At 59.0% G+C, this 455,588-nt stretch carries 416 protein-coding genes, 10 tRNA genes and 4 pseudogenes (2 of these 430 cut by a window edge); 289 read left to right on the top strand and 141 right to left on the bottom strand.

The features are described from left to right. Positions 1-1,421 carry the 5' portion of a response regulator gene (locus tag ACQKIK_RS03195; RefSeq protein ID WP_499134720.1) on the bottom strand. It extends 301 nt beyond the left edge of the window, so 1,421 of the gene's 1,722 nt are visible here — the first part of the coding sequence; it begins with the start codon at positions 1,419-1,421; its stop codon lies off the left edge, out of view. Further along, a complete protein-coding gene (locus ACQKIK_RS03190; RefSeq protein WP_064481823.1) occupies positions 1,405-2,931 on the bottom strand; it encodes an ATPase domain-containing protein in 1,527 nt (508 codons plus the stop codon). The genes ACQKIK_RS03195 and ACQKIK_RS03190 overlap by 17 nt, the downstream gene beginning before the upstream one ends. Positions 2,932-3,377: 446 nt before the next feature. Here ACQKIK_RS03190 and ACQKIK_RS03185 point away from each other — a divergent pair, with 446 nt between their 5' ends. The 6 genes from ACQKIK_RS03185 to ACQKIK_RS03160 all read left to right on the top strand — a co-directional run bounded on the left by ACQKIK_RS03185 (position 3,378) and on the right by ACQKIK_RS03160 (position 11,260). Then, on the top strand, positions 3,378-4,688 hold the full coding sequence (locus tag ACQKIK_RS03185; protein ID WP_064481824.1) for an ABC1 kinase family protein: 1,311 nt from the start codon (positions 3,378-3,380) through the stop codon (positions 4,686-4,688). A gap of 64 nt (positions 4,689-4,752) precedes the next feature. Next, complete coding sequence (locus ACQKIK_RS03180; RefSeq protein ID WP_499135185.1) at positions 4,753-5,454, top strand: SDR family NAD(P)-dependent oxidoreductase; 702 nt, start codon at positions 4,753-4,755, stop codon at positions 5,452-5,454. A gap of 359 nt (positions 5,455-5,813) precedes the next feature. After that, positions 5,814-6,359: a 7TMR-DISMED2 domain-containing protein gene (locus ACQKIK_RS03175; protein WP_499134718.1), complete on the top strand. Its 546-nt coding sequence runs from the start codon at positions 5,814-5,816 to the stop codon at positions 6,357-6,359. Positions 6,360-6,375: 16 nt separating this feature from the next. Next, on the top strand, positions 6,376-7,554 hold the full coding sequence (locus ACQKIK_RS03170) for a sensor domain-containing diguanylate cyclase (protein WP_499134717.1): 1,179 nt from the start codon (positions 6,376-6,378) through the stop codon (positions 7,552-7,554). Between the two features lie 500 nt (positions 7,555-8,054). Then, the gene (locus ACQKIK_RS03165) at positions 8,055-8,843 is read left to right on the top strand and encodes a WecB/TagA/CpsF family glycosyltransferase (protein WP_499134715.1); all 789 of its coding nucleotides are present in this window, start codon (positions 8,055-8,057) and stop codon (positions 8,841-8,843) included. A gap of 455 nt (positions 8,844-9,298) precedes the next feature. Further along, complete coding sequence (locus ACQKIK_RS03160) at positions 9,299-11,260, top strand: methyl-accepting chemotaxis protein (RefSeq protein ID WP_499134714.1); 1,962 nt, start codon at positions 9,299-9,301, stop codon at positions 11,258-11,260. A gap of 147 nt (positions 11,261-11,407) precedes the next feature. On the opposite strand, the gene ACQKIK_RS03155 is transcribed toward ACQKIK_RS03160, so the two are convergent. Further along, positions 11,408-12,379 carry a hypothetical protein gene (locus tag ACQKIK_RS03155; protein WP_499134712.1) on the bottom strand — a complete coding sequence of 324 codons (972 nt, stop codon included), beginning with the start codon at positions 12,377-12,379 and terminating at the stop codon, positions 11,408-11,410. 278 nt (positions 12,380-12,657) lie between these two features. Here ACQKIK_RS03155 and ACQKIK_RS03150 point away from each other — a divergent pair, with 278 nt between their 5' ends. Next, the gene (locus ACQKIK_RS03150) at positions 12,658-14,604 is read left to right on the top strand and encodes a DNA topoisomerase III (RefSeq protein WP_499134710.1); all 1,947 of its coding nucleotides are present in this window, start codon (positions 12,658-12,660) and stop codon (positions 14,602-14,604) included. Positions 14,605-14,611: 7 nt separating this feature from the next. Here the strand turns inward: ACQKIK_RS03150 and ACQKIK_RS03145 are convergent, their stop codons facing one another. Then, complete coding sequence (locus ACQKIK_RS03145) at positions 14,612-14,926, bottom strand: AzlD domain-containing protein (protein ID WP_064481830.1); 315 nt, start codon at positions 14,924-14,926, stop codon at positions 14,612-14,614. Continuing rightward, positions 14,923-15,618, bottom strand: coding sequence for an AzlC family ABC transporter permease (locus ACQKIK_RS03140; protein ID WP_064481831.1), 696 nt, complete (start codon positions 15,616-15,618; stop codon positions 14,923-14,925). The genes ACQKIK_RS03145 and ACQKIK_RS03140 overlap by 4 nt, the downstream gene beginning before the upstream one ends. A gap of 185 nt (positions 15,619-15,803) precedes the next feature. Between ACQKIK_RS03140 and ACQKIK_RS03135 the strand changes: the two genes are divergently transcribed. After that, on the top strand, positions 15,804-16,748 hold the full coding sequence (locus tag ACQKIK_RS03135; RefSeq protein WP_064481832.1) for a class I SAM-dependent methyltransferase: 945 nt from the start codon (positions 15,804-15,806) through the stop codon (positions 16,746-16,748). A 170-nt stretch (positions 16,749-16,918) separates the two neighbouring features. On the opposite strand, the gene ACQKIK_RS03130 is transcribed toward ACQKIK_RS03135, so the two are convergent. The 6 genes from ACQKIK_RS03130 to ACQKIK_RS03105 all read right to left on the bottom strand — a co-directional run bounded on the left by ACQKIK_RS03130 (position 16,919) and on the right by ACQKIK_RS03105 (position 21,098). Beyond that, positions 16,919-18,193, bottom strand: a complete 1,275-nt coding sequence (locus tag ACQKIK_RS03130) for a hypothetical protein (RefSeq protein WP_064481833.1) — start codon at positions 18,191-18,193, stop codon at positions 16,919-16,921. A gap of 50 nt (positions 18,194-18,243) precedes the next feature. Then, the gene (locus tag ACQKIK_RS03125; protein WP_064481834.1) at positions 18,244-18,723 is read right to left on the bottom strand and encodes a hypothetical protein; all 480 of its coding nucleotides are present in this window, start codon (positions 18,721-18,723) and stop codon (positions 18,244-18,246) included. 88 nt (positions 18,724-18,811) lie between these two features. Next, positions 18,812-19,648, bottom strand: coding sequence for a CsgG/HfaB family protein (locus ACQKIK_RS03120; protein WP_499134709.1), 837 nt, complete (start codon positions 19,646-19,648; stop codon positions 18,812-18,814). 18 nt (positions 19,649-19,666) lie between these two features. Then, positions 19,667-20,077: a curli assembly protein CsgF gene (locus tag ACQKIK_RS03115; protein WP_064481836.1), complete on the bottom strand. Its 411-nt coding sequence runs from the start codon at positions 20,075-20,077 to the stop codon at positions 19,667-19,669. Beyond that, complete coding sequence (gene csgE, locus ACQKIK_RS03110; protein ID WP_499134708.1) at positions 20,074-20,457, bottom strand: curli production assembly/transport protein CsgE; 384 nt, start codon at positions 20,455-20,457, stop codon at positions 20,074-20,076. The genes ACQKIK_RS03115 and csgE overlap by 4 nt, the downstream gene beginning before the upstream one ends. Beyond that, positions 20,454-21,098, bottom strand: a complete 645-nt coding sequence (locus ACQKIK_RS03105) for a helix-turn-helix transcriptional regulator (protein ID WP_499134707.1) — start codon at positions 21,096-21,098, stop codon at positions 20,454-20,456. Before ACQKIK_RS03105 ends, csgE begins: the two co-directional genes overlap by 4 nt. Positions 21,099-21,334: 236 nt before the next feature. On the opposite strand from ACQKIK_RS03105, the gene ACQKIK_RS03100 reads away from it, so the two are divergent. The 4 genes from ACQKIK_RS03100 (at position 21,335) to ACQKIK_RS03085 (ending at position 24,419) form a co-directional block, all read left to right on the top strand. After that, positions 21,335-21,970 carry a LysE family translocator gene (locus tag ACQKIK_RS03100; protein ID WP_499134705.1) on the top strand — a complete coding sequence of 212 codons (636 nt, stop codon included), beginning with the start codon at positions 21,335-21,337 and terminating at the stop codon, positions 21,968-21,970. A gap of 100 nt (positions 21,971-22,070) precedes the next feature. Further along, positions 22,071-22,535, top strand: a complete 465-nt coding sequence (locus ACQKIK_RS03095) for a VOC family protein (protein WP_499134704.1) — start codon at positions 22,071-22,073, stop codon at positions 22,533-22,535. Next, entirely contained in the window at positions 22,535-23,359 is an 825-nt protein-coding gene (locus ACQKIK_RS03090) for an aldo/keto reductase (protein ID WP_499134703.1), read from the top strand. The genes ACQKIK_RS03095 and ACQKIK_RS03090 overlap by 1 nt, the downstream gene beginning before the upstream one ends. 85 nt (positions 23,360-23,444) lie before the next feature. Continuing rightward, the gene (locus ACQKIK_RS03085) at positions 23,445-24,419 is read left to right on the top strand and encodes an SDR family oxidoreductase (RefSeq protein ID WP_045429147.1); all 975 of its coding nucleotides are present in this window, start codon (positions 23,445-23,447) and stop codon (positions 24,417-24,419) included. Between the two features lie 25 nt (positions 24,420-24,444). Here the strand turns inward: ACQKIK_RS03085 and ACQKIK_RS03080 are convergent, their stop codons facing one another. Further along, a complete protein-coding gene (locus tag ACQKIK_RS03080; RefSeq protein WP_045429145.1) occupies positions 24,445-25,320 on the bottom strand; it encodes a DUF6279 family lipoprotein in 876 nt (291 codons plus the stop codon). Positions 25,321-25,510: 190 nt separating this feature from the next. On the opposite strand from ACQKIK_RS03080, the gene ACQKIK_RS03075 reads away from it, so the two are divergent. Then, the gene (locus ACQKIK_RS03075; protein WP_045429143.1) at positions 25,511-25,702 is read left to right on the top strand and encodes a hypothetical protein; all 192 of its coding nucleotides are present in this window, start codon (positions 25,511-25,513) and stop codon (positions 25,700-25,702) included. 6 nt (positions 25,703-25,708) lie between these two features. Here the strand turns inward: ACQKIK_RS03075 and ACQKIK_RS03070 are convergent, their stop codons facing one another. From ACQKIK_RS03070 to ACQKIK_RS03055, 4 genes are all read right to left on the bottom strand, one after another. Further along, the gene (locus tag ACQKIK_RS03070; protein ID WP_499134701.1) at positions 25,709-26,248 is read right to left on the bottom strand and encodes a hypothetical protein; all 540 of its coding nucleotides are present in this window, start codon (positions 26,246-26,248) and stop codon (positions 25,709-25,711) included. A 77-nt stretch (positions 26,249-26,325) separates the two neighbouring features. After that, entirely contained in the window at positions 26,326-27,087 is a 762-nt protein-coding gene (locus tag ACQKIK_RS03065; protein WP_499134699.1) for a transporter substrate-binding domain-containing protein, read from the bottom strand. Positions 27,088-27,239: 152 nt separating this feature from the next. Then, a complete protein-coding gene (locus ACQKIK_RS03060; RefSeq protein ID WP_046162091.1) occupies positions 27,240-27,962 on the bottom strand; it encodes an RNA pseudouridine synthase in 723 nt (240 codons plus the stop codon). 96 nt (positions 27,963-28,058) lie between these two features. Continuing rightward, a complete protein-coding gene (locus tag ACQKIK_RS03055) occupies positions 28,059-28,238 on the bottom strand; it encodes a PFL_1563 family small protein (protein ID WP_045429136.1) in 180 nt (59 codons plus the stop codon). Between the two features lie 378 nt (positions 28,239-28,616). Between ACQKIK_RS03055 and ACQKIK_RS03050 the strand changes: the two genes are divergently transcribed. The 15 genes from ACQKIK_RS03050 (at position 28,617) to ACQKIK_RS02980 (ending at position 46,609) form a co-directional block, all read left to right on the top strand. Further along, the gene (locus ACQKIK_RS03050; RefSeq protein ID WP_241530490.1) at positions 28,617-30,959 is read left to right on the top strand and encodes a glucose/quinate/shikimate family membrane-bound PQQ-dependent dehydrogenase; all 2,343 of its coding nucleotides are present in this window, start codon (positions 28,617-28,619) and stop codon (positions 30,957-30,959) included. A 90-nt stretch (positions 30,960-31,049) separates the two neighbouring features. Continuing rightward, positions 31,050-31,886 carry a CvfB family protein gene (locus tag ACQKIK_RS03045; protein ID WP_241530491.1) on the top strand — a complete coding sequence of 279 codons (837 nt, stop codon included), beginning with the start codon at positions 31,050-31,052 and terminating at the stop codon, positions 31,884-31,886. A 322-nt stretch (positions 31,887-32,208) separates the two neighbouring features. Further along, positions 32,209-32,739 carry a transcription/translation regulatory transformer protein RfaH gene (rfaH, locus tag ACQKIK_RS03040; RefSeq protein ID WP_241530492.1) on the top strand — a complete coding sequence of 177 codons (531 nt, stop codon included), beginning with the start codon at positions 32,209-32,211 and terminating at the stop codon, positions 32,737-32,739. A 300-nt stretch (positions 32,740-33,039) separates the two neighbouring features. Continuing rightward, positions 33,040-34,197 carry an outer membrane beta-barrel protein gene (locus ACQKIK_RS03035; RefSeq protein ID WP_197445627.1) on the top strand — a complete coding sequence of 386 codons (1,158 nt, stop codon included), beginning with the start codon at positions 33,040-33,042 and terminating at the stop codon, positions 34,195-34,197. A 42-nt stretch (positions 34,198-34,239) separates the two neighbouring features. Beyond that, positions 34,240-34,773: a polysaccharide biosynthesis/export family protein gene (locus ACQKIK_RS03030; protein WP_222911155.1), complete on the top strand. Its 534-nt coding sequence runs from the start codon at positions 34,240-34,242 to the stop codon at positions 34,771-34,773. Beyond that, a complete protein-coding gene (locus ACQKIK_RS03025) occupies positions 34,773-36,977 on the top strand; it encodes a GumC family protein (RefSeq protein ID WP_499134698.1) in 2,205 nt (734 codons plus the stop codon). The genes ACQKIK_RS03030 and ACQKIK_RS03025 overlap by 1 nt, the downstream gene beginning before the upstream one ends. A gap of 155 nt (positions 36,978-37,132) precedes the next feature. Then, the gene (locus tag ACQKIK_RS03020; RefSeq protein ID WP_241530494.1) at positions 37,133-38,479 is read left to right on the top strand and encodes a UDP-glucose dehydrogenase family protein; all 1,347 of its coding nucleotides are present in this window, start codon (positions 37,133-37,135) and stop codon (positions 38,477-38,479) included. Between the two features lie 14 nt (positions 38,480-38,493). Beyond that, positions 38,494-39,882 (top strand): lipopolysaccharide biosynthesis protein, encoded by a 1,389-nt coding sequence (locus ACQKIK_RS03015; protein WP_216706900.1) that lies wholly within the window; start codon positions 38,494-38,496, stop codon positions 39,880-39,882. 1 nt (position 39,883) lies between these two features. After that, positions 39,884-41,113 (top strand): glycosyltransferase family 4 protein, encoded by a 1,230-nt coding sequence (locus ACQKIK_RS03010; RefSeq protein WP_499134697.1) that lies wholly within the window; start codon positions 39,884-39,886, stop codon positions 41,111-41,113. Next, entirely contained in the window at positions 41,110-41,283 is a 174-nt protein-coding gene (locus ACQKIK_RS03005) for a hypothetical protein (protein WP_499134695.1), read from the top strand. The genes ACQKIK_RS03010 and ACQKIK_RS03005 overlap by 4 nt, the downstream gene beginning before the upstream one ends. Before the next feature lies 1 nt (position 41,284). Beyond that, positions 41,285-42,409 (top strand): GDP-mannose 4,6-dehydratase, encoded by a 1,125-nt coding sequence (gmd, locus tag ACQKIK_RS03000; protein ID WP_499134693.1) that lies wholly within the window; start codon positions 41,285-41,287, stop codon positions 42,407-42,409. A gap of 2 nt (positions 42,410-42,411) precedes the next feature. Further along, positions 42,412-43,380, top strand: coding sequence for a GDP-L-fucose synthase (fcl, locus tag ACQKIK_RS02995; RefSeq protein ID WP_045429120.1), 969 nt, complete (start codon positions 42,412-42,414; stop codon positions 43,378-43,380). Between the two features lie 174 nt (positions 43,381-43,554). Next, positions 43,555-44,838 (top strand): hypothetical protein, encoded by a 1,284-nt coding sequence (locus tag ACQKIK_RS02990; RefSeq protein WP_045429118.1) that lies wholly within the window; start codon positions 43,555-43,557, stop codon positions 44,836-44,838. Continuing rightward, entirely contained in the window at positions 44,801-45,565 is a 765-nt protein-coding gene (locus tag ACQKIK_RS02985; protein ID WP_127838720.1) for a glycosyltransferase, read from the top strand. Before ACQKIK_RS02990 ends, ACQKIK_RS02985 begins: the two co-directional genes overlap by 38 nt. Before the next feature lie 63 nt (positions 45,566-45,628). Next, complete coding sequence (locus tag ACQKIK_RS02980) at positions 45,629-46,609, top strand: phosphoribosyltransferase family protein (protein WP_101153444.1); 981 nt, start codon at positions 45,629-45,631, stop codon at positions 46,607-46,609. Between the two features lie 56 nt (positions 46,610-46,665). On the opposite strand, the gene ACQKIK_RS02975 is transcribed toward ACQKIK_RS02980, so the two are convergent. Next, the gene (locus ACQKIK_RS02975; protein WP_499134692.1) at positions 46,666-47,607 is read right to left on the bottom strand and encodes a glycoside hydrolase family 5 protein; all 942 of its coding nucleotides are present in this window, start codon (positions 47,605-47,607) and stop codon (positions 46,666-46,668) included. 313 nt (positions 47,608-47,920) lie between these two features. Here ACQKIK_RS02975 and ACQKIK_RS02970 point away from each other — a divergent pair, with 313 nt between their 5' ends. After that, complete coding sequence (locus ACQKIK_RS02970; protein ID WP_064481851.1) at positions 47,921-48,691, top strand: WecB/TagA/CpsF family glycosyltransferase; 771 nt, start codon at positions 47,921-47,923, stop codon at positions 48,689-48,691. 61 nt (positions 48,692-48,752) lie between these two features. Here the strand turns inward: ACQKIK_RS02970 and ACQKIK_RS02965 are convergent, their stop codons facing one another. The 3 genes from ACQKIK_RS02965 to ACQKIK_RS02955 all read right to left on the bottom strand — a co-directional run bounded on the left by ACQKIK_RS02965 (position 48,753) and on the right by ACQKIK_RS02955 (position 51,126). Next, the gene (locus ACQKIK_RS02965; RefSeq protein ID WP_499134690.1) at positions 48,753-50,057 is read right to left on the bottom strand and encodes a lipopolysaccharide biosynthesis protein; all 1,305 of its coding nucleotides are present in this window, start codon (positions 50,055-50,057) and stop codon (positions 48,753-48,755) included. A gap of 287 nt (positions 50,058-50,344) precedes the next feature. Next, a complete protein-coding gene (locus ACQKIK_RS02960; protein ID WP_499134688.1) occupies positions 50,345-50,914 on the bottom strand; it encodes a DUF488 domain-containing protein in 570 nt (189 codons plus the stop codon). Continuing rightward, positions 50,911-51,126 carry a hypervirulence associated TUDOR domain-containing protein gene (locus ACQKIK_RS02955; protein ID WP_045429108.1) on the bottom strand — a complete coding sequence of 72 codons (216 nt, stop codon included), beginning with the start codon at positions 51,124-51,126 and terminating at the stop codon, positions 50,911-50,913. The genes ACQKIK_RS02960 and ACQKIK_RS02955 overlap by 4 nt, the downstream gene beginning before the upstream one ends. Positions 51,127-51,644: 518 nt before the next feature. On the opposite strand from ACQKIK_RS02955, the gene ACQKIK_RS02950 reads away from it, so the two are divergent. The 17 genes from ACQKIK_RS02950 (at position 51,645) to ACQKIK_RS02870 (ending at position 75,847) form a co-directional block, all read left to right on the top strand. Next, positions 51,645-53,447, top strand: coding sequence for a glycoside hydrolase family 5 protein (locus ACQKIK_RS02950; protein WP_499134686.1), 1,803 nt, complete (start codon positions 51,645-51,647; stop codon positions 53,445-53,447). Positions 53,448-53,896: 449 nt separating this feature from the next. Continuing rightward, positions 53,897-54,805 (top strand): hypothetical protein, encoded by a 909-nt coding sequence (locus tag ACQKIK_RS02945; RefSeq protein WP_499134684.1) that lies wholly within the window; start codon positions 53,897-53,899, stop codon positions 54,803-54,805. Beyond that, positions 54,802-55,254 carry a phage holin family protein gene (locus ACQKIK_RS02940; protein WP_046162077.1) on the top strand — a complete coding sequence of 151 codons (453 nt, stop codon included), beginning with the start codon at positions 54,802-54,804 and terminating at the stop codon, positions 55,252-55,254. The genes ACQKIK_RS02945 and ACQKIK_RS02940 overlap by 4 nt, the downstream gene beginning before the upstream one ends. Then, entirely contained in the window at positions 55,251-56,063 is an 813-nt protein-coding gene (locus tag ACQKIK_RS02935; RefSeq protein WP_499134682.1) for a DUF3618 domain-containing protein, read from the top strand. The genes ACQKIK_RS02940 and ACQKIK_RS02935 overlap by 4 nt, the downstream gene beginning before the upstream one ends. A gap of 101 nt (positions 56,064-56,164) precedes the next feature. Continuing rightward, positions 56,165-56,240, top strand: a tRNA-Thr gene (locus ACQKIK_RS02930). A gap of 775 nt (positions 56,241-57,015) precedes the next feature. After that, complete coding sequence (locus tag ACQKIK_RS02925) at positions 57,016-57,663, top strand: peptidase M15 (protein ID WP_499134680.1); 648 nt, start codon at positions 57,016-57,018, stop codon at positions 57,661-57,663. 277 nt (positions 57,664-57,940) lie between these two features. Beyond that, complete coding sequence (hsdR, locus tag ACQKIK_RS02920) at positions 57,941-60,304, top strand: EcoAI/FtnUII family type I restriction enzme subunit R (protein WP_499134678.1); 2,364 nt, start codon at positions 57,941-57,943, stop codon at positions 60,302-60,304. A gap of 79 nt (positions 60,305-60,383) precedes the next feature. Further along, positions 60,384-61,676 carry an HNH endonuclease gene (locus ACQKIK_RS02915; RefSeq protein WP_499134676.1) on the top strand — a complete coding sequence of 431 codons (1,293 nt, stop codon included), beginning with the start codon at positions 60,384-60,386 and terminating at the stop codon, positions 61,674-61,676. A 2-nt stretch (positions 61,677-61,678) separates the two neighbouring features. Next, positions 61,679-63,139: a type I restriction-modification system subunit M gene (locus ACQKIK_RS02910; protein WP_499134674.1), complete on the top strand. Its 1,461-nt coding sequence runs from the start codon at positions 61,679-61,681 to the stop codon at positions 63,137-63,139. Continuing rightward, a complete protein-coding gene (locus tag ACQKIK_RS02905; RefSeq protein ID WP_499134672.1) occupies positions 63,136-64,719 on the top strand; it encodes a restriction endonuclease subunit S in 1,584 nt (527 codons plus the stop codon). Before ACQKIK_RS02910 ends, ACQKIK_RS02905 begins: the two co-directional genes overlap by 4 nt. Positions 64,720-64,734: 15 nt before the next feature. Beyond that, positions 64,735-65,820 (top strand): DUF8606 domain-containing protein, encoded by a 1,086-nt coding sequence (locus tag ACQKIK_RS02900; RefSeq protein ID WP_499134670.1) that lies wholly within the window; start codon positions 64,735-64,737, stop codon positions 65,818-65,820. A 46-nt stretch (positions 65,821-65,866) separates the two neighbouring features. Further along, a complete protein-coding gene (gene zorA / locus ACQKIK_RS02895; RefSeq protein WP_499134669.1) occupies positions 65,867-68,212 on the top strand; it encodes an anti-phage ZorAB system protein ZorA in 2,346 nt (781 codons plus the stop codon). After that, positions 68,212-68,976 (top strand): OmpA/MotB family protein, encoded by a 765-nt coding sequence (locus tag ACQKIK_RS02890; protein ID WP_499134668.1) that lies wholly within the window; start codon positions 68,212-68,214, stop codon positions 68,974-68,976. Before zorA ends, ACQKIK_RS02890 begins: the two co-directional genes overlap by 1 nt. After that, complete coding sequence (locus ACQKIK_RS02885) at positions 68,973-71,267, top strand: EH signature domain-containing protein (RefSeq protein ID WP_499134666.1); 2,295 nt, start codon at positions 68,973-68,975, stop codon at positions 71,265-71,267. The genes ACQKIK_RS02890 and ACQKIK_RS02885 overlap by 4 nt, the downstream gene beginning before the upstream one ends. Continuing rightward, positions 71,267-74,305, top strand: coding sequence for a DEAD/DEAH box helicase (locus ACQKIK_RS02880; protein WP_499134664.1), 3,039 nt, complete (start codon positions 71,267-71,269; stop codon positions 74,303-74,305). The genes ACQKIK_RS02885 and ACQKIK_RS02880 overlap by 1 nt, the downstream gene beginning before the upstream one ends. A gap of 244 nt (positions 74,306-74,549) precedes the next feature. Beyond that, on the top strand, positions 74,550-75,041 hold the full coding sequence (locus ACQKIK_RS02875) for a GNAT family N-acetyltransferase (RefSeq protein WP_499134662.1): 492 nt from the start codon (positions 74,550-74,552) through the stop codon (positions 75,039-75,041). Between the two features lie 608 nt (positions 75,042-75,649). Next, positions 75,650-75,847: a hypothetical protein gene (locus tag ACQKIK_RS02870; RefSeq protein WP_058064881.1), complete on the top strand. Its 198-nt coding sequence runs from the start codon at positions 75,650-75,652 to the stop codon at positions 75,845-75,847. 215 nt (positions 75,848-76,062) lie between these two features. Here ACQKIK_RS02870 and ACQKIK_RS02865 read toward each other — a convergent pair whose 3' ends face one another. The 7 genes from ACQKIK_RS02865 to ACQKIK_RS02835 all read right to left on the bottom strand — a co-directional run bounded on the left by ACQKIK_RS02865 (position 76,063) and on the right by ACQKIK_RS02835 (position 81,546). After that, entirely contained in the window at positions 76,063-77,691 is a 1,629-nt protein-coding gene (locus tag ACQKIK_RS02865) for a YfjI family protein (RefSeq protein ID WP_499134660.1), read from the bottom strand. Beyond that, positions 77,691-78,566, bottom strand: coding sequence for a toprim domain-containing protein (locus tag ACQKIK_RS02860; protein ID WP_499134658.1), 876 nt, complete (start codon positions 78,564-78,566; stop codon positions 77,691-77,693). The genes ACQKIK_RS02865 and ACQKIK_RS02860 overlap by 1 nt, the downstream gene beginning before the upstream one ends. Next, positions 78,563-78,712 carry a hypothetical protein gene (locus ACQKIK_RS02855; RefSeq protein WP_312724746.1) on the bottom strand — a complete coding sequence of 50 codons (150 nt, stop codon included), beginning with the start codon at positions 78,710-78,712 and terminating at the stop codon, positions 78,563-78,565. Before ACQKIK_RS02855 ends, ACQKIK_RS02860 begins: the two co-directional genes overlap by 4 nt. Positions 78,713-78,715: 3 nt before the next feature. Continuing rightward, a complete protein-coding gene (locus ACQKIK_RS02850) occupies positions 78,716-78,907 on the bottom strand; it encodes a hypothetical protein (RefSeq protein WP_312724747.1) in 192 nt (63 codons plus the stop codon). A gap of 113 nt (positions 78,908-79,020) precedes the next feature. Beyond that, a complete protein-coding gene (locus ACQKIK_RS02845) occupies positions 79,021-79,305 on the bottom strand; it encodes a helix-turn-helix domain-containing protein (protein ID WP_499134655.1) in 285 nt (94 codons plus the stop codon). A gap of 141 nt (positions 79,306-79,446) precedes the next feature. Continuing rightward, positions 79,447-80,055 carry a hypothetical protein gene (locus ACQKIK_RS02840; RefSeq protein WP_319300681.1) on the bottom strand — a complete coding sequence of 203 codons (609 nt, stop codon included), beginning with the start codon at positions 80,053-80,055 and terminating at the stop codon, positions 79,447-79,449. 120 nt (positions 80,056-80,175) lie between these two features. Beyond that, positions 80,176-81,546 (bottom strand): tyrosine-type recombinase/integrase, encoded by a 1,371-nt coding sequence (locus tag ACQKIK_RS02835; protein ID WP_312724750.1) that lies wholly within the window; start codon positions 81,544-81,546, stop codon positions 80,176-80,178. A 395-nt stretch (positions 81,547-81,941) separates the two neighbouring features. On the opposite strand from ACQKIK_RS02835, the gene ACQKIK_RS02830 reads away from it, so the two are divergent. Further along, positions 81,942-84,146, top strand: coding sequence for an OsmC domain/YcaO domain-containing protein (locus ACQKIK_RS02830; RefSeq protein ID WP_499134652.1), 2,205 nt, complete (start codon positions 81,942-81,944; stop codon positions 84,144-84,146). An 80-nt stretch (positions 84,147-84,226) separates the two neighbouring features. Here ACQKIK_RS02830 and ACQKIK_RS02825 read toward each other — a convergent pair whose 3' ends face one another. Together ACQKIK_RS02825 and ACQKIK_RS02820 are read right to left on the bottom strand one after the other, a co-directional pair. Continuing rightward, positions 84,227-85,468, bottom strand: a complete 1,242-nt coding sequence (locus ACQKIK_RS02825; protein ID WP_241530509.1) for a polysaccharide pyruvyl transferase family protein — start codon at positions 85,466-85,468, stop codon at positions 84,227-84,229. Further along, positions 85,465-86,736 (bottom strand): oligosaccharide flippase family protein, encoded by a 1,272-nt coding sequence (locus ACQKIK_RS02820; RefSeq protein ID WP_499134650.1) that lies wholly within the window; start codon positions 86,734-86,736, stop codon positions 85,465-85,467. Before ACQKIK_RS02820 ends, ACQKIK_RS02825 begins: the two co-directional genes overlap by 4 nt. A 332-nt stretch (positions 86,737-87,068) precedes the next feature. Between ACQKIK_RS02820 and ACQKIK_RS02815 the strand changes: the two genes are divergently transcribed. The 5 genes from ACQKIK_RS02815 (at position 87,069) to ACQKIK_RS02795 (ending at position 91,264) form a co-directional block, all read left to right on the top strand. Continuing rightward, positions 87,069-87,944 (top strand): YihY/virulence factor BrkB family protein, encoded by an 876-nt coding sequence (locus ACQKIK_RS02815; RefSeq protein WP_499134647.1) that lies wholly within the window; start codon positions 87,069-87,071, stop codon positions 87,942-87,944. Positions 87,945-88,120: 176 nt separating this feature from the next. Then, positions 88,121-89,236 carry an N-acetylglucosaminyl phosphatidylglycerol synthase gene (gene gpgS, locus ACQKIK_RS02810; RefSeq protein WP_417775247.1) on the top strand — a complete coding sequence of 372 codons (1,116 nt, stop codon included), beginning with the start codon at positions 88,121-88,123 and terminating at the stop codon, positions 89,234-89,236. Next, complete coding sequence (gene gpgD / locus ACQKIK_RS02805; protein ID WP_417791909.1) at positions 89,229-89,993, top strand: N-acetylglucosaminyl phosphatidylglycerol deacetylase; 765 nt, start codon at positions 89,229-89,231, stop codon at positions 89,991-89,993. The genes gpgS and gpgD overlap by 8 nt, the downstream gene beginning before the upstream one ends. Beyond that, on the top strand, positions 89,990-90,982 hold the full coding sequence (gene gpgF / locus ACQKIK_RS02800) for a glucosaminyl phosphatidylglycerol flippase (protein WP_073300875.1): 993 nt from the start codon (positions 89,990-89,992) through the stop codon (positions 90,980-90,982). The genes gpgD and gpgF overlap by 4 nt, the downstream gene beginning before the upstream one ends. A 90-nt stretch (positions 90,983-91,072) precedes the next feature. Further along, positions 91,073-91,264, top strand: a complete 192-nt coding sequence (locus tag ACQKIK_RS02795; RefSeq protein ID WP_073300874.1) for a CsbD family protein — start codon at positions 91,073-91,075, stop codon at positions 91,262-91,264. A 59-nt stretch (positions 91,265-91,323) separates the two neighbouring features. On the opposite strand, the gene fdxA is transcribed toward ACQKIK_RS02795, so the two are convergent. Both fdxA and mutS read right to left on the bottom strand, forming a co-directional pair. Then, entirely contained in the window at positions 91,324-91,647 is a 324-nt protein-coding gene (fdxA, locus tag ACQKIK_RS02790; protein ID WP_019342347.1) for a ferredoxin FdxA, read from the bottom strand. A 132-nt stretch (positions 91,648-91,779) separates the two neighbouring features. Next, entirely contained in the window at positions 91,780-94,350 is a 2,571-nt protein-coding gene (gene mutS / locus ACQKIK_RS02785; protein WP_073300873.1) for a DNA mismatch repair protein MutS, read from the bottom strand. A gap of 205 nt (positions 94,351-94,555) precedes the next feature. Between mutS and ACQKIK_RS02780 the strand changes: the two genes are divergently transcribed. The 3 genes from ACQKIK_RS02780 (at position 94,556) to recX (ending at position 96,651) form a co-directional block, all read left to right on the top strand. Continuing rightward, positions 94,556-95,056 (top strand): CinA family protein, encoded by a 501-nt coding sequence (locus tag ACQKIK_RS02780; RefSeq protein WP_073300872.1) that lies wholly within the window; start codon positions 94,556-94,558, stop codon positions 95,054-95,056. An 84-nt stretch (positions 95,057-95,140) separates the two neighbouring features. After that, positions 95,141-96,184, top strand: coding sequence for a recombinase RecA (gene recA / locus ACQKIK_RS02775; protein WP_073300871.1), 1,044 nt, complete (start codon positions 95,141-95,143; stop codon positions 96,182-96,184). Positions 96,185-96,189: 5 nt separating this feature from the next. Beyond that, positions 96,190-96,651 (top strand): recombination regulator RecX, encoded by a 462-nt coding sequence (gene recX, locus ACQKIK_RS02770; RefSeq protein WP_417791906.1) that lies wholly within the window; start codon positions 96,190-96,192, stop codon positions 96,649-96,651. Positions 96,652-96,719: 68 nt separating this feature from the next. Here the strand turns inward: recX and ACQKIK_RS02765 are convergent, their stop codons facing one another. Together ACQKIK_RS02765 and ACQKIK_RS02760 are read right to left on the bottom strand one after the other, a co-directional pair. Continuing rightward, entirely contained in the window at positions 96,720-97,811 is a 1,092-nt protein-coding gene (locus tag ACQKIK_RS02765) for an LOG family protein (protein ID WP_499134643.1), read from the bottom strand. A 267-nt stretch (positions 97,812-98,078) separates the two neighbouring features. After that, the gene (locus ACQKIK_RS02760; protein WP_499134641.1) at positions 98,079-99,479 is read right to left on the bottom strand and encodes an MBL fold metallo-hydrolase RNA specificity domain-containing protein; all 1,401 of its coding nucleotides are present in this window, start codon (positions 99,477-99,479) and stop codon (positions 98,079-98,081) included. A gap of 128 nt (positions 99,480-99,607) precedes the next feature. Here ACQKIK_RS02760 and ACQKIK_RS02755 point away from each other — a divergent pair, with 128 nt between their 5' ends. Next, positions 99,608-102,013, top strand: a complete 2,406-nt coding sequence (locus ACQKIK_RS02755) for a phosphoketolase family protein (RefSeq protein WP_499134639.1) — start codon at positions 99,608-99,610, stop codon at positions 102,011-102,013. A gap of 53 nt (positions 102,014-102,066) precedes the next feature. On the opposite strand, the gene ACQKIK_RS02750 is transcribed toward ACQKIK_RS02755, so the two are convergent. Further along, positions 102,067-102,459, bottom strand: coding sequence for a PA3611 family quorum-sensing-regulated virulence factor (locus ACQKIK_RS02750; protein ID WP_045429061.1), 393 nt, complete (start codon positions 102,457-102,459; stop codon positions 102,067-102,069). 116 nt (positions 102,460-102,575) lie between these two features. Here ACQKIK_RS02750 and ACQKIK_RS02745 point away from each other — a divergent pair, with 116 nt between their 5' ends. Continuing rightward, the gene (locus ACQKIK_RS02745) at positions 102,576-103,292 is read left to right on the top strand and encodes a tRNA-uridine aminocarboxypropyltransferase (RefSeq protein ID WP_241530519.1); all 717 of its coding nucleotides are present in this window, start codon (positions 102,576-102,578) and stop codon (positions 103,290-103,292) included. 14 nt (positions 103,293-103,306) lie between these two features. Here the strand turns inward: ACQKIK_RS02745 and ACQKIK_RS02740 are convergent, their stop codons facing one another. Continuing rightward, positions 103,307-104,230 carry a DMT family transporter gene (locus tag ACQKIK_RS02740; RefSeq protein ID WP_045432043.1) on the bottom strand — a complete coding sequence of 308 codons (924 nt, stop codon included), beginning with the start codon at positions 104,228-104,230 and terminating at the stop codon, positions 103,307-103,309. Positions 104,231-104,464: 234 nt separating this feature from the next. Between ACQKIK_RS02740 and erdR the strand changes: the two genes are divergently transcribed. Next, positions 104,465-105,115: a response regulator transcription factor ErdR gene (erdR, locus tag ACQKIK_RS02735; protein ID WP_019342358.1), complete on the top strand. Its 651-nt coding sequence runs from the start codon at positions 104,465-104,467 to the stop codon at positions 105,113-105,115. Positions 105,116-105,161: 46 nt separating this feature from the next. On the opposite strand, the gene ACQKIK_RS02730 is transcribed toward erdR, so the two are convergent. After that, positions 105,162-106,088 (bottom strand): LysR family transcriptional regulator, encoded by a 927-nt coding sequence (locus ACQKIK_RS02730; protein WP_045429056.1) that lies wholly within the window; start codon positions 106,086-106,088, stop codon positions 105,162-105,164. Between the two features lie 113 nt (positions 106,089-106,201). Here ACQKIK_RS02730 and fpr point away from each other — a divergent pair, with 113 nt between their 5' ends. Next, positions 106,202-106,978: a ferredoxin-NADP reductase gene (gene fpr / locus ACQKIK_RS02725; protein ID WP_045429054.1), complete on the top strand. Its 777-nt coding sequence runs from the start codon at positions 106,202-106,204 to the stop codon at positions 106,976-106,978. 61 nt (positions 106,979-107,039) lie between these two features. Here fpr and ACQKIK_RS02720 read toward each other — a convergent pair whose 3' ends face one another. Next, positions 107,040-107,525 carry a YchJ family protein gene (locus ACQKIK_RS02720; protein ID WP_241530520.1) on the bottom strand — a complete coding sequence of 162 codons (486 nt, stop codon included), beginning with the start codon at positions 107,523-107,525 and terminating at the stop codon, positions 107,040-107,042. 6 nt (positions 107,526-107,531) lie between these two features. Beyond that, on the bottom strand, positions 107,532-108,029 hold the full coding sequence (locus ACQKIK_RS02715; protein ID WP_045429050.1) for a DUF6231 family protein: 498 nt from the start codon (positions 108,027-108,029) through the stop codon (positions 107,532-107,534). Between the two features lie 174 nt (positions 108,030-108,203). Here ACQKIK_RS02715 and ACQKIK_RS02710 point away from each other — a divergent pair, with 174 nt between their 5' ends. Further along, a complete protein-coding gene (locus ACQKIK_RS02710; RefSeq protein WP_164863190.1) occupies positions 108,204-108,842 on the top strand; it encodes an OmpA family protein in 639 nt (212 codons plus the stop codon). Between the two features lie 139 nt (positions 108,843-108,981). Here ACQKIK_RS02710 and ACQKIK_RS02705 read toward each other — a convergent pair whose 3' ends face one another. Next, complete coding sequence (locus tag ACQKIK_RS02705; protein ID WP_241530521.1) at positions 108,982-109,446, bottom strand: CopD family protein; 465 nt, start codon at positions 109,444-109,446, stop codon at positions 108,982-108,984. A gap of 86 nt (positions 109,447-109,532) precedes the next feature. On the opposite strand from ACQKIK_RS02705, the gene dinG reads away from it, so the two are divergent. From dinG to pdxH, 4 genes are all read left to right on the top strand, one after another. Next, complete coding sequence (gene dinG / locus ACQKIK_RS02700) at positions 109,533-111,677, top strand: ATP-dependent DNA helicase DinG (protein WP_241530522.1); 2,145 nt, start codon at positions 109,533-109,535, stop codon at positions 111,675-111,677. Positions 111,678-111,807: 130 nt separating this feature from the next. Further along, complete coding sequence (locus ACQKIK_RS02695) at positions 111,808-112,956, top strand: serine hydrolase domain-containing protein (protein WP_127840617.1); 1,149 nt, start codon at positions 111,808-111,810, stop codon at positions 112,954-112,956. 136 nt (positions 112,957-113,092) lie between these two features. Next, positions 113,093-113,722: an OmpA family protein gene (locus ACQKIK_RS02690; RefSeq protein ID WP_127838740.1), complete on the top strand. Its 630-nt coding sequence runs from the start codon at positions 113,093-113,095 to the stop codon at positions 113,720-113,722. A 111-nt stretch (positions 113,723-113,833) separates the two neighbouring features. Continuing rightward, positions 113,834-114,481 (top strand): pyridoxamine 5'-phosphate oxidase, encoded by a 648-nt coding sequence (gene pdxH / locus ACQKIK_RS02685; RefSeq protein WP_045429042.1) that lies wholly within the window; start codon positions 113,834-113,836, stop codon positions 114,479-114,481. A gap of 47 nt (positions 114,482-114,528) precedes the next feature. Here the strand turns inward: pdxH and ACQKIK_RS02680 are convergent, their stop codons facing one another. Beyond that, entirely contained in the window at positions 114,529-114,765 is a 237-nt protein-coding gene (locus tag ACQKIK_RS02680) for a hypothetical protein (RefSeq protein ID WP_064481869.1), read from the bottom strand. A gap of 179 nt (positions 114,766-114,944) precedes the next feature. On the opposite strand from ACQKIK_RS02680, the gene ACQKIK_RS02675 reads away from it, so the two are divergent. The 7 genes from ACQKIK_RS02675 to ACQKIK_RS02645 all read left to right on the top strand — a co-directional run bounded on the left by ACQKIK_RS02675 (position 114,945) and on the right by ACQKIK_RS02645 (position 121,407). Next, positions 114,945-115,406, top strand: coding sequence for an outer membrane lipoprotein (locus ACQKIK_RS02675; protein WP_045429038.1), 462 nt, complete (start codon positions 114,945-114,947; stop codon positions 115,404-115,406). A gap of 290 nt (positions 115,407-115,696) precedes the next feature. Continuing rightward, positions 115,697-118,489 (top strand): monovalent cation/H+ antiporter subunit A, encoded by a 2,793-nt coding sequence (locus tag ACQKIK_RS02670; RefSeq protein ID WP_499134632.1) that lies wholly within the window; start codon positions 115,697-115,699, stop codon positions 118,487-118,489. Then, positions 118,489-118,818 (top strand): Na+/H+ antiporter subunit C, encoded by a 330-nt coding sequence (locus ACQKIK_RS02665; RefSeq protein WP_045429034.1) that lies wholly within the window; start codon positions 118,489-118,491, stop codon positions 118,816-118,818. Before ACQKIK_RS02670 ends, ACQKIK_RS02665 begins: the two co-directional genes overlap by 1 nt. After that, entirely contained in the window at positions 118,815-120,317 is a 1,503-nt protein-coding gene (locus ACQKIK_RS02660) for a monovalent cation/H+ antiporter subunit D (protein WP_499134631.1), read from the top strand. Before ACQKIK_RS02665 ends, ACQKIK_RS02660 begins: the two co-directional genes overlap by 4 nt. After that, entirely contained in the window at positions 120,314-120,814 is a 501-nt protein-coding gene (locus ACQKIK_RS02655) for a Na+/H+ antiporter subunit E (protein WP_045429030.1), read from the top strand. Before ACQKIK_RS02660 ends, ACQKIK_RS02655 begins: the two co-directional genes overlap by 4 nt. Beyond that, positions 120,799-121,068, top strand: coding sequence for a K+/H+ antiporter subunit F (locus ACQKIK_RS02650; RefSeq protein WP_045429028.1), 270 nt, complete (start codon positions 120,799-120,801; stop codon positions 121,066-121,068). The genes ACQKIK_RS02655 and ACQKIK_RS02650 overlap by 16 nt, the downstream gene beginning before the upstream one ends. 9 nt (positions 121,069-121,077) lie before the next feature. After that, on the top strand, positions 121,078-121,407 hold the full coding sequence (locus ACQKIK_RS02645; protein WP_045429025.1) for a Na+/H+ antiporter subunit G: 330 nt from the start codon (positions 121,078-121,080) through the stop codon (positions 121,405-121,407). Positions 121,408-121,465: 58 nt separating this feature from the next. Here ACQKIK_RS02645 and ACQKIK_RS02640 read toward each other — a convergent pair whose 3' ends face one another. Next, entirely contained in the window at positions 121,466-124,168 is a 2,703-nt protein-coding gene (locus ACQKIK_RS02640; protein ID WP_127838745.1) for a [protein-PII] uridylyltransferase, read from the bottom strand. Positions 124,169-124,196: 28 nt separating this feature from the next. Next, positions 124,197-124,979 carry a type I methionyl aminopeptidase gene (gene map / locus ACQKIK_RS02635; protein WP_046162042.1) on the bottom strand — a complete coding sequence of 261 codons (783 nt, stop codon included), beginning with the start codon at positions 124,977-124,979 and terminating at the stop codon, positions 124,197-124,199. 302 nt (positions 124,980-125,281) lie between these two features. Between map and rpsB the strand changes: the two genes are divergently transcribed. The 23 genes from rpsB to ispD all read left to right on the top strand — a co-directional run bounded on the left by rpsB (position 125,282) and on the right by ispD (position 151,383). Further along, positions 125,282-126,022, top strand: a complete 741-nt coding sequence (gene rpsB / locus ACQKIK_RS02630; RefSeq protein WP_046162041.1) for a 30S ribosomal protein S2 — start codon at positions 125,282-125,284, stop codon at positions 126,020-126,022. 126 nt (positions 126,023-126,148) lie between these two features. Beyond that, entirely contained in the window at positions 126,149-127,018 is an 870-nt protein-coding gene (gene tsf, locus ACQKIK_RS02625) for a translation elongation factor Ts (RefSeq protein ID WP_045429016.1), read from the top strand. A 195-nt stretch (positions 127,019-127,213) separates the two neighbouring features. After that, the gene (gene pyrH, locus ACQKIK_RS02620) at positions 127,214-127,957 is read left to right on the top strand and encodes a UMP kinase (protein ID WP_045429014.1); all 744 of its coding nucleotides are present in this window, start codon (positions 127,214-127,216) and stop codon (positions 127,955-127,957) included. After that, positions 127,954-128,511 carry a ribosome recycling factor gene (gene frr, locus ACQKIK_RS02615; protein WP_499134627.1) on the top strand — a complete coding sequence of 186 codons (558 nt, stop codon included), beginning with the start codon at positions 127,954-127,956 and terminating at the stop codon, positions 128,509-128,511. Before pyrH ends, frr begins: the two co-directional genes overlap by 4 nt. A 158-nt stretch (positions 128,512-128,669) precedes the next feature. Further along, entirely contained in the window at positions 128,670-129,431 is a 762-nt protein-coding gene (uppS, locus tag ACQKIK_RS02610; protein ID WP_045429011.1) for a polyprenyl diphosphate synthase, read from the top strand. After that, positions 129,425-130,240 carry a phosphatidate cytidylyltransferase gene (locus ACQKIK_RS02605; RefSeq protein WP_241530525.1) on the top strand — a complete coding sequence of 272 codons (816 nt, stop codon included), beginning with the start codon at positions 129,425-129,427 and terminating at the stop codon, positions 130,238-130,240. The genes uppS and ACQKIK_RS02605 overlap by 7 nt, the downstream gene beginning before the upstream one ends. Further along, positions 130,234-131,427: a 1-deoxy-D-xylulose-5-phosphate reductoisomerase gene (gene ispC / locus ACQKIK_RS02600; RefSeq protein ID WP_241530526.1), complete on the top strand. Its 1,194-nt coding sequence runs from the start codon at positions 130,234-130,236 to the stop codon at positions 131,425-131,427. Before ACQKIK_RS02605 ends, ispC begins: the two co-directional genes overlap by 7 nt. Positions 131,428-131,521: 94 nt before the next feature. Next, entirely contained in the window at positions 131,522-132,874 is a 1,353-nt protein-coding gene (gene rseP / locus ACQKIK_RS02595; RefSeq protein ID WP_241530527.1) for an RIP metalloprotease RseP, read from the top strand. A gap of 69 nt (positions 132,875-132,943) precedes the next feature. Next, a complete protein-coding gene (gene bamA, locus ACQKIK_RS02590; RefSeq protein ID WP_241530528.1) occupies positions 132,944-135,307 on the top strand; it encodes an outer membrane protein assembly factor BamA in 2,364 nt (787 codons plus the stop codon). 47 nt (positions 135,308-135,354) lie between these two features. Next, entirely contained in the window at positions 135,355-135,858 is a 504-nt protein-coding gene (locus tag ACQKIK_RS02585) for an OmpH/Skp family outer membrane protein (RefSeq protein WP_045432037.1), read from the top strand. Next, positions 135,855-136,916, top strand: coding sequence for a UDP-3-O-(3-hydroxymyristoyl)glucosamine N-acyltransferase (gene lpxD, locus ACQKIK_RS02580; RefSeq protein ID WP_499135182.1), 1,062 nt, complete (start codon positions 135,855-135,857; stop codon positions 136,914-136,916). Before ACQKIK_RS02585 ends, lpxD begins: the two co-directional genes overlap by 4 nt. Positions 136,917-137,016: 100 nt before the next feature. Continuing rightward, entirely contained in the window at positions 137,017-137,457 is a 441-nt protein-coding gene (gene fabZ, locus ACQKIK_RS02575; protein ID WP_019342391.1) for a 3-hydroxyacyl-ACP dehydratase FabZ, read from the top strand. After that, positions 137,454-138,230 carry an acyl-ACP--UDP-N-acetylglucosamine O-acyltransferase gene (lpxA, locus tag ACQKIK_RS02570; protein ID WP_045429000.1) on the top strand — a complete coding sequence of 259 codons (777 nt, stop codon included), beginning with the start codon at positions 137,454-137,456 and terminating at the stop codon, positions 138,228-138,230. The genes fabZ and lpxA overlap by 4 nt, the downstream gene beginning before the upstream one ends. Before the next feature lies 1 nt (position 138,231). Next, a complete protein-coding gene (lpxB, locus tag ACQKIK_RS02565; protein WP_499134624.1) occupies positions 138,232-139,365 on the top strand; it encodes a lipid-A-disaccharide synthase in 1,134 nt (377 codons plus the stop codon). Further along, positions 139,365-140,024, top strand: a complete 660-nt coding sequence (gene rnhB, locus ACQKIK_RS02560; RefSeq protein WP_045428996.1) for a ribonuclease HII — start codon at positions 139,365-139,367, stop codon at positions 140,022-140,024. The genes lpxB and rnhB overlap by 1 nt, the downstream gene beginning before the upstream one ends. Before the next feature lie 136 nt (positions 140,025-140,160). Further along, on the top strand, positions 140,161-143,682 hold the full coding sequence (gene dnaE, locus ACQKIK_RS02555; RefSeq protein WP_499134622.1) for a DNA polymerase III subunit alpha: 3,522 nt from the start codon (positions 140,161-140,163) through the stop codon (positions 143,680-143,682). 186 nt (positions 143,683-143,868) lie between these two features. Beyond that, positions 143,869-144,819 (top strand): acetyl-CoA carboxylase carboxyltransferase subunit alpha, encoded by a 951-nt coding sequence (locus ACQKIK_RS02550; RefSeq protein WP_241530531.1) that lies wholly within the window; start codon positions 143,869-143,871, stop codon positions 144,817-144,819. Between the two features lie 152 nt (positions 144,820-144,971). Then, the gene (gene tilS / locus ACQKIK_RS02545) at positions 144,972-146,291 is read left to right on the top strand and encodes a tRNA lysidine(34) synthetase TilS (protein ID WP_241530532.1); all 1,320 of its coding nucleotides are present in this window, start codon (positions 144,972-144,974) and stop codon (positions 146,289-146,291) included. A 140-nt stretch (positions 146,292-146,431) separates the two neighbouring features. Further along, positions 146,432-148,063: a CTP synthase gene (gene pyrG / locus ACQKIK_RS02540; RefSeq protein ID WP_499134620.1), complete on the top strand. Its 1,632-nt coding sequence runs from the start codon at positions 146,432-146,434 to the stop codon at positions 148,061-148,063. Then, on the top strand, positions 148,060-148,905 hold the full coding sequence (gene kdsA / locus ACQKIK_RS02535) for a 3-deoxy-8-phosphooctulonate synthase (protein ID WP_102834878.1): 846 nt from the start codon (positions 148,060-148,062) through the stop codon (positions 148,903-148,905). The genes pyrG and kdsA overlap by 4 nt, the downstream gene beginning before the upstream one ends. Before the next feature lie 33 nt (positions 148,906-148,938). After that, positions 148,939-150,228: a phosphopyruvate hydratase gene (gene eno, locus ACQKIK_RS02530; RefSeq protein ID WP_499134618.1), complete on the top strand. Its 1,290-nt coding sequence runs from the start codon at positions 148,939-148,941 to the stop codon at positions 150,226-150,228. 166 nt (positions 150,229-150,394) lie between these two features. Then, complete coding sequence (ftsB, locus tag ACQKIK_RS02525; RefSeq protein WP_177327070.1) at positions 150,395-150,682, top strand: cell division protein FtsB; 288 nt, start codon at positions 150,395-150,397, stop codon at positions 150,680-150,682. Then, a complete protein-coding gene (gene ispD, locus ACQKIK_RS02520; RefSeq protein ID WP_499134616.1) occupies positions 150,679-151,383 on the top strand; it encodes a 2-C-methyl-D-erythritol 4-phosphate cytidylyltransferase in 705 nt (234 codons plus the stop codon). Before ftsB ends, ispD begins: the two co-directional genes overlap by 4 nt. Positions 151,384-151,453: 70 nt before the next feature. Here ispD and ACQKIK_RS02515 read toward each other — a convergent pair whose 3' ends face one another. From ACQKIK_RS02515 to ACQKIK_RS02505, 3 genes and pseudogenes are all read right to left on the bottom strand, one after another. Continuing rightward, on the bottom strand, positions 151,454-152,620 hold the full coding sequence (locus tag ACQKIK_RS02515) for a baeRF3 domain-containing protein (RefSeq protein ID WP_046162022.1): 1,167 nt from the start codon (positions 152,618-152,620) through the stop codon (positions 151,454-151,456). A gap of 99 nt (positions 152,621-152,719) precedes the next feature. Then, a pseudogene (gene hpf / locus ACQKIK_RS02510) lies at positions 152,720-153,019 on the bottom strand (ribosome hibernation-promoting factor, HPF/YfiA family); the annotation flags it as partial. A gap of 131 nt (positions 153,020-153,150) precedes the next feature. Beyond that, positions 153,151-154,050 carry a LysR family transcriptional regulator gene (locus ACQKIK_RS02505; RefSeq protein WP_499134615.1) on the bottom strand — a complete coding sequence of 300 codons (900 nt, stop codon included), beginning with the start codon at positions 154,048-154,050 and terminating at the stop codon, positions 153,151-153,153. 143 nt (positions 154,051-154,193) lie between these two features. Between ACQKIK_RS02505 and ACQKIK_RS02500 the strand changes: the two genes are divergently transcribed. Then, the gene (locus ACQKIK_RS02500; protein WP_499134614.1) at positions 154,194-155,309 is read left to right on the top strand and encodes an S-(hydroxymethyl)glutathione dehydrogenase/class III alcohol dehydrogenase; all 1,116 of its coding nucleotides are present in this window, start codon (positions 154,194-154,196) and stop codon (positions 155,307-155,309) included. A 69-nt stretch (positions 155,310-155,378) separates the two neighbouring features. Continuing rightward, positions 155,379-156,224: an S-formylglutathione hydrolase gene (gene fghA, locus ACQKIK_RS02495; RefSeq protein ID WP_499134613.1), complete on the top strand. Its 846-nt coding sequence runs from the start codon at positions 155,379-155,381 to the stop codon at positions 156,222-156,224. 223 nt (positions 156,225-156,447) lie between these two features. Here fghA and ACQKIK_RS02490 read toward each other — a convergent pair whose 3' ends face one another. Both ACQKIK_RS02490 and ACQKIK_RS02485 read right to left on the bottom strand, forming a co-directional pair. Next, positions 156,448-157,497, bottom strand: a complete 1,050-nt coding sequence (locus ACQKIK_RS02490) for an alkene reductase (protein WP_499134612.1) — start codon at positions 157,495-157,497, stop codon at positions 156,448-156,450. A 38-nt stretch (positions 157,498-157,535) separates the two neighbouring features. Beyond that, on the bottom strand, positions 157,536-157,838 hold the full coding sequence (locus ACQKIK_RS02485; protein ID WP_045428969.1) for an ArsR/SmtB family transcription factor: 303 nt from the start codon (positions 157,836-157,838) through the stop codon (positions 157,536-157,538). 185 nt (positions 157,839-158,023) lie between these two features. Here ACQKIK_RS02485 and ispF point away from each other — a divergent pair, with 185 nt between their 5' ends. The 8 genes from ispF to ACQKIK_RS02445 all read left to right on the top strand — a co-directional run bounded on the left by ispF (position 158,024) and on the right by ACQKIK_RS02445 (position 164,577). After that, positions 158,024-158,497, top strand: coding sequence for a 2-C-methyl-D-erythritol 2,4-cyclodiphosphate synthase (gene ispF, locus ACQKIK_RS02480; protein ID WP_499135180.1), 474 nt, complete (start codon positions 158,024-158,026; stop codon positions 158,495-158,497). Beyond that, positions 158,494-159,534 carry a tRNA pseudouridine(13) synthase TruD gene (truD, locus tag ACQKIK_RS02475; RefSeq protein WP_499134611.1) on the top strand — a complete coding sequence of 347 codons (1,041 nt, stop codon included), beginning with the start codon at positions 158,494-158,496 and terminating at the stop codon, positions 159,532-159,534. Before ispF ends, truD begins: the two co-directional genes overlap by 4 nt. Further along, complete coding sequence (gene surE / locus ACQKIK_RS02470) at positions 159,534-160,283, top strand: 5'/3'-nucleotidase SurE (protein WP_046162016.1); 750 nt, start codon at positions 159,534-159,536, stop codon at positions 160,281-160,283. The genes truD and surE overlap by 1 nt, the downstream gene beginning before the upstream one ends. 38 nt (positions 160,284-160,321) lie before the next feature. Further along, on the top strand, positions 160,322-160,957 hold the full coding sequence (locus ACQKIK_RS02465; RefSeq protein ID WP_029404859.1) for a protein-L-isoaspartate(D-aspartate) O-methyltransferase: 636 nt from the start codon (positions 160,322-160,324) through the stop codon (positions 160,955-160,957). A 17-nt stretch (positions 160,958-160,974) separates the two neighbouring features. Beyond that, positions 160,975-161,910, top strand: a complete 936-nt coding sequence (locus ACQKIK_RS02460) for a polyprenyl-phosphate transporter (RefSeq protein ID WP_046162015.1) — start codon at positions 160,975-160,977, stop codon at positions 161,908-161,910. 29 nt (positions 161,911-161,939) lie between these two features. Further along, on the top strand, positions 161,940-162,782 hold the full coding sequence (locus ACQKIK_RS02455; protein WP_413818215.1) for a peptidoglycan DD-metalloendopeptidase family protein: 843 nt from the start codon (positions 161,940-161,942) through the stop codon (positions 162,780-162,782). A 98-nt stretch (positions 162,783-162,880) separates the two neighbouring features. Then, positions 162,881-163,879 (top strand): RNA polymerase sigma factor RpoS, encoded by a 999-nt coding sequence (gene rpoS / locus ACQKIK_RS02450; protein WP_241530543.1) that lies wholly within the window; start codon positions 162,881-162,883, stop codon positions 163,877-163,879. Positions 163,880-164,430: 551 nt separating this feature from the next. Further along, positions 164,431-164,577, top strand: a complete 147-nt coding sequence (locus ACQKIK_RS02445; RefSeq protein WP_177327063.1) for a hypothetical protein — start codon at positions 164,431-164,433, stop codon at positions 164,575-164,577. 15 nt (positions 164,578-164,592) lie between these two features. Here ACQKIK_RS02445 and ACQKIK_RS02440 read toward each other — a convergent pair whose 3' ends face one another. Together ACQKIK_RS02440 and ACQKIK_RS02435 are read right to left on the bottom strand one after the other, a co-directional pair. Continuing rightward, positions 164,593-165,012 carry an NUDIX hydrolase gene (locus ACQKIK_RS02440; RefSeq protein ID WP_241530544.1) on the bottom strand — a complete coding sequence of 140 codons (420 nt, stop codon included), beginning with the start codon at positions 165,010-165,012 and terminating at the stop codon, positions 164,593-164,595. Beyond that, on the bottom strand, positions 165,009-165,431 hold the full coding sequence (locus ACQKIK_RS02435) for a GNAT family N-acetyltransferase (RefSeq protein ID WP_241530545.1): 423 nt from the start codon (positions 165,429-165,431) through the stop codon (positions 165,009-165,011). Before ACQKIK_RS02435 ends, ACQKIK_RS02440 begins: the two co-directional genes overlap by 4 nt. 164 nt (positions 165,432-165,595) lie before the next feature. Here ACQKIK_RS02435 and ACQKIK_RS02430 point away from each other — a divergent pair, with 164 nt between their 5' ends. After that, complete coding sequence (locus ACQKIK_RS02430) at positions 165,596-167,536, top strand: sodium:solute symporter family protein (protein WP_499134608.1); 1,941 nt, start codon at positions 165,596-165,598, stop codon at positions 167,534-167,536. Between the two features lie 232 nt (positions 167,537-167,768). Continuing rightward, positions 167,769-168,284, top strand: a complete 516-nt coding sequence (locus ACQKIK_RS02425) for a hypothetical protein (protein WP_045428956.1) — start codon at positions 167,769-167,771, stop codon at positions 168,282-168,284. Positions 168,285-168,371: 87 nt separating this feature from the next. Here the strand turns inward: ACQKIK_RS02425 and ACQKIK_RS02420 are convergent, their stop codons facing one another. The 3 genes from ACQKIK_RS02420 to ACQKIK_RS02410 all read right to left on the bottom strand — a co-directional run bounded on the left by ACQKIK_RS02420 (position 168,372) and on the right by ACQKIK_RS02410 (position 170,291). After that, positions 168,372-169,163, bottom strand: coding sequence for an SIR2 family protein (locus ACQKIK_RS02420; protein WP_499134607.1), 792 nt, complete (start codon positions 169,161-169,163; stop codon positions 168,372-168,374). 8 nt (positions 169,164-169,171) lie between these two features. Continuing rightward, the gene (locus ACQKIK_RS02415) at positions 169,172-169,720 is read right to left on the bottom strand and encodes a non-canonical purine NTP pyrophosphatase (protein WP_045428952.1); all 549 of its coding nucleotides are present in this window, start codon (positions 169,718-169,720) and stop codon (positions 169,172-169,174) included. A 127-nt stretch (positions 169,721-169,847) separates the two neighbouring features. Beyond that, positions 169,848-170,291 (bottom strand): group II truncated hemoglobin, encoded by a 444-nt coding sequence (locus ACQKIK_RS02410; RefSeq protein WP_499134605.1) that lies wholly within the window; start codon positions 170,289-170,291, stop codon positions 169,848-169,850. 122 nt (positions 170,292-170,413) lie between these two features. Between ACQKIK_RS02410 and ACQKIK_RS02405 the strand changes: the two genes are divergently transcribed. Further along, positions 170,414-170,845 carry a universal stress protein gene (locus tag ACQKIK_RS02405; RefSeq protein WP_045428948.1) on the top strand — a complete coding sequence of 144 codons (432 nt, stop codon included), beginning with the start codon at positions 170,414-170,416 and terminating at the stop codon, positions 170,843-170,845. A gap of 21 nt (positions 170,846-170,866) precedes the next feature. On the opposite strand, the gene ACQKIK_RS02400 is transcribed toward ACQKIK_RS02405, so the two are convergent. Together ACQKIK_RS02400 and ACQKIK_RS02395 are read right to left on the bottom strand one after the other, a co-directional pair. Next, positions 170,867-171,211 carry a YajD family HNH nuclease gene (locus tag ACQKIK_RS02400; RefSeq protein ID WP_064481893.1) on the bottom strand — a complete coding sequence of 115 codons (345 nt, stop codon included), beginning with the start codon at positions 171,209-171,211 and terminating at the stop codon, positions 170,867-170,869. Between the two features lie 32 nt (positions 171,212-171,243). Next, positions 171,244-171,948 (bottom strand): YebC/PmpR family DNA-binding transcriptional regulator, encoded by a 705-nt coding sequence (locus ACQKIK_RS02395; RefSeq protein WP_064481894.1) that lies wholly within the window; start codon positions 171,946-171,948, stop codon positions 171,244-171,246. 215 nt (positions 171,949-172,163) lie between these two features. Between ACQKIK_RS02395 and ACQKIK_RS02390 the strand changes: the two genes are divergently transcribed. Next, complete coding sequence (locus ACQKIK_RS02390; RefSeq protein ID WP_127838775.1) at positions 172,164-173,060, top strand: EamA family transporter; 897 nt, start codon at positions 172,164-172,166, stop codon at positions 173,058-173,060. Positions 173,061-173,424: 364 nt separating this feature from the next. Here the strand turns inward: ACQKIK_RS02390 and ACQKIK_RS02385 are convergent, their stop codons facing one another. The 5 genes and pseudogenes from ACQKIK_RS02385 to ACQKIK_RS02365 form a co-directional block, all read right to left on the bottom strand. Beyond that, positions 173,425-174,204 carry a methyl-accepting chemotaxis protein gene (locus tag ACQKIK_RS02385; protein WP_499135178.1) on the bottom strand — a complete coding sequence of 260 codons (780 nt, stop codon included), beginning with the start codon at positions 174,202-174,204 and terminating at the stop codon, positions 173,425-173,427. A 78-nt stretch (positions 174,205-174,282) separates the two neighbouring features. Then, a pseudogene (locus ACQKIK_RS02380) lies at positions 174,283-175,254 on the bottom strand (methyl-accepting chemotaxis protein); the annotation flags it as partial. A gap of 217 nt (positions 175,255-175,471) precedes the next feature. Continuing rightward, the gene (locus ACQKIK_RS02375; RefSeq protein ID WP_241530551.1) at positions 175,472-175,792 is read right to left on the bottom strand and encodes a DUF2025 family protein; all 321 of its coding nucleotides are present in this window, start codon (positions 175,790-175,792) and stop codon (positions 175,472-175,474) included. Between the two features lie 145 nt (positions 175,793-175,937). Continuing rightward, positions 175,938-176,615, bottom strand: a complete 678-nt coding sequence (locus ACQKIK_RS02370) for an MOSC domain-containing protein (protein WP_241530552.1) — start codon at positions 176,613-176,615, stop codon at positions 175,938-175,940. Between the two features lie 38 nt (positions 176,616-176,653). Further along, positions 176,654-176,842: a hypothetical protein gene (locus tag ACQKIK_RS02365; protein WP_046162003.1), complete on the bottom strand. Its 189-nt coding sequence runs from the start codon at positions 176,840-176,842 to the stop codon at positions 176,654-176,656. 119 nt (positions 176,843-176,961) lie between these two features. Here ACQKIK_RS02365 and dgt point away from each other — a divergent pair, with 119 nt between their 5' ends. After that, entirely contained in the window at positions 176,962-178,458 is a 1,497-nt protein-coding gene (gene dgt, locus ACQKIK_RS02360; RefSeq protein WP_241530553.1) for a dGTPase, read from the top strand. A 346-nt stretch (positions 178,459-178,804) separates the two neighbouring features. Beyond that, positions 178,805-180,013: an ammonium transporter gene (locus ACQKIK_RS02355; protein WP_241530554.1), complete on the top strand. Its 1,209-nt coding sequence runs from the start codon at positions 178,805-178,807 to the stop codon at positions 180,011-180,013. A gap of 81 nt (positions 180,014-180,094) precedes the next feature. On the opposite strand, the gene ACQKIK_RS02350 is transcribed toward ACQKIK_RS02355, so the two are convergent. Continuing rightward, on the bottom strand, positions 180,095-180,748 hold the full coding sequence (locus ACQKIK_RS02350) for a TetR/AcrR family transcriptional regulator (protein WP_241530555.1): 654 nt from the start codon (positions 180,746-180,748) through the stop codon (positions 180,095-180,097). A 95-nt stretch (positions 180,749-180,843) separates the two neighbouring features. On the opposite strand from ACQKIK_RS02350, the gene ACQKIK_RS02345 reads away from it, so the two are divergent. Beyond that, positions 180,844-181,941: an efflux RND transporter periplasmic adaptor subunit gene (locus ACQKIK_RS02345; RefSeq protein ID WP_241530556.1), complete on the top strand. Its 1,098-nt coding sequence runs from the start codon at positions 180,844-180,846 to the stop codon at positions 181,939-181,941. 5 nt (positions 181,942-181,946) lie between these two features. Beyond that, positions 181,947-185,021 carry an efflux RND transporter permease subunit gene (locus tag ACQKIK_RS02340; RefSeq protein ID WP_241530557.1) on the top strand — a complete coding sequence of 1,025 codons (3,075 nt, stop codon included), beginning with the start codon at positions 181,947-181,949 and terminating at the stop codon, positions 185,019-185,021. A gap of 25 nt (positions 185,022-185,046) precedes the next feature. On the opposite strand, the gene ACQKIK_RS02335 is transcribed toward ACQKIK_RS02340, so the two are convergent. Next, the gene (locus tag ACQKIK_RS02335) at positions 185,047-185,607 is read right to left on the bottom strand and encodes a TetR/AcrR family transcriptional regulator (protein ID WP_241530558.1); all 561 of its coding nucleotides are present in this window, start codon (positions 185,605-185,607) and stop codon (positions 185,047-185,049) included. A 147-nt stretch (positions 185,608-185,754) separates the two neighbouring features. Here ACQKIK_RS02335 and ACQKIK_RS02330 point away from each other — a divergent pair, with 147 nt between their 5' ends. The 5 genes from ACQKIK_RS02330 (at position 185,755) to ACQKIK_RS02310 (ending at position 192,247) form a co-directional block, all read left to right on the top strand. Continuing rightward, entirely contained in the window at positions 185,755-186,354 is a 600-nt protein-coding gene (locus ACQKIK_RS02330; RefSeq protein ID WP_241530559.1) for a glutathione S-transferase family protein, read from the top strand. Between the two features lie 13 nt (positions 186,355-186,367). Beyond that, entirely contained in the window at positions 186,368-187,297 is a 930-nt protein-coding gene (locus ACQKIK_RS02325) for a pyridoxamine 5'-phosphate oxidase family protein (protein WP_241530560.1), read from the top strand. Between the two features lie 3 nt (positions 187,298-187,300). Next, on the top strand, positions 187,301-188,050 hold the full coding sequence (locus ACQKIK_RS02320) for an MBL fold metallo-hydrolase (protein ID WP_241530561.1): 750 nt from the start codon (positions 187,301-187,303) through the stop codon (positions 188,048-188,050). 141 nt (positions 188,051-188,191) lie between these two features. Continuing rightward, positions 188,192-191,314, top strand: coding sequence for a transglycosylase domain-containing protein (locus ACQKIK_RS02315; protein ID WP_413818216.1), 3,123 nt, complete (start codon positions 188,192-188,194; stop codon positions 191,312-191,314). A gap of 153 nt (positions 191,315-191,467) precedes the next feature. Beyond that, positions 191,468-192,247, top strand: a complete 780-nt coding sequence (locus ACQKIK_RS02310) for a PhzF family phenazine biosynthesis protein (protein WP_241531122.1) — start codon at positions 191,468-191,470, stop codon at positions 192,245-192,247. A gap of 57 nt (positions 192,248-192,304) precedes the next feature. Here ACQKIK_RS02310 and mapR read toward each other — a convergent pair whose 3' ends face one another. Further along, positions 192,305-193,714 carry a GntR family transcriptional regulator MpaR gene (mapR, locus tag ACQKIK_RS02305; RefSeq protein WP_241530563.1) on the bottom strand — a complete coding sequence of 470 codons (1,410 nt, stop codon included), beginning with the start codon at positions 193,712-193,714 and terminating at the stop codon, positions 192,305-192,307. Positions 193,715-193,789: 75 nt separating this feature from the next. Continuing rightward, complete coding sequence (gene ccoG, locus ACQKIK_RS02300; RefSeq protein ID WP_241530564.1) at positions 193,790-195,199, bottom strand: cytochrome c oxidase accessory protein CcoG; 1,410 nt, start codon at positions 195,197-195,199, stop codon at positions 193,790-193,792. A 380-nt stretch (positions 195,200-195,579) separates the two neighbouring features. Between ccoG and ACQKIK_RS02295 the strand changes: the two genes are divergently transcribed. From ACQKIK_RS02295 to wrbA (ACQKIK_RS02275), 5 genes are all read left to right on the top strand, one after another. Further along, a complete protein-coding gene (locus tag ACQKIK_RS02295) occupies positions 195,580-195,945 on the top strand; it encodes a CidA/LrgA family protein (protein ID WP_045428905.1) in 366 nt (121 codons plus the stop codon). Beyond that, positions 195,942-196,652, top strand: a complete 711-nt coding sequence (locus ACQKIK_RS02290) for an LrgB family protein (protein ID WP_064481911.1) — start codon at positions 195,942-195,944, stop codon at positions 196,650-196,652. The genes ACQKIK_RS02295 and ACQKIK_RS02290 overlap by 4 nt, the downstream gene beginning before the upstream one ends. 79 nt (positions 196,653-196,731) lie before the next feature. After that, positions 196,732-197,607 (top strand): alpha/beta fold hydrolase, encoded by an 876-nt coding sequence (locus tag ACQKIK_RS02285; RefSeq protein ID WP_045428901.1) that lies wholly within the window; start codon positions 196,732-196,734, stop codon positions 197,605-197,607. 151 nt (positions 197,608-197,758) lie between these two features. After that, the gene (locus ACQKIK_RS02280) at positions 197,759-198,457 is read left to right on the top strand and encodes a pirin family protein (protein ID WP_241530565.1); all 699 of its coding nucleotides are present in this window, start codon (positions 197,759-197,761) and stop codon (positions 198,455-198,457) included. 56 nt (positions 198,458-198,513) lie between these two features. Further along, positions 198,514-199,113 (top strand): NAD(P)H:quinone oxidoreductase, encoded by a 600-nt coding sequence (gene wrbA, locus ACQKIK_RS02275; protein WP_045428898.1) that lies wholly within the window; start codon positions 198,514-198,516, stop codon positions 199,111-199,113. A gap of 50 nt (positions 199,114-199,163) precedes the next feature. Here the strand turns inward: wrbA (ACQKIK_RS02275) and ACQKIK_RS02270 are convergent, their stop codons facing one another. From ACQKIK_RS02270 to mfd, 3 genes are read right to left on the bottom strand one after another with little or no spacing between them, the layout of a single operon-like run. Beyond that, complete coding sequence (locus ACQKIK_RS02270; protein WP_241530566.1) at positions 199,164-199,649, bottom strand: GNAT family N-acetyltransferase; 486 nt, start codon at positions 199,647-199,649, stop codon at positions 199,164-199,166. Between the two features lie 10 nt (positions 199,650-199,659). Further along, positions 199,660-202,944 carry a DEAD/DEAH box helicase gene (locus ACQKIK_RS02265; protein WP_499134602.1) on the bottom strand — a complete coding sequence of 1,095 codons (3,285 nt, stop codon included), beginning with the start codon at positions 202,942-202,944 and terminating at the stop codon, positions 199,660-199,662. Between the two features lie 39 nt (positions 202,945-202,983). Continuing rightward, on the bottom strand, positions 202,984-206,430 hold the full coding sequence (mfd, locus tag ACQKIK_RS02260; RefSeq protein ID WP_073300786.1) for a transcription-repair coupling factor: 3,447 nt from the start codon (positions 206,428-206,430) through the stop codon (positions 202,984-202,986). 159 nt (positions 206,431-206,589) lie between these two features. On the opposite strand from mfd, the gene ACQKIK_RS02255 reads away from it, so the two are divergent. The 10 genes from ACQKIK_RS02255 (at position 206,590) to sthA (ending at position 217,053) form a co-directional block, all read left to right on the top strand. Next, positions 206,590-208,041, top strand: a complete 1,452-nt coding sequence (locus ACQKIK_RS02255; protein WP_073300785.1) for a glyceraldehyde-3-phosphate dehydrogenase — start codon at positions 206,590-206,592, stop codon at positions 208,039-208,041. A gap of 321 nt (positions 208,042-208,362) precedes the next feature. Continuing rightward, a complete protein-coding gene (locus ACQKIK_RS02250; RefSeq protein WP_499134600.1) occupies positions 208,363-209,700 on the top strand; it encodes a Na(+)-translocating NADH-quinone reductase subunit A in 1,338 nt (445 codons plus the stop codon). Between the two features lie 3 nt (positions 209,701-209,703). Further along, positions 209,704-210,915, top strand: coding sequence for an NADH:ubiquinone reductase (Na(+)-transporting) subunit B (locus ACQKIK_RS02245; RefSeq protein WP_499134598.1), 1,212 nt, complete (start codon positions 209,704-209,706; stop codon positions 210,913-210,915). Then, the gene (locus ACQKIK_RS02240; protein ID WP_073300782.1) at positions 210,908-211,696 is read left to right on the top strand and encodes a Na(+)-translocating NADH-quinone reductase subunit C; all 789 of its coding nucleotides are present in this window, start codon (positions 210,908-210,910) and stop codon (positions 211,694-211,696) included. Before ACQKIK_RS02245 ends, ACQKIK_RS02240 begins: the two co-directional genes overlap by 8 nt. After that, the gene (locus ACQKIK_RS02235) at positions 211,693-212,367 is read left to right on the top strand and encodes an NADH:ubiquinone reductase (Na(+)-transporting) subunit D (RefSeq protein ID WP_172830720.1); all 675 of its coding nucleotides are present in this window, start codon (positions 211,693-211,695) and stop codon (positions 212,365-212,367) included. The genes ACQKIK_RS02240 and ACQKIK_RS02235 overlap by 4 nt, the downstream gene beginning before the upstream one ends. Beyond that, on the top strand, positions 212,367-212,975 hold the full coding sequence (gene nqrE / locus ACQKIK_RS02230) for an NADH:ubiquinone reductase (Na(+)-transporting) subunit E (protein WP_073300781.1): 609 nt from the start codon (positions 212,367-212,369) through the stop codon (positions 212,973-212,975). The genes ACQKIK_RS02235 and nqrE overlap by 1 nt, the downstream gene beginning before the upstream one ends. Positions 212,976-212,987: 12 nt before the next feature. Then, on the top strand, positions 212,988-214,214 hold the full coding sequence (gene nqrF, locus ACQKIK_RS02225) for an NADH:ubiquinone reductase (Na(+)-transporting) subunit F (protein WP_417775851.1): 1,227 nt from the start codon (positions 212,988-212,990) through the stop codon (positions 214,212-214,214). 1 nt (position 214,215) lies between these two features. Beyond that, on the top strand, positions 214,216-215,241 hold the full coding sequence (locus ACQKIK_RS02220) for an FAD:protein FMN transferase (protein WP_499134597.1): 1,026 nt from the start codon (positions 214,216-214,218) through the stop codon (positions 215,239-215,241). Further along, the gene (nqrM, locus tag ACQKIK_RS02215) at positions 215,238-215,468 is read left to right on the top strand and encodes a (Na+)-NQR maturation NqrM (RefSeq protein ID WP_241530572.1); all 231 of its coding nucleotides are present in this window, start codon (positions 215,238-215,240) and stop codon (positions 215,466-215,468) included. Before ACQKIK_RS02220 ends, nqrM begins: the two co-directional genes overlap by 4 nt. A 190-nt stretch (positions 215,469-215,658) precedes the next feature. Next, entirely contained in the window at positions 215,659-217,053 is a 1,395-nt protein-coding gene (gene sthA / locus ACQKIK_RS02210; protein WP_045428875.1) for a Si-specific NAD(P)(+) transhydrogenase, read from the top strand. Between the two features lie 113 nt (positions 217,054-217,166). Here the strand turns inward: sthA and ACQKIK_RS02205 are convergent, their stop codons facing one another. Genes ACQKIK_RS02205 through ACQKIK_RS02195 form a run of 3 tightly spaced genes read right to left on the bottom strand, consistent with a single transcriptional unit; the run spans position 217,167 to position 218,767 of the window. Beyond that, complete coding sequence (locus ACQKIK_RS02205; RefSeq protein ID WP_046161981.1) at positions 217,167-217,889, bottom strand: glycerophosphodiester phosphodiesterase; 723 nt, start codon at positions 217,887-217,889, stop codon at positions 217,167-217,169. Continuing rightward, positions 217,886-218,191, bottom strand: a complete 306-nt coding sequence (locus tag ACQKIK_RS02200) for a hypothetical protein (RefSeq protein WP_046161980.1) — start codon at positions 218,189-218,191, stop codon at positions 217,886-217,888. The genes ACQKIK_RS02205 and ACQKIK_RS02200 overlap by 4 nt, the downstream gene beginning before the upstream one ends. Positions 218,192-218,194: 3 nt before the next feature. Beyond that, a complete protein-coding gene (locus ACQKIK_RS02195) occupies positions 218,195-218,767 on the bottom strand; it encodes a PilZ domain-containing protein (protein WP_241530573.1) in 573 nt (190 codons plus the stop codon). A 100-nt stretch (positions 218,768-218,867) separates the two neighbouring features. On the opposite strand from ACQKIK_RS02195, the gene ACQKIK_RS02190 reads away from it, so the two are divergent. From ACQKIK_RS02190 to ACQKIK_RS02180, 3 genes are read left to right on the top strand one after another with little or no spacing between them, the layout of a single operon-like run. Beyond that, positions 218,868-220,115, top strand: coding sequence for a lipoprotein-releasing ABC transporter permease subunit (locus tag ACQKIK_RS02190; protein ID WP_463308295.1), 1,248 nt, complete (start codon positions 218,868-218,870; stop codon positions 220,113-220,115). Positions 220,116-220,122: 7 nt separating this feature from the next. Beyond that, positions 220,123-220,821, top strand: coding sequence for a lipoprotein-releasing ABC transporter ATP-binding protein LolD (lolD, locus tag ACQKIK_RS02185; RefSeq protein ID WP_499135176.1), 699 nt, complete (start codon positions 220,123-220,125; stop codon positions 220,819-220,821). Beyond that, positions 220,821-222,068 (top strand): lipoprotein-releasing ABC transporter permease subunit, encoded by a 1,248-nt coding sequence (locus ACQKIK_RS02180; protein WP_127838800.1) that lies wholly within the window; start codon positions 220,821-220,823, stop codon positions 222,066-222,068. Before lolD ends, ACQKIK_RS02180 begins: the two co-directional genes overlap by 1 nt. Before the next feature lie 9 nt (positions 222,069-222,077). Here ACQKIK_RS02180 and ACQKIK_RS02175 read toward each other — a convergent pair whose 3' ends face one another. Beyond that, positions 222,078-222,593, bottom strand: coding sequence for a DUF2062 domain-containing protein (locus tag ACQKIK_RS02175; protein ID WP_045428862.1), 516 nt, complete (start codon positions 222,591-222,593; stop codon positions 222,078-222,080). A gap of 181 nt (positions 222,594-222,774) precedes the next feature. Between ACQKIK_RS02175 and ACQKIK_RS02170 the strand changes: the two genes are divergently transcribed. The 8 genes from ACQKIK_RS02170 (at position 222,775) to murB (ending at position 229,612) form a co-directional block, all read left to right on the top strand. Continuing rightward, complete coding sequence (locus tag ACQKIK_RS02170) at positions 222,775-225,000, top strand: DNA internalization-related competence protein ComEC/Rec2 (protein ID WP_241530576.1); 2,226 nt, start codon at positions 222,775-222,777, stop codon at positions 224,998-225,000. 71 nt (positions 225,001-225,071) lie between these two features. Beyond that, positions 225,072-225,704 (top strand): flagellar polar localization protein PocA, encoded by a 633-nt coding sequence (locus tag ACQKIK_RS02165; RefSeq protein ID WP_045428860.1) that lies wholly within the window; start codon positions 225,072-225,074, stop codon positions 225,702-225,704. Then, the gene (locus tag ACQKIK_RS02160; protein ID WP_241530577.1) at positions 225,701-226,129 is read left to right on the top strand and encodes a flagellar polar localization protein PocB; all 429 of its coding nucleotides are present in this window, start codon (positions 225,701-225,703) and stop codon (positions 226,127-226,129) included. Before ACQKIK_RS02165 ends, ACQKIK_RS02160 begins: the two co-directional genes overlap by 4 nt. Beyond that, positions 226,129-227,133, top strand: a complete 1,005-nt coding sequence (gene lpxK, locus ACQKIK_RS02155) for a tetraacyldisaccharide 4'-kinase (RefSeq protein ID WP_241530578.1) — start codon at positions 226,129-226,131, stop codon at positions 227,131-227,133. Before ACQKIK_RS02160 ends, lpxK begins: the two co-directional genes overlap by 1 nt. Positions 227,134-227,182: 49 nt before the next feature. Beyond that, on the top strand, positions 227,183-227,368 hold the full coding sequence (locus tag ACQKIK_RS02150) for a Trm112 family protein (protein WP_019342470.1): 186 nt from the start codon (positions 227,183-227,185) through the stop codon (positions 227,366-227,368). Continuing rightward, on the top strand, positions 227,365-228,129 hold the full coding sequence (gene kdsB / locus ACQKIK_RS02145) for a 3-deoxy-manno-octulosonate cytidylyltransferase (protein ID WP_045428854.1): 765 nt from the start codon (positions 227,365-227,367) through the stop codon (positions 228,127-228,129). Before ACQKIK_RS02150 ends, kdsB begins: the two co-directional genes overlap by 4 nt. A 2-nt stretch (positions 228,130-228,131) precedes the next feature. Then, entirely contained in the window at positions 228,132-228,596 is a 465-nt protein-coding gene (locus ACQKIK_RS02140; protein ID WP_241530579.1) for a low molecular weight protein-tyrosine-phosphatase, read from the top strand. Further along, a complete protein-coding gene (murB, locus tag ACQKIK_RS02135; RefSeq protein ID WP_499134592.1) occupies positions 228,593-229,612 on the top strand; it encodes a UDP-N-acetylmuramate dehydrogenase in 1,020 nt (339 codons plus the stop codon). Before ACQKIK_RS02140 ends, murB begins: the two co-directional genes overlap by 4 nt. 229 nt (positions 229,613-229,841) lie before the next feature. Here the strand turns inward: murB and rne are convergent, their stop codons facing one another. Next, positions 229,842-232,988: a ribonuclease E gene (gene rne, locus ACQKIK_RS02130; RefSeq protein ID WP_241530581.1), complete on the bottom strand. Its 3,147-nt coding sequence runs from the start codon at positions 232,986-232,988 to the stop codon at positions 229,842-229,844. A 550-nt stretch (positions 232,989-233,538) separates the two neighbouring features. On the opposite strand from rne, the gene rluC reads away from it, so the two are divergent. From rluC to sppA, 3 genes are read left to right on the top strand one after another with little or no spacing between them, the layout of a single operon-like run. After that, positions 233,539-234,492, top strand: a complete 954-nt coding sequence (gene rluC / locus ACQKIK_RS02125; RefSeq protein WP_127838805.1) for a 23S rRNA pseudouridine(955/2504/2580) synthase RluC — start codon at positions 233,539-233,541, stop codon at positions 234,490-234,492. Then, positions 234,485-235,174, top strand: coding sequence for an HAD-IA family hydrolase (locus tag ACQKIK_RS02120; RefSeq protein WP_241530582.1), 690 nt, complete (start codon positions 234,485-234,487; stop codon positions 235,172-235,174). Before rluC ends, ACQKIK_RS02120 begins: the two co-directional genes overlap by 8 nt. Beyond that, entirely contained in the window at positions 235,164-236,147 is a 984-nt protein-coding gene (gene sppA / locus ACQKIK_RS02115; RefSeq protein WP_499134590.1) for a signal peptide peptidase SppA, read from the top strand. The genes ACQKIK_RS02120 and sppA overlap by 11 nt, the downstream gene beginning before the upstream one ends. A 7-nt stretch (positions 236,148-236,154) precedes the next feature. On the opposite strand, the gene ACQKIK_RS02110 is transcribed toward sppA, so the two are convergent. Then, positions 236,155-236,733 carry a Maf family protein gene (locus tag ACQKIK_RS02110; protein WP_241530583.1) on the bottom strand — a complete coding sequence of 193 codons (579 nt, stop codon included), beginning with the start codon at positions 236,731-236,733 and terminating at the stop codon, positions 236,155-236,157. 104 nt (positions 236,734-236,837) lie between these two features. Here ACQKIK_RS02110 and ACQKIK_RS02105 point away from each other — a divergent pair, with 104 nt between their 5' ends. The 14 genes from ACQKIK_RS02105 to ACQKIK_RS02040 all read left to right on the top strand — a co-directional run bounded on the left by ACQKIK_RS02105 (position 236,838) and on the right by ACQKIK_RS02040 (position 248,626). After that, positions 236,838-237,365, top strand: coding sequence for a YceD family protein (locus ACQKIK_RS02105; RefSeq protein ID WP_241530584.1), 528 nt, complete (start codon positions 236,838-236,840; stop codon positions 237,363-237,365). A gap of 12 nt (positions 237,366-237,377) precedes the next feature. Beyond that, positions 237,378-237,560 carry a 50S ribosomal protein L32 gene (gene rpmF / locus ACQKIK_RS02100; protein WP_019342480.1) on the top strand — a complete coding sequence of 61 codons (183 nt, stop codon included), beginning with the start codon at positions 237,378-237,380 and terminating at the stop codon, positions 237,558-237,560. Positions 237,561-237,563: 3 nt separating this feature from the next. Beyond that, a complete protein-coding gene (plsX, locus tag ACQKIK_RS02095) occupies positions 237,564-238,634 on the top strand; it encodes a phosphate acyltransferase PlsX (RefSeq protein ID WP_241530585.1) in 1,071 nt (356 codons plus the stop codon). Between the two features lie 60 nt (positions 238,635-238,694). Further along, positions 238,695-239,633, top strand: a complete 939-nt coding sequence (gene fabD / locus ACQKIK_RS02090; RefSeq protein ID WP_046161964.1) for an ACP S-malonyltransferase — start codon at positions 238,695-238,697, stop codon at positions 239,631-239,633. Between the two features lie 14 nt (positions 239,634-239,647). Beyond that, complete coding sequence (gene fabG / locus ACQKIK_RS02085) at positions 239,648-240,391, top strand: 3-oxoacyl-ACP reductase FabG (RefSeq protein ID WP_045428830.1); 744 nt, start codon at positions 239,648-239,650, stop codon at positions 240,389-240,391. A 191-nt stretch (positions 240,392-240,582) separates the two neighbouring features. Continuing rightward, positions 240,583-240,819, top strand: coding sequence for an acyl carrier protein (gene acpP, locus ACQKIK_RS02080; RefSeq protein ID WP_003283670.1), 237 nt, complete (start codon positions 240,583-240,585; stop codon positions 240,817-240,819). Between the two features lie 178 nt (positions 240,820-240,997). Then, the gene (gene fabF / locus ACQKIK_RS02075; RefSeq protein ID WP_241530586.1) at positions 240,998-242,242 is read left to right on the top strand and encodes a beta-ketoacyl-ACP synthase II; all 1,245 of its coding nucleotides are present in this window, start codon (positions 240,998-241,000) and stop codon (positions 242,240-242,242) included. A 2-nt stretch (positions 242,243-242,244) separates the two neighbouring features. Continuing rightward, the gene (gene pabC, locus ACQKIK_RS02070) at positions 242,245-243,060 is read left to right on the top strand and encodes an aminodeoxychorismate lyase (protein ID WP_127840627.1); all 816 of its coding nucleotides are present in this window, start codon (positions 242,245-242,247) and stop codon (positions 243,058-243,060) included. Then, the gene (gene mltG, locus ACQKIK_RS02065; RefSeq protein WP_127838811.1) at positions 243,057-244,124 is read left to right on the top strand and encodes an endolytic transglycosylase MltG; all 1,068 of its coding nucleotides are present in this window, start codon (positions 243,057-243,059) and stop codon (positions 244,122-244,124) included. Before pabC ends, mltG begins: the two co-directional genes overlap by 4 nt. Continuing rightward, positions 244,121-244,753: a dTMP kinase gene (gene tmk, locus ACQKIK_RS02060; protein ID WP_241530587.1), complete on the top strand. Its 633-nt coding sequence runs from the start codon at positions 244,121-244,123 to the stop codon at positions 244,751-244,753. The genes mltG and tmk overlap by 4 nt, the downstream gene beginning before the upstream one ends. Next, positions 244,746-245,735, top strand: a complete 990-nt coding sequence (locus ACQKIK_RS02055) for a DNA polymerase III subunit delta' (protein ID WP_241530588.1) — start codon at positions 244,746-244,748, stop codon at positions 245,733-245,735. Before tmk ends, ACQKIK_RS02055 begins: the two co-directional genes overlap by 8 nt. Before the next feature lie 34 nt (positions 245,736-245,769). Beyond that, positions 245,770-246,126, top strand: coding sequence for a PilZ domain-containing protein (locus ACQKIK_RS02050; protein ID WP_025241024.1), 357 nt, complete (start codon positions 245,770-245,772; stop codon positions 246,124-246,126). A gap of 130 nt (positions 246,127-246,256) precedes the next feature. Beyond that, positions 246,257-247,042: a TatD family hydrolase gene (locus tag ACQKIK_RS02045; protein WP_241530589.1), complete on the top strand. Its 786-nt coding sequence runs from the start codon at positions 246,257-246,259 to the stop codon at positions 247,040-247,042. Between the two features lie 186 nt (positions 247,043-247,228). Then, the gene (locus tag ACQKIK_RS02040; RefSeq protein ID WP_463308516.1) at positions 247,229-248,626 is read left to right on the top strand and encodes an amino acid permease; all 1,398 of its coding nucleotides are present in this window, start codon (positions 247,229-247,231) and stop codon (positions 248,624-248,626) included. 225 nt (positions 248,627-248,851) lie between these two features. Here the strand turns inward: ACQKIK_RS02040 and ACQKIK_RS02035 are convergent, their stop codons facing one another. Continuing rightward, positions 248,852-249,985: an aminotransferase class V-fold PLP-dependent enzyme gene (locus ACQKIK_RS02035; protein ID WP_499134585.1), complete on the bottom strand. Its 1,134-nt coding sequence runs from the start codon at positions 249,983-249,985 to the stop codon at positions 248,852-248,854. Between the two features lie 73 nt (positions 249,986-250,058). Between ACQKIK_RS02035 and ACQKIK_RS02030 the strand changes: the two genes are divergently transcribed. Next, entirely contained in the window at positions 250,059-250,679 is a 621-nt protein-coding gene (locus tag ACQKIK_RS02030; RefSeq protein ID WP_045428807.1) for a TetR/AcrR family transcriptional regulator, read from the top strand. Between the two features lie 198 nt (positions 250,680-250,877). Here the strand turns inward: ACQKIK_RS02030 and ACQKIK_RS02025 are convergent, their stop codons facing one another. Together ACQKIK_RS02025 and ACQKIK_RS02020 are read right to left on the bottom strand one after the other, a co-directional pair. Continuing rightward, positions 250,878-251,888 carry a sensor histidine kinase gene (locus ACQKIK_RS02025; protein WP_499134584.1) on the bottom strand — a complete coding sequence of 337 codons (1,011 nt, stop codon included), beginning with the start codon at positions 251,886-251,888 and terminating at the stop codon, positions 250,878-250,880. Positions 251,889-251,931: 43 nt separating this feature from the next. Next, complete coding sequence (locus ACQKIK_RS02020; RefSeq protein ID WP_499134583.1) at positions 251,932-253,392, bottom strand: ATPase domain-containing protein; 1,461 nt, start codon at positions 253,390-253,392, stop codon at positions 251,932-251,934. An 880-nt stretch (positions 253,393-254,272) separates the two neighbouring features. Here ACQKIK_RS02020 and ACQKIK_RS02015 point away from each other — a divergent pair. Together ACQKIK_RS02015 and ACQKIK_RS02010 are read left to right on the top strand one after the other, a co-directional pair. Continuing rightward, positions 254,273-254,875, top strand: coding sequence for a DUF4823 domain-containing protein (locus tag ACQKIK_RS02015; RefSeq protein ID WP_127838819.1), 603 nt, complete (start codon positions 254,273-254,275; stop codon positions 254,873-254,875). Between the two features lie 9 nt (positions 254,876-254,884). Then, positions 254,885-255,451 carry a DUF1285 domain-containing protein gene (locus ACQKIK_RS02010; protein WP_499134581.1) on the top strand — a complete coding sequence of 189 codons (567 nt, stop codon included), beginning with the start codon at positions 254,885-254,887 and terminating at the stop codon, positions 255,449-255,451. Between the two features lie 60 nt (positions 255,452-255,511). Here the strand turns inward: ACQKIK_RS02010 and ACQKIK_RS02005 are convergent, their stop codons facing one another. From ACQKIK_RS02005 to dapE, 3 genes are all read right to left on the bottom strand, one after another. Then, on the bottom strand, positions 255,512-255,883 hold the full coding sequence (locus ACQKIK_RS02005) for a hypothetical protein (RefSeq protein ID WP_499134580.1): 372 nt from the start codon (positions 255,881-255,883) through the stop codon (positions 255,512-255,514). Positions 255,884-256,004: 121 nt separating this feature from the next. Beyond that, positions 256,005-256,808 (bottom strand): putative RNA methyltransferase, encoded by an 804-nt coding sequence (locus ACQKIK_RS02000; protein WP_499134578.1) that lies wholly within the window; start codon positions 256,806-256,808, stop codon positions 256,005-256,007. Further along, positions 256,802-257,950, bottom strand: coding sequence for a succinyl-diaminopimelate desuccinylase (gene dapE, locus ACQKIK_RS01995; RefSeq protein ID WP_499134576.1), 1,149 nt, complete (start codon positions 257,948-257,950; stop codon positions 256,802-256,804). Before dapE ends, ACQKIK_RS02000 begins: the two co-directional genes overlap by 7 nt. Positions 257,951-258,111: 161 nt before the next feature. Here dapE and tcdA point away from each other — a divergent pair, with 161 nt between their 5' ends. Beyond that, positions 258,112-258,918 (top strand): tRNA cyclic N6-threonylcarbamoyladenosine(37) synthase TcdA, encoded by an 807-nt coding sequence (tcdA, locus tag ACQKIK_RS01990; protein ID WP_499134574.1) that lies wholly within the window; start codon positions 258,112-258,114, stop codon positions 258,916-258,918. Positions 258,919-258,951: 33 nt separating this feature from the next. Here tcdA and ACQKIK_RS01985 read toward each other — a convergent pair whose 3' ends face one another. The 4 genes from ACQKIK_RS01985 to ACQKIK_RS01970 form a co-directional block, all read right to left on the bottom strand. Continuing rightward, complete coding sequence (locus tag ACQKIK_RS01985) at positions 258,952-259,365, bottom strand: SufE family protein (RefSeq protein WP_499134573.1); 414 nt, start codon at positions 259,363-259,365, stop codon at positions 258,952-258,954. Then, positions 259,362-260,567: an aminotransferase class V-fold PLP-dependent enzyme gene (locus ACQKIK_RS01980; RefSeq protein WP_499134572.1), complete on the bottom strand. Its 1,206-nt coding sequence runs from the start codon at positions 260,565-260,567 to the stop codon at positions 259,362-259,364. Before ACQKIK_RS01980 ends, ACQKIK_RS01985 begins: the two co-directional genes overlap by 4 nt. Before the next feature lie 96 nt (positions 260,568-260,663). Further along, positions 260,664-261,698, bottom strand: coding sequence for a 2,3,4,5-tetrahydropyridine-2,6-dicarboxylate N-succinyltransferase (dapD, locus tag ACQKIK_RS01975; RefSeq protein ID WP_127838826.1), 1,035 nt, complete (start codon positions 261,696-261,698; stop codon positions 260,664-260,666). A 43-nt stretch (positions 261,699-261,741) separates the two neighbouring features. Further along, positions 261,742-262,113: an ArsC family reductase gene (locus tag ACQKIK_RS01970; RefSeq protein WP_499134571.1), complete on the bottom strand. Its 372-nt coding sequence runs from the start codon at positions 262,111-262,113 to the stop codon at positions 261,742-261,744. A gap of 186 nt (positions 262,114-262,299) precedes the next feature. On the opposite strand from ACQKIK_RS01970, the gene ACQKIK_RS01965 reads away from it, so the two are divergent. Then, the gene (locus ACQKIK_RS01965; protein WP_045428781.1) at positions 262,300-262,545 is read left to right on the top strand and encodes a hypothetical protein; all 246 of its coding nucleotides are present in this window, start codon (positions 262,300-262,302) and stop codon (positions 262,543-262,545) included. A 12-nt stretch (positions 262,546-262,557) separates the two neighbouring features. Next, a complete protein-coding gene (locus ACQKIK_RS01960; RefSeq protein WP_499134569.1) occupies positions 262,558-262,704 on the top strand; it encodes a hypothetical protein in 147 nt (48 codons plus the stop codon). 37 nt (positions 262,705-262,741) lie between these two features. Here ACQKIK_RS01960 and dapC read toward each other — a convergent pair whose 3' ends face one another. The 5 genes from dapC to purM are packed head-to-tail and all read right to left on the bottom strand — an operon-like array spanning position 262,742 to position 267,138. After that, a complete protein-coding gene (gene dapC / locus ACQKIK_RS01955) occupies positions 262,742-263,938 on the bottom strand; it encodes a succinyldiaminopimelate transaminase (protein ID WP_499134567.1) in 1,197 nt (398 codons plus the stop codon). A gap of 49 nt (positions 263,939-263,987) precedes the next feature. Continuing rightward, positions 263,988-264,653: a COG3650 family protein gene (locus ACQKIK_RS01950; protein WP_241530604.1), complete on the bottom strand. Its 666-nt coding sequence runs from the start codon at positions 264,651-264,653 to the stop codon at positions 263,988-263,990. A 57-nt stretch (positions 264,654-264,710) separates the two neighbouring features. Continuing rightward, entirely contained in the window at positions 264,711-265,421 is a 711-nt protein-coding gene (locus ACQKIK_RS01945) for a DUF3108 domain-containing protein (protein WP_241530605.1), read from the bottom strand. 8 nt (positions 265,422-265,429) lie between these two features. Next, positions 265,430-266,080: a phosphoribosylglycinamide formyltransferase gene (gene purN / locus ACQKIK_RS01940; RefSeq protein WP_241530606.1), complete on the bottom strand. Its 651-nt coding sequence runs from the start codon at positions 266,078-266,080 to the stop codon at positions 265,430-265,432. Next, positions 266,080-267,138 carry a phosphoribosylformylglycinamidine cyclo-ligase gene (gene purM / locus ACQKIK_RS01935; RefSeq protein WP_499134566.1) on the bottom strand — a complete coding sequence of 353 codons (1,059 nt, stop codon included), beginning with the start codon at positions 267,136-267,138 and terminating at the stop codon, positions 266,080-266,082. The genes purN and purM overlap by 1 nt, the downstream gene beginning before the upstream one ends. A gap of 327 nt (positions 267,139-267,465) precedes the next feature. Here purM and ACQKIK_RS01930 point away from each other — a divergent pair, with 327 nt between their 5' ends. The 3 genes from ACQKIK_RS01930 to hda all read left to right on the top strand — a co-directional run bounded on the left by ACQKIK_RS01930 (position 267,466) and on the right by hda (position 270,516). Further along, a complete protein-coding gene (locus tag ACQKIK_RS01930; protein ID WP_499134564.1) occupies positions 267,466-268,602 on the top strand; it encodes a DUF2066 domain-containing protein in 1,137 nt (378 codons plus the stop codon). Positions 268,603-268,726: 124 nt separating this feature from the next. After that, positions 268,727-269,815: an AI-2E family transporter gene (locus tag ACQKIK_RS01925; RefSeq protein WP_499134562.1), complete on the top strand. Its 1,089-nt coding sequence runs from the start codon at positions 268,727-268,729 to the stop codon at positions 269,813-269,815. Further along, positions 269,812-270,516, top strand: a complete 705-nt coding sequence (gene hda, locus ACQKIK_RS01920; RefSeq protein ID WP_045428765.1) for a DnaA regulatory inactivator Hda — start codon at positions 269,812-269,814, stop codon at positions 270,514-270,516. The genes ACQKIK_RS01925 and hda overlap by 4 nt, the downstream gene beginning before the upstream one ends. Positions 270,517-270,708: 192 nt before the next feature. On the opposite strand, the gene ACQKIK_RS01915 is transcribed toward hda, so the two are convergent. Genes ACQKIK_RS01915 through arsC form a run of 3 tightly spaced genes read right to left on the bottom strand, consistent with a single transcriptional unit; the run spans position 270,709 to position 272,067 of the window. Beyond that, positions 270,709-271,119, bottom strand: a complete 411-nt coding sequence (locus ACQKIK_RS01915) for a DUF2069 domain-containing protein (RefSeq protein ID WP_499134561.1) — start codon at positions 271,117-271,119, stop codon at positions 270,709-270,711. Further along, positions 271,112-271,717, bottom strand: a complete 606-nt coding sequence (gene wrbA, locus ACQKIK_RS01910) for an NAD(P)H:quinone oxidoreductase (RefSeq protein ID WP_499134559.1) — start codon at positions 271,715-271,717, stop codon at positions 271,112-271,114. The genes ACQKIK_RS01915 and wrbA (ACQKIK_RS01910) overlap by 8 nt, the downstream gene beginning before the upstream one ends. Next, positions 271,714-272,067: an arsenate reductase (glutaredoxin) gene (gene arsC, locus ACQKIK_RS01905; RefSeq protein WP_241530609.1), complete on the bottom strand. Its 354-nt coding sequence runs from the start codon at positions 272,065-272,067 to the stop codon at positions 271,714-271,716. Before arsC ends, wrbA (ACQKIK_RS01910) begins: the two co-directional genes overlap by 4 nt. Positions 272,068-272,228: 161 nt before the next feature. Here arsC and ACQKIK_RS01900 point away from each other — a divergent pair, with 161 nt between their 5' ends. Together ACQKIK_RS01900 and ACQKIK_RS01895 are read left to right on the top strand one after the other, a co-directional pair. Next, complete coding sequence (locus ACQKIK_RS01900) at positions 272,229-273,449, top strand: virulence factor BrkB family protein (RefSeq protein ID WP_045428756.1); 1,221 nt, start codon at positions 272,229-272,231, stop codon at positions 273,447-273,449. A gap of 35 nt (positions 273,450-273,484) precedes the next feature. After that, positions 273,485-273,946 carry a TlpA family protein disulfide reductase gene (locus tag ACQKIK_RS01895; RefSeq protein WP_241530610.1) on the top strand — a complete coding sequence of 154 codons (462 nt, stop codon included), beginning with the start codon at positions 273,485-273,487 and terminating at the stop codon, positions 273,944-273,946. A gap of 27 nt (positions 273,947-273,973) precedes the next feature. Here the strand turns inward: ACQKIK_RS01895 and ACQKIK_RS01890 are convergent, their stop codons facing one another. The 4 genes from ACQKIK_RS01890 to ACQKIK_RS01875 form a co-directional block, all read right to left on the bottom strand. After that, complete coding sequence (locus ACQKIK_RS01890) at positions 273,974-274,546, bottom strand: lytic transglycosylase domain-containing protein (protein WP_241530611.1); 573 nt, start codon at positions 274,544-274,546, stop codon at positions 273,974-273,976. A gap of 8 nt (positions 274,547-274,554) precedes the next feature. Next, positions 274,555-275,502, bottom strand: coding sequence for a hypothetical protein (locus tag ACQKIK_RS01885; protein WP_241530612.1), 948 nt, complete (start codon positions 275,500-275,502; stop codon positions 274,555-274,557). Positions 275,503-275,510: 8 nt separating this feature from the next. Next, positions 275,511-277,226: a proline--tRNA ligase gene (locus tag ACQKIK_RS01880; protein ID WP_241530613.1), complete on the bottom strand. Its 1,716-nt coding sequence runs from the start codon at positions 277,224-277,226 to the stop codon at positions 275,511-275,513. Between the two features lie 164 nt (positions 277,227-277,390). Then, entirely contained in the window at positions 277,391-278,665 is a 1,275-nt protein-coding gene (locus ACQKIK_RS01875) for an OprD family porin (protein WP_241531125.1), read from the bottom strand. A 458-nt stretch (positions 278,666-279,123) separates the two neighbouring features. On the opposite strand from ACQKIK_RS01875, the gene ACQKIK_RS01870 reads away from it, so the two are divergent. Next, the gene (locus ACQKIK_RS01870; RefSeq protein WP_499134556.1) at positions 279,124-279,552 is read left to right on the top strand and encodes an HIT family protein; all 429 of its coding nucleotides are present in this window, start codon (positions 279,124-279,126) and stop codon (positions 279,550-279,552) included. Next, positions 279,552-279,758: a SlyX family protein gene (locus ACQKIK_RS01865; RefSeq protein ID WP_045428743.1), complete on the top strand. Its 207-nt coding sequence runs from the start codon at positions 279,552-279,554 to the stop codon at positions 279,756-279,758. The genes ACQKIK_RS01870 and ACQKIK_RS01865 overlap by 1 nt, the downstream gene beginning before the upstream one ends. A gap of 52 nt (positions 279,759-279,810) precedes the next feature. Here the strand turns inward: ACQKIK_RS01865 and ACQKIK_RS01860 are convergent, their stop codons facing one another. Further along, on the bottom strand, positions 279,811-280,449 hold the full coding sequence (locus ACQKIK_RS01860) for a cold-shock protein (protein WP_499134554.1): 639 nt from the start codon (positions 280,447-280,449) through the stop codon (positions 279,811-279,813). A gap of 292 nt (positions 280,450-280,741) precedes the next feature. Next, complete coding sequence (locus ACQKIK_RS01855; RefSeq protein WP_045428739.1) at positions 280,742-281,212, bottom strand: Dps family protein; 471 nt, start codon at positions 281,210-281,212, stop codon at positions 280,742-280,744. 371 nt (positions 281,213-281,583) lie between these two features. Between ACQKIK_RS01855 and aspS the strand changes: the two genes are divergently transcribed. The 17 genes from aspS to nadA all read left to right on the top strand — a co-directional run bounded on the left by aspS (position 281,584) and on the right by nadA (position 296,679). Next, on the top strand, positions 281,584-283,359 hold the full coding sequence (gene aspS, locus ACQKIK_RS01850) for an aspartate--tRNA ligase (RefSeq protein ID WP_499135173.1): 1,776 nt from the start codon (positions 281,584-281,586) through the stop codon (positions 283,357-283,359). 75 nt (positions 283,360-283,434) lie between these two features. After that, positions 283,435-284,181, top strand: a complete 747-nt coding sequence (locus ACQKIK_RS01845) for a YebC/PmpR family DNA-binding transcriptional regulator (protein ID WP_045428737.1) — start codon at positions 283,435-283,437, stop codon at positions 284,179-284,181. A 147-nt stretch (positions 284,182-284,328) separates the two neighbouring features. Further along, positions 284,329-284,853, top strand: a complete 525-nt coding sequence (ruvC, locus tag ACQKIK_RS01840) for a crossover junction endodeoxyribonuclease RuvC (RefSeq protein ID WP_045428734.1) — start codon at positions 284,329-284,331, stop codon at positions 284,851-284,853. 77 nt (positions 284,854-284,930) lie between these two features. After that, positions 284,931-285,536: a Holliday junction branch migration protein RuvA gene (gene ruvA / locus ACQKIK_RS01835; RefSeq protein ID WP_064481963.1), complete on the top strand. Its 606-nt coding sequence runs from the start codon at positions 284,931-284,933 to the stop codon at positions 285,534-285,536. A 156-nt stretch (positions 285,537-285,692) separates the two neighbouring features. After that, positions 285,693-286,745 carry a Holliday junction branch migration DNA helicase RuvB gene (ruvB, locus tag ACQKIK_RS01830; RefSeq protein ID WP_499134552.1) on the top strand — a complete coding sequence of 351 codons (1,053 nt, stop codon included), beginning with the start codon at positions 285,693-285,695 and terminating at the stop codon, positions 286,743-286,745. Between the two features lie 51 nt (positions 286,746-286,796). Further along, positions 286,797-287,240, top strand: a complete 444-nt coding sequence (gene ybgC / locus ACQKIK_RS01825) for a tol-pal system-associated acyl-CoA thioesterase (protein ID WP_241530615.1) — start codon at positions 286,797-286,799, stop codon at positions 287,238-287,240. Positions 287,241-287,242: 2 nt separating this feature from the next. After that, the gene (tolQ, locus tag ACQKIK_RS01820) at positions 287,243-287,935 is read left to right on the top strand and encodes a protein TolQ (RefSeq protein ID WP_045428727.1); all 693 of its coding nucleotides are present in this window, start codon (positions 287,243-287,245) and stop codon (positions 287,933-287,935) included. Positions 287,936-287,947: 12 nt separating this feature from the next. After that, a complete protein-coding gene (gene tolR, locus ACQKIK_RS01815) occupies positions 287,948-288,400 on the top strand; it encodes a protein TolR (RefSeq protein ID WP_045428725.1) in 453 nt (150 codons plus the stop codon). After that, positions 288,400-289,404: a cell envelope integrity protein TolA gene (gene tolA / locus ACQKIK_RS01810; RefSeq protein ID WP_064481965.1), complete on the top strand. Its 1,005-nt coding sequence runs from the start codon at positions 288,400-288,402 to the stop codon at positions 289,402-289,404. Before tolR (ACQKIK_RS01815) ends, tolA begins: the two co-directional genes overlap by 1 nt. A gap of 20 nt (positions 289,405-289,424) precedes the next feature. Then, a complete protein-coding gene (gene tolB, locus ACQKIK_RS01805) occupies positions 289,425-290,702 on the top strand; it encodes a Tol-Pal system beta propeller repeat protein TolB (protein ID WP_231108065.1) in 1,278 nt (425 codons plus the stop codon). A 49-nt stretch (positions 290,703-290,751) separates the two neighbouring features. After that, complete coding sequence (pal, locus tag ACQKIK_RS01800) at positions 290,752-291,255, top strand: peptidoglycan-associated lipoprotein Pal (RefSeq protein WP_045428720.1); 504 nt, start codon at positions 290,752-290,754, stop codon at positions 291,253-291,255. A 6-nt stretch (positions 291,256-291,261) separates the two neighbouring features. Then, entirely contained in the window at positions 291,262-292,089 is an 828-nt protein-coding gene (ybgF, locus tag ACQKIK_RS01795; RefSeq protein WP_241530616.1) for a tol-pal system protein YbgF, read from the top strand. Between the two features lie 116 nt (positions 292,090-292,205). Beyond that, complete coding sequence (gene queE / locus ACQKIK_RS01790) at positions 292,206-292,853, top strand: 7-carboxy-7-deazaguanine synthase QueE (protein WP_241531127.1); 648 nt, start codon at positions 292,206-292,208, stop codon at positions 292,851-292,853. Positions 292,854-292,885: 32 nt separating this feature from the next. Continuing rightward, positions 292,886-293,560, top strand: coding sequence for a 7-cyano-7-deazaguanine synthase QueC (queC, locus tag ACQKIK_RS01785; protein WP_463308487.1), 675 nt, complete (start codon positions 292,886-292,888; stop codon positions 293,558-293,560). Between the two features lie 52 nt (positions 293,561-293,612). Next, positions 293,613-293,688: transfer RNA gene (locus ACQKIK_RS01780), tRNA-Lys, on the top strand. A gap of 195 nt (positions 293,689-293,883) precedes the next feature. Then, complete coding sequence (gene scpC / locus ACQKIK_RS01775; RefSeq protein ID WP_045428714.1) at positions 293,884-295,380, top strand: succinyl-CoA:acetate CoA-transferase ScpC; 1,497 nt, start codon at positions 293,884-293,886, stop codon at positions 295,378-295,380. Between the two features lie 240 nt (positions 295,381-295,620). Next, entirely contained in the window at positions 295,621-296,679 is a 1,059-nt protein-coding gene (gene nadA / locus ACQKIK_RS01770; protein ID WP_045428712.1) for a quinolinate synthase NadA, read from the top strand. Between the two features lie 60 nt (positions 296,680-296,739). Here the strand turns inward: nadA and ACQKIK_RS01765 are convergent, their stop codons facing one another. Continuing rightward, positions 296,740-298,170, bottom strand: a complete 1,431-nt coding sequence (locus ACQKIK_RS01765; protein WP_241530618.1) for a M48 family metalloprotease — start codon at positions 298,168-298,170, stop codon at positions 296,740-296,742. Between the two features lie 106 nt (positions 298,171-298,276). On the opposite strand from ACQKIK_RS01765, the gene ACQKIK_RS01760 reads away from it, so the two are divergent. Beyond that, on the top strand, positions 298,277-298,528 hold the full coding sequence (locus ACQKIK_RS01760; protein WP_241530619.1) for a sulfurtransferase TusA family protein: 252 nt from the start codon (positions 298,277-298,279) through the stop codon (positions 298,526-298,528). 19 nt (positions 298,529-298,547) lie between these two features. Further along, positions 298,548-299,627 carry an AI-2E family transporter gene (locus ACQKIK_RS01755; RefSeq protein ID WP_241530620.1) on the top strand — a complete coding sequence of 360 codons (1,080 nt, stop codon included), beginning with the start codon at positions 298,548-298,550 and terminating at the stop codon, positions 299,625-299,627. 125 nt (positions 299,628-299,752) lie between these two features. Here the strand turns inward: ACQKIK_RS01755 and ACQKIK_RS01750 are convergent, their stop codons facing one another. Further along, entirely contained in the window at positions 299,753-300,226 is a 474-nt protein-coding gene (locus ACQKIK_RS01750; protein ID WP_241530621.1) for a peroxiredoxin, read from the bottom strand. Between the two features lie 16 nt (positions 300,227-300,242). After that, the gene (locus tag ACQKIK_RS01745; protein ID WP_045428702.1) at positions 300,243-300,803 is read right to left on the bottom strand and encodes a glycine cleavage system transcriptional repressor; all 561 of its coding nucleotides are present in this window, start codon (positions 300,801-300,803) and stop codon (positions 300,243-300,245) included. A gap of 217 nt (positions 300,804-301,020) precedes the next feature. On the opposite strand from ACQKIK_RS01745, the gene dapA reads away from it, so the two are divergent. The 8 genes and pseudogenes from dapA (at position 301,021) to ACQKIK_RS01705 (ending at position 312,404) form a co-directional block, all read left to right on the top strand. Then, positions 301,021-301,899, top strand: coding sequence for a 4-hydroxy-tetrahydrodipicolinate synthase (dapA, locus tag ACQKIK_RS01740; protein WP_127838853.1), 879 nt, complete (start codon positions 301,021-301,023; stop codon positions 301,897-301,899). A 39-nt stretch (positions 301,900-301,938) separates the two neighbouring features. Further along, positions 301,939-303,039, top strand: coding sequence for an NlpB/DapX family lipoprotein (gene bamC, locus ACQKIK_RS01735; RefSeq protein ID WP_499134550.1), 1,101 nt, complete (start codon positions 301,939-301,941; stop codon positions 303,037-303,039). A gap of 135 nt (positions 303,040-303,174) precedes the next feature. Beyond that, on the top strand, positions 303,175-304,044 hold the full coding sequence (locus ACQKIK_RS01730; protein WP_499134549.1) for a phosphoribosylaminoimidazolesuccinocarboxamide synthase: 870 nt from the start codon (positions 303,175-303,177) through the stop codon (positions 304,042-304,044). A 123-nt stretch (positions 304,045-304,167) separates the two neighbouring features. After that, positions 304,168-304,257 (top strand) — tRNA-Ser (locus ACQKIK_RS01725). A gap of 135 nt (positions 304,258-304,392) precedes the next feature. Beyond that, positions 304,393-304,701: a hypothetical protein gene (locus ACQKIK_RS01720; protein WP_144399283.1), complete on the top strand. Its 309-nt coding sequence runs from the start codon at positions 304,393-304,395 to the stop codon at positions 304,699-304,701. Between the two features lie 572 nt (positions 304,702-305,273). Beyond that, positions 305,274-305,639 (top strand): annotated as a pseudogene (locus ACQKIK_RS01715) (DUF4113 domain-containing protein); the annotation flags it as partial. Positions 305,640-307,042: 1,403 nt separating this feature from the next. Then, positions 307,043-311,926: a DEAD/DEAH box helicase gene (locus ACQKIK_RS01710; RefSeq protein WP_499134548.1), complete on the top strand. Its 4,884-nt coding sequence runs from the start codon at positions 307,043-307,045 to the stop codon at positions 311,924-311,926. 28 nt (positions 311,927-311,954) lie between these two features. Continuing rightward, positions 311,955-312,404: a hypothetical protein gene (locus ACQKIK_RS01705; RefSeq protein WP_045428688.1), complete on the top strand. Its 450-nt coding sequence runs from the start codon at positions 311,955-311,957 to the stop codon at positions 312,402-312,404. A 119-nt stretch (positions 312,405-312,523) separates the two neighbouring features. Here ACQKIK_RS01705 and ACQKIK_RS01700 read toward each other — a convergent pair whose 3' ends face one another. The 6 genes and pseudogenes from ACQKIK_RS01700 to ACQKIK_RS01675 all read right to left on the bottom strand — a co-directional run. Continuing rightward, entirely contained in the window at positions 312,524-314,044 is a 1,521-nt protein-coding gene (locus ACQKIK_RS01700; RefSeq protein ID WP_499134547.1) for a YfjI family protein, read from the bottom strand. Beyond that, positions 314,028-314,909, bottom strand: coding sequence for a toprim domain-containing protein (locus ACQKIK_RS01695; protein WP_045428687.1), 882 nt, complete (start codon positions 314,907-314,909; stop codon positions 314,028-314,030). The genes ACQKIK_RS01700 and ACQKIK_RS01695 overlap by 17 nt, the downstream gene beginning before the upstream one ends. 140 nt (positions 314,910-315,049) lie before the next feature. Next, on the bottom strand, positions 315,050-315,400 hold the full coding sequence (locus ACQKIK_RS01690; RefSeq protein ID WP_045428685.1) for a hypothetical protein: 351 nt from the start codon (positions 315,398-315,400) through the stop codon (positions 315,050-315,052). A 1-nt stretch (position 315,401) separates the two neighbouring features. After that, positions 315,402-315,608 carry a helix-turn-helix transcriptional regulator gene (locus ACQKIK_RS01685; protein WP_045428683.1) on the bottom strand — a complete coding sequence of 69 codons (207 nt, stop codon included), beginning with the start codon at positions 315,606-315,608 and terminating at the stop codon, positions 315,402-315,404. Positions 315,609-316,207: 599 nt separating this feature from the next. Next, positions 316,208-317,140: a tyrosine-type recombinase/integrase gene (locus ACQKIK_RS01680; protein ID WP_499135171.1), complete on the bottom strand. Its 933-nt coding sequence runs from the start codon at positions 317,138-317,140 to the stop codon at positions 316,208-316,210. 108 nt (positions 317,141-317,248) lie between these two features. Then, positions 317,249-317,443, bottom strand: a pseudogene (locus ACQKIK_RS01675) (Arm DNA-binding domain-containing protein); the annotation flags it as partial. 591 nt (positions 317,444-318,034) lie between these two features. Here ACQKIK_RS01675 and ACQKIK_RS01670 point away from each other — a divergent pair. Together ACQKIK_RS01670 and ACQKIK_RS01665 are read left to right on the top strand one after the other, a co-directional pair. After that, a complete protein-coding gene (locus ACQKIK_RS01670) occupies positions 318,035-318,439 on the top strand; it encodes an OsmC family protein (RefSeq protein ID WP_499135169.1) in 405 nt (134 codons plus the stop codon). A gap of 240 nt (positions 318,440-318,679) precedes the next feature. Beyond that, positions 318,680-319,225: a Tll0287-like domain-containing protein gene (locus ACQKIK_RS01665; RefSeq protein ID WP_499134546.1), complete on the top strand. Its 546-nt coding sequence runs from the start codon at positions 318,680-318,682 to the stop codon at positions 319,223-319,225. A gap of 228 nt (positions 319,226-319,453) precedes the next feature. Here ACQKIK_RS01665 and ACQKIK_RS01660 read toward each other — a convergent pair whose 3' ends face one another. After that, positions 319,454-319,714 carry a hypothetical protein gene (locus tag ACQKIK_RS01660; RefSeq protein WP_499134545.1) on the bottom strand — a complete coding sequence of 87 codons (261 nt, stop codon included), beginning with the start codon at positions 319,712-319,714 and terminating at the stop codon, positions 319,454-319,456. Positions 319,715-319,884: 170 nt separating this feature from the next. Here ACQKIK_RS01660 and ACQKIK_RS01655 point away from each other — a divergent pair, with 170 nt between their 5' ends. The 5 genes from ACQKIK_RS01655 to ACQKIK_RS01635 all read left to right on the top strand — a co-directional run bounded on the left by ACQKIK_RS01655 (position 319,885) and on the right by ACQKIK_RS01635 (position 324,383). Next, the gene (locus ACQKIK_RS01655; RefSeq protein ID WP_045428673.1) at positions 319,885-320,532 is read left to right on the top strand and encodes a hypothetical protein; all 648 of its coding nucleotides are present in this window, start codon (positions 319,885-319,887) and stop codon (positions 320,530-320,532) included. A 196-nt stretch (positions 320,533-320,728) separates the two neighbouring features. Continuing rightward, positions 320,729-322,180, top strand: a complete 1,452-nt coding sequence (locus ACQKIK_RS01650; RefSeq protein ID WP_046161908.1) for a GMC oxidoreductase — start codon at positions 320,729-320,731, stop codon at positions 322,178-322,180. Between the two features lie 9 nt (positions 322,181-322,189). Beyond that, the gene (locus ACQKIK_RS01645; protein WP_127838883.1) at positions 322,190-322,609 is read left to right on the top strand and encodes a hypothetical protein; all 420 of its coding nucleotides are present in this window, start codon (positions 322,190-322,192) and stop codon (positions 322,607-322,609) included. 120 nt (positions 322,610-322,729) lie between these two features. Next, positions 322,730-323,731, top strand: coding sequence for a 2-hydroxyacid dehydrogenase (locus ACQKIK_RS01640; RefSeq protein ID WP_499134543.1), 1,002 nt, complete (start codon positions 322,730-322,732; stop codon positions 323,729-323,731). Positions 323,732-324,161: 430 nt separating this feature from the next. Continuing rightward, complete coding sequence (locus ACQKIK_RS01635; RefSeq protein ID WP_127838884.1) at positions 324,162-324,383, top strand: hypothetical protein; 222 nt, start codon at positions 324,162-324,164, stop codon at positions 324,381-324,383. Here ACQKIK_RS01635 and ACQKIK_RS01630 read toward each other — a convergent pair. Next, positions 324,369-325,394: an AraC family transcriptional regulator gene (locus tag ACQKIK_RS01630; RefSeq protein ID WP_499134542.1), complete on the bottom strand. Its 1,026-nt coding sequence runs from the start codon at positions 325,392-325,394 to the stop codon at positions 324,369-324,371. The two genes, ACQKIK_RS01635 and ACQKIK_RS01630, sit on opposite strands and share 15 nt — an antisense overlap. 10 nt (positions 325,395-325,404) lie before the next feature. Further along, positions 325,405-326,319 (bottom strand): GGDEF domain-containing protein, encoded by a 915-nt coding sequence (locus tag ACQKIK_RS01625; RefSeq protein ID WP_499134541.1) that lies wholly within the window; start codon positions 326,317-326,319, stop codon positions 325,405-325,407. 540 nt (positions 326,320-326,859) lie between these two features. On the opposite strand from ACQKIK_RS01625, the gene ACQKIK_RS01620 reads away from it, so the two are divergent. The 7 genes from ACQKIK_RS01620 to ACQKIK_RS01590 all read left to right on the top strand — a co-directional run bounded on the left by ACQKIK_RS01620 (position 326,860) and on the right by ACQKIK_RS01590 (position 336,599). After that, a complete protein-coding gene (locus tag ACQKIK_RS01620) occupies positions 326,860-329,340 on the top strand; it encodes a TonB-dependent receptor (RefSeq protein WP_499134539.1) in 2,481 nt (826 codons plus the stop codon). An 86-nt stretch (positions 329,341-329,426) separates the two neighbouring features. Then, positions 329,427-331,358: a phytase gene (locus tag ACQKIK_RS01615; RefSeq protein WP_499134538.1), complete on the top strand. Its 1,932-nt coding sequence runs from the start codon at positions 329,427-329,429 to the stop codon at positions 331,356-331,358. Between the two features lie 94 nt (positions 331,359-331,452). Then, positions 331,453-332,166 (top strand): protein TolQ, encoded by a 714-nt coding sequence (gene tolQ / locus ACQKIK_RS01610; RefSeq protein WP_499135167.1) that lies wholly within the window; start codon positions 331,453-331,455, stop codon positions 332,164-332,166. Between the two features lie 12 nt (positions 332,167-332,178). Next, positions 332,179-332,640: a protein TolR gene (gene tolR / locus ACQKIK_RS01605; RefSeq protein WP_499134537.1), complete on the top strand. Its 462-nt coding sequence runs from the start codon at positions 332,179-332,181 to the stop codon at positions 332,638-332,640. Beyond that, positions 332,637-333,488 carry an energy transducer TonB gene (locus ACQKIK_RS01600; protein WP_499134536.1) on the top strand — a complete coding sequence of 284 codons (852 nt, stop codon included), beginning with the start codon at positions 332,637-332,639 and terminating at the stop codon, positions 333,486-333,488. Before tolR (ACQKIK_RS01605) ends, ACQKIK_RS01600 begins: the two co-directional genes overlap by 4 nt. Before the next feature lie 34 nt (positions 333,489-333,522). Beyond that, complete coding sequence (locus ACQKIK_RS01595; protein WP_499134534.1) at positions 333,523-335,484, top strand: PhoX family protein; 1,962 nt, start codon at positions 333,523-333,525, stop codon at positions 335,482-335,484. Positions 335,485-335,615: 131 nt separating this feature from the next. Continuing rightward, positions 335,616-336,599: a lipid A deacylase LpxR family protein gene (locus ACQKIK_RS01590; RefSeq protein ID WP_499134533.1), complete on the top strand. Its 984-nt coding sequence runs from the start codon at positions 335,616-335,618 to the stop codon at positions 336,597-336,599. Positions 336,600-336,639: 40 nt separating this feature from the next. Here ACQKIK_RS01590 and ACQKIK_RS01585 read toward each other — a convergent pair whose 3' ends face one another. Genes ACQKIK_RS01585 through ACQKIK_RS01575 form a run of 3 tightly spaced genes read right to left on the bottom strand, consistent with a single transcriptional unit; the run spans position 336,640 to position 339,787 of the window. Next, positions 336,640-336,984, bottom strand: coding sequence for a YdbL family probable chaperone protein (locus ACQKIK_RS01585; RefSeq protein WP_046161897.1), 345 nt, complete (start codon positions 336,982-336,984; stop codon positions 336,640-336,642). A gap of 8 nt (positions 336,985-336,992) precedes the next feature. After that, positions 336,993-337,184 (bottom strand): YnbE family lipoprotein, encoded by a 192-nt coding sequence (locus ACQKIK_RS01580; RefSeq protein ID WP_045431992.1) that lies wholly within the window; start codon positions 337,182-337,184, stop codon positions 336,993-336,995. 38 nt (positions 337,185-337,222) lie between these two features. Continuing rightward, positions 337,223-339,787: an intermembrane phospholipid transport YdbH family protein gene (locus ACQKIK_RS01575; protein ID WP_499134532.1), complete on the bottom strand. Its 2,565-nt coding sequence runs from the start codon at positions 339,785-339,787 to the stop codon at positions 337,223-337,225. Positions 339,788-340,346: 559 nt separating this feature from the next. Here ACQKIK_RS01575 and ACQKIK_RS01570 point away from each other — a divergent pair. Beyond that, positions 340,347-340,700, top strand: coding sequence for a tetratricopeptide repeat protein (locus tag ACQKIK_RS01570; protein ID WP_045431990.1), 354 nt, complete (start codon positions 340,347-340,349; stop codon positions 340,698-340,700). Between the two features lie 79 nt (positions 340,701-340,779). Further along, positions 340,780-342,252, top strand: a complete 1,473-nt coding sequence (locus tag ACQKIK_RS01565; RefSeq protein ID WP_499134531.1) for a DNA recombination protein RmuC — start codon at positions 340,780-340,782, stop codon at positions 342,250-342,252. A 15-nt stretch (positions 342,253-342,267) separates the two neighbouring features. On the opposite strand, the gene ACQKIK_RS01560 is transcribed toward ACQKIK_RS01565, so the two are convergent. Further along, complete coding sequence (locus tag ACQKIK_RS01560; RefSeq protein WP_241530713.1) at positions 342,268-343,512, bottom strand: MgtC/SapB family protein; 1,245 nt, start codon at positions 343,510-343,512, stop codon at positions 342,268-342,270. Positions 343,513-343,594: 82 nt separating this feature from the next. Beyond that, complete coding sequence (locus ACQKIK_RS01555; RefSeq protein WP_046161893.1) at positions 343,595-347,065, bottom strand: hybrid sensor histidine kinase/response regulator; 3,471 nt, start codon at positions 347,063-347,065, stop codon at positions 343,595-343,597. A gap of 515 nt (positions 347,066-347,580) precedes the next feature. On the opposite strand from ACQKIK_RS01555, the gene ACQKIK_RS01550 reads away from it, so the two are divergent. The 4 genes from ACQKIK_RS01550 to ACQKIK_RS01535 all read left to right on the top strand — a co-directional run bounded on the left by ACQKIK_RS01550 (position 347,581) and on the right by ACQKIK_RS01535 (position 351,388). Further along, on the top strand, positions 347,581-348,147 hold the full coding sequence (locus ACQKIK_RS01550) for a GNAT family N-acetyltransferase (RefSeq protein WP_499135165.1): 567 nt from the start codon (positions 347,581-347,583) through the stop codon (positions 348,145-348,147). Positions 348,148-348,373: 226 nt separating this feature from the next. After that, positions 348,374-349,087: an AzlC family ABC transporter permease gene (locus ACQKIK_RS01545; RefSeq protein ID WP_064481992.1), complete on the top strand. Its 714-nt coding sequence runs from the start codon at positions 348,374-348,376 to the stop codon at positions 349,085-349,087. Continuing rightward, entirely contained in the window at positions 349,087-349,413 is a 327-nt protein-coding gene (locus ACQKIK_RS01540) for an AzlD domain-containing protein (RefSeq protein WP_127838897.1), read from the top strand. Before ACQKIK_RS01545 ends, ACQKIK_RS01540 begins: the two co-directional genes overlap by 1 nt. 97 nt (positions 349,414-349,510) lie before the next feature. After that, positions 349,511-351,388 (top strand): MFS transporter, encoded by a 1,878-nt coding sequence (locus tag ACQKIK_RS01535; protein ID WP_045428635.1) that lies wholly within the window; start codon positions 349,511-349,513, stop codon positions 351,386-351,388. Positions 351,389-351,412: 24 nt separating this feature from the next. On the opposite strand, the gene ACQKIK_RS01530 is transcribed toward ACQKIK_RS01535, so the two are convergent. Then, entirely contained in the window at positions 351,413-352,336 is a 924-nt protein-coding gene (locus tag ACQKIK_RS01530) for a MalM family protein (RefSeq protein ID WP_499134529.1), read from the bottom strand. A gap of 156 nt (positions 352,337-352,492) precedes the next feature. Beyond that, on the bottom strand, positions 352,493-353,782 hold the full coding sequence (locus tag ACQKIK_RS01525; RefSeq protein WP_499134528.1) for a maltoporin: 1,290 nt from the start codon (positions 353,780-353,782) through the stop codon (positions 352,493-352,495). 409 nt (positions 353,783-354,191) lie between these two features. Between ACQKIK_RS01525 and ACQKIK_RS01520 the strand changes: the two genes are divergently transcribed. Then, positions 354,192-355,853, top strand: a complete 1,662-nt coding sequence (locus tag ACQKIK_RS01520) for a glucan 1,4-alpha-maltotetraohydrolase domain-containing protein (RefSeq protein ID WP_499134527.1) — start codon at positions 354,192-354,194, stop codon at positions 355,851-355,853. Positions 355,854-355,919: 66 nt separating this feature from the next. On the opposite strand, the gene ACQKIK_RS01515 is transcribed toward ACQKIK_RS01520, so the two are convergent. Beyond that, entirely contained in the window at positions 355,920-356,987 is a 1,068-nt protein-coding gene (locus ACQKIK_RS01515) for a protein kinase family protein (protein ID WP_499134525.1), read from the bottom strand. Positions 356,988-357,081: 94 nt separating this feature from the next. Here ACQKIK_RS01515 and ACQKIK_RS01510 point away from each other — a divergent pair, with 94 nt between their 5' ends. Next, positions 357,082-357,414 (top strand): thioredoxin family protein, encoded by a 333-nt coding sequence (locus tag ACQKIK_RS01510; RefSeq protein ID WP_127838903.1) that lies wholly within the window; start codon positions 357,082-357,084, stop codon positions 357,412-357,414. On the opposite strand, the gene ACQKIK_RS01505 is transcribed toward ACQKIK_RS01510, so the two are convergent. Continuing rightward, a complete protein-coding gene (locus ACQKIK_RS01505; RefSeq protein WP_499134524.1) occupies positions 357,404-359,479 on the bottom strand; it encodes an alpha-amylase in 2,076 nt (691 codons plus the stop codon). The two genes, ACQKIK_RS01510 and ACQKIK_RS01505, sit on opposite strands and share 11 nt — an antisense overlap. A 259-nt stretch (positions 359,480-359,738) precedes the next feature. Between ACQKIK_RS01505 and malE the strand changes: the two genes are divergently transcribed. The 5 genes from malE (at position 359,739) to ACQKIK_RS01480 (ending at position 366,895) form a co-directional block, all read left to right on the top strand. Further along, positions 359,739-360,926: a maltose/maltodextrin ABC transporter substrate-binding protein MalE gene (malE, locus tag ACQKIK_RS01500; protein ID WP_499134523.1), complete on the top strand. Its 1,188-nt coding sequence runs from the start codon at positions 359,739-359,741 to the stop codon at positions 360,924-360,926. 67 nt (positions 360,927-360,993) lie between these two features. Next, positions 360,994-362,559, top strand: coding sequence for a maltose ABC transporter permease MalF (malF, locus tag ACQKIK_RS01495; RefSeq protein ID WP_499134521.1), 1,566 nt, complete (start codon positions 360,994-360,996; stop codon positions 362,557-362,559). Positions 362,560-362,570: 11 nt separating this feature from the next. Further along, complete coding sequence (gene malG / locus ACQKIK_RS01490; RefSeq protein WP_499134520.1) at positions 362,571-363,461, top strand: maltose ABC transporter permease MalG; 891 nt, start codon at positions 362,571-362,573, stop codon at positions 363,459-363,461. A gap of 63 nt (positions 363,462-363,524) precedes the next feature. After that, positions 363,525-366,269 (top strand): HTH-type transcriptional regulator MalT, encoded by a 2,745-nt coding sequence (gene malT / locus ACQKIK_RS01485; RefSeq protein ID WP_499134518.1) that lies wholly within the window; start codon positions 363,525-363,527, stop codon positions 366,267-366,269. A gap of 77 nt (positions 366,270-366,346) precedes the next feature. Then, positions 366,347-366,895, top strand: a complete 549-nt coding sequence (locus ACQKIK_RS01480; protein ID WP_127838908.1) for a sugar O-acetyltransferase — start codon at positions 366,347-366,349, stop codon at positions 366,893-366,895. A gap of 46 nt (positions 366,896-366,941) precedes the next feature. Here ACQKIK_RS01480 and ACQKIK_RS01475 read toward each other — a convergent pair whose 3' ends face one another. Beyond that, positions 366,942-368,219 (bottom strand): hypothetical protein, encoded by a 1,278-nt coding sequence (locus ACQKIK_RS01475; protein WP_499134517.1) that lies wholly within the window; start codon positions 368,217-368,219, stop codon positions 366,942-366,944. A gap of 335 nt (positions 368,220-368,554) precedes the next feature. Here ACQKIK_RS01475 and ACQKIK_RS01470 point away from each other — a divergent pair, with 335 nt between their 5' ends. Together ACQKIK_RS01470 and malK are read left to right on the top strand one after the other, a co-directional pair. Continuing rightward, entirely contained in the window at positions 368,555-370,174 is a 1,620-nt protein-coding gene (locus ACQKIK_RS01470; protein WP_127838910.1) for an alpha-glucosidase, read from the top strand. Positions 370,175-370,279: 105 nt separating this feature from the next. Next, on the top strand, positions 370,280-371,395 hold the full coding sequence (gene malK / locus ACQKIK_RS01465) for a maltose/maltodextrin ABC transporter ATP-binding protein MalK (protein ID WP_499134515.1): 1,116 nt from the start codon (positions 370,280-370,282) through the stop codon (positions 371,393-371,395). Positions 371,396-371,453: 58 nt separating this feature from the next. Here malK and sugE read toward each other — a convergent pair whose 3' ends face one another. The 3 genes from sugE to rdgC all read right to left on the bottom strand — a co-directional run bounded on the left by sugE (position 371,454) and on the right by rdgC (position 373,826). Beyond that, entirely contained in the window at positions 371,454-371,768 is a 315-nt protein-coding gene (gene sugE / locus ACQKIK_RS01460) for a quaternary ammonium compound efflux SMR transporter SugE (protein ID WP_045428610.1), read from the bottom strand. Between the two features lie 130 nt (positions 371,769-371,898). After that, positions 371,899-372,843 (bottom strand): bile acid:sodium symporter family protein, encoded by a 945-nt coding sequence (locus ACQKIK_RS01455; protein WP_499134513.1) that lies wholly within the window; start codon positions 372,841-372,843, stop codon positions 371,899-371,901. A gap of 62 nt (positions 372,844-372,905) precedes the next feature. Further along, positions 372,906-373,826, bottom strand: a complete 921-nt coding sequence (gene rdgC / locus ACQKIK_RS01450; protein WP_045431984.1) for a recombination-associated protein RdgC — start codon at positions 373,824-373,826, stop codon at positions 372,906-372,908. 215 nt (positions 373,827-374,041) lie between these two features. Here rdgC and ACQKIK_RS01445 point away from each other — a divergent pair. The 3 genes from ACQKIK_RS01445 to bamJ all read left to right on the top strand — a co-directional run bounded on the left by ACQKIK_RS01445 (position 374,042) and on the right by bamJ (position 375,191). Beyond that, a tRNA-Val gene (locus ACQKIK_RS01445) sits at positions 374,042-374,117 on the top strand. A 13-nt stretch (positions 374,118-374,130) separates the two neighbouring features. Further along, a tRNA-Asp gene (locus ACQKIK_RS01440) sits at positions 374,131-374,207 on the top strand. 231 nt (positions 374,208-374,438) lie between these two features. Next, on the top strand, positions 374,439-375,191 hold the full coding sequence (gene bamJ / locus ACQKIK_RS01435) for a BamJ family beta-barrel-assembly machinery protein (RefSeq protein WP_181689953.1): 753 nt from the start codon (positions 374,439-374,441) through the stop codon (positions 375,189-375,191). Positions 375,192-375,591: 400 nt separating this feature from the next. On the opposite strand, the gene ACQKIK_RS01430 is transcribed toward bamJ, so the two are convergent. Continuing rightward, positions 375,592-375,667, bottom strand: a tRNA-Asn gene (locus ACQKIK_RS01430). A gap of 51 nt (positions 375,668-375,718) precedes the next feature. Continuing rightward, positions 375,719-376,915: an amino acid aminotransferase gene (locus tag ACQKIK_RS01425; protein ID WP_046161876.1), complete on the bottom strand. Its 1,197-nt coding sequence runs from the start codon at positions 376,913-376,915 to the stop codon at positions 375,719-375,721. Between the two features lie 335 nt (positions 376,916-377,250). Here ACQKIK_RS01425 and uvrB point away from each other — a divergent pair, with 335 nt between their 5' ends. Next, complete coding sequence (uvrB, locus tag ACQKIK_RS01420; protein ID WP_046161875.1) at positions 377,251-379,266, top strand: excinuclease ABC subunit UvrB; 2,016 nt, start codon at positions 377,251-377,253, stop codon at positions 379,264-379,266. A 127-nt stretch (positions 379,267-379,393) separates the two neighbouring features. Here the strand turns inward: uvrB and ACQKIK_RS01415 are convergent, their stop codons facing one another. Next, positions 379,394-380,944 (bottom strand): MDR family MFS transporter, encoded by a 1,551-nt coding sequence (locus ACQKIK_RS01415; RefSeq protein WP_499134510.1) that lies wholly within the window; start codon positions 380,942-380,944, stop codon positions 379,394-379,396. After that, the gene (locus tag ACQKIK_RS01410) at positions 380,934-381,968 is read right to left on the bottom strand and encodes an HlyD family secretion protein (RefSeq protein WP_499134508.1); all 1,035 of its coding nucleotides are present in this window, start codon (positions 381,966-381,968) and stop codon (positions 380,934-380,936) included. Before ACQKIK_RS01410 ends, ACQKIK_RS01415 begins: the two co-directional genes overlap by 11 nt. A 103-nt stretch (positions 381,969-382,071) precedes the next feature. On the opposite strand from ACQKIK_RS01410, the gene ACQKIK_RS01405 reads away from it, so the two are divergent. The 7 genes from ACQKIK_RS01405 to ACQKIK_RS01375 all read left to right on the top strand — a co-directional run bounded on the left by ACQKIK_RS01405 (position 382,072) and on the right by ACQKIK_RS01375 (position 385,829). Continuing rightward, on the top strand, positions 382,072-383,001 hold the full coding sequence (locus ACQKIK_RS01405; protein WP_499134507.1) for a LysR family transcriptional regulator: 930 nt from the start codon (positions 382,072-382,074) through the stop codon (positions 382,999-383,001). Positions 383,002-383,064: 63 nt separating this feature from the next. Then, positions 383,065-384,546, top strand: a complete 1,482-nt coding sequence (gene gltX, locus ACQKIK_RS01400) for a glutamate--tRNA ligase (RefSeq protein WP_499134506.1) — start codon at positions 383,065-383,067, stop codon at positions 384,544-384,546. A gap of 168 nt (positions 384,547-384,714) precedes the next feature. Continuing rightward, positions 384,715-384,790: transfer RNA gene (locus ACQKIK_RS01395), tRNA-Ala, on the top strand. 49 nt (positions 384,791-384,839) lie between these two features. After that, positions 384,840-384,915: transfer RNA gene (locus tag ACQKIK_RS01390), tRNA-Glu, on the top strand. Between the two features lie 51 nt (positions 384,916-384,966). Further along, positions 384,967-385,042: transfer RNA gene (locus ACQKIK_RS01385), tRNA-Ala, on the top strand. A gap of 46 nt (positions 385,043-385,088) precedes the next feature. Continuing rightward, a tRNA-Glu gene (locus ACQKIK_RS01380) sits at positions 385,089-385,164 on the top strand. A gap of 215 nt (positions 385,165-385,379) precedes the next feature. Further along, entirely contained in the window at positions 385,380-385,829 is a 450-nt protein-coding gene (locus ACQKIK_RS01375) for an acyl-CoA thioesterase (protein WP_463287566.1), read from the top strand. Positions 385,830-385,841: 12 nt separating this feature from the next. On the opposite strand, the gene ACQKIK_RS01370 is transcribed toward ACQKIK_RS01375, so the two are convergent. Further along, on the bottom strand, positions 385,842-386,120 hold the full coding sequence (locus tag ACQKIK_RS01370; protein ID WP_045428593.1) for a hypothetical protein: 279 nt from the start codon (positions 386,118-386,120) through the stop codon (positions 385,842-385,844). A gap of 396 nt (positions 386,121-386,516) precedes the next feature. Here ACQKIK_RS01370 and dinB point away from each other — a divergent pair, with 396 nt between their 5' ends. The 17 genes from dinB to ACQKIK_RS01285 all read left to right on the top strand — a co-directional run bounded on the left by dinB (position 386,517) and on the right by ACQKIK_RS01285 (position 404,719). Continuing rightward, on the top strand, positions 386,517-387,572 hold the full coding sequence (dinB, locus tag ACQKIK_RS01365; RefSeq protein ID WP_045428591.1) for a DNA polymerase IV: 1,056 nt from the start codon (positions 386,517-386,519) through the stop codon (positions 387,570-387,572). 336 nt (positions 387,573-387,908) lie between these two features. Beyond that, complete coding sequence (locus tag ACQKIK_RS01360) at positions 387,909-388,829, top strand: MSHA biogenesis protein MshI (protein WP_499134505.1); 921 nt, start codon at positions 387,909-387,911, stop codon at positions 388,827-388,829. Then, entirely contained in the window at positions 388,829-389,434 is a 606-nt protein-coding gene (locus ACQKIK_RS01355) for a PilN domain-containing protein (protein WP_499134503.1), read from the top strand. The genes ACQKIK_RS01360 and ACQKIK_RS01355 overlap by 1 nt, the downstream gene beginning before the upstream one ends. Next, positions 389,427-390,092 carry a type II secretion system protein M gene (locus ACQKIK_RS01350; protein WP_499134502.1) on the top strand — a complete coding sequence of 222 codons (666 nt, stop codon included), beginning with the start codon at positions 389,427-389,429 and terminating at the stop codon, positions 390,090-390,092. The genes ACQKIK_RS01355 and ACQKIK_RS01350 overlap by 8 nt, the downstream gene beginning before the upstream one ends. Beyond that, positions 390,085-390,417, top strand: coding sequence for a Type II secretory pathway component (locus tag ACQKIK_RS01345; protein ID WP_499134501.1), 333 nt, complete (start codon positions 390,085-390,087; stop codon positions 390,415-390,417). The genes ACQKIK_RS01350 and ACQKIK_RS01345 overlap by 8 nt, the downstream gene beginning before the upstream one ends. Then, positions 390,414-392,012, top strand: a complete 1,599-nt coding sequence (gene mshL / locus ACQKIK_RS01340) for a pilus (MSHA type) biogenesis protein MshL (protein ID WP_046161867.1) — start codon at positions 390,414-390,416, stop codon at positions 392,010-392,012. Before ACQKIK_RS01345 ends, mshL begins: the two co-directional genes overlap by 4 nt. Before the next feature lie 8 nt (positions 392,013-392,020). Then, positions 392,021-392,953, top strand: coding sequence for an ExeA family protein (locus tag ACQKIK_RS01335; protein WP_499134500.1), 933 nt, complete (start codon positions 392,021-392,023; stop codon positions 392,951-392,953). Beyond that, positions 392,950-394,356, top strand: coding sequence for a tetratricopeptide repeat protein (locus tag ACQKIK_RS01330; RefSeq protein WP_499134497.1), 1,407 nt, complete (start codon positions 392,950-392,952; stop codon positions 394,354-394,356). The genes ACQKIK_RS01335 and ACQKIK_RS01330 overlap by 4 nt, the downstream gene beginning before the upstream one ends. Then, a complete protein-coding gene (locus ACQKIK_RS01325; RefSeq protein WP_499134496.1) occupies positions 394,353-396,077 on the top strand; it encodes a GspE/PulE family protein in 1,725 nt (574 codons plus the stop codon). Before ACQKIK_RS01330 ends, ACQKIK_RS01325 begins: the two co-directional genes overlap by 4 nt. Before the next feature lie 331 nt (positions 396,078-396,408). Continuing rightward, positions 396,409-397,647 (top strand): type II secretion system F family protein, encoded by a 1,239-nt coding sequence (locus ACQKIK_RS01320; protein WP_499134495.1) that lies wholly within the window; start codon positions 396,409-396,411, stop codon positions 397,645-397,647. A gap of 107 nt (positions 397,648-397,754) precedes the next feature. Continuing rightward, positions 397,755-398,279 carry a prepilin-type N-terminal cleavage/methylation domain-containing protein gene (locus ACQKIK_RS01315; RefSeq protein ID WP_499134494.1) on the top strand — a complete coding sequence of 175 codons (525 nt, stop codon included), beginning with the start codon at positions 397,755-397,757 and terminating at the stop codon, positions 398,277-398,279. 20 nt (positions 398,280-398,299) lie between these two features. Beyond that, entirely contained in the window at positions 398,300-398,767 is a 468-nt protein-coding gene (locus ACQKIK_RS01310) for a type IV pilin protein (RefSeq protein WP_499134492.1), read from the top strand. Positions 398,768-398,840: 73 nt separating this feature from the next. After that, entirely contained in the window at positions 398,841-399,374 is a 534-nt protein-coding gene (locus tag ACQKIK_RS01305; protein ID WP_499134491.1) for a pilus assembly FimT family protein, read from the top strand. Between the two features lie 244 nt (positions 399,375-399,618). Further along, a complete protein-coding gene (locus tag ACQKIK_RS01300) occupies positions 399,619-400,050 on the top strand; it encodes a prepilin-type N-terminal cleavage/methylation domain-containing protein (RefSeq protein WP_499134489.1) in 432 nt (143 codons plus the stop codon). Beyond that, positions 400,041-400,937, top strand: coding sequence for a prepilin-type N-terminal cleavage/methylation domain-containing protein (locus tag ACQKIK_RS01295; protein WP_499134488.1), 897 nt, complete (start codon positions 400,041-400,043; stop codon positions 400,935-400,937). Before ACQKIK_RS01300 ends, ACQKIK_RS01295 begins: the two co-directional genes overlap by 10 nt. A 49-nt stretch (positions 400,938-400,986) precedes the next feature. After that, on the top strand, positions 400,987-401,343 hold the full coding sequence (locus tag ACQKIK_RS01290; protein ID WP_499134487.1) for a pilus assembly protein MshP: 357 nt from the start codon (positions 400,987-400,989) through the stop codon (positions 401,341-401,343). A 1-nt stretch (position 401,344) separates the two neighbouring features. Next, entirely contained in the window at positions 401,345-404,719 is a 3,375-nt protein-coding gene (locus ACQKIK_RS01285; protein ID WP_499134486.1) for a DUF6701 domain-containing protein, read from the top strand. A gap of 386 nt (positions 404,720-405,105) precedes the next feature. On the opposite strand, the gene ACQKIK_RS01280 is transcribed toward ACQKIK_RS01285, so the two are convergent. The 8 genes from ACQKIK_RS01280 to ACQKIK_RS01245 form a co-directional block, all read right to left on the bottom strand. Next, positions 405,106-405,507 carry an META domain-containing protein gene (locus tag ACQKIK_RS01280; RefSeq protein ID WP_499134485.1) on the bottom strand — a complete coding sequence of 134 codons (402 nt, stop codon included), beginning with the start codon at positions 405,505-405,507 and terminating at the stop codon, positions 405,106-405,108. Next, a complete protein-coding gene (locus ACQKIK_RS01275; protein WP_499134483.1) occupies positions 405,504-405,941 on the bottom strand; it encodes a hypothetical protein in 438 nt (145 codons plus the stop codon). The genes ACQKIK_RS01280 and ACQKIK_RS01275 overlap by 4 nt, the downstream gene beginning before the upstream one ends. Positions 405,942-406,339: 398 nt before the next feature. Continuing rightward, positions 406,340-407,137, bottom strand: a complete 798-nt coding sequence (locus ACQKIK_RS01270; protein WP_499134481.1) for a dienelactone hydrolase family protein — start codon at positions 407,135-407,137, stop codon at positions 406,340-406,342. 222 nt (positions 407,138-407,359) lie between these two features. Then, complete coding sequence (locus tag ACQKIK_RS01265; protein ID WP_045428556.1) at positions 407,360-407,956, bottom strand: cytochrome c3 family protein; 597 nt, start codon at positions 407,954-407,956, stop codon at positions 407,360-407,362. Positions 407,957-407,966: 10 nt separating this feature from the next. Beyond that, on the bottom strand, positions 407,967-408,449 hold the full coding sequence (locus tag ACQKIK_RS01260; RefSeq protein ID WP_045428554.1) for a nitrate reductase cytochrome c-type subunit: 483 nt from the start codon (positions 408,447-408,449) through the stop codon (positions 407,967-407,969). A gap of 11 nt (positions 408,450-408,460) precedes the next feature. Continuing rightward, positions 408,461-410,965, bottom strand: coding sequence for a nitrate reductase catalytic subunit NapA (gene napA, locus ACQKIK_RS01255; RefSeq protein WP_499134479.1), 2,505 nt, complete (start codon positions 410,963-410,965; stop codon positions 408,461-408,463). Further along, positions 410,962-411,222 carry a chaperone NapD gene (locus tag ACQKIK_RS01250; protein ID WP_045428550.1) on the bottom strand — a complete coding sequence of 87 codons (261 nt, stop codon included), beginning with the start codon at positions 411,220-411,222 and terminating at the stop codon, positions 410,962-410,964. The genes napA and ACQKIK_RS01250 overlap by 4 nt, the downstream gene beginning before the upstream one ends. A gap of 74 nt (positions 411,223-411,296) precedes the next feature. Next, positions 411,297-411,467: a nitrate reductase gene (locus tag ACQKIK_RS01245; protein ID WP_081262905.1), complete on the bottom strand. Its 171-nt coding sequence runs from the start codon at positions 411,465-411,467 to the stop codon at positions 411,297-411,299. Positions 411,468-411,754: 287 nt separating this feature from the next. Here ACQKIK_RS01245 and ACQKIK_RS01240 point away from each other — a divergent pair, with 287 nt between their 5' ends. Further along, a complete protein-coding gene (locus ACQKIK_RS01240; RefSeq protein WP_499134477.1) occupies positions 411,755-412,939 on the top strand; it encodes an MFS transporter in 1,185 nt (394 codons plus the stop codon). 16 nt (positions 412,940-412,955) lie between these two features. Here the strand turns inward: ACQKIK_RS01240 and ACQKIK_RS01235 are convergent, their stop codons facing one another. The 4 genes from ACQKIK_RS01235 to ACQKIK_RS01220 all read right to left on the bottom strand — a co-directional run bounded on the left by ACQKIK_RS01235 (position 412,956) and on the right by ACQKIK_RS01220 (position 415,679). Beyond that, on the bottom strand, positions 412,956-413,450 hold the full coding sequence (locus ACQKIK_RS01235) for a SprT family zinc-dependent metalloprotease (protein ID WP_064482028.1): 495 nt from the start codon (positions 413,448-413,450) through the stop codon (positions 412,956-412,958). A gap of 55 nt (positions 413,451-413,505) precedes the next feature. Continuing rightward, positions 413,506-414,171 carry a Yip1 family protein gene (locus ACQKIK_RS01230; RefSeq protein WP_045428544.1) on the bottom strand — a complete coding sequence of 222 codons (666 nt, stop codon included), beginning with the start codon at positions 414,169-414,171 and terminating at the stop codon, positions 413,506-413,508. Positions 414,172-414,311: 140 nt separating this feature from the next. Beyond that, complete coding sequence (locus ACQKIK_RS01225) at positions 414,312-414,911, bottom strand: Yip1 family protein (protein ID WP_045428541.1); 600 nt, start codon at positions 414,909-414,911, stop codon at positions 414,312-414,314. Between the two features lie 138 nt (positions 414,912-415,049). Beyond that, complete coding sequence (locus ACQKIK_RS01220) at positions 415,050-415,679, bottom strand: DNA-J related domain-containing protein (RefSeq protein WP_499134475.1); 630 nt, start codon at positions 415,677-415,679, stop codon at positions 415,050-415,052. A 112-nt stretch (positions 415,680-415,791) separates the two neighbouring features. On the opposite strand from ACQKIK_RS01220, the gene ttcA reads away from it, so the two are divergent. Further along, a complete protein-coding gene (gene ttcA, locus ACQKIK_RS01215; RefSeq protein WP_499134474.1) occupies positions 415,792-416,616 on the top strand; it encodes a tRNA 2-thiocytidine(32) synthetase TtcA in 825 nt (274 codons plus the stop codon). A 168-nt stretch (positions 416,617-416,784) separates the two neighbouring features. On the opposite strand, the gene ACQKIK_RS01210 is transcribed toward ttcA, so the two are convergent. Continuing rightward, positions 416,785-418,134, bottom strand: a complete 1,350-nt coding sequence (locus ACQKIK_RS01210; RefSeq protein ID WP_499134473.1) for a class II 3-deoxy-7-phosphoheptulonate synthase — start codon at positions 418,132-418,134, stop codon at positions 416,785-416,787. A gap of 117 nt (positions 418,135-418,251) precedes the next feature. Between ACQKIK_RS01210 and ACQKIK_RS01205 the strand changes: the two genes are divergently transcribed. Both ACQKIK_RS01205 and ACQKIK_RS01200 read left to right on the top strand, forming a co-directional pair. Continuing rightward, positions 418,252-419,001 carry a spermidine synthase gene (locus ACQKIK_RS01205; RefSeq protein WP_046163832.1) on the top strand — a complete coding sequence of 250 codons (750 nt, stop codon included), beginning with the start codon at positions 418,252-418,254 and terminating at the stop codon, positions 418,999-419,001. 457 nt (positions 419,002-419,458) lie between these two features. Next, positions 419,459-421,120, top strand: a complete 1,662-nt coding sequence (locus tag ACQKIK_RS01200) for a DEAD/DEAH box helicase (RefSeq protein ID WP_499134470.1) — start codon at positions 419,459-419,461, stop codon at positions 421,118-421,120. Between the two features lie 354 nt (positions 421,121-421,474). Here ACQKIK_RS01200 and ACQKIK_RS01195 read toward each other — a convergent pair whose 3' ends face one another. After that, the gene (locus tag ACQKIK_RS01195; protein WP_499134469.1) at positions 421,475-421,915 is read right to left on the bottom strand and encodes an REP-associated tyrosine transposase; all 441 of its coding nucleotides are present in this window, start codon (positions 421,913-421,915) and stop codon (positions 421,475-421,477) included. Between the two features lie 646 nt (positions 421,916-422,561). Here ACQKIK_RS01195 and ihfB point away from each other — a divergent pair. The 28 genes from ihfB to ACQKIK_RS01055 all read left to right on the top strand — a co-directional run bounded on the left by ihfB (position 422,562) and on the right by ACQKIK_RS01055 (position 454,733). Next, positions 422,562-422,846, top strand: a complete 285-nt coding sequence (gene ihfB / locus ACQKIK_RS01190) for an integration host factor subunit beta (protein WP_019340642.1) — start codon at positions 422,562-422,564, stop codon at positions 422,844-422,846. Positions 422,847-423,028: 182 nt separating this feature from the next. After that, positions 423,029-424,510: an MBL fold metallo-hydrolase RNA specificity domain-containing protein gene (locus ACQKIK_RS01185; RefSeq protein ID WP_499134468.1), complete on the top strand. Its 1,482-nt coding sequence runs from the start codon at positions 423,029-423,031 to the stop codon at positions 424,508-424,510. Positions 424,511-424,598: 88 nt separating this feature from the next. Further along, positions 424,599-425,912 carry a UDP-N-acetyl-D-glucosamine 6-dehydrogenase gene (wbpA, locus tag ACQKIK_RS01180; RefSeq protein ID WP_499134467.1) on the top strand — a complete coding sequence of 438 codons (1,314 nt, stop codon included), beginning with the start codon at positions 424,599-424,601 and terminating at the stop codon, positions 425,910-425,912. A gap of 75 nt (positions 425,913-425,987) precedes the next feature. Beyond that, positions 425,988-426,935: a UDP-N-acetyl-2-amino-2-deoxy-D-glucuronate oxidase gene (wbpB, locus tag ACQKIK_RS01175; RefSeq protein WP_499134465.1), complete on the top strand. Its 948-nt coding sequence runs from the start codon at positions 425,988-425,990 to the stop codon at positions 426,933-426,935. A 56-nt stretch (positions 426,936-426,991) separates the two neighbouring features. Further along, positions 426,992-427,576 (top strand): UDP-2-acetamido-3-amino-2,3-dideoxy-D-glucuronate N-acetyltransferase, encoded by a 585-nt coding sequence (gene wbpD, locus ACQKIK_RS01170; RefSeq protein WP_499134463.1) that lies wholly within the window; start codon positions 426,992-426,994, stop codon positions 427,574-427,576. After that, complete coding sequence (locus tag ACQKIK_RS01165; RefSeq protein WP_499134462.1) at positions 427,573-428,667, top strand: DegT/DnrJ/EryC1/StrS family aminotransferase; 1,095 nt, start codon at positions 427,573-427,575, stop codon at positions 428,665-428,667. The genes wbpD and ACQKIK_RS01165 overlap by 4 nt, the downstream gene beginning before the upstream one ends. Before the next feature lie 212 nt (positions 428,668-428,879). After that, on the top strand, positions 428,880-430,715 hold the full coding sequence (locus ACQKIK_RS01160) for a glycosyltransferase family protein (protein WP_499134461.1): 1,836 nt from the start codon (positions 428,880-428,882) through the stop codon (positions 430,713-430,715). Beyond that, positions 430,702-431,394 carry a hypothetical protein gene (locus ACQKIK_RS01155; RefSeq protein WP_499134460.1) on the top strand — a complete coding sequence of 231 codons (693 nt, stop codon included), beginning with the start codon at positions 430,702-430,704 and terminating at the stop codon, positions 431,392-431,394. The genes ACQKIK_RS01160 and ACQKIK_RS01155 overlap by 14 nt, the downstream gene beginning before the upstream one ends. After that, on the top strand, positions 431,387-432,394 hold the full coding sequence (locus tag ACQKIK_RS01150) for a methionyl-tRNA formyltransferase (protein ID WP_499134459.1): 1,008 nt from the start codon (positions 431,387-431,389) through the stop codon (positions 432,392-432,394). The genes ACQKIK_RS01155 and ACQKIK_RS01150 overlap by 8 nt, the downstream gene beginning before the upstream one ends. A gap of 318 nt (positions 432,395-432,712) precedes the next feature. Next, entirely contained in the window at positions 432,713-433,975 is a 1,263-nt protein-coding gene (locus ACQKIK_RS01145) for a glycosyltransferase family protein (RefSeq protein ID WP_499134457.1), read from the top strand. Between the two features lie 25 nt (positions 433,976-434,000). Then, positions 434,001-434,993, top strand: a complete 993-nt coding sequence (locus ACQKIK_RS01140; RefSeq protein WP_499134455.1) for an NAD-dependent epimerase/dehydratase family protein — start codon at positions 434,001-434,003, stop codon at positions 434,991-434,993. 72 nt (positions 434,994-435,065) lie between these two features. Beyond that, a complete protein-coding gene (locus tag ACQKIK_RS01135; protein WP_499134454.1) occupies positions 435,066-435,872 on the top strand; it encodes an ABC transporter permease in 807 nt (268 codons plus the stop codon). Positions 435,873-435,875: 3 nt separating this feature from the next. Further along, entirely contained in the window at positions 435,876-436,622 is a 747-nt protein-coding gene (locus ACQKIK_RS01130; protein WP_499134453.1) for an ABC transporter ATP-binding protein, read from the top strand. A gap of 48 nt (positions 436,623-436,670) precedes the next feature. After that, positions 436,671-437,702 (top strand): acyltransferase family protein, encoded by a 1,032-nt coding sequence (locus tag ACQKIK_RS01125; RefSeq protein WP_499134452.1) that lies wholly within the window; start codon positions 436,671-436,673, stop codon positions 437,700-437,702. Positions 437,703-437,725: 23 nt separating this feature from the next. Then, entirely contained in the window at positions 437,726-438,580 is an 855-nt protein-coding gene (locus ACQKIK_RS01120; protein ID WP_499134450.1) for an NAD-dependent epimerase/dehydratase family protein, read from the top strand. Positions 438,581-438,656: 76 nt separating this feature from the next. Continuing rightward, the gene (locus ACQKIK_RS01115; protein WP_499134448.1) at positions 438,657-439,745 is read left to right on the top strand and encodes a glycosyltransferase; all 1,089 of its coding nucleotides are present in this window, start codon (positions 438,657-438,659) and stop codon (positions 439,743-439,745) included. A 1-nt stretch (position 439,746) separates the two neighbouring features. Then, positions 439,747-441,630: an asparagine synthase (glutamine-hydrolyzing) gene (gene asnB / locus ACQKIK_RS01110; protein ID WP_499134446.1), complete on the top strand. Its 1,884-nt coding sequence runs from the start codon at positions 439,747-439,749 to the stop codon at positions 441,628-441,630. 10 nt (positions 441,631-441,640) lie between these two features. Continuing rightward, positions 441,641-442,852 (top strand): glycosyltransferase family 4 protein, encoded by a 1,212-nt coding sequence (locus ACQKIK_RS01105; protein WP_499134445.1) that lies wholly within the window; start codon positions 441,641-441,643, stop codon positions 442,850-442,852. 3 nt (positions 442,853-442,855) lie between these two features. Further along, on the top strand, positions 442,856-444,067 hold the full coding sequence (locus ACQKIK_RS01100; protein WP_499134444.1) for a glycosyltransferase family 4 protein: 1,212 nt from the start codon (positions 442,856-442,858) through the stop codon (positions 444,065-444,067). Between the two features lie 55 nt (positions 444,068-444,122). Continuing rightward, entirely contained in the window at positions 444,123-445,466 is a 1,344-nt protein-coding gene (locus ACQKIK_RS01095; protein WP_499134441.1) for a hypothetical protein, read from the top strand. Between the two features lie 8 nt (positions 445,467-445,474). Then, entirely contained in the window at positions 445,475-446,944 is a 1,470-nt protein-coding gene (locus ACQKIK_RS01090) for an oligosaccharide flippase family protein (protein ID WP_499134439.1), read from the top strand. A 20-nt stretch (positions 446,945-446,964) separates the two neighbouring features. Then, positions 446,965-447,822: a dTDP-4-dehydrorhamnose reductase family protein gene (locus tag ACQKIK_RS01085; RefSeq protein ID WP_499134438.1), complete on the top strand. Its 858-nt coding sequence runs from the start codon at positions 446,965-446,967 to the stop codon at positions 447,820-447,822. 61 nt (positions 447,823-447,883) lie between these two features. Beyond that, positions 447,884-448,894, top strand: a complete 1,011-nt coding sequence (locus tag ACQKIK_RS01080; protein ID WP_499134437.1) for a polysaccharide biosynthesis protein — start codon at positions 447,884-447,886, stop codon at positions 448,892-448,894. Continuing rightward, positions 448,887-450,014: a non-hydrolyzing UDP-N-acetylglucosamine 2-epimerase gene (gene wecB, locus ACQKIK_RS01075; protein ID WP_499134435.1), complete on the top strand. Its 1,128-nt coding sequence runs from the start codon at positions 448,887-448,889 to the stop codon at positions 450,012-450,014. Before ACQKIK_RS01080 ends, wecB begins: the two co-directional genes overlap by 8 nt. 2 nt (positions 450,015-450,016) lie before the next feature. Further along, a complete protein-coding gene (locus tag ACQKIK_RS01070) occupies positions 450,017-450,982 on the top strand; it encodes a UDP-glucose 4-epimerase family protein (protein ID WP_499134433.1) in 966 nt (321 codons plus the stop codon). A 71-nt stretch (positions 450,983-451,053) separates the two neighbouring features. Further along, a complete protein-coding gene (locus tag ACQKIK_RS01065) occupies positions 451,054-452,100 on the top strand; it encodes an MraY family glycosyltransferase (protein ID WP_499135163.1) in 1,047 nt (348 codons plus the stop codon). Further along, the gene (locus ACQKIK_RS01060; RefSeq protein WP_499134431.1) at positions 452,097-452,693 is read left to right on the top strand and encodes an acetyltransferase; all 597 of its coding nucleotides are present in this window, start codon (positions 452,097-452,099) and stop codon (positions 452,691-452,693) included. The genes ACQKIK_RS01065 and ACQKIK_RS01060 overlap by 4 nt, the downstream gene beginning before the upstream one ends. Before the next feature lie 48 nt (positions 452,694-452,741). Then, a complete protein-coding gene (locus ACQKIK_RS01055; protein WP_499135161.1) occupies positions 452,742-454,733 on the top strand; it encodes a polysaccharide biosynthesis protein in 1,992 nt (663 codons plus the stop codon). Positions 454,734-454,970: 237 nt separating this feature from the next. Here ACQKIK_RS01055 and ACQKIK_RS01050 read toward each other — a convergent pair whose 3' ends face one another. Beyond that, a protein-coding gene (locus ACQKIK_RS01050) for a CaiB/BaiF CoA transferase family protein (RefSeq protein WP_499134430.1) crosses the window boundary here: on the bottom strand, positions 454,971-455,588 show its 3' portion. The gene runs 585 nt beyond the window's last position; 618 of the gene's 1,203 nt are visible here — the last part of the coding sequence; the start codon falls outside the window, past its right edge — the gene reads right to left on this strand; its stop codon occupies positions 454,971-454,973.

The raw sequence follows: 455,588 nt of genomic DNA, 5'->3' as shown, positions 1-455,588 counted from the left end.
GCTGCTGCGGCGCTGGCGGCATAGGTCACCTCGTAGCCGAGGTGTTCGAGCATCTCGCCCACCAGTGCGGCCACTTCGTCATCGTCATCAACCAGCAATACGTTGCCAACCGAGCGCCGGGCCGGCTCGTTCACCAGCGGTTGGTCTTTCGTCGGGCTCGGCAAGTTGACCGAGCGCGGCAGCAACATCACCACACTGGTGCCCTGGCCGCACTCGGTATCAATCCATACCGTGCCGCCGGATTGCCGCGCGAAGCCGTACACCTGAGCGAGGCCGAGCCCGGATCCCTTGCCGATTTCCTTGGTCGTGAAGAAGGGATCGAAAACCCGATTGCGAACGTCAGCAGGGATGCCGACGCCGGAATCGATGACCGCCAGGCGAACGAAATCGCCTCGGCGACCCAGCACCTGTTCGCCAGGTGCGTTGCAGGCCTGCAGAAGAATCGAGCCACCTTCAGGCATGGCATCGCGCGCATTGACCGCGAGGTTGAGGATGACCAGCTCTAGTTCGCCTGGATCCACCTCGACGGGCCATAGGTCCGACGCGAATTCTTCTTTCACATGCACATCGCCGCGCAAGCTGCGGTCGAGTAGTTCGCGCATCTGGCTGATCCGCTGAGCCAGGTCGACGGCTTCCGGCGCCAATGACTGACGGCGGGAAAACGCAAGCAGCTGACGGGTCAGTGCCGAGCCGCGCTGGGCGGCTTGTCGCATGCCGTCCATGAGGCGCTTGCGGCGCTCCGGATCGGCGCGGCGATCAAGCATGTCGAGCCCGCCAGAGATCACCATCAGCAGATTGTTGAAGTCGTGGGCGATGCCACCGGTGAGCTGGCCGATGGCTTCGATCTTCTGCGTTTGCCGCAGGGTTTCTTCGATGTGCGCACGCTCGGCCATCTGCGTGCGCAATTCGAGGTTGGTGCGTTCCAGTTCGCTGGTGCGCTCTACCACCAGTGCTTCGAGCTCTTGTGAAGCCCGTTCGCGCGCGTCGATCAGTGCACGCACTTCGTACTGGCGCAGACGACCCCGTACGGCGGCCTGAATGGCGCTGGTCAGGGTGATGCTCTGCACGGGCCGCTCCAGCAACGAGACGTTGCGCAGCGCCGCCACCATGCGCTGACGCCAGGCGGCAACGGCGGGCTGTTGGTGCTTGCTGGTGAGGACCACGAACGGAAAGTCCGACCAGGGCGGTTGCTGATCGACCCAGTCGGACAAGGCCTGTAGATCATGGCCAAAAAGGCCTTCTTCGGCGATGAACACCGCCGAGGCATCGGTTTCGGCGCGTCGCAGCACTTCATCGACGCCGTGACAGACCACCGCATCCATGCCGCTGCGGCGCAGCAGTTCGGCTGTGGCCGGGCCATCCCGGCCGATGGGGGCGTAGACGACGATCAGCGGATGCTCTGGTTTAGTGGGCGTCGTCATGCTCGTCTGTCAGTAGCTGAGTCGCATCACCGGTGTATTCCGGTGTGCCCGATAGAATCCCGCTGAAGTGACTCAGCGGTGGCCCGACCTGAGTGCCCGAAGGCCCTAGGCGGTATTCGCGAACCGTATTCTCGTGCCGCCCGCTGCGCTTCTTGACCACAGACAAGGCCCTGCGGACGATGCCGGCGTGCTCGAAGTAGCGCAGCATGATAACCGCATCGCTGAGGTAGCTGATATCGATTGGCGTATCCATTGGTCCCACCAGCCCATGCTGGGCCAGCACCATGATGCTGATCACGCCTTTTTGTCCCAGGTAGCTGAGCAGCTCGTGCATCTGCAGGATCAGGAAGCGGCCATCCGGCATCGCATGCAGATAGCCGTTGAGGCTGTCCAGGATTACTAACTTCGAGCCTTGCTCTTCAACGCTGCGACGCACGGCTGCGGTGAATTCACCGGGCGACAACTCAGCCGGGTCAACCTGTTGCAGATGCAGCAGGCCCTGTTCGATCCAGGGCTCCATGGCAAGCCCTAGCGACCGTCCACGCGCCAGCAGCGTGCCGATGTTTTCGTCGAAGACGAAGAAGGAGACCTGCTCGCCGCGCTTGCATGCGGCGACCGCAAAACTCAATGCCAAGGACGACTTGCCAACGCCTGCTGCCCCGACGAACAGCGCGTTGGTGCCACGCTCCAGACCGCCGCCGAGCATGGTGTCCAGTGCGGCATTGCCGGATGAGGCCGCCTCGCCAATGTAGCGGGAGTGATGCTCGGCCGCGATCAGACGAGGGAAGATCTGCAACCCGCCTTTGCGGATGACGAAGTCGTGATAGCCGCCGCGAAACTGGATGCCGCGCATCTTCACCACGCGCAAACGCCGCCGCTCGGCGCCGTAGTCGATGGCCAGCTGCTCCAGCATGACCACGCCGTGGGAGATCGAGTGAAGCTGCAGGTCGCCCAGTTCCGAGGTCTGGTCGTCCAGCAGGATCACGGTGCAGCGGCGGGTGGTGAAGAAGTGCTTGAGTGCCAAAACCTGACGCCGATAGCGCAGCGGGCTTTGCGCCAGCAATCGCATTTCCGAGAGGCTGTCGAAGATCACCCGGGTCGGGTTGGTTTGTGTCACGCGGTCGAAGACTTGCTGAGTGGTTTCGCTCAGCTCCATCTCTGCCGGATGCAGGACGGTCAGTTCGAGCTCGGGGTCGAGGCTGGCCTCAGGGGTTACCAGCTCGAACACGTCGATGCCTTCGAGCGACCAGCCGTGCCGCTTGGCGACCAGTTCCAGTTCTTGCTTGGTTTCCGACAGGGTCACATAAAGGACCTGTTCGCCCTGACGAACGCCCTCCAGCAGGAATTGCATGGCGATGGTGGTTTTACCGGCGCCCGGGCTGCCTTCGTAGAGGTACATCCGGTTCGGGTCCAGGCCGCCGCCGAGGATGTCGTCCAGGCCTTCGCTGCCTGTGGAAATACGAGGGAAGTCTTCGTCCGGGTTGAAGGAAGGATCAATGTGATCGGTCATTCCGTACTCCTTACGCAGGCTTCTGTATGAATGAAGCCGCGTTTGTTGTTCCTGCCGGCCGAGTCCATGAATTCAGGGCAAGGGCCATGCGGAACACGCCCGTAAATTGCCTAATCGGCGGGTCGGGCTAAAACCCTCTCGAGCAATCGCCAGGGGCATACCGAGCGAGCGTGTTGCAGGCGTGCGGCGGACGATAGCCGAGGGGCGCAGTCAGATAATCCGACCCGTTTTCCCCTGGCCCGTTCCGTGTCAGCCTGTTTACCAGGCGCGCTCAGCCGGTTCTATTGCGGGCTTGATAGCCCGCCAGACCGGGCTTGCAGACGTTTCGCTTGCTGTGTCGAATAGGCTACTGACGAGATGACGACGCAACAGGTTGCAACCATTGACCCTTGGTTCATCTGGTCAGCTGCCCCATGATCAGGCTTTGCCTGCCGCGGGTAACCTGCATGTCTCGTTTCTCTCGCCCATCGGCGTCTGCACTGGGGCGCTTTCTGAATCTCGGCGGCACCGGCGCACGAATCGCCGGGAACCTGCTGGTGCAGCGCATCACCCCCGGTAAGGCACGCATCGACTGGGCGCCGATCGGGGCGTTGCTGGGGGATACGCTGGGGCAGATGAAAGGCCCGGTGCTCAAGCTCGGCCAGCAAGCCTCGCAATGGCAGGACGTCCTGCCCCCACCGGTCAGTGCGGCGTTGTCTCGTCTGCAGAATCAGGTGCCGTCGCTGCCGTTCGCCTCGCTCGAATCACATCTGCAGCGTCGCTATGACGGGCGCTTGTACGAACTGTTCGACACGATCGAAGCGCAACCCGCCGCGGCGGCGTCCCTGGGGCAGGTGCACCGGGCGCGTGACCAGCAGGGGCGGGCGTTGATCATGAAAATCCAGTACCCGGGCATCCGCGCCATCTGCGACGCCGACCTGCGTCAGCTGCGCCGGCTGATGCCGCTAGGGAGATTGTTCGGCACGCCCTCGGCGCGACTCGAATCCGTCTACCGTGAGCTGCAACGCGGCATCGACCAGGAGCTCGACTACGACGCCGAGCGCCAAAACCTGGAGTGCTTCCGTCAGCACTTTGCGGATTGGCCAGGTGTGCATATTCCCTTTGCCGCAACGGAGCTGTGCCGCCCAGGTGTGCTGGTGCTGGAGGAGCGGCCGGGGCGCTCAATGAATGAGGTTGAACAGGCGCCCATCGAAATTCGCCAACGACTGGCCGAAGCGCTGTGCGACTGGCTTGCCGAGCAGGCGTTCGGCCTCGGGCAGCTGCACGCCGATCCGCACCCGGGCAACCTGGCCTGGACCGAGACGGGGGAGCTGGTGGTCTACGATTTCGGCAGTGTCGTGCCACTGCCGGAGCGTTTGCTGCGCGCTTATGTGCAGATCTTCGATGCCCTGCGCGGCCCCTCCAGCGAGGCGCTGGAGGCGGGCTTCCAGGCACTCGGCGGTCGCCAGCCCGGCAGCGCGCCGCCGCATAGTCTGTATCGACGCATCCATCTGCTGCTGCACCCGTTGCTGCAACCGGGTGCGCAATGGGATTTCCGCGGCGCATCGCTGCATCAACAACTGATCGAGCTTTCGCCGCTGTTGATGTCGGCGCTCGGCAGTCTGCAGCCGGCGTCCGGTACGCTGCTGGTCAACCGCACGCTGGAAGGGCATTACTGGAACCTCTACCGACTCGGCGCTTGCCTGCCGGTTGCCGACCTGCTGGCGAATCATATCGAGCAATGGCGTGCCGGCCTGCAAACCAATAAACCGGGCTAAGCGCTCGATCTGAACTGAGCCCGACCCACCCAACCAGGCCGGATCTCGGCCAGAGGCAACCATGATGCATATGGAATCGTTTCCCGAGGGCTATCGCGCGCTGGTTATTGGTGCCTCCGGCGGCATCGGGGCTGCGCTGGTCGACGCGTTGCGCACGGACCCACGCTGCGCATCAGTAACGGAACTGGGGCGCTCGACTTCGCCGCCGCTGGACTTGGCGGATCCAGTCAGCATCGAGCAGGCCGCGGCGGAGCTAGCCGGACATGGGCCTTTCCACCTGATCATCAACGCCGCCGGCGTGCTGCACAGCGATGCTTTCATGCCGGAAAAACGCCTCGCTGACCTCGATCATCAACAGCTACTCGAAACCTTTCAGATCAACGCCTTTGGCCCGGCGCTGCTGCTGCGGTATTTCTCCGGATTGCTCGACCGCCAACGCGGCGTGCTGGCGATGCTCTCGGCCAAGGTCGGCAGCATTGGCGACAACCGCCTCGGTGGCTGGTACAGCTATCGCGCCTCCAAGGCCGCGCTGAACATGCTGATCAAGACGGCTGCCATTGAGGTCAAGCGCAGCCAGCCGAATGCCGTACTGCTGGCGTTGCATCCAGGCACGGTCAGCTCGAATCTATCCCAGCCCTTCCGCGGCGCCGAGATTGGCCGGCCTGCCGCCGATGCAGCGCATGATCTGCTGCGCGTTATCGACGGGTTGGGACCCGAGGCGAGCGGCGGGTTTTATGCGTATAGCGGTGAAGCGTTGCCCTGGTAGGAGCAGGCGATGAAGTAGGGAGGGCAGGGACTGCTGATTTTCAGCTACATAGGGTGTGTCGTTTCTATTGCTGGTGGCGCGGCAGCTTGAGGTAACCCGGTTCGACTGATCCTGAAATAAATAGCCTTCAGGAAACGGTTCCACAACCGAGCGCAACGGGACTTACGTCGAGCCTTCCGCGAGGGGAAAGTATGCTCGAATAGTCTTCCCTGCCACTGGCCCCTAGCATCTGTCAGGCGCGCTCCCTCTGTTCATGATTTCACAATGGGAGTGATGGTCCGTTATGCGTATATTCCATTAAAGAACCGCAGCGCTACGTATGACCCGTGTACACGCGAACATAAGACAGGCTTTGGCAGATGGATCTATATAAGCAGGTGTTGTTCGCGTTTATTGTGCTGCTGGCAGCGGCGCAGACACGGGCAGCACCAGCGGTAGTAATTGGCGAGCACCCGATCAAACAGACCGATTTTCGGATGGGCTATTTTGTCGATGCCTCGCACAACCTGACGTTTGACCAGGCCAGAGCCCAGCCATTTAACGAAACTGGCAACCGGACCTCTCTTGGCGCTGACGCAAGGGTCGCCTGGTACCGGCTTATTCTGCGCAACGCATCGGATACGGACCAGAAGCTATTTATTCACCTTCCGCATGCATACCATCTACGCTCAGTTGAAATTTATGAAGAACGGGACGGCAAGCTGCGGCAACGCGAACAGCTTAATATGAACCAAGCTGCTGATTCCGACTTGATGTTTCGCGGAACGTTAGTTTTCCCGCTGGCGCTTCCCGCGCAGCAGTCCACCACGCTTTACTTGCGCAGCGTATCTTATTCTCACCAATGGTTCGCGATCGATATTTATAACGAACGAACGAGCGTCGCGTCTGGCATTGGTAAGTGTTAATACCGATATCGCCCTTATGGTCGGCATGCTGCTCGCTCTAGTGTTCTACAATGCGCTGCTGTATTTCGCCACCAGTAACAGGGAGAATATCTACTATTCACTTTATCTTATCTCTGGGCTAGTTTGGATCGCGCTCTCCTACGGCCTGATTGCCAGCGTGTTTGATGGGTATGGTGACGCAGTTTTCCAGCTGAACATGTCGCTGATTACGATGCCCATCTTCTTGCTGCTGTTCATGATGTCAATCTTCGAGACGAAGTTGTTCTACCCCACCGAGCACCGCTTTCTGCAAGCACTGATTGCGCTCCTGGCGGTCACCTTCATATGGTCCATTTTTGATATTTCTGCTGCGCTCAAACCGGCAAGCAGTCTGGCAGCGCTGATGATGCTGGTCACCTTTTCGGTCAGCATCTCGCTGTATCGCAAAGGTCATCCGCTCGTAAAGTATTTCCTGGTTGGCCACAGCTTCTTCGTACTATTCAATATTCTTGCCGTGCTTACTTATAAAGGCATCCTTTCACCGACCTATGTAAGCAGTCATGGGGTTGGCATCGGTATCGTGCTCGAAGCGCTGACGCTGGCATTCATCATCTCGCACCGGATCAAGCTGCTAGAGGATATGCGTGCCTCTCAAGAGGATTTGAAAAAGCAGGCGGACACTGACCCTCTGACCAAGCTGTATAACCGACGGTACTTCTTTCCAGAATCAGATTACTTACTCAATCTGGCCAGAAGCTCCCGCACTTCGATATCGATCGTGACGCTCGATATTGATCATTTCAAACGCATTAACGACTCCCACGGCCACGCCAGTGGCGACCAGGTCATCAGGCACTTGGCGAAAACTCTGAAAGAAGAAAGTCGCACTATTGACCTGGTTGCTCGTTTGGGCGGCGAGGAGTTTGTCGTTCTGCTGCCAGGGGCTAACCTCATGGAGGCTGGCCAATTTGCCGAGCGCATCCGTTGCGCCGTGCAGGCGCTGGAAGTTACGTCCAGCATAGGCGAGAACATTCAGGTCACCGTAAGTATCGGTGTCGCAGAGATCGATACCACCCAAGAGAGCATCGAGTCCGCACTAGCGCGCGCCGACGGGGCGCTGTACGAGGCTAAGGAAAGCGGTCGCAACCGCGTGTGCCAAGCAGAGCCCGCTATGGTTTTTAGCATCGAAGCGTTGGCTGATCGCGTAAGCGATTGAACCGATCGGTGTGCCCGTTGTGACCCAACCGCCTGACCATCGGCGGGACGGATTGGACAACTCTCTATATAGCCATATGGATGGGTCTTGCCTGCCGCGCATCGCTGCTGATGCGCTGCGGCATCGCATAGGATCCGGTGACGACCTGATGCGGTTGTTTCTTTGAGACTAGCTCTCCCTCCACGCCAAGGGCATTGCCCAGGTGCTCGATTCCACACGGCGTTGCGTTGCGAGCTGGCCGAGCACTGTCCCCATCCTTGTTGATCCGACACAGCTGCCGAAGCGACCGCAAATGCGTGTCAGACGGCAGCGCTGCAGGTTGATCGCCACGGGCGCGTCAAAGCCAGCTGTTCGCTGTCCGGTTCCTCGCCGCTTGGCTCGAACCTCTGCGTTCGATCGGGTTCAGTTTAAGAACCATGCAAGCTTCAGCGGCGTTTAATGCTGGCTGAGCTTGAACGCACCCGTATGCGATGCCCTATGTCTGACGAGGAGACAGCGTTTTGCAAAAGCTTTTGGGACCCAAGGAGCCCCATGCAGACGAGCGACCGTCCAGTTGCAACAGACAAAGCACAGTAAGAGGGTTCGATATCGAGTTCTATGACGGATCGAATGCTGAGCTCATCGCCCACATCATCGAGGCGAGCAACCGCGAGTTCAGCTATATCGTCACCCCTAACGTCAACCATGTGGTCCGGCTCGAAGACGATTCCGAACTGCGCCGCGCCTATGCAAACGCCAGTCACAGGATTTGCGACAGCCAGGTGTTGAAAGGCTTGATGACACTGCTGCGCATCCCTGTCCCGGACGTTATCCCTGGCAGCGACCTGACCGCGGAACTGATGTATGTCGCCGAGGCGAAGAAGTGGCGGGTAACGGTGGTTGGCAGCGACGCATCGGACGTACGAACGATGCGTCGGCTATACCCGAATGTGACCTTTTTTCATCACAACCCGCCCATGGGCTTCGACGACAACCCGCAGGACGTTCAGACGTGCATGGACTTCGTCATCGGTCATCCTGCCGAGCTCGTGGTACTTGCCGTAGGTTGCCCTCGCCAGGAAGTTCTGGGGCGACTGATTCGAGCAGATGGTCGAGCACGAGGGGTCGGACTGTGCGTCGGGGCGTCGATCGACTTCCTCTCCGGCAAGGTTCAGCGAGCGCCGAGATGGATGCAGCGCATGTCGCTCGAATGGTTGCACCGTATGTGCACCGAACCGCGACGCCTGGCAAAGCGCTACGCCAAAGACGCGGTTCGCATCATGCCTATCGTGTACCGGCAGTTTCGGTGATGGCCGGAGCGTGAAGGCCGTCGTTCCCTTTCTTACGACTGCCGTCCGCCCCGATGGCTGTCGTTGATCTGGTTGTAATCGAAAGGATTTCGCTAGCCCAACCCATGGCGGCGCAGCCGCCGGCCACCCTTGATAGGGATAGGTGTACCGAGTAATGCACATCCCGACGAGTGGCGAGATATTGGCGTTACTAAATTGACTTGCGTCAGGGGTGGCTGAGGCTCAAACCGAAAAAATACCGCCGGTCAAAAACGGATTCCACGCAGCCTGTTCGGCATGCGTCGGCCTCTGTATTGGGCATCCACGAAAAGCTTCTGAGCATCTACGAAAAGCTTCGACCGCCCAAACAGACATAAAAAACCGCTCTCACGCATCGGATGCATTGCATCCCGGTGCAGCGGAGCGAGAAATGCCCATGCCTGCGCCGCTCCGTGAAAACGGAGCATGAGGTTCCTATGCTGAAAAATATTCCCCTGAGCGCGAAGCTCGTTCTCATTCTTGCGTGTCCGGTACTCGGTTTCCTTTGGCTCGCCAGCCTGTACATCGCTAACAGCTACAGCACGCTGAAACAGATGGAGGACACTGTAGAGGCCAGCGTGGCCGCGCAGACCGTCAGCCGTCTGATCACCGCATTGCAGCGTGAGCGTGGCGCCAGTGGGGTCTACCTGGGGAGCCAGGGACGCACCATGGCGAATCGCCTGCCAGGCATGCGTCAAGCTACCGATGAAGCGTTGAGCGCCGTGAGGGAACTTGCCGCACGTGATAGCTCGCACATAGGCACTGTTCTAAAGGGCCTTGATGAACTTCCGGCATCGCGTTCGCAGGTCGACGCGTTTGCGATCACCAATGTCGAGTCCGGTGCGCGCTTCACCGGATACATCAGATCCCTGATCGGTTTCACACATGCGGTGGAGCGCGGGGTGCAGGACGCCACGCTCGCACGAGCGCTAGGCGGCCTCAACCAGTTCATCGAAATGAAGGAGCGTGCAGGCCGCGAGCGCGCAATGCTGGGTGTTGTCTTCGCTCAGGGTCGCTTCGACGCGCCCTTGCTTGCGTCTTTCAGCCGAAACCTCGGTGAATTCTCTGCCTATATGGAAGGCTTCCGTCGTGCGGCGGCGGAGGGTTTTACCCGTGCGCTGGATGAAAAACTGCAGCAGCCGAGCGCGCTCGAAGTGGTGCGGCTGCAACGCTTGGCTTTTGAAGTGCCGATTGGCCAAAGCCTGGGCGTTGACAGTGAAAAGTGGTTCGAGACAGCCACCAACCGGATCGATCTTATGGGTGAGCTGGAACAGACACTGGCTCAGGACGTCGGGACCTTGGCCGCTCAGGCGCGCGACGAGGCACAGAGCGCCTTGTGGATGACCGTCTCCGCGGTGGTCATCGCGCTGTTGGTGGTGGTTGGCCTGTCCATGCTGATCATTCGCAACATCAAGCTGGCCGTTCGGGAGGTCAATCAGGCGCTGCTGGCACTGTCGGCGCGGGATCTGACGGCCAAGTCGCGCTACGAGGGCAAGGACGAGTTCGGCGAGATCTCACGCAACCTCAACCTCATGGCGATGGAGCTGCAGCAGGTCGTTCAAGAGATCAGTGCCGCAACGGCGCAGGTGGCAACGGCCGCCGAGGAGTCGTCCGCAGTTACGGTACAAACGAGCGAGAGCATCGATCGGCAGCGTCAGGGAACCGAGCTGGTGGTGACCGCCATCAACGAAATGAGCGCGACCGTGCGCGATGTGGCCAGAAGCACAAACGATGCCGCCGAGCTGTCGCAGCAGCTCAACGCCAATACGGCTCAAGGGCGAGCCGAGGTCGAAAGCACCATTGGCCTCATTCGTCAGCTGTCTGACCAAGCTGACCAGACGGCAAGCATCATCGCGGACCTGAAGCGCGAGAGCGATTCCATCTCGTCTGTGCTGGATGTGATCCGTGGGATTGCCGACCAGACGAACCTGCTGGCGCTCAACGCGGCCATCGAAGCCGCCCGAGCAGGGGAGCACGGGCGTGGTTTCGCGGTCGTCGCGTCTGAGGTACGGACGCTTGCCCAGAAGACCCAGGAGTCCACCGGCAATATCCAAAACATGATCGCCAACCTCCAGGGCGGGGCTGACCGGGCGGCTCGCTCGATGCAGGAAACACTGGTCAAAGCGCAGAGCGGCTCCAGCAACATTGGCCGGGCGGGTGAGTTGCTTGCAGAGATAGCTGAAGGTGTTTCGGCGATCAGTGATCGCAACCTGCAGATCGCCACGGCCGCGGAGCAGCAGAGTGCGGTGGCCGAAGACATCAACCGCAACATCGTCGAAATCAACGATGTTGCGATTCAGGTGAGCGCGGGCGCAGAACAGACGGCCACGACCAGTCTGGAACTCGCCCGCCTGGCTGAACAACAGCAACAGCTGGTGGGACGGTTCAAGGTTGCTTGAGCCGTGACACTGCGGTGTGACCCTCTGCCGCAAAGCAGCCGCTCGCTACGTTAGTGGAGCCGTACCGCAGGCGGAGCTATCCGTTACGCGCTGCAGTGCGGTCCACCCACGCTAGTTACCGCTTTGTTGATGAGGTGGAGAAGGGATCTAATCTAATACTCTAAATTCGCCACTGTCAGATACTAGGCTTGTCAGTCCCCAGCCTTCCTCACTATAGATTGATGCCCTGTTACCACCCAAGGCTTCAAAAGCGCTTGCAAGCTCTTCACAGGAGAAATCATCAAATCTGTAGAAGCCCGAGCTAAGGTAGGAACTCTCTACGGTGACAGTGATGCCATCTGCACGATCATCTATGCTGCAAAATGGCGCATGGCTGTATGCCAGAGATCTCTCTACAGCCCTCGCAACCAACTCTAAATATTGCTGATAGTGAAGTTCGTATGCTTCATATTTCGAAAACAGACTGGAGTAAACCTCTGACAGCACCCCCATATCGAATACCGCCAGCAATCCTATTTGGCCGATCTTAAGCTTTAGGCACATGCTACTCCATGTGTCGAAATAGTTAAAATCAGGGCCAGTGCCGTCCTTGACTTTATATATAAATATCGAGGCAGGAACTTCGGAGCTATTACACCTAAAGTCGATTGGTTTTGATACTCCTTTGAGGATAGCCTGAAGGACTCTGTATGGAAATAGTTCATCTGGCTCAAGAATATTTCTAGAGCCTGGGAAAGATCTATTCAAGTTCAATGCAGTCTCTTTTCTTAACATCCCCAGATAAATCTTTATCAACCAAAGAGCAAGTCGCCCCTTGTCTAGTTTGCAAAAAGCCTCATAGCCATCTGTGAAAGAATTTTTTACCTCTAGCTCGATTGAGGATAGGTGCACATTATTGCAGAGCTTGCAGCATGGAATTTTAATATCCTTGTATCTAATTCTGCTGCCATTCAAAAGAATTATGCTTTCATTCCAAAGGGAGAATTTATTTAATAACCATTTAGGAAATACGTGTTCTTGTGAGTAATTGTCTTGTTTTTCATGAAGTTCCTCGCCACACACAAAGCAGCATTTGGGATCGAATATCTTTGTAAGATTGGTGTGCTGAGTAATGTCCATATAGTCTCGTTAATATCGCCAACGTAGTGACTATACTATTGCGAGGCAAGAATAATTTCCAGAAGATATCTGGATATGTACTTGTTCAAAGATTGACATGACATTTATTATCCATCGGCCGGCTGCTCCTGCCGAAAGCAGACCTTCGTCATTCCCATCCACGCTGGATTTCTCCGCTATCAGCATCCCTGGTCTGTATATCCATACAGATAAATCTTGCCTGCCGCGTTGTCGCTGCGCATGCTAGTCAGCATGGAAAATGACCCAGTGACGACGTGATGCGGCTGTTTCTCTGCGAAAAACCTTCTCAAGCCAAAGATATCGCTCAGGTGCTCGGCGCCTCTCGGCGGGGCGATGGTTGCTGGCTTGGTGCCGGCGTCACTGTGACTTGGTGCATCGGCCATCTGTTGGAAACCGCACCGCCGGACAGTTACGACGCGCGTTACAAGCGCTGGGTGCTGGCTGATCTGCCGATCGTGCCCGAGCGCTGGAAGATGCTGGTCAAGCCCAAGACTGCCAGCCAGTACAAGGCCGTGAAACGGCTGCTGGGCGAAGCCAGTGAACTGGTGATCGCCACCGACGCCGATCGCGAAGGGGAGATGATCGCCCGCGAACTGGTGGAGCATTGCCGTTACCGAGGGCCGATCCAGCGACTGTGGCTATCGGCGCTGGACGATGCCTCGATTCGCAAGGCGCTCGGTGCGCTGCGGCCCGGCGCCGATACCTTCAACCTTTATCAATCGGCGCTCGGGCGTTCGCGGGCGGACTGGCTGATCGGCATGAACATGAGCCGACTGTTCACCCTGCTTGGGCGACAGTCCGGCTATCAGGGCGTGTTGCCGGTTGGTCGGGTACAGACGCCGACGCTGCGCCTGGTGGTCGACCGCGACCGCAGCATTGCCGACTTCGTGCCGCAGCCATTCTGGGCCATCGAGGTGCAGCTTTTGGGTGAGAATCCGGTGCCCTTTACCGCGCAGTGGCGCGCGCCGGAGGCGCACAGCGATGACCAGGGGCGTTGCCTCGACCAAGCGCTGGCGCAGCGAGCGGCCGAGGCCATGCGTGCGGCTGGCAGCGCCCGGGTGCAACGACTCAAGACCGAACGCATGCGCGAAGCGGCGCCGTTGCCGTTCGATCTGGGCACCCTGCAGGAAATCTGCTCGAAGAAGCTCGGCCTGGGCGCTCAGGAAACGCTGGATATCGCCCAGGCGCTCTATGAAACCCACAAGCTCATCACCTATCCGCGCAGCGATTGTGGCTACCTGCCGTTGAGTCAGCACAGCGAAGCACCGGGCATCCTGGCCGCGTTGGCGCAGGCCGATCCATCCCTCGGCGAGCTCGCGCCGCACCTCGAACCCCGGCGTAAGTCGCGTGCCTGGAACGACGCCAAGGTCGGGGCGCACCACGGCATCATCCCCACGGCGGCGGCTCGCGCCTTTGAACGGCTGACTGGCAAACCGCGGGCGGTCTATACGTTGATCCGTGCCCGTTACCTGGCGCAGTTTCTGCCCTCGCATGAATACGACCGCACCCAGGCCGATTTCGACTGCGCAGGCCAGGCACTGCGGGCTGTCGGCAAACAGATCGTCGAGCCGGGCTGGAAGCGCGCCTTGCCCGAGGCGCTGGCCGCCAATCGCGGCCGTGAGGCGCCAGGGCCGCAGACACTTCCGGCGCTGCGTGAGGGGCAGATATGCCCGATCCACGACCTGACCTTCAAGGACCTCTGGACGCAGCCGCCCAAGCCATTCACCGAAGGTGATCTGATCAAGGCGATGAAGAACGTGGCCAAGCTGGTGGACGATCCCAAGCTGAAGCAGAAGCTCAAGGACACCACCGGCATCGGCACCGAGGCGACGCGCGCGGGGATCATTCAAGGTCTGCTCGACCGCGGCTACCTGACCAAACAGGGCAAGGCATTGGCGGCGACGCCGGCGGCCTTCAGCCTGATCGATGCGGTGCCGCGCGCCATTGCCGACCCTGGCACCACGGCGATCTGGGAACAGGCGCTGGACATGGTCCAGAGCGGCGAAATGGGCCTGGACGAATTCGTCAGCAAGCAATCTGCGTGGATGAGCAAGCAGGTCGAGCGCTGTAAGGGCGTTCGCCTGACTATCAGCGGGCCCGCCGCGCCTGCCGGTCGCGGCGCACCCTGGAAAAAGCGCAAGGGCGCAGGCCGCAAAGCCGCACCCAAAACGCGCCGCGCTGCGAAGTCACCCAGCCCCGCATGAGGGTCTACTATCCGGCAAACCAGGTCTGCAAGAGGTAATAGCAGGCGCTACCCAGCACCGCCGTGACGATCAGCCCCAGCCGTGTCGCCACAGCGATGCCCGCCACCAGCGCCAATGCAGCGGTGGCGGCGAGCGGTGCCTTGGCGGCCTCGCTGTAGAGGATGTACACCGCGAAGTTGATGAACACGGCGGTCGGCAGCACGCGCTCCAGAATGCGCCGGGTCGCGTCACTCAGGTCGAGCGTGACGAACACCGGCAGGATGCGCACCAGGCAACTGGTGGCGAACAGCGCCACAATGGCCAGCAGCACGGACGTGTTCATGAGCGCACCCGCGCCAATACGCAGGTGGCGAGCAGCACGCTTGGAATCCAGAAATACAGCGGCCCGAGCAGCATGATCAGCGCCACGGCGATCAGCGTGCAGAGCGCGACGGCCAGCGACAAGCGAACGTGGCTGACGCTGAGTTGGGGCAGGCGTGAGCGGAGCTGGCTGGCAGAGAGGAACATCAACACGACGCTTGCCGGGAAGCCCAGGTTCAGGTCGGCAGCGAGCCAGTTCGCCGGGATCAGGTTGCCGATGACCGCACCTGCCACGCCGGCAACTACCCAGGTGAGGAACAGCGTGGCGCGGATCACGGCCAGCGATGCCCAGCTGTCCTGTTCACTTTCGGTGGCATAGGCCTCGTCACCCAGCATATGAGCGAGGAGCGCGCGCAGCCCCCTGGTTCGCGGCAGCCGTGAGGCCGAAACATAGGCGATTGGCAGGTAGCGACTGTTGATCGAGGCGGTGAGCAGCAGCATGGTGATGAACCCGGCGCCGGAATCGGCCAGCGGCAGCACCGCAAACTGACCGCTGCCGGTGAACCCCAACAGGCCTATCAGGGCGACTTCCAGCGGGCTCCAGTCCGAGCGGCCGGCCAGCACGCCAAACAACAGGCTGACCGGGATGATCGCCAGCGCGGCGGGTGCGACCCGGCGCAGGGCGTCGACGGGTCGGTATGCGGTGGCTTCCATCTGTCGCTGTCCTTGATGGCTCGAGGGGTGCGCTCATCGCACCGGGCCGAACAGTCTAGACCGGGCGCTTCGTTGCTGTCTCGGCTGCGGTAGCCAGCAAGCGAGGTCCGCCTGGTTGTCCATCGCCCCAGCAGGTGTGCCCATTCGCGTTTAGAATGCGCGCGCCTTTTTCGAGACGATTGAACATGCAGCCAGATGCCCTCGCGACCCTCCAGCAGCACCTCAGCCAAGCCTTTTCCCAGGTGCCGGACGAAACCCGCCGGCTCTTTCATGGGCGCGGGCGCTGCTGGGCCGGGCTCGAGCACGTCACGGTAGATTGGCTACAGGGCGTGGTGCTGGTTTCGCTGTTCCGGGAGCCACCTACCGAAGAACTGGAGGCGCTGATCGGGGTGCTCTCGGCGCTGACCGAGGCACAACCTTGGCAATCGAGTGGAGCGCATACGCTGTTGCTGCAGCACCGCTACCTGCCTGACAGCCGTATGCAGCCGCTGCTTGGAGAGCCGCCCGAGGAGTGGGTGATCACCGAGGATGGCCTTCGCTACAAGCTCGACCTGGGCATCAAACAGAACAATGGGTTGTTTCTCGACATGCGCTACGGCCGGCAATGGGTCCGCCAGCAGGCGGGCGGCAAGCGTGTACTCAACCTGTTCGCTTACACCTGCGGGTTCTCGGTGGCGGCTATCGCCGGCGGCGCCGAGCATGTGGTCAACTTGGACATGGCGCGCGCGGCGCTGAGCCGCGGGCGCGACAACCATCGGCTCAACGAGCATGACCTCAGTCGGGTCAGCTTTCTTGGCCACGAGCTGTTCAAGTCCTGGGGTAAGGTCAAGAAGACCGGCCCTTACGATCTGGTCATCATCGACCCGCCATCTTTCCAGAAGGGCAGCTTTGCGCTGAGCCGCGATTACCAGAAGATTCTCAGGCGTCTGCCCGAGTTGCTCACCGAAAGCGGGACGGTGCTGGCCTGCATCAATGACCCGGACACCGGTCCAGATTTTCTTATCCAGGGGATGGCGGCCGAAGCGCCGGAATTGGTGTTTCAGGAGCGCCTGGAAAACCCGCCGGAGTTCCCCGACATCAGCCCCGACAGTGGTCTCAAGGCTTTGGTTTTCACTCGTCGCTCGTTTTAGACGCAGCGATCCGAGTCTAGGGCTGAAGCAAGGCCAACAGACATACCTTCAGACAGGCGCTGGCGTACCGATTTGGCGAATAGCTCCGGTGGCGCCTATAGCCGGATTAGACGATGTGAGATGGAAACGAAACTGCCGGCACACGGCCGGCAGTTTTGGCTGCTGCGATATCAGTGTTGGCTGACGATAGCCATGTTGTTGAGGCCTGCCTGGCTGATCAACGCGGTGTTGCCGATACCGCTCTGCATGACGTCTGCGGCGTTGCCTGTGCCGTTCTGCATTACCGTAGCGGTGTGGCTCTGGCCGAGCTGAACCAGTTCCGCCTCGTTGAAGAAACCGTTCTGGCTGACGCTGGCCACGTTGAGGTCGCCGTCCTGGTCGATGTCGACGTTGTTGTTGACACCCGTGCTAGAGCCGGTGATGCGGTTGCTGTCACCTTCCTGATGCGCCGCCAGGATGTTGCCGACGTCCGACTGGGTGAAGTTCAGCTCGTTGTATTTGCCTTGCTGCTCGACGTTGGCTTGGTTATAGCCGCCGTGCTGGTCAACCTTGGCGATCTGGCCGCGTCCGTTCTGGTCGATTGCGGCTGCGTTATCGAGGCCAGTCTGGTTAGCGGTAGCTGTGTTGCCATTACCGCGCTGATCCAGGTTTGCATTGTTCAGGTTGCCCTGCTGATACACGAACCCGTTCTGATTGCTGCCGCGCTGGTCGACGTTCACCGTGTTGTATTTGCCGCCTGAGTAGGTGTAGGCCTCTTGATTGCTTCCGGTTTGACGCACGTCGGCGTCGTTCGCCGTGCCGATTTGCTCAACCTCGGCTACCGAGCCATTGCTCCAGGTCTGCGTCACCTCAGCCATGTTCTGGTCGCCCAGCTGATTGATCAGGGCGCGATCACCGGAGCTCAAAGTCTGGCTAACGGTAGCCTCATTGAGGTTGCCGTCCTGATACAGCGAACTCTTGCTGCCATTGACTGCGTACTGGTAGCTGGTCGCTGAGTTGCCGTTGCCTTCCTGCTTGGTGAACGCTTCGGCGCCATAGCTGGTGCCCTGCTCAGTATTGGCAGTGTTGTCCTGGCCGCGCTGGCGCTGTTCGGCGCTGCTGCCCCAGGTGCCGCTCTGGCTGACGCTGGCTTCATTCGAGTGCCCATACTGCCATTGCACGGAGCGGCTGTTGATCGCCAGGGTCTGGTTGACGTTTGCCTCATTGAAATTGGCGGTCTGGGTCTGCAGGGCAGAGGAAGACAAGGAGCCGGTCTGCTCGACCATCGCGTCGTTGCCCCAACCGCTCTGCACTTGTTTGGCTGCGTTGGAGCTGCCGTAGCTCTGGATGACCTCGGCGACATTATTGACGCCGTTCTGGCGTTGTTCGGACGTGTGATCGGCCGCTATAGCCTGAGCGGCGGCAACGGTCAGCAGGGCAGCTACTAGGGGTTTGATCTTGAACATTGTTGTCTCTCCATGAAATGTTTTCAGCGGTACTTCCTGGTGGTGCTTTTTTAGCGGTACTGGCGGACCAGCACGCTCAGACCCCGGCCATGCTGCGTGACGCTGCTGCTATGCCCAGTGCCGGTCTGTTCGATCTGCGCGTCGTTGTACGCGCCGTACTGTTCAATTCGGGCCTGGTTGTAGCTGCCCGACTGAACAATCAATCCCTGGTTATGGCTGCCGTGCTGCTCGATGGATGCTTCGAGCGCATAGCCGCTCTGGAGGATGAAGGCTTCCAGTGCATTGCCTGTCTGGCTGATATTTCCGCTCAGGCTGTCCCCAGCCTGGGCGAGGAACGCCAGGTTGCGGGTTGGGGAGCCGGTTTCGGTTTGTGTCGGTGCGTTTGCGCTAGCCCGCCTGGAGGCGATTTCGTCAGGCGCGAGATCGAGCGAGGTCGGAAGGCTGGCGGCGAGCAGGGTGGTGCTGCCTAGTGCTGCGAAGAGCAGCGGAAGCAGCACTGCTCTGCAAGCAATCCTTTGCGCGTCGATCATCAGTCATCCCTGGTTAAGTCGCGGTAGGTCATCCTGACCTAAACCGCGATCTGGCAAATCCATCGAACGGCTGAAACCGCTTCGTTTGCTATGGATTGGTTGACGTGCCGAGGTATTTCGCCAATTGAGCGTCGACCGCCGAAGAACTGTCTGCGGTCTGCCACAGGCGCCGATCAACGCCTTGGGCGATGAGGTGTGCAACCGCCGCCTCGATGGCGGACAGCACACAAAGCTGCGCCGGCTCGTTGGTGGTGTAGCCGGCCTCGGCTTCGAGCAGCTCCTTGAATTCGATGAACTTGTAGACGTTGGCGCTGCGTCCGATGGAATAGATCGTCTTAGTGGTCATCACGTTGGACAGCACCTGGCCGCTGCGAACGTCGATGGCGCGCAGGTTGACCGTGACCTGATCGACCCGATACTCCTGCGATACGCCGATGCCCAGATAACGAGCACCTTGCCCACCACTGCGCACGTTGGTTTCGTAGGCGACGATAGCGCCTTCCATGATGATGTTGGCGGCCAGCAGCGACGGCAGCTCGGATTGGATGTTCGGCGCTACGTCCGGTTTGGCTTGTGATGCACGAATGATCTTGCGCTCGGTCAGCACGTTCTGCAGACCTTCACGCTCGAGCACGATGAACCAGCCGCTCGCCTGCATGGCGTCGACCAGCATGCTCGCTGCGCCCTGGGTTACCGCCGTGGAAAAGGAACTGGCGGGGCTGGGCTTGTACTGCCCGGTCTGATCGCGAAAGCCATAGACCGCCGCTACCAGCGGGCCTCGAGGGCGAGGCAGCTCAAGCAGGTCCTCATAGGTCGAAGTGCGCGGTGTCAGTGTTGGGGTTTCCTGGTCCGCCGACATTGGCTCGCGTACCGCGCAGCCCTGTAGAACGGCCATCATCCCGATGGCTGCAAATAGGCTTCTCATGGCCTTTCCTCTCCCTGGTTATTGACCAATGATAATTTCGGATACTTCACCGGTTACCCGGTCGGTGATTTCGACGATCAGTAGTCCTGCATCGCCGTTGTAGGCTCGAACGAAGAAGTCCGTGGTCGTGAGCGAGCCGGTTTCGCCTGCTTGCGCATCCCTAAGCAAATCACTCAGCAGGCTTGATTCGAGCTGGCTGGTAAGGCGCTCCAAATCTGAAGGTCGCTCATAAATGGAGCGGTCGATCGCATCCGGATCCTTCTTGTCGTTCTGCGCCTGGGCACTGCCCAGCAGCCATGCACCGTTGAGGGGGCTGCCGCCAAACGATGGATTCACTGGGGTGTACACCAGTTCGGTGGCACTGAGGCCGGAGCTAAGCAGCAATCCGGCCAGGAAGACGCCGGTGATTTTTTGTTGTGGCCGGTTCATAACTCATCCTTCGCGAGGTCAATGGTGTCTTCGAATAGTGCTTCGACTTTCCTACGGTTTATCTCTTGCAGCACGAAATCCGCCGCTTCATAGGCGGTCTGTTCCATGTCGCTGACGTTCGGTTGCAGAAAGCGGCGATACAGCGGTTGGTTGTTCTGCTCCACCCAGACCAGAATCCCCCAGCGCGCCGAGGGACGCTCTTTGACGGCCAGGTTGAAATCCAATGCGCTGGTGTCGTTGAGACGTTCACAAAACTTGCGGTAGAACTCCTGGCCGGAGCGTGAAACCGTATTGTTGGTGATGAATCCCTTGAGCTCGGCCTCGTCGGCACAGGCCTGGATGCTGAGCAGCAGCATCAGACCCAGGCAGGCCATCTTCATACCCCGGCCTCGCCGACATGCCCCAACACGAGCGATGCGCCCTGTGCGCGGTTGGAGGCACCCAACTTGCCCAAGGCGTTATGGATATGACTCTTGATGGTGTGGGTGCTCAGATGCAGGGACTCGGCGATTTCGGAATTGGAAAGCCCTTTGCCGGCAAGTGCCAAGATCTGTTTTTCCCGTACCGACAAGTCGTCGATGGCACGCGAGGCATGGGTGAGTTGACGGTAGCGGCCCAGCAGCTTTTCCATCAGCGCACGTGGCAGCCAATCGCCGCCTTCGAGCATCACGCTGATGCCGCGGCTGAAATTAGCGCGGCTGGGGTTCGGGTAGAACACGCCCTTGATCCACGGGTGCTGTACCAGCAAAGCGCGCGCCTGGTCAGCTTGGGCATTGATCAACGCGGTTGGGCTGTCGCGCAGTTGCCGGAGCAGGCGCAAACAATCAACTTCCGTGAAGCTGCCAACGTCGAGCAGAATCAGATCCGCGTCGTTTACGCCTGGACGAAATGTGCTGCTGCGCGTCAGACGCAACTGTGGACCACTCTGAAGATGCTGATGGAGCAAGCCGTCCAGTAATTCGCTGTTGGACAGCAGGACAAGACGAGAAGAAGCGACGACCGCAGGGGATTCATCGAACATATGCATATCCTTTGCAGAAGTGACTGGGGAGTAGCGCCCGTGATCCTTGCCGGGACTGGCGCTTTGACATTGCTCGGGAAAAGATAGTTCAGAGCGGTGACAATAAAAAGTCATTGTTGCGAAATAGTGACTGTTTTTCGACGAGCCACATCACTCTAGCGATGGCGGGTGGTGGCAGACAGACGCATGCTGGACTACATTTATTGGTCTTTTTTCGCGGGCAATGGGAGCAAGCGATGTCCGATCCAACGTTCTGGCTGGTGTTTTTCTCGGCCGCGCTGGCACTGAATCTTTCGCCAGGCCCAGATCTGTTGTTCGTGCTGTCGCGCACCCTGTCCGGCGGGCGGCGGGTCGGTGTGGCCTCAGTGTGCGGCGTCTGCAGCGGTGCCTTGGTTCACGTCGCGGCCGCTGCGCTGGGGATATCCGCCATTCTCGCCACCTCGGCGCTGGCCTTCGCTGTGGTCAAGTATGTCGGTGCGGTCTATTTGCTGTATCTCGGCGTTCAGGCATTGCGCTCTGCCGGGTCGGCCGCAGCGCTCAACCTCAAAGCGGCTCCGAAGGTCACCCGTTGGCAAGCTTATCGCCAAGGCATTCTCGTCGACGTCCTCAATCCGAAAGCGGCGATTTTCTTTATGGCGTTTCTGCCACAGTTCGTACGGCCCGACCAAGGCGCCATAGCCCTGCAGCTTCTGGTGTTAGGCGTGCTGGTTGTGCTGGTGGCGGTGGTTGTGGAATGCGCGATGGTTTTCCTGGCGGCTCGGGCTAGCTCGGCGTTGCGTGGTAACCGTCGCTTGAGTCAATGGATCGACCGCGTGCTCGGCTCGGTCTTGATCGGTCTGGGGATTCGCCTCGGCTTGGCTGAGCGTACATAAGCGTCCAGACCCAGATATGGGAACGTCAGCCCCGGTTTCGGTCTGAAGGGTATGCGGTACGCTTTTATAGGCGCAGCCGCGGCAACCGAAAGGAGCGCTCATGTCTCTGTACAGCAAGAACACCACGTCCAATCTGATTCCCTGTCTGCGCTATCGGGATGTGCCCGCAGCCCTGAAATGGCTTTGCCAGGTTTTTGATTTCGAGCAGCAGCGTGTAGTCGAAGACGCGCAAGTCGGGGTCATTCACGCGCAGCTCAGTTTTGGCAGCGGCATGCTGATGCTGGGACCAGTGGCCGATTCGGACTATGGCCGCCAGGTCAGGCAGCCGGACGAAGTCGGTGGCGTCTCTACTCAAAGCATCTATGTGATCGTCAACAGTGCCGACGCCCTCTATACCAAGGCCAAGGCCGCCGGCGCGGAGATCGTTGTCGAGCTGAAGGACGAGGACTATGGCGGTCGTGGGTTCAGTTGTCGCGACCTTGAGGGGCACCTGTGGAGCTTCGGCACCTACGATCCGTGGGCCGAGCCGGTTGCCGAGCAGAACGCACCGCGGGGGGGCTGCTGATGCGTAACCTAAAATTCGCCGACGGCGCTAGCGTTCCCGTAGTGGGGCAAGGCACCTGGCACATGGGCGAAAACCCGGCCGAGCGCAGCAATGAGGTAGCCGCCCTGCAACTGGGCATCGAGCTGGGCGTGACGCTGATCGATACCGCAGAGATGTATGGCGAAGGCGGTGCTGAAGAGGTGGTCGGCGAGGCGATCCGCAATCGCCGCGATCAGGTCTTTCTGGTCAGCAAGGTCTATCCGCACAACGCCAGCCGCAAAGGCGTGCCCGAAGCCTGTGAGCGTAGTCTGCGGCGGCTGGGCACCGAGTGCATCGACCTCTATCTGCTGCATTGGCGCGGGCAGTATCCGCTGGCGGAAACGGTCGAAGCGTTCGAGCGATTGAAAGACGCGGGCAAGATTCGCCGTTGGGGTGTGTCCAACCTGGATCTGGACGACATGCGCGAGCTGGATGCGCCGGACTGTGCTGTCAATCAGGTGCTCTACAATCCGCAGGAGCGGGGCATCGAATTCGATCTGCTGCCTTGGTGTCAGGCGCAGGGGATGCCCGTCATGGCCTACTGCCCGATAGGACAGGGCGGGGATCTGTTGCGCCACCAGACGATGCTTGAAGTGGCCCAGCGGCATAACGCAGAGCCCGCCCAGATTGCACTGGCATGGGCGCTGCGTCAGCCCAACGTACTGGTGATTCCAAAGTCATCAAACCCGACCCATCTTCGAGCAAACGCCAGTGCTGCGGAGTTGACGTTGCATGCCGATGACCTGGACCTGCTCGACGAGGCCTTTCCGCCCCCGTCGCGTCCATGCCCACTGCAAATGGTCTGAAACTCCGCTTGCTGGACGAGGCGGGGGAATGTTTGTCTCGCGGTAGCTGTCAGCTTATGACTGACAGCAAACCGGAGAAGCGAACATGAGCGAGTCCAGACTCGACGGCGTGGTGGTGGTCATCACTGGCGCCTCCAGCGGTATCGGCCGCGCAGCAGCGCAGGCGTTTGCGCGTGAGCAGGCCCGGGTGGTTCTGGCAGCGCGCGACGAGGAAGCGCTGCACGAAGTGGCCAATGAATGCCGAGCTTTGGGCGCTGAGGCGCTGGTGGTGCCGACCGACGTGACGCTCAGCGATTCGGTCGAGCAACTGGCCAGCGCGGCGGCCGAGTTTGGCCGCGGGCGTATCGATATCTGGATCAATAACGCCGGGGTCGGTGCTGTCGGGGCCTTCGACGAGACGCCAATGGATGCGCACGAGCAGGTCGTGCAGACGGATCTGATCGGTTATCTGCGCGGGGCACATGTCGTCCTGCCGTATTTCAAACAGCAGAACGGCGGCGTGCTGATCAATACGCAGTCGGTGGGTAGCTGGGTACCGCAGCCTTACGCGGTGGCGTACTCGGCGAGCAAATTCGGGCTGCGCGGGTTTTCCCATGCGCTGCGTGGCGAGCTGGCGCAGTGGCCGGGCATTCACGTCTGCGATGTGTATCCCTCGATGGTGGATACCCCCGGTTTCCGGGACGGCGGCAATTTCGCCGGTCGCTCGCTGCAGCCGCCACCCCCACTGTGCGATCCCCGTCAGGTGGCCGACGCGATGGTCAGTCTCGCCCTGCATCCGCGGCATACGACATCCGTTGGGCTGACGGCGACGCTGCTTCGTTTCGCCCATTTCATTACGCCAGGCTTTGACCGCTTGTCCGGCCTGCTGACCGGTGCTGCCTTGGGTCGTGCCGACCGTGTCGCGCCGTCCTCGGGCAACCTGTTCCATCCGGCGTTGGGCGAGCGTCGAATCGATGGTGGCTGGCGCAGTGATGAAAAGCCGCAGCGCAGTTTGTTACTAGCCGGGGGTATTGCCGCAGCGGGCGTAGTCGGGCTGCTACTGGCTCGCCGGCGCCGTTAGCGTTTCATATGCCGGCGGCGGCTGGTCAGCGAGTCGCCGGCAGGCAATCCAACGAGCTGAGGTCGCGCCTCATATCCCGCAGACGCTCATCAAGATGACGACGCTGGGTCGCGTCGGCCATGTTGTACAGGTCGATCACCAGGTCGATTGTGGCCTGTTCGACGGCCGGGAAGGCAGCGCGATAGGGCGCTGTCCAATAGACCTCACGGTCTTGAAGCAGTCGGGCGATGCGCTCGTCAAAATTTGCCTGTTCCCGGTTGCGAACGGCCTCGACCAGTGATCGCTGCCACTGGGCGCGGTTATCGAGCCAGAGCTGATTCTGCTCGCTAAGCGCTCTAGCCCACTCCTGGATGCGTTGGCGTTGAGCGGCGCTGGCTTTGCCTAACCATTGCTCGACGCGTTCTTGCATACGGTCGGCTCGCTTGCGAATTTGCTGGTCCAGCGGTGGCTCTAGGTATTTCTTCTCGCGCTCCTGGAGGTCTTTCTCAAACTGATCGTCCAGCTCACGCACCTGTCTGTCTTCAAGGTCGCGAAGCAGTTGAACGGTAGTTGGGGTGATTTCCAGCGCGATCGTCTGAATCGCCTCTTGGGCGTTCTCATAGTGTGCTCGTAGCGCGGACTCATTCAGCGAGCCCCGGCGGACCTGAGCCTGCAAGCGTTCGATAAGATCCAAATAGCCGGGTAGCTGAGTACGGCAGTGCCAGCTGATGTGCTCCCGCAGCTGCGTACGAAAGCGCGTCTGCTGGTCACGATTCATGTCCAGGTAATCGTTGAGCGACCAGGGGATCAGCAGATCCAGGTTTCGGTAGGCCAGATTCATGCGGCTGCAGCCGGTCAGCACAACGGCACACGCCAGCAGGACCAGAATCGATTTACGCCCAAGCACCTGCCTGATCTGCATTGCAGTCCTCGTCGGGATGTCGGAACGGGTTTCGGTTGCGTTGTTCTGTAGAGCCGCTAGCACCTCGTCAGTTCGAGGCGAAACAGCAACGGCTTGTTTCTGCGAGAAAACGCCGGCGGTTGTGGTCCTAGTTCAAGAGAGCGCCGCAAGCGCGACGCTCGGAAGCTGACAGCAAATAGCGGAGGTGAATATGCAACGCACGATCAAGCATCTGACCGGAGATGAAGTACCTCAGGGTTGGCGGCCAACCTGGGTCACCTGTTGGGTGGTCGAGATCGATGGGCAAACGATTGCCGGCCCGTACGCCACCGAAGCGGAAGCGCAGGCAGTGTTGGACGGGGAGCAAGACCCCAAGGTCTCGCAGACACCTACACCACAGTGATGACCGTCAGAGGCATTGATTAGCGCAGGGATCGCCTCTTTCCGGGAGTGGCGGAGGCGGCTCGACGAGCTGTGAAATCAGCTCCAAGGCTTTCTCGAACGAAGGGTAGCCACTCTGCGCAACGTCCAGCCCGGCATAGGCCTGGCGATATTCTTCGGCCTTTACGGCGTTGCGCTCATCCAGCAGGTAGGGTTCCTGGTAGATTTTGTATAGCAGCGCTACGGCGTGCGGGTGGCCCTTGGCGCTGGCCTGTTCGAGTAGGCGCAGGACCTGTTCCGGTTGTGGGCCTTGGCGGATCAACAGCAGCGCCTGGTAGAACTCGGTCTCGCCTCGTTCATCGAGGCGAGCGCTCCGCTCGAGCAGCGCATCGGCGAGTTCATAGCCGTTTTCGTCGCCGATGGAAATGAGAATCTTGGCCTGCAGCAAATCGTTCTGATAGAGCAGCCGCTCTGCGCGGCAACTGCCGTCGCTGCCATATTGGTCACATGGCTGAGAGGCGCAGCCGCCCAGCACAACGAGCAGTCCGATCACCAATGCGTTCTTCATTGCTGCCTTGTTCTCTCTATTATTTAGTGTGTCAGCGCGTGTTCTGACCCGCGTATGGCATAACTGTTCAGCCTGTTTTACTGCGCAGTGGCAATGGGCAGCAGTCCGTAATGGAACAGGAGGATCTGCCACTCGGGGTTCTCTGGCAAGTTCTCCACGAATCGGGCGAGATACTGGGTGGCAGCTTGGCCAAGCGCATCGGCGACCCATAGATGTCGAGTGAACTGGTACAGCGGCGTATTCGAGACGTACAAATCCCGGAGCTTTTTCTCTTTCCGGTAGTAGAGCAGGGTGGAGCGCGGAATCAACAAAGTGGCGATGCGACCTGACAGCAGCTTCTCGAGGTTTTGCAGGTCGCCTTGGGCGTTCTGGCGCTTGATTGCACCGCTGGCGATATCCGCTTCGAGCCCTTCGTATCGGTGCCCGAGCACGCCTCCCAAGACAAGGTTGTGTAGCGATTCGGGGTTTTCATACTCGAAGGGGGCATCGGGCAGCGAAACAAAGTCCTGTTGATCGATCAGTAGCGGCCCCGACCATTTGCCGTTGGCTGCTTGCTCGGCAGTGAAGAAGTTCGGAGTGGCCCAGAGCAAAACGCCAGGTCGTTCTCGTGCTAGCCGTATATCGACGCGTTTGCGCGGCAATTTGACCAGCTCGAAGCGAAAGCGCTGGTTGTTAGCGGCGTCGTTGTTGAGCAGGTTGACGAAAGCACGCGAAAGTCCCTCGCCGTCTTCGAGAATGAATGGTGGTGAAAAATGATACGTCCACACCTCGACTCGTTGTTGAGCCCCGCAGATCGAGGGCAACAGAACGAACGTCAGCAACAGGACGAATCTGTGCATGGTGATCCTGTATCTCGGAATGGCGAAATGCAGCAATCAGGGCCTGGCGCGATGGCCGGCATCTGATTTTGTATCCGGTTTCATTGGCACCAGCATAGTCCAGCGATCGCCAGGTGCGAGCCGTCAGGGGTTATGCAAGAGACGTCGCCAGGCTAGAAGCGTTCATGCTCGCCGAGAAAACGCCACTCTCCGACCGGCAGCTTAGCCATCGACAGGCGGCCGATCCGTATCCGCTTGCAGTTGAGCATCTCCAAGCCGATGGCTTCGCAGAGCTGACGCAGATCGCCGGCCTGCGGATTCTTAAGCACGACGCGCAGGCGGGTCTCGTTCTGCCAACTGGCCTTCGCCTTGGGCAGAACCCTGCCACGATGGCCGATCCCTTTGCCCAGCAACGCCAGGCCGCCTTCCTCCGGTTCGCCAGCGACTTCGACGATGTACTCCTGCTCTAGCATGTCGCGTGGATCGGCCAGTTTGCGGATCACCTCGCGTTGCTGGCTGAATATCACCAGCCCGCTGATGTCCTGCTCCAGCGGCAGCAGGGCGGTTTGGCGTGCGTAATGGCGTTCGCGGGGTGCCTGGCGAGAGCTGTCGCCGCTCCAATGGCCGGCCTCAGCAAGTTGCTTCAGCACGTCAGCAGGTTCTGCAGCGGTGGGCTGGCCGGCGGGTTTGTGCAGCAGCAGCGTGACCGGCGGCTGTTCAGTCGCGGTGGCGCCGGGCAGCAGTTCAATGTGCTGCTCGCCGACCTTGAAATAGGGCGCTTCGATGATATGCCCGTCGACGCTGACCCAGCCTCCCTCGATATACAGTTCGGCCTCGCGCCGGGAACAGCCGATCTGCTCGGCGAGGCGTTTGGACAAGCGTATCGGGTCGGTCATGGCAGGCTCGGGTGCTTCGGAAGGAGAAACCTGGCGAGCCACTGCAAACGGCTAAAAGCAGTGGGGACTCGCTTACTAGGTTAGGTGTTGCGGAGATTACTTCTTGCTGATGGTGATCTGGCGCGAAGGGCCTTGGGTCTGGCCGCTGACCCCGTTCGGGATCTTCTGCACTTCACCGCCGGACTTGAGGAAGGCTGCCATCTGGTTGGCTAGCGATTCGCTGGTTTCACTGGCAGGTTCGGGTTTGCGCTTGGCTGAGGAGGTCTTGGCGGCCATCGTTATCTGTTTCCTATGGTCAGTCGAACCGGACATTATACAGATCTGGCTAATTTTTGTTCGATTTTTTCGCTGGCCTTGATTTTTCTGTGTGCGTTCCTTGCTTCGCACGTGTTTCCGCGGATCGTTGTCGTTGCGCTTAGCCTGGCGGCAGACAGATTAGCGGCAGATGCGATAGCGGGCTTGGGTCGTCGGTAAGAACGCTCAGCGATTTTTCCCCTAAACGGGGGAGCATTCTCGCCCGTATCCGGTCCACTCAAATACGGGGTCTGGCGAAGCGGTCGTTTGCCCCGCCATAAAGTCAGGCAGGGGACGCTCGCGGCAAGTTATTTGTTTCGTCATCTCCAGCCCCCCGGCAATTTGGAATAGGAGCGGAGAGTGGCGGTCGTCATTAGTGCAATCTTGTGCATCATCCTGGGCCTGGCGCTTGCTGTCGGGGGCTGGAAGGTTATCGCCCTCGGCGGTACCTGGTATTTCGCAATCCTTGCAGTCGGCTTTCTGCTCACGGGCGCTTTGCTGTTAGCTCGGCGCCGTGCGGCGCTTTGGGTCTACGCGCTGGTGATGCTTGGCGCGCTGGGCTGGGCAATTTACGAGGTCGGCTTCGACTGGTGGCAACTGGCACCGCGCGCCAGCATTATTGGCCCGCTTGGGCTGTGGTTCCTGACGCCCTGGATTGCCCAGCGACTGGGTTGGCAACACTTCGGTGCGCGCGCCTGGGGCGGTAGCGCAATCCCGCTGATGATCGCGGTGGCACTATGGGGCGCGACGGCTCTGCATGCGTTGACCTCCGACAGCAGTGACATCAAAGGCATGCTGCCGCCGCCTTTGGCTGCTGCGCCAGCGGCCGAGGTGAACACCGCTGATAACGTGCCAGCCAGCGATTGGCATGCGTACGGTCGCACCCAGCACGGCACGCGCTACTCACCGCTCTCGCAGATCACGCCAAGCAACGTCGAGCGGTTGGAAAAGGTCTGGCATTACCACACCGGCGATATGCGACGTCCTAGCGATCCCAACGAGACCACTTACGAAGTCACGCCGCTGAAGATCGATGACAGCCTGTTCATCTGCACGCCGCACAACTTCGTGATCGCGTTGGATGCCGAGACCGGGGAAGAGCGCTGGCGCTTCGATCCGGAGGTTCCGGATTCGACCAATCGTCAGCATCTGACGTGTCGCGGCCTGTCCTATCACACCAGCGAGACCCCCGTGGAGGGACAGGCCTGTCAGCAGCGCCTGTTCATGCCCACAGCGGATGCGCGACTGATCGCCTTGGACCCCGAGACCGGCAAGGTCTGCGAATCATTTGGCGAAAACGGCGCGGTGAATTTGTGGAAGAACATGCCGAACGTCACGGAGGGTTTCTACTACTCCACATCGCCACCGGTTGTGGCTAATGATCTGGTCATCGTCGGCGGGGCGGTCAACGACAACGTTTCGACCACCGAGCCATCTGGCGTCATCCGCGCGTATGACGCAATCACTGGCGAACTGAAGTGGAACTGGGACCCGGGCAATCCGGAGCAGACTGCACCCATCGCGCCGGGCGAAACCTACAGCGAGAGCACGCCGAACAGCTGGAGCATTTCCAGCGCTGACGAGGAACTGGGGCTGGTTTTCGTGCCGATGGGCAATCAGGTTCCGGATCAGTGGGGCGGCAACCGCAGCGAGAACAGTGAGCGCTTCTCGTCTTCCATCGTCGCGCTGGATCTGGAAACAGGGCAGCTGCGCTGGGTGTTTCAGACCGTGCACCATGATCTCTGGGACATGGATGTGCCGGCGCAGCCAAGTCTTGTCGACATTCAGACCGAGTCGGGCATGGTCCCCGCACTCTTTCAGCCGACCAAACAGGGCGACATCTATGTACTGGATCGCCGCACGGGCGAGCCAGTGTTGCCGGTGCGCGAGGTGCCCGCGCCGCAAGGTGCCGCGAAGGGCGATTATGCCGCGGCTACGCAACCTGTGTCGGCACTGTCATACGAGCCGCCGAAGCTACAGGATTCCGATTTGTGGGGCGCGACCTTCATTGATCAGATGATGTGTCACATTCAGTTCAATTCGTTGCGTTACGAAGGGCGTTACACGCCGCCTTCGACCCAGGGTTCGCTGGTCTACCCTGGCAATTTCGGAGTGTTCAACTGGGGTGGGGTAGCTGTCGATCCGGTCCGGCAGATGGTGTTCAGCGCTCCGTCCTACCTGGCTTTCACCTCAACGTTGATTCCGCGCGAGAACGATGAGAAGGCTTACGTCTCCGACAGCGAACCGCACCTGAACGAAAACTTCGGCGCGCCGTTTGCGGTGGACCTGAAGCCGTTCGTGTCGCCGATCGGTCTGCCTTGCACTGCGCCGCCATGGGGTTACGTGGCGGGCGCCGACCTGCGCACGGGTAAAACCCATTGGCTGCGCAAGAACGGTACGGTGCGTGACCGGGCACCGGTGCCGCTGCCTTTCGAGATGGGTGTGCCGAGCCTGGGCGGGCCGGTGATCACCGCGGGCGGGGTGGCGTTCCTCTCCAGTACGCTGGATTACTACGTGCGTGCCTATGACGTCACCACCGGTAAGCAGCTTTGGCGGGCACGGTTGCCAGCGGGCGGCCAGGCGACGCCGATGACCTATCAGAGTCGTTCGGGGCGCCAGATGGTCGTGGTCGTTGCCGGCGGTCACGGGTCGCTCGGCACCAAGGCCGGGGATTCGGTCATCGCCTACGCACTGCCGCGATAACGTCGTTGCCGCGCGCGCGCCGCAGCGGTGCGCACGCGGCAAGCGGGTGGCCTGCTAGAATCGCCGCCTTCGACCCAGAGGAATCGCTACATGGCCGCAATCGGGCGCTTCAACAGCCTGCAAATCGTCAAGCACACCGGTTTCGGCCTTTATCTGGATGGCGGTCCGGATGGCGAAATCCTGCTGCCCAACCGCTACATTCCGAAAAACACGCCGACGGAGGTCGATGACTGGCTGAACGTCTTCATCTACCTCGACAGTGAAGACAAGCTCATCGCCACCACCGAGAAACCCAAGGTGCAAGTCGGCGAATTCGCAAGCCTCAAAGTCGCCGAGATCAACCGGATCGGGCTGTTTCTCGACTGGGGGCTGCCCAAGGATCTGCTGCTGCCTCACTCTGAAGAAAAGCGGCCGCTCAACGAGGGCGATTATTGTGTCGTTCACGTCTACCTCGACAAGCACACCCGTCGCATCACTGCCACCGCGCGGTTGGACCGTTACCTGGACAAGACGCCCGCGCGTTACAAGGTTGGCGAAGCCGTTGACCTGTTGGTAGTGGAGCCCACCGACCTCGGGCACAAGGCGATCATCAACGGCAAACACTGGGGGCTGATCCACAAGAACGAGGCCTTCAAGTTTCTGCGCGGCGGGATGCGGGAGAAGGGCTTCATCAAAGAGGTCCGCGACGATGGCAAGATCAGCCTGAGCCTTCAGCCAGTGGGCAGCGAAGCCGGCGACGCCTTGCAGGCGCTGATTCTGCAAAAGTTGCAGGAAAACCACGGCAGCCTCCCGGTCAGCGACAAGAGCCCTGCCGACGAAATTGCACGGCTGTTCGGGGTCAGCAAGGGCAACTTCAAAAAAGCCATCGGTGGTCTCTACAAACAGGGCCAAATCGTGATCCACCCGGATCGCATCGAGCGCGCCTGAAGGGCCAGCCCAGAGCCGGCTGGGCACTTCTTCACCTAGGTCTTTCGCAGCAAAGCCCGACGTCTATCCGACGGTACGGGCTCTTCCCTCCGCGCGGTGCATCCAGACGTGCCGTCGCTCGTTTTAATTTTGCCGTGCCCAGCCAGTTGGCTAGGTATTGCCTTTCCGCGCTGACTGACCGCTCATCCTGGTACGTATTGCCATTTGTTTCAGGGCGGAACTCCACTGGAACGATTCGAGTCCAGAAAGGGCGCCTGGTTGACCAGGGTTTTCGCGAAGGCTGAAACGGCCTCTCGCTTGATAGTTCGCGCTCGGAGAGGTCGTGAATAGGCATACCGAATCGCTGCCCAAGGCCTGGTACCTGTTGCAGTGCAAGCCGCGCCAGGATGCGCGGGCCTGCGAGCACCTTGTGCGCCAAGGCTTCGAATGCTTTGCGCCTGTGTTTACGGTGCAGACACTTGCCGCGGGCAAACTGCGCGAGCAGCAACAGCCGCTCTTCCCTGGCTACGTGTTTATTCGCATGGGCGCCGAAGACAGCTGGCTGTCGTTACGTTCCACGCGCGGCGTCAATCGGGTGGTTGCATTCTGTGGTCAGCCTTGCCGAGTGCCGGACGCCACGATTCATCACCTCAGGACGCGTTGCTCAACAACGGCTGCCAAACCCGCGTTGAGTCCCGGGGATCGGGTACAGGTCAGGGTGGGTGAGTGCGCCGACATGGAGGCCATCTTTGTTTCGATGGAGGGTGAGCAGCGCGTGATGTTGCTTTTGAACGTGCTCAATCGCCAACAGCAAATCCAGGTGCGTCTACAGAACGTGCAACCGATCCAGCAGCGCGCGGCCGTGCCTCTCTAATAAAAAACACACCATTTTTTGCTTCGCCTGCCGAGCTGTTTTGCTGGGCGAACCTGCTTGCGGCTGTGCCTATGGGCGCCGCGAGGTAACCATTACAGGGGGGCGTTCCCTGGGGCGGTAGCGTGCCTGAGGACCGGCGCCGAGCCTTGCAAATTCACGGTATTGCGATGCGCCATTCATCGATTCTGCAACTGTCCGGGATATTTGCGGTCTGTTGCGTGTCTATGCCACCTCACAGAGCCAGCGTCGCGGCCGGAGTCGAGGCATGAACAAAAATTTATCTCCGAGAAGGGATTCCATATGAGGAACATCACGCTTCCAGGTGTATCGCTACTGTGCCTTGCAGCTACCAATAGCTGGGCCGCTAACGATCCTCAGGATATTCGCATTGGTGGTTACGAGTTCACCCCGACGCTGGTCGTGCGTGAGAGCTATGACGATAACTATCGCGGACTGGCAGATAACGAACGGGCGTCCTGGGTAACTGGAATCAACCCGACCTTCTTGCTTGGGACGGGCAATCGCAACAGCGAGTACGAACTCGAGTATTCCTTCAACAGCGATATTTTTCATTCGGATTCCGAAGCCAGTAACACCGACCACCATCTCAATCTAAGAAGCGTCATGGAATTCACCTCACGCCATCGTTTGAGCTGGGGGCTGGCCTACCACCGCGTAGAGGAGACGGCCGACACCGAGCAAGCTATTGAAAACGACAAGTACAGCCGGACCATCGCTCGCGCCGCTTATCGTTTCGGTGCACAGAGCGCACAAAATCAGCTCGAGTTCGGCACTAATTACGAACAGCGCCGCTACTACAACAGCGGCAACATCAATGCGTCCGAAGAACGCAACAGCCTGATGTTCAACTCAGTCTGGTTCCATCGTCTGGGTTCCAAGACGCGCTCGCTCATTGAGATACGCCATACCGATCACGACTACAAGCTAAGCAGTGCGCTGCGTGACAGCACCAACGTGGCGTTGCTTGGCGGTGCGACCTGGGATGCCGGCGCGAAGACCTCCGGCATGTTCAAGCTTGGCGCCGAGCGCAAGGACTTCGATAGCGATCAGCGTGAAGACTCCACCAGCCCCATGTGGGAAATCGGCGTCACCTATAAACCCCGTAGTTACTCGGCGTTCACGCTCAATTCCCGTCGCGCCTTCGACGAGGGTGACAACGGTGCCAGCACCATTAATGACTGGACGACGCTCGCCACCTGGGATCACGAGTGGACCTCGCGTGTATCGACCGAGCTGCTCTACCGCTTTTCCGATCGCGAGTACAAAGGTATCAATCGAGACGATGAGCGCAGCGGCTACGGTGCCGGCGTGACCTGGTCGCCAGACCGCTGGGCCGACGTGACCCTGTCATATCTCAGAACGGAAAACGACTCCAGCCTGAGCTCGAGGACCTACGACCGAAACGTTTACTTGCTGAGTTTCGACCTGAGCCTTTGAGGCCGGGTAGGACGTTAACCAGTGCCTAAGGAGGAGCCGACCATGCGCATCCCGAACATTTTCAAATTCTTTTCCGTGCTGCTGTTGCTGGCGCTAAGTGCCGGCGCCAGTGCTGCGCAATACCAGCTGGGCTCGGGTGACGTGATCCGCATCAGCGTCCACGGTGAGCCTGATCTGTCGTTCGAGGAGATACGCCTGACCGATGCCGGCACGTTCACATTCCCCTTTCTGGGTGAGGTCGATGCCAACGGCAAAACTGCTAACCAGGTACGAAGTGTGCTGGTTGAAAAACTGAAGGACGGCTATCTGGTCGATCCGCGTGTTTCGGTATCGGTGGTTAATTACCGCGAGTTTTACATTGCCGGTGAAGTCAAGCTTCCCGGCGGTTACCCCTACCAGCCCGGGCTCACCCTGGATCGGGCGATCGCCCTGGCTGGCGGCCTTACCGAGCGTGCCTCGACCAAGCGCATGACGATTGTGCGCGGTTCCGAAGGCAGCCGAGCTGAAGAGAAAGCCACTATGGATACCCTGGTTCGCCCTGGCGACACGATCAACATCGACGAAGGATTCTTCTGATGAACAGCCCAGTTCGCCCGGATCGACCATGGCAGCGCCCAGCGGGGCCCGCAACCGATAGCGACTTCATCGACCTGAAAAAAATCTGGCACGCGATCTGGTCGCGCAAGTGGGGCATCGCCTTGCTGGTGGGCGTCGTCGCGCTGTTGACGGTATTCCTGCTGTCGCGCATGACGCCGATCTACAAGGCTGTCGCGTCGGTCCTCATCGAGACCAAAGGCACGCCAGTGCTGTCATTCCAGCCAGCGGCGGATACGCCGGTTGAGCTCAGCGAATACCTGCAGACCCAGCTCAGCCTGATGCAGAGCCGCGGCGTTGCCGAGCGCGTGGTACGCGACCTGAACCTCACCGAGCACCCCGAGTTCGACCTGCGTCAGCAGCCGGGCCCGCTGGTTGATATCGGCGGCATGATCGACGCGTTGACGGGCGATGAGCCAGAGCCGTATACCGAAGCCGAGATCCTCGACTTTGCCACTCAGTCGTTCATGGACCGTACCGCGGTGTGGGTCGAAGGCAAGAGCCAGCTGGTGTATCTGTCGATTTCCATGGCGGATCGCATGACCGCGGCCCAGGCTACCAACCAACTGGCCCAGTCTTATATCGAAGCGCAGCTGGAAGCGAAGGTCGACATGTCGATGACCGCCGCCAGCTGGATGAATGAGCGCCTGGTTTCCTTGCGCCAGGATCTCCAGGATTCGGAAGATCGCCTCCAGGCCTACCTGGATGCCGAAGGTCTGGTCGACATGGACGGCGTGGGCACCATCAGCGCCAACGAGCTGTCCCTGACGGGCGACCGCATGATCGACGCACGCCGTCAGCGTGCCGAGGCCGAAAGCCAATACCGCCAGGTTGAATCCATGCGCAGCCAGGGCTGGGAGCGTCTCGCCAGCGTACCGGCCGTGCTTGGCCATCCGCTGATTCAGCAGTTCAAGGCAAACCAGGCCCAGGCGCGTTCGCGGGTCGAAGATCTGTCGCGTCGCTATGGCGATCGCCATCCGGCAATGGTTTCGGCGCGTTCCGATCTGAATGCGGCGACCGCGAGCCTCCGGCAGCAGGTCGAGCAGGTGGTCGCGAGCATCGAGCGTAACTATCAGCTGGCCGTGGCCAACGAGAACTCGCTGCGGGCTTCTTTCGACGAGAACAAGGGCCGCATTCAGGACATCTCGCGCAAAGAGTTCAAGGTGCGTGACCTGCAACGTGAAGTTGAAAGTGACCGTGCCCTGTACGACACCTTCATGACCCGTCTGCAAGAAACCACCGCGACCTCGGATCTAAGTTCCACCAACGCGCGAGTCGTGGATGCGGCCATCCCGCCAACCGAACCCAGCGCACCGAACAAGAAGCTGATTCTGGTGGTGGCGTTGTTCCTGGCGCTGGTGCTCGGCATTGCCCAGGCGATCATTCGCGAGATTCTCGACAACACCTTCAAGAGCTCCGAAGAAGTCGAGACCAAGCTGGGTCTGCCAGTGATGGGCATCGTTCCGCAGGTGCCGCGCAAGCTGCGTAAAGAAGTCGGTCATCTGTTCGAGCGCAGCGGCGACAAGCGTTTCTGCGAAGCGGTACGGACCATCCGTACTAACCTGCTGTTGACCGAGGCCAGCCAGCCTCGTCAGGTCCTGGTCATCACCTCGACCGCACCGGGGGAAGGTAAGAGTTCGGTCTCTGCCAACCTCGCGTTTGCCATGGGGCAGTTGCATCGTGTCCTGCTGATCGACGCCGATCTGCGCCGCGCAACCCTCGACAAGGCGTTCGATTTCAAGCCGGGCACGCCTGGCCTGGTCAACCTGATCGGTGGCAACGCCAAGCTCGAAGATTGCATCCATACGGTCGGCAACGTGGACATGATCGCCGCCGGTGCGGTGCCGTCCAACCCGCTGGAGCTGTTGTCCTCGCCTCGTTTCGCCAAGCTGCTGGAAGTGGTCAAGGGTCGTTACGACCGCATCATCATCGACTCGCCGCCGAGCCAGGCCGTCAGTGACGCGGCTGTACTGTCGACCCTCGCTGATGCGGTGATCTACGTCGTCAAGTCCGACAGCACCTTGATCCCGCACGTGCAGAAAGGCGTGAGCCAGCTGCAAAACAGCAACGCGCCGCTCACAGGCGTCGTGCTCAATCACGTTGATATCGAGAAAGCCAAGAAGAACGGTCAGTTCCGTGGCTACTACGACCACTACGGATACAGCGAGCAGCAGCAAACGGTCTGATCCGGCTCGCTCAATCAGGTCTCCGAATCAGGTCCGCCTTCGCGGCGTGCCTGATTCGGTTTTTGAATCTGCCCAGCAAACGAATTTGAGCCACGGCCACCGCAAGGGTCGCGCCGAGGCACGCCTGTATCAATGTCTGAATCGAGGATCCTGCTATGAACATCACCGTCGTTGGAAGCGGCTACGTTGGGCTGGTTACCGGTGCCTGTATCGCGGAAATGGGCAACACGGTCTACTGCGTCGACGTAGACAAGTCCAAGATCGAGAACCTCAAGCAGGGCATTCTGCCGATCTACGAGCCGGGCCTTGAAGAAATCGTCACGGAGAACCATGCGTCCGGGCGCCTGCTGTTCACCACTTCGCTGGCCGAGGCCGCCGAGCAGTCTGAAGTCTTCTTCATCGCGGTCGGAACCCCGCCCGGCGAAGACGGTTCGGCAGATCTTCGCTACGTGCTGGAAGTGGCTCGCCAGATTGGTGACACCCTGACCGGGCCGGCCATCGTCGTGAACAAGTCTACGGTGCCGGTCGGTACTGCGGATCTGGTTCGCGCTGCGGTAGCCGAGCGGCTTGAGGCGCGCGGTGCCGACATCGAATTTTCGGTGGTATCTAACCCTGAATTTCTGAAGGAAGGTGCGGCGGTCAACGACTTCATGCACCCGGACCGTATCGTCATTGGTGCGGACAACGAGCATGCCCGTCAGGTCATGAGTGCGCTGTACGCGCCCTTTATCCGTAACCGTCCGCGCACCATGTTCATGGGCATCCGCGACGCGGAAATGACCAAGTACGCAGCCAACGCCATGCTGGCGACCAAGATTTCCTTTATGAACGAGATCGCCAGCCTGTGCGAGCGGCTCGATGTAGACGTCGAAAACGTTCGTCTGGGCATCGGCTCGGATGAGCGGATCGGCTATCACTTCATCTACGCGGGTTGTGGGTATGGCGGCTCCTGCTTCCCGAAGGACGTCAAGGCGCTGATCAACATCGCGCACCAGAACGACTTCGAACCCAAGCTGCTGCAGGCCGTCGAGGCCCGCAACGATCAGCAGAAGCACTCGCTGTTCAACAAGATTTCAGCTCACTTCAATGGTGATCTGAGCGGCCGTACCTTTGCGGTCTGGGGCCTGGCCTTCAAGCCCGGCACGGACGACATGCGCGAAGCCCCCAGCGTGGTGTTGATCAACAGCCTGATCAATGCCGGCGCCAAGGTCCGCGCGTTCGACCCGGTCGCCCGCGAAACGGCCCGTCGCGAATTCCCCGAGAGCTGGTTCACCGACGGCCTTTTGCAGATCGTCGAAGGCCAATACGAAGCGGCCATCGATGCTGACGCGCTGTGCCTGGTCACCGAATGGAAGCCGTTCCGCCGTCCCGATTTCCGTGCGCTCAAGAAGCTGTTGAAGACGCCGCTGATCATCGACGGGCGTAACCAGTACGACCGCGAGCAGGTCAAGCGTGAAGGCTTCAGCTATTACGGCATTGGCCGTCAGCCGGTTCACGCCTGAGCGAGGAGCTGCGAGTGAGCGCCATCGATCAGTCCAGCATGCGGCGCGGTTCGTCTCCGGTGAGAGAACGTCTGGCCGCACTGCTGCACACGAGCATGCGCAGCAAGCTGCTGCGCAATATCCTGACCGTGGTGACCGGCACCGCCGGTGCGCAGGCGATCACCCTGGCCTTCATGCCGGTGATCACTCGCATTTACGGTCCGGAAGCGTACGGGGTACTCGGCACCTTTCTCAGCGTCACGATGATGTTGATCCCGGTCGCTGCGCTTACCTACCCCATCGCGATCGTGCTGCCCAAGCGCGATGGCGATGCGCGGGGGCTGGTGCGATTGGCGCTGGCGATAGCCTTGTCGCTGGCGACGGTGGTTGCGCTGGCATTGCAGTTCTTTGGCGATCAGCTTGCTCGAACACTCGAGATCGAGATCATCCAGCCGTACCTGATGCTCATCCCGTTCGTGATGTTCTGTGGCGCGGCGCTCGAGATCTGTCAGCAGTGGCTGTTCCGCACCCAACGGTTCCGTATCACGGCGAGCGTGGCGGTGGGGCACTCGTTGCTGTTCAATTCGATGCGGACCGTGGCCGGTCTGGTGCAGTCGTCTGCGCTGGTGCTGGTCTGCACCACTGCTCTGCAACAAGCGCTGCACGCAGCGATGTTGGGGCTGGCGATGCTGCGGGCCAAGCCTCATGCGGACAATCATGCAGATGAAGTCGAGCAGGGCGGCCCTGGCATGCTCGAGCTGGCTCGCAGGCACAGCGATTTCCCCCGGTTTCGTGCGCCTGTGATGTTGATCAATGCGGTGTCGCAGCATTTGCCGACGTTGGTGCTCGCCGCCTACTTTGGCCCGGCGGCTGCCGGTTTCTTCGCCCTGTGCAAGCAGGCGCTGACGATGCCGACCAACTTGATTGGCAAATCAGTAGCCGACGTCTATTACCCACGCATCAGCCGCGCCATCCATGACCGCGAGCCGGTCGCGGCGATGCTGCTGAAGGCGACCGCCGCACTGGGTCTGGTCGGCTTGGTGCCGTTTTCCCTGGTGGCCGTGTTCGGCCCATGGCTGTTTGCACTGGTATTCGGTGAACAGTGGCATGTGGCCGGCGAATACGCCCGCTGGCTGGCCCTGGCCGAGTACGTGATCTTCGTCTCGCGCCCTTGCGTGGTCGCGGTTCCGGCACTGTCGCTGCAAGCCCGTTTCCTGCTGTTCGAGATCTTCAGCACCAGCTTGCGTGTGCTCTCGCTGTTTGGTGGTGCGCTGTTGATCGGCACAGCGCTGGCCACCGTTCAGGCCTTCGCCGTTGCCAGCATCGTCATCTATTCGTCGCTGATGGTGATCGTGTTGATTGCGTCGCGCAGGTGGTATGCGGCTCAGCAGAACGCACAGCATCCAGAAGAGAGTTTCGATTGATATGAAAGTAATACATTTGGTCGCTGGCGAATTGACCGGTGGCGCCGCGCGCGGTGCGTACTGGCTGCATCAGGGATTGCGATCGCTGGGTGTGGATTCCCTCGTCTACACCAATAGTCAGGAAACCCACGGCGACACCTCTGTGGTATCCGTCAGCCGCAGCAAACAAGACAAAATCATCAGCATCGCCAGAAGCCAGGCCGATCAAGCGTTCGCCAGCGTCTATCGCAAGCGCCAGTCGGGCATGTTCAGCGCAGGCGTCATGGGCGCCGATTTCACTGACAGCGCCGAGTGTCGCGAGGCCGACGTAGTGCATTTGCACTGGGTCAATGGTGGCTTCGTCGACATGAAGCATCTCGCCAAACTGCGTAAGCCGATTGTCTGGACCATGCGTGACATGTGGCCAATGACCGGCGGCTGCCATTACGCCATGGGCTGCGAAAAATTCACCACGGGCTGCGGCAGTTGCGACCAGTTGGGTAGCCAATCCGACAAAGACCTGTCGCGCTTCGTACTCAACCGCAAGCGCAAGTACCTGCCCGAATCGATGAAGATGATTGGCATCAGCGACTGGGTGTCTGAACAGGCCAGGCAGAGCCTGCTGTTCCGCGACTTCGATGTGCGCACCATCCACAACAATGTGGATGCCAGCGAATTCTTCCCGCTGGACAAGGCCCTTGCCCGGCAATTGCTCGGTCTGACCACCGAGAAAAAGATCATCCTCACCGGCTGCACCAGCGCCAAAGACACCTACAAGGGCTTCGGCAAGTATCTGGAGATGCTTACGCACCTGGATCCAGCCAAGTACCACCTGTGTTTTTTCGGCAAGTTGGACCAGTCCATTGCCGACGCCTTGGGCTTCGACTACACCTCGTTCGGCTACCTGCACGACAGCATCTCGCTGCGCCTGCTGTATTCGGCGGCGGATGTGTTCATCGCACCGAGCCTGATGGAAGCGTTCGGCAAAACCTTGGCCGAAGCCATGGGCTGCGGAACGCCCGTGGTGTGCTTCGACGCCACCGGCCCCAAAGACATCGTGACCCACAAGCAAGACGGCTATAAGGCCGCGCCCTTCGAAGCCCAGGGTTTAGCCGAGGGAGTCGAGTGGGTCACCGGCGAGGCGGACTATCAGCAGCTCGTGCTCAATGCGCGGGACAAGATCACCAGCACCTTCGACAGCCCTGTCATTGCCCGCCAATACCAGGCGCTGTACCAGGAAATGCTCGCATGAACAGTCCGTTCGTCCGTACCGGCCAGGGCGGTAACGCCCCGTTAACGTCAACGGCCAACTATCGACTCAATCAGCTGCAAGGCGGGGCAGAGCGCTTGGTCGCCTCTGCGCTGTCTGCTCAGCATCAACTCAATACCCCTCTCGTCATCTGGAACCTACAGGTACTCTGAAATGGAAAAGAAACGCGCGCTGATCACCGGAATTACTGGCCAGGACGGTTCCTATCTCGCTGAGTTTCTGCTGGAAAAGGACTACGAGGTACATGGCATCAAACGCCGTGCGTCGTCGTTCAATACGCAGCGGGTCGACCACATCTATCAGAACCGTCACGTTGAAGACCAGAACTTCGTGCTGCACTACGGCGACCTGACCGATTCGTCGAACCTGACCCGCATCATCCAGGAAGTCCAGCCGGACGAGGTCTACAACCTCGGTGCGCAATCCCACGTCGCGGTCAGCTTCGAGTCGCCTGAATACACCGCCGATGTCGATGGTATGGGCGCCTTGCGCATCCTTGAAGCCATTCGCCTGCTGGGCCTGGAAAAGAAGACACGCTTCTACCAGGCCTCGACTTCCGAACTCTATGGCCTGGTCCAGGAAATTCCGCAGAAGGAAACCACGCCGTTCTACCCGCGTTCTCCTTATGCGGTGGCCAAGCTCTATGCCTACTGGATCACCGTGAACTACCGCGAAGCCTACGGTATGTACGCCTGCAACGGGATTCTCTTCAACCACGAGTCGCCACGCCGTGGCGAGACCTTCGTGACGCGCAAAATCACCCGGGGCCTGGCTAACATCGCCCAGGGGCTCGAGACGTGCCTGCACATGGGCAACCTCGATGCGCTACGCGATTGGGGACATGCCAAAGACTACGTGCGCATGCAGTGGATGATGCTGCAGCAGGATCAGGCCGAAGACTTCGTCATCGCCACCGGCGTGCAGTACTCGGTGCGTGAGTTCATCAAGTGGTCGGCTGCCGAGCTGGGCGTTGAGCTGCGCTTCGAAGGGAGCGGCATCGAAGAACGCGCCATCGTTGCCGGTATCGAAGGGGACAAGGCGCCGGCACTGAAGGTCGGTGACGTCGTTGTCCGTATCGACCCGCGTTACTTCCGTCCCGCGGAAGTGGAAACCCTGCTCGGCGACCCGAGCAATGCCAAGAACAAGCTGGGCTGGACGCCTGAGATCAGCGTGCAGGAAATGTGCGCCGAAATGGTTCGTGAGGACCTCAAGGTCGCCCAGCGCCATGCCCTGCTCAAAGAGCACGGTTTTGAAATTCCAGTGAGTGTGGAGAACTGAATATGAATCGTGACGCACGTATTTTCGTTGCGGGACATCGTGGCATGGTGGGTTCTGCGATCGTCCGCCGCTTGCAAGCGCTGGGATATACCAACCTCATCACGCGCGGTCGTGAAGAGCTGGATCTGGTCGATCAGGCGGCGGTCAATGCCTTCTTTGCTGAAAACAAAATCGATCAGGTGTACATGGCCTCGGCCAAGGTCGGCGGTATTCACGCCAACAACACCTATCCGGCCGAGTTCATCTACCAGAACCTGATGGTCGAGGCGAACATCATCCACGCGGCGCACGTCAACGATGTGAACAAGCTGTTGTTCCTCGGCTCGTCCTGCATCTATCCAAAGCATGCCGAGCAGCCGATGAAAGAAGAGGCGCTGGTGACGGGCGTGCTGGAACCGACCAATGAGCCTTATGCGGTTGCGAAAATCGCCGGCATCAAGCTCTGTGAAAGCTACAACCGCCAGTATGGGCGGGACTATCGCAGCGTCATGCCGACCAATCTCTACGGTCCCAACGACAACTTCCATCCGGAAAACAGCCACGTGGTGCCGGCGCTGCTCAAGCGCTTTCACGAAGCGACCCAGCGTGGCGACAACGAAGTGGTGATCTGGGGCAGTGGCAAGCCTCAGCGTGAATTTCTCCATGTCGACGACATGGCCGCCGCCAGCGTGCACGTGATGGAACTGGACGACGAAACCTACCAGGCCCACACCCAGCCGATGCTTTCGCACATCAACGTCGGTACTGGCGTGGACTGCAGCATCCGCGAACTGGCGGAAACCATTGCGCGGGTCACCGAATACCAGGGTGAGTTAAAGTTCGACAGCAGCAAGCCGGATGGCACGCCGCGCAAGCTGATGGATGTCTCGCGCCTCAAGGCACTGGGCTGGCAGTCGAGCATCAGCCTTGAAGACGGTCTGCGCGACGCCTATCGCTGGTTCGTCGAAAACCAGCACCAGGCGCGTCACTGACCGAAAAGAGTAGCCGCCAGGGATGCATCTTGCGGCAGCGGACCTTTCTTCCGCTGCTGTTGTCCATCCATGGCGCACGTTTTCCTCGCCGCAGTGGGCCGCCTCATCCAAGTCATCAGGATGGGCTGCTCGGTTCTATGTTTCGCCACGTCAATCGGATACTGGAGAGAGCGCTTGTTAAGGAAAGTTCTGGCGTACAAGAATCTGTTGTTCATCCTGTTACTGCTGAACTCGACCTGCTTCTTCCTGACGGATGACAAACGGGCCGGGATCGCGTACTTCCAAGAGCTGTTCCTGCTGCTGGTGGTGGCGGCAACGGCCTGTCTGTTCGTGGCATGGAAATGGGTCTATCAGTCCAAGACGAGCCTGTGGATCATTTTCATGGGCTGCCTGCTACCGGTGATCTCGGCGGTACTCGCCAACCTGAACTTCGGTCAGCCGCTGGCGTATGGCTTGCTGGAAGAGCGTCGTTTCTTCCAGTACCTGGTGTTCTTCCCGACGCTGTTCTTGTTGGTCAAGGCATCTCCCACCCAGGAAGAGCTGGCGAAGTACTTTCTGTACGTCGCACTGTTTTGCGCGACGTTGGGCTTCGCCTACTACTTGGGGATCATCCCCCAGAACCAGGTTGCCTCGTTCACCGTCGATGACTGGACGCAGTATGAAGACCTGCTGCGCCCGAACCGCTTTCGTATCGGCTCGCCGTTCGTGACCGTTGCCGTGTTCATGGTGATGTACAGCATGAAGGACCGCGTCACTCTTGGGCGGCTGGCCATTCTTCTCTATTTCGTCGCTTACCTGTGGTTGGTCATGCAAACACGCCAGACCATGCTGGTCTGGGCGCTGGCCGGGGTATGGATTTTCCGCAAGCGTATCGACTCGTTAATGAAGCTGAGTGCGCTGGGTGTGATGGTTCTGGTGGTGTCGTATCTGCTGGTTCCGGAGTTTTATCACGAGCAGTTCGCACGCTTCGATGCCTTGCTGTTCGATGCGACATCCGGACCTGGGGTGCGTGACACGACTGTTTCGGTAATTCTCGACGCCATCAGCGCCAACAATTATTTCGGTATGGGCGCGCTGTCCCTGCAATGGAATGGCGGGTTCTCAAGGATCTATAACTCGCACTTCTATCTGGCCGATGTCGGAATATTCGGCGTCTATCACCGCTACGGTTTCCTAACGCCAGTCGTAGTCCTGATGTTCTATGGCGGCTTTATCTGGGTCATGCGCCAGTGTTCGGACAAGGGCAATCTTCTTGCCGCATTACAGCTTTCGTTCGTGGTGAGCATGCTGAATATTACGCTGTCCAACGCGCTGACGTTCTCGGGCGACGTGTATGGAATGGCGGCTGCGTTCTTCCTTTATTACGCCAAGTTACAAATGGCGGATGCTCCTCTCAATGCAAATCTAGAACAGGTGAATTATGGTCAGTTTCAGTATCGTAACTATAAACTGGAATAATTTTGATGGCCTGAAGGAAACCTATCGGAGCCTGGCCAGCCAGACTTACCGAAACTTTCGCTGGATCGTGATTGACGGTGCGTCAAAAGATGGTAGTGGCGAGTGGCTGCGAAGCCTGGATGACAGTCAGGCAGAAATCACAATAGAGCCGGACAAAGGCATCTACGATGCAATGGAAAAAGGGCGCCAAAGAGCCGTTGAGACCCCCGGCTATACCCTGTTTCTAAACAGTGGCGATTCCTTTGCTGATCCGAATGTACTTGAGCGGATCAATGAAGAATTAACGAAAGCCACCGTCGAACCAAAATTCATTTACGGCGATTTTTATCGCAAAGAAGCGAGCGGCGAGTTGAAGCGTACCGCCGCTCGGCCCATTGATCGCGCACCGCTTGGTTTGCCGGCTAGCCATCAAACGATGTACTTCGAGAACGAGCGGCTGCAGCGGTTCAAGTTCCGGTTGGATTACAAGTTGTCGGCCGATTACTGCTTACTGCTCGAATTTCTCCAAGGACTGGACCTGCAGGCTGAAGTTCTTCAGTTGCCTTTCCCGCTGTGCATTTTCGATACAACCGGTGTTTCACATAAACGACGCTTCGAGGCGATTCGTGAAGACATGGATATCAGGCAGCGCTTTCTGAATTTTTCCAAACCTAATGCGTTAGCGCTCTATGCGCTGCATTACGTGCATACGCATTCCAAGCAATTGCGCGCCTCGTTGGGGCGCTGAGCAACAGGTAACCGACCTAAGAAAAATGGACTGTCAAAAGAACAGGGTGCAGGAGAGAGTTCGATGAATTACCGAAGCCTGAATGATCTGTCGCGGCTGAGTACAGAATGTGCCGGCAAAATTCCCAACGATGTCGATCTGGTTGTCGGCATACCAAGAAGTGGGATGTTGGTCGCCAGCATCATTGCGCTGAAACAGAATCTTCCGTTGACGGATCTCTACTCATTCCTGCGCAACGACGACCTGAAGAAGGGCAGTACCCGCACCTACAAGCACGCTGAACTGGTCAAACCAAGGGAGGCGAAAAAGATTCTGCTGGTCGACGACAGTATTTCTTCGGCCAAGTCCATGCGTGCCGCGGAAGAACAGGTTCGTGCGAGCTATGACGGACAAGTGGTGACCATGGCGGTATTTGCCGAGAAACATAATCGGCACCATGTCGACTTTCACCTCGAGCTTGTCGAACAGCCTCGGGTCTTCGAGTGGAACGTCATGCACCATCCTTACTTGGCGCAAGCGTGCCTGGATATCGACGGCGTGCTCTGTGTCGATCCGACCAACGAAGAGAATGATGACGGGCCGAACTATCGGGAATTTCTCAGCTGCACGCGCCCTTTGTTCATTCCCTCGGTCAAGGTCGCGCACTTGGTGACCAGCCGGCTGGAGAAGTATCGCGCCGAAACGGAAGAATGGCTGGAACGCAACGGCGTGCAGTACGGAACGCTGCACATGCTGGATCTGCCTACCGCCGAGGAACGCCGGCGCTTGAACATTCATCACAAGTTCAAGGCGGAGGTGTATGCCAAGCAACCGCTGACACGATTGTTCGTCGAAAGCGAAGTTAGGCAGGCCATCGAGATCATGAAGCTCAGCCGCAAGCCGGTCTATTGCATTGAGACCAATGAGATGTACGTGCCTGGGCAGGTCTACAACCTCAAGGCCAATACGCTGCGGAAAACTCACAGTCTCAAAGCGAAACTGATTGGGAAGGCCAAGTCGATATTGAGCAGGTGGTCGCCCGTAGCGCCGTCATCGAAGAGTTGAAGGCGAGGTTGATTGCGTACCTGGGCGCAACCAACCTGCCGTCCGCGTGAATACAGTCAGTGGTTAGGTCCGATGCGAGTGCATTCGCCCTGACCGACGTATTTGCTGAGTACATCCCACTGAGGGCGGTCTAGGCCGTCCTTGGTGGGTTCGACGGATAGTTTGTATTTGCCCCAGGAAGAGCCCGCCGCCCAGTAGGTGATCGGGATGCAATGCTCCTGCAGATAAGCCAGCAAGTTATCCATGGCTTCGAGGTAGCGAGGTTCATCGGCGGGAATGCCGAACTCGCCGATATGGCCTTGTTTGTCGTGCTCGATCAGCCAGTCGATAAAGGGTTTGACTCGCTTGACGCCTAGCATGGTGTCGAAGTTTTTCTCCAGCGGCTCCTTGTAATGTCCGCTGCCGTGTTTATCGATGTACAGATGAGCTGAAAATATCAACTTGTCGGAGGGGTCTTTCAGTTGCAACAACGGATCATTGAATTTTGGCCAACGATAACTGCTGGACCAGAAGTTGCCCTCGATAAGCAGGGGCCGCTTCTGGTCATGTTTTCTGATGGCGTCGATACCGGCCTGAGCGGCGGCCGGCCAGTATTCATCGGCGCCATGTGGCTCGTTCATGATGTCGTAGGCATAAAGGCCTTTTTCATCTTTCCAACGCTTGGCCACACGTTCGAGCAGATCGGCATATGCCGATATCGGCACGGCCTCGGTGCCGATTATCTGCTTGCGATAACGGGCATAGTTATGGATATCGAGGATGACGCGCATGTCGTATTGAGCGGCCTGTTGCAGAGTCTGGTCGATCAGTTCCGCGTAGTCCTCGTCAAGTTCGGCATTCAACGCTGGTTGCAGGCGCTCCCACATAATGGGGAAGCGGATGGTCTCGATACCCTTGGCTTTCCACTGGGCAAGGTAGCCGGGCGCAGGGAAGAAATAATTTGTTTTATATTTTCCGGGGATGACATTACCGGAAAATGCGGCTCCGCCAATATTCAATCCAATCAGATCGATATTTTCTGCGTAGCTAACGGCACTCGAGAGGGCAAGCGTGAGTCCGAGGAGTATTCCTTTTGACCGGTCCGAAGCGCTGCGTGTCCTTAACATCTCACTACCTCATTCTGCTCTTTGGGACGATACCGCGGCTGCGGTTGCTTCGTTTGTCCGGTGACGGCAGGCATTGTTCATTTTTGACAGGCGAATCTTTCCGCCTGGCGGCGCACGACCACCAAGATTGCTGTCGGACGCCAACAACTTTTTTCACGGGTTACAGACAGAGAATCTATTTATGAAAAATCCCCTCACCAAAAGGATGGATCCTTTGATAGGGAAGCTGAAACTATTGGAAGAAGCCGATACAGGTCCTTTCATCTCTGAACTGAAAAAGCGTGACTCACCGACGATTCTTGGCTTTCTCAATCAGCACGGCTACAACATTGCGCAGCGTCAGCCGGCGGTGTTGGATAGCTTTCTGCAGGTCAACTACCTTTTGCGCGACGGGATTGGCATTAAGATGGCCTGCTCATTCAATGGGCGGGATCCGAAGGCCAACCTCAACGGGTCAGACTTCATTCCTGAGCTGATCGAGGATCTGGTAGGCGAGTCCAAAGACCGCTACGAGCTGTTTGCCATGGGCACCCGTGAACCCTGGCTCAGCGAGGGTGCGCGCAATCTGTTCGGAAACAGGCATTTCCATGCCATCGATGGCTTCAAGGCGCCCGAGGATTATCTGGCGTTCTACCAGAAGCACCACGTGCCTGGTCGCTATCCAATCATCGTGCTGGCCATGGGGATGCCCAAGCAGGAGCGCGTTGCGCTGCACCTGCAGAAGGCCATGGATACCCGTGCGCTGCTGATTTGCGGCGGCGCCATTCTGGACTTTTCGGCGCAGCGTTTTCCCCGTGCCCCCATTGTCTTTCGCCGCCTGGGGTTGGAGTGGGCGTTCCGCATGCTCATCGAGCCGCGCCGGCTGTTCAAGCGTTATGCCATCGGTATACCCGTCTTCTTCTATTACCTGTCGCGTAACGCACTCTCCAGTGCTCGCCGTGTAGGCGACTGGAACGCGCTCAAGCGCGAGCCCTGAGCCATCCCCGCTGTCTGTCGTATGGCCATGGAAGGTTGCGGCAGAAAGGTGGTGATGACGGCTATCGTGGAATCACACGTAACGACATCAGCAGGCTGAACAGGTAATGCGCCGAGAGCGTGATGGCGTAAACCAGCAAAACCGAAGTAATCGGCAACTCAAGCAGGTGACCGCTGGCGAAGCAGGCGAGGGTGAGCACGGCCCGTTGTATGTTCAATGCCAAGAGCAGCCGCTGCCCCTGGAAGACCGAAAGCAGATGCGAAGCGGGCGCATGCATGAATTGGAACAGCAGATAAATCGCCAATAACGACGCCATCTCGCCCGCCATCGCCCATTCGGTGCCAAACGCCAACGCAAATATTCGCTCGCCGAAGAGCAGCAGTACTAGCGTCGGCGCGAGCGCGAGGGCCAGCAACCGCTTGATCACCGAATAGGTCAGCGTGCGGATTTCCGCGGGGCGCTTACGTCCAATCGTGGCGATTTCAGCGTAATAGGCCTTGCTGGTCGAATGCCCGAGCAGATTCATCGGCAGAGCCAGCGTCATCATGGCCAGCCCGAGTTGACCCGTCGTTCGCGGGTCGTAGAGCGCCGCGGTCAGCAGCAAAGGCGCCTGGCTGGAGACGATCTGCAGCAACTGTGAAGGCAGGCGGTAGGTCGGAAAGCTTCGATAGTGCCGCATTAGCCGCCAGGCTCGTAACAGGGTGACCTGGCGCCAGTAGCGCTTCATATCCGCTTCGAACAGCCGTATTAGCCTGACTGTCCCCGCGCCAGCCCCCAACACCTGACCAGCCAGCAGCCCGACCGGCTTCAAACCCAGCAGTCCCAGCGCCACCTTGGCAATCGAACCCACAGCGCTCTGCTGCAGCTGGGTCCGTGCGATGGCCGGATAGGCGCGTCGGCGTACGGCCCAGATCAATAGCACCTCATAGAGACCCGCGCTCGTCAGTGCGACCCCTAGCATCCAGCGATACGGCGTCAGCGCTTCCATCGAGACCAAGGTCAGCAAAGCGGGGCCAGCAAGCCACAACAGAATGCCCACAATTACGGTTGTCGCGGCAACGAAGACCGCAGACAGGACCATCAGCGTCATCGCAGTACCGTCCCTGCTGGGCAGCGGAACCGCGAGCTCGTAGCGCAGCGTCATCATGGGGGTAAGAATCAGCAGCAGCGCGGTAAAGACCGACAGGACAGCGAAATGCTCGGGGCTGTAGATGCGAGTGAGGAGCGGGATGGATCCGAGGCCAACAACCCGGGCCAAGCCGTTGCCGACGGCCAGAGTCGCCATGCCCTTGAATACCTTGGCGGAGGCGTTTCCGCCCAGTTGCTGCCGCGCTGCAAGCAGTTTGCCCATAAGGACGCTATGCACTTGAACTCCCTTCCCTGTGGGCGAGTCGCCTGGGCGGCACGCGTGGTCCCTACGGAGCACCATTCTTAGAGTGGGTCATGCCGCGTGATGCTTGAAGTGCATCCGGCAATAAGAAGCTGCTCCCCTGAAAAAGTTTCTGCGGCGGGTAGGCAGTTTTGTCGCACCGACGGTATCGACGCCTTCTGATCAGCGCCGAAGGTCTTTTCGCATGGGGAGCTGATAGATACGGTCGGAGCATCTTCAGGCACGCCACGTCTTGCTTGCTCTTGCAATGGCATAGGCGCTAGCTAATGCCCTGGCCCGGATGTCTTGAGCGGCTGCCCTATGCCCTCGTCATAAACCAACTCACCGTGGTTGAGTCTTGCTGGCGAGGTATAGGGGTGCAGTGTCAGACGTTGTTCGTCCTGGATATGCAGCACTTCGACCCCGCGCAACTTCAGAGCATCCGACACCATGGAGCGGTGGCATCGCCACCAGAGCACTTCGGCACACATGATCGCGGTGGGTTTCTCGGCTGCCAAGCGCAACAGCTGTTGTATCCCGGAGGCGAACTCGTCGGTGTGCAGGTGTTCGGCGTAGCCACGAAAAGAGCTATTGCGCCATGCACTCGCGCTGGGTCCCGGCGTGGCCCGCCGCCGGCCTCCCAGCGCTTCGATCCACTCATAGGCGATCCCGTGCTCGGCGAGCGACGCTTCGAGGTTTGCCGACATGAATTGCGGTAACCGCCTTGAGCCCGGAAAACGCCGCACATCGGCGATGGCCCGGATGCCGTACTGCTCCAGCAAGGCGATGAAGGTCTCGGTCGTGCGGGTGGAATGGCCGACGGTCCAGATCTGCTGGGGCTGAACCGGGCTCATTTAATCCGGCTCAGCGCGCCGCCCTTGTGCATCGCGACGTGATCGGTCTTGTCGCTTTCGATCTCGTATTGAGGGTCTTCCGGGCTGGCGTGTCGCGTGTGGCCTTTATAGTCGGTATCTCGGGTATGCACTTTGACGATGCGCCCCGTCACATGCCCGGCTTCAGAGTTCCAGCGTACGTGGTCACCCTTTTCGAATCGTTCTTGCGCCATAGGTCGTTTCTCCATCGTTGATTTCGCCATAGCCACGCCTTCTTTCAGGAAGGGAATCGCTGCTTCCTCCTCTATCAGCGACCGGAAATCAGGCTTCCTTACGCCTACCGTTTGTCGGGTAAATTAATAGGCCTTTACTTAGCGATCGGTTTGAAAATTCAAAAAAATGACGCTGTAGTAGGTGAAAGCGCAACGGGCTAAAGCGGATTAAACCCTATTTGCAGTAGTGGCACTAAGCCACGAAATAATAGCGGATTAATGGCCGGTCAAAATTGTGACGTAGGATTGGCGATCTAAATCCGTCAAATAGATTTTGAATAGTTTTGGAAACCTATTATAAAGACGCCACGCAACGGATTGCCGGGTTCCACTACTGGTGATCCGGTGTCGTTGCAACGCGGTTCGTCCGGTTGCGCAAGTGATGCATCTGCCCAAAGCGCCTGTACGACTTAATTACAACTCCCGCCACTTTTTTAAAGGCTCCGGCCTTTAGAAGTATTAAGTTTCGGAGAGACTAGATGTCTACCAATGTATTTATGGGCGCCCCTAAGGCACTCGTTCGTTCTATCGCGCTCGCTGCAGTATTCAGTGCTGTTACCTTTACAGGCGAAGTGGCTGCTGCCGTCACAGCAAGTACGTCTTCCTCGACCGCTTTCACGTCTTCGATCAACAAGTTCACCAGTAACGATTTCCTTAACGGCGTTTGGCGCCGCACCGCCGCGTTGTCCGTACCGGCCACTTCGGCTTCCATCGCGGCATTCAAGCCGGGCGTTCAGATCAAGTTCGCTGACGGCCAGGTGCGCAAGATTTCCCGGGTCTACAAGGTTGGAGCCAACCTCAGCATCTATGTCGATGGTGGCCTGCTGGATGGCGGCAAAGTCGGTGCACCGCGCACTGTCAGCACCGTGGTTGCGACTGCAGCCCCTAGCGCGCCAGCCGCCCCGGCGCCGGTTGTAACCGCCCCCAGCGCACCTAGCAGCACCTACACCGCTTCGATGAACAGCTTCACCAATACTGATTGGCAGAATGGCATCTATCGCAAGTCCGCCGGCTTCTCGATACCGGACACCGGTGCAAACAAGGCCGCGTTCGTGGTCGGTTCATCGGTCAAGTTGGCCGATGGCCAGGTGCGTACGGTCGCTGCGGTCTATGACGTAGGCGCACATCTCTCTGTCATGCTCAAAGGCACCGCCCTGTCCGCCAGCGCTGTCGGCTATCCCAAGACGATCAGTGTTGTATCCGGCAGCACCGGCACCGTTACGCCGCCAGCGGCCGTTGCGCCTGCTCCGGCGCCGACCCCTGCACCAGCCCCGACTCCAGCACCTGCTCCGGCCCCGGTAGTCAGTGATGGCAGCGGTATTAATCTTGTGGGTGTCAACTTCGGTTCGGGTGTGTTCGATCCAGGTACTGTTCCGGGTATCTACAATAAGGGCTATACCTACGCGGACGAGTCCTACTACAAGCGTCACGCCGGGCTCGGCTTCAAGCTGATTCGCCTGGGCTTCCTCTGGGAGCGTATCCAGCCCAAGCTGGGTACCGAACTGGACGCAGCTGAACTGGGCCGCATCAAGCAGTCCTTGGATTACGCACAGAAGTACGGCATCAAGGTCGTCCTTGATATGCACAACTACTATCGCTACTACGGCAAGGTAATTAACTCGCCGGAAGTGCCGCGCGCCCAGTTCGCCGAGACCTGGCGCAAGATTGCGGTAGCGGTGTCCAAGCATCCTGCGCTGTATGGCTACGGTCTGATGAACGAGCCTTACAACACTGGTAACAACCTCTGGCCGCAGACGGCTCAGGCTGCTGGACAGGCGATCCGCAAGATCGATCCGTCCAAGTGGATCATGATCGCCGGTGATCGTTACTCCAGCGCCTTCCACTGGCAGAAGTACAACACCTCGCTGATCAACGATCCGTGGATGCGTGATCCGAAGAACAACCTGGTGTACGAAGCGCACCAGTATCTGGACTTCGACTACTCGGGTACCTACACCAAGCGTGCTGAAACCTTCGCTCCGATGCTGGGTGTCGAGCGGGTCAAGCCTTGGGTCGAGTGGCTGAAGGCGAACAAGCTGCGCGGGTTCCTTGGTGAGCACGGCATTCCGGACTTCTCTCCATCTGCTGTGGTCGCAACTGACAACCTGCTGGCTTACCTGAACGCGAACTGCATCCCGAGCACCTACTGGGCTGCCGGTCCTCGCTGGGGTGAGAACATCATGGCGCTGGACGTGTCGAGCGGTAAGCATCGTCCTCAGCTGGCTCCGCTGCAAAAGCATGCCGCTGCCAAGAAGACATGCTCCACCATCGGTCCGCTGTAACAGCGACTGATATTAAAGAACGGGCCTTCGGGCCCGTTTTTTATTGTCTGGGTAATTCTTCTCGGGCGAATAACGGTGCAGTTCGTCGGCTGCGGTTCCGCTCTCAAACTCTCGCGAGATGAGTTTGGCAATCAGCGATACATACAAGGATTGCATATGTTGTCGTTTCGCTTGTTAGTCGCCGCTTCGCTTTAACACAGTATCCATGCGGCATAGCGCGAAATGGTTGGCGAAGTGCCACTTGGTGAAGTGCCCGAAGTTAATTTCGTGTTTAGTTTTCATAAGCTTGCGAAGGGCACTTCTCATGGTCCCAAAAGAATGGAACTCAAAAATCTACCCCCGGTCACCATATATGTGCGCACCGAAAATACACAGTTCGCGGCTCACCGCTCCTGCTGTGTCCCTACGGACCGTGGTCTTCCGGCCAAGCCATATAAAAGGTGAATCAAATGACTACACCCGACGAAGAAATTACTGGTTACGGTGGCCAACCTAAGACCGGCCCCAATTCCACAACCAGCTCCACTGGCTCTAACGCCAACAGTTCGACCAGCTCGAACATGGGGTCGAGTGGAAGCCATACCTCTGATACAAGCCAAAGCTCCACCACAGGCTCCAGCACAGCCGGACATGCCGCTGAAGATGCGAAGGCGAAAGCTCGTCAAGCGGCCGATCAGGTGAAAACTCAGGGCAAATCTCAGTTGGAAGGCTATCGGGAAACCGCAGCTGATGAAATTGAGAAAGTCGCCCAAAGTGCTAAAGCTGCTGCTCAAGAGCTAGAAGGGCAGGACCGCCTCGGGCTGTCCAACTACGTCTCTGACATGGCGCAAAGCATGGTGCAGTTCTCCGACAGCCTGCGTGGCAAGAGCGTGGACGAGCTGTTCCAAGACGTGAATCGTCTTGCACGAAACAACCCCGCTCTGTTCCTCACCGGGAGTGTGGCTTTGGGCTTCGGCCTTACCCGTTTTGCCCGCGCTTCGAGCAAGCGCGCTTCGCAAGAAGATTATGGCCATCAGAGCAGCCATGCAGTCGGTGGCTCCAGCAGCCATCACAGTTCCGACCAAGATGAGCTAAACGATCGTCTCAGCACAGGCGAGCCCGGCTCTATCGGTAGTGTTAGCAATGCAGGTGTTTCGTCTGCAACCAGCACTTCCAGGCGGACCACTGGATCTTCTGTAGGAACCGGCTCAGCTACCGGCGTCGGAACAGGCCTTGGCACAGGCTCCACTGGGACGGGCACCCATACTGGCGCCAATACCAGCAATGGCTTGGGTGTTGGTTCAAACGCTGGCTCCAGCAGCACTGGTTCCACTACCAGCCGCGACGGCAAGGGTACCGACGGAGGACTTTTCCCATGAGCGAAGCACGTAAGACAACGACCACGACCTCCACAGCCAATACGACTGTGGAGCCTGGCCATCGCGCCGAAAGCGACACCTCTGTAGGTGGCCTGCTTCGTCAGCTAACGCACGAAGTGCCGTCCTTGATCACCAAGGAGCTGGCGCTGGCGAAGGCTGAAATGACCGAGTCGATCCGCGCGACCAAAGCGGGTGCCGGCAGCGTCGCTACCGGCGGTGCAGTGCTTCTCGGCGGATTCATCGTTCTGTTGATGTCGGCCGTATACGGGCTGAGCAACGTGGTCGAGCCTTGGCTCGCCGCGCTGATCGTCGGCGCTGTTGTAGTGGTTATCGGGTTGATCATGGTGTCGTCCGGCAAGAAGAAGTTTCAGGCTTCTTCGTTCAAGCCGGAGCGCACCATTCATTCGGTCAACAAGGATAAAGAAGCTGTGAAGGGGCACACATCATGAGCACACGTAATCAGATTGATGCCGAAGCGCAAAAGGATCCGGACGAGCTAGAGCGTGAGATCGATCAGACCCGTACCGAGATCGGCAACATTGTTCATGCGCTTGAAAACAAGCTCTCTCCCGGTGAGTTGATCGATACCGCACTGGGCTACGTCAAAGGCGGCGGTGGCGAGTTCTTCAGTAACCTTAGCAATACGGTAAAGGCCAATCCGGTGCCGACCGTGCTCACCTCGATCGGCCTGATCTGGATGATGGCTGGGCAGAACCGCCAGCCTCACTCCAACGTCACCACAGCGGGTTACAACACTGGTTCGACTGGCCCGTCGATGGGTGACAAGCTGTCCGCCAAAACCGCTGGCATCAAGCAGCAAGGTGCCAGCATGAAAGAAAAGGCCAGCCATATGGGTCAGAGCGTTTCCGAGTCGTTGGGCAGTGCGCGCACTCGAGCAAGCGACTCCAGTCGCCAGGCATCTGCGCGGCTTCGCGGTGGTGCAGACCGGGCACGTGGCGGATTCAACCAGCTGTTGCAGGAACAGCCCTTGGCTCTTGGTGCGATCGGTATCGCATTGGGCGCTTTGATTGCTGCGTCGGTCCCACCATCCCGTCGTGAAGACGAAATGCTCGGTGAGGCCAGCGATCGCATGACCGATCAGCTTCGCCACAAAGCGGAAGAGGGCTATCAAAAAGCTTCCGCCAAAGGTGAAGGAGTGGCGAATCGCGTCAAGCAGGATGTCAGCAACAGCAGCGATAGCAATCGCTCGAACTCCGGCTCGACCGGTACTACCGGTACCACGTCAGCCGGTATCTAACGCAGCGCAAACGCTGAGTCGACTCAGGTCGGTGATAGCGTCTGTTTCGCCGGTGCGAGCTTGAGTCCGCACCGGCGAAATTCGATAATGCGCCGCCCGGCGCCGGTGTAGCTCAGTAGGTAGAGCAGCGCATTCGTAATGCGAAGGTCGGGGGTTCGACTCCTCTCACCGGCACCAATGAAATCAAGGCTCGCAGCGATGCGGGCCTTTTTGGTTTTCGGGGCGGGGTTACGCCGGGGTTACGTTTCGGCAGGCTTCTTGAATGAGCCAGCGTAGATGGTGGCGGACCCTGGCCGATCATCGGCTTCGTACGATTTGTCGACGAATTTAATAGAGTTCCCCTCACCATTCCGTGGACGAAGTGGCGTTGGGGCTGCTTCGTTGCCGGCTGCACACTGCGCCGCTCCTTCTAGTCTGGAATGTAAACTATGCAGCAGGCTCCGAAGTGCGCTCCTGGTTGTCTCTGTTCAGTCGTTGTCTGGTTTGGTTGGATACCCGCTTTGATACCGTCGCTTGGATGCCACTTGTTTTGCTAAAGGGGCAGAAGTGATAGCTCATTGCTGGTACGCAAAACGTGGTGCGCAAGGTGGTACGCACGGAAATGGACATTTCAGCGATGCGTACCAGGCTGTCCGGCTGACCATATCCACAGCCGTCTAACCCTGTTTCGATGGCGAAGACGCTGAGCTTTTTCTTATGCAGCCTACAGCTTCGGTATGAGGCATACATCTGCGGGCTAGGCCGGCCGTACCTAGACCTGCACAAGTCTGGAACTGGATGATCCCGCTCGAAAACTTTACCTGTACACGTAGCCAGACTAGATGTGTCTTCTCTGTAGACATATTGTGTGGGCGGCTGACCCACGGGCGATCCGTTCAGCCTTCGACTGAAACTGCGGCTGTAAGACAGCTGAGCGCAGAGCTGGCTAATGCGATATCAAGGAGCGAATAAGATGAAAAAGCCGTCTTCGGTAGCCGCCCTAGAGGATCTAGGACGCGTAAGACTTTCCAAGCATTTCTTCATGCGAGATTTCCTGTACTCGGAGATCTCGCAGATTGAAGGCATTCCCAACATCCCGGATTACCCTGATCGTGCCATTGAAGCTGGGCGTCAGCTTTGCGAATTATTGCTGGAGCCGCTCCAGGATCGTTTTGGCCGGATCTGCATTCGCTCCGCCTATCGCGCTCCGGCAGTCAATGCGAAGGGCGCAGAAAACAAAAACCAATATAGTTGCGCCGCAAATGAGAGCAACTACGGTGGGCATATTTGGGATTACTTGGATACCGACGGGTATCTGGGTGCGACCGCTTGTGTTGTGGTGCCGGCGTTGTTGCCCTGGTACGAGGAACACCAGGACTGGACGCCGCTGGCTTGGTGGATTCACGACAATTTGCCGTACGCCAGCCAATTCTGGTTTCCCAAGCTGGCGGCGTTCAATTTACGGTGGAGCGCGAACCCGAACATGCTGCCCTCTATAAACACCTATGTTGCAAACCCACATACCGGAGATAAGCGGGCGCTGGTGAAGGAGGGCGTCGCCACGCTTAGTTTGGAGGCGCGCAAAGCGATCATCCGGCCTTGGTTAGCCAGCTTGGGATAAATTCAAACCGACGTGGTCGATCGCTCGACGTTGCTTCATGTTGAATGAATGGATCTGAGCAGGTCCGTTGAGCGGACCGCTAGGGGTTTAGCTTTACCCGGTGATGGCACAAAGATATTGTGGCCATCGCAACATCCCTAAGCGGTGTTGCTGCACGTCAAGGATGGCCTTCAAGCGCGGTTTCATTAATACGTACTCGCTTCCTCAGGTTGTTCGGCTCGGGCATGTATCGCCCTTGTCGGGGCGTCCGAATTGCTATTGATTTTGGGACCGGCGCATGGACAAGAAGTCATTATCCGAGCGGGATATCTGCAGCAAATTCATCTCGCCTGCGATCGCCATGGCGGGCTGGGATCTTCAGAAGCAGGTCCGTGAGGAAGTCAGCTTCACCAAAGGGCGCATCATCGTGCGCGGGAAGCTGCACAGCCGCGGCGAGTCACGCCGAGCGGACTACATTCTCTATCATCAGCCGAACCTTCCGCTTGCCGTTATTGAGGCCAAGGACAACAAGCACTCCCTGGGCTCCGGTATGCAACAGGCATTGGGCTATGCCGAGGCGCTGGATGTGCCCTTCGTGTTCTCCAGTAATGGCGATGGCTTTCTGTTCCATGACCGCAGTGGCACGGGGAATCAGGTCGAAACGGAGCTGAGCCTAAGCCAGTTCCCCAGCCCCGCCGAACTCTGGCAACGCTATTGCCGCTGGAAGGGCCTGGACGGTGATGCCCGGCGGAAGGCCGAGGCGCCTTACTACGACGACGGCTCAGGGCGTATGCCGCGCTACTACCAGACCAATGCCATAAATCGCACTGTTGAGGCCGTCGCTCGTGGGCAGGATCGCATTCTGCTGGTCATGGCCACCGGCACCGGCAAGACCTACACCGCCTTTCAGATCATCTGGCGGCTGTGGAAGTCGAAGCAGAAGAAACGCATCCTTTTTCTGGCCGACCGCAACATCCTCGTCGACCAAACCAAGAACAACGACTTCAAGCCCTTCGGCGCAGCGATGACCAAGATCGCCAAGCGGCAGATCGATACGTCCTACGAGATCTATCTGTCGCTGTATCAGGCTGTCACCGGCGCAGAGGAAGAGCAGAACGTCTACAAGCAATTCTCCCGAGACTTCTTCGATCTGATCGTGATCGACGAATGCCACCGCGGCAGCGCAGCTGAGGATTCGGCCTGGCGAGAGATTCTTGACTACTTCTCTGGTGCCACCCACGTCGGCCTGACCGCTACACCGAAGGAAACCAAAGAGGTTTCCAGCATCACCTACTTCGGTGACCCGGTGTACAGCTATACCTTGAAGCAGGGCATCGAAGACGGCTTCCTCGCACCCTACAAGGTAGTGCGCATCGACTTCGACAAGGATCTGCAAGGCTGGCGACCGCCCAAGGGCATGCTCGACAAAAATGGCGAGTTGATCGAGGACCGCATCTATAACCTCAAGGACATGGACCGCACCCTGGTCATCGAGGCGCGCACCCAGCTGGTCGCGCAAAAGGTCACCGAGTTTCTCAAGGCCACCGATCCGTTCCAGAAAACCATCGTCTTCTGCGACGACATCAACCATGCCGAGCGTATGCGGCAGGCGCTGGTCAACCTCAATCCTGAGCGCGTGGCTGAGAATCGCAAGTACGTCATGCGCATCACCGGGGACGATCAGGAAGGCAAGGCCGAGCTGGACAACTTTATCGATCCCGAGTCGCGCTATCCGGTTATCGCCACCACCAGCAAGCTGATGACCACCGGTGTCGATGCCCAGACCTGCAAGCTGGTTGTGCTTGATCAGCACATCAAATCCATGACCGAGTTCAAGCAGATCATCGGTCGCGGCACCCGCATCAACGAGGATTTCGGCAAGTACTGGTTCACCATCATGGACTTCAAAAAGGCCACCGAACTGTTTGCTGATCCGGCCTTCGATGGCGATCCCGTTGTGATTTACGCCCCGTCAGGCGATGAGCCTCCGGTCCCGCCGGATGATCTGCTGGAAGGCGACGGCATAACCGCGGGCGGCGAGGCCGAGGCCGGTGAGCTGGAGTTCACTGTCGAGGACGACGGCAAAAAGCGCATCAGGTATGTCATCGACAGTATTCCGATCTATGTCATTGCCGAGCGAGTGCAGTACTACGGGCCGGACGGCCGCCTCATTACCGAGTCACTGAACGACTACACCCGCACCTGCGTGCACAAACAGTACGCCTCGCTGGATGATTTTCTCCGGCGCTGGAGCGACGCCGAGCAGAAGAAGGCCATCATCGACGAGCTGGCCGCGCAGGGTGTGATGTGGGAAGCCCTGGCTGAAGAGGTGGAAAAGAAGCAGGGCAAGCTATTGGATCCGTTCGACCTGATCTGCCATGTCGCCTTCGACCAGCCCGCTCTATCTCGTCGCGAGCGTGCCGACCAGGTCAAGAAGCGCAACTATTTCGCCAAATACTCCGGCGCGGCCCGCCAGGTACTAGAGGCGCTACTGGATAAATATGCTGATACGGGTATTGAGAACATCGAAGACATCAAGATCTTGCAGCTTGATCCCTTCAGTCAGTTAGGTGCGCCTGTGGAACTTGTGAGAGCGTTTGGCGGGAAGCCCGGCTATCAGCAAGCCATTCACGATCTTGAGGCTGAGCTGTACGGCTCGTGATGCCTTCAGTCAGCCGCGCTGCGGTTAAGCGACAGCCCACTCAAAACGTAACCGACTTGCAGTCATCCTGGAAATACAAATGGCATCAGCGCCCATAGGTTCCACGCTACGTGGAATCTCTCCTCCAAGCACGGATGAATACATCCGTGCGCTACGTAGCATCGAGCAAGAAATAACAGCACTACAGCGTGACATGCTCATCGCGCACGCTCGCTTTCCCGGGCACGCATGCACGATGACGCAATTGGCTACCCTGGTAGGAAAAACCAGCTTTCAGGTAGCGAATAATCAGTATGGACGATTAGGTGGCAAGCTCATCGCGGCACTGGGTATTCCAAGCCCGAAGTGGAAGGTTTATGGCATTGCTGGCTTTGATGATGATCCCGAAACAGGGGAAAGCAGAGCCTGCATGTACCCAGAGGTTAAGGCTGCACTGCAGCAAATGGGATGGATATCGGGGGAAGCGTCCAACCAAGCACCGCGTTCAAGCGCGCCGCAGTCAGTAGCCAAGCAAGAAATACTGACAGCAGATGTCGGCATGCTTAGCATTAACGAAGTCATTACGACTTTGCAGCAGCGAGGGTTCACGAAACCTGCCCAATCGGGTCTCAAAGTGATCCGCCTGGATCATCCAGGCTTGGCGTCCCCTGTGTACGTCAAGCAAAGCAGCAGTATCCACGCTCGCCTGCAAGCGCCTCTCGTGCTTCATCCACAATACGAGGCTGTCGTACTAAACCTGATATCGCAGCCCGGTATCGCAAGGGGGCATACCCGCTACTACCACAACAGCAATCTGCGCGGCTTTCCAAAGCGGCGCAACGGAGGGGCAAGCGACATTGCCTATGGTGTGGATGTAGGGTTCCACAGCAGCGCGGCCTTGCTGGTGCTGGTGGACCAGTTACTAGGCGAGCCGCGGACGCTGGTTTCGAATACGGAGCACTTCGCTGAGTTAGCTCAGGTTCTACCAGAAGACATCGCGCTGACAGACACCGAACGCGACGCCTTGATCAAGGCGCGTGTCGGTCAAAGCGGCTATCGCGATGAACTGCTTGGGTATTGGGGCGGCTGTGCCGTCACCGACTGCTGCGTACCGATGCTGTTGCGCGCGTCACACATTAAACCTTGGCGCGTCGCCAGTGGGGCAGAGCGGCTCGACCCGTTCAACGGGCTCCTGCTGACACCAAACCTCGACCTGGCTTTCGACCAGGGCCTGATCAGTTTCGACGACTTCGGGCAGATTCTCCTTGGCGAGGACCTGGACCCAGACAGCGCTCGAGCGCTGAATATCACCTCCGACCTTCGCCTGCGCCAGATCGATGCGCGTCATCGTGAATACCTGGCCTGGCATCGTGACAATCTGTTTAGGAAGTAAGCATGTCCATCAGCTCCACCATCAAATCCATCCAGGACATCATGCGCAAAGACGTGGGTGTCGACGGCGACGCCCAGCGCATCGGCCAGCTGGTCTGGCTGCTGTTTCTCAAGATCTTCGATGACCGCGAGCTGGAATGGGAGTTGATGGACGACAACTACCGCTCGCCCATTCCTGAAAGCTGCCGCTGGCGCACCTGGGCTTCCGACCCGGAAGGCATGACGGGCGACGCGCTGAAGGACTTCATCGACAACAACCTGTTCCCCCAGCTACAGAACCTGCATGAGTACAGCAACACGCCGTCGGCGTTCGTGGTGCGCAGCGTGTTCGAAGATGCCTACAACTACATGAAATCCGGCCAGCTGCTGCGCCAGGTGATCAACAAGATCCAGCAGGGCGTGGACTTCAACAAGGCTCAGGAACGCCACGAGTTCGGCAATCTCTACGAACAGCTGCTGCGTGACCTGCAGAACGCCGGCAACGCCGGGGAGTTCTACACCCCGCGCCCGGTCACCGAGTTCATGGTGCGCATGGTCGACCCCAAGCTCGACGAGAAGGTCATGGACCCGGCCTGCGGCACCGGCGGCTTTCTCACCTGCACCATCGAGCACAAGCGCAGCCGCTATGTGAAAACCGCCGAGGACGAACGCACACTGCAGGCGAGCATCTACGGTGTGGAGAAGAAGCCGCTGCCGCACCTGCTTGCGACCACCAACATGATCCTCCACGGCATCGAGGTGCCGAACCAGATCCGCCACGACAACACCCTGGCGCGTCCGCTGATCAGTTGGGGGCCGAAGGAGCGGGTCGACTGCATCGTCGCCAACCCGCCGTTCGGTGGCATGGAAGAGGACGGTATCGAAACGAACTTCCCGGCTGCCTTCCGCACCCGAGAAACCGCCGACCTGTTTCTCGTGCTGATCATGCACCTGCTGAAAGATGGCGGCCGCGCGGCGGTGGTATTGCCTGATGGCTTCCTGTTCGGTGAAGGCATCAAAAGCCGCATCAAGGAAAAGCTGCTGACCGAGTGCAACCTGCACACCATCGTTCGCCTGCCCAACGGCGTGTTCAACCCCTACACCGGTATCAAGACCAACCTGCTGTTCTTCACCAAAGGCACACCGACCAAACAGGTGTGGTTCTACGAGCACCAGTATCCGGCCGGAGTTAAAAACTATTCCAAAACTCGCCCCATGCGCATCGAAGAATTCGCCGTGGAAGAGGCCTGGTGGGGCAACGAAGCCGATGGCTTCGCCGCACGGGTGGAGAACGAATTCGCCTGGAAAGTCAGCATCGAAGAGCTGCAAGCCCGCAACTGGAACCTGGACTGCAAGAACCCGCATATCGGCGAACAAATCAGCCACGACCCAGACGAGCTGCTGCGCAACTACGCCACGCTGCAAGGCGAAATCAGTGACCTGCGCAGTAAGCTGAAGTCCATTCTTACGGAGTGCTTTCAGTGAGTAACTCCGTAGTTGACCAAGCACTCAATATTCTTGTTGCAGGCCAAGACTTTACCTCATTAAGGCGTGCGCTCTTTGCCACCGTGGCCGGGCATTACTTAGAGAGTGAATCCTCAGTCGCACCTCAACCCGATCAAGAAAATTACAAGGTGTTTGCGTTAAACGCTTTGCTCGCGCGGCTTCCTACCTGTTCGCTAGCCGCTGTTACAACAATTGCCAAAGGCAAAACTGGGATCAAGGATGCGGTGCCTGGACCATTCCCCTTGGTTGTCACTGCCGAAGCCAGAGGCAGCTCTGATCATTTTGATTTTGAGGGTCCGGGGGTGATGATTCCGATGGTGTCATCGACCGGTCACGGTGATGCCAGTCTGAAGCGCGTCCACTTTCAAGATGGGCAGTACGCCGTTGGGAGCATCCTTGCGGTCGTGCAACCTAAAGATACACAGCAACTATCGGCTAGATACCTTCATGCATATCTCAGTACCTTCAAGGACGAGTTGTTGGTAAGTCGAATGGTCGGAACTGCAAACGTCAGTTTAACTGTTGCAAAAATTGGGGATGTGCCTGTACCACTACTGCCAATTTCAGCACAACGTAGAGTCGATGAACTGATGGCGCTGTGCGACCGCCTGGAAGCCCAGCAGGCCGACGCCGAAAGCGCCCACGCCCAACTGGTACAAACACTGCTCGACAGCCTGACCCAAGCCAGCGACACCATCGACTTCGCCGCCAACTGGCAACGCCTGGCCGAACACTTTCACACCCTGTTCACCACCGAATCCAGCATCGACGCCCTCAAGCAGACCGTGCTGCAACTGGCCGTGATGGGCAAACTGGTGCAGCAAGATCCTAGTGATGAGCCGGCGAGTGAGTTGCTCGCGCGGGTCGAGCTACAGAACCACTTAACGGCAAATCCCAGCAGGTCCAAAAAACCTAAGCAAGAAATTGACGCAGCCTCGAATATCGCCCTGTTTGAACTGCCTATGGGTTGGGCTATAGCGCGCGTTTCTCAAACGGGCGAAATCAAGCTTGGGCGTCAGCGATCACCGAAGGATCACTTCGGTGAGCACATGGTTCCCTATCTCCGTGTTGCCAATGTGAAAGAAAATTCGCTCGATTTGTCGGATGTTAAAGAGATGAACTTTACACCTGCAGAGCAAGAAATCTTTCGATTACTACCCGGAGACGTCCTTCTAAATGAAGGACAAAGTAAGGAGCTGGTTGGGCGTCCTGCAATATTTAATGGGGAAATCCCTGGGGTTTGCTTTCAAAACACACTATTGCGATTCAGGGCGTACGATTGCGTGATTCCAATATATGCGCTGCGCTACTTCCAGTCGTGCATGCATAGCGGCCGTTTTCAACAGGCGGCGCAGCAGACAACGAATATTGCTCATTTAAGCGCGTCGCGACTCGCTGCGATTGAGTTCCCTTTGCCACCCGTCCCAGAACAACATCGCATCATCGCCAAAATCGATCAGTTAATGGCCCTCTGCGATCAACTCAAAACCCGCCTGACCAAGGCTCGCCAACTCAACGAACAGCTGGCCACCGCTTTGGTCGAAAAGGCCGTGGCCTGAACGAGGAGTGCAGGGATGCCCATTCGCACACAAGTCTGGACAGTCGGCGCGCAACCCGTAGCCCTTAAGGCGGCACGGTTAATCAGCGAGCAGCTACTGGAAAACATGGTTGTCGCGGCGCCGGCGCTTCTGTCGGAGGACTGGTTGCTGATCGGCCAGCAGGAAAGCACCGGCTATGGCGGCCGTATCGACCTGCTGGCGCTGGCGCCGGATGCCTCGCTGGTGCTGATCGAACTCAAGCGTGACCGCACCCCACGTGAGGTGGTGGCGCAGGCGCTGGACTATGCAGCCTGGGTCGAGCAGCTGGAGGCGGACGAAATTGCCATCATCTACCAGCGCTTCAGGCCGCAGAGCGATCTGGCCGCTGATTTCCAGGCGCGTTTCGGCGTGCCGCTGGATATCGAGTCGCTCAATCAGAGCCATCAGATCGTTATCGTCGCTGCCGAGCTGGATGCCAGCAGCGAGCGCATCGTCAGCTACCTCAGTGAGCGCAAAATCGCCATCAACGTCCTGTGCTTCCAGGTATTCCAGCTCGGCGACCAGCAGCTCATCAGCCGGGCATGGCTGCTCGATCCCTCCGAAACGCCACAACCCACCGCCGTTGCCAAGCCTGGAACACCCGGCGAACCCTGGAACGGCGAGTTCTACTGCTCCTTCGGCCACGGCCCGAGCCGCTCCTGGCCAGAGGCCCGGCAGTACGGCTTCATCTGCGGTGGCGGTGGCAGCTGGTACAGCAACAGCCTGAAGCTGCTCAGCCCTGGCGACCGCATCTGGGTCAACGTACCCGGCGCCGGGTATGTCGGCGTCGCACGAGTCACCAGCCATGCCTCCCCTGCCATTGAGTTCTGTATTCCCTATCAGGGCAACGAGGTGCCGGCGCTGGAGCTGCTCAGCGGTGCTAATTATCACCGCGACCTGGCCGATGACCCGGAACGTTGCGAATACTTCGTTTCGGTGGAGTGGCTGTTCAGCCTGCCGCTGAACGAAGCCATCAGGGAAGTCGGCCTGTTCGGCAACCAGAACACTATCTGCCGCCCAACCACCCCGAAGTGGCGCTGGACGGTGGACCGATTGAAAGAACGCTTCGGCGTGAAAGCCTGATTCGCGCATTGCTTTGATCCCTCTGCTTTAAACGGACGCTTTGGTCATGATGGATTTGCTGCAACACCTGATCCCCGATTTCGCCCATATGTTCAGCGCCAACCCTAACGGCATCAGTGCCTGGTTCTGGTTGGTCACTGCACTGATCTTCGGGTTTTCGCTGTTCTTCCTGATGCTGCATTTCCGGCATTTCAAAGCGCGCATGCGAGCACTGCGCTCGCTGCTGGACGGCCAGAGCAAGGACACCCTGGCTGCCAGCCGAAGAGAAACGCTACACAAGGCGCAGGAGCTGAAGGCATCCAATGTCGGCATGCTCTGGCGCGAGTTCGACGAAAGTCTTGTGCAGTCGTCCGACCAGCAAAAGCTGTTCAATACTCTGGATGCCGAGCATTTCTTCAATGCGCGCACACTGGCGAGTGGTCTGACTGCCAGCCGTCTGCTGGCCGCAGCACCCAGTTTCCTGGTGGCGGTCGGTGTGTTGGGTACCTTCGTTGGTTTGACCGTCGGGCTTGAGGGGCTGGTGGGTACGTCCGACGAGATCGAAGCGCTGAAGGGCGGCATCAACAAGCTGATCTCCGGCGCTGCTGTGGCATTCATGACATCGGTCTGGGGTGTTGCCTTCAGCCTGCTGCTGAACATCATCGAGAAGATGTTCGAGCGTAGTGCGCTGAATGATATCCAGCGGCTGCAGCACGATATCGACTTCCTCTACCCCCGCATTCCGGCCGAGCAATCGCTCGTACATATCGCGGAATACGGCAGAGAGAGCAAGGAAGCGCTGCAGGAACTGCACGAGCGTATCGGTGACAAGCTGCAGGAAACCCTCACCGGTATGAATGAGGCCATGCAGACAGCGCTGACCGATGCGCTGAACAACATCATGGCGCCCGCTATTCAGACCTTGGTCAGTACCACCAGCCAGCAATCTACCCAGGTGCTGGAGACCTTGGTGGGAAGTTTTATGGATGGTATGACCTCGGTTGGCCGTGAGCAGGGCAACCAGATGCAGCAAGCCGCTGCTGACGTGAACGCCGCCGTAAGCGGCATGAGTGAGCGTCTGAATCAAGTATTCACAAGCTTGAGTGACCAGCAGAGTCGGCAGATGGAGTCGGCACAGCAGCAGAGCAATCAGTTCGAAGCCCAATTGCAGCGCATTACCGGCTCCGCCGATCAGCGACAGGAACAACTGGAGCAGCGCTTCAGCGAGCTGATGGCCGGTCTGTCGAGCCAGTTGCAGGGGCAGCTGGGCTCTGCGCAGCGCCGCGATGAAGAGCGTCAGGCGATGTTCGAGCGCTTACTGAGTGAGTCCAGTGCGAATCAGGCGGGACTTCTGGAGAAGTTCTCCAGTTCCACCCAGGACCAGATGCGGGTGATGGCCGAGGCGGGCAACGAGCGCCATAGCAACCTGGAGAAGGTTTTCTCCCGCCTGATGATGAACCTGAACACACAGCTCGATACGCAGATGGGGGCCGCGGAGCAGCGTGAGCAGGCCAGGGCACAGCGCCATGAACAGCAGCAAGCGGGAGCGCTGGCGCAACAGCAGCAGCTTATTGGCAGCCTCGGCCAGACCAGCCAGCAGCAGATTGGCGCCATTGCTGAAGCCGCTGCGACGCAACAGCGCAATCTTGAGGAGACGGTCAGCAAGCTGCTCGGCAGTTTCAATGAGCAGGTGAGCGGGTACGGCATGCAGGCGGAGCAGCGTGAACAGAGCCGCCAGCAGCGCTTTAACGAACAATTGGAGGACATGGCTGGGCAGCAGCAGGAGTTGCTGGCAGGCATCGCGTCCGCCGTTCAGGTTACCCAGCAGCAGAGCAGGCAGATGGCTGAACAGCACCAGCAGCTGATGACGCGCCTGCAACAGGCAACCGAAGCGGCTGCGACCAGCAGCAAGCACATGGATAGCAGCGCCAACCAGTTGGGCCTGCTTTCTGCCAACCTTCGCCAAGCTTCCGACATGTTGGGGCAACGTTTAGAGGGGGTAACCCAGAGCGTGGAAGCTGCAGGCAACCAGAATGCGGGGTTGGCTGAGCAGCTGCAGGGCCAGGCAAGTTCGCTCTCGCAGTTGCAAAAGGCGCTGCTTGAAGGCGCGCAGCGCTTTGAGCAGGCCGCGAGCGAAGCACGCAATGGCTTTGGTGACATGAAACAAACTCAGCAGGAGTTCCTGTCCGGCGTACGGCATGAATTTACAACGCTGGGCGAGACGCTGCGTGTCCAGGTGGAGGCGATTGAAAAGCAGGCTGAGGAGTGGTTGCGTAGCTACGCCAGCGAGGTGCGGACGCAGACTGACGATCGCATGAACAAGTGGAACGAGGTTTCGCTCGCCTATGCCGATCAGATGCACCGCAATGTCCAAGCCGTAAGCGGCATATTGGATGAGCTGGAGGCCCGCTGATGCGCTTTCGCAAGTCGCACGACGTCGCAGTTGACGAGGAGAACCCGTACTGGATGTCCTTCTCGGACATCATGTCTGCCCTGCTGGTTATCTTCATCCTGGCCTCGGTGATTTTGATCTTGCAACTGATGGAAATTCAGCAAGAACTGAAAGAGCGTCAGGTGAAGTTCGACGAGGAAATCGTTGAGCTGAAGAAAGCCGAAGAGGTGCGCCGCACCATCCTTGATGAGGCTGTTGAGGCCTTGCGCAAACGCGGCATAAAAGTGGAGGTCAGCGAAAATCACACAGTGTTGAGCATTCCCAACGATCTTCTTGGATTCGATACCGGCGCGTATGACATCCACGCTGCCTATCAGGCGCGTGCGCTTGAGATCGGAAAGGTCATCAACGAGGTGATCTCGCGTGATGACCGCGTGGAGTTCTTGGACACGATTTTTATCGAGGGGCACACGGATAATCGTCCGTTGCCCGGATTTATGGGCAAGGGCAACTGGGGGCTTTCTACCTTTCGTGCTATTTCGCTCTGGCAGTTTTGGAGTGACGCCTTGGCGCGCGAGGAACAGCTGTCGCGCCTGAACAACAAGGACGGGAAACCGCTGTTCTCGGTCAGCGGGTATGGCGAAACGCGTCCGGCCGTGGCGGATCAGGTCACGGAGGAAGACTTCAAACGTAATCGCCGAATCGACATTCGATTCACCATCCGTCGTCCGGATAGCGCGCAGTACGAGCAGGTCAAGGAGCGACTGGAAGAGGCCAAGCCATGAGGCTGCCTCCAGTAGAGTTTCCTGCGGTCAGCTGGAGCGCTCAGATGCTCGAGAGCTGGACTGTACTGGCAAAAAAGGCAGCCACTATGGAGACGGAGACCGGAAACAATGATGCGTTTGAGCGCATGTGCGCTGAACTGCATCGTATGGCTGACACACTGCGTTTTGATGTGCTGCCAGAGTTGTTAAAGCGTCGGATAACGGCTCGCGCGCTGACCTCGTTGTGGCTCAACGACGAAGTAGTCGAACTACTCAACGCACGCTTGCTAACCACCATGCTGAGGGCGCAGCAGCCGCGTCTCACCCGTATGACTCTGCAACAGTTGGCACAGTTGTATTTCAGGCGATTCGATAGGTTGGATGAAAAGGACGGGTTGCGCGAGCTCCTGGAGCGGAGCTTGTTACAGCAGCTTGCACTGATACCGCCGTCCAGAATTCAAACATCGCGGGCCGATCCGCTGGTGACGCTCAAGCGCGAGGGGCATTGTTTGCTTAGCCTGGATGGTCCACGCCATCTCGCTGAACGCGTGCGTCAAGGCGGACGTGAACTTGGCGAGACGTTCATGGAGCTCGGTTTGCACGGCTTTGATGATGGCCGTTATGGCGATATCTGCCGAGCGCACTTTTATCTCGAGACGTTGCGACAGTTACATCCCGGCGAGTCCGATCCGGTGCTGGATGAGTTGCTTAAGCCTGCGGTGGCCAAGGCGCCCTTCGAAGGCACACGGCGAATCGGCCATGTTGCGCTTGAGATTCTCATCGACCGTGCTGGCCAGGAACCCGGCGAAGTATGGCAGAACTTCATTCTTAACTTGGCAGGAGACCCGCGTATCTCAAGCTCCGCAGCCAACTTCCGGGAGTGGTGGCAGCCGCTGGGCGAAGAGCGGATTCAAAAGGTACGGGGCTGGTTATCGAAAGAGGACTTGCGGCTGTTCTTGCAAGCAGTCGAGCAATACGGGCTTGAAACGGCTAATACAGAAATGCAGCGGATGTTTCCCGCCCGTAAGCGATTCCTGGAAGGACTGTTCAAGCTCAAGTTGATTCGAAATACCCGACTCTTGCTAGGTAGCAAGGCTCGGCAGTCGGTCAAGCGAATCTTAGGCAAGGACGTTAAGACCAGCTTCGCTGAGATGGACGGGGCGATGAGCGACAAGGCGGTTATCTATCTTGATTGCGGCGATTTCCATCTGGTCGAGGGCTCACATAGTTTCAAGATTTGGGCCTACTTGGCCGCGCCTGGTGAAGCCCTAAGAACGTATGAGCGGAATACCTTCAGTCACTACGACCTGACCACCACGATTCCCGGGACTTACAAGAAACTCTACCCTGGGCTGCCTTACGACGCTTTTGTGCATACCCCATATACCTGGCAGAACAAGGTCTTCACCTTCCTAGCCGAGAATGGGATTGCTGTCGATGTCGAGCAGCTTCTGAGCCCTGAAGACTACCGGCTTCAACTGCGTAAATTCGGGATCCCTGCCGTAAGTGCCAAGCGCACGGTGGTTCCACCTCCGGCGAAAGAGGGGGCCAAGACGGCAACGCGATCGCCGACGGCTGCTCAACAAAGTACTGAGCACGCTGCGGCGCGGACGTCACGCAATGCCGATGTGCCAACCCCAACACGGCGTTCAGCTGATGTTGCAGCTGCGGCCGTAAATGGTGCGGTGAAATCAGGCGCCGTTGCCTCCGGTCGCGATGACCCGGCTCTGCAACGAACGAAGCAGCCGTCCATCAGCTCGCTCCAGCTAGCGGCCCTGCGTTATCTCGAGACTCATCCACGTTGCGGTTTCTATGCGTTGCTGGAAGCAGTAAGCAACCAGGGCGGCAATGTGTTGAACGTGAAAACAATGTTGGAGAGCAGCCTCTCTCAGTACGTCCAGCAGGACGAAGAGGGGAATTGGTTGCTGTCGACCCATGGTGAGCAGTTGTTAGCCGAGCTGGCCAGGTCGGAGCCATCAGATGCAAGTCAGAGCGTGCCGAGTGCCGCAAATGCCAATGCCAGTGCCAATGCCAGTGCCAATGCAAGTGCCAATGCAAGTGCAAATTCGGGCTCGAGGGTCGCTAGGCTCGAGCCGTTTGCGCTGGCCGTATTGCGTTATTTCGCGGCCAATCCAGGCGATAAGGTTCGTTATGCGGCGAATATTCTAGAGGTCGACGCGAGGCTGGTAAATCAGGCTCTATACGGGCCATTGAAAGGGATCTGTACGCAGGATGACAAGTACGGATGGCAGCTGACGGGCGCGGCTCAACGGGAGCTGGAAGCGTTCGAGGCTGAGGGGAGAGAGCAGTAATGAGACTTTTCGATGTTTTGAAGTCGTTAATTGGCGAACGTGATGTGGCGGTCGGTAGTCAGGAGGGGTTTGCGTCGAGTGCAGACTCCAACGGAGTCAATTTTTATCTTCCCGTCCAGACGTTCAAAGCGTTGCAGGAAGGCAAAGGCAACGCGCTGCAGAAAATTCAGCTGATTGTCCTGAACATGCTCTCTGAGCAGGGCATAGCAGAGCATACGGCCAACGGCTTTCATATCGGTGCTGAAGATATTGCCGGTATGGACAGTGAGCAGGCCGATATTCTGCGGCTGCCACGGCGGTTCACGGGGCGCTTTCAGACTTCCATCAGCGGGCGCACAGGTAACAGCGGCTTTCGCGTTGGGCTTGCCGTTGAAGTGGCTGAAGGCCTCACACCTTTCTTGCGCAAAGGCCCGTATTTGTGTCTGACGAGTACCGAGCGCTACTGGCTTACGCCAGCTGAGCTGATGGGGCTGATGGCTTGGGAAAAGCATGAGTCTCTCGAGCCTGCACAGCGAGGGGAGGCGGCTAACCTTCGTTTGATGGCCGAGCTACAGACAGCTGCCCGAAGCGGTATGCGCATCGATCTGAGTCATTTCGATCGGCTTGATGTTGTCGTTCCGGAAAATGTTGGCGTCATTGCGACCCGGTTGCCAGACGGCAGCCTGATGCTGTGCCCGAGTCTGGGGGATGGATCGACGCCCGATCAGCTGGAGAAGCGCTGGTCGCAGCTCGACATGAGCGCTGACGGGGGTGTGCTGCGAATCGACAATCGTGTGGTGTTGCTCGATCAGGCCAAGATGGACGGCATTCGCAATGTGCTGGCCAACAAACGAATCCCGTCAGATAAGGTCGCCGAGTTCATCGCCTCGCCTACGGCCTTTCTGGATGCTGCACTGGTAAATCTCGAGGTCGGTTTCTCGGTCCGCGTAGCTGGCATTGGCAAGCTGCAGCATATGGACTTTGGCGCGTTGGATACGGCTAAGAATGACTGGTTTGCCTTGGATAAGCGCCCCGCGCCAGCAGAGATCATCCCGAAGTTGGTTCAGACGCCAGAGGAGTTGGAGCGTTTTGAGGAGGTGCTGAGGTCCGCGATAGAGCAGGGTGCGACGAGTCTCAGTTTTGCTGGTGAGGTCATCGACATTTCAGACGCGCCGCTTGTGGCGCGTCAATTGGAACAGGTGAAAGAGACGCTCGAGAAGCCCGAGTTTTCGGAGCCGCCGGCCGCAGCTGAAGATCTCTTTGACGAGCCCAAGGAGAAGGTTGCCGTCATTCTTAAGGATGCCGGCGAAATCAACTCGACACTACTGGCAAAAGCCAGCAACGCTCGCTTACTGGAAGCACCAGACTGGTCCGCTTATGCGCGGCAGCCATTCCCGCATCAGGTCGAAGGTATTGAGTGGATGCTCAGGCTGATGAACGCCGCGTTATCTGACGATCATGATGACCTCTATCGCCTACAGGGCAGCCTGCTCGCCGACGATATGGGGCTGGGCAAAACATACATGTCGCTGGTCGCAATCGGTGAATACCTGGCAGCCCAGCGCCGAAGCGAAAAGCCGCAAAAACCAGTCCTGGTAGTCGCACCACTTAGCCTGTTGGAAAACTGGGAAGACGAAGTTGGAAAGACCTTTCTAAGCATTCCGTTCCGCGATCTCGTGGTGCTGCAAGCTGGACGAGACTTGAACCGCTACCGCGTCAAGGGCGCCGAGAAAGAGTCTGTTCAACTGGCTGCCCTGGCCGATGATGAGGGCATGATGGATGCCCAGAGCATTCGTTATGCGTTGACCATTGGCCCGGAGGCGGGTGCTCAACGTCTGGATATGGACCGTCGTTTGGTTCTAACAACGTACCAGACGCTGCGTGACTACCAGTTTTCTCTGTGCAGGATCGACTGGGGCATGGTCATTTTCGACGAGGCGCAGAACATCAAGAACCCTAACGCACTGCAAACCCGTGCGGCAAAGGGGTTAAAGGCTGACTTCAAATTGTTGGCCACAGGCACGCCCGTGGAGAACAGCCTCGGCGACTTCTGGTGTTTGATGGATACGGCTCAGCCAGGGTTGTTTGGCAGCTGGGAAAACTACCGAGACACTTGGATCAAGCCGATTCTCTCGGCCGGGGAGGAGGAGCGCGACGAGGTCCGTGTTCGTCTGGGTGAGCAACTGCGCAAGGCGGTCGGGCCGTTCATGCTGCGTCGCGTGAAGGAAGACCAGCTCAAAGGCCTGCCCAGCAAAACTATCCGTAGTGGGGTAGAGCAGGTCGATCGAGGCATTCAGCGTTACGCGCCTGAGTTGGGTGTCTCAATGCGCGGGATTCAACTGCAGGTGTATGACGATGTGCTAGATGGATACCGTGCTCGACGCGCCAGCGCAGATGACATGCGTGGTTCGGCTCTAGCGGCGCTTACGCAGTTGCGCTCCGTATCGTTGCACCCTCGTTTGGATGATGAACCATCGCTCTACAGTCGGGATGGCCACCATGCGCGGCAGTTGATGTCCGAGTCCGGCAAGCTAGCCGTAATGCTCAAACTGCTGGACGAGATTCGGGATAAGGGCGAAAAGGTCATCCTGTTCATGATGACCAAGCGCCTGCAAAGGCTTTTGAAACTGTGGCTTGATCAGATCTACGGCCTGGACATTGCCGTTATCAACGGAGATACAAAAGCGGTAGCTACCAAAGCGGAAGAAATGACCCGTAAGAAGCTCATTTCAGCATTCGAAGCGAAGTCAGGATTCAACCTCTTGATCATGTCTCCGGTCGCAGCGGGTGTAGGTTTGACCGTTGTCGGAGCTAACCACGTTGTTCACCTGGAACGGCACTGGAACCCGGCAAAAGAGGCGCAGGCCTCTGACCGTGTGTATCGCATCGGGCAGCAGAAGGAGGTGTTTATTCATCTGCCCGCCGTAACGCATCCACAGTTTGATTCGTTCGATGTGCACCTGGATCGGCTGCTGCGCGGCAAGTTAATGCTCAAGGACGCTGTGGTGACACCAGAAGCGGTTAGTGAGAGCGAGATGATTTACTCAATGGGGCTTTAGTCACGTTGCGGGCATGCCTAGTCGGAAGCTGGGGCTTGTTGCAAGGTCCGCATTCGCCGCAAGGGGCGGTGATGCGACCACTGCAATGCCTGCTAGGCAACGACATCGCCCCGGGCCGCGCTATTACATCTCTTCTGTAACGATGCTGTGACTCACCTGCTCAGCCAGGACCACTAATCTTGCGTTGGTGTGCTAGATATCGCTAGAGCAGTCTACGAGACGTCATGATATGGGAGCTGAAGCGATGGGTGATTTATCAGTTCAGGCAGAAATGCAGGGAGATGAGAAAGCGTTGGAGAGTCGTAGCATAAGAAATGCCGAGAAACTGGCAACGATGCTCGAAGATTATCTAAAACAGCGGTTTGGTTATAAAACCCCGGCAGTTACGTTCGGCTTGCCTCGCTACTTGGTGTCAGCTCGGCGGAAGAAGTACGACCTTTACCTTCGCGTGACGCCTCCAAATTGCGATTTCTGGCCCAGCGATACTCTTGTAGTCGCGAGGATAGGCTTCCATCAGCAGCGGAAGGGACATGGCACGCATCTCATGTCTTTCTTTGTGAGCAATGCGGATAGGTTTGGCTTCACGCATATAGGAATCGAGTCAATGAACCCTAACAGCTCCGCTTTTGCTGCTGCGCTTGGGTTCGCGCCGCATCGCTCTGAGCGCCACGTTCGGGCGCCGGTTGAGGTCATTCAGCGATTTTTGCCACGTGCCGAGCCAGGACATAATCGGTGATGGCGAGAGGCAGGCAAACTCTTAGAGTAGATGAGAGGAGAGCCGCGTATCGGTACGCAACCGTGGTGCGCAAGCTGGTACGCACGGAAAGGGGCGCTTCAACCGCGCTGCGTATCAGGCGCGAAATTCCTTACTCAACCTCTAGCGGCCAACTTCTGGAGTGTTCGAAGTCGTCCCGACGGTGCAGGATGGTATGCGTCCATTAGGGCGCGAACGCAACCGTTATAGGGGCTCGTCAGTTGCCCGCGCGATGCTGGGGTGCGATGGGACTTCATCTGCCCCGGGGTCCTTCTCAATTGGTGGGCACCAGTGCAAACCTCCATCAGGGAGATGAACGAAGGCTCCGTTGAAAGGTCTGTCCGGCATCTTCCCTTTAATGTGAAAATTCCATAGGCGAATGAGCGCGTCCCGTCGGCGACGAATAGCATGGCGGATCTTCACTGGCACTGCTCCGTGCAACGGCCTGGATTAATGAAGTTAGAGCGTGTCGGGCGTAGCGAATACCCTTGTCCCAACCTGTTCGTCGGCCTCGCGTACGCCCAAGCGGTTTCATCGACCGCAGATCTCAGCATACCGATAGTCTAGCAACGGATCGGAGTTCGGCAGCAATGGCAATGAGCAAGGCGGAACAGGCAGCGCTCGAAGCGCTCAAGAACGGGGCGACGTTCGCCGAGGCAATGGACATGCTGCCCGAGCCGACGCCGGAGCAGCTGGCACAATTGGACGAGAACGGCGATTACATCCTTCCACCAAACAGCTCAGAGCTGACCACGGAGCAGCGCCCGGCGCTACGGCAGTCTAGCTAGTGCACTATGTAACCTCGACTTAGAATCGGAGCGAGCGAGTTGGCGAGTTCCCGTACCAGTAGCGACGCCCGAATCTACTTCTCGAGCGTCGCTATGACTATGGCTGAGGGGGCGTCCGCTGTGAGCTAGGTGACACATTGCTATTGAAGGTTGCGTAGCAGCTGTTCCTGGTCCCGGAGTAACTGTCTCAGCTCGCGCAGCTGCGTCGCTCCGGTTTATTGATCGAGCGCTGCGACATCCGCGACAACTGCGACAGCTGTCGTAGTTGCTGGTGGGGGGTGTTGCGACAGACCTGCGACAGATTGCGACAATGGATCACAATCAGTGGGTTTGTCGCTGGCTGTCGCAAGCGTGTCGCAGCCACCTGTCTCATGGTTGTCGTGGGTTGTCGCAAATGTCGCGGTTGTCGCAGCTGGATTGACGCGGTACCGGTTAACGCCTTCGGCGAATAAATAGTGGTGTTCTACAAGTAGGGTAAGTAGTGCGTCTCGATGCTTCGCGTTCTGTCGGGCAACCGTCGGCCCTCGACGCTGCAAGGTTCTAGCGTCGAAAGTTTCCCAGTGGTTCTGGATCAGCCAGCTGATTAACCGATGCGCCTGGAGCAGCTGCGGATCCAACTTCGTCGGATAGGCCAGGCGCAGTGCCTCGCCCAGATACCAGCTCACCAGCGTCGCGGCGCGCTCAATAATGGGGCGGGTTAGGCTTGAAGCTCTCTCGGTAATGGCGAGCACACCAGCAATGCGGAGAATATTTTCTCCGCCCTTGGCGGCTGTTGGCTTGATGTCTTCCATGCGGCCATTTCGGCCCAATTCCGCCTCGATCGCATCGTGTGCTTCGATCCAAACAGTTTTGGCGTCCGCGTCCATCTTCAGCTCAGTCGGTTCGAACTCGCCGCGATCGTTCTTGGGCGGCTCACGGAGCAGGAGATCGGTCATGCGCGCCCAATACCGCAGCAAGCGCGGATCATGGCGTGGGTTCGCATGTTGATAAAAACGTGTACCTGCCAACGACTGGGGCCATGCAACCAAGAAACGGGCAAGAAACCCCTGCCCGCGCAGTATCGGGTCCCCCAATACCTTATTTGCAACGACGGGTTGGATCATAAGGTGGGCGCTCAGGCGGCAACCGTTGCGTGATGCACTCTCGCCCTCGGCGGCACGGGTACGGGTGATCGGTGCGCCATCCCACAGCTTCGAAAGTCCTGCCACGCTTTTGAGCATGTTTTCCGGCTTGTTGGCGTGACCTCCAAAAAACTGCCCACCTTCATCGCTGAAGAGCCCTTGCGAGGGGTACCCGCGGAGCAGCGACTTTTGCAGTCCCTCCAAGGTGGGTTCTTCAACCAGGATGAATGGCAAAGGAGGCGGATCGGGTTCTTGCAATGCGTCCAACCCAGCGGCGGCGGCCGCGGGGTTGGCTTTTGCTTTTTCTAGAATGGCAGCGCGTGCGCACTGATACGCGTCTCGCTGGTCCCGATACTCCTTCTGCTCGGCGCTATAACGCTCCAGCAGTGCGCTCTGTCGTTCGTGATGCGCGCGCAAAGCCAGGCGGTCAGCAGCGGACTTGCGATCGCCAGACTCGGCCACGGTAAGCAAAAATAGCGAAAGAGGGATCGGCTGCCCATCCCGGATGGCGTCACCGTGAGGCTGTGCCGCCATCGCAGCGGCCGCAAGGACCGATTGTGCCGCAAGCGCCGCAGGCACTTGTACAGCTTCCACTATTGCAGCGGCAGCACCTCCCAGTACATCGCCCAAGGCTTCCAGCGGATAACGAACGGCCGCTTCCACTTCAGGCAACAGCGGCGTTGGTTCGGGGTAGCGCGGATCAGGAATTAGGAACGGCTCCATTAGTACCCCTCCTGCCAGTTTTTCAGGTCGTTGAAGTCGGAAAGACTTAACGGTTCTGCGCCGCTCCATGGCGGGAACACGACGCCACAGCCGAGTTGTTCGGCGGCACGCTCCGCGGAGGTGCGCCCCGGATTGCCCTTGGTCTGGCGGTCGTCATCGCCGGCAATGACCAAAGGACTATTTGGGTAAATGCGGCGCAACTGCTGACCGACAGCCAGCAGGTTTCCGGCGTTCATGGCGCAGGCCACGGCGGCATCGGTGTGCTCGTGGATCGTGGCGCCTGTCGCCCAGCCTTCGCAGACGTAAATCAGTTTGCCAGGCTCCGCCTTGCCCATAGGGCTGTACGCGCCAGCCACGCGGCCACCAAACATAAAACGCTTGGTGCCGTCCGGGCAGATGCGTTGGAGATTGACCAGCTTGCACTCGTGGTACAGCGGAACCAGCAGGGTCGATTCCAGTTGGCGCAGGTTATGCGGCTGGCAGCCCTTGTTCACCAGGTAGGGATGGCTGGCTTTCGCTGGTACCGCAAACACGTACAGTCGCATCGATTTGGCCGCAGCAAGCTGCTGGCGGTGAAGTTGCTCCGCTTCCCGTTGACGGCGGGCCTGCTCGACACGTCTACGGATCGACTCGAGCTCGAAGGGGGTGGAGGGTTTGCGGCTGCTCCAGGTGTGCCATGTGGTACCACCTGTTTCTTTGAAGCTCCCAAACCAGCCCGATGCAATTCCGTCCGAATAAAGCGCGTAAGCACCGTTGCGTGTGCCTGCGCGGTCACCAGGGACGTGGTAGCGGTGGATCTGGCCGTCCGCTTTGGGCAGCCAGTGAAGCGGGCCATGGACAGCTTGCATGGCAGCATGAAAATAGGCTTCGATCATTGGAAATAACCCCAAATGAGGATCACGGCGATAACGCTAAGCCCAACAACATCGGTACTCATCGGGTGGTAGCGAAGCCAGGCAATGACCTTTTTCAGAACGGCCGAGGGCGTCCCGGCCTTGCGGCGGGTTGGTGATTTCGGCATGGGTTAGTCCTCGCGGCTAGAGAGCGCGTTACGTTCCAGAGTCGCCAAGATGGCGTTTGCGTGTTCACGCTCGGTGGCGGGAACGCTGTAGCGGGTGACGCGGCAAGGCTTGCCCCAGCGGTTAGGCACTTTCTCCGGCGTGCGCTTGAAGGTGACGCCGTGACGGTTCGCCAGTTCAGAGATAGTGCTATTCAAGCAGTGGTCCCCAAGGGGCTCAGCCTCAAAATGGTTCAAAGTGGCGCCTGTGAGGAAATACGCCAAGATGCTCATGGTCTTGCTGGGGGCTTTGGAGGGAGGAGGCGTTTTCATTAGCACACCTCGCCGGTATGGTCAGCAGTGCGACGCGCCAAGAACGCTGCAAGGTCCGAAACGCGATAACGCACCAGGCGGCCAACCTTTACAAACGGAAGGTTGTAGCGGCCGGTAGAGCGCCAGACGGCCAAGGTGGTTTTTTTGGCGCCCAACACTTCAGCCGCCTGTATATCGCTGACTTGCGTAGGTGGGCTCTTCGGATCAAAGCCGAGCTGCGCGGCAACCTGCGCGGCAATCTCAGCCTTGAGCTCCGCAAAATCTGAGGCGTGGGTGGTAGGCATGTATGCGACTCCATCAAGTGTGATTTGGCGGAGTCATGCTGTGAAAAAGTGGGCGGTAGGAAAAATCCTATCGTTACAAGTGTTTGATTATTCGTTACGACTGTCAGATTAGCGTTATCTTCCTTGCCTGCGAACTCCACTTCATCCTGGCCCTGGCTGGCTTGCAAAGTCAGGTGCTTCAGGTTTAATCCATCTCCTGACGGCACCAACGCTGCTTACCAATTTGCAGTACTTAGTTTTTTTCAGGTCGCTGAATACCGTTTCAGCCATTTTTCCGATTTTGATTTTCTTCCCGATATCTTTACGCCACTTTTCGGCGGCAATCTCTCGGGCGAGAGCCATCACGTCCTCTTTCCGCGCACGGACACCGGCCGCTCGCTTCTCAGCAGAATGCTTTCGATACGCCTCAACTGCGGTCATTGCGGTCATGGTTGATGTCTGAACCGTAATCTCAAAAAAGCTTTTAAATACCTTGTCCAGATCGGCCTTATCTTCTTCCAGCAAGCACTTCAACTCATCCGAATAAATCATGTGCTGGGCTGCTATGACAGCCATGTGCTCGGGAGTACAGGTTGCGAGTAACTCCCGTGCGAGATGATCCGCGTACCGGTCATATTCTTCAGCCGATTTAACTCTTACGCCGGGGCTCCAATGGCTTGGCCTGGCTAATCGCTCCATGCGGTATTTTTTAGCTTGGAGGGTGTTAAAACCTAAGCCCGGTGCTGGTGCTTCCTTTCCGTCGTCACTCATTGCACGTTGCTCTAAGTAATCCCAATTATCGGATCGATCGACCAGCCGGGCGAGTGGGGTTCCCGTTGTTCGGGTACGAACCTAGGCAGACCGATAATTTAGTCAAGCCGGTGGTCTATTTTACGAGTTGAGTTTTGTGGGTAGCTTTACCACTTCGGCGGGCTGTTTGATGCCGGCCGCTTCAAGCATGGCCTGTGTTGCTGTGTTGACGGACTGCCGCACCGGATCAAGATCAAGCCGCGCATAGATGGCGGTGGCTTGATGGGTCTTGTGGTTGAGGGATTTTCCGATGATTGCCAGAGATGCGCCGGTCTTGGCCTGCCAGCTCCCAAGAGTGCGGCGCAGGTCGTGAATCCGTAAGTCGGTCATGTCATAGATCGCCGGGTCGATTTCCAGGGCGTCGGCGATGGCGCGGTAACGCTTCGCTGCGGCGGCTGGCGCGGTCGTAACCCGTTGGTCAGCCTGCTGGCGCTCCTCGGTGGTCAGCTTGCCTATCCCTTCCAGGTGGTCGAGGAGGCGGCGCAGGCTGGCGCGCAGCAGGACGGCAGCCCATGCCTTTTTCGGCTCGACTAGGTGGCCGGTCTTGCCTTCGCCGGGGAAGACGAAAGGCGACGTGCCGGTGGTGCGCTTGCGGGCTTTGAGTGCGGACACAGCTTCAGGCGACAGGGTGACGTTTTGCGGCGTGCCATTCTTGGTCATGCCGATGCGCCAGACGCGGGCGTCGAGGTCAAGGTCGCGCCAGGCCATCGCCTGGACATTTGAGCGTCTCGCGCCGGTTAATAGCGCCAGGAGAAAAAAGTCGCTCAAGCTCGACTCGCCGATGGCTTCGAATAAATAAGGTAGTTCAACTGCCTGAGCGAAGCGGTCGCGAGATGGCGCATGGTTTTTCTGAACGCGGATCGCCGGACTGATGCCCTCGAACAACTCTATATCCGCGGCGTAGCTGAATACCGAAGAAACGACGGCGAGTGCGCGATCGGCCTGTGCCGCGCTTTTTTTCGTAACCTTAGCGTGGATTGTTTTGATATCCGCGCGGGTGATGTGCGACAGCCTTCTACCTCTGATCGGCTCTAGATACAGGCGCAGCACATCCGAATAATCCCGCTTGGTACGTTCGCCGAGTGGTGTGCCGTCGCGCTTGCGCTTCTTCTTGAGAAAATCATCGAACACCTCGCCGAAAGTCTGTTCCTCCCGGATAGCTCGACGGGCAGCTGCTGGGTTCCCGCCTGCTTCGATTTCGGCATTAACGGCAGTGGCCTGTTTGCGCGCCTGCTCGACAGTCATTGCTGGGAATCGGCCAAGGGTAACGCGCTCAGGCTGGCCACCTTTCATGCGTCGATAAATTGAAAACGTCTTGACCCCAGTCGGCGACACTCGAAGCTGTAAGCCCTGAATTTTGGTGTCGTGATAAGTGGCACGCTTACCGGCCTCGGACGGCGGTAGCGCCAACAGCCTTTCTTTGCTGAATGCAATATGGGTTGCGCTGGGCATGCCTTCCTCGCCGATTCCGGGGTTACGCTGGGGTTACGTATTTGGCCGAAAAGGGGATGTTTCGATGTAACCCCGTTAAGCCTAGAATAGCCTTCAGGCCGCGCTCTGTATAGCTCCGTAAAGATTCATAAATGCGAGGGTATCCGGACACCCTCGCATTCGTAATGCGAAGGTCGGGGGTTCGACTCCTCTCACCGGCACCAATGAAATCAAAGGCTCGCAGCGATGCGGGCCTTTTCATTTTCCGGCGGTTAGGCAGCGTCGCGATGCATCGCAGCGACGTTTGGGCCGCCGGAAAGAGCGCCTGATTGCGAACTGCTTTTTCGGAAAAGAATAAGACATCTAGCCTGGAAGCCGGATAATAGCGAGCAAATGTATCGTTCTGGTAATCCCGCATGGAAATCAAGGTTAATTTTCTCGACAACCTCAGGCTCGAAGCCAAGTTTGATGATTTCACGGTGGTCGCCGATCAACCAATTCGGTACAAAGGCGATGGTTCGGCACCGGGGCCTTTCGACTATTTCCTGGCTTCGTCGGCGCTATGTGCCGCGTACTTCGTAAAGTTGTATTGCCAGACTCGCAGTATTCCTACCGAAAATATCCGTCTATCGCAGAACAATATTGTCGATCCGGAGAATCGCTACAACCAAGTATTCAAGATTCAGGTTGAGTTGCCTGCGGATATTTCCGATAAGGACCGCCAGGGCATCTTGCGTTCAATCGAGCGCTGCACCGTCAAGAAGGTGGTGCAAACCGGACCGGAGTTCGTCATTGAAGAGGTCGAGAACCTGGACGCCAATGCGCAGGCCTTGCTGCTGCCCGGCACGGGATCAGAGGCGCGCACCTATATAGCGGGTAAGGATCTGCCTTTGGAGCAGACGATCGCCAATATGTCCGGACTCCTGGCCGATCTTGGCATGAAGATCGAAATCGCCTCGTGGCGCAATATCGTGCCGAACGTCTGGTCGCTGCATATTCGCGATGCGCATTCGCCGATGTGTTTTACCAATGGGAAAGGCGCCACTAAGGAAAGTGCTTTAGCCTCGGCGCTAGGCGAATTTATCGAGCGAATCAACTGTAATTTCTTCTACAACGATCAGTTCTGGGGAGAAGATATTGCCAATGCCGCGTTCGTTCATTATCCGAACGAGCGTTGGTTCAAGCCTGGCCGTAAGGATGCGTTGCCGGCGGAAATACTCGATGAGTATTGCCTGGAAATATATAACCCCGACGGAGATTTGCGCGGCTCGCATTTGTACGACACCAACTCTGGCAATGTAAAGCGCGGCATCTGCGCTTTGCCTTATATCCGGCAGTCGGATGGGGAGGTGGTGTATTTCCCATCCAACCTGATCGAAAACCTGTTTCTCAGCAATGGCATGAGTGCCGGCAACACACTGGCCGAAGCTCAGGTGCAATGCCTGTCAGAAATTTTCGAGCGAGCCGTTAAACGGGAAATCCTTGAAGGAGAAATTGCGCTGCCGGATGTACCGCAAAACGTACTGGCAAAATTCCCCGGCATCGTAGCGGGCATCAAGGGGCTGGAAGAGCAAGGCTTCCCGGTGCTGGTCAAAGATGCCTCGCTGGGCGGGCAGTTCCCGGTGATGTGCGTCACCTTGATGAACCCACGTACCGGTGGCGTATTTGCCTCATTCGGCGCTCATCCGAGTTTCGAAGTTGCGCTGGAGCGCAGCCTCACGGAGTTGCTGCAAGGACGCAGTTTCGAAGGGCTCAACGATCTGCCTCAGCCGACCTTCGAAAGCAACGCGGTGACCGAGCCGAACAACTTCGTGGAACACTTCATCGATTCGAGCGGTGTGGTGTCGTGGCGCTTCTTCAGCTCCAAAGCAGACTTCGATTTCGTTGAATGGGATTTCACGGCCGACGGCGACGACGCCAATGCCCAGGAGGCCGCCACCTTGTTCGGCATCCTCGAAGAGATGGGGAAGGAAGCCTATATGGCGATCTACGAGGATCTGGGCGCAACGGCTTGCCGCATCCTCGTGCCCGGCTATTCCGAGATCTACCCGGTGGAGGATCTGATCTGGGATAACACCAACAAAGCGCTACTGTTCCGTGCGGATATTCTGAATCTGCACAGCCTGGACGATGCCGGTTTGCAAGCACTTGTCGAGCGTCTGGAAGAAAGCGAACTGGATGACTACACCGACATCACGACATTGATCGGGATTGAGTTCGATGACAACACCGCCTGGGGTCAGCTGACCATTCTTGAGTTGAAGCTGTTGATCTATCTCGCCTTGCAGCGATTCGAAGAAGCCAAAGAGCTGGTTGAGGCCTTTCTGCAATTCAACGACAACACCGTCGAGCGCGGCTTGTTCTACCAGGCGTTAAATGTCGTATTGGAGGTCGAGTTGGACGAGGAACTGCAACTTGATGATTACGAGGTCAACTTCCGCCGAATGTTTGGCGATGCTCGGATGGATGCGGTGACCGGATCGTTGGACGGTAGCGTGCGCTTCTTCGGCTTGACGCCTACCAGCACCAAACTGGAAGGGCTAGATCGCCACCAGCGGCTCATTGACAGCTACCGGAAGCTCCATACGGCTCGAGCCAACGCGATGACTTCGGCTCGCTAGTTCCACTGCCGAGCGAAGCCTGATGAACAAAAAAGCCCGCATAGTTGCGGGCTTTTTCGTGATGCAGCGCGGCTGCTGACTCAGTTCGCGGCTACGGCTTCCGGCTTGTGCTGCTCGTTGCGGGTTTTCTCGCCGCGCGCAGGGGCCGCGTCGTAGAGTTCGACCATATGGTCGAGGTTAGCCCGCACGCGGCCTTTCATGGCTTCGACCACCGCGCGCAGCTCGGCCCGCTGGCTGTCGCCGAACACGTTGACCAGGTTGGTGCCGATCTGGCTGATCTGTGGGACTTCTGCAAAGCCGCACGACTGCTTGGGAACCCAGGTTTCAAGAAAGCTCGAGAGCTTGATCACGCGCTGCGGGAGCAATGCTATTTGCGGAACGGCGTAGGCAAGCGCGGTGATCGCGCCGTGCAGGCTGGTACCGCAATAGAGCTTGCTGGTGGCGATGCAGCGAATGATGTCTTCGATGTTGCCACTGTCTACACGGTAGGCGCGCTCGTCACCGAGCAGGCTATGCAGCTTGTCGAGCGGTTCGTCATCCGAGTGCCCAGGTGCCTTGCCGATGGTGAGCAGCGCGATCTTCAGACCGGTATTGACGTTGAGTTCGGTCAGTTGCTGAGCGATCGCCTCGATGCGGCGCTTGGCGTGGTGATCGGAGATATGGAAGACGATATGGCCGGGCTCGGCGGGATCGACCTGCTGCGGGAAAATATCGGATATCAGGATCGCGCTATCCGGCACCAGGCTGTGTTCGACTCCGAGCTTGTCCAGCTCAGCCGAGGTTTCCCGGTCACGTACCGACACATAGGTGCAGTCTTTGAGGTTGCGCTTGATGGCGTCATGGATCAGCGGCTTCTTGCGGCTGATCTCGTTTCCACCGACGCTGTTGTACATCACCTTGTAGCCGGGCAGGTCGCGTTCGCCAAGGACGAGCGGAATATCCGACGGAATCGAAGTGAACATACGGCTCAGGCGGATGAACGCCTTGTGGCCGATCAGGTAAGGGCTCGCCTTGATCGGGTAATAGATCGCCTGCGGTGCGAGGTAGCCGATGATGCTTTCCCACTGCGCCGTAAGGCACTCGCCGCCGGCCACGATGAGCATCGTTTTCGGCTGCTGACGGGTAGCGTCCAGCGCTTTTTTCAGCGGAACGGTGGGAAGCGCCCCGTACCGTGAAAGATTGGACTTCTTGGTCGCGGCGACTATCACAGAAAAGCGACCATCCGCTTCTAGGTAACGCTTGAGGACGATTGCAAAGAGCAGATCGCCATAGTTGTGCCGGTCATAGGCTCCGTAAGCGATTACGTTTACCCGGTCAGTCATGGCGTCGGACTCCTTTCGATATTCTTGAACTGCACGTAGAGCAGGGTGTTTTTGATCGCCAGCGCTACGGCTGTGGCAAAGCAGGCGCCATTGACGCCGTAGCGCGGAATGAGGATCAGGTTTAGCGCGACGTTGATCACGCAGGCCGCGATGTTGTTGTGCAAGTAACGACGGTGATTGCCAGTCATGGTCATGAAGATGCCCAGCGGGCCTGCGGCCAGGACAAAGAAATAGCCGATGGCAAGGACCAGCAATGGATAGACGCCTTGCTCGCGGTACTCGGGGCCGAACACGGCAAGGATGTATTCGCGTAGCAGGCCGATGGCAAGCAGGATCATCAGCGCCAGCGCCAGCATGAAGCGCGAATACTTGCGGACAATAGCGAACGCACCAGCGCGGTCGTTCTGCGCCCAGCGTTTGGAGATGTCCGGGGCGATGGTGCCGTTGATGATGAACAGCAGCGTGGTCGAGAGCGCTGCGATCTTGGCTGCGATGTAATAGATGCTGACTTCACTGGCTGAGCGCAGCACGCCGAGTAGCAGCGTGTCGGACAGCTCGATGATGCTGTTCATGACGGCAATCAGCATCAGCGGTATGCAGAGGATGAGCATTTCTCGCCAGCCCAGCGCAGCCTCGGTTCCTGAGCGGGGGAGGCTGGCTCGGGCACGCCAGATCGATCCGAGAATGGCCAGCGCGAAGCTGAACGCAAAGCAGGCCACTACGGTCGTCAGGTCGCTGCCGGTGATCGCCACCAGCAGAAGCGTTAGCGCAGGCTGAACAGCCGTTTGCCAGAACAGGCCCTCGCTGGTCTTGTGCTTGGCCTTCAAGGTCTCGCTGGCGATGCTCAGGAGTGACAGGCCAAGGGCAGTAACCGCAAACAGGACGGCGGCGTGGACGAAATAGGCCTGTGTGGTCTCGGAGAAATACACCACTGCCAAGCCGATCAGGAATGCAGGTATGTTCATCAGTGCCGAGAGCATCAAGGCTCGGTCGAAGTACCTGCGCTGCTGGCCTTCGTGCAAGGAGGAGATATTTTTCAGGCAAGCAATGTCGAGGCCCAGCCGGGCGAGCAGCGACAGGAAGATGCCCAGCGCCACGCAAAAGAACACGGTCCCGGCCAACTCGGGCACCAACAGCCGCGCCAACAGGATATTCAGGCCGAGCGTAGCGCCAGCGCCGCTGCCTTTGGTAACGATGAGCCTGGCGTATTTGACGAGGTCGGCTTTCATTCCAGGGTGGGGTGCGTCCGTGGCGTAGGCCGATTTCATTCAATGCTCCTGCGGCCGCTAATCGCGACAAAAGCCATGGCTGGCGTCCGGGTTGCTACTGCTGGTCAAGTCAAATGCGCTGATCAAGCGGTTCGGACCTGGCAGCTGTATGCAGTCGCTTTCAGTCAGCGTTGGACTGAATTGGCGACTCCATCAAGAGCGTCAACAGCGTGGAAAGTTCCTCCGCCATGCGCCCGTCGTGCTTAAGCCGGTGGGCGCATCGCGTGCTAGACAGGCTCTACGTCGCCTCGCTCATCGCGGAAGGCGAACTCTTGCAACCGAGGGTCGTCCCACGATTAACGGCTTCGGCTTTTTTCAGAGCGAAAAGGGGAATGGCAATGCTGAATACGCGTGGCATCGGCAGCTTCGAGCTGTTGAAACGCACCTTCAAGGATTTCAGCAACGACGACATGACCACCTACGCGTCGGCTCTGGCGTACCGAGCGATTTTTTCGTTGTTTCCCTTTTTGCTATTTCTGATTGCATTGCTGGGCCTGCTGGATCTGCAGGATTTTTTTACCTGGCTTCGCGAACAGGTTGCACTGGTGTTGCCCCCCGATGCGTTGAACTTGGTCAACCCTGTTATTGACGGAATGCAGGAGAAAAAAGGCGGTTTTCTTTCCTTCGGTATTCTCGTGGCGTTGTGGTCGGCCTCGGTCGGAGTTCGCTCGTTGATGAACGCCATGAACAAGGCCTACGACGTCAAGGAAGGACGACCGACCTGGAAATTGGTTGTGCTTTCGGTTGTATACACGATTGGCTTGGCGCTGATTCTGCTGGCCACTGCGGCGCTGATGGTCGTCGGCCCACAAGTTATCGAGTGGCTAGCTGATCAGGTTGGCTTAAAGGCAATCGTCGTCACGCTGTGGACCTGGCTGCGCTGGCCAGTGGTGGTGGTGCTGATGATGCTGGTAGTGGCGGTGCTCTATTACGTCACGCCCGACGTCGAGCAAGAGTTCCGTTTCATCACGCCAGGCTCGGTACTGGCTGTTATCGTGTGGATTGCCGCGTCCACCGGCTTCGGCTTGTACGTGCAGAACTTCGGTAACTATGACGCGACCTACGGCAGCATCGGGGCGGTAATTGTGCTGTTGCTCTATTTCTACATATCAGCGGCGGTTTTGCTCTTCGGTGCTGAGCTGAATGCGGTGATCGAACATGCCTCTACAGAGGGTAAGGATGACGGTGACAAGCGTGTCGACGGCTAGTGAGCAGATAGCGCAGATGCGACGGCGAACAACTGTCCGGACCGGTGGTCCATTGATTTCATTGCAGAATCTTTCGGGTGGTGGTCTGGCTGCGGGCCTGCCAAGGGTCGCCGCTCACGGCTAACTGAAACCGGCTCCGAAGGTTTTGCATCGAGACCTAACGGAGACGCTCCACTTTGCACATCGCCGATATGACCATGTTCTACGCACCTGCTAGCGGCGGCGTGCGTACTTATCTCGAGGCCAAACACCGGCGCTTGCAGCTATATGCTGGAGTTCGCCATAGCATCCTGGTTCCGGGTGAGCGCTATAGTCACAACGCGGGTATCTATCAAATTCCGGCACCCGCCCTGCCATTCGGCAAGGGCTATCGGTTTCCCATACGGCGCTCTCCTTGGCGTAATCAGCTGCGCTCTCTGCGCCCTGACGTGATCGAGGTCGGGGACCCCTACATGACAGCCTGGGCTGCTCTCGACGCCGGTCGGCGTCTGGACGTGCCGGTAATCGGCTTTTACCACTCGGATTTGCCATTGCTGGTGAGCAACCGTATCGGCCGATGGCTGGGCACCAACATGAACGGCTACGTTTCCAGGCTGTACAGCAGCTTCGACCGGGTACTGGCGCCGAGTCGCGTCATGGCAGAGAAGCTGACATCGCTGGGCGTCGATAATGTTTATGTGCAGCCGTTGGGTGTTGATCTGGATACCTTTCGGCCGAGTTTGCGTGACCCTCAGGTCCGCCGCGAACTGGGCCTTGCCGACGATGCGCGGTTGATGATTTTCGCAGGACGTGGATCACGAGAAAAGAACCTCAATGTACTGCTGGACACCGCACGGCGCTTGGGTGAGCCCTACCATCTCCTGCTGGTAGGTTCCGGTATGCCGCATCGCGTGCCGTCCAACGTGTCAGTGATCGACCGGTTTTGTCCTGCCGCGGAGGTGGCGCGCTACATGGCCAGCAGCGACGTCCTGCTGCACGCCGGAAACCAGGAGACGTTCGGCCTGGTAGCGCTCGAAGCCATGGCCAGTGGGATACCCGTAATCGCGGCACGCGCTGGCGCATTACCTGAACTGGTGCCGTTCCATACCGGTCGGCTCTGCCGCCCGTTGGACGCCGTAGCGATGGCGCAGACCGTACGAGAGTTGTTCGAGGACGATCCGCGATTACTCGGCATGCAAGCCCGTCAGCATGTCGAGGCGCACCACGCATGGGATGCGGTGGTCGCCGGCTTGTTGGCGCACTATCACGCGGTATTGGGCACGGCGGAATTGCCGGTCGCCGTGCATGGCTGAGTGCAGCCTGATGCTGGTGCTGCATGACGTGGCGCCCGAAACCTGGCCGGACTACCGGCCCTTCGTCGAAGCGGTCGACGCGCTGGGCCAGATCCCGATTTCGTGGCTCGTGGTGCCGGATTTCCACCGCCGCAACCGGCTCGATGATCATGTGGAATTCCGACGTTTGCTGGATGGGCGACTCGCACGTGGCGATGAGCTGATCCTGCATGGGTGCTACCACGCCGATGAGGCGCCTGAACCGCGCACGCCACGTGACTGGTTTATGCGCCGCGTCTTCACCCATGAAGGCGAGTTCTACCCGCTGAGCCGCGAAGAGTCTGCCAGGCGTTTGCGGCATGGAATCGAACTGTTCGAACGCAACCAGTGGCCCCTGTATGGCTTCGTGGCGCCTGCCTGGCTTTTGGGGTCGGGGGCTCGAGAAGCGTTGGCTGCGACTGGGCTGACCTATACCAGCGACCCTGGCCACTTTTACTTGCTGCCCGACTACCAAGCCATAGACGCGCCCGGCCTGGTCTGGAGTGCTCGAAGTGCATGGCGCCGCGGTATGTCACGGCTGCTCAGCGAGCGAATGCTCCATCGGTACCAGCGGTCGCCGGTGTTGCGGCTCGGTTTGCATCCGGTGGATATGCGCCATCCGTTCTCGCGTCAGTACTGGCTGGATCTGTTGATCCGGTTGCTCGCAGACGGGCGCGAGCCAGTGACGAAAATAGACTGGCTTGATCGCCACGTACTGACTTCGAGCGCCGCGGCATGAGTCGTCGCTGGTGGTTGCTCGCTGGCGCTTTGCTGATGGCCGCCCTGGTGCCGATTTTGCTCGGCGGCAGTGGCTTGTTCGAGCGGTTACGCAGTTTTTCCCCAGGCTTGCTACTGACGATGCTTGGCATGATCGTATTTGGCTGGTATTTGAATGCGCTCCGGCTGCGCTTGCTCATTGGCCGTCGCCGCTTGGGACAGCATCGTGCGCTGGGCATCGTGATCGCAACGGAGTTCGCCATCTGTGCTACGCCGGGCGGCGCCGGTGGTCCGTTGACGATGATGGCGCTGTTGCTGCGCCATGGCGTGCCGCCCGCCAAGGGTACCGCGACCTATGCGGTCGAGCAGCTGACCGACCTGCTGTTTTTCGCCTGTGCGCTGGTGGGTGTGCTCATCTATGCGGTCACCCATTCGCTGAACAGCTATATCGCCAGCCTGCTTGGCTTTAGTGCGGCACTGCTGATCGGCTTAATGGTGCTACTTGCTTTGCTTGGCCGCTTTCATCGGCAGGTATTTCTGATCAACGGCTGGCTGGTCGGTCGACTGGGTGTGAAGCGTACGCGTCGGCGTAGCTGGGCCAGAAAGGTGTTGAGTTTTCGCAATGCATTGCTCGAGTGTTTCCGGTTGCCGCGGTCGATCCTGCTCGGGGTGTTCATCCTGACCACGCTGCATTGGCTGCTGCGCTATAGCGTGCTGTACCTGACCTTGCTAGGGCTTGGCAGCTCGCTGGCCTGGGCCTGGACCTTTATCGTGCAGCTGCTGGCGCTGACAGCCGGACAACTGAGCCTGCTGCCGGGTGGTGCCGGTAGTGCCGAACTGGCCTCTGCGGCCTTGCTGGCGCCTTTGGTGGGGAAGTCCACGGCGGCGGCGGGCATACTGATCTGGCGTTTCGTAACCTATTACTTCTATCTCATCGCCGGCGCGCCGCTGTTTCTGCATCTCGCCGGTCGGCCATTGTTCGATCGCCTGGCCAAAGCCCGAAATGTCTGACTGGCTCCGCCTTGCCGTTCCTCGGAAAAACGAAACTAATATCGGAGGCGTTCGGTCCACTGAACGTACCCAAGCAGAGAGGAATGAGCCATGAGCAGTACTGAAGATAAAGTGAAAGGCAACCTCAACGAAGCCGTCGGCAAAGCCAAGCAAGGCTTGGGTGAGGCAACCGATAACGAGCGCATGAAAGGCGAAGGCCAACGCCAGGAAGTCAAGGGCGACGCTCAGCAAGCCAAGGGCGAAGTCAAGGACGCAGTGAAGAAGGGTGTTGATCGCGCCTGATTCGCAGCTTTCATAAAAAATGCCCGCATCGCGCGGGCATTTTTTTGTCCGGACGCCTCTCAGCGCTCCAGATGTTGCAGCTTGTCCTTCACGCCGTCCCACTCTTCGGCGTCCGGCAGCGAGTCTTTCTTCTCGGTAATGTTCGGCCAGACTTCCGCTAGATCGGCGTTCAGCTGGATGTACTCCTGCTGATCATCCGGTACTTCATCTTCGGAGAAGATCGCTTGGGCAGGACACTCCGGCTCGCACAACGCGCAGTCAATGCACTCGTCCGGATGAATGACCAGGAAGTTCGGCCCTTCGTAGAAGCAGTCCACCGGACAGACTTCTACACAATCGGTGTATTTGCACTTGATGCAGTTGTCGGTGACGACGAAGGTCATTTCTAGCTATCTCCTCGGGCGTGTCGGGTGGCGTTGCAATGACGCCCCCGTTCGGCAGGATTATGGCGGCACCAGGCAAATGCCGCCTATATCCAAAAAATGCGCGCGATTCTAGCAGCTTTTTAGCAGCCGTCAGACACGCGCTTTCAGGTTGTATAGCAGGTCCAGCGCTTGGCGCGGGCTCATATCATCGGGATTGATCCGGAGCAATTCTTCGACCACCGGGTGCGGAAGACTTGCAAACAGGTCGTTTTGCTGGGGTGGCGCAGGCTGGCCAGGCGCCATCTTCGGTGTTTCGTGGGGCAAGCTGGTGGTTTCCAGCCGCGACAAATGGTCGCGTGCGCGCTGAATCACTTCGCCAGGCACGCCGGCCAGTTGTGCCACTGCCAAGCCATAACTCTGGCTTGCCGGTCCCGGCAGAACATGATGCAGGAAAACGATGCGTTCGTTGTGCTCGGTGGCCGACAGGTGCACGTTAGCCACCACCGTCTGGCTTTCGGGCAGTACGGTGAGTTCGAAATAGTGGGTCGCAAACAAGGTGTAGGCGCGCAGTTTGGCCAGGTGCTCGGCAGCCGCCCAGGCCAGCGACAAGCCATCGAAGGTGCTGGTGCCGCGACCGACTTCGTCCATCAGCACCAGGCTGCGGTCGCTGGCGTTGTGCAGGATGTTGGCTGTCTCGCTCATCTCCACCATGAAGGTCGAGCGTCCGCCAGCCAGATCGTCCGAGGAACCGATGCGGGTAAAGATGCGGTCGACCAGAGACAGCTCGCAGGCCTTGGCTGGAACGAAACTGCCGATCTGTGCCAACAGTACGATTAGCGCGGTCTGGCGCATATACGTCGACTTACCGCCCATGTTTGGCCCGGTAATCACCAGCATGCGAGTGTCGTCGTCGAGGCTGAGGTCGTTGGCGACGAACGGCGTCTGCAGGACTTGCTCGACTACAGGATGGCGGCCTTGCTCGATCTGCAGGCAGGGATGCTCGACGAAGCGCGGGCGATTGAGGTCGAGGGTCAGAGCCCGTTCGGCGAGGTTGCTAAGGACGTCGAGTTCGGCCAGCGCCGCGGCGCTGTCCTGCAGCGGCGCGAGATGGCCAATGAGCCGTTCCAGCAGTTCTTCGTAGAGCTGTTTTTCACGCGCCAGTGCCCGGCTCTTGGCCGACAGCGCCTTGTCTTCGAACTCTTTGAGCTCCGGCGTAATGAAACGCTCGGCGCCCTTAAGCGTTTGCCTGCGGATGTAGTCGGCCGGTGCAGATTCCGCCTGTTTGCTGGGCAGCTCGATAAAATAGCCATGCACCCGGTTGTAGCCGACCTTGAGGTTGGCCAGCCCGGTACGGGCTTTCTCGCGGGTTTCCAGGTCCATCAGGTACTGGCCGGCGTTCTCCGACAGCGATTGCAGTTCGTCCAATTCAGTGTCATAGCCGGTCCTCAACACGCCGCCTTCGCGGATTACTGCCGGCGGGTTATCGATGATGGCCTTTGCCAACAATGCAGCGAGCTCGGGGTAGGTCCGGATGGTGGTCGCCAGCTCGATCAGATGAGGGGCGACCAGTTCCGTCATAGCTTCCTGAAGCTGCGGCAGGGCCGCGAGCGCGTCGCGCAGGCGCGCCAGATCGCGGGGACGAGCGTTGCGTAAGCCGATCCGCGCGAGAATGCGTTCGAGGTCACCGATTTCTTTCAGCTGTGGCTGAATCTGCTCGAAGCGATAGTGCTCCAACAGGCAGGTGATCGAGTCCTGACGGGCTTCGAGCACGCTTCGATCACGCAATGGCCGATTCAACCAGCGGCTGAGCAGGCGGCTACCCATGGCGGTCTGGCAGCGGTCGACCACTGATTGCAGGGTATTCTCGCGCCCACCGCCGAGGTTAATGTCCAGTTCCAGATTGCGCCGGGTCGCGCCGTCAAGAATGACAGTCTCGTCGAGACGCTCGTGTCGAAGGCTGCGCAGATGATGCAGTGCGGTGCGCTGGGTTTCCTTGGCATAGGTCAGGAGGCAGCCTGCGGCGCCGATAGCGAGCGTCAATCGCTCGCAGCCAAAGCCTTTCAGATCCTGAGTCCCAAACTGTTGGCAGAGACCTTTGAAGCCACTGTCACGGTCGAAATCCCAAGGCGCTCGCCGGCGTACGCCGCGGCGCTTCTCGACTGGCAAATTGGCAGGCCAGTCGTCCGGGATCATCAGTTCAGCCGGGTTCAGGCGCTCTACCTCAGCCAGTAGCGTTTCCCAGCCGCCAAACTCCTGCACGCTGAATCGGCCGCTGGTGATGTCCAGCACCGACAGGCCGAACAGCTTCTCGTCGCCCACCACCGCTGCCAGGAGATTATCCCGGTGCTCGTCGAGCAGGGCTTCATCGCTCACCGTGCCGGGGGTGATGATGCGCACCACCTGTCGCTCCACCGGGCCCTTGCTGGTCGCCGGGTCGCCGATCTGTTCGCAGATCACTACGGACTCGCCAAGCTTTACCAAACGGCTGAGATAGCCCTCGGCAGAGTGAAACGGAATGCCAGCCATGGGGATCGCATTGCCACCGGACTGACCGCGCGCGGTCAGGGTGATGTCCAGCAGCTTGGCCGCTTTCTTGGCGTCGTCGTAGAACAGCTCGTAAAAGTCGCCCATGCGGTAGAACATCAGCTGGTCAGGATGCTCGCGTTTGAGCTTCCAGTACTGCTGCATCATGGGCGTGTGATGGGACAGGTCTTGTGACATATAGCTCGACTTGGTGCGATGTGCGGTAACAGTACCGGCGCGGCTCGATCTCGTTCGGGTAACGGCCGTTGCGGGTACTGCGCGCAGATGAAATAAACCGGGAAGGTTATCATGGCCCGTGCCGCTGCGACGGTGTTTGGCCACGCGTGGCAGACCCTCGAAGCAAGCGCTAAGGTAGCGATTGACATAATCATCGGGAGCTTTCATGTCCACCCTGACCGAGCTCGCGGCCCAGTTGGGCCATGTGCTGCAGCAAAAAATGGCCCAAGTAACCACTGCCGAGTCCTGCACTGGGGGAGGCATTGCCGAGGCCATTACCCGCATTGCCGGCAGCTCGGCCTGGTTCGAGGCGGGCTTCGTCACCTATTCCAACCGTCAGAAATCCTGTCAGCTGCGCGTGCCGGAACATCTGTTTTCCGAAGTGGGTGCAGTGAGCCGTGAGGTCGTCGAAGCGATGACCCGCGGGGCCCAGGCTGCCAGCGGGGCGCGCTACGCTGTGGCTGTCAGCGGCGTAGCGGGGCCGGGCGGCGGTTCGCCAGAAAAACCAGTCGGTACGGTGTGGCTGGCCTGGGCCTGCGACGATGAACGGTACTCAAGACGTTTTCAGTTCGACGGCGACCGGCAGGCCGTTCGTGAGCAGAGTGTGAAGGCGGCGCTCGTCGGATTGATCCGCCTAGCGGCTGGAGAAAATCCGATTGAGGGCTAGGCGCTCGTTTTTGCCTATGCTCTAATACTGTCTACTTATACAGTTGTTGTGGCCTCTGGCCCTCTTGATCAAGTGAGGATTGTAATGGACGAGAACAAGAAGCGCGCCTTGGCTGCTGCCTTGGGCCAGATCGAAAAGCAGTTCGGTAAAGGCGCGGTCATGCGCATGGGCGACCATGATCGCCAGGCGATACCCTCCATTTCCACTGGCTCGCTGGGCCTGGATATCGCGCTAGGCATAGGTGGTCTGCCAAAAGGGCGGATCGTTGAAATCTATGGTCCAGAATCTTCGGGTAAGACCACTCTGACCCTGTCCGTTATCGCGGAAGCACAAAAGATGGGCGCCACCTGCGCCTTCGTCGACGCCGAACACGCGCTTGATCCCGATTACGCTGGCAAGCTCGGCGTCAATGTTGACGACCTGCTGGTTTCCCAGCCGGATACCGGTGAGCAAGCGCTGGAAATTACCGACATGCTGGTGCGCTCCAATGCTGTCGACGTAATCATCGTCGACTCCGTGGCCGCGCTGGTGCCCAAGGCCGAAATCGAAGGCGAGATGGGCGATACCCACGTCGGCCTGCAAGCACGTCTGATGTCTCAGGCGTTGCGCAAGATCACCGGTAACATCAAGAACGCCAATTGCCTGGTTATCTTCATCAACCAGATTCGCATGAAGATCGGCGTTATGTTCGGCAGCCCGGAAACCACCACTGGTGGTAACGCACTGAAGTTTTATGCATCGGTTCGTCTCGACATCCGCCGTACTGGCGCGGTGAAGGAAGGCGACGAAGTGGTCGGCAGTGAAACGCGGGTCAAGGTCGTCAAAAACAAGGTAGCCCCGCCGTTCCGCCAGGCTGAGTTCCAGATCCTTTATGGCAAGGGTATCTATCGCAACGGCGAAGTCATCGACCTTGGCGTTCAGCAGGGACTGGTCGAGAAGTCCGGTGCTTGGTACGCCTACAAGGGCAACAAGATCGGTCAGGGCAAGGCCAACGCTGCCAAGTACCTGGAAGAGAACCAAGAGATCGGTCGCGAGATCGAACAGCAGATTCGCGACAAGTTGTTGGTGGTTTCGCCGAGCACCAAGGCCAGTCCGGTCGTTGAAGACCTGGCCGAAGCTGACCTCTAAGCGGCATGCCGGTCGTGCTCGACAGCCCTGCCGCAGTGCGGCGGGCTGCTATGGATCTCTTGGCCCGGCGCGAGCATGGGCGTATCGAGCTGAGTCGCAAATTGCGCTCACGGGGTGCGCCAGCTGAACTCATCGAACCTGCGCTGGAAAGGTTGGCCGATGAGGGATTGCTTAGCGAAGCTCGTTATCTAGAGAGTTTCGTGCGCATGCGAGCCAACGCTGGGTACGGTCCATTGCGCATACGTGAAGAGCTGACCCAGCGAGGGCTGGATCGAGAAGATATCGAGCAGGCACTACGCGACAGCGGCTTTGATTGGAACGCGCAACTGCACGAAGTTTGGCTGCGCAAATTCGGTGAGTTGCCGGGCGATCAGCGGGAAAGGGCTCGTCAAGGCCGGTTTCTCAGCTACCGTGGCTATCCGCTGGACTTGATCGGGCGCCTCCTGCGAGGCGCTTCGCTCGACTGATCCGGGCTCAGTAGCGTTTCTCCCTTACTACGGCCTCGTCCGTTTGCAAATCCTGTTTTCGCACCGCTTCAATCTTCGGCACCCAATGGCGAAGCCCAGTGTTCCCTCGCATTGATGAAGTCGGTCAGTTCCCGTAGCCGGCCGTGATCCCGGCCGTTGAAAACGAAGCTCAGCCTGGGTAAAGGCTGCAGTTCCGGCTCGTCCAGCTCCATTTCACAGCACGCTTGCTGCTCGAAGCGGCCTTTGAGACAGAGGTCGGCGAAATGTTCATTCATGTAGGACACCGCGGCATCGTTCAGCACATGATTCATGCGCATGACGAAGCGATCCTGCAACCATCGGCTCGAGTGGAAGTTGCTGTAGAAGTGATCAATTTCTTCGGCAGCATCTTCGGCATTGTCCACGAGGCGCATTAATCGCATGTCGGTCGGCAGAATGTAACGATTGCCCTCAAGCTGCCGACGTATAAAATCCAGCGCATCTTTCCAGAACGTGCCGTCGGGTTCATCCAGCAGGACGATTGGCACCAGCGGACTCTTGCCCGTCTGAACCAGGGTAAGCACTTCCAGGGTCTCGTCCAGCGTGCCGAAGCCACCGGGACACAGTACCAACGCATCTGCCTCCTTAATAAAGAACAGCTTGCGCACGAAGAAGAAGTGAAAAGACAGCAGGTGGTCGGTGCCGTCTACCGTCGGATTGGCGTGCTGCTCGAAGGGTAGGGTGATGTTCAGACCGAGGCTGTTATCCATGCCTGCGCCTTCATGGGCAGCCGACATAATGCCGCCACCGGCGCCGGTAATGACCATCAGATCGTAGCGTGCAAGCGTCTCGCCGAGCTCGCGGGCGAGTGCGTACAACGGGTGTTCGATGGGCGTTCTCGCCGAGCCGAAAACGGTCACCTTGCGGCGACGCTTGAACTGATCGAGGCGGCTGAAGGCGTGCTCCATTTCGCGCATGGTCTGTAGCAGAATCTTGGCATCCCAGCGACTTCGGTCGGCTTGCGCCATGCGCATGACGGTAACTAGCATTTCCCGATACAGCGGCAGGTTCTGGCTGCTGGATGGAACGACCAGTGCAACCAGTTCATCGATTTTCTTCGATAGTTCGGCACCACTGGTTTTGAAATGTCGCGACAGATAATCGTCCGGTTCGAAAGGCATACAAGTCTCCTTAGAAAGCTTCGGCGCTGCTTAGCCGCCATACGCGAGGGCGGTGCCTTCCATGTGCGCATGCGTGCAAACGCCCGCCAGAATCCAGCCCAGGCGAGGCCTGGCATGCGGCTTACTTGGGTCAATGGTTCTATGCCTAACAGTAGCCCAGCGCGAAGGCGCAAATGCAGGCCGCTCCGCTCAGTGAGCGAAAGCCCATCATCATACGTGCAGTGTTTTGCCTGAGCCGCAGGGTTGAGCTGCGGCTGTGTCCGGTCATCAGAGGGCGATGCGGTCGCCTGGTTCCGGAATGTTGGCTTGCCAGTCGAGACGATCACGCAGTGCTTCCTGCAAGGCACGCATCTTGTCTAGCTCCCCATGCACGAGATAGAGCTCCGGACGCGTCTTGAATTGGTTCGCCCATTCAATCAGCTGTGATTGTCCGGCATGCGCTGAGAAACCGCCCAAGGTATGAACCTGAGCTTTCACCGCTATGCGCTGATGCATCAGCTTGACGGTCTTGGCTCCGTCGACGATGGCGCGACCGAGCGTACCGCTCGCCTGGAAGCCTGGAATGATCAAGTGGCATTCTTCTCGCCAGAGGTTGTGCTTGAAGTGATGAAGAATGCGCCCGCCAGTGCACATGCCGCTGCCTGCGATGATGATCGCGCCGCTTTTGAAGCGGTTGATTGCCATTGATTCTTCGGTTGTCGGTGTTGGCCTGAATATCGGCAGCCATGACTCGATACGCTGTCGGTTGTGGTCGCCAGCTATGCCAGGCTGTATATCCAGTTGCTCTTGGAACAATGAGTAGATCGCGTTCGCGCCGATGGCCATCGGGCTGTCCAGAAAGACCACTTGCTGAGGTACACGACCTTGCTGGTAGAGGAGGCCAAGGTAATAGATCAGATCTTGCGTGCGGCCGACCGCGAATGACGGCATGAGTACATTTCCACCATCCCGGTGGGCCTGTTGAAGGATCTCGGCAAGCTCCTCGATGGTTGCCTGATGATCGCGGTGATCGCGATCACCGTAGGTGGACTCCAACAGCACTACGTCGGCCTCGCTTAATGGCGTCGGCGCATGCATCAGGGGCGAACAGGCGTTACCCAGGTCGCCGGAAAATACCAGGCGGCGGGTGGCACCGAAGTCTTCAACGTCGACCTGAACGATGGCTGACCCAAGAATGTGCCCCGCATCGAAGAAGTGCACGGAAACCCCCGCTGCTGCTTCGAAGGCTTCGCCATAAGCATGAGGCTGACGTTGCGCCAGCATGCGTTCGGTGTCGACCCGGGTGTAGAGTGGCTTGATGGGCGGCTTGCCCAAGCGTGCACGCCACCGATTTTCCCACTCGGCGTCCTTCTCCTGGATGTTTGCCGAGTCGAGCAGCATCAGCTCGAGCAGTTTCCCCGTCGCCTCGGTGACATGGATAGGCCCTTTGAACCCTGCTGCCACAAGCTTCGGTAGCAAGCCGCTATGGTCGATGTGCGCGTGTGACAGCACCACGGCATCGAGTGTTTGCGGGTCGAAGCTAAAGCCCGCACGGTTGCCTGCTTCCTCTTCGCGCCGGCCTTGGCGCATACCGCAGTCGAGAAGCACGCGAACACCTTCATGTGTTTCGATCAGGTAACAGGACCCAGTGACCTGTTGGATGGCGCCGAGAAAGCTGAGCAAAGCCATGAGAACCTCCTGTCTGTACGGTTGTGCTCAGCATGCCCGCAATACCGGCGGCTCATCTTGATGCATATCAGAGAGAGCACCCGAGGCGCTGACTAGACTGTCGCCAATGCCCATCGAAGGAGTGCCACATGAATCAGCTACTGCCCAGTCTTGTTGAGCTGGACCATCATGCTGAGGCCCAGCCTGAGTTCGCTCGCTGGCGAACCGGGTATGGACCTTTTGAACATGCTCTGGAAACCCAGGCTGCCGTGTTTCGCCTGGCTCATCAGCTGGTACAGGCGAAGCTACAGCCGGATCTGGCGAGTGTGTATCGGCTGTTGCAGGCCATCGATCGGATCGGCGCGGCAGGACTCTGGCTGGTTGTGCACATGACCTATGCGCGTCGCGTTCGTCTCGACGGTTCAGCTCTCTGCGCCGAGGACTTCAAGACTGCGCCAGAAGGGCACACGGGTGGCTCGCTGAATATGGTGCCTGCCTACGCCGGTTATCTCGGACTGAACGCCCTGACTGGCAGTACACGTGCATGGTTGATGGGGCAGGGCCACTGCGTCGCAGCGATCGAAGCGCTGAATCTGCTTACCGACAACCTGCATCCCGAACAGAAGCAAGCCTACGGCGGCGGCGAAGCAGGCATCAATCGGCTCCTTGAGGATTTCTACGGTTACCACCAGGCGGCGGATGGCAGCCCATCGGCGCCCCTGGGTAGCCATGTCAATGCACACACTGGCGGCGGTATTGCCGAAGGCGGATACCTTGGCTTCGCCGAGCTGCAATATGCCCATATGCCGCTGCCGGGCGAGACGCTGGTGGCTTTCCTCTCAGATGGCGCGGCAGAGGAGCAGCGCGGTAGTGACTGGATTCCGCGTTGGTGGCGTGCCGAGGATTGCGGTGTCGCGCTGCCAATCATGATTGCCAATGGTCGTCGCATTGAACAACGGACCCAGCTTGGCACTCATGAGGGGCTTGAAGGGTTTCGCCAGCACTTGAGTCGTTGTGGCTTTGACCCGATTCCCTTCGATGGTCGTGACCCGGCAGCTTTCGTCTGCACGCTGTGGGAAATGGAGCAGCGTCTGGCCCATCGTGTCGAGGACAAGTCCCGCGGCCTGCTGCGCTATCCGTTGCCGATCCCTTACGGCATTGCCGAGACGGTGAAAGGGTTCGGCTTCTATGGCGCCGGCAGCAACGCGGCGCATAACCTGCCTCTGCCGGGTAACCCGCATGTCGATGACTCATCGCGCGAGCTGTTTAATACGCATGTCGCCCCGCTTTTCGTACCATGGGATGAGCTTGAGCAGGCTCGCCATCTGGTCGCGCATTCCCGTCAGGCGCGCCCCGCCGAGCGCGACAATGTGCTGGCGACCAGGCGGCCCACTGCGCCAGTCATGCCACAACTCCGGTATCACGATCATGCCTGTTCACCGATGGCAGCGGTGGATGATTTTTTTGTGGACCTCACCCGTGCCAATCCATCGCTGCGCCCCCGTGTAGGTAATCCCGATGAACTGGCCAGCAATCGTCTTGGTGGGGTGCTCAGAGCGTTGAAGCACCGCGTGGTCGATCCTGAAGGAGAGTTAGAGGCGGTAGACGGAAAGATCATCACGGCACTGAACGAAGAGGCCGTGGTTTCCGCCTGTCTCGCCAACCAGGGCGGATTGAACCTGGTTGCCAGCTATGAGGCGTTCTGCGTGAAGATGCTCGGCGCGGTACGCCAAAGCCTGATCTTCTCCCGACAGCAGAAGGAAGTGGGGCGGCCCGCCGGTTGGCTTGGCTGGCCGATCATCGCCACTTCGCACACCTGGGAAAACGGCAAAAATCAGCAGTCGCATCAGGACACCACCTTTTGCGAGGCCTTGCTGAGCGAAATGAGCGACATGGCGAGAGTATTGTTCCCGGCGGATCACAACAGCGCCCTGGCGCTGCTGCCTTCCATCTACCAGGCCCGCGGTGCGCTGGCTTGCCTGGTCATGCCCAAGCGTGAGCGACCAGGCCTATTCAATCAGGCGCAGGCCGAGCAGCTTGCTCGTGAAGGTGCGATCGTCGTCGACGAGCAGAAGGGCGATAACGACATTCTGCTGATCGCCAACGGCAGTTATCAATTGACCGAAATGCAACGCGCCACCCAGCGGCTCAAAGAAGCAGGTGTCAGCTATCGCCTGGTTTACTTGCAAGAGCCGGGGCGCTTTCGCGCGCCGCGGGATCGTTGGGAGATCGAGGCGCTAGCGGCGGAAGGTGTAACCGAGCGTCTGTTCCCCGAGCGGATGGAAATGAGGGTGCTGCTCACTCACATGCGCCCCGAGGTGGCGCGCGGCCATCTCTGGCCCATCCTGCCGGACGTGCGGCGCAATTCAGTGCTGGGCTATCGCAATCGTGGCGGCACCCTGGACGAGGGCGGCATGCAGTTCGCCAATCGGGCGTCCTGGGCGAATGTGCTGGCCGCCTGCGCACGGTTGCTCGACGTACCGCGAACTGCGTTACTTAAGCCGGATGAGGCCGCTGCGGTGGCTGGCAAAGGCGATCCGCGCGTGCTGCGTTAGGCAGGACCCCCACCGCGGGCAGCACTGATGCTGCCCGCGACGCACGGGTTGCCTTAGCAATCGCTGGAGCGATAGCGCTCGGTGGTGATCGGCTTCTTGCTCTGGTATTCGTTGAACTCAAAGCGCAAGACCGCGCCCTGACTCATCAGCTGACGCAGTCCCTCGTTGTTGCACACACTGGCTGCCAGCTGGGTGCGGACCTGCTTGGGGTTGTCTCGCATCTGAGCGGCATGGCGTGGCTGAACGCTCAGATGGTTGACCAGTTCATTTCCCTCTACGCTGTATCCCTCGTCGAGCAGGTCGGAGTTGATCGCGCGCGGCGTGCCTACACTGCTTTCGCGGGCGACTTTTTCAAGTAACTGGCCCAGTGCTGGGTCCTGTGCATACGCGGCATTGGCGAAGGGCAGGGCGAGGCAGAGCGTTAATAGTGGGGTCAGACGGCGCATGGTGATCTCCTGATGACTGCCGTCGTTCGACCGGTACCGGCCCCCACGGTTCAGATCTGCCATGGTTTCGGGGCGGGCTGGTAAACTGCCGCTCCGCCCTGATCGATCGAATCTCCATGTCTCATGCCGTAGTCCGTCTTCGCGACGCGCGCCTGGCGCGTAGCGCCAAGCCGTTCATCGCACGTGGTTCGCGTACGCCCCGGTGTGCTCGCTGCCGTGTGGCCGCTAGTCATTGTTTGTGCGACTGGCTGCCAGCCGTAACGACCAACAGCGCGGTGTGCCTGATCATGCACGATATCGAGCCGCTGAAGCCGAGCAATACCGGCTGGCTGATTGCAGATATTGTGGCCGACACCTATGCCTTCACGTGGCAGCGGACCGCTGTGGAGCCTGGTTTGCTGGAACTGCTCGCCGATACCCGATATCAGCCGGTGGTGGTCTTTCCGGGCGAGTATGCGTCACCTGATCGGGTGGTCTCGGAGGTGAAGGCCGCGCCAGGAAAGCGTCCGCTGTTCATTCTGCTTGATGCGACCTGGACCGAGGCGCGCAAGATGTTTCGCAAAAGCGCCTACCTGAATCATCTGCCGGTGCTGAGCCTGCAAGCCGAGGTGCTGTCACGCTACCGCCTGCGCCGTTCGACGCGCAGTGAACATCTATGCACCGCAGAAGTTGCTGCGTTGTGCCTTGGCTTAGCGGGAGATGAGAAGGGCGCGGCGGCGCTGGATACTTGGCTCGATGCATTCACCGACCATTATCTGGGCGCCAAGCACCACCGTACGCCAGACCCTGATGATGAAACCCATAAAGCGCTGGCCGCCATGGGCCAGCGCTGAACAGGATGGGGCACTCAGTGCCGCGCCACCTGTGGAATCTCGCTGGCCGCCACCACCGGTAGGTCCTTGCGCGGCCAGAGTTGTGCGGCGAGCATGCCGACGAACATCAACGCACAGCCGAAATAGCCCCGCGGGCTGAGGCTTTCATCAAGCAGCAAGGCGCCAGCAAGCGCGGCGAACACGGCTTCGAGCGAGAGGATGATGGCTGCGTGCGACGCAATTGCATGTTTCTGTGCCACGACTTGCAAGGTATAGCCCACGCCGACTGCAAACATTCCGCCGTAGATCAGCGCGGGTGCGGCAAGCCAGATGCTGTCCAGGCTGGCTTGCTCGAAGATTGCTGCTAGAACAAGGCTGACGACCGCACAGGTCACGAACTGCAGAAAGGCCAGGCGGATGGCATCGTGGCGACCAACGAAAAAGCTCACCAGCAATACATGAACGCCCCAGACGAAGGCGCCGGCCAGCTGTATCCAGTCGCCGGAAGCGATCTGGAAGTTCTCGTCGATGCTGAGCAAAGCCATGCCAACCACCGCGAGCACCGCCCCCAGCCAGGTCCCGGTCCCGGTTTTCTGGCCTATTACCAGCCCTAGCAGAGGCACGACGATAACGTACAGCCCGGTAATGAAACCGGAGTTGGTCACGCTCGTGAAAAGCAGGCCAACCTGTTGCAGGTTGATGCCTATAGTCAGCGCGAGTCCCATGCTGAGGCCACCCAGCAGCAAACCACGCTGCAAGAACGGTTCGTGGCGAGCGGCGCCTCGACCCTGGTGCAACAACAAGGGAAGCAACACGATTGCGCCCAATGCGAAGCGCAACCCAGTGAACAGGAACGGCCCGATGTTATCCATGCCGACCCGCTGTGCGACAAATCCGCTCCCCCAGATCATGGCCGTGATGAGCATTAGAAAGTCGGCGCGAAGGGCTTGTTTGCGCATGTTTGGACTCGTGCGGAAAAATCGCAAACTTTGCATTAAACCGATGCGCTTGGCCACTGCTTCGCCGTCCAGCGTGGCGGGTAGCTGATTAAATGCGGAACGATGATCGAATTTCCCGTGGTGGCGCGATATCATCACCGCGGTCACCCTCGAGCATATTGCGGGTTCTTGCCGTCCTGATTGTCAGCAACCGGCTCAGGTTGGTGTAGCGCCAATAAAAACTATAGGTCCGCCATGGCTGCTTACGAAATCCTTATCGCCGATGATCACCCCCTGTTTCGCAGTGCGCTGCAGCAAGCGCTAACGCTTGGCCTGGGCGATGACGTTCGGCTTTCCGAGGCGGCTAGCATTGCCGAACTCGAAGCCCAACTGACCCGTACCTCGGACTGGGATCTGGTCTTGCTGGATTTGAACATGCCGGGCGCTTATGGATTCTCCGGGCTCGTGTTGCTGCGAGGGCAGTATCCCCAGCTGCCTGTGGTAATGATCTCCGCGCAGGAAGACGCTGCGGTTGTAGCTCGTTCGCGCGAGTTTGGCGCCAGTGGTTTCATCCCCAAGTCCAGTTCACTCGAGACGATCCAGCAGGCTGTGCGGGTCGTGCTTGATGGTGATGTCTGGTGGCCTAGCAACATTGATGATGTGGCGCATGTCAGCGCCGAAGCCAAGGCCGCTAGCGAAGGGCTCGCGAGCCTCACGCCCCAGCAGTTTCGCGTGCTGACCATGGTGTGCGACGGTTTGTTAAACAAACAGATCGCCTATGAGCTCAGCGTTTCCGAAGCGACCATCAAGGCGCATGTGACCGCAATCTTTCGCAAGCTGGGCGTTCGCACCCGGACCCAGGCAGCTCTGCTCTTGCAGCAGATGGGCTCAATTCCCAGCAGCTAACATTCGTTTCGGCCTGCCGATGCCGCGCTAATCTCGATTCTCCACCTTACGCAATCGCCGGCAGTACGATCTCGTCACTTCGGCGGATGCCGGCTGTCAGCGCGCGGCATTGCTCGATGAATTCGCGCATCGCAGCGGTCTGGTATTTCAACGAGTGCCAGATGAAATAGAACTGCCGGGCAAGATCCAGTTCGGGTGTTTCCAGAGCGACCAGACTGCCGCGGCGGAATGCATCGCGTAGCGCCAGCCTGGAAATGCAGCCAATCCCGAGCCCAGATTCAACGGCTCGCTTGATCGCCTCGGTATGCTCCAGCTCAAGCCGAATGTTCAGCTTGGCGGGATGATGGCGCATGGCATGGTCGAATGTCAGGCGCGTACCGGAGCCTTGTTCGCGGAGAATCCAGGCTTCCCGCGAGAGCTGTTCCAGACTTACCGCAGTGTGCTCAGCCAGCGCGTGCTGAGGTGCGCAAAACACCACCAGTTCATCCTCGACCCAAGGCAGTACCTCGATCTCCGGGTGCTGACAGTCGCCTTCGATCAGACCTAAATCAAGTTCATGTTGCGCAACCTGTTGGACAATATGAGCGGTGTTCTGAACGTGCAGCTTCACGCGGCACTCAGGGTGACGTTGCATGAAACTGCCGATCAGCAAGGTGGCGAGGTAGTTGCCGATCGTCAGGGTGGCACCCACGCTGAGCGAGCCGAAGCCGGTCTTGCCAGCCAGTAGATCCTCGATGGCTTTAGCCTGATCGAGCAAGCCTACTGCCTGCGGTAAGAGCTGGTGGCCTAGTGCATTCAGCCACAATCGTTTACCCGCACGGTCGAACAGCTGACACCCCGACTGGCGTTCCAGTTCAGCTAGCGAAGTGCTGGTCGCGGACTGGGATAGGGCGAGACTTTCGGCCGCACGCGAGACACTTTCGTGCCGCGCGAATGCGACGAATACTTGAAGCTGACGGAGCGTGAAATGCATATCTATATAACCGATAACATATATCGTTAATATTCGTTTAGCGGATATTAGTCGGGCCAGTAAACTAGTGGCAAATATTGACGCGCCATCGCGCGCTAGAAGGGGAGCACTACATGAGCAACCTGAACGTTGAGCGAGTCCTCAGTGTGCATCACTGGAACGACACGCTGTTCAGTTTCAAAACCACCCGCAATCCGGGTCTGCGCTTTGAGAACGGCCAGTTCGTGATGATTGGTCTCGAAGTGGAAGGGCGACCCCTAATGCGCGCTTACAGTATTGCCAGCCCCAACTATGAGGAGCATCTCGAGTTCTTCAGCATCAAGGTTCCAGATGGTCCGCTGACGTCTCGACTGCAGCACCTCAAGGAAGGCGACTCACTGATGGTCAGTCGCAAGCCGACCGGAACGCTGGTATTGGACGACCTGTTGCCTGCAAAGCATCTCTACCTGTTGAGCACCGGGACTGGTCTGGCGCCCTTTATGAGCGTGATCCAGGATCCGGAAACCTATGAGCGCTTCGAGAAGGTCATCCTGGTGCACGGCGTTCGTTACGTTAATGAAGTCGCCTATCGTGAATTCATCACCGAGCATTTGCCACAAAACGAATTCTTTGGCGAAGCGCTGAAAGAAAAACTGATCTATTACCCCACCGTCACTCGCGAGCCGTTCGAGAATCAGGGCCGTCTAACTGACCTGATGCGCAGCGGCAAGTTGTTTGCGGATATCGGGCTACCTCCGATCAACCCTGAAGATGACCGCGCGATGATCTGTGGCAGCCCGAGCATGTTGGCTGAAACCAGCGAAGTGCTGGACAGCTTCGGCCTTAAGGCGTCGCCTCGTATGGGTGACCCGGGCCACTACCTGATCGAGCGAGCATTCGTCGAGAAGTGATCGGTCGTTGGGATGCAATGAACCGGCTACGCATTGCGTCAGCCGGTTTTTTTCTGCGTGTTCAGAGGTAGGTGGCACAGCACTTCTTGAACTTCTGATCGCTGCCGCACGGGCAGGGGTCGTTGCGGCCGGCCTTCAGCGGTGTGGTGGAGTCGATGAAATACCAGCATCCGTCGTGCTGAACAAAAGCCGAACGCTCATGTTGAGCATGTTCGCCTGCCCCGTCGTGCCAGCGGGCTGTGAAGCTGACCAGCGCATGTTCCGGCTGGCCGCCGAATACCTGACTTTCCTCGACCTCGAGGCCCAGCCAAGTGCTGTTGGCGCTCCACTCCTTCATCGCCTGGAGGTCCAAGGCTTGCTGTTGCGCGGGCAGAGTAGTTGTCCGAAGGTAATCGATGGCTCCGACAACATAGGCGCTGTATCGCGAACGCACCAATCGTTCCGCGCTAGGTGCCGACAGACCTTGATGATACCGACCGCAACATTTGCCGTAAGGATCGCCGCTGCCACAGGGGCAATTCGCAGCTGCCCGTTGATCATCAGTCATCGTTGGTTACCACCAATATTTGCCGAACATTTGCGGATTGGCCCAGAACTTCGCGTTGAGCCAATCTGGAACCTGCTTGTAATCAAGTAGGTCGTAGGTGAAGAGGGTCACCGTTTGGCCGTCTCGTTCGAAACGTGCGCTGACTTGTAGTGCCAGGGAGAAGAAGTCAGTTGCCTGCCAGTCGCACGCATTCAGATCGACCAAAACCGCCATGCGGTTGGTATTGAGATTGCGAATACCACCGAGCAACTGCAGGCCGTCGCGCTTCGAAAGATGTTCCAGGCAGTCGGCGACCAATGCCAGATCGTAGCGGCGGTCGGCGAGGTCTGCAGGAAGAGGGCCGGTTGGTGTGCGGTCAATCTGACTGTTGTCGTGACTGCGGCTGAAGGCTTCGATGGCGGGCAATTCGCTGCGGCCGACATAAAGCAATCGCGCCGGGCGTTGTTGCTCCAACAGGGCGGCCAGAGCTTGCTGTGGCGTCTGCGATGAGCGGGATGCTGTCAAACCGGGATTCCTCGTTATCAGGCGTGGCGGAACGCAAAAATTGCAGTCCGCTCAGTCTGCCAAAGTATAAAGACTAGCGCGCAGGCGCCTGCCGTCCTAGTCTCGATATAACTGGAGCTGCTTATGCTATTGCGCATAACGCTCTGGCCGATCCCACATTAGGAGGCTTTAACGATGAGTAGCTTACGGACAGCAGTACCCGTGATTGTGATGACCACCTTCCTGGCCGGCTGCGCAGGGGTGCAGAAGCAGGATTGGCCCAGTTGTGCGGCTGTTGGCGGCGTAACCGGTGCCGCGCTGGGTGCGATAGAAAGCAGTACCTATACAGGCTATGGCGCCTTGATTGGCGGCGGCATGGCTGCAGCCTACTGCTGGGCCAATGGAACCGAGCAGGAGACTGTCGCCGTTGTAGAGACAGTTGAACCTGCCCCAGTGACAGAGCCGGAGCCCGAGCCAGTGCTGGAAGCCGTACGGGTGGAGCTGGACGTAAAATTCGACTTCGATAAAGCGACTATCCGTCAGGACGCCTACGATGACATCGAAGTGCTTGCTGACTTCATGAAGCAGTACGATCAGACCTCGACGACTGTAGAGGGCCACACTGATGCCATCGGTACTGATGCCTATAACCAGCGTCTGTCCATGCAGCGTGCCCAGTCCGTTCGCGATGCACTGGTCAACCGTTACGGTGTTGAGGCCAGCCGTCTAGAGGCTATTGGCTATGGTGAATCGCGTCCGATCGCAGACAACTCGACTGAGTTGGGTCGTGCGATCAACCGTCGTGTTGAGGCTTCGGTCGAAGCACGCCCATAACGCGTGCGATGCATAGTTGCCGGGTGTACCTGGCCGTGTGAATTTGTAGCGATCTAAGGTCAGGCTGCATTTGCAGTCTGACGGAGGACCGCTTTCACATGGTCTGGATGCCCGGTGTTTTTGATAACGGACGCTGGTGTTAGAATAGCGGCCGTGCGCTTGCCAGCGCCACCACAGCCAGGCCCAACAGTAGGTTGATACCGACCAGCTTGCGGATTCTGCCCAGTGCAGCGCCACCTTCCGGCCAGTTCTGCTCGGCGATAGCGCGCTTGAGTTCAGGCAGCTGCAGCAGTTGTATGCGCAGAAACAGCGCAAGCATCACCAGGAACACTCCAGTCATGATGTGGACGTAGCGGGGGGCAGCCTCTAGCCCGTCAAAGCGCATGTGCCACATGCCGATACCACTGATCGGCAGAACCAGTACCGAAACCCACACCCACTGAAAGAAGCGGCGGAGTACTTCGGCCCATAGCTTCAGCCGTTCCGGCGCCTGCAACTCGGAAATAGCAGCAGGACGAAGCACCATCCAGGCGAAAAACATGCCCCCGACCCATATCATTGCAGCCAGTACGTGAAGTGAATAGGGCGCAGCGAATGCAGTCATGGGAATTCTCCGGTGGCGGTTGAGGAAACGCGCGTTATCATAGCCACCCTTCCGAAGTACTGAAAATATATACAGCCTCCGCGCCCATGCTCAGCACCGAACTCAAGTCCCAGATCCAGGGCGCCTATACCCAGTTCCTCGACGCCAAAGGTCTCAAGCCCCGTTATGGTCAGCGGCTGATGATTGCCGAGGTGGCGAAAGTCCTGGGCGCAATCAAAGCCGACGATGAAGGGCGGCGAGATGGGGAGCCGGCAGTCGTTGCGGTCGAGGCCGGCACCGGCACGGGCAAGACGGTCGCTTATAGCCTGGCTGCGATTCCTACGGCCAAAGCGGCAGGCAAGCGCCTGGTGATCGCGACGGCTACGGTCGCCTTGCAAGAACAGATCGTGCACAAAGATTTGCCGGACCTGATGCGCAACAGCGGCTTGAGCTTTTCCTTTGCTTTGGCCAAGGGGCGCGGTCGTTATCTTTGCCTGTCCAAGCTAGACGCGCTGCTGCAGGAAGGTCAGGCACAGAGCGCTACCGCTCAATTGTTCGAAGAAGAAGGCTTTCGCATTGACGTCGATGAGCGCAGCGAGAAGCTGTTCGGCAGCATGATCGAGAAGCTTGCGGGTAATCGTTGGGATGGTGATCGCGACAGCTGGCCGGAAGAGCTGGCCGACCCCGACTGGGCGCGCCTGACGACCGATCACAGCCAGTGCACCGGACGCCACTGTCCCAACTTCCAGCAATGCGCGTTCTACAAAGCGCGCGAAGGCATGACCAAGGTCGACGTCATTGTCACCAATCACGACATGGTGCTTGCCGACCTGGCGTTGGGCGGCGGCGCGGTGTTGCCCGACCCGCGCGACACGCTCTATGTCTTTGATGAAGGCCATCACCTGCCAGACAAGGCGATCGGGCATTTCGCTCACTTCACCCGCCTGCGTTCCACTGCCGAGTGGCTTGCTCAGGTCGAAAAAAACCTGACCAAGCTGCTCGCCCAGCATCCGTTGCCGGGCGATCTCGGCCGGCTGATCGAAGCCGTGCCGGAGATCGCCCGGGATTTGCGCAGCCAGCAGCAGTTCATGTTCAGTGCCTGTGAACAGCTGGCTGACTTTCGACCCGGCGAGGATATGGAGGGGCGTGAGAGGCCACGACACCGTTTTGTCGGCGGCGTGGTTCCGGAGCATCTGATCGAGCTGGGTATCGAGCTGAAAAAGGGTTTCGCCAAGCTCAACGATCTGTTCACACGTCTTACTGAATTGCTCAAGGAGGCGATGGATGGCGAGGCGGGTGTTGGCATCGCCAGCCATCAGGCCGAAGAGTGGTACCCGCTATTCGGCAGTCTGCTAACTCGCGCACAGGGCAACTGGGAGCTATGGACGGCCTTCACCGTCGACGATCCGGAGGACAGTCCGCCGATGGCGCGCTGGCTGACGCTGGCCGAAGGCGGCGCGCTGTTCGATATCGAGGTCAACGCCAGCCCGATCCTCGCGGCTGAAACGTTGCGCCGCAATCTGTGGAACGTCTGCTACGGCGCATTGGTGACCTCGGCGACGCTCACCGCATTGAACAGTTTCGATCGCTATCGCATGCGTGCCGGGCTGCCACGCTGTGCCGTCACCGCGGTGGTGCCGAGCCCGTTTCATCATGCAGACGCCGGCGTGCTGAGGGTGCCCGATCTTAAAGCTGACCCGCGTGATGCAGCTGCGCATACAGCAGCCATCGTGCGGGATCTGCCGGAGCTGGTGGAGGATTCGCGCGGCACGCTGGTGCTTTTCTCCTCACGCAAACAGATGCAAGACGTATTCGACGGGCTGGAGCGTGACTGGCGTAGACGGGTGCTCATTCAGGGCAATCTGTCCAAGCAGGAGACACTCAACAAGCACAAGGCGCGCGTGGATGATGGGGAGAAGAGCGTGCTGTTCGGGCTCGCCAGTTTCGCGGAAGGTGTCGATCTCCCTGGGGCTTATTGCGAGCATGTTGTCATCGCCAAGATCCCCTTCGCGGTACCTGATGACCCGGTTGAGGCGGCGCTGGCCGAGTGGATCGAGGCACGAGGCGGCAATCCATTTATGGAAATCGCCGTGCCAGATGCCTCGTTGCGCCTGGTTCAGGCCTGCGGCAGGTTGCTGCGTACCGAAGAGGACCGCGGCACTATTACGCTGCTTGATCGACGGGTCGTCACGCAGCGCTACGGGAAAGCCATTCTTAACGCGCTGCCGCCGTTCCGGCGAGAGATTGGCTAACCGCCTCGGCGGCCATCATGAGGCGTCATTCAAAAGGCTGATAGGACAATCATTCTCGACGGGGCTGTTCCTTTGAGGCGATGTGGCTGAAACACTGCTCGCCAGTCATACCAACCTAGAGGGCGCAAGCGTGCAGATCCAGGGATATTTCGACCTCCGTTTCGAGGCGGTCAGAGACGCGTTCAGCCAGCTGTTCGAGCAGACCCAGCAGCGTGGCGCGGCAGTCTGCGTGAAGGTCGGTGGCGAAACGGTTGTCGACCTCTGGGCCGGTGTTGCGGACAATGCTGGTGAGCAGGCCTGGCAGAGCGACACCCTGGTCAATCTGTTTTCCTGCACCAAGACATTCGCTGCGGTGGCTGCGTTACAGCTAGTAGGGGAGGGCAAGCTGCAGTTGGATGAGCCGGTCGCCCGTGTTTGGCCGGAATTCGCCGCCAATGGCAAACAGGACATTACCCTACGGCAGCTGCTCAGCCATCAGGCTGGGCTGCCGGCTATTCGCCAGCCATTGCCGCCCGAGGCGTTGTACGACTGGGAAGCGATGACTGCAGCACTCGTGGCCGAAACGCCCTGGTGGACGCCTGGTGACGGGCACGGGTATGCCGCGATTACCTATGGTTGGCTGGTTGGCGAATTGATCCGCCGCGGCGACGGTCGTGAGCCGGGCGAAGCCATAGTCGCGCGCACTGCTCGTCCTCTAGACCTGGATTTTCATATCGGCCTGGCCGATAGCGAGTTCGACCGGGTCGGCTATCTGACCCGTCAGAAAAACAATCTTGGCGATGCGGCAGCCCAACGAGTAATCAAAGCCTTGATGAGTGACCCACAATCACTCACCGCTCGAGCCTTTACCAACCCTCCGTCGATTATGAACAGTGCAAACAAGCCAGAGTGGCGTCGAATGGCTCAGCCGGCCGCCAACGGACATGGCAATGCACGGTCATTGGCGGGCTTCTATGATGGCCTGTTGCGAGGGGAGCTGCTCGATTACCAGCTGTTGGACGAGATGACCCGCGAGCACTGCGTTGGAGAGGATCGCACGCTGCTCACCCGTACTCGTTTTGCGCTGGGCTGCTGGCTGGACCAGCCGGACGTTGAGAACGCTACGTTCGGCATGGGGCCCGGGGCTTTTGGTCACCCTGGCGCTGGCGGTTGTATCGGTTTTGCCGATCCCCAACGTGATGTAGCCTTTGGCTATGTCACCAATACGCTAGGTCCTTATGTTCTGATGGACCCTAGAGCGCAGACGCTCGCTCGTGTAGTTAAGGCATGCGTAGGTTGAACCACTCGTCTGGTTGGTCGGACGAGACTTTGCAGAACAAGGACCTGCGTCCACAATTTGAGACAAATCCTTGCTTAAGCTGCGTGCTGAACGCGCGCGGTTTGTTTTCGCAACTCACTTTCACGGAAATTGGCTCATGAACCTGCTGAAAAGCGCCTCCCTGATACTCTGTATGGTCATCGCCGGCTGCAGCTCCAATGATGAAAAGCCGGTCGAGGTGGTTGCTGCGCCGAGTCCCGTGATTGATGCGGCCTGGTTGGATGGATACGAGCCGCGGCTTCGCGATGCGTTGAAAGACAGTCACTTCGAACTTGAGCGCCGCGAAGGCGTGTTGGTGGTTACGGCCCCAGTCGATGGCTCCTTCAATCCCGACCGCCCAGGCATGCTGTTGCCGGTGACGCTTGGTCCCCTCAGTCGAGTGGCGAAACTGGTGGAAGGCGACGCGAAGACTGCTGTGGTCGTGCTTGGCCATGCTGACAGCACCGGGCCAATCGAGGTCAACCGTGACATCAGCCGTCAGCGTGCGGGTGCCGTTGCCGCGATTTTTCGGCTCAGTGGTTTGAAGCACGACCGGCTGCGTATTCGCGGGCTCGGTTCGGATATGCCCCGGGCCTCCAATGAGAAGGAAGAAGGACGCGCTTTGAACCGGCGTGTCGAGATGGTCTTGGCTCCGCAGCCTACCTTACTCGCGCTGATTGCCAAGTACAGCGACGCGCCAGGCAAACCGACTCAGGTTGCTGCGGCAGAAGTCAACAAAACCAAATAAGGGGCGTCGCCTGACAGTCCAGGTGTTCGGCCCACTTTTGCGTTGAATCAAGCGGGGCGAAGCACAGAGCCGGTAAGCTTTGGCTTCAACTGTTTTCCAGGAAACACAGTGATGACCCAATCCTTGGCCGATATGCGCCGCGATTACACGCGTGACGGACTCAGTGAAGCGAACGCGCCGGAAGAGCCCTTCGGGCTATTTCGTCAGTGGTTCCAGGAGGCGGTGGAGACCGAGCAGCTTCCCGTGGAGCCAAATGCTATGACCTTGGCTACGGTAGACGCCGAGGGTCGCCCGCATTGCCGAGTGCTCCTGCTCAAAGCGCTGGACGAGCGCGGCTTCACCTTTTTCAGCAACTACGACAGCGCAAAGGCCGAGCAGCTGGAAGCATGCCCCTTCGCTGCGATGACCTTCTTCTGGCCAAGCCTGGAGCGTCAGGTTCGTATTGAGGGGCGGGTGGAGAAAGTCAGTGCTGCCGAGTCGGACGCCTATTATCAGGTGCGACCGCTGGGCAGCCGCCTCGGTGCTTGGGCTTCACCGCAGAGCCACGTGATCCGCGATCGCGCCGAACTGGAACGGCTCCTTGCCGAGACAGAGCAGCGCTTTCTCGACAAGGCCCCGCATTGCCCCCCTCATTGGGGCGGCTACCGTTTGCTGCCGGAACGGATGGAGTTCTGGCAGGGGCGTTCCAGCCGGCTGCATGACCGGCTGAATTATCGACGCCTCGCCAGCAACTGGCAGCGGGAACGTCTGGCGCCCTGACTCGCTGACACAGTTTTGATGAGAGGCCGGCTCCGGCCTCTTTTTTGTCAGGTCTCGTTGTAGCGCGCCAACTCGCTTTCCAGCCAGGCTTGTAAGTCCTTCCGTTTGACCCGCGCATCTTTCGCCGCTGAAAGGCGTTGCAACAGCCACGCTCGCTTCTGCGGATCGTCTCCTGCCAACGACAACGCCAAGTCCCGGTCCGCCCAACGCCTGAAGCGGATGAACAGCCAGGCATGGAAAACCAGCCCGGCCAGCGTGACGATGGTGATGATGAAGTAGTCCATGGGTAGTCTCTGGCAACAGCTTGAGCGAGCGCTCTACATGCGGGGCGGGATCGCCTCGGGTAAAGTACGGTCCTAGTTGAATGAATGCTGAGTCAGATCGAGGCGGTTGCCAAGTGCTTCATCGCCGCATACGACTGACCATGCGGTCGGGACCAATCTCGTTTCCCAGGAGAGTACCAATGCGCAACTCCATTTTTGTTGCTTCGTTCACGGCCGTGGCGCTTGCCGTCGGCGGTTGTACTTCCAACCTTACCGGGGATAGCTATTCCCGCGACGAGGCGCGAACTGTCCAGACGGTACGTTATGGCACGATCGAGTCATTGCGCCCGGTCAAGCTCGAAGGCACCAAAACCCCGATCGGTACCGGTGCGGGCGCAGTCGTCGGTGGTATTGCCGGCAGCGGGGTGGGCGGAGGCCGGGGCAGTGCCGTTGCGGCAGTAATCGGTGCGCTGGCGGGCGGTATGCTCGGTTCGGCAGCGGAAGAGGGCATCACCCGTGCGCAAGGCGTTGAAATCACGGTACGTGAGGATGACGGCAACATGCGCGCCTATGTGCAGGAAGTCGAGCCTAACCAGGTTTTTCGCGTCGGTCAGCGTGTACGCATCATGACGGTTAATGGCACTAGCCGTATCGCACCCTGATTGCGCTGGGTTCGGCAGGGCCTATCAACAGGTTGTTGCGACGCCAGTGAGACTCGATGAGCGGGAGCGCGTGGGTTGTTTGCGCATTGCCTAGGAGACAGGGCGCAGGCTGAAGGCCGGCTGGTACGGTATTCAGGCTGCGCCTTTTGTTTTTCGAAATACTTGAATCCATGACGTTGCTGCGATCGGTATGGATAATCGGCGCTCACCGCCATGCCCCTTCGGGGCGAGAATGGGTCGACCAAGGGATATAACTGCCGTGCGCATGCACGGCTCAAGGGGTTTTACTCATGGCGCTTGCGCTGATCATCGCTTTGCCATTCCTCGGAATCTGCCTGCCGTTGCTGTTTGAACGGTTCGGCCGATCTGCCTGTGCGTTCGGTGCCGGCCTGGCCCCGTTGCTGGCGTTGGCATTGCTGTTGTCCAAGCGTGCTGATGTATTTGGCGGCGAGACGGAAGTGCAGACATTAACCTGGCTTCCCGATCTGGGGCTGAATCTCAGCTTGAGGCTAGACGGTTTAGGGTTTCTCTTCGCGCTGCTGATCCTGGGAATCGGCCTGCTCGTTATCCTGTATGCGCGCTATTACCTGTCGAAAAGCGAGCCGATGGGACGCTTTTTCAGCTTCTTTCTGCTGTTCATGGGCGCCATGCTCGGTGTGGTGCTGGCCGAAAACCTTCTTCTGATGCTGATGTTTTGGGAGTTGACCAGCCTTTCGTCGTTCCTGTTGATAGGCTTCTGGAATCACCGTTCCGATGCTCGCCAAGGTGCCCGGATGGCGCTCGCGGTGACAGGTGGCGGCGGGCTGGCTCTGCTGGCGGGTATCTTGCTGATCGGGCATATCGTCGGCAGTTACGAGCTAAGCACCGTTCTAGCGTCGGGTGATCTGATCCGCGCCAGTGCCTTGTACCCGTTGACCCTGATTCTGATTCTGCTTGGCGTGTTCACCAAGTCGGCGCAGTTTCCGTTTCACTTCTGGTTGCCACAGGCGATGGCGGCGCCCACCCCGGTATCGGCTTTCCTGCACTCTGCGACGATGGTCAAGGCTGGTGTGTTCCTGCTGGCGCGGCTGTATCCAGCACTGTCGGACTCGGAATGGTGGTTCTATCTGGTCAGCCTGACAGGCTTGGCGACCTTGCTGATCGGCGCGGTAATGGCGCTGTTCCAGCATGATCTGAAGGGGTTGCTGGCCTATTCGACCATTAGCCATCTCGGTTTGATTACCCTGCTGTTCGGCCTCGACTCGCGCCTCGGGCCAGTGGCGGCGATCTTCCATATCATCAATCACGCTACCTTCAAGGCTTCGCTGTTCATGGCCGCGGGGATCATTGATCACGAGACCGGAACGCGCGACATGCGGCGCATCAACGGCATGCTGAAATACATGCCGCACACGGCGGCGCTGGCAATGGTGGCGTCGTTGGCAATGGCTGGGGTGCCGCTGCTCAATGGCTTTCTCAGCAAGGAAATGTTCTTTGCCGAGACCCTCGATCAGCATCTGTTGGGCAGCTTCTACTGGACGATCCCGGCCCTGGCGACGCTGGCGAGTGCCTTTTCGGTCGCTTACTCGCTGCGCTTCGTGCACGACGTGTTTTTCAATGGCGAACCGATCGACTTACCTAAATACCCGCCACACGAGCCGGCGCGGTACATGAAGATTCCTGTCGAAATCCTGGTTTTGCTGTGTCTGCTGGTGGGCACCTTGCCTGCCTACACGGTCGCACCCTTGCTGGCTGCAGCTGTAGCCGGCAGCTTGGGCGGTGACGTGCCTGAATACAGCCTGGCGATCTGGCACGGCTTCAATCTGCCCTTGGCGATGAGTTTCGTTGCGCTGGGCGGAGGCCTGCTGATCTATTCGATGCGTAAATGGGCGTTTCGCTGGTATGAGGGGCTGCCACGTGTCGATTCGCTGCAGGTGTTCGCTCGGGTGGTTAGCGGGATTGCTGCCACGGCGCGCTGGGTAACCGAGCGTATGGAGAACGGGTCGTTGCAACGCTATCTGGCGTTGATGCTGGTCAGCTCGTTGCTTGTTGTAATCTACGCATTGACCCCGCTGCAAACGCTGCGGGGCTCTGTGCCGCTGACGCCTCTGGACGGTATCACCGTCGGTGGCATGCTGCTTCTCGGGCTGGCGTCGGTAATGACAGTGGTCTTCCACCGCAGACGCCTCATGGCGCTGATGGTACTCAGCGTTGTTGGGTTGATGGTGGCGCTGGTGTTCGCTCGCTATTCCGCGCCTGATCTGGCGCTGACGCAGATATCTGTCGAGGTGGTGACCATCATTCTGCTGATCCTCGCGTTGTTTTTCATGCCTGACCGCACGCCGGTTGAGTCGAGCAGCCTGCGCAGTTTCCGCGACCTGATTATTGCGTCGTCCTTTGGCACCATGGTCGCCTTGTTGGCCTATGCGGTACTGAGTCGGCCGTATGACAGCATCGCCTCGTTCTTTCTCGAGAACAGTGTGTCCGGGGGCGGTGGCACCAATGTGGTCAACGTGATTCTGGTCGATTTTCGGGGTTTCGATACTCTGGGTGAGATTGCCGTGCTGGCAATCGCTGCGGTTGGGATCTACGGACTGCTCCATGGACTGCGCCTGCCACACCCGATCCGCGACTACGGCGGTAGGCTGTGGTCAACCGATAGGCATCCAATGGTGCTGGACACGCTATCTCGTGTGCTGTTGCCGATGGCGCTGTTGGTGTCGGTATTCATCTTCTTGCGCGGCCACAATTTACCAGGGGGCGGCTTCATCGCTGGCCTGATCACTGCGGTTGCTCTGATCCTCCAGTACATCTCGCATGGTGTGGTCTGGGCGCAGCAGCGACAGCCGTTCAGCTATCACGGCGTGGCGGGGCTCGGTGTGCTCGTTGCGGGTCTTACTGGCCTCGGTAGTTGGCTGTTCGGTCGGCCTTTCCTGACCTCAGCTTTCGGCCATTTTCACCTGCCATTGATTGGCGACTTCGAGTTGGCCACAGCGATGCTGTTCGATCTTGGTGTCTATCTGGCCGTGGTAGGAGCAACCCTCCTGATTCTTTCCAATATGGGTCATGTCAGTCAGGACGAGTCGTGCAAGGAGGTGCTTTGATGGAAATCGTGTTCGCGGTCACGTTGGGCGTGATGATGACCAGTGGCGTTTATCTGTTGCTCCGCGCACGGATATTTCCTGTGGTCATGGGGCTGACGTTGATTTCCTATGCAGTGAATCTGTTCATTTTCGCAATGGGGCGTCTCTCCACCGGTGTTCCGGCAATTATTGGAGCCAGCGCCGAGTACGGTGATCCGTTGCCGCAGGCCTTGGTGCTGACTGCGATCGTCATTGGTTTCGCCATGACCGCGTTCGTTGTAGTACTGGCGCTTCGCGGGCTGGGCGAGTTGCGTACCGATCATGTTGATGGTCGGGAGCCGCGCAAATGAATCATGCGTTGATCATGCCGATCCTGCTGCCTTTGTTGATCGGCTGCAGTCTTCTGTTGCTTCATCGCCAGAGTGCATCGCTTAAACGCCTGCTATCGGTGACGGCTACCTGGTTGTTGGTGCCGCTGGCCTTGGGGCTGTTATGGCAGGCCGATGCTGGCCAACTGTCCGTGTACCGTCTTGGCGGCTGGCAGCCACCGTTCGGCATCATGTTGCTGCTGGACCGGTTGAGTGCCTTGATGCTGCTAGTGACCGCCATACTGGCGGGATTCTCGGTGTTGTACGCCGTGCGTGGCGATGACGAGCGCGGGCCGAATTTCCATGCGCTGTTTCAGTTTCAGCTGGCAGGCATCAACGGTGCCTTTCTGACTGGTGATTTATTCAACCTTTTCGTGTTCTTCGAGATCCTGCTGATCTCGTCTTACGCGCTGCTGCTTCATGGCCAAGGCGCGAAGCGCGTGCAGTCGGGCATTCATTATGTCGTGCTGAACCTGTTGGGCTCATCGCTGTTTCTGATCGGTGTCAGCATGCTCTATGGTCTGACCGGAACCTTGAACATGGCCGATCTGGCAGGACGGGTTGGAGCAGCTGATCCAGCCGACGCTCCGCTTCTCACTGCGGCGGGCTACCTGTTGCTGGTGGTATTTGCGTTGAAGGGAGCGATCCTGCCGCTGTATTTCTGGCTGCCGCGTGCTTATGCCGCGGCGACCGCGCCGGTGGCTGCGCTGTTCGCGATCATGACCAAGCTCGGGCTCTACGCGATTGTGCGTGTATTCACGCTGATCTTCGGTAGCGAAGCGGGTGTGTTGAGCAACATGGTGCTGGATTGGTTGTGGCCGCTTTCGATGCTTACGCTCGTTGGTGGCGTACTGGGCGCACTGGCCGCCCGCAACCTGCAGATACTGCTGTCCTATCTAGTGGTGGTTTCGGTGGGCACGTTGCTCGCCGGTATCGCGCTGGGAACAGAGGTGGGCCTCAGCGCTGCGCTGTACTACCTGGTGCACAGCACGCTGGTGTCCGGAGGGCTGTTTCTGCTGGCTGACCTCATCGCCCGTCAGCGCGGCGATATGGCCGCCGAGTTGCTATCGGCTCCCGCACTCAAGCAGCCCTTGTTGTTGGGCGCCTTGTTTTTCGCCGGCGCGATTTCGATTGCCGGGCTCCCGCCTTTCTCTGGTTTCATTGGCAAGGTGATGCTACTGCATGCCGTTCCTCCCGGGGTCGACGCCCTGCTGCTTTGGCCAGTGGTTCTGGTGGGCGGATTGGGGATGGTGATCGCACTGAGCCGAGCCGGTAGCATGGTGTTCTGGCGGCCTAGTGAAGCGGTCAGTGTTGGAAGGCCCGCGGATCGCGTGCGTGTGGTGGCGACTTTTGGTCTGCTGTTTGGCAGCGTGTTGTTGGTTGCAGTGGCGCAGCCGATCCAGACCTACATGCAGGCGACCGCAGCCCAGTTGTTCGAGCTACAGCCGTATCTGCAGATTATCCGCGGAGGTGAGGCATGAAATCACGTCTGCTGCCCAACCCTGCGCTCACCTTGCTCCTTACGCTGCTCTGGCTACTGCTCAATAACGCACTGAGCGTGGGGCAACTGGTGCTTGGACTGTTTTTAGGTTGGGCGATCCCATTGCTGGTGCAGGGATTTCTGGTTGACCTACCGAAAGTGCGTAGGCCCTTGAAGCTCTGTCTGTTTCTGCTGAAGGTGTTTTACGACATCGTCGTTGCCAACGTCAGTGTGGCCAAGCTGGTGCTCAGTTCTCGGGATCGACTGCAGCCTGCCTTCGTCGAAATACCGATGGCCATTGAGCATCCATTCGTCCTCGCCGTGTTGACCAGCATCATTTCGTTAACCCCTGGAACGGTATCGGCGTCTTTGCGACCCGGGCATAAGATGTTGCTGATTCACGCTCTGGATGCCCCCGACACGGAGGCGCTGGTAGCCGAGGTGAAGAGCCGTTACGAAACGCCGCTGCTGGAGATTTTCGAATGCTCGCGTATGTAATTCCCTTGTGCATGGCGGTTATCGGAATCGCAGCGATCCTAAACGTGGTGCGGCTCGTTCAGGGGCCGGACATGCCTGATCGAGTATTGGCGCTCGACACCTTGTATATCAATGCGCTGGCATTGATCGTCCTGTTTGGTATCTGGCTCGCGTCCGATCTTTTTTTCGAGGCGGCTCTGCTCATCGCGGTGATGGGCTTCGTCAGTACCGTGGCGGTGGGCAAGCACCTGTTGCACGGCGAAATCATTGACTGAGGAGGCTGCATGCCATTCTGGATAGAATTGCTGGTGAGTGTGTTTCTAATAGTGGGGAGCGCGTTCGCCTTGGTTGGGGCGATCGGTTTGTATCGCCTTCCCGATTTCTTCACACGGCTGCACGGTCCGACCAAGGCAACCACGCTTGGGGTTGGTGGGATCGTCATCGGTTCGATGATCTTCTTCAGTAACCAGGGCAACGGTCTCAGCGTCCATGAAGTGCTGATCACCCTGTTTTTGTTTTTGACCGCGCCGGTCAGCGCCCATGTCCTGGCGAAGGCAGCCATGCAGCAAAGGTTGCCTTATACAGCCAAAACCCGCGGCAAACCCTGGGATTGAAGCGGGTCTGACGAGCGTTCATTACCGCCTCGTTGCCGAGGCGGCATGGCGTTGTCGTTCAGATAACGATGCTGCTGGGCGAGGGCTGATGCTCATTGTCCTGCGTCAGCTGCTTAATCATCGCCTGCTGCAGTCGGGTGCATAGCTGCGGGTCAGACAAGGGCTGGTTGTCGGCATTGGTGACGAAGAACACGTCCTCGACACGCTCGCCCAGCGTCGCGATCTTGGCGTTCTGTACCGAGAGGTCGAAGTCCAGAAACAGCTGGCCAATGCGCGCCAATAGCCCAGGGCGGTCCGGTGCAACGACCTCAATGATCGTTTGCGGGCGCTGCATGTCGTTGTGGATGGTGACCTGCGGTGGGAATGCGAAATGCTTCAGTTGCCGCGGCACACGTTTCTGAATGATGGTCAGGTAGTCATCCGGATTACGCAGCGCGTTGATCAATCCTTGCCGAATCTCCTCCGTGCGCTCGGGGTCGTTGCCAATGGGAGAACCGTCGGCGTCCAGCACGATATAGGTGTCCAGCGTGAACTGGCTGCTCGAAGTGATAATGCGGGCATCGTGGATGTTCAGGTTCAGCTGGTCCATGGCCGCAACGGTAACGGCGAAGAAGTCATGCTGATCGGGTGCATAGATGAAGATCTGCGTGCCGCCCTCGAATTCACGTTGGGTGGTTTCCTTGATCAGGACCAGCGGACCGCCGTCGCTTGGGTGCTCGATGATGGCTTCTGTGTGCCAGGCGACATCAATCGAGCTGTGGCGCATGAAATAGTCGTCACCTAGCTGCGACCATAGCTGTTCGGCGTCGTCCGGATCGGTCCCGTTGCGCACGAGGTTGTCGAGTGCGGCGCGCTGGGTCTGGCGAATCTGCTCCTCGCGCCCCAGCGGGTTCTCCAGACCGCGCTTGAGCGCGCGTTTGGTTTCGGTATACAGCTGGCGCAGCAGGCTCGCCCGCCAGGAATTCCAGAGGGTCGGGTTGGTTGCGTTGATGTCTGCAACGGTCAGCACATACAGGTAATCGAGGTGGGTTTCGTCACCCACCTGTTGGGCAAAGTCGTTGATCACCTGTGGGTCAGATAGGTCTTTGCGCTGCGCGGTCGTTGACATCACCAGATGGTTCTCAACCAGCCATACCACCAGCCGCGTGTCCCATGCAGGCAGCTTGTGGCGCGCGCAGAACTCCTGCGCATCCACCGCGCCCAGCTCCGAATGGTCGCCGCCACGGCCCTTGGCGATATCGTGATAGAGCCCTGCGATATAGATGAGCTCCGGCTTGGGCAGCCGTTCCACGAGTTTACTGGCCAGTGGATACTTTTCGGCGACTCCGGGTTTGCTCAGTTTACGCAGGTACTTGATGACATTGAGCGTATGGGCGTCGACCGTGTAGATATGAAAGAGGTCATGCTGCATCTGCCCCACGATATGGCCGAACTCGGGCAGGTAGCGTCCAAGAATGCCGTAGCGATTCATGCGTCTCAGATTGCGGTGGATGCCTTCCTTGCATTTGAACAGCTCGATGAACAGGCTAGTGTTGCGAATGTCGCTGCGAAAATCGTCGTCAATGAGATGTCGGTGGTCTCGAAGGAGGCGAATGGTCTCCGCTCGTACACCCTGAATGTCAGGGTGTTGAGCCAGCAGTACGAAGATTTCCAGAATCGCGAAGGGCCTGCGCTTGAACACCGAATCATCGGTTACTTCCAGATAGCCATCGCGCACCAAGAAGCGGCTGTTGAGCGGCACCGCATCGCCGCTGTCGCCCTCCCATAGGATAACTTCGGCAAAGTGCTGCCCTACCAGATCGCTTAGTTCTGAAATGCTCATCACGACGCGGTAGTACTTCTGCATGAAGCGCTCGATCGCCAGCTTGGCGTCACTGTCTTCATAGCCGAGGAGGGCGGCGAGGCTGCGCTGGTGGTCGAATAGCAGTCGATCCTCCGCACGCCCGGCCAGCATGTGTAATCCGTAACGGACCCGCCAGATGAATTCTTGTCCAGCCACTAGCAACGAGTACTCGCCTTCGGTCAGAAATCCCTGATCGAGGATGGCGCTAAGATTCAAGCTGCCAAACTGGCGCCGCGCTATCCACAGGATCGTCTGGATGTCGCGCAGCCCACCAGGCGAGCCTTTGACGTTTGGCTCCAGGTTGTATTCGGTATTGTTGTACTTCGAGTGGCGCGTGGCCTGCTCGTTACGTTTGGCGAGGAAGAACTCTTTGCTCGGCCACATTTCCGAAGGGCTGGTGACCTTCAGCATGTTCTGACGCAAGCGCTCAGGGCCTGCGATCGTACGGCTTTCCATGAGATTGGTTATGACGGTTAGGTCCGCACGTGCCTCCTCGGCACATTCCTGTACCGAGCGAACGCTTTGGCCAACTTCCAAGCCAATGTCCCATAGCAGGGTCAGAAACCGCTCGATGGCGTCGCGGAATATTTCTTGGTCATTGTTATCGAGCAGTATCAGCAGGTCGATATCGGAATAGGGGTGCAGCTCGCCGCGCCCATAGCCACCGACGGCTACCAGCGCTATTTCCGCCTCGTTGTTCCAGTCGAAGCGGCCCCAGGCGGCTCGCAATATCTGGTCGACGAACCAGGCGCGGCCTTCGATCAGGCCGCGGATATCCTGGCCGGCGAGGAACCGTGCATCGAGCACTTCCCGCGCCTTGCGTATGACTTTCTTGAAGGCGGCGATGGGGCTGGCCTTAAGAGCCAGTTCAGCCTGGAACTGGCTGCGGTCGAACAATTCGGAATCAACCTGAGGCATACCGTCGCCCTCCATCAAAGCATCAAAATTAGGGCGATGTGCGGGCTATGGTGTCATCGCTGCGCAGGGTGAAGATTTCATAGCCATCGGCGGTCACCACTAGGGTGTGTTCCCATTGGGCGGATAGCTTGCGGTCCTTGGTAATGGCTGTCCAGCCGTCACCAAGCAGGCGAGTTTCCGACCGGCCCTGGTTGATCATTGGCTCTATGGTGAAGGTCATTCCTTCCTTTAGCTCCAGCCCGGTCCCGGCGCGGCCGTAGTGAAGGACTTGAGGCTCTTCGTGGAAAACCTTGCCGATGCCATGTCCACAATACTCGCGAACGACGGAGAATCCGTTCTTCTCGGCATGCTTCTGGATCACCTCGCCGATGTCCCCTAGGCGCGCGCCGGGGCGGACTACCTCGATACCTTTATAAAGGCACTCCTGCGTCACCTTACACAGCCGCTCGGCCCACTCTGGCGCTTTGCCGACAAGAAACATTCGGCTGGTATCGCCGTGGTAACCATCCTTGATGACCGTGATATCGATATTGAGGATGTCACCGTCTTTGAGAGGCTTGTCGTTGGGAATGCCATGACAGACGACATGATTGATCGATGTGCAAATCGATTTGGGATAACCCTTGTAATTGAGCGGGGCGGGTATGGCCTGTTGCACGTTGACGATGTGCTCGTGGCAGATGCGGTCCAGTTCTTCGGTGGTGACACCCGGCTTGACGTGATCACCGATCATTTCGAGCACCTCGGCGGCCAGGCGGCCGGCAATGCGCATTTTCTCGATGTCTTCAGGCGTCTTGATGGAAACAGTCATGCAACCCTCTTGGCGCCAAGAGGCGCAGGCAAATAGATATAAGAGGCAAATGATAAACCAAAGAAGGCTTTACCTGCAGGCGGCCCTGGCGGCTCGGGCAAACCAGAGGCAACCTTGTTAGCTACGTTCAATGTCAGTCCGTGCTAGCCTCCGATGCTGGCTTGTGCTATAAAACGCGCCGCTCTGCGGGACTACCTGCCGAGCCTGACCCCACACACGTGTCGACACGGTATCCTGGGTGCTCGCAAGAGTTGGATATCGGGACGCGTGGAGGCCTAACCCGACTTATCTGAGGAACTCTCATGTCTCAAGTCACTATGCGCGATATGCTGAAGGCCGGTGTGCACTTCGGCCACCAGACCCGTTACTGGAACCCGAAGATGAATAAGTACATCTTTGGCGCGCGTAACAAGATTCATATCATCAACCTTGAGAAAACCCTGCCGATGTTCAACGACGCGCTGCGTTTCGTTGAAAAACTGGCTGCAGGCAAAAACAAGATTCTGTTCGTTGGCACCAAGCGTTCCGCTGGCAAGATCGTTCGCGAAGAGGCTGCTCGTTGTGGCTCGCCGTACGTTGATCATCGCTGGTTGGGCGGCATGCTGACCAACTACAAGACCATTCGCGCCTCGATCAAGCGTCTGCGTGAGCTGGAAACACAAGCTCAGGACGGTACCTTCGAGAAGCTGACCAAGAAAGAGGCGCTGATGCGTACTCGCGATCTTGAGAAGCTGGATCGTAGCCTGGGCGGCATCAAGGACATGGGCGGTCTGCCGGACGCCATGTTCGTTGTTGACGTCGATCACGAGCGTATTGCTATTTCCGAAGCCAATAAGCTGGGTATTCCAGTTATCGGCATCGTTGATACCAACAGCAGCCCGGAAGGCGTCGATTACATCATTCCTGGTAATGACGATGCCATCCGCGCCGTGCAACTCTATCTGGGCTCTATGGCAGACGCAGTACTGCGTGGTCGTCAGACCAATGCTGGCGGTGCTGACGAGTTCGTTGAAGAAGCCCCTGTCGAGGCTGCTCAAGGCTGAGCGCACTTGTCGCCTAGCTGATACCCGTTGAACAGAAAGGGGGCTATGCCCCCTTTTTGCCACTTCCGAATTGATCGTCCGAATGATGGGCGATGATCGAAAATCGAATCGAGAGGATTTGCGAACATGGCAGAGATCACTGCAGCCCTGGTTAAAGAACTGCGCGAGCGGACTGGCCAAGGCATGATGGATTGCAAAAAGGCGCTCACCGCTGCTGGTGGCGACATCGAGAAAGCCATTGACGATATGCGTGCTGCGGGCGCCATCAAGGCAGCCAAGAAGGCCGGCAATATCGCTGCTGAAGGCGCGATCGCTGTTAAAGTGGCCGACGACAACACGCGCGCCGTGATTATCGAAGTCAACTCGCAGACCGACTTCCTGGCACTGCAGGACGACTTCAAGAATTTCGTCAATAGCAGTGTCGAAAAAGCCTTCGCCGAGAAGATGACTGATGCAGCGCCGCTGATTGCCGCTCAGGAAACTGATCGCGAGGCGCTGGTCGCCAAGTGCGGCGAGAACGTCAATATCCGTCGTTTGACCACCGTTGAGGCGGATCTGGTTGGCTCCTACCTGCACGGTCACCGTATCGGTGTTCTGGTTGCGCTGAAGGGGGGCAGTGTCGAGCTGGCCAAAGAAATCGCCATGCACGTCGCCGCCAGCAACCCTCAGTTCCTGGATCCGTCGCAGGTTTCTGAAGAAGCCGTTGCCAAGGAAAAAGAAATTTTCCTGGCGTTGAATGAAGACAAGATCAAAGGCAAGCCTGCCGAAATCGTCGAGAAGATGGTTGCCGGTCGCATCAGCAAGTTCCTTGCTGAAGCCAGTTTGGTCGAGCAGGCTTTCGTCAAGGATCCCGATGTCAAAGTTGGCGAGCTGGCGAAGAAGGCTGGTGCAGAGATCGTTTCCTTCGTTCGTTACGAAGTAGGCGAAGGCATCGAGCGCGCAGAGGTTGACTTCGCTGCCGAAGTTGCCGCTCAGGTCGCTGCTACCAAGCAATAAGACGCTCTGCTGTCCTCTAAGAGGCTGCCCGCTCACGCGTGCGGCCTCTTTGTCGGACTGGAGGATGGAAACGTTTTTTGCCAATGCGACAGTCACCGCTTGGCACCAATGCGAGACTGCGCTGTCATAGCGCAGACATTTTTCCCGGCTGCAGGCCAGCCTAGTCATACAAATGCCGCAGGAGAGACAACGCCAATGGCTCAGCAGATGAGTGCACGCAATCCTCGCTATAAACGCATTCTGCTCAAACTAAGCGGCGAGGCCCTAATGGGGTCGGAGGACTTTGGTATTGATCCCAAGGTGCTTGATCGTATGGCCTTGGAGGTTGGGCAGTTAGTCGGCATAGGCGTAGAAGTTGGCCTGGTCATTGGCGGCGGTAATCTTTTCCGTGGTGCCGCTCTGTCCGCCGCAGGCATGGATCGTGTGACTGGCGACCATATGGGTATGCTCGCTACGGTCATGAACTCCTTGGCCATGCGTGATGCCTTGGAGCGCTCGAACATCCCGGCATTGGTCATGTCGGCGATTTCAATGGTCGGGGTCACTGACCATTACGACCGCCGCAAGGCGATGCGTCACCTGAAGAGTGGCGAGGTGGTGATCTTCTCCGCCGGCACCGGCAATCCGTTCTTTACCACTGATTCGGCCGCCTGCCTGCGTGCCATCGAGATTCATGCAGATGTGGTGCTCAAGGCCACCAAGGTTGACGGCGTTTATACGGCCGACCCCTTCAAGGATCCGAATGCCGAGAAGTTCGAGCAGCTGACCTATGATGATGTGCTTGACCGCAAGCTGGGCGTCATGGACCTGACTGCCATTTGCCTATGCCGCGACCACAACATGCCGCTGCGGGTGTTCAACATGAACAAGCCCGGTGCCCTGCTCAATATTGTGCTTGGCGGCGCTGAAGGAACCCTGATCGAGGAGCAGTACCAATGATCAACGAGATTAAGCAAGACGCTCAAGAGCGCATGAAGAAAACCATGGAATCGCTGGGGCATGCGTTCGCCAAAATTCGTACCGGTCGCGCTCATCCGAGCATTCTAGATGGCGTTATGGTGTCGTATTACGGCAGCGATACGCCTCTGCGCCAGATTGCCAATGTCACGGCAGAAGACTCGCGCACTTTGGCCCTTACTGTCTTTGATAGAGGCATGATCCAGGCGGTAGAAAAGGCGATCATGACGTCAGATCTGGGCCTGAACCCCGCGACTGCCGGTACAACGATTCGCGTACCGATGCCTGCGCTTACTGAAGAGACCCGTAAGGGGTACACCAAGCAGGCACGCTCAGAGGCTGAAAACGCTCGTGTCGCCGTGCGCAACATTCGGCGCGATGCTATCGCCCAGCTCAAGGATCTGGTGAAGGAAAAGGAAATCAGTGAAGACGAGGAACGACGCGGTCAAGACGACGTTCAAAAGCTGACCGACAAGTACGTTGCGGAGATCGACAAGGCGCTTGAAGGTAAGGAAAACGATTTGATGGCTGTTTGATGTCGCTGTACCGGACTTCGTCCGTACTGCACACGTCGGAGTGCGTCGAGGCCGAAAGGCTCGTGGCGCGAGGGGCTAACCAGTCGTATCCCCGGAAATTGCCATTGGCGGTTTCTCCCATTGTTCGCAGCGTGATTGAGCGCAGGTAGAGTCGTTTCATGGATAAGGTCAGGCAGATTGCCGGACGGAATGTACCCCGTCATGTCGCAGTCATCATGGATGGTAACAATCGCTGGGCGAAGCGGCGTCTCTTGCCGGGCGTGGCCGGGCACAAGGCGGGCGTCGATGCGGTGCGAGCCGTTATAGAGGTTTGCGCCGAGGCGGGTGTTGAGGTGCTGACGCTGTTTGCCTTTTCCAGTGAGAATTGGCAGCGGCCGGCCGAGGAGGTTGGGGCGCTGATGGAGCTTTTCCTGAGCGCTCTACGCCGAGAAGCGCGCAAGCTCAACGAAAATGGCATCAGCTTGCGAATCATTGGCGATCGTTCACGCTTTCATCCGGAGCTGCAGACGGCGATGCTCGAAGCCGAGGAAATGACTGCGGGCTCCGGCCGTTTCGTGCTTCAGGTCGCCGCCAATTACGGCGGACAGTGGGACATTCTCCAGGCCGCACAGCGGTTGGCCCGCGAAGCGCAGGAAGGTCGACTCAATCCAGATGAAGTGACTCCCGCCCTTTTTCAGCGCTATCTGGCAACTGGCGACATGCCTCTGCCGGATCTCTGTATTCGCACCGGTGGTGAGCGACGCATCAGCAATTTCCTGTTATGGCAGTTGGCTTATGCTGAACTATATTTCTCGGACCTGTTCTGGCCCGATTTCAAGCACGATGCAATGCGTACAGCATTGGCCGATTTCGCCAAGCGTCAGCGACGTTTCGGCAAGACCGGTGACCAGGTAGAAATAGAGGTTCGAGCTGAATGCTGAAGCATCGCATCATCACGGCAGCCATCCTTCTTCCGATCGCACTGATTGGTTTTTTCCTTCTCGAAGGTCTCGCTTTTGCGCTGTTCATAGGCGTAGTCGTTGTGCTTGGGGGATGGGAATGGGCGCGTCTGGCGGGCTTTGAGGCTCAGCCGGTCAGGGTTCTTTATGCGATAGCGGTAGCTCTGCTGCTTGCGGGGCTCTATTTGGCTCCCGCCTTGGCGTCTTGGTTGCTTACGCTGAGCGTGATCTGGTGGCTGACTGCCACGGCGCTCGTCGTCAGTTATCCTCGGAGTCAGCGACACTGGGGTGGATCTATCGGCAGTCTGGTTATCGGATTGTTGATTCTATTGCCCGCCTGGCAGGGCCTGGTTTTGCTCAAGCAGTGGCCACAGGGCAATTGGCTTATCGTTGCAGTGATGGTCCTGGTGTGGGGGGCTGATATTGGTGCCTATGCGGCAGGCAAGACCTTTGGCCGTCGCAAGCTCGCTCCTCAGGTCAGCCCAGGCAAGAGTTGGGAGGGGATGATTGGCGGCTTGGTTACCAGCCTGCTAATCACATTGTTCGTTGGGCTTTATCAATCCTGGTCTGCGCGTGAGTTGGCGCTCGCTCTGTTAGGTGCAGCTCTGGTGGTGGTCATTTCCGTCGTTGGCGATTTGACCGAGAGCATGTTCAAGCGTAGCTCGGGTATTAAAGACAGCAGTCAGCTGCTTCCAGGGCATGGCGGCGTGATGGATCGTATCGACAGCTTGACCGCTGCGGTACCCGTGTTCACGGTCCTGCTGTGGCTGGCCGGCTGGGGTGCATGGTGAGTGGTCCGCTGCAGGTAACAATTCTTGGTGCGACCGGATCCATCGGCCTGAGCACGCTGGATGTGATAGCGCGTCATCCCGAGCGCTACCAAGCCTTTGCGCTCAGTGCATTCAGTCGCATTGCCGAATTGCGGGAGCTGTGCCGACGGCATCGGCCGCGTTATGCGGTGGTTGCCAATAGTGACCGGGCTCGTGTGTTGCAGGAGCAGCTCGACAGTGATGGCGTCAAAACGCGCGTGCTCGTGGGTGAGGGTGGTCTAAGCGAAGTTGCAGCGCATCCCGAGGTCGACGTGGTCATGGCGGCGATCGTTGGTGCCGCGGGCTTACGGCCGACGCTCTCCGCCGTCCAGGCCAGCAAGCGGGTCCTGTTGGCGAACAAAGAGGCGCTGGTAATGTCCGGTGCGTTGTTCATGCAGGCGCTGCGTGACAGCGAGGCGGTGCTGCTGCCCATCGATAGCGAGCACAATGCCATCTTCCAGTGTTTGCCTGGCAACTATGCGCGGGGCTTGAGTCGTGTCGGCGTCAGGCGAATTCTGCTTACGGCTTCCGGTGGGCCTTTCCGGCAACTACCTCTGGATCAGCTGTCTTCTGTAACTGCCGACCAGGCCTGTGCCCACCCCAACTGGTCCATGGGTCGCAAGATCTCCGTTGATTCAGCGAGCATGATGAACAAGGGGCTTGAGCTCATCGAGGCGTGCTGGCTGTTCGATGCGCGCCCGGAACAGGTAGAAGTTGTGATTCACCCGCAGAGCGTCATTCACTCGATGGTCGACTATGTCGATGGCTCGGTCTTGGCGCAACTGGGTAATCCCGACATGCGGACACCGATTGCGCATGCACTGGCCTGGCCGGAACGAATCGACTCAGGCGTATCGGCTTTGGACCTGTTGCAGGTAGGTCGTCTGGATTTCGAGGCCCCCGACCAGCACAGATTTCCTTGTCTTCGGATTGCCAGGCAGGCCGCGCAGGATGGCGGAACGGCGCCGGCGATGCTCAATGCTGCGAACGAGGTAGCCGTGGATGCGTTCCTCAATGGTCGCATTCGCTTCACTGAAATCGCGAGTATTATCGAGCATGTTCTCGATCTGGAAGCTTCGGTTCCGGCACGTTGCCTGGCAGATGTGCTGACTGCCGATGCCCAGGCCCGCAGGCTCGCTTCGCACTGGTTGCAAAGTCGCGATCGGTAGCGTTCGGTAGCGATCAAAAGTCCCAACTTGGCTGTAGCGCTCCGGCATGGACCGGGCTCGCAGCTGCTAAAAGACCTTTCGAGGCAGAGGAAATATGGGCGCGCTGTACATGATCATCGGTACCCTGGTGGCGCTGGGTGTACTGGTAACCTTCCACGAGTTCGGACATTTCTGGGTGGCTCGGCGTTGCGGCGTCAAGGTTCTGCGCTTCTCGGTAGGCTTCGGGCGGCCGCTGTTGCGCTGGCATGACCGCCAGGGTACCGAATTCGTTCTCGCCGCCATCCCCCTCGGTGGCTACGTCAAAATGCTCGACGAACGCGAGGGTGACGTGCCGCCCACTCTGCTGGGGCAGGCCTTCAACCGCAAAACCGTTAGGCAGCGCTTCGCCATTGTGTCGGCCGGGCCTTTGGCCAATTTTCTGCTTGCCCTGGTGTTCTTCTGGATCTTGGCGATGCTGGGTACGGAGCAAGTTCGTCCGGTCGTAGGCGCAGTAGAGATTGGCAGCCTTGCTGAGCGAGCCGGCTTGATGGCTGGGCAGGAAATCGTCGAGATTAACGGCAAGCCAACTGCAGGCTGGGCAGATGTCAATTTGCAGTTGATCAGGCGCCTTGGTGAGACCGGTTCGCTCGAAATGTTGGTGAGCGAGGTTGATGGAGGTCAGTCGCAGCGGTTACAGGTCGAGCTGAAGGACTGGCTTAAGGGGGCTGAGGAACCGGACCCGATCGGCTCGCTGGGTATTCGTCCCTGGCGTCCGGAAATTGCCCCGGTTGTCGCTCAGCTAGATCCCGAAGGGCCGGCGCAGGCAGCTGGCGTGCAGATTGGGGATCGATTGGTCAGCCTTGACGCCGAGGCGCTCACCGAATGGCAAGAAGTGATTGACGGTGTTAGGCCGCTGGGCGGGCAAGCGGTTTTGCTGGTGGTTGAGCGTAACGGTGAGCAGATCGAACTCCCTCTGACGCTGGCTGAACGTGGCGAAGGAGATGAGCGTCGGGGCTACCTTGGCGCCGGCGTCGCGGGTGGAGAATGGCCGCCTGAAATGCTGCGGCAGGTCAGCCACGGTCCTGTCGAAGCTGTCGGGGAAGGGCTTCGTCGCACATGGACGATGAGTGTTCTGACTCTGGATTCGCTTAAGAAAATGCTCTTCGGGGAGCTCTCGGTAAAAAACTTGAGCGGCCCGATAACCATTGCTAAAGTGGCGGGCGCTTCTGCACAGTCGGGCGTGGGCGACTTCTTGAATTTCCTCGCCTACCTGAGCATAAGCCTTGGGGTACTCAATCTATTGCCTATCCCCGTCCTGGATGGAGGCCATCTGCTCTTCTACCTGGTCGAGTGGGTCCGTGGACGTCCCTTGTCGGACAGGGTCCAGGGCTGGGGAGTACAGATCGGTATCAGCCTGGTTGTTGGGGTGATGCTGCTTGCGCTGGTCAACGACCTTGGCCGCCTTTAATCGCCATATACCTTGATGTCGCCGCGCCACGCGCAGGTTCAATTATCAGGTTTGAAAAGAAAGGACTTCATGAAACGTCTGCTGCTACCTGCGGTAATTTCCGCACTGATGATTGCCGAAGTTCACGCCGAGTCCTTCACTATTTCCGATATACGCGTTAACGGTCTGCAGCGTGTCTCTGCTGGCAGCGTCTTTGGCGCGTTGCCGTTGAACGTCGGTCAGGCAGCTGACGACAGTCGCCTGGTCGATGCTACCCGCGCGCTGTTTCGTACCGGCTTTTTTGAAGACATCCAGCTCGGCCGTGAGGGCGATGTACTGGTCATCAACGTGGTCGAGCGCCCTTCAATCTCCGGCATCGAGATCGACGGCAACAAGGCGATCAAGACTGAAGACTTGCTTTCCGGCCTGCAGCAGTCGGGCCTGGCAGAAGGTGAAATCTTCCAGCGCGCCACGCTCGAGGGCGTGCGCAACGAGCTGCAGCGTCAATATGTTGCGCAGGGGCGCTACTCGGCTACGATCGAAACTGAAGTCGTCCCGCGGCCTCGCAACCGCGTCGCGCTGAAAATAGATATTAACGAAGGCTCCGTTGCGGCGATTAAGCACATCAACGTTGTCGGCAATTCCGTATTCCCCGACGAAGATCTCACCGATCTGTTCGAGCTGAAGACCAGCAACTGGTTGTCGTTCTTCCGCAACGACGACAAGTATGCCCGGGAGAAGCTTTCCGGTGACCTTGAACGTCTGCGCTCTTATTACTTGGATCGCGGCTATATCAACATGGACATCACCTCTACTCAGGTGTCCATTACGCCGGACAAGAAAGACGTCTACATCACGGTAAATATCGCTGAAGGTGATCGTTACACCGTCAGTGACGTCAAGCTGAGCGGCGATTTGAAAGTGCCGCAGGAAGAGCTGCAATCTTTGCTGTTGGCGAAGGAGGGTCAGGTTTTCTCGCGCAAAGTCATGACCACTACCTCAGAGCTGATTACGCGTCGCTTGGGCAATGAGGGCTACACCTTCGCCAACGTCAATGGCGTGCCGGAAACCAACGACGAGAACAATACTGTCTCGATCACCTTCGTTGTCGATCCAGGCAAGCGCGCCTATGTCAATCGCATCAATTTCCGCGGCAACACCAAGACCGAAGACGAAGTGCTGCGCCGCGAGATGCGCCAGATGGAAGGCGGCTGGGCGTCGACCTATCTAATTGATCAATCCAAAACCCGTCTCGAAAGGTTGGGTTTCTTCAAGGAAGTGAACGTCGAAACGCCCCAGGTCCCGGGTACCGACGACCAGATCGACGTGAATTACAGCGTTGAAGAGCAGCCGTCTGGCTCGATCATGGCGAGCATCGGATTTGCGCAGAATGCGGGTCTGATTCTCGGTGGTTCAATCAGCCAGAACAACTTCCTGGGCACCGGTAACCGTGTCAGCCTCGGGTTGACCCGCAGCGAATACCAGTCGCGTTACAACTTCGGGTTCGTCGATCCCTACTGGACCGAAGACGGTGTCAGCCTCGGTTATAACGCCTTCTATCGAACCACCGATTACGACGAGCTGGACTACGACGTGTCTAGCTACTCGGTCGACAGCCTAGGCGGCGGTGTGAATATCGGCTATCCGATCAGCGAGACTTCGCGGTTGTCGTTTGGTCTATCCGCGCAACAGGACACGATTGATAGCGGACGGTACACGGTCGATGAAATTTTCGATTTTATCGAGCAAGAAGGCGACAGCTACCTCAACTTCAAGGCCTCAGTCGGTTGGTCTGAGTCGACGTTGAACCGCGGGGTTCTTGCAACGCGCGGACATTCGCAAAGCCTTTCGCTGGAAACGACTATTCCAGGCAGTGATCTGTCGTTTTATAAACTCGACTACAACGCTCAGCTGTTCGTGCCGGTTACCAAGACCTACACCATGAGGCTGCATACGCAGTTGGGTTATGGGGATGCCTATGGCTCGACCTCACGGCTGCCGTTCTACGAGCACTACTATGCTGGTGGTTTCAACTCGGTTCGTGGCTTCGAAGACAGCAGTCTCGGTCCGCGCAGCACACCGAGCCTTGGCGAGCCTGTAACCGGGAATGAGGGCACCATTGCCGATCCTGATCAGGATGCGCTGCCCTACGGTGGTAACGTGCTGATCCAGGGCGGAATGGAGCTGCTGTTTCCGATGCCGTTCGTCAAGGATCAGCGCTCGTTGCGCACCTCAGTGTTCTGGGACGTGGGTAACGTCTACGATACAAATTGCCCGTCGGGCTCGGCTAAGTGCAGCGACATCGATATCGGGGACATGGCCAGTTCGGTCGGTGTCGGTCTGACCTGGATCACTGCCATGGGCCCGTTGAGTTTCAGTCTGGCGATGCCCGTAATGAAGCCGGACGAAGCAGATACCCAGGTCTTCCAGTTCTCGCTGGGCCAAACCTTTTAATCATCTGGAGCCCTGCTCCAGCGCATTCCTGAAGAGTGGTATATACCGTGCGTAAGTTGACCCAATTGCTTGTTATTGCCGCTGCTCTAGTGGCGACCCCTGCGTTTGCCGAAATGAAAATAGCGGTGATGAATTATCAGATGGCTCTGCTCGAATCGGACGGAGCCAAACGCTACTCGGTCGACGCAGAGAAGAAGTTCGGCCCACAGCTGGAGAAGCTCAAAGGGCTGGAGAGCGACGCCAAGCGCATTCAGGACCGCCTGGGCAAAGACGGCGATAAGATGCAGCAGGCTGAGCGTGAGCGCCTTGAGCTTGAATTCAAGCAGAAGGCTCGCGACTTTCAGTTTCTTTCAAAGGAGCTGAACGAGTCTAAGGCCTCCGCCGATCGTGACATGCTCAAGCAGCTCAAGCCAAAGCTAGACAAGGCTGTCGAAGAAGTTATCAAGAAGGGCGATTTCGACTTGGTGTTGGAGCGCGGCGCGGTGGTGGATGTCAAGCCACAGTACGACATCACCCGCCAGGTCATTGAGCGCATGAATCAGCTGCGCTGATGAGCGGAGTAGCCTATTCACTAGGCGATCTAGTCGAAAGACTAGGGGCCGAGCTGCGCGGCGATGGCTCGCTGCAAGTGTCAGGTCTGGCGACTTTGCAGGACGCCGGTCCTGAGCATTTGAGTTTCCTTGCCAACGCGCGATACCGGAAATTTTTGCCCACGACGAGGGCTGGAGGCGTGCTGCTTACCGCCAAGGATGCCGAAGGCTACGCGGGTACCGCTTTGGTTGTCGCCAGCCCGTATCTCGCCTATGCGCGTATCTCGCATTTGTTCGAGAGCCGGCCTCGAGCGGCCACCGGTATTCATGCCACCGCAGTAGTGGATCCCAGCGCTGTGGTTGATCCCTCAGCGCGTATCGGTGCTCAAGTAGTGATTGAAGCAGGAGCCTGGGTTGGCCCCGATGTGGAGATTGGCGCCCAGTCCGTGATCGGCGCGCGAAGCCGCATCGGCGCAGGGGGGCGACTCGCTGCTCGAGTCACCATTTGCCATGACGTGATCATTGGCGATCGCGTGGTTATTCAGCCCGGTGCGGTGATCGGTGGTGAGGGGTTCGGCTTCGCCAATGAACAAGGGAGTTGGGAGAAGATTGCTCAGCTCGGTGGTGTGCGTATTGGTAATGATGTCGAGATTGGCGCCAATACCACCATCGACCGTGGTGCCATATCGGATACGGTTATAGGAAATGGCGTCAAGCTGGATAACCAGATCATGATCGCGCACAACGTACAGATCGGCGATAACACTGCCATGGCAGGGTGTTCCGGCATTTCCGGGAGCACCAAAATCGGTCGCAACTGTATGATCGCTGGCGGCGCCGGGCTGGTTGGGCATATCGAAGTCTGCGATAACGTGTTCATAACCGGCATGACCATGGTCACCCGCTCGATCACCGAGCCGGGAAGTTATTCCTCGGGGACGGCCATGCAGACCGCCGCGGAATGGCGCAAAAGTGCTGCCCGGATTCGTCATCTCGACGACATGGCGCGCCGCCTGCAGCAAGTAGAAAAACGCCTGGCCTCCGTGACCCCGCGCGGGGATGCGTCTTCTGATGGCTGACCCCACCGTCTGATCGCTCCTGTCAGAAGGCATTTGCCAGCGGGTCGCGCCGCCATATGGCTGCGCAGACTCCCAATCTCCTTACGGGCTTTTTCTTCATATGATGGATATCAACGAGATACGCGAATACCTTCCCCACCGATACCCCTTTCTACTGGTTGACCGGGTGGTGGAGCTCGACACGGACGCCAAGCGTATTCGTGGCTACAAGAACGTCACCATCAACGAACCCTTCTTCAACGGTCACTTCCCGCAACATCCAATCATGCCGGGTGTATTGATCATTGAAGCGATGGCGCAAGCTGCAGGACTACTTGGTTTCAAGATGATGGGTGCGAAGCCAGCCGATGGCACGCTTTACTTCTTCGTTGGCTCGGACAAGCTGCGCTTCCGCCAACCAGTCGTGCCGGGCGATCAGTTGACCCTCGAGGCATCTTTCATCAGCGCCAAGCGCGGAATCTGGAAGTTCGATTGCCGCGCCAGTGTTGATGGTAAGCCGGTATGCTCGGCCGAAATCATTTGTGCGGAACAGAAGATATGAGTTTGGTCGACCCTCGCGCCATCGTCGACCCTGCGGCCCGGCTGGGGGATAACGTTCAGGTCGGCCCATGGTCGATAATCGGCCCGGATGTCGAAATAGGCGAGGGAACAGTGATCGCGTCTCACGTGGTCATTAAAGGGCCGACCCGTATTGGCCGGCACAATCGAATCTTCCAGTTTTCTTCGGTGGGTGAAGACACGCCCGACCTCAAATACAAGGGCGAGCCAACGCGCCTTGTGATCGGTGACCACAACGTGATCCGGGAGGGGGTAACCATTCACCGCGGCACTGTTCAGGATCGAGGCGAGACCACGCTCGGCAACCACAACCTGATCATGGCCTATGCCCACATCGGTCATGACAGTGTGATCGCCAATCATTGCATCCTGGTCAACAACACGGCGCTGGCCGGTCATGTGCATGTTGGTGACTGGGCGATTCTGTCCGGATACACGCTGGTGCACCAGTATTGCCACATCGGTGCGTACAGCTTTTCCGGCATGGGCACCGCAATAGGCAAGGACGTTCCTGCGTTTGTGACGGTATTCGGCAACCCGGCCGAGGCGCGCAGCATGAACTTCGAGGGCATGCGTCGCCGTGGTTTCTCCGAAGAAACTATTTTGGCGCTGCGCAACGCCTACAAAGTCGTCTATCGCAAGGGGCTGACAGTCGAGGCTGCGCTCGCTGTGCTCGCCGCCGATGCCCAGGCTTTCCCAGAGGTAGCGCTCTTCCGAGACTCCATACAAGCCTCAAACCGCGGCATCACGCGCTGATATGTCCAGGCCGTTGACCGTTGCACTCGTGGCTGGCGAAGCGTCCGGCGACATCCTTGGTGCAGGTTTGATGCAGGCGCTCAAGGCGCAGCACGCGAACGTCGAATTCATCGGTGTAGGCGGGCCCCGAATGGAGGCGCAGGGCCTCGAATCCTATTTCCCGCAAGAGCGCCTGGCTGTGATGGGGCTGGTGGAGGTGCTCGGTCGCCTACCGGAGCTGCTGAGACGCCGCAAGCGACTGCTCCAGACGTTGTTGGGTGTGCGCCCCGATGTATTCATTGGCATCGATGCGCCGGATTTCAATCTGGACTTGGCGCTAAAGCTGCGGCGTGCGGGGATCAAGACTGTGCATTACGTCAGTCCGTCGGTCTGGGCATGGCGACAGAAGCGCGTGCTGAAAATCCGAGACGCCTGCGATCTGATGCTTACGCTGTTTCCCTTCGAGGCGAAGTTCTACGACGCACACCAGGTGGCGGTGCGTTTTGTGGGCCACCCTCTGGCTGACACCATCCCGTTAGTCTCTGATCGAGCCGCGGCGCGGACAACATTGGGCCTGCCGCAGGAAGGGCTGATTGTGGCCCTGATGCCCGGCAGTCGGGGCGGCGAGGTCGGGCGTCTTGGTGAACTCTTCCTGGCTGCAGCTGACAGTCTACGCTCGATGCGGCCGGGGATCCGTTTCGTGGTGCCCTGTGCCAGTCCCGAGCGGCGTGCTCAACTGGAGCAGATGCTAATAGGGCGGGACCTTCCGTTGACACTGCTTGATGGCCGTTCCCACGAGGCGTTGGCCGCCTGCAATGCGGTACTGATTGCTTCCGGCACCGCGACGCTCGAAGCCTTGCTGTACAAACGTCCCATGGTGGTGGCTTACAGCGTTTCGCCGCTGACGTTTCGAATTCTCAAGCGCCTGGTGAAGAGCCCCTACGTAGCCTTACCCAATTTGCTGGCCCAGCGTCTTCTGGTTCCGGAGTTGCTTCAGGATGCCGCGACTCCCGATGCAATGGCGCAGCTGTTGTCGCCATTGCTGGATAACGGTGACAGCCAGACCGAGGGGTTTGATGCCATTCACCGTACGCTGCGCTGCGATGCCTCGAGCCAGGCAGCCGATGCGGTGCTCGAACTGTTAGGCGCGCGCTAATGCAGATCGGGTTGGATTTCAATCTGGTAGAAGAGCTCGTTGCAGGCGTCGACGAGGTTGGCCGTGGGCCGCTGTGCGGGCCAGTGGTGACCGCGGCAGTGATTCTTGACCCATTGCGACCGATCAGGGGCCTGAACGACTCGAAGAAGCTCACTGAGGCACGCCGCGAGGCGCTATTCGACGAGATCTGCCAGAAAGCGATCGCCTGGTGTATTGCCCGCGCCGAGGTGCATGAAATCGATCAGCTGAACATCCTGCACGCCACTATGCTGGCGATGCAGCGGGCGGTCGAAGGGCTGAGCGTGACTCCTCGACTGGCCTTGATCGACGGCAATCGATGCCCTCAGCTTGCGGTGCCGAGCGCACCCGTCATACAGGGTGATGCTCAGGTGCCCGCCATTGCCGCTGCATCGATTCTGGCCAAGGTCAGCCGAGATCGCGAAATGTGTGCGCTGGACTTGTGTTATCCAGGCTATGGGCTTTCCGCACACAAGGGCTACCCGACGCCGAACCATCTCGAAGCCTTGCAACGGCTCGGTCCGACCATCATCCACCGCCGGTCCTTCGCGCCAGTGCGCAACCTGCTGGAACAACGCGGTGCGCTGGGCGGAAGCGTGATCATCGAAACGGTCGGCGCCCCTGCCAGCCTGCTGGGCTGAATTTCCGCCCGGAGCATCTCGCAGCCTATCGAGACCTACGTTCCGCTGATCCATAACAGGCCAAACACCGTCTTAGTCGGCTTCGGCTTTCCGGTACAATTCGCGGCTTGTCGTTTCGCCAGTCCAAGGTTGGTTCATGTCCGTCTCCTTCATCCATCTTCGTCTGCACACTGAATATTCTCTGGTTGACGGGCTGGTGCGCGTTAAGCCGCTGGTGAAGTCGGTGGCAGGCGCTGGCATGCCGGCGGTGGCCGTCACGGATCAGAGCAACATGTGCTCGCTGGTCAAGTTCTACAAGGCGGCGCAGGGCGCCGGAATCAAACCGATCTGTGGCGCCGATATCTGGCTGGCCAGTCGCGAGGAGGATGGTCCGCTCAGCCGATTGACGTTACTGGCGATGAACGGCCGGGGGTATCGCAACCTGACCGAGCTGGTCTCGCGCGGCTGGACGGAGGGCCAGCGCAACGATCAGATCATCATCGAACGCGACTGGGTCAAAGCTGCGGCAGAAGGTCTGATCGCGTTGTCCGGTGCCAAGGAAGGAGAAATTGGCCATGCGCTGCTCGACGGCGAAGAAGCATCAGCCGCGGCGTTGCTTGACGAGTGGCAGGCTGTCTTCCCTCAGCGGTTCTACCTGGAAGTCCAGCGCACCAGCCGGGTGAACGATGAAGAACACTTGCATGCTGCGGTCGCGTTGGCGCAACGCTGTAACGTACCGCTAGTGGCTACCAACGATGTTCGTTTTCTCAAGCAAGAAGATTTCGAGGCACACGAAACCCGCGTCTGCATTGGTGAGAGCCGTACGCTCGACGACTCGCGGCGGCCGCGTAATTTCTCCGATCAGCAGTACCTGAAGACCCCTGCGGAAATGTGGGAGCTGTTCAGCGACCTGCCTGAGGCGTTGGAGAATACGGTCGAAATTGCTCGGCGCTGCAATATCGAAGTGCAGTTGGGGACCTACTTCCTGCCTGATTTCCCGGTACCTGCGGGCATGACCATGGACGAGTATTTCCGCAAGGTCTCGTTCGACGGGCTCGATGAGCGTCTCGAGGTGCTGCTGCCCAAGGACACGCCTGACTACGAGGCGAAGAAGCAGGTCTATGTCGACCGACTGAATTTCGAGCTCGACATCATCATCCAGATGGGCTTCCCGGGCTACTTCCTGATCGTCATGGACTTCATCCAGTGGGCGAAGAACAACGGCGTTCCGGTAGGGCCCGGACGGGGATCGGGTGCCGGCTCGCTGGTCGCCTATGTGCAGAAGATCACCGATCTCGACCCGCTCGCCTATGATCTGCTGTTCGAGCGCTTCCTCAACCCTGAGCGGGTCTCCATGCCCGACTTCGACGTCGACTTCTGCATGGATGGCCGTGACCGTGTCATCGACTACGTGGCAGAGAAATATGGCCGCAACGCAGTCAGCCAGATCATCACTTTCGGCACCATGGCCGCCAAGGCAGTCGTGCGGGACGTGGCGCGGGTACAGGGCAAGTCCTACGGCCTAGCCGATCGATTGTCGAAGATGATTCCCTTCGAAGTCGGCATGACCCTCGAAAAAGCCTACGAGATGGAAGAGCCGCTTCGAGACTTTCTGGCTGTCGACGAAGACGCTCGGGAAATCTGGGACATGGCCCTCAAGCTCGAGGGCATCACACGCGGCACGGGCAAGCACGCTGGCGGCGTGGTAATCGCCCCAACCAAACTTACCGATTTTGCGCCCATCGCCTGCGACGACGAGGGTGGCAGTCTGGTGACCCAGTTCGACAAGGACGACGTCGAATCCGCCGGCCTGGTCAAGTTCGACTTCCTCGGTCTGCGGACCCTGACCATCATCAAATGGGCGATGGAGACGATCAACCGGGAGCAGGCCAAGAAGGGCCTGGATCCGCTGAACATCGACTTCATTCCGCTGAACGACAAGCCGACGTTCTCGTTGCTGCAAAAAGCTGAAACGACGGCGGTTTTCCAGCTTGAATCGCGCGGCATGAAAGAGCTGATCAAGAAGCTCAAGCCCGACTGCCTGGAAGACCTGATTGCTCTGGTGGCGCTGTTCCGTCCTGGCCCGCTGCAGTCGGGCATGGTGGACGACTTCATCAACCGTAAGCATGGTCGCGCGGAGATTTCTTACCCGCACTCTGATTACCAGTACGAAGGCTTGAAGCCGGTATTGGCGCCTACCTACGGCATCATCCTGTACCAGGAACAGGTGATGCAGATCGCTCAGGTCATGGGTGGCTACACCCTTGGTCAGGCCGACATGCTCCGTCGCGCCATGGGTAAGAAGAAGCCCGAGGAAATGGCCAAGCAGCGCGGCGGATTCATCGAGGGTTGCGCCAACAACGGCATCGATGCGGACCTGGCGGGCAACATCTTCGATCTGGTGGAAAAATTCGCCGGCTACGGTTTCAACAAATCGCACTCGGCTGCTTACGGGCTGGTTTCCTACCAGACCGCCTGGCTAAAGGCGCATCACCCGTCGCCCTTCATGGCTGCGGTGCTGTCTGCGGACATGCACAACACCGACAAGGTGGTCACGCTGATCGAGGAATGCCGCAGCATGAAGCTGCGCATCGATGCCCCGGACGTGAACAATTCGGAGTTCAAGTTTACGGTCAGTGACGATGGACGAATCATTTACGGCCTGGGTGCGATCAAAGGCGTCGGTGAGGGACCGGTCGAAGCTATCTGCGAATGTCGCAAAGAAGGCGGGCCGTTCAAGGAGCTGTTCGATTTCTGCAGCCGTGTCGATCTCAAGCGAATCAACAAACGCACCCTCGAAGCGTTGATCCGCGGGGGCGCGCTGGATCGTCTGGGGCCGTATTTCTCGGACGAACCAAAAGCCTACCAAGCCAATATCGATCGCAACCGGGCGGTGCTGCTCTCGGCGATGGAAGAGGCTATCCAGGCCGCGGAACAGACGGCACGCAGCCTCGACAGCGGCCATGCGGACCTGTTTGGTGGACTGTTCGCTGAGCCCGAAGCCGATGTTTATGCCAACCATCGCAAAGCCCGCGAGCTGTCCTTGAAGGAGCGTCTGAAAGGCGAGAAAGACACACTGGGGCTATACCTCACCGGCCATCCGATCGATGAATATGAGGGTGAGGTTCGCCGCTTCGCCCGTCAGCGCATCATTGATTTGCGTCCCGCGCGGGGCGAGCAGACCATTGCCGGCTTGATCGTCAACTTGCGGGTCATGAAGAACAAGAAAGGCGACAAAATGGGTTTCATCACCCTGGATGACCGCTCAGGACGGATTGAGGCCTCGCTGTTTGCTGAAGCCTTCAACAGTGCTCAGGCACTGTTGCAGACCGATGCCCTGGTAGTGGTCGAGGGTGAAGTCAGTAACGATGATTTTTCTGGTGGCCTGCGCTTGCGGGCCAAGCGGGTCATGAGCTTGGAAGAAGCCCGAACCGGGCTGGCCGAAAGCCTGCGAGTCAAAGTGGCCGGCGAGGCGCTCAAGGGCGATCGAGTGCGCTGGCTGGCGGATGTCTGTGGCCGTCATCGCGGCGCCTGTCCGATCACGCTTGAGTACACCAGTGCCGATGCCCGGGCCCTGCTGCAGTTCGGTGAAGGCTGGCGAATCGACCCGGCCGACAACTTGATTCAGGCATTGCGTGACCAGTTCGGGCGCGACAACGTCTTTCTGCAATACCGATAGCAGGACTAGCCGAGTGGTGCACCATTGCCGGTGCGAGACCCATTCGACGTCCTGAACCGGCCCGGTCCTGGATCGGGTCATGTTTGCGAACATTTTGTTCGACCTGAATGCGTCCGTCCCGTAAGGTAGGGCGCAAAAAACGGAACAGCTCCCGGCCGCCTGGCCGTCGACGCATGACGGATGCCTATGAACCCGAATTTTCTCGATTTCGAACAGCCGATCGCCGACCTGCAAGCCAAGATCGAAGAATTGCGCCTGGTTGGTAACGACAACTCGCTGAACATTGGCGATGAGATTGCCCGCCTGCAGGACAAGAGCGAGTCGCTCACCGAGAGCATCTTCGGCAATCTCACCAGTTGGCAGATCGCTCGCCTGGCTCGACACCCGCAGCGCCCCTACACGCTGGATTACATTAACCATCTGTTTACGGAATTCGAAGAGCTGCATGGCGACCGCCATTTCTCCGATGACGCCGCGATCGTTGGCGGGACGGCTCGACTGAACGGCGAACCGGTGATGATCATCGGCCACCAGAAGGGCCGTGAAGTCCGCGAAAAGGTCCGCCGTAACTTTGGTATGCCGCGTCCAGAAGGCTATCGCAAGGCGTGCCGCCTGATGGAGATGGCCGAACGCTTCAAGATGCCGATCCTTACCTTCATTGACACGCCGGGTGCCTATCCGGGTATCGACGCTGAAGAGCGCAACCAGAGCGAAGCGATCGCCTGGAACCTGCGGGTCATGGCACGGCTTAAGACACCCATCATCGCTACCGTGATTGGTGAAGGTGGTTCCGGCGGTGCGCTGGCCATCGGTGTCTGCGATCAGCTGAACATGCTGCAGTACTCGACCTATGCGGTCATCTCGCCGGAAGGTTGCGCCTCAATCCTGTGGCGTACCGCTGACAAGGCGCCGGAAGCTGCCGAGGCCATGGGTGTCACCGCCGAGCGTCTGAAAAACCTTGGCATCGTCGACAAGGTGATCTCCGAGCCGCTGGGTGGTGCCCATCGCAATCCGGCGGTGACCGCTGCATCGTTGCGTGACGAGCTGACTACTCAGCTCGACATGCTCAAGGGGCTCGATACCGAAGCATTGCTGACGCGTCGCTATGAGCGCCTGATGAGCTACGGTATCGCCTGATACCCGTACGATTGATCGAAAAAAGGCGGGCTTTCCCGCCTTTTTTGTGTCTGCGCAACCGGTGTTGCCTCAGTTTCCGTTGGATTGAGCCATTGACTCTTCTTCGTCCATCCAGCTTATGCTGATGATTGTGTTTTCCGAGCTTCCATCAGATGCCTATAGAGTCTCGGCTGCTTGATGCACTGCAACCATGGCGTACCGCGCCGCGGTGGTGTGTGGCGTTTTCTGGTGGGCTTGATTCCACGGTGCTGTTGCATCTGTTGGTACGGTTATCGGCTAGCGAAAACCTTCCGCCAATAAGCGCGATACATGTCCATCATGGATTGCAATGTGCGGCTGATGATTGGCCAGCGCATTGCCGGTCGATCTGCGGCAAGCTCGGCATCGAGGTGCAGGTGGTGCGGGTGCAGGTCGAGGCTGGTCCGAGCCTAGAAAGCGCCGCCCGCGCTGCGCGCTATGCGGCCTTCAGCGAGCTCCTTAATAGTGCCGACGTGCTATTCACTGGCCAGCACCGGGACGATCAGGCTGAAACTCTGTTGTTTCGTTTGCTACGCGGTGCGGGAGTGCGCGGGCTTGCCAGCATGCCTGCGGTGCGCGCGCTGGGTGAAGGTTGGCTGGTTCGGCCCTTGCTGAATGTCGGGCGCTACGAATTGGAAGCCTATGCCCGCGAGCAGGGGCTCACTTGGGTTGAGGACCCAAGCAACGCGTGCACCAGCCACACGCGAAATTACCTTCGTCACCGGGTCATACCGGTGCTTCAGCAGCGCTGGCCGCGAGCTGCTGACAACATCGCGCGCACCGCAGCCCATCTAGGCGAGGCGCAGCATTTGCTGGATGAGCTGGCCGAGCTTGATCTGCGCGAAGCCCGCACTCAGTGTCGGTATCAGTGGTTACCGATGCCGAGACTCTCCTTGTCGTCACTGGAGTCGCTCAGTCCCGCCCGGCAGCGCAATGCGCTGCGCCACTGGCTGGCTGATTTAACAGCCCTTCCGGACAGCGATCATTGGGCTGGCTGGGATGCGTTGCGCAATGCTGCTCCGGATGCCGCGCCGGTATGGCGCTTGGCCTCTGGCGAACTACACAAAGGCGATGGTTGCGTTTGGTGGCTTTCGGGACCCTGGCTGGTCACGGCGGAAGGGTCGGTCGACTGGCTGCAGCCGAACATCGATCTGCAGTTGCCGGGAAACGGCCTGCTGCGCTTGACCGGCCATGATGGGCGGGGCGGGCTGCAAATACGCTATCGTCAGGGCGGCGAGGTGCTGAACATTCCCGGCCGTGGTCGCCGCGATCTCAAACGGTTGCTCAACGAGGCTGGCGTGCCAGGTTTCGTGCGCTCACGTCTGCCGTTGCTCTTTCGAGAAGGTGAGGTTGTTGCGGTAGCCAATCTGCCGCAATTCGATACGCAGGCGCTGTCGCTTCAGTGGACGCCGCCGGCCGACGCCAGGTTTGAGCTGATAGGGTCTTTCAAGTAGACTACGCTCCCGTCCCAATACAGCTTCTGCGGCTTTCTTCGAAAACCGTGGCAGTTCCGCTATTGCCGCCTTTGGCGCGATGGCACCTTCGCTTTTCCCCGGCGGCGCTGACCGCTTAACGCAGACTTCTAGGGTTTTTCATGACGCGCTACATCTTCGTCACGGGTGGTGTTGTTTCTTCATTGGGGAAAGGCATCGCCTCGGCTTCATTGGCGGCCATCCTGGAGGCGCGGGGCCTGAAGGTCACGATGCTCAAGCTGGACCCTTACATCAACGTGGATCCGGGCACCATGAGCCCGTTCCAGCACGGTGAGGTGTTCGTCACCCATGACGGCGCCGAGACCGACCTCGACCTGGGGCATTACGAGCGGTTTATCCGCACGACAATGACCAAGAGCAACAACTTCACCACCGGCCGCGTATATGAAGATGTACTGCGTCGCGAACGCCGTGGTGATTACTTGGGCGCGACCATTCAGGTCATTCCGCACATCACTGACGAGATCAAGCGCCGCATCATCAAGGGCGCGGGCGATGCCGACGTCGCGTTGGTAGAAGTTGGCGGCACCGTCGGTGACATCGAGTCGCAACCCTTCCTTGAAGCGATCCGCCAGCTGCGTGTCGAAGTGGGCGCCAAGCGCGCAATGCTCATGCACTTGACGCTGGTGCCTTATATCGCCACGGCTGGTGAAACCAAGACCAAGCCGACCCAGCATTCGGTCAAGGAGCTGCGCTCCATCGGTCTGCAGCCTGACGTACTGGTATGCCGTTCCGACCATCCGATCGATGTCTCCTCACGGCGCAAGATTGCACTGTTTACCAACGTCGAAGAGCGTGCGGTTATCAGCCTGGAAGACGTCGACACTATTTACAAGATCCCGGGCGTACTCCATGCCCAGGGCCTGGACGACTTCGTTGTCGAACGTTTCGGCCTGGAGTGCGGCGGTGCCGACCTCTCTGAGTGGGATCGCGTGGTGGATGCCAAGCTGAACCCCGAGAAGGAAGTCACCATCGCCATGGTCGGCAAGTACATGGAACTTCTGGATGCGTACAAATCTCTGATCGAGGCAATGAGCCACGCTGGCATCCAGAGCCGTACCAAAGTGAACCTCCGCTACATTGATTCCGAAGATATCGAGAACCAGGGCACCGGTCTGCTGGAAGGTATGGACGCGATTCTGGTTCCGGGTGGTTTCGGTCTGCGTGGCGTGGAAGGCAAGATTGCCACCGTCAAATATGCCCGCGAGAACAAGATTCCCTACCTGGGTATCTGCCTCGGCATGCAGGTCGCAGTGATCGAGTTCGCCCGTGATGTGCTGGGCTGGACCGACGCCAACTCCACCGAATTCGACAAGGACTCGACGCATCCCGTTGTCGGCTTGATTACCGAGTGGGAAGACGCCACCGGAGCAGTGGAAACCCGCAACGACGCGTCTGATCTGGGCGGCACCATGCGTCTGGGTGCTCAGGAATGCGGCCTTGAGGCCGGCTCCAATGTGTTCGCCTGCTACGGCAAGGAGCGCATCATCGAGCGCCATCGTCATCGCTACGAGGTAAACAATAATCTGCTGCCGCAACTGCAGGCCGCCGGCTTGAAGATCACGGGTCGGTCCGGTGACGGTGCGCTGGTCGAGGTGGTCGAGGCGCCGGATCATCCCTGGTTCGTGGCCTGCCAGTTCCACCCAGAATTCACGTCCACCCCTCGCGACGGGCATCCGCTGTTCAGCGGCTTCGTCAAAGCGGCGCTGGACTACAAGGCGGGCAAGGCATGAGCCAGAAGACCATTCGCGTCGGCAGTATCGAGATCGCCAACGACAAGCCGTTCGTGCTGTTCGGCGGGATGAACGTGCTGGAGTCCCGGGATCTCGCACTGCAAATCTGCGAAACCTATGTGAAGGTCACCGAAAAGCTCGGTATTCCCTATATCTTCAAGGCCAGTTTCGACAAGGCTAATCGCTCCTCGATCAACTCCTTCCGAGGCCCTGGCCTGGAAGAGGGGATGCGGATCTTTGAAGAAGTGAAGAAGACCTTCGGGGTCCCTGTGATCACTGATGTGCATGAGCCGCACCAGGCACAGCCGGTGGCCGAAGTGTGCGACATCATTCAGCTACCTGCCTTCCTGTCGCGCCAGACCGATCTGGTGGTTGCCATGGCGAAGACCGGTGCGGTGATCAATATCAAGAAAGCCCAGTTTCTTGCGCCGCAGGAAATGAAGCACATCCTCACCAAGTGTGAAGAAGCCGGCAATGATCAACTGATTCTTTGCGAACGCGGCTCCTCATTTGGCTACAACAACCTGGTCGTCGACATGCTGGGCTTCGACATCATGAAGCGGATGCAATATCCGGTGATCTTCGATGTCACACATGCGCTGCAGATGCCGGGTGGCCGCGCCGACTCGGCTGGTGGTCGTCGTGCCCAGGTCACGGATCTTGCCAAGGCCGGCCTCAGTCAGGGCCTAGCTGGGTTGTTCCTTGAGGCCCATCCGGATCCGGAAAATGCCAAGTGCGACGGACCCTGTGCGCTGCGTCTGGACAAGCTCGAACCCTTCCTCACCCAGCTCAAGCAGCTGGATGATCTCATCAAGAATTTTGCGCCAATCGAAACTGCTTGAAGCCTTGAAGCTATCTACGGAGTGTTAATAAAAATGGCAAAGATCGTCGACATCAAAGGGCGTGAGGTTCTCGACTCCCGTGGCAATCCCACTGTTGAAGCGGACGTTATCCTGGATAACGGCATTACCGGCAGCGCCTGTGCGCCGTCCGGTGCTTCCACTGGGTCCCGCGAGGCGCTGGAACTGCGCGATGGCGACAAGAGCCGTTACATGGGCAAGGGTGTGCTGAAGGCTGTCAGCAATATCAATGGCCCGATCCGGGATTTGCTGCTGGGCAAGGATCCGCTGGATCAAAAGGCGCTGGACCGCGCCATGATCGAGCTGGACGGAACCGAGAACAAAGCGTCACTGGGTGCCAACGCAATCCTCGCCGTGTCGTTGGCTGCTGCCAAGGCCGCTGCTCAAGATCAGGACCTGCCGCTCTACGCGCACATTGCCAACCTCAATGGCACGCCTGGCCAGTACTCCATGCCGGTGCCGATGATGAACATCATCAACGGCGGCGAGCATGCCGACAACAACGTCGACATCCAGGAATTCATGGTGCAGCCGGTCGGTGCCAAGACGTTCGCTGATGCCCTGCGCATGGGTGCCGAAATCTTCCATCACCTCAAAGCCGTGCTGAAGGCTCGTGGTCTGAGCACTTCTGTCGGTGATGAAGGTGGTTTCGCGCCGAACCTGGCATCCAACGAAGACGCGTTGGCCGCTATCGCCGAGGCAGTGGCTAACGCCGGTTACAAGCTTGGTGACGACGTGACCCTGGCGCTCGATTGCGCCTCCAGCGAATTCTTCGAGGATGGCAAGTACGATCTGGCCGGTGAAGGCAAGGTCTTCGACGCCGCTGGTTTTGCCGACTACTTGGCTGGGCTGGCCGATCGCTACCCGATCATCTCCATCGAAGACGGTATGGACGAGTCCGACTGGGCTGGCTGGAAGGTGCTGACTGACAAACTCGGCGACAAGGTTCAGTTGGTTGGCGACGATCTGTTCGTGACCAACACCAAGATCCTTAAGGAAGGCATTGAGAAGGGCATCGGTAACTCGATCCTGATTAAGTTCAACCAGATCGGCTCGCTGACCGAAACCCTGGAAGCCATTCAGATGGCCAAGGCCGCAGGTTACACGGCGGTGATCTCGCACCGCTCCGGCGAAACCGAAGACAGCACCATCGCCGACCTCGCTGTGGGAACGGCTGCCGGTCAGATCAAGACAGGTTCGCTGTGCCGTTCGGACCGCGTGTCCAAGTACAATCAACTGCTTCGTATTGAAGAGCAGCTCGGCGGAAAAGCAGCTTACAAGGGCCGTGCCGAGTTCCGCGGCTAAACCCAAGCATGCTAGAAAGGGGCGGCGTTAGTCGCCCTTTTTTGTGGATAACGGTCAGCGCTGTTAAGGTCGCCGCACGGCGATGCGCTAGCCAGCAAAGGAAAGCCGGACCATGTTGCTGACCGCCGCTTATACAACGTCACTGGAAACCACTCGAATTCGATCCATGCCTTCCATACGCAGTCCCTACTGGTTGTTTGTTGTCCTGATTTTGCTGCTGGGTGGCTTGCAGTATCGCCTATGGGTAGGCGAGGGCAGCCTCGCCCAGGTGAGTGGATTGAACAAGCAGATCGCCGAGCAGCAGGGCGAGAACCAGCGATTGCTTGAGCGAAACCGGATTCTCGAAGCCGAGGTCAAGGAGCTCAAGCAGGGCATGGAAACTGTAGAAGAGCGTGCGCGGCATGAGTTGGGCATGGTCAAAGAGGGCGAGACTCTCTTTCAGCTCACCGAATGAGTGCAAACAACCTCCCGTCTTACTGGGTCGTGATCCCGGCTGCCGGCATTGGCAGTCGCATGCGAGCCGACCGGCCCAAGCAATATCTGCAGTTGGCAGGAAGGACCATCCTCGAGCACACCCTGGATTGCTTTCTAGGCCATCCCCAGCTCAAGGGGCTGGTTGTGTGCGTAGCGAGCGATGATGCCTATTGGCCCGATCTCGCTTGCTCGATAGATCCGCGTGTTCACCGTGCCGATGGTGGCACTGAGCGAGCCGACTCGGTCCTGGGTGGGCTGCGAGAGCTGAGCCGGCTAGGCGCCTCAGACGACGACTGGGTGCTGGTGCACGATGCCGCTAGGCCCAACCTGGCAGCCACAGATCTAAATCATCTATTGGAGACGCTCGCGGACGATCCTGTCGGTGGGCTGCTCGCTGTTCCAGCTCGCGATACGCTCAAGCGTGCTGATGCGGATGGGCGCGTTCAGGAGACGGTGGATCGTAGCGTCATTTGGCAAGCGTTCACGCCACAGATGTTCCGCCTTGGATCGCTGCGTGAGGCGTTGGCGGATGCACTTGGCAGTGGAGTTGCCGTAACTGACGAAGCGTCCGCGCTTGAATGGGCGGGGCACCACCCGCGTCTGGTCGAAGGGCGGGCTGACAATCTCAAGATTACCCGGCCCGAAGATCTTCAGTGGTTGGAACAGCGCTGGAAATCTTGAGCCCAGCGCTGTTCATGGCGCTATGCAGAGCATCGACTCATGCCGCGTAGCGGAGGCGAAGCCGTTGTGATCAATAGCGGTAGATCGCAGCAGCGCCGCTTTCGGTCGGCATGCGTTCGGTAGGAACTGAGATTACCTCGCCGCCTTGTTCCAACGTCCATATGGTCAATTCATCGAGCAGATCGGGTGTCGTGGCTGAGTCATCTTCCACCGCAACTGCCTTGCCTTGCTCCTTGTCGACCACCCCGGGGATTCGACGCTCCGCCTCGACCAGCAGGGTCGCTACACGGCCTTCAAGTGTGGCCTGGCCGATCTGCTCAAGCTGGTCGGTCGCGAGTCCCTGACCTCGCGACTCGCCGTACTGGTTGATAAAACCTTCCAGTCGCTTGATGTAGCGCGGCTGCATGACCATCCAGCTCTTCTGGCGGAGTTCGTCATGACTCAGTAACGACGCATCGTTCTCGATGCCTTCCGGCAGTAGAAATTCGTTGTGGCTGAGTTTGCGGAAGTGGAACTGGTGCTCCGGAAGTGCTGCGAGGATCAGCGGCAGTCGCGACTTGCGGCTGTGATGCTCAAGAATCGCGCGATCCACTTCACGGAAGAAGCGCTCCCGGTCTCGATCGATTTCGTCCTGGCGCCCAGCGCCTCCGCTCTCCACCTGCATCGGATCACCACGCTCGCTGGCGCGACTGTAGCCTTGCGGGAAGCCGGTCTGACCTTTCTCGGTCAACTCGCGGCCCAGCGCTTCTTCAACGGTTTTCGGAACGCTTTCACCCAAGCGGACTTCGTCAACGCCGTCGCGGTTGCCTTCGAACAGACGAACCGAGTCCAGCGTGATCGCCAATATCTGATAGCGGTCTGCCGACTGCGCGATGCGCAGCAGCGGTTTGAGGTGCATACGGTCATTGGCGACAGCGAGCTCTGGAACGCTGCGCTGCAGGCGGAATACCTCGAAGTAATCCGTGGCAGCAAAGACCGCAAGCCCATCGCGGTTGGAATTCCAGAAATCGGGATCGTCGATCAGATCGTGGAAGGGCTTCAGCAGCGCTTTGGCCTGGTCGCCACGGCCTTGTTGCTTGAGCGAGTCTTCAAGCTCGCGGACAAGGTGCTTGAAGCGAATCGGGTCTTGCTGACGCTCGGGAAAGCTGCGGTGGGTGGGCTGATAAAGCGAAAGGCACGGCGCTTCGCGTTTTGCCAGCAGCTGGGACATGGTTTCGCGATCGAGCAATCTGTTCATGTACGGCCTCACTCGTGGTCAGATGATTCAGTTCCTCATGGTCTCTATCGGCCCGCTTCAGCGGGTCGCATCAGGCGGCATTCAGTGGTGGTTGAGTTTCTTGTCTAGCGCATGGGCAAGGGCATGGCTGAGCTTTTCGGCACAGCCGTCAATGGCAAGATTCAGCGAGTCCGCTTTGTGGCTGGTCGAAATGGGCTCGTGTCCCTTGACCCGCGCTTCCATCTGGCAGCGCTTATCCTGCGGGCCGCTTTTGCCGCTATTTTCGTCGTTGAGATGAACTTCGACTCGGGTCAGCTGATCGTCGAAGCGCTCCAGTTCGCTCTCGACCGTCGCTTTTACGTGCTCCTCAAGGCTGCTGGTCACGTCGACGCTATGATTGCTGTTCACCAGAATCTGCATGATGTCCTCCTGATTGATTGGCCGGCTCGCTCAAGCAGAGGGCCGGAGGCACCGGCTTCAGGATTTCGACGTGGTGGGTTAAGTCGGGTTCCGCCTCAAGTCGGCAGTCGGACGCGCGGCGCAGTCGCAACTCAATCGCGTTCGATCCGATATTCGGGACGAGTTGCGAGGCCGTCCTTCAATGCTTGAATCAGCAGGCGGACCTTCGGTAGCGGATAACGCCGTTGCGGATAGACGGCCCACACCGCCGTGTTCGGTGGCTGATGCGTTTCCAGCAGGGACACCAGCTCACCGCGGCGTAGTGGCTCCTGGACGTAATAGTCCGGTAGCTGGCAAAGACCGAAGCCCCGAAGCGCAGCATCCAGTACCGCCTGCCCGCTGTTGCAGCGCCAGTTGCCCGAGGGCTTGAATGGCTGCTCGCGGCCGTCGACCTGCAACATCCAGGTGTCGCCAGTGCCAACCAAGCAATTGTGTCTCGATAGCTCGGACAGGGTATGCGGGCGGCCGTAGCGCTCGAGATAGCTTGGCGCCGCGCATAGATACATGGCGCGTGGGGCAAGGCGTGTGGCGATCAGCCGAGATTCGCTCAGCCGGCCCAGGCGTACAGCCAGGTCGTAGCCTTCCTGCACCAGATCGAGGGTGCGATTGGACAGTTCGATATCAACCCTCAGCTGCGGATGCTGCGCCATGAATTCGTTCACCAGCGGCACGATGAAGCGTTCACCGTACGCGACCGCTGCGGTCATACGCAGCAGACCAGTGGGCGCAGCATGCAGGTCGCTGATTGCATGAAAGGCTTCATCACGCTCCTCGATCAGGCGCTGGCAGCGCGAGAGAAAGGTATGACCGGCTTCGGTCAGGGAAACCCGGCGGGTCGTGCGATAGAGCAGCCGTGCCTGAAGACGTTCCTCGAGGCGTGCGACTTGGCGGCTGACGTGAGATGACGACACGCGCAGTTGCCCTGCGGCCTGCATGAAGCTTCCGCACTCAGCGACGGCGACGAATTCATCCAGTCCTTCCCATCGATTCATAGGCGGTCCTTTTGCGAGTTGCCCAAAGCGGTGCGTTGCGATTATCCCTGGGCGGCAATAATGTTTCCACGAACAGCTTATTAACCCTATCCATCGATGAAACTACACTGCGTATTACTTTCCATCCACGAGTACCGCCAGTCATGACCATCAAGTCCCGCGCCGCCGTCGCGTTTGCCCCGAACCAACCTCTGCAAATTGTCGAAGTGGACGTTGAGCCGCCCAAGGCTGGCGAAGTGCTGGTGCGCATCGTCGCGACTGGCGTCTGCCATACCGACGCTTACACGCTCTCCGGCGAAGATTCGGAAGGTGTATTCCCTTGCATCCTCGGCCATGAAGGTGGCGGGATCGTCGAGGCGGTAGGCGAGGGCGTCACTTCGGTTGCCGTGGGCGATCACGTGATCCCGCTGTACACGGCCGAATGCCGGCAGTGCAAATTCTGCAAATCCGGCAAGACCAACCTCTGCAGCTCGGTGCGCGCCACGCAAGGCAAGGGGCTGATGCCAGACGGCACCACACGCTTCTCCTACAACGGCGAGCCGATTTATCACTACATGGGCACCTCGACCTTTTCCGAATACACGGTGCTGCCTGAAGTATCCGTGGCGAAGATCCCCAAGGAAGCGCCCTTGGACAAGGTCTGCCTGCTCGGCTGCGGCGTCACCACTGGCATCGGCGCGGTACTCAATACCGCCAAGGTGGAAGAGGGCGCGACCGTGGCCATCTTCGGGCTCGGTGGCATCGGGCTGGCTGCGATCATCGGTGCGAAAATGGCCAAGGCTAGCCGGATCATCGCGATCGACATCAACCCGTCCAAGTTCGCCATTGCCGAAGAGCTGGGTGCGACAGACTTCGTCAACCCCAAGGATCACTACAAGCCGATCCAGGAGGTCATCGTGGAGATGACAGACGGCGGCGTGGACTATTCCTTCGAATGCGTCGGCAATGTCCAGCTGATGCGCGCGGCGCTGGAATGTGCACACAAGGGGTGGGGCGAGTCCGTGATCATTGGTGTGGCTGGAGCCGGTCAGGAAATCAGCACCCGTCCGTTCCAGCTGGTAACCGGCCGCGTCTGGCGTGGCAGCGCCTTCGGTGGCGTCAAGGGGCGTACCGAGCTGCCGAGCTATGTGGAGAAGGCTCAGACCGGCGAGATCCCGCTGGATACCTTCATCACTCACAACATGGGGCTGGATGAAATCAATCAGGCATTCGACCTGATGCACGAAGGCAAGAGCATCCGAACCGTCATCCACTACTGATTCAGCACGTCGGGCCGCAGCGCTCCGCCTGCGATGGTGCGAGTGCTACGGGCCCGCTCAGGAGGGCCCATGAGCCTCGAGAATATTTCTTGCCAGAAGAGCTTCGGTGGCTGGCACAAACGCTATCGTCACCGCTCAAGTAGCTTGAACTGCGACATGGTATTTGCCGTATATCTGCCGCCTCAGGCAGAGCAAGGCGAAAAGCTTCCGGTGCTGTACTGGTTGTCCGGTCTGACCTGTACCGACGAGAACTTCATGCAGAAGGCGGGGGCGCATCGGCTTGCTGCGGAGCTCGGCTTAATTATCGTCGCCCCGGATACCAGCCCGCGCGGCTCCGAGGTTCCGGACGATCCGGACGCTGCCTATGACTTCGGTCTTGGCGCAGGTTTCTACCTGAACGCGACCCAGGAACCCTGGGCTCAGCACTACCGCATGCACGATTACGTAGTCGAAGAGCTGCCGGCGCTGATCGAGGCGAACTTTCCGGTATCCGACAAGCGCGGCATCAGTGGGCATTCGATGGGCGGTCACGGTGCGCTGGTGTGCGCGTTGAAGAACCCTGGTCGCTATCAGTCGCTGTCGGCGTTCGCGCCGATCGCCAATCCGGCTGATTGCCCATGGGGCGAGAAGGCCTTCTCAAATTACCTCGGAGAAGATCGCTCACGCTGGCGCGAATGGGACGCCTGTGCCCTGATATCCAAGGCGCAGGAGAAGTTGCCGATACTCGTCGATCAGGGCGATCGGGATGATTTCATGGCCAATCAGTTGAAGCCCGAAGCGCTGGAGTCAGCTGCAACCGCGGCGGTTCATCCGCTGACGTTGCGTATCCAGCCGGGCTACGATCACAGCTATTACTTCATCAGCACATTTATCGATGACCATCTACGCCATCACGCGCAGGCATTGAAGGCCTAGGTCAGCTGCGCTTACGAGCGAGCGTGTTTGCAGAGAAAATGCCGCCCCATTCACGATCAAGCCTATGCCGGTAGCAAGCGTATGGGGATCAACCGCTGCCGCTTACGGTTGTCCGCATTGCTCCGGCGCCTATGCGTAGCAGCTCGGTGACGCTATGCGTCACAAGCGGTAGAACGAAAAAAGGCCCGCGCGGAATTCCGGGCGGGCCTTCCATCGCAAGGAGCTAGAGCGATGGATAATCGGTGTAACCTTCGGCGCCTTTTGCGTAGAACAGCTCAGGCCGCGGCTCGTTGAGCGGCGCGTCCTGGCGCAGACGCTGGACCAGATCGGGGTTAGCGATATAGGGAATGCCAAAGGCCACGGCGTCGGCCTTGCCCTCGGCCAGCCAGGCGTTGGCCTGGTCCTTGGTGAAGCGTTCGTTGGCGATATAAACGCCACCGAATACCTCCTTCAGCTGTGGGCCGAGGCTGTCCTCGCCGGCTTTCTCCCGAGTGCAGATAAAGGCGATGCCGCGCTTGCCCAGTTCACGAGCGACATAGGCGAAGGTATCGGCACGATTCGAGTCGCCCATGTCGTGAGCGTCGGCTCGTGGTGCCAGGTGAACGCCTACGCGGCCAGCGCCCCAGACCCCTACCGCCGCATCAGTAACTTCCAACAGCAAACGTGCCCGGTTTTCCAGCGAGCCGCCGTACTGATCGGTGCGCTGGTTGGTGCTGTCTTGCAGGAACTGGTCAAGCAGGTAACCGTTGGCGCCATGTATTTCGACGCCGTCGAACCCTGCTTCGCGAGCATTCTCAGCCCCTTTACGGTAGGCCTCGACGATGCCTGCGATCTCTTCGGTTTCCAGCGCTCGTGGCGTTTCAAAATTCTTCATCGGCCGGACCAGGCTGACGTGCCCGGCGGGTTGGATAGCGCTCGGCGCGACCGGAAGTTGACCGTCGAGGTAGATCGGATCGGAGATCCGACCCACGTGCCAGAGCTGCAGCACGATCTTGCCGCCTTTCGCATGGACCGCATCGGTTACCTTTTTCCAGCCCTGTACCTGCTCAGCGGACCAGATGCCGGGCGTGTCCGGATAGCCGACGCCCATCGGCGTGACCGATGTGGCTTCGCTGATGATCAGTCCAGCCTCGGCCCGCTGGGTGTAGTACTCGGCAATCAAGTCACCCGGTATGCGGCCCGGCTCAGCACGGCAGCGGGTCAGCGGGGCCATGATGATGCGGTTGGCCAGTTCCAGTTCGCCAATCTTGATCGGGTCGAAAAGTGTAGGCATAGCGATGCTGCTCCTTTACACGGTAAGGGTTGGTGGGCTCAGAGGTCCTGGCCGAGGCGGGCCACGAAAGCGGCGATGGCCGGTTCATTGCGTTTGAAAAAATGCCACTGGCCAACCTTGCGGTTGGTGATCAGGCCGGCCCTTTGCAAGGTCGCCAGATGAGCCGATACGGTTGATTGCGATAGCCCGGCGCGCTGGTCGATCTGTCCGGCACACACCCCGTTTTCCAACGAGTGATGCTGCTCGGAGAAATAGCGTTGTGGTTCTTTCAGCCAACCCAGAATCTCCCGCCGCAAAGGGTGGGAGATTGCTTTGAGGATGTCGTCCAGTTCGTCGGGCATGGTGTCGTCCGGCTCGGTATATCGCGATGGAGCGAACTATATATCGGCAAAAAGCGATACATGATCGAATCGGTTAATGGTGCTTATCGGCTGCGTTGATCTGCAGGGGTTCTTACCGCTGCGGCTTCAACGTCTGCCGCTGTCCTGTAGAATCGCCGGCTGATCTTTTCGAGGTGCAAATGACTATGCGTATCGGCCATGGCTATGACGTGCATCGTTTCGGTGAGGGCGATTTCGTCACCCTCGGTGGGGTGCGGATTCCTCACAAGTTCGGTCTGCTCGCGCATTCGGATGGCGACGTGCTGCTGCATGCTTTGAGCGACGCATTGCTCGGCGCCGCGGCGCTTGGCGATATCGGTAAGCACTTCCCGGACACCGATCCGGCCTTCAAGGGCGCCGACAGCCGAGTATTGCTGCGGCACGTGCTCAAGCAGGTGCAGAGCAAAGGCTGGAAGGTCGGTAACGTTGACGCCACCATTGTTGCGCAAGCACCCAAGATGGCTCCGCACATCGAGTCTATGCGAACCCTGATCGCTGAGGATCTGCAGGTCGATCTGGATCAGGTCAACGTCAAGGCCACCACCACCGAAAAGCTCGGCTTTACCGGGCGTGAAGAAGGCATTGCCGTTCACGCTGTTGCGCTGCTGGTCGGCGCATGACTGAAGACCAGTTACTCGGCACAAGGGCGCACGGAGGGGCCTGTGGCTCCGCGGTGCTCAAAGCTGTGGCGGAGGATTTCCAGGTCGACGAGGTGCTTGATATCCCCTTGTCTGGCGCAGGCGAACATCTTTGGCTCTGGGTGGAAAAGCGCAACCTCAACACTGAAGAGGCCGCGCGACGCCTGGCGCGTGCTGCTGGCGTTCCGGTGCGCAACATCAGTTATGCCGGCTTGAAAGATCGTCAGGCTCTTACCCGCCAATGGTTCAGTCTGCATCTGCCAGGCAAAGCTGATCCCGCACTGGCTAGGGCCGAAGACGAAACCCTGAGGATTCTCCAAAGCAGCCGCCATCAGCGGAAACTGCAACGCGGCGCCCATTCGGCCAATGGGTTTACCCTGCGTCTGACGGAACTGCAGGCTGACCATGCCCAACTCGATGCGCGTCTCGAGCGGATCAAGATCGACGGTGTGCCCAACTATTTTGGTTTGCAGCGCTTCGGTTATGAGGGCGGAAATGTCCACGGCGCCCGTGAGTACGCGGATAGGGAAGAGCTGCCCGTGCAGCGCAATCTCCGCTCACGCCTGCTATCGGCGGGGCGCAGTTACCTATTCAATCGCGTATTAGCTGAGCGAGTTGCCGCGGGTAGCTGGAACCAGGCCCAAGTCGGTGATCTGCTGGCGTTCACCGATAGCCGCAGCTTTTTCCCGGCAGGTGAAGCCGAGTGCAGCGACCCACGGCTGGCCGTGCTGGATCTGCATCCGACCGGTCCGCTGTGGGGCGCCGGCGAATCGCCTGCTGCAGGCGTTGTACAAGCACTGGAGATGCAGGCAGCTGCAACGGAGCCGTCAATCGCCAAGTGGCTCGCAGAAGCCGGAATGAAGCATGAACGGCGCATTCTTCGCCTCCCAATAGGCGGCTTGTCGTGGCATTATCCCGAGCCTGACATTCTGCAACTTGAATTCGTCCTGCCGACCGGATGCTTTGCCACTGCTGTGGTGCGCGAACTGGTCAGCCTGGCAGGGCAGACGGACATCTGATGCGTATTCTGATCGCCAACGACGACGGGGTGTATGCACCTGGGCTCGCCGCGCTTTATGACGCGCTGGCGGATTTTGCCGAGTGCAGGGTAGTTGCCCCAATTCAGGACATGAGCGGCGCCAGCAGTGCGCTGACCCTGGATCGCCCGCTTCATCCCACGACCATGCCGAATGGTTTCATCGGCGTGAACGGCACGCCTACGGACTGCGTCCACCTAGGCATTAACGGCTTGCTTGAGGACGCGCCTGACATGGTGGTTTCCGGTATTAATCTGGGCGCCAATCTCGGCGACGACGTGTTGTACTCCGGTACCGTCGCCGCAGCTATCGAGGGACGGTTCACAGGCAAGCCGGCCTTCGCTTTTTCCCTCGTGTCGCGGCTGACCGATAACCTGCCGACTGCGGCCTATGTCGCGCGCAAGCTGGTTGAGCATCAGGCGTCGCTGGAGCTTCCTCCGCGTACTGTATTGAGCGTCAATGTTCCAAACCTGCCGCTGGACCACATTCGCGGCATCCAGCTGACCCGCCTGGGCCATCGCAGCAGGGCCAAGCCTCCTGTGAAGCAGGCGAATCCGCGTGGCAAGGACGGTTACTGGATCTCGGTGGCCGGCGACGTTGAAGATGGCGGGCCAGGCACCGATTTTCATGCGGTCATGCAGGGCTACGTCTCGATTACACCATTGCAGCTGGACCGAACCTTTCATGAGGCCTTCGAGGGCCTCGACAGTTGGCTGGAGGGCGTGTTGTGAACCGCGGATCCGATGACCTGCTGCGCCATGGTACCGGGATGACCTCACAACGCACCCGGGACCGGCTGATCCAGCGGCTGTACGAAGAAGGGCTTTCAGATCCTCGCGTGCTCGAGGTGATTCGTCGCACGCCCCGCCACCTGTTCGTCGATGAGGCATTGTCTCATCGCGCCTATGAAGACACCGCGCTGCCCATCGGCCACAACCAGACCATCTCGCAACCCTTCATGGTGGCGCGTATGAGCGAGCTGCTGCTCGCTGACGGCCCGCTTGACAAGGTCTTGGAGATCGGCACCGGTTCCGGCTATCAAACAGCTGTGCTGGCACAGCTGGTCGAGCGGGTGTTCTCGGTAGAGCGAATCCAGGCGCTGCAAGATCGCGCAAAAGAACGCTTGGTCGAACTCAAGTTGCGTAACGTGGTCTTTCGCTGGGGTGATGGCTGGGAGGGCTGGCCTGCGCTGGCCCCTTACAACGGCATCATCGTTACCGCGGCGGCAGCCGACGTGCCCCAGGCTCTGCTCGATCAACTGGCTCCCGGCGGGCGGTTGGTGATCCCGGTCGGGGTTGGCGAAGTCCAGCAACTGATGCTGATCATTCGAGAGGAAGACGGTTTTTCCCGCCATCTGCTGGATACCGTGCGCTTCGTGCCGCTGCTCAATGGACCTGTAGTTTGATCACAGCGGATGGAAGCATGAAAAACGCGTTGCTGTTGTACGCCAAGGGCATGGCGATGGGGGCTGCGGATGTGGTGCCTGGCGTCTCGGGTGGTACCGTCGCATTCATAACCGGAATCTACGATGAATTGCTGCGCTCCATAGGCGCAGTGCCGAACGCCATTCCCGTACTGCTCAAGGGGCGCATCGCCGAAGCATGGCGCACCGCCAACGGGACCTTTCTCTTGGTGTTGTTCGCTGGGATTCTGACCAGCGTGCTCAGCCTGGCAAAACTGATCACCTACCTCCTCGAGCAGCATCCGATTCCGGTGTGGTCGTTCTTCTTTGGGTTGATCTTGGTCTCCGTGCATTTGGTCAGCAAGGAAATCCAGCGTCGCAACCTGTCACGATTGATCAGTCTGTGCCTGGGTATCGGCTTTGCCTACTGGATTACGGTCGCGTCGCCAATGCAGTGGAGCACCAGCAGTGTCAGTCTGTTCTTCGCTGGCGCCATCGCGATCTGCGCCATGATCCTGCCGGGGATATCCGGCAGCTTCATTCTGGTTCTTCTCGGCCTGTACCCCGTAATTCTGGGCGCGGTTAAAGCCTTGGATTTAGGCATCATGCTGACCTTTGCCGCCGGTTGTCTGGTCGGCTTGTTGAGCTTTGCGCGTGTGTTGAGTTTGGTTCTGCGGCGTTGGCGCGACCTTACCCTGGCATTTCTAACCGGGCTGATGCTCGGCTCGCTGAACAAGGTATGGCCCTGGAAAGAGACGCTGACCTGGCGCACCAACTCGCACGGTGAGCCCGTGCCGCTACTAGAGCAAAACCTGCTGCCGGGCGCTTATGGCGATCTGACCGGGCAGGATCCGCAGCTGCTGCTGGCGATCCTTCTGGCGGGCGCCGGCATCGCGCTGGTGCTTGGGCTGGAGTGGTTTGCCGGGCGTCACCAGCCAGTCGCACAAAGCGTCTGAACCGACTTGTCGATCATAGGGAGCGGGTATTGAAGCTCACAGCCAGCACGCAATGGATACGCAGTTCATCAGTCCGTTGCGCGCTTGTCGCCTTGTTGGCGGGTTCGTTACTGGTCGGGTGCGCCAGCTCGCCGTCAGGCGGCGTGAGTGTCGTCGATCGTAACAACCGGGACCGTGTAACCAGCGGGCACTACACCGTACAGCGCGGGGACACGCTCTGGTCGATCGCTTTCCGCTTTGGCTGGGACTGGCGCGATCTGGCACGGGTCAACAATATCCGTCCACCGCATGTGATCTACCCAGGCCAGACGATTCGCTTCAGTGGGCAGGTACCCCGTGCCGTTGCCACTCGTCCGGTAACCGCTCCCCCCGCGTCTGCGCCCAGCACGCCGCCCATCGTGACGAATCCAGTACCGACGCCGCCGCCTTTGACGCGACCCACCGTAGCGGCGCCCAAGCCTGCTGCGCCGAACACCCCGATCAAGCCTGTTACCCGCTCCGCGAGCGGCTGGGCCTGGCCTGCAGGCGGCACGGTTATTGGCCGTTTCTCCTCAAACGGAAGTTTGAATAAAGGCATTGATATCGCCGGGGAATTAGGACAGCCTGTTTTAGCTGCTTCTGATGGGGCTGTTGTGTACGCCGGCAGTGGTTTACGGGGTTACGGCGAACTTGTGATCATCAAGCACAGCGATACCTATGTAAGTGCCTACGGCCACAACCGCAGGCTGCTGGTTCAGGAGGGTCAACAAGTCAAAGCTGGGCAAACTATTGCCGAGATGGGATCGACTGGAACCGACCGGGTGAAGCTGCACTTTGAGATTCGCCGCCAAGGCAAACCTGTAGATCCGCTGCAATATCTGCCAAAGCGATGATTTGATGCTGCCTGTTCTGGCACTAGGAGGGGCTTGAGCGATGCCAGGGAACGCGTGCCGCCCAAGCCTGTTGTCGAACTCAGAACAGGAAAACAATAATGGCTCTCAAAAAAGAAGTGCCGGAGTTTGACGTAGACGATGCAGTTCTACTCATGGAACCGTCCGCGGAAACAGATCCGATTACCGAGATCTCCCGCGTCGGTTCAGTCGGCACCAAGTCCAAGACCGCAACGGTCAAGCAACACAAATTCATCGATTACACCCGCGCGCTCGACGCCACCCAGCTGTACCTCAACGAAATCGGTTTTTCCCCCCTGCTGACACCCGAACAGGAAGTGCATTTCGCGCGTCTCGCGCAGAAGGGCGATCCGGCGGGGCGCAAGCGCATGATCGAAAGCAATCTGCGGCTGGTCGTGAAAATCGCTCGACGGTATGTCAATCGAGGTCTATCGCTGCTGGATCTGGTGGAAGAGGGAAATCTTGGACTCATTCGAGCGGTCGAGAAATTCGACCCTGAGCGTGGTTTCCGCTTCTCGACCTATGCAACCTGGTGGATCAGGCAGACCATCGAACGGGCGATCATGAATCAAACTCGGACGATTCGTCTGCCGATTCATGTGGTCAAGGAGCTGAACGTTTACCTGCGGGCAGCGCGCGAGCTGACGCAGAAGCTCGATCATGAGCCTAGCCCCGAGGAAATCGCCAACCTGCTTGAAAAGCCGGTTGCTGAGGTCAAGCGAATGCTGGGGCTGAACGAGCGCGTGACCTCGGTCGACGTCTCCCTGGGACCGGACACCGACAAGACTTTGCTCGATACCCTGACCGATGACCGCCCGAGCGACCCATGCGAGCTTTTGCTCGACGATGATCTGTCCGAGAGCATCGATCAGTGGCTGTCCGACCTGACTGAAAAACAGCGGGAAGTGGTTATCCGACGCTTTGGTCTGCGCGGCCATGAAAGCTGCACTTTAGAAGAGGTCGGTCAGGAGATTGGCTTGACCCGAGAGCGGGTTCGGCAGATTCAGGTCGAAGCACTCAAACGGCTCCGTGAAATTCTGGAGCGTAACGGTCTTTCCAGTGAATCGCTGTTCCGCTAGGCCCCGTTGCCCCTTACTGCGCGGTAAGGGGCACGATTTCTATCCGTTACGCAGGCTGCACTGCAGCTTAGCGGCGGTCGATTGAATAAGCGGGCTTAACTCCCGATTCTTACGACTTCTGCCTAAACGATTCCTCACGTAAGCATTTGCTTACAGAGTGTGTAAGCAAAGTTAGTAGCGTTGACCGAGCGGATCGCCATTCCAAGAAAAGTAGATTTTTAAGTCTTTGTTTTTTATTAGAAATATATTTTATTAAGATAGTGGCTCCGTTGCCATCATGCATTTTTCAGAGTTGCTGTTGTCGCTCAAATCCTTAATATCGCAACCGTGCTCAGGGACAAGCACAGCCGGCAAGGATGTCGGACAGGATCAGCCGCTGGAGGCGGTTTCATCAGGACGATGAGCAGGAAAAAAAGGGAAGTAGGGAAGGAGGCGGGCGGGGGTTAACCCCCGCCCCTTTTTTTTGTGTGGCGTTTTTTGTATAGGTGGGTGCGCGAACGACTGCGCCGGTGAACGGACTAATAGCCGTAACCTAACTCAGAGATGCTCACATGAACGGCAACGAACCGAATCCACCTGCCCAGCCTGGGCGAGATGAAGAAGACCCGGACAAACGTGATCCAGATGAGGCTAATGAAGACCAGCTGGATGAGGCCTTGGAAGAGACCTTTCCGGCAAGTGATCCTATTTCTCCGTAGCTGCTGATTGGTGCCTTACCTTTCGTCTGCAAGCAGCCTAAGGCGCAGTGCGGGAAGTACCTGCTCTCGTAGCAGGGGCGCCAAGTGTCCCTGCCGCTCTGCATTTACTTCCAGCCAGTCCAGCGCGTCGATCTCCGCCTGTGCCTTTACCGAGGCTTCTAGGCGCGCAATGAACACGTCAGCTTCCACCCAATGGTCCGGTTCGTTTGCCGCCCGCGACTGAAAATGGCCGAGCGACTCTAGCTTCGACGGCTCCATCAGCAGATCCAGTTCTTCATGCAGTTCCCTCTCGAGCGTTTGCCGAGGCGTCTCCTCACCCTCGATCTTGCCGCCAGGCAACATGAACGCATGGGTTCCGCGCTTGCGTACGATCAATACGCGTCCCGCCTCATCAAGCAGGCAGGCAGTGGCGATTTTCAGCACGGTTAATGTCATGCCGCTTGCTCCTTATCGTGGCATAGCGCCACAAGCGTCTTGTGTTGGTTGTAACGTTGCAGGCGAACGGCGAGTGACCCCGGCAAAGCAGTGGTCTCACCGAAACTCAGTTGCTTGTAGAAAGACGCTAACCCCGGCTCACAAAATAACCATACAGGCCCTTCGCAGGCGGCCAGCGCTTGGGCCACCAAGCGTGTCGCGATTCCCTGATTACGGTGGCTTGGCGCGACCAGCAAACCGGTTAGCCAATGGCCGCCATCGAGGCCTGTGAGGCATAGCCCCGCAACAATCTCCACATGCTGTGCGACCCAGTAGCGAGCACCGGCTGGCGCCCGCATATGGCTGCGATGGGCTCGGTAGAATTTGTTAAGCAAAGGTCGGCTTTGGTCTGGCAGCTGACGCAACTGAGGTACTTCCATGAGCATTTCTCCATCAATGCTGCCGGATATTAACCGATGCTCGTCGGGTCAGCGGGCCACGGGTCCGAGCCGAATTCGATGTTCGCTCCGTTCATCCGGCGCCTGCAATTTTCCACCCTAGCTCGCGCTCTCAGAAGAACAGCATCCAGCTAGGACATAACAAAATGTTGGACCTACTGATCGTCATGGCCTTCGTTCTCTACGGTCTGGGTTCCGGCCTGCGCGCACGGGGCAAGGCGTCCCAAAGCCTCGACGAATACTTTCTGGCAGGCAGGACTATCAAGGGGTGGAAGGCAGGCTTTTCCATGGGGGCGACCCAGTTCGCGGCCGATACGCCGCTGTTGGTGACCGGTCTGGTCGCGACGGCGGGCGTCTTTGCGCTATGGCGTCTTTGGATCTATGGCCTCGCGTTCCTGCTGATGGCATTTATCTTTGCGGTGGGCTGGCGTCGCGCCGGAGTGCTGACCGACGCAGAGCTGACCTGTGTGCGCTATAGCGGCAAAGGTGTCACGCCGCTGCGTCTGCTCAAGGCTATCTATTACGGCACGGTGATCAACTGTGTGGTGCTGGCAATGGTCCTGGTAGCTGCCATTCGTATCGCTGAGGTATTCCTACCGTGGCATCTGTGGTTACCGTCTGGTGTCTATGAGCCCATCGTCGCGTTGATCGCCGATCTGGGCATCCAGCTTGGCGAGAGCATTACGGGACTCGATCCGGCGATGATGAGTGCCAACAACTTGATTTCGATCCTGCTGATCCTCGCATTTACCGCGATGTATTCGATTACGGGCGGTTTACGCGCCGTGGTACAGACTGACGTTATGCAGTTCAGCTTGGCGATGATCGGCACTCTGCTCTATGCCTGGTTCGTGGTTGACGCAGCGGGTGGTTTGAGCGGGCTGACCGACCGCATCGTCGAACTCTACGGCAGCGAACAGGCGAGCAGGCTGCTGTCTTTCGCCCCGCCTGCTGATGCGGGCGAGGCGTTGATGCCGTTTCTGGTGATCGTTGGTCTGCAGTGGTTCTTCCAGATGAACGCTGACGGTACCGGCTACCTGGCGCAGCGGAGCATGGCATGCCCCACCGACCGTGACGCTCGGATTGCCGGCTTGGTGTTCACCTGGCTGCAGATATTCCTGCGCAGCCTGTTCTGGATGGCGATCGCCGTCGGATTACTGGTGTTGTATCCCTTCACCCCCGGTGACATGGCCGGTGACGGTTTCACTGCTGGGCGAGAGGCCTTGTTCGTGCAGGGTATCGAAGATCTGCTGCCACCAGGCGTAAGGGGCTTGATGCTCGTCGGCTTGCTGGCGGCGCTGGCTTCAACCGTCGATACGCACCTCAATTGGGGGGCTTCCTATTGGAGTAATGACGTCTATGGAGGGGTGTTCGCGCCATACGTGCTCAAGCGAAAGCCAAAGGATCGCGAGCTAGTGTTGGTCGCGCGGTTGTCGAATGTACTGATCCTGGTGATCGCGATGATCATCATGGCCAATCTCGGTTCGATCCAGACTGCCTGGTTCATTTCACTGCTATTCGGCGCGGGAATGGGCTCGGTACTGGTGCTGCGCTGGCTGTGGGAGAGGATAAACCTCTATTCAGAGTTGACGGCGATGGCGGTGTCGCTGATCACGGCGCCACTGCTGCTCTATTACCTCGGCACCGACCCTGATCGTGAGTGGGTGCGCCTTGGAATCATGGCACTGACGACCACCTCCGCAGCAATCCTGGTGACCTTCATTACCCCCGCTACCGACGACGCCACACTTAAGCACTTCTACAGTCGTGTACGTCCGTTTGGCTTCTGGCGGCGTGCGGCGAGGCTCAATGGGGTAGCAGCCTCTGTTTCGGTCAAGGCGTTTGGTACACGTCTTTTTGCTGTTGCGGTGACTGCCGTTTCGCTGTTCTCCCTGCTGGTCGGTGTAGGGCGCTTGATGTTTCCGCCACCGGATGGTTCTTCAGTGATCAGCTGGGTATGCATAGCGGTGGGCTTGTTGCTGGTACCTGTCTGGTTGCGGATCGCCATGGGACATGAGTTCGATAGCGACCCCGAAGACGAACCGCTGCCGGATGAAATGGCGACACCCGAAAGTAGCACTTCCTGATCACCATCCCGAGTGAATTGCCGTTTCGTTAGTTGCCCGTTTCGGTTGTTTTATATCGCTGAGAAAGTATCTGCTGTAATGGGTTTTGCTAATAAAAAAGTCCTTGATAAACAGGTGCTTGCAATATACACCTAAAATAAAATGAACAGTCATGACGTGTTCCTGTCATTAACAGTGCGCATCACATAAGTTGCGCATTCCGCCATAGTTAGCAAGAACAAGAGGTGTTGTCATGAACAGACTTTTCAAAACTTCCCTCCTGGTCGCCGCCATGCTTCCCGCCATTGCAGTTGCCGCTCCGGTGGCAGGTGATCGCGAAGTTACGCTGGGTGGCGCGGGCAGCAGCGATAAGGACTTCGACGATACAGTGTTTTCCGTACAAGGTAGTTGGGGCACATATCTGGACGAGGCTTCCATGTGGGGTGTTCGGCAGACCGTAAATGCCCGTGACTCGGAAGGGGAGAGCGTGCAGTTCGACGGTTCGACCCGTGTGTTCTACGACTATCACTTCGGTAGTGGCAATACTCGTCCGTTCGTCGGGGTGAGTGTTGGTGGGATCTATGGCGAGGAGGTTGACGAAACCTTTATGGGGGGGCCGGAAGTCGGTATTAAATACTGGGTTCAGGACAAAACCTTCATCACTGCAATGGCCGAATATCAATTCCTCTTCAAAAGTGGAAGCGATGCGCGGGATCGTTACGATGACGGCGCGTTCTTCTACAGCGTCGGTATTGGCTACAACTACTGAAGCCAACAAGTGCGATGTTTAATGGCATCGCACTTGCTATTTGCGCTGCGCTGCGCTGGGCGGGATTCAAACTGTGCGCAACCTCCCTCAGCCCTCCACCAATTCTTTCAGAAAGTTCTGCAATGCCAGCCCTGGTTCGTCATCTTCAGAGGTGATCATGCGAATGCCCCACTGACTGAGGATTTCTTCCTGCACGGGGTTGGGTTTATGCGAAAAAACATATGAGATCGGCCGGACGCCTAGCATTTCGTGTTGGTTCCAGATCTTTGAAAGCTTGTAAAACAGCAATCTGATATTCGTATCGGAAAGGCTGTAGCCAATAAACAGGACGGCCTTGCTCAAGGTGTCCGCGCGCAGTTTGATATCCAGCGGTGTTTCGAACTGCAGCCTTTCGTAGTAGCTAGTCTCGTCGAGTACGATGGAATTATCGTCGTCGAAGTCGCCATGGAACTTGACGATTTGTCGCACGCCGTCTCGCGCCTTGACCAGATCGCTTGCATTGGCAATTTTCAGATAGCTGACGCCGTGAGCGTCGTGCGCGTTCTCTAGCCAGCGATCATAGTTGGTGGTGTAAATGGCAGGAAACCGGCCCTGGACAATCAGCCGGTGTATTTCCGAGTCGCGAATATCGATGTTCTTGTGCCATTCACGGTCCATCCAGCTGCGCAGCGGCCCGATGTTGCCTTTCTTGATGCGGTAGTACTCGGCAAGCGAAAGGAAGTTTCCGTAGGTATCGAATACGTCTGGATCGTACTCGAGCTGAGCGGCGATCTCATCGATAAGCTCGCGCCATGGCGGCAGCCCGATGTTGGCGGACACCCCCGAGCCAACAAAGAGAATCAGGCGGTTATTTTTGTATGCCTCCAGAAGCTTTTGCATCAACTACCTCAGCCCCTTCGCAAGTGCGTGATGAAGGCATCTAGAGCACGCCTGCGCATTGAAAGGTCGTTATGCACACCGCCCAGTTCTGCGAAGGTGCACGAATAGCCGTCTGGCACGAATACGTTGTCCCATTCGAACCCCTGATCGCCGGCAGGAGTACGGGAGATCTTGCCAGTGACCTCGCCCTTGAAGAAGTGCCGCTTGCGGCCGTCGCAGTAGCCGATCAACGTACGTGCAACGGCCGATGGGTCGTCGAGGCTGCCAATCAGATCGGAAAAACGTACGGCGTGCAGACGATCCCAAAAGGTCTGTGTAAGGCCGCCAGGAAAACCGTTCAGGCTGTTGATGAACAGGCCGGAATGCTCGACGAACACGGGCTTGCCAATTAGCTTGAATGCGTCCAGTAGCTTGTCACTGACCAGTTGGTTCAGGTCCTCGGTCTGTGTTTCAACGATGCGCACCGGGAATTTGACGATCTCGATACCGCTTTTGCCTAGAAATTCTTCTGCATCGCGAATCTTCTGCTCGTTCACCGAAGCAAAGCGGATCTTCATGGAATCCCCTGGTTGCGTGGTTCAGTGCCGCCGTGTTCGCAACGGCCTCACAAGGTATGACGCAGCTAGGTGCAAGGGGTTCGGCGGCGTGCAGACGCCAGGCTACTCGAGCCGAGGTACAGCGAGGTTACAGTGGAGCCGACTGTACGGGGCAGGCGTGCTGGCCTGCCTGGAGAATACGCTTTGCAGGAATTCGCAACTGGGCCAGCAGGTAATCGGCGAATTCTGCGGAGTATCCCTGCTTGGCGATCGCCAGAGCCATGCATTCGAGCCAGGCATCCTGCTCGGCTTCGCCGATTGTCCAGCGGGTGTGAAACTGCGGAATGTTGATGCTGCCGTAGTGTTCCGCGTAGCGACGTGGGCCACCCAACCAGCCGCAAAGAAAGGCAGCGAGCCGCTTGCGCGATTCGATCAGGTCGCGTGGATACAGGCGGCGGACGCAGGTCGCATCTTCGCGCTCGTCCATGATCTGGTAGAACGCTTCGACCAGGCGCGTCAGCCCAGACTCGCCACCCGCTGCCTGGAACGAAGCATCGCCTACGCCAAACGGAACGCTGAAGGTTGTATTCATGGTAAGGCCTCGAAACGGCGACGCACCGTGGAGATTGATCCAGAGCAACGGATGCGATGTTGGTGTCCGGGCGCGCCTGGATGATGGTCTATGCTGTCGACAAAACTGGCTGGAGACTCGCTATGCGCAACATTCTTCTCGCTTATGACGGTTCGGACAACGCCAAACGGGCCTTGCAATACATCATCGATTTCGCCACCGACGCGCCTAAGCCGCCCGAGGTGCATGTGCTGAACGTGCAGCAGGAGCCTGTACTCTATGGCGAGTTCGTCACTGCGGGTACGGTTGATGAGTTGAACAAGAGTTTTATCGACAAGTCGAACCGAACCCTTGCAGAAGCCGCTGCGGCACTCAAGACAGCGGGAATTGCGCACCAGACTCACGCCATCCTGGGCAACGTGGCGGAGCAGGTGAACGATGCCGTGCAACGGTTTGGTTGCGACACCGTAGTGATGGGCACCCGCGGCCTGGGCAGCTTTACTGGCATGCTCATGGGCTCGGTCGCCAATCGTGTGGTTCATGAGGTCTCGGTGCCGGTCCTTCTGGTGAAGTGACCGACACCTGTTTTGTCATCCTCAGTCCGGCTTGCGCTTGAGCAAGTCGGCCAGATTGGCAAAGGCCTTGAACGTCTCTTTCGGCCCCAGGTCGCTCCCTGGCCGGGCTTCGGCGTGATACTGGTTGTCGGTATAGCGTGAGTGCTCGTTGTCGTGGCAGTACAGGCAGAGCAACTCCCAGTTGGAACCATCTTCCGGGTTGTTGTCGTGGTTGTGGTCCTTGTGATGGACCGTCAACTCGCTCAGTCGCTTGCCGGAAAACTCCCGTGCACAGCGCCCACAGACCCACGGGTACATTTTCAGGGCCTTTTCACGATAACCCTGTTCGCGCTGGGCATAGGGGGTGTTGGGTTTGTTCGTACTCATCGCTGTGCCTCTAGCTCAACGGTTGATATGCGTTAGCCGGCCAGGCCGACGTAGACATTTTGCACATCGTCATGGGCGTCGATGGCGCTGAGGAAGGCTTCGACTTCCTCGAGCTCGGCTTCGGACAGCGTCGTCACGGGATTCTTCGGGCGGTAGCCGAGCTGTGCCGACTGTACGGTGAAGCCTTGGCCCGGCAGGGCGCGGCAGACCACGTCCATGTCCGTGGCGTCACTGATGAACAGCGTGGCACCATCTTCAGCAGCTTCGAAATCCTGCGCGCCGGCTTCGATGGCGGCCAGTTCGGGATCGGCATCGGCAGTCGCCGGCGCGGCTTCGATCATGCCGCAGTGATCAAAGTCCCAGGCGACCGAGCCGGAGGCGCCGAGCTGGCCCTTGCGAAACAGCACGCGGATCTCAGCCACGGTGCGGTTGACGTTGTCGGTCAGGCACTCGACGATCACCGGAACCTGATGCGGCGCGAAGCCTTCATAGGTGGTGCGCTCGTAATTGACGCTCTCACCTAGCAGCCCCGCACCTTTCTTGATGGCGCGCTCGAGGGTCTCGCGGGGCATCGAGGCCTTCTTGGCCTGCTCTACCACCAGGCGTAAGCGAGGATTCATGTCCGGGTCGGCGCCGCTACGCGCCGCGATCATGATTTCTTTCGACAGTTTGCCGAAGGTACGACCTTTGGCGTTGGCTGCCGCTTCCTTATGTTTCGCTTTCCACTGTGCGCCCATGAATGCTCTCGTGATGGCTTAGGTTGTTGGAGATCGACTGACCGCGATTCTAGCCGTTGCTGCGGCAGCAGGCACGGGCTGTGCGTAACTCAAGGGCCGCGGCAGGACGTATGGCGCGTAAGCCTGTCGACTGTAACGCCCAAATGCCTGCCTGCTGTATGAGTACCGGGTCGCCACAGCCGGCTTTAATGCGTTTTTGTCTGGGGAACTGTGCCATGGCACCGAAGGACCTGATGCTGGCCCTGGTTGTGATTGTCGTCTGGGGTATGAATTTCGTCGTAATCAAGGTCGGCCTGGATGACATCCCACCGATGCTGCTGGGGTCACTGCGCTTTCTGCTCGCGGCATTTCCGGCGGTGTTGTTCATCAAGCGACCACAGATGCCGCTGCGCTGGTTGTTGGCTTATGGCGGGACCATCTCGCTCGGTCAGTTTGCCTTTCTCTTCTCTGCGATGAAGGTCGGCATGCCGGCTGGCCTGGCCTCGTTGGTGCTGCAGTCGCAGGCGTTCTTCACGCTGTTCTTCGCCGTGCTATTTCTTGGCGAACGGCTCCGTGCAAGCAATCTGGTCGGGCTGATGATTGCCGCTGGCGGTTTGCTGCTGATCGGCATGCAAGGCGACCGCAGCATGACGCTGGCAGGTTTCCTGCTGACCATCTGCGCGGCATCGATGTGGGCACTGGGCAATATCGTTACCCGCAAGGTGGGCAAGGTGAATCTGGTCGGACTGGTAGTGTGGGGCAGCCTGATTCCACCGATTCCGTTCTTCGCGCTGTCGTGGGTGCTGGAGGGGCCGGAAGCGATCGGGGGTGCATTGCGTGGATTCGGAATGGATTCAGCGCTGGTGCTGATCTACTTAGCGTTCGGCGCGACCATTCTTGGCTACGGACTCTGGAGTCGTCTGTTGTCGCGCTATCCTGCCAATACCGTTGCGCCGTTCTCGCTGCTCGTACCCGTCGTTGGGCTGACCTCTGCCGCGGTACTGCTGGACGAGCACCTGGGCCTGCTCCAGGCGGTTGGCGCGCTGCTGGTAATGCTGGGTCTGGTGATCAACGTAGGCGGGGGATGGGTGGTTGGCCGACTGCGCACGGCTTTCGGCAGTCCAGCGGCCTGACAGCAAAACGCCCCGCGACGGTGTCCGGGCGGGGCGCTCTACCAGCGTTGTGATCTAGCGGGCAGCGTGACTGCCCAATAAAGGTGCGGGTCCGCTGGCTTTATCCCGTTTGGCCGCGCGCTTTTCCTGCGCAGTCTTGAGGGGTTTCTTTTTCGCATTCTTCTTTGTATCCATACCTTTGCTCATGATGTCGCCTCGCTGATGGGTGGCTTAGTGATGCATCCTTGCGTGCGTCTGCTCTGTGGCCAATGCACCTCGGCGTGAGCGTGAAGATCGAAATAGTCTTACAGAGCCTACGCCTGCCATGCAGGAATGGATAGCGACATCTAGCAGCCGTGGCTAACCAACCCTTGTGAGCGAAAGATCAGATCTTGAACCGCCCGATCAGCGTCTGCAGCTCACCGCCCAGCTGGGCGAGGCGGGCAGTTGAGATGGCCGTCTCCCGAGCCGCTTCGGCGGATTGGTCGGCCACGTCGCGCACGCTGAGCACGCTGCGATTGATTTCTTCGGCAACCGAACTCTGCTGTTCGGCGGCGGTGGCGATCTGCTGGTTCATCGCCTGAATGACCGAGACAGTTTCGGTAATGGCTTGCAGCTCCGTGCCCACTTCTCGAGCGAGGGTGACGGTATCGCGGGCCAGGGTGCTGCTGCTGTCCATCATTCCGGACGCCGTGCGGGCGCCTTTCTGCAGGTTGGCGATCAGGGCTTCGATCTGCGCGGTGGATTGCTGCGTGCGTTGGGCAAGCCCCCGTACCTCATCAGCCACCACTGCGAAACCGCGACCGGCTTCACCCGCCCGAGCAGCCTCAATGGCGGCGTTCAGCGCAAGAAGGTTGGTCTGCTCGGCAATGCCGTTGATCACGGTCAGCACGGTGCTGATGCCGTCGGTTTCCTGGTTTAGCTGGGTCATGGCCTCAGCCGAAAGCGTGACTTCGCTGGAGAGCCGATCGATCTGCGACAAGGCGCGCTGGACCACGGTATTGCCTTTGGCGGCCTGTTGATCGGCGCGTTGGGCTGCGCTTGACGCCTCTTCGGCATTGCGCGCGACCTCTTGCACCGTCGCGGTCATCTCATGCATGGCCGTGGCGACCTGATCGGTTTCCTGGCGCTGGCTGCTGACGCCGGCACTGGTCTGCTCGGTCACCGCAGATAATTCCTCCGAGGCAGTGGCCAGCTGCGTGGTGATGCCGCCGATATGCCCGATCAGCGTTTGCAGGTTACCGCGCGTCTTGCCCAGTGCCTGAAGCAATTGGCCGAACTCGTCGTGGCGCGGCTCCGGAGCCTGACCGGTCATGTCGCCAGCGCCGATGCGCTCGGCGATCTGCACTGCCTGGTTGAGTGGCTGCGTAATCTGACGGACGATCAGCCAGCCGATCAGGACGCCCAGGACAACCGCCGCCAAGGTGATGCCGATGACCTGAATCTTCTTCGTCTGGGCATCATTGGCGCTTTTCTCCGTCTGGCTGGAGATGATGCTGCGGGCCTGGTCGTAGAGCTTGGCAAAAATGGCCTCCATGTCCTGACGCGCCTGTTGTTGGCTGGCTACGATGGGCGGCAGCTTCTTTACCAAATCGACATATTCGGTAGCGCTGGCCTTGAGCGTTTTCAGGCTTTCGGCTTGAGGGCCGATCAGCTCTTCTTCCAGCGGTGAAATGGCCGCGTTCAACGCCTCGAATTGCTGGCTCAGGTTCTGCAGTGCGGCTTCGGATTCTTCCATCAGATAACCGCGCACGGTGAAGCGCAGCAGGCGGTTCTGCTTGGAAAGCTCGGTGGTCATCAGGGCAATGTTGGCGATGTCGCTGGTCGGGTGCAGGACCGGATTGCCCTGGACGCCGTTCCAGCGTTGTTCCAGATTGGCAATCAGCTTGTCGGTGGTGTTGCCTGCATCGACCCAGTTGGCACGCGTCTGCTTTTTCAGTGCATGCAGCGCGACGAGCTTCTCAAATGCTGCCTGATAGTCCCGAGCCTGGTTGACGATGGCTTGCAGATACTCGCGGTCCTGCGGCTCCGAAAAGCTGGCCTTTTTCTGCTCTACAAGCTGGGCGATTTTAGCCACCGAGTCGGTGACCTGAGCGACGTACTTCTGGTCGCCACGCTCTTCGAAGCGCACCTGCGCATAGCGGATCTGATTGGCTTCGTTGAGCAGGTTTTCAGCGGTCTGCGCTTTATCGCTTCGTGAAATCAGGGCGTCCATGCTGAGCACGCCGATAGCGGCAACGCAGATGGTAAGCAGCAATACCGCAGCGAAGCCCAGCGCCAGCTTGTAGCTGACTTTGAGATTTTTCATTGTTGTTCCTCAGGCTGGCAGTGCCGATGACGATGGGTCGTACAATGACATCGGCTTAATCTGTCAATACTTGAGGCGGTTGTCTGATGACTTGACTGCGTTTTCGGTCGTTAGTGGCTGTACATCATTGCCTGACACGTTGCGCCTGGATCTCGGGTAAATCCCGCCTGCGCATATACGCCAGTAACGGCTCTGTGACGGCCAACCGATCATTGATGTTTTGGTCGAGCAGCAACTGAATCAGCTCACGCTTGAGGGTCATCAACTCGTTGTCGACGGTCTGCCAGATGAATTCGCTCGCCGGTGTGATGCTGGTATCGGCGACATCCATGCCGAACGAGTCTTCGCTGAACCGGACGATGTGCTTGCCGCTTTTGCCGTTGAAACCCACAAAACCTTGCAGGCAGTCGGCGGCCTGGCAGATGTCGGCGGATGTGATGCTCATGTAAACCTCGGTATCGATTCGGGTGGTTTACACGCAGGGCAGGCGTTTGATGTGCTTGGCGACCTTACTTTTGGGGTCGCTCGATGGAAGGCATTGTCGCGGTCAGCGTTGCGTCTGAACAGCGGCACGACGCCGCTTGCCGTCATCAGAACAACGCACCCTGATCCTGTTGCCTGCGTCGACTGTCCAGGCGTTGACGAAAGCGTGTGCGGTATTCGCTTGCAAGCGGCGACAGACCGGCCAGCCAGGTGAGTTCGGTATCGCTGATGTCCTCATTCATGGATCTGCGCCAGACGCGCAAGACGCTGGCGGTCGGGCACGGCCTATCAATCAAATGCAGATCAGCGCCAGGGCGAACAGCGCCGGGTTCCAGGGTTCGGTACAGCCATCCGGTTCTGCCGCTTTTGGCCAGTTGCCGGGCTAGGCCTCGGGCGTCATGTCGTCGGTCGAGGTTGCTGCAAGGCGAGCGGGGCTGACTGACCTCGATCAGGGCGTCACCCCAGCGAAAGCGATCCCCGATGCAGACCTGTCGTTCATCCAGGTCCAACGTTGAAAGATTCTCGCCAAACGCGGCTGGGCCGATCGCTTGCAGGTGCGGGTACAGCCTGCACCAGTGTCGGTAGTGATCGGCCGGGTAATGGCAAAGGCTGCGATCCGGCCCGCCATGGAAACGGTGATCGGCGACACGGTCACCTTGCAGCCCGTTGAGATCGAGCCAGACGTCATTCGTGGCTCGTTGCTTGTCTATGCCCGAAAGCTTCTCGGTGCCCGGCAACCGCAGCAGTTGGTCGCGTAGAAAGGGGCCTTCAACCGGCCATTGCATGACGGTGCTCTGATTGGATGAAAAAGGGCAAGGGCTTTTCAAGCTTCGTTGAGTCGGGCCAGCTCTCGGCGCACCATGGCGGCAAACTCCGGCGGCTTCAGCTGATACAGCTCGGTGGCGACCCAGGCCAGCCAGCGCGGACCCAAAATCTCTCGGTGTTCCAATAGTCGTCGCGCTTCGGCTGTTGCCCGCTCGGCATGTTGCTGATGAAACTCCGACCGGCTCATGTCTGCTCCTTTAGCTGAGCGGGCGATTCTAAACGACGAGCCCCGTTGTCGCCCGATTGCTTGGTAAAGCTTCCGAGCCGCGCTAGGCTCGCGGTTCTGTCGTCAATCGAGTTCGAATCATGCCGCGGTCCGTCAACTTCAAGGACAAGATTTCCCGCCAGCGACCTTATGGACGCGTCGAATCGGGTCTCAAAGCCTCAGAGGGTGAGCTGTCACTGATCATTGATCAGTTTGAAAGCGATCGCGGCCGTATCATCAACTCCGCTGCGGTGCGCCGGCTGCAGCAGAAGACTCAAGTCTTTCCGCTGGAGCGCAATGCGGCGGTGCGCAGTCGTCTGACGCATTCCCTTGAGGTCCAGCAGACCGGCCGTTTCATCGTGCGCACCTTGTACAAGCAGCTTGGTGAGCGAGCAGCGCATTACGGCCTGGATGGGCTGGAAGGCGCGCTGGAAAGCCTGGTGGAAATGACGTGTCTGATGCACGACATCGGCAATCCACCGTTCGGGCACTTTGGCGAGTTCGCCATTGGCGAGTGGTTTAAGCGGCACCTGGAAAAGCTGTTCGACGCGGCGGTGCCGGACGAGCAGGGCAACAACGCATTGCGCAGCCGCATGCTGATCGATCTCGAGCAGTTCGAAGGCAATGCACAAGCGATCCGGCTGGTGGTGAGCCTGCTGCGGCTCAATCTGACCTACACACAGACGGCTGGCCTGCTCAAATACGTGCGCGCCGCTTACGCGCCTAAGCCGGCCAAGGGGACACCTGGTGCCTATCTGTTGAAGAAGCCAGGCTTCTACCTGTCGGAGGAACCTTTCGTTGCGGAGCTGCAGGCTGCGCTGGGATTGCAGCCAGGCACGCGGCACCCAGTCGCGTACATCATGGAGGCAGCCGATGACATCGCCTATTGCCTTGCGGACATTGAAGACTCGGTAGAGAAGGGCATCTTCACCATCGAGCAGCTATCTCAGCTGCTAATCGCCAAATTCACCGAGCACGGCTCGCCCGACGAGGCGATTGCGAGCACCGGCCGCAGTTTTCGCAGCATGGTCGAGTACGCCCAGGCGCGTGCTGCAAAGGAACCGATCAACAAGGTGGGCGAATTTTTCATCTGGCTGCGTGTGAATCTGGTACACCCGCTGGTGCAACACGCCGCCCAGCAGTTCATCGAGCATATCGAGGCGGTTTACGACGGCACGCTCGATCGTGCACTGCTGGAGGACGCAAGTCTTGCCAACGCCATCGTGCAGACCTTCAAGGATGTCGCGATGGACCGGGTGTTCTGTCACCGAGAAGTCGAAACCTTGCAACTGCAGGGCTACCGGATTCTGCAAGGGCTGCTGGATGCCTATTCGCCGCTGTTGGCCGTCGCACCAGAGACCTTCCAGGCATTGACGGAAGGCCGTTGTCGCAGCGAGCCGCACCTGCAAATGCTTGCCCGGCGCCTGCCCAGCCAACTGATTAAGGCCTACCACGAGTCGCTGAAAGCGCACCCTGAAGGCAGTGAAGAGCAGCCATTGTGGGAGTTCTACTACCGCTGCCGGATGTTGCAGGACTTCGTCAGCGGAATGACCGACCAGCTGGCGCAGGACGAATACCGCACGCTCTCAGCTTTATAACGTCCGTCTATGCCTGCTGTTCTGGCAGGCATCATCGTCCGCTTTGCCTGTAGCCCACCTCCGATGCGCCAAAATTGCTCGCGCTGCCGTTTCGTTGGTATAGCGCTTGCATTTGTCTGGTGCGTGCGGATCGAGCGTAGCCCCGTAATGGCGCAACGATCGACTGCGAAATCAGGCGGAATTAACCGTAAGTGTCTGAAAAATAACGCTTCGGTTTTCGAGAGACGGCCGTCTCGAAAGTCCGCCGCAACAGTTGACGGCAAGCCTTCAACCAATCGTGATGCAAGTTGGTGCGTTTGATTGGTGCGGATTGCTGTTTTGGTGCGCTTTCCATAGGACGTAGTAGATGGATAACCCAAGCAGTGCGGTAGAAGTCCTGATTCACGGTGCCAATACCCTGTTCATCCTGATGGGCGCTGTGATGGTCCTGGCGATGCATGCCGGTTTCGCCTTTCTCGAGGTCGGGACCGTACGCCTGAAAAATCAGGTCAATGCCCTGTCAAAAATCATCGCCGATTTTGCCGTCTCGACATTGGCGTATTTTTTTATCGGCTATTGGGTCGCATACGGCGTGACCTTTCTGCAGCCAGCGGATCAGCTTATCGCCGAAAACGGCTATTCACTGGTCAAGTTCTTCTTCTTGCTGACGTTCGCTGCAGCGATACCTGCGATCATTTCCGGCGGCATTGCCGAGCGCGCCAAATTCGGGCCGCAACTGTGCGCTACCTTGCTGATCGTTGCGTTCGTCTACCCGTTCTTCGAAGGCATGATGTGGAACGGCAATTTCGGCGTTCAGGCCTGGCTGGAAGCGCAGTTTGGTGCCCCGTTCCATGATTTCGCCGGCTCGGTAGTGGTGCACGGTATGGGAGGTTGGCTCGCTTTCGGCGCGGTGATTCTGCTCGGTCGACGCAACGGTCGATACCGCGATGGCCGTCTGGTGGCCTTCGCCCCGTCGAACATACCTTTCCTGGCACTGGGATCATGGATCCTCATCGTGGGCTGGTTCGGCTTCAACGTGATGAGTGCCCAGACTCTTCAAGGGGTCAGCGGGCTGGTGGCGATCAACTCGCTGATGGCCATGGTTGGCGGAACAGCGGCCGCATGGGCGGTTGGCCGCAACGACCCAGGCTTTCTCCACAACGGGCCGTTGGCTGGGCTGGTAGCGGTCTGCGCAGGCTCAGACCTGATGCATCCCATCGGTGCTTTGGCAACGGGCGTGGTAGCGGGTGCCTTGTTCGTCTGGGCATTCACCGCGGCCCAGGCCAAATGGAAGATCGACGATGTGCTCGGCGTCTGGCCATTGCATGGCCTCTGCGGCGTTTGGGGCGGGCTGGCTTGCGGGATCTTTGGTCAGCATGCCCTTGGGGGGCTGGGCGGCATCAGCCTTATCAGTCAAGTGATAGGCTCGGGCCTGGGTGTGCTGGTCGCGCTCGTGGGCGGCTTCCTGGTCTACGGCGTGCTCAGATCCACTGTTGGCATTCGCCTGAGCCAGGAAGAAGAATTCAACGGTGCCGACCTGTCGATCCACCGCATCGGTGCGTTGAGCCACGACTGACTTGAGGATGCCGGCCGCACGATGCGGCCGGCTTTTGGTGATTCGGGTTGATTGCCGCAGTGGGAACCCTTAGCTGCCCATTCAATCGACCGTGTCGGTCTCGCGGGCATAGGCGCGCATGAACAGGGCGACGCAATCCTCGACATGCCGCTTCCCATCTTTGGCGTCCAGTCGCTCGGCATAGCCGATCAGCAGACGAAAATGAGCGGCGCCTTTAATCAACGAACAGAAATGTTCCGCGGCGCGCATCGGCTCGGGCACATCCAGCAACTGGCACCGGTGCGCCTGGTCGAGCAGCTGCTCCAGATCGAGCAACAGCTTCTGTGGGCCTGCATCGAAGAACATCCGCGACAGCGTCGGGTTCTGGGCCGCCATTGCCACCATCAGTCGGTGCAGGCCGATGGATTCGGGGCTGATGACCAGCTCGTGAAAAGCCTGGGCAATATCCAGCAGGACCGAACGGAACTCACGGCCATCCTCCAGCACGAACAGCCGGCGCGGCAGACGCGTCTCGCAGGTTGCCTTTACCGCAGCGCCGAACAGCGCCTCCTTGTCTTTGAAATGACTGTACAGCGTGAGCTTCGATACGCCGGCTTCGGCGGCGATGGCGTCCATGCTGCTGCCTTCATAGCCATTGCCGAGGAACAGAGTTTGGGCAGCCGCCAGGATCGCTTCGCGCTTGGCGGGGTCCTTCGGACGGCCTGGGCCAGACGGTACGGGTGAGCTTTCGGTCATGGGCGTTTTTAATACTAGACTGGTGAGTTCGGTATTTTTACTATACCGCGCAGTATAAGTATTAGAACCCGCCTCGCGACAGAGAGAGATTCGACGTGTTCCGACATGCCTTGCCCTTCCTCGGTGTTTTTGGTTTCGTTTTGCTTGCCGGTTGCGGTAATGACGAGCCTGAGCAACTCTCGACGCGGCCGGTGATGGTGGTTCAGCCACAGCCTGCCAGTGAGGCCTTTGAAAGCTATCCGGGCGAGGTGCATGCGCGCTACGAACCCGAACTGGCGTTTCGCATTGCAGGCAAGGTCACGGAGCGGATGGTCGAAGCCGGCGAGCGGGTGAGCAAGGATCAACCATTGGCCAAGCTCGATCCGCAGGATGTGCGGCTGCAACTCGAGGGTATGCGCGCTCAGGTGGCGGCGGCGGAAGCCAACTTGCGGGTCGCCCGCGCCGAGCATGAGCGCTACAAGACCTTGATGGATCGCCAGCTGGTCAGTCGCTCGCAATTCGACTCTTCTGAAAACGCCTATCGCTCCGCGCAGGCACGGCTGCAACAAGCCCGTGCGGAATTCGACGTGGCCAACAACCAGGTCGGCTACGCCATCCTGCGAGCGACGCACGAAGGCGTGGTTGCTCAGCGTCGGGTTGAGGTGGGGCAGGTGGTTGGCGCTGGTCAGACAGCGTTTGTCCTGGCTGCCGATGGCGAACGCGAGGTGGCCATCAACCTGCCGGAACAGGCGCTGGAACGCTACTCGGTCGGCCAACCGGTGTCGGTGGAAATCTGGTCGCAGCCGGGCAAGACGTATGCCGGCCACATCCGCGAGCTATCACCAGCTGCCGACGCGCAGTCCCGGACCTACTCGGCGCGCGTTGCCTTCGATGATGCCGAGGTGCCTGCCGAACTTGGCCAGAGCGCACTGGTGTCGATCCGCAGCAACGGCGAGGTGCCGTTGGCCGTGCCGCTTTCGGCGGTCACGGCCGAGCAGGGCAACGCTTACGTCTGGCGAGTCAGGGAGGACGCCACACTTGAGCGCGTCGTCGTACAAACGGGGGCCTTCGGTGAATCCTCGGTGCCGATTCTCAAAGGCTTGCAGGCCGACGATTGGATTGTGTTGGCGGGTGTGCAGATGCTCCACGAGAACCAGGCGGTGAGGGCGGTCGATCGTGATAACCGTCCGGTCGTGCTGGCAGCGCAGGAGTAATCACGATGCGCTTCAATCTTTCCGCCTGGGCGCTGGGTAATCGGCAGATCGTTGTCTATCTGATGCTGTTGATGGCCGTGGTCGGGGCGCTCTCTTACAGCAAGCTCGGTCAGAGCGAAGACCCGCCCTTTACCTTCAAGGCGATGGTAATTCAGACCCAGTGGCCCGGCGCGACCGCCGAAGAAGTCTCGCAGCAGGTCACCGAGCGCATCGAAAAGAAGCTGATGGAAACGGGGGAGTACGAGCGCATCGTGTCCTTCTCACGGCCGGGCGAATCCAACGTGACGTTCATGGCGCGCGATTCGATGCACTCCGAGCAGATCCCTGACCTCTGGTATCAGATCCGCAAGAAAGTCGGCGACATCCGCCACACCTTGCCCGCCGGTGTGCAGGGCCCATTCTTCAATGATGAATTCGGCACCACGTTCGGCAACATCTACGCGTTGACCGGCGAAGGCTTTGATTACGCCGTGCTCAAGGATTACGCCGATCGCATCCAGTTACAGCTGCAGCGTGTCGCAAACGTCGGCAAGGTCGAGCTGATCGGTCTACAGGACGAGAAGATCTGGATTGAGCTTTCCAACGTCAAGCTGGCCAATCTCGGCGTGCCGCTGGAGGCAGTCAAACAGGCGCTCGAAGCGCAGAACACCGTCATGTCGGCGGGGTTCGTCGAGACACCCAGTGACCGTGTTCAATTACGCGTTACCGGTAGCTTCGAGACGGTAAAGGAAATTCGCGACTTCCCCATCCGAGTGGCCGGCAGCACCTTCCGCATCGGTGATGTCGCCGAGGTCTATCGCGGTTTCAACGATCCGCCCGCGCCACGCATGCGCTACATGGGCGAACCGGCGATCGGCCTGGCGGTGTCGATGAAACCCGGAGGCGACATCCTCGTGCTCGGCGAGGCGCTGCAAGAAGCGTTTGCACGACTGCAGCAGGAATTGCCGGCGGGCATGCAGTTGCGCAAGGTCTCGGACCAGCCGGCGGCCGTGAAGACAGGTGTGGGCGAGTTCGTCCAGGTGCTGATCGAGGCCCTGGTAATCGTGCTGCTGGTGAGCTTCTTCTCGCTGGGTGTCCGTACGGGGCTGGTGGTCGCGCTGTCGATCCCGCTCGTATTGGCCATGACCTTCGCGGCCATGCATTACCTGGACATCGGTCTGCACAAGATTTCCCTGGGTGCGCTGGTGTTGGCGTTGGGGCTCATGGTGGACGACGCGATCATCGCAGTGGAAATGATGGCGATCAAAATGGAGCAGGGCTTCGACCGGCTCAAGGCTGCGAGTTACGCCTGGACCAGCACGGCCTTTCCGATGCTCACCGGTACGCTGATCACCGCAGCGGGCTTTCTACCGATCGCCACCGCGCAGTCCAGTACGGGCGAATACACGCGCTCGATCTTCCAGGTGGTGACCATCGCCCTGATCGCCTCCTGGATCGCCGCAGTAGTGTTCGTGCCCTTGTTGGGCGAGAAGCTGCTGCCCGATCTGGCCAAGCGTCATGCGCAAAAGCATGGCGGCAGCGAGCAGGGACACGACCCGTATTCGACGCCGTTTTACCAGCGCGTGCGGCGCGTGATCCATTGGTGTGTGCAGCGGCGCAAGACGGTCATCATCCTGACCTTGTTGGCGTTCGTCGGCGCGATCGGATTGTTTCGTATCGTGCCGCAACAGTTCTTTCCCGCCTCCGGTCGTCTGGAGCTGATGGTCGATCTGAAGCTCGCTGAAGGTGCGTCCCTCAAGGCCACCGAAGCAGAGGTCCATCGCCTTGAGGAGATGCTCAAGGACCGCGCCGGTATCGACAATTATGTGGCCTATGTCGGTAGCGGGTCGCCGCGTTTTTACCTGCCGCTGGATCAGCAGCTGCCGGCCACCAGCTTCGCTCAGATCGTGGTATTGGCTGACAGTATCGAGCAGCGCGAGGCGTTACGTAGCTGGCTGATCGAGCGCTTGCGGGAAGATTTCCCGACCTTGCGCGGTCGCGTCAGTCGTCTGGAAAACGGTCCGCCCGTGGGCTATCCGGTGCAGTTCCGGGTCACTGGTGAGCATATCGATGTGGTGCGCAAGCTGGCACGTCAGGTCGCGGCCAAGGTGCGCGAGAACCCCTATGTGGCTAACGTCCATCTCGACTGGCAGGAGCCGAGCAAGGTGGTCTGGCTGAACGTGGACCAGGATCGTGCCCGTGCGCTGGGTGTCAGTACGGTTGAACTATCGAACTTCCTCAAGCGCACCTTCACCGGCACCACGGCGAGCCAGTTCCGGGAAGATAACGAGCTGATCGAGATCCTGATCCGTGGTACCGCACGCGAACGCGAAACACTGTCCATGTTGCCCAGCCTGGCGATTCCCACGGCCAGCGGCCGCAGTGTGCCTTTGTCGCAGGTCGCAACCCTGGAATACGGCTTCGAAGAGGGCGTGATCTGGCATCGCAATCGGATGCCGACGGTAACGGTGCGTGCCGACATCTATGGCGATCAGCAGCCGGCCTCGCTGGTGCAACAGATCGAGCCGACCCTGAATGAGGTACGCGAGGCGCTGCCCAGCGGTTACCTGCTGGAAGTCGGCGGAACTGTCGAGGACTCCAGTCGCGGCCAGGCCTCGGTGAATGCCGGAATGCCGCTGTTCATCATCGTTGTGGTGAGCCTGCTGATGCTGCAGCTGAAAAGCTTCTCACGTTCGGCGATGGTGTTCCTGACCGCACCGCTGGGGCTGATTGGCGTAGCACTGTTCCTACTGCTGTTCGGCAAGCCGTTCGGTTTCGTAGCGATGCTCGGCACTATCGCGCTGTCCGGCATGATCATGCGCAACTCGGTGATTCTGGTGGATCAGATCGAGCAGGACATTGGCGCGGGGCAGGATCGTTTCAATGCCATCATCGATGCCACGGTTCGGCGCTTCCGGCCCATCGTGCTGACAGCGCTGGCGTCGGTGTTGGCGATGATACCGCTGTCACGCAGTGTGTTCTTCGGACCGATGGCGGTGGCGATCATGGGCGGGTTGATCGTCGCGACTGCGCTGACATTGCTGTTTTTGCCAGCGCTTTACGCCGCCTGGTTCCGGGTCAAGGAAGCGCCTCAAAGCTGAGTCCTGAATGGGAGTCGGCGTCCGCTTAGACGCCGGCGGCCTGCAGCAGCTGCTCCGCTGAGGCCTTGGCCAGCAGCGCCTGGTCATCCGGGCCTTCGATGTGCGCCATGCTCAGTGCGCCTTCGATAAGAAATTGCAACTGGCGTGCAAGCTGCTGAGGCAGCGGTGCATCGAGTGCTTCCAGCAGCTCGCGCAGATGGTGCTGAAATTGCGCCTTGTATCCCGCTGCGCGCTGATGGATCGGGTGTTCTCGATCCAGATATTCGGCCGCTGCGTTGATGAACAGACAGCCACAGAACGCGGTTGGGCTGTGAATCATGTTGTTCAGTCCATCGAAAACGCTCAGCAGCGCCTTGCGCGGCGGCAACGCGCTGCGCGCCTCTCGCAAACGCTCGAGCATCGGCAGCTGGCGTGCTTCCAGCACCGCCAGGATCAGTTCGTCCTTCGACTTGAAGTGCTTATACAGGGTCATCTTGGCCACGCCCGATTCGCTGAGAATTCGGTCGATGCCGGTGGCGTGGTAGCCCTCTGTGTAGAACAGCCGCTCCGCGGTGGCGAGCAGCAGGTCGCGCTTGTTGGTTGCCATGTAGGTCTCCTCGGCCGGCCATTATGCGGGAGCGAAACTGTTCCCTCCAATTGTCGGCTGATCGATACATTGCGCTTGAAGTGTACAGACAGGTCTGTCTATTATCCAGTCGTGCCTGATTCCGGCCCATCCTCAAGGAGCGACACGATGAAACTCTACGACATGACCCTGTCCGGCAATTGCTACAAGGTTCGCCTGTTTCTTGGTTTGATCGGCCAAACGGCTGAACGGGTGCCGGTGGATGTGCTCAAGGGTGAGCACCGGCAGTCAGCGTTCCTGGCGACCAACCCACGCGGGCAGGTGCCGGTACTTGAGGACGGCGAGCTCCGAGTGATCGACTCTCAGGCCATCCTTGTTTATCTGGCGCGGCGCTATTCCGATGAAGCCTGGTTCCCGCAGGATGCGTTGGCTCAGGCGCGCATCGTCGGCTGGCTGAGCTTCGCGGCCAACGAGATGCACCATGGCCCAGCCACTGCCCGTGCGGGGCGTCTGTTCGCCAGGCCAATCGACGAAGCATTAGCCGCAAACCGTGCCGTGGCCGCCATCAGCCTGCTTGAACAACAGCTTGCGCAGCACGCTTGGCTCGCTGAAACGGCCGGCCCGAGCATCGCCGACATCGCGATATACCCCTATGCGGCGCTGGCCGGGGAGGGCGGTCTCGATCTCGCACCGTTTGCCGCAGTTAGGGCGTGGTGCTCTCGTATTCGCCAGTTGCCGGGTTACGTCGGCATGCCCGGTCTGGAGTAAGGAGGCAAGCGCCATGGCCAGTCCTTTCCATGCCGGCGAACAATGGGTACAGAGCCGTGTCGGCGTGCGCGAAAAAGCCGAGCAGATCGGCAGTCGAATGATTCACTCGGTCATGCCGGAACAGCACCGGGAGTTCTTCGCACAGCTGCCAGCATTACTGGTCGCTGCATCAGACAGCGAAGGGCAACCCTATGCTTCGGTGCTCTGTGGCAAACCCGGGTTTGCCTGGTCGCCGCACCCGGGCTTGCTGTGTGTCGAGGCCAGCATGCAAGCGGATGATCCGATTGCACCGTTGCTGCAACCGCACAGCCCCGTTGGCTTGTTGGGATTGGAGTGGCCGACGCGCCGTCGAAACCGGTTGAACGGACGAATCCTCCAACGCGATGCGCAAGGCTTCTGCGTGGCCGTGGCGCAGGCATTCGGCAATTGCCCGAAGTACATCCAGGCGCGACAGTGGCATACGGCTCCGCGCCAGCCGGGGCAGACGCTCGAGGGGCATGGATTGGCCAACGAATGGCTGGGACTGGTCAGGCAGGCGGACACCCTGTTCATCGCCAGCCACAGCCGGGACCCGGAGGGCGGCGGTGCAGACGTCTCACACCGTGGCGGGCCGCAGGGCTTCGTCGAGCTCGGTCGGGACGGCCGACTCTGGATGCCGGATTACAGCGGAAACCGGCTGTTCAACACGCTTGGTAATCTGGTCCGTGAACCCCGCTGCGGTCTGCTGTTCATCGATTTCGCCACTGGCGATCTGCTCCAGCTACAGGCCCGGGCAGAAGTAGTCTGGCCCGAGCAGTACGCAGCGCTGGGTGTTTCGGCTCTGCCTGGCGCCGAACGCCTGCTCGCGCTGGAGCCCGGTCACTGGACACTGCGGCGCTCACGTCTGCCGCTGGCATTTGCTGGGCATGACAGTTCGCCGTTTCTGCCTGGAACGGGAGTTTGAGCCATGCGTATCCTGAAGAGTCTGGCTGTGTTGTTGATACTTTTCTCCGGCGCTTTATCGGCAGCGGAGTTGCGCTTCAGCCTCGTCCAAACCGGGCGGACTATTTCCAGCGGTGAATATGCCTGGCGTGACGGTGGTTGGCTGCCGTCAGCCGAGTTCAATCATGTCGCCGTGCTGATCGAACACAGGGGTAGCCGCCTGTTGTTCGGTACGGGTCTCGGACGGCAAATCGACGCTCAGCTGAACGGTGTAATCCCCTGGCGCGCGAAACGCTACAGCGCAGTGCAGCCGGCGCGAGACCAGCTCGACGAGGATGGCTTCGCCATTGACCGGGTGGTGCTGGGCTGCGCGCGCTGGAATCATGCCTCTGGCCTGGTGGATTTTGCCGAACTGCCGGTGCTCGCAAGTCCGGAGAGCATTCGCTATGCGCAAAGCGCCACGCCGCCTGCGGTAATACCGGGGCAGTTTTCTCACGGGGTCAGGTGGCAGCCACTTCGCCTGGAACGCCGCGCTGTTTACGGGTTTGGGGAGAGTCTCGATCTGTTTGGCGACGAACGGCTAGTCCTGGTGAAGCTGGCCGGTCATGGTGCCTTGGGCCTGTTTCTTACGCTCGATGATGGTCGACGTTTCTTCTTTCGAGGAGATGCCTTGAGCACCGAAAGCCGCGCGGAGGCGCTGCCCGCCGAGGTCTACCGATTGCAGGATGTCCGGCTGCAGGCTCGCCTCGGTTTCTATCCCCGTTGGGTCGAGTGATTGCGCCATTGAATTAGCCCTGAAATTCGTTCGCATACCGCCGTTTTGAGCCCTTCCGTTCGTCTGTTCGAGCACGTCGAGCGATGCCTCGACAGCTAAGCTTAAGCCTGTATTTTTCTATCAGAAGCCAGGCCGGAAACGATGGGCGCAGTATGGCGAAACGACACATCTCGAGCAGACGGCAGCAAGCGCGCGCCATCTGCTGACAAGCCTGGGCGAACACGTCCGCACGGCAGCCGTCTGGCGCGCCGCATGGGTGTGTTCCTGGGCGTTTCATTGCTTGCCGGGGGCGGTTATGCCGCCTGGCATGAGATGCACACCTCGAAACTGCAGGCGCTGTGGCTTAACCGTTACGCAGAGAATCTGGACTACCAGCTCGAGCCCGGTGCGAGCCGCAGTATCAAGTTTCCCGAGGCGGGACCATTCGACCGCCGTCTGGGCTATGCGGCCATGCCGACGTTCCTGGAACGGCTGACCCAACGGGGGTTCAGTGTGCAGCAGCAGGTGAGTTTTTCGCCCGCGTTGCTGCGCTACGTCAACCGCGGCTTCTTCGTACCCTATCCGGAGAAATCCCAGGCAGGACTGACCATCGACGATTGTCGAGGCGAGCCCCTGTATGCCAACAGTTATCCGCACCAATACTACGAGACCTTCGATGACGTACCGCCGGTCATCGCGATGAGCCTGCTGTTCATCGAGGATCGCGGACTGCTCGACGCCGGCCGCCCACGAGCCAACCCCGCGGTGGATTGGCCACGTTTCACCATGGCGGCGGTCAGCCAGGTCGAGAAGAAGCTCGGCCTGCCGGTCCAGGCGGCTGGCGGCAGTACCTTGGCAACGCAGGTCGAGAAATACCGGCATTCGCCGGAAGGGCGCACGGGCAACGCTGAGGAAAAGATTCGGCAGATGATTTCTGCCAGCGTCCGTACCTACCGCGAAGGCCAGCAGACCATGGTCACCCGGCAGCGCATCGTGCGTGACTACCTCAACAGCGTGCCGCTCTCGGCCGCCTACGGTCACGGCGAGGTGCACGGCATCGCCGACGGCCTGCGCCTCTGGTACGGCGCCGATTTTGCCGAGGTCAACCGGGTACTCGATGCTCGCCGTAACGCGGGCGTCAGCTATGAAACGCAGGGGCTGGCGCTGCGTCAGGTGCTCTCGCTGCTGATCGCTCAGCGGCGCCCGTCGTATTACCTCGGGGCAGGGCGCGACGCCATGGCTGAACTCACCGACAGTCATATCCGCCTACTGGCGAACGGCGGCGTCATCAATACACGGCTGCGTAATGCCGCCTTGCAGCAGAAGGTTGTGTTCCGGGACCTGCGTCTCGAGCCGGGTATCCGAGAGGTGCCTTCCAGCAAAGGCATCACGGCGGCTCGGATGCGCCTCAGCAACCTGCTGGGTGTTTCGTTATATGAGCTCGATCGTCTCGATCTGGCCGCGACCACGCCGCTGCACGGTGAACTGCAGGGACAGATCAGCAACTACCTGCATCGACTGGCCGATCCGGCGTTCGCGGGCGAGGCGGGTTTGTTCGGCGAGCGCATGTTGTCTCCTGAGCGTACCGGCGACGTGCGTTACAGCTTCACGCTGTTCGAGCGCGGCGAGCAGGGCTTTCGCGTACGGGTGCAGACCGATAACACCAACCAGCCGTTCGATATCAACGAGGGCAGCAAGCTGGAGCTGGGCTCGACCGCGAAGCTGCGGGTACTGACGACTTATCTCGAGGTCATTGCCGAGCTGCACGAGCGCTACGCGACGAGCGATGTCGCCACCTTGCGCAAGGCCGAGGCGCTGGATCCGCTGACCCGCTGGGCCCTGGCTTATCTAAGTCAGCATGAGGATCGCAATTTGCCGGCGATGCTTGATGCCGCGCTGGAACGGCGCTACTCGGCCAGCCCGACCGAGCGCTTCTTCACTGGCGCCGGCATGCACCGGTTCGGCAACTTCCGCCGTGAAGATGATGGCCGCCTGCCAACCATGCGCGAAGCACTCCAGGAGTCGATCAACCTGCCGTTCGTTCGGTTGATGCGCGATCTGGTGAGCTACAGCACCTACCAGACTTCCAACGGTGCAGAGCTGCTTAGAAGTGACGACAATCCCGAGCGGCGAGAGTACCTGCAGCGCTTTGCCGATCGCGAAGGGTCCGTATTTCTCCAGCGCTTCTGGCGCAAGTACCGCGACAAGACCGCGGTCGAACGCATCGAAGCACTGCTGGACGGCATGCGGCCAACGCCATCGAGGCTGGCTGCGGTGCATCGTTATCTAATGCCCGAGGCAGATCGCGCAGCGTTCGAGCGCTTCCTCAAGGCCCGTCTGCCGACTGCGGACCTCACCGACAAGGCGCTCGACTCGCTGTACGAGCGCTATGCGCCGGGGTCGTACAGCTTGCCGGATCAAGGCTACATCGCCCGGGTCCACCCGCTGGATCTGTGGCTGCTGGGTTATCTGATCAAGCATCCCGAGGCGGGTATTACCGAAGTGATCGCGGCCAGTAGCGCCGAGCGCCAGGAAGTGTATGGCTGGCTGTTCCGCAGTCGCCACAAGAGCGCACGGGACAGCCGCATCCGCATCATCCTGGAAGTCGAGGCGTTCACCGATATCCATCGCCGTTGGCAGCGTCTTGGCTATCCGTTCGACCATCTGGTGCCTTCGCTGGCCACCGCGCTGGGCAGTTCGGGTGATCGTCCGGCGGCGCTGGCCGAGTTGATGGGCATCATCGTCAACGACGGTGTGCGGCTGCCGAGCGTGCGCATCGACAGCCTGCATTTCGCCAGCGATACGCCGTACGAGACTCGCCTCGGCATCCAGCCGGATGTGGGCGTGCGGGTGCTGCCGAGTGAGGTTGCGACGGCCTTGCGCGAAGCGCTTGCAACTGTGGTCGAGGGCGGCACGGCGCGGCGCCTGCGTGGCAGCTTTGTGCAGGCTGACGGTGAAGCACTGCGTGTCGGCGGCAAGACCGGAACGGGCGACAACCGGATCCAGACCGTTGGTGCCGGCGGCCGGCTGATCAGCTCTCTGGCGCTGAACCGCACTGCAACCTTCGTGTTCTATCTCGGGCCGAACCACTTCGGCACGCTGACCGCCTATGTTCCGGGGCGCGGCGCGGACAGCTTCCGCTTTACCTCGGCGCTGCCGGTGCAGGTGCTCAAAGGCATGGCGCCGATCCTGCAACCGTACCTGCAACCCGGCGCGCAGACGCAATGCCAGCCGGTCGGTGCGCCGCTGGAGCCGACGCTGACGGCGAGCACTAAGAAGTCCTGACGATAGCGGTTCGAGCGGTCGGGGATACCTGACCGCTCTGATCTCTTCTCGCAGTTGCCTTTGCCGAACACTCCGCGCTCGGCGACACTCATCCTTTTCGCGGGCCCAATCGGGGGCCTTGCATGGGATTGAGGGGCGACGATGAAACTGCCGATCTATCAGGTCGATGCATTTACCCATGAGCTGTTCAAAGGCAACTCCGCTGCGGTTGTGCCGCTTCAGCAATGGCTGAGTGACGCGCAGATGCAGGCCATTGCCGTGGAGAACAACCTGTCCGAAACCGCCTTTCTGGTGCGTGAGCCAGATGGGGCTTTTCACATTCGCTGGTTCTCGCCGATCACCGAAATCGATTTCTGCGGGCACGCCACCTTGGCCAGTGCTTTCGTCCTGTTAGGGCAGAAGCTGGCGACGGCTCCGCTGGTCTTCCGTGCGGCCGCAGTAGGCGATATCAGCGTCGCTCAGTTGGACGACGGCTTGCTGGAGATGAGCTTTCCCAACCGTGCCCCGGAACCCGTCGAAAACCCGCCGGTCGAGCTGCTCAATGGGCTTCTCACCTTGCCGCAGACGGTGTTGAAAAGCAGCCAGGCCTGGTTTGCCGTGTACGAAGATGAAGATCAGGTGCGACAGCTATCACCCGATCTCGCGCTGCTCAAGTCACTGGCGCCACTGGATGTCGTGGCGACCGCGCCGGGACGTCAGCAGGATTTCGTCTCGCGCTATTTCTGGCCGGCCAATGGCGGCGACGAGGACCCGGTCACCGGCTCCATCCATGCCGGCCTGGCGCCGTACTGGAGCCAACGACTGGGCAAGACGCAGTTGCTGGCGCTGCAGGCCTCAAGCCGAAGTGGTTTGCTGCACTGCCGGGTCGAAGGCGAACGGGTTTTTGTCGCCGGGCATGCGGTCCTGTATTTGCAGGGCACGATTGAGGTGTAGTTCCCGGTTACGGAACAGGGGCGCTCGCGTCACGCAGCGCCGCTATCGAACCGGGCGCTAGAACGACTTCACGATCCGCCCGAGCAGCTCCATCGCTTTCTCGCTGCGCTCGTCCCAAGGATGCCCGTAGTTCAGGCGTGCGCAATTGCGAAAGCGCCGGGTGGCTGAAAAGATTGGTCCCGGAGCGAGGCTGATGCCCTGCGCGAGCGCCAGTTGCAACAATTGCAGCGAATCGACCCGCTCGGGAAATTCGAACCAGAGGAAGTAGCCGCCGCTGGGCCGCGTTACCCGGGTGCTGACAGGGAAGTGACGCGCGGCGGAGGCAAGCATTTCGCCCTGCTGACGTTCCAGTGCATGACGCAGCTTACGTAAATGGCGGTCGTAGCCGCCATGTTGCAGATAATCAGCGATAGCCGCTTGGGCCGGCACGGAGGGAGAAATCGTCGTCATCAGCTTGAGGCGGCTGATCTGTTCGGCATAGCGGCCGCCCGCGACCCAGCCGATCCGGTAACCCGGTGCCAGGCTTTTGGAAAAAGACCCGCAATGCATTACCCATCCGTCACGGTCGTGGCTCTTGACTGGTTTCGGCGGCTCCTGGTTGAAGTACAGCTCGGCGTAGACGTCGTCTTCGATCAGCGGGACCTGATGGCGCTGCAGCAACGCATAGAGGTTCTCTTTGTTTGCCTCGCACATGCTCGCACCGAGCGGATTCTGCAGGCTGCTCATGAACCAGCAGGCTTTGATTGGCAGGCTGCCCAGGCGGCTTTCCAGGGTGCCCAGGTCGATTCCGTCACGCGGATGAACCGGGATTTCCACAGCTTTAAGTTTGAGCCGCTCCAGCACCTGCAAGGTGGCGTAGAACGCGGGCGCTTCGATGGCGACCAGATCCCCCGGTTCGGTGACCACCTGTAAGCAGAGGTTCAACGCTTCCATCGCGCCGGTGGTGATTACCAGTTCGTCCAACGGCAGCATGACTCCGCTGATCATATAGCGCAGGGCGATCTGTCGACGCAGGTCGGGGTTGCCGGTGGTCATCTCGGCGATCACTTCACGCCCCGGCATCTCGCGCACGGTCTGCGCCATGGAGCGTGCCAGACGTTGCAGGGGAAACAGATCGGGACTGGGGAAGGCGGAACCGAACGGAACGGTGTCCGGATCGCGCAGCGAGGCGAGCACCGAGAACACCAGTTCGCTAACGTCAACATCGGTGGTTTCGCTCAGTCGTGGGCTGATCTCAGGCTCGGGAAGCAGGCGTCTGGCGTGCTCGCGAACAAAATAGCCCGAGCGCGCCCGGGCCTGGATCAAACCGCGATCCTCCAGCAGGTAGTACGCCTGGAACACGGTGGAGGGACTAACGCCGTAGGTGCGACTGGCATGGCGCACGGACGGCACCTTTTCGCCCGGCGCCAGCACGCCGGAGCGGATCAGTTCGGCAATTTCGTCAGCGAATTTCTCGTAGCGCTTCATCTGCTTCTGCTTCACCAAGGGACAATATCAGCCAGCCGCGTGAGCGTGAGCGGGCGCGTGCGCACTGCCACCATCCTATCGAACCCTTGGTGCAATGAAGGTACTCGGGGCGGTTACCTGGCGTGCCGGGTCGCTCGCGTCAGTGACCGAGAAGTGCAGCTTCTCGTGCGCGTTCACATTGTCGTCAACGAGCGCCACGCTGACCGGCACATCGACGATCTCGCCTGCGGCCAGGCTGATCTGATGCGGGCCGTGCAGCTCGTAAGGGCCTTCGCCCAGGGTGATCAGATAGTCGTGCGGCTGCTGGGTTTTATTGATCACCTTCAAGCTGTACATGTTTTCGATCTGGCCCTCGATATTTTCTCGGTAGAGGGTGCGGTCCTTGGTTACATCCAGGGATAACGTCGGTCGCGCTTCCAACGCCCAGACGAAGGCACCGATCATAATCACTAGCGCTCCGGCATAGCCGATCAGACGCGGTCGCAGCAGCCTGGTCTGGCCGCCTTCAAGCGCACGTTCGGAGGTATATCGAACCAGACCCCGGGCGTAACCCATCTTGTCCATGACGCTGTCGCAGGCGTCGATACAGGCACCGCAGCTCAGGCAGTCGAGTTGCAGGCCGTCGCGGATGTCGATACCGGTGGGGCAGACCTGCACGCACAGCGTGCAGTCGATGCAGTCGCCAAGGCCTTCGGCCTTTGGGTTGGCGTCTTTGCGCCGCGCGCCTCGTTGTTCACCCCGGGCGGCATCGTAGGACACCACCAGCGTGTCGCCATCGAACATCACACTCTGGAAGCGTGAATAGGGGCACATGTGCACGCACACCTGTTCACGCAGCCAGCCGGCGTTGATGTAGGTCGCGGCGGTGAAGAAGAACAGCCAGAACGCGGTGGTTCCGCCCAGCTGCAGACTGAACAGATTGATGACCAATTCACGGACCGGGGTGAAGTAGCCGACGAAGGCAATCGCCGTGGCCAGGCTTACGGCAAGCCAGACGGCGTGCTTGGCAGCGCGTCGGAACAGCTTGCTGAATGACAGCGGGGCGGCGTCCAGTTTGATTCGCTGGCTGCGATCACCCTCGGTGACTTTCTCAGCCCACATGAACACCCAGGTCCAGGTGCTTTGTGGGCAGGCGTAGCCGCACCAGACTCGACCCGCGAGCACAGTGATGAAGAACAAGCCGAAGGCGGCGATGATCAGCAACGCCGATAACAGGATGAAATCCTGGGGCCAGAATGTTGCCCCGAAAATATGGAATTGTTGTTTGTTCAAATCCCATAGCACCGCCTGGCGTCCGCCCCAGGTCAGCCACTGGGTGCCGAAATAGAGCAGAAACAAAAGTCCGCCGCCGATCAGGCGCAGATTGCGGAACAGGCCGGTAAAACTGCGGGTGTGAATCGGCCCGCCCGCCTGTGCCGGGGTCAGGCGTATCGGCTTGCGTGGATCGACGGTGTCGATGATTGTTGCGCGGATGCGTTCGGTCATTGGGGTGCCCCTGTCAGGCCATATCAGGCGGCGCCGATGATCTGATCAGGGTGTTTCGCATAACAGCCTCAGGTACCGTTGAAAAATACGCATCAGATGGTCGCTGCGCAGGTTTGGATCTGCACCCGACGGTCCATCCAAGGCGTGCGCGGCCGTAGCGTAGGGCTTTGGCGACGACCTCGGTAATGCACCGTGCCTGCACCGTGCGACGCTAGGCCACAGTCCGCAGAATCAGCTGATGCGGTTTTTCCGTGCCCATCTGCACCTGTTTCGAGGCGAGCGAGGCAAGTCATAGTCGCTCGCGTGTGGCCGATGCGTGCTGTCAGCAGCCGTTCCCTGCATGATTACCCGTTCCGCTCAACCGCTTGATAGGACCCTCGATGATTCTCAAAGGCCTGACCTGGCTGGTCGTACTGCAGCTGCTTGGCAGCGTCATCCATCTCTCGCTGCTGCCGGCGCTGCCCGGTCCGATCATCGGCATGGTGCTGCTGTTCGGGCTGCTGTTGCTGCGCCGCGGCATTCCCGAACCGCTGGAAAAAACTGCCGCGCTGCTGTTGCAGTACCTGCCGTTGCTGTTGATCGTGCCGGCGGCGGGGATTATGACCAGCAGCGAGGCCTTGCTTGCAGACCTGCCGGCGATTGCCGCCGGGCTGGTGTTGTCGCTGGTGGTGACCGTGCCGTTCTGCGGCTGGCTGATGCAGCGGCTCATCCGACGCATGGACCGCCGGACGGAGGACCAGGCATGAGCGGCGTCGATTGGCGTAGCGTTTGGGCGCTGACCCTTGATCACCCGTTGTTCTCCGTGGCGCTGACTCTGATTGCCTTTCAACTGGCACTGGCGTTGTACCGACGCAGTGGTTGGCTGGTGTTGCAGCCGGTCATGGTCGGCATGCTGCTGGTGGTTGGCACGCTGTACCTGTGTGGCATCGACTATGCGAGCTATCGCGCCGACGCCTCGATGATCGCCGTGCTGGTCGGCCCGGCGACCGTGGCGCTGGCCGTGCCGCTGTACCGCCATATTCGCCGCATCCAGCAGCTGTTCTGGCCGATCCTCATCACGCTGGTGTCCGGTGGTGTACTCGGCGTTGCGCTGACCTTGGCGATCGCCGGCGCGCTGGGCGCGGACCTGTCGGTGCTGATGAGCCTCTCGCCTAAGGCAGCGACCATGCCGATCGCGATGTTGGTGGCTGAACAGCTGGGTGGCCTGGCGTCTTTGGCAGCGGTATTCGTCATGCTCACCGGGGTCATCGGTACCGCGCTTGGGCCGCTGTTGCTGGGTTGGGCCGGCGTCGATCATCCGGCGGCACGAGGCTTGAGCTATGGCATCAACGCGCACGCCATCGGCACGGCGAGGGCGCTGGAGGAGGGTGACGAGTGCGGCGCGTTCGCGGCGCTGGGGATGAGTCTGCTGGGCATTCTGATCGCATTGTTCCTGCCGTTGGTGCTGGGCTAAGGGGCTTTGTTGCATCGACAGCTGTTGCGATTGGCTCGCCTATGCCTAGGCTTAGGGCTCTTCCCTCAGGAGCGGTCCCATGTTCGAGCAGTTCCAGCGTAACGAGTGCGAGGTCAACGGCGTTCGGATCAACTATCGCAAGGGCGGCTCCGGTCCGCCTCTGCTGTTGCTGCACGGATACCCGCAGACGCACGTAATCTGGCACAAGGTGGCCGATCAGCTGGCTCAGCGCTTCACAGTCGTGGCGGCCGACCTGCGCGGTTACGGCGATAGCAGCAAGCCCGACGGCGGCGAGGACCACGTCGCCTATAGCAAGCGCGAAATGGCGCGGGATCAGGTCGAACTGATGCGCGCGTTGGGCTTCGAGCGCTTCGACCTGCTCGCCCACGACCGCGGGGCGCGGGTTAGCCATCGGCTGGCCATGGATCACCCGCAGGCCGTGCGGCGGCTTATCCTCCTGGATATCGCGCCGACCCTGGCGATGTACAGCCAGACCGACGAAGCCTTTGCTCGCGCCTACTGGCACTGGTTCTTCCTGATTCGTCCGGCGCCGCTGCCGGAAACGCTGCTCGAGGCCGACCCCGAACTTATCCTGCGCACCGCCGTGGCCACCCGCGCCGATCATGTGCATCCGTTCAGCGAGGTTGCGTTCGCCGAGTACCTGCGATGCATGAAGCTGCCCGGCACCGTTCATGCGTTCTGCGAGGACTATCGGGCCAGCGCCGGCATTGATCTCGACCATGACCGCGAAGACCGTGCCGCCAAGCGAATGATCGCCGCGCCGTTGCTGGTGCTGTGGGGTGCCAAGGGTGTAATCGAACGTTGTTTCGATCCGCTTGAGGAATGGCGCGCGGTTGCGTCAGACGTTCAGGGCAAGGCCCTGCCAGCGGGGCACTACCTGCCGGAAGAAGTGCCCGAGCTGCTATTGGAAGAAGTGCTGGCGTTTCTCGCCTGAGGTCGGCCATCGCGAGGCGGATATATCGATCATGGCGATAGGTTCGTACAGAAAAATCCAACCATGTAACCGGAGATTCAATAGAAGATCACCTCATTCCGTCACTCGGCGCGCCTGTCGTCGAGTCGGCCACCGTTTAGAGGTCTCCCAAATGATCGACATTCGTCCCCGCGCCGAGCTTGGCAGCGCCCAGCATGGTTGGTTGGATACCCGTCATCACTTTTCCTTCGCTGGATACCACGACCCGGCCCGCATGCACTGGGGGCACTTGCGGGTCTGGAATGACGACAGCATCGCACCGCATTCCGGCTTCCCGAGCCACCCGCATCGCGACATGGAAATCATCACCTACGTGCGTAAGGGCGCGATCACCCATGAGGACAGCCTCGGCAACCGCGGCCGGACCGTGGCAGGTGACGTCCAGGTGATGAGCGCCGGCACCGGCATCACCCACAGCGAATACAACCTGGAAGACGAGACCACCGAGATTTTCCAGATATGGATCTACCCGGATCAGTCCGGCTTGCCGCCTGCCTGGGGCACCCGGCCTTTCCCGGCCGGTGAGCGCGCCGGCAGCTTCGTCACTTTGGCCAGCGGGATGGCAGAGGACGGCGATGCCTTGTCCATTCGAGCCGATGCCCGCCTGGTTGCGGCGACACTTTCTGCCGGTCAGGTTGCCGAATACCAGATTGGCGCGGACCGGAAGGTTTACATGGTTGCGGCCAGTGGGCGTATCGAAGTCGGGGAGCGAATCGCGGCGGCAGGTGATGGGGTGGCAGTGCGAGATGAGAAGCAGCTGAGCATCAAGGCGTTGGAAGACAGTGAAATCGTGCTGGTCGACGTTCGCTGAACGTATCGACTTCCACTACTCAAACCGGAACACAACCCAGGAAGAGGAAACTGAAAATGGCGAAGATTCTCGTGGTGTATCACTCAATGTATGGCCACATCGAAACCATGGCCAATGCAGTGGCCGAAGGTGCGCGTCGTGTCGAAGGCGCGGAAGTGACCATCAAGCGCGTGCCGGAAACCATGCCGCAAGAGGCTTTCAAGAATGCCGGCGGTAAGGTCGACCAGCAGGCGCCTTTTGCCAATCCGGCGGAGCTGGCCGATTACGACGCGATCATCTTTGGTACGCCGACTCGCTTCGGCAACATGTCCGGGCAGATGCGTACCTTCCTCGATCAGACCGGTGGGCTCTGGGCCAAGGGCGCGCTGCACGGCAAGGTTGCCAGCGTGTTTACTTCGACCGGCACCGGCGGCGGTCAGGAGATGACCATTACCTCGACCTGGACCACTTTGGCGCACCACGGAATGATCATCGTGCCCACCGGCTACGGTATCGGCGAGTTCTTCGACATTTCTGAAGTGAATGGCGGCACGCCGTACGGTGCCTCGACCATCGCTGGCGGTGACGGCTCGCGTCAACCTTCCAATAAAGAACTGACCATTGCCCGTTACCAGGGCGAGCTGGTGGCCCAGACAACGGTCAAGCTGAAAGGCTGATCGGCCGTGAAGGTGCCGGGTGGCTTGGCTCGCCCGGCGTCCCGGCCCAATCAGCCGACTTGCAGCAACCCGTACATCAGCTCATCGACATAGCCGGCGTCGCTGGCACGTTTGTAGGCAGCCCGCTGAGTGCCTTCGTGAACGAAGCCCAGGCGTTCGTAAAAGGTGATGGCGCGGGGATTGTCCGCTTCGACTGTCAGCTCGATACGGGTGATGCCCGCTCGCTGCAGCCGCGCAAGGGCGTCCTGCATCATTCCCATGGCGATACCTCGGCCTTGAGCTTCCGGCGCCACGGCCAAGGTTCCAAGGTAGGCGACATGGGCAGTACGACCGACGTGCCGCTGCGCCTTGTAGAAGCCCATTACTTCGTCATCGATTTCGTATACGTAGAAACAGCCACTCTCGAACAACGGGTCGAACACCTTGCCGAACGCCTCGCGCGGCATCGGATCGAAGCCGAGGAAGGGCACCACTGACTCGTGCATGTAGATGTCGTAGACCCGATCAAAATCGGTAGGCGCGACCAGTCGGCGCATATCCATCCTCCTAGGGCAGGGGCGCGAACAGCGCCTCGATATCACTCGGCTCCAGTTGCCAACCGCCTTGACCACCGGCATCCAGCACGCCTGCGGCCAGTTCGGCTTTGCGTTGCTGCAGTTGCTGGATCTTTTCTTCGACGGTAGCGCGAGCGATCAGCTTGTAGACGAATACCGGCTTGCTCTGGCCGATGCGGTGCGCGCGGTCGGTGGCCTGGTTCTCCGCGGCCGGGTTCCACCAGGGGTCGTAATGGATCACGGTGTCGGCAGCCGTCAGGTTCAGTCCGGTGCCGCCAGCCTTGAGGCTGATCAGAAACAGCGGGACTTCCCCATTCTGGAACCGCTTGACGGGAGTGCGCCGATCCTTGGTTTCGCCGGTGATCTGTACATAGTCGATGGTGCGGCTCTGCAGCTCTTCTTCAATCAGCGAGAGCATCGAGGTGAACTGTGAAAACAGCAGAATTTTTCGGCCTTCAGCGAGCAGTTCGGTCAGTATCTCCATCAGGCTGTCGAGTTTGCCAGAGGTGCCGCCCCGGACTGGCCGGGCGACGTCGCCCTTGACCAGACGGAGATCGCAGCACACCTGACGCAGCTTGAGCAGTGCATCGAGGATGACGATCTGACTACGCGCCAGGCCTTTGCGGTCGATCTCCTCGCGGACTTTGCTGTCCATCGCCAGTCGCACGGTTTCGTACAGGTCGCGCTGAGCCGGGCTGAGCTCGACCCAGTGCAAGATCTCGTTTTTGGGCGGTAACTCCTGCGCGACCTGTTCTTTGCGTCGCCTGAGCAGGAAAGGTTTTATCCGCTTGGTGAGGTGCTCGAGCCGGTCGGCGTCGCCGTGTTTCTCGATAGGCGTGCGGTAATCCCGGGTGAATTGCTTGGTATCGCCGAGCCAACCGGGCATGAGGAAATGAAACAGCGACCAGAGCTCGCCCAAATGGTTTTCCAACGGCGTGCCGGTGAGGCAGAGGCGCTGGCGGGCGTCCAGACGTCCGGCAGCTTGCGCCGCCTTGCTGCTGGCGTTCTTGATGTTCTGGGCCTCGTCGAGCACCAGCACATGCAGCGGGACATCAGCGAGCAGGTCGATGTCTCTGGGCAGCAGCGCGTAGGTGGTGAGCAGCAGATCGTAGTCGGTCAGGTGCTGGTAGAGCTGTCGACGCGTCGTCCCGTGCAGGGTCGCCACTTTCAGCGATGGCGCGAAGCGGGCCGCTTCATCCTGCCAATTGGGGATGAGGGTAGTGGGCATCACGACAAGAGAGGGTCGGTCCAGCTTGCCCGCTTGCTTCTCCAGTAACAGGTGAGCGAGGGTCTGCAACGTTTTACCCAGGCCCATATCGTCGCCCAGAATGCCGCCGACCTCGAGGGCCCGTAGCGTTTGCATCCAGCGCAGGCCGTCCAGCTGATAGGGGCGCAGTGTTGCATTCAGGTCCCGCGGTGGGCTGATGTCTTCTTTGCGGTAATCGCGCAGTCGCTGGGCGAAAGCCCGTAAATGCTCGCCGCCATGCCATTGCAGTGGGAGCGAATCGAGCCCAGCCAGCCGGGCCGCATCGGTTCGCTCCAGTCGCAGGTGTTCGCCGTTTGGCTGTTCCTGCAGATAAAGCTCGGAAAGCGTCGCAAGGATGGGCTTCAAGCGACCAAATGGCAGCAATACCTGTAACGGCTGCTCATCATCGTCACGGCGCCGGTCAAGTTGTACGCGCAGGGTCTCGTCGTCGCTGCGTTGCGCCAGCGCCTGAGCGGAAAGCAGAGCGGGGTTGCGTTTGATCAGGCTGAGCAGGACCGGCAACAGGCTGATCCGCTCGCCCTCGACGATGATGCCGAGTTCCAGGTCGAACCAGCTGTGCTCGGGCGGCTCTTCGACGTCGACGTACCAGGCATCAATCGCCGTCAGATCGTAGGCGAAGCCGGGCTGCATGACGATCTGCCAGCCTTGCTCGCGCAGCGGGGCCAGTTGGGTTTGGGTGAAATTGAGCCAGGCTGCCTCGCTCGGCAGCTCGAACATCTCGGCCGAATCCTTCGGCAACGCCTGACTCTGGCGCAGCGCTGGGCGAAAACCCAGTTGCTGCAACTGCTGACGCAGCGCCTGTTCCGCGTCCGGCCGGCGGGCGATGCTCAACACGCGAGCGCCTTCGGTCTGACGTACGCGTTGGCCAGGCTTGGCTTTGCCGTGGACGTGGGTGTGGCCGTAGAGGAAAGTCAGCCCGGCACGATGCTGGTGCTCGCTCACCATGCGTCCACTGCTGAGCTGGTAGTTGACCGACTGATGGCTGCCGAGGTTCAGGTGGGGCAGTGGAAGCAGGTCATCGACCTGATGTTCTTCAGGCTTGGCGGGGGCCGGCAGCTGCGGGGCGATTTCATGCAGCGTCAAGCTGAACAGGGTGGCCTGGGCGGATGGAACCGAGGGTGCGTCGAGGAGGTGCCGAGCCAGTGGCATAGGCAGACCGTGATCGACCATGCCCATTTCGTTCCGGGCCCTGTCGATGTAATACAGCGGGTCCACAGCCGTAAGCAGTTCGCCGTGGGGCTCGGCCATGTCCAGTCCAGGCTGGAAACCACCGTCGGTTTGCTCGTTCCAGTTGAAGCGTGCCTGCCGGGGCCGGCCGGGCTGCAGGGGTGGCTGATCCCAGCTGAGAAAGGCGCGACCGCTCTCGAGAATCAAACGCAGGATTTCGCCGCCGTTCTCGCCGTTGGGCTTGAAACCATTGCCTGATGTGCGGCCCAGCGTTACCAGTGCGGCAATGCGCAAATCCAGCGGCTGCATGAAGGTCGGCTTGCGAAAGCTGGCTTCACGTAATCCATAGTAGGGCTGCCGCTCGCCCCAGGTGCCGTCTTTGTGTTGACGCACCTTGTAGACCTCCACGGAGAAGTCAGGGCATAGCAGATAGTGCAGACACCAGCCTTGGCCGGTTTGCGGGTTGTCACCTAGCGCCTGCGGGAGCTGCGATAGCCATTGTTCCAGCCGGTCAGGGAAGCGCTCACCGGACTGCTCGCTCTGCTTGGCGGGCAAGCGCTCGGCTTGCGCTTCGAGGGATGCTATCAGGGCTACGCAATGCTTGCAGTTGAGGCCAACCGGGCAGCTGCAGATGCAGCTGAGCCGGCCGTCGCGGGATAACTCCAGTGACTGACGATAGACGCTGCCAGCTGAACCGCGGCAGCTCGCTTCGACATACCGTGAGTCCTCACGGACGATCCTGATGCGGTTCTCCGCTGCGTACTGCTGGCCCCTGGCGATTGCGTTTTCGGAAAACGGTAATCGCCAGGCAGCGGGCAGGTTGGGGAGAAAGTCACCCTGCATCGGTGGATCGGGTGGTGAGTACAGGCGTCTTCGGCATCGTTACGGCTTTTCCGCGGACAAACGTTCAAGCAATGCCTCAAGCGTGTTGAAGCGCTCTTCGGCACGCTCCATCGGCACCTGAAACTTGAACATCGTGGCGCCTTCGAACTTGTAACGGTTGGGTTGGCTCTGGATCAGTTTGATCAGCACCATCGGGTCGACGCTTGTATCCGCAGCGAACTCGATACGTCCTCCTTGAGGCCCGGCGTCGATCTTGGTGATGCCGAGGCTGGCGGCCTGCAGCTTAAGCAGGGTCAGCCTGACCAAATGCTTGGCAGGTTCAGGCAGCAGACCGAAGCGGTCGATCATCTCCACCTGTAGTTCGCGCAAACCATTCTCGTCGGCGGCGTTGGCGATACGCTTGTAGAGAATCAGGCGAGCGTGCACATCCGGTAGATAGTCTTCTGGGATCAGCGCCGGTACGCGCAGATTGATTTCTGGTCCGCCACCCAGCGGCTGATCGAGGTTCGGTTGCTCACCCTTCTGTATGGATTTGACTGCGCGTTCGAGCATTTCCATATAAAGCGTGAATCCGACCGCCTGAATCTGCCCGCTCTGGCCGTCGCCAAGCAGCTCGCCGGCGCCGCGAATTTCCAGGTCGTGGGTGGCCAGGACGAAGCCCGCTCCCAGGTCCTGTGCGTTGGCGATGGCTTCGAGACGCTTCTCGGCGTCGGGGGTCATGGCCTTGCGCGGCGGGGTCAGCAGATAGGCGTAGGCCTGGTGGTGGCTGCGCCCGACTCGACCGCGCAGCTGGTGCAGCTGAGCGAGGCCGAACTTGTCGGCACGTTCGATGATGATGGTGTTGGCGCTGGGCACGTCGATACCGGTCTCGATGATGGTCGAGGCGATCAGGACGTTGAAACGCTTGTGATAGAAGTCGCCCATCACCTGTTCGAGTTCGCGTTCGCGCATCTGGCCGTGGCCGACGCCGATGCGCGCTTCGGGCACCAGCTCGGCAAGGTCAGCCGCACACTTTTCGATGGTCTTGACGTCGTTGTGCAGGTAATAGACCTGACCGCCGCGCAATAGCTCACGCAGCAACGCCTCCTTGATGACCGAGTTTTGTTGCTCCATGACGAAGGTGCGCACCGACAGCCGTCGTGCTGGCGGTGTGGCGATGATGGACAGGTCGCGCATACCGGCGACCGCCATGTTCAGGGTGCGCGGAATCGGTGTGGCGGTGAGGGTGAGAATGTCCACCTCGCTGCGCAGCGCTTTGAGCTGTTCCTTCTGACGCACCCCGAAGCGGTGCTCTTCGTCGATGATGACCAGTCCCAGGTTGGTGAACTTGACGTCGTCCTGCAGCAGTTTGTGCGTGCCGATGAGGATGTCGACCTTGCCTTCGGCCAGTTCCTGCACCGCGCTTTGGATTTCCTTGGTGGACTTGAAACGGCTCATCACTTCGACACGTACCGGCCAATCGGCGAAACGGTCGCGGAAGCTGTTGTAGTGCTGCTGGGCAAGCAAGGTTGTCGGAACCAGTACCGCCACTTGGCGACCGCTGTGAACGGCGATGAACGCCGCGCGCATGGCCACTTCGGTCTTGCCGAAACCCACATCGCCGCAGATCAGCCGGTCCATCGGCTTGGGTGCGAGCATGTCGTTGCGTACCGCTTCGATCGCGGCTTGCTGGTCGGGCGTTTCCTCGAACGGGAAACCGGCGCTGAAGGTTTCGTAATCGAGTTGTGGGTCTTCGAAGGCGTAGCCTTCCCGTGCGGCGCGGCGGGCGTAGATGTCGAGCAACTCGGCGGCGACATCGCGGACCTGCTCAGCGGCCTTGCGTTTGGCCTTCTGCCAGGTTTCCGAACCCAGCCGGTGCAACGGCGCCAGTGCGTCGTCGCTGCCGGTGTAGCGCGCAATCAGATGCAGGCTGGATACCGGCACGTAGAGCTTGGCTTCCTCGGCGTACTGCAGCATGAGGAATTCAGCGGCCTGGCCTTCGATTTCCAGGGTGACCAGCCCTTGATAGCGACCGACACCATGGTCGATGTGTACCACCGGTGAGCCCTCACGCAGTTCGGTGAGGTTCTTGATGACGTTCTCGCCAGCATCGCGGCCTTTCTCGCGTCGCCGGCGCTGCATGATCCGCTGCCCGAACAGCGGGCTTTCAGCAATCAATGCCAGGGCAGGTTCTTGCAGCAGTAATCCGTCATCCAGCGGGGCGATGGCAATGGCCAGACGCTCGTTGCTTTCGACGAACTGTGACCAGCCAGCGACTTCCTGGGGACGCAACTTTAGCCGCGCCAGCAGTTCCAGCAGCACTTCGCGACGCCCTGCAGATTCGGCGGTGAACAGCACGCGGCCCGGAAATTCCTCGAGGAAGCGGCGCAGCGCACCCAACGGCTCGCTGGCCTTGGCGTCAATGGCCAGTTCGGGGAATCGGCTGGCCGGGAAACGCTCGCGGCCAATGCCGGTTTCCACATCGTCCTGGCTCGCAACAACGCGCGGCCAGGACTTTAGGTGGGCGAAGCAATCTTCTACCGGCATGAACAATTCGACGGGGGGAAGCAGCGGCCGCTCGGGATCGACTCGGCGTTCCTCGTACCGGTTGCGCACGTCTTTCCAGAAGTGCTCGGCCGCTTGCTCAATCCCCGGCAACGAGAACACTTGAGTGTCCTCCGGCAGATAGTCGAATAACGTCGAGGTCTCATCGAAAAAAAGCGGCAGGTAGTACTCGATCCCGGCCGGTGTGATGCCGGTGGACAGATCCTGGTAGACCGGGCAGCGCCGGAAGTCCACGTCGAAACGCTCACGGAACCGCGCACGGAAGCCGGTGACCGATTCTTTCTTCAGCGGAAACTCGCGCGCCGGCAGCAGGCGGATTGACTCGACCTTATCAATCGAGCGCTGGTTTTCAGGATCGAAAGTGCGCAGTGTTTCGATCTCGTCATCGAACAGATCGATGCGGTAGGGCAGGGGGCTGCCCATCGGGAACAGGTCGATCAGCGCGCCACGAACGGCGAATTCGCCATGTTCGTAGACCGTATCGACGCAGCGGTAGCCAGCCGCTTCGAGGCGCGCCCGCATTTGCTCGACATCGAGCTTCTGGCCGACATCCAGCACCAGACTGGAACCGAGCAAAAACCGCTTCGGGGCCAGTTTGTGTAGCGCTGTGGTAATGGGAACTACCAGAACGCCGTGCGTCAGCTCTGGCAGTTGATAGAGCGCTGCGATCCGCTGGGAGATGATGTCCTGGTGCGGGGAAAACACGTCGTACGGCAGCGTTTCCCAGTCCGGGAAATGCAAAACCGGAAGCTCGGGCGCGAAGAACGCAAGCTCTTCCTGCAGCCGCTCGGCGCTTTGGCTGTCGGCGGTAAGAAGCAGAGTGAATCGATCTGCGTTGCTGGCTGCTTCGGCAATGGCCAGGCTCAGCGCGGCACCAGGAAGGTTGCCCCAGGTTTGCTTGCCGCTGGCGGCAGGCATGGGCGGAAGGCGCAATACGGACACGAGTGGGCGTGGCTCCGGTCGATAAAAATGGACCGCCCGGATTGTAACTATCCGCGCGGGACGCTGTCAGTGTTTCGGCTGCACAGATTGCCGGCGCTAGGGTGCGGCGGCATAATGTAGCCCTTTTTCTCAGCCCCTACATGTTGGAAGGAACTGCCCGTGACTCAGAAGCCCGACCAGTGTCTTGGTGAATGGATTGATCGAGAAGCCCTCGCCGAAGCGATGATTCCGCTGATTGGTCAGCTGTATCGTAACAACAACGTGGTGACTTCCATCTACGGCCGTGGGTTGATCAACCGTTCGGTCATCGCTCTGCTCAAAGCGCATCGTTTCGCTCGTCACCGTCAGGCTGACGAAGCCGAGCTGTCCGTCAACGAAACCCATCAGATCCTCACGACCATGAGCCAGATGGACCTTGGCGCCGCTTCGGTGGATCTGGGTAAAGTCGTGGCGAAGTTCAAGGCCGAGGGCAACGGCCGCAGCCTTGATCAGTTCGTGCGTGACGAACTCGCTGAAGTTGCTGGCAAGCGCAACACCACCGGCGTCCATAAGGGCACCGACGTCGTGCTCTATGGCTTCGGCCGGATTGGTCGCTTGCTCGCCCGCATTCTGATCGAGAAGACGGGCGGCGGTGATGGCCTGCGTCTGCGGGCGATCGTCGTGCGCAAGGGTGCTGAAAACGACCTGGTCAAGCGCGCCAGCCTGCTGCGACGCGACTCGGTTCATGGTCCGTTTGAAGGCACTATTCATATCGATGCAGAAAACAACACCATCACCGCCAACGGCAACCTGATTCAGGTGATCTACTCAAACGACCCGTCTTCTGTGGATTACACCCAGTACGGTATCGAGAACGCCTTGCTGGTCGACAACACCGGTAAGTGGCGTGACGCCGAAGGCCTCAGCCAGCACCTGAAGTGCCCGGGTGTTGCGCGCGTGGTGCTGACAGCGCCAGGCAAAGGTGAGCTGAAGAATATTGTCCATGGCATCAACCATGGCGAGATCACCGATGACGACAAGATCGTTTCGGCTGCTTCATGTACCACCAACGCCATCGTGCCGGTGCTCAAGGCGGTGAACGACCAGTACGGCATCGTCAACGGTCACGTCGAGACCGTTCACTCCTACACCAACGACCAGAATCTGATCGACAACTTCCATAAGGGCAGTCGTCGTGGTCGTAGTGCTGCGCTGAACATGGTCATCACCGAAACCGGCGCTGCGACAGCTGCCGCCAAAGCGCTGCCCGTGCTGAAAGGCAAGCTGACCGGTAACGCCATTCGCGTGCCGACGCCAAACGTCTCGATGGCCATCCTCAACCTGAACCTGGAAAAGGCCACGAACCGCGAAGAGATCAACGAGTACCTGCGCCAGATGGCCATGCATTCGGATCTGCAGAAGCAGATCGACTACGTCAATTCGCAGGAGGTTGTTTCGAGCGATTTCGTCGGTTCCCGTCACGCCGGCGTGGTGGATGCGGAGGCAACGATCTGCAGCGACAACCGTGTCGTACTGTATGTCTGGTATGACAACGAGTTTGGATACAGCTGCCAGGTGGTGCGCGTGATGGAAGACATGGCTGGGGTTAATCCGCCTGCCTTCCCGCGCTAAACACGTAGGTTTAGCCGCAAATAACGGGAGCTTCGGCTCCCGTTTTCGTTTTTGGGTTCCCCATAAGGCGCTGCGCTCGACGGCCTGTACTCGAACCGTCAATAGTCGGTTACGGATGACCGCTTGTCTTGAGTCAAAAAATTGGAAGACCTTGGGTGGTCAGTCGCGGGTCGTGGCCTCTATAATCGGGCGGATTTCTACCTGGGCCCGTGGCATAGCGTCGCGCCGGTATACGTTTCGGTGTGCGTCGTGCAATTCGACTTTCAGCTAAATCGCTGGGCCCGTAAAAAAGTCTTTTAAAATCAGTGGTTAGGCGAGCCGATGATCAATATAAAACGTGGGCTAGATTTGCCCATTGCAGGTGCGCCGGCGCAGCGTATCGAGGCCGGAAGGCCCGTGCGAAGCGTCGCCGTAGTAGGGTTTGATTACCCTGGCATGAAACCGACCATGGAAGTTCAGGTCGGTGATCGCGTGAAATTGGGGCAGGTACTGTTTTCCGACAAGAAGACACCTGGCGTCCATTTCACCGCGCCTGGGGCTGGTGTGGTCGCTGCGATTCATCGTGGCGAGAAGCGCGTCCTGCAATCGGTCGTCATCGATTTGGAAGGTGCCGAAGAGGTCGCTTTCAATCAGTACGGCTCAGCTGAGCTGGAAGGCTTGGGTGACGAGAAGGTTCGTGAGAACCTGCAGCAGGCCGGTCTTTGGGCTGCGTTGCGCACTCGCCCGTATAGCAAGGTTCCGGCTATCGATGCTGTGCCTAGCTCAATTTTCGTTACTGCCATCGACACTCATCCGTTGGCTGCCGATCCGGCAGTGATCATCGCCGAGCGAGCTGCTGATTTCGAAGCAGGTCTAAAGGTTCTCGGCAATCTGGGTAAGCTGTTTCTGTGCAAAGCCGAAGGCGCTTCGCTGCCCGGCGAGCAGATTGCAAAGGTTCAGACTGAGAGCTTTGCTGGTCCGCATCCTGCCGGTCTGGCCGGTACGCATATTCATTTCCTGGATCCGGTCAGCGCTTCCAAAAGCGTGTGGGCAATTGGTTATCAGGACGTCATCGCGATCGGTGCGCTGTTTCTGACTGGCAAGCTGTCGGTGGAGCGCGTGGTTTCGTTGGCCGGCCCGGTCGTCGAGACACCGCGTCTGGTGCGCACCCGGCTGGGTGCCAATCTCGATGAATTGACCGCTGGCGAGCTGCAGCCTGGCGCAAACCGTGTCGTCTCTGGATCTGTCCTGGGCGGTCGTACCGCGCATGGCGCTTTCGCCTTTCTCGGTCGTTACCACCAGCAGGTCTCTTGCCTGCGTGAAGGTAAGGAGCGGGAGATGTTGCACTACCTGCGCGCCGGTAGTGACAAGCACTCGATCCTCAACATCTATATCTCCAAGCTGATGGGTGGCAAGAAGTTCGCCTTCTCCACGTCCACCAACGGCAGTCCTCGAGCCATGGTTCCAGTCGGTAACTACGAAGAGATCATGCCGCTCGACGTGCTGCCGACTCAATTGCTGCGCTCCTTGATCATTGGGGACACCGAGGTTGCGCAGAAATTGGGCTGCCTCGAGCTGGATGAAGAAGACTTGGCGTTGTGCACTTACGTCTGTGCTGGCAAGTACGAGTACGGCCCGATCCTGCGAGACAATCTGACCCGTATCGAGAAGGAGGGTTAAAGAATGGGCATTCGCGAATTCCTCGACAAGATCGAGCACAACTTCGAAAAGGGCGGCAAGTACGAGAAGTGGTACGCGCTCTACGAAGCGGCGGACACATTCCTCTACCGTCCGGGCAGCGTCACCAAGACCACCGCCCACGTGCGTGATGGTATTGACCTGAAGCGGATGATGATCACCGTCTGGCTCTGCACCTTTCCTGCGATGTTCTTCGGTATGTGGAACACCGGCTACCAGGCCAACCTGATCTATGCACAAAGCCCGGATCTGCTTGCAGCTCAGGACGGCTGGCAGTTTGCAATGATCAGCGCGTTGGCGGGTTTTGACCCATCCAGTGCGTGGGATAACTTCATCCAGGGCGCGGCGTACTTCGTCCCGGTTTATGCGGTCACCTTTATCGTTGGTGGCTTCTGGGAAGTGCTCTTCGCTTCGATCCGCAAGCATGAGGTCAACGAAGGCTTCTTCGTTACCTCGGTTCTGTTCGCGCTCACGCTGCCGCCCAGCATTCCGCTGTGGCAGGTCGCGCTCGGCATCAGCTTCGGTATCGTGATCGGCAAGGAAATCTTCGGCGGCACCGGTAAGAATTTCCTCAACCCCGCGCTGACCGGCCGTGCGTTTCTGTTTTTCGCCTACCCGGCGCAAATGTCCGGCGACGCTGTTTGGACCGCGGTCGACGGCTATGCCGGTGCTACTGCGCTGAGCCTGGGTTTCGCCGGTGGTATAGAAAACGTCGTAGAGAGCGGCATTACCTGGATGGACGCGTTTGTCGGCACCATTCATGGTTCGCTTGGTGAAACCAGTACGCTGGCCATCTTTATCGGCGGCGCGGTACTGCTGGCGACCAAGATCGCATCGATACGTATCGTTGCCGGCACCATGATCGGCATGATTGCATTGAGCTCGCTGTTCAATCTGATCGGTTCGGACAGCAATCCCATGTTCGCCATGCCGTGGTACTGGCACATGGTGGTGGGTGGCTTTGCCTTCGGCTTGATCTATATGGCCACCGACCCGGTTTCGGCATCCATGACCAACACCGGCAAGTGGGTCTTCGGCATCTTCATCGGGGTGATGGTGGTGCTGATCCGTGTAGTCAACCCGGCCTTCCCTGAGGGCATGATGCTGGCAATTCTATTCGCCAACCTCTGTGCACCCTTGATTGACCACTTTGTCATTCAGGCCAATATCAAGCGGAGGCTGGCGCGTAATGTCTAGTCAAAAAGAATCCACTGTCCGTACGTTGATAGTGGCCCTGCTGGTTTGTCTGGTGTGCTCGGTGTTCGTCGCCGGGGCGGCTGTTGCGCTGCGTCCGACACAGCTGGAGAACCGTCAGCTCGATAAGCAGCGCAGCATTCTGGCGATTGCCGGGCTTGGTGAGGCCGGTATGTCAGGCGCCGAGGTGAAGGCGCTGTATAAAGAACGCATCGTAGCCAAGCTGGTCAATCTCGAGACTGGCAAGTTCAGCGACGAGTTCGATCCAAACACCTTCGATCCACTGGTTGCTGCAAAGGACCCGCAGCTGTCCGATGCACTGCCGTCAGAACAGGACATCGCTTCGATCAAGCGCCGTGAGAAGTACAGCGTCGTGTATATCGTCGAAACCGAAGGTGAACTCGATACTTTGGTGCTTCCAGTGCGTGGCTACGGTCTCTGGTCGACGCTCTATGGTTTCCTTGCCCTTCAGGAAGATCTGAATACCGTGGCGGGTCTCGGCTTCTACCAGCACGGTGAAACACCAGGCCTGGGTGGCGAAGTCGACAATCCAAAATGGCGCAGCCTCTGGAACGGAAAGAAGCTGTACAAAGAGGATGGTGAGCTGGCGATCCAGGTCGTCAAAGGCGGAGTCGATCCGCAGAGCCCGAAAGCCGACCATCAGGTCGATGCGCTTGCCGGCGCGACGCTGACCAGTAATGGAGTCAACAACCTGCTGCATTTCTGGCTGGGTGAGAACGGCTTCGGTCCTTTTATCGCTAACCTGCGCGCTGGGGAGGCTTGAGTATGTCGCAACCTACTATTAAGGAAGTCCTGTTCAATCCGGTCTTCAACAACAACCCCATCGGCCTGCAGATCCTCGGGATCTGCTCGGCGCTGGCGGTTACCTCCAACCTGAAAACAGCGCTGGTGATGTCCGTCGCGCTGACCTTGGTGGTGGCGTTCTCCAATCTGTTCATCTCAATGATCCGTAGCCAGATTCCAGGCTCTATCCGCATGATTGTGCAGATGGTGATCATTGCGTCGTTGGTGATCGTGGTTGACCAAGTCCTTAAGGCCTACGCCTTCTCGCTGTCCAAACAGCTGTCGGTGTTCGTCGGACTGATCATCACCAACTGCATCGTGATGGGCCGTGCCGAGGCGTTTGCCATGCAGAACCCGCCGGTACTCTCGTTCTTCGACGGTATCGGAAACGGTCTTGGTTACAGCGCCATGCTGATCGTGCTCGGTATCGTCCGCGAACTGTTCGGCGCGGGTAAGTTGATGGGCTATACGATTCTCCCAGTGGTCAATGACGGCGGCTGGTACCAGCCCAACGGCTTGTTGCTGTTGCCTCCGTCGGCGTTTTTCCTGATCGGCATGATCATCTGGGGCATTCGCACTTGGAAGCGTGAGCAGGTCGAGAAGCCGGCCTTCAAGATGGCACCACAAGTCTCGAACAAGGAGGCTTACTAATGGAGCATTACATCAGCCTGTTCGTCCGCGCCGTGTTCATCGAAAACATGGCCCTGGCGTTCTTCCTCGGCATGTGTACCTTCATCGCTATTTCGAAGAAGGTGGAAACGGCCATCGGTCTTGGCATCGCGGTCATCGTGGTGCAAGCCATTACCGTACCGGCCAACAACCTGATCTACGCCTACCTGCTCAAGGCCGGTGCGTTGTCCTGGGCTGGTCTGCCTGAGGTCGATCTGAGCTTCCTCGGTCTGCTCAGCTACATCGGCGTGATCGCGGCCATCGTGCAGATCCTCGAGATGCTGCTCGATAAGTACGTACCCAGCCTCTATAACGCCCTTGGTGTGTTCCTGCCGCTGATTACCGTGAACTGCGCCATCATGGGTGGCACGCTGTTCATGGTCGAACGTGACTACAACCTCGGCGAAAGCGTGGTGTATGGCGTGGGCTCGGGCTTGTCCTGGGCGCTGGCCATTGCGCTGCTGGCTGGTATTCGCGAGAAGCTTAAATACAGCGATGTGCCAGACGGTCTTCAAGGTCTGGGAATCACTTTCATCACCATCGGACTGATGTCGCTGGGCTTCATGTCTTTCTCTGGCGTACAGCTGTAAGGACGGGATGAACTGATGAGTTACGAAATTTTCCTCGCCATCGGCATGTTCACCGCCATCGTGCTTGCATTGGTTGTGATGATCCTCGCCGCGCGCGCCAAGCTGGTATCCAGTGGCGACGTGAGCATCGAGATCAACGGCGAACGCACCATTACGGTTCCGGCTGGCGGCAAGCTCCTGCAGACGTTGGCGGCCAATAACATCTTCCTTTCCTCTGCCTGCGGCGGTGGCGGCACCTGCGCTCAGTGCAAGTGCATCGTCGAGAGCGGTGGTGGTGAGATGCTGCCGACTGAGGAGTCTCATTTTACTCGCCGCGAAGCGGGCGAAGGCTGGCGCTTGTCCTGTCAGACGCCCGTCAAAGCGAACATGCAGATCGAAGTGCCGGAAGAAGTGTTCGGCGTAAAGAAATGGGAATGCACCGTACTGTCCAACCCCAACGTGGCGACCTTTATCAAGGAACTGACGTTGAAGTTGCCTGAGGGTGAGAACGTCGATTTCCGTGCTGGCGGTTATGTGCAGTTGGAATGCCCGCCGCATGAGGTCCGTTACAAAGACTTCGATATTCAGGAGGAGTATCGCGGCGACTGGGACAAGTTCAATCAGTGGAAGTACGTGTCAAAGGTCGAGGAGACCGTGATTCGTGCCTACTCGATGGCGAACTACCCGGAAGAAGTTGGGCTGGTGAAATTCAATATCCGTATTGCTTCGCCGCCACCCGGTAAAGACGATCTGCCACCTGGCCAGATGTCCTCTTGGGTGTTCAGTTTGAAACCCGGCGACAAGGTGACCGTGTATGGGCCGTTCGGCGAGTTCTTCGCCAAGGACACCGATGCGGAAATGGTCTTCATCGGCGGCGGTGCGGGTATGGCGCCGATGCGCTCCCATATCTTTGATCAACTCAAGCGTTTGAAGTCCAAGCGCAAGATGAGCTTCTGGTACGGCGCTCGCTCTATGCGCGAGGCCTTCTATGTCGAAGAATATGATCAGCTGCAGGCCGAGAACGATAACTTCCAGTGGCATCTGGCTTTGTCCGATCCGCAACCGGAAGACAATTGGGAAGGTCCGACCGGGTTCATTCATAACGTGCTGTACGAGAACTACCTGAAGGGTCATCCGGCGCCTGAAGATTGCGAGTTCTACATGTGCGGACCGCCAATGATGAACGCGTCGGTGATCAAGATGCTGACCGACCTGGGCGTTGAACCGGAGAATATCCTGCTCGACGACTTCGGCGGCTAGCATGCCTAAAGCGTTACTACGGCCCGTCTTCGTTGTCGCCTTGGCGGCAGCCCTGACGGGCTGTCTGTTTCAGGAGAATGTGGATAGCTTCGGCGGGCCGACCATGGGCAGCACCTATTCGGTGAAGTACGTGGCCGGGGACGCCGCGGTTTCCAAAGAGCAGCTGCAAAACGAGACGGATGCGATTCTGGCCGAGATCGACAGCCAGATGTCTACGTACCGTGCTGACTCGGATATCGAGACTTTCAACGCGCTTCCTGCTGGCACCTGCATGGCGATGCCCGAGGGGGTTCTGGAGCTCTTCCGGGCCGGCCAGCAGCTATCGGAGGAAAGCGAGGGCGCTTTCGATCTGACGGTCGAGCCGTTGCTCAATCTCTGGGGCTTTGGCCCAAAGGGTTCCGGTGAGCGCATCCCCTCTGCAGATGAGATTGCCCAGGCGCGTAAAAATATGGGGCATCGGCATCTTCGTATCGAAGGCGCGCAGCTCTGCAAAGATGCTGCCGTACAGATTGATTTCAACAGTATCGCTGCAGGCTATGCAGTGGACCGCGTAACCGCAAATCTCGAGGCTTCCGGTGTCCGCCGTTACCTTGTGGAGATCACCGGAGAGCTCAAGGCCCTCGGTCGTAAACCCGACGGGGTACCCTGGCGTATTGCAATCGAGGCGCCGCATGACAATGAGCGAGTAGCGCAGCGAATTGTCGAGCTTGACGGCCTTGGGGTGTCCACGTCAGGTGACTATCGCAACTATTTCGAGCGAGACGGCAAGCGCTATTCGCATACGCTTGATCCACTGACTGGTGCGCCGATCAATCATCACCTGGCGGCCGTGACGGTTGTCGATCCCTCGACATTGCGGGCAGATGGGTTGTCTACTGTGTTAATGGTGCTTGGGCCCGAGCGTGGCCTGGCATATGCGGCGGAGCGAAACATTGCAGCGTTCTTCGTGATTCGTGAAGGACAGGAATTCATTAGCAAAAGCACTGAGGCCTTTGATGAGCTATTCGGTGCGGGAGTAAGCAAATGACTTGGTTGATCGTGTTTCTGGTCATGTTGCTGGTGGTCTTCGGTATGTCCATCGGCGTAATCATGGGTCGCAAGCCCATTGCAGGCTCCTGTGGGGGCATCGCCAATCTTGGCATCGAGAAGGAATGCTCGATTTGCGGCGGTAGCCGTGAGAAGTGTGAAGAGGTGAAGCAAGAGGCGAACCACGGTGACAAAGCAGATCTCGCATACGACGCGACCAGACGCTGATAGCCGTTTTTGATCGAAAGGCCGGGGATATCTAGCGCTCCCGGCGTTGGTTTTTGCATGCAGTGCTGGTGCGACCCATGCATCGGCGCGACGATCCAGGCGGCGGTGCGTCGATAGCAACTTCCGCCACCCGGTTTTACCGAATTCGTTAACAGCGGCAGGGCTGCCTGCTGCGTGGTCTGGGGTGAATATGGCTGTCTACAATTACGATGTGGTGATACTGGGCTCGGGCCCTGCCGGCGAAGGCGCGGCGATGAACGCGGTCAAAGCTGGGCGCAAGGTCGCCGTGGTTGATAGCAGGCCACATGTGGGTGGTAACTCGACCCATCTTGGGACTATCCCGTCAAAAGCGCTGCGCCACTCGGTGCGGCAGATCATGCAGTACAACACCAATCCATTGTTCCGTCAGATCGGGGAGCCCCGTTGGTTTTCGTTTCCCGACGTCCTGAAAAGTGCCGAAAGCGTCATCGGTAAGCAGGTGACTTCCCGCACTGGGTATTACGCGCGTAACCGCATCGATATCTTCTTCGGAACCGCAAGTTTTGCCGACGAGCAGACCGTGGAAGTGGTCAGTGCCAATGGCATGGTTGAAACCCTGGTGGCCAACCAGTTCATCATCGCGACAGGCTCACGGCCCTATCGCCCCGATGATGTCGACTTTACCCATCCCCGTGTCTATGACAGTGACACCATTCTTACGCTGAGTCACACACCGCGTCGTCTGATCATCTACGGAGCCGGTGTGATCGGCTCAGAGTACGCATCGATCTTTAGTGGTCTCGGTGTCTTGGTTGACTTGATCGACAACCGCGACCAGCTGCTCAGCTTCCTCGACGATGAAATCTCCGACGCGCTGAGCTATCACCTGCGTAACAACAACGTACTCATCCGTCATAACGAGGAGTACGAGCGTGTGGAAGGTGTGGATAACGGCGTGATCCTGCACCTTAAGTCGGGCAAGAAGATCAAGGCTGATGCTTTCCTCTGGTGTAACGGCCGAACCGGCAATACCGACAAGCTCGCCCTGGAAAACATCGGTCTCAAGGTCAATAGCCGCGGCCAGATCAAGGTCGACGAGCACTACCGCACTGACGTCGGAAATATTTACGCGGCTGGCGATGTAATTGGTTGGCCATCGCTAGCGAGTGCCGCTTACGATCAGGGGCGCTCGGCGGCAGGTAGCATCGTGGAGAACGACAGCTGGCGTTTTGTCGATGATGTGCCCACCGGCATTTACACCATTCCGGAGATCAGTTCGATCGGTAAGAACGAACGTGAACTGACCGAAGCGAAGGTGCCATACGAAGTGGGCAAGGCTTTCTTCAAAGGCATGGCGCGCGCGCAGATTTCAGCCGAGCCGGTCGGCATGCTGAAGATCCTCTTCCATCGCGAGACGCTGGCGGTGCTAGGCGTGCATTGCTTCGGCTATCAGGCATCGGAGATCGTGCACATCGGTCAGGCGATCATGAACCAGCCGGGCGCGGCGAACACGATCAAGTATTTCATCAATACCACCTTCAACTACCCGACCATGGCCGAAGCCTATCGCGTGGCCGCTTTCGACGGGCTAAACCGGCTTTTTTGAGCGGCTCCGACCGGTGGCCTGAGCCGGTCGGAGAAGATACCCGAGGCTGGCGGTGGCCTAATCGGGAAAGTTTTTAAGGCAGGTTGCCGGGCCGCCAATGAGGCGGCCTCGCTTTATGCGTTGCGCAGCGTCGTGACGGCAAGGCCGGGATAGTCAGTGATCAGGCTGTCGACGCCGAAATCCGCAAGGCGACGCATCAGAGCCGGCTCATTGACCGTCCAGACCGATACATGAAGGCCGAGTTGGCGGGCTTTGGCGATTCGTTCGGGTGTGCATAGGGTCCATTTCAATGCCAGTAGCGAGCAGTCGTACTGCTTGGCAACTTTCAGCGGGTCGAGCCAGGCGTACTCGGCCACCAGGCCGCAGGACAACTCAGGTGTCAGCCGTTTCAAGGCCCTGAGCACTTCCCTCGAACCGGATGTGACGGTAATCCGCTCGGTCAGTCCATGGTGCTCAGCCAGTGCCTTGATCGCCAGGACAGTCCGTGCGGCGCGCACCCTCGAAGCGCTTTTCACTTCCAACTGCCAATGCTCGAAGTCGCACTGCTCAAATAGCTCCGCTAGGCGCGGGATGGGACAGGGGTGTTTCCAGTGGGGGCCGCTGTGGCGCGCGTCGTACTGGATCAACTCGTCTGCATCACGCTCGACGACCTTGCCGCGTCGCCCCGTGGTGCGTTTGAGCGTGGGGTCATGGATGACCATCAGCTCGCCATCTTTTGACAGGTGCAGGTCGAGTTCGCATCGGCGCACGCCATGGGCGAGGCACTGCTTGAAGCCGGCCAGGGTGTTTTCAGGCGCTTCGCCCTTGGCGCCGCGGTGGCCATAGATAAGCGTCACGGTTGTCTCTCTGATTGCAATGATGTGGAGCGTCGGTGATGAATAACGCTGTTGATGACCCGGTTGCCCTCGAAGTAGACAGAAAAATCGCGGTAATCCCAACGAGTGATAGGTGGCTGACCGACAGCTGCGTGCTCCTCATCGGCTAAGCCAAAACGATCAAGTACATCGATTTTCGCATCGCCGCGGCTGGGCAGCTGAAGGTCGGCCGGGCCTTGCTGGCCGACCGGAATTTTGATGTCTTCGGCGCGTGCCGACGTGTTCAGGCTGAAAATCAGCAGTAAGAGCAGAAAAGGGCGCATCCATCAGATTCCTTGCAGGCTTTCACGAGCCAGGCGTCGTTCCGTCGCCTGTTTCTGCAGGATATGCCGCGCGAGCAGTTGCCGTTGTGCATCAGTCAACGCTTCAAAGGATGTGCCGATTGCAAACTGCCCGCCCTCCAGTGGTTGGCAGCTCGCTATGCGTGCAGTCAGCAGCATGCCCAGGCCCTGTGGCATCAACGCCAGCTTGAGTGTCCAGGTTGAGCCTTCGTCAAGCGGCTGGTCATTGCTGAAACTAATACCACCTTCCGATAGCACGGTCGCCCGAGCTGGCCCGAGGTCCTGCAACAGGTCCTGGGCGAGCGCCTGACCAATCAGATCGATGCGCTTGTTCTGCACTTTCAGGTAGTTCGCCAGCGTGCGGTTGCCCTCGGCTATCTGACGCAGCAGATGCTGTGCTTCAAAGTCGAGCTGATGGAGTTCGCCGAGCAGTTCGAACCGTTGCGTCGAACCGTTACCTGAGACTGTTTCGGCGTGTTCCGGCGGCAGGATTTCAAGTGCGATCATATCCTCGATACGATAGTATTCGCGGCGATCTTCGGTGTCTTCAGTGGGCATGTCGATCCCTGAGCTGCAGTGATGACCTGAGTGTATCAGGCCGCTTGGCATCGTCATTCAGCTTGTTATTTCCCGCCAGCGAAAGCGAACCCAACGATTTATGTTCAGACCGCTGTCCGTGTATATCGGGGCGCGCTACACACGCGCCAGACGTCGCAGCCTCTTCGTCTCCTTCATTTCCTTTACGTCCATGATCGGGCTGGCGCTTGGTGTGCTAGTAATGATCGTTGTGTTGTCTGTGATGAATGGGTTCGATTATGAAATGCGCAGCCGTGTGTTGGGTATGGTGCCGCACGCTACGATCGAAAGCTCGACCCCAATCGACGACTGGCCGACATTAGCAGAGCGGCTCGCGCAGCATCCGCAGGTCGCTGCGGTCGCGCCGTTCATACAAATGCAAGGTTTACTGACTCATCGCGGGCAGGTCACCAAAATTCTGATTAACGCCGTGGACCCGGTTATCGAGCCGGAAGTCTCCATCGTGGGCCAGTTTTTCCTCGAAGGCACGCTGGCCGATCTTGCCCCCGGCGAGTTCGGCATTGTTATTGGCGACAAGGCGGCCAACACCTTGGGCGTAGGGGTCGGCGACAAGGTTACCTTCGTCGCCCCTGAGGTTACCGTCACGCCAGCAGGTGTATTTCCCCGCATGAAGCGGTTCACCGTGCGCGGTATTTTTCACGTGGGGGCCGGTGAGATCGATGGTTATGTGGCGATGGCCAACATCTCCGACCTGGCACGCTTGCATCGCTGGCAGCCGGATCAGGTCCAAGGTGTGCGCTTACGTTTCGTCGATCTGTTTCAGGCCCCGCGTATTGCATGGGAGCTGGCGGGTCAGCTGGGTGATGACTTCTACTCCCGGGATTGGACTCGCACGCACGGCAACCTGTACCAGGCCATCCGCATGGAAAAGGCCATGATCGGGTTGCTATTGCTGCTGATCGTCGCCGTGGCTGCCTTCAATATCATCTCCACGCTGGTCATGGTCGTGACTGACAAACGTGGCGATATTGCAATCCTGCGAACGCTTGGCGCGACGCCACGCCAGATCATGGCGATCTTCATGGTTCAAGGGACGGTGATAGGGGTCGTCGGCACGCTGGTCGGAGCATTACTCGGTATCTTCGCGGCGCTCAATGTAAGCAGTTGGGTCGCGGCGCTAGAGCGGTTGATCGGGCATAAATTTCTCAGCGCAGACGTGTATTTCATCGACTATTTACCGTCTCGACTGATGACCGCCGATGTGGTCCAGGTCTGCGTGGCGGCACTGATTCTTAGCTTTTTCGCTACCCTGTATCCGGCCTGGCGTGCGGCGCGGACGCAACCGGCCGAGGCGTTACGATATGAGTGAGTTGTTTATGAATGAACGGTCTGCGAACGAGGCCGCGGTACTGAGCTGCCGCAACCTGGGCAAGCGCTACGAACAGGGTCCGGAGTCGGTCAGTGTGCTGTCCGGGCTTCAGTTGGAGTTGTTTCCCGGCCAGCGGGTCGCCATTGTCGGTACTTCCGGCTCTGGCAAGAGCACGCTGCTCAATTTGCTCGGCGGGCTGGATACGCCTAGCGAAGGAAGCGTATGGCTGGCTGGAGAAGAGCTTTCCGCACTCAGTGAGAAGGACCGGGGCCTGTTGCGTAACCGTGCCCTTGGCTTCGTTTACCAGTTCCATCATCTGCTGCCTGAATTCAGCGCTCTGGAAAACGTATGCATGCCACTGCTGATAGGCAGCGCGCCGATAGCGGAAGCACGTACGCGGGCGACCGAACTGTTGCGGCGCGTAGGGCTTGGCCACCGACTCGCTCATAAGCCCTCCGAGCTGTCCGGGGGAGAGCGTCAGCGCGTAGCGATCGCCCGTGCGTTGGCGAACCGTCCGGCGTTGGTGTTGCTCGATGAGCCGACCGGCAACCTCGACCACCATACTGCTCAGGGGATTCAAGACCTGATGCTGGAACTGAGCACCTCATTACGTACGGCCTTCCTCGTCGTAACCCATGATTCACAATTGGCCGGCCAGATGGATCACATCTTGCGCCTGGAAGATGGCCGGTTGGTGGCTGGCTAATGTTCAGGCCGCTCAGCATCTTCATTGGCAGTCGTTACACGCGAGCCAAGCGTCGCAATCATTTCATTTCATTCATCTCGCTGACGTCCATGATCGGGCTGTCGCTGGGCGTGCTGGCGATGATCATTGTGCTGTCCGTCATGAATGGCTTTCAGCGCGAGATGAGCAACCGCATCCTGGGTATGGTGCCGCACGCCGTGATAGCCGGTGACGGAAGGCCAGTGGACGACTGGCAATCGCTGGCCGAGCAGCTACGTGCGCATCCAGGGGTGCTCGGTACGGCACCGATCACCCAGCTTGAAGGCATGCTTTCGTACAGGGGGTCGATGCAGCCGATTGAAATCAAGGGCATCGATCCGAAGGCCGAAAGCGAAGTGTCTATCCTCGGCTCGAAGATGGTCGCAGGCAGTCTCGACGACCTAGAGGCCGGGGAATCCGGCGTAATCGTCGGGCTGATGACTGCGCGTCGATTTGGTCTGAAGCTGGGCGATAAGCTCACGCTGATCGTGCCTGAGCTCAGCGATGCGCCTGGTGGTATTACACCGCGGATGCAGCGTCTGAACGTCGTCGGGGTGTTCAAGGTGGGAGCTGAGCTGGACGGTAGTTTGGCTATGATTCACCGAGCTGATGCAGCCCAGATACTTCGTTGGCAGCCAGATCAGGTCGAAGGCGTGAGGGTCAGGCTGGCTGATCTTTATCGGGCTCCGCAGCTCGCAACCGAGCTTGTCGCCGAGCTCGGCAAAGGTTACCGCAGTGAGGACTGGTCGCTTACCCAGGGGAGTTTGTTCAGTGCGATGAAGATGGAAAAGACCATGATCGGCCTGTTGCTTCTGCTGATCGTGGCGGTGGCAGCGTTCAATATCATCGCCACTCTGATCATGGTAGTCGCCGACAAGCGAGCGGATATCGCGATCCTGCGTACCCTTGGCGCAACGCCACGGCAAATCATGGCGATCTTCATGGTTCAGGGAAGCATCATCGGAATGACGGGAACCCTAATAGGGACGGTGCTGGGCGTGCTTGGTGCGATGAACGTCAGTGCCCTGGTGGCCTGGCTGGAAAAGGTATCGGGACAGCACATCTTCAGTTCGGATGTGTACTTCATCAGCACCCTGCCATCTGAACTGCGGCTGCAAGATGTCTTGCTGGTAACGCTGGCGGCGCTACTGCTCAGTTTCCTGGCGACGGTCTATCCCGCTTGGCGGGCCGCACAGACACAGCCGGCTGAAGCGCTGCGCTACGAGTAAGAAACAGTCTTAGCGGCGGTCCATCTGCCGCTTGCGCCAACTGCGTCCGACCCACCAGCGCCAATAGCTCTGAGTGGCGATATAGCCCAATATCGCCACCACAACGCCGACAACGAATGAGCCTAGGAAGAGCGGTTGCCAGTGGCTGTCGAGCATCTGACGCACCCAGGCAAGGCTGAGCTCCATCGGCATCGGGGAAACCGGCGTGTCCAGCAGCCAGGCGCCTACCTTGTAATTGCAATAGAACACCGGCGGCATCGTCAGTGGGTTAGTCAGCCAGACCAAGCCCACAGCGATCGGCAGGTTTGCCCTTGCTGGCACGGCGCACAACGCGGCCGCCAGCATCTGCAGGGGCATCGGGATCATGGCCCAGAACAGACCGATAGCCATCGCTCTGGAAACCGAATGCCGGTTGAGATGGAGCAGGTTGGGGTCATGGATCAACGTGCCGAGAAACCGCAAAGACTTGTGTGCCTTTAGACGGTCGGGGTGAGGCATGTAGCGTTTAAAAAAACGACGCGGCATGAAGATTCTCTGGCGGGGCGAAGCGCGCCCGATTATGCCTGAAACGAGACCCGGCGCTGAGAGGAGTTTGTGACATAAATTCTACACTGTGAGCGCCGACAGGACGTCGGTCATGCTATGTGACTCGGCGGTTTAACCTATCCGGAGCGGCCAGTCACGGGAAAGGAATCCAGGAGAACCGATGCGTACAGCGATGCTGGCGCTGGCAGCAGGCCTTCTACTGCTGCGCTTTTTACCGCAATTACCGCCTGTCTCAGCGTTGCCGTTCATATTGGCGGCGGGCCTGGTCTTGCTTCCGTTCCGCTGGCGAGCGATCGGTTGTTTTCTCTGCGGGTTTGCATGGGCGTGTCTCAGCGCCCATGAGGCGCTGGATGACCGCCTTTCAACCGAGCGTGATGGCCGTACGTTCTGGCTCGAAGGTACGGTGAGCGACCTACCGGATGTTCGTGGCGGTGTGGTGCGCTTCGAACTGGTCAATATATCGTCTCGGCATAGCGACCTGCCGTCCAGGCTTCGCCTGGCATGGTACGGCGGCCCCAGGATGCAGGCGGGTGAGCGATGGCGGCTCGCTGCCAAATTGAAAAAGCCACGGGGCTTGGTCAATCCGCACTCTTTCGATTACGAGGCCTGGCTCTTGGCTCGGCGGATCGGTGCCAGCGGCACGATCAAAGCCGGAGAGCGCGTGTCGGTGGCAGAGGGTGGGCCGGGGTGGCGCGACCAGTTGCGGCAACGCTTGTTGGCGGTCGATGCTCAGGGCCGCTCCGGCGCTATTGCCGCGCTGGTAGTGGGCGATGGCAGCGGCCTGTCCACCACGGATTGGCGCACGCTCCAGGACACCGGAACCGTTCATTTGATGGTTATATCAGGGCAGCACGTGGGCATGCTTGCGGGCTTGCTTTACGGCCTGGTGGCATTGTTAGCGCGTTGGGGAATTTGGCCGCGGCGCGTCGCCTGGTTGCCCTGCGCTTGTAGCCTGGCCTTGGCTGGAGCGCTTGCGTACGGCTGGCTGGCGGGTTTTGAAGTCCCAGTCCAGCGAGCGCTGGTGATGGTCTCTCTGGTGCTCCTGTGGCGTTTGCGGTATCGGCATTTGGGTGTCTGGCTGCCACTGCTGATTGCCCTTGATGCTGTCCTTCTGTTGGATCCGCTAGTAGGGCTGCAGTCGGGCTTCTGGTTGTCTTTTCTGGCGGTGGCGCTTCTTGCTCTGGTGTTCCGCGGCCGGCTTGGAAGCTGGAGTTGGTGGCGCGCATTAGGCCGTGCACAGTGGAGCATGGCCCTGGGCCTGTTGCCGATCCTGCTGGCGCTAGGCTTGCCGGTTAGCCTGAGTGGGCCGATTGCCAACCTCTTTGCAGTCCCACTGGTCAGCGCGGTAATCGTTCCGCTGTCGTTGTTAGGCACGTCCTTGTTGTGGTTGCCAGGCGTTGGCGAGCCGGTGCTATGGGTGGCCGGTGGGTTATTGGCAATTCTCTTTGATGCGCTGCAATGGCTTGCCGGCTGGCAACCGGCGTGGCTACCAGCGTCATTGCCGTTTTGGGCTTGGCTGCTGGTTGCGCTTGGGACGCTGCTGATCCTGCTTCCGCCCGGAATACCGTTTCGGGCGTTGGGTCTGGTGTTTCTGCTACCGCTGCTGTTTCCACCCATCGACAAGCCGGCAGCAGGGCAGGCGGAAGTCTGGCTGTTCGACGTCGGTCAGGGGCTCGCTGTGCTGGTCCGCACGCATGACCATGCGCTGCTGTACGACACAGGGCCGCGATATGGTGACTTCGACATCGGCGAGCGGGTTGTATTGCCGTCGTTGCGCACGCTGGGGGTGAGCGGTCTCGATCTGCTGATTCTCAGCCATGCCGATAGCGACCATGCGGGTGGCGCTTCGGCGATCCAGCGACAGATACGAGCTGGGCGAGTGATCAGCGGTGAGCCGGCAAGACTGCCTGCTTCGCTAGGCGCCGAGATGTGCCGCTCCGGAGACGCCTGGGAATGGAATGGAGTCCGCTTTACGCTTTGGCAATCACCACAGGCCAGCGATGGAAACCAGTCCTCCTGCGTGCTGCTGATCGAGGCGAGCGGCGAGCGTCTGCTGCTCACCGGCGACATCGACGTGGATACCGAGCAAGTGCTCCTGACGAGCGACATGCCGCTTGAGGTCGATTGGTTGTTGGTGCCACATCACGGCAGTCGCAGCTCGTCGTCAACCGCATTCATCGAGGCAACAGGTGTCGGAGGTGCGCTCATCTCGCGCAGCTTGCATAACGCATTCGGCCATCCGCATCTGGAAGTGTTGCAGCGGCTGCACGCTGCCGGAGCGCGGCTTTATGACACGGCAGAGCTAGGAGCGATTCGGATTCGCCTCGGCCGTTTTGAGCCTGTTCGAGGATTACGTACCGAGCGTCGATTCTGGCGGGAAAAATGAGAACCGGGGCCGTCGGCTGGCTGGCGGCCCTATGCTAGAGTGGCGCCACTTTTTCGAGGGGGATTCATCTCGTGTGGGAGCTGGTTAAAGCGGGCGGCTGGATAATGCTGCCAATCATCCTGTGTTCCATCGCGGCCGCCGGTATTGTTGCCGAAAGGCTATGGACGCTTCGGCCTAGTCGAGTGACCCCACCACACCTGCTTGGCCAAGTGTGGAAATGGATCAAGGACAAGAAGCTCAGTAATCAAAAGCTCAAGGAGCTGCGCGCGGATTCGCCGCTGGGGGAGATACTGGCTGCTGGTCTGGCTAACTCCAAGCATGGTCGAGAGATCATGAAGGAATGCATCGAAGAAGCGGCCGCCCGCGTCGTCCATGACCTCGAGCGCTACCTCAACGCGTTGGGTACGATTGCAGGTATCGCTCCCTTGCTCGGGCTTCTCGGTACTGTGCTGGGCATGATCGAAATTTTCAGTGCCTTCATGGGCTCTGGCATGGCCAACGCACCGTTGCTCGCAGCGGGTATTTCCAAAGCGCTGATTACTACCGCGGCGGGTCTGATGGTCGGCATACCAGCACTGTTCTTCCATCGCTTCCTCCTGCGCCGAGTCGAAGAACTCGTAGTCGGTATGGAGCAGGAAGCGATCAAGTTGGTTGAAGTTGTGCAGGGTGACCGTGACGTCGACCTAGGTGAGGGCAGGGCGTGAAGTTTCGTCGCAAGGCGCGGGAAAACGTCGACATCGGCTTGGCCCCGCTGATCGATGTGGTGTTCATTCTGTTGTTATTCTTCGTGGTGACCACCACTTTTACTCGTGAAACCCAACTGCAGGTTGATCTGCCGGAGGCGGCGAGCGGGTCGCCACCACAGGAAACTGAGCAGAAGCGGCTGGAGGTTGTGATCGACGTCAGTGGCAACTTCAGTCTCAATGGCAAGTCGCTGGTCAAGCATGACCTGAACACATTAATGGCGGCGCTCAGCAAGGCGTCGGGCGGCGATACAAGTTTGCCGATGATCATCAGTGCCGACGGTAAAACTCCGCACCAAGCGGTCATTACCGCCATGGACGCAGCCGGGAAGCTGGGCTTCGCGCACCTGCGCATCACTACCATTGAGGCCCAGCCGGAGCCCTAATGTCCTTTGCTGATCGTCTCCAGCGGGCCTGGTACGAAGGGCATCCTGCCTTGGCGCTGCTCGCACCGTTGGAAATGCTCTACCGCCGCGTGGTGACCGCTAAGCGAAAGCGGTTCATCAGCGGCGTGATCGATTGCTATCGGGCGCCCGTGCCTGTGGTGGTGGTCGGAAATATCACCGTTGGCGGTACCGGCAAGACCCCCCTGATTCTCTGGCTCATCGAGCACTGTCAGCGACGCGGCCTGAAAGTCGGTGTAGTTAGCCGTGGTTACGGTGCCAGACCACCCGAATATCCGTGGCGGGTAGAGCCCGAGCATTCTGCAGCCGAGGTTGGCGATGAACCATTGCTGATCGCGCAACGAACAAACGTACCGGTGATGATTGATCCTGATCGTTCCCGCGCGGTTCGTAAATTGCTCGAACTTGAGCTGCTGGACCTGATCCTTTCCGACGATGGACTGCAGCATTACCGGTTGGGGCGCGATCTGGAGCTCGTCCTCATTGATGCTGCTCGTGGACTGGGCAATCAACGCTGTTTGCCCGCTGGCCCGCTACGTGAGCCATTGGAGCGGCTGGAATCGGTCGATGCGGTGCTGATAAACGGCGCGCAGGTGGACAGTCGCTCGGGTTTTGCGTTCGCCCTGCAGCCATCGAAATTGATCGAGTTGAGCACTGGGAAAGTCTGGCCTCTTGACCATTTTCCGGCAGGCCAGCGGATGCATGCAGTCGCTGGAATCGGCAATCCACAGCGTTTCTTCACCACGCTCGAGGCGCTACACTGGCGGCCGATTTCGCATGCCTTCGCCGATCACGCTCGTTATAGCCTGGAGCAGCTGAGTTTCAGTCCAGAGCTACCCTTGGTGATGACCGAGAAGGATGCGGTCAAATGCCGGGCTTTTGCGCTGCCGGGCTGGTGTTATCTCCAAGTCCAGGCCGAGCCTTCCGCAGCTTTCGTCACTTGGTTTGATTCCCAGCTGGACCGTTTGCTGCCCGTTCATCCCTAAGCCGCTCGATCTGCCAGGTGCGGTCGGCTGCATCCAAGGACTGCACACCATGGATACCAAACTGCTCGATATTCTTGCCTGCCCGCTCTGTAAGGGGCCGCTGAAGCTGACCGATGACAAGTCCGAACTGATCTGCAAGGCCGACGGCATGGCTTTTCCGGTCCGGGACGGCATCCCGGTGATGCTTGAAAGCGAAGCCCGCACCCTCGACGTGGATGAGCGTCTGGACAAATGACTAACGCTTATACCGTGGTGATCCCGGCGCGTTACGCATCCACGCGCCTTCCGGGCAAACCTCTGCAGGACATTGCTGGCAAGCCGATGATTCGCCATGTCTGGGAGCAGGCCTGCAAGAGCCGGGCGCAGCGGGTGGTGATTGCCACGGACGATCAGCGCATTCTGCAAGCCTGCGAAGGCTTCGGTGCGCAGGTATTGCTAACCCGGGTCGACCACAATTCGGGCACCGATCGGCTTGCCGAGGTGGCGGACCAGCTGGGCTTAACGGCTGACGCGATAGTCGTCAACGTACAGGGCGATGAACCATTGATTCCGCCTTCGGTGATCGACCAGGTGGCACTCAATCTGGCTGCTCACCCCGAAGCCGCGATCGCCACGCTTGCCGAGCCAATCAGCGATCCGCACGCGCTCTTTAACCCGAACGTGGTGAAGGTGCTGAGCGATATCAATGGGCTGGCGCTGACTTTCAGTCGCGCGACACTGCCGTGGGCGCGGGACGAATTCGCTCGTAAGCCCGATGCGCTTCCGAGTGATGTTCCGTACCGTCGGCACATCGGCATCTATGCCTATCGGGCCGGGTTCCTGGCTGACTTCGTGGCCTGGGGGCCGTGCTGGCTGGAGAATACTGAGTGCCTGGAGCAATTACGTGCGCTCTGGCACGGCAAGCGCATTCATGTCGCCGATGCGGTCGAGGCGCCTCCGGCTGGCGTCGATACTGCCGAAGATCTTGAGCGCGTCCGCAAGCTGCTCGGAGCTTGAGCGTGAAGGTTCTGTTCGTTTGCATGGGTAACATCTGCCGATCGCCCACTGCTGAGGCTGTACTGCGCAAGTACGTACAGGATGCTCAGCTGGACAGTCGAATCGCCATAGATTCGGCTGGTACCGGTGACTGGCATGCCGGGAAGGGACCCGATCAGCGCGCTTGCCAGGCTGCAGCCAAACGAGGCTACGACCTCAGCGCTCTTAGGGCGCGTCAGGTGACCGCCGACGATTTTCAGCGCTTCGATCTCATCCTGGCGATGGATCACGACAACCTAAAGCGGCTGCAGGCCCTGCGTCCAGCAGACTCACACGGTGAGCTCGATCTATTTCTGCGCCGATACAAATTGGGCACGGACGCTGTACCCGATCCGTATTACGGCGCGGAGGACGGCTTCGAGCAGGTGCTCGACCTGATCGAGCGTGGTGCTGCTGGATTGCTCAATGAGATCAGAGGGCGTCAATGAGCCTTCTCATCGAGCAGGGTTATTCACTCAAGGCGCTCAACACCTTTGCGGTCGAAGCCCGTGCCGCCTATTTCGCTGAGGCCCGGGACGATCAAGCAGTAACCGAAGCGATCAATGAGGCCCGCCGTCTCGACGTTCCGCTATGGGTCCTTGGAGGCGGCAGCAATTTGGTACTGACCGGCGATGTACAAGCACTGGTGCTGCACATGGCCAGCCGGGGCATTCGAGTTATTGAGGATGGCGGCCAGCAAGTAGTGATAGAAGCGGAGGCCGGCGAGCCTTGGCATCCGTTCGTATTGCGGAGCCTAGAGCTTGGTTTGGCTGGGTTGGAAAACCTCAGCCTGATCCCCGGTACGGTCGGTGCGGCACCCATCCAGAATGTCGGGGCGTACGGGGTCGAGATAAAGGATGTCTTCGCTGGGCTGACTGCACTGGACCGCCAAACTGGCAGTTTGGTGGAGTTCGATTTGGCGGCATGTGAATTTGCCTACCGCGACAGCCTGTTCAAACGTCAGGCGGGACGCTATGTGATTCTTCGGGTGCGTTTCATGCTTCACCGGACTGCGGAACTAAGTCTTGAGTATGGCCCGCTCCGTAAGTGGCTGCAGCAGCATGATGTCCAGTCCCCCACACCGATGGATGTGAGTCGTGCGGTCTGTTCGATCCGCAGTGAGAAGCTGCCAGACCCTAGGGTTCTGGGCAATGCAGGCAGTTTTTTTAAGAACCCCTTGGTTCCTCAGTCGAAAGCTGACGCCTTGCTCGAGCAATACCCCGATCTGGTGGCGTTTCCGCAAGTTGGCGGGCAGGTCAAGCTTGCCGCTGGCTGGCTCATTGATCGTGCAGGCTGGAAGGGTTATCGACAGGGGGATGTGGGCGTCCACAGGCTGCAAGCGTTGGTGCTCGTCAACTACGGCCAAGCAACCGGCCAGCAAATCCTGCAACTTTCCGAAAAGATCCAAGCTGACATCCTAGAGCGTTTCGGTGTGAAGTTGGAAATCGAGCCAAACGTCGTCTGACTCTGCACCTTTCGGCTATGCCGTGCCCGTTCTGAGCTTTTTAAGGGTGACGGATCTCCCTGATCTCCGCGGCTACAGCCGGAAATAGTAAGGGTCGAGTAGGCAGGTTTTCTCTGGGTATCTGAGCGCTCCACAAAAGCGCGGCGCCGCGATCATTCAACGACTGTCCGCCAACAAATAAAAAAGGGGATGCCGAAGCATCCCCTTTACATCGCTGGTCCTGTCAGTCTTAACGCTTGTCAAGGCCTTGCGGATCGGCTTCCTCCTGCACATCCGCGTCAGCTTCAGTGGCGGGCTTGATCGCCTCCACTTCGGGCTGGAGCAGCTCGGTCACGGGCTGTTCGGCTTCTGGTTCGGCAGGTGGCGTTTCCGGCTTCCGGGCGACGCTTGGCTCTGCATTGCCATTCGCCGTGCTGGCTGGCTGCTCAATTGTCGCGTCGGTGTCCGGTTCGCTGACAACGATTTCAGGGCTGGCCAGTTCTGCCGGAGCTTGGGTTTCGGTTGTCGCTTTCTCTTTCGCTTCGGCCTCGGCTGCTTCTTTAGCAAGACGCTCTTGCTCCAAGCGGCGGCGGCGGACCTCACGTGGGTCGTTAGGTGCACGACCGCTAGCCGTCACGACCGGCGCTTCAGTCTCGGTCGCGGTCTGGGCCTGCTCCTCGAAAGCAGGAGTGGCCACAGACTGCGAAGTCTCGGTCTCCGTTGCTGACGCTTCGGGCTCGCTGGCTTTCTGCGCCGCCGGAGCTGGCTCCGCTTCTGCGATAACCGGTGTCACGGCTTCGCTATCCTGAGTTGCGGGAACATTGGCCGGCTTGTCAGCTTCGTTCGTTTGATTAACGGCCACGGCTGGAGCTGAGGCTTCCGCTTCCCTTGTTTCGATTTGAATCTCAGCGGGTGCGGTGTCGGCGTCTGCGGTGTTCGCCGCGAGAGCGGCGGCAGTTGCGGCAATGGCGACCTGTTCAGATTTCACTGGTGCATTGCTTTCGCTTACCTCGGCGTTGGTGCTTTGGGCTTCGTCGTCGATCTCGTTTCCATTGGCGTCGCGTTGACGATCACGACGGTTGCTGCGGCGACGCTGGCCACGAGAGCGGCGGCGTGGGCGATCGCTACCTTCTGGCGAATCCTGCTCCTCCTGAGCGATCTCCGCGGTTTCGCTCTGCTGTTCCTCTGCGCTCTCGGCTTGTTCTACGCGAGGTTTACGCTCTTCGCGGGGCGGACGCGGCTTGCGCTCAGAGCTTTCTTCGCCATTCGCCGCGACTGGTGCGGTCTGAGCGTTATCATCGAGCGGTGCGCGCAATTCGCGCTTGCGCTCTTCTCGCGGCTGACGATCTTCGCGCGGGGTGCGTTCACGACGTGGTTGCTGTTGCTGTTGCTGTTGCTGTTGCGGCTGTGCAGTATTTTCGCTGGCTTCGACTGGCTCACGAGACTCACGCGGTTCGCGAGCTTCCCGTGGCTTGCGCTCTTCGCGTGGAGGGCGCGGCTGACGCTCTTCGCGAGGCTGGCGGTCTTCACGAGGGGCGCGCTCTTCACGAGGCTTGCGCTCTTCGTCGCGGCTGCTGCGCGAATCACGGCGACGGTTCTGCTGGCGACCACTGCGGCGTTCATCGTTGCGTTGTGGGCGGCTGCTAGCGGCGGGTTTCTTCTCGACTTCAGCGGCTGGCGTTTCCTGCTTGCCGGCGAAGAGGCCGACCAGGGACTTGACCAACCCCTTGAACAGGCTTGGCTCCTGAGTCGCGGGTGCAGGCAGCTCAGCGGGCGCAGCGATCGGGGCCGGCGCGGGCGCGGTACGCTGTGGCGCGGTTTTGACGGCCGCTTCCTGACGAACCAGTGTGCGCGTCGAGCTGACCGGCTGAACTTCCTCAACCTCGGTTGGGCTCATTTCATAGCTGGCCTGACCGGCGATAATTTCCGGGCTATCGTCGCGCAGACGCTGCACTTCGAAGTGCGGCGTCTCTAGATGGTCGTCCGGCAGGATGAAGATGCGCGCGCGGCTGCGCAGTTCGATCTTGGTGATCGCGTTGCGCTTCTCATTGAGAAGGAAGGCGGCAACCTGGAAGGGAACGCGGGCGCGGACCTCGGCGGTACGATCCTTAAGGGCTTCTTCTTCGATCAGACGCAAGATGGCCAGCGACAATGATTCGACGTCGCGAATGATGCCTTGGCCATTGCAGCGCGGGCAGACGATACCGCTGGTCTCGCCGAGCGATGGGCGAAGGCGTTGGCGGGACATTTCCAGCAGGCCGAAGCGCGAGATGCGGCCGACCTGGATTCGTGCGCGGTCGGCTTCCAGTGCTTCACGAACCTTCTCTTCAACGGCGCGCTGATTCTTGGCCGGCGTCATGTCGATGAAATCGATGACGATCAGTCCGCCAATGTCGCGCAGGCGCAGCTGGCGGGCGATTTCCTCGGCCGCTTCCAGGTTGGTCTGCAGGGCAGTTTCTTCGATGTCGCCGCCCTTGGTGGCGCGCGCCGAGTTAATGTCGATGGACACCAGTGCTTCAGTCGGGTCGATAACGATGGAACCGCCGGATGGCAGCTTCACTTCGCGCTGGAAGGCCGTCTCGATCTGGCTTTCGATCTGGAAACGGTTGAACAGTGGTACAGGATCTTCGTACAGCTTGATCTTGCTTGCGTACTGCGGCATGACCTGCTGAATAAAGGAAAGCGCTTCGTCCTGGGCTTCGACGCTGTCGATCAGAACTTCGCCGATGTCCTGGCGCAGGTAGTCGCGAATGGCGCGAATGATGACGTTGGATTCCTGATAGATCAGGAAGGGGGCGGCGCGATCCTGAGAGGCTTCCTTGACTGCGCTCCATAGCTGCAACAGGTAATCGAGGTCCCATTGCATTTCTTCACTTGAACGGCCGAGACCGGCAGTACGGACGATCAAGCCCATATCGGCAGGGACATCAAGACCGTTCAGTGCTTCGCGCAGTTCGTTGCGTTCTTCGCCTTCAATGCGACGAGAAATGCCGCCCGCGCGCGGGTTGTTCGGCATCAATACGAGATAGCGACCGGCGAGGCTGATGAAGGTGGTAAGGGCAGCGCCTTTATTGCCGCGCTCTTCTTTTTCGACCTGAACGATGACTTCCTGGCCTTCGCTCAGGACTTCTTTGATGTTGACGCGGCCTTCCGGCGACTTCTTGAAGTACTCGCGGGAAATTTCCTTGAGGGGGAGGAACCCGTGGCGATCGGCACCGAAATCAACGAAGGCGGCTTCAAGGCTGGGCTCGACGCGAGTGATCTTGCCCTTGTAGATGTTGGCTTTCTTCTGTTCACGAGCACCGGATTCGATGTCAAGGTCGAACAGGCGCTGGCCATCGACCAGTGCGACACGCAACTCTTCGGGCTGAGTTGCGTTAATTAGCATTCTTTTCATGTAGTACCGTCGGTTTCCAAGGCAGCGGAAACGGCGTTCGGCACACACGACTCTCGCGGTCGGTGTCAGGTGAGTCAGGAATGGTTGTAAGGCACTCCAGTGTCCAGCGATTTCAGGCCAGTTGGGCCGGCGTCGCGACGACGTCTCCTGCTTACTGTCGGAACAGAAGCAATGGTTCGGGAGGAGGAATCAGCAATCGGTAGCGGACGGAATGAAGCGTCTATGAAAGCCTTTACTACGCAATCCGAGGGCTGTACATCTCCACCCAACACTCATACTTTGAAAATCGGGTGCCGCTCGCAGAATCCGGGAGCGGGTTATCGATTATCGTGATTCCCCTTCGGGAACACGCATCATGTCTTCAAGGCTTGTTTCGGAGCTTCTGCTGCTTGAGAAAAGCTCCGCTGGACGGCCTCACGTCCTGGAACATTGCTGGGTCAGGGATGGCGGTTTCGCAGGCACTCCCTAACCTGTCCGCTTTTGGCGGCGCCTGGACTATAACAGTAATGTTTAAGTGCTTCAAATAAGGGAAAATTGATATCATCCGCGCATGACCAATACCCCCTCTCAGACCTCCGGCGTGCAAATGCTCGAGGTCTCGCCGGAGCTTGCCGGCCAGCGCATTGATAACTTTCTCCGTACCCAGCTCAAAGGTGTGCCCAAGACCTTGATCTATCGCATTTTGCGCAAGGGCGAGGTGCGGGTAAACAAAGGCCGTATTAAACCCGAGTACAAGCTTCAGGCGGGTGATGTCGTGCGGGTGCCACCGCTTCGGTTGCCTGAGCGGGACGAGCCAGTCCCGCTCGCGCAAGGGCTTCTAGAGCGGCTTGAGGCGGCAATCGTTTTTGAAGACAAAGCCTTGATTGTGTTGAACAAGCCTGCAGGGATCGCGGTGCATGGAGGCAGCGGGCTCAGCTTCGGGGTTATCGAGGCGCTGCGTCAGTTGCGCCCGGATGCAAAGGAGTTGGAGCTGGTGCATCGTCTGGATCGGGACACCTCCGGGTTGCTGATGATCGCAAAGAAACGCAGCATGCTGCGTCACTTGCACCTGCAATTGCGGGGCGATGGGGTCGACAAACGCTACATGGCTCTCGTTCGGGGGCGCTGGGACACCGGTAAGAAGCAAGTAAATGCGCCGCTGCTGAAAAATACCCTGCGTTCAGGTGAGCGGATGGTGGAGGTCACTGACGAGGGCAAAGACGCACTGACACTTTTCCGCGTGCTGCGCCGTTTTGGCGACTTCGCTACCCTGGTCGAGGCCAAGCCGGTAACCGGACGTACGCATCAGATTCGTGTGCATGCCCGCCATGCCGGTCACAGCATCGCTGGCGATAATAAATATGGTGATGAAGAGTTTTCCGCGCTCATTCGTGATCTGGGTGGTAAGCGCCTGTTCCTGCATGCCTATGCGCTGAAGATTCCCTTGCCTGACGGTGGCGAACTGAGTTTGGAGGCGCCGGTCGATGATGTCTGGGCCCGGACGCTGGAGAGGCTTGGTGAATAAGTACGAACTGCTGATCTTCGATTGGGATGGGACGTTGGCGGATTCCATCGGGCGTATCGTTGAATCGATTTTGGTTGCTGCGGCCCGGTGTGACCTGCCGCGGCTGGATGAGGACAATATCAAGGGGATTATTGGGCTAGGTCTGCCCGAGGCGATAGCCGCGCTGTATCCAAACGTCACCGACAGAAGGTTGGTTGAGGCGTTCCGTCGTGCGTACGCCGACCATTATTTGTCACTGGAGGCTGAGCCGTCGGCGCTTTATCCGGGTGTGGCGCACGCGCTACAACAGTTCCGTGATCAGGGGCATCAGCTTGCTGTGGCGACTGGCAAGGGGCGGCGCGGGTTGGATAGGGTCCTGGCAGGGCAGGGTTGGACTGATTTTTTCGATGTGACCCGGTGTGCTGATGAGACGGCGAGCAAGCCTGACCCGCTCATGATCCACGAAATCCTCGCTCACTGCGGGGTCGCGCCCGAGCGGGCTCTGATGATTGGGGATTCGGTGTTCGATTTGGAGATGGCAAGGCGCGCAGGCGTAGACAGTGTTGCGGTCTCCTACGGCGCACAACCCGTCGAGGTGTTGTTGTCGTGTTCGCCGTGCATGGCTATCAATCATTTTTCGGAGCTCGGTGACTGGCTGTGCTCTGCTGCTGGTCACGCTGAGGTGGTTGCATATGTCGGATGAATGGGGGAAACCCGTGAATGAGTCTAACGAAGACCGTACCAGTCTAAAGCTGTTGGAGAAAACGCTGCTTGCCGGTGTGCAGGAGCAGCGGCGAGCTCGGCGTTGGGGGATCTTTTTCAAGCTGTTGACGTTCGTGTATCTCTTTGGGGCGCTGCTGATATTTTCTCCGCTGTTGCACATGGGGGAAGGGGAAGCTGTTGGTGATACCCACACTGCGATCATCAATGTCCGCGGAATGATTGCCGATGAAGAGGCGGCGAGTGCAGACAACATTGTCGGTGCGTTGCGTGCGGCCTTTGAGGATTCAAATACCAAGGGTGTGGTGTTGCGGATCAACAGTCCGGGTGGCAGTCCGGTGCAGTCCGGCTATATCTATGATGAGATCCGCAGGTTGCGGGGGGAGTACCCGGCCATCAAAGTTTATGCAGTGATTGCCGATCTAGGGGCGTCTGGCGCTTATTACATCGCAAGCGCTGCGGATGAAATTTATGCCGACAAGTCGAGCCTGGTTGGTTCTATCGGCGTCACCGCTGCGACCTTTGGCTTTGTCGAGACAATGGACAAGCTGGGCGTCGAGCGCCGCGTCTATACCTCTGGGGAGCACAAGGCGTTTCTAGACCCCTTTCAGCCGGAAAAGCCAGAGGAAACCGAGTTCTGGCGCAGCGTGCTTGCCACCACTCACCGGCAGTTCATCGACAGCGTGAAGCAGGGGCGGGGCGATCGATTGCAAGTCGCGGGGCATCCTGAGCTCTTTTCCGGGCTCATCTGGTCTGGTGAGCAGGCGCTTGAGCTCGGTTTGATTGATGGTCTTGGCAATGCCAGCTATGTCGCACGCGAGGTAATTGGGGAAGCAGAGCTGGTGGATTTCACCGTCAAAGACTCGCCTTTGGAGCGGTTTACCAAGCAGCTCGGTGTCAGTATTGGTTCGCAGCTTGCCCTGTGGATGGGTTTCCAGGGGCCTCGGCTGCGTTAGTGCAGTGTCAGGGTACTTCGATCCCGGCATTATTGAGCATGTCCACCAGTCGGATCAGGGGTAACCCAATCAGGCTGGTGGTGTCTGCTCCTTCAGTGCTGCGGAACAGGCTGATTCCCAAGCCCTCTGCCTTGAAGCTGCCGGCGCAATCGTAGGGTTGTTCGGCCCGCAGGTAGCGCTCGATCTGCTGATCACCAAGCGTCCGGAAGTGAACGGTAAAAGCGATGCAGTCAATCTGGGTGGCCCCCGTTCGACTGTCCAGCAGTGCCAGTCCGGTTAGAAAATCTACGCTTTTGCCGCTGCAGCCTTGTAGTTGGCTCTTTGCTCGGTCGAATGTGTAAGGTTTGCCAAGGATGTTTTGCCCAAGCACGGCGACCTGGTCGGAACCAATGATCAGATGATCCTGATGAGAGGGTGCCAAGGCTTTGGCTTTCTCTAGGGCCAAGCGGCGTACGAGATGTTCCGGTAGCTCCATGGTGAGTGGAGTTTCATCTATTTCCGGGGCGCGGTAAGCGAACTCAAGCTGAAGGCGTGAAAGCAGTTCGCGACGATAAGGGGAGCTTGATGCGAGAAGCAGGGGTCGCATTCTTCTTCCTTTATATATAGGTACTGATCGATGGTCGGCCTAGCGCTATTGTGCGGCTGAATTCCTTTGACAGTCGACAGACGCATCCCTAGAATGCCGCGCTTATGTTGAAAGGACCAATACCTCCGCACGTAGATCCGCGCAAGCTCGCTGACCGAGCGGCTTCCCTGAAGGGCGAGCTGCAATTGTCTGGGCTGAAGCGGCTCGTCGATCCTCTTGAGGATGATAAGGGTGTGGTGCGCGCCAGTTTTGATTTTGGGCGCGACGAGCAGCGTACTGTGGTTATCCACAGTGCGCTGGATGTTGAGGTCACGATGATTTGCCAGCGCTGTCTGGAGCCGGTTGTTCTGCCTATTCACAGCGAATGCGATTATGCCGTGGTGGATGAAGGGTCGAGCAGCCAGCACCTGCCTAAGGGTTATGACGTGCTGGAAGTGGGAGAGGATCCTCTGGATCTGCTGGCGCTGGTTGAAGAGGAGCTTCTGCTCGCTCTTCCGATTGTTCCACTCCATGACCAAGAAGTTTGCCAGCCGCCGGCTGGGCCTGATGAGCCCAAGCCGAATGAGGACGAGGTATCGCGGTCCAACCCGTTCAGCGTACTGGCTCAGTTAAAGCGTGACCCAAACGTTTAGGAGTTGATCCCAATGGCTGTTCAGCAGAACAAAAAATCCCGTTCCGCCCGTGACATGCGTCGTTCGCACGATGCACTCGAGCCGAACGCCCTGTCCGTGGAAAAGAGCACCGGTGAAGTTCACCTGCGTCACCACGTTTCCCCGGAAGGTTTTTACCGTGGTCGTAAAGTGATCGATAAGGGCGCTGACGAGTAAACCTTGTCTGCTCCGATCATAGCGATCGATGCAATGGGTGGGGACTTCGGTCCCCACTGCATTGTTCCGGCCAGTGTCCAATGTCTGGCTGAAAACCCCTCGCTTCATCTGGCCTTGGTTGGCCAATCCTCCCTGTTAGAAGAAATTATCGCTCGGCATCCAGCTGTGGATCGCGCTCGTCTGTCGATTGTCAATGCCGATGAAGTGATCGGTATGGATGACCGTCCAGCGCAGGCGTTGCGCGCAAAGCCGCGCTCGTCCATGCGCATCGCTCTGGAGATGGTGCGTGATGGGCAGGCTCAGGCTTGCGTCAGTGGCGGAAATACTGGTGCGCTGATGGCACTTGCTCGGCAGGTATTGAAAACCCTGCCGGGGGTGGATCGCCCGGCAATGGTGACTGCGATTCCTACGCTTGAGGGGGCGTGCCTGTTGCTTGACCTCGGCGCGAATGTGGACTGCACGGCCGAGCAGCTCTATCAATTCGCTGTCATGGGGTCGGTTGCGGCGCAAAGTCTTGGTATCGAGCAGCCGCGCGTCTCGTTGCTGAATATTGGTACCGAAGCAATCAAGGGTAATCAACAGGTCAAAGCGGCCGCCGGGCTGTTGCAGCAGGCTAGCTGTATCAACTATCAAGGCTTCATCGAGGGTGACGGGCTGTTCCGCGGCGAAACAGATGTCGCGGTATGCGATGGCTTTGTTGGCAACATTTTGCTCAAGTCCAGCGAAGGTTTGGCACATATGGTAGCCCTGCGTGTCGAGCTGCTTTTCCGTCGCTCATTGATTGCACGCCTGGTCGGTGCGCTGGCTCTGCCCTTGCTGCGTCAGTTGCGGGCGGACCTGCGGCCAGCTCAGTACAACGGTGCCAGCTTCCTTGGGCTCCAGGGTATTGTCGTGAAGAGCCATGGTAGCGCAGGGGGCGAGGGGTTTCGGTCGGCTATACGCCGTGCCTCACAGGATGTAGAGCGAAATCTTCCGGCGCAATTGCGCAGCCGTCTTGAGCACTTGCTTGTGACTGATCGGTCCGCAAGCGACCCGGGTGATGTGACTGCACCCGGTGGATCGGCATCCAACTGAACAATTCGTTGCGCCCGAGTGCGTATTCTTTCTGACGAACAACCACAAGAGAGCCGTTTCATGTCCGCATCACTTGCATTCGTCTTTCCAGGCCAGGGCTCCCAGGCCCTAGGCATGCTCGCCGAGCATGGCGCTCAGCAATCGCTGATCATCGATACCTTTGCCGAAGCCTCGTCTGTGTTGGGTTACGATCTGTGGGCACTTTGCCAGCAAGGTCCAGAGGATCAACTGAATCAGACCGACAAGACTCAGCCGGCCATTCTGACCGCTTCGATTGCATTGTGGCGTTTGTGGCTGGCTGAGGGCGGTGCGAAGCCGGCCTTCGTCGCGGGTCACAGCTTGGGCGAGTACTCGGCGCTGGTTGCTGCGGGTAGCCTTCCGTTTGCCGATGCGGTGAAACTGGTCGAGCTGCGGGGTCAGCTGATGCAGCAGGCTGTTCCGGCCGGCACCGGTGGCATGGCCGCGATTCTGGGTCTAGAGGATGCCGATGTTTTGGCAGCGTGTGGCGAGGCGGCTCAAGGTGAGGTCGTAAGTGCGGTCAACTTCAACGCGCCAGGCCAGGTGGTGATTGCCGGCAACGCTGCGGCGGTCGAGCGAGCCATCGATGTCTGCAAATCCAAAGGTGCCAAGCGAGCCATGCCGCTGCCGGTCAGCGTGCCTTCTCATTGCGACTTGATGCGCCCTGCAGCCGAGCGATTTGCCGCTGCCGTGACCGGCGCCGGCTGGCAGGCCCCCGAGATCCCGTTGGTGCAAAATGTCAGTGCAGCAATCGTTTCGGATCTCGACTCGCTTAGACGCAATCTGCTGGCTCAGCTCTATAGTCCGGTTCGCTGGGTCGAGACTGTTGTTGTGTTAAGCGAGCACGGTGTGACCGGTCTGGTCGAGTGCGGCCCAGGCAAGGTGCTTTCCGGTCTCAATAAGCGCTGCGTCAAAGGCGTCAGCACCTACAATCTGGACACCCCCGAAGGTTTTGCGGCCACCCGTGGCGCAGTGCTCTGAATAAGGAGATATGTATGAATCTGCAAGGCAAGGTCGCGCTGGTAACAGGCGCCAGTCGTGGTATTGGTCAGGCCATTGCGCTTGAACTTGGCCGTCAAGGCGCCATCGTGATCGGCACGGCGACCTCATCGTCAGGGGCTGAGCGCATTGCCGAGACGCTCAAAGAGAACGGCATCGAAGGTGCTGGGCTGGTGTTGGACGTCACCAGTGATGAATCAGTTGCCACCACCCTGGAGCATATTCAGCAGCACCTCGGTCAGCCGGCTATTCTGGTCAACAACGCCGGCATCACGCGGGACAACCTAATGTTGCGGATGAAAGACGACGAATGGCACGAGGTGATCAATACCAATCTAAGTAGCCTTTATCGTTTGACCAAGGGTGTTCTGCGGGGCATGACTAAAGCCCGTTGGGGGAGAATTATCAGTATCGGTTCCGTGGTGGGTGCCATGGGTAACGCCGGACAGGTAAACTACGCCGCGGCCAAAGCCGGGCTCGAAGGTTTCAGTCGCGCGTTGGCACGTGAAGTCGGCTCGCGCGGTATCACGGTCAATGCCGTGGCTCCGGGCTTCATCGACACAGATATGACGCGCGAGCTGCCGGAAGCTCAGCGTGACGCATTGCTGGGGCAGATCCCGCTGGGTCGCCTCGGTCAGGCGGAAGAGATTGCCAAGGTCGTCGCCTTCCTAGCTTCTGACGGCGCCGCTTATGTCACGGGGGCCACTGTCCCGGTGAATGGCGGTATGTACATGAGCTAATGTGACGCCCAACGCATGTAAGCAGTCATAACGGCTGATTAGTTTCGTTATAAAACTGTGGTTTGTTTATAGACAGATGGTTGAAAGCAGGTTCATGCTTGCCCGCTTTCAGCTTGAAATGCGGAAAACGCTTTCTATACACTACCGCGCAGACCAGCTGCCTGATTTTTCCATAGGAGTGAAAACAAGGTATGAGCACCATCGAAGAACGCGTCAAGAAAATCGTTGCCGAGCAACTTGGCGTCAAAGAAGAGGAAGTTACCAACAGCGCTTCCTTCGTCGAAGACTTGGGTGCCGACTCCCTTGACACCGTTGAGCTGGTGATGGCTCTGGAAGAGGAATTCGAGACCGAAATCCCTGACGAGCAAGCCGAGAAGATCACCACTGTTCAAGAAGCTATCGATTACATCAACGCGCACGCGCAGTAAGTCGTAGTCCTGCTTCGAACCAGTAAGCCGCACTGCCTCGAAAGGGCAGTGCGGCTTTTGTTTGAGTTAGTTGAATGCAGCTGGTCGTGCCCGTGGCCGACATCTGTGAAGGCGGCTCTCTTTCCGTTACAGATGCGAGCGGAACAGGGCGAGTCGAATGAATGCAAGGAGAATTGCTGTGTCGCGTAGACGCGTCGTAATTACCGGTATGGGCATGCTCTCACCGCTGGGTAACGATGTGCCAAGCAGCTGGCAGGGGATTCTCGCCGGCCGCAGTGGTATCGGCCTTATAGAGCATATGGACCTTTCCGCCTATTCCACTCGCTTTGGCGGATCAATCAAGAATTTCGATGTCGAGCAATACCTGCCCGCTAAAGAGGCTCGCAAACTCGACCTTTTCATCCAGTACGGACTGGCCGCCAGTTTCCAGGCAGTACGTGATTCCGGGCTGAAAATCACCGATGCCAATCGCGAGCGTGTCGGCGTCGCCATGGGCTCGGGCATTGGTGGCCTGACCAATATCGAAAACAGCTGCAAGGCATTGATCGAGCAGGGGCCGCGCCGTATATCGCCGTTTTTCGTGCCGGGCTCGATCATCAACATGGTTTCGGGTTTTCTATCGATCCATCTAGGTCTGCAAGGCCCCAATTACGCCATTGCTACGGCCTGCACGACGGGTACGCATTGCATCGGCATGGCTGCGCGCAACATCGCCTATGGCGAGGCTGATGTGATGGTCGCTGGCGGGTCGGAAATGGCGGCCAGCGGGCTTGGAATAGGTGGGTTCGCCGCCGCTCGTGCGTTATCCACCCGCAATGATGATCCCGCTTCAGCCAGCCGCCCGTGGGACAAGGACCGGGATGGCTTTGTGTTGTCCGACGGCGCGGGCGCGTTGGTGCTAGAGGAGCTCGAGCATGCCAAGGCTCGCGGGGCGAAGATCTATGCCGAGCTGATTGGTTTCGGCATGAGCGCAGATGCGTTCCACATGACCTCACCGCCCGATGATGGCGCGGGTGCTGCTCGCTGCATCCGTAACGCGATCCTGGACGCGCGGATCGATGCCAAACAAGTCGACTACATCAACGCCCATGGCACCTCGACGCCGGCCGGGGACAAGGCGGAAGCTGCTGCGATCAGAACGGTATTCGGTGATCACGCTTACGAGCTGTCGGTCAGTTCGACGAAATCGATGGTCGGCCATCTGCTTGGTGCGGCAGGCGCTGTCGAGGCAATCTTCAGCGTGCTTGCCATACGCGACCAAGTGGCGCCGCCGACGATCAACCTTGATGAGCCCGGCGAAGGATGCGACCTCGATTTCGTCCCGCATGAGGCCAAGCCGCGGACAATCAATGTTGCGGTCTCCAACTCCTTTGGTTTTGGTGGTACCAACGGGTCGCTGGTGTTCCGCCGGTTCGCCGAGTGACGTTGAGCTGGGTGGATGGGCAGCCAGCTGAAGGGCTGCCCATTCATGATCGAGCACTTGCTTACGGCGACGGCCTGTTTGAAACAATCAAGGTGTTGGCCGGCCGCCCCGAACTGCTCGATCGGCATTTGCAGCGGCTGGAACATGGCTGCCGGCGTCTGGCGATCCCCTGCGACATCAATGGTGTAGGTAGCCAACTCATCGCTTTCAGTGCCGAGCTTGGAGAGGGTGTCGCTAAGCTCATTGTCAGTCGAGGGGAGGGCAAGAGAGGCTATGCTCCGCCCGTCCCCTGTATGCCTCGAACCGTCCTTACCGGATCCTCCCTTCCGAACTACCCGAAAGCACATGCCGAACAGGGCGTTCGCCTGTACCCCTGTACGACCCGTCTTGCCGAGCAGCCAATTCTGGCCGGTCTGAAGCACCTCAATCGTCTGGAGCAAGTGCTGGCCCGAGCCGAGTGGCAGGATCCGGTCTACGCCGAAGGCTTGATGCGCGACACCTCCGGGCGGGTCATCGAAGGCGTTTTCAGCAATCTGTTCATCGTCGAATCGGACAGGTTGATGACACCGTCCCTTGAGCGCTGCGGGGTCGCAGGGGTCATGCGCGAAGAGGTGCTGGAGCGTGCGCGGACTGCCGGCGTGCTGATCCAGGTCGGCGATCTTTCGCTAGGGCAGCTATATCGCGCTGACGAGGTCTTCGTTTGTAACAGCCTGTATGGCATTTGGCCTGTTCGTCAATTGGATGCCAGTGTATGGCCGGTGGGGCCTGTCACACGTAAACTTCAAAGCCTGGTGGCTGATCTGTCGAGCAATACGTGATTCGAAAACTGTCTTTTGTGCTCCTCGGCGCCTTGCTGATCGCTGCGCTGGCGCTCGGCCTGGTCTATTGGAAGCTTCACTCCGCCTTGGGGCAGCCGCTGCAGCTTGGCGCAGCGCAAACGCTTGAGGTTCAGTCTGGGGATACGCCCAGTGGCTTGTTGCAACGGCTGGAGCGAGACGGCGTGTTGAGCGACTCGTTCTGGTTGCGGCTGCACTGGCGGCTGAAGCTCTCAGGACACACCTTGCACAGCGGCGAATATCAACTGCGGCCAGAGATGACTGCCCGCGACATGATCGGGCTTTGGCAGCGTGGCGAGGTTGTGCAACATACTCTGACCATCGTCGAAGGGTGGAATTTTCGCCAGGTGCGCGCCGCGCTTGAGGCGCTGCCTACGGTGAAGCAGACGATTGTTGGTCAGTCAGATGATGAAGTCATGACGCGACTCGGCCAAGCCGGCTCGCATCCCGAGGGCCGCTTTTTCCCTGACACCTACAGCTTCACCCGCGGAGTCACCGATCTCGAACTGCTCCAGCGCGCTTATTCACGGCTGGAAACGGTGCTGGCCGAGGAATGGCAACAGCGTAGCGAAGGCTTGCCCTATCAGGACGCGTATGAGGCGCTGATCATGGCTTCAATCATCGAAAAGGAAACAGGGGTTCCGTCAGAGCGCGGCGAAATCGCTGGCGTTTTCGTTCGCCGGCTGGAGCAAGGCATGTTGCTACAGACAGACCCGACGGTGATCTATGGTATGGGCGAACAATATAGGGGGCGGATCACCCGCAGCGATCTGCGCAGGCCGACCCCCTACAACACCTATACCAACAGCGGGTTGCCACCGACGCCGATCGCGATGGTTGGCCGGGAAGCGATTCACGCTGCGCTGCACCCGATTGAAGGAAAAAGCCTCTACTTCGTCGCGCGGGGGGATGGCAGCCACGTGTTCAGTGATTCGTTGAGCGAGCACAATCGCGCGGTGCGTGAATATCAACTCAAGCGTCGAGCAGACTATCGTTCCAGCCCACCGCCCCGGCAAACCCCGGCGCCGATTGAGAATGCCCAGTGACAGGACTCTTTATTACATTGGAAGGGCCCGAAGGCGCGGGCAAGAGCACCAACCGTGAGTACCTCGCGCAGCGCTTGCGTGAACACAGCCTAGACGTCGTCCTGACGCGTGAACCCGGGGGCACGCCTTTGGCTGAGCGCATTCGTGAACTGCTGTTGGCACCTGCAGACGAGCCCATGAACAGCGATACGGAGCTGTTATTGGTGTTCGCAGCACGCGCACAGCATCTTGCTCAGGTCATTCGGCCCGCACTCGCGCGAGGCGCTGTGGTGCTGTGCGACCGGTTTACCGATGCCACCTACGCGTATCAGGGCGGTGGCCGCGGCCTCCCAACCTCGCGTATCGAGCAGCTTGAATGCTTTGTTCAGGGTGAGATGCGTCCGGACCTGACGCTGATCTTCGATTTGCCAGTGGAAATCGGTCTGAGCCGCGCCGCTGCACGGGGACGTCTTGATCGCTTCGAGCAGGAGGGGCTCGAATTCTTCGAGGCCGTGCGCAGTGCCTATCTCAATCGGGCGCAGCAGGACCGCCAGCGCTATCGTGTGGTAGATGCAGGCCAGTCTCTAGCCGCAGTTCAACAGAGTCTGGACAGGCTTCTGCCTGAGATGTTGGAGCGTGCGCTTGGCTGACGGCATTCTTCCATGGCAGGTTGACCTCTGGCAGTTGCTGGCCGGTCGTCAACAGCATGCTCATGCGTATTTGCTGCACGGTCCGGCGGGCATCGGCAAGCGAGCATTAGCCGAACAGTTGATGGCGCTGTTGCTCTGTCAACGGCCTACGGCGCACCGCGCTTGCGGCAGCTGCAAAGGCTGTCTGTTACTCGCCGCTCATACTCATCCAGACCATTACATTCTGGAACCCGAGGAGGTCGACAAGGCCATCCGGGTCGACCAGGTTCGGCAGCTGGTCGGGTTCGTTACCCAAACCGCTCAATTGGGTGGGCGCAAAGTCGTGCTGCTCGAGCCGGCTGAGGCGATGAATCTGAACGCTGCCAACGCGTTGCTCAAGAGTCTCGAGGAGCCTGCAGGCGATACCGTTCTGTTGCTTATCAGTCATCAGCCCAGCCGGCTGCTACCGACGATCAAGAGTCGCTGCGTGCAACAAAGCTGCCCCTTGCCCGGGCGCCAGCAGAGCCTTGATTGGCTGGCGGTCCAACTTCCAGATGTGTCGCCCGCGCAGCGTGAGGAGCTGCTTGCGTTGTCTGCCAATTCGCCATTGGCCGCGCTCAAGCTGCAGGGTGCGGGCGTACTCGACATGCGGGTGCAAATAGTCGACGGGGTAAAGAAACTGCTCAAACGGCAGCAATCTCCCAGTCAGCTGGCTGAGGCCTGGAATTCACATTCGCTGATCCTGTTGTTCGATTGGTTTTGCGAATGGGCGCATCTGATATTGCGCTTTCAAATGACTGGCGATGAAGAAGGGCTTGGCGCAGCCGATATGCAGAAGGTGATTCAATACCTGGCGGAGAAGTCGTCACCCGACCGGCTGCTGGTGCTGCAGGATTGGTTGCTTGCCCATCGACAGAAGGTGCTGGGCAAAGCCAATCTTAATCGTGTGTTGCTTCTCGAAGCGCTTCTGGTGCAGTGGGCAAGCTTGCCCGGGCCAAGCTAGAATCCATCGAACTGTTGTTAGGAATGAATACCGCATGAGCCTGCCTGCAAACCTTGGTCCGCGTAACGGCATTCTGTCTCTGACCATCAAGGACAAGTCAGTGCTCTATGCGGCGTACATGCCGTTCATCAAGCATGGCGGATTGTTCATCCCGACTAATAAGAGTTACAAGCTTGGCGACGAGGTGTTCATGCTGCTGAGCCTGATGGACGAGCCGGAAAAGATCCCTGTCGCAGGTAAGGTCGTGTGGATCACGCCCAAGGGCGCCCAAGGCAACCGGGCCGCAGGCGTTGGCGTGCAGTTCAATGAGGGTGACTCGACTGCCCGCAACAAGATTGAAACCTACCTCGCCGGCGCGATGAAATCAGACCGTCCAACACACACCATGTAGCGTCATCGCAAGCGATCCGTTCGCTTGAGTTCTTTCGCCGTTGCTTTTTCCGCCGCGCTGACCTGGCCTGACTGCGACCGATGGGCTGCTTTGCTCTACAATTGCGCGTTTTCGGTTCGGGTACTTTTCCATGCTGATCGACTCGCATTGCCACCTCGATCGTCTCGATCTTACCTTGCACGACAACTCGCTCGATGCAGCTCTGCATGCTGCGCGTCAGCGTGGTGTTGGGCATTTCCTTTGTATTGGTGTCAGCGCCGAGAATACTGCTGCGGTCAAGGCGCTTGCGCAGCGCTATGACGACGTCGATTGTTCGGTGGGGGTGCACCCGCTGGACCTCGAGCCCGGTGCCGAACCTGCCATGGACTGGTTGCTGCAGGAACTGGACGCGCCCGGTGTTGTGGCGATCGGCGAAACAGGGCTTGACTACCACTACGAGCCTGAAGCCGCCGAGTTGCAGCAGCAATCCTTCAGTCTGCATCTCGATGCCGCACGGATCAGCGGTAAACCAGTCATCGTCCACACTCGTGCGGCTCGTGCCGACACGCTGGCGCTGCTCCGCGAAGCTTCGTTACCGCAGGCCGGCGTACTGCATTGCTTCACCGAAGACTGGGACATGGCCAAGTCTGCCTTGGATCTCGGGTTCTATATTTCGCTATCCGGCATCGTGACATTCCGCAACGCCGATGCCTTGCGAGATGTCGCTCGCCGTGTTCCTGCGGATCGCCTGCTAGTGGAGACGGATTCGCCTTACCTGGCCCCGATCCCCTACCGCGGCAAATCGAACCTGCCGCAGTATGTGCGCGAGGTCGCCGAGTATCTCGCTGATCTGCGCGGGGTCAGTTTCGAGATGCTGGCGTCGCAGACTACGGACAACTTCAAGCGGCTGTTTCCCTTGGCGCGCGTCAAGAACTGACGAACGCGAGCGCGTGCAAGGCGGTGTGCTTGGCGGGCGTTCTCCGCACATGCCGTGTACAATCCGCGCCGCTTAATGCACATGCCGGTTGCCGGCATGCGGATACGAGGGTTTGGGTTGGCGCTCAAAGCATAGCCTTCCGTCAGTCTCGTCATTTCTTCGTCACAGACCAAACTAGGTGACGCCATGTCCAGCGATAAGCTGCACACCGGGCCGCTTCAACGCGGCCTGAAAAACCGGCACATTCAGCTGATCGCACTCGGCGGGGCTATTGGAACGGGGCTCTTCCTCGGCTCAGCCGGCGTGCTGCGCAGCGCCGGGCCGTCGATGATCCTTGGCTATGCCATCGGTGGGATGATCGCCTTCCTCATCATGCGTCAGCTCGGCGAGATGATCGTCGAGGAGCCGGTTGCGGGATCCTTCAGTCATTTTGCGCACAAATATTGGGCCCCTTATGCAGGCTTTCTCTCCGGTTGGAATTACTGGGTGCTGTATGTCCTGGTGGGGATGGCCGAACTGACCGCGGTGGGCAAGTACGTCCAGTTTTGGTGGCCGGAGGTGCCGACTTGGGCCACCGCTGCGGTGTTTTTTGTGCTGATCAATCTGATCAACCTAGTCAACGTTAAGACCTTTGGTGAGACTGAGTTCTGGTTCGCGATCGTCAAGGTCGGAGCCATTGTCGGCATGATTGCGCTCGGCCTGTACCTCTTGCTGAGCGGCGCGGGTGGCGAACAGGCTGGCTTCAGCAACCTCTGGAGCCACGGCGGATTCTTCCCCAACGGTATCAGCGGGATGGTCATGGCCCTGGCAATCATCATGTTTTCATTCGGCGGCTTGGAGCTGGTGGGGATCACCGCAGCTGAAGCATCCGACCCGAAGACAGTCATTCCCAAAGCCATCAATCAGGTCGTTTATCGGATTCTGATCTTCTACATTGGCGCGCTCAGCGTTCTGCTGGCGCTCTATCCTTGGGACAGTCTGCTGGAAACGCTGGGTTCGGCCGGCGACCCCTACAGCGGTAGCCCTTTCGTGCAGATCTTTTCACTGATCGGCAGTGACACGGCTGCGCACATCCTCAACTTCGTGGTGCTGACGGCGGCTCTCTCTGTCTATAACAGCGGCGTGTACTGCAACAGTCGCATGCTGTACGGCCTGGCGGAGCAGGGCGATGCGCCGAAGGTGTTGATGATGGTCAACCGCCGTGGGGTACCGGTGCTGGCAATCGCTGTCTCTGCGCTCGTCACCATGCTCTGTGTGCTGGTGAACTACCTGCTGCCGCAAACAGCGCTCGAGTTGCTCATGTCGTTGGTGGTTGCGGCGCTGCTGATCAACTGGGCGATGATCAGTCTTGCCCACTTGAAGTTTCGCAAGTCGATGAAAGCGCAGGGCATCGAGCCTTCGTTCAAGGCTTTTTGGTATCCGCTCAGCAATTACATTTGCTTGGCGTTCGTAGCGTTGATTGCCGCGATCATGTTGTCGATGCCCGGTCTGCGAACTTCGATCATCGCGATTCCATTTTGGGCGCTGTTTATCTGGCTGTGCTTCCGGTTGCGACTTTCGAGCCGGCGTGCCGCGCATGGTTGATACGTTGAGGCGTATCGCCACAGCGAACAAAAAAAACCCGGCGTCGCGAGGAGCCGGGTCAAGACCATTAGGAGTATGAGGTCACGTTCCTCGCTCCCTCAGCTGGCCGAGCAGTGGGGGGATTGCGCGGCCAGTGATTGCAGTATTGGTCCGAATCCTAAACGCTGCTGGGCGATTGCGGCGATTTTTAAACGGATTTGGAATAGTCGCGTCCAGGCTGATCGCTCACTTCGCGAGCAGCCCGCGAACCACTGCTAGGCTCTGCTCGATGACCCCTGGCGGCGTGTAGAAATGTGGTGAGAATCTGATCCCTCCACCACGAAGCGCACAGACGACCTGCTCCTCCTTGAGGCGTTGAAAAAGCGTCGGGTTGTCGATCCCGTCGATCCGGAACGTCAGGATGCCGGCTCGCCGAGCTGGATCGGTTGGGCTTAGCAATTCGGCCCCCGGCATGGCCGATAGCTCTCGCTGGAGGTGGTCGATGCGTTCGGCCAGTGCCTGTGCCACCGTGACTATTCCCACCTCTTCCAATAAGGACAGGCTGGCTTCCAATGCCATGGCGCCGAGCAGGTTCGGGCTGCCGCACTCAAAGCGCTGCGCGTTGTTCGCCGGCTGCCAATCGCTGCGGTCATAATCACCGGCGTGCTCGAGCATATGCCAGCCGTACTCGTGAAGCTTGAGCTGATCGCGTAGATCGCTCCGGCAATAGAACACACCCAGGCCTTCTGGGCCCAGCAGCCATTTATGTCCGTCGGCCATCGCAAATGCACACCGGCATTGCTGAGCATCGAATGGCAGTGCGCCCAGCTGTTGGATTGCGTCGATGCACAGCAGTACGCCACGTTGTTCGCAGCCTTCACCGAGTCGCGGCAGGTCTAGCCGCAGGCCGCTCGCGTACTGCACGGCGCTGATCGCCAGCAAGCGAACGTTCGGCCCGCAGGCCGCGAGCAGGTCGCCTTCGGGATCTTCGCCCTTGAGGCTGACCTGGATGACCTCGACCCCTTGCGGCCGCAACGCCTCCCAAACTACACGGTTGGAGGGAAACTCCTCGTCGCTGATGACGACCTGGTCACCGGGCTTCCACTCCAGTCCGAAGGCTACGAAAGACAGTGCTTCCGAGGTGTTCTTGACCAGCGCTATGTCTGCCGGGGTTGGTGCGTTCAGCAATCTGGCCAGGCGATTTCGCAGACGGGTTTCGACCGCCAGCCACTGCGGGTAGTCGCGCGCGCCAATCGTGATGTTCTGTTGGGCAAACCTGGTTACCGCATCGCTCGCACGGCGAGGCCAGGGCGAGACGGCAGCGTGATTCAGGTACCGTAAGCCGTCGATCTGGGGGAATTCGTCATTCAATGTACTCATAGGCAATCTTCCGTGCATTTTCTGACTAAACAGGCATAATCATCTGCTTCGATTTTTCACACTGCAGCCACTTATGCAAAATGAATCCCGTAAGGTCCGCGAATTTCGCCGTCGCGAACAAGAGATTCTCGACACGGCGCTCCAGTTGTTCCTCGAACAGGGAGAAGACAGCGTCACCGTCGAGATGATCGCCGACAGGGTGGGGATCGGCAAAGGCACCATCTACAAGCACTTCAAATCAAAGGCCGAAATCTACCTGCGGCTGATGCTCGACTATGAGCGGGATCTGAACGAGCTGCTGCATTCACCGAGTCTTGATCAGGACAAAGAAGCTCTGTCTCGCGCCTACTTCGAATTTCGCATGGGCGATCCCCAGCGCTATCGGTTGTTCGACCGTCTCGAGGAAAAGGTGGTCAAGGGTAATCAGGTACCGGAAATGGTCGAGGAGCTGCACCGTATCCGTGCCTCCAACTTCGAGCATCTAACTCAGCTGATCAAAGGGCGCATTGCCGAAGGAAAGCTGGAGGACGTGCCGCCTTATTTCCACTATTGCGCAGCCTGGGCCTTGGTACATGGGGCTGTAGCGCTCTACCACTCGCCGTTCTGGAGCAATGTTCTGGAGGATCAAGAAGGCTTCTTCCAGTTTCTTATGGATATCGGCGTGCGTATGGGCAACAAGCGCAAGCGAGACTAGCCCAGTCTCTGCAATGTGGTGGCGTACTAATGATAGGGTCGCGGAGCATTCTCTAGAATTGAGAACGCATAAAGGTTGGTGACTGAAACGGGTCATTCGGACTATATAGGGCAGCGGACTTCCTCGGCCGCTGCTGTGCCGTCGCGACTACTCTGGTCGTTAGTGCTGGGAAACCATCTCAGCATTTGGATTTCAGATTCAGCGTCCCGGCGAAGTGTCATGCTTCACCAAGGGAAGCCTCACAACCAGCTCACTTCCTTTTCCGCTTCCCTCACTCTTGCCGGTCACCGTGCCACCGTGTGCCTCGACCAACTCGCGCACTACCGTCAGACCGATGCCCAGCCCTGCGCCGTTGAAACTAACCGCATTCACATCCTGCACGAATGGCTCGAAAATGAACGGGAGCGCTTGTGCTGTGATCCCGATGCCGTTATCGCGAATGCTGACCTCCACCATGTTCCCTTCGGCAGTAGCCAAAAGGCTGACCGAGCCACCGACCGGCGTGTACTTAGCCGCATTACCCAACAGGTTGCCGAGGATCTGGGCGAGCCGCATGGGGTCGCCATTTATTGCCAGCACACCCTCAGGGATTATTGTGCTCAAGTGTATGTCTCGCGCGATCATTACCGGACTGCAGAGATCCACAGCTTCATGGATGATCTCAGTCATATCGACAACGCGGCATTCGAGTCGAAACTTGCCGGTGCTGGCGCGCGCGAGGTCTAGCAGGTCTTCTACCAGTCGAGACATGTGGCGAACCTGTCCCTCGATCAAGGCCTGCATTCGCGGCAGCTCCTCACTGGGCACACGACCCAGACGCCCTGCGATCATGCTGATGGGAGTCAGGGGATTGCGCAGTTCGTGAGCTACCAATGCGAGTACCTTGCGTTGCTGCTCCAGGGCGAGTTCGGCTGAGGCCTGTAGGTCTTTTGCGCTCAAGGCGGCCGTAACCAACTGTTCGTTGGCTTCACGCATATCCTCATATAGCTGCTGCTCTGCTTGCGTGAGCTGCGATCTTTTTGCATCCGACTGCGCTAACAGGGTCGCTAGAACCAATTGCTGGTTGGCCTCGATCAGCTGCTCCATCTGCTGACTGTCGACGAGCTGGGCGTTGGTGTCGTTGAGCTCTTTATGCAATGCCGCCAGCACCGCACGCGCTTCAACGGTTTGCTGCCCGAGTCGGAACAGTTCGCTGGAGGCGGTAGCCATTGCTTGAGCGTTGTCGGCACTGGTCGTTTTCACGAGGTTGTGTTCACCCCACGTTCCCACTGAGACGCCGTTGGGTAGGTCGGCCTCCGAGCAGACCTTCTTGATCCGACAACATCTCACCGATCTGTAGACCGTCATCGTCAATGCGATACAGGCGTAACTCATCCGAATGACTGCTGGCGCGCACCTTGACCACCGCCATGATGCGCAACAAGCGGCTCTCTACTTCTATATAACGTTGGACGATGATGGCGTCGGTGAGAAAGGCCGTACCGTAAGGGCTGAATCGCAAGTCCGTGTAGCGATCTTCGAGCTCCGAGGTCATCAGCACACTGACCCCAACAGAGGTCAGTGCGGTGACCATCCGTGAAAGCGATTCGCGATAGTCTTCACGGAATGTAGGGGCCAGCGCCAGTTCGAAGCCCGAGAGGGAATCGATTACCACGCGGGTCGCCTTCAACCGGTCGATCTCGCTCAACAGCTGAGAAACGATTTCATCGATGGATAGGTCCGGGGCACGACTGTCGACCAAACCGACTTGGTCGTGCTTGATCAAATCGGCAAGGGTGGCATTTTGCGAGCGATTGGGTCGTTGTTCGAATACGGCGATGACCCCGGTTTCGCCATTGCGAACACCCTCGGCGAGGAAGGATGCAGCCAGAATGCTTTTACCAGAACCCGATGGCCCGGCCACGAGCAGGGAATAGCCCAGAGGCAGTCCACCGCCGAGCATATCGTCGAGCCGCGGTACGCCCATTTTCAGGCGCTTCAGAGGGAAGGTCTGCGGTTCCTCGACGGGACTGGACACCGTGGGTGCAAACACCTTGATTCCCGATGTGCCGATGCGGAACGTGTGCAAGCCAGGCAACGTCGGCTGGCCGCGCATCTTCATGATTTCCATCTTACGTACCATGGAATTGCGCTGAACGCTCTGGCGCAACCAGATCAGCCCATCGGCCACGGTGAAAATCGGGTTGGTATCGGTTTCGGTGAAGTACTCACCAATCAGAAAGGTCGTTGCCTGCCAGGTGGTCATCAACATGCCCAGTTGTTGAATGAACTGCGGCAGGTTGTTGTTCGGGTTGTTCTGGGTCTGGCTTGCCAGGACTACCGAACGGAACGAGTCGACGAACACCAGCGCGGGCGAATGGCTTTCGACCTCGCTGACGATACGCCGCAGCACTTCGTCCAGATCGCCGGCGAGGGTGTCGTCAGCCAGGTTGATGTAGCGGATCGACTTGTTAATCGCTTCGCTGTCGAAGAACTCGAACTGGTGTTGATAGCACAGCATTTTCAGCGGTGGCTCACCGAGCACCGTAAAAAAAAGCGCGGGGCGTTCTGGGGTCGCCAGCGCGAACATCATTTGGTGAGCCAGGGTGGTTTTGCCACAGCCTGGGGGGCCGGCGATCAGGTTGAAGGAAAACTTCGGCAACCCTCCGCCAAGCACTTCATCCAACCCCGGCACACCGGTGGCTAGGCGGTTGATAGTCGCTTTGGTGCTCATGGCGATTTTTCCTGCGCAGGGGTTTCGCTCGAAGAAGGTTCCCACACACCGCGAAGCAAGCGTGTAGTGAGCGAGGACCCGATAAGCGTGGTCAGCAGCTCGTGGAATGTAACTAGCAACACCTTACCAAAAAACAGCGCTTCGGCTTCGCTTTGCTTAACGAGCACGGCCTGCAGAACAGTCAGGTCGAGAGAAGCCTGCATCCCGTCATAACTGCGGGCCAGGTGTGGGTGGCTAGAGAGGCACAAATGCAGGCTACGGCGATAAAGCGCAGCAACACCTTGCTGCCCGACGATGGGGGTCAGCGATGAGTCTATGTTCTGCAGTATGGAGATGATCGCTTGGGCGACTGCTGCGGCGTCAGGGTTAGGGCCAACGCGACGCGTCGACGCGTCAGAGAACCTACAATCTCATGGCTCTCTTCGCTTCGCGTGGACATAGCTAGCCGGTATCTGATGGGGCACGTGTTGATAGTACACCCTAAGGTGAGAAACGAAGACTTAACCGGCCATGACGTTAGGTCCGTATCCTTTTTCGATCATGGGAACGGTGAACTTCAGGAACAAAAAAACGGGAGGATCTAGCTATTTTCCAGTGTGAAGACTACCGATATAGGGCAATCATCCAGACACGGGCATTCGTCACTTTTGATGCTGATGCGCTCGTGCCGGTGGTTTATCCGTAGAGCCACCGCGCCAATCGTGCGCGTATGGCGGGCTATTATTCGCTGCGCAAGATATCAGCGGCGCTCTATCAGATTGATGGCACCGGTTTCATTACTGCGCGACGGAAGGCGATTGTGTGTGACGCATCGTTGAACTGGCGTGTTTGCTGCATTGCTTCGCTAATAGTCGGTTTTCCGTCACGTCTGGAGCGAGAGATGAATGTGTTTAGCCTTATCGTGGCCGCACTCCTGTTAAGCGGCTGCATGAAGGTAAGCGACATGGCTGAGGGGACCCGCCATCAGCTGCGCGACGTTGGTATTCTCGACCATAGCGAGACTGTCAGGTCCGCCTCGTGGCGCCTGCAGCCCGACTCGTTCATCTACATTGCGCAGGGTCACTTCGTTCCCCCAGGTGGCGCCTATCCGCGCCCGAACGTAGTAGCCGAAGAGGCGTTTGAGAGCTTTGTTCTGTACTTTCCGCTGGTCCGGCGTGCTCCAGAACCTGTAGGACTGGAAGAAGCATTGAACCAGGCGGCAATCGCTGGTGCCCATTACTTGCTGTACACACGATTCGCCGCAGCAGACGACCGTATCGGCAGTTTCGATGAGTTTGATGACCAACGCGCGCTTGATCGACTGGGTGTTGATACGAGCACGGTTCAGTTGATGCTGATCGAGACCGGCAATAGGTATCTGGCCGATACGGCAAGTATTCGCAGTCGCGGCGGATTGCTAAACATATATGACGCGACACCGCAGGTCTTGTTGGGTCCGCCCTTGCGTGATTACGCCCGGCGTCTGATAGGCCTGGGGCGCTGAGGAGCCAATATGAGCGATGCGGGAAAAGCTGCGAATCTGTTGAGTCAGATTCCCAAAGCCGAGAAGAAAGGCTTGCCACCGGTGCACCTGTGGAATCCGCCGTTCTGTGGTGATCTGGACATGCGGATCATGCGCGACGGTAGCTGGTTCTACCAGGGCACGCCTATCGGGCGGCCTGCTATGGTGCGACTGTTTTCCACGGTGATCCGGCGAGACGGCGATGATTACTTCTTGGTGACCCCAGTCGAGAAGGTCGGTATCAAGGTGGATGATGCGCCGTTCGTGGCGGTTGAGCTGGTGGCAGAGGGAAGCGGAGAAGCCCAGGTGCTCCGCTTTATCACCAATGTAGGCGACGAAACCGAAGCGGGAGCAGAGCACCCAATCCGGGTCGAGCTAGATCCGGACACTCAGGAGCCAGCACCCTATGTTCATGTGCGGGCCAACCTCGAAGCGCTGATTCATCGCAACGTGTTCTACCAGTTGGTGGAATTAGCCGTGTCGCGTGAGATCGATGGCGCCGATTGGCTGGGCGTCTGGAGCCAAGGCCAGTTTTTCCCGATCGGTCGCTCCGAGTAGTTCGATAGAGCGTATCGCTACAGAAGGAAGCCGTATCGCGCGTACTGTGCCAATGGGTGATTAGTCGGTCCGCCAGAGGATTTCAGCTTCGCCGCGCTCGCTGACGCTGAGCCAGCGGTCGGCGTCTTCCACCGATTCTTCTTCCTGCCAACCGCCCGGCGCGCAGCGAATCTCTACTCCTAGTACCTGATAGGCGTCGCGGGCGCAGGCGACATCATCTTCCCAGGGTGTCGCGTCGCTTTCGAGCAACAGGCTGTGCCACTTTCCCACGGCCTTCGGCAGCCAGGTCACTGGAATGTCGCCGGCTCTGCACTTGAAGGTTTTACCCTTGGCTTGCCAGGCAGAGCAGCTTCCAACCGCCTGGTTCAGCCACTCAGTGACGGCGTCCTGGCTCGCGTCCCTAAGGTAGATTTCGATATCCGGTTGACGCATGGGATGGCCTTGTCTGGCTGATGTTGCAGCCGGTTGATGTTGACTGTTGAAGCCTAGAGGGCTGCATCAGACGCATTGGATCGACCCAAAAGCCGATGCCGTATTCGTTTGGATAACCTGATCAGTCTCGCTGAATCCAGTCATAGCGTATCGCAACCCGTACGTGCAATGGCGCTTGGATGACTGCTGCGCGGCGTTCGGCGCTGGCGCGCCAACCGTGCGGGGTCATCGCCAGTAGATCAGCACGGGCTTGTGGGTCATCCAGTTGCAGCTCGAAGGACAGTGTCTCGCTGTGAGCGAGGTGCATGCCCTCGGGGATCAGCGATAGATGCTTCTGATCGTCGTAGTCGCGGACTTCGTCGTACAGCAGACCTCGCAATTCCCATAAGTGCTCGCGAGTCGGACCCATGCGCAGCAGGCCGCCGCCGGGTGCTAGCAGACGCAGTGCTTCGGTCCAGTCCAGCGGGCTGAATACACTGGCCAGCAGATCGCAGCTGGCATCAGCCAGTGGCACCCGTGCCATGCTTGCTACCAGCCACTCGATCTGCGGCGCACGCTTACAGGCGCGTTTGACGGCTTCACGGGAAATGTCCAGCGCGTAGCCGTCCGCATCGGGCAAAGCCTGAGCAATCTGCGCTGTGTAATAACCTTCGCCACAGCCGATATCCAGCCAGCGACTCGGTGAGCGTTCGGCTGCCAGCTGTGCCAGTCGCGTCGCCAGCGGCGCGTAGTAACCCGCCTCGAGGAAGCGCCGCCGCGCCTCGACCATGGCCTGGTTGTCGCCCGGGTCGCGGCTGTTCTTGTGCTGCACTGGCAGCAGATTGAGATAGCCCTGGCGGGCCCGATCGAACCGGTGATTAGCCGGGCAGGCGACGTCGTTGTCCGCCGCGCTGAGCTCGGCGTGGCAGATAGGACAGGTCAGCATGCGAGCAGGTTGACCAGGGTCTGGTAGTAGATCTCGGTGAGCAGGTCGAGGTCGCTGGCGAGGATATGCTCATCCACCTGATGAATCGTTGCGTTGACCGGGCCCAGCTCGACGACCTGGGTGCCCAGTGTCGCGATGAAACGCCCGTCCGAGGTGCCGCCACTGGTGGACGGTGTGGTCTCGCGGCCGGTGACGCTGCGGATTGCCGCAGCCACGCCGTCGAGCAGATCACCGGGTTCAGTCAAGAAGGGTAGGCCCGAAAGGGCCCAGTCGACGTTCCAGTCGAGACCGTGTTTATCGAGAATCGCCGCAGTGCGTCGCTGCAACCCTTCGACGGTGGATTCGGTGGAAAAACGGAAATTGAACACCGCCTCCAGCGTGCCGGGGATGACGTTGGTGGCGCCTGTGCCCGAATTCAGGTTGGAGATCTGGAAGCTGGTTGGCGGGAAAAAGTCATTGCCATCGTCCCAGTGTTCACCTGCCAGTTCGGCCAGTGCCGGTGCCGCCAGATGGATCGGGTTCTTGGCAAGATGCGGGTAAGCCACATGGCCCTGTTGGCCGCGAACCGTAAGCGTGCCACCGAGGGAGCCGCGGCGGCCGTTTTTGACCACGTCGCCGACCAGCGTAGTGCTCGATGGCTCACCAACGATGCACCAGTCAAGCCGCTGGCCGCGCTCACGCAAGCGCTCTACCACAGCCTTTGTGCCGTGGTGCGCAGGGCCTTCCTCGTCGCTGGTGATGAGGAAAGCGATCTGGCCTTTGTGGTTCGGATGCTCAGCGGTAAAGCGCTCGACCGCGACAATCATCGACGCCAAGCTGCCTTTCATGTCGGCAGCGCCACGGCCATGAAGCATGCCGTTTTCGTCGATTCGCGCGGCAAACGGAGGATTCTGCCACGCCTGTATCGGGCCGGTAGGGACCACGTCGGTATGGCCGGCGAAGCACAACACGGGACCTTCGCTGCCGTGGATCGCCCAGAAGTTCTCGACGTCCTCAATGTGCATTGGCTCGATGGCAAAGCCGCAGGCGGCGAGGCGCTCACTCATCAGTTGCTGACAACCCTCATCCAGCGGTGTGACCGATGGCCGATTGATCAGCTCGCAGGCGAGTTCGAGGGTCGGTGAGAGGGCGGCGGCGATCATCACAGCTCCGGGGCAAGGCGGGGAAAGGTCGCCATATTAAATTAAAAAGCATGGCAGCAGCGGGGCGGAAGCAAGCCGTTTTCGAAACGCCTCGGTATGCCTGGCTGGGACGACGTGGGGCTCGGGCCTATAATCGGCAAACGTCTTGTTTGAGGTATGACATGTCTATCGACGATCAACGTTTCGGCGGCATTGCCCGTCTGTACGGCTCCGAGGGGCTGCAGCGTTTAGCGGCTGCGCATGTCGCGGTGGTCGGTATCGGCGGGGTCGGCTCCTGGGCGGCCGAAGCGCTGGCGCGCAGTGGCGTCGGTGAGATCAGTCTGTTCGATCTCGATGATGTCTGCATCACCAACACCAATCGGCAGATCCATGCGCTTGAAGGCGCGGTGGGCAAGCCAAAGGTGGATGAAATGTTGGCGCGGATAAAGGCGATCAACCCGGCGTGTGTGGTTCACGCCGTGGCCGACTTCGTGACTCGCGAAACCATGGCCGAGTACATCACCGAGCAGCTGGATTGCGTTATTGACTGCATCGACAGCGTGCCGGCCAAGGCCGCGCTCATCGCCTGGTGCAAACGTCGCAAGATCCAGATCATCGCCACTGGCGGCGCGGGCGGACAGGTGGACCCCACCCAGATCCAGGTCGCCGATTTGAACAAAACATTCAACGACCCCCTCGCGGCGAAAGCGCGTTCGCTATTACGGCGTGAATACACTTTCTCTCGAACCCCTGGGCGGACCTACAGCGTGCCGTGTGTGTTTTCCACCGAACAGCTGCGCTACCCCAAGCCAGATGGTGGCGTCTGTCAAAGCAAAAGCTTCGTCGGTGAAGGGGTGAAGCTCGACTGTGCCGGCGGGTTCGGCGCGTCGATGATGGTCACGGCCACTTTCGGTCTGGTTGCGGCGGCTAGGGCGGTAGACAAGCTGGTCGCCGGGGCTCGGCGGCCGGCGGAACGTCTGAAGACCTGATAGCGGCGTCTATCTGGCCTCTGTTAGCGCCGGTCAGGTAGCCTCTGCCAGCTCACGCATTCTGCCAATAACGGCGTTCATGCCATTGGCTCGTGATGGCGAAAGCTGCCGTGAGAGGCCAAGTTGGCTGAACCATTCCGCTATGTCGAGCTGCTGTAGCTCGCCGACATTCAGGCCATTGACGCGAACCAGCAGCACGGCAAGCAGCCCACGCAACAGACGCGCCTCGCTGGTGCCGCGGAAATGCCAGTGGTTGTCCTGTCGCTCGCCGACTAGCCAGAGCTTGCTGTCGCATCCGGCAACCACGTTGAGCGCGTTGCGTTCGGTGTCGCTCAGGGGCTCAAGGCGATCACCCCATTGCATCAACAGCCGCGCACGTTGTTCCCAACCGGCAGCCAACTGAAAGGCCTGCAGCGTTTCGGCGGCGGCTTCGGGGAGCGCGGTCATCGCAACATTTCCAGTGCCCGATCCAGCGCATCGAAGAATCGCTCCAGATCGAGTCCGTCGTTATACAGCCCGAGCGATACGCGAATCGCACCTTCGATATCCAGTCTTTTCATCAAGGGCTGCGCACAATGGGTGCCGCTGCGTATGGCGATACCTTGTTCGGTCAGCAGGTGGGCCAGATCGCCGTGATGGACGCCATCGACCGTAAAGCTTGCCAGCGCCAGCTGCGGATCGCCGAGCAGTCGCAGGCCTGCCCGCTCAGCCAAACCGGTGCGCAACGCGTTATGCAGGGCGAGCTCGTGCCGGTCAACGGTATCGGCATCCAGTCTCGACAGGTAGTCCAGCGTGGCGCCCAGGCCGATCACACCCCCGATGGGCGGGGTTCCGGCTTCGAAACCCAGTGGGGCCGCGTGGAAGTCGGCATGCTGGAAATCAGCGACACGGACCATTTCCCCGCCGAATTGCCAATGCTTGAGTTTGAGCAATGACTCGCCCCGGCCGTAGAGCGCGCCAACACCTTCCGGGCCGTACAGCTTATGACTGGAGAGCACATAGAAATCGCAGTCCAGCGCCTGCAGGTCATGTCGGCCGTGAACCACGCCTTGGGCACCGTCGACTATGCTGAGCGCGCCCTGCGCCTTGGCCATTGGCAACAACTCGCGCAATGGCTGCCATGCGCCCAAGACGTTGGATAACTGGCTGACGGCAAGCAGGCGGGTGCGCGGGCCGATCAGGCTGGCTGCTGCCTCGAGGTCGATAATGCCGCGCTCGTCGAGCGGCAGTACGACAAGCTTGGCGGCACGTCGCTTGGCCAATTGCTGCCAAGGCAGCAGATTGGCGTGGTGCTCAAGGGCGCTGACGACAATTTCATCGCCAGCTGAAATCAGGTGCTCAAGCCCGTAGGCGAGGAGATTCAGTGCTTCGGTGGCACCGCGGGCAAAAACGATTTCGGTCGGACATGCGGCGTTGAGCCAGCGCGCCACCTTGATACGTGAGTCCTCGAATGCGCGGGTCGCCCGTTCTGCCGGTTGGTGTTGGGCTCGATGCACATTGGCGGTGCCACTGGTGTAGTAGCCGGTGAGGGCATCGATCAGTGCCTGTGGCTTCTGCGAAGTGGCAGCGCTGTCCAGATAGGTCTGACCTTGGGCCTCAAAGATAGCCAAGGCGGGAAAGTCGGCGCGCCAGGGGGATGTCAGCGGCATGGGGACTCCTGAAAGCAGGACGGGACGCCTGATGGAGGAACTGCGTAAACCGGGCTGGCGAGCTAGCGCCAGCCTGTCTACGTTTTGACGCTGCGTTTAGTTGTGCGCGTGCAGCGCCTCGTTCAGCTCGATCGCAGACTTGTGCGTCTTGCATTCGACCGCACCGCTCAGCGAATTGCGGCGGAATAGCAGATCCGTCTGGCCGGCCAGTTCGCGCGCCTTGACGACCTTGACCAGCTCGCCTTGCTCATCGAGCAGGTTCACCTTGGTACCGGCTGTGATGTAGAGGCCGGATTCCACGGTGTTGCGGTCACCCAACGGAATGCCAATCCCCGCGTTTGCGCCGATCAGGCAGCCTTCGCCGACCGAAATGACGATGTTGCCGCCACCGGACAGGGTGCCCATGGTCGAGCAGCCGCCGCCCAGATCCGAGCCCTTGCCGACGAACACTCCAGCGGAGACACGGCCTTCGATCATGCCCGGGCCTTCAGTACCAGCGTTAAAGTTGATGAAGCCTTCATGCATCACCGTGGTGCCTTCACCGACGTAGGCGCCGAGGCGGATACGCGCGCTGTCGGCGATACGAACACCGGCCGGCACCACGTAGTCGGTCATCTTCGGGATTTTGTCGACCGAGACGACTTCCAGCAGATAGCCCTTCAGGCGCGCTTCCAGTTGGCGCTCGGCCAGCTCGGCCAGATCGACGGCGCCCTGATTGGTCCAGGCGACGTTAGGCAGTAGCGGGAAGATGCCAGTGAGGTTCAAGCCGTGCGGCTTGACCAGACGATGGGAAATCAAATGCAGCTTGAGATAGGCCTCAGGGGTGGAGGTCAGTGCTGCATCCTCGGCGAGCAAGGTCACGACCAACGGGCGCTGGCTTTCGGCAAGGCGGGTCAACAATGCATGTTGAGCGGTGTCGAGTGGCTTGATGGCATCGGCCAGTTGAGCCGCCTGGGTGGTATTGATGGTGACGGCCTGATTGCCACCTTCATAATTCAGCAGGGGCGCAATGGCGGCGACCAGCTCGCCGCTCGGGTGCAGCAGTGGCTGCGCATAGAAAACTTCCAGCCAGCTGCCCTGGCGGTTCTGGGTGCCGACGCCAAACGCCAGGCTGAAGAGGGAATTGCTCATAGGGGAGTCCTTTATCAGTCGCGCTCGTCTCGGCGAGCGGGTCTCAGTTCTTGGCTGCCAGCTCGGCAGCATAAGTGTCTGGCTTGAAGCCAACGAGCGTCTTGTGGCCCAGATCGAGAACTGGGCGCTTGATCATCGACGGCTGGGCCAGCATCAGTTCGATGGCCTTCGCCTGGTCAAGATCGGCTTTCTGCTCATCGTCCAGTTTGCGGAAGGTCGTGCCGGCACGGTTGAGCACGATCTGCCAACCATGTTCATTGCACCAGGCTTCCAGGTGGGCGCGGTCGATCCCGGCGCTCTTGTAGTCATTAAATTCATAGCTTAGCCCCTGCTGGTCGAGCCAGGTACGGGCTTTTTTCATGGTGTCGCACGCCTTGATGCCGTACAGGCAGCGTCCTTTGCTTTTATCTGGCATAACAGCTCCGCATTCTCCGGCCAAACTGGGCCGCGGATTATGCCACGATGAGACGAACCCTGCCGTCCGCGGCGCGAAGCCGGCCTGACCTCCCTGTCGCATGCGCTTGCCACCCGAGTAAAGAGGTTCGACCTTTTCCCCCCGAGATGTTGTCCATTGATAACAATCGTAACGATGAGGTCATGTATGGCACGCAAGCATTTCGAGAACCACGAGGCCATTTCGTCCGCCGTTCCCGCTGACGAGGGGTTCGAGGCGGTGATCGCCATCAAGCGTCGCGGCACGGACGAGAATGCACATGTTTTCAAAGTCGCTAACGGGCGCCGTTACGACCTCGCGTCCGAGGCTGACGTGGCCGCGGAGGCAGCGCTGACCAAGGTCAGGGAGGTCAGCGATGAAGGTGAGCTGATCTGGGAAGAAAATGCGATCTGACGGGAGGATGTCATGAGCGAATCGGAAAAGCCGAACACGGACGAGCAGGGTAAGCAGGATGAAAGCACGAAGGCTGACGTTCCCGAACACATGAAGCCGGAAAATCTGGAGAAGCTGCGCGACTATGGCAAAGACATGATTCCGCCAGGTGTCGCCTGACGCGCTGAGCCGGACGCCGTGGCGTCCGGCTATGACGTCAAAGCGTCGTGATGAACGCGCGAATTCGCTCCGCGGCCTCGACGCAATCCTCCAGCGGCGCCACAAGCGCCATGCGCACACGGCCGGTTCCTGGGCTGACGCCGTCTACCTCGCGTGACAGGTAGGACCCCGGGACGACCGTGACGTGCTCGCGTGCATACAGCTCGCGGGTGAAAAGCTGGTCGTCCACTGGCGTCTTCGGCCACAGATAGAAGCCGCCGTCCGGTCGCTGCACGTCCAGCACCGGCGAGAGGATCTCCAGCACCGCGTCGAATTTCTCCCGGTACAGCTGCCGATTGGCCTGCACATGAACCTCATCGTTCCAAGCCGCGATGCTAGCCAGTTGGGTTTGCACTGGCATGGCGCAGCCGTGGTAGGTGCGGTACAGCAGAAACGCTTTGAGAATGTCGGCATCGCCCGCGACAAACCCGGAGCGCAGCCCCGGCAGGTTCGAGCGTTTGGAAAGGCTGTGAAAAACCACGCAGCGCTTGAAATCGTTGCGTCCGAGCGCTGCGCATGCAGTCAACAGCCCAGCGGGCGCTTGGTCTTCGTCGAAATACAGCTCGCTGTAGCATTCGTCGGCTGCGATGACAAAATCGAACTCGTCCGCTAATGCGATCAGCTTCTTCAGCGTTTCAAGCGGGACCAGTGCGCCGGTCGGGTTGCCCGGGGAGCAGAGGAAAAGGATCTGCGTCTGCTGCCAGACCTCTGGCGAAACCGCGTCGAAGTCTGGATTGAAGCCATTATCCGCGGTGCAAGGCAAATAATGCGGCGTGGCGCCGGCCAGAAGTGCCGCACCTTCGTAGATCTGATAGAAGGGGTTGGGGCTGACCACCAGCGCACCCTGTTCGCGGTTAACCACGGCTTGGGTGAAGGCGAACAGCGCTTCACGGGTGCCGTTGACCGGCAATACATGCCGTGCCGGGTCGACTGAGCCATGAGTCACACCAAAGCGTCGTTCGCACCAGCGGGCGATCGATTCGCGCAACGCCGGGATGCCCTGCGTGGTGGGGTACACCGCAAGCTGGTCAAGGTTGTCGGCCAGTGCTTGAGCGACGAAATCCGGCGAACGGTGTTTCGGCTCTCCGATCGACAGCGCGATTGCGCGCTTGTCTGCTGGCGGCTGCGCACCGGCAAGCAGGCCGCGCAGTTTTTCGAAAGGATAGGGCTGCAACAGGGTCAAGGCGTCATTCATGGTCAGGTCTTCGAAACGTCGAGAGGCGCCAGGCTGCGCCTCGATTGATTCAGTCTTGGCGGGCGCCGCCGTAGGAGGCGCAGCCGCGTAAGGTCTGGCCGTCCAGGCGTAGCTCGGCAGTCAGATGGCTGACTGCGCCGGTTGCGCTGTCCAGGCAGCGTTGCGGGGCTACCCACAGATCGAGGCGCTGATCGTTGGCTTCGGTACTGAAGCTGGTCTGGCCACCGGGCAGTTGCTCTTCCAGATAGGGCAAGGCCAAGGCCGGTTGGCCGGGACGTTCAAGGAGCAAGCCGCCGCTGGTGATCTTCACGCTCCAGCCTGGCTCGTGACCCGTCGCGCGCAGGAGCAACCGGTTGAAAGTGTCGTCGCTGCAACCCGGCCCCTCTGTTTGCAGGCGATACACCTGAGTCAGCTGAAACTGGTCGCTATCGCCACTTTGGGTGATCAAACTGCCACGGATGTCGGCAAATAAAGGCTGGTTGCTTCCGGCCATCAGCGCCTGTGCATCGTCGGGCAGGCCTGTCGCGCCGCTGTCGAGCAACGCGAGGTTGCGTCGGCCCTGGCAGCTGCTGAACTGCAATCTGCCGTCCTGCTGGGTGATGGTGCCCTGCAGTCGCTCGGTCGGTCGCGCCGGAGGCTGGTCGTCCCATTGCAGTGACTGGCACCCGGCAAAAACCGGTAGGAGACTGAGCAGTAAAGCGCGGGGTGCGATCATGGGCGGGCTCGAATTCAGGCGGGGCAATGCTGCGCCAGTGGGGCTGGCGCAGATGGGTCAGCTACCTTTGACGGGTCGGCCGTCGACGGTGCCTTCTTCGAGCATGATCTGGTACTCCTTGCCGTCCTTTTCGACCTGATGCAAGCGGACCAGCATGTAGTCCCAATTCTTCGCGAACCAGAGGATGGTCTGTCGCTTGCTCTGCGTCGGATCGCGCACGCGCTCGACCTTGATGGCATCGACCTGACCGGCCTTTGTGCTGACTTTTTCCTCACCAAGGACGCGGAAATCGTAGGTTTCGATCTCGTCGCCATCTACGACCTGATAGCTCATGCTCTTCTCGCCCGCTGCAACCGCGTGCTGAAGAGCGATCTGATAGGTAGATTTGTCCAACAGGCCGCGATGCAGCGGAAGCTTCACCGGGTCACCACGGTCTTCTCCGACTACCTGCTTGGCTTGCCAGTCAAAGTCGTGCTCGATGGATTTGCCCTTGCCCAGCCCGCTGCGTTTGAGTCGGTATTTCTGCGGTAGGAAGGTCTCGCCTTCGACGGTGAAAACGCTGCGCTCGTTGAAGCTGGCGACCAGCATCGAGGCTTCGAAATCCAGCTCCCAGGTATTGTCACCACGTTTTTCCAGGCTGCGCTGGGCTGTGCCACTGACAGGTACCTGTTTCCAGTCTGCGGTGTAGCTAGCGGAGAAAGGCTTCAGCTCCAGAGCCTGGACTGGCAGGGCCAGCACGGCGAGGGCGAACAGCAAGGCACGGCGCATAATGTCTCCTAAATTCTTAATAGATGGCCGGTGGCCGGCAACAGCATGTCGTCCAGCATCGCGCCTTGCTTGGCAAGGCGCAAGCGGCCCTCGGCGAACCAGCGAACAGCCAACGGATAGATGGTGTGCTCGGCTGCATGCACTCTATCGGTCAGCTTGTCGATGCTTTCGTTGGGTTCAATCGTCAGGCAGGCCTGCATGGCCACAGGGCCGCCGTCGAGCTCTTCGGTAACGAAGTGCACGCTGCAACCATGTTCCTGGTCGCCGGCGTCGAGTGCCCGGCGGTGGGTATCCAGTCCCTTGTACTTCGGTAGCAGGGACGGATGGATATTGAGCAGCCGACCCTGGTAATGGCGAACGAAGCCTGCGGTGAGAATGCGCATGAAGCCGGCTAGCACGACCAGCTGCGGCTGGTATGTGTCGATGATTTCCATCAGAGCCGCATCGAATGCTTCGCGATCAGCAAAATCCTTGTGCTGCACAACGTGCGTATCGATGTCGGCCGCTTGCGCACGCTGCAGGCCGAAGGCCTCTGCACGGTTCGAAACCACCGCGCGGATACGCGCGGGGCTGTTGTCTTCGTCGAGGCTGTCGATCAGAGCCTGGAGATTGCTGCCAGACCCAGAGATCAGCACGACGACATTACAAGGTGCGTGCATTACTGGGTTTTCAGGTTGTTCAGCAGGACGCGTTCAGCACCTTCGTCAGCTGTTCCAATTTCGCCGATGACCCAGGGGTTTTCGCCGGAGGTGCGTAGATTGGCGAGCACGGCTTCGACCTGATCCTGGGCGACACAGATCACCATGCCGACGCCACAGTTCAGCACGCGATGCATTTCATGCTCATCGACATTACCTTGCAGCTGCAGCCAATTGAAAACAGCCGGACGCTGCCAGCTGGCGACATCTATGACCGCCTGGCTGCCTTCGGGCAGAACGCGTGGGATGTTGTCCAGCAGACCGCCACCGGTGATGTGCGCCATCGCTTTCACCGCACCGGTTTCCTTGATCAGCTTGAGTAGTGGCTTCACGTAAATACGTGTCGGCGCCATCAACAATTCGGTGAGCGGCTTGCCGTCGAGTTGTGTGGTTTCGATATCGGTGCCGGCTACCTCGATGATCTTGCGGATCAGCGAATAGCCGTTGGAATGGGGGCCGGACGACGGAAGGGCAATCAGAGCATCGCCGGCGGCTACTTGTGAGCCGTCGATAATTTCGCTTTTTTCCACGACGCCTACACAAAAACCGGCCAGGTCGTAATCTTCGCCTTCGTACATGCCGGGCATCTCGGCGGTTTCGCCGCCCACCAGCGAGCAACCGGCCAGTTCGCAGCCTGCCCCGATACCCGTTACAACCGTTGCGGCGATGTCGACGTTGAGCTTGCCGGTAGCGTAATAGTCAAGAAAGAACAGCGGTTCGGCACCGCAGACCACCAGGTCGTTGACGCACATGGCGACCAGATCCTGGCCAATGCTGTCGTGCTGGTTGAGATTCAATGCCAAGCGCAGCTTGGTGCCGACCCCATCGGTGCCCGAAACCAGAACGGGCTGCTTGTAACCAGCCGGAATTTCACAGAGCGCGCCAAAGCCGCCAAGGCCACCCATGACCTCAGGACGAGCGGTGCGCTTGGCCACGCCTTTGATGCGTTCGACCAGCGCTTCGCCTGCATCGATGTCGACACCGGCGTCCTTGTAGCTGATGGAGGGTTGCTTGCTCATAAGAATCCGGACCTGTGAAGGGAAGTGCGGGGGCGACCGGGTCAGAATCAGGTTTCTGTCGCGACGCTGCGAGGGCGCCGGACCGGTCTGCGGAAAGCGCGCGATTTTATCAGGCTTGCCGCACAGCGACCATCCCGTGATCGGTGATGTCGAAGAGGTTTGCCAGGGACAGGCGAGGTTTTCCGCGGCGCGATACGCAGGCTGTCACTGCTGCGGTTGCCCCGAGTTAGGCGCCTGTTTAAGGTATAACGCTTGATCATTCCGAACCCGGTCGCCGCAAGGTGCCGGCAGGCCCTCATGACTGGTTAGCCAGCGAGTTTCTAAAATATGCGCGTAACTTCCCGTCTTCTCGCACTGTGCTGCGCAGTTGTGTCCGCTCATGGCATGGCGGCACCCGTCAGCGATCTCTACAAAGTGCGTGAGCCGGTTGCCAGCCAACAACCAGCCGAGCGCGAAGAGGCGCTACGAAACGCCTTCGATACGCTGGTGCTGCGTCTGACCGGCGACACCAGCACTGATCAGGACTCCGTTGCGCAATTGCGCAACGATCCGCAGCAGTTGGTGAGCCGCTATGCCTATGAGGGCGACGCAGTCATCGTTAACTTCGATCCGGTGACTACTGAGCGAGCGCTGCGGTCAGCGGGGCTTTCATTATGGGGCGCTGAGCGCCCGAGCATCCTGGCCTGGTGGCTGGGCGAGTCGGCTAACGGCTCGCAGCTTGTTGGCGATGCGCAGGAGGGCTCATCCGACTTACGGGCGGCCGCCCAGCATCGTGGCCTGCCGTTGCGATTGCCGTTGGCCGATCTGAGTGAGCAGCTCGTGGCCACCCCCGAGACCGTCGCAGCAAAGGATCCACAGACGCTTCGCGATGTGTCGGAGCGGTACGATGCAGATGGGCTGCTAACCGTCATGGCTAAACAGTCCGGCGAAACCTGGCAAGCCAACTGGCGTCTCTGGGTTGGCGACAAACAGACGCAGGGCAAGGCGAGTGGCGACACCCGATCCGCGCTGGCCGATGAGGTCATGCTCGCCGTAAGCACATTCCTGGCGCCGCAGTACCGTGTTAAGCCCGGCGACAGAACGGAGATCACGCTAGAGGTGCTTGGGGCTGACGTCGAGCGTTTCGCCGAGCTAGATCGCCTGCTTGAACCCTTCGGCGCACGCTTGCAGCGGGTCGAAAGCGATCGGCTGGTGTATCGCCTCAGCGCCAGTCCAGAGCAACTGCGGGCTCAGCTAGCCTTGGCGCGACTGCAGGAAGTCGCTCCCGATGAAATCGACATGCAAACGATAGACGCCGCGGGCGCCGATGCTGACGTCGAGCCCATCGGCGACGGTGACGTGTCGGCCGGCGACGCTGAAGCGCAGCCAAGCAATACCCAATCTCCTCTCGACGAGCCGGGCGCACCGGCAAGCGAGCAATCCGAGCCGGCAGATCAGGGCACGTTGCTGCGCTACCGTTGGTAGGGGTTATGGCGCCCGGCGGTAATCGGACTGGGCTTTGCCACCCACGGCATTCATCGATTCACGGTTTCCCCTTTCGCCTGCTGTAGCCAGCGGCCTCAGATCACCCAAACAAGACGTTTAGAACATGACCATCACCCACAACAACCGCTGGCTATGGCTGGTGGCGCTATTTTTGATTGGCTGGTTGATCTATCAGTTATCACCCATCCTTTCGCCTTTTCTGGTCGGCATCCTGCTGGCTTATCTGGGCGACCCACTGGTAGACCGGCTGGAGCGTTGGAAGCTGTCCCGAACCTGGGGTGTGATTCTGGTTTTCTCACTGTTCACACTGCTGTGTCTGTTGCTGCTGCTGGTGTTGGTTCCGATGCTCGGCAAGCAGCTGATGCATCTCTATGAGCTTGCACCGCTGGGCCTGGACTGGCTGCAGCTGACGGCGCTGCCCTGGGTGCAAGCGCGGTTTGGCCTCGACGACGATTTCTGGCGCGTCGATCAGCTCAAGAGTGCGTTTTCCGCCAATCTCGGCAGCACCAAGGACGTGGTAGCGATCATCCTCAGCCAGGCTACGGCGTCGAGCATCGCTTTGCTGGCCTGGTTGGCAAATCTCCTGCTGGTGCCAGTGGTGTGTTTCTATTTACTGCGGGACTGGGACCTGATCATGGCCAAACTGCGCACGCTTCTACCGCGGCGGCGCGAGGATGCTGTCATGGCGCTGATGCGTGAATGCCACGAGGTTATCGGCGCCTTCCTGCGTGGACAGCTGCTGGTTATGTTGGCGCTGGCTGTCGTCTATTCCGCTGGTCTCATGTTGGTCGGTGTCGAATTGGGACTGTTGATCGGTGTCTTGGCTGGCCTCGCCAGCATCGTGCCGTACATGGGGTTCGTGGTAGGCATAGGCGCGGCAGTGATTGCCGTGTTGTTCCAGTTTGGTCTGGAGCTTTATCCCCTGCTGGGCGTCGCGGCGGTGTTCACAGTAGGGCAGATGATGGAAGGCATGCTGCTAACCCCGCTGCTGGTGGGTGACCGTATCGGCCTGCACCCCGTTGCGGTGATCTTCGCGGTGCTGGCTGGGGGGCAACTGTTTGGTTTTACCGGCGTGCTCCTGGCATTGCCAGTTGCGGCGGTGATCATGGTCCTGCTGCGCCATGTGCATGATCTCTATAAACTCTCGGATCTTTATGCAGAGCCGCCGGCCGACCCACCCCGCCAACCATGAAACCCATTCAGCTTCCCCTGGGCATTCGTCTTCGTGACGATGCCACCTTTGCCAACTTCTACCCGGGCGCCAATGCGGCAGCGCTTGGCTATGTCGAGCGAGTCTGTTCGCCTGCGGCTGGATGGTCCGATGAATTGATCTATCTGTGGGGCGGTACTGGCGTCGGGCGCAGTCATTTGCTTCAGGCCGCATGCTTGCGCGTCGAGCAACGTGGTGAACTGGCCGTGTATCTGCCGTTGGCGGAAGTGGCGGAATACGGCCCGGCGCTTCTGGATGATCTGGAGCAGAGCGAGCTGGTCTGTCTGGATGATCTGGATGCCATAGCGGGCGATCCGGTGTGGGAAGAAGCCTTGTTCCATTTGTTCAATCGGCTTCGCGACAGCGGTCGGCGCCTGCTGCTCGCCGCCGATGCCTCTCCGCGAGAGATCGCTGTACAGCTTCCAGATCTCAAGTCCCGTTTGAGTCTATCGCTGGTGTTTCAACTGCAGGAACTCTCGGATGAGGACAAGCTGCGGGCCTTGCAGCTTCGAGCATCGCGCCGCGGTTTGAACCTGCCGGACGATGTAGGCCGCTTCATCCTCACTCGCGGTGCCCGCAGCATGAGCGCATTGTTCGAGTTGCTCGACCGGCTCGATCAGGCCTCCCTCCAGGCGCAACGTAAACTGACCATCCCGTTTCTCAAGGAAACGCTCGGCTGGTAGGAACGCTGGCAGCAGGCTGTTGAGTTCGGCCCGGCTTTGCAGGTCAGCACGGCCAAGCCGAACCGAAACGTCGTCATGCGGCTCACCCGAGAGTAGGTTGAACTGCTGGATTAGGGTGGGCTTCAGCCCACCGACGCTGTCCAACGTTACCTGCGAACCTGGCGCCTCGCCTCGCTGTGCCTCCTGCTCGTCTCAGCTTTCGCCAGCCGCTTTGCGACCGTACTGATAAGCCCAACGGGTATAGAGCAGGGCGCTTATGAAGAGCGTCAGGCTGATGATTGCTTCCAGCCAGCCGTAAACCATCCGGGTCGGGTTGATCGCGGCAAGCACGCCTTGAATGAAGTAGAGGTTGACGATAAAACAGGTCCAGGCATGGGCGCGCGGGCTTCCGGAGATCATGCCAGGGGCCACCAGAAGGAGTGGAATCAGCTGAATGCTGACCACCACCCAGGTGCGCGCGCCGTGCAGGTCAGCAAATGCCAGATTCCACACGACCAATAGCACGGCCAGCCCAATGAAACTGGCCAGGCTGATCGCGCGGCTGACTTTTACCCGTGGCGTTAGCCATTCGAGCGACGGCAGGGGTTTCGGCTTTCTAGCCACGGTTATTCTCCAGACGCTTGGCGGTTTCCGCGAGGCGTTGGCCTAGTGAGCGGCAAAGACTGATTTCATGCTCATCTAATGCACGCTTGCCATCTGCTCCGGCATGGTGACTGGGGCCGTAGGGGGTGCCGCCGCCACGAGTTTCAAGCAAGGCGTTTTGGCTGTACGGCAGGCCGAGCAGCAGCATGCCGTGGTGCAGTAGGGGTAACAGCATGGACAGCAACGTGGTCTCCTGACCGCCATGCAAGCTGGAGGTCGAGGTAAACACGCCAGCAGGTTTACCGACCAGTTCGCCGGTCAGCCAGAGTCCGCTGGTGCCGTCGAGGAAGTATTTCAGCGGGGCGGCCATGTTGCCAAAGCGGGTCGGGCTACCAAGAGCGAGGCCGGAGCAATGCTTCAGGTCATCCAGCGTTGCGTAAATGGCGCCATGCTCGGGAATCGCAGGCGCAACCGTCTCGCATTCGGCGGACACGGCCGGTACGGTGCGCAATCGTGCCTCAAGCCCTGCCTGTTCGACGCCTCGGGCAATTTGCCGGGCCATTTCCGCAGTGGCGCCGTGACGGCTGTAATACAGCACAAGGACGTACGGTGCACTCATGGCAGGATCTCCAGTACCTTTTCCGGCGGTCGACCAATCACCGCCACATCACCGGCTACCAGTATCGGCCGTTCGATAAGTTTCGGGTGAGCGGCCATGGCGTCGATGATCTGCCCATCAGTGAGCGTCGGGTCGGCGAGGTTCAGGGTTTTGTACTCTTCCTCGCCGCTGCGTAGCAGCTGGCGTGGGCTGATGCCCAGCCTGGCAAGTATCTGCTGGAGCTCAGCAGCCGACGGAGGCGTTTCGAGATACCGGATGACGGAAGGGGAGAGGCCGCGTTGTTCGAGCAGTTCCAGGGCACTTCGTGATTTCGAACAGCGTGGGTTGTGGTAAAGGATCAATTCGGTCATTTGGGTTGCTTCGCGCCAATTTAGGTGGCCATTCTAACCCTCAAAGCTGTGGCGCTTGAAACGGTGGTCGCGGAGGGCTGTCTGCCAAGGTAGGCTTTTACTTGCTACAGGCCTGCGGGTAACCGGGTTTCGGCGATCGCGACTGACACCGAGGGGATTGAATGCAACAGCGGATCAAGGATTTTGTGGAGTTCGGTCGTTTCTTGGTGCAGCGTTTCCTCGCGGATCGCGGCCCACACAGCGCTGCCGCGTTGACCTATACCACCCTGTTCGCGGTGGTGCCGATGATGACGGTGACATTCGCCATGCTTTCCGCCATTCCTGCGTTTCAGGGGATCGGTGAGCAAATCCAGATATATATCTTCAGCAACTTCATTCCTTCCACGGGCGCTACCATTCAGGACTATCTGGTCGCCTTCACTGATCAGGCGAGGCAGCTGACCTGGTTCGGCGTGGGGTTTCTGATGGCAACCGCGCTGATGATGCTTTTGACCATCGAAAAGGCGTTCAACGTGATCTGGCGGGTGCGCCAACCGCGTCGCGGGATCTCAAGCTTTCTGCTGTACTGGGCGATCCTTAGTCTCGGCCCGTTGCTGCTGGGTGCGGGGTTTGCCATGAGCACCTATATCACTTCGTTGTCGCTGATATCGGGCCCGCATGCGCTGATTGGCGCGCGCACCGTTTTAAAGGCGATGCCCTTGTTGCTCAGTGTCGCCGCATTCACATTGATCTACGCAGCTGTGCCGAACACTCGAGTGCCGCTGCGGCATGCATTGGTAGGCGGGACGTTTACCGCTGTGCTTTTCGAAACGGCGAAGCAATTGTTCGGCTTGTATGTCAGCTATTTCCCCAGCTATCAGCTGATCTACGGGGCGTTTGCCGCAGTGCCGCTGTTTCTGTTGTGGGTCTATCTGTCCTGGATGATCGTATTGTTCGGGGCGGAACTGGTCTGCGGGTTGTCATCGTCACAGCAGTGGCGACGCCGCTCGGTACCGCGGCTGCTGGTCATGCTCGGGTTGTTGCGCGTGCTTTACGAAAGTCAGCAGGCCGGGCGAGAGGTGCGTTTACGCGATGCCCACCGAAGCGGCTGGAAGCTGCCGGAAGACGAATGGGATGAGATCCTCGAGTTCTTTGAGCGGGAGCAGCTTGTTTGTCGGACCGGCTCTTCCGGTTGGGTGCTCTGTCGCGATCTCAACAGCTACAGCTTCGATCAGCTGTTGCGTTCCAACCCCTGGCCTCTCTCGGGTAAACAGGCGCTACCGGAGCATCTGGATGAGCCCTGGTACCCAACGCTGCGTCAATCCATGGAGCTGCTTCAGCGCGAGCAGGCCAGTCTGTTTGGTGGTAGCGTCGCGGATTGGCTGCAGTCGCAGCGCGTCTGAACGAGCCGATACTCAGCAGCGCAAGGAAAACGAACATGAACAGAGGACTCAGCGGATTGCTTGGTGCCTTCGCCTGCTTGATGCTGGTGGGCTGTGGTGAGGATTGGGGGGCGGACCAGCACGGCGCTAATGTCACTGCGCAGCAGCTCGACGGGCAGTGGCTGCTGATCAATTACTGGGCCGAATGGTGCGGCCCTTGCCGAACCGAAATTCCCGAACTGAACGCACTGGACCAGTCGCGGGACGACATCACGGTACTGGGCGTGAATTTCGACGGGCTGCAAGGCGACGAGCTGGTCGCTGCGGCCAAGCAGTTGAACATCAAATTCAGAGTGCTCAGCGTCGATCCGGCGGAGCGGTTGGGCCTGCCACGCAGTGCAGTGCTGCCGGTCACCTATATTGTCGACGCGGGCGGGGAAGTTCGCGAGAGTCTGGTGGGCGAGCAAACGGCGGAAGGGCTGCTCGCCAGGCTGGATAAACTACGGAACGAGGGGTAGTGGCTATTCGGGCGCTGGCGCCCGTCGTCAAGGCTTGACGTACCAGAAATCCTGCCAGAAGCCGATGACCTTCGCTGGATAGTGATGTTTGCCGAGGCTACCGTTATAGCGTGCCAGCGCTCGGTTGATGTCACCATTTTCCTTCTTCAGGTAGTAGCTGAGGATGGTGCAGCCGTAGCGAAGGTTGGTGGCATTGTCGGTCAGGTTGTCTTGCGGCCGACCCAGTTCGGCTTTCCAGAAGGGCATCACCTGCATCATGCCTTGCGCGCCGACGCTGGAGATGGCGAAACGGTCGAAGTGACTTTCCGCATGGATCAATGCCAGCACGATATCTGGTTTGAGCCCTGCTTTGCTGGCCTCCTGATGAACCAACCGCAGTAATGTCAGCCGCTCCTGCGGGTCGGGAACGTAGCGCTTGAGGCGGGTCGACATATCGAGCAGCCAGACTTCCGCGTCAAAGCGATCCTGAAAGCTCTCAGCTTCTGCCACGGTGCGCTGCATCAGTTCGCGGAGCTCCGGCTCGGGTGCTTGGCGAACAGTCGCAGAGACTGGCCAGGCAACCACCAGCAATAACAGCCACAGGAGTCGGAGCGGCTTCATGACGCGGCCTAGTCGCCTTCGCCTGGATCGTGTGCCTGGCGACCGGCATCCTGCATCAGGCTCCGGAGAAACTCCTGCTGCAAATCTGGGTCGTTGCGGGTCAGCTCAATCAAGCTCTGTTCAAGCTCGCTGGCTTCCTCCTCGAGACCAAGCTCTGAAAGCCGCTTGACGCGATGCACCCACTGATTGACATCGTCACCTTCAAGGTCATCGAAGATCAGGTCGTGCGCTTCGAAAAGCTTGCCACGCAGGGCGCGACTGACAAGAAGCGTGGCGTCAGCTCGGGTACCGTCCTGCGGGTCTTCGACCCGTAGCTGAAGCTTGCCTACCTGGCTGATGTCCTGATCGGCGAAGGGGCCATCAAGTAGATTCAGGCGCAGCACGCCGTTGCGATCAGTGCTCAGTTCGTGTGTCTCGTTGGCCGCAACGACCTCCACCGAGCGCTCAGCCCAAGGCAGGCTGGAGTACTCGAGCCGGGCGTCGCGTCGCTGCTCGTCAAGGCTTGCAAGGTTCTGCTGCGAACGGCCGTTGGACTCAACATTGACGAACGGGTTGAGGCCCGCAAAACCGTAGCTGATCCAGTCGCGAGTGGCGCTTTCCGGTAGGTTGCCGAGCAACACGACGTTGAGCACATTGGCGCTAATACCTGCGACCACCGCAACAGCGCCCAGCGGAATCTCGTATAGCTCACGCCAGGGCTGATAGGGTGTATAGCGATCATAGCGGCGCGTCACTTCGAAGTCGGTGACTTCGAAGGTCTTCTGGTCGAGTATGCGGATACGTCGCTGTGGCAGCTCGAGCAATGGCGCGCCCACCTCAATGCGCAGACTGTGGTCGAGCAGCCTGCGTTCGGTACGGGCTTCTTGTTCGCTACGTTGAGGCAGCTGATTGGCGCAGCCACCCACAAAAAGCGCCATGCAGAGCATGGCGCAAGTTGAAGCACTTCGGTTGAGCATGATTTCCGTCAGCGGCTGGCGCGGGAATTGATGAATTCGAGGATGTCGGCAGTAGGGATGGCCTGGCTTTCGGCATCGCGGCGATGCTTGTATTCCAGAGTGCCATCGGCAAGCCCGCGGTCGCCTACAACGATGCGATGCGGTATTCCCACCAACTCCATATCGGCAAATTTGACGCCTGGACTGGTCTTTTTGTCACGGTCGTCGAGGAGAACGTCGTAGCCAGCAGCGGTGAGTTCCGCGTAGAGCTTATCGGTTGCTTCGCGGACGGCCTGGTTTTCGTACTTCATTGGGACCAGCGCGACCTGGAACGGGGCGAGGGCCTCGGGCCAGATAATGCCGCGCTCATCGTAGTTCTGCTCGATGGCGGCCGCGACGACACGAGACACGCCGATGCCGTAGCATCCCATGGTCAAGATGACAGGCTTGCCGTTCTCGCCCATCACGCTGCAATTCATCGCCTGACTGTATTTGGTACCCAGCTGGAAGATGTGCCCGACTTCGATGCCGCGCTTGATGATCAGCGTGCCGACGCCATCGGGGCTAGGGTCGCCTGCAACCACGTTGCGCAGGTCCGCCACCTCTGGTAGTGGGAGGTCACGCTCCCAATTGACGCCGAAGTAGTGCTTGTCCTCCTGGTTGGCTCCCGCCACGAAATCGCTCATCAGCGCTACAGAACGATCAATGACGCAGCTGATCGGCAAGTTCAGGGGGCCTAGGGAGCCAGGGCCGGCACCCATGGTGGCGCGGATTTCCGATTCGGTCGCGAATACCAGCGGTTGTGCGACCTGAGGCAGATTCGCCGCCTTGATCTCGTTCAATTCATGGTCGCCACGAACGATCAGTGCAACCAGTTGGTCCTTCTCGATGCTCCGTACAAGCAGGGTTTTGATCGTTTTTTCAATAGGCAGTTGGAACTGCTCTACCAGTGCAGCGATCGTCTTGCAGTTTGGGGTATCTACCAGGCGGAGCTCTTCAATTGCAGAGCCGCGCTCAGTCTCGCGAGGGATCGCCTCGGCCTTCTCGATGTTGGCTGCGTAATCGGAGCTGTCGCTGAATGCGATATCGTCTTCGCCGGACTCGGCCAGAACATGAAACTCATGCGAGCCCGTGCCGCCAATAGAGCCGGTATCCGCCTGGACAGGACGGAAATTCAATCCCAGGCGCGTGAAAATCTTGCAGTACGCCTCATGCATCCGGTCATACGTTTCCTGCAGTGACTGTTGGTCAGCATGGAACGAATAGGCGTCCTTCATGATGAATTCGCGCCCGCGCATCAGGCCGAAGCGAGGACGGATTTCATCGCGAAACTTGGTCTGTATTTGGTAGAAGTTGATCGGCAGTTGCTTGTAGCTGTTCAGCTCGTTGCGCGCCAAGTCGGTGATGATCTCTTCATGAGTCGGGCCTACACAGAATTCACGGTCATGACGATCTTTCAGGCGCAGTAGCTCTGGACCGTACTGCTCCCAACGACCGGTTTCCTGCCAGAGTTCGGCAGGCTGTATCCCAGGCATCAACACTTCTAGCGCGCCGGTCTTGTTCATTTCTTCGCGAACGATAGCCTCGGCCTTGCGTAGCGCGCGCAGCCCCATCGGCATCCAGGTATAGAGGCCGGACGCCAGCTTGCGGATCATCCCGGCACGCAGCATCAGCTGATGGCTGATGACAACGGCGTCGGAAGGCGTTTCTTTAAGGGTCGAGAGCAGGAACTGACTGGTGCGCATGTGGGCCGTTGTGTCCTTGCAGAGCGGAGAATTTGGCTCGGCATTGTACGGGGGCGATACTCTGGCGTACAGAATCGTTCCGATGGCGTGCGTCTGCAAGAATGAAGAAGCCCGGCGAGTGCCGGGCTTCTTGTTTAGCTCGAGTTACAGCTGATGGGCCTGTATTACAGGATGCTCAGCGGGTACTCGACGATCAGACGCAGGTCGGTCAGGTCTGTGCCGTACTCATCTTCAGCCCAGTACTTAGCATGACGAACACGCAATGACAAATCCTTGGCGGCCCCTTCCTGCACAACGTATTTTGCCTCAACGTCCCACTCACGCTCTTCAGCCTCACCGGTGGCTGTGCTGATGTCGTAGCCAGTAACGTAACGAGTCATGAACGTCAAACCAGGCACGCCGTAGCTAGCCATGTTGAGGTCGTAGCGAGCCTGCCATGATTTCTCGTCTTCGCCATTGAAGTCCGAGTATTGAACCGAATTGGCCAGCCAGATAGTACCGTTTCCGTCGACGCCGTAGCCATAACCTGCGTCCCCGCTGGAACGCTGATGCGCAACAGTGAAACCATGAGCGCCAATTTTGTAGGTGCTCGCTAAGCTCCAAATAGTGTTGTCGCTACTAGCGGCGTCTACGTCTGTCTTATAGATATTGAAGTCGAATGCAAGGGACTGCTCGGCACCCAGCTCCATATTATAATTTAGATTGCCGTAAATTTTTTCGAAGTCGTCGGCCTCATGTACCTCTACATCTGAGTAGTAGAGAGAAGAGCTGAGCGCGTCGCTGATGGCATAGCTGCCACCGATAAAATTGATACTTTCCAGTGCGCCGTCTTCAAAGCTATCGCGACCAGTCGCAGCCTGAGCGTTAAGCGCTGTAAAGCGACCAGCGTTCAATTCCAGTCCTTCGATTTCGCTGCTGGAAATGATGGTGCCGTCGGCTGTCTCGGGCAGCAGGCGGCTGTCATCCGTGGAGAATACAGGCAGTGCAACGAACTGAGTGCCATACTTGAGGACGGTATTCGAAGCACGGAACTTGATCGCAGCGCCAGCTTCCGAGTAGTCGTCTTGAGCGCGGCTATCTGAGCCGGTAGGGAATATTCCGTTACCACGGCGCCCACGGCCTGTGTCTAGTTTCACGCCCAGCAGACCGATAGCGTCAACGCCGACGCCAATGGTGCCTTGAGTGAAACCTGATTCGAAGGTGCCAATGAACCCGTGGCCCCACTCTTCCCGATAGCTTTGGCGATTGTCATCTATGCCGTCGGTACGACTGAACCCATCGTCGCGGGCGTCACGGTTCATATACAGGTTACGGTTCAGAATCGTCAGGCTGCTGCCTTCGACAAAGCCTTCCGATTCGGACTGGCTGGACGCCAGCGCCATTTGCGACGTGCCGGCCGCAACGGCCATAGCGATAACGCTCCACTTCATCACTTTCATCGTGATTGCTCCTTTGGTTTCAAATTGGTGCTTGCTTTCCTGCGTGCGCCGGAAAGAGGCATCTTTATTTTCGGTATACAAGCTCAATTGAGTCCTTCGTTTGCCTAGCTGGTCGTGACCTGCAGCAAGTCTGGAATGTATTTCCGAGAATTACTGTGTAGCTGGGTAAACTGGCGCGAGCAAGCTTAACTCAGCTATCCGCGTTTTTCTTCCCCCGTTCAAGCAGCTTTTTTGTTCAAAGCAATTACCGTGCACAAAATTCATTCACTGATTTTTGGCGCCGATTCGAGCAGCGGCATGTTGCCGCTTGCGCTAAAGCAGGGCTGTTTTCTGACCTGATTGCACCTCGCCGGTGCACTTTGCTTTGCTGATAGCTTTAGAGCGCTGGAGTATCCTGCGGTAAACGACCAGGCAAAGCTTAGCTGGCGCCGACATCAAATTAGGCAAAGGAGACCGTTATGTTCGTTCTCGATGAACGTTTGCAGCAGGACACGGTGACGCTGGGTGATTTTCCGTTATGCCGGTTGCTGTTAATGAATGATGCCAGTTATCCATGGTTCATCCTGGTGCCCCGTCGGGAGGAGGTTAGTGAGCTGTTCCAGCTGGATCCGGCCGATCAGCAACTGTTGTGGCGAGAGGCGACGGCCCTGGCGGAAATAGTCAAAGACACCTTTGGCGCGGACAAGATGAATGTGGCAACACTGGGCAATGTCGTGAGCCAGCTGCATGTGCATGTGATCGCTCGGCGTCGGGGCGACACGGCCTGGCCGGCCCCGGTCTGGGGCTTTCAGTCCGCCAAGCCCTACAGCGAAGCGCAGCTAGCCGCAATCAAGCAGAAGTTGAAGCTCGTGCTCACCGATGGCTTTCAGTTCGAGGGGGGTAACTAATGGACCTGGAGCAACGCATCACCGATTTGGAAGCGCGCCTGGCTTTTCAGGACGACACTATCCAGACCCTCAATGATGTGCTGGTCGCACAACAGCGCACAGTCGACAGACTGCAGGCGCAGCTAGGTATGCTCGCAAGGCGGCAGGAAGATCTGCAAAGCAGGATGGAAGGCGAGGGAGATGAAGCGCCCCCGCCGCATTATTGATTAGGCGGCGGGGTGTATTGACGGCAGGGTGGCTTAACACCCTGCGCAGGGATCAGTGGTTGAGCGGGTCGGCGACCACATCTTCAGCCTGGAGGCCTTTATCGCGCATCATGATCGTAAATTCGACGCGTTGGCCTTCAGCCAGCACCCGATGACCTTCCCCTCGAATCGCCCGGAAGTGGACAAATACATCGTCGCCACTGTCACGGGAAATGAAGCCGAAACCCTTTGAGGTGTTGAACCACTTGACGGTGCCAGTTTCGCGTCCGGCGGTTGGAGCCGCAGTGTGATTGGGTTGGACCTTACGGGCCTTGCTAGCGCCACGGTGGGCGCCGGCGCTTGTGCTTTTCGTTTGGCTTGTTGCCAGTTGCAGCAGTACGGCAATGAAAGCGAGCATGAGACTGACAAGGGTCGCCGGCTGGCCAGCGAAGCTGGCGACAGGAATCAACACGATGGCCGCCTGGACGGTGACTGCGGCGATCAGCAGCGCGGACGCGCCGAACAAAAGCGGACGGGCATGACTGTTGGTGTTCATTTGAGTTGAGGCGGCGAACTGCACGTTCAGCAGGCCCAGAAGCAGCAGGCACAAGGCTGCAGGTTGAACCAGCAGGGGCATGGCGCCAGTCAGGCTGGGTACGAACGATAACACCAGGGCGGCTACGCCCGTTAATACATGAAGGATCTTAAGCATTCTTATGACTCACAGTTAAATAGCACGACAGAAAGCGGCAGGCTTTCGGGCAAGTGGAGACGCTGAGCCTAAGTGCGGCGATCGCTCATATTTGATGGTGCCCGGCCTGCGGCGCGCGCGAATTTAACAGTAAAGAGTGGCGTCACTCAATTCGATACGGTTGAGGTTGGGGATTGAGCGAGGGCGGGATGAGTTGTGTTGAGCTTTCCAGTGCTCGGTTTGCCTTGGAGGAGGCGGCGGGATAACCGCTCATGCGGCTATCCCGGTTGTACTCGGGTACGCTTGCTAGCGGTCAGGCAGCCAGCAGGCTGCGCAGCATCCAGGCGGTTTTTTCGTGAATCTGCATGCGCTGAGTCAACAGGTCAGCGGTGGGCTCATCGCTGACTTTTTCCAGCAGCGGGAAAATGCCACGTGCTGTACGGACTACGGCTTCCTGACCTTCGACCAGAAGTTTAATCATCTCTTCAGCGGCCGGAATTCCCTCCTGCTCCTTGATCGACGAAAGCTTGGAGTACGCCGCATAGGTACCTGGCGCCGGAAAGCCCAATGCGCGGATCCGCTCGGCAATGTCATCCACAGCCAGTGCCAGCTCGGTGTACTGAGTCTCGAACATCGTGTGGAGGGTATTGAACATCGGCCCTGTCACGTTCCAGTGGAAGTTGTGGGTCTTCAGGTACAGCGTGTAGGTGTCGGCCAGCAGGCGGGACAAACCCTCCGCAATAGCGGCGCGATCCTGTTCGGCAATACCAATGTCGATTTCCATGGTTTTCTCCCGTTTGGTGAATTCGCTGACATTTATGCCAGAAAAAGAGTGTCTTTGGTGAAGTGCTGCGATGGCAGCGGCGGTGTATGGGTTCGAAGGCTCAAAGACGGCTTCGGTTCAAATTGGATGGTTATTGGCTTGATTGCCTGACCCTATCGGCAGCCGGCTGCGTTGAGATGATTATGCAGATATAATCCCGCGCTTGTGTCGGGCGGCTCGTTTTGCCGTGCGAGGAAGCGCTGCGGTGCTGGTGCTTGATCCTCCATTGCCGACGATTGATATTCCGGGCGGGGCGCCACTAGGCAGCCGTCTGCACAGTCGCGATTCAAGCGACCCAACGAATTTCCAAGATGCGAGAAGCGAACCTCACCATGATGCGCAGCCACTATTGCGGCCAGTTGAACGAAAGCCTGGACGGCCAGGAAATCACTCTTTGCGGCTGGGTTCACCGTCGCCGTGACCACGGCGGGGTTATCTTCCTCGATGTGCGTGACCGTGAGGGCCTGGCTCAGGTCGTGTTCGATCCCGACCGTGCCGAAACTTTCGCCGCCGCAGACAAGGTGCGCAGCGAATACGTGATCAGGATTACCGGCAAGGTGCGCCTGCGTCCGGCCGGTGCGGTCAACCCGAACATGACGTCCGGCGCCATCGAAGTACTGGGTTACGAGCTCGAAGTTTTGAACGAGGCGGAAACCCCGCCATTCCCCCTCAATGAATACAGCGACGTGGGCGAGGAAACGCGCCTACGCTATCGCTTCATCGACCTCCGTCGTCCGGAAATGGCCGAGAAGCTCAAGCTGCGCTCGAGAATCACCGCCAGCATCCGCCGCTACCTCGATGAGAATGGTTTTCTCGACGTTGAAACGCCTATTCTCGGGCGCCCGACCCCTGAGGGCGCACGTGATTACCTGGTGCCTAGCCGTACCCATGCCGGTAACTTCTTCGCGCTGCCCCAGTCGCCACAGCTCTTCAAGCAGCTGTTGATGGTTGCGGGTTTTGACCGTTACTACCAGATCGCCAAGTGTTTCCGTGACGAGGACCTTCGCGCCGATCGTCAGCCGGAATTCACCCAGATCGACATTGAAACCAGCTTCCTCGATGAGTCCGACATCATCGGAATCACCGAGGGAATGGTGCGCAAACTGTTCAAGGAGGTACTGGACGTCGAGTTCGGTGAGTTCCCGCATATGCCGTTCGAAGAAGCAATGCGTCGTTATGGCTCCGACAAGCCGGACTTGCGTATTCCGCTGGAACTGGTCGACGTTGCCGATCAGCTGCAGCAGGTCGAATTCAAGGTATTCAGCGGGCCGGCGAACGATCCTAAGTGCCGTGTTGCCGCGCTGCGGGTTCCGGGCGGTGCAAGCATGCCGCGCAAGCAGATCGACGACTACACCAAGTTCGTCGGCATCTACGGTGCCAAGGGTCTGGCGTACATTAAGGTTAACGAGCGCGCTAAAGGCGTTGAGGGCCTGCAGTCTCCCATCGTGAAGAACATTCCGGAAGACAAGCTAAACGTGATCCTTGATCGCGTTGGTGCCGTTGACGGGGACATCGTCTTCTTTGGTGCTGACAAGGCCAAGATCGTATCCGAGGCGCTGGGTGCATTGCGTATCAAGCTTGGCCACGATCTGAAGCTGTTGACCTGCGAGTGGGCGCCGATGTGGGTTGTCGACTTCCCGATGTTCGAGGAGAACGATGACGGCTCGCTCAGCGCGCTGCATCATCCGTTCACCGCGCCCAAGTGCGCGCCGAAGGAGCTGGAGGCCAACCCGGCGGGTGCGCTGTCGCGTGCTTATGACATGGTTCTTAACGGAACCGAATTGGGCGGTGGTTCGATCCGTATTCACCGTAAGGAAATGCAGCAGACGGTGTTCCGCATTCTGGGTATCGACGAGGCAGAGCAGGACGAAAAGTTTGGCTTCCTGCTCGATGCGCTCAAATTCGGCGCGCCGCCGCATGGCGGCCTGGCGTTCGGCCTCGATCGCCTGGTGATGCTGATGACCGGTGCGCAGTCGATTCGTGAAGTCATAGCTTTCCCGAAAACACAGAGCGCCGCGGACGTTATGACCCAGGCACCGGGTGCGGTGGATGGCAAGGCGTTGCGTGAGTTGCACATTCGCCTGCGTGAGCAGCCGAAAGCCGAATGACGGCACAAGAGCCCAGGGAAACCTGGGCTCTTGGTTTCAGCAAGATGAAAAGTTGATCGGAAAGGGAGGCAGTTAATGGCTGGTCATTCCAAATGGGCCAACATCAAGCACCGCAAGGGGCGTCAGGACGCCAAGCGCGGCAAGATCTTCACCAAGCTCATTCGCGAGCTGACGGTTGCCGCAAAGAGCGGGCCTATTCCTGCAGACAATCCACGCCTGCGTTTGGCAGTGGATAAAGCCTTGGTGGCGAATATGTCGCGGGACGTCATCGATCGTGCCATTGCGCGCGGCGCTGGCAACAATGAGGCCGACAACGTCGTCGAGTTGACCTATGAAGGCTACGCGCCTAGCGGGGTCGCCATCATTGTCGAGGCCATGACTGATAACCGTAACCGTACAGCTGCAGAAGTGCGTCATGCCTTCAGCAAGCATGGCGGCAATCTCGGTACGGATGGCTCGGTCGCCTACATGTTCGACCGCAAAGGGCAAATCAGCTTTGCGGCGGGTATAGAGGAGGATGCTCTGATGGAGGCCGCACTCGAAGCCGGCGCCGATGACGTGGAAATGGGCGACGACGGCTCAGCTCTAGTATCAACCAGTTTCACGGATTTTCATGCCGTCAACGAGGCACTGGGTGCCGCCGGCTTCAAGGGTGAGGAGGCGGATATTGCGATGATCCCCTCGATCTCCGCGCCGCTTACTGACCTGGAGACCGCTCAGAAGGTACTGCGCCTGATCGATGCGCTGGAGGATCTCGATGACGTGCAGAACGTCTACCATAACGCCGAAATTCCCGATGAAATCATGGAACAGCTGGACTGATCCGTTGCGTTGAGCAGAGGGCCGGAAGTCACTGAGTGCTTCCGGCTTTTTTGTTGGCGCCGAGCCTGGCGTCCCGTTATGTCGCTGGTCGCCGCGACGGGGCGTCCTTATACTGGTGGCTGGATAAATAGACAGTATGGCGACTGCATGACGCTTATTCTGGGGATTGACCCCGGTTCACGGATCACCGGCTACGGCGTAGTGCGGGATAACGGTCGCAGCTGCGAATATGTAGCGTCGGGCTGCATTCGGACCGGCAGCGGTGAGCTTTCGGCGCGCTTGCAGGCGGTATTCTGCGGCGTCAGCGAAGTCATTAGGCTTCATGGTCCTGTGACGATGGGCATCGAGCAGGTGTTCATGGCGCGCAACGCCGACTCCGCATTGAAGCTGGGGCAGGCGCGAGGGGCTGCAATCGTAGCGGCGGCTGAGCAGGGGCTGGAGATATCGGAGTACACCGCCACGCAGGTTAAACAGGCAATTGCAGGGACTGGCGGGGCGGATAAACAGCAGGTGCAGATGATGGTGATGCATCTGCTGAAATTGACGCAGAAACCGCAAATCGACGCATCTGACGCTCTGGCCATTGCCTTGTGTCATGCACATCATCGTCAGAGCCTGATTCCACACGGTCTTGCCGGCGCTAAGCGAAGAGGCGGACGCCTGCGGCTGTAGCTGAGTTCACCGGTGTTGTTTGAAGTTGTATGAGCAATCCGATCGGCTAAAGATCGATCGAACGAGGATGTATCAACGTGATTGGACGCTTGCGTGGGACCTTGGCGGAAAAGCAGCCGCCTCATCTGATTCTCGATGTCAACGGCATCGGCTACGAGCTCGAAGTACCCATGACTACACTGTATCGCCTGCCTTCGGTGGGTGAGCCAGTCATGCTTCACACCCATCTGGTGGTGCGTGAAGATGCGCATCTGCTCTACGGTTTTGCCGAGAAGCGCGACCGTGAACTGTTTCGTGAGCTAATCAGGCTCAATGGCGTCGGGCCGAAGCTGGCGCTGGCGCTCATGTCCGGCCTTGAGGTGGATGAACTGGTGCGTTGTGTCCAGGCGCAGGACACCTCGGTGCTGGTCAAAATCCCCGGTGTTGGCAAGAAGACCGCCGAGCGGCTGTTGGTCGAGCTGAAGGATCGTTTCAAGGCCTGGGAGACCATGCCGTCCATCGCTACCTTGGTGGCGGAACCTCGGGGGGCTGTGGCAGTCTCAAGCGCCGAGAGTGATGCCGTCAGCGCGCTCATCTCCCTTGGATTCAAGCCGCAAGAGGCGAGCCGTGCCGTAGCCGCCGTACAGGAAGACGATTTGAGCAGTGAAGACCTAATCCGCCGTGCACTGAAGGGAATGGTCTAACGTGGTTGCTCGAGCTTTTTTTGCTGGGTTGCTCGCCACGTTTGGGGCGCAGCGTTATTCGCTTCCCTGCGACCGCGGCGAGTTGCCCGTGTGGTGTCTGATCTCGCAATCCATCTGCGCTCTGCCTGATTCGGCGTGCAGCAAGGGTGAGCGGTTATGATCGAAGCTGATCGTCTGATAACTGCCACCGGTCGGGACCGCGAGGAGCAGTTCGACCGCGCCATCCGCCCGCTGAGTCTTGCTGAATATATCGGTCAGCCGGTGGTGCGCGAGCAGATGGATCTCTTCATCCGTGCGGCGCGTGGACGCAAAGAACCGCTGGATCACACGCTGATCTTTGGTCCGCCAGGGCTGGGTAAGACCACGCTGGCCAACATCATCGCCCAGGAAATGGGTGTCTCGATCAAAAGCACCTCAGGCCCTGTGCTTGAGCGGCCGGGTGATCTTGCGGCGTTGCTGACGAACCTGGAAGAGGGTGATGTCCTGTTCGTCGACGAGATCCATCGACTGTCGCCAATCGTGGAGGAAGTGCTTTATCCCGCGATGGAGGATTTTCAACTCGATATCATGATTGGTGAGGGCCCCGCGGCACGCTCGATCAAACTCGACTTACCCCCGTTCACCCTGGTTGGCGCGACGACGCGGGCCGGCATGCTCACCAATCCGCTGCGCGATCGTTTCGGTATCGTCCAGCGTCTCGAGTTCTACTCGACGGCTGACCTGGCAACGATCGTAACTCGATCAGCCGGAATCCTCGGTCTAATTATCGAGGCGGAAGGGGCTGTTGAAATCGCCCGTCGCGCCCGTGGTACGCCGCGTATTGCCAATCGCCTGCTCCGTCGGGTTCGAGACTTCGCCGAAGTGCGTGGTAATGGCGAAATCAGCCGCAGTACTGCAGACCTCGCGCTGAACATGCTCGATGTCGATGAGCGCGGTCTGGATCATCAGGATCGCCGTTTGCTGCTGACGTTGATCGAGAAGTTCGATGGCGGTCCGGTTGGCATCGACAGCCTTGCAGCTGCTATCAGCGAGGAACGTCACACCATCGAGGATGTGCTTGAGCCCTATCTGATCCAGCAGGGTTACATCATGCGCACCCCGAGGGGGCGCGTCGTCACGCGTCACGCCTATCTGCATTTTGGTTTGAATTTGCCAAAACGCTTGGGCGATACACCGACTCCCGACCTTTTCAGTGGCGACACAGAGTGACGAAAATTTCTTTGTTTTACCCGATTGGCAATTGCAGGGCCTGGCACTAGTATGCGCGCGGAATCACAAGCTCAATTGTTCTCCCATCGGTGTCGCGTGTATTACGAAGATACCGATGCGGGCGGCATCGTTTACTACGTCAATTACCTAAAGTTCATGGAGCGGGCCCGTACCGAGCGGTTGCGTAGCCTGGGTTTTGCCCAGTCGCAGCTGGTTGGTGAAGACCTGCTTTTCGTCGTGCATTCGAGTGAAGCGCGTTACCACGCTCCGGCGCGTCTGGACGATGAGTTGCTGGTAACAGCCGAAGTGGTCGAGGTGAAGCGTGCAAGCCTGCGTTTTAAGCAGCAGGTGCGGCGAGCTGACGATGATGTACTGCTCTGTGAAGGGCAGTTCGTGGTGGCCTGTGTGCGCACCGAGAGTTTGAAACCCCGGCCCATTCCCGAGCTGCTTCGTGTCGCTTTCGTCGGGTCGGGTCTACCTTTAGCAGGAGAGTAAGCGTGGAATCCAACGTCGATCATATGTCCATGTGGAGCCTGATCAGCAACGCCAGCTTTGTGGTTCAGCTGGTCATGCTGATCCTGGTAGGCGCCTCGGTGACCTCATGGATCTTGATTTTTCAGCGCGGCAATATGATCCGAGCTGCCAAGCGTGCGCTGGACGCTTTTGAGGAGCGTTTCTGGTCGGGTATCGACCTGTCCAAGCTCTACCGGCAGGCCGGAAGCAATCCGGATCCGGACTCGGGCGTCGAGCAGATTTTTCGGGCAGGTTTCAAGGAGTTTTCCCGCCTGCGTCAGCAGCAGGGCGTCGATCCGGACGCGGTTATGGATGGTGTGAATCGTGCGATGCGAGTGGCCATCTCTCGCGAAGAAGAAAAGCTCGAGCAGGGCCTGCCGTTCCTCGCAACCGTTGGTTCGACCAGCCCTTATATCGGCCTGTTCGGTACCGTGTGGGGCATCATGAACTCCTTCCGCGGGCTGGCGCAGGTTCAGCAAGCTACCCTAGCCACCGTTGCGCCAGGTATCGCCGAAGCACTGATTGCTACGGCAATCGGGCTTTTTGCGGCAATTCCGGCGGTCATCGCTTACAACCGCTTCGCGGCGCGTGGCGAGATGCTTATCGGTCGTTACTACACCTTTGCCGACGAGTTCCAGGCGATCCTCCATCGCAAAGTTCATACCTCCGAAGATTGAGGCCCGCTGGCCATGGCAAGAATTCGCAACAGACGCAAACCCGTCGCCGAGATGAACGTGGTGCCGTACATCGACGTGATGTTGGTACTGCTAGTGATCTTTATGGTGACTGCCCCAATGCTCAACCAGGGTGTAAAGGTGGACCTGCCAAAGGTCAGCAGCGAAGTGCTGCCTCAGGATAACGATGCGCAGGTCCTGACAATCTCGATCAAAGCCGACAAGACTTATTACTGGAACATCGGCAGCGAGGTCGACACCGATACCGTTCAGGACAAGGCGTTGACGCTCGAGGAAATGACCAAGGCGGTCACCGCGATCATGAACCAGAACCGCAGTCAGGGTAAGCAGATCCAGGTCTTCGTGCGAGGCGATAAAGCCGTGGATTACGGTTCGGTAATGGCGGCGATGGGCGGGCTGCAGGAAGCGGGCGTGGGTAACGTCGGCCTGATTACCGAGGCGCCTTGATGCAACAGCCGGATCGTTCGCGCTCTGAGAGTCTCTACTGGCCCACCATTTTGGCGGTGGGCCTGCATGTCATTATTTTTGGGATGCTCTTCGTTAGCTTCGCCATGACGCCGGAGCTTCCGCCATCCAAGCCTATCGTCCAGGCCACCCTGTATCAGCTCAAATCGCAGAGCCAGGCCAAAGTACAAACGAACCAGAAAATTGCGGGCGAAGCGCAGAAGACCGCTGCTAAGCAGTATGAAGCCGAGCAGCTGGAGCAGCGTAAGGTCGAACAGCAAAAGCAGGCGGCCGCAAAAGCTGCGGAACAAAAAAAGGCTGATGAGGCTCGAAAGGCCGAGGCAGCCAAGGCTGATGCAGTAGAGAAAGTCGCCGAAGCCAAGAAAGCAGATGAAGCAAAAAAAGCCGAGCAGCTGAAGCAGGCGGAGATAGCCAAGAAAAAAGCGGCTGAAGAAGCGCAGAAGAAAAAAGTCGCCGAGGAAGCGAAAAAGAAGGCCGCTGCCGAAGCGGCAAAAAAGAAAGCTGCAGAAGAGGCGAAGAAAAAAGCGGCTGCTGAGGCAGCAAAGAAGAAGGCCGCCGAGGAGGCGAAGAAAAAAGCCGCAGCCGACGCTGCCCGTAAGGCTGCTGAAGACAAAAAGGCACAAGCATTGGCCGAGCTACTTTCGGATGATACGGAACGGCAGCAGGCGATGGCCGATACACAGGGCGACCAGACTGCGGGCAATTTTGATGATCTGATTCGCATGCGGGCTGCTGAAAACTGGACTCGGCCACCGTCGGCGCGAAATAACATGTCGGTAACGCTACGGGTCAACATGCTGCCGGACGGCACCATCACCGCTGCGACTGTTTCACGTTCCAGTGGCGATGCACCGTTCGACAGCTCCGCAGTAGCGGCAGTAAAGAATATCGGTCGGCTGACCGAGATGCAGGGGCTCTCTGCTCAGGATTTTCAGCCGTATCGTTCGTTCACGATGACGTTTACGCCTGAGGATCTTGCGTTGTGATCAATTACCTTCGAGGTTTCATCGTTCTTCTCTTGTTTGTGCTGGGTAATGCCTCAGCCCAGGAGAAGAACATCGTTGTTACCAGTGGCGCGGACCGGGCCATCCCGATCGCAGTGGTGCCGTTCGGCTGGCAGGGTGGCACTGTCCTGCCTGAAGACATGGCCGAGATAATCGGCAATGACATGCGCAATTCCGGAATATTCCAGCCGATTCCCAAGCAGAACATGATCAGTCTGCCCACTCGTGGAACTGAGATCATCTTTCGCGACTGGAAGGCGCTCGGCGCGCAGTACGTCATGGTCGGTAGTATCACTCCGGCTGCCGGCAAGCTGCAGATCCGCTACGAGGTGTACAACGTAGCCACCGAACAGCAGATCCTGACTGGCACTGTGGGTGGTTCCCAAGACCAACTGCGGGACATGGCGCACTACGCGTCCGATCAGGCGTTCGAAAAGCTCACGGGCATCAAAGGCGCGTTCTCGACCCGTCTGCTGTATGTCACAGTCGAGCGTCTTGGTGGGGCCAATACTCGCTATACCCTGCAACGCTCCGACTACGACGGTGCTCGGGCGGTGACCTTGCTGCAATCCCGAGAGCCCATCCTCTCCCCGCGTTATTCGCCGGACGGACGCCGTATCGCCTACGTTTCATTTGAGCAGAAGCGTCCGCGCATCTTCATGCAGCACATCGATACCGGTCGTCGCGAACAGATCACCAATTTCGAGGGGCTCAACGGTGCTCCGGCATTCTCGCCGGACGGCAATCGCTTGGCATTCGTGTTGTCCAAGGACGGCAATCCAGAGATCTATGTGATGGACCTCGGCTCGCGTCAGTTGCAGCGTCTCACTGACCATTATGCGATCGACACGGAGCCATTCTGGGGTGCTGATGGCCAAACCATCTATTTCACCTCAGACCGCGCCGGCAAGCCGCAGATCTACAAGCAGCGTCTTGGCACCAATAACGCAGAGCGCGTTACCTTTGTGGGCAACTACAACGCTAACCCTAAGTTGTCGGCCGATGAGAAGACGCTGGTCATGATCCATCGTCAGGAGGGTTACACGAATTTCAAGGTCGCGGCGCAAGACCTGCAGCGTGGCAATCTGCGCATCCTCTCCGAGACAAGTTTAGATGAGTCGCCCACTGTTGCGCCTAATGGCACCATGCTAATCTACGCGACCCGCCAGCAGGGCCGGGGAGTCTTGATGCTCGTATCAATCAATGGTCGAGTTAGGCTCCCGCTTCCTACTGCTCAAGGCGAAGTCCGTGAGCCATCGTGGTCCCCTTACCTGAACTGATGCGGTATCAACGCTTTATCTAACCAAAACACACCTGGGGTTGTTACACATGGAAATGCTGAAATTCGGTAAGTTCGCTGCGCTGGCTCTGGCTATGGCCGTAGCTGTTGGTTGTTCGTCCAAGGGCGGCGACGATTCAGGCGAAGGTTCCTCTGCCATTGATCCGAACGCTGGTTATGGTGCCGACAGTGGTGCCGTTGACGGCAGCATGAGCGAAGAAGCTGCTCTGCGCGCTATCACTACTTTCTATTTCGAATACGACAGCTCTGACCTGAAGCCGGAAGCCATGCGCGCTCTGGACGTTCATGCCAAGGATCTGAAGTCCGCTGGCAACCGCGTTGTTCTGGAAGGCCACACTGACGAGCGTGGTACTCGTGAGTACAACATGGCTCTGGGCGAGCGTCGCTCCAAGGCTGTTCAGCGTTACCTGGTTCTGCAGGGCGTATCGCCTGCACAGCTGGAACTGGTTTCCTACGGTGAGGAGCGTCCGGTTGCCATGGGCAACGACGAGCAGTCCTGGGCTCAGAACCGTCGCGTTGAACTGCGTAAGTAATAAGCCATGCTCAAGCACCGTTATGCTCTGACGCTTTTTGCACTTGGACTGCCGCTGTTTGCGGCGGCCCAGGTTCCGGTAGTGGACTACGACTCGCAAAACCAAGGTGGTGCGGCTGGGTCGGGTTATTCAACCGGGGCGGATACTGGCGGTGCCTATGTCGGGGGCGGAGCGTCAGCTCCGTCTTCGGCGCAGGGCATGCTCTTCGTGCAGTTGCAACAAATGCAGGAAGAGATCGCGCAATTGCGCGGTATGCTCGAAGTGCAGCAGAACGAGATCCAGCGCCTGAAGCAGGAAGGGCTGGAGCGTTATCAAGATTTAGACCGTCGCTTGTCGGCTGCCTCTTCGGGTGGATCGACCAGCCAGAATTCTTCGACCGCTGGCGCAATTGACGCTAGCGGGGCCGCGCAGGCGCCCACAGGCACCTCATCAGCGCAAACGGCGAGCAGCCAGTCAGCTGATCCTGAAAAGGAAAAGCTTTATTACGACGCTGCATTCGATCTGATCAAAGCAAAGGATTTCGACAAAGCCAGTCAGGCATTTGCCGCTTTCCTGCGCAAGTATCCCAGCAGTCCCTACGCGGGTAATGCCCAATATTGGTTGGGTGAAGTGAATCTCGCCAAAGGTGATCTGCAAGGTGCCGGACAGGCGTTCGCCAGCGTCAGCCAGGCGTATCCTCAGCACAACAAGGTGCCCGATTCGTTGTACAAGCTTGCGGATGTCGAGTTGCGTATGGGTAACCGTGACAAGGCCAACGGGATTCTTCGGCAGGTCATTGCCGATTATCCAAACAGCTCAGCTGCGCAGTTGGCTCAGCGTCAGCTGAATCGATAGGCCATCCCTTGCTTCTGCTTCAAACCCGCCCCTCCGGCGGGTTTTTTCGTTAGAATCGCGGCCCCTTCCCGCAACGGAGGCGGATGGCCTGTTTAGCCGTTACGCCCGTGGCTGATATGCACCATACCTTGCGAATTACCGAGATCTTCCATTCGCTGCAGGGCGAGACCCGCTCCACTGGCCTGCCCACTGTGTTCGTCCGCCTGACCGGCTGCCCGCTGCGCTGTCAGTACTGCGATACTGCCTATGCCTTCAGTGGCGGCGAGGTCATGTCGCTCGATACTGTTTTGGCACGCGTCGCCGCGTATCGACCGCGGTACGTGTGCGTCACGGGTGGTGAACCACTGGCCCAGCCGAACTGCATACCATTGCTTAGGCATTTATGTGACGCCGGCTACGAAGTTTCTCTGGAAACCAGTGGCGCTTTGGATATCTCGGCGACTGACGTGCGGGTAAGTCGGGTGGTAGACCTGAAAACGCCAGGCTCGGCAGAAGTGGCACGCAACCGCTACGAGAACATCGGTCATCTAACGCGCAACGACCAAGTCAAGTTCGTGATCTGCTCGCGTGAAGACTACGACTGGGCAGTGACCAAGCTGATTGAGTACAGGCTAGAAGCGCGGGCGGGTGAAGTGCTTTTTTCACCCAGCCATGGGCAGGTAGCGGCGCGGGCGCTGGCCGACTGGATGGTCGCCGACAACCTTCCGGTGCGACTGCAGTTGCAGCTGCACAAAATTCTCTGGAACGATGCGCCTGGGCATTGACTGGTCGCAGCGGTTTTCGACGGGCTTTAATTATGACTTCCAAGAAAGCTGTAATCCTCTTGTCCGGCGGGCTCGATTCGGCGACCGTGGTCGCGATGGCCAAAGCTGACGGTTATGCCTGCTACAGCATGAGCTTCGATTATGGCCAGCGTCATCGCGCAGAGCTGCAGGCTGCGGAGCGGGTGGCTCAGCACTTGGGCGTAGTTGAGCACAAGGTGATTGGTATGAATCTTAACGGGATCGGCGGATCGGCTTTGACCGATAGCAGTATCGCCGTGCCTGAAGAGCTAGGAGAAGGAATACCTGTCACCTACGTGCCGGCACGCAACACCCTGTTTCTTTCGCTGGCTTTGGGTTGGGCTGAGGTGCTGGGCGCCCGGGACATTTTCATTGGTGTGAATGCAGTCGACTACTCAGGCTATCCCGATTGTCGTCCGGAGTTTGTCGAGGCTTTTGAGCGGCTGGCCAATCTCGCCACCAAGGCGGGTGTAGAAGGGCGCGGGTTTTCCATTCATGCCCCGCTGCAGGACCTAAGCAAAGGGGAGATCATCCAAGCTGGCGAGCGTTTAGGTGTCGACTACAGCATGACCGTTTCCTGCTATCAGGCAGACGAAGATGGGCGCGCGTGTGGCAAGTGCGACAGCTGCCGATTACGTGCAGCCGGCTTCACCGAAGCTGGTGTCCCTGACCCTACACGCTACAAGTGATTCAAAAAAAACTTGATTTACTCAATCAAATCAGTATCATGCGCTCCGCATCGGGTCGTTAGCTCAGTTGGTAGAGCAGTTGGCTTTTAACCAATTGGTCGTAGGTTCGAATCCCACACGACCCACCAAATTCCCTAGGGAACGAAAAAGCCGGAGGCCGAAAGGTCATCCGGCTTTGTTATATCCGCAGTTTATAAAGCTATAAGAACGAGCGTGCGACACGGTTATTAAGGTCAATTCCTCTACGACCTTGGTATGTGACCCGAGCGTCTTTAAACGTACTAGACTGCCATCTTCCGATTTCTCAGTGGTTCGAGGCTCAAATGTATTCTGATCGCATCCGCTTGTCCTCCCTGCATAGCAAGGTCATGAGCGCCGACGAGGCCGCTACTCATGTGCTCGACGGTATGACTGTCGGCATGAGCGGTTTTACCCGTGCCGGTGAAGCCAAGGCCGTTCCCATGGCGCTGATCAAGCGCGCCAAGGAAAACCCGCTGAAAATCAGCCTGATCACCGGCGCCAGCCTTGGAAATGATCTGGACGGCCTGATGGCTGAGGCTGGCCTGCTGGCCCGTCGTATGCCGTTCCAGGCAGACGCAGCGCTGCGCAAGGCGATCAACGCCGGCGAGGTCATGTTCATCGATCAGCACCTGTCGCATACCGTCGAGCAGATGCGTAACCACCAGATCAAGAAACCCGATCTCGCGATCATCGAGGCCGTTGCTATTACAGAAGATGGTCACATCGTGCCGACCACGTCGGTGGGTAACTCCGCCAACCTGGCTCTGTTTGCCGACAAGGTGATCATCGAGCTGAACATGGCGCACAACCCCAACCTGGAAGGTCTGCACGACATCTACATCCCGGGTGAGCGCCCGAATCGCCAGCCGATTCCACTGCTGAAAGTCGATGATCGCATCGGCACTGGCGCCATCCCGATCGACCCGGCGAAGATCGCCGCTATCGTTGTGACGAACCAGCCTGATTCCTATTCCACGGTCACGCCGCCGGACGACGAGACTCAGGCCATCGCCAACCACCTGATCCACTTCTTCAAGAAGGAAGTTGATGCAGGTCGTCTGAGCAACAGTCTCGGCCCGCTGCAGGCCGGTATCGGCAACATCGCCAATGCCGTGATGTGCGGCCTGATCGATTCGCCGTTCGAAAATCTGGTGATGTACTCCGAGGTGCTGCAGGACTCCACCTTTGATCTGATCGACGCGGGCAAGATGGTTTTTGCTTCCGGTTGTTCGATCACCCTGTCCGAGCGCTGCAACAACCGCGTGTTCGGCAATCTGGAAAAATACAAGGACAAGCTAGTTCTGCGTCCCCAGGAGATTTCCAACCATCCGGAGCTGGTGCGTCGCATCGGCATCATCGGCATCAACACTGCGCTCGAATTCGATATCTACGGCAACGTCAACTCAACCCACGTTGGCGGTACCAAGATGATGAACGGCATCGGCGGTTCGGGTGACTTCGCCCGTAATGCTCATATGGCCATCTTCGTCACCAAGTCGATCGCCAAGGGCGGCAATATCTCCAGCGTGGTTCCGATGGTCGCGCACGTCGACCATACCGAGCACGATGTCAGCATCCTGGTAACCGAACAGGGCCTGGCTGACCTGCGTGGCTTGGCGCCTCGTGAGCGTGCGCGTGCGATCATCGACAACTGCGTGCATCCGTCCTACCGCGATGCGTTGAATGCTTACTTCGATGCGGCTTGCAAGAAGGGTGGGCAGACGCCGCACCTGCTGCACGAAGCGATGGATTGGCATACCAATCTCGAAGAACGTGGACACATGCTCAAGGGCAAGTGATGCAGAGCCCGCCGACGAAAGTCGGCGGGCTTTTCAGTTCAGGCTGATATTTTCGTTGTGTCCCCATCCGCTTTCACTTTTCTGAAAGCTTCGGCTAGTATTCCGCCCCCTTGGTAACGGCAGGGGTGAAAGGCTCGGCCCGTCCTCGCTTCATCTCTTCCTTCGCTACGTCCGTATTCTCGGCCTCGATGGCTATAATCGGCGGCTCGTACACCGCCGTGCTTGCAGGAACCAGCGAACATGACGCATATCCCCGAACGTATTCTGGTGCAGGCTCACCTGGCGGCCAAGCAGCCCAAGCCGCTGACGCCTGAGCAGGAGGCGCAGTTGCGCAGTGATATCGCCGCCGAACTGAAGCGGCAGAATGCGGTGCTAGTTGCCCACTATTACACCGACCCGGTGATCCAGGCGTTAGCCGAGGAGACCGGCGGCTGCGTTTCGGATTCGCTGGAGATGGCAAGATTCGGCAATGAACATAGCGCGCAGACCGTGGTTGTCGCAGGCGTCAAGTTCATGGGTGAAACTGCAAAAATTCTTAATCCCGAGAAGCGCGTCCTGATGCCGACGCTGGAGGCCACCTGTTCGTTGGATCTGGGTTGCCCGGTCGAGGAGTTCTCGGCATTTTGCGACCAGCATCCAGAGCGTACCGTCGTTGTTTACGCCAATACGTCGGCCGCGGTGAAGGCGCGTGCCGATTGGGTCGTCACCTCCAGTTGCGCCCTTGAAATCGTTGAGAGCCTGATGGACAACGGCGAAAAGATCATTTGGGCTCCCGACAAGCACCTCGGAAACTATGTGCAGCGTGAAACCGGTGCCGACATGCTGTTGTGGGACGGCGCTTGTATCGTTCACGAGGAGTTCAAGTCAAAGCAGTTGGAGGACATGAAAGCGCTCTATCCGGACGCAGCAGTGCTAGTCCATCCGGAGTCGCCTGAATCGGTGATCGCGCTTGCCGACGCTGTAGGGTCGACGAGTCAACTGATCAAAGCTGCTCAGACCCTGTCCAACCCGATGTTCATCGTCGCTACGGACCGGGGGATCTTTTACAAGATGCAGCAGCTTTGCCCGGACAAGCAGTTCATCGAGGCGCCGACGGCCGGCAGTGGCGCCACCTGTCGGAGTTGCGCTCATTGCCCGTGGATGGCGATGAATACACTCGAGCGCACGCTTGATTGCCTGCGCACTGGCAGCAACGAGATACGGGTCGATCCGGCTTTGATTCCGCGAGCGGTCAAGCCGCTCAAACGCATGCTCGAATTCACTCAGGCTGCTCGAATCAGGCAGGCTGGCAACGCCTGACGCAAGAGCTTGGGCGGGTTGTGAACCTGAGTCCTGCGGCAGACTGAGGCTGCTGCAGACTCAACGCAACATGTCCTCCACCATACGTTTTTCTTCGATCAGCTGTTTCTGCCGGGCATCAATTCGTGCCGCGCTCTGGAAGTTGTTCGAGCGACGTTTGGCGAAGTCCAACTGCTCGATTGCCTGATCATAATCCCCAACAAGTGCGAAATATTCCGCGCGGGCCTGATGCAGGCCGATGATGTTACCGGTGAGGCCACGGATTTCTGCAACCTGATACCAGATGTCCGGGTCCTGTGGCCGGGCGTCCACTAGAGCGTCAAGCTCCTGCTCGGCATCCTGCAGTTTGTTTTCCTTGATCAGCAGATCAATGTTCGCCTGGCGTACCGGATAATTTCCTGGGTAAAGGTTAAGCAAGCCCTGCATCCGCGCGCGCGCGGCGGCAAGGCGGTTAGCGGTGATGTCCAGCTCGATCTGGGCCAGGTTGTAGGTGGCATCGTCCGGTTCTTTTGCCAGCAATGGCTCAAGGTTCAACGCGGCTTCCTTCAGCTGGCCACTTTTCATCTGCGCCAGCGCCAGCCCGTAGCGAGCCGCGTCGAGGTTCGGATCGTCCGCTAGCATCGCGCGGAAGCGCTTGGCGCTGACCCCGGGCGTGCTTTCGAATTTCAGGTCCATGCGAGCGCGTAGCAACTGATACTTCAGACTGTCTTCGACGCCTGTGTCGGGGTATTGCTCGGCGCGGTTCTTGGTGTCGGCAATACGTGATTCGGTGACCGGGTGGGTGAGAAGGAATTCTGGTGGCTTCTGGTCGTAACGATATTGGCGCATCAGGCGGCCGAACATCTCAGGCATGGCGCGCGGGTCGTAGCCGGCTCGTTCGAGGTTGATGATGCCAATCCGGTCGGCTTCTTGCTCATTCTGTCTGGAGAAACGACGCTGAGACTGAATTGCAGCCGCTTGGGTCGAAATAATGGCTGCGATGCCGGCATCGCCTGCACCAGCCGCAGCGGCGACGACGCCGGCGAGCATGGCCGCCATCAGCGGTAGCTGCATTCGTTTTTGCGCTTCCAGCCCGCGAGCGAAATGGCGTTGCGACAGGTGGGCCAGTTCGTGCGCGAGTACCGAGGCGTACTCAGCCTCAGTCTGCGCATGAAGGAACAATCCGCCATTGACCCCAATGATGCCGCCGGGCGCGGCAAAGGCGTTCAGCTGTGGACTGTCGAGCAGCACGAATTCCAGGCGACGATCCTGTAGCTGGCTGGTTTCGGCCAGGCGATAAACGCTGCGCTCCAGATAGTCCTTCAGCAGCGGATCGGACAGCTGAGGGACCTGGCCACGCAACAGGCTGAGCCAGGCTCTGCCCAGCTGATGCTCCTGCTCTGGCGAGACGATGCCGGAGCTGGAGTCGCCGAGCGAGGGAAGGTCGTTGGCTAGTACCGGCTGGCCGATCAGGCAGGCAAGTGTCAGCAGGGTAGGGCGCAGCAATTTCATCCAGACTGGCTCTTGAAGGCGGGAGCGCTACTGTAGCCTTGTGCTCGGGTCGCTGGCCAGAGCCGGGCGCAGCTCGGTATCCTGCAGCCCTTTCGAGGAGATGAACATGATTCAACAGGGTGCCCCCGGCATGGCCTGTGACGCCGAGCTGGATGCGGTCGGGCTGGCCTGCCCGATGCCGCTGCTAAAGGCCAAGCTGGAACTCAATCGACTGGCCAGCGGGCAAGTGTTGAAGGTCACCGCGACCGACCCGGGATCGCAACGCGACTTTCGCAGTTTCGCCAATCTGGCCGGCCATACGCTGCTGCACGAAGATGCGAACGATGGGCTCTACCGTTACTGGCTGCGCAAGGCCTGACGGCTGTTAAGGAAGGCATATGCTCAACGTGTTACGGAGTTGGATACATCGCTATTTCTCGGATGAGGAGGCGGTGGTCCTTGGGGTTCTGCTGGTAGTCGCCTTCGCGACAGTGTTGACCCTCGGTCACATGCTGGCCCCGGTCATCGCCGGCTTGGTGCTGGCGTATCTGATGCAGGGGTTGGTCGGTGCGCTGGAGCGAATCAAGCTGCCGCATCTGATAGCGGTTTGGCTGGTGTTTTTGATGTTCATCGGTCTGCTGACCGTCTGCATACTGTTCTTGGCGCCGTTGATGTGGCAGCAGGTGCTGACGCTGTTCAACGAGCTCCCGCGAATGCTAGTGGAATGGCAGTCGCTGCTGCTTCTTCTGCCCGAGCGCTACCCCCAATTGCTCACTGAAGTACAGGTGCTGCGGGGTATCGATTTCATCCGCGGCGAGGTCGGTCGTTATGGCCAACTCATGCTCACATCTTCGTTGTCGAGCCTGCCGCTGCTGCTGAGCTTGATGATCTATCTGATCCTGGTGCCGATCCTGGTGTTCTTTTTTCTCAAAGATCGCCAACAGATTAACGATTGGCTCAGTGGTTACCTGCCGCACGAGCGAGGGCTGATCACCCAGGTCGCGCAGGAAATGAATGTACAGATCGCCAACTACATACGCGGCAAAGCGATCGAGATTCTGATCTGTGGTGTGGTCTCGTATGCAGTGTTCGCCGCGCTTGAGCTGAACTATGCGGCGTTACTGGCCATGCTCGTCGGGATTTCGGTGGTGGTGCCCTATATCGGGGCCACTGTCGTTACCATTCCGATCGCATTGATCGGGCTCTTTCAGTGGGGGCTGGGCGACCAGTTCATCTACTTCATGGTGGCCTACGCCATTATCCAGGCGTTGGATGGCAACGTTTTAGTGCCGCTGTTGTTTTCCGAGGCGGTGAATCTGCACCCTGTTGCGATTATCTGCGCCGTTCTGCTGTTTGGGGGCTTGTGGGGTTTCTGGGGCGTGTTCTTCGCGATTCCCTTGGCGACCCTGTTCAAGGCCGTGCTTTACGCTTGGCCGCGCCGGCCGGCAACCCTGCCGGTGGTGGAACACGTCGGATAGTTCCAAAGACGGCACGCCGGAAGGGTGAGTCGGTGGGGAGCGCAGCAGGCGAGGCCACGGCAAGCTGCAAGCCGTAGCCTCAGCATTCCCGGTTTGCTGCGATGGAGCTTGGTAGGTCGCTCGGATCAGCCCTGGTGCAATGCTTGTGCGGCCTGCAGCACGGCGTCTACATGCCCTGGCACCTTCACCCCGCGCCATTCCTGCCGCAGCACGCCGTCAGCGTCGATGAGAAAGGTGCTTCGGTCTATGCCCAGATACTCCTTGCCGTAAAGCTTTTTCAGCTTGATCACGTCGAATAGCTGGCAAAGCTGCTCGTCTTTGTCGCAGATCAGCTCGAAGGGAAAGCCCTGCTTGGTCTTGAAGTTCTCATGGGTCTTCAGGCTGTCCCGCGACACGCCGAAAACGACCGTGTCGGCCGCAATGAAGGCATCGTGCTGATCGCGAAAGCCCTGGCCTTGCGTCGTGCAGCCTGGAGTATTGTCCTTTGGGTAGAAGTACAGGACCACCTGTTTGCCCTTCAACGCTTCGAGGCTGACCTGCGTGTTGCTGGTCGCCTGTGCCTGGAAGGCCGGCACGGGTTGGTCAACGGCTACGGACATGGTGGTCTTTCCTAAATTAAGGGTTCTGAGGACGCCAGGGTTCGATCAACGCATCCAGGTTTAGTGCATCGGCGAAATCGAGGAACTGGTCCCGTAGCCAGCTGATCTGCGTGCCAGCTGGCAATGTGACGGTCATTGTCGCGTTGAGCATGGTGCCGCCAGTTTGCGGTGCCTCATAGGTATCGCATGTAAGGGCTTCGAGCTCGACACGATGGTCGATAAAGAACTGGCACAACTCGTTAAGGATGTCTGGACGATAGGCCGAGCTGACGTACGCCACATAGGGCAGCGCCTGCGGTCGAGTCTCCAGTGCTTCGCTGCGCACCACATTGGTGGTGAACTCGTGCTTCTTGGCCAGGCCGGGCAGGGCCGTCTCCATTCGAGCAAGCGCGTCCCAGCTTCCGGTGATCTCCAGAACCAGGGCACAGCATTCGCCGTGTCGGGTCAGGCGCGTACTGACCACGGCGCAGCGATTCTCGTTGCTGGCTCGGCAAAGCACATTGGTGAGCGCCATCGGGCTCCGGCCCATGGCGCTGATGACGAGAAACTGTTCTCGGGGTACTGGGGGGGTGGACATGCAGATTCCTGGCGGTGATGAATCGGTCGGCCAGCCAAGCCGAAAATGGCTAAGGGTAGCGAAAAGCGTCGTCAGAGGGAATGCGTCGGCCGAGTACGCCAGTTGACTGTCGCGCCGGTGCTCAGTCGTTCCGGCGGTTGATGCCTCCAGCGTACTCGCAAAGCGCTCGGGAGCCTTGTACCATTACGCCTCTCTTTTTCCGGCAGGAGTGGGTTGCATGATTGCGGGCAGTATGGTGGCGTTGGTCACTCCCATGGACGCGCAGGGTGGTCTTGATTGGGATAGCCTGAGCAAGCTGGTCGACTTCCATCTCCAGGAAGGCACCCATGCAATCGTTGCGGTCGGTACTACTGGCGAAGCGTCTACCCTCGAAGTGGCTGAGCATATCGAGGTGATCCGTCGAGTAGTCGATCAGGTCAACGGTCGAATCCCAGTGATCGCCGGTACCGGGGCCAACTCAACGCGTGAAGCCGTCGAGCTGACTGAAAACGCCAAGCAGGCCGGCGCTGACGCCTGTCTTCTGGTGACGCCGTACTACAACAAGCCGACCCAGGAAGGTATGTATCTTCACTTCCGTCACATCGCCGAAGCTGTAGCGATTCCCCAGATTCTGTACAACGTCCCTGGGCGCACTGCCTGCGACATGCTGCCAGAAACCATCGAACGCTTGGCCAAGGTGTCGAATATCATCGGCGTCAAAGAAGCAACCGGTGATCTCAAGCGCGGGCAGGAGGTGCTTGATCGCGTCGCCAAGGACTTCCTCGTCTATTCCGGTGATGACGCGACTGCCGTGGAACTGATGCTGATGGGTGGCAAGGGCAACATCTCCGTTACCGCGAACGTTGCGCCGCGCGCGATGAGCGAGCTGTGTACCGCTGCTATCGCTGGCGATGCCGACAAGGCGCGTGCCATCAATGCGCTGTTGATGCCGCTGCACCAGACACTGTTCCTTGAGGCCAATCCGATTCCGGTGAAATGGGCTCTGCACGAGATGGGTCTTATACCGGACGGCATTCGCTTGCCGCTCACCTGGCTTAGCCAGCGTTGCCACGAGCCGCTTCGCGACGCGATGCGTCAGTCCGGTGTGCTGGCCTGATAGTCTCAGGCGTACTGGTTTAATAATGAAGGAACATGCATGAAGCGATTGGCCGGCCTCTCGACCCTAGCCTTGATCATCTCTGGAACCAGCGGTTGTGGCTGGTTTTGGGGTGAAGACGGATACTTCCGCGACCGTGGCAGCGACTACCTGCAGGCACAGCAGGTGCCGCCGATGCAGGTGCCTGGCGATGTCGAGCTGCGCCCGATCGAGCCGCTACTGCCAATCCCCCAGCAAGTAGCCGACAGCCGTGCGACAGGCGAGTACGAAGTGCCCCGTCCACAGCGTCTTGTCGCCGCCGAAGAGGCGAGCGAATACACCCTGCAAACATCTGAAGATGCGCGCTGGCTTGTTGCTATGCGTGCTCCTTCGCAAGTGTGGGCAGCTGCCCGTCAGTTCTTCACCGATAACGGCTTCCAGATTGCTGAAGAGCGGCCTCAAACCGGTGAGTTCGTAACCGCCTGGCAGACCCGCGATCAGCTCTCGCCAGCATTGGTGCGCAACCTTGGTCTGGGTGAAGGCGAAACCCGTGTAAGGGTTCGCGTCGAGCCCGGTGTGCAGCGTGATACCAGCGAGGTCTTCTTGGTCAGCGTTCAGCGCCCCGCAGACAGCAGCGCCGATGTTGCCTGGCCCGACACACCGGCAAATGCGGAGCGTGATCGTGTATTGCTCGACGAACTGCAGGCGGGGCTGAACAACAGCACCGCACAAGGTGGATCCGCCTCGCTGCTGGCTGAGCGCGAGTTCGACGCGCCAAGCCGTGTCACACTCAGTGAAGTCGGCAGCGGCGAGCCAGTGTTGCAGCTTGATACCGATTTCAACCGTGGTTGGTCGAGCGTCGGTCGTGCTCTAGCTGCGAGCGATATCCTCGTCGAGGATTTGGATAGAAGCCTTGGCGTTTACTACGTCAATCTGGCGGAAGGCGCGGCTAATCCAGACGAGAAGCCGGGTTTCTTCTCGCGCTTGTTCGGTGGAGCCCCTGACCGCGAAGAAATCGAAGCCCGCGCCGAACGTTATCAGGTACGCGTGACCGCCGAGGGAGACAAGGTACAGGTCACCCTCGACAAGGATCTCGACACCGTTGCTCCGGCTGAAACCTCGCGACGCGTGCTGAATATGCTCAAGGACAACCTGGACTGATTCTGCAAAACAGTCCGCTTCGATCAAGTCAGGCGAAACCTTTCGGTTTCGCCTGTTTCGTTTGATGACTGATCCAATCGTTGCGGCTGCGCTGTTGCGCAAGCCGGCGTAGGTTCGGCAACCGCGAGAATCGCCATGACCACTCCCAATTCCCTCAGCCTGAAGAAAATCTATTCCGGCAAGGTGCGTGATCTGTACGAGATCGACGACAAGCGCATGCTGATGGTCGCCACCGACCGGCTTTCGGCATTTGATGTGATCCTAGCCGAACCGATCCCGGAGAAAGGCAAGATCCTAACCGCCATTTCCAACTTCTGGTTCGACAAGCTTGCGCAGCTGGTCCCTAACCATTTCACCGGCGACAAGGTCGAGGACGTCGTATCTGCCGAGGAGCTGCCTCTGGTAGAGGGGCGCGCGGTAGTGGCTAAGCGTCTGAAGCCTGTGGCAGTCGAGGCCATCGTGCGGGGCTATATCGTTGGCTCAGGCTGGAAGGAGTACCAGCAAAACGGAACCGTCTGCGGCATCAAGCTGCCAGCCGGCCTGAAAGAGGCGGCCAAGCTGCCGCAGCCGATCTTTACGCCGTCGACCAAGGCGGCCGTGGGCGATCACGACGAGAACATCTCCTTCGAGCAGTGCGAAGCCATTGTCGGTAAAGAGCTTGCGGCGAAGGTGCGCGATACCTCGATCGCGCTGTACAGCGCAGCAGTCGCGTACGCAGCAACGCGGGGCATCATCATCGCCGATACCAAATTCGAGTTCGGCCTTGACGAAAACGGCGAGCTGACACTGATGGATGAAGTGCTTACGCCCGACTCCAGCCGCTTCTGGCCGGCAGACAGCTACGCTGAAGGCAGCAATCCGCCGAGCTTCGACAAACAGTTTGTCCGCGACTGGTTGGAATCCACCGGCTGGAACAAGGAGCCGCCAGCCCCGCCTGTCCCTGCTGATGTCGCGCAGAAGACTGCCGACAAATACCGTGAAGCGCTGACGCGCCTGACCAGCTGATTGGAGGCAACCGGGCGGGGCTGATCACTGCGGCCAGCCTGGCTGTCACGAAATGGCGCCGCTAAAAAATCTGAACAGTTGGGGTTAGACAAAACATACCGAGCTGCTATGATGCGCGCCGCTGGAGAGATGCCGGAGTGGCCGAACGGGACGGATTCGAAATCCGTTGAACTGGCAACAGTTCCTAGGGTTCAAATCCCTATCTCTCCGCCATTATTTAACCTGAGAGCCCCGGATTCCGGGGCTTTCTCGTTTTTGGATTTTGCAGTTCCCCCATCTGTTCCCCCAGCTCCGCGTTTCGTCGTTGGCATGGATTCTGTTTTTATCCCCAGACCGATGAGCAGTAGCTTGTCCATGCTGAACCGTATAGATTTTGACTTCGCCGGTGGCCAGAGCAAAAAGCCACGTCGCTCACATGCTTATGCGCATGGGTTTGGAGATGGAACAATGGGTTGGACGCCTGAACAGAAAGCGCGATTCGAAGAGCTTATGGCCGATCCTGCGTTGTCGATCGCAGATGTGCTGGCGGGACTGTTGCCGCCTACGCCTGAGCAATTGTCGCAGCTGGACGAGAACGGTGACTGGATCGAAGAACCGGAGGGCTTGTCGTCTTCCGGCACTTCCGGCGGGGCTCTTCCAGGTAGTTCAGCGGGTTAAGCGCCATGGTCATGGGTTATATGTCCGTTGCGGCGCCCTTAAGCTATCATTCGAACTCAGCTTCAGCTGCGCTCGCCATACTTCCATGCCTTGTTCAGGGTTGGACAGTTCTTGCTGGCTAGGCTCTTCTCGAGAAGAGCCTGCTTCCGCTGCTTTAAATTCCGGCTTTCAGCGATGCGTGACCCTGTAACGCAGGAGCGTCGTTAACCATCGGTCGACGTTAACTCTTCTTTGGTTATCACGGGCTTTCGTGACGGCCGAAGCGTGATGGTCTGCACGGTGCGGCTGTTGGCATGCTTCGCGTTACCGGCTTTTTCAGAGCTAAGGCCGTTCTGCGAAGCCTCACCGCAATCGGGCTGAATAAGAAGCTACATATCGACAGGCAGAGCATATGCGCTTCTTCGCGCGCGTATTGGTCGCGAAAGTCCATCCGAACGCAACTGGCGACGGGTATTGAAACGAATCGAGCGGCGCTACGTGCGCTGAACTTGCCCAATCAGGCCCGGCGGCACAGTGCCGGTGGCAGGCCTATTATTCACGACGCTTGCTTGATGGCAGCTTTCAGCCCAGCCAAGTTTGCCAAAGGGGTGGTCGTTGAGCTGCCTTATCCAACGGACGACACCAGATACATCACCCGCGCGGCTATCGCTGGCCTGGAGCATGTCTATCGAGAGGGCTTTTCATTCAGCAAGGCCGAGGTGCTGCTGATGGATCTCAGGCAGCGCGGCGAGTACACCAACGATCTCTTTGCCGAAACCCAGCCCGCCGCTTCAGAGCGCGTGATGGGTGTTCTGGATGCGATTAACGCCAAGTGGGGGCGCGACACCCTTAGGCCAGGCCGCGTACCCACAACGCCCGACTGGGGCATGCGGCGGGACATGATGAGTCGGAGCTTTACTACGCGAATCGATCAGCTTTGGCTGGTGCGGTGCAAGTAAGGTAAGCGTTGGATTGCAAAAAGCCCCGATCCGTTCGGGGCTTCTCATTCTAGCCTCTACCGAAACAGGCGAAGCAGACGCCCCCTTGTACATGGTTGAAATGTGGGATGTACCCAGTTCCGCCGCAACGGGTGCAATAGCCTCTTGGCCCGCGGCCCGTGCTAGGGAAGGAAGGGCCGAACTCGTCCAACTTGTTAAGCCTCTCCAGCGCCTCGGCAACAGGGGACGGAGCTGAGGTAATCACCTGTCGGCGTTCGATTGGATACGTAATGTCAGACAGCATGTAAGGGAAATCAAGATTGGCCTCCCGGATGCCCTCCTTAAGCCAACTTTGGTATGCCTGATAATGCTGGGCGTTTAGGCGGGCAGTAGCCATTACCTCTGCTGAAAAACCGTGCAAGTCGATGTAGTCCGACAAGGTTATTCGCACTACATCCGAAGTATTGGGCATCCAAAGATAGATGAATCGGTCATGGGATTGATAGCTAGGGTCATAGATGCATTGGCCATCCAGCCAGGGCAACGACAAAACGGCGGAATTCGGCCGTCCCTTAGCGGGCGAGTCGAGCCGTTCGGGCAAGGCGGCAGGAGGTAAGGGTATCCGTGTCGGATTTACGGGATTTTCATACCTCCGTGTCGCTCCCAGCGAAGCAGCACGGTCGAGTAGCCATAAAACGACAAGGGCCACTATAACAATCGCGCCCACTTCCATCCTCGCAACTCCCTACGTGAATTATTCCACAGAAATTTCGGCCATTCGCTTTTGGGTGAGCGGCGTTTTGCCAGCGCAAAAAAAATAACTAGGCGAAAAGCTTTTGTCGAGTGGCTCGGGCTCCGGATGGCGGCGGTGTACGGGGGAGCGGGTTTAGGGACAGACGATCGGATTCGTGTTGAGCGCGTTTCCTACCTAACCTGTTAAGAACGTTTTTTAAAACCCGCGCTAGGACTGATCTCTGTAGACATCAGAATAGCTGCGGTAGGACTACGGGGGCTTCTTCAGGCCCCTGCTCTGTCTTGACTGGAGGACACCAGAGCAAACCGCCATCGGGAAGATGAACAAAGGCGCCATTAAAAGGCCTGTCTGGCAACTTCCCCCTTATGTGGAAATTCCAAAAGCGCACAAACGCAGCATATTTGCGCCGAATGGCATCGCAGATCTTCACTGGCGTCGTCCCGCTCATTGGATTCGGTATCGTTGAAAGTAAGCCATGTCCGGGTGTGCGAACAGCCCAGTCTCAATCTGCTGGCCACTCGCCTACGCGCTGCTGTAAGCCGAGCATGACGGTGATTCGCTGGTCGCCTCGCGACGCCTTGACCGCGCAAACAAGCGGCACTGCGGTGGTAAACTCGCGCGAATTTGGCGCAAGCATCGCGCCAGCTGTAGTCCAAAAGGAATTCCGCGTATGTCTGCCTTGTCCGCTCTGCTCGACGCCTACCGCTGCGCCTCTGTGACCGAGCGTGAAAAGGGCACCTACTTCGAAGAGCTGATCTGTACCTATCTTCGCAACGAGGCCACCTATCGCGATCTCTATGACAAGGTGTGGACGTATGCGAGCTGGGCCAAAGAGCAAGGGCTGGACGGGCGCGACACCGGCATCGACCTGGTAGCGCGCACCCAGGGCACCGGCGAATACCACGCCATTCAGTGCAAGCTGTACGCCGAGGACTACCGCGTCCAGAAGAAAGATATCGACAGCTTCTTCACCGCCTCGGGCAAGGCGCCGTTCTCACACCGCATCATCGTCACGACCACCAACAACTGGAGCGAGCACGCCGAGAACGCTTTGCTGGGTAACCACCAAACGATCAACAAGATTGACCTGCAAGCTCTGGAAGACAGCCAGATTGACTGGGCCAAATACCAACCCAATCAGGCCGTGGCTCTTAAGGCAAAGAAGAAGCTCAGGGATCACCAGCAGACGGCTCTGAACGCCGTAATGGCCGGCCTGAAGGATGCCGAGCGCGGCAAGCTGATCATGGCCTGCGGCACGGGCAAGACCTTCACCAGCCTGAAGATTGCCGAGCGCCTCGCCGGCAAGGGCAAGCGCGTGCTGTTCCTCGTGCCCAGCCTGTCGCTGCTATCGCAAACCCTCACCGAATGGACACAGGAAAGCGAAACCCCGCTCCACAGCTTTGCCGTCTGTTCGGACAGCGACGTGGGCAAGAAGCGTAAGGTCGAGGACGATGCCGTTCAGGTCTTCACCCACGAACTGCGCTACCCGGCCACCACTAAGGCTGATCGGCTCGCAGCGGAGATGCCCAAGCGCCACGATGCCGAGCACATGAGCGTGGTGTTCTCCACGTACCACTCGATTGACGTCATCAGTCGTGCCCAGCTCGACCATGGCCTACCTGCCTTTGACCTGGTGATCTGCGACGAAGCGCACCGCACCACCGGCGCCACCTTTGGCGAGGATGACGAAAGTACTTTCGTGCGTATTCACGATGCGGACTACATCCGCGCCGCCAAGCGCCTGTACATGACCGCCACGCCTCGCATCTATGGCGACAACGCCAAGGTCAAGGCCGAGTCGGGCGATGTCACGCTGTGTTCCATGGATGACGAAACGCTGTACGGCAAAGAGCTGTTCGTCATCAACTTCTCGGAGGCCGTCCAGCGTGGGCTGCTCACCGATTACAAAGTACTGGTGCTCACGGTAGAGGAGAGTGTCATTAATCGCCGCCTTCAGGAGCTACTGAAGGATGAGGACAACCAGCTCAAGGTGGACGACGCGGCCAAGATCGTCGGTTGCTGGAAGGCGCTAGCCAAGCAGGGGCTAGCTGAACAACTGGTCGGTGACGACCAGCCCATGAAGCGCGCCGTAGCCTTCTGCCAGGTTATCTCGCCCAACTACAAGGGCACCAAGCACAAGGTCAGTTCCGTCAACATAGCCGACACGTTCCAGAAGGTTGTGGAGGCCTACCAGGACGCGGAAAACATCGACGAGGCTTCACGCCTGATTTGCAAGGCCGAGCATGTGGATGGCGGCATGAACGCCAGCCAGAAAGAAGCCAAGCTCGCCTGGCTCAAGGAAGAATCACCGGCCAACACCTGCCGTATTCTCAGCAACGTGCGGTGTCTGTCCGAAGGCGTGGACGTACCGGCGCTAGATGCCGTGCTCTTCCTCACCCCGAGAAACTCCCAAGTGGACGTGGTGCAATCGGTTGGTCGGGTAATGCGCAACGCACCGGGCAAGAAACGCGGCTATGTGGTGCTGCCAGTGGTGATACCCGCTCGTATGGAAGCCCACGAAGCGCTCAATGACAACCAGACCTACAAGGTCGTCTGGCAAGTGCTCCAGGCACTGCGCTCCCACGATGACAGCTTCGATGCCATGATCAATAAGCTCGACTTGATCGGCTCAGACCCGCGCAAGATGGAAGTCATCGCCATCACCGATAAGGTCGACAAGAAGCAAAAGTCGAAGCCGAAGCTGCCGGGCAAAGGCGGTCACGGAATTGGGGAGAAGCGAGGCAAGTATGACGGCAAGGATCAGCTGACAGATCAAGGTCAGCTCACCTACGAAGTCGGTGAAATCGAAAAGGCCATCTATGCCAAGATTGTTGCTAAATGCGGCAACCGCCATCACTGGGAAGACTGGGCCAACGACATCGCCAAGATCGCCCGTACCCACATCGACCGCATTCACGCCATCCTGGAAAATCCGGCTAACACCCAAGAAAAAGCTGCGTTTGCCGCCTTCGCCGCCGAACTGCGTGACGACCTGAATGACAGCATCAGCGATGGCGAGATTGTCGAAATGCTTGCCCAGCACCTGGTTACCAAACCGGTGTTTGATGCCCTGTTTGATGAATACAGCTTTGCCAAGCACAACCCCATGGCAAAGGCCATGCAAGGCGTGCTGGACGCGCTCCATGAGCATCACCTGGCCAAGGAAGCCGATACCCTAGAGAAGTTCTACGCCAGCGTGCGTCAACGCGCTGCCGGCATCGACAATGCCCAAGGCAAGCAGAAGATCATTGTCGAGCTGTATGACAAGTTCTTCCGCAACGCCTTCCCCAAGATGACCGAGCGACTGGGCATCGTCTACACGCCGGTGGAGGTGGTGGACTTCATCCTCCACAGCGTCAATCACTTGCTGCAACAGGAATTCGGCCAGACCCTGGGCAGCAAGGGCGTCCACATCATCGATCCGTTCACCGGCACCGGCACCTTTATCACCCGCCTGATCCAGTCAGGCCTGATCAAGCCGGACGAACTGCCGCACAAGTATCAGAACGAAATTCACGCCAACGAGCTGGTGCTGCTGGCTTATTACATTGCGGCCATCAATATCGAAGCGGCCTATCACGGTGAAGTGATCGACGAGTACACCCCGTTTGAAGGCATCTGTCTGACCGACACCTTTCAGATGTATGAAAAGGACGATCTGGTAGACGTGCTGCTGGAGGACAACAGCGCCCGGCGCAAACGGCAGAAAGAGCTGGATATTCGGGTGATTGTGGGTAATCCGCCATACTCAGTGGGCCAGGGCGATGCCAATGCCAACAACGCCAATGTGCCTTATCCATCATTGGACGCTCGCATCCGCGATACATATGCCGCACGATCTGACGCCACTAATCGAAATGCCCTTTACGACAGCTATATCCGATCCATTCGCTGGGCAAGTGACCGTATTGGCAATGCTGGGATAATCGGCTTTGTCACCAACGCGGGCTTTGTCGAAGCGAATACCGCAGACGGCTTGCGCAAGTGCTTGGTGGATGAATTTTCAAGCCTTTATGTGTTCCACCTTCGCGGCAACCAGCGCACCAGTGGCGAGACCTCGCGCAAGGAAGGAGGCAAGATTTTCGGCAGCGGCAGCCGCGCCCCTATTGCCATCTCGCTGTTGATTAAGAACCCCGAGGCGGAGGCTCACGGCCGGATATATTTCCACGACATTGGTGACTATTTGAGCCGCGAAGAAAAGCTGGAAAGGATCGAAAGATTCGGCAGCATAATTGGTGTCGAGCACTGGCAGCAGGTCATTCCAGATCAACATGGCGACTGGCTGAGGCAGCGAAATGCCGGGTTTGAGGCTTTCATTCCGGTTGGGGACAAGGATACAGCCACAAGTCTTGCTCTTTTCGAGAATTACTCACGTGGCGTTGCAACCAGCCGGGATGCGTGGTGCTTCAATTCCAGTAGCTCGAAAGTTGCTGAAAACATCATTCGAATGGCTGCTTTTTATAATCAGGAGCTGGTCAGATTTGGTGATTTTCACGGAAATGACGATAAGACCAAGAAGGCAGCAATTTTGGACTCCTTCGTCAACAACGATCCAAGCTTGATCAGCTGGAACAGGAGCCTTAAGCAAGATCTGTTGAAAGGAAAATCCCATCAATTTGAACCACGCTGCCTGACTATCGGCCTCTACAGGCCATACACCAAGCAGTGGCTCTACTTCAGTCGCCAACTGAACGATATGGTCTACCAAATGCCGCGCATCTTCCCGGATAGCACAGCAGAAAACCGGCTGATCATGATCAAGCAACGTTGGTCAGGTCAGGGTCAGCTCGCGCTGATGGTCAACCGCATTCCTGACTTGCAGAGCGATGGCGGTAGCCAATGCTTCCCCCTCTACTTGTATGACGATGCCCCCGCAGCCAGCGAGCCACCTCCGCAAACCGGCCTGTTCGACGGCCCGACTAAGCCGCAGCGCCAGCGGCGGGACGCAATCACTGATCAAGGGCTAACGCACTTCCTAACTGCCTATACCGGCGAGAAAATTAGCAAGGAAGACCTGTTCTACTACGTCTACGGCATCCTCCATTCGCCGGACTACCGCGAGCGCTTTGCCGACAATCTGAGCAAAGAGCTGCCGCGCATCCCGGCTGTGAAGAAGGCCGCAGACTTCTGGGCATTCAGTAAAGCAGGCCGCGCCCTGGCCAGCCGCCATCTGAACTACGAAACCGTCGAGCCCTACCCGCTGACCATCGAGGCCAAGGGCACGCTCACCGATGCTGATTATCGTGTTGAGAAGATGAAGTTCGCCAAGAAGGGCGACAAAACCACCGTCATCTACAACCACCGCATCACCCTCAAGGGCATCCCCGAGGCGGCCTGGGATTACGTGGTCAACGGCAAGGCCGCACTCGACTGGGTGATGGAGCGCCAGGCCGTACGCACCGACAAAGCCAGCGGCATCATCAACGACGCCAACGATTGGGCCAACGAAACCATGGGCAACCCCAAGTACCCGCTGGAGCTGTTCCAGCGGGTGGTTACGGTAAGTTTGGAAACCCAAAAGATCGTAGACGCGCTGCCGCCGTTGGATATCTAGCGCGTCGGCGACTAAGGAGAGAAAGTCGATGAAACAAGCACGGACGCTTTCAGAAAACCGCATCGCTCGCGATCTTGGAGAGGCCCTTTGCCGCCGTATGGTCGGCGGCTGTATCCGTGACCTACAGCGAATGCAGGGTCACATGCTATCGGGCGATGATTCCGGTCTGATTAACACCTGGGATGAAATCTGCGTTCAGCAGCAGATCGAACATTCATTCTCTTGGCATGCCTACGCAGCAACAATGGACGCTCTCCTTGAGCACCGGGTGAGTCAGCTGCGGCCTTATGAATTGGATGCTCTTTGGTTGTTGACCCCTCAGGGTGACGACTGGGATTGTGAGCTGGAGGATGAGCGCGAGACATATCCAGTGTCGGAACATGATGTCGTCGACTACCTGCAGGATGAGCTGCTAACGGAGGCCGCTAACTGGAGCAACGCTCGGATCTCCAGTTATTTGGAACGCGGTTACGATTGAGTTTGGCCCATCCTTACTGGGAATAGGCGGGCCAGCTGCGACATCTGCGACATCTGCGACAGCCCTATATTGCTGAGGCGCGGCGTTGCGACAGCTCTGCGACACGTTGCGACAGATCCCTAAATAGAGGGCCGTGTCGCAGGCTGTCGCAAGGGTGTCGCAACGGCAGAAGCCGCGTGCTCTTCGTTTGTCGCGAATGTCGCAGTTGTCGCTGCCGGATTAAGCCGATAACGATTACCGCCCTCCGATAGCAATTGGTTGTGCTCAACAAGTATGGCAAGTAGTGCGTCCCGGTGTTTGGCACTCTCACGAGCGACGGTCGGCCCTCGCCGCTGCAATGTTCTTGCCTCAAACGCTTGCCAATTGTTATCGATCAGCCAGTCGATCATTCGTTGTGCCTTGAATAGTTGCGGATCAGCGCACGCCGGGTTGGTCAGGCGCAGTGCCTCGCCTAAATACCAGCTCACCAGCGTGGCAGCACGTTCTATGATGGATCGGCCCAAGATGTCCGACTTCTCCACGATGGCGAGCACTCCGGCGACGCGCAGAATATTTTCCCCGCCTTTCGCGGCGGTTGGCTTTATCTCTTGCAAGTCGCCATTACGGCCCAGTCTCGCCTCGATAGCGTCGTGGGCCTTGACCCAAATGGCCTTCGCCTCTGCGTCCATCTTCAGCGCAGCTGGTTCGAGTTCGCCCCGGTCGTTAGTGGATGGCTCCAAGGAGAGAAGTTGTGTCATGCGTGCCCAATATCGCAGCAAGCGATAATCGCGGCTTGGGTTCGCCTGTTGATAAAAGCGGGTGCCCGCCAACGACTGCGGCCAGGCGATCAGAAAGCGAGCGAGGAAGCCTTGCCCTTGCAACAACGGATTGCCCAGCACTTCCTTCGCGACGATGGGTTGGATCATAAGATGGACGCTTAGACGGCAACCGCTGCGTGACGCGCTTTCACCTTCGGCGGCGCGGGTACGGGTAATCGGTGCGCCATCCCATAGCTTCGACAGCCCCGCGACGCTCTTGAGCATGTTTTCCGGCTTGCTGGCGTGCCCACCAAAAAACTGTCCGCCCTCGTCGCTGAATAGCCCTTGTGATAAGCGTCCGCGTAGCAGCGACTTTTGCAATCCTTCCAGGGTGGGCTCTTCAGCCAGGATGAACGGCAGTGGCGGCGGTACGGGCTCTTGCAATTCGCCCAACGCAGCGGCGGCAGCCGTGGGGTTGCCTTTAGCCTTTTCCAAAATCGCTGCGCGGGCGCACTGAAAGGCGTCTCGGCCGTCCCGGTACTGCTTTTGCTCAGCGGAGTGACGCTCCAGCAGCAAGCTTTGCCAGTCGTGATGCGAGCGCAGCGCCAGGCGATCAGCGGCTGATTTACGATCTCCTGACTCCGCCACGGTAAGCGCAAACAGTGACAATGGAATCGGCTGGCCGTCCCGCTGAACGTTGCCATGCGGCTGTGCGGCCATTGCGGCCGCCGCCAGGACCGACTGCGCTGCAAGCGCAGCGGGCACTTGTACCGCTTCCACGATGGCAGCGGCAGCGCCCCCCAGCGCGTCGCCTAAGGCTTCCAGCGGATAGGGAGCAGCTTCCTCCAGGTCAGGCAGTAGCGGCAGGGGCTCGGGATAGCTTGGCTCAGGCATCAGATTCATTGGTTTGCCTCTGCCATTGTCTCAGGTCGTTGAAATCGGAAAGGTTTAGGGGCTCGGTTCCACTCCAGGGCGGCATAACCACACCGCAGCCGAGCAGTGCGGCGGCATGGTTGGCCGAAGTGCGTCCCGGGTTGCCCTTGGTCAGGCGATCGTCGTCGCCGGCCACGACCAGCGGGCTATCAGGGTAGGTGCGGCGTAGTTGTTGGCCAACAGCTAACAAGTTGCCCGCATTCATAGCGCAGGCCACAGCGGCGCCGTTGTGCTCGTGAATGGTGGCTCCGGTTGCCCAGCCTTCGCAGAGATAGAGTGGCCGCCCCGGCTTGAGGGTGCCGATGGGTGAATGGGCGTTTTTTATCCTGCCGCCGGCAAGGAATCGCTTGGAGCCGTCCGGGTGAATACGCTGAAGGTTAGCCAGCACCCGATCCAGGTATAGCGGTACGAGCAGCACATCGCCTTGCTGGCGTAAGCCATGAACCTGACAGCCCTTGCGGCGGAGGTAAGGATGGTCGTTGCCAGCTGGCGCGGCGGTGCGCCAACAACGCTGCGCCTCGAGTGCGACGGCCTGTTGACGTTGATGTTGCTTGGCCTCCCGCTGGTGCCGGGCTTGCTCAACGCGTTTGCGTATTAGCTCGGCTTCGGCTAGATCGGTCGGCTTGCGACTGTTCCAAGTATGGTAGTCGCCGGCTTTCCAGCTGCCGAAGGCGCCTGAGGGGATGCCATCCAAGTGCAGAACGTACCAGCCGTTCTGTGTGCCGGGCCTGTCCCCGGGAACGTGGAGGCGGTGAATTTTCCCGTCAGCTGCGGGGAGACAATCTATCTGCCCCCAAGCCGCTTGAAGAGCTTCACGGAAGGCAACCTCAATCATGAGCCGACCTCCAAGATGAAGAGTCCAGCAACGGTGAGCAGCTCGACGGCTCGTGGGTAGCAGGGGAGCCAGTACGCGGTTTTTTGCAGGCAAGCCGGGAGCGTCCCAGCCTTGCGGCGGGTCGGTATCTTCGACATGAGTTAGTTCTCGCGATAGGGACGGGCGCTGTTCTTCAGCGTCGCCAGGACGGCCAGGGCACGGCTATGTTCGGACGGTGGCAGGCTGTAGCGGGTGACGCGGCAGGGCATTCCCCAACGGTTCGGCACCTTTTCCTGGCGGCGCAGGAAGATCAGGGCATGTCGCTTAGGGTCAGCCAGCACGGCAATAGTGCTGTTCAGGCAGTGGTCGCCCAGGTGTTCGGCCTCGAAGCGGTTGATGTCAGCGCCTGTCAGCAGGTGCGCCAGAATTCGAGCGATCTTTGACGGGACGGCGATACCGGGCCGGCTTTGCGGCATTTGGGTTTGCTCTTCAAGGTGGGTCGTCTTTTTCATGTCAGACGATCTCGCCTAATTGCTCAGCGATCCACAATTCGACTTCGACGGAGTTCCAGCCCACCGCGTGAGCTCCGGCAATTTGGTGGGACTTTGGAAATCGGCCTTCCTTCATTAGATCGTAAATTGTGGTGCGGCCCAGGCCAGTGCGGGCCTTAACGGTTGGCAGGCGCCAAATAGAGCGGGAGTTTTGTACGGCTACGGTCATCGTCGTTTTCTCTTGGAGCGCCGCGATATGCGGCGGACGATGCGTAATCTATGGGGGGAAGGCCGCGAGGACTAAACCACTAAATCGGAGTATTTAATGGTGGCTGGCCTTCGAGCTCGTCAACTATGGCACGAAGCTCGGAGTCGAGAAATAACTCTACGTCATCGCGATATTTTCGAAACGCGCGAGGGACAACTCGATCAGACTCTCCATAACGATCAGCCACATCATTGCAGGCCGCCTCCCAGCCAAGCCCTTCTCTTTTGAGGAGTAAGACGGCCGCCGCCAGGTAGAAATCCCGGTCGCTTACGCTAGGATCTGTTGGGCGCCCTCGGCTGCGTTGTAGAAGCAAGTTTCCGTCTTCCTTGCCGGCTGTACGTCTTAGAACTTGCCCAAAGACCACTGTTAGATAGCGGTCAAGTACACTCAGGTCGTATGGCTGGCCCGCGGCCATCCGCTCATGGAAGTACTCGATTAGGCATCGCTCTGCATAGTACTCACCATCCAGAGCGCATAAGAGCCCCTCTTCAAGCTCGTCAGAACTGGCATCTGCCCACTTGGACTCTGGTAGCTCCCGAGTTGAGTCGAGTTCAGGAGGCTTAGTCATGGGCAGCTCTCCGAAGCGCGACAACCTTGGAAACGGGCGCTTGGGTCGCATACTTAGCCCAATCGGCCATCAGGGCCCGGCGCTTCTCAAAAATATCTCCGCGCCAGTAGGCTGCTTCAGCTCCTTCTGCAATTTTGTGTGCAAGCGCCATTTCGCAAACTTCGCGCGGGTACTGGGTGCGCTCGGCTGCCCAGTCGCGGAAGGTGCTGCGAAATCCATGCATGGTCAGATTGCCGCGTCCCATCCGGCGCAGTCCCATCAGCATTGCCAAGTTAGAGAGGGGACGGCCTTGCCTTGCGCCAGGGAACAGATAGGGGCTCCCATCGATGCGAGGCAAGCTGCCAAGCACCTTTAGGGCAGCATCGGACAGCGGAACGCGGTGATCTTTGCCTGCCTTCATTCGGGCTGCAGGAATCGTCCAGGTATGCGATTCCAGGTCAACTTCATCCCAAGTCGCGCCCAATACCTCTGATGTACGGCAAGCAGTCAGGATCGTCAGCCGTATGGCGGCATAACTTAAAGCGTCATGCTTGGCTAGCCCGTCCATAAATGCCGGTAGGTCCGGCCAGGGTAGGGCGGTGTGATGCTCGACTGCGCGTACCTTAGCCCGCTTCGGCAGCAATTTGTCTAGGTGCCCGCGCCAGCGTGCCGGGTTTTCTCCGTCGCGTAGACCCCGTGCCTTGGCTGCGTCAAGGATCAACTCGATGCGGTTTCGCACGCGGCTGGCCGTTTCCGTTTTGGTGATCCAGATCGGTTGCAGAATTTCCAGCACATGCGCGGTGGAGACTTCGGCTGCGGGAAGATGGCCGATGACCGGCTCGGCATATGTGGCGAGCGTGTTTTCCCACTGTTGGGCGTGCTTAACGTTTTTCCAGCCGGCGCGGTGCGCAGCGATGTAGTCAGTGGCCACTTTTTTGAAGGTCACGGCCTTTGCGGCGGCCACCATCTGGCTGGCGCGCAGAGCTTCCCGTTCGGCATCTCGTGTGGCCATTGGGTCGGCGCCAGCGGTCAATAGTTTGCGCTGATCGGCAGCTGCCTGGCGGGCGGCCTTCAAACCGATGTCAGGGAACCCGCCCAAGCCCATTTCTCGCCGTTTTCCGTTGAGCTGGTAACGCATAACCCAAGATTTGCGCCCAGTGGCCTTCACAACAAGGCGCAGTCCGTCGCCGTCCTCATAGGTTCCTGGCTCAGACAGGTTCTCGACTTGCTTTGGGTTCAGCTTGCCCATGTTGTTCCGTCTCCGTGATCTTGTTCCCCCACTTGTTCCCCCATATTTTGGTGGAAATCTGCAATATGGGATGAACTACTACGGACAGATAATAGGCTGAAAGGCCCATTAAACATAGGGCTGGCGGGCTAGTACGAAAATAGGCGGACGGAATGAAGGCGGACTATCTCTCCGCCATTCTTCTAGAAGCCCCGTAATTTCATGATTACGGGGCTTTTTAGTTTCTGCGATTTGGTTTGGTCTGGTGGAGCCATCGCTCCGCGACCGCCACCTCACCCTGCGTCGCCTCATCCTTTTCCGTGGCCGGTGCTAGAGTCGGACCAGAGGCTACGCGCTCTTACTTCCGAGATGTCCCAGTCTGTTCAGATTGACTTGCCAGAGAAGTTCTGGCGGCAGAACTATTTGTTTCTATACAAAATACAAAATACAAATACATATAATATAGTTCGTGCACGTTATCGGCGGGATACGAAAAGCGTTGTCAGGCACGCGTTCGGTGGGTTCGCGGTTCATCATCAACCGCACGCCAGGCGCTCAAAGCTCTTTTCTCAGGGACATAACCACGTGAAGACCATCAGTGTTCAGGGCAGCATGGGTAACGGCTTCGCAATCGAAGTGGCTTGCGGCAATCACCGAGTATTCATCGATCAGCCACGCGCCGCGTTCGGTACTGATACCGGGCCGAGCCCGCTGGAGTTGGTCTTGGCGGCGCTTGCGGGATGCTTCGGAACGATCGGTCGTTTCCTCGCCCACCAGCGCAAGGTGGAGCTGCGCGGCATGCGCTTCGAAGTTGAGGCGGACTACGATCCGGCCGGGTTGCTCGGGCGTGACACCAGCGTGCGGCCGGGCTTCGAGGAAGTGCGTCTTCGGGTGGATATCGATGCTGACATGACGCTGGAGCAAAAACAGGAATTCCTCGCTGAGGTAGAGCGCCGGTGTCCGCTGGCAGACAACCTGCTGCGTGGCACGCGTCTGCACAGCGAGTTGGCAGGCTGAGAGCTGAAGCCGAACACCCGCTAAAGCAAAGGGCAGCTGGGCGCGGAGGGCGCTGAAGCGCTTTGGCGTAGTGGGCTGGACGGTTAGTCGGCGCTGGCGTGCGCGCCCCGTGCGGCAGCACATAGGTAATCCGCGGCAGCGCCGTAGCTGCCTGGTCGCAGGACGGTTCGATGATCGCCGGCCCTGTTGATTTTCGATTCCATTCATCGCATTCGGCCGCTAGGCCGGCAAGGAGTTTTTATGCGCTATCTGTTGCCCTTGAGCTGTTTGGCGTTCAGCTTGTCTGCCCAAGCGGAGCCACTGGATCCGTTGATCAGTGAGGGGATGGCACTCATTCCTCCGTTTCAGCAGCAGCTGATGGCCACGGTGAAGTCCGCTGTGGAAAGTGGCGGACCGCAACAGGCGGTGCAGGCCTGCCAGCAATTGGCGCCGCAGATCACTGCCGAGCATAGCGAGGCGCCTTGGCGGGTGGGTCGCACGGCACTGAAGCTGCGTAACCAGGACAATGCGCCTGATCCCTGGGAGCGCGCCGTGCTGGAGCAGTTTCAGCAGCGCGCTGCGGAGGGGGAGCCGCTGCAAAACATGTCGCATGCCGAAATGGTGGACGGTGAGTTTCGAATGATGAAGGCCATTCCCACTGGCGAGGCGTGTCTGGCCTGTCATGGTGGTTCGATCAAACCCGAGCTGGCGGCGCTGATTGACCAGTATTACCCCGAGGACGAGGCTCGAGGCTTCAAGCTTGGGGAGCTGCGGGGCGCTTTCACGCTCAGGCGTGCTGTCGACTAGCCGTCTGCTTTACTGACCTGCCCGTGGCCGCCCGGCTGCGGCGCACGGAGAATGTAGTCGTGTATTTGGACAGCGCCTCCACATACAAGCTGTAGCATCCCGCCGCTTTGCTCATGCGCCGATGCGTCCTGCCACGCTGGCCAGTCCAGACGCCGGGTGTAACAAGGCTGATGCCGTCCACGGTCGCAGACGGCAACTCAGGTCGTCGCCAGCGCGATGGTCAGCCGATCAGCGTTTCTGCGAATCCTCTTCGTCATCTACGCGCTCGTCGTCTCCGTGAGCGTTTTCGATCGTGTCCTCGGTTAAACGTGGTTGCGGGTCTTCGCCGGTAGGGTTCTGGTAGCCATGTGCGCTTGCCTCGTTGTTGAGGTCCTGCTGGGCCTGGCTGTTTGTGTCGGCTGGCTCAGGCTCGGTCGCCTCCTGATTGGCCGATGCAGCGGTTGCTAGCAAGGCTAGTAACACTGTTGACGCGATGCTCAAGCTCTTCATTTGATTTCCCTCGACTGTTTGCGGGCTCCATGTCTCGGACCTGCTGCGGATGGCGTTCGTTCGTGTCTGCTGCCGGACGGGCCGCGAGTGGAGCGGCGCATACCGACAGGGGTCGGGCACCCAGTCGTATTTGGACTGTCTCAGCTGGGAATCACTTACCGAGACGCTACATGATCGATTGGTTAATGAAGAACCAGCAGCTCGTTTCGTTGCTGATCTCCTTGAGCACGCTTTTGGTATGGATGTTCTATGCGCATTTGCTCTTGCGAAACTTCAGACGGCAGCGTCAGCCGAGCCTGCTTATCAATCGAGGCGCAGGCAAAGGACTCGGCTCGCTTTGCATCATCTCCAACATGAGTGCCGAGCCGATGTTCATCAATCAGCTCGTGGTCTCGGTGGTGACGTCACGTGGGCCCTTGGAAGTCGATATCACCGACATTCGCCAGAGCATGGAAGATGACGTGTCCCCCGACCTCGCCATCCACCAGACCACCCACCAGGGGCCGTTAAGCAGTGGTGATTTCATTCACGTCGGGACCTTTCAGGGTATGTTGCGGCGAGTTGCTGAACTCAATGGCATCGAGCTTCAAGGCCATCAGCCAGTGGGTGACTGGCAGTTCCACTGCATGGAAATCCGCGCGGTGGCGTTTTACGGGCCAGAGCGCCACCCGCTGGGTGTGTTGCGCCGCTTCAAGCTGGGCGACCTCACCGATCCGGAATGCCGTCTGGTGCCGGAGAGCCCGTTCACCCACCAGCTGACCTCCTGGCGTGACCGTCGCCGGGTAAGGCGATGGCTATCGGAAGGGCTGGATGACTAGCCCTTCGCACGCATGGGCTTAAGCAGGCTGGAACTCCGCTTCGTTTCAAAGGTCACGTAGAACTGGCTTCTCAGCGCGTGTCGTAGCGATACGCCGGGTTTAAGCCGTGACATGCGCTGCGCAGCAGGACATTGCTGACGTGTAAACGATTGGACAGCTTGGTTTCGGCGAGGCTGCAGCACTAAGGGAATCGGTCGTGGAGATCAACCGGGTAAGCGCAAAGGACATCAACGAAGAGCACTATGAGTTGGTTGTAGTCGGGTCTGGTTTTGGTTCGAGCTTCTTTTTGACCGAAGCCTTGAAACACCTCACCGGGCGCGCATTGATCCTAGAGTGGGGTGACTTCCACCCCTGGGATTGGCAGATCCAGACCCAGAGCAGTTCTGCCATCAAGCCGGACTCCACCTACGACAACCGCGGCGAAAAGCCCTGGAATACCACCATCGCCTTGGGCGGTGGAATGAATTGCTGGTATTCGCAGACGCCTCGTTTGCATCCCAGCGATTTCGCCATTCGGACGCGCTACGGTGTCGGCAACGATTGGCCGCTGAGCTATGCCGAGCTCGAACCCTACTATTGCCAGGCCGAGCAGATCATGTCGATCGCGGGCGACCCAGACATGACCCGAGTGTTGCCTCGCAGCCAACCCTTCCCCCAGCCTCCACATAAAGGCTCCTCCATTGACATGTTGATGAAGGAGGCCATGCCCGACCATCATTTCATCATGCCGACCGGGCGTGCTCGGGTCGCGACCGGCACCCGAGGCGTCTGCTGTGCCAATGCCACCTGCAATCTCTGCCCGATGAACGCCAAGTTCACCGCGCAGAATGGCTTGGCCGAGCTGTACAGCCATCCCAAGGTAGATGTGTGCCTGAAGACCGAAGTGCGCACACTCGAATACCAAGGCAACATCATTAAGGGCGTCACGATCCGCTCCGATGGGCAGGAGTTCAAAGTATTCGGTGATCTGTTCGTGCTGGGCGCCAATGCCATTCAGAGCCCGGCGATCCTGCTGCGTTCGGATATCGACTTTGGCGAAACCGGTATGGGCCTGCACGAGCAAGTGGGGGCCAACGTCGAGGTGTATCTCGATGGGCTGGGCAACTTCGATGGCAGCACGATTACCACTGGCCTTAATTACTCGCTATACGACGGTGACTTCCGTAAGGAGCACTCGGCGTGCCTGGTCTACTTTGAAAATCGCTGGCCGTATGGGCTACGCCCAGAAATCGGACGCTGGAACCAGACGCTGCCGTTGATGCTGGTGAGCGAAGACCTGCCCAACGTCGAGAACCGGGTCGTCATCGACCCGCAGACAGGGCAGGCGATCATCGACTACCGCGGCGAGTCCGACTACGGCATGAAGGGGGTTCAGTACGGCCTCGATAGCCTGGAAAAATTGCTCGCGCCGCTGCCGGTTGAGTCGATCAACTTCAGGGAATGGCGTCTGACGGAGTCGCACGTGCAGGGCACGTTGCGCATGGGGCAGGTGGATGACGGTTCGGTCGTCGATGGGCATATGGTGCATCACAAGATGCGCAATCTTGTTGTCGTCGGTACTGCGACTTACCCCAGCTGCTCGCCGGCGAATCCCAGCCTGACGGCTGCCGCCTTGTCCATCCGTGCTGCCGACCTGCTTTATAGCTAAGGATTGCCCATGAAACGTCGTACGTTGTTGATTTCGTCCGCCGCCACACTGGGTCTGGTGGCAATCGGATCTGGCGCCTGGGTCTACGAGGACCGCCAGGTCTTCATTCCTCAGCTGCTGCAACGGCTGGTGGGAAACTTCCAGATGGATCCTGACGATCAGCGCAAATTCGTCGATGCGATGGCTGACCACTACGGCTCGGAGAAGCTGGCCGCATTGATGGGGCTCTACAAGATCCGCCAGCAAACCGGAGTGGGAACAGCCTACACTGATCTTCGGGTCGACAACTTCGAGCGCCGCTTGTTAACGGATTTCATGGTTTCGACTGATTTTTTGCGGCAGCAGAACAAGACCAATCCCAAGGTTAGCTTTCTTGGCTACCGGTTGCCCTGCAGCAACCCTTACGCCCGGTTCGACGGGCTGGCGTGAGGTCATACGGTATCCGCCTGCCTCGTTGAGCCCGTCGGTCAATGGCCTTTGCAGTGTCATTCGATGGATCAAGTGACAGGCTGGGTGGCCCCCTCAATCCGTCTTTCCGGAGGCCTGTTCATGCGCATCGCCGTCTTCAGTACCAAACCTTACGATCGCACATTTCTCGACCAGGCCAACCAGGCGCACCAGCACCACCTGGTCTATCTGGACGCCCGGCTGACCGCGGAAACCGCGCCGCTAGCGGCGGGTTTCGCTGGCATCTGTGCCTTCGTTAACGACAAGCTCGACCGCGAGGTGCTGCAGCGCTTGCATTCCAGCGGTACGGAGCTCATCGCCCTGCGGTCGGCCGGTTTCAATAACGTCGACCTCGCCGAGGCGGAGCGGCTGGGCATGACGGTGGCGCGAGTGCCGGCATATTCGCCCCACGCGGTGGCAGAGCATGCAGTGGCACTGGTGCTCGGGCTCAACAGGATGACCCATCGCGCCTATAACCGCGTGCGTGAAGGAAATTTCTCCCTCGATGGCCTGCTCGGTTTCGACCTGTACGGTAAGACGGTGGGCGTGATTGGGACCGGCAAGATCGGCCTTATCTTCGCTGACATCATGCACGGTTTCGGTTGTAGGGTGCTGGCCAGCGATCCCTTTCCCAGCGCCGATGCGAAGGAATTTGTCAGCTATGTGCCGCTAGAAAAACTGTTGGGCGAAGCGGACATCATTTCGCTGCACTGCCCGCTGACCCCGGAAACCAACCACCTGATCGATGCCGACGCGATTGCTCAGATGAAACCGGGCGTAATGTTGGTCAACACCGGCCGAGGCCGTGTAGTCGATACGCGCGCAGTCATCGAGGGCCTCAAGAGCGGAAGGATCGGTCGGCTGGGGCTGGATGTTTACGAGGAGGAAGAAAACCTCTTCTTCCAGGACCTTTCACAGCAGGTCATCAGTGACGATTTGTTCATGCGCCTGACGACCTTTCCCAACGTGTTGATAACTGGGCATCAGGCATTTTTCACTGCGGAAGCGCTGACTAATATCGCCGAGACTACGCTGGCGAATATCAGCGCCTTCGAGCAGGGTAGCGGTGCCCTGCATCGGGTGACCGCCGACAAGCTGGTGTAGCCATCACGGTTCGCTTTGGCGCCTGGATTGCCAGGCGGAGCCCTGGCCGGATCAGCGTGGGCTCTGCTCGCTGATTAGCATCCCGCATGCCACCTGATAAACCTGATTCCCACGTCTGATCGTCAGTGGCGCTCGTTCAGCAATCACCGCGCCGCTGTCGAGCATCCGTTCGATGTGGGTACGCAGTTGATGGTATTGCCTGGTGTATTCCCGATGCATCTAAGTCAGCCCTCTCAGCCATCTCGAGTTATTAGGCGTAGCGACCCAGTTACGACTCGCTAGAAGTCGATTTGTCCCTCCGTTCGTCGGAGAGTGGACGGGCAAAGCCTGGCTGCGACAGCTTAATGCAGCGATGGTATTCGCCCATTATCGCCGGTAGTATCAAAAGGCTATCGCTGCCGCGACGCTTTACTAAGGGTGAGCTAGACGCATGAACGAACAAGCCATACCGGTGCTAATCACATTTCTCGCCGTTGCCGGTATCGCCGCGCTGTTGCTGCGTCGAGCGTTGACCCTCTCGAGTCTTCAGCGCAACGCGAAGGAAGCACAACCAACCCAAGCGAAGGTTACTCGTCTCAACTCCGAGCCGACCAATAGTCCCATCGACAGGCACGGCGCGGCGATACGCCCGACCGGGTCAGCTCTGGAATAGCTGGCGCAGGCTACTGGGCGCTAGCCCGGTCCAGCGTTTGAACGAACGGCGGAAATTGGTGGTGTCGTTGAAGCGCAGGTAGCTCGCCACTTCATCATTGCTGTAGCCCTTCATTTGGTACAGGTACAGCGCTACATGCTTGCGTACCTGATCCAGCTGTTCCTGAAAGCCGGTGCCATGCTTGTGCAGTTTGCGCTTGAGCGAGGCGGGACTCATCTCGAAGGACTGGGCTACACGCTCCAGATTCAGCGGCTCTCGGATGTTCGCGTAGAGATGGTCGTACAGCTGATCGATAAAGCTGCCAGGCCAGCCAAGGCTCTCCAGCTGCGCGCAACTCGCCTGCTGCGCGACCTGCCCGGCGGTCGCCGAGGCGCCTGGCCAAGGCTTGTGCAGATATTCCAGCGGCAGGCTCATCATGGTCATCTGACTGGCGAAGGTCAGCTGCTCGCTCAGGTGCACCCAGTACTGCTCGACATGCCGCGGCTGCGGGTAGGCGAGGTGGAAGCGCCAAGGGAGGCGCTCGCCGGATAGCCGTCTGCTCATCGCCACCACGGCGGTCAGGCTGGCTTCGGTGAGGAACCGCTGCTGGTTACCGATACCACAGTTGTCGGTCCAGTACAGGTATGCCCTCCGCTCGTCGAGGAACAGCCGGGGCGTCAGTAGCGGACTGAGCAGGGCGCGGAATTGCTGCAGCTGTTCCAGCGCCTGTTGCAAGGTGCAGGCATGGGTCAGCGCGTGGCTGACCTCGCCGTAGTGGCCGGGTAACAGGCGCTGGCCGAACAGAAAGCTGCTGTCGTCAGCCTCAAGCAAGCGCTGCGCGTTTCCGATCAGCGTCAGGAACTGCAGGGGACTGATCCGCGCCAGGCCACCAATGACGTCTTCATAGAACAGCCCACTACCACGCAGTAGCTGGTGGTTGTCGATCCCGCGTGACAGCGCCAGATCGATCAGCACGGCCGGCTGGTGATGAGCGGCGATGAAACGAGTATCGCAATCGTAACCAGGGGGCATGGCCACTTCCTCAGGCGCAGCGCGGCAGCTGCTGCTTGGTTTTGGCCAGGTTCAAATTCAGGCGCTTGAGCAGCTGTTCAGCATCCTCGTCGAACGCCATCACGGTCCCTGTGCTTGCACGGAGGTGTACCCGTTCGCCGTGCTGTGCTGTTTTGTGCGCCAGGCTGGCCACGGCCTGTTGCAGTTCATCTGCGATCATTCGGGCCTGGGTCTCACCCGTGTTTGGCAACACCGCCACGAATCGATCCCCGGCCAAGCGGCAGAGTAGATCCTGACGGCGCAGATTGAGCAGCAGCAGCTGCGCCATGGCCTGCAAAACCGCATCCCCCTCTGCCTGGCCGTAGTGCTGATTGATTGTGTTGAAATCGTCCAGATCCACGACCACCAGTGACAGTGGCTGCTGTTCCGCCTGGGCGTGACCGAGCGCCAGCTGCACCTGCTGGCGCAAGTATTCCGCGGCGCCCAATGGGGTCAGCTTGTCGAACAGGCGGTGCTCGCGGAATCCTTTCTCACGCTTGCTCATCTGCTGGCTGATGGCACGCTGTTCTTGGTTGAGGTGATAGATGCCCAGCGTCAACAGCAGCAGGCCGATGGGCATCGGCGCGGTCTCCAGCCAATTGTCCCAGACGGCCAGCTCCGGCAGCTGGATGAACTCGTCCAGCGTGTCCATCCACCAGGAAAAGAACACGCAGCAAAGCCCCAGCGCGAGTAGCCGCGTTACCCGACCCGCTGGGCGGCTGTGCAACAGCATGATCAGCCAGGCGAGGGACAGCACGGCCGAGCCGCCTTCGCCGGCGACGTCCATCCAGTTGATCTCCGCCCAGGTTTTGATCTGGCCGGTCGCGAGATAGATCTGCAGACCGGCGTTAGCCGCGAAAGCGAGGCCGAGCAGGGTGAGGGTGTGGAGCTTGATCAGGGATTTCATCGGGTCTCCGTGGCGAGCCGCGCCAGTGCGTGAGGGCACGGAAACAGATGGATGTGACGGTTGGATGAATGGGGTGGGGGTTGAATTGGCTCAATGGTTTTTTTTGATTGGTTTGAAGGCAGCGCTGCATTGGTATTGGCGCTAGGTCTGTTTACGAGTTGTTTGGGGGCTTGGTTTCGCCCAACAGGTCGAAACCAGCGTTCCGAATCATGCCGAAACGTGCAGCGGCACGAACCGCGCTCCCACCAATGCTTCACCGCCGATCAGCAGAACAGGTCATATCAGCGGCGTAGGGTGGGCTTCAGCCCACCGTGACGGAGTCGCGATGTGCTTGTGGTGGGCTAAAGCCCACCCTACGGGTTGAGCGTTGCGTCCGAGCCGGAGGCGGGTCATATCGGCTCACCTCATACCCCAAGCCACCCCAATAACCCCTCTCTGGCGCCCCAGCAAAAACCCCTGTCACAGAACCGCCATATCCCGACCCTACCGTCCGCTCCAGTTCCGGGATGGACCCGGTAAACAGCGTTCGGGGGATTGTTCATGAGCACATACCGCAGCGGCATCCGTCATGCAGGGTTCCGCATCAGCCTGCTAGCCCTGGCCGTCAGCGCCGGTTCGGCCTGGGCAGAGGAGCCGCTTGTCATGGAGCACGTCGAGGTGATCGGCCAGGCCGTCAGCATCGACGAAGCATTGAGGGAACAGCGCAGCTCCGACAGCGTGAAAAGCGTCGTTCATGCCGATGGAATCGGCCAGCTGCCCGATGACAACGCCGCCGAAGCCTTGCAGCGAATCCCTGGCCTGTCGGTCGAGCGCGACCAGGGCGAAGGCCGCTTCGTCAGCGTGCGCGGCATCGCGCCGGACCTGAACAGCGTCACCATCAACGGCACCCTGGTGCCCTCGCCGGAAAGCGGCCGCCGCGCCGTGGCGCTGGATGTGCTGCCTTCGGAACTGGTGCAGTCGCTTTCAGTGGTCAAGACCCTCACGCCGGACATGGACGCCAACTCCCTGGGCGGCACCATCGAGGTGGAGAGCCTGTCGGCGTTCGACCACGACGGCCTGTTCTACAGCCTCAGTACCGAAGCCAGCTACGACGAGAACGTCGGCGAGACCAGCCCCAAATTTTCCGGTGCCATCAGTAACCGCTTCAGCCTGGGCGGTGGCGTCGACAACTTCGGCGTGGCCGCGGCGCTGAGTTGGCAGGATCGCGACTTCGGCTCGGATAACGTGGAAACCGGCGGCGCATGGGATTTCGAAGACGGCGCCCGGCTGGAAGAGTTCGAGCAGCGCGACTACGAGATCACCCGCGAGCGCACCGGCTTTGGTCTGAACTTCGATTACCAGCCGGACGACTTCAGCAGCTATTACCTGCGCACGCTGTACAGCCGCTTCAAGGACACCGAGACCCGCAACGCAGCCGGGGTCGAGTTCGAAGATGCGCAACGGGCCGGCGAGCTGGGCGATGCCGAGGGCTGGCGTGAGCTGAAATCCCGCGAGGAAACCCAGACCATTCAGTCCTATGTGTTCGGCGGCGACCGCATGATGGGCCTCTGGACCCTCAGTGGTCAGGTCGGCTACAGCGAGGCCCGCGAGCGCAACCCGGGCGGCATTTCCAGCGCGACGTTCGAGGGTGACTTCGCTGACGTCGGTTTCTCCAGCACCAGCAAACCGCGCCTGACCGTCGACCCGTCTTTCTACGATCCTGCGAGCTTCGAACTCGACGAGGTGGAGTGGGAGAAGACTGATGCGCGCGACAAAGAGAAAAACATCCGTCTGGATCTGGCCCGTGATTACGACATCCAGGGCTATGCCTCTCAGCTCAAGTTCGGTGGCAAGCTCAGCCGGCGCGACAAGACCAACGACGCCGAGATCTGGGCCTACGACGATTTTGACGACCTGACCTTGGCCGACTTCCAGAGCGGCAAGGTCGACTACGCGCTGGACGGCTTCGGTTCGGGCATCAGCGCCGGCGGCCTGGAGGGCCTGATTGGCGGCCTCGATGCGAGCGAGTTCTACGATCAAGAGGAGTCGCGCATCGGCGACTTCGACATGAGCGAAGACATCAACGCGGCGTATTTCATGAACACCCTGGACTTGTACAAGTGGCGCATCATCGCCGGCCTGCGCTATGAGGGCACCGAGTTCAGCGCCAAGGGCACCGGCCTGCGCGACGGTGAGTTCGAAGCCGTATCCAGCGACAACCGTTATGAACATTGGCTGCCGGGCTTGCATGCGCGCTATGAGCTGACGCCCGATACCTTCGTTCGGGCGGCCTGGACCAATACCGTGGTGCGCCCGACGTTCGAGCAGCTGGCGCCTGGCTTCGTCATCGATGGCGAAGATGCGGAGTTTGGCAACCCTGACCTCAAGCCACTGGAGTCGATGAACTACGACCTCGGCATCGAGCACTACATGGGCCGCGCGGGCGCTGTGTCGGCCTATCTGTTTTACAAGGACATCGACAACTTCATCTACAACACCGATCTGGCCGGCACGGGCCAATGGACTGGATTCGACGAAGCGCTGAGCTTCGAGAACGGCAGCAGCGCCAAACTCTATGGTGTCGAGTTGGCCTATTCGCAGAAGCTGAACTGGCTACCGGCACCTTGGAATGGCGTGCTGCTGGGCGCCAACGCCACCTTCAGCAAATCCGATGCAGAGATCGAAGGGCAGGGCAGCAGTCGCAGCATCGACCTGCCAAACCACTCCAATAGCGTCGGCAACCTCATGGTCGGTTGGGAGAATGACGTGTTCAACATGCGTCTGGCGGCCAACTACAAATCCGAGTACCTGGCCGAAGTGGCCGGTATCGACGATGAAGCCCACGATCTCTACGCAGACGATCAGCTGTTCGTGGACTTCAAGGCAGGCTACTTCATCACGCCGAACCTGCAGGTGACGCTCGAGGCGTTGAACCTCACGGACGAGTCCTACTTCGTCTACACCGGGCGCAGCAACTTCAACGCCCAGTACGAGGAATACGGCCCGACCTACAAGCTTGGCCTGACCCTGACGCACTTCTGACCAACTTCGACTTATTCGCCGCCCCGCCTCTGCTCTGTTCCCCTTTTCGGAATGGTGGCGGTCAGCGGCTGCTGATTGGAAAAACCATGTACATGACTTTGCATAAACCCATGCTGCTGAGCCTCTGCATTGCGCTTGCGGCCTGTCAGTCCGGAGCGGGCGTCGACTCCGGCAAGCAGCCGGCGCCGACCCTGAGCATCGTGGATGCCGCACCGCTGGAAGCCGTGAGCGCTCAGCTGATCGCCAATACAGATTTCTGGCCAAATGCGTCGCGACTGGTCGTTCGACCGGATTCGCGCGGGCTGCAGATACTCGACGCCAAGGGCGCAGTGATCAGCGATTTCAAAGGCCGCTTTGAAGGCCTGGATCATCGCGTAGGCAGGCAGGGCATGCTGATCGCCACCCTCGACCGCAAGCGACAGCAGGCCGTGTTGCTAGGGCTTGACCGCGAGCATCGCTGGAGCCAGCCGCTGTACATCCCGCGAACGGATTTCGCCATCGAGGGGCTGTGCTTGTTCCGCGACGCGGCGCGCAACAGCTTCCTGTTTTTGGTCGGTGAAGAGGGTATCGGCGAGCAGTGGCTGGTCGCCGCCGACATGCGCCCACTTGCGACGCCGCAGCGCGTACGCGGCCTGAGCCTGCCGCCGGAAAGCGGCTACTGCCAGGTGGATGATCAAACCGGCGAGCTGATCGTCAACGAAGAAGGCGTGGGCCTTTGGCGTTACGCGGCAGATGCGGAAGCACCACTCGTACGCCAACCCGTAGACATCGTCCAGCCGTTCGGTGGTATCGCCGAAGCAACTGCCGGCATGGCATTGGTGCCCGGCGGATTGCTGGCGCTGGACCCGGAAGCTGGCGCGCTGCACCTCTATAGGCGAGACGCCGACAGCTGGCGTAGCCATTCGGTAATACCGCTCGAAGGCTTCGACGAGCCTGAGCAGATCAGCGCCCGATTGACCGAGCGAGGCCTCGAGCTGCTGCTGACCGATGAGCGTGGTGCCCACGCGGCCCGTCTGGATTGGCAGCCTCCAACGCCCACCGCGACGCCTGTCATTCCGATGCTGCCGGCTCAGGCTCAGACCGATCCGGTGCCGCACCTGGGCGATGCTGCCGACGACCCTGCGATCTGGGTCAACGCAAGCGACCGCGCCAGAAGCCGTGTGCTGGGCACCGACAAGAAGGGCGGGCTCGGCGTGTACGACCTGACCGGCAAGCAGCTCCAGTACCTGCCCGTCGGGCGGTTGAACAACGTGGACGTGCGCACTGGCTTTGTTCTCGGCGGCAAGCAGGTTGACCTCGCCGTGGCCAGCAATCGGGATCACAACAGCCTGCACCTGTTCGCCATCGATCCAACGAGCGGGCAGTTGAGCGACATCGGCCAGATCGCCACGCCGATCTCCGAAATCTATGGCCTGTGCATGTTCAAGGATCGCCGGGGCGCTATCCATGCGATCGCCAACGACAAGGACGGCACCTTTCTGCAGTACCGCCTGGATGGTTCCAGCGGCTCGCCGCGTGGTGAGCTGGTGCGGCAGTTCAAGGTCGCCAGTCAACCCGAGGGATGCGTGGCCGATGACCGCACCCAGCGGCTCTTCGTCGGTGAGGAGGACGAGGCGGTCTGGACACTGGATGCCCGTGGCGATGCCCCGGCGAAGCTGGAAAAGGTCATCGGTGTCGGCGGCGCGTTGCATGACGACGTCGAGGGGCTGGCGCTCTACCAGGGTGCGAAGGCCGATTACCTGGTCATCTCGAGCCAGGGTAACGACAGCTATCTGGTACTGGATGCCGCCGCGCCTTACGCCGTTCGCGGCGCATTCCGCGTTGGTTTGAATGCCGAGCGCGGCATCGATGGCGCATCGGAGACCGATGGGCTGGAGGTCACTTCGGCCAACCTCGGCGGTATCTGGAGCCGCGGCATGCTGGTGGTGCAGGACGGCCGCAAACGCATGCCCGAAGGCGCTCAGAACTACAAATACCTGCCGTGGGCAGCGGTTGCTGACGCGCTAGGGCTGGACTGAGCCCGGTCGGCATAACCCCCTCTGGTAACGCCCGCAATCGAAGCGTTGCCCGAAGCGATCCAACGAGTGCCGTCCCACGGGGCGGCCGGAGGAAATACAGATGCAAAGTGAACATATGTCGGTCTGGGGCCTGGTCAGCGAGGCCAGCCTGGTGGTGCAACTGGTGATGGTGATTCTGGTGCTGGCCTCGATTGCCAGTTGGTACCTCATCATCCAGCGGGGCGCGGCCTTGCGCCGCAGCGAACGCCTTTTGAAAACCTTCCTGCAGCGCTTTCGTAGCGGCGCGGAACTGACGCAGCTGTATCGCGAGGGCAGTGATCAGCCGCTGCCCCGGGAGGCGGCCCTGCAGCACATCTTTCTCGCCGGTTATCAGGAATTCAGCCAGCTCCAGCGCCAGCCGGGCATTGCGCCGGATGCGGTGATCGAGGGGGTGGAGCGCAGCCTCTATGTCGCCATTTCCGAGCAGGAAGAGCGTTTGGAAGGCGGTTTGCAGTTCCTCGCCACGGTCGGTTCGGTCAGCCCCTATATCGGGCTGTTCGGTACGGTGTGGGGGATCATGAATTCCTTCCTTGGTCTGTCCATGGTGCAGCAGGCGACTCTCTCCACCGTTGCTCCGGGCATTGCGGAAGCGCTGATCGCCACGGCCATCGGCCTGTTTGCGGCTATCCCCGCGGTGATGGCCTACAACCGCTTTTCCGCCCGCGGCCAGACCCTGAGCGGGCGTTATTACAGCTTCGCCAACGAGCTGCAGGCGCGCCTGCATCGTCGCCTGCATGCCGGCTCGCCCAGCGTCGCCGCTGCTGCCTGAAGGAGCTTCGCCATGCCGGTCAAACCGCAGCGTAAACACGGCCCCAAAGCCGAAATGAATGTGGTGCCCTACATCGATGTGATGCTGGTGCTGCTGGTGATCTTCATGGTGACCGCGCCGATGCTGGTGCAGGGCGTGAAGATCGAATTGCCCAAGGTCGCCGCCGAGGCGCTGCCCACGGAGAATGAGCGGCAGATCCTGACCCTCTCGGTGAAGGCCGACGGCGGCTTCTACTGGCACCTGGGCACCGAGCTGAATGCCGAGGACCAGACGGACAGCGCCATCGACCTCGGGGAAATGCGCGAGAAGGTCGCCGCGATCATCGCCGAGCGCGGCGATACCCAGGTCTACGTACGCGCTGATGATGCTGCGGACTATGGCCGCGTGGTGGCCGGGATCGCCGAGCTGCAGCGCGGCGGGGTGGTGAACCTCGGTCTGATTACCGAGGCGCCACCTGGGCAGCCTACGCCATGAGCAGCCTGACCATGACGCTACCAACGAGCTTCCCGGTAGCGCGTCCGCAGTGGCGCAGCCATGCCGGTGCTGCGGCGGTCACCCTGGCGCTGCACGCTGGCGTGTTCGGTCTGTTGCTGCATGGCTGGACGCCCGAGCTGAGTGCTCCGAGCCAGACTCAAGTGCTCAAGACCCAACTGATCAGCCTGCCGACTCCCAAGCCGGCGGCGGAGGCTGTGATTGAGCCCGAGCCGACACCCGTCCCGGAGCCGCTGGTGGAGACGGTCATCGAGGAACCGCAGGTCGATCCGCAGATCGAACAGCAGCGCCTGGAACAGGCCGATCTGGCCTACAAGCGCGCCGAGCAGGAGCGACAGGCAGAGGAGGCGCGCGTCAAAGAGCAGCAACGAGCCAAGCAGCAGCGCAAAGAGCAGCTGGAGCGCGAACGGCAGGAACGCATCGAAGTCGAGCGGCAGCAGCGCGAAGCCCAGCGCCGCGAGCAGCTGGCTCGTGAGGAACAACAGCGCCAACAGGCGGCACGTGCCGAAGCGGCGGCCGCTGCAGAACGCGCGCGCCAAGCCGAAGCCGCAGCGGCTGCCAGTCGGCAGTACCTGCCCATCGCCAAGGATGCACCTGACTACCCAACGCGTGCGCTGGACAAGGGCATCGAGGGCACCTGCACCGTCAGTTATTCGGTCAACCCACAGGGGCGGATCGAAAACCCGAAAGCGCTGGAAGACTGCCACCCGCTGTTTATCCGACCGTCACTTACGGCTGCTAAAAGTTTTCGCTACCAACCTCGGATCATCGACGGACGCGCCGTGACCGTTCCCGAGGTCAAAAACACCTTTCATTACCGCATTCAGTGATGCGGACCAGACCCATTTGCTTAACGAGTTAATGATGAAACAGGATTTCCAAAGCTTTCACGCCAACCTTTCCGCGCTCGATGATCAGGCGATCAACCCGAGCGTTAACGTCTCGTTGGAGCAGCTCGTCGATCACAGCCGACGCAACCTGCTCAAGGGCGGGATGGGCCTTGCCGCACTGGGCTTTCTTGGCGGCAGTCTGGGCGCCTGTCGTAGCGCCGTACAGTCTGAGTCGCTGATCGGCTTCAAGGGCATCCCCACGCAGCTAGACCCAGCGTTCGACAGCGTGCAGGTTGCACCGGGCTACAGCGCGCGGACGTTCTTTTCCTGGGGTGATGCCGTCATGGCGGACGCTCCGGAGTGGAATCCGGACGCCACCGATGATTGGCAGGCCCAGCTCAAGCAGGCGGGCGACAACCATGACGGCATGCATTTCTTTCCCTTCCCGGAAAATCCGGACAGCCACGGCCTGCTGGTGATGAACCACGAGTACGTCAACCCGCCGCTGCATCCTAACGGCATGACGTTTACCGACGGCAAGCGCCCGCTGGATGAGGTGCGCAAAGAGCAGGCAGCTCATGGCGTCAGCGTCATCGAAGTGAAAAAGGATGCACAGGGCCAATGGCAACGGGTCATGCCGTCGCGCTACAACCGGCGCATCTCGGGCATGACGCCGATGGCGGTGGGCGGCCCGCTGGCCGGCAACGACGCGCTGAAGACCGCTTCCGACCCCAGCGGCCGCGAAATCATCGGCACGCTGAACAACTGTTCCAGCGGCTTCACGCCCTGGGGCACCTATCTGGTGTGCGAGGAGAACTGGCACAACTACTTCGTCAACCATGACGCCGAAGATATGGCCAAGCGCGTGTCGCACAAGCGCTATGGCATCGAAGGCAAAGGCCTGAGCAAACTCTACGGCTGGGAAACCGCCGACGCCCGCTTCAACGCCACACCGGACCCGACGCAACCTCACGGTGGCCACGTACATGAGCCGAACCGTTTCGGCTGGGTGGTCGAGGTCGATCCCTTCGACCCAGCGAGCAAGCCGGTCAAGCGCACCGCGTTCGGTCGCTACTGCCGCGAGTGTTCCGTTCTTTCGCTGGGTGACGACGGCCGCATGGCCTTCTATTCCGGCGACGACACCAAGGGCGAATACGTCTACAAATTCGTTCCAAGCGGCCGTTATGTAGCGGGTGATGATCAGGCCAACCGGCGACTACTGGACGATGGCACGTTATACGTGGCGCGGTTCAACGCCGATGGCAGCGGCGAGTGGCTGGCGCTGGTCCACGGACAGAGCGGCCTGACCGCCGAGAACGGTTTCGCCGACCAGGCTGAAGTGTTGCTCAACGCCCGCGCCGCTGGCGACCATGTGGGCGCGACGCCCATGGACCGGCCAGAGTGGGTGGCCGTGCACCCGCGCAGTCGCGAGGTCTATGTAACCCTGACCAACAACGACAACCGCGGCATCAAGTGGCCCACCGACAAGGCCAATCCGCGTCCCGTGAACCTGCACGGCCAAATTCTGCGCTGGAGCGAAGCGGGCGCCGACCCCACCGCGACCGCCTTCACTTGGGAAGTCCTCCTGCTGGCTGGCGAGCAGCCCGGCGCCAAGCATGCAGAGGGTGAGCCAGTACCGGCCAACCTCACCGGCACCATCAACGGGGATATCTTTTCCTCGCCCGATGGGCTGGCCTTCGATAACGCTGGCCGGCTGTGGATTGAGACCGACTACGGCGACGACGAGCCCGCGATGCAGGCCATGGGCACCAATCAGCTGCTCTGTGCTGACCCGCGCACCCGCGAGGTGCGGCGCTTTCTGGTCGGCCCTCGTGGCTGCGAGATCACTGGCATCACCTGGAGCCCGGACTACCGCGCCATGTGGATCAACGTGCAGCACCCCGAGCTGAGCTTCCCGGCCAGCGATGGCAAGACGCGTCCCCGGGCCTCGACAGTGCTTATTACCAAGGATGATGGCGGCATCATCGGGACCTGATGGCTGTTAGCGATGGGCAGGCCTGCCGGCGCACTCATGTTCGTGCGCCGCAGTCACGCTGAACGTTGCACCGCAACCCGGCTCTAACATCCTGATACATACTTCTCTGCATGTAACCAAGGAGTCGGGCTATGGCCATTTCGCAGCTGCGCACTCGCGTGTCCCTCGCCGTCGTCATTTCCTGTACACCGCTGGTGAGCCAGGCGGACCTCTACTCGCTGAAAATCGAAAACGATGTGTTTGCTTCTGACGATGGGCACTACACCAACGGTTTCGAATTGATGCGTTCGTTCGAGCCTGGCGCCGATCACTGGTCGCGGCGTTTCGCCGAGGCGATGCCGGGCTGGAGTGCCGATCAGGTTGATAACGTCGCCTATCGGCTGGGACATCAGCTTTACACGCCGGACGATATAACTCGAGCTCAGCTGATCGAGGACGACCGTCCCTACGCCGCGCTGTTGTTTGCTGGCATGTCGATTTTCTCGAATGATCAGCATGAAGGTTGGCGCGGCACCAGCGGTCTGCATCTGGATGTCGGGATCGTCGGCCCGGCAGCTGGGGGTAAAAAGATTCAGCGCCGGGTCCACGAAATCACCAACAGTGACGAGCCGCGCGGCTGGGACAACCAATTGCGCAACGAACCCTTCGTCAACCTTGCGTACCACTACCGCTGGTGGGGTCAGCAGCGCCTTGGCGGTCTGGAGTTCGAGTACGGTCCGAGCGCCGGCTTTGCGCTAGGCAATCTCTACACCTATGGCTCTGCGGGGTTCGGGTTGCGCATCGGGCAGCGACTAGAGCGCAGTTTCAGCATTCCGGCAGTGGCGCCGGCACAGAGCGGCAGCATGTTCTTCGATCAGGGCGGCGGCTTCGCCTGGAGTCTTTTCGCCGATGTCGAAGGGCGCTATATGGCGCAGAACATGCTGCTTGAGGGTAACACCTGGAAAAGCAGTCACTCAGTGGACCCGAACGAGTGGGTGGGCGATGCAAAGGCCGGTATCGCGCTCACCTGGAATAGCTGGCAGCTGGCCTTTGCCAGGGTCTGGCGAACACGTGAATTCAATGGCCAGGCCAATCATGACCAGTTCGGTTCGCTGACGGTCTCGACTTGGTTTTGAGGATCAAGCGGGGAGCGAGTGCCCCCCGCGAATGCTTCACTTACTTCTTAACCCAGCTGCCGTTTAGCAGGATGATCTGGCCGGGCGGGGTTTTTTCGATGGCCTTCTTACCGGCAATGGCTTCCACGTCTGCGACGCCGATGCCGTTCTTCTGCGCCAAGCGATAGTACTCGGCGCGTCGGGCCTGGTTGATCTGACTGGCGATTTCTTCGGCTTGCCCGCCGCTCTGCACGATGCCGAGATAGCCGTCGGGTTTCTCGCCGAGCTGACCGCTGGCCTTGGCCTGGCCGAGCGCGGACATGGCCTCGTTGAGCGACATGGCAGCAGCCGGCAGCGCAAGGCACAGCGCCACAAGCAGGGTTCCGAGTTTCAGATAGGTCTTCATAAGGCTCCTCAGAACAGACCGCTGTCTTCGTTGATGATCGAATCGAGTTGCTTGTCGACCTTGATGTAGATCTCGTGCTCGATTTTTACGTTGAGGTTGATGTTGATCGGCTCGTTGGGCACGGCCAGCTCAACGCGTGGGGTACAGGCAGTGGCCAGCAGGGCCAGCGCCAGAATGCTGATGGGATGGCACAACCGCATGACGGTGTTCTCCAGATCGAAGTCGCCGCTACATTGCCTCATCTGAGGCGCTCCTGCACGCGCCGTTGAATGGTTTCGCTGACACGATCAGACAATTGGAGGCTGGTTAGCAGGGCGGGAATGTCTTCCTCGAGGTTGATTGAAAAATTGATAGGGCGGCCGCCTTCCAGCGCGGGGTTGCGCCCGTGCAGCTTGAGGCCCAGATCGAGTGTGCCGTCGGCGGCATAGTGCACATCGCTGGCGAGCAGATCGTAGTGGAAGTCATCCAGCGCCTCGGTGACCAGGCGCATCGCCGGGTTGGCTTGGCCCAATGCCTGGATTTTCGGTGAACGGAATTGCAGCGCGCCGCCAGGTTCGCGTGCCTGCAGCGAGCCCTGTTCGATACTGATTCCGGCTTCACTGCGCTGCAGCTGCAGCTCGCCATCGATCACGCCTGTTCCGGATAGCCCTTCGGCGGGATAGGCTTCGAGCAATAACGGCAGTTGCAGCCCACGCAGGTGAGCTTTCAACTGCTGCGTGCCCGCCCCAAGGTCAGCCATACCCGGTTCCAGCCATAGCCGTCCGCCCAGCAGCCGCACCTCGGCGATACTCCAGGCCAGGCGGCCCTGATCGAGGTTGTCGAGCGGGCCTGCGTATTCACCGGCGAAGCGCAATGGGCCGAACGTGAAGCCCGGATTGGCCTCGCGCAGGGTCAGTTCCGTCACGTCCAACCGCAGCTGATCGCGCCGTAGCGCGGCCGAAATCTCTACGTCGAGCCCGCTCAATTCGGTGCGATCGTAAATGCCGCCGAGCCCCTTGGCGCTGAGCTTGGCCGACGCTGCGAGTGGGCCGCTGCCTGGCAGGTTGAGTTGCGCCTGCCCTTGCAGGCGTCCGTTATTCAGCTCCAGCAACGGCGGCCAGTCGGCGAAAGTCGCGGCCAGTGGGTTGCCGGCGCGCAGGAACAGCTCAGGCAGGGTGACGTTGAGGCGAGTCGCGCTGTTGGCCCAGGTGTGGCTCAGCGCCACCGGCAGGCTGAGGCCGCCATCGTTGCCCAGCGGGCCGTCGAGGGAGGCCTGCGATAGGTCCGCATTGAGCGTGCCGCTCCAGCGCCAGCCCTGCGGACGCAAGGCCGGCTGCTTTACTTCACTGGCCGCTACAGCGGGCTTGCCGGTGATCGCCAGGCGTCGAAGCTCACCCTCGGCAAAACCAGCCTCCACCTTGGCCCCCGCCAGCTGCAGCATCAGCTGGCTGACGGTCAGGCCTGACGCGGCTGACAGGCTATCTACTCGCAGCCTTGAGTTTTTGTCGAAGCGAATGGTGGCGTCCTGCTGCGAAACCCGCCCGCTCAGCCGCAGGTCTGCGTCGAGCCCCTGCAAGCTGAAGTCCGCCTCTGTCATCGTCGGGCTGCGCAGCTTGAGCTGGGTTTGGTCGAAGGTCGCCGCGTAGGGCGCAGCGGTTGCCAGTACGAGACGCGTATCCAGCGTCACAGGCGAGGGGCCGCTGGCAGACAGATGCACGCTCAAAGGCAGGGCCTGAGTCGCTTCGTCAGTCTCTGTCGGTATGATTTTGAGACTTACGGCACTGGGGCGCAGTTGTGCTGGCAATGCCGCGAACAGATCCGCGGCCGGCTGCAGGGCGACATCGCCGGCCAGCTCGGTTGGTATCCACAGGCCGTTATCGGCGAGAAGGCTCAAGTCCAGCTGACCCTGTAGCTGGCCAAGCCCGACCACGGGCCAGGGCGCCGGTAGATTTGCCGATAATCGCAGCTCGCCATTCAGTGCCTGCCAATCCCCCGCCAGGGTTTGCGTGTCAAGTTGCAGTGCCCAGCCGGCGCCGATCCGCATCTGCTCGGGTAATGTCGGCAACACCGGCGGCGTATAGGCCAGCCATTCATTCAACCAGGCCAACAGCCACGGTGCTTCCGGCAACTCGTTCATGGCCAATGTACCGCGCCAGAGCGTCGAACCGGTCTGGGCAGTCAGTTGGTTTTGCATGGTCAAGCGCTGCTGGCCGTCCAGGTGCAGACCGAAGTCCAGATGGGTGTCGCTGTCTTGTTCATACGCGTGCAGCGCCAAGGCCAGGCGATGCGGCTGGTGGTCCAACTGCAGGTCGAGGGTGGCGGGAAGCAGCTCCTCCCCGCCAAGCTGCCAGCCAAGTCGCCCCTGGGCCCGGCAGGTTCCGCTTGCACAGGGCACAGTCAAGTCCAGCGAAGCGATCTGTCCTCGTCGGGGCAGCCACGCCGACCAATCGTTCAGTTGCTCAGGATCGGGTAAAGAGAGGGGCTGGTTGTCGTCGTTGTTGCTGGCAGCGGGCCGCCATTGGGCGTCGAGGCGCTCGATGCTCAGTGACCGAAGCGGCAGCAGTCGCCAACCGTCTGCAAAGTCGAGGCGCAGATTGTCGAGTGTCACTGCGAGCCGTTCGTCGGCTGATGGCTGCCGGATGAGGACCATTTGCCGCACGGCAAAATGGTCGAGCGTCAGGCGCATTCCGCTCACGTCGAGCGTGACGATTCCGAGGTCGCGCTTGAGTTGCTGCCAGCGGAAGCCACCGTAAAACCCAAACCCCAGAACGAGCAGAGCCATGCCGGCAACCGCCCAGACGAGGATTGTCTGCCGCTTCGTCATGACCCGTTCCGCTGAAAATCGATGCGTAAGCATAGGCTGGTCGCTGCGCGCTTGCGACCGGCTTACGAAGCGAAGTCGTCGAGACCGAACTGGGAACGGAAAGTTCCTTGCCATGCCGCGAAACGCTGGAGGGACGCGCCCATGCAGGCGTTTTGAGAAGGTTGCGCCAAACTTGTGCACATTCGCTGTTGGGCCTTGTCAAGCGCTTATGACAATCTGTCGCAAATCAAGCGGAAGCTTATATCGGGAATAACATACTGAAAAATAAAGGTTTTTTACATTGGCGAAAAAACCGCCAGTTTAACTGCAACCCGCTAACCACAGGCGCTAGGGGAATTTGTAACCTGTTTGCCCACAGAGTTATCCACAGCTTCTGTGGATTAAATAATTGTGTGATCCAGATCGTGTATTTCGAATTTTTGCAAGACTTTAACTCTGTGAAAAAAGGAGTAGAGTGCGCGCCCTTGTCCCCCCGAACCATTCGGTGACCATGAGAACGCGTCCACTCGCCTCGAGCTCGCTCGAGAGCACTTCATCTTCTCCACGCCTGCCGATGCGCATGGCGTTGTGGCTGCTGGACAGCCAGCGTCTAGGACAGACCAAGAGTGTCAAACGCATCGCCGGTCGGATGCTCAAGCAGCCGGCACTCGAAGGTGTGGTTGAAGCGCAGAGCCGCCTGGGACGGTTGCTCTGCCACGACTGCGACAGCCAGCGTGATCGTCGCATCGGTTTCGAACTGCTGCGCCAGGCAGCACGGGCCGGCGACCGTCAGGCTCAGCTCGAGCTTGGTCAGCTGTACTGTCAGGTTCAGCACCGCGAGCTGTCCAAAGCACGCCACTGGCTCGAACAGGCGGCTGCACAAGGTTCGACCGAAGCCTCGCGGATCCTCTTGCTGCTTCCGGCCAAGCGCTAGATCCGGCGTCGCAGACGGGCCGGCCTGACCTGCACGGGCTGGCTGGCTATACTGCCGCGCAGTTCAGCCGGAGCCGTTCATGCCCCTCGATCCTCTCTATCTTGCAGCCGGCCTCGGTGCCCTCTGTTTATTGCTCGCCATTGTTACGTGGTCGCTGCAACGGCGCTTGACCCTGCAGCAGGCGGAGCTGTCGTTGCTCGACGAGCGGCTGAGCCAGGCGGTCATGGCGCAGGAAGGCCTCGGCGCGCAACTGGAAACCAGTCGCCAGGAGCAGGCCGATCTTCATGAAGCCCGCGCAGCGCTTCAGTCCGAAGCCGCTGTCTTGCGACGAGAAACCGAATGGCTGCAGGCCCAACGGTTGGAAAGCCGAGAAGCGCTCGACGATCTGCAGGCCGAGCGCGATGCGCAGCAAGCAGAGCTGCGCGCACTGAGCGCCGCTCACGCTGCGGTCACAGCCGAGCTGAACGAACAGCAGAAAACCCATGAGCAGCGTCTGGAAGATCTCCAGGGCGCCCGCGATGAGCTGCGTGCGCAGTTTGCCGAGCTGGCAGGCAAGATCTTCGAAGAGCGCGAGCAGCGTTTTGCCGAGACCAGTCACGAGCGTCTTGGCCAGCTGCTTGATCCGCTTAAGGAACGCATCCAGTCGTTCGAGAAGCGCGTCGAGGAGAGCTACCAGAACGAGGCGCGCGAGCGTTTTTCTCTGGCCAAGGAGCTTGAACGACTGCAACAGCTCAACCAGCGCCTCGGCGACGAAGCAACCAACCTGACCCGCGCCCTGCAGGGGCAGAAGACCCAAGGTAACTGGGGCGAGCTGATCCTCGAGCGGGTGCTCGAGCATGCCGGGCTTGAAAAGGGCCGCGAATACCACACCCAGGTCAGTCTCAAGAGCGCCGATGGCGAGCGCTTCCAGCCTGACGTGTTGATCCAGCTGCCCGGCGACAAGCAAGTGGTGGTGGACGCCAAGGTCAGCCTCACCGCCTACCAGGCACTGATCTGCGCCGAAGACGAGGGCAGCCGCGCGCTAGCCCTCAAGCAGCACGTCCTGTCGTTGCGTAATCACCTGAAAGGCTTGTCACTCAAGGACTACCAGCGCCTCGAAGGGCTGCAGAGCCTGGATTTCGTCCTGCTTTTCGTGCCCATCGAAGCGGCGTTCGCAGCGGCGCTACAAGCCGACCCCGAGCTGTTTCAGGATGCCTACAGCAAGCACATTGTGATCGTCAGCCCGACCACCCTGCTGGCGACGCTAAGGGTGATCGACAGCCTCTGGCGCCAAGAGCGGCAAAGCCAGAATGCTCGTGAGATCGCCGAGCGTGCAGGGGGGCTGTACGACAAATTTGCCGCGTTCATCCAGGATCTGGACGAGATCGGCAGTCGTCTGCAGCAACTGGACAAGGCCTATCTCGGCGCGCGTAACAAACTCACCGATGGTCGCGGCAATCTGGTAAGCCGCGCCGAACAGCTCAAACTGTTGGGCGCGCGGGCGAGTAAGCGGCTGCCGGCCGATTGGCTCGAGCGTGCCGGGGCCGAGCTGCCGCTAGAAGCTGAGGAGTAGCGCGCGCATTTAGCGTCACAGCAGCCACAGCACCGCCAGCCCGGCCAGCAGGCCGCTGAACATGAACGGTAGGGTCAGCATCGCCAGAGCGCGGCCGCCAATAAAGACGATCAGGCCTCCTTTGACCAGACTGTTGCTCAGCGCCGCGAGAAAGATGCCACGCACCGCGACCTGTTCAGCCAGATCGGTCCGGGCGCTGTTGGCCAGCGACAGGGTGATTGCATCCACATCGGTCAGCCCGGACAGCAGGGCAATCAGATAGACCCCCGCGTCGCCCAGTCCCCTTTGCGCGGCTTCGACAAGGAACAGGATGAGTACGAGCAGGCCGGCAAAACGCAGCGCCGGACCCAGTTCGAACGGGTTCTTCAACGGTGGCTCGGCGGCGTTGTCGGGCTGCTGACCGGCGCGCAAGTAGTAGAACAAGGCGCCGGCGGCGTAGATCAGGCCGGCCGTCAGCATTGGCGCGAGCAAGGCCGGCAGCAACGTCCTATTGATCACCCCAACTTCCAGCAGTACCCGCGGGAACATCAGCGCCGAGGTTGCCAGCAGGCCCGCGGCCAGAGCGTGGCGCATTTTCCCCGAGTCCAGGCGGGCGAGGGTGATGGTCATCGCCGTAGAGGAAACGATGCCGCCCAGCAGTGCGGTGATCATCAATCCGTGGCGGGTGCCCAGCAGACGGATGGCGACATAGGCAGCAAAGCCGATACCGGCAATCAGCACCACCATCCACCAGGTGGTATAGGGGTTGAACGCCTGCCAGGGCCCATACCCCTGGTTCGGCAGTGCGGGCAGCAGCACCACGGAAATGAACAACAGCTTTAGCACGCCGCTCAGTTCCGCTTCGTTTAGCTTGTGCAGCGCACCGTGCAGTCGCGCTTTCAGGCTCAACAGCAATGCCACCACGACCGCCACAGCGGCGGCCAGCAAGCGACTTTCGGCCACGGCCAGGCTGCCAAGCAGGAAGGTCAGCAGCAGCGCCATCTCGGTGGTCATGCCACGATCGGTATTGGTGCGGGACTCGATCACGTAGCCGGCGATCGTCAGCAGGGCCAGCACGACGAACATCGCGATCCAGGCGGGCGTACCGAAATGACTGGCGCTCAACGCAGCCAGGCCGCCGAACAGCCCGGCAAGGCCGAAGGTGCGGATGCCGGCCATCTCCTGGCCGTCTCTGTCACCGCCGCTCCAGCTGCGTTCTGTACCGATCAGTAGGCCCACGCCGAGAGCGGTTGCCAGGTTCAACAATAATTCGAGGGTCATGGGCAAAGGCCGTCGGCAACTTCTAATGAGTCCAGTCTAGCCGTCTCGCTGCGGCCGCGGTTTGCGTTGACGCAACGCAACGTCAATGCAGCGGAACGTGGCGGCTCATCAGTGCGCGCAACGCTGCCGGCTTGACCGGTTTGGCGAGAAAGTCCAGCCCCGCCGCATGGATCGCCGCGATCAGCTCCGGACGTCCGTCTGCACTTATCACCACTCCGGGCACCGGCTCGCCGAGGCGGGTGCGCAGCCAGGCCATCAGCTCCGAGCCGGTCTCACCGTGATCCAGGTGGTAGTCGACCAGCACCAGTTGTGGGCGCACGTCCTCACGCAGCAGTGCCTCGCATTCGGCCCGGTTACTGGCCGTCCAGACCTGGCAACCCCAGCGCGACAACAGGCTGTTCATGCCCACCAGAATGCTGTCTTCGTTGTCGATGCACAGCACCTGGATGCCGGTCAGAGCGGTTTGCTGCGCTTCGCCATTGCCATTGCTGGTGACCTGTCGGAGCACCTGGCTGGCGATCGGTACCGTCACGCTGAATACACTTCCTTTGCCGGGCCAGGAGCGCACCGCCAGCGGATGGTTGAGGACCTGACAGAAGCCGTCCGCTATCGCCAGCCCCAGTCCCAGGCCTTTCTCGGCGCGGGTCTGATGGCTGTCCAGCCGTTTGAACTCTTCGAAGATCACTCGCAGCTTGTCTTCGGCGATGCCTGGGCCGTGGTCCCAGACTTCGAGACGCAAGGAGGAGCCCTGACGACGCACTCCTAGCACCACGCGACCTTTGGCGTAGCGGAAGGCATTGGTGAGGAAGTTCTGCAGCACCCGGCGCAGCAGGCGGATGTCGCTGTCGACCCGCAGTCGGCTGCCATGCACCCTGAAATCGACGCCTTGCTCGGCGGCGAGCATGGTGAACTCCGTGGTCAGCGTGTCGAACAGGGTCGCAAGCGGGAAGGGGTTGCGGTCGGGGGTGATGCGACCATTTTCCAGGCGCGAGATATCGAGCAGGTCGGAGATCAGGTCTTCGGCCGAGCGCAAAGAGCTGTCCAGATGCCGAACCAGATCCCGCGCTTCCGCTGGCAGCGCATCGTGTTGGTGTGACAGGGCGGCGGAAAACAGTCGCGCCGCATTCAGTGGCTGCATCAGGTCATGGCTGACCGCGGCAAGGAAACGCGTCTTCGATTGGCTGGCTGCCTCGGCCGCGCTCTTGGCGGCCGTCAGCGCCTTGTTCAGTTTGGACAATTCGTGGGTGCGCTCGCTGACGCGCTGTTCGAGGCCTTCGTTGGCATCCTTGAGGGCGCGTTCGGCGTCGCGGTAGGCGGTGATGTCACTGAAACTCATGACGAAGCCGCCGCCCGGCATGGGGTTACCGATCAGTTCGACCACCCGGCCGTTAGGGAAGGTGCGCTCCGAGGTGTGCGCGCGCCCCTGGCGCATCCAGTACAGCCGCTTGGCTACGTGGGTGTCCGGGTCGCCAGGGCCGCAAAGCCCGCGCTCGGCGTTGTAGCGGATGATGTCGGCGATGGGCCGGCCAATGTAGACCAGCCCGTCCGGGTACTCGAACATTTCCAAGTAGCGGTGGTTCCACGCCACCAGCCGTAGCGACTGGTCGACCACGCTGATGCCCTGGGTGATGTTCTCGATCGCGCCCTGCAGCAGCGCGCGGTTGAACTGCAGCACTTCCGATGCTTCACCGACAATGCGCACCACATCATCGACCTGCATGTCGCGACCTTCCAGCGCGGCCTTGACCACGGCGCGAGTGGACGAGGCGCCCAGCACACCGGCCAACAATCGCTCGGTATGGGCGATCCATTGACCGTCGGCCTGCTGTCGGGGTGAGTAATCATGGCCGTGGCGCCGGGCAAAGCGCTGGAAGCTGAGTTCGGCGCGCTCGGCGCCGACGAAACGTGAGGCCAGCAGGAGCAGATCCTCGACCTGCACGGCCAGCAGCCGGCGGCTGCTGGCCGTGGGGTGGATTTCCTGTCCGATGAACCGGCTGGCCTGCCAGTGTTCGGCGACACGTGTCTGCGACAGGATTGACACCCAGAAAAACAGCGTCGCGTTGCCCACCAGCGACAGGGTGACGCCAAGTGTCAACGCGCTGGTATTGAATGGCAGATCGGTTGTGTACATCCACTGCAGGCCAGGAAACATTTCCAGCGGCCAGCCGAGCAGCGGCAGAATCAGCGTGTACAGCCAGATCAGTCCGCCTGCGGTGAGGCCAGCAAACACACCGCGGCGGTTAGCCTGCTTCCAATACAGCGCGCCGACCATGGCCGGGGCCAACTGCGTGAGCGCGGCAAAGGCGATCTGGCCAATGGTCGCCAGGCTCGCGCTGGAGCCCAGCAGGCGATAGCTGACATAGGCCAGCAGCAGGATCGCGACGATGCTGATCCGGCGCACCGAGAGCATCCAGTGGCGGAACACTTCGAAAGGTTGCTCGGCTTCCTTGCGACGCAACAACCAGGGCAGCAGCATGTCGTTGGACACCATGGTCGACAGCGCCACGCTGGCCACGATTACCATGCCGGTCGCGGCCGACGCGCCGCCAATGAACGCCAGCAGCGCCAGGGCAGGATGGGACTCGGCCAGTGGCAGGCTGATCACGAAGGAGTCCGGGCTGACGCCGCTGGGTAACAGCAGCTGGCCAGCCAGGGCGATCGGGATGACGAACACGGCGGCCAGTACCAGGTACAACGGGAACACCCAGCGGGCCAGGCGAAAATCGTGCGGCTCGATGTTTTCCACCACCGTCACGTGGAACTGGCGTGGCAGGCAAACGATGGCCATCAGCGCCACGGTGGTCTGCACCATCATGGCTGGCCAGTTCACCGTTTCCTGCCAGAACTCCGAGAGTTCGGGGGCGTCGTGGGCCCGGTTGAACAGGTCGCCAAACCCATCAAACAGACCAAAGGTGACGAAGGCACCGATCGCGAGGAAGGCAAACAGTTTGACCAACGACTCGAAAGCGATGGCCAGGACCATGCCGCGGTGGTGCTCGGTCACGTCCAGGTTTCGGGTGCCGAACAGAATGGTGAACAGCGCCAGCACCATCGATACGATCAGCGCCGTGTCCTGCGCACCGGAGCCGGCCGCGGCCTCGCCCTCGTTGCCCACCAGCAGGTTCACGCCGAGGACGATGCCCTTGAGCTGCAGCGCAATGTAGGGCAGCACGCCGACGAGGCAGATGAGTGTCACCACCACCGCCAGCGGTTGCGATTTGCCATAGCGCGCGGCGATGAAGTCCGCAATCGAAGTGATATTTTCCTGCTTGCTGATCATGATCATCTTCTGGATGACCTGCGGCGCCAGCAGCATCAGCAGAATCGGACCAAGGTAGATCGGCAAGAAGGCCCAGAGTTGTTCAGCCGCCTGGCCGACCGCGCCGAAGAAGGTCCAGCTGGTGCAGTAGACCGCCAGCGACAGGCTATAAACCCAGGCACGAACCCGCGGCGACAACTGGCTGCGGTTGCGATCCCCGTAGAAGGCAATGGCAAACAGCACGGCCATATAAGTGAGGGCGACCAGCGCGATCAGCCCACCGGACAACGACATGCGAACTCCAGAAACACATAAGTAAAGCGGGCTCCAGCCTGGCCATTTCCACAGAGTGGCCGAGTCATGCAGGCCGGCAGCGGTCACGTTCGCCGGTAGGTGGCCTGATTATGGTGGATGCGCGTCAGGCGCAGCCGATAAGAGGGGCGTACCGGGAGAGTGCTTGGGCTGCTCAAACTCAGCAGGTTTCGGATGGCTGGAAGCTGTCGCTCATTGATAGTTGATTGGGTAAAGTTTCGCAGTAAAACGGGGCGACGTGTTGCGGTTGCGACCATGGTCGCATGAGCCGCGCCGCACGACTGGATCAGGCGAAAAGCACTGCGCTAGACGATCTGCATGACGAAGCTGACGATTCGCAGGGCCGGCGCTGGATGTGTGCCGTTGATCCGATGCGAGCGGGCTCAGTCCCGTTTGGCCGCACCGCGCTGGTTGTCATGGCCGAAGGCAACTACTGTCGCCCCTGCAATCAAAACATTCCTCATTCCTCATTCCTTATACGCTTGGAGAAACGCCTGATGTTCATGCCGCGTCCGGTCACCCTGCAGCGCGGAGCCCTGCGCCTGGAGCCGCTTGTGGAGGCCGATATTCCTGCCCTTGTCGACCTGGCGACGCTCAACCGTGACGAATTGATCTACCTGAACGGGCCGTTGCGCCCGGATTGGTATCGACAGGCGCTTGCCGACCAGCATGACGGCCGCGCTGTAGTCTTCACCTTGCGCGTGGCTGAGCGCATCGTGGGCACGACCCGCTTCGCTGACTTCAACCCGGCGTTGCCAGCCGCCGAACTCGGCTGGACCTGGCTGGATAAAACCGAACATGGCAGCGGCCTCAACGCCTCGATCAAATACCTGCTGCTCAGGTATGCATTCGAGGACTGGCAGCTTGTGCGCCTGCAATTGAAAACTGCCGCAAGCAACCTGCGCTCGCAGCGTGCCATCGAAAAGCTCGGTGCACAGCGCGAAGGGCGCTTGCGTAACCACCGGCGACTCGCCGATGGCCGCCTGGATGACACCGTGCTGTACAGCATCACCGACCGCGAATGGTCGGCCGTCAAGCGCTTGCTCGAGCCCGCCACGCGCTGAAACCGCCTGAGCCGGTCGGGCCCGGGTCGGCCTTTGATTTCGGCCTGGGCAACCAAAACCCAATATGCCGGCCATCGCCCTCGGGGCTCGACTTGGGGTAATGTTGGGTCCCTTCAGGAACGCTGCGTCAGCGTTCATCAGCTTGTCTTCAACCTTTCCCTATGCTCCGGCCAAGACGGCGGTGCGTAGCTCATCATCGTTTGCGGTGCATATCTAAGGAGCCCCGATGTCCCGCTCGCAAGAGTTCTTGCATGGCTGCCGCGATATCCTGCCGCTTATCGTCGGCGCCATTCCCTTTGGCATCATTTTCGGAACGCTGGCTATTGGTGCAGGGTTGTCTAGCTGGCAGGCCATGGGTATGTCCGCACTGGTGTTCGCCGGCTCGGCGCAATTCATCGCCATTACCTTGATTACCGGTGGCGTGGGTGCAGCGGTGGTTTTACTCACGACCTTCGTGGTCAACCTGCGGCATGCGCTTTATAGCGCTTCGATGCAGCCTTTCGTCCGGCATTTACCGAGCCGCTGGCGCGTGCCACTGGCGTTCTGGCTGACCGATGAAGCCTTTGCCGTCATCCAGCATCGTTATGCTCGCGATGATGCTTCACCTTACAAACACTGGTTCTTCCTCGGCGCTGGCCTGACCATGTACCTGAGCTGGCAGCTGGCGACGCTCGCCGGTATCGCCTTTGGCCAGGCAGTGCCCAACGTTGCCAGCTGGGGCCTGGACTTCGCCATGATTGCCACCTTTATCGGCATTGCCGTACCCATGATGCGCACCCGCCCGCAGGTGGCATCAGCGCTGGTGGCAGCGGGCGTCGCGCTGCTGACTTGGGAGCTGCCCTACAAGCTCGGCCTGATCGCCGCAGCGCTGGCCGGCATTGTCGTTGGCGTCTGGCTCGAGCGACGGGCCGAGCGCCAGCTTCAAGCGGAGGCGTGCTGATGCAGATCTGGTTGCTGATCCTGGGAATGCTGGCGATCACCTTTCTGACTCGATACAGCTTCTTCGCCTGGCCCAACCTGCGCTTTCCTCGCCTGGTGGAGCAGGGGCTGCATTACGTACCCGTCGCGGTGCTGACCGCCATCGTAGTGCCAGGGATGTTGATGCCAGCCGGCGAATGGGCGCTGGACTGGCACAACGCCTACCTGCTGGCGGGTGTGCTGTCGATCCTGATTGCGGCCTTGACCCGAAACCTGCTGGCGACCATCGCGGGCGGGTTGCTGTTCTTTTTTCTGTTGCGCTGGGCGTTCGGGCAGTTACCCCTGTGACGGGCTGCCCAGTCCGCGATACGGGCATGGCAGTGCTGTGCCTTTACCGGACCCTTAAGACTCAAATAGCCGACGTCTTATCCATGGAAGCGGATCGATGACCAAGCCTCACTCGCAATTCACCTTGTTCGGCAAGCGGCGCTTCCTGCCGTTCTTTCTGACGCAACTATCGGGCGCTTTCAACGACAACCTGTTCAAGCAGTCGCTGATTCTGGCGATCCTCTACAAGATCGGCTCGAACGCCGACACTAGTTTGCTGATCAATCTGTGCGCGCTGCTGTTCATCCTGCCGTTCTTTCTGTTCTCGGCGCTGGGCGGCCAGCTGGGCGAGAAGTACGCCAAGGAGCGGCTGATCCGGGCGATCAAAGCTGGCGAGATTTTCATCATGCTCGGCGGTGCGGCCGGTTTGTTGTTGGGCAACCTGCCGTTGCTGCTGACCGTGCTGTTCTGCATGGGGACTCAGTCCGCGCTGTTCGGGCCGGTCAAATACTCGGTGCTGCCGAAGCTGCTTGAGAACCACGAACTGGTCGGCGGCAACGCGCTGGTGGAGATGGGCACCTTTTTGGCCATCCTCGCCGGCACCATCACCGCTGGCGTGATGATGGCCAGCGAAGGCTACGCTCAACTGGTCGCTGGCAGCGTCGTACTGGTGGCGGTCGCCGGTTACCTCGCCAGTCGAGCAGTGCCTGCGACCGGTGCGTCCTTGCCGTCGCTTGAGATGGACTGGAATCTGTTTCGTCAGACCGGCGCGATCCTGCGGATGGGGCTGGGGCAGCGCCTCTCGGTGTCGCGCTCGCTGATTGGCAACTCGTGGTTCTGGTTTCTTGGCGCGACGTACCTGACCCAGATCCCGGCCTATTCGAAGGATCTGCTGCATGGCGACGAAACTGTCGTCACGCTGATCCTGACGGTCTTCTCGGTCGGCATCGCTCTCGGCTCGCTGCTCTGCGAGCGGCTATCCGGCCACAAGGTGGAGATCGGGCTGGTGCCGTTCGGCTCCTTTGGTCTGACGCTGTTCGGCTTGCTGCTGTGGTGGTGGTCGGGCGGCTTTCCGCAGGCTGCGATGCCTCACGACTGGCTGGCGTTGCTGAGCATCGGTCAGGCCTGGTGGGTTCTTGCCTCGGTGCTTGGCATCGGTGTGTTCGGCGGCTTCTATATCGTGCCGCTGTACGCGTTGATCCAGGCGCGCACGCCGGAGCATGAGCGGGCGAGGGTGGTGGCCGCAAACAACATCCTCAATGCGCTGTTGATGGTCGCGTCGGCGCTGGTCGCCATCCTGCTGTTGAGTGTCGCGGAGCTGTCGATTCCGCAGCTGTTTCTCGTGGTGTCGTTGATGAACGTGGCGGTCAGCGCCTACATCTTCAGCATCGTGCCGGAATTCAGCATGCGCTTTCTGGTGTGGCTGCTCGGCCACTCCATGTACCGGGTTCGCCATCAGGGACTGGACGCGATTCCCGAGGAGGGTCCGGCAGTGCTGGTCTGCAACCACGTGTCCTATGTCGATGCGCTGCTGATCGCTGGAGCGGTGCGCCGCCCCGTACGCTTTGTCATGTACTACAAGATCTTCCGCATTCCGGTATTGAACTTCATCTTTCGCACGGCGGGCGCGGTGCCCATCGCTGCGCGTCATGAAGACGAGGCGATCTATACCGAGGCGTTCGAGCGCGTCAGCCACTACCTCAGCAATGGCGAAGTGGTGTGCATCTTTCCCGAAGGCAAACTCACCACCGACGGCGAGATCAACGAGTTCAAGGCGGGAGTCGAGCGCATCCTCGAGGCGAACCCGGTGCCCGTGGTGCCGATGGCGCTGCGTGGGCTGTGGGGTAGTTTTTTCAGTCGCGATCCAGACAAGGGCTTCTTCCGACGGATCTGGTCGCAGGTGGACCTGATCGCCAGTTCGCCTGTCGCCGCGAGCGAAGCCAGCCGTCAGCAGTTACAGGCGCAGGTCAATCTGTTACGCGGCGACCGGCGCTGAGCGCAGGTCGCCGTGGCGTGTGGTCTATTTGATCTCGATGCGTTCCAGCAGATAGGCCTTGGCGCTGGCATCGCCGACCCGCGCAGCCTCGTCGGCCAGGCGCAGCGCGCGCTCCAGATCCTTGCTCGCCAGCGCTGCGTCGATGCCCTGTCGGTAGTACGCCTGCGTTTCCGGCAGAACTGCCGGTGCGGGCACTGACGGTAAATCGTTACCCATTTCGCGGCCGATGCTATAGGAAGGCACATAAGTATTAGCCTGCTGGCCGGCGACCTTGTCCTCGATCAGCACCATCTTTACGACGCCGGTAGGTGAATGCTGCGCAACCGGGTCGGGCAGGCTCGGTGGCTCATTACCCAGCGCCCTGGCGTAGGCCTTGGCCGGGTGCTCAAGCGCCGTTTGGGCGTCTAGCTGGGCGCCGTCTGCATACAGCACCAGGTAGTACTCGTTGCCCGGGTTGTCCAGGTAGGTGCGATCGATGCGCAGCCGGGCGTCCAGGCTGTCGCCTTTAAGGCCGGAAGCGGGGGCATAGGTGAAGTCATCCGCATCCAGAATGCGGGTGGGCCGCAAGCGGCTGTCGAGCAGCATCACGCTGGGGGCCAAAACGCTCTTACCGGCTTGGCTGTAGAGACGGATCTCGAAGGACTTGCTGTCTTTGGGCAATGCAAAGGCGCGAAAAAAGCTCTTGCCACTGTCAAAGCGATACGCCGGCGCCGAGGCGTCGAGCGTCACGTTCCCGTTGAAGCTCGTGGGAAGTGGCTGGAAGGGAAAATCAGCGATCGTGTCGCAGCAGATCGATGCATTGGCCAGCGCCTGACGGGCAGTGCTCGCAGGCTGTTCCAGCGGCGCGGGTGTATGGGTCAGCGCGTCCACTCGGCGCAGGGGTTCGCTACCGCATCCGGCAGCCAGCGTAATGGCGAAGCCAAGCAGGGAAGTTCTCAGATAGCTCATAAGGGCAACTCCAGTCGCCAATCGAAAAAAGACCCCGACCAGCCACGGTCGGGGTAAAACACCGCCAAAACGGTGGGAGCGGAACATGCAGTGCATGCCGATAGCAGCGGGCGATACGGAAGGAGAACACCGCTACGCCTCGCGCACCTCAGGCGATTACCACCAGGCTTCGGCCTGGACGCCAAAGGTCAGACCGTCGTCTTCACCCGCGTCGATGGATTCGCTAGCGGCCTGATAGCGGCCGCCGTCCCACTGGGCATAGGTGGCAAACACGCGAATCTGCGGACGTGCCCAGAAGCTGCGGCCAGCTGACCACTGCTGGGCGAGGGTGAGTTTTTTCAGGTCGCGGCTGCGCTCGCCATCGGCCTGCGGGTCGATTCGGTCATAGCCGAATTCCAGCGCGGTGCTCATGACGTCGGTCCACTTGTAGACGGGGCGTACACCGAAGGAGAGCCATTGCTGGCCGGACTCATTGTCGAAGTCGCGGTCTTCATAAATCTGGACGTACATCATCTCGATGTCATCGGTGATGCCGACCACGCCCTGGTTGACCAGGCGCAGCATGTCGCCGTCGCTGTTGCCGGTGTTGTTGCGGCCGCTGGTGGCGATGATGCCGTCGGTGCCGTATTGAACGGCGAGCTTGTTGTAGCCACCGAACCACGCCGCCTGGGTGTGTTCGAGCGTAATCATGTGACCTTTCTGGTCCTGGTAGCCGTCGTCACGTTCCTGGAAATCGGTCAGGTTGGCCTTGCCGTAGTCGTAACCGATCTCCAGCTTGCCGTTGGGGTTGACGTCGATCTCGCCGATGCGGAAGTCCAGGGTGTCGTTGGCCAGGTTGGTGCCGGTGCCCGAGCCCTGATAAGTCCACTCACCGTCGGTATTGCGCATCCAGGCGATGCTGGCCTTGCCGAAGCCCAGATCAATGTCTTCGATGCCGGCGCCGGGGCCGGATACGTCCCAGTAGTAGTAGTCGTTGATGTGCACGTCGTGGCGCTTGTAATAGCGCTTGCCTGCCCAGATGTCGGCGCCCGGCAGACTCTCGATGAGGTTGTGGCCGACCACGTTGAACTGGCGGATCGCGACGTCGCCGCTCTCGTCGAAGGGGTTATTGGCATCGCCATTGGTGTCGGTGCGGGTCGCTTCCCAGTCATTCGCCTGCCGCGAGTTGTAGGCAATCATGGTGTCGACGTAGAAGCTCTGTTCGCCTTCCTTCCATACCTCCTGGCCGAGACCAATCTCGGCATAGGTCTCGCACTCGTTGCCCAGGCGGTACTTGGCGGGTGCGCCGGCTGCCTGAAAGCAAGCCTGGTCGCCACCGCCAACGGTGGTGCCGACGCCTGAGCGCAAATAGCCGTGAAAGTCCACCGCATGCGAGGGCATCGCCGCTATGAGGGCTGTGCAAAGCAGGGTCGGTTGCAGAAGACGTACGGATTGTTGGGGGTTCATCGCGAAGTCCTTTGTTTTTGTTGTTGGTCTGTGCGGCCGGCGAGCTGCGGCCGGCTGGTCCACGGCAGCTGTCGGTGTTTGCCACTGCCCGGGTTGCTGCGCCGAATTGGGCTGGTGGCGACCGAAAGCCTGCGGATCGGCGACATTCGCGACATCCTCCCGACCGATCTTTTTTGAGGCGGAGCGGTGGGGCGTAGCGGGGGAGGAGGGAGACGAGCACGCGCAGCAGTGCCCATTACGCCTGGCCACTAAGCCCGGGAAAAACCGTGGGGGGAGGTATGGTCAGCGCAATCACCGGCGCAGGCTGGACCGGCCAATGAGGTTCGCATTGGCCGTTGCATCCGGTTTCCGGGGTTGCCGGTAATCGCTGTCGGGTGCTCACAACAACTACAAAACTGGGGCTACTTCGATGAACTATTCCTTGCTTCCCACCCGTCTGGCCTTGGCGGCCACCTCCTTGCTGCTGACACTGGGTAGCGCTCATGCCGCTGATCTCGCTGGCAAGAGCCCGGCCGGGGTTCGTTACCACGGTGGTGACGAAATCATCCTTCAAGGGTTCCACTGGAACGTAGTCCGGGAGTCTCCCAACAACTGGTACAACACTCTGCGCGACATGGCGCCAACCATTGCAGCTGATGGCTTCAGCGCGATTTGGATGCCAGTGCCGTGGCGCGATTTTTCCAGCTGGAGCGATGGTGCCAACTCCGGCGGTGGCGAGGGCTACTTCTGGCATGACTTCAACAAGAATGGCCGCTACGGCAGCGATGCTCAGCTCAAGCAGGCGGCTGCTGCACTTAACGGTGCGCAGGTGACGGTGCTCTACGACGCGGTTCCCAACCACATGAATCGCGGTTACCCGAACAAGGAAATCAACCTGCCGGCTGGCCAGGGCTTCTGGCGCAACGATTGTTCCGATCCCGGCAACTACCCCAATGATTGCGACGATGGCGACCGTTTCGTCGGTGGCGATGCCGACCTGAATACTTCCAACCCGCAGGTATACGGGATGTTCCGCGACGAGTTCGCCAATCTGCGCAGCAATTACGGCGCCGGTGGCTTGCGTTTCGACTTCGTGCGCGGGTATGCCGCTGAGCGGGTGGACGCCTGGATGACCGCGGCGCACGACAATGCGTTCTGCGTGGGCGAACTGTGGAAGGCACCGGGCGAATACCCGAGCTGGGACTGGCGCAACACGGCCAGCTGGCAGCAGGTGATCAAGGATTGGTCGGATCGCGCCAAGTGCCCGGTATTCGACTTCGCACTCAAGGAGCGTATGCAGAACGGCACCATCGCCGACTGGAAGAACGGCCTCAACGGCAACCCCGATCCGCGCTGGCGTGAAGTGGCGGTAACCTTCGTCGATAACCACGACACCGGTTATTCGCCTGGGCAGAACGGCGGGCAGCACCACTGGGCGCTGCGTGACGAGCTGGTACGCCAGGCCTACGCCTATATCCTCACGAGTCCGGGCACGCCGGTTGTGTACTGGTCGCACATGTACGACTGGGGGCAGGCGCCGCTGATCCGTCAACTGATCAAGATCCGTCGTGCTGCGGGCGTTCGGGCTGATTCGGCGATTGAGTTCCACGGCGGCTATTCCGGTCTGGTAGCAACCGTTCGCGGCACGACACAGACACTCGTGATCGCCCTGGGCTCGAACCTGAACGATCCATCCCTGGTCAGCAGCGGCACCTTCAGTCCAGCGCTGAACGAGGACAGCGGTCAGCTGAAAATCTGGACGACCGGTGGTGGGGTCGGTGGCGGTAATGGCGGCCTGGTTAGCGTCAATTTCCGCTGCGAGAACGGCATAACCCAGCCGGGTGACAGCATCTATGCCGTCGGTAACCTGGCTCAGCTTGGTAACTGGGCACCGGCCAGCGCGGTGCGCCTCACGGACGTCAGCACCTATCCCGTCTGGAAGGGCAGCATCAGCCTGCCCGCGCAACAAGCGGTCGAGTGGAAATGCATCGTGCGCAGCGATGCCATCCAGACTCAGGTGAAAAGCTGGCAGCCGGGTGCCAATAACCGGGTGACCAGTGCCGAAGGCGCAACAACCGTAGGGCGTTTATAACGCTTACCTGCCGGGCCCGCTCGGGCCCGGCTTCCTATTCGGTTTTCCATGCCGGCGGCAGTTTGACTAGGCGATCTGCCAGCGCTCGGCCAGCTGTCGTGCCCGCCGCAGCTCCTCTACCAGCTGTCGTTGTGGCTCGACGGGTAGCAATCGCTGCAGGTCGCCATGCCGCTCGCGCGTGGTGCGCTCCAGCCAGCCAATGCGCGCAAGAGTCGAGGCGGTGCAGGTCTGGCCGCTGAGGTCATCGTGCAGATCGAGCCAATGCGAACGCCAGGCTTCCTTCAGGTACAGCGCTTCGAGATCACCGCGCATCGCGTGCTTCCATTCACCAATGATGCCGGCCAACCAGTCGAGTACTGTCGAACTGGCGCCGCGCGTCTCAAGCTCCATGTGCAGCTGCCCATATGCCTCCAGGGCAATGCGTTTCTCCAGCGCAAACGCGGCCAGCGCGAGCGATTCCTCGCGTTGCTCCAGTGTTAAAAGATGTGCGAAGTATTGGCGCGTCTCGAATCGCTCGGCGGCGTGAAATTGAGGCATTTCGGTGCCGTTGCTGTTGAACTGACGCAGTGGGTCAAAGCGGTACATATAGCCGAAGTCGAACAGCCGCACGTGGCCGTCATCCAGTGTATTGCCGGGACATAGATCCCATTCGAACAGCCCGCCGAGCAACAGCGCCACCAGCATCTCGAACAGCTGCGTCAGCTGTCGCTCGTTCCAGACCGCGATAGGTTCGCCCTCAATCCAGGGCGAAAGCAGTACGCCTTGGCGAAAGCTGCCATAACAGGTGTCGACGATGCCGACCAGCCGCTCGCCGAGAATCGGGTCGCGCTTGAGCTCGTGTAAGTCTGCACGGCGTTGCACCTCATTGAGAAAGGACGTCTGGCCATCAGTGTTCTGCACCAGGCACCTCTCGCGGGCGCGTTTGAGCGTCCAGCTCCGGCCCTGCGCCTCGATCCGGTAGACATGCGCTGTGAGCCCGCCGGAGATTACGCGGCTGACGTAGTCTTCGCTGCCATCGGTGATCGCCAGAGTTGCCAGCGGTAGCGGACAATCGTCCGGGTGCCCGACTTCCAGTTCGGCATTGCTGGCAATGAAAGCCAGCTGCGCTTGCTGGCGCGTGTTCAAGGTGTTCATGGCGAGGTCTCCGCACAGGGTGCGCTATGGATGAGATTGCATGGATCGGTCGCGGCGTGTCGGGGTCGATAGGAGAACAGACGTGGAGGTGAACATGGCCGATGTGTACAAGACTGAAACCATCACGCGCGCCGAGGTCGACTCGCTCGACGGGGTAACGGTGCTCGACTTCGGCACCAACTGGTGCGGACATTGCCGCTCTGCCGAGCCGCACATCGAGCGGGCACTGGCCGAGTATCCGCAGATCAACCACATCAAGGTCGAGGACGGTCCGGGACGCCCACTTGGGCGCAGGTATCGCGTCAAGCTCTGGCCAACCCTGATCTTCGTGCGTCTCGGTCAGGAGCTGGCCCGAGTGGTGCGGCCGACCGACGCCAAGGTGGTCGGCGATGCCGCTGCCCATGCCACCAACCCGCTCAGCGATTGACCAGAGCCCCCGACTGCACCACGACGACCTTGTCGATGCCCTGTACCCGCGAGAACGCATAGGGCTGATCTGAAAGCTGTTGGTGCCGGCCGGCGCCAATGGCTGGATGCCGTGCGCGGAACTGACCGATTCGTTGCCAGTGATCAATTAGCGCAGCGATCTCGGGTTTGGTGTGCTCGCTCCAGTTCATATCGGACCGTGTGCCCTGGTAAGGGTCGGAGCCGGTGGGGCCGAAAGCGCGGGCGCTCTCGTCGCCGTAGTAGATCTGCACGGCGCCGGGGCTCAGCAGAAGCGCGCTGGCAAGGCCGCGTTGGCGCTCCAGGTCGTGCTGCGCGCTGAACAGCGAGGTGTCATGGGATGAGGCATAGCTCATGAAGTTATGGCCGGGATTGTCCGCCAGCAGGCTGGCGTAATGCCCGTAGCTCTTGTCGGCCCGGACCAGGCAATCGCTGGCAGCTCCGGCGACCTCCTGCTGGAAGGCAAAGTTGATCAGCGCATCGAAGCCGTTGCTCTGGTAATCGCTGATTTCCGGCCCGTGGCCAAAGACTTCGCCCACCATCCAGAACGGCTCGCCCGCGAGCGGATCGTCTGGATTGGCTTCAGACCAATCGCGCCGGGCCTGGTCCGCCTGCTGGCGCAGCTGCGCCCACGCGGTCGGCTCGACGTGCATGACAGTGTCGGCGCGAAAACCGTCGACGCCGAATTCGCGCACCCAAGTCGTCAGCCACTCGTTGAGGTAATCGCGCACGCGGTAACCGTCGCGTTCGACGGCGCGGGTGGGTTGCTTGTGACGAAGAAATTCAGGCAGGCGAACTGGTGTTTCTGATTCGGTGCGAAAGTCAGGCAAGAACGCCAGCGACCCTTTGAGCGGGTCCACCAGAACGCTCGGTGGCACCGGGTAGTCGGCAATACCGGCGCGCACCCAGTCCTTGCCCCACCAGCGAGACCAGGCCGGGTGATCGTAATCGACCAAATTGTGGTAGGCGTGCAGGTGCTCGTAGGGCTCCGGCTGCCAGGCGGTCCAGCGTTCGGGCAGGTATTGCGCCATCCCGTCTCGCAGGCCACCAAAGCCAAACTGCTGCATGTCCGCCAGGGTGGAGTAGCCAGCGTGGTTGAGCACGACGTCGAACAACACGCGGATGCCGCGGGCATGTGCCTCCCTGATCAGCTCGCGCAGGTCGGCTTCGGTGCCCATGTTGGCGTCCAGCTGGGTGTAATCCAATGCGTAATAGCCGTGGTAGGCGTAATGGCGAAAGTCGCCTTTATCACCGCCACCGACCCAGCCGTGTATCTGTTCATAGGGTGCGCTGATCCACAGCGCGTCCACGCCCAGCTTGGCCAGGTAATCGAGCTTGCTGGTCAGCCCTTTGAGATCGCCGCCATGGAAGGTGCCGATTTCCTGAGCGCCGTCGGGCTCTCGGCCATAGCTGCGGTCGTTGTTCGGGTCGCCATTGGCGAAGCGGTCGGTCAGGGCGAAATAGACGGTCGCGTTGCGCCAGTCTCGCGCTGGTACCGGGCGCGCGTCGGCAGCTTCGATCAGCAGTAAGCCGGTGCTGCCGGGTGCCGGAGTCAGTTCGACCTTGCCGTCCTTCACGATGGTCGTGTTGCCGCTGTAAGCGTCGCGCAATCGCTGGCCATCCTCGAATACGCCAGCGACGGGAACCTGTACGGCTTCGCCATTCCATGGCTGGCAGGCTTGCTCGACCGGCTCCTGCGATTGGCGACTGGGCAACAACCGCAGGTTGGCGTCGTCGCCCGTCTGCACCAGCAGGCGGTAGCGCCCCGGTTTCACTACATCGAAATCGAAGCGATCGCCAGCGCTCAGCGCGTGGCGTTGAAACGGCTTGAGCGGCTTCTGTTCGGCCTCGCCAGTACCCAGTTCTAGGGTGCCTTTGGTTAGCTCCAGCTCCGCCGCGAAGCGATCCTGGGCTAGCGTTTCCCAGGCTGGCTGCAGAGGCTGACCGTTCAGTCTGATAGGGACTTGCGGTTCCGCTTGTATAACGGGTGCGAGCAGTCCGAAACAAAGGGCTAGGATAGATGGACTAAGGGGCGGCAGAGGGCGCATGTCCGGCTCCGGCTTGGCGGGGAAGAGGCGGTATTCAAGCCTGTTTTCGTCGGCCCGTGCAGGCTGAGAAAGGGCGATTCGAGGGCTCTGCGGGTGCAGTGCGAATGCAAAACTACGCCCTGCTTCTACGCCCCTCATCCTCCCTTCGGGGAGGATGTCTTCGCCCACTGGCGGGGCGAGTATGGATGCACTGCGAGACCGTCAGACGGCACGCAGAACGTTGTGGATCAAAAATAAGAAGCCACGAGGAAATACCTACATGAATAAAAAGCTGTTTGCAGCGGCCGCGATCGGTCTCTCCGCAACTCTGAGCCTGCCGCTGTCTGTCCAGGCCGCCATCGAAGAAGGCAAGCTGGTCGTCTGGATCAATGGCGACAAAGGCCATAAGGGACTGGCCGAGGTAGGCAAGAAGTTCACTGAAGAAACCGGCATTCCCGTCGAAGTGGCACACCCCGATGCAGCTACGGACAAATTCCAGCAGGCCGCCGCCACCGGCAATGGCCCGGACATCTTCATCTGGGCGCACGATCGCCTCGGTGAGTGGGCCCAGAGCGGCCTGATCACCCCCGTCACACCCAGCGCCGAGACCAAGCAGGAAGTCGCTGACTTCGCCTGGGATGCCGTCAGCTACAACGGCAAGCTGTGGGGCTATCCAATGGCGGTCGAAGCGCCTGCGCTGATCTACAACAAAGCCCTGGTGTCGACCCCGCCGAAGACCTTCGAAGAAGTCCTGGCGATGAACAAGGAGCTCGCCGCCGACGGCAAGCGCGCAATCCTCTGGGACTACAACAACACCTATTTCACCTGGGCCTTGCTGGCCGCCAACGGCGGTTATGCCTTCGAAGATACCGGCTCGGGCTATGACGTCAGCAAGACCGGCGTCAATAACGAGGGCGCCAAGCAGGGCGCTGCCGTTCTCAAGCGTTTGATCGACGAGGGCGTGATGCCCAAGGGCGCCGACTACAGCGCCGCAGAGGCCGCCTTCAATAAAGGCGATACGGCGATGTTCATCAGCGGCCCCTGGGCCTGGTCGAACATCAAGAAGAGCGGCATCGACTTTGGCGTGGCGCCGATCCCGGCAGTCGGCGACAGTCCAAGCAAGCCGTTCTCCGGCGTGATGGCTGCAACACTCAACGCAGCCAGCCCGAATCAGGCACTGGCGGTCGAGTTTCTCGAGAACTACCTGCTCGAGGTGGATGGCCTGAAGGCCGTGAATGCTGACGTACCGCTCGGTGCGGTGGTGAACAAGGAATACATGGCCGAGCTGTCGGAAGACCCGATGATCAAGGCCACCTTCGAAAGCGCCCAGCAGGGCCGTCCGATGCCGAACATTCCGCAGATGGGCGTGTTCTGGTCGGCCATGGAGCCTGCCCTGACGAACATCACCTCCGGTCGCCAAACTGTGGATGCCGCCCTGGATGACGCCGCCAAACGCATCGTCAAATAACGACAACCCACAGCCGCAGTTGGAGACGCCTGCGTCTTCGGCTGCGCGCCCTGAGGCCCAGATTCCGATGTCCGCCGTGAATGTTCCTGCCGAAATGCCCGGCCGCGCCGTGCCGAAACTGTCGATACCCAAGCTGCCAGCTGCGATGCGTTGGGGCCTTTGGCTGCTGTGCAACGCCTTTGCCCTGTACCTGATCATCGCACTCTATGCGCAGGGGCAAACCGTGTTCGCTCTGCTCGGGCTGGTGGTCGCCGGAATCGCCAGTTTCGTGTTCATCAACCGCCGTGCCTACGCCCACCGCTACATATTCCCGGCGGTAGCGGGGATGCTGGTGTTCGTGATCTTCCCGCTGCTCTACACCGTTGGCATCGGCTTCACCAATTACAGCGGCACCAACCTGCTGAGCTTCGAGCAGGCGCAGCGTTACCACCTCAATCAGACCTACCTTGCAGGCGAACGCTTCGGCTTCAGCCTGCACCAGAACGATGCCGGTGAGATGCGCCTGCGGGTTGACCGTGGCGAGCAGGGCGTCTGGGTTTCCGCTCCGCTGGCAGGTGAGCCGGTTGAGGGCGAGCCGCTTGGCATGAGCCGGGAGGCTGAGGTCGAAAACCTGGGTGCGGCCTTGCCGTTGCGTGATGTGATCCGCCAGCGCAAGCAACTGGAACAGTGGGTCATGCGCGGTCATGAAGGTCAGCTGCTGCGCCTTTATGGGCTGCGTGAAGTCGCCGCGGTGGAGCCGCTGTACCGGTTGCGCGACGACGGCTCGCTGGTCAACAACCAGACCGGTGAACGCCTTACGCCCAACGATGAGATCGGCTTCTACGTCGATGCCGAAGGGCTGCAGGTCGCGCCGGGTTACACGGTCTATGCCGGCTGGAGCAATTTCGCCAAGGTGCTGACCGATCCGAAGATTCGCGGCCCGTTTCTGCAGATCTTCGTCTGGACGGTGTGCTTCGCCGCGCTGACGGTGGTCTTCACCCTCGCGGTCGGCCTGGTGCTGGCCAGTCTGCTGCAGTGGGAGATGGTTCGCGGCAAGGCGTTCTACCGGCTGATGCTGATTCTCCCGTACGCGGTGCCGGCGTTTATCTCGATCCTCGTGTTCAAAGGCCTGTTCAACCAGAGCTTCGGTGAGATCAACCTGATGCTCGACAGCCTGTTCGGGGTGCGGCCGGACTGGTTCAGTGACCCGACCCTGGCGCGCAGCATGATCCTGATGGTCAACACCTGGCTCGGTTATCCCTACATGTTGTTGCTGTGCATGGGGCTGCTGCAGGCGATTCCGCGCGACCTCTATGAGGCATCGGCAATGGACGGCGCGACGCCACTCGACAACCTGTTGAAGATCACGCTGCCGCTGCTGATCAAGCCACTGGCGCCGCTGCTGATCGCAAGCTTCGCCTTCAACTTCAACAACTTTGTGCTGATCACGCTGCTGACCCGTGGCGGCCCCGACATCCTCGGCACCACAACCCCGGCGGGCACCACCGATCTGCTGGTCAGTTACACCTACCGCATCGCCTTCCAGGATTCGGGGCAGAACTTTGCCCTGGCCGCCGCCATCGCCACGCTGATCTTCATCGTCGTCGGCGCCATGGCCTGGCTGAACCTGAAGCTTTCCAAGGTCAAGGTCTGAGGATTACGCACATGGCCATGGTTCAACCGAAATCCGTCAAATATCGCCTCTGGCTGACGCATGCAGGCTTGCTCGCTTTTGTCGCGCTGATCGTGTTCCCACTGCTGATGGTGGTGTCGATCTCCTTCCGGGAGGGCAACTTCGCCACCGGTAGCCTGCTGCCCGACAATCCAACGCTGGAGCATTGGTCGCTGGCGCTGGGCATCCCTTACGTGCACGACAACGGTGAGGTCAGCAACCCGCCATTCCCGGTGCTGACCTGGCTGTGGAACTCGATGAAGATCGCGCTGATCAGCTCGCTGCTGATCCTGATGCTTTCGACCACCAGCGCCTATGCCTTTGCGCGGCTGCGCTTCGTTGGCAAGAGTCCGATTCTCAAGGGCATGCTGATCTTCCAGATGTTTCCACCAGTACTGACGCTGGTGGCCATCTACGCCTTGTTCGATCAGCTCGGTGAGCACATCAGCTGGCTGGGCGTTAACACCCACGGCGCCGTGATCATCGCCTCGCTGGGTGGCATGGCGCTGCATATCTGGACCATCAAGGGCTACTTCGAGAGCATCGACGGCTCGCTGGAAGAAGCGGCCATCGTCGACGGCGCCACCACCTGGCAGGCCTTCGTGCACATCTTGCTACCCATGAGCGTGCCGATTCTGGCGGTGGTGTTCATCCTCGCCTTCATCACCAGTGTCACCGAATACCCCATTGCCTCGGTGCTGTTGATGGATGTAGACAAGCTCACCTTGTCGGTCGGTGCGCAACAGTATCTCTACGACCAGAACTACCTCTGGGGCGACTTCGCTGCGGCGGCGGTGCTCTCCGGACTGCCAATCACCGCGGTGTTCCTGTATTGCCAGAAGTGGATCGTCGGCGGGCTCACAGCCGGAGGCGTAAAGGGGTAATCGACCCAGGACAGCTCGATGCGTCACGACACCCGAACAGGGAACGAACAACGGGAGACGACCATGAACGCCGCAATACCTGCACCCTTGCCGCTGATACCGGCGAAGCTGAACATGCCGCTGCTGCCGCGCGGTCTGTTGGCGCGGCCACGCCTTGACGAGTGGTTTCAGCGTCTTGGCGAGGTGCGGCTGGCTGTGCTGCACGCACCGAGCGGTTTCGGCAAGACGACCCTGGCGTGCCAGTGGGCAAGGGCGTTCGAGGGCCGTGTCGCCTGGTTGCAGCTGCATCCGGGCGACAATGATCCCCTGCAGCTTGGCCGCTATCTGCTTCACGCCCTCGACGCTCAGTTGGAGCATGGGTGTCCCCGCAGCCTCTTGCTGGCCGGTCAGGGCAGGGAGGCTTTCGATACGCTGCTTACGCATCTGCTGGCCGAATTGCCGGGCGAGCACGAACCGCTGCTGCTGGTACTGGATGATTTCGAAACGCTGTACACCGCAGAAGTCATCGCTGCGCTGCGCTTCTTCCTGCGCAACATGCCGAGCTGGATGACGCTATTGGTCTGCAGTCGCGGCCTGCCGGAACTGGGCGTGGCGGATCTACGGGTCAAGCATCAGCTGCTTACCATCGACGCTCAGCACCTGGCCTTCGAAACCGACGAAGTTCAGGCACTGCTGGATCTGGGCCTGCCGGTTTCGATCAACCGCGAGCAGGTCGAGCGCTTGAACCGGCGTATCGGCGGCTGGCCGTGCGCATTGCAGCTGGTTCTGCAGGAAGTGCAGACGGGCCGTGGCATGGATCTGTTTCTGGAAAACCTGCAGCTCGGCCATCCGTATATTCGCGATTACATGCGTGAGCAGGTCGTTGCCAATCTGGGCGCAAGCACGCTGGATTTCCTCCAGGCGACCTGTCTGCTGGATCGCTTCAACGCAGCACTGGCCGACCGACTGACTCAGGGCAGCAATGCTCGCGGGATGCTCGAGCAATTGGAGCGTAACGGGCTCTTCCTGCAGTCGCTGGATGGCCTCCGTCAGTGGTATGCCTACCACCCATTGTTCGCCACCTTTGTGCTGGGCGAACTGCGCACCCATCAGCCTCAGCGGCTATCCGATCTGCACCTGCGTGCGGCCGAAGCGCTGATGGCGGAAAACCTGCCGGAAGAGGCCGCGCGGCATGCGGTGCAGGCCGGCTGCCCGACCCGCGTCGGCGAAGTGCTGGAGCGTCACGGCCGGCAGTTCTACCGTCAAGGCCGCCTTGAGCTGCTGCAGCAATGCCTGGAAACACTGCCGGAGGCGGTTATCGCCGGCTCGCCGCTGTTGACCCTGCTGCAGGCCTGGGTGTCACAGAACTCCTACCAGTTCGATCAGGTCGAGCGCTGGTTCAAGGCCGGCGAAGAGGCCCTGCAGCAGAGCTGTTCGGAAGACGACTGGGCGCGCATCGTTGGCGAATTCAACGCCGTTCGCGCTCAGGTCGCCATGAACCGTGGTGATGAAGAGCAGGCAATCGCTCTGGCACGGGAAGCCTTGGTACGTGAGCCGTTGATCATGCGCACCTCGAAGGTCGCAGCCCTCTCGGGCCTGGCCGAGGCGCATTTCGTTCAGGGCCTGCTACCGCAGGCGCAGAAGCAGTATGAAGAGGCCGAACGCCGTGCCCGCGAGATTCGCGCCTCGCACCTGGTGGTATGGAATCTCGGCCAGCTTTCTGAAATCGCCATTGCCCAGGGCTATCTTCAGAAGGCCTATTCGCTGCAGGAACGGGCGATCCAGTACGTCGAACAGGCCGACCTGCAGGCGACCCCGATCATGGAGTTCATCTACCGCGTGCGTGGTCAGGTGCTGCTTGAGTGGCACCATCTGGATGCCGCCGAGCAGTGCGCGCTGCAGGGCATCCAGATACTTGAAGACGTCGGTGACCGCTGGCTGCTGCAGTGTTACGCGCTGCTGGCCGGGATCGCCCATGCGCGCGGCCAGCAGAGCGCCTGCGCGGACTACATAGGCAAGATCCAGAGCATGCTCGCTGACGACAATTACCATGTCGACTGGCTCGCCAATGCCCATGCGGTAATGCTCAGCTACTGGGACTCCACCCAGGACAAGACCGCGATCCAGCAATGGCTGCTGACGGCGCCAACCCTCGAGCGCGGCCTCAATCACTTCGCCCAGTACAACGGCCGCAACCACGCGCGAGCCCACCTTTCGCTGAAGCAGCCGGACAAGGCCCTGCCGATCCTCAGGCAGCTGCAAATCGATGCGGAGCAGCACGGCTTGATCATGGACTTGAACCGCAACCACATCCTGCTTGCGCAACTGCACTGGCTGCGGGAAGAGCGTCAGCAGGCGCTGGATAACCTGCAGCTGGCGTTGACCCTGGCGAGCAGCACGGGTGCCATCGGCAGCTTTCTGCGCGTCGGTAAGCTGCTGATCGCCATGCTCAAGGCGTTGCAGCATGAACGTCGGCTCGACGAACTCGAAGCGCAGCGCGCCGACCGGCTGATCCAACTGGCGCAACAGCAGCGCGACTTCAGCCGGGCGATCCGCATCACCCTCGACGAAGCGGTGATTCAGGACATCATCAACCGCCCGGATGTGCCGGAGCTGATCCGCCATTCGCCGCTGACGCGCCGAGAGTGGCAGGTGCTGAGCCTGATCCACGCGGGGCAGTCCAACGAGCAGATTGCGGAACACCTGAATGTCGCGCCGACGACGATCAAAACGCACATCCGCAGTCTGTATCAGAAGCTCAACATCACCCATCGCAACGAGGCCGTGCAGCTGGCCCGCAGCCTGCTGAGCAAAATCCAGGGCGAATAGCGGGTGGCATGCGAGCGATGGCGCATCCGGCCGGTCCAAGGCCGAATGCGTCATTTTCATTTCCAGTGGAGCCTGACATGCCGATGACCGAAAAACAGAAGATGCTCGCCGGCGAACTCTACCGGCCCGGTGACGCCGAATTGCAGGCCGATCAAGCCGCCGCCAAAGCCTGGATGGTGCGTTACAACGCTGCGCTCGGCGAAACACCGACGGTGCGCCGCGCCTTGCTGAAGGAGCTACTCGGGAACGTCGGCGAAGGCGCTGTGATCCGGCCGCCGTTTCATTGCGACTACGGCTACAACATTCACCTCGGCGACGATGTGTTCTTCAATTTCAACTGCGTGATTCTCGACGTGGTAGAGGTGCGTATCGGCAACGGCACTCAGATCGGCCCGGCTGTGCAGATTTACGCGGCGGACCATCCTCGAAGCGCGGAAGAGCGCCGCAGCGGCCTGGAATTCGGCCGTCCGGTGGTGATTGGGGAGAACGTCTGGATTGGCGGTGGCGCGATCATCCTGCCGGGCGTGACCATCGGCGATGACGCCGTGATCGGAGCGGGCAGCGTGGTGACTCGGGATGTGGCGGCGGGGACGACAGTCGTAGGCAATCCGGCCCGTAGTCGCTGATAGACGTGAGAATGGCAGCCGGCGCTGGGCCGGCTGCCGGCACTGCTTACTGCTGAGTCACGGTGGCCATGTTGCCTGAGCCCATCTGCGAAACGATTGCCGAGTCGCCCATGCCGCTCTGCATCAGCATCGCCTGGTTGCCTACGCCGCCCTGAAGCACGGTCGCCATGTTGTCCTGGCCAGCTTGCGTCAAGCTGACTTCGTTGTCCGAGCCATAGATCTGCTGGATGTCGGCCACGTTGAGGTCGCCGCCCTGCATCACGTCCACACGGTTGTTGTCGCCGTAGCTGGAACCGGTCAGCTCGTTGCCGTTGCCGCTCTGGTTGGCGGTGAGCAGGTTGTCAGAGCCGTCCTGGGCGAATTCGATCAGCTGATCGGTGCCTTCCTGAGTGACGTAAGCCTCGTTGAACTGCCCGTTCTGCTGCAGCGAAGCAGTCATCATGCTGCCGTCTTGATCGACGATGGCATAGTTGTTGTTGCCGGTCTGCTCGGTGCTGGCGGTGTTGCTATCGCCAACCTGGAAGATGTCGGCGCTGTTGGCGGTGCCGTCTTGGAAGATCGACGCGGTCTGCAGCGAGCCGCTCTGGTCGATGTAGGCTTCGTTCTGCAGTCCGTTGGACCGGATATCAGCGCTATGCTCGGCGCCTTCCTGGGTGACGGACGCGACCTGCATATCACCCTGCTGGTCGATATTAGCGACGGAGTCAGAAACGTCCATCTGATAAACAGTGGCGTCGTTGTCGTTGCCTTCCTGATTAACCACGCCGTCGTTGCGCGCGCCATTTTCCTGCCAGACCAGCGAGACGTTGTCATTGCCGATCTGGCGTTGTTCCGAAACGCTCAGCTCGGTGTTGCTCTGGATGGATTCGGCGAAGTTGTCGCTGCCGTCCTGGTCGATGACTGCGGTGCTCAGGTCAGCTGCGGTCTGCTCGGTGTACGCAGTATTGAAACTGCCCTCCTGGTACTGGCGAGCGGTGGCGCCGGTGGCGTCGCTCTGGACAATGCTCGCATCATGGTTGTCGCCACTTTGCAGCTGGATGGCTTCGCTCTGCACGGTCGAGGACTGCACGATGTCCGCGCGGTTCAGGTCGCCAGTTTGCGTCTGCACGGCATCGGACATCGTGGCCTGAGTCTGGGTCACCATGCCGTCGTTGCTGGCGCCGGTCTGGGCCTGGTAGGAAATGTTGTCCTGACCACCAGTCTGAGTCACTTCGACAATGTTGTCGGCACCGTTCTGATTCTGTTCTGCGCTGTTGTCTTGGGCGTGAGCCTGAGTGGCCAGAATCGCGATGATGGCGGCTGCGAGGGGCTTGCACTTGAACATTTCATCTCTCCATGGATTTTGGATGCGTGTCGCTCCTGACTGGGCGGCTGCGCAGGTCTGCTGGGCGGCGGCTACTGCGGATCAGTCCTGGAACTGCATCGATCCTAAATGCCGCTCGTGACAGATAAGTGTCGATTCGCTTGTTTGTCGACATTTTTATGACGAATGACAGGGGCGGCCATATGCGACTCCCGGCAGCCCGCTCTACGCCCCCCGCTCAGGCCACCTCTACGCCCGAGCCATACGCCTCGGTATTACGCTGCCGGGAGGATGTTGCGGCGGGATGACGCACCTAGAGTGGCGGCGTGTTCCCCCAAACATCGAAGGTTGGTTGTATGAATCGCAATGACTGGTGGCGCGGCGGCGTCATATATCAGGTTTACCCGCGCAGCTTTTTCGACAGCAACGGCGACGGGGTCGGCGATCTGCTCGGTGTGGTCGAGAAGATCGACTACATCGCCAGCCTCAACGTCGATGCCATCTGGCTGTCGCCGTTCTTCACCTCGCCCATGAAGGACTTCGGCTATGACGTGTCCGATTACCGCGGCGTAGATCCGCTGTTCGGCACGCTGGAAGACTTCAAACAGGTCATCGACGTTGCTCATGCGCGTGGCATTCGCATCCTCATCGATCAGGTACTCAATCACTCGTCCGATCAGCACGCCTGGTTCAAGGAAAGCCGCTCGAGCCGCGACAACGACAAAGCCGACTGGTACGTCTGGGCCGATCCGAAAGATGACGGCACCGTGCCCAACAATTGGCTGTCGGTCTTCGGCGGTGCCGCCTGGACCTGGGACAGCCGCCGCAAGCAGTACTACCTGCACAACTTCCTCTCCAGCCAGCCGGACCTCAACTTCCATTGTGAAGCGGTGCAGCAACAGCTGCTCGAGGACATGGAGTTCTGGTTGAAACTCGGCGTTGACGGCTTCCGTCTGGACGCGGCGAACTTCTATTTCCACGACCGTGAACTGCGGGACAACCCGCCGAACCATGACATTCGCGAAGGCAGCATCGGCGTTCGCGCCGACAATCCTTATGCCTTCCAGAAGCACGTGTACGACAAGACCCAGCCGGAAAACCTCGACTTCCTGCGGCGTATTCGCCAGTTGCTGGAACGCTATCCGGGCAGCGCCACGGTGGCCGAAATCGGTTGCGACCATTCGTTGAGCACCATGGCCGCTTACACGGGAGGCAGCGACACGCTGCACATGGCGTACTCCTTCGATTTGCTGACCGAACAGTGCAGCCCGGGTTTTCTGCGGCACACCATCGACTGCGTGGAACGCGAGTTGGTAGACGGCTGGCCGTGCTGGTCCATCGGCAACCACGATGTGGTGCGGGTCATGAGCCGCTGGGCGCTCGCCAATCAGCCGGATCTGGCGCGCGGCCGCATGTTCATGGCGATGCTACTGACCATGCGCGGCAGCGTGTGCCTTTATCAGGGCGAGGAGCTGGGGCTGGATGAGGCCGAGCTGCAGTTCGAGCAACTGGTCGATCCTTACGGCATTCGCTTCTGGCCAGAATTCAAGGGCCGCGACGGTTGCCGCACGCCGATGCCCTGGCATGATCAGGACCTGCACGGTGGCTTCAGCCGAGAGCAGCCCTGGTTGCCGATGGCCGATCGTCACTTGCCAATGTCAGTGGCCGCCCAGGAGCAGGACCCGAATTCGATGCTCAACATCTATCGCCGGTTTCTTGCATGGCGTCAGGACCAGCGCTTGTTGATCGAAGGCAGTATGCGCACCGTTTACCATGACGATGCGCTGCTGGTGTACGAGCGCCGCCTGGACGATGAGGTTTGGGTATGTCTGTTCAATATGGGCGATAGCGCACGGCACTTTGATCTGTCGGCTCCGGTCGAAGGCCTCGACGTGCCCTCGGCATCAGCCGTTTTCGAGGGGCACGGCGTACATTTGCCGGCGCATGGATTCGGATTTGCGCGCCGGCTTGGCTGAGCGAGTCGGTTGAGACGGGCATCTGGTCCGTCTCAACCGGGTTGCTGTCGCCCGTTTCGCTTGCCGCGATGCGTCGTGGCGGCTGTTTGAAGGAGAACAACAATAATGGCCAGCGTAACCCTGCGGAATATCTGCAAGAGCTTTGATGACGTCCCTATCACCCGCAATATCGATCTGGATATTGCTGACGGCGAATTTGTGGTGTTCGTGGGCCCGTCCGGTTGTGGCAAGTCGACACTGTTGCGACTGATTGCCGGGTTGGAAGACATCACGGACGGGGAGCTGCGCATCGATGGCGAGCGGGTCAATGAGCTGCCGCCTATGGATCGTTCAGTGGGCATGGTGTTCCAGTCCTATGCGCTCTACCCGCATATGAATGTCGCGGAAAACATGGCGTTCGGTCTGAAGCTGGCGAAGATCGACAAGGCCGAAATCAAGCGTCGCGTCGACTCGGTGGCGAAAATTCTTCAGCTCGATCAGATGCTTGATCGCAAACCCAAGGATCTGTCCGGCGGCCAGCGCCAGCGCGTCGCCATCGGCCGGACCATGGTGCGGGAACCGAAGGTATTTCTGTTCGACGAGCCGTTGTCGAACCTCGACGCTTTTCTCCGCGTGCAGATGCGTATCGAGATCTCGCGCCTGCACCAGCGACTGCAGTCCACGATGATCTATGTCACGCACGATCAGGTCGAAGCCATGACGCTGGCGGATAAGATCGTCGTGCTCAACGCCGGCCGCATCGCTCAGGTCGGGCCGCCGCTGGAGCTGTATCACTATCCGAAGAACCAGTTCGTAGCGGGCTTCATCGGTTCACCGCAAATGAATTTCCTGCCGGTAGAGGTGATACGCGCCGATGCGGAGTCGGTGGAGGTCGCGATGCCAGGGGGCAGCGCGTTACGGCTACCCGTCGATGGCAGTCAGGTTGCTCCAGGCGATGCCCTGACCCTGGGCGTCCGGCCAGAACATTTCGTTGACCCCGAGCAGGCTGATTTTGTCTTCCATGGCGAAATTGCAGTGGCCGAGCGCCTCGGCGACCACAATCTGCTGCATCTGAACTTCGAAGGCGTGGACGAGATGGTGGCGGTTGCCAGTGACGGTAACCGCCGCGTGGCGGTGGGTCAGGCCTACGCAACGGGGCTGGTGGCCAACAAATGCCACCTGTTCCGGGCCGATGGTCAGGCTTGTGACCGGCACTATCGGGAGCCGGCACTGTTCGGCTGAGCGCGGTATTTAGCTAATCGCACATGACAGCTGGCGGTCGGCCAGCTGTCATGCTGCTTCAATGACTGAGCTTCAGACCAAGCAGTCCGGTGCAGATCAATAGCACGCTGCCGAGGCGAAACAGGCTCATCGATTCCCCGAACAAGACGATGCCGGCGATCACCGTTCCCACTGCACCGACTCCAGTCCAGACGGCGTAGGCGGTGCCCAGCGGCAAATCCTTCATGGCAAGCCCCAGCAGGCCCAGGCTGGCGGCCATCGCAGCGACAGTAAGCAATGTGGGAAGAGGGCGGGTGAATCCCTCGGTGAACTTCAGCCCAACGGCCCAGCCAATCTCGAACAGACCGGCAAAAAACAGAATGACCCAGGACATACGCACCTCGACAGGACGGTAATTAGGCGGGGCCGTCCCCGGTGAGTGTGTACAGCCTGAGGTCGTCCTCAGCGGGCGTTATTGTCCACAGCGAGCCGGTCCGGGCAAGAGCGCCGGACCGGCGGCCGCGTCAGCGCGCGTCCGGGCCGTCGTCTTTCATCCTCCGATAGACCGTCGCCAGCAGTGCACCGGACAGGTTGTGCCAGACACTGAACAGCGCGCTGGGCACTGCTGCAAGTGGTGAGAAGTGCGCACTGGCCAGAGCTGCGCCGAGCCCCGAGTTCTGCATGCCTACTTCGATCGAAAGGGTTTTGCGCTGCGCCAGTGGCAGGCCGAACAGTCGTCCGACCAGGTAGCCGATGCCGAGGCCAAGGCTGTTGTGCAGCACCACAACCGCCATGATCAACAGACCAGACTCGGCGATCTTCGCCTGGCTGGCGGCAACCACGGCGGCGACGATGATCACGATGCTGACTACCGAAACCAGCGGCAGGATATCGACAACCTGATGCACCCGGTTGCCCAGAAAACGGCGTGCGATCAGGCCGAGGGCAATAGGCAGTAGAACAATCTGCACGATGGACATGAACAGCGCGCCAAAGTTGACCGGCAGCCAGGCCGAAGCCAGTAGCCAGATCAATGCCGGCGTTACCAACGGGGCGAGCAGTGTGGTCACGGCGGTGATCGCGACTGACAGCGCGACGTCACCACGGGAAAACCAGGCGATCACGTTCGAGGCGGTACCGCCCGGACAGCAGCCGACGAGAATCACGCCGACAGCGATTTCCGCCGGCAAGCCCAGCAAGGTGCAGAGCCCCCAGGCGAGAGCAGGCATGATCAGAAATTGCGCGCCGACACCCAGCGCGACCCAGAGTGGACGTCGGGCAACTTCAGCGAAATCGGCGGTTTTCAGCGTCAGGCCCATGCCGAACATGATCAGCCCCAGCAGTGGCACGATCCAGGCGGTGGCGGGCAGGAACCAGCTGGGCTGGAAGAAAGCGAGAACGGCGAACAGCAGGACCCAGAGGGCGAAGGTATTGCCGACAAAGCGGCTGAGGGAGGCGAGGGCGCGCATCGGACTTACCTTGTGGTTATGGAAGGAGCGCCGTCAGCATCAACTGCCGGCGCTGAGGCAGTTTAGATGCCTTGCGGGATCTCCTCTCCACCCAGGGCTTCGAACAGTGCGGGAAGGAACTCTTTAAAGGTCAGCATCATCAGCAGGAAGCTGGCGTCCTGCTGGCCGAGGTCGTCATCACCTCCGTCCTGTTCGGCCTGGTCCTGCAACAGCTCTTCGAAGCGCAGGCGCTTAATCACCATCTTGTCATCAAGCACGAAGGACAGCTTGTCCTGCCAGCCCAGCGACAGTTGCGTGACCTGCTTGCCGACTTCCAGGTGTTGCTGGATTTCGTCGCTGGTCAGGTCCTGGCGCTTGCAGCGCACGACGCCGCCATCTTCATGGGTGTCGCGCAGCTCGCACTCGTCGAGGACGAAGAAGTCGTCCGCGGCTTTCTGCGTCTTGACCCAGTCGGTCATGGTGGCCGAAGGGGCAATTTTCACAGTCAGCGGGCGAACCGGCAGCGAACCAATGGCTTCACGCAGTGTGGAAAGAAGGTCTTCGGCGCGCTTGGGGCTGGAAGCGTCGACCAGGATCAAGCCTTGTTCCGGCGCGATGGCGGCGAAGGTGCCGGACTTGCGGATGAAGGCGCGCGGCAGGAAGGCTTGGATGATGTCGTCCTTCAACTGCTCGCGCTCTTTCTTGTAGACCTTGCGCATTTGCTCGTTTTCGATCTCGTCGACCTTTTCCTTCAGTGCGTCCTTAACCACGCTGCCGGGCAGGATGCGCTCTTCCTTGCGCGTGGAGATCAGCAAGAAGCCCTGGCTGGCATGCACCAGCGGAGCATCTTCGCCTTTGCCAAAGGGGGCGACGAAACCGTAGGTGCTCAGTTCCTGGCTGGCGCAGGGGCGCGCGGGCTTGGCGGCCAATGCAGCTTCAAGTGTCTCGACATCGAAAGGGACGTTCTGGGTGAGACGGTAGACGAGCAGGTTGCGAAACCACATGGCGATTTGAAACTCCGGTAAAAGCAAAGCGCGCATTATTCCCCTCCGGCGAACGCAGGCCAACCCTGCGCAAGGGCAATGCCGATGGAAACCACAAAAACAGGGCTTAAACAGAGGGTTTCCTAAGTCTTTGTAAGTTCTTCAATTTTTTTTTCAAAAGGGGGTTGCCAAGGTCCAGATCCCTCTCTAGAATGCGCCCCACTTCGAGAGCAAACGGGTGATTAGCTCAGCTGGGAGAGCATCTGCCTTACAAGCAGAGGGTCGGCGGTTCGATCCCGTCATCACCCACCACTCGAGGTTTAGCGCAGCGGTAGTTCAGTCGGTTAGAATACCGGCCTGTCACGCCGGGGGTCGCGGGTTCGAGTCCCGTCCGCTGCGCCATATTTGCCATCAAGGACCACTGAACGCCTTGATGGTCCGAAAAAAGCGACCTTAGGGTCGCTTTTTTTTGCCTCGAATTTCACTTCCGCCTGTTTCGCCGTTTCGTGCGGCACTTCTGTACTTTTCACTGTCTTTACCTATTAGCGCGGTGTGCTCGGTAGCCACTGTCCGAGCTCGCTGCTAAGCTCCGGCAATGTTTTTGCACCACTTCTTGGGTAATAAGGAAACAGAATGAGACCTCAACGTTTGGCGTCGGCGATAGCTCTGGTTGGCCTGGTCCTGGCGGGCTGTGATTCGGAAACCAGCGCTAAGCTGGAAACGCCAGCGCAGAAAGCCTCCTATGGCATCGGCCTGAATATGGGCAAGAGCCTGGCACAGGAAGGCTTGGCTGATCTGGATTCGACGGCCGTCGCGCAAGGCATCGATGATGCTATCGGCAAGAAAGATCAGAAGCTGACCGATGAAGAGCTGATGGAAGCCTTCGCTTATCTGCAGACTCGTGCCGAAGAGCGCATGGTCGAGATGAACAAGGAATCCGTCGCCGCTGGCAAGAAATTCTTGGAAGAAAACGCCAAGCGTGAAGGCGTTAAGACCACCGAATCTGGCCTGCAGTACGAAGTGATCAAAGAGGCCGACGGCGCCCAGCCGGGTCCGGACGATGTCGTCACTGTCCACTACGAAGGCAGCCTGACTGACGGCACGGTCTTCGATAGCTCGATCAAGCGTGGCACCCCAATCGATCTTCCTGTCAGCGGCGTGATTCCAGGCTGGGTCGAAGGGCTGCAACTGATGCATGTCGGCGAAAAGTACAAGCTGTATATCCCGAGCGAACTCGCCTATGGCGAGCAGAGCCCGAGCCCGCTGATTCCTGCCAACTCCGTTCTGGTCTTCGACCTTGAGCTTCTAGGCATCAAGGGTGAAGAGGGTGAAGCGACGCCTCCACCGGAAGCTGTCGAAGAGGCTGTCGAGGCTGCCAAGGAATAACAGATCCTTGCGTTCCAAACGCCCCGCACATGCGGGGCGTTTTAGTTTCCAGTGTCAGCTTTGCGTGAGAATTGGTTCGCCGAGTACGCATTGTAGGAGCGAGCTTGCTCGCGACCAGTGGTGATGCGGTTCGGCATAACGGCTGTGTTCGGTTCGCCAGCAAGCGAGCTCCTACAGACCGTTGTTGATGGGGCGTGGGAGGTTAGCGGCTACAAAGTAAAGCCCGGGCACTGGTCTGAGGCTTTGAAGTTGGCTCCGCGACCTGGACTCGACTGCGCAGCAGAACGCGCTTCAGCGCGGCCCCGAAGGGGTGAGCGAAGCGAATCACCTGGGACATGGTCCCTGATGAGAGTCCGACGGAAACAAAAAAGCCCCAGATTTTCACCTGAGGCTTTGAAGTTGGCTCCGCGACCTGGACTCGAACCAGGGACCCAATGATTAACAGTCATTTGCTCTACCGACTGAGCTATCGCGGAACAGCGGTGCGTATCCTAATGATAACTAAGGGGAAGTCAACCCTCGGCAGCTCAGAGAACCTGCACGATCGCGTCAGTCACGTGGTCGAGATTGCTGTGGTTCAGTGCTGCGGCACAGATGCGCCCGGTGCCGATCGCATAGACGCCGAATTCGACGCGCAGGCGCTCGACCTGGGCGGCGGTCAGGCCTGAGTAGGAGAACATCCCGCGTTGCTTGGCGACAAAGCTGAAATCCTGCTTGGCGCCTTTTTCAGCCAGCTGTCGAACCATGGTCAGACGCATGTCCTGGATGCGTGTGCGCATCTCGCCCAGCTCGGTTTCCCACATGGCGCGCAGCTCAGGGCTGTTGAGCACGGCAGAAACCACGGTCGCGCCATGGGTTGGCGGGTTGGAATAGTTGGTGCGGATCACGCGCTTGATCTGTGACAGGACTCGGGCCGACTCGTCGCGGTTCTGGGTCACCATCGACAGCGCGCCGACGCGCTCGCCATATAGCGAGAATGACTTGGAGAAGGAGCTCGATACAAAGAAGCTCATGCCTGAGTCGGCGAACAGGCGCACGGCAGCGGCATCCTCCTCGATGTTGTCACCGAAGCCCTGATAGGCGATGTCGATAAACGGCACGTGATCATTGGCGCGCAGCACTTCGAGGATCTGCTTCCAGTCCTCCGGCTGCAGGTCGACGCCGGTCGGGTTGTGGCAGCAGGCGTGCAGCACAACGATCGAGCGGGGCGGCAGGTTTTTCAGGTCTTCAAGCATGCCGGCGCGGTCGATGCCATGGCTGGCCGCGTCGTAATAGCTATAGTTCTGCACGGGAAAGCCGGCAGCCTCGAACAGTGCGCGGTGGTTTTCCCAGCTTGGATTGGTGATGGCGACGACCGCATCGGGCAGCATGCGCTTGAGGAAATCCGCGCCGATCTTCAGCGCGCCAGTGCCGCCCAGCGCCTGCGTAGTAACCACGCGGCCATCGGCAACCAGCGACGAGTCGGCACCGAACAGCAAGCCCTGTACAGCCATGTCATAACTGGCGATGCCCTCGATGGGCAGATAGCCGCGCGGTGCATTCAGCTCCAGACGCGCCATCTCGGCGGCGGCCACAGCGCGCAGCAGAGGAATTCGACCTTCTTCGTTGTAGTAGACGCCCACCCCCAGGTTGACCTTGTTCTGCCGAGTGTCGGCATTGAAGGCTTCATTGAGGCCGAGGATCGGATCGCGCGGCGCCATTTCGACAGCGGAGAACAAACTCATGATGGGGAGGCTCGAAGAGAGGAGGTGACTGATGCAGCACCCTCGCTTCGCGCTGAGGGCGGTGCGCAAACGGGGCAAGAGTATAACGGGACTGGCCCTGTGCCGCGATATGCTAGGGCGGTTTTTCTGCCGGTTTAAGCCCAGCGGAGGCCGCGAGTTTTCGTGGCTTTGCCTGCTCGTCGCCCGAACACTTGATATCGCTGGGCGAGCCCGCATTGAAAGGGGTTGTGGTTGCTGCGCGCCGCGTCGCCAGTAGCACGTTGCACGTCTGGAAACACCGCCATAGCGGCTCGAATATTCATTTTCGAGTCGTCTCGCTATCTGAAGAGGTCGATATGTCGCAGTTCGAATTGGTCACGCGCTTCAAGCCAGCCGGAGACCAGCCTGAAGCCATTCGGCAGATGATCGAAGGCATCGAGGCCGGCTTGTCGCACCAGACGTTGCTCGGTGTAACAGGGTCGGGCAAGACCTTCAGCATCGCCAACGTGATCGCCCACGTGCAGCGGCCCACGCTGGTGCTTGCGCCAAACAAGACGCTTGCAGCTCAGCTCTATGGGGAGTTCAAGGCGTTCTTCCCGAACAACGCGGTTGAGTATTTCGTCTCCTACTACGATTACTACCAGCCGGAAGCCTATGTGCCGTCGTCCGATACCTTCATCGAGAAGGATGCTTCGATCAACGATCACATCGAGCAGATGCGGCTGTCGGCGACCAAGGCTTTGCTGGAGCGGTCGGACGCGATCATCGTCACTACTGTTTCGTGCATCTACGGCTTGGGTAGCCCCGAAACCTACCTGAAAATGGTGCTCCACATCGATCGAGGCGATCGCCTGGACCAGCGTGAGCTGCTGCGCAGACTCACCGGGCTGCAGTACACCCGCAATGAAATGGATTTCGCCCGTGCGACCTTTCGCGTGCGTGGCGATGTGATCGATGTCTATCCGGCCGAATCGGACCTGGAAGCGGTGCGCATCGAGCTGTTCGATGACGAAGTGGAAAGCCTGTCTGCCTTCGATCCCTTGACCGGCGAGGTAATCCGCAAGCTGCCGCGCTTCACCTTCTATCCCAAGAGTCACTACGTGACGCCGCGGGAGACCCTGCTGGATGCCATCGAGAACATCAAGGTGGAGCTCAAGGATCGCCTCGATTACCTGCGCAGCAACAACAAGCTGGTGGAGGCGCAGCGACTCGAGCAACGCACCCGTTTCGATCTGGAAATGATCATGGAGCTGGGCTATTGCAACGGCATCGAGAACTACTCGCGCTATTTGTCCGGGCGCGATTCTGGCGAGGCTCCACCGACGCTTTATGACTATCTGCCAGCCGACGCGCTGCTGGTTATCGACGAGTCCCACGTGAGCGTTCCGCAGGTCGGTGCCATGTACAAAGGCGACCGATCACGCAAGGAGACGCTGGTCGAGTACGGCTTCCGTCTGCCATCGGCGCTGGATAACCGGCCGATGCGTTTCGATGAGTGGGAGGCGATCAGCCCACAGACGATCTTCGTCTCGGCGACGCCTGGACCTTACGAGGCTGAGCATGCGGGGCGAGTGATCGAACAGCTGGTAAGGCCTACCGGACTGGTCGACCCTCAGATCGAGATACGCCCAGCGCTGACGCAGGTCGACGATCTGCTTTCGGAAATCAACAAGTGTGTGGTCAAGGAAGAGCGTGTGCTGGTCACGACGCTGACCAAGCGAATGGCTGAAGACCTCACCGACTATCTAGGCGATCACGGCGCGCGGGTGCGCTACCTGCACTCGGATATCGATACCGTGGAGCGGGTCGAGATCATCCGTGACCTGCGCCTGGGCGTGTTCGACGTCCTGGTAGGCATCAACCTGCTGCGTGAGGGATTGGACATGCCCGAGGTGTCGCTGGTGGCGATCCTCGATGCGGACAAGGAAGGCTTCCTGCGCTCCGAGCGCTCGCTGATCCAGACCATCGGCCGTGCGGCGCGTAATCTCAACGGCCGGGCCATTTTGTATGCCGACAGAATAACCGGCTCGATGGAGCGGGCCATCGGCGAAACCGAGCGCCGGCGTAACAAGCAAATCGCCTTCAACGAAGCCAACGGTATCGTCCCGCAGGGTGTGTTCAAGGATGTTCAGGACATTCTGGAAGGCGCTACCGTGCCGGGTTCGCGCAGCAAGAAGCGTCGCGGCGAAGCCAAGGCGGCGGAAGAAGCGGCGCGCTACGAGAACGAACTCCGTTCACCGAGCGAGATCACCAAACGGATTCGCCAGCTGGAAGAAAAGATGCTCGCCTATGCGCGCGATCTGGAATTCGAAGCCGCCGCGCAGACGCGCGACGAGATTCACAAGCTACGCGAGAGGTTGCTGCAAGTTTGATGCTTTCGGTGCGTCGCATGGCGACTCGGGCGAATAACTCGACTCTACATTGCGGGACCCGTAAGCCGCTCGGTCCTGTAAGGGCGAGTTTCACCCGAGACGCTTGGCGAAATACCACTTTCCGGCCTCAGTGGGCCGCGCCACCTTTGATGTCGTCAGGCAGCCGCCGCGTCAGCAGCACAGCAACCATGCTGACTGCTAGCGCGATGCCGACGAAGTGGAAGGCATCGTTGTACGCCATGATCATCGCCTGCTGATGGGTGATCTCGCTGATCCGCCCCAGTGCGGCTTGCTCGCTGCCCAGCTGCTGAGTCAGGGCGCTCAGCCGCTCCGCAACAGCAGGGTTGCTCGGCACCACCGACTCGCGCAGATAGTCAAAATAGATATTCGCGCGACTGTCCAGCAGCGTCGCCAACAAAGCGATGCCAATCGCGCCGCCGAGGTTGCGCAGAATGTTGAACAGGCTGGACGCTGAGCCGGCATCCTGCGGCTGGATGTAGGCCGTGGCGATCAACGAGATGGTGACCATGATCATTGGTTGGCCGAGCGCTCGGATGATCTGGATCGGATGGAACTGGTCGCCGCCAAAGTCCGGATTGAGTGCGCCGGAGGCAAAGCTGGAGATGCCGAACAGCGCGAAGCCTGCCGCGCATAACAGCTTTGGCGGAATAATCTTCATCAGCTTGGGCACCAGTGGAATCAGGAACAGCTGCGGAATGCCCATCCACATGATGACCTGGCCGATCTGCAGCGCGTTGTAGTTCTGGATCTGCGCCAGGTACAGCGGTAGCAGATAGATCGATCCATAAAGCCCGAGCCCCATGCCCAGGCTGGCGATGCTGGTCAGGCCGAAGTTGCGCTCACGCAGGATTCCCAAGTTGATCAGCGGGTTGGGCCGCGACAGCTGCAGGATCACAAAAAGAATCAGACTGACCACTGTCACCGAGCCCAGCTGGACGATCAGGGTCGATTCTAGCCAGTCCTTGCGATGTCCTTCTTCGAGAAACACCTGCAGGCATCCCAGCCCCATCGCCAGCGTGACGATGCCCGCATAGTCCGTGCTTTTGAGCAGTTCCCAGTGCGGCGGCTTTTTCTCCAGACCGTACAGCAGGCCCGCGATCATCAGCAGCCCGGGCGGCACGTTGATGTAGAAGATGTATTCCCAACCCCAGCTTTCGGTGAGCCAGCCGCCCAGCGTGGGCCCGATCGAGGGGGCAAAGGTCGCGGTGATAGCGAACAGCGCCATGCCCTTGGCGCGATGATGGTCCGGCAGCTTGATCAGCGTCAGGGTGAAGGCCAGCGGGATCAGCGCGCCGCCGGTGAAACCCTGTAGTGCGCGAAACACGATCATGCTTTCCAGGTTCCAGGCAAAGGAACAGAGCAATGACGAGATCAGAAAACCGATCGATACCCAGACCGCCAGGCGCCGCGCAGAGAGCAGCTGCACCAGCCAGGCGGTGAGCGGAATCATGATGATTTCCGCTACCAGATAGGAGGTGGAGATCCAGGAGCCTTCCTCCAGCGTGGCGGACAACGCGCCCTGGATGTCCTTCAGCGAAGAGTTGGTGATCTGGATATCCAGTACCGCCATGAAGGCGCCAAGCATGGCGCTCATCACAGCAATCCAGTCGCGTCGGCTAGGCTCGCCGACCGGCCGGATCAGGGCATCAGCGGCCACGGATGTCGATCTTCACGTCCACCGACATGCCGGGGCGGATACGGCCCTTTAGCGGGTTATCGCTGGCAAAGGTCAGCTTGACCGGAATGCGCTGCACCACCTTGGTGAAGTTACCGGTGGCATTGTCCGGGGGCAGCAGGCTGAACTGCGCGCCGGAGGCGGGGAACAGGCTTTCGACGCGGGCATCGATGGGCGTGTCAGGGTAGGTGTCGAAGGTCAGTTCGGCGTTTTGTCCAACCTGCATCCGGCCGATCTGGGTTTCCTTGAAATTGGCCTGCACCCAGATTTCCTCGTCGGGAACGATCGACATCAGGTAGGCACCGACCGGCACGTATTGGCCGTTGCGCGCCGAACGCTGCCCGACGATCCCGCTGATCGGCGAGCGAATTTCCGTACGGCCCAGGTTCAGCTCGGCTTGCTCGATTTCGGCTCGAGCGCTGCCAATTTGCGCGTCCAGACGTTTGACGTCCGCTTCCAACGCGTCGACCTGCTGGCGTTGCGCTGCCAGGTCGGCTTCGGCTTTCTGTCGCTGCGAGCGGGCGACCTTTGCGTCGGCAGACAGCGTGGTGACGCGTTCTTCCGAGATGAAGCCGGGCTTTCGTAGCGCTTCGACGCGCGACAGATCCGTCTGGCTGCGTTCGAGATTTGCCTGAGCCGCGCCAACCGATGCCTGGCTGGCGGCTATCAGGCTGCTCTGCTGCGCCAGGCGGCTGCGTGCCTGGGTGAGTTCAGCTTCACGAATCGCCAGGTTGGCCCTGGCCTGTTCCAGGGCGAGGCGGAAGTCGCCTGGTTCAAGGCTGACCAGCAAATCACCTGGTTGCACATGCTGATTATCCTGCACGTGGACCTGTTCGATACGCGCGGCGAGCTGGCTGGAAATCCGTGTGATTTCACCTTGTACATAGGCGTTGTCGGTGTGTTCGTAATGACGACCAGCGAAATACCACTGAGCGAAGAACCCGGCTGCAATCAGCAGTACAAGGGCAACGAAGATGATCAATCGGCGTTTCAGCTGGGCGGGCATGGGGTCGCTCGTTGGCGGAGTTAGCCGGGCAATCTAGCAGCGTTCCGCTTGAGTAATAACCCGTTACAATTGCGAAACTTTGTTGCAAATACGGAACAATGCAATGGGTTTGGATGACGCGCTGATCTTCACTCGTGTGGTCGAGTGCCACAGTTTTACCCAGGCGGCCTCGAGCCTGGCCATGCAGAAGTCAACGGTAAGCCGTCGTATCGTCCAGCTCGAAGAGCGGTTAGGCGTGCGGTTGATCAACCGCACCACGCGCCGCTTGCGGCTGACCGAAGTGGGGCAGGCCTACTACGAGCGCTGTCGGCAGATCATGGTCGATTTCGCCGAAGCCGAGCAGGCCGTCATGCAATTGCAGCAGGCGCCAGCCGGGCTGCTGCGAATCTCCGCGCCGATCGAATTCGGTCAGTGGATCCTGGGTCGAGTGCTGGGTGATTTCATGCGCTTGTATCCGGAGATCAATGCCGAAGTGGAACTGGCATCGAGGCACGTCGACCCGGTAGAGGAGGGTGTCGACATCGTCATCTCGGTGGGACAACCCCAGGACTCCAGTTTGATCGGGCGCAAGCTCTTCGAGACCCGGCGGAGACTCTGCGCCAGTCCGGAATATCTGGCCCAGCATGGCGTGCCCACTCGGGCGGAGGATCTCGCCAGCCACCGCGCGATCACTTTGTCGCGCGACCCGGTACGCTACTGGCCGATCCTCGAACAGAACGTCAGCTGCCGCCGAGTGCTGACCTGCAACAACATCACCTTTGCCCGCGAGGCTGCACTGGCCGGCGCGGGCATCGCGGCGCTACCGACCATGATCACCGACCAGGAGGTGCGTGAAGGTCATCTGGTCGAGCTTCTTCCAGATGTCGATCTGCCGATCGGCGAGGTGTACGCGGTGTATCCCTCGCGACGTTTTCAGGCGATGAAGGTCAAGGCGTTTCTTGATTTTCTGATGCAGTCGTTGCCAGTTGCGGAAGGCCGTCTGGTGGAGCCGGTGGATGCGCGCCTGTTAACATCGCGCCTTTACACGCGCTGACTCAGCCGGCCGAACCGGCTATCGCAGCTGCCGTGTCTTCCTGTGCCTTGATTCGAGAACATCATGACCACCGTTCGCACCCGTATCGCACCATCCCCTACCGGCGATCCGCATGTCGGCACCGCGTATATCGCGCTGTTCAATCTCTGCTTCGCACGCCAGCACGGCGGCCAGTTCATCCTGCGCATTGAGGACACCGACCAGTTGCGCTCCACGCGCGAGTCGGAACAGCAGATCTATGACGCGCTGCGTTGGTTGGGCATCGAGTGGGACGAAGGCCCGGACGTGGGCGGTCCACACGGTCCGTATCGGCAGAGCGAGCGCGGCGAGATCTACAAGAAGTATTCGGACGAGTTGGTCGCCAAGGGACATGCGTTCCCGTGCTTCTGCAGTGCCGAGCGCCTGGATCAGGTGCGTGCCGAGCAGATGGCCAACAAGGAAACGCCGCGCTACGACGGGCATTGCATGCACATCCCGGCCGAAACCGCGCAGCAGCGCATTGCGGCGGGCGAGTCGCACGTGATCCGCATGAAGGTGCCAAGCGAGGGCATATGCCAGGTCAACGACATGCTCCGCGGCACGGTCGAAATCAGCTGGGATCGCATGGACATGCAGGTACTGATGAAGGCTGATGGCCTGCCGACCTACTTCCTGGCCAATGTCGTCGACGACCATCTGATGGGCATCACCCATGTGCTGCGCGGCGAGGAATGGCTGCCGTCGGCGCCAAAGCTGATCAAACTCTACGAATATTTCGGTTGGGAACAGCCACAGCTCTGCTACATGCCACTGCTGCGCAACCCGGACAAGAGCAAGCTTTCCAAGCGCAAGAATCCCACTTCGGTGACCTTCTACGAGCGCATGGGTTTTATGCCCGAGGCGATGCTCAACTACCTGGGCCGCATGGGCTGGTCGATGCCGGACGAGCGCGAGAAATTCACGCTCGCGGAAATGATCGAACACTTCGACATCAATCGCGTCTCGCTGGGTGGACCGATCTTCGATGTCGAAAAGCTGTCCTGGCTCAACGGCCAGTGGCTGCGCGAGCTACCAGTCGAGCAGTTCGCAGCCGAGGTGCAGAGATGGGCGTTCAACCCCGAGTACATGATGAAGATCGCGCCCCACGTGCAGCAGCGCGTCGAGATCTTCAGCCAGATCGCGCCATTGGCTGGCTTCTTCTTTTCCGGCGCGCTGAACCTTGATCCAGCATTGTTCGAGCACAAGAAGCTCGATGCCACTCAGGTCCGTCAGGTATTGCAGCTGACGCTGTGGAAGCTGGAAGCCTTGCGACAGTGGGACAAGGAACGCATCACCGAATGCATCCAGGCGGTTGGGGCGCATCTCGAATTGAAGCTGCGCGATGTCATGCCCTTGATGTTCGCCTCGATCACCGGCCAGGCCAGCTCCGTGTCGGTGCTCGACGCCATGGAGATCATCGGGCCCGACCTGACCCGCTTCCGTCTGCGCCAGGCGTTGGAGCTGTTGGGCGGCGCTTCGAAGAAAGAAGTGAAAGAGTGGGAAAAGCTCTTCGCCGCGATGGCTTGATCCGCGATGGCTTCTCGGGACGCGGTTGGCGCCGTCCCGCAGCCGTCCAGCGTTTGCCACTCGTCGCCGGTAAGTATTTGTTCTGATGCCAAAAAATCTTCGGGGTCAGGCAAAAATATCGTTGACACTCCGAGAGGCCGCACCTAATATGCGCCCCGTCCTCGAGATGGGGCTATAGCTCAGCTGGGAGAGCGCTTGCATGGCATGCAAGAGGTCGACGGTTCGATCCCGTCTAGCTCCACCAATCTCGATTGCCACACCGGTTCACGCCGGTTGCCTTTGAAGGGCTTTGCGTCCCCTTCGTCTAGTGGCCTAGGACACCGCCCTTTCACGGCGGTAACAGGGGTTCGAGTCCCCTAGGGGACGCCATTATTCAAAATCGCAACGCGAGAGCGGGGCGAGTCGAGAGACATTAAATCCGGGGCTATAGCTCAGCTGGGAGAGCGCTTGCATGGCATGCAAGAGGTCGACGGTTCGATCCCGTCTAGCTCCACCAATCCACGACAGGTCGTGGCGGTTACGGTCTGTTCATCGAAGGTTTCGTCCCCTTCGTCTAGTGGCCTAGGACACCGCCCTTTCACGGCGGTAACAGGGGTTCGAGTCCCCTAGGGGACGCCATTTTTTTTGCCCGTTTTGGGCATCAAAGGGTCATTTCTAACGAAATGACCCTTTTTGTTTTGCCCGCAATTTGAGCGCCGTCATCAGGGCGACATGGTCTGGCATGCTGAATGGTGGGCCATAGATGCGGCCCGCATGCGTGACAATCGGGCGGCGGGTGGCTTCCAATAGGCGATTCGGCCGCATCTGCGGCGCACTGCACAGCGAGGGTACGCATGATCTGGGACCAGGCTGACTCATTCGTCATCGATATTGACGTGCAATCCGAGCATATCGACGAGCTCGGCCACGCAAACAATGCGGTTTATGTGACTTGGCTGGAAACTTGCGCCTGGCAGCATTCGCAGTATCTGGGGCTTGGGCTGGGCGACTACCGCAGGCTTGATCGAGCGATGGCGGTACTGCGACACGAAATCGACTACTTGGCTGCTGCGTATCAGGGCGATCAATTGCAGCTCGGCACTTGGATCGTGGACTCCGATCAGCGACTGAAGATGAAACGTAATTTCCAGCTGATCCGGCCGGCGGACGGGGTGACGCTGCTACGCGCGCAAACCACCTTCGTCTGCATTCAGTTGTCTACCGGCAAGCCCAAGCGCATGCCGGGCGAGTTTGTCGAGGGGTATGGCAAGGCGCTGGTGCAGCCTTATCCCCTCGAACTCTGACCCCATTTGTGATCAGCGCTGTTCCGGCTTGCTGACGTCTGCCTCGCGGCGCTCCTCGGCATCGCCGCGCCAGTCGTCTTGCACCTCGTTTTCCATCTTCTGCTTGAGGGTCTTAGGGTCATTATTGATGTTCGCCGTATTGGCGCGCTGGTGGTTTTCATTCATTGCGCTGCCCTGGGCGGTGCTTGACAAGCCAAGGTCTTCGTCGTCCTGCATGGCTTCCTGATTGGCCATTGCTCCAGTCGCAAGCAGGCTGGTGAAAAGGGCAGTGGCAATACTCAAGGTCTTCATCGGTAATCCTCCGGGTAGCTTGGAAGTGTTTGCTGCTCTACCTCTTAAATTCCGACTCGGTGGCCCGGGAATTGTTCGTGGGAAGCCGCATTGGCCCAGGCTTGCAAGCGTTAGCGCGGCCTCTAGCACCGCGCTTTCGTTCGTTTTACCTCTGGTCGGTTTGCCGCCCGAATGGTTCGTTCGGTTGAGTAAATGCAGCGAATTTCCAGGTAGGCGCCGGTTCCAAGAGGTTCCGGAAAAGTGACTGCCTCGAGTCGTCGGCTCGCTTATCCACTCATCCTCGCAATATCCTCGGGGCGACCCGGATCGGCCATAATGTCGCGCGGCCCGCTTCGCTCTTGATGGAGTTGTTCAAGGGAAGCGGCGGTTTAGTCCAGTCACGAGTTTCTTACCGTTATCCCGTCCAGAAAAATCATCCATGTCGATTGCGATTGCTTCTATGCCGCGATCGAGATGCGCGACGATCCCAGTCTTGCCAACCGGCCCATTGCGGTTGGTGGCTTGGCTGATCGACGTGGCGTTATTGCCACCTGCAACTACGAAGCTCGCGCATACGGCGTGCGCTCCGCGATGGCCTCCGGTCATGCGCTGAAGCTCTGCCCGGATCTGCTGATCGTGCGGCCGCGGATGGATGCCTATAAGGAGGCTTCACGCGAAATCCACGGGATTTTCCGAACCTACACCGATCTGATCGAACCCTTGTCGCTCGACGAGGCTTTTCTCGATGTGAGTGGCTGCGAGCATTTTGCCGGCAGCGCCACGCGCATTGCACAGGACATCCGTCGGCGAGTCTGGCAGCAGCTGCGCATCACGGTTTCAGCAGGCGTTGCGCCTAACAAGTTTCTGGCAAAGATCGCCAGCGACTGGAACAAGCCGGATGGTCTGTTCGTGATCACCCCGGATCAGGTGGATGATTTCGTACTCGCTCTGCCGGTCACCAAACTCCATGGTGTCGGCCGGGTGACGGCGGAGAAGCTGAAGCGCATGGGTATTCACACCTGCGCTGATCTGCGCAGCTGGAGGCGCCTTGATCTGGTTCGGGACTTCGGCTCGTTCGGTGAGCGACTGTGGGGGCTGGCGCATGGCGTCGACGAGCGCCTGGTTCAGGTCGAGAGCCGGCGCCAGTCGGTCAGTGTCGAGAACACCTACGAGCGCGACTTGCCAGACCTTGCCGCCTGCCTTGAGCGACTTCCGGAGTTGCTCGAGCAGCTCGCCGGCAGGATGGCGCGACTCGATAACGGCTACCGGCCCGGCAAGCCTTTCGTGAAGTTGAAGTTCCATGACTTCACCCAGACGACCCTCGAACAGTCCGGCGCTGGGCTTGAGCTTGAAGACTATTCCGACCTCCTGGCGGGCGCCTTTGCCCGTGGCAAGCGACCGGTGCGGTTGATTGGCGTCGGGGTTCGTTTGATCGACCTGCGAAGCGGCTTTGAGCAGTTGCGGTTGTTCTGATCGCCGTCCGTTGGTCATCCGTCAATGTCCATCCTGCTTTTTGGTACGTCTGTTGCTTCAGCTGTTGCGGCGTGGCCAAAGCTGCCACTTTTCCGGCGCGGGTTGTTCAGACGCGCACTGGCGACGAGTGGCCTAACTGAAGGGCAGCAGTGGCCGATACGGTTGAAGGTTTTTGACGCCTCATCGTGAAGAGCAGAGGTGTCGGTGATTGGACTAGATAACGCTTTTTGTTAGGCTTCCTATATAGATGGCAATCTGATATCAGATTAGGTGCGTGTGTTCCGTCTCGTGTTTTAGAGTTGTGCAGGTCGCGAAGCGGCAGGAGTGCCTTCCCTGATGGGGCTATTTTTCAAACGTCGCAAAGCCACCGCAATGGGGTTACTGGGTCTTGAGTTCGGGCCGCAAGGCGTCGCACTCGCGCAGGTTCAGCGTGCTGACGGCGAGACACCACAGTTGCTGCGTTGCGACTACCTTGAGGGTCAGCCGGAGGCGCAAGCTGAATTGCTCAAGCAAGCCGTTGCCGAGCATGGCCTGAACGGTATGTCGGTCAATCTCCTGCTGCACCCTTCGGCTTATCAGATGTTCCTGCTTGAAGCGCCAGAGGTACCGGCTGAAGAGCTGCGTGACGCCATGCGCTGGCGCGTCAAGGACTTGCTCAGCGAGCCGCTTGAGGACGTTGTCATCGATTGCTTTAGCCTTCCGGAGGACGCTTATCGTGGCCGCACGCGCATGGTCTATTGCGTGGTGCTGAAAAAGTCCCGGATGACTGAGTTTCGCTCACTCGTCCAGCATGCCGGCCTGACCCTGGCAAGCATCGACATCACTGAAATGTCCTTTCGCAACCTCGGGCTGCTGGCCGGTGCCGATGCCATCAATTTGGCGCTGTTGCGCCTACGTACCAGCGAAGGTTTGATCTGTGTACAGAACGGTGCCGATCTGTATATGGCACGGCGTATCGAACACGGTCTGGCGCGTGCCGAGCAGGATCTGTCCAGCATGACCCTGGAGATCCAGCGCTCGCTCGACTACTACGAAAGTCAGTTGGGTAAAGGCTATATCAGCCGCCTGTTGCTGTTGCCGATGAAACAAGACGGTGAGCGGACCCATCAGGCGCTGGCGGCCGGGCTGGCTGTCAATCTGCAACGGCTGGATCTGCGTGAGCTGTTCCCGGGGCAGCCGGCCGGTGACCTCGCCGAATCGAGCCAGGCCTTCTGTATCGGCGCTGTCGGTGCCGCCCTGCGTCAGGATGCTTGCTGATGCAGAACATCAACCTCTATCAACGCGAACGCCGTAGCGGCGGTGGACCACGCCCCAGGCAGATGCAGTTGGGCGCCGCGCTGGTTATCGCAGTGCTGACGATCCATGGCGCATGGCAGGGTTGGAAGCTGCATACCGCCGGCCAAGCTGCCGTACTCGCCGAACAACAGGCCGGGCAGGCAGAGGCCAGGCTAGACGTGGTCAAGGCTGATTTTCGCGAGCCGACGCTCGACCCGCGGCTTCCGCTGCAGTTGGCCGAGCGCGAAGCCGAGAACCGCGAGCTGCAACGACTCGCCGACCACCTCAAAACGCTGGATGCGCAGCGCAGCAGCGGCTTCTCGGGGTTGCTGCAGGGCTTGGCTGATCGCCACCCACCGCAAGGGCTCTGGCTGACCCGGATCCGCCTGCAGGCGGGCGGGGATGAAATGGCATTGCAGGGGCTGACGCAGGATCAGGAACTCCTCCCACTTTATCTGCAGAGCTTGGGTCAGAGCAGCGCGTTCAGCGGACGCGAGTTCGCCCGTTTCGATCTTCAGCGCGACGACAGCGATCTGCTGCAGTTCCGCTTGTCCTCCCAGGCCGTGACGGAGCCGGACGATGAATAAGCTCATCCAACACTGGCAGGGGCTGGCGCCGCGCGAGCAATGGCTGACCTTCGGGGTGGGGCTGTCGCTGCTGATCATGCTCTACGTGTTGTTGATCGCCGAGCCGCTGGGCCTGCGCATTGCCGCCGAAACCAGTCGGCAACAGGCTGCGCACACCCGTCTTCTTGCGGCTGAGAGCAGCCTGCTGGAAATTCAGGCCAAGCTTGCGGCCGATCCGAACCTGAGCTACCGGCAGGCACTGGCGGCTGCACAGGTCAGCCATAACGAGCTGCTGCAACGTATCGATCTGGAAACCAGCACGCTGGTATCGCCGACCCGGATGAAGGGGCTGCTGCAGGATCTGTTGCGTAACCAGACCCAGCTCAAACTGGTCGCCCTTGAAAGTTCGAGCGGGCCGCTCGCGGTGCCCGCTGCGGCAACGGCTGAGGGCAAGGAGCAAAAGACGCCACCGGTGGTGTTCTATCGCCATGGCCTGCGTCTGACCCTCGAAGGTGGCTATTTCGATCTACTGGCCTATCTCAACGCCGTCCAGGGGAGTGGCTGGCGTTTGCATTGGGACAGCCTGAACTACGAAGTCGGTGAGGAGGGCGCTGGCCGGGCTCGCGTCACCCTCGACTTGCATACCTTGAGTCGCGATGCGGGGTGGGTCGGTGTTTAGAACTGCAGTCAAACTTCTCTGCCTGGCTTCGCTGTTTGCCGCCGCGCCTGTCGTCGCGCTGGATCCCACGCAACCGCCAGCCGGGCGGGTGGCTGGTGATGCGCCGGTAGACGCGGCTGCAAGCTTGCACCTGCAGGCGATCCTGCGTGGCCCCGGGCGTGCCAGCGCCGTGATCAACGGAAACAGCCTGCAGGTCGGAGACCGCGTGGGAGATGTTCGCATCCTTGCAATTCACCGGCACGCCGTCCTCATTGATCGCCAAGGTCAGCAGCAAGAACTGCACCTCAGCGCCCCCATCATTCAAACGAGCCGTACCCAGCCATGATGCCGACCCAGATGTCTCGCTTCGGCGTGTTGAGCCTGATCTGCCTGCTTTCTGCCTGTCAGACCTTCGAAGACGGCGATCAACGTCTGTACGAGCAGAGCAACCGCCTGTTCGAGGAAAGCCTGGAACAGAACCAGCTGAAGGTGGTTCCGCCAGTTTCGGTGCAGGCGGGACTGATCCCACCTTTGGCTGCTGACAAGCTCGTCGTCTCGGGGCCTCGTTTCGACGTGGCCGTCAGCGACATGCCGGCCCGCGAGTTTTTCCTCAGCCTGATGAACAGCGCCGGGGAAAATCTGCTGGTGCACCCCGGCGTGACCGGCAACGTAACCTTCAGTCTGCGTAACGTCACCCTCGAAGAAACCCTGGCGGCGGTCCGGGATAGCTACGGCTATGACTACCAGCGTACCGCCTACGGCTATCAGATCCAGCCGAATGAGGCGATTACCCGCACCTACGATCTCGACTATCTGAACGTCCAGCGCCAGGGTATGACCGACACCCGCGTAAGCTCGGGTCAGGTCACCAGCAGCGATAGCACCGGCGTCGGCGCGGCAGGCACCACGACCAGCAGTACCTCCTCGACGGTGAATGCCAGCCAGTTGCTGACCACCAGCAACGTGGACTTCTGGAGCGAAGTGCGAGCCGTGATCGAGATGATGATCGGCGGCGAAGAAGGCAATCAGGTCGTCGTGAATCCGCAAAGCGGATTGCTTGTGGTGCGAGCCTCCAGCGCGGATCAGCAGGCTGTAGAGCGCTTTCTGATCCTGGCGCAGCGCAACCTGCAACGTCAGGTCATCCTCGAAACCAAGATCCTCGAAGTGAATCTGTCCGATGGCTTTCAGTCCGGTATCAACTGGGCTCAGCTCGGCAGCATGGGCAATGCCGATTTCAGCCTCGGCGTGCAGGGCGACGCGCTGAGCGGGCCGAACAGCGTCGGCGGTGTGTTCAGTGCTGCCGTGCAGGTCGGTGATTTCAGCGGCGTGCTGCAACTGCTGGAGACCCAGGGCGAGGTGCGTGTGCTGTCCAGTCCGCGGATTTCGACACTGAACAACCAGAAGGCGGTCATAAAGGTCGGCACGGACGAGTTCTTCGTAACCGATGTTTCGACTACCACGACGTCGCTCGTGGGCGGCACCACTGCACCGGATCTGGACATCACCCTGACCCCGTTCTTCTCCGGCATATCGCTGGATGTCACCCCGCAGATCGATGAGAACGGCCAGGTCACGCTGCACGTGCGCCCGACCGTCAGCCGCGTGCAGGACCAGAACAAGACCATCCAGCTGGGCGGCTCGGACAATGTCTTCAATCTGCCGCTGGCGCTCTCGACTACACGTCAGTCCGATTCCATCGTGCGTGCCCGCAGCGGTCAGGTGGTGGTCATCGGCGGCCTGCTGGAAAACCGCAACACCAATACCGATGCAAACATTCCCTGGGCCTCGAAGCTGCCGATAGTGGGCACGCTGTTTCAGCAACAACGCAAAGCCCTGCTGCAGACCGAGCTGGTGATCCTCATGCGGCCACAAGTGGTGGACGACCAGGTCTGGTTGGATGATCTGCGTAAATCCGCCGAATCCTTCCGGTCGACCAGGTAACCGCCGGTATGTACGAAGCATTTTTCGGCCTGCGCGAGAAGCCATTCGCGCTGACACCGAACACAGGCTTCATGGTTCAGCTGGCGCCGTATCAGGCCTGCCTCAATCTGCTGCGCGTGGCGCTGGGTGAGGGCGAGGGCTTCATCAAGGTCACCGGGGAAGTGGGCACGGGCAAGACACTGCTCTGTCGCGCGCTGCTCAACGAACTGGACGCCGCTCACTACCAGGTCGCCTGGTTGCCGAATCCGACGTTGACGCCAATGGCCTTGCGCCAGGCCCTGGCGCACGAACTGCACATTGCCGAGGCGAGCGAGCTGGACAACCACGGCTTGCTCAACGCCCTCCACGCACGCTTGATCGAGCTGGCCGCGCAGGGCAAGAGCACCATTCTGCTGATCGACGAAGCCCAGGCGTTGCCGACTGCGACGCTGGAAGCCTTGCGTTTGCTGACCAACCTCGAGACCGAACACAACAAGCTGTTGCAGGTGGTGCTGTTCGGTCAGCCGGAACTGGACGCGACCCTGGCCCGTGACGACTTTCGTCAGCTGCGTCAGCGCATCACCTTTTCCTACAGCCTGCGCCCGCTAGATGTGAGCGATGCTACGCGCTACCTGCAGGAACGCCTGGCCGTGGCGGGCTATCGGGGCGAGCCGCTGTTCAAGCCTGCGGCGGTACGTTTGCTGGTGCGAGGCAGTGGCGGAATTCCGAGATTGCTCAACATCCTGGCGAACAAATGCCTGATGGTGGCGTTCGGTGAAGGGGCACGTCAGGTCCTGGCGCGGCATGTGCGCCGGGCGTTGGACGATACCGAAGGTACGAAGCCGTTCTGGCGAAACACCTCACGTCTTTTCGGCTGGAAGATGACCGCTGGGTGCCTGTCGCTGGCACTGATCGCCGGTGCCTGGCCATGGCTGGCGCAACTCACCGAGGTGCTGCCGTGAGCCTGGTCAATGACATGCTGCGGGATCTTGAGGCGCGCCGCGCCGCGCCGGCCGAACGTGAGCAGCTGGGTAGCCTTTATGCCGTGGACGAAGCCGCTTCGAAACGGCGTGAGGGCTATGAGCGCTTGCGTCGCGGGCTGCTGATCGTTGCCGCAATCGGGGTGCTGGCCGTTGCGCTGTTCCTGCTTTCCGGGCGCCTGCAACCGGCCGCGCAGCCCATGGCTGCAGCGCCCGTCGTTGTCCCACCACCGGTCGTAGAAGTTGCGCCGATGCCAGAGCCTGTCGCGCTGACGCGACTGCTGGAGGTGTTGCCACAGAATGATGGTCGGCGTTTCGTCCTGCAGCTGCTACTCGATCAATCCGTCAGCTACCAGCGAATCGATACGAACGGCTCGGTCAGCTTCCGCCTCAGCGATGTGCAGTTCAAGGGCGAGGCCCGCACCGGGCGCATCGAGAAAGAAGGGCAGACGCTGTCCTGGCGCGTCGAGGCGCAGGACGGCGACGTTAATGTGTTGATCATCGGTTTCGGTGATCAGTTGAACGTGGCTGATCGCCTCGAAACGATCGGTGATCGCTCGCAGCTATGGCTGGACGTGTCGTTTGGCAGTGCGGCTGATGCCGACCCGCAATCGGTACCTATGCCGGTTGCCGAGTCGCCGGATATGGACGAGGCGCAATTGCCGGACTGGGTGACCCGTGACGTCGAGCCGGCTGAAACGCTCAACGATCCAGCCCGCACCAAAACGACACTTGAGCCCAAGGCCGTGCCCCGTGCTGCGGTTTCCGCAGAGCCCGTTGTTCCCGCAGGCGCTGGAAATATCACGATCGGTGCGCATCAGCCCGATGCACTGGCGCAGGCCCGCGACGCGCTGAGTCGGGGTGATCACCTATCGGCTATTCGGCAGCTGCAGGCACTGCACCAGGCACAACCGGACAGCGCAGAGATCAGCCGCTGGCTGGCTCGTGCCTACCTCGGCGCGGGCGATACCGCCGCGTTGCTGAAGTGGCTGCCGGCTCAGTTGCAGGCCCGCCCGTTCGATGCCGAGCTGCGTGAGCTGCTCGCGCGCGGCCAGTTGCAACTCGGCGATCAAGGCGCAGCCATCGCGACGTTGCAGCAGAACGCGCCGGCACTGCAGCGCAACACCGCCTATCACGCCTTGCTTGCTGCGCTGTACCAACAGGTCGGCGATTGGTCCGCAAGCGCTGCGACCTACCGTCAGCTAACCGCTATTCAACCAGGGCAGGGCGCATGGCAGCTCGGCCTGGCCATCGCGCTGGAACAACTCGATCAGCCGGCACAGGCCGGTCGGCATTATCGCCAGGCATTGCAAGGGCAGGGCCTGGATGAAAGCGCGCGTCAGTTCGCCACTGAACGTGCCGGTTCCCTCGGAGGGACGCAATGACTCAGGACATCCGCCAGCGCAAGATTCGCCTCGGCGACCTCCTGGTCCAGGCCGGGCTGATCAGTGACGCTCAGTTGCAGCTCGCATTACAGGACCAGAAGCGGACCGGCTCCAAGCTCGGCCGCACGGTACTGGATCTCGGTTTCATCGATGAAGGACGCCTGCTTCGGGCGCTTTCCGAGCAGTTGCAGATCCCCTTCGTCGAGCTCAAACACTACAAGTTCGACAATCAGCTGACTCAGAGTCTGCCCGAGGCAATGGCTCGGCGTTTCCGCGTCATCGTGCTGTCGCGCCAGGCTGAGGGTTTGCTGGTCGGCATGACCGATCCACTCGACCTCTTTGCCCAGGACGAAATGGAGCGGCTGCTGGGCAAACGGGTATTCCCGGCGGTGGTTCGTGAAAGCGAGCTACTGGGCGCGCTCGATCAGCTCTACCGACGCACCAGCGAAATCGCCTCGCTGGCCGGTGAGCTGGAAGGCGAACTGCAAGACAGCGACTTCGACTTGTCGCGCCTCGGCGCTGAGAGCAATAGCGACGCGCCCGTGGTGCGGCTGTTGCAGACGCTGTTCGAAGATGCCGTGCAGATGAAAGCCTCCGACATTCATATCGAACCCGACGAAGGCGTGGTGCGGATCCGTCAGCGTATCGACGGTGTACTCAACGAGCAGGTGATGAAAGAGCATCGCGTTGCTTCGGCGCTGGTCATGCGTTTGAAGATCATGTCCGGCCTGGACATCTCCGAGAAGCGTTTGCCGCAGGATGGTCGCTTCAACATCCGGGTGAAGGGCCGCAACCTCGATGTGCGTGTGTCGACGATGCCGGTGCAGTTCGGCGAATCGGTGGTGATGCGCCTGCTCGACCAGAGCGGGGCGATGTTTCAGCTCGACGGCACCGGCATGCCGGCGGCGATGCTTGAGCGCTTCCGTCGTCTGCTGCAACGGCCCCACGGCATGGTGCTGGTCACCGGGCCGACCGGCTCGGGTAAAACCACCACGCTCTATGCGGGGCTTTCCGAGCTGAACAGCCCGGAGAAGAAGATCATCACCGTGGAAGATCCGGTGGAATACCGCCTGCCGCGGATCAATCAGGTGCAGGTCAATGCCAAGATCGATCTGACCTTTGCGCGCGTGTTGCGAGCTGCACTGCGTCAGGACCCGGACATCGTGCTGGTCGGCGAGATCCGCGATCAGGAAACCGCCGAGATCGGCCTGCGCGCCGCGCTGACCGGTCACCTGGTGCTGTCGACGTTGCACACCAACGACGCCCTGACATCGGCCATGCGCCTGATCGACATGGGCGTGGAGCCCTTCCTCGTCGCCACGGCGCTGAACGCGGTGCTGGCCCAGCGCCTCATTCGTCGCGTCTGTGAAAACTGCCAGGAAGAGCACCAGCCGGATCCGCGTCAGCTGGTCTGGCTTGAAACGCTGCACGGCGGGTCGCTGGCCGACAAGCGTTTCCGTCGCGGCAGCGGCTGCCACCAGTGCCACAACAGTGGTTACAGCGGCCGGATCGGTGTCTACGAGTTGCTCGAACTCGACGAACCGATGATCGCCGCGCTGCGCCGTGGTGATCCGCAAGGCTTCGCCGAAGCCGCGCGCAAGCAACCGCATTACCGGCCGCTGGCCGAATGTGCATTGGATTACGCCATTGCTGGCATCACCAGCGTGGATGAAGTGCTCAAGGTGTGCGCCACCCTGGCGGATGACGAGGTGACGGTGTGAACGCCCGGGCTGCGCCACGCCGCTGCACCGCTACAGTAGGAGCCAGCTTGCTGGCGAGCCATGAGCGCGCTGCGGCTAATCACGTTCGTGAGCACGCTCGCGCCGATGGACGCATGCAAGGCATAGGCGAACCGACCATGACGCACGCGCAACCTGTAGAAGCCAGCTTGCTGGCGATCCATGGGCGCAGGGCGGCGCATTGCGTCGATGCTTGCTGGCATGCGTTGTGCTCGTCATCCCAGGCTGGTGAATGCGTCGGTGTGTATGCACCTCGGGGCGGGCGGTCCGCGCGGAGCGGTGCGCTGCTCGCAAGACTTGGATGGCAAATCTGATGCCTGCCTTCCGCTACACCGGCCGTAATGCCCAAGGCGTCAAAGTTAGCGGGGCGCTCGAGGGTGCCAGCGCCGATTCCGTTGCGGGCGAGTTGTTGTCACGACAGATCACTCCGCTGACCATCGAAGCCCGCGAGAGTCAGGCCGGCAACGGTGATGCATTGGCGGTGCTGCGCGAAAAGCTCCGGCGCAAGCGCGTCGATCTCGATGAGCTGATCATCTTCAGCCGCCAGATGTACAGCCTGAGCAAGGCCGGTGTGCCGATCATCCGCGCTATCGGCGGTCTGGCGGAGTCGAACCGAAACCTGTTCTTTCGGCAGATCCTGCAGGACGTGCGTGCCAGCCTGGAGAGCGGCCAATCCATGGCCGTCGCGCTGAACGCCCACCCCAAAGTATTCAACAACCTGTTCGTCAGTATGGTCAGCGTTGGCGAGAACACCGGCCAGCTCGACCAGGCCTTCAAACAGCTGTCGGCCTACCTCGAGCTGGAGCGCGAAACCCGCAAGCGCATCAAGCAGGCGACTCGTTATCCCATCTTCGTCATGGTCGCCATGGGCGTCGCGCTCGCGGTGATCAACCTGCTGGTGATCCCGGCTTTCGCCAAGGTGTTCGCCCAGTTCCACGCGCAGCTGCCGTGGGCCACCCGCGTGCTGATCGGCACCTCCAACTTCATGCGCGACTACTGGTGGCTGTTGCTGCTGGGCATCGTTGGCGGACTTTACGCCTTCTTCAAATGGATCGAGACCGATGCCGGTCGACTCCAGTGGGACCGCATCAAACTGCGCCTGCCCATTGTCGGCGGCATCTTCGAACGCATCGCCCTGGCGCGCTTCACCCGTACCTTCGCGATGATGTACCGCGCCGGTGTGCCGTTGCTGCAAACCCTCTCGATCAACAGCGCCAGCGTCGGAAATCGACACATCGGCGAGGCAATCCTCGGCATTCGTGAAAGCGTCGAACGCGGCGAAGCCCTGACTCGCTCGGCCCACAACTCTGGCCTGTTCACCCCGCTTGTGCTGCAGATGATGGCCGTCGGCGAAGAAACCGGCGCGCTGGACGACCTGTTCATCGAAGTGGCTGATTTCTACGAACAAGAAGTCGACTACGACCTCAAGCAACTGGCCGATGCCATCGAGCCGATCCTGATCGTCTGCATGGGCGTGATGGTGCTGGTGTTGGCGCTCGGTGTGTTTTTGCCGATGTGGGAACTGGGCAGTGCGGCGCAGGGGAGGGGGTGATGAGCTTCGAACAACTTGATTACAGACGTGATCCGACAGGCACGGCGGTTGCAGAGTGTCCACTCACAGGTAACCAGATGACAGAAAACCGACAGCGGACAAGCGGAATGCAGCGAAACAAGGGCTTTACGATGATTGAGCTGGTTGTGGTCATCGCTATCCTCGGCATCCTTGCCGCAGTGGCGTTGCCACACTTCATCGACTCGGCCAAGGACGCCCACCGCGCCAGCGTGCGCAGCGCAGGCGGTGCGCTGACGTCCGCCGTCTCGCTGTTGCGCGGCCAATACGAACTCAACCGCAACGGCGGCAGCAATGCCTGCCTAGCCGATAACTGCCAGATCAACGTGCAGGGCTACGGCAACGGCGCGATGGACGTAAACGCCAGCGGCTGGCCCATCGGTACGGAACGCAGCGGAACCCCGCTCGCCAGCGCCAGCATGTCCGCCGATGAGTGCCGCAACCTCTGGAGCAACCTGCTACAGGCGTCCTCCCTGAGTCTGACTGGCACCAATCCGGCATTCACCGCCACGGCCAACGGCACCCGCTGCCTGTACACCTACAACCTCGATGGCGGTGACGACGTCATCGAATACAACGCCAATACCGGCGAAGTCTTCGTCAAATTCAACTGAGTCAACAAGGAGCGACAACTATGAAGAAGCAACAGAGCGGTTTCACCATGATCGAGTTGATTATGGTGATTGTTGTTTTGGGGATTTTGGCTGCGTTTGCATTGCCAAAGTTTGTAGATTTGGGAGCGGACGCGCGTGGAGCTACCGTTCAGGCCGCCTATGGCTCGATGAAGTCAGCTTCCGCGATGGCGCACTCTTCTTGGCTCGCTAAGAATGGTTCAACGAACGATATCTCCGTCGAAGGGAAAACGTTTACGTTGGTGAATGGTTATCCGAAGGAGGACGATATTGCTGAGCTATCCGGCCTAAACGTCACTGCAAGTACCGGAGATTTCGTTCTATTGGCAACACAGCCGACGACTGGAGTCGCTTACACTCACAAAGGAGTTTCGGCGGGCAATCAGGCTACATGTGCTGTGACATATACAGCGCCAACAGCTTCGGGTGAAGTTCCTGATATTAAAGCGGTTACGAATAATTGCAATTAATAAGCCTGTAGAGTGGGTGCGCTCGGCCAACTAACCCCCGCATCTTTGATCTACGGGGTTCGCCGGCCTTACGATGCTCTTCCGCAACCCGGCTTTTGCCGGGTTGCCATTAATTCCTAGAGGCGAGATAAATCACTCCTCCGACGCGCTTGAGCAGAAGGGCCGGCTAATGGTTAAACAGCGCGGTTTTACGATCGTCGAGTTAATCATGGTGATCGTGATTCTCGGCATTATCTCCGCCGTGGCCGTACCGCACTTTTTCGACCGCAAGGTCTTCGATGAACGCTTTTATTTCGAGGAAGCGCTCTCGACTGTTCGCTATGGGCAGAAACTGGCTGTGGCGAGTGGTTGCCCGATTGCCTTTCAAATCGATGCTTCTGGATATTCATTGAGTTACAGCGGCGGCGATTGCGGTGTCATGTCTGTCGGAAACGACTACGTTAAGTCGCTGCCGGCTGGCGTTGCTATCACTAAAACACTCGCCATAAGTTTCAATTCTCTCGGCAGCGTAAACGAAGCCTGCCCGAGCGGGCGGTGTATGGCCACGATTGGCAGCCACACCTTCACCGTTCACTCCGCCACCGGTTTTATCGAGGTAGGACGATGACTCGATTCCGGACCGTAGGTTGGTTGAGCCTGCGAAGCGGTACGCTCTGGTCATTGCTTCGATGCGCATTAAACGTCGCCGCCATTTGCCTCCACCACAGCCTACCGGGCTTCAACGTAGGGTGGATGACGCTTCACCCATCCACGAACGTGCCTCATGCCATCGGTCACAATCCGAACCCGCGGTGGAAAACGCTGCGCGGTTTTCCACCCTACGGCCCCGCCACGGGACCGAGGTATCAGCCGTGATTCGACCACAACGAGGCATGACCCTGGTCGAGCTGGTCATCACCATCGTCATCATCGGCATCGCCGCAGCGGCATTGTTTTCCGCTATGGCTAGCATCACCGGACGCTCCGCCGATCCGCTGCTGCGCCAGCAGAGCGTAATGATCGCCGAAAGCTATCTGTCGGCGGCGCTGGCGCTGCCTTACGGTCAGCTGAGCAGCGCGGCGCAATCGGCCGCTGCACCCCGAAATCTTGCCGGCGAACCGGTTACCGAGCTGGTCGGCTACTCGGTCGCACTGACGGTCGATGGTGCTGCCAAGCTGAACGGTGTTGACGCCACCCGCATCGAGGTGACGGTTACCGATCCGCAGAGCCAGTCGTTACAGCTCTTCGGTTGGCGCACTTGCTACGGCGAGTACGACGCTTCGGGGAATTCCCTATGCCCCTGATTCGCCACAATGGTCAGCGAGAGGTGACGTCCGCAGGCGCTGCCTCGGCTCTCTCCCGTCTGGGCTTCGGGCAAGCCGCGGGTAGTAACGATGGGTTCACTTTGGTCGAGCTGATCATGGTGATCGCGCTGGCCGGCGTAGTCGCGGTGATGGTCGGCACGGTTATGTCGCGGCCGTTGCAAGGCTTCGCCGACAGTAGTCAGCGGGCCGAACTGACCGATCGGGCGGCGATAGCGCTCAACCGAATGGCGCGTGACATTCGGCTAGCTGTACCAAACTCCGTCCTTGTAGCCGACACGGGCGATGAAGTCAGGCTAGTCCCGATCGCGGCGGCGGGGCGTTATCGTGCCAATCTGTCGATGCCCGATGGGCCACGTCAGGACCCACCGGCCTGTACGCAGGCATCCGGCCGCTGCTTGATCGATATCCTCAGCCCGATGGAGCTGGCAGATAGCGGGAGCAACAAGCACTGGCTGATCATCTACAACACCGGCGCGCTCGTCGGGCGGCCCGAGCCCATCGATGGAGCGGTTTCGCCGGTTTCACCCAAGGCCTTCACCTGGGAAAACGGCGTGCTTGAGGCGGATCTCTCGGCTTTCCGCTTTGAGTTCGCCTCGCCGCAGCATCGGTTTTTTCTGGCCGACCGGGCCGTCGGCTATCGGTGCCGCAATGGTTCGCTGGTTCGCGCTGAATTCGACGAACTGGCCGCGTCTGATTATTCCGGCGCCGCCACGGTGGTCGATCGTGTCGATTGCGGCCGGAGCCAGTTCAGCTACGAACCTGGCAACAACACACGCAACGGTCTGGTCACACTCAAACTGATGCTGGTTGGCTCTGGCGGAACCGTCACTCTTCTGCAGCAGGTCCAGGTCGATAATGCGCCCTGATTCGTTCTGCCTACATCGGCGCCAAACGGGCTTCGGCCTGGTCGCCGCGATGTTCGTCATTATCGTCATCGCCGGCGCGGTCGCGGCCATGGCGCGGCTGTCCGAAACCCAGAGCGCCACCAGCAGCATGGCGATCCAGCAGGCCCGCGCCTATCAGGCGGCGCGGGCCGGGATTGAGTGGGGGATCCATCGGACGATGGTGGATCTTTCTTGTGAAGACCAGTTCACGCTGGAGGGTTTCAAGGTAGAGGTGAAGTGCGACAAGCCCGCTGCTGCCGTATCGCTGCCCGAGGAAGACCGTAGCCTGCGCTTCATCTTGCTGCAGGCCAGCGCACAGTACGCCTCGCCGGGCAGCCCAGATCATGTATATCGGGAGTTGAGTGCCGTGGTGGAAAAGGATGACTGACATGCGCGAGAGAATGCGCGGCAGCTGGCGGATCCTGGCGAGCCGGGTGCAGGTGAGGGCATCGTCGCTCGCGGTGCTCTGCCTGCTTGCTACTGTCTGTCTGGGCAGCCCAACCGCGTCGGCGGCGCTCTGCTCAAATGTCTTTCCCAAGGATGCGACGCCCAATACCGGCGCTACGCTTGACCTGTCCCTCATGGATCACGATCGTTACAGCACCTTTCCCTCCCTTGGCATGGCGTACAACTCAGCAGGTGATTATTTCTATAATGCCGGCAAGCTGGAAAACGGACAGACAATCTCAGTGACGGTAGGCCGGCCCGTGCGGCTCTTCGTTGACGGCGATCTCAAGCTCGCGCCACATAGTAGGATCAACCCGAACGGTTCCGCGTCCGACCTGCTGATTGTCGTGCGCGGCAATCTGGATATCGATACCGATAACGACATCAATGCCCTGGTGTATGTGACCGGCGATGTCGACGTCAATCCGAATACCAGTATCGAAGGTGCCCTGACAGCTGAAGGCAGCATCGACACCAAGGCCAAGGTCGCCATCACCTACGACGAGATGGGCGCCTCGGCCTTTGCCCGAGGCGACCTTTGCCAGGATTCGGAGAACATTCCTCTCTACCTGCGCTTCGACGAGGCGAGCTGGGGCGTACCGGCAAACACTGGGCGGGGTGCCTTCGACATCCAGGCGCTTGGTGGGGCGACTACCGCCGGAGCTGACCCGGCGCTCGCAACAAACCAGCAGGGGGAAGGGACTTGTCGGTATGGTGCGTTCAATGATGGGCGAGTATCCATCGCGCATGATTCGGCGCTGAACTTCACCGACAAGCTGAGTACCAGCTTCTGGTTGAAGATTGATTCCTTGCCAAAAAAGACCGTTACGCTGGTTGATAAGGGTACGAACTATAAGCTGCAGCTGACTAGCACGGGTACGTTGGTTCTGACCGCCAAAATCGATTATTTGCTAGACGATATCTTTGGGGCGTCGTATCTGGCGGTCGAGTCGGATGCGATTGAACCAGGTGATTGGGTGCACGCTGGGTTTGATCTTGAATTGAAGTCAAAAAGAGAGCGCCTTGTTTGGAGGAATTATATTGAAGGCTCGGTGTGGGTAAAGGATCTTCGTGAGCAAGGAATCTCTGCGGCATTTATCACTGGTCAAGCGTCGGACAACGAGCAGGACGCTAATGTTGGAGGCGAGTCGTTTAGTGGAAAGATTGATGAGTTTCGCCTCGGGCAGCTTATCTGGACGGCAGAGCAGCGTCTCGCACAGCGAGAGGCTGTGCATTGGTGCGGCGGTGTCATCGGAATTGATCACTTCGAGTTCTCCACCAGTGCCTTGGCACATACCTGCAGCCCCCAAACCGTTACGCTCATGGCCTGTACCAACGCAGCCCCCGGGGCCTGCCAGCCCTACCAGGGCGACGTATCGGTCGCGCTCGGAGGAGGTGGCTGGCTCGGCGGCAACCAGCAGACGCTCAGGAACGGAGTCGGGACCCTCCAGCTGCAGGGGCTGCAGCTGCAGATGCCTTTGGTCGTCGAGGCTTCAGAGCCCGATGCCTCTAGATCGACACTTTGCCGGATTGGCGATGCACCGCTTTCTTCCGACTGCCTGCTGCACTTCGCACAGAGCGGTTTCATCTTCGATGTTCCGGATATGCAGGCTGGTCGCGGGCAGTCGGTTGTGCCCATGCGTGCTGTCATCGACGTCGGTGACGAAGGAAGCCCACGCTGTGAGCCGGCGTTCACCGATACTACGCGTGAGGTGCGTTTCTGGAGCAGCTTCGTCACCCCGTCAGTCAACGAGCTGTCGGACAGCTCGAAACCAGTTCAGGTGAATGCCGAATCGGTCGGGCAGAACTTTGCAGAGGCTCGGTCGCTCGCGCTTCTTTTCAATCAGAACGGCGCCACCTCGCTCGACGTGAACTACGCCGAAACCGGCCGGATGCTGCTCAACGCTTACTATCCGGGCAGCGCAGAGGAGGGTGACAGCGGGCCGATGAGCGGCAGCGATGACTTCGTTTCCGCACCGGCGGGGTTCTGCATCGAGCCATCGCAGACCTGCTCGGCCGGAGACAGCAGCTGCGATGTGTTCCGGAAGGTTGGGCAGGTATTTTCAACAACGATCAGACCGGTAGCCTGGCGTGCCGATGGCGAGCTCTGTAAGGCGAGCACGACCAGAAACTATCGACAGGATCAGCTGCAGCTACGCCCGATGGTCCAAGCCCCCTCTCCAGTTATCGGTGGGGTGGCTGGGCGTGTAATCACACCGGTAGACGGGCGCTACGATCATCTGCCATCCGGCTCGCCGGCAAACTGGGATGGAGCTGTTATCCAGGATGTAGCGCTGTCAGAGGTTGGCGTGTTTCGCCTGCGAGTCGAGCCGCCTCCCTATCTCGGCGTGGCAGTGCCAGCCAGCGATTCGGCTCCGATCGGGCGGTTCATCCCTCGTTACCTGAAGGCAACAATCGAGGGCGCGCTGAACGCGGGGTGCGGCGTGTTCAGCTATCAGGATCAGCCAGTCGCCGTGGCTAAGCCGCCTGCGCTGACGATCACCGGCTACGGCGTTGTCGACGGGGTGGAGTACCCCACCGAGAACTACGATTTCGATGGCTTCTGGGGCTTCGCTAGTAGCCCGACCCCGAGTTGGTTAGCGGTTGGCGGGAATCCAGACCTGGCCCCTCGACTGGACCACGGAAAGGGCATCCCCGAGGCGCTGACCTGGCAGTCCATCAAAGACCTCGCTCCCAGCGAGAGCGGGAATAACGACGGTGACGGGCAGCGGACCTATACCTGGGGTGCGGATTGGCTACGCTACGGTCTCGCTACGCAACCGGATGCCGCTGATCATCCATTCCAGGTTCTCCTGCGCTTCACTGTGCAACAGCTGACCGATGGGGATGGTGTATGCAACGGCAGCACTTGCCAGGAAGTCGAGGCGGTGCTGGACCACAGCGAGTTCCGTCTGGGCCGGCTACGCATCGGCAACGGCCATGGCTCGGAGTTGCAGGACCTCAGCCTGCCCTGGGTTATTGAGACCTGGCAGGCCTCGAATATCTTTCTCCCTGAAGGCGGTGATACCTGCAGTGCTTCGGTTTGGGGGAACGCGCAGGCATTCGAACAGGTGGGCAACCTAGCGAGTAAGAGCCTTCAGATCGATGGCGGACAGACGGGGTATGAAGGCAGCCTGGTCATTACCAAGCCAGAAGCCACCGGCGAAGCTCGTATCGGCTTTCCAAATGTGCCGGAATGGCTCTGGTATGACTGGCAGGGCAAGGGGCGGGAGGCGAGTCGGGGGCTGGCCAGTTTCGGGATCTATCATGGCCCGAAGCCATTGATCTTCCGTCGTGAGGTATACCGGGGAATGTGAGTTCCGAAAGCAAAAAGGCCGCTCAATATGAGCGGCCTTTTCGTCTGGGTGTAAAAGAGGGGAATCCCTGGCCTGCCTGTACCAGGGTCCCCAAAACTGGTTTCCTGGGTTATTGCAGAGGGCGTGCCAATTCTGCCAATTCTGGCAGCTATGGCTGCGGTCGCGGCCGGTGACTGCTCAGAACGCAGCCCAAGGCTATCGGTGCGTGGCCTGGACAGCAGCGGCAACGCGGGTTTCAGGGGACTTATCTGTGAATGACTGGAGACGCCCCCGGCGATGCGTTTGATGCCGGCTGCGGGTTGAGGACTAAAAAACTGGCTTAGGACAGAGGCTTTACGCTTGCTCGAAGGGCACACCATAGCTGGCGTGCCCATCTTTGGCGCAGCTCAGTTCTGCTCTGGCCAGACTCTCAGCGGTGCGCCATCTGCGGGCCAGAAGCGCAGCTGATCGATCTTGGAGACGTCCCAACGTTCGATTTGCGAGAGCAGTTCGAGGAAGTGCTGTTCCTGCTTCATGATGTGTTCGGCGCACATCTTGCGCGTGCTGCCGATTTCGCTGAAGCGCAGCTTCTGGCCGTCGAGCTGGTAGCTGGCGAACCAGTGGTTACAACCGGCGTTGCCATAGGCGCGGTCTTCGCTAAAGGTCAGCGAGACAGGGTTACGGCCCACCACGGGCTCGTCACCGATCCATTCGGCGATATAGGTGACTTCGTTCTGCAGGGTTAAGGGTTCAACCGCACATCCCGATACGGACAAGATGGCCAAGCCGGCTAACAGGATCTTCTTCATGACTTTTCCCTCTGGCAGGCAGGGCAGAGGTGTCGGCCGGTGTCGTTCGTCCACCCCAGGTCGGCAATCCTCGCTTCGGCCGCTGGCGCGCGCGCGGCTTCGCCCTTGGCGGTGTCTACGGCGAATTCGAAATCCAGTTGCTTGCCGCAACCGTCGCAGTCGACCTGCCAGTTGATGATCGCCAGTTCCTTGAACACCGGCCCGTTCGCCACGGCCATCCACTGGCCTGGCGGGTTGATCAGGTGGCGAACCTTGTCGACGGTCAGGCGCTGGGAGAGGTCTCGGCTGCCTTTAAGCGTGACGATAAGGACATCGCCTGAGCGAACATTGCCACCGTTGCCGGTGACCTGGTAACGGCCTGGCGCCAAGGCGCGGCATTCGGTCAGGGTGTGTCCGGGGTTGAGCAGGGTATAGCGAAAATCGTGTTCGGCCATGACTCGCGATCGATTCGGAATGGGGGGAGTTGCGGTGGGCCGTAATGCTAGCACGGGAGCCGGGCAGAGGCTGCTTTGGGAGGCGGAACACCGGAAGAAGTAAAAGAAGCCAGCGGCTTGCGCGGGGTGCTTGGATGGCGGTGTTCGCCAGCCGTCACCCCAGCCTCTCCCCAAACGGGAGAGAACGGACCGTTAGATAGCTACGGTTGTTGACGGGTGGGGCCACGAAGGGCGCCCGTCAATGTGGAGCCATCAACGAACCCAAGCCACCAAGCGGTTCCATACGCGGAGCACCAGAACACGCTGCTCATCTAGCGTGTTCATGGCGTCTCGAACATTCCAGACAACGGAAGCATCCAGCCCCTTCGCAATCTTGGCCGGTGCGTCAAGCCATTGGGTTAAGGGCGGCTGCTGTCGAAAGTCTCGTCGAGGAAGCGTTGCATGTCATTCCATGAGCGCTCGTCGGCGGCTTTGTTGTAGGCCACATCGACGCCTTTATCCTGAAACTTGTCAGCTCCGGGATTGGTGAAGCCGTGTTTGGCGCCTGGCAGGTTGACGAATTGATAGTCAGCGCCGGCCTTGACCATTTCGGCGCTGAGTGCGGCGACGTCTTCGGCACTGACCATGCTGTCGGCGCTGCCGTGTTCGACCAGTACGCGCGCTTTGACACTCCCCGGCGCTGCGCGGGTTTCGGTGGCCAAGGCGCCGTGGAAGCTGACAACGCCTTCGAGTGGCACGCCCTGGCGGGCCATGTCCAATACGACCTTGCCGCCGAAGCAGTAGCCAACGGCGGCGAGTTTGGCGCCGTCGGTCTGCTGTTGCTGTTTGAGCAGATCCACACCGGCGTTGAAGCGGGCTTTGGCCGCGTCGGCGTCGGCCAGGGCGGCTTTCATGAAGCTCATCGCGTCCTTCGGATGCTCGGTGTTCTTGCCCTCGCCATACATATCGATTGCCAGGGCGCTGTAACCCAGTCCGGCCAAGTCACGGGCGCGGCTTTTGGCGTAGTCATTGAGGCCCCACCATTCATGGACCACCACGACGCCTGGGCGCTGGCCTTCGATAGCGTCGTCGTAGGCGTAGTAGCCAACCATCTTGGTGCCGTCGGCTGCGGTGTAGGGGATTTCCTGAGTCTGGATCTCAGCGTGAGCGACGGCGCTGGCCGCCATCAGGGCTGCACCGAACAGTTGATAACGCATGGTGGACTCCTTGTTGTCGTTGATATCGAGACGTTCCGATAATTAGCCGGAGTTCGACACAGGCGCAACAGGGTTGTTCAGCGGGTAAAGCGCGGGCAGGAGCCGGAAGCGTTTCGGAGGGGATGTGAATCAAGGCGGTCTGAGTACCTGAGCCCGTCCCTGGGCTCAGGTTCATCGATGATGATTCGGCGCTGCCCTTCAGGATCAGCGCCGCTCTTACAGTTACCAGCCCGGCACGCCGTGCATGTCTGGCAGTCGGTGGGCGATGCCCTTGTGACAGTCAATGCAGGTCGCTTCGCCTTTGCCTAGCGCTTTGGAGTGGAACTCGGCGGCGCGTTTGCTCTGGCGGGTGAAATCCATGAACTCGTAGTTGTGGCAGTTGCGGCACTCCAGCGAGTCATTGGCCTTCAGACGACGCCATTCACGCTCGGCCATTTCCCGGCGCATGCCGAGGAATTTTTCCCGCGTGCTGATGGTGCCGAAGATCTTTCCCCAGACCTCTTTCGAAGCCTGCATCTTGCGCGCGATTTTGTCTGTCCATTCGTGTGGCACGTGGCAATCCGGACAGGTCGCGCGGACGCCGGAGCGATTGGTGTAGTGGATGGTGTCCTTGATCTCCATGTACACGTTGTCTTCCATCTCGTGACAGGAAATGCAGAAGGCTTCGGTATTGGTCGCCTCCAGCGCGGTATTGAACCCGCCCCAGAAGATGATGCCAGCAAGAAACCCCCCGAGCGTCAGGACGCCCAGGCTGTAGTGCACGCTTGGGCGGCGCAGAACGGTCCAGTAGCGCTTGAGGAACGACAGTATCGACTTCATCCAGGCGTCCTCACTGTTCGTTCTGCTGGTTTTCGTGATAGAGCAGCTCGTCGATGTTCTCGAAGTCGTTCTCTACCAGCGGTTTCACGTCGTGCTGCACCACATGGCACTGGGTGCAAAAGTAGCGACGCGGGGCAACAGCGCCGAGCGTCTGGCTATCGCGGTCGGTGAAGTGGGTGATGCTGATCATTGGCGCTTGAGTGCGAGCACTGTTGGCACGGCTGTGGCAGGACAAGCACTTGTTGCCGTTTATATCGACCTGATAGCCGCGAATGGTGTGCGGAATAGTCGGTGGCTGCTCCGGATAGTTGCGCTCGCGCTTCAGATCCTTGTTTTCCTCATCCTTGAGCGGAGGCGGGGTGAACTCCTGGGTGATGGTGCCGCCCGGCCGGCGGCCATCCGGGGCGGGCGCATCCAGTGGGTAATCGGGCCCGGCTGCGACGGCCACGCCAAACACCGCGAGGAGCATCAAAGGCAGTAAACGAAATTTCATGGTGACTCTCCTCAGGCGATGCTGACCACTTCGATCTTCACGGCACACTTCTTGAAGTCGGTTTGCTTGGAGATCGGGTCGGTAGCGTCGAGGGTGACCTTGTTGATCAGTTTGTTGGCATCGAAGAAGGGCACGAAGATCAGCCCCTTCGGTGGCTTGTTGCGGCCACGGGTCTCGATGCGAGCCTGCATTTCACCGCGACGACTGATGACCTTGACCACGCTGCCGCGGCGGGCCTTGAGCTCGCGCGCATCGTCCGGATGCATGTACACCAGCGCATCCGGCACAGCCCGGTGTAGCTCATCGACACGCTGGGTCATGCTGCCGGTGTGCCAATGCTCTAGCACGCGGCCGGTACTGAGCCAGAACGGATATTCTTCATCCGGCATCTCTGCAGGTGCCTCGTAGGGCAGTGCGAAGATGATCGCCCGCTTGTCCGGATAGCCGTAGAACTGTACCTCTGAGCCTTTCTCGACGTAGGGGTCATGGCCTTCACGGTAACGCCAGAGGGTTTCCTTGCCGTCTACAACCGGCCAGCGCAGGCCGCGCTCTTGATGGTAACGGTCGAAATCGGCGAGATCGTGACCATGACCGCGACCAAACTGAGCGTATTCCTCGAACAGGCCTTTCTGGACGTAGAAGCCATAGTCCTCCGACTCTTGGTTCCGGTAGCCTTCTTCGATATCCGAAACGGGGAAGGTGTCGACCTGACCGTTCTTGAAAAGCACCTCGAACAGCGTCTTGCCCTTCAGCTCCGGTGATTTGGCCAGCAGCTCGGCAGGCCAGACTTCATCGGTGGTAAAGCGTTTGGAGAATTCCATCAATTGCCAGAGGTCCGAGCGCGCTTCACCTGGTGGGCTGACCAGCTGGTGCCAGAAATGGGTGCGACGCTCGGCATTGCCGTAGGCACCTTCCTTCTCCACCCACATCGCAGCGGGAAGGATGAGGTCTGCAGCCTGGGCCGAGACGGTGGGATACACGTCAGAAACAACGATGAAGGTTTCCGGGTTGCGCCAACCGGGCAGCACCTCCTGCATGATGTTGGGGCCGGCCTGCATGTTGTTCGTCGCCTGGGTCCAGTAGACCCTCAGGCCACCGTCCTTGAGCTCGCGGCTTTGTTGCACGGCATGAAAGCCGGGCTTTTCCGGGATGGTGCCTTCGGGCAGCTTCCAGATCTTCTCGGTGACGGCCCGATGCTTGGGGTTGGTGACGACCATGTCCGCAGGCAAGCGGTGCGAAAAAGTGCCAACCTCGCGTGCCGTGCCGCAGGCCGATGGTTGTCCGGTAAGCGAGAAGGGGCTGTTGCCGGGCTCGCTGATTTTTCCGGTAAGCAGATGAATGTTGTAGATCATGTTGTTCGCCCAGACGCCGCGGGTGTGCTGGTTGAAACCCATGGTCCAGAACGACATCACTTTTGTTTTCGGATCGGCATAGAGCTCCGCCAGCATCTGCAAGCGCTCTTCCGGAACACCCGACTCGCGAGCCGCTCGCTCCAGGGTGTATGGCTTGAGGAACTCGGCATAGTCTTCAAAACTGATGTCGGTCCAGCCGCCTGCCGCAGCGGCATTCTCGGCCTTCATCTCGCGCGGGTCGGTCGCTCGCAGGCCGTAGCCGATGTTGGTGTTGCCCTTGGCGAACTTGGTGTGATTCTTGATGAAGTCCTGGTTGACCGCGCCACTCTCGATGATGTGGTTGGCGATGTAGTTGAGAATCACCAGATCGGTCTGCGGCGTGAACACCATCGGTATGTCCGCAAGATCGAAGCTGCGGTGCTCGAAGGTCGACATCACAGCGACTTTTACATGCGGCGCGCTAAGGCGGCGGTCGGTCACGCGGGTCCAGAGCACGGGATGCATCTCGGCCATGTTCGAGCCCCAAAGCACGAATGCGTCCGCGGCTTCGATATCGTCGTAGCAGCCCATGGGCTCGTCCATGCCGAAGGTGCGCATGAAGCCGACAGCGGCAGACGCCATGCAGTGCCGCGCATTTGGGTCGAGGTTGTTGGAACGAAAACCGGCCTTCATTAGCTTGCTGGCCGCATAGCCTTCCCACACGGTCCACTGGCCGGAACCGAACATGCCTACGGCAGTGGGGCCGTGGTCTTTCATCGCGGTCTTGTATTTCTCTTCCATGATGTCGAAGGCCTGCTCCCAACTTACAGGTTGAAACTCGCCCTGTTTGTCGTACTTGCCATCCTTCATCCGCAACAGCGGCTCAGTCAGACGGTCGGAGCCGTACATGATCTTCGACAGAAAATAGCCTTTGACGCAGTTGATACCGCGATTGACCTCGGCCTTGACATCGCCATGCGTGGCGACCACGCGGTCGCCGCTGGTGGCGACCATCACGCCGCAGCCGGTGCCACAGAACCGGCACGGCGCCTTGTGCCACTTGAGCGCCGTCGCCTGCGGATCAGTAACGAGATTGCTAGCACTGGTAGCGATAGGCATGCCAGCCACGCTGGCTGCGATGGCCGCGGCGTTGGCTTTGGCGAATTGACGTCGTGTGAGGCTCATTCCGGCTCTCCTTCGGGGCTGAGGAGTTCGTGGTAAATCAGGGCAGCGTTGAGGACGCCAGGCAGTTGTTGGATGTGGCTGATGGTGTCGAGAATGCGGCTTTCATGCTCCGCCTCAAGAACCACCACCACTTTTCCGGCGGCGCTTTCCTGATGAAGCTCTGTGCCGGGCAATAGCAGCAGGTTCTGTTTCACCGCGTCGAGTAGCTCGGGGCGGCAGTGCACGAGCAGGCTCGCGATATGCAAGGCATTGGTCATTTTTTTCTTATGAAGCTCCGCCTGCCCTGAAACGAGCAAGCAATGAATGGAGGGGGTGTTCCGGTATCGAGCAATCAGCTCGGCGGGCCGGGTGGGCCAAAGAACAGCTGGCTTATCCAGACGATGAAGCCATAGCCGGATACGGTCAGGACGCTTAGAAGGGGGAACAGGAAAACCAGCAGAAAGACAAATAGCCGTGTTTCTTCCGGCTTTCCCACAGGTGCGGGATCGGTATGGTGCGGCACTACGTTCACCTTTAATCCGAGTGGCGTAGTGGGAGTCTAGTAAGCGTTCCCAGCTTAATCAAAGCCAGCTGTCTATTTGACTAAGGGCTATAGGGGCTAAAACCACTTATATTGATCTGGCGCAATGAACAGGCTCGTGCTGGATGCGTTTCGTCCATCGCGCTCGATAGCTGATTGCCTGGGTACGAGGCTCTGGGACGGTATGCAGGCAGCTTGCTGATACTAGGGTTGTGCTAGCCTGTGAGGCTTTTTTGGGCCCGTGTTGCGCGGGCGTAGAGATCGTTTTCATGTCTTGTGACTCGCTTGATTCCCACCTGAAACGCGGCACCGCTGATTACCGTCGAGCGACGCTGGCATTGTTCTGCGCAGGGTTCGCAACCTTTGCCATGCTCTATTGCGTGCAGCCATTGCTGCCGCTGCTGGCCTCGCATTTTTCAGTGTCGGCCGCCACCAGCAGCTTGGCCCTGTCATTGACCACGCTGTCACTGGCGCTCTGCCTGTTGATTTCAGGCGGCTTGGCGGAAAGCTGGGGGCGCAAGCGGGTCATGGCGCTAGCGCTTATGCTGGCTGGGCTGCTTGGTCTTGCCTGTGCAATGGTCGAATCCTGGACCCTGTTGCTTGTATTACGCGCGTTGTTGGGTCTTGCACTCAGTGGCCTGCCGGCTTTAGCGATGGCCTACGTGGGGGAGGAGTTCGATCCCGAGTCGTTGCCTGCGGCGATGGGGCTGTATATCGGCGGGACGGCGCTCGGTGGCCTCCTGGGCAGACTGTTGTCGGGCCTGCTGAGCGATCTTGGCGGTTGGCAACTGGCGCTTGGCGGAATTGCCGGCTTGGGTCTGGTGGCGCTGGGCGCCTTTGTCTGGCTGCTACCCCCATCTCGCCATTTCCAGCCACAACCGCTGTCTCTGCGCGGACTGCTGAGCAACTTTGCTGAGCATCTGAGCAACCCGATCCTGCGCAATCTTTTCCTTCAGGCATTTCTGCTGATGGGTGGCTTCGTCGCGTTGTTCAACTACATCGGCTTTCGTCTGGCCGGCGCGCCGTTCGGCCTTTCCTCAACGGTTATCGGTCTGCTGTTTACTGTTTACCTGGCCGGCATATTCAGTGCGGGTTGGGCCGGGCGGCTGGTGCCACGCCTGGGTGCGAGAAGCGTACTGCAAGGCGGTATCGCGCTGATGCTGTTAGGCGTAGGGCTGTGTTCGACGCCCTGGCTGATTGCAATCGTGATCGGACTGGCGTTATTCACCTTGGGCTTCTTTGCTGCACATGCCGTGGCCAGCGGGCAAGTCGGCGTGCATGCCAAGGGCGCCAAGGCGCAGGCGTCGGCGCTTTACCTGTGTGCCTATTATCTCGGGTCGAGTGTGGTCGGCTATGCCGCCGGCTACGTATGGGAGCATGCGGGATGGCTGCCTTTGATGGGTGCGCTCGCTGCGCTGTTCGCGATCGCGGCCTGGCACGCCAGACGGCTATAGCGCGGCGGCGAATCGGTCAGTCGATTCGCTGCTCCCCGCTGAACGCCAGGGTGGCGCGGCAGGTGCGGCAGAAGTAGCGACGGCCTTTGCGGACCAATGCGTGGCGCTGGGCGGTAAAGGGAAAATCTCGCTCGGGACAGGCACACCGATAGATGTAAGCGCTCGTCTGCCGGCGGGTGATCTCGTAGCTGTGGCAGCGATCAGGGGTCAGCTCGTAAACGCCGCGCATGATCAATTGCCACTCTTCACCATGGGGGCGAATCCGGCCGCCGAACATCTGGTGAGCGACCAAATGGGCCACCTCGTGAGCCACGGTCTGCTTGAGGAAGTGCTCGCGGTTTTCCTGATACAGCTGCGGGTTGAAGCGCAGCAGGTTGGTGTTCAGATGCGCAACGCCGGCTTTCTGCCCGCGCAGTTTGAAGCTGACTTTCGGTCGTTCGAAGCGCTTGTTGAAAAAGGCCTCGGCCTGTTCATAGCAGGCCTCGACTCGGGCGTGTAGCTGGTCGGGCATAGGGGCCTCCGAAGAAGCCCAGAATTATGCCGCAATCCGCCAGGCTGACAATCGCTCAGAGACCGCCGGGCTCCTCCTGAGGACGTTCTTCCTGGGTGCCGTAGCTCTGGTTCGCTTGTACGGTGCGTTCGTAATTGGGTTGCAGGAACTGAGACCAGAACAGAATCATGGATACCAACACCGTCACCATCACCAGCAGGGCCACACCCCAGATCGAACTGGCATAGAGAAAGCTTTGCGAGCTGCGCTGGCGCATGAAGGCTGGTAGGCCAGTGAATAACAGGTAAGTGGAGTAGATGCCTGCTATGAGCAGAACGATCGCTGCGAACCAGCGATTCGGGTATAGCCCGGTCACGCCGGCGAGCAGGAACGGGGTGATGACGTAAGCGATGAAACCAATGCACTGGTTCAGATTCGGGCGTACCTCAAACGCGCGCGCCATCCACCTTACGAAAAAACCCATGATCACTGTGCCGACAATGATGGTGATGTACAGCAACAGGCACAGCTGAAAAGCGCTGGCAAAATCGAGTCGTACACGTTCGGCGTCCACCAGGCTCCATCCTACGAAGGTGACCCCAATGAACAAGCACACAGCAGGAATCAGCGCCAGCAGCAGCAAATGCATCAGGTAATGCAGGCTGTGGGCGTCTTCCTTCTGGCGGATCGTTTCCCAGGCTCGGTCGGGCCGGGTGAACAAGCTGATGAATTCTGGGGTCATGGGGGCCTCCTAATGCCGATGCTTGAGCGCAGGTCTTGCTGGTATAGACGCTTAAGCGCGACAGGGATTCAACGCCACCATGTCGCAGGCAAAAACGGGCCGACGCGGAGGCCACCGCGCCGGCCCGTATCGTGGCAAGGCTAGCGTACGTAGATCGGGCCAACCCCCATGCCCCACATGATCACTGACAGCGCGAGGATCGCCACCAGCACAACCAGCCCGACAGCCAACACTGAACTCGAGAACAGGAAGCCCTCGTCGGAGGGGATGTTCATGAATGTTGGTAGGCCAACGTAGAGCAGGTAGGTCGTGTAGCAGATTGCCGCCGTGCCCACGATCATGCCCAGCCAGATGTGCGGGTAGAGCGCGGCCAGGCCGCCGACGAACAGTGGCGTGGCGGTGTACGCGGCGAACACGATGCACTGCACCAGCGTCGGGTTTGCGTCATAGGTGCGTGACATCCAGTGGATGAAGGCGCCCATCACGGCCACACCACACAGCATGGCCAGGTAGGACAGCAAAGTGAGTTGCAATGCACTGCTTTCGGTGAGCTTTACCGCCTCGCCACCGCCAATGCTCCAACCGACCTGGGTGGTTCCGATGAACGCCGATATCGCCGGTATCGCTGCGAGTACCAGCACCTCTCCCAAGTGCAAATGCCCGACCTCACGCTCCTCTCCAGTGATTTCCTGCCATTCCTGGCCCGGGTGTGCAAACAGTCCCCAAACGTGATTGATCATGCCAGCGTCTCCTCAGTTTTGGAGGGTCGCTCCGCCTGGCTTTCCGTCGGTGTGACGGGCGTGCGACCTTAAGTCGCAGTATAGGGAGCGGACGGTACGGCGCACTGGGCTCGATTAGAGCAATTGGAAGCTATGAACCTATCGGTAATAGCGTTGCAGTATTTCCATCGCCAGATTGATTGACTGGAGCCGGGTCGTACTGCCGCCACGGTCGGGGTGGTGAATGCTGACCAACTGGCGATAGCGCCGTTTGATGGTATGCAGGCTGAGCGAAGAGGCCTCCTGGTCCAGCTCGAACAGCTCCAAGGCTGCGCGTTTCTGCTCCGGATCCCAGCTTTCGTTACGCTCGCCAAGATGGTCGCCGCGCATGCGCGACCAGAAGCTCGCCAGCAGGCGTTCCACTTCCTGTTCGTCGGTGTCGCGCAGATTGGTTATGTCCAGGTAGTAGTCGCGCAACGGATCGTTTTCGGCGACTCCGCTCGCACCAGGCACATAGGGTTGAAGCTGGACGTTTAGCGGCGAAATCTGGAGGTTGTAGCGGCTCTCGCCCCAGAGTTGGTCGCGCAGCTGGTACAGCGCGTTAAACACCAGGAAATGGGTGCGGAACAGCACCAGCTTGTCGAGTAGCGGCAGGTTGGGGATATGGGTGCTGTGCCGGGCCTTGAGCTGTTGGATCAGCTGGTATTCGCTGCAACCTTCCGGTTGTTCGCGCAGCAGCACGAATGTTTGCTCGGTCAGGTCCATTTCGGGTTCGAGATCATCGTTCATGTCGCAAAGCCTAGCATAAGGCCAGCGTTACAAACGGCTGGATGGATGGGGTGGGGCGCCGGTACATTTTGCGCGTAAAATGCGCGCCTTTCGCATCTCACCGGACTCTGAAATGGGCAACCTCTCGGTCAACCAGAACAAACTGCAGAAGCGTCTGCGTCGCCTCGCTGGCGAGGCCGTCACTGATTTCAACATGATCGAGGAAGGCGACAAGGTGATGGTTTGCCTGTCTGGCGGCAAAGACAGCTACACCATGCTCGACGTCTTGCTGTATCTGCAGAAAGTGGCTCCGGTCAAATTCGAGATTGTCGCCGTCAACATGGACCAAAAGCAGCCGGGTTTTCCTGAGCACGTGCTGCCCGAGTACCTGAAGTCCAATGGCGTCGACTACCACATCGTCGAGAAGGACACCTATTCGGTCGTCAAAGAGAAAATTCCGGAAGGCAAGACCACCTGCTCGCTGTGTTCGCGTCTGCGTCGCGGCACGCTCTACACCTTCGCCGATGAGATCGGTGCAACCAAGATGGCGCTCGGTCACCATCGCGACGACATCCTCGAGACGTTCTTCCTCAACATGTTTTACGGCGGCACGCTCAAAGCCATGCCGCCCAAGCTGCTGTCTGACGACGGCCGCAATGTGGTGATCCGGCCGCTGGCCTATTGCAGCGAGGCAGACATCGAAGCCTATTCGCAGATGAAGGGGTTTCCGATCATCCCCTGCAACCTCTGCGGCTCGCAGGAGAACCTGCAGCGCCAGGTGGTCAAGGAGATGCTGCAGGAATGGGAGCGCAAGTCGCCCGGTCGTACCGAGATCATGTTCCGCGCCTTGCAGAACGTGGTGCCCTCGCAGCTGGCCGACCGCAACCTGTTCGACTTCACCAGCCTGCGCATCGACAACGACGCCACGCCGCGCTTCCTCGATGTGATGAGTTTGTAATTTGTAGGGTGGGCTTCAGCCCACCGTGGCAGTTGTAACTTAGTGACTGGCCGGGCGGCGCTCCGCTTCAGCTCCGTACTTCTGACGCCAGCGATTTACGCTGTCGTTTGAAGTGAGGTTTGCCCCAGCTCGCCAACCGAGCCAGGGCTTAACCCATTGCAGCTGATATCAGCTCGGCCGAACCTGCTTCAGCGTTTCAGCGATCATGAACGCCATTTCCAGCGACTGGTCGGCGTTGAGCCGAGGGTCGCAGTGGGTGTGGTAGCGGTCGGAAAGCCCGTCCTCGGTAATGGGGCGCGACCCGCCAATGCACTCGGTGACGTTCTGCCCAGTCATTTCAATATGAATGCCGCCGGGGTAGCTGCCTTCGGCGCGGTGCACGTCGAAGAACTGCCGCACCTCCGCCAGCACCTTGGCGAAATCGCGGGTCTTGTAACCGCTGGAAGCCTTCATGGTATTGCCGTGCATCGGATCGGAGCTCCACAGGACCTGACGACCTTCCTGTTGCACGGCCTGGATCAGGCGCGGCAAGCCTTCCTCGACCTTGTCGGCGCCCATGCGCACGATGAGATTCAAACGACCCGGATCGTTCTCAGGATTAAGGATGTCGATCAGGCGGATCAGCTCGTCGCTGGCCATGCTCGGTCCAACTTTCACGCCGATCGGGTTGCCCACGCCGCGCAGGAATTCCACGTGTGCCCCGTCCAGCTGCCGCGTGCGGTCGCCAATCCAGAGCATATGGGCAGAGCAGTCGTACCAGCCGCCGCTGAGGCTGTCCTGGCGCACGAATGCCTGTTCGTAGTTCAGCAACAGTGCCTCGTGGGCGGTGAAGAAGCTGGTTTCGCGCAACTGCGGCGCGTTGTCCATGCCGCATGCGCGCATGAACCGTAGCGCCTGGTCGATCCGTGCGCCGAGCTGGTGGTATTTCTCAGCCATCTGCGAGTTGGCGATGAAATCCAGATTCCACTGATGCACCTGATGCAAGTCGGCGAACCCGCCCTGGGCGAAAGCGCGCAACAGATTCAGGCTGGATGTGGATTGGTGATAAGCCTGCAGCAGCCGCTCCGGGTCCGGCACGCGGCTTTTTTCATCGAAGCCAATGCCATTGACGATATCGCCGCGGTACGCCGGCAGGGTGACGCCATCGATAGTCTCGTCCCCGGAAGAGCGCGGTTTGGCGAACTGCCCGGCCATGCGGCCGACCTTCACCACAGGACATCCAGCGGCGAAGGTCATCACGATCGCCATCTGCAACAGCACCTTGAAGGTGTCGCGGATCTTCGGTGCGGAAAACTCGGCGAAGCTTTCTGCGCAGTCACCGCCTTGCAGCAGGAACGCGCGGCCTTGCGTCACCTCGGCGAATTGCCGGCGCAGCTCCCGTGCCTCGCCAGCGAACACCAGCGGTGGAAGGCTCGCCAATGTGCCCTCGACCCGCTTCAGATGTTCGGCATCGGGGTATTCGGGCTGCTGCTGGATGGGTTTGGCTCTCCAGCTAGTGGGGCTCCAGGCGTGGCTCATGGAAGTCGTGTCCGTCCGCGAAAAAGTGCGCAGATTTTACCTGATGCGCAGGCTCTGCGCTGATAGCCCTTACCAATCGGGCTGTTAAGATGCACCGACAGGTTTGGGAGAAGCGCAGTGGACAAGCAGGAAGTGTTGCTGGCCGAGGTGCATGATGCGTTCGGTCTGATCCGTGTGCTGGAAGTGGGGGACTACCGGTTTCTCGAGTTTGGCGCTGCGGTCGAGCAAAGCTGCACGTTCACCCGCGACCCGAGCTGGCTTGAGTATGACTACACGCGTGCCATGTTGATGGGCGGTCTGCTGCACGCGGCGCCGGAAACTGCCCTGTTCCTCGGGTTAGGCGCCGGCACCCTGACCCAGGCATGCCTTGAATTCCTGCCGCTCGAGGACGTCGAGGCCATCGAATTACGCCCGGACGTGCCTGAGCTGGCGATGCGTTATCTGGGCTTGGCGAACGATTCACGGCTTTACATCCGCATTGGCGATGCGGTGGAACTGCTCGATTCGGCCGAGACCGCTGATCTGATCTTCGTCGACCTTTACACCGACGTGGGCCCGGCCGCCGCGCACCTGGCGTGGCGTTTTCTTGAGCGCTGCCAGCAGAAGCTGAATCCGGATGGTTGGCTGATCATCAACCAGTGGGGCACCGACGAGGACAAGCCGCTAGGTGCGGCGCTGCTTCGTGGCCTGTTTCATCGTCACTATTGGGAGTGCCCGGTAAAGGAGGGCAACGTCGTCTTGTTCGTACCTGCGGATCTGGATCAGCTACTCGACGAGGCGAGCCTGCGCGAGCGCGCCGCAGCGCTGGCCCCGCGATTGGGCTACACGCTGGACTCGTTGATCAATGCGCTACGACCGGCGAGTTGAGCGAGCAGTGAGCTGTCTATCAGCACCGCTTCGTTGCCTGGGGCATCCAAGGCAACGGCTAAGCACGACGCTCTTGTAGGAGCGAGCTTGCTCGCGAAGACTGGCTCGACCCTTCGCCATTTGTGGCGCGCGCTGAGGTCACTCCAGGAACATTCGCTAGCGGCGAGACACCGATAAATCCGCTTTGTGGAACCTAACTTCGAAGACAAATTGCACGCACAGCGTCACAGAAATCCGGTATAGTACGCGCCGGCTGAAACACAGCCTGCGTTCAGGTACTGCAACACACGAAGCGCTGCTTCGGCTGCTGTCCGCTTCTCGCGGCTGTCCTTGACGATTCATCATTCATTACGTTTTCGCAAACCCCGCCGACCAGGCTGCCAGGGTGACCTTCGGGTTTTGCATGGCATGCGCAGCTTCGGAACATGGGTCTTTGCGGAGCATCAGGAAAAGACCCATGACCCAGGAAATCGGCAGCTTTGCTGCACTCGGTATTCATCCTTCCGTACTCGCCGCTGTCACCGCAGTGGGCTACGAAGAGCCTTCGGCAATCCAGAGCCAGGCTATCCCGGTAATTCTCGGCGGCCACGACATGATCGGCCAAGCCCAGACCGGTACCGGCAAGACCGCCGCCTTCGCGCTGCCCATTCTGTCGAAGATCGATCCCGCTCGTAAGGAAGTGCAGGCGCTTATTCTCGCGCCAACCCGCGAGCTGGCGCTGCAGGTTGCCACCGCGTTCGAAACCTATGCCAAGCAGATGCCTGGCTTGACCGTGGTCGCCGTCTACGGCGGCGCTCCGATGGGCCCGCAGCTTAAGGCCATCCGTCAGGGCGCGCAGGTCATCGTCGCTACACCTGGCCGCCTGGTCGACCACCTGAGCCGCAACAGCGCACTGCTCGGCACCATTCAGTACCTCGTACTCGACGAAGCTGACGAGATGCTCAAGCTGGGCTTCATGGACGACCTCGAAGTCATCTTCGAAGCCATGCCGGAAAGCCGTCAGACCGTGCTGTTCTCCGCGACCCTGCCGCATTCCATTCGCGCCATCGCCGAGAAGCACCTGCGCGAGCCGCAGCACATCAAGGTCGCTACCAAGACCCAGACAGTGACCGCCATCGAGCAGGCACACCTGATGGTCCATGCTGATCAGAAGATTGCTGCCGTGCTGCGCCTGCTCGAAGTTGAAGACTTCGACGCACTGATCGCGTTCGTGCGTACCAAGCAGGCCACCCTCGACCTGGCGGCCGCGCTGGAAGCCAAGGGCTACAAAGCTGCCGCACTGAACGGCGACATCGCCCAGAACCAGCGTGAGCGCGTCATCGAGTCGCTCAAAGACGGTCGCCTGGATATCGTTGTCGCCACCGACGTCGCCGCTCGTGGCCTCGATGTTTCGCGCATCACCCATGTCTTCAACGTCGACATGCCTTACGATCCGGAATCCTACGTGCACCGTATCGGCCGTACCGGCCGTGCTGGTCGCGAAGGCCGCGCGCTGCTGCTGGTCACGCCTCGTGAGCGCCGCATGCTGCAGGTCATCGAGCGCGTCACCAACCAGAAGGTTGCTGAAGCTCGGCTGCCAAACGGGCAACAAGTGCTCGAGGCGCGAATCAAGAAACTGACCAACAGCCTGGCTCCGCTCGTGGCCGATGCCGAAGCCAGTCATGGCGAATTGCTCGATAAGCTAGTTGCCGACTCCGGCTGCAGCCTGCGTGCCCTGGCCGCCGCCTTGTTGCGTAAAGCCACTAATGGTCAGGCGCTGACCCTGGCTGAGGTGGAAAAAGAGCAGCCGTTGGTTCCGACCAGCAGCCCGCGCGAGCGCTCCGATCGTCCTGAGCGTAGCGGTGACCGCGAGCGTCGTGCGCCGATCCCGTTGGCCGAAGGCCGTGCCCGCTGCCGCACCGCATTGGGTGCCCGCGACGGCATCGCTGCGCGCAACCTGCTTGGCGCCATCCTCAACGAAGGCGGGCTGGCCCGTGAAGATATCGGCCGCATCCAGGTACGTGACAGCTTCAGCCTGGTAGAGCTGCCGGAAGAAGGCCTCGAGCGCCTGCTCGGTAAACTCAAGGACACCCGCGTAGGCGGCAAGCAGCTCAAGCTGCGTCGCTATCGCGAGGATTGATCGTTCTTGGTTGACCAAAAGGGTGGGCTTGATAGCCCACCCTTTTTCGTTTCAGTCGCGTAATTCTTCTAGCGGAAGGCGAGCCCCGCGGCGAATGCAGGCCGAGGGCCTGCCAGCTTCTAAAGCTTCGCCCCGAGGTCGGGCCTCCCACAAGTCCCAACCGCCACGCCGCTTCAACTGTTGTGGGAGGCGCGCCCCGCGGCGAAAGCGAGCCCCGCGCCAGCTCAGAAAGCCAGCAGCTTCACCCCGAGTCGGGCCTCTACAAAGCCAAAGCCAAGGTCAGCTCCCGCACCGTCCTGCCTTTGTGGGAGGAGCGCCCCGCGGCGAATCGCGCCGAAGGTGCGAACAACAAAGTCACAACCAAACCGCATCCCAGTGCGGGTAATCGCCGATCCGCTCCACCAGCCCTGCCCGTAGCGGATTAGCCACCACATACCGAGCCATTGCCTGCAAATCTTCCTCTTTACGCAATGCCCGATCATGAAACCCGTCTTGCCAAACCCGTCCGCCGATACGTTTCGCTGAAATCGACTTCACTCGCCCTACAAGTTGCGACAAAGATCCGTTTCGTAACTCCAACAGCCAATGAAGGTGATCCGGCATCACCACAAACGCCAACATCCTATGCGAGCCCCGTGCCTCATCGGCCCGCATTACACGTATCAACTCACGGGCGGCAAAGAGATCCTGGAAGACCGGCCGACGATGTTTAGTTACCGTGGTGACCAGATAGATTTGCCCCTCGCCAGACCAGCGCCCCGCCCGTAATCGGTTTGACGAAAAACGAGCATCCATACTCCTAATGTTCCTCCTGTTTGACTCAGCAGCCTAACGCCAAAAGCTTCGCCTCGAGGTCGAGCCTCCCACAAAAACAAATCGCTATACCGCTTCAACATTTGTGGGAGGCGCGCCCCGCGGCGAATACAGACCGCAGACCTGCCAGCTTCTAAAAGCTTCGCCCCGAGGCCGGGGCCTCCCACCAAACCCCAGCACAACCGCGCCGCTTCTCGTGGGAGGCGCGCCCCGCGGCGAATGCAGGTCGCAGACCTGCCAGTTTTCAAAAGCTTCGCCCCGAGGCCGGGGCCTCCCACCAAACCCCGGAGCAACCGTGCCGCTCCAGTGGGAGGCGCGCCCCGCGGCGAATGCAGACCGCAGACCTGCCGCCTTTAAAAGCTTTGCCTCAAGGCCGGGCTCCCACCAAACCCCAGCACAACCGCGCCGCTCCAGTGGGAGGCGCGCCCCGCGGCGAATGCAAGCCCCAGGCCTACCAAGCGTCACAGCCTCGCACTCTAAGTCAGGGATTCCCGCACCAAACCCCAGCCGCTTTCGACCACTCCCTCCAAAACCTGACCCAAATGTTCAGGCTGTTCAAACTCTGAACAACATGCTACAAACGAGCGCAACCTAATTGATCTAGCCGCTTGAAAACGAAGGGAAAACCATGACCAAGTCGGAGTTGATCGAACGTATCGTCACCCAACAAGGCCTTCTTTCGTCCAAGGATGTTGAGCTGGCCATCAAGACCATGCTCGAACAGATGGCCCAGGCACTGGCCACCGGTGACCGCATCGAAATCCGCGGCTTCGGCAGTTTCTCCCTTCATTACCGCGCGCCCCGCGTCGGGCGTAACCCCAAGACAGGCCAATCCGTCCCGCTCGACGGCAAGTTCGTCCCGCATTTCAAGCCGGGTAAAGAGTTGCGGGATCGGGTTAACGAAGACGAATGAGCACTTCTCCGCTATCTACAGGTGGCGGCGCCTTCCGCTAGTCATGCGATACAAGTCTTTCTCCGAAAAGTTCCCCGAACCCCTGATATATTTCAAGGCCGCACTTGGTGTGAGGTTAAACACATGGCAAAATGCGCCGCTTTGCGAAGCCGCTCACACCGCCAGGTTAAGGGAACTAACCGATGCCGTATCCCCAAATCACCCACCACGGCGCCGTCAACGGCGTGACCGGCTCGTGCCACGAGTTGCATGCCGATACCGCCCATAGCTACCTGGTCGACTGCGGCCTGTTCCAAGGGGCCGATATTTCCAAGGATGGAAGAGCCGGGCAGGGCAGCCTTGACATCGAATTCCCGCTGGATACCGTGCGGGCACTAATCGCAACACATGTGCACATCGACCACGTCGGCCGCATTCCTTATTTGCTCGCCGCTGGTTTCGACGGCCCAATCCTTTGCAGCGAGCCCTCAGCCAAGCTGCTGCCCATCGTGCTGGAAGACGCGTTCAAACTCGGCGTTAGCCGCGACCAGAAAAAAGTCGAGCGTTATATAGAGCTGATTGAGCAACGCATCATTGCCTTGCCCTACAAGACCTGGTTCAACCTGCGTGACACGGACGATCTCGTTTGCCGTATTCGTCTCCAGCGGGCCGGCCATATCCTCGGTTCTGCCTACGTTGAGTTCGATCTGCAGTATCCACAGGCGGGCGAGAAAAAACGTGTCGTTTTCTCTGGCGACCTCGGTGCGCCACACGCTCCGCTGCTGCCGGCACCGAAGCCACCTCACCGCGCGGACATCTTGGTACTCGAAAGCACCTATGTTGGCCGCAATCACGAAAATCGCCGCACTCGCCAGCAGCGCCTCGAAGCTGTAATAGAAAAAGCGTTGAAAGACCAGGGCACAGTTTTAATTCCGGCCTTCAGCATTGGCCGCACCCAGGAATTGCTCTACGAACTGGAAGCGTTCATTCACAGCAAGACCAAACGGCTTCCAGCTGTAGGAGCGAGCTTGCTCGCGAATAGCCCTAGTGATGCGGTAAACCCAATCAACTGGCCCGAGCTCCCCATCATCCTAGACTCGCCGCTGGCGAGCCGCTTCACCGCAGCTTATCGAGAACTTCAGCCTTTCTGGAATCAGGAGGCGCTTAAGCGTGTAAAATCCGGCCGCCGCCCACTGGGGTTCGAGCAGCTGATAACCGTCGATAGCCACAGTGACCATGTGCGCATGGTCCAGCACCTTGCACGTACCGCTCGTCCGGCAATCGTGATTACTGGTAATGGCATGTGCTCAAGCGGAAGGATTGTTAACTATCTGAAGGCTATGCTGGGCGATTCGAGGCATAACGTGCTGTTCGTCGGTTACCAGGCGGCAGGGACCCCCGGCCGAGCAATTCAGGCCTATGGCCCGGTACGTGGTTATGTCGATATTGATGGCGAGCGACTGGATATAAAAGCCGGTATCTCCAGCATTGGCGGCTATTCGGCACATGCGGATCAGAAAGGGTTGGTTAAGTTTGTGACTGGAATGCGGGACTGGCCAATTGAGATACGGGTGGTACACGGGGAAAAGGGAGCGAAGCGCGCTTTGGCCACCAGCCTCTTTGAGAAATACGGAGAGCGACGGCTAGACATCCGAACACAAAGCGAAAAAACCGAAATGGCATAGCTTGGGCACAAAGCCCAACTCGCAACGCCCGAGTTTTATCTTATTTAGCGCCGTTTCGGCGATTGATGTTCAGCGGAGAAAGTAATAGATGTCCGAGCAAAAAAGAACTAGCGTAGCCAAGTTTAAAAGCAAGGAAGCGCTGATAGGTATCGTCGGTCTTGGTTATGTTGGCTTGCCGTTGATGTTGCGATACAACGCGATTGGCTTCCGAGTGCTCGGGATCGATATTGATGAGAGCAAAGTTGCTAAGTTAAGCTCTGGGCAAAGTTACATCGAGCATATTGCGGGTGAGCATATCGCAAAGGCTCGCCAGAGTGGCTTCGAAGCCACTACCGACTTCAGACGGGCTAGTGATTGTGATGCCTTGATTCTTTGTGTGCCCACCCCGTTGAACAAGTATCGAGAGCCCGATATGAGCTTCGTGATCGATACGACAAATGCCATCAAACCCTATCTACGCGCTGGTCAGGTTGTCTCGCTGGAAAGTACTACCTATCCCGGCACTACTGAAGAAGAGCTTTTGCCGCGGGTTCAAGAAGGCGGTCTGGTTGTTGGTGAGAACATCTTTCTCGTCTATTCACCCGAGCGTGAAGATCCAGGCAACCCCAATTTTGAAACCCGCACTATTCCGAAGGTCATCGGTGGCCATACTCAATCTTGCCTTGAAGTTGGCATAGCTCTCTATGAACAAGCCATCGATCAAGTGGTTCCGGTCAGCTCAACCAAAGCTGCAGAAATGACCAAGCTGCTGGAAAACATCCATCGCGCCGTTAATATCGGTCTGGTCAATGAAATGAAGGTAGTGGCTGATCGCATGGGCATCGATATTTTTGAGGTGGTTGATGCCGCCGCGACCAAGCCGTTCGGCTTCACTGCTTACTACCCAGGCCCTGGTTTGGGTGGCCACTGTATCCCGATTGACCCTTTCTACTTGACCTGGAAAGCCCGGGAGTATGGTTTGCATACGCGCTTTATCGAGCTTTCCGGCGAAGTCAACAAAGCGATGCCTGAGTATGTATTGAGCAAGTTGATGGATGGTTTGAACGAGAGCGGCAAAGCGGTCAAAGGTAGCCGTGTTCTGGTATTGGGTATCGCCTATAAGAAAAACGTAGACGATATGCGCGAATCGCCTTCAGTGGAGATCATGGAACTGATTGAGGGCAAGGGTGGTCGGGTGGCCTACAGTGACCCCCATGTCCCGGTATTTCCGAAGATGCGCGAGCACCATTTTAATCTGAGCAGTGAAGCGCTAACCGCCGAAAGCATCGCCAGTTTCGATGCAGTGGTGGTCGCGACCGATCATGACAAGTTCGATTACGAACTTATTCAACAGCACGCCAAGCTGATCGTTGACAGCCGTGGCAAATACCGTGCGCCGGCCAAGCACATCATCAAGGCCTGATACGGTCATTAAACAAATAATAATATCCAACAACGCCCTTTTGGGCTTGTTGGATAAGTGTGTTAAGGATCATCCATGAAGAACTTTGCCCTGATTGGCGCCGCCGGTTATATTGCCCCGCGTCATATGCGTGCGATCAAGGATACCGGCAATGTGCTGGTTTCTGCTTACGACATCAACGACTCGGTCGGTATCATCGACAGCATCTCGCCCCAAAGCGAATTCTTCACCGAGTTCGAGCGCTTTCAGGAACACGCCCATCGCATCAAGCGCAACCCGGCTACTGCGCTCGATTATGTGTCAGTCTGTTCGCCTAATTACCTGCACCATGCGCATATCGTCGCCGGCCTGAGGTTGGGTTGTGATGTGATCTGTGAAAAACCGCTGGTGCCAACACCAGAAAGTCTCGACGAACTGACCTTGGTCGAGCGAGAAACCGGCAAACGTCTTTACAATATTCTGCAGCTGCGACATCACCAGGCCATCCTCAACCTGAAGAACAAGGTGGCTCGCGAAAATGCTGAGCACAAATACGACGTGGATTTGACCTACATTACGTCGCGTGGCAAGTGGTACATGGAGAGCTGGAAAGGTGACCCTCGCAAATCGTTCGGCGTGGCAACCAATATCGGCGTGCATTTTTACGACATGCTGCACTTCGTTTTCGGCAAGCTACAGCGCAACGTCGTGCATTTCGCTTCGGAATACAAAGCCGCCGGCTACCTGGAATATGAAAACGCTCGCGTCCGCTGGTTTCTTTCCATCGATGCCGACGATCTTCCGGATTCTGTTAAGGGCAAGAAACCGACCTATCGGTCCATCACCGTAAATGGTGAGGAGATGGAGTTCTCCGAAGGCTTTACTGACCTTCACACCACCAGTTATGAAGAAATTCTTGCCGGTCGCGGTTATGGCATCGAAGACGCTCGCCATTGTGTCGAAACGGTTAATACCATCCGTTCCGCTGCCATCGTCTGCGCAAAGAATGCTGAAGGCCATCCGTTCTTGACCCGGCTAGTCTGATCCGTCTAGCAACCAGCTTGCTGGCGACCATTCATATTTGGCGAAAGGCCACATTTATGACTCACTCTCAGCACCCCAGCGCCATCGTCGATGAAGGCGCCCAGATCGGCGAAGGTTCTCGTATCTGGCATTTTGTACACGTTTGTGGTGGCGCACGTATTGGCAAGGGCGTTTCCCTAGGACAGAACGTATTCATCGGCAACAAGGTCTTGATCGGCGATAATTGCAAGATCCAGAACAATGTCTCGGTGTACGACAACGTCACTCTGGAGGACGGTGTGTTCTGCGGGCCAAGTATGGTGTTCACCAACGTTTACAATCCCCGCTCCCTTATCGAGCGCAAGGAGCAGTATCGCGACACGCTTGTGAAGAGAGGTGCCACCCTCGGCGCCAACTGCACCATCGTCTGCGGCGTGACCATCGGTGAGTTCGCCTTCGTCGGCGCCGGCGCGGTGATCAACAAGGACGTTCCTGCCTACGCCCTGATGGTCGGTGTCCCGGCACGGCAGATCGGCTGGATGAGCGAGTTCGGCGAACAGCTGGAACTGCCGCTGCAAGGCGAGGGCAGCGCGCCCTGCGTTCATACCGGCGCGCGTTATGTGCTGCGTGGCAGCGTATTGAGCAAGGAGAGCGTGGCGTGATCGAGTTCATCGACCTCAAGGCGCAGCAGACGCTGATCAAGGAAAAAATCGATGCCGGCATCCAGCGCGTCTTGGAGCACGGCCAGTACATTCTCGGCCCGGAAGTCAGCGAGCTGGAAGAAAAGCTCGCGGCTTTCGTCGGCGCGAAGCACTGCATCAGCGTGGCCAATGGCACCGATGCCCTGCAGATCGCCCAGATGGCGCTGGGCATCGGTCCGGGCGATGAGGTCATTACGCCAGGCTTCACCTACATTGCCACTGCCGAGACCGTCGCTCTGCTGGGTGCTAAACCGGTGTACGTGGACGTCGATCCACGCACCTACAATCTCGATCCGCAGTTGCTCGAAGCCGCCATCACCCCGCGTACCAAGGCGATCATCCCGGTCTCGCTGTATGGCCAGTGCGCTGATTTCGATGCCATCAACGCCATTGCTGCCCGACACGGCATCCCGGTCATCGAGGATGCCGCGCAGAGCTTCGGTGCCACCTACAAGGGCACGCGCTCTTGCAACCTGACGACCATAGCCTGCACCAGTTTCTTCCCCAGCAAGCCGCTGGGTTGTTATGGCGACGGCGGCGCGATCTTCACCAACGATGAAGAGCTGGCCAAGGTTATGCGCCAGATCGCCCGCCACGGCCAGGACCGCCGTTACCACCACATTCGCGTGGGTGTTAACAGCCGCCTGGACACCCTGCAGGCTGCCATCCTGCTGCCGAAGCTGGAAATCTTCCCGCGCGAGCTGGAACTGCGGGAGCAGGCTGCCCAGCGTTACGCGCATCTGCTCGGCAAGTCCGGTATCATCGCGCCCTTCGTCGAGGCCCACAACTTCAGTGCCTGGGCCCAGTACACGGTACAGGTCGAAGCGCGTGACCAGGTGCAGGAGCACCTCAAGGCCGCAGGCGTACCCACGGCCGTGCACTACCCAATCCCACTCAATCGCCAACCGGCGGTTAAGGATGACACAGCCAGCTTGCCTATGGGCGACGCTATTGCCGAGCGAGTTATGAGTCTGCCGATGCATCCATATCTAACTTTTAGAGATGCGGATCAAGTAGTTAGAGCTTTGGCTGCAATACACCTCAAAAACTAATAGAGAAGATTGTTGGCGGCGTAGAATGATTCTAGCCAAAGTTACAAGGTTTTGTGTGGCCTTTAGCTAAGTCGCGCCTGGCTCAATAAAACTTCCTAGTCGACATTTATAGCCATCTAGTTTTCAGTGGTTGTGCTCGTGAGTGTAGTGTCATAGATGTGAAAAATGATGCTGTAAATACACGGCGGCGAAATAGAGATAAGAGGCGGCGAATGAAGGTTTTAAAAAAATATACTAGTTTACCTTTGCGCGTCATCCGTAAGATTAAAGGGTGGGCCATAACAGAAGCGTGTTCTCCCTTTGAGATGCAAGCCAAAGAGCGCGCGGAGCTTTTGGTTGTTTTGCAGGAGCTCGTGGAGGTTAATTTAGAGCTTGGGTTTTCACAAAGTAAAACCGCCTATAAACTTGATTGTCTTCTGGCTTCTTTAAGTGAGCCTTCAAGTTCCAGTGAGAACGGTTACTGGCTGGTTCCAGATAATGTTGAAAAGTTCTCTAAAGTAGATGACTTGATTTTGCAGGAGGAAACTTTTCAATATTTTCCACTCATGAAAGGTGCTAAACGGGCGAGACTTCTGAACGTAGGTAACATTGCGAACGTTGCATATAATAATAATAAGCTGCAGCAGGCGGCTGGTTGGGATTCCACACTCTTAAGCTACGATTTCTATCACATCATGTCCTCTCCAGAATGGGAAGACGCTGAGTTCGATACGCCGCCAGCTAATCAATATTATCCAGACTGGTGGGGGGTGAATTTTCGGATGCCCTATCAGAGGCCCGATTGGTTTATACAAGGACCGGCTGAGTTAGCAATAGAGTTTTTAGTGGCAAAAAATACTAACTACTCATGGCTCGAAAACCTCGCTCATAAAACCGAGCGGGGGCGCTGGATGGCGTGCTCCGATTCGCTGACGGCAAAAAAAATAAGAGAAATAATTACTGCGCGGCCCGAAATCGCACCTGCGGTCAGCCGCGTAGTAGACGAGTGTGTAGATAACGCTGCGTCCAAAGTTCTTTGTTATGAGGATGTGGCTGAAGATTTCCGAAGGTGCTTTCCGCATGACAAAAGGGAGATCACCGTCGATGACTATTACGCCTACTCTTTGCATTTAAAACGCTGGGCTAGATTGTTTGATCAGTATGATTTGGTAACGGGGTATGCAACAGATCCTATTTTGCCTTATCTATGCGGAAAGCGCCCATATGTCGCGCTCGAAATAGGTACGGTTAGAGATCTGCCATTTGAGGATACCTCGACCGGCAAAATGCTGGCTCTCGCCTATAGAAATGCTGATTTGGTATTCGTTACGAATAGTGATGTTCTCCCGCAACTGAAAAAACTGGGAATTCCTACATGTCGGCAGGTCTTTCTCCCGCATCCGTTTAACGACGATAAAATCAAGCGATTTATAAATTCTAGGATTAGTACGATACCCTCGTTTCCAACGAAAGCACCATTTTACTTCTTTCACCCTTCGCGTCATCACTGGCGAGAAGGGATATCCTCTATGCTAAAAGGGAACCACCTAGTATTTGCTGCGGTAAAGCTTCTCAAGGAAAAGGGTTATCATTTTTCAGTGACTCTAATCGAGTGGGGCGAGGATGTAGCCCGTAGTCGTCTACGGATAGCTGAGCTCGGCGTTGAGGACTTTTTCAGTTGGGTACCGCCGATGAGAAAACAACAGCTCTGGGCTGAGTATATTCGGTCTAACGCTGTTATCGACCAATTCGTCCTCCCGGCATTAGGGAATGTTGGACTGGAAGCTTTATGTCTTGGGCGTCCTCTAATATCCAATATTGATTCAGAGGCATGTGCAGCTTTTTTTGGAGAATGTCCCCCTGTACTGCGTGCTGTTAATGAATATGATATTGCGAGTCATATGGAACGTTTAATGACAAGGCCTCAATATACATCAGAAGTTGGGGCTGCAGGTCAGGAGTGGTTCGAACGCTGGCATTCGGCGGATCGGATACTATCGCTGATGAATAAAGGCTGCCAGCAACTACTCGAAAGCGAAGGAATAAAGGGCTCCTATGGAAAAGCATAAGCCGTTCAGTTATGCGTATTATCGAACCATGCTCACAGAAGCAAAGGATTCGGGGTATGTAGTTTCAAGTTTTGCTGACTTTAATGCTTGCAATAGTAAAACAATAATTCTGCGTCACGATATTGATTATACGTTAAATGGCGTATTGGAAATTGCTCGTATAGAGCAAGAGCTTGGAATGACTGCTACGTATCTGTTCCGGGTGCATGCAAATGAATATAACCTTTTTGCGCCTTATGTTTACGCTCTTGTTCGTAAGGTCGCATCCATGGGGCATGAGATAGGTGTGCATTTCGAAGCGCACTCTGTTGGGCGCGCGATTAGTCATGATTTCGAGGGATTATTGCGCAAAGAAATTTCGATATTCGAAACTATATTCGATGTCAAGGTCAAGACATTTACGGAGCACCGTGACTTCACGCACACGATTGATGGGCTTGGTTTTTTCCATGAGACCCATGATATGGATAAATTTGGAGTTTCGTTTTACGCAATGGCACCTGAATGGGCGAAAAATATGAAATATATTTCGGATTCGAATGCTAGTTGGCGCGAAGGCGATATTTTGATGCATCTAAATCAATGGAACAGACTGCAAGTACTCGTGCACCCCGATTGGTGGAGTGAAGACCATCTGTTATTGAAAGGTCCCTATTTTCATGGAGCGGGAAATGGCTAGTACCTCAGGTTCATGGTTAGCGCGCACCGTCTATGTTACATGCACGGATAGCGGTGAGTTGACATTGCGACGAATGCTTAAGGCAGGGGTGCCTGTTGCTTTAGTTGTTTCATTGCCCCCCGAACTGGGAGCCAAGTACAATGTTTCTGGATACTGCGATCCCGGCCCTTTGTGCGCCCGTTACGGTGTAAAGGTCAGATATCTGTCTAGTTATGCCTTTGTATCCAGTGATTTAAACGATATCTCTTTCGAAGTACTGATCGTCAACGGTTGGAACAGACTTATTCCCGCCGAGGTATTCTGCCTGGCATCGATGGGAAGTCTAGGACTTCATGCTGGGCACCCTCCTATAGGTTTGGGAAGGGCGCCGATTGTTTGGAACATCTTGCTTGGTTATCGTGATATTGAGCTATACGCATTTAATCTTACAGAAAGGGCCGATGACGGAGAAATTTTTGCGGTAGCTCCTATTGAGATAACAAGATTTGATACTGCCAGGACCCTTTACGAAAAAGTTGGGCATGTAGCTTTCGATCTTTTTTTTAGAGCCGTATTAAAGCTTCAAAATAGTGAGCAGGGGGCGCCGCAGGAACATAAAGCCCTTCGTTATTACAAGAAGCGAACCCCTGAAGACGGTTTGATTGACTTTAGTCAAGACGTCAATGAAATTGTAGATTTCGTTCGCGCGCAAAGCAGGCCTTATCCGGGTGCTTTTTCGTTTATTGACGGACAAAAGTGGATATTTACAAAGGCCATACCATTCGACCAATTTGCGTACCGAGAATACCTCAGGACGCCAGGAGAAATTCTCGCTGCACTGCCTTCAGGTTTAGTTGTGTCAACCGGCAGTAGTCCGCTCTGGCTGGTAGAGGCAGAAAATCAGCAAGGTGTCACTGTGCCTACATCTCTGGATGAAATGGAGTGTTTTGTAGGTCGAATATTTTTAGGAAGCAGTTTTGCTAAGGTCCGTGACCCATATGAACAAAAGCATGCTTTATGAAAGTTTATGAGTACAGTTGTTATGCTCGGCAGTACTTTTCGACTGACGTTTAAATAAAACTAGCTATTTTTGTTGAGCTCCCTATGAGAGCTGTGCGGTTATTAGCAACACGTATTTATTTTAGGTGTAAGTTGCAGCTTGAATACACAGATTTCCGCCACTTTAAGGCGGGCTTGAAAAACGGTCAATTTTAACTGGTGGATTGTTTTGAATAGCTTACATATCTGCAATATCGCAAACGTGGCATATGGGTACTGCAAAATACTAAAAAGTAGCGGCCACAATGTAAGGTTAATATGTCATGATATAAATCATCTTATGAGTCAGCCTGAGTGGGATGATCAAGATCTTGATTTTAATAATTTCCCTGATGAAAACAATTTCTTTGTTTCCCACAAGCCGGTTGAGTTAACTAGGCCCGAATGGTTTGAGAGAGTAGATATACAATATTATCAAAGCTCCAGGCTGAAGCTTCTTGCTCGTATTTCTCCGCAATTCATAAAGGAATGGTTAAGGCCATTCTACTATAAGATTTTTTACTCTCGAAAGCAGCTTTCCGAAGTGAAGATGGAGGTTGTGGGGCGCGCCAGTGGAATCTCCGCGCCAAATAATTACCAGGATGATGCGTTAAAGTTTTCTCCTCATGTGGCATGGTTAAAGAAACTTGTATCGCCGGAAGATGAGGTTTTATTTTCATACGTATTAAGTCCAATTTACGCAATGTTTTGTCACGATCGACCGGTGGTTGCTGTGGAAATTGGAACTATGCGTGATATTCCTTTCGAGGATACTTCTAATGGAAGAATGCTTGCTGCGGCTTATGCGGCTGCGGATCACGTAATTATAACTAACCCAGATGTTAAGGCTCAGGCTGATGTGTTAGGTCTGGCTAGTTATACATTTTGTCCGCATCCAGTTGATGAGGATCGATATGCTCCATCTGAGGGTCGTGAGTATTATGAAAGTATGAGGTCATCTATTCCTGATACCGACTGGCTGGGGGTCGCGCCCGCAAGGCAAAACTGGAAAATAAAAGGAAACTATAAGTATATAGACGCTTTGAGGCTTTTGCGCGCAGAGGGTAAAAAGGTTTCATTGATAATCCCTGCTTGGGGGCAAGACATTCAAGAGTCTAAATCTTATGCTGCAAAGCTCGGTGTTAATGAGTATATCCGTTGGATTCCGCCGGTTGCAGAGTCCACTCTAATAAAAATGTTCAGTAGCTTCGATTTTGTATTAGACCAATTTGAGTTGGGCGTGTTCGGTCTGATTACCCCCAAAGCACTAGCGTGTGGAGGTGTAGTGATCACCTCTTATGATGAGCATGTCCATGACTGGTGCTTTGGGGAGCATCCTCCGTTACTTTCAGCGAATTCGGCCGATACAATTGCCGAGCGGATAATTTCTGTGATTTCTGGTTTGGGAGGTTCGGCCCGAAGAACGGCGTCAAGAAATTGGTTTATGACGTATCATTCGAAGCGTGTAGTGACGGAGCGGTTAATTGAGGCTGCCAATCTTGCTAAGATAAACTTTAAAGCAAAATCTGATTTGTTGAAAAACTCTTCACTGTCGCATTATTAAATTACTCCTAAGTAAGAGGTGGTTTATGATTTCTGGAAAGAAGATTTTTATTACCGGTGGTGCTGGTTTCATTGGTTCGACGCTAGCTTCAAAACTCTGTGATAAAAATGAAATCGTATTGTTTGATAATATGGATCGAGATACTGCGAGTGGAACAGGGATTCTTGATCATGGAAACGTAACCTTAGTCAAAGGGAATATTCTTGATAAAGATTCTCTAAAATCTGCAATGAATGGCTCTAATATTGTTGTGCATGCTGCCGCGATTGCAGGTATTGATAACACCGTACGCAGCCCGGTTCGTACCATGACGGTTAATATGATTGGTACCGCAAATGTCCTTGAGGTTGCTTCTGAGCTTAGCGCCCTCGAGAGGTTCTTAGAATTTTCTACTTCTGAAATTTTTGGTAGCCGAGCTTTTAAGTCGGAGGAAATCGATCATAGCGTGATGGGTGCTGTTGGAGAGGCGCGTTGGACATATGCGGTTAGTAAGCTTGCGGGGGAGCACCTCACTCATGCTTACAATCGTCAGTGTGGTATGCCTACCGTCACCGTTCGCCCTTTTAATATTTATGGGCCTGGCCAAACTGGAGAGGGCGCCATCTCCATCATGATCCGAAAAGCGTTGAATAACGAAGATATTTATATTTTTGGAGATGGTACCCAAATAAGGGCGTGGTGCTATGTGGACGACATGGTTGAAGGGCTGATGCTGGCTTTGGAAAAGCCGGATGCAGTTGGAGAGTCTTTCAATATTGGTAACTCTAGGGCTGTTACTACTGTATTCGGCCTTGCAGAAACCATTTGCCGTGTCTTGAATTCGAAATCGGAGATAGTTTTTAGGGACGCCTTGTCTGCTGATATCGAATTGCGTATTCCGAGCGTGGAAAAGGCGAAGGGTCTTCTCGGTTTTCAAGCGAAGGTGGATCTTGAGGAGGGGCTGCGGCGGACCGCTGCCTGGATTTCCCATAACATCCATTCAATGCCCAAGATGCCCGAAATATTTCTTAAGAAGTAGCTAGTTAGGAAATGGCTGGGCGTATTTACGCTCAGCTTTTTTTTGACTGATTATGAGGATGAGGTGGAGACGATGCGGGAGTCCTATCGATTTTTAGGCGCCGGAGGGCAGGATATTGTATCTGCACTTCAGCGCATATCTTTGGTTGGTGTTCTAGGTTGGGTAGATGTAAAACAACGTTATCGGCGTTCTGCGTTGGGGCCGTTCTGGATCACTGTTAGCATGGGCGTTATGATTGCTACTATCGGCTTGGTATTCGGTCGTATATTTCAATCCTCGCTAGATGAGTTTTTACCCTATCTGACGATTGGTATGATTTTCTGGATGTTTATTTCTTCCACCCTCACGGAAGGATGCCTTTCTTTTATAAATGCGGAATCTGTGATCAAACAGCTTCCGATTCCGTTGTTTGTACACGTTATGAGAGTCATCTGGAGAAATACCATTATTCTCGCTCATAATCTGGTGATAGTGCCGATTGTCTTTTTCATATTTGGTAAGTCGTTGTCGTTTGACGTATTGTTCTCATTAGCTGGTTTTTTTCTTCTCGTCCTTAATTTGGGTTGGGTAACCCTTACCTTGGCACTGTTTTGCGCTCGCTACAGGGACATGCCCCAAATCGTGGCAAGCTTGCTGCAGGTTGCTTTTTACTTGACTCCTATTATATGGATGGCATCTATGTTGCCTGTTGGGGTAAGGGGTTTTTACCTGGAATTTAATCCTTTATATCATTTGATAGAGATTGTAAGAGGGCCAATGCTGAGCATAGAGGTTGATCTTGAGAGTTGGTTGGCTTGTACGGTTATGTTATTGGTTGGTTGGGGACTCGCCATAGCTCTTTATAATCGTTACAAGTGTAAAATAGCTTACTGGGTTTAAGTAATGGCATATATTAGATTTGATAACGTCTCGGTTGAAATTCCAGTGTTTAATGCCAGTGCCAGATCATTAAAAAAAGCTTTGATAAGTGTTGCGACGGGCGGGCAGCTTGGCAGCTCCGAAGGGCATGTGGTGGTCCGTGCACTTAACGACATCTGTTTTGAGGTTAAGGATGGCGATCGCGTAGCCCTGCTAGGTCATAATGGGGCAGGCAAAAGCACCTTCCTTAGGCTATTGAGCGGCGTTTATGCTCCTACAAGCGGGGCAGCCGAAATAAAAGGAGAGGTGAGCTCTCTGATTGATGTTTCTCTTGGGATTGATCCTGAGGCCACAGGGCGAGAAAATATATTCATTCGTGCGAGCCTGCTGGGCATGAAGGCTTCGGAAATCAGGTCACATATAGACGATATAGTTGAGTTCAGTGGGCTTGGTGACTTTATCAATATGCCCGTCAGAACATACTCCTCGGGTATGCATTTAAGGCTTGCCTTTTCAGTATCAACCATTCTGCAGCCAGAAATTCTGCTTATGGATGAATGGCTGTCGGTAGGGGACGAGGACTTCCGCCACAAAGCGGAGGCGAGGATGAACAGTCTGATAAGTTCGACAAGAATTCTTGTTATTGCTACGCACTCTCGCGACTTGGCTATGAGTGTATGCAACAGAGCTATTTTGCTTGAGCACGGTAAAATCGTCATGGATGCAGATCCTGAAAAGGTCTGTACGACTTACTTTTCCCCGAAACTATAAGATCCGCTGTCATATGGTTACTTTTTTTAAACTCAGCAGGCAGAAATAATGGCCCAGAGCCGTCGCCCTGATTATGACGCTTTCAGGGCTATAGCCGCAGGTATGGTGGCGTATTCGCATTGGTTTCCCGAAGCTTTGACGGCTCAGTCCTTTATGTGGGGCAGAACTGGATTGGTATTCTTTTTCGTACTAAGTGGAATGTTCATTGGCCGTTTACTTGAAAAACTGTCTGTTGGGGAAGTAGGCTCGAGGCTAACGCTTTATTATGATTTCATGTGCGCGCGCCTCTTGAGAATAGTGCCGCCTTATTTTTTCTTGATTATGGTGGTATGGCTTTCTGGTTATATCTACATGCAAGATAAGTTGACCGAGCTTCTTCTATTTTTCTCTAATATAGATATTCTGAGTGGAGCGCTTTATGGGCACTCGGTGCATCTGTGGAGTATTGCTGTTGAGGTTCATTTTTACGCGCTTTGGGGATTTTTCTATATAGCGTCCTCACAGCGGCGTCGATGGATTATTCTTTTTTCGTTTGTTTTGACCGGGCCTCTTTGGCGGTTCTATGCAGCTGGCATTGATTCCGGCGGATGGGTCTTGGCATCTTTTGTTCTGCCAGGCTGCATAGACTCTTTTGCTATAGGGCTGCTTTTGGTCAGGTCTCGGCAAGTTCGGTTTCCTGAAATAGTGCTGTTGGCTTCGGCCTTCTGCGCCCTGGCATTTACTTTCCTCGTTGGGTTCAGACCTTTAGAAGCGCTTGATACTCCTTGGTTCGTTACCTTTTACGATATCTCGGTGGCTTTTTTTGCGGCAGGGGTAATTTTGACACTTGATAAATATCGTCTTCGGGTATGTAGTGCTTTTATTGTCACCAAGGTCTTGGGGCCTCTCGGACTTATTAGTTATGGCTTTTATTTGTGGCATTATTTCGCCATTCCATTCTGGGATGGACTGGATATTTCGGTTGCTGATTTCATTAGCAGGGCGATACTTTACACTTTATTCACTCTTTGCCTGGCAGTCGTCTCGTGGCTTTTAATTGAGAAGCCCAGTAGCCTGCTTAGGCATCGTGTTTCTCCGTAATTTGTATAGCACAGGGGCTCTCAATGTACATGGTAACCGGTGCTTCTGGTGCTGTAGGCTCGGCGATTGTTAATGCGCTGGCTGAAAAGAATGCAGTCGTTGGCTTGTCGCGCCAGATAAAGAATAACCAACAATGCATTTGGGTAAATTGTGATTTAATAGATGACGTTCCAGATATATGTTTAAAAGGAGTGGTTGTTATCCACTGTGCAGGAGAAATTCGTTCCGCAAGCTGGGATGACCATTGGAATGGTAATGTAAAGACGACGAAAAATATACTTGATTGGGCGGTTAAGAACAAAGCCTTGCGCTTCATATATATTTCATCTGGCGCTGTTTACGGAGAGAAAAAAGACTTTTGTTTTTCAGAGACGGATGAGATCTCGCCGCGTAGTAGTTATGCAGTTACAAAGCATCTCGCTGAGCAGTTGTGTCGTGCTTACCAGATGCGCTTCGGGTTGCCAGTGGTTATCCATAGACTGTATTTTCCGTACGGACCTGGTCAGACATCTGGTCTTATCAGATTTCTCAGTGATGCCGTTGCGGAAGGTCGTGAGGTTACTATCAATAAGGATGGCGGTCCGGTTTTGTCGCTCACTCCGATTGACGATGTGATTTCAGCCGTTATGATTTCTTGTAAAGATGGTTTCCCTCCTGGCACATATAATCTCTGCGGGCAAGAGGCGTTGAGTATTACTCACATAGTTTCTTCGTTAGAATTCTATTTGGGGAAAAAAGCTATAGTTAAGTTAGGAAGTGATTTTTCTCAAGACATTCTGGGTAACAATGCGAAGCTCATGTCGTCGGGTTGGAAGCCCGTTGGTAGTTTCGAAAAGTACTTGGACCAGTTTGATCTGCGCCGCAGAAGCGGATGCTGAGGGTTGATAGTTGACGTTGAAAGTACTTCACGCTCCCACTTCCGTGGCGGGGCAACCTCAGGCACTGAGTCGTGCGATGCAATCGCTCGGAGTGGACAGCCATTCTCTCGTCATCTCGCAGAATTATCTTCTGTACCCTGTCGATTATGCTCTTCATCATCCTGGGCAGAGTTTCTTGCTGCGCGAAATTAAACGGATCATGGCAATTCTGTTTATGATCCCGCGTTTTGACGTCATCCATTACAACGCAGGCACGACTATCGCTACAGCTTTTGGATTTAGTCCATTATCAAGCCGCCGCCCGGGCCGTTATTTAAGATATCTATATTCTCTCTATCTCCGTTTTCTACAATGTATAGAGATTGGGTATGTTCGTTTGCTTCGTAAGAAAGTTTTTATTAGTTATTTCGGAGATGATGCGCGCCAAAGTGATTTCTGCTTGCAGAACTTTTCGATATCCATAGCTGCTCACTCTGATGATGGCTATTATTGCGAAGCATCTGATAAATTTAAGCGTAGAAGTATTCGTAGCTTATCTAGAATGGCGCATGGTATTTATGCAATTAATCCTGACCTGATGCATTTGCTGCCTGCGCGCGCGCAGTTTGTTCCCTATCATCACGTTTTTCCTTCTGATTGGGCTCCGGCTTATACTCAAAATGAGGGCAGGCCCCTGCGCTTCCTGCACGCGCCAACCAACCGAAGTGTAAAGGGTACCCAGCTGGTTTTGGATGCTTTTAACGCGCTGGAAGCTCAAGGTTTCGAGTTCGAGCTGATCCTAGTAGAAGGAAAAAGCCATGATGAGGCTCGTAGAATTTATGAGTCTGCTGATGTTCTAGTGGACCAATTATTCGCAGGCTGGTACGGCGGGTTGGGGGTTGAGTTAATGGCGCTTGGCAAGCCTGTTATGGCTTATATAAGAGAGCCAGATCTCGTCTTTATACCTGCTGAAATGAGAAGCGAGTTGCCGGTTCTTCATTTGACTCCTATCTCCATCGAAGATGACTTGAGAGGCGTGATTCAGATGCCCCGTGACGAGCTTGTTGCTTTAGGGAAAAGGAGTCGTGCCTTTGTTGAACGATGGCATGACCCTAAGCGTATAGCGCAAGATATATTGTCTGACTATAAGCAGGCTCTAAAGCCACAAAAAACGGGCTCTTATTAGTATGTGTGGTATTACCGGCGGATTTTGGCGCATCTCCCCGCGCGAGTTAGAGCGGCGAGTACATGGTGCGCTTTTGGCTATGCGTCATCGGGGGCCTGATCATCAAGGTTTCGATCGCCATGCCGTTGGTGAAGGGGCGGTCATTCTCGGTCACGCGCGCCTTTCCATAATCGATCTTTCAACTGCTGGCCAGCAACCCATGTATTCGCAGGATCAGCGTTTTGGATTGGTATTTAACGGCGAAATTTACAACTATCTGGAGCTAAGGGCTGAGCTTGAAGCTTTAGGTGCTGTTTTACTGACACGCTCTGATACCGAGGTACTGCTGGCTGGGTGGGCTTATTGGGGGCAGGCAGTCGTGCCCAAGTTAAAAGGAATGTTTGCTTTCGTTGTATTTGATCGTCAGCAGGGCACGCTCACTTGCGTGCGTGACGCTTTTGGGATCAAGCCTTTCTTTTATGGGTTGGAAGATAACGCTTTTCTTTTTGCCTCCGAACTGCCAGCGCTGCATGCTCTCAAGCACGAAAAGCCCGAGCTCAATTGGCAAAGGGCTTATTACTATCTGGTGCACGGAGAATACGATTTCGGTGATCAGTGCTTTGTTCGGGGTGTGCGCTCGCTTCAGCCTGGTCATTTATTTACCGTTGATCTTTCCTCGCTTCAGGTTTCTGACCCAGAGACGTGGTGGCGGCCTTCCATTGCGCAGGATGACTCGTGGTCATTCGCGGACGCGAGCGCCTGCCTGAGGGAGATGTTTCTCGACAACATACGTTTGCACATGCGCAGTGATGTCCCGCTTGGGGCTGCGCTGTCTGGAGGAATCGACTCCTCTGCTATTGTCTGCGCCATGCGTCATTTGGAGCCTGATGCGGCTATTCACACGTTCAGTTATATCGCCCGCGATAGTCTTGTTTCTGAAGAGGGTTGGGTTGACCGGGTTAACCAACACGTTCAGGCGACCCCCCACAAGGTGGTGGTGTCCGCTAATGAGCTGGCTGAGGATCTGGAAGATCTGATATCTACGCAGGGTGAGCCTTTCGGTAGCACCAGCATCTACGCTCAGTACAGGGTTTTCAAACTTGCAAAGGAGCATGGCGTCACCGTTACGCTCGAAGGGCAAGGGGCTGATGAGGTTCTGGGTGGGTACAATGGATATCCTGGGCAGCGTATTCGTAGCCTGATTGAGCAGGGAAGTTACAGCCAGGCTTTGGATTTTCTAAATGCTTGGTCGCGTTGGCCGGGGCGCAGTCGTGTAGATGGGTTGAAGAGGGTAGTTGGCGAGTACAGTGATGGTAGGCTCCATGATCTGTTGCGATCGCTGAATGGGATGAAGAGCGTACCGGAATGGATCAGGCCTGGACCACTGTACGAAAGCGGTGTTCATCTCGGATATCCGACTTCGTCCACGCTTGAGGTTTTGCCAGGGCGGCGGATGGTGGCCTCGTTGGCTGAATCGTTGACTCAACGTGGATTGCTTGGATTGCTCAGGCATGGCGACCGCAATTCCATGAGGTTTTCGGTCGAAAGTCGCGTGCCTTTCTTAACCACGGATGTGGCTGATTTCATGCTCTCGCTGCCGGAGAGTTATCTGGTTTCGCCCCAAGGTGAAACCAAACATCTGTTACGTTCCGCATTGCGCGGCATAGTACCTGATGCAGTACTGGACCGGCGCGACAAAATCGGTTTTGCAACGCCTGAGCAGAAGTGGCTGATGGAGATGGCTGACACAGTGCGTCTTTGGCTTAAGGAAGATTTGGACTTGCCATTTCTTGACCAAGCCAAATTGCTCGAGCATTTCGAGCAGATTGTGACGGGCAGACGACCTTACTCGTGGCAGGTCTGGCGCTGGATCAATTTCGCTCATTGGTACAAGAGGTTTCTTTGAGGTTTTTCTGATGCGCGATACTTCGCTGCGCGTTCTTTACCTTCATCCTGCGGCGGCATTTGGTGGGGCGTCGAAGAGTCTGGTTGAGTTGTTTAGCTGCTTGCAGGCGTCCGGCGTGGAGGGCGTCGCTTTAACATCTTTAGGAACTGCCAGTGCGGCCTTTGTCCGAGCCGGTATGGCGATCCGTCCAGTTAAGGGGTTGAGTCAGTTCGACAATACGCGATACGGCTACTACCGCAGGCTGCGCTGGATAATCCTCCTGCGCGAGTTGTTCCTGCTTCCGTTTTCGCTATGGGGTCTCTGGCGCCTGCGCCGAGAGTCTTTTGACCTTATCCACGTGAACGAAATTACATTGTTGCCTTTAGGGGTAATCGGCAAGTGGCTGCTGCGCGTTCCGCTGATAGTGCATGTGCGGTCGTTGCAGCGAATGGAGATTAGCAGCTGGCGCTCCCGCTGGATAAACGGGTTGCTGCGCCTGCATGCTGATACGGTTGTGGCGATAGACCATACGGTTGCGGCCACCTTGGCGTCAGATCTACCTGTACGCGTGATTCACAATGGTTTGAAAGTTGATCAGAAGGTTGCCATCTCCCGCCTCAAAGGCGATCACGAGCCAGTCAGAGTTGGGTTTTTAGGTGTGCTGATTCCTCTCAAGGGGATTTTCGAGCTAGTTGAGGCCATGCGTTTGCTCAAGCAGAGAGGCGTGCCGCTCGAGTGTGTGATTGCAGGCGAGAATGCCCGTCAGCTTTCGGGCGTCAAAGCGTGGATTCTGGGCAAGTTTGGTTTCGCTCGAGACGTAACGGCAGAGCTTGAAGTCTTGATCCAGCGGGGAGGGCTGGAGAGTCACGTCAAACTGGTCGGCTTCGTGAGCGATGTCCGCGAACTTTATCCACAACTGGATATTCTCTGTTTCCCATCCCATCTGGACGCGGCAGGTCGGCCGGTTTTCGAAGCGGCATTCTATTCGGTGCCCAGTGTGGTGGCGGTGACCGATCCGATGCCGGACGCGCTGTTGCACGAAGTCACAGGACTGGCAGTGCCGGCCCCCGATCCCGTGCTGATTGCCGATGCGCTGCAGCGTCTTGCGGAAGACCCTGAGTTGCGTCGCGAGCTTGGGCGTCAGGCGAAGATCTGGGCGGAACAGACCTTCTCCATTGAGGCCAATGCAGCGCGCATGCTAGAGCTCTATCGCGATATCCAATCAACGCAGGCGAGTCGCTGATCCATGCGCATTCTGGTGCTCTCCCAGTACTTCTGGCCCGAAAGCTTCATCATCAACGACATAGTGCTGACCCTTCACGAGCAGGGGCACGAAGTGGTGGTCGCCACCGGCAAGCCCAACTACCCGGGTGGCAAGCTGTTCGAGGGTTATCGCCTGTGGGGGACGCAGCGCGAGCATCACCAGGGCAAGGTGGAGGTGTTTCGCGTGCCCCTCTGGCCGCGTGGGGAAGGCGGCACACGCCACTTGGTCTTCAACTATCTGTCGTTCGTGCTCAGCGGACTGTTGTTTCTGCCTTGGATGCTGCGTAGTCGCGAGTTCGACGCGATCTTGGTGTTCGCGCCATCTCCGGTACTGCAGGCCATTCCGGCCATTCCTCTGAAGTGGATAAAACGCGCAAAGTTGGCTTTATGGGTGCAGGATTTATGGCCCGAGAGCCTCGCCGCGACCGGATTTGTCAAGTGTCCACATGTATTACGCATGGTTGGTTGGGTGGTAAAAGGAATCTATCGGTGCTGCGATAAACTGTTGGTTCAATCACAGGCTTTTTTCGTACCGGTTGCGCGTTATGCCCCGAAAGAAAAGATTTACTACTTCCCCAACTCGATAAAGGACGAGGGCATTATTGATGAAACACCCGCTGTACCTCTAGAGCTAATTGAGGTGCTTAGCAATTATTTTTGTATAGTATTTGCAGGTAACCTGGGTACGGCGCAAGGATTGGATACTGTCGTACAGGCTGCTATCGAGTTGCGTGATGAACCTGATCTGCGTCTGGTGCTAGTCGGGAGCGGAAGTCGACTGGCATGGCTGCAATCGCAAAAGCGTTCCCTGGGGCTGGATAATCTAATTCTTCCAGGGCGATTTCCTATGCACGCAATGCCCTATATCTTTGAACGCTCCTCGGTTTTGCTCGTAACGCTAAGTGACCAGGAGATTTTCTCACAAACGGTTCCGAGCAAAATTCAGGCATATCTGGCCGCAGGCAAGCCTATCCTCGCAAGCCTCAATGGAGAGGGCGCGCGTGTTGTTCTTGAGGCCGGCGCTGGCCTTGCTTCGCCAGCGGAGCATGTGCACGAATTGGTAAAAAATATTCGCGCGTTCCGATCCATGAGCCGCCTACAGCGGGAGCAGATGGGCCGAGCGGGGCGAAACTATTTTGAAAGAAAATTTGAAATGCGTTCGCAAGTTAAAAGATTGGTTGAAATGTTACAGTAATTTTATTGGTTTCAAACGTTATTCATTATAAGTTTAAAGGATAAGGTGCGTTTCGGTGGGAAATTTAAGTTGGGCTGTTAAAGGTGTTCCTATTTTTATAATGCTGACTATTTATCTTCCAGCGAGCCTGCTTGGTTTGTTTGTATTGCGCGGGCAGAGTGCGGTTGAGTTTTTTTCTCTGTTGATTTTGTTTTGTATTATTTACTTTATAAGTTTCGGTTTTTTTTCGAAGGTATATGTGTTGTTGGTGAGTAATCTGAGGGCGCTTTGTGGTATTTCTTATAAAGGCTGGGTTTTGCTGTCTCTATTTGCATTAATTTCTTACATTATCACTCTCGCTTATGCTTCATGGATTGCTGATACGGTTCCGCTTTTCGTCGCTTTGAAAGGTGGGCGGCTTATGGATATTGCGCACTCCAGGAGCCAGTTCCTCGCAGGGCTTGTAGGATACGAGAGTTTACTGCGTTATTCTGCGTTCATATTGGGGCGTTCAATAATGCCATTGATATTGGTTGCAGCTTTTACATTGAGGGTGCGCTCTAGGTACTGGCTGTTGATGCTGCTACTAGCTCTTTCGATGCTCGCTATGGAAAAGGCGGCTCCCATCTTTGTACTGCTCCCATTGGCCTTTTACTATGTAATGTTGCGTCGTTGGAAGGCAGTAGTTACGACCACCTCCATAATGCTGGGATGTATTGTGATACTGGCATTTCTAGCGGGGGGTGGTAATGCTGATTCAGCCGCCGATGGAACGAAAGCGGCAGCGGTCAATGATTCCGCAAAGGTGTTGATTGTTCCGCCTGGCATGCCAATTCAAGAGGCGATGGGGGATCCATCGCGCGCATTACTTCCCTATTATTTACGTAAGCATTTTACTGAGGAACAGTACCAGTTTGATCCGGATAAGTTGTCAGCCAAATTGACGCTTTTGCTGAATAGGGTTGGTTGGGTTCCTTATATAACGGCTTATGATTGGCTAGAGTTTCAGCGTATTGTGCTAGATAATCAGTTGACGCTGGGGCGTTCGATTAGTTTCGTGCACCTGCTTTTTGGTGAGCCCAAAATGGAACTTGAAAAGATGATTTATGTTTATGAGTATGGGGCGTCTCCGGGAGGAGAGGGCGCCTCCAATACCGTTTTTTTTGTCGACGCCAAGTTGGCCTTTGGTTGGTTAGGGGTGATTGTCTATTGCCTGGCGTTTACCTTCTGTGCTGCATGTATTTTTACATCGGGCAGCCAGACGCTTATTGTGTCTAGTATTGTTTGCTTCATCGTTGCGGCGGTTAGCTCACTCACTGCGACTCTTCTGAGTGGTGGACTGTTCATTTATTTGGTGTTGTCGCTGCTGCTTGGTAAAGGTGAGGAGCCTGCCCATTTGTGTAAAGGCTTCTTCAAATGAGGCCAGGAATGGCTGTATCTACATTCAGGACAGCCTTCGGCCAATTTTTCGGTTTGCTCTTTGGTGCAATTGCCATCAAGCTCTTGGCCGTCATCACCGGGCCGGCGGGGGTGGGCTTATATTCGGTTTTGCGGCAGTTGCAGCAAATGCTCTCATCGATGGCCTCGATAGGCGGTCAGAATCCTGTCGTGCAAGGGCTTAGTAGCCAAGTGGGCCCAGCCCGTGAAGAGTTTTTTATTTCAACCTTGTACTTGTTCATCGCGATGAGCTTGGTTATGTGCGGCGTAGTACTAATGGGTGCTGATCTGATTGCCGCTTTAGCCCTCGCCGGGAATCATGCGTCGGCGGTGCGCTGGTTGGTTATACCTATTACACTCGGCACCCTGCTGTTTTTCCTCCGCGGAGTCTTAACCGCAGACATGCAATATGGGGCAGTGGCGCTAATTAACATGCTCGCAGGCCTTGGCGCTGCTGTAGCGGCGTTGCCAGCTGGGCTCGCATTCTCTCGTGGTTATCCGGATATGTTAGTTCTGGCTGTGGGGGGTGGAATTATGCCCGCGCTGGGGGTCGCGTTTATTCATGTGCGCCGCCTAGGTTATCTGGTAAGCCTGAGCGCGCTGGCCCCAGGCAGTATAGGCTGGGGGGCGGCGAGACGTTTTCTCAGTGTGGCTTTGCCGTCGCTACTTTCTTTGATGTTTACGCTGGGTTGCGTACTGGTCGTTCGTGCTCGAGTCGTTCACCTGTATGGATTAGAGGGTGCAGGTCAGTTCGATGCCGCCTGGAGCATCAGTGCCATGTACCTGGCACTTTTCCTCGCCTCGTTGCAAAGCTATCTGCTGCCCGAACTTAGCAAGCTTACAAAGGGTGTCGCATTGCAATCGGCCCTATCAAGGGCCTTTCACTTCGCACTGATGTTATCCTTGCCACTGATCGTATGCTTGGTTGTGTTCAAGCCGCTAGTCATTAGCTTGCTGTTCAGCAAGGAGTTTGTGCCCGCCCTGGATGTGCTGCGATGGGTCCTGCTAGGTGATTTTGTTCGTGTGCTCGGCTGGATTATGTCTACAACGTTGATCGCGCGGGCCGATATGAAGGGCTTCGCTCTGGCTGAGGCCCTGTGGAGCGTTATTTTTGTATCGCTCGCTTGGGTGCTGCTGCCGCTGGGAATCGAGTGGGTCGGCGTTGCTTATTTGGTAGGGTATATAGCTTATCTGTGCTTATTAAGTCTTCGTTTGTGGCACGTGCATGGCGCACGCCTGGAAGCGCGCCGTGTAGGACAGTGGCTCGTAGGCTTATCGATAGTCGCTGTAGCTTCGTGGTTATGTTGGGATGAATATCAGGCGCTTTCGTGGACTGTCATCATGATCGTGCCTGCCGTGTTTTTTAGTTTTTACATCATGCAGTCAGACGAGCGTCAGTTCGCGTTACATTTGGTTAATCGTTGTTTGGGATCGTTAAAGCGTTATTTTTATCGGCGGTGAGTGTAAGTTTGAGGGATGTAATGAGAGTTTTGGTTCTGGGTGTCACTGGGATGCTGGGTAATGCGGTTTTTCGTGTGTTCGGCGCGGATTCGGCTTACGAGACGTGGGGTACATTACGTAGCCATGCTGCCCTGCGACATTTTCCGCAGCAAAGTCATGCGCGTCTCGTCAGCGGAGTGGACGCGCTGGATCAGGATGCTCTGATAGCTGTTTTATGTAAGGTGCGTCCGGATGTGGTGATCAACTGTGTGGGCTTGATTAAGCAACTTGCAGATGCAAAGGATCCGCTCACCGCGCTGCCTATCAATGCCATGCTGCCGCATCGTCTTGCGCACCTGTGCGTCCTGAGCGGCGCCCGGTTGATTCACGTGAGCACCGATTGCGTTTTCGCAGGCCGTAAGGGAAGTTACGTGGAGGGTGATCTCTCCGATGCGGAAGATATCTACGGTAAATCCAAGTACATCGGCGAAGTTCACGATCTTTCTTCCGCAATTACCTTGCGTACTTCAATTATTGGCCACGAACTGAATTCCAGTCATGCGCTGGTCGATTGGTTCCTGTCGCAGGAAGGCGCAATCCGAGGTTTCAGGAAAGCAGTATTCTCCGGCTTACCTACCGTGGAGTTGGCACGGGTGATGAAAGATTTCGTAGTCCCCCACGCAGCTCTAAGCGGTCTGTATCATGTCGCAGCCGCGCCAATCGACAAGTTTCAGTTGCTTAGGTTAGTTGCTGCGCAGTACGGCAAGCGAATCGAAATTCGCTCTGACGATGCGCTGGTGATCGACAGATCTTTGGATGGCTCGCGTTTTCGCGAAGCTACCGGTTATATCGCCCCGACCTGGCGGGAGCTTATCCAACGTATGCATGAGCAGCGCTAGGGCGCGCTGACGAAAGAGATCCACGCTGCCGTTTGGCTGCGTTCACGTTCTGGAAGGTTCTATGTTCGACGACAAGGTATTGATGATCACCGGTGGCACCGGTTCCTTTGGCCATACGGTGTTGCGCCGCTTCCTCGATACCGACGTGCGCGAGATCCGCATCTTCTCCCGTGACGAGAAAAAGCAGGAGGACATGCGCATCGCCTTGGCAAACGATAAGGTTAAGTTCTACATCGGCGACGTGCGTGATTACGACAGCCTCAAACAGGCCATGGTCGGCGTGGACTACATCTTCCACGCGGCGGCGCTCAAGCAGGTACCGTCCTGCGAGTTCTATCCAATGGAAGCTTTACGTACCAACGTCAACGGTACCGAGAACGTCCTCAATGCCGCCATCGCGAGCGGTGTTAAGCGCGTGGTGGTGCTCTCCACCGACAAGGCGGTGTATCCAATAAACGCCATGGGCATCTCCAAGGCTATGGCCGAGAAGCTGATGGTGGCCAAGTCGCGAATGATTCCCGAGGGCGGCACCGTGGTCTGCGCCACCCGCTACGGCAATGTGATGGCTTCGCGCGGTTCGGTGATCCCGCTGTTCATCGAGCAGCTGCGTAGTGGCGAGCCGCTGACCGTGACCGACCCCAACATGACGCGCTTCCTGATGTCACTGGAAGATTCCGTGGATCTAGTACTGCATGCTTTCGAGCATGGCGAACAGGGCGACCTGTTCGTGCAGAAGGCGCCGGCCTCCACCGTCGGAGATCTGGCCCAGGCGCTCAAGGAATTGTTCGGCCACGACAACCCGGTTCGGGTGATCGGCACCCGTCACGGCGAGAAGCTCTACGAGTCGCTGGTCTCGCGTGAAGAAATGGCCAAGGCCGAGGACATGGGCCGCTACTACCGCATCCCGGCCGACAATCGCGACCTGAACTACAAGAAGTACTTCGTCGAGGGCGAGGAAAAGATCGCCGAGTTCGACGACTACACCTCGCACAACACGGAGCGCCTAGACGTGCCGGGCATCAAGCAGCTGCTGCTCAAGCTCGACTACATCAGGGAGCAGCTCGATGCTTAAGGTCATGACCCTGGTCGGCACCCGCCCGGAGCTGATCAAGATGAGCCGGGTGATCGCCGAGCTGGATCGCCAGGTCAATCACGTGCTGGTGCATTCGGGACAGAACTACGATTTCGAGCTGAACCAGGTGTTCTTCGACGACCTGGAGATCCGCAAGCCGGATCATTTCCTTGGCGCTGCCGGCGACACCGCCGCGCAGACGATCGCCGAGGTGATCGCCAAGGCCGATGCGGTGTTCGAGCTGGAAAAGCCCGACGCGCTGCTGCTCTATGGCGACACCAACACCTGCCTTGCGGTGATCGCCGCCAAGCGCCGCAAGATCCCGGTGTTCCACATGGAGGCGGGCAATCGCTGCTTCGACCAGCGGGTACCGGAAGAGCTCAACCGCAAGGTGCTCGACCACCTCTCGGACATCAACATGGTGCTCACGGAGCATGCCCGCCGTTACCTGATCGCCGAGGGCATCCGTCCCGAGACCATCATCAAGACCGGCTCGCACATGCACGAAGTGCTGGATTACTACCGGCCGAAGATCGAAGCCTCCGACGTGCTCGCCCGCGAGGGGCTGGAGGCCGGCAGGTTCTTCATCGTCAGCACCCACCGCGAGGAGAACGTCGACACTCCGGACAACCTACGCGACCTGCTCGCCACCCTGCGTGCGCTGGCTGACGAGTACGGCTTCCCGGTGATCGTCTCGACCCATCCGCGCACCCGCAAGCGCCTGGAAGCGCTGGGCGAATCGCTGGAGCATCCGCTGATCCGCTTCGTCAAACCCTTCGGCCTGCTCGACTACATCAAGCTGCAAATGGCTTCGTTCTGCGTACTCTCGGACAGCGGCACCATCACCGAGGAAGCCTCCCTGCTCAACCTGCCGGCGGTGACCCTGCGCAACGCCCATGAGCGTCCCGAGGGGATGGATCAGGGCACGCTGATCATGAGCGGCCTGAAGAGGGAGTCGGTGTTGGCGGCGGTCAAGGTCATCACCAGCCAGCACAAGGCCGGCGGACGGGTGATTCCGGTGGTGCCCGACTATGAGGGTGGTCCGGTATCGCTGCAGGTGGTGCGGGTGGTGCTCAGCTATACCGATTACATAAACCGCACCGTTTGGCGCAAGGGCTGAGTATGCGCGTCCTGCTCACCGGTGCCAGTGGCTTTGTTGGCCAAGCCGTGTTGGATCGATTGGTCATCGATGCTGGGGCTGGGCATCAGGTTGTGGCCAGTTACCGCTGTCTACCGTCAGCCCAGCGTGAAGGCGTTGAATATTGTCTAACGCCGACGCTTGGTCCTGAGGCAGATTGGCACTCTGCGCTTGTGGGTGTTGATGCGGTGATTCACTGCGCTGCGCGCGTACACGTGATGGACGATGCGTCGGCTGATCCACTTGCAGAGTTCAGGCGGGTTAATGTCGATGGAACATTGGCGTTGGCGCGGCAGGCGGTATTGGCAGGTGTGCGCCGGTTTATTTTTCTCAGTTCAATCAAGGTCAATGGGGAAGGCACTCCCTTGGGGCAGCCCTATTGCGTTGACGATACCCCCGCGCCTCAAGACCCTTATGGCATCTCGAAGCTGGAGGCTGAGCAGGCATTGTTGGCCTTGGCGGAAGAGACGGCTATGGAGGTGGTGATTATTCGACCGGTTTTGGTCTATGGCCCGGGCGTCAAGGCCAACTTCCGCAGCATGATGAATTGGCTCTGCCGAGGGGTGCCGTTGCCGCTCGGTGCGATCAGTAACAAGCGTAGCTTGGTTGCCTTGGATAATTTAGTCGATCTGATCGTGACCTGTGTCGAACATCCCAAGGCCGCCAATCAAATCTTTCTGATCAGCGATGGAGAGGATCTCTCCACGACTGAACTGTTGCACCGTATGGGGCTGGCGCTGGGCAAGCCTGCACGACTATTGCCGGTACCGGCAGCCTTGCTTGAGGCGAGCGCATTGCTATTTGGAAAGCGAGCTACAGCACAGCGACTCTGCGGATCGTTGCAGGTGGACATTTCCACGACGTGCGAACGTCTGGGGTGGACGCCCCCGGTACGCGTGGACGATGCATTGGCGAAGACTGCCGCATACTATCTGACTCACAAGGCGTGACTCGCCTTTGCTAGCTCCGGCTACGCGTGATTGCTAGCAATCTTGCTCGTACCGTGAGCGTTTTGCGCGATATGGGCCTAAGAAATGTCCGAGGAACACAAGTGCTGATCTGGTTGCTGCCGGTTGTTGCCGGCTTTTCGTTTTGCCTGACCTTAGTGTTGCGTCGTTACGCCTTGGCGCGCAGCATCATCGATATCCCCAATGCCCGCAGTTCTCATTCGGTTCCAACACCCCGTGGCGGCGGTGTGGCTATTGTGATGTGCTTTCTTATGGCACTGCCGATGCTTGAAATATTCAATGTTATCGGCTTGCGCTCAATGTGGGCATTTCTGGGCGCAGGTGCAGGCATCGCGGTGCTGGGTTTCCTGGATGATCACGGCCACATTGCTGCACGATGGCGTCTGCTTGGGCATTTTGCCGGTGCGATCTGGGCAATTTATTGGCTAGGTGGCTTGCCTCCATTAATGTTCCTGGGTTTTAGCCTGGACTTGGACTGGTTAGGACATGCCTTGGCGGTGATCTATCTAGTGTGGCTGCTGAATCTCTACAACTTCATGGATGGTATCGATGGTCTCGCCAGCATTGAGGCGATTTGCGTATGCATCGGCGGTGCCTTGCTGTATGCAATAACCAGCGAACAGGGCATGGTGCTGGTGCCTCTTCTGTTGACTGCAGCGGTTGCGGGGTTCCTATTCTGGAATTTTCCTCCGGCCCGTATATTCATGGGAGATGCAGGTAGCGGTTTTCTGGGTATTACACTTGGCATCCTTTCAATACAAGCGGCTTGGGTTTCGTCCCAGTTACTTTGGGCTTGGCTGATACTGCTGGGCGTGTTTGTTGTGGATGCGACCTTTACCTTAATCAGGCGCTTAATACGCGGGGATAAGGTTTATGAGGCCCACCGCAGTCACGCCTACCAGTACGCGTCTCGCCAATATGGTCGCCACTTGCCTGTGACCGTGACGGTTTTGTTTATCAATCTGTTTTGGTTGTTGCCTGTGGCGCTGTGGGTTGGCCTCGATGGTATTGATGGCGCACTGGGATTGGTTATTGCCTATATCCCATTGATAGTGCTGGCCGTGAAATATCATGCCGGCGAGCTAGAGTCCGCTCTATGAGCGATCGAATATTATTAATTGTCGGTGCGGGCGGGCATGGTAAATCGGTAGCTGAGGCGGCTCTTCTTAGCGGACAGTGGGGGAGTATTCTATTTGCGGATGATCGTTGGCCTCAGTTGCAACAATGCACAGGTTGGCCAGTGGTCGCGAATACTGCGGGGCTGGTCACTGTCGCGGACCGTGTGCACGGGGCGATTGCGGCTATCGGGAATAATGAGATGCGTGAGCGCTGTGTGAAGGCTATCCGCGACTCGACGATTCCGTTGGTATCTGTCGTTCATCCACAAGCTTTTATAAGCCCCGCCGCCAAGATTGGAGCCGGCACGGCTGTGTTGGCAATGGCTGTAGTGGGAACCGATGCGCTGATTGGCATAGCGGCTATCGTTAACGCCAACGCAACTGTTGATCATGATGTTGTACTCGATGACTTTGCCCACTTGGGTGTTGGCGTACAGCTGGCCGGAGGCGTGCATATAAAGGGTCGCGCCTGGTTGCAGGCTGGGTGTAGTGCCGGTTATGGCGTGGTGGTTCCTGAGCGGGCTGTGTTGGCGCCGGGTGCGGCGCTAGCAGCGGATCGTACAGGTCGCTTCTGATAGAGCCCGCAAGAATAGGATTTCTCTGTGTTAAGACTTGCTGAAAAACTGCGCACCCGCCTGGTGCATTTGCGTCGGCGTTATAAGCGCGCTATCCAGCTGTCCACCGATATATTGTTGGTTTGGGCCGCGCTATGGTTGGCGTTTTTCATTCGTCTTGGTGACGCCGATTTTGTTGAGCCACTCGGTGGGCACGCTTGGTTGTTTGCTGTTGCGCCTGTGCTATCGATCCCATTTTTCGTTCATTTCGGATTGTACAGAGCTGTGATGCGCTACTTCGGCAACGATGCGCTGATGGCCATCGTCAAGGCGGTTACGCTCTCGGCACTGCTACTTTCCTTGGCTGTTTATTGGCGGAGCGATGCACCCAAGCTGATTCCGCGCTCGATGGTGTTCAATTACTGGTGGCTGAGCCTGGTGTTAATTGGCGGTTTGCGCCTAGTGATGCGCCAATACTTTATGGGTGACTGGTTTTCTGCGGATTCGCCCGGCAGTTTCAAGGGTCGCGATATGGGATTGCCCAAGGTGGCTATCTACGGAGCGGGTGCCGCTGGTAACCAGCTCGTCGCGGCTTTGCGTCTGGGACGGGGAATGCGCCCCGTCGCCTTCATAGACGATGATCCTAACCTCTACAATCGCTCCATCGCTGGCCTACGCGTTTATTCGCCCAAGCATATTCAGCAGATGATCGATGAGACCGGCTGCAATGAGATTCTCATGGCGATCCCATCTGCCTCTCGGGCGCGGCGGCGTGAGGTGTTGGAGACGCTGGAGCACTATCCGCTGCACGTACGCAGCGTGCCGGGCTTCATGGACTTGGCCAGTGGACGCGTGAAGGTAGAGGACATTCAGGAAGTGGACATCGCCGACCTGCTAGGGCGCGATGCCGTGCCGCCGCAGCAGGCGCTGTTCGAGAAGTGCATCCGCGACAAGGTGGTAATGGTGACCGGTGCTGGCGGCTCGATTGGGTCGGAGCTGTGCCGGCAGATTCTATTGAACAAGCCCAAGGTATTGCTGCTGTTCGAGCACAGCGAATTCAATCTCTACAGCATCCATATCGAACTGGAGCGGACCCTTGAGCGGGCTTCGCTGCCGATCAAGCTGGTGCCCATCCTCGGCTCGATCCGCAACCCTGATCGCTTGCTGGATGTGATGCGCACCTGGCACGTAGAGACGATCTACCATGCGGCGGCCTACAAGCATGTGCCAATGGTGGAGCACAACGTCGCCGAAGGGGTGCTGAACAACGTGTTGGGCACTATGAACACGGCCCAGGCTGCGGTGCAGGCTGGCGTAGCGAACTTCGTACTAATCTCCACCGACAAGGCCGTCCGGCCCACCAATGTGATGGGCAGCACTAAGCGTGTCGCGGAGATGATTTTGCAGGCGCTAAGCCGTGAGACGGCGCCGGTGCTATTCAATGCGGACGGGGCGGTGCATCACGTCAACAAGACGCGCTTCACCATGGTTCGCTTCGGTAACGTGCTGGGCTCGTCGGGGTCGGTGATTCCTCGGTTCTATCAGCAGATCCGCAGCGGTGGGCCGGTTACGGTGACCCATCCGAAGATCACCCGTTACTTCATGACCATTCCCGAGGCGGCGCAGCTGGTGATCCAGGCGGGCTCTATGGGGCAGGGCGGCGATGTGTTCGTGTTGGACATGGGCCAGCCAGTGCGGATCGCCGAGCTTGCCGAAAAGTTGATTCACTTGTCAGGCCTGAGTGTACGCTCGGAAAAAAGCCCGCACGGGGATATTGCAGTGGAGTTCACCGGGTTGCGCCCGGGCGAGAAGCTCTACGAAGAACTGTTGATTGGCGATAACGTTAGCCCCACCGAGCACCCGATGATCATGCGGGCCGATGAGGAGCACTTCACCTGGGATGTGCTGCGCCGGGTGCTGACGAAGCTGCTCAAGGCCGTGGAGCAGGACGATTACCCACAGGTGCGAATCTTGCTGCGTGAAGTGGTGAGCGGGTATGTGCCTGAAGGGGAGATCGTCGATCTGATTTATCAGCAGCGGCGGTTGGGGCAGCTGGAATAATGGCGTTTGCCCACCGGCATGGGTTGCCTTTGCCGGGGCGGACGAAGAGGTGTCACGGTTCTCTATTCCGCTTGGCAGAGCTGCAGACACCGTTTCCACCGTTAAACCGAGGACTCGTTCTAATTGGGTTCGCAAGCAAGCTCGCTCCTACGTGGCAGCTGGCGCTTGGCCTATTTACCGTAAAGGCCGCATGGTGGATGAAGAGAGCGTCATCCACCCTACGCAGGCCGCGGCGGTTCAAATAACTCCGCGCTCACGCAGTCCTCTGACCTGTGCTTCGGTCAGGCCGAGGCCTGCCAGAACGTCCTCGGTGTGCTCGCCAAGCTGCGGGCCGCCAGCTCCGATGCGGCCAGGGGTGCGGCTGAGTTTGGGGAGCACGCCCGGCACTTTTAGCGGCCCGGCGAAAGTCTGCACCTGCTCGATCATTTGCCGGGCCATATAGTGTGGGTCGTTGACGATATCGGCGGCGGTGTAGGGATAGCCGGCCGGGACGCGGGCTTCCTTCAATGCTTCGATGACCTCATCGCGACTGTGTTGAACGGTCCACTCGCCAATCGCCGCATCGATCAACTCAGCCTGCAAGGCGCGACCATCGTTGTGGGCGAAGCGTGGGTCGTCGGCTAGGTCCTGGCGGCCCATCAGCGTCATCAGGCGCTTGTAGATGCTGTCGCCATTGCCAGCAATGAGTACATAGGCACCATCGCTGCAAAGGTAGGAGTTGGACGGCGTGATGCCGGGCAGGGCGCTGCCGGCCGGCTCGCGGATGTAGCCGAAGGCGTCGTATTCGGGCACCAGGCTTTCCATCATGGCGAATACCGATTCGTAGAGCGCCACGTCGATTTCCTGGCCTTTACC

Origin of the sequence: Pseudomonas sp. NPDC047961 (genome assembly GCF_050272435.1) — a bacterium.
GTDB lineage: Bacteria > Pseudomonadota > Gammaproteobacteria > Pseudomonadales > Pseudomonadaceae > Stutzerimonas.
Note: the sequence above shows the minus strand (reverse complement) of the source record. Positions and strands in the feature narration are given on the sequence as shown.

Excerpts from the sequence above, each read along its gene's own strand:
- ACQKIK_RS03190 (WP_064481823.1), bottom strand. The coding sequence starts at position 2,931 with ATGACCGATCACATTGATCCTTCCTTCAACCCGGACGAAGACTTCCCT.
- ACQKIK_RS03185 (WP_064481824.1), top strand. The coding sequence starts at position 3,378 with ATGTCTCGTTTCTCTCGCCCATCGGCGTCTGCACTGGGGCGCTTTCTG.
- ACQKIK_RS03180 (WP_499135185.1), top strand. The coding sequence starts at position 4,753 with ATGCATATGGAATCGTTTCCCGAGGGCTATCGCGCGCTGGTTATTGGT.
- ACQKIK_RS03175 (WP_499134718.1), top strand. The coding sequence starts at position 5,814 with ATGGATCTATATAAGCAGGTGTTGTTCGCGTTTATTGTGCTGCTGGCA.
- ACQKIK_RS03170 (WP_499134717.1), top strand. The coding sequence starts at position 6,376 with ATGGTCGGCATGCTGCTCGCTCTAGTGTTCTACAATGCGCTGCTGTAT.
- ACQKIK_RS03160 (WP_499134714.1), top strand. The coding sequence starts at position 9,299 with ATGCTGAAAAATATTCCCCTGAGCGCGAAGCTCGTTCTCATTCTTGCG.
- ACQKIK_RS03155 (WP_499134712.1), bottom strand. The coding sequence starts at position 12,379 with ATGGACATTACTCAGCACACCAATCTTACAAAGATATTCGATCCCAAA.
- ACQKIK_RS03150 (WP_499134710.1), top strand. The coding sequence starts at position 12,658 with ATGCGGCTGTTTCTCTGCGAAAAACCTTCTCAAGCCAAAGATATCGCT.
- ACQKIK_RS03145 (WP_064481830.1), bottom strand. The coding sequence starts at position 14,926 with ATGAACACGTCCGTGCTGCTGGCCATTGTGGCGCTGTTCGCCACCAGT.
- ACQKIK_RS03140 (WP_064481831.1), bottom strand. The coding sequence starts at position 15,618 with ATGGAAGCCACCGCATACCGACCCGTCGACGCCCTGCGCCGGGTCGCA.
- ACQKIK_RS03135 (WP_064481832.1), top strand. The coding sequence starts at position 15,804 with ATGCAGCCAGATGCCCTCGCGACCCTCCAGCAGCACCTCAGCCAAGCC.
- ACQKIK_RS03130 (WP_064481833.1), bottom strand. The coding sequence starts at position 18,193 with ATGTTCAAGATCAAACCCCTAGTAGCTGCCCTGCTGACCGTTGCCGCC.
- ACQKIK_RS03125 (WP_064481834.1), bottom strand. The coding sequence starts at position 18,723 with ATGATCGACGCGCAAAGGATTGCTTGCAGAGCAGTGCTGCTTCCGCTG.
- ACQKIK_RS03120 (WP_499134709.1), bottom strand. The coding sequence starts at position 19,648 with ATGAGAAGCCTATTTGCAGCCATCGGGATGATGGCCGTTCTACAGGGC.
- ACQKIK_RS03115 (WP_064481836.1), bottom strand. The coding sequence starts at position 20,077 with ATGAACCGGCCACAACAAAAAATCACCGGCGTCTTCCTGGCCGGATTG.
- csgE (WP_499134708.1), bottom strand. The coding sequence starts at position 20,457 with ATGAAGATGGCCTGCCTGGGTCTGATGCTGCTGCTCAGCATCCAGGCC.
- ACQKIK_RS03105 (WP_499134707.1), bottom strand. The coding sequence starts at position 21,098 with ATGTTCGATGAATCCCCTGCGGTCGTCGCTTCTTCTCGTCTTGTCCTG.
- ACQKIK_RS03100 (WP_499134705.1), top strand. The coding sequence starts at position 21,335 with ATGTCCGATCCAACGTTCTGGCTGGTGTTTTTCTCGGCCGCGCTGGCA.
- ACQKIK_RS03095 (WP_499134704.1), top strand. The coding sequence starts at position 22,071 with ATGTCTCTGTACAGCAAGAACACCACGTCCAATCTGATTCCCTGTCTG.
- ACQKIK_RS03090 (WP_499134703.1), top strand. The coding sequence starts at position 22,535 with ATGCGTAACCTAAAATTCGCCGACGGCGCTAGCGTTCCCGTAGTGGGG.
- ACQKIK_RS03085 (WP_045429147.1), top strand. The coding sequence starts at position 23,445 with ATGAGCGAGTCCAGACTCGACGGCGTGGTGGTGGTCATCACTGGCGCC.
- ACQKIK_RS03080 (WP_045429145.1), bottom strand. The coding sequence starts at position 25,320 with ATGCAGATCAGGCAGGTGCTTGGGCGTAAATCGATTCTGGTCCTGCTG.
- ACQKIK_RS03075 (WP_045429143.1), top strand. The coding sequence starts at position 25,511 with ATGCAACGCACGATCAAGCATCTGACCGGAGATGAAGTACCTCAGGGT.
- ACQKIK_RS03070 (WP_499134701.1), bottom strand. The coding sequence starts at position 26,248 with ATGAAGAACGCATTGGTGATCGGACTGCTCGTTGTGCTGGGCGGCTGC.
- ACQKIK_RS03065 (WP_499134699.1), bottom strand. The coding sequence starts at position 27,087 with ATGCACAGATTCGTCCTGTTGCTGACGTTCGTTCTGTTGCCCTCGATC.
- ACQKIK_RS03060 (WP_046162091.1), bottom strand. The coding sequence starts at position 27,962 with ATGACCGACCCGATACGCTTGTCCAAACGCCTCGCCGAGCAGATCGGC.
- ACQKIK_RS03055 (WP_045429136.1), bottom strand. The coding sequence starts at position 28,238 with ATGGCCGCCAAGACCTCCTCAGCCAAGCGCAAACCCGAACCTGCCAGT.
- ACQKIK_RS03045 (WP_241530491.1), top strand. The coding sequence starts at position 31,050 with ATGGCCGCAATCGGGCGCTTCAACAGCCTGCAAATCGTCAAGCACACC.
- ACQKIK_RS03035 (WP_197445627.1), top strand. The coding sequence starts at position 33,040 with ATGAGGAACATCACGCTTCCAGGTGTATCGCTACTGTGCCTTGCAGCT.
- ACQKIK_RS03030 (WP_222911155.1), top strand. The coding sequence starts at position 34,240 with ATGCGCATCCCGAACATTTTCAAATTCTTTTCCGTGCTGCTGTTGCTG.
- ACQKIK_RS03025 (WP_499134698.1), top strand. The coding sequence starts at position 34,773 with ATGAACAGCCCAGTTCGCCCGGATCGACCATGGCAGCGCCCAGCGGGG.
- ACQKIK_RS03020 (WP_241530494.1), top strand. The coding sequence starts at position 37,133 with ATGAACATCACCGTCGTTGGAAGCGGCTACGTTGGGCTGGTTACCGGT.
- ACQKIK_RS03010 (WP_499134697.1), top strand. The coding sequence starts at position 39,884 with ATGAAAGTAATACATTTGGTCGCTGGCGAATTGACCGGTGGCGCCGCG.
- ACQKIK_RS03005 (WP_499134695.1), top strand. The coding sequence starts at position 41,110 with ATGAACAGTCCGTTCGTCCGTACCGGCCAGGGCGGTAACGCCCCGTTA.
- gmd (WP_499134693.1), top strand. The coding sequence starts at position 41,285 with ATGGAAAAGAAACGCGCGCTGATCACCGGAATTACTGGCCAGGACGGT.
- fcl (WP_045429120.1), top strand. The coding sequence starts at position 42,412 with ATGAATCGTGACGCACGTATTTTCGTTGCGGGACATCGTGGCATGGTG.
- ACQKIK_RS02985 (WP_127838720.1), top strand. The coding sequence starts at position 44,801 with ATGGTCAGTTTCAGTATCGTAACTATAAACTGGAATAATTTTGATGGC.
- ACQKIK_RS02980 (WP_101153444.1), top strand. The coding sequence starts at position 45,629 with ATGAATTACCGAAGCCTGAATGATCTGTCGCGGCTGAGTACAGAATGT.
- ACQKIK_RS02970 (WP_064481851.1), top strand. The coding sequence starts at position 47,921 with ATGGATCCTTTGATAGGGAAGCTGAAACTATTGGAAGAAGCCGATACA.
- ACQKIK_RS02960 (WP_499134688.1), bottom strand. The coding sequence starts at position 50,914 with ATGAGCCCGGTTCAGCCCCAGCAGATCTGGACCGTCGGCCATTCCACC.
- ACQKIK_RS02955 (WP_045429108.1), bottom strand. The coding sequence starts at position 51,126 with ATGGCGCAAGAACGATTCGAAAAGGGTGACCACGTACGCTGGAACTCT.
- ACQKIK_RS02950 (WP_499134686.1), top strand. The coding sequence starts at position 51,645 with ATGTCTACCAATGTATTTATGGGCGCCCCTAAGGCACTCGTTCGTTCT.
- ACQKIK_RS02945 (WP_499134684.1), top strand. The coding sequence starts at position 53,897 with ATGACTACACCCGACGAAGAAATTACTGGTTACGGTGGCCAACCTAAG.
- ACQKIK_RS02940 (WP_046162077.1), top strand. The coding sequence starts at position 54,802 with ATGAGCGAAGCACGTAAGACAACGACCACGACCTCCACAGCCAATACG.
- ACQKIK_RS02935 (WP_499134682.1), top strand. The coding sequence starts at position 55,251 with ATGAGCACACGTAATCAGATTGATGCCGAAGCGCAAAAGGATCCGGAC.
- ACQKIK_RS02925 (WP_499134680.1), top strand. The coding sequence starts at position 57,016 with ATGAAAAAGCCGTCTTCGGTAGCCGCCCTAGAGGATCTAGGACGCGTA.
- hsdR (WP_499134678.1), top strand. The coding sequence starts at position 57,941 with ATGGACAAGAAGTCATTATCCGAGCGGGATATCTGCAGCAAATTCATC.
- ACQKIK_RS02915 (WP_499134676.1), top strand. The coding sequence starts at position 60,384 with ATGGCATCAGCGCCCATAGGTTCCACGCTACGTGGAATCTCTCCTCCA.
- ACQKIK_RS02910 (WP_499134674.1), top strand. The coding sequence starts at position 61,679 with ATGTCCATCAGCTCCACCATCAAATCCATCCAGGACATCATGCGCAAA.
- ACQKIK_RS02900 (WP_499134670.1), top strand. The coding sequence starts at position 64,735 with ATGCCCATTCGCACACAAGTCTGGACAGTCGGCGCGCAACCCGTAGCC.
- zorA (WP_499134669.1), top strand. The coding sequence starts at position 65,867 with ATGATGGATTTGCTGCAACACCTGATCCCCGATTTCGCCCATATGTTC.
- ACQKIK_RS02890 (WP_499134668.1), top strand. The coding sequence starts at position 68,212 with ATGCGCTTTCGCAAGTCGCACGACGTCGCAGTTGACGAGGAGAACCCG.
- ACQKIK_RS02885 (WP_499134666.1), top strand. The coding sequence starts at position 68,973 with ATGAGGCTGCCTCCAGTAGAGTTTCCTGCGGTCAGCTGGAGCGCTCAG.
- ACQKIK_RS02880 (WP_499134664.1), top strand. The coding sequence starts at position 71,267 with ATGAGACTTTTCGATGTTTTGAAGTCGTTAATTGGCGAACGTGATGTG.
- ACQKIK_RS02875 (WP_499134662.1), top strand. The coding sequence starts at position 74,550 with ATGGGTGATTTATCAGTTCAGGCAGAAATGCAGGGAGATGAGAAAGCG.
- ACQKIK_RS02870 (WP_058064881.1), top strand. The coding sequence starts at position 75,650 with ATGGCAATGAGCAAGGCGGAACAGGCAGCGCTCGAAGCGCTCAAGAAC.
- ACQKIK_RS02865 (WP_499134660.1), bottom strand. The coding sequence starts at position 77,691 with ATGGAGCCGTTCCTAATTCCTGATCCGCGCTACCCCGAACCAACGCCG.
- ACQKIK_RS02860 (WP_499134658.1), bottom strand. The coding sequence starts at position 78,566 with ATGATCGAAGCCTATTTTCATGCTGCCATGCAAGCTGTCCATGGCCCG.
- ACQKIK_RS02855 (WP_312724746.1), bottom strand. The coding sequence starts at position 78,712 with ATGCCGAAATCACCAACCCGCCGCAAGGCCGGGACGCCCTCGGCCGTT.
- ACQKIK_RS02845 (WP_499134655.1), bottom strand. The coding sequence starts at position 79,305 with ATGCCTACCACCCACGCCTCAGATTTTGCGGAGCTCAAGGCTGAGATT.
- ACQKIK_RS02840 (WP_319300681.1), bottom strand. The coding sequence starts at position 80,055 with ATGAGTGACGACGGAAAGGAAGCACCAGCACCGGGCTTAGGTTTTAAC.
- ACQKIK_RS02835 (WP_312724750.1), bottom strand. The coding sequence starts at position 81,546 with ATGCCCAGCGCAACCCATATTGCATTCAGCAAAGAAAGGCTGTTGGCG.
- ACQKIK_RS02830 (WP_499134652.1), top strand. The coding sequence starts at position 81,942 with ATGGAAATCAAGGTTAATTTTCTCGACAACCTCAGGCTCGAAGCCAAG.
- ACQKIK_RS02825 (WP_241530509.1), bottom strand. The coding sequence starts at position 85,468 with ATGACTGACCGGGTAAACGTAATCGCTTACGGAGCCTATGACCGGCAC.
- ACQKIK_RS02820 (WP_499134650.1), bottom strand. The coding sequence starts at position 86,736 with ATGAAATCGGCCTACGCCACGGACGCACCCCACCCTGGAATGAAAGCC.
- ACQKIK_RS02815 (WP_499134647.1), top strand. The coding sequence starts at position 87,069 with ATGGCAATGCTGAATACGCGTGGCATCGGCAGCTTCGAGCTGTTGAAA.
- gpgD (WP_417791909.1), top strand. The coding sequence starts at position 89,229 with ATGGCTGAGTGCAGCCTGATGCTGGTGCTGCATGACGTGGCGCCCGAA.
- gpgF (WP_073300875.1), top strand. The coding sequence starts at position 89,990 with ATGAGTCGTCGCTGGTGGTTGCTCGCTGGCGCTTTGCTGATGGCCGCC.
- ACQKIK_RS02795 (WP_073300874.1), top strand. The coding sequence starts at position 91,073 with ATGAGCAGTACTGAAGATAAAGTGAAAGGCAACCTCAACGAAGCCGTC.
- fdxA (WP_019342347.1), bottom strand. The coding sequence starts at position 91,647 with ATGACCTTCGTCGTCACCGACAACTGCATCAAGTGCAAATACACCGAT.
- mutS (WP_073300873.1), bottom strand. The coding sequence starts at position 94,350 with ATGTCACAAGACCTGTCCCATCACACGCCCATGATGCAGCAGTACTGG.
- ACQKIK_RS02780 (WP_073300872.1), top strand. The coding sequence starts at position 94,556 with ATGTCCACCCTGACCGAGCTCGCGGCCCAGTTGGGCCATGTGCTGCAG.
- recA (WP_073300871.1), top strand. The coding sequence starts at position 95,141 with ATGGACGAGAACAAGAAGCGCGCCTTGGCTGCTGCCTTGGGCCAGATC.
- recX (WP_417791906.1), top strand. The coding sequence starts at position 96,190 with ATGCCGGTCGTGCTCGACAGCCCTGCCGCAGTGCGGCGGGCTGCTATG.
- ACQKIK_RS02765 (WP_499134643.1), bottom strand. The coding sequence starts at position 97,811 with ATGCCTTTCGAACCGGACGATTATCTGTCGCGACATTTCAAAACCAGT.
- ACQKIK_RS02760 (WP_499134641.1), bottom strand. The coding sequence starts at position 99,479 with ATGGCTTTGCTCAGCTTTCTCGGCGCCATCCAACAGGTCACTGGGTCC.
- ACQKIK_RS02755 (WP_499134639.1), top strand. The coding sequence starts at position 99,608 with ATGAATCAGCTACTGCCCAGTCTTGTTGAGCTGGACCATCATGCTGAG.
- ACQKIK_RS02750 (WP_045429061.1), bottom strand. The coding sequence starts at position 102,459 with ATGCGCCGTCTGACCCCACTATTAACGCTCTGCCTCGCCCTGCCCTTC.
- ACQKIK_RS02745 (WP_241530519.1), top strand. The coding sequence starts at position 102,576 with ATGTCTCATGCCGTAGTCCGTCTTCGCGACGCGCGCCTGGCGCGTAGC.
- ACQKIK_RS02740 (WP_045432043.1), bottom strand. The coding sequence starts at position 104,230 with ATGCGCAAACAAGCCCTTCGCGCCGACTTTCTAATGCTCATCACGGCC.
- erdR (WP_019342358.1), top strand. The coding sequence starts at position 104,465 with ATGGCTGCTTACGAAATCCTTATCGCCGATGATCACCCCCTGTTTCGC.
- ACQKIK_RS02730 (WP_045429056.1), bottom strand. The coding sequence starts at position 106,088 with ATGCATTTCACGCTCCGTCAGCTTCAAGTATTCGTCGCATTCGCGCGG.
- fpr (WP_045429054.1), top strand. The coding sequence starts at position 106,202 with ATGAGCAACCTGAACGTTGAGCGAGTCCTCAGTGTGCATCACTGGAAC.
- ACQKIK_RS02720 (WP_241530520.1), bottom strand. The coding sequence starts at position 107,525 with ATGACTGATGATCAACGGGCAGCTGCGAATTGCCCCTGTGGCAGCGGC.
- ACQKIK_RS02710 (WP_164863190.1), top strand. The coding sequence starts at position 108,204 with ATGAGTAGCTTACGGACAGCAGTACCCGTGATTGTGATGACCACCTTC.
- ACQKIK_RS02705 (WP_241530521.1), bottom strand. The coding sequence starts at position 109,446 with ATGACTGCATTCGCTGCGCCCTATTCACTTCACGTACTGGCTGCAATG.
- dinG (WP_241530522.1), top strand. The coding sequence starts at position 109,533 with ATGCTCAGCACCGAACTCAAGTCCCAGATCCAGGGCGCCTATACCCAG.
- ACQKIK_RS02690 (WP_127838740.1), top strand. The coding sequence starts at position 113,093 with ATGAACCTGCTGAAAAGCGCCTCCCTGATACTCTGTATGGTCATCGCC.
- pdxH (WP_045429042.1), top strand. The coding sequence starts at position 113,834 with ATGACCCAATCCTTGGCCGATATGCGCCGCGATTACACGCGTGACGGA.
- ACQKIK_RS02680 (WP_064481869.1), bottom strand. The coding sequence starts at position 114,765 with ATGGACTACTTCATCATCACCATCGTCACGCTGGCCGGGCTGGTTTTC.
- ACQKIK_RS02675 (WP_045429038.1), top strand. The coding sequence starts at position 114,945 with ATGCGCAACTCCATTTTTGTTGCTTCGTTCACGGCCGTGGCGCTTGCC.
- ACQKIK_RS02670 (WP_499134632.1), top strand. The coding sequence starts at position 115,697 with ATGGCGCTTGCGCTGATCATCGCTTTGCCATTCCTCGGAATCTGCCTG.
- ACQKIK_RS02665 (WP_045429034.1), top strand. The coding sequence starts at position 118,489 with ATGGAAATCGTGTTCGCGGTCACGTTGGGCGTGATGATGACCAGTGGC.
- ACQKIK_RS02660 (WP_499134631.1), top strand. The coding sequence starts at position 118,815 with ATGAATCATGCGTTGATCATGCCGATCCTGCTGCCTTTGTTGATCGGC.
- ACQKIK_RS02655 (WP_045429030.1), top strand. The coding sequence starts at position 120,314 with ATGAAATCACGTCTGCTGCCCAACCCTGCGCTCACCTTGCTCCTTACG.
- ACQKIK_RS02650 (WP_045429028.1), top strand. The coding sequence starts at position 120,799 with ATGCTCGCGTATGTAATTCCCTTGTGCATGGCGGTTATCGGAATCGCA.
- ACQKIK_RS02645 (WP_045429025.1), top strand. The coding sequence starts at position 121,078 with ATGCCATTCTGGATAGAATTGCTGGTGAGTGTGTTTCTAATAGTGGGG.
- ACQKIK_RS02640 (WP_127838745.1), bottom strand. The coding sequence starts at position 124,168 with ATGCCTCAGGTTGATTCCGAATTGTTCGACCGCAGCCAGTTCCAGGCT.
- map (WP_046162042.1), bottom strand. The coding sequence starts at position 124,979 with ATGACTGTTTCCATCAAGACGCCTGAAGACATCGAGAAAATGCGCATT.
- rpsB (WP_046162041.1), top strand. The coding sequence starts at position 125,282 with ATGTCTCAAGTCACTATGCGCGATATGCTGAAGGCCGGTGTGCACTTC.
- tsf (WP_045429016.1), top strand. The coding sequence starts at position 126,149 with ATGGCAGAGATCACTGCAGCCCTGGTTAAAGAACTGCGCGAGCGGACT.
- pyrH (WP_045429014.1), top strand. The coding sequence starts at position 127,214 with ATGGCTCAGCAGATGAGTGCACGCAATCCTCGCTATAAACGCATTCTG.
- frr (WP_499134627.1), top strand. The coding sequence starts at position 127,954 with ATGATCAACGAGATTAAGCAAGACGCTCAAGAGCGCATGAAGAAAACC.
- uppS (WP_045429011.1), top strand. The coding sequence starts at position 128,670 with ATGGATAAGGTCAGGCAGATTGCCGGACGGAATGTACCCCGTCATGTC.
- ACQKIK_RS02605 (WP_241530525.1), top strand. The coding sequence starts at position 129,425 with ATGCTGAAGCATCGCATCATCACGGCAGCCATCCTTCTTCCGATCGCA.
- ispC (WP_241530526.1), top strand. The coding sequence starts at position 130,234 with ATGGTGAGTGGTCCGCTGCAGGTAACAATTCTTGGTGCGACCGGATCC.
- rseP (WP_241530527.1), top strand. The coding sequence starts at position 131,522 with ATGGGCGCGCTGTACATGATCATCGGTACCCTGGTGGCGCTGGGTGTA.
- bamA (WP_241530528.1), top strand. The coding sequence starts at position 132,944 with ATGAAACGTCTGCTGCTACCTGCGGTAATTTCCGCACTGATGATTGCC.
- fabZ (WP_019342391.1), top strand. The coding sequence starts at position 137,017 with ATGATGGATATCAACGAGATACGCGAATACCTTCCCCACCGATACCCC.
- lpxA (WP_045429000.1), top strand. The coding sequence starts at position 137,454 with ATGAGTTTGGTCGACCCTCGCGCCATCGTCGACCCTGCGGCCCGGCTG.
- lpxB (WP_499134624.1), top strand. The coding sequence starts at position 138,232 with ATGTCCAGGCCGTTGACCGTTGCACTCGTGGCTGGCGAAGCGTCCGGC.
- rnhB (WP_045428996.1), top strand. The coding sequence starts at position 139,365 with ATGCAGATCGGGTTGGATTTCAATCTGGTAGAAGAGCTCGTTGCAGGC.
- dnaE (WP_499134622.1), top strand. The coding sequence starts at position 140,161 with ATGTCCGTCTCCTTCATCCATCTTCGTCTGCACACTGAATATTCTCTG.
- ACQKIK_RS02550 (WP_241530531.1), top strand. The coding sequence starts at position 143,869 with ATGAACCCGAATTTTCTCGATTTCGAACAGCCGATCGCCGACCTGCAA.
- tilS (WP_241530532.1), top strand. The coding sequence starts at position 144,972 with ATGCCTATAGAGTCTCGGCTGCTTGATGCACTGCAACCATGGCGTACC.
- pyrG (WP_499134620.1), top strand. The coding sequence starts at position 146,432 with ATGACGCGCTACATCTTCGTCACGGGTGGTGTTGTTTCTTCATTGGGG.
- kdsA (WP_102834878.1), top strand. The coding sequence starts at position 148,060 with ATGAGCCAGAAGACCATTCGCGTCGGCAGTATCGAGATCGCCAACGAC.
- eno (WP_499134618.1), top strand. The coding sequence starts at position 148,939 with ATGGCAAAGATCGTCGACATCAAAGGGCGTGAGGTTCTCGACTCCCGT.
- ftsB (WP_177327070.1), top strand. The coding sequence starts at position 150,395 with ATGCCTTCCATACGCAGTCCCTACTGGTTGTTTGTTGTCCTGATTTTG.
- ispD (WP_499134616.1), top strand. The coding sequence starts at position 150,679 with ATGAGTGCAAACAACCTCCCGTCTTACTGGGTCGTGATCCCGGCTGCC.
- ACQKIK_RS02515 (WP_046162022.1), bottom strand. The coding sequence starts at position 152,620 with ATGAACAGATTGCTCGATCGCGAAACCATGTCCCAGCTGCTGGCAAAA.
- ACQKIK_RS02505 (WP_499134615.1), bottom strand. The coding sequence starts at position 154,050 with ATGAATCGATGGGAAGGACTGGATGAATTCGTCGCCGTCGCTGAGTGC.
- ACQKIK_RS02500 (WP_499134614.1), top strand. The coding sequence starts at position 154,194 with ATGACCATCAAGTCCCGCGCCGCCGTCGCGTTTGCCCCGAACCAACCT.
- fghA (WP_499134613.1), top strand. The coding sequence starts at position 155,379 with ATGAGCCTCGAGAATATTTCTTGCCAGAAGAGCTTCGGTGGCTGGCAC.
- ACQKIK_RS02490 (WP_499134612.1), bottom strand. The coding sequence starts at position 157,497 with ATGCCTACACTTTTCGACCCGATCAAGATTGGCGAACTGGAACTGGCC.
- ACQKIK_RS02485 (WP_045428969.1), bottom strand. The coding sequence starts at position 157,838 with ATGCCCGACGAACTGGACGACATCCTCAAAGCAATCTCCCACCCTTTG.
- ispF (WP_499135180.1), top strand. The coding sequence starts at position 158,024 with ATGCGTATCGGCCATGGCTATGACGTGCATCGTTTCGGTGAGGGCGAT.
- truD (WP_499134611.1), top strand. The coding sequence starts at position 158,494 with ATGACTGAAGACCAGTTACTCGGCACAAGGGCGCACGGAGGGGCCTGT.
- surE (WP_046162016.1), top strand. The coding sequence starts at position 159,534 with ATGCGTATTCTGATCGCCAACGACGACGGGGTGTATGCACCTGGGCTC.
- ACQKIK_RS02465 (WP_029404859.1), top strand. The coding sequence starts at position 160,322 with ATGACCTCACAACGCACCCGGGACCGGCTGATCCAGCGGCTGTACGAA.
- ACQKIK_RS02460 (WP_046162015.1), top strand. The coding sequence starts at position 160,975 with ATGAAAAACGCGTTGCTGTTGTACGCCAAGGGCATGGCGATGGGGGCT.
- rpoS (WP_241530543.1), top strand. The coding sequence starts at position 162,881 with ATGGCTCTCAAAAAAGAAGTGCCGGAGTTTGACGTAGACGATGCAGTT.
- ACQKIK_RS02445 (WP_177327063.1), top strand. The coding sequence starts at position 164,431 with ATGAACGGCAACGAACCGAATCCACCTGCCCAGCCTGGGCGAGATGAA.
- ACQKIK_RS02440 (WP_241530544.1), bottom strand. The coding sequence starts at position 165,012 with ATGACATTAACCGTGCTGAAAATCGCCACTGCCTGCCTGCTTGATGAG.
- ACQKIK_RS02435 (WP_241530545.1), bottom strand. The coding sequence starts at position 165,431 with ATGGAAGTACCTCAGTTGCGTCAGCTGCCAGACCAAAGCCGACCTTTG.
- ACQKIK_RS02430 (WP_499134608.1), top strand. The coding sequence starts at position 165,596 with ATGTTGGACCTACTGATCGTCATGGCCTTCGTTCTCTACGGTCTGGGT.
- ACQKIK_RS02425 (WP_045428956.1), top strand. The coding sequence starts at position 167,769 with ATGAACAGACTTTTCAAAACTTCCCTCCTGGTCGCCGCCATGCTTCCC.
- ACQKIK_RS02420 (WP_499134607.1), bottom strand. The coding sequence starts at position 169,163 with ATGCAAAAGCTTCTGGAGGCATACAAAAATAACCGCCTGATTCTCTTT.
- ACQKIK_RS02415 (WP_045428952.1), bottom strand. The coding sequence starts at position 169,720 with ATGAAGATCCGCTTTGCTTCGGTGAACGAGCAGAAGATTCGCGATGCA.
- ACQKIK_RS02410 (WP_499134605.1), bottom strand. The coding sequence starts at position 170,291 with ATGAATACAACCTTCAGCGTTCCGTTTGGCGTAGGCGATGCTTCGTTC.
- ACQKIK_RS02405 (WP_045428948.1), top strand. The coding sequence starts at position 170,414 with ATGCGCAACATTCTTCTCGCTTATGACGGTTCGGACAACGCCAAACGG.
- ACQKIK_RS02400 (WP_064481893.1), bottom strand. The coding sequence starts at position 171,211 with ATGAGTACGAACAAACCCAACACCCCCTATGCCCAGCGCGAACAGGGT.
- ACQKIK_RS02395 (WP_064481894.1), bottom strand. The coding sequence starts at position 171,948 with ATGGGCGCACAGTGGAAAGCGAAACATAAGGAAGCGGCAGCCAACGCC.
- ACQKIK_RS02390 (WP_127838775.1), top strand. The coding sequence starts at position 172,164 with ATGGCACCGAAGGACCTGATGCTGGCCCTGGTTGTGATTGTCGTCTGG.
- ACQKIK_RS02375 (WP_241530551.1), bottom strand. The coding sequence starts at position 175,792 with ATGAGCATCACATCCGCCGACATCTGCCAGGCCGCCGACTGCCTGCAA.
- ACQKIK_RS02370 (WP_241530552.1), bottom strand. The coding sequence starts at position 176,615 with ATGCAATGGCCGGTTGAAGGCCCCTTTCTACGCGACCAACTGCTGCGG.
- ACQKIK_RS02365 (WP_046162003.1), bottom strand. The coding sequence starts at position 176,842 with ATGAGCCGGTCGGAGTTTCATCAGCAACATGCCGAGCGGGCAACAGCC.
- dgt (WP_241530553.1), top strand. The coding sequence starts at position 176,962 with ATGCCGCGGTCCGTCAACTTCAAGGACAAGATTTCCCGCCAGCGACCT.
- ACQKIK_RS02355 (WP_241530554.1), top strand. The coding sequence starts at position 178,805 with ATGGATAACCCAAGCAGTGCGGTAGAAGTCCTGATTCACGGTGCCAAT.
- ACQKIK_RS02350 (WP_241530555.1), bottom strand. The coding sequence starts at position 180,748 with ATGACCGAAAGCTCACCCGTACCGTCTGGCCCAGGCCGTCCGAAGGAC.
- ACQKIK_RS02340 (WP_241530557.1), top strand. The coding sequence starts at position 181,947 with ATGCGCTTCAATCTTTCCGCCTGGGCGCTGGGTAATCGGCAGATCGTT.
- ACQKIK_RS02335 (WP_241530558.1), bottom strand. The coding sequence starts at position 185,607 with ATGGCAACCAACAAGCGCGACCTGCTGCTCGCCACCGCGGAGCGGCTG.
- ACQKIK_RS02330 (WP_241530559.1), top strand. The coding sequence starts at position 185,755 with ATGAAACTCTACGACATGACCCTGTCCGGCAATTGCTACAAGGTTCGC.
- ACQKIK_RS02325 (WP_241530560.1), top strand. The coding sequence starts at position 186,368 with ATGGCCAGTCCTTTCCATGCCGGCGAACAATGGGTACAGAGCCGTGTC.
- ACQKIK_RS02320 (WP_241530561.1), top strand. The coding sequence starts at position 187,301 with ATGCGTATCCTGAAGAGTCTGGCTGTGTTGTTGATACTTTTCTCCGGC.
- ACQKIK_RS02315 (WP_413818216.1), top strand. The coding sequence starts at position 188,192 with ATGGGCGCAGTATGGCGAAACGACACATCTCGAGCAGACGGCAGCAAG.
- mapR (WP_241530563.1), bottom strand. The coding sequence starts at position 193,714 with ATGAAGCGCTACGAGAAATTCGCTGACGAAATTGCCGAACTGATCCGC.
- ccoG (WP_241530564.1), bottom strand. The coding sequence starts at position 195,199 with ATGACCGAACGCATCCGCGCAACAATCATCGACACCGTCGATCCACGC.
- ACQKIK_RS02295 (WP_045428905.1), top strand. The coding sequence starts at position 195,580 with ATGATTCTCAAAGGCCTGACCTGGCTGGTCGTACTGCAGCTGCTTGGC.
- ACQKIK_RS02290 (WP_064481911.1), top strand. The coding sequence starts at position 195,942 with ATGAGCGGCGTCGATTGGCGTAGCGTTTGGGCGCTGACCCTTGATCAC.
- ACQKIK_RS02285 (WP_045428901.1), top strand. The coding sequence starts at position 196,732 with ATGTTCGAGCAGTTCCAGCGTAACGAGTGCGAGGTCAACGGCGTTCGG.
- ACQKIK_RS02280 (WP_241530565.1), top strand. The coding sequence starts at position 197,759 with ATGATCGACATTCGTCCCCGCGCCGAGCTTGGCAGCGCCCAGCATGGT.
- wrbA (WP_045428898.1), top strand. The coding sequence starts at position 198,514 with ATGGCGAAGATTCTCGTGGTGTATCACTCAATGTATGGCCACATCGAA.
- ACQKIK_RS02270 (WP_241530566.1), bottom strand. The coding sequence starts at position 199,649 with ATGCGCCGACTGGTCGCGCCTACCGATTTTGATCGGGTCTACGACATC.
- ACQKIK_RS02265 (WP_499134602.1), bottom strand. The coding sequence starts at position 202,944 with ATGCAGGGTGACTTTCTCCCCAACCTGCCCGCTGCCTGGCGATTACCG.
- ACQKIK_RS02250 (WP_499134600.1), top strand. The coding sequence starts at position 208,363 with ATGATCAATATAAAACGTGGGCTAGATTTGCCCATTGCAGGTGCGCCG.
- ACQKIK_RS02245 (WP_499134598.1), top strand. The coding sequence starts at position 209,704 with ATGGGCATTCGCGAATTCCTCGACAAGATCGAGCACAACTTCGAAAAG.
- ACQKIK_RS02240 (WP_073300782.1), top strand. The coding sequence starts at position 210,908 with ATGTCTAGTCAAAAAGAATCCACTGTCCGTACGTTGATAGTGGCCCTG.
- nqrE (WP_073300781.1), top strand. The coding sequence starts at position 212,367 with ATGGAGCATTACATCAGCCTGTTCGTCCGCGCCGTGTTCATCGAAAAC.
- ACQKIK_RS02220 (WP_499134597.1), top strand. The coding sequence starts at position 214,216 with ATGCCTAAAGCGTTACTACGGCCCGTCTTCGTTGTCGCCTTGGCGGCA.
- nqrM (WP_241530572.1), top strand. The coding sequence starts at position 215,238 with ATGACTTGGTTGATCGTGTTTCTGGTCATGTTGCTGGTGGTCTTCGGT.
- sthA (WP_045428875.1), top strand. The coding sequence starts at position 215,659 with ATGGCTGTCTACAATTACGATGTGGTGATACTGGGCTCGGGCCCTGCC.
- ACQKIK_RS02200 (WP_046161980.1), bottom strand. The coding sequence starts at position 218,191 with ATGCGCCCTTTTCTGCTCTTACTGCTGATTTTCAGCCTGAACACGTCG.
- ACQKIK_RS02195 (WP_241530573.1), bottom strand. The coding sequence starts at position 218,767 with ATGCCCACTGAAGACACCGAAGATCGCCGCGAATACTATCGTATCGAG.
- ACQKIK_RS02190 (WP_463308295.1), top strand. The coding sequence starts at position 218,868 with ATGTTCAGACCGCTGTCCGTGTATATCGGGGCGCGCTACACACGCGCC.
- lolD (WP_499135176.1), top strand. The coding sequence starts at position 220,123 with ATGAATGAACGGTCTGCGAACGAGGCCGCGGTACTGAGCTGCCGCAAC.
- ACQKIK_RS02180 (WP_127838800.1), top strand. The coding sequence starts at position 220,821 with ATGTTCAGGCCGCTCAGCATCTTCATTGGCAGTCGTTACACGCGAGCC.
- ACQKIK_RS02175 (WP_045428862.1), bottom strand. The coding sequence starts at position 222,593 with ATGCCGCGTCGTTTTTTTAAACGCTACATGCCTCACCCCGACCGTCTA.
- ACQKIK_RS02170 (WP_241530576.1), top strand. The coding sequence starts at position 222,775 with ATGCGTACAGCGATGCTGGCGCTGGCAGCAGGCCTTCTACTGCTGCGC.
- lpxK (WP_241530578.1), top strand. The coding sequence starts at position 226,129 with ATGTCCTTTGCTGATCGTCTCCAGCGGGCCTGGTACGAAGGGCATCCT.
- ACQKIK_RS02150 (WP_019342470.1), top strand. The coding sequence starts at position 227,183 with ATGGATACCAAACTGCTCGATATTCTTGCCTGCCCGCTCTGTAAGGGG.
- kdsB (WP_045428854.1), top strand. The coding sequence starts at position 227,365 with ATGACTAACGCTTATACCGTGGTGATCCCGGCGCGTTACGCATCCACG.
- murB (WP_499134592.1), top strand. The coding sequence starts at position 228,593 with ATGAGCCTTCTCATCGAGCAGGGTTATTCACTCAAGGCGCTCAACACC.
- rne (WP_241530581.1), bottom strand. The coding sequence starts at position 232,988 with ATGAAAAGAATGCTAATTAACGCAACTCAGCCCGAAGAGTTGCGTGTC.
- rluC (WP_127838805.1), top strand. The coding sequence starts at position 233,539 with ATGACCAATACCCCCTCTCAGACCTCCGGCGTGCAAATGCTCGAGGTC.
- sppA (WP_499134590.1), top strand. The coding sequence starts at position 235,164 with ATGTCGGATGAATGGGGGAAACCCGTGAATGAGTCTAACGAAGACCGT.
- ACQKIK_RS02110 (WP_241530583.1), bottom strand. The coding sequence starts at position 236,733 with ATGCGACCCCTGCTTCTCGCATCAAGCTCCCCTTATCGTCGCGAACTG.
- ACQKIK_RS02105 (WP_241530584.1), top strand. The coding sequence starts at position 236,838 with ATGTTGAAAGGACCAATACCTCCGCACGTAGATCCGCGCAAGCTCGCT.
- rpmF (WP_019342480.1), top strand. The coding sequence starts at position 237,378 with ATGGCTGTTCAGCAGAACAAAAAATCCCGTTCCGCCCGTGACATGCGT.
- fabD (WP_046161964.1), top strand. The coding sequence starts at position 238,695 with ATGTCCGCATCACTTGCATTCGTCTTTCCAGGCCAGGGCTCCCAGGCC.
- fabG (WP_045428830.1), top strand. The coding sequence starts at position 239,648 with ATGAATCTGCAAGGCAAGGTCGCGCTGGTAACAGGCGCCAGTCGTGGT.
- acpP (WP_003283670.1), top strand. The coding sequence starts at position 240,583 with ATGAGCACCATCGAAGAACGCGTCAAGAAAATCGTTGCCGAGCAACTT.
- ACQKIK_RS02050 (WP_025241024.1), top strand. The coding sequence starts at position 245,770 with ATGAGCCTGCCTGCAAACCTTGGTCCGCGTAACGGCATTCTGTCTCTG.
- ACQKIK_RS02045 (WP_241530589.1), top strand. The coding sequence starts at position 246,257 with ATGCTGATCGACTCGCATTGCCACCTCGATCGTCTCGATCTTACCTTG.
- ACQKIK_RS02040 (WP_463308516.1), top strand. The coding sequence starts at position 247,229 with ATGTCCAGCGATAAGCTGCACACCGGGCCGCTTCAACGCGGCCTGAAA.
- ACQKIK_RS02035 (WP_499134585.1), bottom strand. The coding sequence starts at position 249,985 with ATGAGTACATTGAATGACGAATTCCCCCAGATCGACGGCTTACGGTAC.
- ACQKIK_RS02030 (WP_045428807.1), top strand. The coding sequence starts at position 250,059 with ATGCAAAATGAATCCCGTAAGGTCCGCGAATTTCGCCGTCGCGAACAA.
- ACQKIK_RS02025 (WP_499134584.1), bottom strand. The coding sequence starts at position 251,888 with ATGGCTACCGCCTCCAGCGAACTGTTCCGACTCGGGCAGCAAACCGTT.
- ACQKIK_RS02020 (WP_499134583.1), bottom strand. The coding sequence starts at position 253,392 with ATGAGCACCAAAGCGACTATCAACCGCCTAGCCACCGGTGTGCCGGGG.
- ACQKIK_RS02015 (WP_127838819.1), top strand. The coding sequence starts at position 254,273 with ATGAATGTGTTTAGCCTTATCGTGGCCGCACTCCTGTTAAGCGGCTGC.
- ACQKIK_RS02010 (WP_499134581.1), top strand. The coding sequence starts at position 254,885 with ATGAGCGATGCGGGAAAAGCTGCGAATCTGTTGAGTCAGATTCCCAAA.
- ACQKIK_RS02005 (WP_499134580.1), bottom strand. The coding sequence starts at position 255,883 with ATGCGTCAACCGGATATCGAAATCTACCTTAGGGACGCGAGCCAGGAC.
- ACQKIK_RS02000 (WP_499134578.1), bottom strand. The coding sequence starts at position 256,808 with ATGCTGACCTGTCCTATCTGCCACGCCGAGCTCAGCGCGGCGGACAAC.
- dapE (WP_499134576.1), bottom strand. The coding sequence starts at position 257,950 with ATGATCGCCGCCGCCCTCTCACCGACCCTCGAACTCGCCTGCGAGCTG.
- tcdA (WP_499134574.1), top strand. The coding sequence starts at position 258,112 with ATGTCTATCGACGATCAACGTTTCGGCGGCATTGCCCGTCTGTACGGC.
- ACQKIK_RS01985 (WP_499134573.1), bottom strand. The coding sequence starts at position 259,365 with ATGACCGCGCTCCCCGAAGCCGCCGCCGAAACGCTGCAGGCCTTTCAG.
- ACQKIK_RS01980 (WP_499134572.1), bottom strand. The coding sequence starts at position 260,567 with ATGCCGCTGACATCCCCCTGGCGCGCCGACTTTCCCGCCTTGGCTATC.
- dapD (WP_127838826.1), bottom strand. The coding sequence starts at position 261,698 with ATGAGCAATTCCCTCTTCAGCCTGGCGTTTGGCGTCGGCACCCAGAAC.
- ACQKIK_RS01970 (WP_499134571.1), bottom strand. The coding sequence starts at position 262,113 with ATGCCAGATAAAAGCAAAGGACGCTGCCTGTACGGCATCAAGGCGTGC.
- ACQKIK_RS01965 (WP_045428781.1), top strand. The coding sequence starts at position 262,300 with ATGGCACGCAAGCATTTCGAGAACCACGAGGCCATTTCGTCCGCCGTT.
- ACQKIK_RS01960 (WP_499134569.1), top strand. The coding sequence starts at position 262,558 with ATGAGCGAATCGGAAAAGCCGAACACGGACGAGCAGGGTAAGCAGGAT.
- dapC (WP_499134567.1), bottom strand. The coding sequence starts at position 263,938 with ATGAATGACGCCTTGACCCTGTTGCAGCCCTATCCTTTCGAAAAACTG.
- ACQKIK_RS01950 (WP_241530604.1), bottom strand. The coding sequence starts at position 264,653 with ATGATCGCACCCCGCGCTTTACTGCTCAGTCTCCTACCGGTTTTTGCC.
- ACQKIK_RS01945 (WP_241530605.1), bottom strand. The coding sequence starts at position 265,421 with ATGCGCCGTGCCTTGCTGTTCGCCCTCGCCGTGCTGGCCCTGCCAGTC.
- purN (WP_241530606.1), bottom strand. The coding sequence starts at position 266,080 with ATGCACGCACCTTGTAATGTCGTCGTGCTGATCTCTGGGTCTGGCAGC.
- purM (WP_499134566.1), bottom strand. The coding sequence starts at position 267,138 with ATGAGCAAGCAACCCTCCATCAGCTACAAGGACGCCGGTGTCGACATC.
- ACQKIK_RS01930 (WP_499134564.1), top strand. The coding sequence starts at position 267,466 with ATGCGCGTAACTTCCCGTCTTCTCGCACTGTGCTGCGCAGTTGTGTCC.
- ACQKIK_RS01925 (WP_499134562.1), top strand. The coding sequence starts at position 268,727 with ATGACCATCACCCACAACAACCGCTGGCTATGGCTGGTGGCGCTATTT.
- hda (WP_045428765.1), top strand. The coding sequence starts at position 269,812 with ATGAAACCCATTCAGCTTCCCCTGGGCATTCGTCTTCGTGACGATGCC.
- wrbA (WP_499134559.1), bottom strand. The coding sequence starts at position 271,717 with ATGAGTGCACCGTACGTCCTTGTGCTGTATTACAGCCGTCACGGCGCC.
- arsC (WP_241530609.1), bottom strand. The coding sequence starts at position 272,067 with ATGACCGAATTGATCCTTTACCACAACCCACGCTGTTCGAAATCACGA.
- ACQKIK_RS01900 (WP_045428756.1), top strand. The coding sequence starts at position 272,229 with ATGCAACAGCGGATCAAGGATTTTGTGGAGTTCGGTCGTTTCTTGGTG.
- ACQKIK_RS01895 (WP_241530610.1), top strand. The coding sequence starts at position 273,485 with ATGAACAGAGGACTCAGCGGATTGCTTGGTGCCTTCGCCTGCTTGATG.
- ACQKIK_RS01890 (WP_241530611.1), bottom strand. The coding sequence starts at position 274,546 with ATGAAGCCGCTCCGACTCCTGTGGCTGTTATTGCTGGTGGTTGCCTGG.
- ACQKIK_RS01885 (WP_241530612.1), bottom strand. The coding sequence starts at position 275,502 with ATGCTCAACCGAAGTGCTTCAACTTGCGCCATGCTCTGCATGGCGCTT.
- ACQKIK_RS01880 (WP_241530613.1), bottom strand. The coding sequence starts at position 277,226 with ATGCGCACCAGTCAGTTCCTGCTCTCGACCCTTAAAGAAACGCCTTCC.
- ACQKIK_RS01875 (WP_241531125.1), bottom strand. The coding sequence starts at position 278,665 with ATGAAAGTGATGAAGTGGAGCGTTATCGCTATGGCCGTTGCGGCCGGC.
- ACQKIK_RS01870 (WP_499134556.1), top strand. The coding sequence starts at position 279,124 with ATGTTCGTTCTCGATGAACGTTTGCAGCAGGACACGGTGACGCTGGGT.
- ACQKIK_RS01865 (WP_045428743.1), top strand. The coding sequence starts at position 279,552 with ATGGACCTGGAGCAACGCATCACCGATTTGGAAGCGCGCCTGGCTTTT.
- ACQKIK_RS01860 (WP_499134554.1), bottom strand. The coding sequence starts at position 280,449 with ATGCTTAAGATCCTTCATGTATTAACGGGCGTAGCCGCCCTGGTGTTA.
- ACQKIK_RS01855 (WP_045428739.1), bottom strand. The coding sequence starts at position 281,212 with ATGGAAATCGACATTGGTATTGCCGAACAGGATCGCGCCGCTATTGCG.
- aspS (WP_499135173.1), top strand. The coding sequence starts at position 281,584 with ATGATGCGCAGCCACTATTGCGGCCAGTTGAACGAAAGCCTGGACGGC.
- ACQKIK_RS01845 (WP_045428737.1), top strand. The coding sequence starts at position 283,435 with ATGGCTGGTCATTCCAAATGGGCCAACATCAAGCACCGCAAGGGGCGT.
- ruvC (WP_045428734.1), top strand. The coding sequence starts at position 284,329 with ATGACGCTTATTCTGGGGATTGACCCCGGTTCACGGATCACCGGCTAC.
- ruvB (WP_499134552.1), top strand. The coding sequence starts at position 285,693 with ATGATCGAAGCTGATCGTCTGATAACTGCCACCGGTCGGGACCGCGAG.
- ybgC (WP_241530615.1), top strand. The coding sequence starts at position 286,797 with ATGCGCGCGGAATCACAAGCTCAATTGTTCTCCCATCGGTGTCGCGTG.
- tolR (WP_045428725.1), top strand. The coding sequence starts at position 287,948 with ATGGCAAGAATTCGCAACAGACGCAAACCCGTCGCCGAGATGAACGTG.
- tolA (WP_064481965.1), top strand. The coding sequence starts at position 288,400 with ATGCAACAGCCGGATCGTTCGCGCTCTGAGAGTCTCTACTGGCCCACC.
- pal (WP_045428720.1), top strand. The coding sequence starts at position 290,752 with ATGGAAATGCTGAAATTCGGTAAGTTCGCTGCGCTGGCTCTGGCTATG.
- ybgF (WP_241530616.1), top strand. The coding sequence starts at position 291,262 with ATGCTCAAGCACCGTTATGCTCTGACGCTTTTTGCACTTGGACTGCCG.
- queE (WP_241531127.1), top strand. The coding sequence starts at position 292,206 with ATGCACCATACCTTGCGAATTACCGAGATCTTCCATTCGCTGCAGGGC.
- queC (WP_463308487.1), top strand. The coding sequence starts at position 292,886 with ATGACTTCCAAGAAAGCTGTAATCCTCTTGTCCGGCGGGCTCGATTCG.
- scpC (WP_045428714.1), top strand. The coding sequence starts at position 293,884 with ATGTATTCTGATCGCATCCGCTTGTCCTCCCTGCATAGCAAGGTCATG.
- nadA (WP_045428712.1), top strand. The coding sequence starts at position 295,621 with ATGACGCATATCCCCGAACGTATTCTGGTGCAGGCTCACCTGGCGGCC.
- ACQKIK_RS01765 (WP_241530618.1), bottom strand. The coding sequence starts at position 298,170 with ATGAAATTGCTGCGCCCTACCCTGCTGACACTTGCCTGCCTGATCGGC.
- ACQKIK_RS01760 (WP_241530619.1), top strand. The coding sequence starts at position 298,277 with ATGATTCAACAGGGTGCCCCCGGCATGGCCTGTGACGCCGAGCTGGAT.
- ACQKIK_RS01755 (WP_241530620.1), top strand. The coding sequence starts at position 298,548 with ATGCTCAACGTGTTACGGAGTTGGATACATCGCTATTTCTCGGATGAG.
- ACQKIK_RS01750 (WP_241530621.1), bottom strand. The coding sequence starts at position 300,226 with ATGTCCGTAGCCGTTGACCAACCCGTGCCGGCCTTCCAGGCACAGGCG.
- ACQKIK_RS01745 (WP_045428702.1), bottom strand. The coding sequence starts at position 300,803 with ATGTCCACCCCCCCAGTACCCCGAGAACAGTTTCTCGTCATCAGCGCC.
- dapA (WP_127838853.1), top strand. The coding sequence starts at position 301,021 with ATGATTGCGGGCAGTATGGTGGCGTTGGTCACTCCCATGGACGCGCAG.
- bamC (WP_499134550.1), top strand. The coding sequence starts at position 301,939 with ATGAAGCGATTGGCCGGCCTCTCGACCCTAGCCTTGATCATCTCTGGA.
- ACQKIK_RS01730 (WP_499134549.1), top strand. The coding sequence starts at position 303,175 with ATGACCACTCCCAATTCCCTCAGCCTGAAGAAAATCTATTCCGGCAAG.
- ACQKIK_RS01710 (WP_499134548.1), top strand. The coding sequence starts at position 307,043 with ATGTCTGCCTTGTCCGCTCTGCTCGACGCCTACCGCTGCGCCTCTGTG.
- ACQKIK_RS01705 (WP_045428688.1), top strand. The coding sequence starts at position 311,955 with ATGAAACAAGCACGGACGCTTTCAGAAAACCGCATCGCTCGCGATCTT.
- ACQKIK_RS01700 (WP_499134547.1), bottom strand. The coding sequence starts at position 314,044 with ATGAATCTGATGCCTGAGCCAAGCTATCCCGAGCCCCTGCCGCTACTG.
- ACQKIK_RS01695 (WP_045428687.1), bottom strand. The coding sequence starts at position 314,909 with ATGATTGAGGTTGCCTTCCGTGAAGCTCTTCAAGCGGCTTGGGGGCAG.
- ACQKIK_RS01690 (WP_045428685.1), bottom strand. The coding sequence starts at position 315,400 with ATGAAAAAGACGACCCACCTTGAAGAGCAAACCCAAATGCCGCAAAGC.
- ACQKIK_RS01685 (WP_045428683.1), bottom strand. The coding sequence starts at position 315,608 with ATGACCGTAGCCGTACAAAACTCCCGCTCTATTTGGCGCCTGCCAACC.
- ACQKIK_RS01670 (WP_499135169.1), top strand. The coding sequence starts at position 318,035 with ATGGGTAACGGCTTCGCAATCGAAGTGGCTTGCGGCAATCACCGAGTA.
- ACQKIK_RS01665 (WP_499134546.1), top strand. The coding sequence starts at position 318,680 with ATGCGCTATCTGTTGCCCTTGAGCTGTTTGGCGTTCAGCTTGTCTGCC.
- ACQKIK_RS01660 (WP_499134545.1), bottom strand. The coding sequence starts at position 319,714 with ATGAAGAGCTTGAGCATCGCGTCAACAGTGTTACTAGCCTTGCTAGCA.
- ACQKIK_RS01655 (WP_045428673.1), top strand. The coding sequence starts at position 319,885 with ATGATCGATTGGTTAATGAAGAACCAGCAGCTCGTTTCGTTGCTGATC.
- ACQKIK_RS01645 (WP_127838883.1), top strand. The coding sequence starts at position 322,190 with ATGAAACGTCGTACGTTGTTGATTTCGTCCGCCGCCACACTGGGTCTG.
- ACQKIK_RS01640 (WP_499134543.1), top strand. The coding sequence starts at position 322,730 with ATGCGCATCGCCGTCTTCAGTACCAAACCTTACGATCGCACATTTCTC.
- ACQKIK_RS01635 (WP_127838884.1), top strand. The coding sequence starts at position 324,162 with ATGAACGAACAAGCCATACCGGTGCTAATCACATTTCTCGCCGTTGCC.
- ACQKIK_RS01630 (WP_499134542.1), bottom strand. The coding sequence starts at position 325,394 with ATGCCCCCTGGTTACGATTGCGATACTCGTTTCATCGCCGCTCATCAC.
- ACQKIK_RS01625 (WP_499134541.1), bottom strand. The coding sequence starts at position 326,319 with ATGAAATCCCTGATCAAGCTCCACACCCTCACCCTGCTCGGCCTCGCT.
- ACQKIK_RS01620 (WP_499134539.1), top strand. The coding sequence starts at position 326,860 with ATGAGCACATACCGCAGCGGCATCCGTCATGCAGGGTTCCGCATCAGC.
- ACQKIK_RS01615 (WP_499134538.1), top strand. The coding sequence starts at position 329,427 with ATGTACATGACTTTGCATAAACCCATGCTGCTGAGCCTCTGCATTGCG.
- tolR (WP_499134537.1), top strand. The coding sequence starts at position 332,179 with ATGCCGGTCAAACCGCAGCGTAAACACGGCCCCAAAGCCGAAATGAAT.
- ACQKIK_RS01600 (WP_499134536.1), top strand. The coding sequence starts at position 332,637 with ATGAGCAGCCTGACCATGACGCTACCAACGAGCTTCCCGGTAGCGCGT.
- ACQKIK_RS01595 (WP_499134534.1), top strand. The coding sequence starts at position 333,523 with ATGAAACAGGATTTCCAAAGCTTTCACGCCAACCTTTCCGCGCTCGAT.
- ACQKIK_RS01590 (WP_499134533.1), top strand. The coding sequence starts at position 335,616 with ATGGCCATTTCGCAGCTGCGCACTCGCGTGTCCCTCGCCGTCGTCATT.
- ACQKIK_RS01585 (WP_046161897.1), bottom strand. The coding sequence starts at position 336,984 with ATGAAGACCTATCTGAAACTCGGAACCCTGCTTGTGGCGCTGTGCCTT.
- ACQKIK_RS01580 (WP_045431992.1), bottom strand. The coding sequence starts at position 337,184 with ATGCGGTTGTGCCATCCCATCAGCATTCTGGCGCTGGCCCTGCTGGCC.
- ACQKIK_RS01575 (WP_499134532.1), bottom strand. The coding sequence starts at position 339,787 with ATGACGAAGCGGCAGACAATCCTCGTCTGGGCGGTTGCCGGCATGGCT.
- ACQKIK_RS01570 (WP_045431990.1), top strand. The coding sequence starts at position 340,347 with ATGGCGTTGTGGCTGCTGGACAGCCAGCGTCTAGGACAGACCAAGAGT.
- ACQKIK_RS01565 (WP_499134531.1), top strand. The coding sequence starts at position 340,780 with ATGCCCCTCGATCCTCTCTATCTTGCAGCCGGCCTCGGTGCCCTCTGT.
- ACQKIK_RS01560 (WP_241530713.1), bottom strand. The coding sequence starts at position 343,512 with ATGACCCTCGAATTATTGTTGAACCTGGCAACCGCTCTCGGCGTGGGC.
- ACQKIK_RS01555 (WP_046161893.1), bottom strand. The coding sequence starts at position 347,065 with ATGTCGTTGTCCGGTGGGCTGATCGCGCTGGTCGCCCTCACTTATATG.
- ACQKIK_RS01550 (WP_499135165.1), top strand. The coding sequence starts at position 347,581 with ATGTTCATGCCGCGTCCGGTCACCCTGCAGCGCGGAGCCCTGCGCCTG.
- ACQKIK_RS01545 (WP_064481992.1), top strand. The coding sequence starts at position 348,374 with ATGTCCCGCTCGCAAGAGTTCTTGCATGGCTGCCGCGATATCCTGCCG.
- ACQKIK_RS01540 (WP_127838897.1), top strand. The coding sequence starts at position 349,087 with ATGCAGATCTGGTTGCTGATCCTGGGAATGCTGGCGATCACCTTTCTG.
- ACQKIK_RS01535 (WP_045428635.1), top strand. The coding sequence starts at position 349,511 with ATGACCAAGCCTCACTCGCAATTCACCTTGTTCGGCAAGCGGCGCTTC.
- ACQKIK_RS01530 (WP_499134529.1), bottom strand. The coding sequence starts at position 352,336 with ATGAGCTATCTGAGAACTTCCCTGCTTGGCTTCGCCATTACGCTGGCT.
- ACQKIK_RS01525 (WP_499134528.1), bottom strand. The coding sequence starts at position 353,782 with ATGAACCCCCAACAATCCGTACGTCTTCTGCAACCGACCCTGCTTTGC.
- ACQKIK_RS01520 (WP_499134527.1), top strand. The coding sequence starts at position 354,192 with ATGAACTATTCCTTGCTTCCCACCCGTCTGGCCTTGGCGGCCACCTCC.
- ACQKIK_RS01515 (WP_499134525.1), bottom strand. The coding sequence starts at position 356,987 with ATGAACACCTTGAACACGCGCCAGCAAGCGCAGCTGGCTTTCATTGCC.
- ACQKIK_RS01510 (WP_127838903.1), top strand. The coding sequence starts at position 357,082 with ATGGCCGATGTGTACAAGACTGAAACCATCACGCGCGCCGAGGTCGAC.
- ACQKIK_RS01505 (WP_499134524.1), bottom strand. The coding sequence starts at position 359,479 with ATGCGCCCTCTGCCGCCCCTTAGTCCATCTATCCTAGCCCTTTGTTTC.
- malE (WP_499134523.1), top strand. The coding sequence starts at position 359,739 with ATGAATAAAAAGCTGTTTGCAGCGGCCGCGATCGGTCTCTCCGCAACT.
- malF (WP_499134521.1), top strand. The coding sequence starts at position 360,994 with ATGTCCGCCGTGAATGTTCCTGCCGAAATGCCCGGCCGCGCCGTGCCG.
- malG (WP_499134520.1), top strand. The coding sequence starts at position 362,571 with ATGGCCATGGTTCAACCGAAATCCGTCAAATATCGCCTCTGGCTGACG.
- malT (WP_499134518.1), top strand. The coding sequence starts at position 363,525 with ATGAACGCCGCAATACCTGCACCCTTGCCGCTGATACCGGCGAAGCTG.
- ACQKIK_RS01480 (WP_127838908.1), top strand. The coding sequence starts at position 366,347 with ATGCCGATGACCGAAAAACAGAAGATGCTCGCCGGCGAACTCTACCGG.
- ACQKIK_RS01475 (WP_499134517.1), bottom strand. The coding sequence starts at position 368,219 with ATGTTCAAGTGCAAGCCCCTCGCAGCCGCCATCATCGCGATTCTGGCC.
- ACQKIK_RS01470 (WP_127838910.1), top strand. The coding sequence starts at position 368,555 with ATGAATCGCAATGACTGGTGGCGCGGCGGCGTCATATATCAGGTTTAC.
- malK (WP_499134515.1), top strand. The coding sequence starts at position 370,280 with ATGGCCAGCGTAACCCTGCGGAATATCTGCAAGAGCTTTGATGACGTC.
- sugE (WP_045428610.1), bottom strand. The coding sequence starts at position 371,768 with ATGTCCTGGGTCATTCTGTTTTTTGCCGGTCTGTTCGAGATTGGCTGG.
- ACQKIK_RS01455 (WP_499134513.1), bottom strand. The coding sequence starts at position 372,843 with ATGCGCGCCCTCGCCTCCCTCAGCCGCTTTGTCGGCAATACCTTCGCC.
- rdgC (WP_045431984.1), bottom strand. The coding sequence starts at position 373,826 with ATGTGGTTTCGCAACCTGCTCGTCTACCGTCTCACCCAGAACGTCCCT.
- bamJ (WP_181689953.1), top strand. The coding sequence starts at position 374,439 with ATGAGACCTCAACGTTTGGCGTCGGCGATAGCTCTGGTTGGCCTGGTC.
- ACQKIK_RS01425 (WP_046161876.1), bottom strand. The coding sequence starts at position 376,915 with ATGAGTTTGTTCTCCGCTGTCGAAATGGCGCCGCGCGATCCGATCCTC.
- uvrB (WP_046161875.1), top strand. The coding sequence starts at position 377,251 with ATGTCGCAGTTCGAATTGGTCACGCGCTTCAAGCCAGCCGGAGACCAG.
- ACQKIK_RS01410 (WP_499134508.1), bottom strand. The coding sequence starts at position 381,968 with ATGCCCGCCCAGCTGAAACGCCGATTGATCATCTTCGTTGCCCTTGTA.
- ACQKIK_RS01405 (WP_499134507.1), top strand. The coding sequence starts at position 382,072 with ATGGGTTTGGATGACGCGCTGATCTTCACTCGTGTGGTCGAGTGCCAC.
- gltX (WP_499134506.1), top strand. The coding sequence starts at position 383,065 with ATGACCACCGTTCGCACCCGTATCGCACCATCCCCTACCGGCGATCCG.
- ACQKIK_RS01375 (WP_463287566.1), top strand. The coding sequence starts at position 385,380 with ATGATCTGGGACCAGGCTGACTCATTCGTCATCGATATTGACGTGCAA.
- ACQKIK_RS01370 (WP_045428593.1), bottom strand. The coding sequence starts at position 386,120 with ATGAAGACCTTGAGTATTGCCACTGCCCTTTTCACCAGCCTGCTTGCG.
- ACQKIK_RS01360 (WP_499134505.1), top strand. The coding sequence starts at position 387,909 with ATGGGGCTATTTTTCAAACGTCGCAAAGCCACCGCAATGGGGTTACTG.
- ACQKIK_RS01355 (WP_499134503.1), top strand. The coding sequence starts at position 388,829 with ATGCAGAACATCAACCTCTATCAACGCGAACGCCGTAGCGGCGGTGGA.
- ACQKIK_RS01350 (WP_499134502.1), top strand. The coding sequence starts at position 389,427 with ATGAATAAGCTCATCCAACACTGGCAGGGGCTGGCGCCGCGCGAGCAA.
- mshL (WP_046161867.1), top strand. The coding sequence starts at position 390,414 with ATGATGCCGACCCAGATGTCTCGCTTCGGCGTGTTGAGCCTGATCTGC.
- ACQKIK_RS01335 (WP_499134500.1), top strand. The coding sequence starts at position 392,021 with ATGTACGAAGCATTTTTCGGCCTGCGCGAGAAGCCATTCGCGCTGACA.
- ACQKIK_RS01325 (WP_499134496.1), top strand. The coding sequence starts at position 394,353 with ATGACTCAGGACATCCGCCAGCGCAAGATTCGCCTCGGCGACCTCCTG.
- ACQKIK_RS01320 (WP_499134495.1), top strand. The coding sequence starts at position 396,409 with ATGCCTGCCTTCCGCTACACCGGCCGTAATGCCCAAGGCGTCAAAGTT.
- ACQKIK_RS01315 (WP_499134494.1), top strand. The coding sequence starts at position 397,755 with ATGCAGCGAAACAAGGGCTTTACGATGATTGAGCTGGTTGTGGTCATC.
- ACQKIK_RS01310 (WP_499134492.1), top strand. The coding sequence starts at position 398,300 with ATGAAGAAGCAACAGAGCGGTTTCACCATGATCGAGTTGATTATGGTG.
- ACQKIK_RS01305 (WP_499134491.1), top strand. The coding sequence starts at position 398,841 with ATGCTCTTCCGCAACCCGGCTTTTGCCGGGTTGCCATTAATTCCTAGA.
- ACQKIK_RS01295 (WP_499134488.1), top strand. The coding sequence starts at position 400,041 with ATGCCCCTGATTCGCCACAATGGTCAGCGAGAGGTGACGTCCGCAGGC.
- ACQKIK_RS01290 (WP_499134487.1), top strand. The coding sequence starts at position 400,987 with ATGTTCGTCATTATCGTCATCGCCGGCGCGGTCGCGGCCATGGCGCGG.
- ACQKIK_RS01285 (WP_499134486.1), top strand. The coding sequence starts at position 401,345 with ATGCGCGAGAGAATGCGCGGCAGCTGGCGGATCCTGGCGAGCCGGGTG.
- ACQKIK_RS01280 (WP_499134485.1), bottom strand. The coding sequence starts at position 405,507 with ATGAAGAAGATCCTGTTAGCCGGCTTGGCCATCTTGTCCGTATCGGGA.
- ACQKIK_RS01275 (WP_499134483.1), bottom strand. The coding sequence starts at position 405,941 with ATGGCCGAACACGATTTTCGCTATACCCTGCTCAACCCCGGACACACC.
- ACQKIK_RS01270 (WP_499134481.1), bottom strand. The coding sequence starts at position 407,137 with ATGCGTTATCAACTGTTCGGTGCAGCCCTGATGGCGGCCAGCGCCGTC.
- ACQKIK_RS01265 (WP_045428556.1), bottom strand. The coding sequence starts at position 407,956 with ATGAAGTCGATACTGTCGTTCCTCAAGCGCTACTGGACCGTTCTGCGC.
- ACQKIK_RS01260 (WP_045428554.1), bottom strand. The coding sequence starts at position 408,449 with ATGAAATTTCGTTTACTGCCTTTGATGCTCCTCGCGGTGTTTGGCGTG.
- napA (WP_499134479.1), bottom strand. The coding sequence starts at position 410,965 with ATGAGCCTCACACGACGTCAATTCGCCAAAGCCAACGCCGCGGCCATC.
- ACQKIK_RS01250 (WP_045428550.1), bottom strand. The coding sequence starts at position 411,222 with ATGACCAATGCCTTGCATATCGCGAGCCTGCTCGTGCACTGCCGCCCC.
- ACQKIK_RS01240 (WP_499134477.1), top strand. The coding sequence starts at position 411,755 with ATGTCTTGTGACTCGCTTGATTCCCACCTGAAACGCGGCACCGCTGAT.
- ACQKIK_RS01235 (WP_064482028.1), bottom strand. The coding sequence starts at position 413,450 with ATGCCCGACCAGCTACACGCCCGAGTCGAGGCCTGCTATGAACAGGCC.
- ACQKIK_RS01230 (WP_045428544.1), bottom strand. The coding sequence starts at position 414,171 with ATGACCCCAGAATTCATCAGCTTGTTCACCCGGCCCGACCGAGCCTGG.
- ACQKIK_RS01225 (WP_045428541.1), bottom strand. The coding sequence starts at position 414,911 with ATGATCAATCACGTTTGGGGACTGTTTGCACACCCGGGCCAGGAATGG.
- ACQKIK_RS01220 (WP_499134475.1), bottom strand. The coding sequence starts at position 415,679 with ATGAACGATGATCTCGAACCCGAAATGGACCTGACCGAGCAAACATTC.
- ttcA (WP_499134474.1), top strand. The coding sequence starts at position 415,792 with ATGGGCAACCTCTCGGTCAACCAGAACAAACTGCAGAAGCGTCTGCGT.
- ACQKIK_RS01210 (WP_499134473.1), bottom strand. The coding sequence starts at position 418,134 with ATGAGCCACGCCTGGAGCCCCACTAGCTGGAGAGCCAAACCCATCCAG.
- ACQKIK_RS01200 (WP_499134470.1), top strand. The coding sequence starts at position 419,459 with ATGACCCAGGAAATCGGCAGCTTTGCTGCACTCGGTATTCATCCTTCC.
- ACQKIK_RS01195 (WP_499134469.1), bottom strand. The coding sequence starts at position 421,915 with ATGGATGCTCGTTTTTCGTCAAACCGATTACGGGCGGGGCGCTGGTCT.
- ihfB (WP_019340642.1), top strand. The coding sequence starts at position 422,562 with ATGACCAAGTCGGAGTTGATCGAACGTATCGTCACCCAACAAGGCCTT.
- ACQKIK_RS01185 (WP_499134468.1), top strand. The coding sequence starts at position 423,029 with ATGCCGTATCCCCAAATCACCCACCACGGCGCCGTCAACGGCGTGACC.
- wbpA (WP_499134467.1), top strand. The coding sequence starts at position 424,599 with ATGTCCGAGCAAAAAAGAACTAGCGTAGCCAAGTTTAAAAGCAAGGAA.
- wbpB (WP_499134465.1), top strand. The coding sequence starts at position 425,988 with ATGAAGAACTTTGCCCTGATTGGCGCCGCCGGTTATATTGCCCCGCGT.
- wbpD (WP_499134463.1), top strand. The coding sequence starts at position 426,992 with ATGACTCACTCTCAGCACCCCAGCGCCATCGTCGATGAAGGCGCCCAG.
- ACQKIK_RS01160 (WP_499134461.1), top strand. The coding sequence starts at position 428,880 with ATGAAGGTTTTAAAAAAATATACTAGTTTACCTTTGCGCGTCATCCGT.
- ACQKIK_RS01155 (WP_499134460.1), top strand. The coding sequence starts at position 430,702 with ATGGAAAAGCATAAGCCGTTCAGTTATGCGTATTATCGAACCATGCTC.
- ACQKIK_RS01150 (WP_499134459.1), top strand. The coding sequence starts at position 431,387 with ATGGCTAGTACCTCAGGTTCATGGTTAGCGCGCACCGTCTATGTTACA.
- ACQKIK_RS01145 (WP_499134457.1), top strand. The coding sequence starts at position 432,713 with ATGAGTCAGCCTGAGTGGGATGATCAAGATCTTGATTTTAATAATTTC.
- ACQKIK_RS01140 (WP_499134455.1), top strand. The coding sequence starts at position 434,001 with ATGATTTCTGGAAAGAAGATTTTTATTACCGGTGGTGCTGGTTTCATT.
- ACQKIK_RS01135 (WP_499134454.1), top strand. The coding sequence starts at position 435,066 with ATGCGGGAGTCCTATCGATTTTTAGGCGCCGGAGGGCAGGATATTGTA.
- ACQKIK_RS01130 (WP_499134453.1), top strand. The coding sequence starts at position 435,876 with ATGGCATATATTAGATTTGATAACGTCTCGGTTGAAATTCCAGTGTTT.
- ACQKIK_RS01125 (WP_499134452.1), top strand. The coding sequence starts at position 436,671 with ATGGCCCAGAGCCGTCGCCCTGATTATGACGCTTTCAGGGCTATAGCC.
- ACQKIK_RS01120 (WP_499134450.1), top strand. The coding sequence starts at position 437,726 with ATGTACATGGTAACCGGTGCTTCTGGTGCTGTAGGCTCGGCGATTGTT.
- ACQKIK_RS01115 (WP_499134448.1), top strand. The coding sequence starts at position 438,657 with ATGCAATCGCTCGGAGTGGACAGCCATTCTCTCGTCATCTCGCAGAAT.
- asnB (WP_499134446.1), top strand. The coding sequence starts at position 439,747 with ATGTGTGGTATTACCGGCGGATTTTGGCGCATCTCCCCGCGCGAGTTA.
- ACQKIK_RS01105 (WP_499134445.1), top strand. The coding sequence starts at position 441,641 with ATGCGCGATACTTCGCTGCGCGTTCTTTACCTTCATCCTGCGGCGGCA.
- ACQKIK_RS01100 (WP_499134444.1), top strand. The coding sequence starts at position 442,856 with ATGCGCATTCTGGTGCTCTCCCAGTACTTCTGGCCCGAAAGCTTCATC.
- ACQKIK_RS01090 (WP_499134439.1), top strand. The coding sequence starts at position 445,475 with ATGGCTGTATCTACATTCAGGACAGCCTTCGGCCAATTTTTCGGTTTG.
- ACQKIK_RS01085 (WP_499134438.1), top strand. The coding sequence starts at position 446,965 with ATGAGAGTTTTGGTTCTGGGTGTCACTGGGATGCTGGGTAATGCGGTT.
- ACQKIK_RS01080 (WP_499134437.1), top strand. The coding sequence starts at position 447,884 with ATGTTCGACGACAAGGTATTGATGATCACCGGTGGCACCGGTTCCTTT.
- wecB (WP_499134435.1), top strand. The coding sequence starts at position 448,887 with ATGCTTAAGGTCATGACCCTGGTCGGCACCCGCCCGGAGCTGATCAAG.
- ACQKIK_RS01070 (WP_499134433.1), top strand. The coding sequence starts at position 450,017 with ATGCGCGTCCTGCTCACCGGTGCCAGTGGCTTTGTTGGCCAAGCCGTG.
- ACQKIK_RS01065 (WP_499135163.1), top strand. The coding sequence starts at position 451,054 with ATGGGCCTAAGAAATGTCCGAGGAACACAAGTGCTGATCTGGTTGCTG.
- ACQKIK_RS01060 (WP_499134431.1), top strand. The coding sequence starts at position 452,097 with ATGAGCGATCGAATATTATTAATTGTCGGTGCGGGCGGGCATGGTAAA.